This window comes from Streptomyces thermocarboxydus, from assembly GCF_024760485.1.
Classification (GTDB): Bacteria; Actinomycetota; Actinomycetes; order Streptomycetales; family Streptomycetaceae; genus Streptomyces; species Streptomyces cellulosae.
Window position 1 is genome coordinate 6215189 of record NZ_CP058273.1, and the last position, 454876, is coordinate 6670064.

405 protein-coding genes, 3 tRNA genes, 24 pseudogenes and 5 riboswitches (2 of these 437 cut by a window edge) are annotated in these 454876 nt (G+C 72.6%); of the genes and pseudogenes, 239 read left to right on the top strand and 193 right to left on the bottom strand.

What is annotated here, in order from left to right; genetic code table 11:
- A protein-coding gene (locus tag AY578_RS28345) for a class I SAM-dependent methyltransferase (protein WP_258906024.1) crosses the window boundary here: on the top strand, positions 1 to 923 show its 3' portion. 124 nt of this gene lie to the left of the window's left edge; the window shows 923 of its 1047 coding nt (coding positions 125–1047); its start codon lies off the left edge, out of view; the stop codon is at positions 921 to 923.
- 125 nt (positions 924 to 1048) lie between these two features.
- Positions 1049 to 1822 (top strand): annotated as a pseudogene (locus tag AY578_RS33930) (lysylphosphatidylglycerol synthase transmembrane domain-containing protein); the annotation flags it as partial.
- A 227-nt stretch (positions 1823 to 2049) separates the two neighbouring features.
- Here AY578_RS33930 and AY578_RS28355 read toward each other — a convergent pair.
- Positions 2050 to 2817, bottom strand: a complete 768-nt coding sequence (locus AY578_RS28355) for a creatininase family protein (protein WP_078504690.1) — start codon at positions 2815 to 2817, stop codon at positions 2050 to 2052.
- 42 nt (positions 2818 to 2859) lie between these two features.
- Between AY578_RS28355 and ribA the strand changes: the two genes are divergently transcribed.
- Positions 2860 to 3519: a GTP cyclohydrolase II gene (gene ribA, locus AY578_RS28360; RefSeq protein WP_028961364.1), complete on the top strand. Its 660-nt coding sequence runs from the start codon at positions 2860 to 2862 to the stop codon at positions 3517 to 3519.
- Positions 3520 to 3556: 37 nt separating this feature from the next.
- Here ribA and AY578_RS28365 read toward each other — a convergent pair whose 3' ends face one another.
- Positions 3557 to 4783, bottom strand: a complete 1227-nt coding sequence (locus AY578_RS28365; protein ID WP_019527372.1) for a serine hydrolase domain-containing protein — start codon at positions 4781 to 4783, stop codon at positions 3557 to 3559.
- A gap of 48 nt (positions 4784 to 4831) precedes the next feature.
- Here AY578_RS28365 and AY578_RS28370 point away from each other — a divergent pair, with 48 nt between their 5' ends.
- Positions 4832 to 5281, top strand: coding sequence for a PPOX class F420-dependent oxidoreductase (locus AY578_RS28370; protein ID WP_019527371.1), 450 nt, complete (start codon positions 4832 to 4834; stop codon positions 5279 to 5281).
- Positions 5282 to 5310: 29 nt separating this feature from the next.
- On the opposite strand, the gene AY578_RS28375 is transcribed toward AY578_RS28370, so the two are convergent.
- From AY578_RS28375 to AY578_RS28405, 7 genes are all read right to left on the bottom strand, one after another.
- On the bottom strand, positions 5311 to 7686 hold the full coding sequence (locus AY578_RS28375) for an ATP-binding cassette domain-containing protein (protein WP_161107299.1): 2376 nt from the start codon (positions 7684 to 7686) through the stop codon (positions 5311 to 5313).
- Positions 7687 to 8590: 904 nt separating this feature from the next.
- The gene (locus AY578_RS28380; protein ID WP_215048607.1) at positions 8591 to 9190 is read right to left on the bottom strand and encodes a histidine phosphatase family protein; all 600 of its coding nucleotides are present in this window, start codon (positions 9188 to 9190) and stop codon (positions 8591 to 8593) included.
- Positions 9191 to 9195: 5 nt separating this feature from the next.
- Complete coding sequence (gene gnd, locus AY578_RS28385) at positions 9196 to 10074, bottom strand: phosphogluconate dehydrogenase (NAD(+)-dependent, decarboxylating) (protein WP_019527368.1); 879 nt, start codon at positions 10072 to 10074, stop codon at positions 9196 to 9198.
- A gap of 6 nt (positions 10075 to 10080) precedes the next feature.
- Positions 10081 to 11721, bottom strand: coding sequence for a glucose-6-phosphate isomerase (gene pgi, locus AY578_RS28390; protein ID WP_258906030.1), 1641 nt, complete (start codon positions 11719 to 11721; stop codon positions 10081 to 10083).
- The gene (gene opcA, locus AY578_RS28395; protein ID WP_019525048.1) at positions 11714 to 12649 is read right to left on the bottom strand and encodes a glucose-6-phosphate dehydrogenase assembly protein OpcA; all 936 of its coding nucleotides are present in this window, start codon (positions 12647 to 12649) and stop codon (positions 11714 to 11716) included. The genes pgi and opcA overlap by 8 nt, the downstream gene beginning before the upstream one ends.
- Positions 12646 to 14262 carry a glucose-6-phosphate dehydrogenase gene (gene zwf / locus AY578_RS28400; RefSeq protein WP_019525047.1) on the bottom strand — a complete coding sequence of 539 codons (1617 nt, stop codon included), beginning with the start codon at positions 14260 to 14262 and terminating at the stop codon, positions 12646 to 12648. The genes opcA and zwf overlap by 4 nt, the downstream gene beginning before the upstream one ends.
- Positions 14259 to 14498: a hypothetical protein gene (locus AY578_RS28405; protein ID WP_202415324.1), complete on the bottom strand. Its 240-nt coding sequence runs from the start codon at positions 14496 to 14498 to the stop codon at positions 14259 to 14261. Before AY578_RS28405 ends, zwf begins: the two co-directional genes overlap by 4 nt.
- A 292-nt stretch (positions 14499 to 14790) precedes the next feature.
- Between AY578_RS28405 and AY578_RS28410 the strand changes: the two genes are divergently transcribed.
- Entirely contained in the window at positions 14791 to 15711 is a 921-nt protein-coding gene (locus tag AY578_RS28410) for a helix-turn-helix domain-containing protein (protein WP_161108146.1), read from the top strand.
- 69 nt (positions 15712 to 15780) lie between these two features.
- On the opposite strand, the pseudogene AY578_RS28415 reads toward AY578_RS28410, so the two are convergent.
- Positions 15781 to 16774: pseudogene (locus AY578_RS28415) on the bottom strand (glycoside hydrolase family 16 protein); the annotation flags it as partial.
- A gap of 273 nt (positions 16775 to 17047) precedes the next feature.
- Positions 17048 to 18172 (bottom strand): annotated as a pseudogene (locus AY578_RS28420) (MMPL family transporter); the annotation flags it as partial.
- Between the two features lie 212 nt (positions 18173 to 18384).
- Here AY578_RS28420 and AY578_RS28425 point away from each other — a divergent pair.
- Entirely contained in the window at positions 18385 to 19722 is a 1338-nt protein-coding gene (locus AY578_RS28425; RefSeq protein ID WP_028961080.1) for a 6-phospho-beta-glucosidase, read from the top strand.
- 330 nt (positions 19723 to 20052) lie between these two features.
- On the opposite strand, the gene tnpA is transcribed toward AY578_RS28425, so the two are convergent.
- Positions 20053 to 20469: an IS200/IS605 family transposase gene (gene tnpA / locus AY578_RS28430; protein ID WP_215049115.1), complete on the bottom strand. Its 417-nt coding sequence runs from the start codon at positions 20467 to 20469 to the stop codon at positions 20053 to 20055.
- Between the two features lie 25 nt (positions 20470 to 20494).
- Here tnpA and AY578_RS28435 point away from each other — a divergent pair, with 25 nt between their 5' ends.
- Positions 20495 to 21703 carry an RNA-guided endonuclease InsQ/TnpB family protein gene (locus AY578_RS28435; RefSeq protein ID WP_215189718.1) on the top strand — a complete coding sequence of 403 codons (1209 nt, stop codon included), beginning with the start codon at positions 20495 to 20497 and terminating at the stop codon, positions 21701 to 21703.
- 34 nt (positions 21704 to 21737) lie between these two features.
- Here the strand turns inward: AY578_RS28435 and AY578_RS28440 are convergent, their stop codons facing one another.
- Positions 21738 to 22868, bottom strand: a complete 1131-nt coding sequence (locus tag AY578_RS28440; RefSeq protein ID WP_215049113.1) for an ATP-grasp domain-containing protein — start codon at positions 22866 to 22868, stop codon at positions 21738 to 21740.
- Between the two features lie 238 nt (positions 22869 to 23106).
- Here AY578_RS28440 and AY578_RS28445 point away from each other — a divergent pair, with 238 nt between their 5' ends.
- Positions 23107 to 23964, top strand: coding sequence for a metallophosphoesterase family protein (locus tag AY578_RS28445; protein WP_215049112.1), 858 nt, complete (start codon positions 23107 to 23109; stop codon positions 23962 to 23964).
- On the top strand, positions 23961 to 24620 hold the full coding sequence (locus AY578_RS28450; RefSeq protein ID WP_161231688.1) for a 4'-phosphopantetheinyl transferase family protein: 660 nt from the start codon (positions 23961 to 23963) through the stop codon (positions 24618 to 24620). The genes AY578_RS28445 and AY578_RS28450 overlap by 4 nt, the downstream gene beginning before the upstream one ends.
- Positions 24621 to 24797: 177 nt before the next feature.
- Here the strand turns inward: AY578_RS28450 and AY578_RS28455 are convergent, their stop codons facing one another.
- The 3 genes from AY578_RS28455 to AY578_RS28465 all read right to left on the bottom strand — a co-directional run bounded on the left by AY578_RS28455 (position 24798) and on the right by AY578_RS28465 (position 26376).
- Positions 24798 to 25037 carry a hypothetical protein gene (locus AY578_RS28455; RefSeq protein WP_019525036.1) on the bottom strand — a complete coding sequence of 80 codons (240 nt, stop codon included), beginning with the start codon at positions 25035 to 25037 and terminating at the stop codon, positions 24798 to 24800.
- Between the two features lie 117 nt (positions 25038 to 25154).
- On the bottom strand, positions 25155 to 25694 hold the full coding sequence (locus AY578_RS28460; protein ID WP_019525035.1) for a hypothetical protein: 540 nt from the start codon (positions 25692 to 25694) through the stop codon (positions 25155 to 25157).
- A gap of 31 nt (positions 25695 to 25725) precedes the next feature.
- Positions 25726 to 26376 carry a helix-turn-helix domain-containing protein gene (locus tag AY578_RS28465; RefSeq protein ID WP_019525034.1) on the bottom strand — a complete coding sequence of 217 codons (651 nt, stop codon included), beginning with the start codon at positions 26374 to 26376 and terminating at the stop codon, positions 25726 to 25728.
- 223 nt (positions 26377 to 26599) lie between these two features.
- On the opposite strand from AY578_RS28465, the gene AY578_RS28470 reads away from it, so the two are divergent.
- The 13 genes and pseudogenes from AY578_RS28470 (at position 26600) to AY578_RS28530 (ending at position 40918) form a co-directional block, all read left to right on the top strand.
- Entirely contained in the window at positions 26600 to 27259 is a 660-nt protein-coding gene (locus tag AY578_RS28470; RefSeq protein WP_019525033.1) for an MmyB family transcriptional regulator, read from the top strand.
- 65 nt (positions 27260 to 27324) lie between these two features.
- Positions 27325 to 28488 carry an NAD(P)/FAD-dependent oxidoreductase gene (locus AY578_RS28475; protein WP_215049111.1) on the top strand — a complete coding sequence of 388 codons (1164 nt, stop codon included), beginning with the start codon at positions 27325 to 27327 and terminating at the stop codon, positions 28486 to 28488.
- Positions 28485 to 28778 (top strand): (2Fe-2S)-binding protein, encoded by a 294-nt coding sequence (locus tag AY578_RS28480; RefSeq protein ID WP_019525031.1) that lies wholly within the window; start codon positions 28485 to 28487, stop codon positions 28776 to 28778. The genes AY578_RS28475 and AY578_RS28480 overlap by 4 nt, the downstream gene beginning before the upstream one ends.
- Positions 28768 to 30172: pseudogene (locus tag AY578_RS28485) on the top strand (FAD-dependent oxidoreductase). Before AY578_RS28480 ends, AY578_RS28485 begins: the two are co-directional and overlap by 11 nt.
- Positions 30169 to 31059, top strand: a complete 891-nt coding sequence (locus tag AY578_RS28490) for a dihydrodipicolinate synthase family protein (protein WP_258906035.1) — start codon at positions 30169 to 30171, stop codon at positions 31057 to 31059. Before AY578_RS28485 ends, AY578_RS28490 begins: the two are co-directional and overlap by 4 nt.
- A gap of 13 nt (positions 31060 to 31072) precedes the next feature.
- Entirely contained in the window at positions 31073 to 32074 is a 1002-nt protein-coding gene (locus AY578_RS28495) for a proline racemase family protein (protein ID WP_136239553.1), read from the top strand.
- Positions 32071 to 32739, top strand: coding sequence for a GntR family transcriptional regulator (locus AY578_RS28500; RefSeq protein WP_258906036.1), 669 nt, complete (start codon positions 32071 to 32073; stop codon positions 32737 to 32739). The genes AY578_RS28495 and AY578_RS28500 overlap by 4 nt, the downstream gene beginning before the upstream one ends.
- Positions 32740 to 32797: 58 nt before the next feature.
- On the top strand, positions 32798 to 33796 hold the full coding sequence (locus tag AY578_RS28505) for a LacI family DNA-binding transcriptional regulator (RefSeq protein WP_202503359.1): 999 nt from the start codon (positions 32798 to 32800) through the stop codon (positions 33794 to 33796).
- Positions 33797 to 33932: 136 nt separating this feature from the next.
- On the top strand, positions 33933 to 35273 hold the full coding sequence (locus AY578_RS28510) for an ABC transporter substrate-binding protein (RefSeq protein WP_215048626.1): 1341 nt from the start codon (positions 33933 to 33935) through the stop codon (positions 35271 to 35273).
- A gap of 2 nt (positions 35274 to 35275) precedes the next feature.
- Entirely contained in the window at positions 35276 to 36223 is a 948-nt protein-coding gene (locus tag AY578_RS28515) for a carbohydrate ABC transporter permease (RefSeq protein WP_028961068.1), read from the top strand.
- On the top strand, positions 36220 to 37086 hold the full coding sequence (locus AY578_RS28520) for a carbohydrate ABC transporter permease (RefSeq protein ID WP_161108153.1): 867 nt from the start codon (positions 36220 to 36222) through the stop codon (positions 37084 to 37086). The genes AY578_RS28515 and AY578_RS28520 overlap by 4 nt, the downstream gene beginning before the upstream one ends.
- 37 nt (positions 37087 to 37123) lie before the next feature.
- Positions 37124 to 38701, top strand: coding sequence for a glycoside hydrolase family 13 protein (locus AY578_RS28525; protein WP_258906039.1), 1578 nt, complete (start codon positions 37124 to 37126; stop codon positions 38699 to 38701).
- 48 nt (positions 38702 to 38749) lie between these two features.
- Positions 38750 to 40918 carry a discoidin domain-containing protein gene (locus AY578_RS28530; protein WP_258906040.1) on the top strand — a complete coding sequence of 723 codons (2169 nt, stop codon included), beginning with the start codon at positions 38750 to 38752 and terminating at the stop codon, positions 40916 to 40918.
- A gap of 24 nt (positions 40919 to 40942) precedes the next feature.
- On the opposite strand, the gene AY578_RS28535 is transcribed toward AY578_RS28530, so the two are convergent.
- The 8 genes from AY578_RS28535 to AY578_RS28565 all read right to left on the bottom strand — a co-directional run bounded on the left by AY578_RS28535 (position 40943) and on the right by AY578_RS28565 (position 47387).
- Positions 40943 to 41857 (bottom strand): ABC transporter permease, encoded by a 915-nt coding sequence (locus AY578_RS28535; RefSeq protein WP_258906041.1) that lies wholly within the window; start codon positions 41855 to 41857, stop codon positions 40943 to 40945.
- Positions 41844 to 42641 (bottom strand): ABC transporter ATP-binding protein, encoded by a 798-nt coding sequence (locus AY578_RS28540; protein WP_019525019.1) that lies wholly within the window; start codon positions 42639 to 42641, stop codon positions 41844 to 41846. The genes AY578_RS28535 and AY578_RS28540 overlap by 14 nt, the downstream gene beginning before the upstream one ends.
- Before the next feature lie 41 nt (positions 42642 to 42682).
- Positions 42683 to 43789 (bottom strand): aliphatic sulfonate ABC transporter substrate-binding protein, encoded by a 1107-nt coding sequence (locus AY578_RS28545; protein ID WP_019525018.1) that lies wholly within the window; start codon positions 43787 to 43789, stop codon positions 42683 to 42685.
- Between the two features lie 184 nt (positions 43790 to 43973).
- A complete protein-coding gene (locus AY578_RS33935) occupies positions 43974 to 44075 on the bottom strand; it encodes a putative leader peptide (RefSeq protein ID WP_019525017.1) in 102 nt (33 codons plus the stop codon).
- 139 nt (positions 44076 to 44214) lie between these two features.
- On the bottom strand, positions 44215 to 44673 hold the full coding sequence (locus AY578_RS28550) for an RrF2 family transcriptional regulator (protein ID WP_019525016.1): 459 nt from the start codon (positions 44671 to 44673) through the stop codon (positions 44215 to 44217).
- A gap of 64 nt (positions 44674 to 44737) precedes the next feature.
- Positions 44738 to 45520, bottom strand: coding sequence for a sulfite exporter TauE/SafE family protein (locus tag AY578_RS28555; RefSeq protein ID WP_028961062.1), 783 nt, complete (start codon positions 45518 to 45520; stop codon positions 44738 to 44740).
- A 30-nt stretch (positions 45521 to 45550) separates the two neighbouring features.
- Entirely contained in the window at positions 45551 to 46780 is a 1230-nt protein-coding gene (locus tag AY578_RS28560) for an acyl-CoA dehydrogenase family protein (protein WP_136239547.1), read from the bottom strand.
- Positions 46781 to 46793: 13 nt separating this feature from the next.
- Positions 46794 to 47387, bottom strand: coding sequence for a winged helix-turn-helix domain-containing protein (locus AY578_RS28565; protein ID WP_161231467.1), 594 nt, complete (start codon positions 47385 to 47387; stop codon positions 46794 to 46796).
- Between the two features lie 575 nt (positions 47388 to 47962).
- On the opposite strand from AY578_RS28565, the gene AY578_RS28570 reads away from it, so the two are divergent.
- From AY578_RS28570 to AY578_RS28580, 3 genes are all read left to right on the top strand, one after another.
- Entirely contained in the window at positions 47963 to 49249 is a 1287-nt protein-coding gene (locus AY578_RS28570) for a sulfite oxidase (protein ID WP_258906048.1), read from the top strand.
- A 153-nt stretch (positions 49250 to 49402) separates the two neighbouring features.
- Positions 49403 to 49552, top strand: coding sequence for a hypothetical protein (locus AY578_RS28575; RefSeq protein ID WP_019525010.1), 150 nt, complete (start codon positions 49403 to 49405; stop codon positions 49550 to 49552).
- Between the two features lie 116 nt (positions 49553 to 49668).
- Positions 49669 to 50547 carry a glutathione S-transferase C-terminal domain-containing protein gene (locus AY578_RS28580; RefSeq protein WP_258906049.1) on the top strand — a complete coding sequence of 293 codons (879 nt, stop codon included), beginning with the start codon at positions 49669 to 49671 and terminating at the stop codon, positions 50545 to 50547.
- 21 nt (positions 50548 to 50568) lie between these two features.
- Here the strand turns inward: AY578_RS28580 and AY578_RS28585 are convergent, their stop codons facing one another.
- Positions 50569 to 51666 (bottom strand): DMT family protein, encoded by a 1098-nt coding sequence (locus AY578_RS28585; RefSeq protein ID WP_161231464.1) that lies wholly within the window; start codon positions 51664 to 51666, stop codon positions 50569 to 50571.
- On the bottom strand, positions 51663 to 52457 hold the full coding sequence (locus tag AY578_RS28590; protein ID WP_037954186.1) for a phosphatase PAP2 family protein: 795 nt from the start codon (positions 52455 to 52457) through the stop codon (positions 51663 to 51665). Before AY578_RS28590 ends, AY578_RS28585 begins: the two co-directional genes overlap by 4 nt.
- Before the next feature lie 220 nt (positions 52458 to 52677).
- Here AY578_RS28590 and AY578_RS28595 point away from each other — a divergent pair, with 220 nt between their 5' ends.
- The gene (locus AY578_RS28595) at positions 52678 to 53292 is read left to right on the top strand and encodes a TetR/AcrR family transcriptional regulator (RefSeq protein WP_019525006.1); all 615 of its coding nucleotides are present in this window, start codon (positions 52678 to 52680) and stop codon (positions 53290 to 53292) included.
- Between the two features lie 154 nt (positions 53293 to 53446).
- Here the strand turns inward: AY578_RS28595 and AY578_RS28600 are convergent, their stop codons facing one another.
- Positions 53447 to 54340, bottom strand: coding sequence for a hypothetical protein (locus AY578_RS28600; protein ID WP_370879124.1), 894 nt, complete (start codon positions 54338 to 54340; stop codon positions 53447 to 53449).
- 645 nt (positions 54341 to 54985) lie between these two features.
- A pseudogene (locus tag AY578_RS28605) lies at positions 54986 to 55066 on the bottom strand (DUF2510 domain-containing protein); the annotation flags it as partial.
- A gap of 274 nt (positions 55067 to 55340) precedes the next feature.
- Here AY578_RS28605 and AY578_RS28610 point away from each other — a divergent pair.
- Complete coding sequence (locus AY578_RS28610) at positions 55341 to 58019, top strand: ATP-binding protein (RefSeq protein WP_028961057.1); 2679 nt, start codon at positions 55341 to 55343, stop codon at positions 58017 to 58019.
- Positions 58020 to 58049: 30 nt separating this feature from the next.
- Here AY578_RS28610 and AY578_RS28615 read toward each other — a convergent pair whose 3' ends face one another.
- Positions 58050 to 59039 (bottom strand): DUF3048 domain-containing protein, encoded by a 990-nt coding sequence (locus tag AY578_RS28615; protein ID WP_028961056.1) that lies wholly within the window; start codon positions 59037 to 59039, stop codon positions 58050 to 58052.
- A gap of 217 nt (positions 59040 to 59256) precedes the next feature.
- Here AY578_RS28615 and AY578_RS28620 point away from each other — a divergent pair, with 217 nt between their 5' ends.
- Positions 59257 to 60447: a zinc-dependent alcohol dehydrogenase gene (locus tag AY578_RS28620; protein WP_019525002.1), complete on the top strand. Its 1191-nt coding sequence runs from the start codon at positions 59257 to 59259 to the stop codon at positions 60445 to 60447.
- A gap of 25 nt (positions 60448 to 60472) precedes the next feature.
- On the opposite strand, the gene AY578_RS28625 is transcribed toward AY578_RS28620, so the two are convergent.
- Positions 60473 to 61540: an ATP-dependent DNA ligase gene (locus AY578_RS28625; RefSeq protein ID WP_028961055.1), complete on the bottom strand. Its 1068-nt coding sequence runs from the start codon at positions 61538 to 61540 to the stop codon at positions 60473 to 60475.
- A 340-nt stretch (positions 61541 to 61880) separates the two neighbouring features.
- Here AY578_RS28625 and ligD point away from each other — a divergent pair, with 340 nt between their 5' ends.
- The gene (ligD, locus tag AY578_RS28630) at positions 61881 to 62903 is read left to right on the top strand and encodes a non-homologous end-joining DNA ligase (RefSeq protein WP_028961054.1); all 1023 of its coding nucleotides are present in this window, start codon (positions 61881 to 61883) and stop codon (positions 62901 to 62903) included.
- A 27-nt stretch (positions 62904 to 62930) separates the two neighbouring features.
- Here ligD and AY578_RS28635 read toward each other — a convergent pair whose 3' ends face one another.
- Both AY578_RS28635 and AY578_RS28640 read right to left on the bottom strand, forming a co-directional pair.
- Complete coding sequence (locus AY578_RS28635) at positions 62931 to 65117, bottom strand: OmpL47-type beta-barrel domain-containing protein (protein ID WP_028961053.1); 2187 nt, start codon at positions 65115 to 65117, stop codon at positions 62931 to 62933.
- Between the two features lie 14 nt (positions 65118 to 65131).
- Positions 65132 to 67558: a ThuA domain-containing protein gene (locus tag AY578_RS28640; protein ID WP_028961052.1), complete on the bottom strand. Its 2427-nt coding sequence runs from the start codon at positions 67556 to 67558 to the stop codon at positions 65132 to 65134.
- 282 nt (positions 67559 to 67840) lie between these two features.
- Between AY578_RS28640 and AY578_RS28645 the strand changes: the two genes are divergently transcribed.
- The 4 genes from AY578_RS28645 (at position 67841) to AY578_RS28660 (ending at position 71609) form a co-directional block, all read left to right on the top strand.
- A complete protein-coding gene (locus AY578_RS28645; RefSeq protein WP_028961051.1) occupies positions 67841 to 68830 on the top strand; it encodes a multicopper oxidase domain-containing protein in 990 nt (329 codons plus the stop codon).
- 90 nt (positions 68831 to 68920) lie between these two features.
- Positions 68921 to 69961 (top strand): LacI family DNA-binding transcriptional regulator, encoded by a 1041-nt coding sequence (locus tag AY578_RS28650; protein WP_258906053.1) that lies wholly within the window; start codon positions 68921 to 68923, stop codon positions 69959 to 69961.
- Positions 69962 to 70416: 455 nt separating this feature from the next.
- Positions 70417 to 71325, top strand: a complete 909-nt coding sequence (locus AY578_RS28655) for a VOC family protein (RefSeq protein ID WP_258906054.1) — start codon at positions 70417 to 70419, stop codon at positions 71323 to 71325.
- Positions 71326 to 71360: 35 nt separating this feature from the next.
- Entirely contained in the window at positions 71361 to 71609 is a 249-nt protein-coding gene (locus tag AY578_RS28660) for a WhiB family transcriptional regulator (protein ID WP_019524994.1), read from the top strand.
- Here the strand turns inward: AY578_RS28660 and AY578_RS28665 are convergent.
- The 4 genes from AY578_RS28665 to AY578_RS28680 all read right to left on the bottom strand — a co-directional run bounded on the left by AY578_RS28665 (position 71606) and on the right by AY578_RS28680 (position 76677).
- On the bottom strand, positions 71606 to 72697 hold the full coding sequence (locus AY578_RS28665) for an IS630 family transposase (RefSeq protein WP_215048594.1): 1092 nt from the start codon (positions 72695 to 72697) through the stop codon (positions 71606 to 71608). The two genes, AY578_RS28660 and AY578_RS28665, sit on opposite strands and share 4 nt — an antisense overlap.
- Positions 72698 to 72942: 245 nt before the next feature.
- A complete protein-coding gene (locus AY578_RS28670) occupies positions 72943 to 73917 on the bottom strand; it encodes an acyl-ACP desaturase (protein ID WP_019524993.1) in 975 nt (324 codons plus the stop codon).
- 159 nt (positions 73918 to 74076) lie between these two features.
- Positions 74077 to 74853, bottom strand: a complete 777-nt coding sequence (gene ddaH / locus AY578_RS28675) for a dimethylargininase (protein WP_019524992.1) — start codon at positions 74851 to 74853, stop codon at positions 74077 to 74079.
- 201 nt (positions 74854 to 75054) lie between these two features.
- The gene (locus AY578_RS28680) at positions 75055 to 76677 is read right to left on the bottom strand and encodes an ABC-F family ATP-binding cassette domain-containing protein (RefSeq protein ID WP_028961048.1); all 1623 of its coding nucleotides are present in this window, start codon (positions 76675 to 76677) and stop codon (positions 75055 to 75057) included.
- A 333-nt stretch (positions 76678 to 77010) separates the two neighbouring features.
- On the opposite strand from AY578_RS28680, the gene AY578_RS28685 reads away from it, so the two are divergent.
- A complete protein-coding gene (locus AY578_RS28685) occupies positions 77011 to 77610 on the top strand; it encodes a GOLPH3/VPS74 family protein (protein ID WP_136239537.1) in 600 nt (199 codons plus the stop codon).
- A gap of 76 nt (positions 77611 to 77686) precedes the next feature.
- Here the strand turns inward: AY578_RS28685 and ssgD are convergent, their stop codons facing one another.
- Positions 77687 to 78100 carry a spore wall synthesis regulator SsgD gene (gene ssgD / locus AY578_RS28690; protein ID WP_019524989.1) on the bottom strand — a complete coding sequence of 138 codons (414 nt, stop codon included), beginning with the start codon at positions 78098 to 78100 and terminating at the stop codon, positions 77687 to 77689.
- Between the two features lie 301 nt (positions 78101 to 78401).
- Here ssgD and AY578_RS28695 point away from each other — a divergent pair, with 301 nt between their 5' ends.
- The 4 genes from AY578_RS28695 to mmpA all read left to right on the top strand — a co-directional run bounded on the left by AY578_RS28695 (position 78402) and on the right by mmpA (position 81011).
- Positions 78402 to 79463, top strand: coding sequence for a WD40/YVTN/BNR-like repeat-containing protein (locus AY578_RS28695; RefSeq protein WP_258906062.1), 1062 nt, complete (start codon positions 78402 to 78404; stop codon positions 79461 to 79463).
- Positions 79464 to 79555: 92 nt separating this feature from the next.
- Entirely contained in the window at positions 79556 to 79879 is a 324-nt protein-coding gene (locus tag AY578_RS28700; protein WP_019524987.1) for a hypothetical protein, read from the top strand.
- A 233-nt stretch (positions 79880 to 80112) separates the two neighbouring features.
- Entirely contained in the window at positions 80113 to 80817 is a 705-nt protein-coding gene (locus AY578_RS28705) for an endonuclease V (protein WP_258906064.1), read from the top strand.
- A gap of 47 nt (positions 80818 to 80864) precedes the next feature.
- The gene (gene mmpA / locus AY578_RS28710) at positions 80865 to 81011 is read left to right on the top strand and encodes a morphogenic membrane protein MmpA (RefSeq protein ID WP_210638447.1); all 147 of its coding nucleotides are present in this window, start codon (positions 80865 to 80867) and stop codon (positions 81009 to 81011) included.
- A 387-nt stretch (positions 81012 to 81398) separates the two neighbouring features.
- Here mmpA and AY578_RS28715 read toward each other — a convergent pair.
- A pseudogene (locus AY578_RS28715) lies at positions 81399 to 82575 on the bottom strand (saccharopine dehydrogenase family protein).
- Positions 82576 to 82665: 90 nt separating this feature from the next.
- On the opposite strand from AY578_RS28715, the gene AY578_RS28720 reads away from it, so the two are divergent.
- From AY578_RS28720 to AY578_RS28735, 4 genes are all read left to right on the top strand, one after another.
- Entirely contained in the window at positions 82666 to 83079 is a 414-nt protein-coding gene (locus tag AY578_RS28720; RefSeq protein WP_258906067.1) for an MmcQ/YjbR family DNA-binding protein, read from the top strand.
- Positions 83080 to 83434: 355 nt separating this feature from the next.
- A complete protein-coding gene (locus tag AY578_RS28725) occupies positions 83435 to 84595 on the top strand; it encodes a CaiB/BaiF CoA transferase family protein (protein ID WP_136239849.1) in 1161 nt (386 codons plus the stop codon).
- A complete protein-coding gene (locus AY578_RS28730; RefSeq protein ID WP_019524980.1) occupies positions 84592 to 85806 on the top strand; it encodes an acetyl-CoA C-acetyltransferase in 1215 nt (404 codons plus the stop codon). Before AY578_RS28725 ends, AY578_RS28730 begins: the two co-directional genes overlap by 4 nt.
- Before the next feature lie 34 nt (positions 85807 to 85840).
- Entirely contained in the window at positions 85841 to 88039 is a 2199-nt protein-coding gene (locus AY578_RS28735; RefSeq protein ID WP_019524979.1) for a 3-hydroxyacyl-CoA dehydrogenase NAD-binding domain-containing protein, read from the top strand.
- Between the two features lie 75 nt (positions 88040 to 88114).
- Here AY578_RS28735 and AY578_RS28740 read toward each other — a convergent pair whose 3' ends face one another.
- On the bottom strand, positions 88115 to 88819 hold the full coding sequence (locus AY578_RS28740) for a MerR family transcriptional regulator (RefSeq protein ID WP_019524978.1): 705 nt from the start codon (positions 88817 to 88819) through the stop codon (positions 88115 to 88117).
- Between the two features lie 232 nt (positions 88820 to 89051).
- Here AY578_RS28740 and AY578_RS28745 point away from each other — a divergent pair, with 232 nt between their 5' ends.
- The 5 genes from AY578_RS28745 (at position 89052) to AY578_RS28765 (ending at position 96127) form a co-directional block, all read left to right on the top strand.
- Complete coding sequence (locus tag AY578_RS28745) at positions 89052 to 90491, top strand: amino acid permease (protein WP_019524977.1); 1440 nt, start codon at positions 89052 to 89054, stop codon at positions 90489 to 90491.
- 42 nt (positions 90492 to 90533) lie between these two features.
- On the top strand, positions 90534 to 91010 hold the full coding sequence (locus tag AY578_RS28750) for a macro domain-containing protein (RefSeq protein ID WP_136239847.1): 477 nt from the start codon (positions 90534 to 90536) through the stop codon (positions 91008 to 91010).
- A 72-nt stretch (positions 91011 to 91082) separates the two neighbouring features.
- Positions 91083 to 93038, top strand: coding sequence for a Xaa-Pro dipeptidyl-peptidase (locus tag AY578_RS28755; protein WP_136239846.1), 1956 nt, complete (start codon positions 91083 to 91085; stop codon positions 93036 to 93038).
- Positions 93035 to 94324, top strand: coding sequence for a M14 family metallopeptidase (locus AY578_RS28760; protein ID WP_019524974.1), 1290 nt, complete (start codon positions 93035 to 93037; stop codon positions 94322 to 94324). The genes AY578_RS28755 and AY578_RS28760 overlap by 4 nt, the downstream gene beginning before the upstream one ends.
- Positions 94325 to 94405: 81 nt before the next feature.
- Positions 94406 to 96127: a BCCT family transporter gene (locus AY578_RS28765; protein ID WP_019524973.1), complete on the top strand. Its 1722-nt coding sequence runs from the start codon at positions 94406 to 94408 to the stop codon at positions 96125 to 96127.
- Between the two features lie 58 nt (positions 96128 to 96185).
- Here the strand turns inward: AY578_RS28765 and AY578_RS28770 are convergent, their stop codons facing one another.
- On the bottom strand, positions 96186 to 97139 hold the full coding sequence (locus AY578_RS28770) for an FAD-dependent oxidoreductase (RefSeq protein WP_136239844.1): 954 nt from the start codon (positions 97137 to 97139) through the stop codon (positions 96186 to 96188).
- A 66-nt stretch (positions 97140 to 97205) separates the two neighbouring features.
- Between AY578_RS28770 and AY578_RS28775 the strand changes: the two genes are divergently transcribed.
- Positions 97206 to 98228 (top strand): hypothetical protein, encoded by a 1023-nt coding sequence (locus AY578_RS28775; RefSeq protein WP_028961042.1) that lies wholly within the window; start codon positions 97206 to 97208, stop codon positions 98226 to 98228.
- A 40-nt stretch (positions 98229 to 98268) separates the two neighbouring features.
- Positions 98269 to 99909 (top strand): ABC-F family ATP-binding cassette domain-containing protein, encoded by a 1641-nt coding sequence (locus AY578_RS28780; RefSeq protein ID WP_258906078.1) that lies wholly within the window; start codon positions 98269 to 98271, stop codon positions 99907 to 99909.
- 67 nt (positions 99910 to 99976) lie between these two features.
- Here AY578_RS28780 and AY578_RS28785 read toward each other — a convergent pair.
- The 3 genes and pseudogenes from AY578_RS28785 to AY578_RS28795 all read right to left on the bottom strand — a co-directional run bounded on the left by AY578_RS28785 (position 99977) and on the right by AY578_RS28795 (position 103435).
- A pseudogene (locus AY578_RS28785) lies at positions 99977 to 102351 on the bottom strand (Tex family protein).
- Between the two features lie 105 nt (positions 102352 to 102456).
- Positions 102457 to 102588, bottom strand: coding sequence for an LPFR motif small protein (locus AY578_RS28790; protein WP_004980301.1), 132 nt, complete (start codon positions 102586 to 102588; stop codon positions 102457 to 102459).
- Positions 102589 to 102652: 64 nt separating this feature from the next.
- The gene (locus AY578_RS28795; protein ID WP_215048391.1) at positions 102653 to 103435 is read right to left on the bottom strand and encodes an enoyl-CoA hydratase/isomerase family protein; all 783 of its coding nucleotides are present in this window, start codon (positions 103433 to 103435) and stop codon (positions 102653 to 102655) included.
- A gap of 142 nt (positions 103436 to 103577) precedes the next feature.
- Between AY578_RS28795 and AY578_RS28800 the strand changes: the two genes are divergently transcribed.
- Together AY578_RS28800 and AY578_RS28805 are read left to right on the top strand one after the other, a co-directional pair.
- On the top strand, positions 103578 to 104159 hold the full coding sequence (locus AY578_RS28800) for an HdeD family acid-resistance protein (RefSeq protein ID WP_161232514.1): 582 nt from the start codon (positions 103578 to 103580) through the stop codon (positions 104157 to 104159).
- Between the two features lie 159 nt (positions 104160 to 104318).
- A complete protein-coding gene (locus tag AY578_RS28805; protein WP_136239838.1) occupies positions 104319 to 104780 on the top strand; it encodes an ATP-binding protein in 462 nt (153 codons plus the stop codon).
- A gap of 34 nt (positions 104781 to 104814) precedes the next feature.
- Here the strand turns inward: AY578_RS28805 and idi are convergent, their stop codons facing one another.
- The 3 genes from idi to galE form a co-directional block, all read right to left on the bottom strand.
- Complete coding sequence (gene idi, locus AY578_RS28810; RefSeq protein WP_019524965.1) at positions 104815 to 105408, bottom strand: isopentenyl-diphosphate Delta-isomerase; 594 nt, start codon at positions 105406 to 105408, stop codon at positions 104815 to 104817.
- A 312-nt stretch (positions 105409 to 105720) separates the two neighbouring features.
- Complete coding sequence (locus AY578_RS28815; protein ID WP_019524964.1) at positions 105721 to 106659, bottom strand: cation diffusion facilitator family transporter; 939 nt, start codon at positions 106657 to 106659, stop codon at positions 105721 to 105723.
- Between the two features lie 133 nt (positions 106660 to 106792).
- Positions 106793 to 107773 (bottom strand): UDP-glucose 4-epimerase GalE, encoded by a 981-nt coding sequence (galE, locus tag AY578_RS28820; protein WP_019524963.1) that lies wholly within the window; start codon positions 107771 to 107773, stop codon positions 106793 to 106795.
- Between the two features lie 250 nt (positions 107774 to 108023).
- Between galE and AY578_RS28825 the strand changes: the two genes are divergently transcribed.
- The 20 genes from AY578_RS28825 to AY578_RS28915 all read left to right on the top strand — a co-directional run bounded on the left by AY578_RS28825 (position 108024) and on the right by AY578_RS28915 (position 129118).
- Positions 108024 to 109805, top strand: coding sequence for a DUF5941 domain-containing protein (locus tag AY578_RS28825; RefSeq protein WP_258906086.1), 1782 nt, complete (start codon positions 108024 to 108026; stop codon positions 109803 to 109805).
- Positions 109802 to 110554, top strand: coding sequence for a phosphocholine cytidylyltransferase family protein (locus AY578_RS28830; protein ID WP_214258147.1), 753 nt, complete (start codon positions 109802 to 109804; stop codon positions 110552 to 110554). Before AY578_RS28825 ends, AY578_RS28830 begins: the two co-directional genes overlap by 4 nt.
- Entirely contained in the window at positions 110542 to 111603 is a 1062-nt protein-coding gene (locus tag AY578_RS28835; protein WP_019527972.1) for an iron-containing alcohol dehydrogenase family protein, read from the top strand. Before AY578_RS28830 ends, AY578_RS28835 begins: the two co-directional genes overlap by 13 nt.
- Before the next feature lie 13 nt (positions 111604 to 111616).
- On the top strand, positions 111617 to 112360 hold the full coding sequence (locus AY578_RS28840) for a CDP-alcohol phosphatidyltransferase family protein (RefSeq protein WP_078504721.1): 744 nt from the start codon (positions 111617 to 111619) through the stop codon (positions 112358 to 112360).
- Positions 112361 to 112368: 8 nt separating this feature from the next.
- The gene (locus AY578_RS28845) at positions 112369 to 113241 is read left to right on the top strand and encodes a glycosyltransferase family 2 protein (RefSeq protein WP_019527970.1); all 873 of its coding nucleotides are present in this window, start codon (positions 112369 to 112371) and stop codon (positions 113239 to 113241) included.
- 95 nt (positions 113242 to 113336) lie between these two features.
- Positions 113337 to 114272, top strand: a complete 936-nt coding sequence (locus tag AY578_RS28850) for an ABC transporter permease (RefSeq protein ID WP_028960946.1) — start codon at positions 113337 to 113339, stop codon at positions 114270 to 114272.
- Entirely contained in the window at positions 114265 to 115044 is a 780-nt protein-coding gene (locus AY578_RS28855; protein ID WP_137207860.1) for an ABC transporter ATP-binding protein, read from the top strand. Before AY578_RS28850 ends, AY578_RS28855 begins: the two co-directional genes overlap by 8 nt.
- Before the next feature lie 362 nt (positions 115045 to 115406).
- Positions 115407 to 116318, top strand: coding sequence for a squalene synthase HpnC (hpnC, locus tag AY578_RS28860; RefSeq protein WP_028960944.1), 912 nt, complete (start codon positions 115407 to 115409; stop codon positions 116316 to 116318).
- The gene (gene hpnD / locus AY578_RS28865; protein WP_019527750.1) at positions 116315 to 117265 is read left to right on the top strand and encodes a presqualene diphosphate synthase HpnD; all 951 of its coding nucleotides are present in this window, start codon (positions 116315 to 116317) and stop codon (positions 117263 to 117265) included. The genes hpnC and hpnD overlap by 4 nt, the downstream gene beginning before the upstream one ends.
- Positions 117265 to 117393 (top strand): DUF6380 family protein, encoded by a 129-nt coding sequence (locus tag AY578_RS34160; protein WP_353963471.1) that lies wholly within the window; start codon positions 117265 to 117267, stop codon positions 117391 to 117393. The genes hpnD and AY578_RS34160 overlap by 1 nt, the downstream gene beginning before the upstream one ends.
- Positions 117390 to 118820, top strand: coding sequence for a hydroxysqualene dehydroxylase HpnE (gene hpnE / locus AY578_RS28870; protein WP_258906094.1), 1431 nt, complete (start codon positions 117390 to 117392; stop codon positions 118818 to 118820). Before AY578_RS34160 ends, hpnE begins: the two co-directional genes overlap by 4 nt.
- A 71-nt stretch (positions 118821 to 118891) precedes the next feature.
- Positions 118892 to 119956 (top strand): polyprenyl synthetase family protein, encoded by a 1065-nt coding sequence (locus AY578_RS28875; protein WP_026244261.1) that lies wholly within the window; start codon positions 118892 to 118894, stop codon positions 119954 to 119956.
- 116 nt (positions 119957 to 120072) lie between these two features.
- The gene (gene shc / locus AY578_RS28880; RefSeq protein ID WP_019527747.1) at positions 120073 to 122118 is read left to right on the top strand and encodes a squalene--hopene cyclase; all 2046 of its coding nucleotides are present in this window, start codon (positions 120073 to 120075) and stop codon (positions 122116 to 122118) included.
- Positions 122118 to 122759, top strand: a complete 642-nt coding sequence (locus AY578_RS28885; RefSeq protein ID WP_161108998.1) for a 5'-methylthioadenosine/S-adenosylhomocysteine nucleosidase family protein — start codon at positions 122118 to 122120, stop codon at positions 122757 to 122759. Before shc ends, AY578_RS28885 begins: the two co-directional genes overlap by 1 nt.
- 5 nt (positions 122760 to 122764) lie before the next feature.
- Positions 122765 to 123787 (top strand): adenosyl-hopene transferase HpnH, encoded by a 1023-nt coding sequence (gene hpnH, locus AY578_RS28890; RefSeq protein ID WP_019527745.1) that lies wholly within the window; start codon positions 122765 to 122767, stop codon positions 123785 to 123787.
- Positions 123788 to 123792: 5 nt separating this feature from the next.
- Positions 123793 to 124947 (top strand): flavodoxin-dependent (E)-4-hydroxy-3-methylbut-2-enyl-diphosphate synthase, encoded by a 1155-nt coding sequence (ispG, locus tag AY578_RS28895; RefSeq protein ID WP_028960941.1) that lies wholly within the window; start codon positions 123793 to 123795, stop codon positions 124945 to 124947.
- 28 nt (positions 124948 to 124975) lie between these two features.
- Positions 124976 to 126889, top strand: coding sequence for a 1-deoxy-D-xylulose-5-phosphate synthase (gene dxs, locus AY578_RS28900; protein ID WP_215189130.1), 1914 nt, complete (start codon positions 124976 to 124978; stop codon positions 126887 to 126889).
- On the top strand, positions 126886 to 128301 hold the full coding sequence (locus AY578_RS28905) for an aspartate aminotransferase family protein (protein WP_258906108.1): 1416 nt from the start codon (positions 126886 to 126888) through the stop codon (positions 128299 to 128301). Before dxs ends, AY578_RS28905 begins: the two co-directional genes overlap by 4 nt.
- A gap of 68 nt (positions 128302 to 128369) precedes the next feature.
- Positions 128370 to 128993, top strand: a complete 624-nt coding sequence (locus AY578_RS28910; protein ID WP_028960938.1) for a helix-turn-helix domain-containing protein — start codon at positions 128370 to 128372, stop codon at positions 128991 to 128993.
- Complete coding sequence (locus AY578_RS28915) at positions 128990 to 129118, top strand: DUF6126 family protein (protein WP_019522556.1); 129 nt, start codon at positions 128990 to 128992, stop codon at positions 129116 to 129118. The genes AY578_RS28910 and AY578_RS28915 overlap by 4 nt, the downstream gene beginning before the upstream one ends.
- 31 nt (positions 129119 to 129149) lie before the next feature.
- Here the strand turns inward: AY578_RS28915 and AY578_RS28920 are convergent, their stop codons facing one another.
- The gene (locus tag AY578_RS28920; RefSeq protein ID WP_019522557.1) at positions 129150 to 129947 is read right to left on the bottom strand and encodes a tyrosine-protein phosphatase; all 798 of its coding nucleotides are present in this window, start codon (positions 129945 to 129947) and stop codon (positions 129150 to 129152) included.
- Positions 129948 to 130467: 520 nt separating this feature from the next.
- Positions 130468 to 130632, top strand: a riboswitch (cyclic di-AMP (ydaO/yuaA leader).
- Between the two features lie 4 nt (positions 130633 to 130636).
- Between AY578_RS28920 and AY578_RS28925 the strand changes: the two genes are divergently transcribed.
- From AY578_RS28925 to AY578_RS28935, 3 genes are all read left to right on the top strand, one after another.
- Positions 130637 to 131563 carry a M23 family metallopeptidase gene (locus AY578_RS28925; protein ID WP_258906114.1) on the top strand — a complete coding sequence of 309 codons (927 nt, stop codon included), beginning with the start codon at positions 130637 to 130639 and terminating at the stop codon, positions 131561 to 131563.
- 250 nt (positions 131564 to 131813) lie between these two features.
- Positions 131814 to 132599: an SGNH/GDSL hydrolase family protein gene (locus AY578_RS28930; RefSeq protein WP_019522559.1), complete on the top strand. Its 786-nt coding sequence runs from the start codon at positions 131814 to 131816 to the stop codon at positions 132597 to 132599.
- 491 nt (positions 132600 to 133090) lie between these two features.
- A complete protein-coding gene (locus AY578_RS28935; RefSeq protein ID WP_019522560.1) occupies positions 133091 to 134281 on the top strand; it encodes an MBL fold metallo-hydrolase in 1191 nt (396 codons plus the stop codon).
- 64 nt (positions 134282 to 134345) lie between these two features.
- Here AY578_RS28935 and AY578_RS28940 read toward each other — a convergent pair whose 3' ends face one another.
- From AY578_RS28940 to AY578_RS28960, 5 genes and pseudogenes are all read right to left on the bottom strand, one after another.
- A complete protein-coding gene (locus AY578_RS28940) occupies positions 134346 to 135734 on the bottom strand; it encodes an MFS transporter (RefSeq protein ID WP_019522561.1) in 1389 nt (462 codons plus the stop codon).
- A 50-nt stretch (positions 135735 to 135784) separates the two neighbouring features.
- Entirely contained in the window at positions 135785 to 136708 is a 924-nt protein-coding gene (locus AY578_RS28945; protein ID WP_258906117.1) for an amidohydrolase family protein, read from the bottom strand.
- Positions 136709 to 136722: 14 nt separating this feature from the next.
- On the bottom strand, positions 136723 to 137406 hold the full coding sequence (ligK, locus tag AY578_RS28950; RefSeq protein ID WP_019522563.1) for a 4-carboxy-4-hydroxy-2-oxoadipate aldolase/oxaloacetate decarboxylase: 684 nt from the start codon (positions 137404 to 137406) through the stop codon (positions 136723 to 136725).
- A gap of 89 nt (positions 137407 to 137495) precedes the next feature.
- Positions 137496 to 138520, bottom strand: a pseudogene (locus tag AY578_RS28955) (amidohydrolase family protein).
- Positions 138517 to 139704: a 4-oxalomesaconate tautomerase gene (locus AY578_RS28960; protein WP_258906119.1), complete on the bottom strand. Its 1188-nt coding sequence runs from the start codon at positions 139702 to 139704 to the stop codon at positions 138517 to 138519. The pseudogene AY578_RS28955 and the gene AY578_RS28960 overlap by 4 nt, the downstream one beginning before the upstream one ends.
- Before the next feature lie 219 nt (positions 139705 to 139923).
- On the opposite strand from AY578_RS28960, the gene AY578_RS28965 reads away from it, so the two are divergent.
- The 12 genes and pseudogenes from AY578_RS28965 to AY578_RS29020 all read left to right on the top strand — a co-directional run bounded on the left by AY578_RS28965 (position 139924) and on the right by AY578_RS29020 (position 150128).
- Positions 139924 to 140586, top strand: coding sequence for a GntR family transcriptional regulator (locus AY578_RS28965; RefSeq protein ID WP_028960933.1), 663 nt, complete (start codon positions 139924 to 139926; stop codon positions 140584 to 140586).
- A 587-nt stretch (positions 140587 to 141173) separates the two neighbouring features.
- A pseudogene (locus AY578_RS28970) lies at positions 141174 to 143016 on the top strand (sensor histidine kinase); the annotation flags it as partial.
- A gap of 56 nt (positions 143017 to 143072) precedes the next feature.
- Positions 143073 to 143507, top strand: coding sequence for a roadblock/LC7 domain-containing protein (locus AY578_RS28975; protein WP_019522568.1), 435 nt, complete (start codon positions 143073 to 143075; stop codon positions 143505 to 143507).
- A gap of 2 nt (positions 143508 to 143509) precedes the next feature.
- The gene (locus AY578_RS28980) at positions 143510 to 143881 is read left to right on the top strand and encodes a DUF742 domain-containing protein (protein WP_019522569.1); all 372 of its coding nucleotides are present in this window, start codon (positions 143510 to 143512) and stop codon (positions 143879 to 143881) included.
- Positions 143859 to 144491: a GTP-binding protein gene (locus tag AY578_RS28985; RefSeq protein ID WP_019522570.1), complete on the top strand. Its 633-nt coding sequence runs from the start codon at positions 143859 to 143861 to the stop codon at positions 144489 to 144491. The genes AY578_RS28980 and AY578_RS28985 overlap by 23 nt, the downstream gene beginning before the upstream one ends.
- A gap of 59 nt (positions 144492 to 144550) precedes the next feature.
- Entirely contained in the window at positions 144551 to 145126 is a 576-nt protein-coding gene (locus AY578_RS28990) for a GAF domain-containing protein (RefSeq protein WP_028960931.1), read from the top strand.
- Between the two features lie 183 nt (positions 145127 to 145309).
- Positions 145310 to 146341: an L-threonine 3-dehydrogenase gene (tdh, locus tag AY578_RS28995; RefSeq protein ID WP_019522572.1), complete on the top strand. Its 1032-nt coding sequence runs from the start codon at positions 145310 to 145312 to the stop codon at positions 146339 to 146341.
- A 27-nt stretch (positions 146342 to 146368) separates the two neighbouring features.
- A complete protein-coding gene (locus AY578_RS29000) occupies positions 146369 to 147568 on the top strand; it encodes a glycine C-acetyltransferase (RefSeq protein WP_258906122.1) in 1200 nt (399 codons plus the stop codon).
- Between the two features lie 36 nt (positions 147569 to 147604).
- Positions 147605 to 148510, top strand: a complete 906-nt coding sequence (locus AY578_RS29005) for a LysR family transcriptional regulator (RefSeq protein WP_019522574.1) — start codon at positions 147605 to 147607, stop codon at positions 148508 to 148510.
- A 43-nt stretch (positions 148511 to 148553) separates the two neighbouring features.
- Positions 148554 to 149132 (top strand): helix-turn-helix domain-containing protein, encoded by a 579-nt coding sequence (locus AY578_RS29010; RefSeq protein ID WP_019522576.1) that lies wholly within the window; start codon positions 148554 to 148556, stop codon positions 149130 to 149132.
- Positions 149129 to 149662, top strand: coding sequence for a GNAT family N-acetyltransferase (locus tag AY578_RS29015; protein ID WP_161108865.1), 534 nt, complete (start codon positions 149129 to 149131; stop codon positions 149660 to 149662). Before AY578_RS29010 ends, AY578_RS29015 begins: the two co-directional genes overlap by 4 nt.
- 106 nt (positions 149663 to 149768) lie before the next feature.
- Positions 149769 to 150128, top strand: coding sequence for an MmcQ/YjbR family DNA-binding protein (locus AY578_RS29020; RefSeq protein WP_161108864.1), 360 nt, complete (start codon positions 149769 to 149771; stop codon positions 150126 to 150128).
- Positions 150129 to 150253: 125 nt separating this feature from the next.
- On the opposite strand, the gene AY578_RS29025 is transcribed toward AY578_RS29020, so the two are convergent.
- Entirely contained in the window at positions 150254 to 151171 is a 918-nt protein-coding gene (locus AY578_RS29025; protein WP_019522579.1) for a transketolase family protein, read from the bottom strand.
- A gap of 52 nt (positions 151172 to 151223) precedes the next feature.
- Positions 151224 to 151931: a thiamine pyrophosphate-binding protein gene (locus AY578_RS29030; protein ID WP_019522580.1), complete on the bottom strand. Its 708-nt coding sequence runs from the start codon at positions 151929 to 151931 to the stop codon at positions 151224 to 151226.
- A 149-nt stretch (positions 151932 to 152080) separates the two neighbouring features.
- Between AY578_RS29030 and AY578_RS29035 the strand changes: the two genes are divergently transcribed.
- A tRNA-Pro gene (locus tag AY578_RS29035) sits at positions 152081 to 152154 on the top strand.
- A 59-nt stretch (positions 152155 to 152213) separates the two neighbouring features.
- Here AY578_RS29035 and AY578_RS29040 read toward each other — a convergent pair.
- A complete protein-coding gene (locus AY578_RS29040; RefSeq protein ID WP_136239472.1) occupies positions 152214 to 152819 on the bottom strand; it encodes a dihydrofolate reductase family protein in 606 nt (201 codons plus the stop codon).
- Positions 152820 to 153011: 192 nt separating this feature from the next.
- On the opposite strand from AY578_RS29040, the gene AY578_RS29045 reads away from it, so the two are divergent.
- The 4 genes from AY578_RS29045 to AY578_RS29060 are packed head-to-tail and all read left to right on the top strand — an operon-like array spanning position 153012 to position 157258.
- The gene (locus AY578_RS29045) at positions 153012 to 154295 is read left to right on the top strand and encodes an ABC transporter substrate-binding protein (protein WP_199781973.1); all 1284 of its coding nucleotides are present in this window, start codon (positions 153012 to 153014) and stop codon (positions 154293 to 154295) included.
- A gap of 5 nt (positions 154296 to 154300) precedes the next feature.
- On the top strand, positions 154301 to 155221 hold the full coding sequence (locus tag AY578_RS29050) for a carbohydrate ABC transporter permease (RefSeq protein ID WP_258907535.1): 921 nt from the start codon (positions 154301 to 154303) through the stop codon (positions 155219 to 155221).
- Positions 155221 to 156054: a carbohydrate ABC transporter permease gene (locus tag AY578_RS29055; protein WP_215188339.1), complete on the top strand. Its 834-nt coding sequence runs from the start codon at positions 155221 to 155223 to the stop codon at positions 156052 to 156054. Before AY578_RS29050 ends, AY578_RS29055 begins: the two co-directional genes overlap by 1 nt.
- Before the next feature lie 25 nt (positions 156055 to 156079).
- The gene (locus tag AY578_RS29060; RefSeq protein ID WP_215188338.1) at positions 156080 to 157258 is read left to right on the top strand and encodes an ABC transporter ATP-binding protein; all 1179 of its coding nucleotides are present in this window, start codon (positions 156080 to 156082) and stop codon (positions 157256 to 157258) included.
- A gap of 67 nt (positions 157259 to 157325) precedes the next feature.
- Here the strand turns inward: AY578_RS29060 and AY578_RS29065 are convergent, their stop codons facing one another.
- The 4 genes and pseudogenes from AY578_RS29065 to AY578_RS29080 form a co-directional block, all read right to left on the bottom strand.
- Positions 157326 to 157853 carry an NUDIX hydrolase family protein gene (locus tag AY578_RS29065; protein WP_006130344.1) on the bottom strand — a complete coding sequence of 176 codons (528 nt, stop codon included), beginning with the start codon at positions 157851 to 157853 and terminating at the stop codon, positions 157326 to 157328.
- 31 nt (positions 157854 to 157884) lie between these two features.
- Positions 157885 to 158697, bottom strand: coding sequence for an SAM-dependent methyltransferase (locus AY578_RS29070; protein WP_028960922.1), 813 nt, complete (start codon positions 158695 to 158697; stop codon positions 157885 to 157887).
- Between the two features lie 139 nt (positions 158698 to 158836).
- Positions 158837 to 159506 (bottom strand): annotated as a pseudogene (locus AY578_RS29075) (HhH-GDP family DNA glycosylase).
- A 42-nt stretch (positions 159507 to 159548) separates the two neighbouring features.
- The gene (locus AY578_RS29080) at positions 159549 to 160031 is read right to left on the bottom strand and encodes a Dps family protein (protein WP_189905576.1); all 483 of its coding nucleotides are present in this window, start codon (positions 160029 to 160031) and stop codon (positions 159549 to 159551) included.
- 274 nt (positions 160032 to 160305) lie between these two features.
- On the opposite strand from AY578_RS29080, the gene AY578_RS29085 reads away from it, so the two are divergent.
- Positions 160306 to 161493 (top strand): thiolase family protein, encoded by a 1188-nt coding sequence (locus AY578_RS29085; protein ID WP_137208841.1) that lies wholly within the window; start codon positions 160306 to 160308, stop codon positions 161491 to 161493.
- Positions 161494 to 161583: 90 nt separating this feature from the next.
- On the top strand, positions 161584 to 162357 hold the full coding sequence (locus AY578_RS29090) for a sulfite exporter TauE/SafE family protein (protein WP_210638146.1): 774 nt from the start codon (positions 161584 to 161586) through the stop codon (positions 162355 to 162357).
- Positions 162358 to 162714: 357 nt separating this feature from the next.
- On the opposite strand, the gene AY578_RS29095 is transcribed toward AY578_RS29090, so the two are convergent.
- Complete coding sequence (locus AY578_RS29095) at positions 162715 to 164121, bottom strand: diacylglycerol/lipid kinase family protein (RefSeq protein ID WP_258906136.1); 1407 nt, start codon at positions 164119 to 164121, stop codon at positions 162715 to 162717.
- Positions 164122 to 164247: 126 nt separating this feature from the next.
- On the opposite strand from AY578_RS29095, the gene AY578_RS29100 reads away from it, so the two are divergent.
- A complete protein-coding gene (locus AY578_RS29100) occupies positions 164248 to 165003 on the top strand; it encodes a cobalt-precorrin-6A reductase (RefSeq protein WP_258906145.1) in 756 nt (251 codons plus the stop codon).
- A 198-nt stretch (positions 165004 to 165201) separates the two neighbouring features.
- Here AY578_RS29100 and cobF read toward each other — a convergent pair whose 3' ends face one another.
- Positions 165202 to 165978, bottom strand: a complete 777-nt coding sequence (gene cobF, locus AY578_RS29105) for a precorrin-6A synthase (deacetylating) (protein WP_258906155.1) — start codon at positions 165976 to 165978, stop codon at positions 165202 to 165204.
- 43 nt (positions 165979 to 166021) lie between these two features.
- Positions 166022 to 166555: a DUF309 domain-containing protein gene (locus tag AY578_RS29110; RefSeq protein WP_258906157.1), complete on the bottom strand. Its 534-nt coding sequence runs from the start codon at positions 166553 to 166555 to the stop codon at positions 166022 to 166024.
- A 99-nt stretch (positions 166556 to 166654) separates the two neighbouring features.
- On the opposite strand from AY578_RS29110, the gene AY578_RS29115 reads away from it, so the two are divergent.
- Positions 166655 to 166728 (top strand) — tRNA-Pro (locus tag AY578_RS29115).
- Between the two features lie 166 nt (positions 166729 to 166894).
- Here the strand turns inward: AY578_RS29115 and AY578_RS29120 are convergent.
- Together AY578_RS29120 and AY578_RS29125 are read right to left on the bottom strand one after the other, a co-directional pair.
- Positions 166895 to 167497: an SUKH-4 family immunity protein gene (locus AY578_RS29120; protein WP_258906159.1), complete on the bottom strand. Its 603-nt coding sequence runs from the start codon at positions 167495 to 167497 to the stop codon at positions 166895 to 166897.
- Between the two features lie 139 nt (positions 167498 to 167636).
- Positions 167637 to 168044 (bottom strand): annotated as a pseudogene (locus AY578_RS29125) (RHS repeat-associated core domain-containing protein); the annotation flags it as partial.
- Positions 168045 to 168057: 13 nt separating this feature from the next.
- Between AY578_RS29125 and AY578_RS29130 the strand changes: the two are divergent.
- The gene (locus AY578_RS29130; protein WP_258907597.1) at positions 168058 to 168189 is read left to right on the top strand and encodes a hypothetical protein; all 132 of its coding nucleotides are present in this window, start codon (positions 168058 to 168060) and stop codon (positions 168187 to 168189) included.
- A gap of 214 nt (positions 168190 to 168403) precedes the next feature.
- Positions 168404 to 168629 (top strand): annotated as a pseudogene (locus AY578_RS29135) (NUDIX domain-containing protein); the annotation flags it as partial.
- Here the strand turns inward: AY578_RS29135 and AY578_RS29140 are convergent.
- The 6 genes from AY578_RS29140 to iolC form a co-directional block, all read right to left on the bottom strand.
- Entirely contained in the window at positions 168616 to 169557 is a 942-nt protein-coding gene (locus AY578_RS29140) for an endonuclease/exonuclease/phosphatase family protein (protein ID WP_258906168.1), read from the bottom strand. The pseudogene AY578_RS29135 and the gene AY578_RS29140 sit on opposite strands and share 14 nt — an antisense overlap.
- Before the next feature lie 69 nt (positions 169558 to 169626).
- Positions 169627 to 170412 carry a GntR family transcriptional regulator gene (locus tag AY578_RS29145; protein WP_258906170.1) on the bottom strand — a complete coding sequence of 262 codons (786 nt, stop codon included), beginning with the start codon at positions 170410 to 170412 and terminating at the stop codon, positions 169627 to 169629.
- A gap of 48 nt (positions 170413 to 170460) precedes the next feature.
- The gene (gene iolD / locus AY578_RS29150) at positions 170461 to 172332 is read right to left on the bottom strand and encodes a 3D-(3,5/4)-trihydroxycyclohexane-1,2-dione acylhydrolase (decyclizing) (protein WP_258906179.1); all 1872 of its coding nucleotides are present in this window, start codon (positions 172330 to 172332) and stop codon (positions 170461 to 170463) included.
- A complete protein-coding gene (gene iolB, locus AY578_RS29155; protein ID WP_258906193.1) occupies positions 172329 to 173222 on the bottom strand; it encodes a 5-deoxy-glucuronate isomerase in 894 nt (297 codons plus the stop codon). The genes iolD and iolB overlap by 4 nt, the downstream gene beginning before the upstream one ends.
- Before the next feature lie 37 nt (positions 173223 to 173259).
- Entirely contained in the window at positions 173260 to 174135 is an 876-nt protein-coding gene (locus AY578_RS29160) for a Cgl0159 family (beta/alpha)8-fold protein (protein WP_258906195.1), read from the bottom strand.
- A gap of 13 nt (positions 174136 to 174148) precedes the next feature.
- Positions 174149 to 175129, bottom strand: a complete 981-nt coding sequence (gene iolC, locus AY578_RS29165; RefSeq protein ID WP_215188788.1) for a 5-dehydro-2-deoxygluconokinase — start codon at positions 175127 to 175129, stop codon at positions 174149 to 174151.
- A gap of 323 nt (positions 175130 to 175452) precedes the next feature.
- Between iolC and AY578_RS29170 the strand changes: the two genes are divergently transcribed.
- From AY578_RS29170 to AY578_RS29190, 5 genes are all read left to right on the top strand, one after another.
- Positions 175453 to 176472 carry a sugar ABC transporter substrate-binding protein gene (locus tag AY578_RS29170; protein WP_019522602.1) on the top strand — a complete coding sequence of 340 codons (1020 nt, stop codon included), beginning with the start codon at positions 175453 to 175455 and terminating at the stop codon, positions 176470 to 176472.
- The gene (locus AY578_RS29175; RefSeq protein ID WP_210638135.1) at positions 176472 to 177551 is read left to right on the top strand and encodes an ABC transporter permease; all 1080 of its coding nucleotides are present in this window, start codon (positions 176472 to 176474) and stop codon (positions 177549 to 177551) included. The genes AY578_RS29170 and AY578_RS29175 overlap by 1 nt, the downstream gene beginning before the upstream one ends.
- Positions 177552 to 177556: 5 nt before the next feature.
- Entirely contained in the window at positions 177557 to 178468 is a 912-nt protein-coding gene (locus AY578_RS29180) for an ATP-binding cassette domain-containing protein (protein WP_019522604.1), read from the top strand.
- A 1-nt stretch (position 178469) separates the two neighbouring features.
- Positions 178470 to 179372 (top strand): sugar phosphate isomerase/epimerase family protein, encoded by a 903-nt coding sequence (locus AY578_RS29185; protein WP_258906203.1) that lies wholly within the window; start codon positions 178470 to 178472, stop codon positions 179370 to 179372.
- 69 nt (positions 179373 to 179441) lie between these two features.
- Entirely contained in the window at positions 179442 to 180470 is a 1029-nt protein-coding gene (locus AY578_RS29190; protein WP_215188789.1) for a Gfo/Idh/MocA family protein, read from the top strand.
- A gap of 790 nt (positions 180471 to 181260) precedes the next feature.
- Here AY578_RS29190 and AY578_RS29195 read toward each other — a convergent pair.
- Genes AY578_RS29195 through AY578_RS29210 form a run of 4 tightly spaced genes read right to left on the bottom strand, consistent with a single transcriptional unit; the run spans position 181261 to position 185306 of the window.
- Positions 181261 to 182277: a Gfo/Idh/MocA family protein gene (locus AY578_RS29195; RefSeq protein ID WP_258906206.1), complete on the bottom strand. Its 1017-nt coding sequence runs from the start codon at positions 182275 to 182277 to the stop codon at positions 181261 to 181263.
- Positions 182274 to 183278, bottom strand: coding sequence for a Gfo/Idh/MocA family protein (locus AY578_RS29200; protein WP_136239464.1), 1005 nt, complete (start codon positions 183276 to 183278; stop codon positions 182274 to 182276). Before AY578_RS29200 ends, AY578_RS29195 begins: the two co-directional genes overlap by 4 nt.
- 46 nt (positions 183279 to 183324) lie before the next feature.
- A complete protein-coding gene (locus tag AY578_RS29205; RefSeq protein WP_019521586.1) occupies positions 183325 to 184101 on the bottom strand; it encodes an SDR family oxidoreductase in 777 nt (258 codons plus the stop codon).
- 29 nt (positions 184102 to 184130) lie between these two features.
- Positions 184131 to 185306 carry a phytanoyl-CoA dioxygenase family protein gene (locus AY578_RS29210; RefSeq protein ID WP_136239462.1) on the bottom strand — a complete coding sequence of 392 codons (1176 nt, stop codon included), beginning with the start codon at positions 185304 to 185306 and terminating at the stop codon, positions 184131 to 184133.
- 109 nt (positions 185307 to 185415) lie between these two features.
- On the opposite strand from AY578_RS29210, the gene AY578_RS29215 reads away from it, so the two are divergent.
- Both AY578_RS29215 and AY578_RS29220 read left to right on the top strand, forming a co-directional pair.
- On the top strand, positions 185416 to 186450 hold the full coding sequence (locus tag AY578_RS29215; RefSeq protein WP_019521584.1) for a LacI family DNA-binding transcriptional regulator: 1035 nt from the start codon (positions 185416 to 185418) through the stop codon (positions 186448 to 186450).
- A 93-nt stretch (positions 186451 to 186543) separates the two neighbouring features.
- Positions 186544 to 187119, top strand: a complete 576-nt coding sequence (locus AY578_RS29220; RefSeq protein WP_019521583.1) for a TMEM175 family protein — start codon at positions 186544 to 186546, stop codon at positions 187117 to 187119.
- Between the two features lie 12 nt (positions 187120 to 187131).
- Here AY578_RS29220 and AY578_RS29225 read toward each other — a convergent pair whose 3' ends face one another.
- On the bottom strand, positions 187132 to 188295 hold the full coding sequence (locus tag AY578_RS29225; protein ID WP_019521582.1) for a Gfo/Idh/MocA family protein: 1164 nt from the start codon (positions 188293 to 188295) through the stop codon (positions 187132 to 187134).
- 183 nt (positions 188296 to 188478) lie between these two features.
- Between AY578_RS29225 and AY578_RS29230 the strand changes: the two genes are divergently transcribed.
- From AY578_RS29230 to AY578_RS29240, 3 genes are all read left to right on the top strand, one after another.
- Positions 188479 to 188552, top strand: a tRNA-Pro gene (locus tag AY578_RS29230).
- Between the two features lie 91 nt (positions 188553 to 188643).
- The gene (locus AY578_RS29235; protein WP_215048460.1) at positions 188644 to 189123 is read left to right on the top strand and encodes a pyridoxamine 5'-phosphate oxidase family protein; all 480 of its coding nucleotides are present in this window, start codon (positions 188644 to 188646) and stop codon (positions 189121 to 189123) included.
- Positions 189124 to 189198: 75 nt separating this feature from the next.
- Positions 189199 to 189867 carry an MSMEG_1061 family FMN-dependent PPOX-type flavoprotein gene (locus AY578_RS29240; protein ID WP_019521580.1) on the top strand — a complete coding sequence of 223 codons (669 nt, stop codon included), beginning with the start codon at positions 189199 to 189201 and terminating at the stop codon, positions 189865 to 189867.
- Here AY578_RS29240 and AY578_RS29245 read toward each other — a convergent pair.
- The 4 genes and pseudogenes from AY578_RS29245 to AY578_RS29260 all read right to left on the bottom strand — a co-directional run bounded on the left by AY578_RS29245 (position 189858) and on the right by AY578_RS29260 (position 194032).
- Complete coding sequence (locus AY578_RS29245; protein ID WP_136239460.1) at positions 189858 to 190250, bottom strand: DUF6069 family protein; 393 nt, start codon at positions 190248 to 190250, stop codon at positions 189858 to 189860. The two genes, AY578_RS29240 and AY578_RS29245, sit on opposite strands and share 10 nt — an antisense overlap.
- A complete protein-coding gene (locus AY578_RS29250) occupies positions 190247 to 190786 on the bottom strand; it encodes a TetR/AcrR family transcriptional regulator (RefSeq protein ID WP_251143137.1) in 540 nt (179 codons plus the stop codon). Before AY578_RS29250 ends, AY578_RS29245 begins: the two co-directional genes overlap by 4 nt.
- A 148-nt stretch (positions 190787 to 190934) precedes the next feature.
- On the bottom strand, positions 190935 to 191366 hold the full coding sequence (locus AY578_RS29255) for an ankyrin repeat domain-containing protein (RefSeq protein ID WP_028960904.1): 432 nt from the start codon (positions 191364 to 191366) through the stop codon (positions 190935 to 190937).
- Between the two features lie 73 nt (positions 191367 to 191439).
- Positions 191440 to 194032 (bottom strand): annotated as a pseudogene (locus AY578_RS29260) (CHAT domain-containing protein).
- Positions 194033 to 194159: 127 nt separating this feature from the next.
- Here AY578_RS29260 and AY578_RS29265 point away from each other — a divergent pair.
- The 3 genes from AY578_RS29265 to AY578_RS29275 are packed head-to-tail and all read left to right on the top strand — an operon-like array spanning position 194160 to position 196728.
- Positions 194160 to 195593, top strand: a complete 1434-nt coding sequence (locus AY578_RS29265) for a S8/S53 family peptidase (RefSeq protein ID WP_028960902.1) — start codon at positions 194160 to 194162, stop codon at positions 195591 to 195593.
- Between the two features lie 59 nt (positions 195594 to 195652).
- Positions 195653 to 196228, top strand: coding sequence for an RNA polymerase sigma factor (locus AY578_RS29270; protein ID WP_258906229.1), 576 nt, complete (start codon positions 195653 to 195655; stop codon positions 196226 to 196228).
- Positions 196225 to 196728 (top strand): hypothetical protein, encoded by a 504-nt coding sequence (locus tag AY578_RS29275; protein WP_258906230.1) that lies wholly within the window; start codon positions 196225 to 196227, stop codon positions 196726 to 196728. Before AY578_RS29270 ends, AY578_RS29275 begins: the two co-directional genes overlap by 4 nt.
- A 51-nt stretch (positions 196729 to 196779) precedes the next feature.
- Here AY578_RS29275 and AY578_RS29280 read toward each other — a convergent pair whose 3' ends face one another.
- The 5 genes and pseudogenes from AY578_RS29280 to AY578_RS29300 all read right to left on the bottom strand — a co-directional run bounded on the left by AY578_RS29280 (position 196780) and on the right by AY578_RS29300 (position 203229).
- The gene (locus AY578_RS29280) at positions 196780 to 197571 is read right to left on the bottom strand and encodes an N-formylglutamate amidohydrolase (RefSeq protein ID WP_258906232.1); all 792 of its coding nucleotides are present in this window, start codon (positions 197569 to 197571) and stop codon (positions 196780 to 196782) included.
- Positions 197572 to 197721: 150 nt separating this feature from the next.
- The gene (locus AY578_RS29285; protein WP_019521571.1) at positions 197722 to 199941 is read right to left on the bottom strand and encodes an NADP-dependent isocitrate dehydrogenase; all 2220 of its coding nucleotides are present in this window, start codon (positions 199939 to 199941) and stop codon (positions 197722 to 197724) included.
- 214 nt (positions 199942 to 200155) lie between these two features.
- Positions 200156 to 201256 (bottom strand): mechanosensitive ion channel family protein, encoded by a 1101-nt coding sequence (locus AY578_RS29290; protein WP_026243317.1) that lies wholly within the window; start codon positions 201254 to 201256, stop codon positions 200156 to 200158.
- Positions 201257 to 201470: 214 nt separating this feature from the next.
- Positions 201471 to 202235, bottom strand: coding sequence for a crotonase/enoyl-CoA hydratase family protein (locus tag AY578_RS29295; protein WP_258906241.1), 765 nt, complete (start codon positions 202233 to 202235; stop codon positions 201471 to 201473).
- A 69-nt stretch (positions 202236 to 202304) separates the two neighbouring features.
- A pseudogene (locus AY578_RS29300) lies at positions 202305 to 203229 on the bottom strand (lysylphosphatidylglycerol synthase transmembrane domain-containing protein).
- Positions 203230 to 203394: 165 nt separating this feature from the next.
- Here AY578_RS29300 and AY578_RS29305 point away from each other — a divergent pair.
- Positions 203395 to 205269, top strand: a complete 1875-nt coding sequence (locus AY578_RS29305) for an ABC transporter ATP-binding protein (protein ID WP_258906243.1) — start codon at positions 203395 to 203397, stop codon at positions 205267 to 205269.
- Between the two features lie 150 nt (positions 205270 to 205419).
- Here AY578_RS29305 and secD read toward each other — a convergent pair whose 3' ends face one another.
- The 4 genes from secD to AY578_RS29325 all read right to left on the bottom strand — a co-directional run bounded on the left by secD (position 205420) and on the right by AY578_RS29325 (position 209859).
- Complete coding sequence (gene secD / locus AY578_RS29310; protein WP_258906245.1) at positions 205420 to 207705, bottom strand: protein translocase subunit SecD; 2286 nt, start codon at positions 207703 to 207705, stop codon at positions 205420 to 205422.
- Positions 207706 to 207770: 65 nt separating this feature from the next.
- A complete protein-coding gene (locus tag AY578_RS29315) occupies positions 207771 to 208193 on the bottom strand; it encodes a hypothetical protein (RefSeq protein WP_019521565.1) in 423 nt (140 codons plus the stop codon).
- Positions 208190 to 208873, bottom strand: a complete 684-nt coding sequence (locus tag AY578_RS29320; protein ID WP_019521564.1) for a response regulator — start codon at positions 208871 to 208873, stop codon at positions 208190 to 208192. The genes AY578_RS29315 and AY578_RS29320 overlap by 4 nt, the downstream gene beginning before the upstream one ends.
- Entirely contained in the window at positions 208870 to 209859 is a 990-nt protein-coding gene (locus AY578_RS29325; RefSeq protein ID WP_019521563.1) for a HAMP domain-containing sensor histidine kinase, read from the bottom strand. The genes AY578_RS29320 and AY578_RS29325 overlap by 4 nt, the downstream gene beginning before the upstream one ends.
- 326 nt (positions 209860 to 210185) lie before the next feature.
- On the opposite strand from AY578_RS29325, the gene AY578_RS29330 reads away from it, so the two are divergent.
- From AY578_RS29330 to AY578_RS29355, 6 genes are all read left to right on the top strand, one after another.
- Positions 210186 to 210509: a TraR/DksA C4-type zinc finger protein gene (locus AY578_RS29330; protein WP_019521562.1), complete on the top strand. Its 324-nt coding sequence runs from the start codon at positions 210186 to 210188 to the stop codon at positions 210507 to 210509.
- A gap of 45 nt (positions 210510 to 210554) precedes the next feature.
- Complete coding sequence (locus AY578_RS29335) at positions 210555 to 210923, top strand: TraR/DksA family transcriptional regulator (RefSeq protein WP_028960897.1); 369 nt, start codon at positions 210555 to 210557, stop codon at positions 210921 to 210923.
- Positions 210920 to 211723, top strand: coding sequence for an acetate and sugar kinases/Hsc70/actin family protein (locus AY578_RS29340; RefSeq protein ID WP_258906248.1), 804 nt, complete (start codon positions 210920 to 210922; stop codon positions 211721 to 211723). The genes AY578_RS29335 and AY578_RS29340 overlap by 4 nt, the downstream gene beginning before the upstream one ends.
- Positions 211724 to 211837: 114 nt before the next feature.
- A complete protein-coding gene (locus tag AY578_RS29345) occupies positions 211838 to 212461 on the top strand; it encodes an Rv1733c family protein (protein WP_258906250.1) in 624 nt (207 codons plus the stop codon).
- Positions 212462 to 212699: 238 nt separating this feature from the next.
- Positions 212700 to 213722, top strand: a complete 1023-nt coding sequence (locus AY578_RS29350) for an endo-1,4-beta-xylanase XynA (RefSeq protein WP_258906252.1) — start codon at positions 212700 to 212702, stop codon at positions 213720 to 213722.
- A 28-nt stretch (positions 213723 to 213750) separates the two neighbouring features.
- Positions 213751 to 214758 carry a polysaccharide deacetylase family protein gene (locus tag AY578_RS29355; protein ID WP_136238388.1) on the top strand — a complete coding sequence of 336 codons (1008 nt, stop codon included), beginning with the start codon at positions 213751 to 213753 and terminating at the stop codon, positions 214756 to 214758.
- Positions 214759 to 214812: 54 nt separating this feature from the next.
- Here the strand turns inward: AY578_RS29355 and AY578_RS29360 are convergent, their stop codons facing one another.
- Positions 214813 to 215457: a dienelactone hydrolase family protein gene (locus AY578_RS29360; RefSeq protein ID WP_019521556.1), complete on the bottom strand. Its 645-nt coding sequence runs from the start codon at positions 215455 to 215457 to the stop codon at positions 214813 to 214815.
- 192 nt (positions 215458 to 215649) lie between these two features.
- On the opposite strand from AY578_RS29360, the gene AY578_RS29365 reads away from it, so the two are divergent.
- Entirely contained in the window at positions 215650 to 215928 is a 279-nt protein-coding gene (locus tag AY578_RS29365) for a DUF6343 family protein (RefSeq protein ID WP_199781975.1), read from the top strand.
- A 282-nt stretch (positions 215929 to 216210) separates the two neighbouring features.
- On the opposite strand, the gene AY578_RS29370 is transcribed toward AY578_RS29365, so the two are convergent.
- A complete protein-coding gene (locus tag AY578_RS29370; RefSeq protein ID WP_026243314.1) occupies positions 216211 to 217230 on the bottom strand; it encodes a LacI family DNA-binding transcriptional regulator in 1020 nt (339 codons plus the stop codon).
- Positions 217231 to 217368: 138 nt separating this feature from the next.
- Here AY578_RS29370 and AY578_RS29375 point away from each other — a divergent pair, with 138 nt between their 5' ends.
- The 5 genes from AY578_RS29375 to AY578_RS29395 all read left to right on the top strand — a co-directional run bounded on the left by AY578_RS29375 (position 217369) and on the right by AY578_RS29395 (position 223586).
- Positions 217369 to 218673 (top strand): ABC transporter substrate-binding protein, encoded by a 1305-nt coding sequence (locus AY578_RS29375; protein ID WP_019521553.1) that lies wholly within the window; start codon positions 217369 to 217371, stop codon positions 218671 to 218673.
- Between the two features lie 10 nt (positions 218674 to 218683).
- Entirely contained in the window at positions 218684 to 219643 is a 960-nt protein-coding gene (locus tag AY578_RS29380; protein ID WP_028960891.1) for a carbohydrate ABC transporter permease, read from the top strand.
- Positions 219640 to 220458 carry a carbohydrate ABC transporter permease gene (locus AY578_RS29385; protein ID WP_019521551.1) on the top strand — a complete coding sequence of 273 codons (819 nt, stop codon included), beginning with the start codon at positions 219640 to 219642 and terminating at the stop codon, positions 220456 to 220458. The genes AY578_RS29380 and AY578_RS29385 overlap by 4 nt, the downstream gene beginning before the upstream one ends.
- Positions 220455 to 222824: a beta-xylosidase/alpha-l-arabinosidase gene (locus AY578_RS29390; protein WP_258906266.1), complete on the top strand. Its 2370-nt coding sequence runs from the start codon at positions 220455 to 220457 to the stop codon at positions 222822 to 222824. Before AY578_RS29385 ends, AY578_RS29390 begins: the two co-directional genes overlap by 4 nt.
- A 189-nt stretch (positions 222825 to 223013) precedes the next feature.
- The gene (locus tag AY578_RS29395; RefSeq protein WP_240801039.1) at positions 223014 to 223586 is read left to right on the top strand and encodes a hypothetical protein; all 573 of its coding nucleotides are present in this window, start codon (positions 223014 to 223016) and stop codon (positions 223584 to 223586) included.
- Positions 223587 to 223623: 37 nt separating this feature from the next.
- On the opposite strand, the gene AY578_RS29400 is transcribed toward AY578_RS29395, so the two are convergent.
- The 3 genes from AY578_RS29400 to AY578_RS29410 all read right to left on the bottom strand — a co-directional run bounded on the left by AY578_RS29400 (position 223624) and on the right by AY578_RS29410 (position 225547).
- A complete protein-coding gene (locus AY578_RS29400; RefSeq protein WP_136238384.1) occupies positions 223624 to 223824 on the bottom strand; it encodes a DUF397 domain-containing protein in 201 nt (66 codons plus the stop codon).
- Positions 223821 to 224678 (bottom strand): helix-turn-helix domain-containing protein, encoded by an 858-nt coding sequence (locus AY578_RS29405; RefSeq protein WP_136238383.1) that lies wholly within the window; start codon positions 224676 to 224678, stop codon positions 223821 to 223823. Before AY578_RS29405 ends, AY578_RS29400 begins: the two co-directional genes overlap by 4 nt.
- A 128-nt stretch (positions 224679 to 224806) precedes the next feature.
- The gene (locus AY578_RS29410) at positions 224807 to 225547 is read right to left on the bottom strand and encodes a nitroreductase family protein (protein WP_136238382.1); all 741 of its coding nucleotides are present in this window, start codon (positions 225545 to 225547) and stop codon (positions 224807 to 224809) included.
- A 134-nt stretch (positions 225548 to 225681) separates the two neighbouring features.
- On the opposite strand from AY578_RS29410, the gene AY578_RS29415 reads away from it, so the two are divergent.
- The gene (locus AY578_RS29415; RefSeq protein WP_019521546.1) at positions 225682 to 225918 is read left to right on the top strand and encodes a metallothionein; all 237 of its coding nucleotides are present in this window, start codon (positions 225682 to 225684) and stop codon (positions 225916 to 225918) included.
- 3 nt (positions 225919 to 225921) lie between these two features.
- Here the strand turns inward: AY578_RS29415 and AY578_RS29420 are convergent, their stop codons facing one another.
- Positions 225922 to 226749: an SDR family NAD(P)-dependent oxidoreductase gene (locus AY578_RS29420; protein ID WP_161232424.1), complete on the bottom strand. Its 828-nt coding sequence runs from the start codon at positions 226747 to 226749 to the stop codon at positions 225922 to 225924.
- A gap of 159 nt (positions 226750 to 226908) precedes the next feature.
- Here AY578_RS29420 and AY578_RS29425 point away from each other — a divergent pair, with 159 nt between their 5' ends.
- The 3 genes from AY578_RS29425 (at position 226909) to AY578_RS29435 (ending at position 229708) form a co-directional block, all read left to right on the top strand.
- Positions 226909 to 227256, top strand: coding sequence for a deoxyxylulose-5-phosphate synthase (locus AY578_RS29425; RefSeq protein ID WP_258906271.1), 348 nt, complete (start codon positions 226909 to 226911; stop codon positions 227254 to 227256).
- Between the two features lie 54 nt (positions 227257 to 227310).
- Complete coding sequence (locus AY578_RS29430; protein ID WP_258906273.1) at positions 227311 to 228273, top strand: oxygenase MpaB family protein; 963 nt, start codon at positions 227311 to 227313, stop codon at positions 228271 to 228273.
- Between the two features lie 214 nt (positions 228274 to 228487).
- The gene (locus AY578_RS29435) at positions 228488 to 229708 is read left to right on the top strand and encodes an oxygenase MpaB family protein (protein ID WP_258906275.1); all 1221 of its coding nucleotides are present in this window, start codon (positions 228488 to 228490) and stop codon (positions 229706 to 229708) included.
- 63 nt (positions 229709 to 229771) lie between these two features.
- On the opposite strand, the gene AY578_RS29440 is transcribed toward AY578_RS29435, so the two are convergent.
- The 4 genes from AY578_RS29440 to AY578_RS29455 form a co-directional block, all read right to left on the bottom strand.
- Complete coding sequence (locus AY578_RS29440; protein ID WP_215049098.1) at positions 229772 to 230968, bottom strand: TetR/AcrR family transcriptional regulator; 1197 nt, start codon at positions 230966 to 230968, stop codon at positions 229772 to 229774.
- Positions 230969 to 231041: 73 nt separating this feature from the next.
- A complete protein-coding gene (locus AY578_RS29445) occupies positions 231042 to 232133 on the bottom strand; it encodes an NAD(P)-dependent alcohol dehydrogenase (protein ID WP_258906277.1) in 1092 nt (363 codons plus the stop codon).
- On the bottom strand, positions 232130 to 232633 hold the full coding sequence (locus AY578_RS29450) for a DUF4334 domain-containing protein (protein ID WP_258906283.1): 504 nt from the start codon (positions 232631 to 232633) through the stop codon (positions 232130 to 232132). Before AY578_RS29450 ends, AY578_RS29445 begins: the two co-directional genes overlap by 4 nt.
- A gap of 58 nt (positions 232634 to 232691) precedes the next feature.
- The gene (locus AY578_RS29455; protein WP_210638102.1) at positions 232692 to 233402 is read right to left on the bottom strand and encodes a TetR/AcrR family transcriptional regulator; all 711 of its coding nucleotides are present in this window, start codon (positions 233400 to 233402) and stop codon (positions 232692 to 232694) included.
- A gap of 259 nt (positions 233403 to 233661) precedes the next feature.
- Here AY578_RS29455 and AY578_RS29460 point away from each other — a divergent pair, with 259 nt between their 5' ends.
- The 6 genes from AY578_RS29460 to AY578_RS29485 all read left to right on the top strand — a co-directional run bounded on the left by AY578_RS29460 (position 233662) and on the right by AY578_RS29485 (position 242441).
- Complete coding sequence (locus AY578_RS29460; protein ID WP_258906286.1) at positions 233662 to 234816, top strand: CaiB/BaiF CoA transferase family protein; 1155 nt, start codon at positions 233662 to 233664, stop codon at positions 234814 to 234816.
- Positions 234816 to 235841 carry an LLM class F420-dependent oxidoreductase gene (locus AY578_RS29465; RefSeq protein WP_019521536.1) on the top strand — a complete coding sequence of 342 codons (1026 nt, stop codon included), beginning with the start codon at positions 234816 to 234818 and terminating at the stop codon, positions 235839 to 235841. Before AY578_RS29460 ends, AY578_RS29465 begins: the two co-directional genes overlap by 1 nt.
- Positions 235838 to 237001 carry an acyl-CoA dehydrogenase family protein gene (locus AY578_RS29470; RefSeq protein ID WP_258906289.1) on the top strand — a complete coding sequence of 388 codons (1164 nt, stop codon included), beginning with the start codon at positions 235838 to 235840 and terminating at the stop codon, positions 236999 to 237001. Before AY578_RS29465 ends, AY578_RS29470 begins: the two co-directional genes overlap by 4 nt.
- A 51-nt stretch (positions 237002 to 237052) precedes the next feature.
- Entirely contained in the window at positions 237053 to 238267 is a 1215-nt protein-coding gene (locus AY578_RS29475) for an acetyl-CoA C-acetyltransferase (RefSeq protein ID WP_258906290.1), read from the top strand.
- Positions 238268 to 238318: 51 nt separating this feature from the next.
- Positions 238319 to 240499, top strand: a complete 2181-nt coding sequence (locus AY578_RS29480; protein WP_337590578.1) for a 3-hydroxyacyl-CoA dehydrogenase NAD-binding domain-containing protein — start codon at positions 238319 to 238321, stop codon at positions 240497 to 240499.
- Positions 240500 to 240608: 109 nt separating this feature from the next.
- A complete protein-coding gene (locus tag AY578_RS29485; RefSeq protein ID WP_258906292.1) occupies positions 240609 to 242441 on the top strand; it encodes an AMP-dependent synthetase/ligase in 1833 nt (610 codons plus the stop codon).
- 71 nt (positions 242442 to 242512) lie between these two features.
- Here the strand turns inward: AY578_RS29485 and AY578_RS29490 are convergent, their stop codons facing one another.
- Complete coding sequence (locus tag AY578_RS29490; protein ID WP_019521531.1) at positions 242513 to 243652, bottom strand: acyl-CoA dehydrogenase family protein; 1140 nt, start codon at positions 243650 to 243652, stop codon at positions 242513 to 242515.
- A gap of 127 nt (positions 243653 to 243779) precedes the next feature.
- Here AY578_RS29490 and AY578_RS29495 point away from each other — a divergent pair, with 127 nt between their 5' ends.
- Entirely contained in the window at positions 243780 to 244406 is a 627-nt protein-coding gene (locus AY578_RS29495) for a TetR/AcrR family transcriptional regulator (protein ID WP_019521530.1), read from the top strand.
- Positions 244407 to 244443: 37 nt separating this feature from the next.
- On the opposite strand, the gene AY578_RS29500 is transcribed toward AY578_RS29495, so the two are convergent.
- Positions 244444 to 245985, bottom strand: a complete 1542-nt coding sequence (locus AY578_RS29500) for an aldehyde dehydrogenase family protein (protein ID WP_258906294.1) — start codon at positions 245983 to 245985, stop codon at positions 244444 to 244446.
- 582 nt (positions 245986 to 246567) lie between these two features.
- Positions 246568 to 247443: pseudogene (locus AY578_RS29505) on the bottom strand (oxygenase MpaB family protein); the annotation flags it as partial.
- Between the two features lie 206 nt (positions 247444 to 247649).
- Between AY578_RS29505 and AY578_RS29510 the strand changes: the two are divergent.
- Complete coding sequence (locus AY578_RS29510) at positions 247650 to 249047, top strand: DEAD/DEAH box helicase (RefSeq protein WP_019521527.1); 1398 nt, start codon at positions 247650 to 247652, stop codon at positions 249045 to 249047.
- A gap of 90 nt (positions 249048 to 249137) precedes the next feature.
- A complete protein-coding gene (locus AY578_RS29515) occupies positions 249138 to 249377 on the top strand; it encodes a DUF5302 domain-containing protein (protein WP_019521526.1) in 240 nt (79 codons plus the stop codon).
- Positions 249378 to 249430: 53 nt separating this feature from the next.
- On the opposite strand, the gene AY578_RS29520 is transcribed toward AY578_RS29515, so the two are convergent.
- On the bottom strand, positions 249431 to 250411 hold the full coding sequence (locus tag AY578_RS29520) for a DUF2804 domain-containing protein (protein ID WP_019521525.1): 981 nt from the start codon (positions 250409 to 250411) through the stop codon (positions 249431 to 249433).
- An 84-nt stretch (positions 250412 to 250495) separates the two neighbouring features.
- Positions 250496 to 251080 carry a hypothetical protein gene (locus tag AY578_RS29525; protein ID WP_019521524.1) on the bottom strand — a complete coding sequence of 195 codons (585 nt, stop codon included), beginning with the start codon at positions 251078 to 251080 and terminating at the stop codon, positions 250496 to 250498.
- Between the two features lie 296 nt (positions 251081 to 251376).
- Here AY578_RS29525 and AY578_RS29530 point away from each other — a divergent pair, with 296 nt between their 5' ends.
- The 9 genes from AY578_RS29530 (at position 251377) to AY578_RS29570 (ending at position 261685) form a co-directional block, all read left to right on the top strand.
- Complete coding sequence (locus AY578_RS29530; RefSeq protein ID WP_037643018.1) at positions 251377 to 252162, top strand: response regulator transcription factor; 786 nt, start codon at positions 251377 to 251379, stop codon at positions 252160 to 252162.
- Positions 252159 to 253613 (top strand): sensor histidine kinase, encoded by a 1455-nt coding sequence (locus AY578_RS29535; protein ID WP_019521522.1) that lies wholly within the window; start codon positions 252159 to 252161, stop codon positions 253611 to 253613. The genes AY578_RS29530 and AY578_RS29535 overlap by 4 nt, the downstream gene beginning before the upstream one ends.
- 192 nt (positions 253614 to 253805) lie before the next feature.
- Positions 253806 to 254321, top strand: coding sequence for a PepSY domain-containing protein (locus tag AY578_RS29540; protein ID WP_019521521.1), 516 nt, complete (start codon positions 253806 to 253808; stop codon positions 254319 to 254321).
- A gap of 14 nt (positions 254322 to 254335) precedes the next feature.
- Positions 254336 to 256264 (top strand): WD40 repeat domain-containing protein, encoded by a 1929-nt coding sequence (locus AY578_RS29545; protein WP_136238368.1) that lies wholly within the window; start codon positions 254336 to 254338, stop codon positions 256262 to 256264.
- A 55-nt stretch (positions 256265 to 256319) separates the two neighbouring features.
- Complete coding sequence (locus AY578_RS29550) at positions 256320 to 258197, top strand: WD40 repeat domain-containing protein (protein WP_161230953.1); 1878 nt, start codon at positions 256320 to 256322, stop codon at positions 258195 to 258197.
- Positions 258194 to 259033: a GTP cyclohydrolase II gene (locus tag AY578_RS29555; RefSeq protein WP_258906302.1), complete on the top strand. Its 840-nt coding sequence runs from the start codon at positions 258194 to 258196 to the stop codon at positions 259031 to 259033. Before AY578_RS29550 ends, AY578_RS29555 begins: the two co-directional genes overlap by 4 nt.
- Positions 259030 to 260040 carry a formylglycine-generating enzyme family protein gene (locus tag AY578_RS29560; protein ID WP_161231640.1) on the top strand — a complete coding sequence of 337 codons (1011 nt, stop codon included), beginning with the start codon at positions 259030 to 259032 and terminating at the stop codon, positions 260038 to 260040. Before AY578_RS29555 ends, AY578_RS29560 begins: the two co-directional genes overlap by 4 nt.
- Positions 260037 to 260834, top strand: coding sequence for a flavin reductase family protein (locus tag AY578_RS29565; protein ID WP_258906304.1), 798 nt, complete (start codon positions 260037 to 260039; stop codon positions 260832 to 260834). The genes AY578_RS29560 and AY578_RS29565 overlap by 4 nt, the downstream gene beginning before the upstream one ends.
- Entirely contained in the window at positions 260831 to 261685 is an 855-nt protein-coding gene (locus AY578_RS29570) for a carbon-nitrogen hydrolase family protein (RefSeq protein WP_019521515.1), read from the top strand. Before AY578_RS29565 ends, AY578_RS29570 begins: the two co-directional genes overlap by 4 nt.
- 42 nt (positions 261686 to 261727) lie before the next feature.
- Here AY578_RS29570 and AY578_RS29575 read toward each other — a convergent pair whose 3' ends face one another.
- Positions 261728 to 262219: a carboxymuconolactone decarboxylase family protein gene (locus tag AY578_RS29575; RefSeq protein WP_258906307.1), complete on the bottom strand. Its 492-nt coding sequence runs from the start codon at positions 262217 to 262219 to the stop codon at positions 261728 to 261730.
- 137 nt (positions 262220 to 262356) lie between these two features.
- Here AY578_RS29575 and AY578_RS29580 point away from each other — a divergent pair, with 137 nt between their 5' ends.
- Positions 262357 to 263307: an RNA polymerase sigma-70 factor gene (locus AY578_RS29580; protein WP_051101551.1), complete on the top strand. Its 951-nt coding sequence runs from the start codon at positions 262357 to 262359 to the stop codon at positions 263305 to 263307.
- 28 nt (positions 263308 to 263335) lie between these two features.
- Here AY578_RS29580 and AY578_RS29585 read toward each other — a convergent pair whose 3' ends face one another.
- From AY578_RS29585 to AY578_RS29595, 3 genes are all read right to left on the bottom strand, one after another.
- A complete protein-coding gene (locus AY578_RS29585; RefSeq protein ID WP_019521512.1) occupies positions 263336 to 263905 on the bottom strand; it encodes a DUF6328 family protein in 570 nt (189 codons plus the stop codon).
- 104 nt (positions 263906 to 264009) lie between these two features.
- Entirely contained in the window at positions 264010 to 265971 is a 1962-nt protein-coding gene (locus AY578_RS29590) for an FAD/NAD(P)-binding protein (RefSeq protein WP_258906311.1), read from the bottom strand.
- Entirely contained in the window at positions 265968 to 266984 is a 1017-nt protein-coding gene (locus AY578_RS29595; RefSeq protein WP_161108820.1) for an amino acid ABC transporter permease, read from the bottom strand. The genes AY578_RS29590 and AY578_RS29595 overlap by 4 nt, the downstream gene beginning before the upstream one ends.
- Before the next feature lie 637 nt (positions 266985 to 267621).
- Between AY578_RS29595 and AY578_RS29600 the strand changes: the two genes are divergently transcribed.
- From AY578_RS29600 to AY578_RS29635, 8 genes are all read left to right on the top strand, one after another.
- Positions 267622 to 268167, top strand: coding sequence for a GNAT family N-acetyltransferase (locus AY578_RS29600; protein ID WP_028959112.1), 546 nt, complete (start codon positions 267622 to 267624; stop codon positions 268165 to 268167).
- Entirely contained in the window at positions 268164 to 269108 is a 945-nt protein-coding gene (locus tag AY578_RS29605) for an ABC transporter substrate-binding protein (protein ID WP_028959111.1), read from the top strand. Before AY578_RS29600 ends, AY578_RS29605 begins: the two co-directional genes overlap by 4 nt.
- A 19-nt stretch (positions 269109 to 269127) precedes the next feature.
- Complete coding sequence (locus AY578_RS29610) at positions 269128 to 270144, top strand: amino acid ABC transporter permease (protein WP_019521507.1); 1017 nt, start codon at positions 269128 to 269130, stop codon at positions 270142 to 270144.
- Positions 270141 to 270905, top strand: a complete 765-nt coding sequence (locus AY578_RS29615) for an ATP-binding cassette domain-containing protein (RefSeq protein WP_019521506.1) — start codon at positions 270141 to 270143, stop codon at positions 270903 to 270905. The genes AY578_RS29610 and AY578_RS29615 overlap by 4 nt, the downstream gene beginning before the upstream one ends.
- A gap of 39 nt (positions 270906 to 270944) precedes the next feature.
- Positions 270945 to 271925 carry an ABC transporter substrate-binding protein gene (locus AY578_RS29620; RefSeq protein ID WP_161108818.1) on the top strand — a complete coding sequence of 327 codons (981 nt, stop codon included), beginning with the start codon at positions 270945 to 270947 and terminating at the stop codon, positions 271923 to 271925.
- Positions 271926 to 272013: 88 nt separating this feature from the next.
- Positions 272014 to 273216 carry an LLM class flavin-dependent oxidoreductase gene (locus tag AY578_RS29625; protein ID WP_258906315.1) on the top strand — a complete coding sequence of 401 codons (1203 nt, stop codon included), beginning with the start codon at positions 272014 to 272016 and terminating at the stop codon, positions 273214 to 273216.
- 21 nt (positions 273217 to 273237) lie between these two features.
- Positions 273238 to 274611, top strand: a complete 1374-nt coding sequence (locus AY578_RS29630; protein ID WP_258906321.1) for an NtaA/DmoA family FMN-dependent monooxygenase — start codon at positions 273238 to 273240, stop codon at positions 274609 to 274611.
- Complete coding sequence (locus AY578_RS29635) at positions 274608 to 275672, top strand: LLM class flavin-dependent oxidoreductase (protein ID WP_019521502.1); 1065 nt, start codon at positions 274608 to 274610, stop codon at positions 275670 to 275672. Before AY578_RS29630 ends, AY578_RS29635 begins: the two co-directional genes overlap by 4 nt.
- Positions 275673 to 275738: 66 nt before the next feature.
- On the opposite strand, the gene AY578_RS29640 is transcribed toward AY578_RS29635, so the two are convergent.
- From AY578_RS29640 to AY578_RS29655, 4 genes are read right to left on the bottom strand one after another with little or no spacing between them, the layout of a single operon-like run.
- The gene (locus tag AY578_RS29640) at positions 275739 to 276569 is read right to left on the bottom strand and encodes a DUF1684 domain-containing protein (RefSeq protein WP_136238358.1); all 831 of its coding nucleotides are present in this window, start codon (positions 276567 to 276569) and stop codon (positions 275739 to 275741) included.
- Positions 276570 to 276596: 27 nt separating this feature from the next.
- Positions 276597 to 277199, bottom strand: a complete 603-nt coding sequence (locus tag AY578_RS29645) for a nitroreductase family protein (RefSeq protein WP_019521500.1) — start codon at positions 277197 to 277199, stop codon at positions 276597 to 276599.
- A gap of 37 nt (positions 277200 to 277236) precedes the next feature.
- On the bottom strand, positions 277237 to 278424 hold the full coding sequence (gene metX, locus AY578_RS29650; protein WP_258906323.1) for a homoserine O-acetyltransferase MetX: 1188 nt from the start codon (positions 278422 to 278424) through the stop codon (positions 277237 to 277239).
- Positions 278425 to 278429: 5 nt separating this feature from the next.
- Entirely contained in the window at positions 278430 to 279794 is a 1365-nt protein-coding gene (locus AY578_RS29655; RefSeq protein ID WP_019521498.1) for a bifunctional o-acetylhomoserine/o-acetylserine sulfhydrylase, read from the bottom strand.
- Between the two features lie 353 nt (positions 279795 to 280147).
- Here AY578_RS29655 and AY578_RS34170 point away from each other — a divergent pair, with 353 nt between their 5' ends.
- The 3 genes from AY578_RS34170 to AY578_RS29665 all read left to right on the top strand — a co-directional run bounded on the left by AY578_RS34170 (position 280148) and on the right by AY578_RS29665 (position 282299).
- Positions 280148 to 280228, top strand: coding sequence for a putative leader peptide (locus AY578_RS34170; RefSeq protein WP_350328476.1), 81 nt, complete (start codon positions 280148 to 280150; stop codon positions 280226 to 280228).
- Positions 280229 to 280468: 240 nt separating this feature from the next.
- Positions 280469 to 281023, top strand: a complete 555-nt coding sequence (ssuE, locus tag AY578_RS29660; protein WP_019521497.1) for an NADPH-dependent FMN reductase — start codon at positions 280469 to 280471, stop codon at positions 281021 to 281023.
- 115 nt (positions 281024 to 281138) lie between these two features.
- Entirely contained in the window at positions 281139 to 282299 is a 1161-nt protein-coding gene (locus AY578_RS29665) for an LLM class flavin-dependent oxidoreductase (RefSeq protein WP_258906326.1), read from the top strand.
- A 3-nt stretch (positions 282300 to 282302) separates the two neighbouring features.
- Here the strand turns inward: AY578_RS29665 and AY578_RS29670 are convergent, their stop codons facing one another.
- The 3 genes from AY578_RS29670 to AY578_RS29680 all read right to left on the bottom strand — a co-directional run bounded on the left by AY578_RS29670 (position 282303) and on the right by AY578_RS29680 (position 283678).
- Positions 282303 to 282656 carry a DUF7701 domain-containing protein gene (locus tag AY578_RS29670; RefSeq protein ID WP_258906327.1) on the bottom strand — a complete coding sequence of 118 codons (354 nt, stop codon included), beginning with the start codon at positions 282654 to 282656 and terminating at the stop codon, positions 282303 to 282305.
- Positions 282653 to 283189 (bottom strand): RipA family octameric membrane protein, encoded by a 537-nt coding sequence (locus AY578_RS29675; RefSeq protein WP_019521494.1) that lies wholly within the window; start codon positions 283187 to 283189, stop codon positions 282653 to 282655. Before AY578_RS29675 ends, AY578_RS29670 begins: the two co-directional genes overlap by 4 nt.
- Positions 283190 to 283273: 84 nt before the next feature.
- Positions 283274 to 283678 carry a winged helix-turn-helix transcriptional regulator gene (locus tag AY578_RS29680; protein WP_106432423.1) on the bottom strand — a complete coding sequence of 135 codons (405 nt, stop codon included), beginning with the start codon at positions 283676 to 283678 and terminating at the stop codon, positions 283274 to 283276.
- Positions 283679 to 283787: 109 nt separating this feature from the next.
- Between AY578_RS29680 and AY578_RS29685 the strand changes: the two genes are divergently transcribed.
- The 4 genes from AY578_RS29685 to AY578_RS29700 all read left to right on the top strand — a co-directional run bounded on the left by AY578_RS29685 (position 283788) and on the right by AY578_RS29700 (position 287675).
- A complete protein-coding gene (locus AY578_RS29685) occupies positions 283788 to 284630 on the top strand; it encodes an enoyl-CoA hydratase/isomerase family protein (protein ID WP_019521492.1) in 843 nt (280 codons plus the stop codon).
- A 65-nt stretch (positions 284631 to 284695) separates the two neighbouring features.
- The gene (locus AY578_RS29690) at positions 284696 to 285682 is read left to right on the top strand and encodes an NADPH:quinone reductase (protein ID WP_258906331.1); all 987 of its coding nucleotides are present in this window, start codon (positions 284696 to 284698) and stop codon (positions 285680 to 285682) included.
- A gap of 104 nt (positions 285683 to 285786) precedes the next feature.
- Positions 285787 to 286812 carry a DUF6215 domain-containing protein gene (locus AY578_RS29695; RefSeq protein ID WP_215047922.1) on the top strand — a complete coding sequence of 342 codons (1026 nt, stop codon included), beginning with the start codon at positions 285787 to 285789 and terminating at the stop codon, positions 286810 to 286812.
- Positions 286813 to 286928: 116 nt separating this feature from the next.
- Positions 286929 to 287675: an SDR family oxidoreductase gene (locus AY578_RS29700; protein ID WP_215047921.1), complete on the top strand. Its 747-nt coding sequence runs from the start codon at positions 286929 to 286931 to the stop codon at positions 287673 to 287675.
- A 30-nt stretch (positions 287676 to 287705) separates the two neighbouring features.
- Here AY578_RS29700 and AY578_RS29705 read toward each other — a convergent pair whose 3' ends face one another.
- The 8 genes from AY578_RS29705 to AY578_RS29740 all read right to left on the bottom strand — a co-directional run bounded on the left by AY578_RS29705 (position 287706) and on the right by AY578_RS29740 (position 295453).
- Positions 287706 to 288389, bottom strand: a complete 684-nt coding sequence (locus AY578_RS29705) for a TetR/AcrR family transcriptional regulator (RefSeq protein ID WP_019521488.1) — start codon at positions 288387 to 288389, stop codon at positions 287706 to 287708.
- A 166-nt stretch (positions 288390 to 288555) separates the two neighbouring features.
- On the bottom strand, positions 288556 to 290169 hold the full coding sequence (gene mhpA / locus AY578_RS29710) for a bifunctional 3-(3-hydroxy-phenyl)propionate/3-hydroxycinnamic acid hydroxylase MhpA (RefSeq protein WP_215047920.1): 1614 nt from the start codon (positions 290167 to 290169) through the stop codon (positions 288556 to 288558).
- Positions 290166 to 290939, bottom strand: coding sequence for an aldolase/citrate lyase family protein (locus AY578_RS29715; RefSeq protein WP_019521486.1), 774 nt, complete (start codon positions 290937 to 290939; stop codon positions 290166 to 290168). The genes mhpA and AY578_RS29715 overlap by 4 nt, the downstream gene beginning before the upstream one ends.
- Positions 290936 to 291406 (bottom strand): nuclear transport factor 2 family protein, encoded by a 471-nt coding sequence (locus AY578_RS29720; protein ID WP_161232453.1) that lies wholly within the window; start codon positions 291404 to 291406, stop codon positions 290936 to 290938. The genes AY578_RS29715 and AY578_RS29720 overlap by 4 nt, the downstream gene beginning before the upstream one ends.
- A 2-nt stretch (positions 291407 to 291408) precedes the next feature.
- Entirely contained in the window at positions 291409 to 292203 is a 795-nt protein-coding gene (locus AY578_RS29725; protein ID WP_019521484.1) for a 2-keto-4-pentenoate hydratase, read from the bottom strand.
- A gap of 32 nt (positions 292204 to 292235) precedes the next feature.
- Positions 292236 to 293120 carry an alpha/beta fold hydrolase gene (locus AY578_RS29730; protein WP_019521483.1) on the bottom strand — a complete coding sequence of 295 codons (885 nt, stop codon included), beginning with the start codon at positions 293118 to 293120 and terminating at the stop codon, positions 292236 to 292238.
- Entirely contained in the window at positions 293117 to 294052 is a 936-nt protein-coding gene (locus AY578_RS29735) for a 3-carboxyethylcatechol 2,3-dioxygenase (protein WP_258906337.1), read from the bottom strand. Before AY578_RS29735 ends, AY578_RS29730 begins: the two co-directional genes overlap by 4 nt.
- A gap of 36 nt (positions 294053 to 294088) precedes the next feature.
- Positions 294089 to 295453 carry an MFS transporter gene (locus tag AY578_RS29740; protein ID WP_028959092.1) on the bottom strand — a complete coding sequence of 455 codons (1365 nt, stop codon included), beginning with the start codon at positions 295451 to 295453 and terminating at the stop codon, positions 294089 to 294091.
- Positions 295454 to 295775: 322 nt separating this feature from the next.
- Here AY578_RS29740 and AY578_RS29745 point away from each other — a divergent pair, with 322 nt between their 5' ends.
- From AY578_RS29745 to AY578_RS29755, 3 genes are read left to right on the top strand one after another with little or no spacing between them, the layout of a single operon-like run.
- The gene (locus AY578_RS29745; protein WP_258906340.1) at positions 295776 to 296903 is read left to right on the top strand and encodes an ABC transporter permease; all 1128 of its coding nucleotides are present in this window, start codon (positions 295776 to 295778) and stop codon (positions 296901 to 296903) included.
- Entirely contained in the window at positions 296900 to 297616 is a 717-nt protein-coding gene (locus AY578_RS29750) for an ABC transporter ATP-binding protein (RefSeq protein ID WP_019521479.1), read from the top strand. The genes AY578_RS29745 and AY578_RS29750 overlap by 4 nt, the downstream gene beginning before the upstream one ends.
- Before the next feature lie 58 nt (positions 297617 to 297674).
- Positions 297675 to 298286, top strand: a complete 612-nt coding sequence (locus AY578_RS29755) for a TetR/AcrR family transcriptional regulator (protein ID WP_019521478.1) — start codon at positions 297675 to 297677, stop codon at positions 298284 to 298286.
- Positions 298287 to 298371: 85 nt separating this feature from the next.
- On the opposite strand, the gene AY578_RS29760 is transcribed toward AY578_RS29755, so the two are convergent.
- Entirely contained in the window at positions 298372 to 299844 is a 1473-nt protein-coding gene (locus AY578_RS29760) for a non-reducing end alpha-L-arabinofuranosidase family hydrolase (RefSeq protein ID WP_019521477.1), read from the bottom strand.
- A gap of 392 nt (positions 299845 to 300236) precedes the next feature.
- Here AY578_RS29760 and AY578_RS29765 point away from each other — a divergent pair, with 392 nt between their 5' ends.
- Entirely contained in the window at positions 300237 to 301688 is a 1452-nt protein-coding gene (locus AY578_RS29765; protein ID WP_019521476.1) for an endo-1,4-beta-xylanase, read from the top strand.
- Between the two features lie 72 nt (positions 301689 to 301760).
- Here the strand turns inward: AY578_RS29765 and pcaDC are convergent, their stop codons facing one another.
- Genes pcaDC through AY578_RS29800 form a run of 7 tightly spaced genes read right to left on the bottom strand, consistent with a single transcriptional unit; the run spans position 301761 to position 308267 of the window.
- Complete coding sequence (gene pcaDC / locus AY578_RS29770) at positions 301761 to 302882, bottom strand: bifunctional 3-oxoadipate enol-lactonase/4-carboxymuconolactone decarboxylase PcaDC (protein ID WP_019521475.1); 1122 nt, start codon at positions 302880 to 302882, stop codon at positions 301761 to 301763.
- Positions 302879 to 304210, bottom strand: coding sequence for a 3-carboxy-cis,cis-muconate cycloisomerase (gene pcaB / locus AY578_RS29775; protein ID WP_136238350.1), 1332 nt, complete (start codon positions 304208 to 304210; stop codon positions 302879 to 302881). Before pcaB ends, pcaDC begins: the two co-directional genes overlap by 4 nt.
- The gene (gene pcaG, locus AY578_RS29780) at positions 304207 to 304812 is read right to left on the bottom strand and encodes a protocatechuate 3,4-dioxygenase subunit alpha (RefSeq protein WP_019521473.1); all 606 of its coding nucleotides are present in this window, start codon (positions 304810 to 304812) and stop codon (positions 304207 to 304209) included. Before pcaG ends, pcaB begins: the two co-directional genes overlap by 4 nt.
- 6 nt (positions 304813 to 304818) lie before the next feature.
- A complete protein-coding gene (pcaH, locus tag AY578_RS29785) occupies positions 304819 to 305592 on the bottom strand; it encodes a protocatechuate 3,4-dioxygenase subunit beta (protein WP_019521472.1) in 774 nt (257 codons plus the stop codon).
- A 19-nt stretch (positions 305593 to 305611) separates the two neighbouring features.
- Positions 305612 to 306814 carry a thiolase family protein gene (locus tag AY578_RS29790; protein WP_026243307.1) on the bottom strand — a complete coding sequence of 401 codons (1203 nt, stop codon included), beginning with the start codon at positions 306812 to 306814 and terminating at the stop codon, positions 305612 to 305614.
- Between the two features lie 2 nt (positions 306815 to 306816).
- Positions 306817 to 307485, bottom strand: a complete 669-nt coding sequence (locus AY578_RS29795) for a CoA transferase subunit B (RefSeq protein ID WP_258906344.1) — start codon at positions 307483 to 307485, stop codon at positions 306817 to 306819.
- Entirely contained in the window at positions 307485 to 308267 is a 783-nt protein-coding gene (locus tag AY578_RS29800; RefSeq protein ID WP_019521469.1) for a CoA transferase subunit A, read from the bottom strand. The genes AY578_RS29795 and AY578_RS29800 overlap by 1 nt, the downstream gene beginning before the upstream one ends.
- 256 nt (positions 308268 to 308523) lie before the next feature.
- On the opposite strand from AY578_RS29800, the gene AY578_RS29805 reads away from it, so the two are divergent.
- Positions 308524 to 308988, top strand: a complete 465-nt coding sequence (locus AY578_RS29805; protein ID WP_019521468.1) for a MarR family winged helix-turn-helix transcriptional regulator — start codon at positions 308524 to 308526, stop codon at positions 308986 to 308988.
- Positions 308989 to 309006: 18 nt separating this feature from the next.
- On the opposite strand, the gene AY578_RS29810 is transcribed toward AY578_RS29805, so the two are convergent.
- The 6 genes from AY578_RS29810 to AY578_RS29840 form a co-directional block, all read right to left on the bottom strand.
- Complete coding sequence (locus tag AY578_RS29810) at positions 309007 to 310242, bottom strand: MFS transporter (protein WP_019521467.1); 1236 nt, start codon at positions 310240 to 310242, stop codon at positions 309007 to 309009.
- A gap of 92 nt (positions 310243 to 310334) precedes the next feature.
- Positions 310335 to 311774, bottom strand: a complete 1440-nt coding sequence (locus tag AY578_RS29815; RefSeq protein WP_019521466.1) for an MFS transporter — start codon at positions 311772 to 311774, stop codon at positions 310335 to 310337.
- 156 nt (positions 311775 to 311930) lie between these two features.
- The gene (locus tag AY578_RS29820) at positions 311931 to 312944 is read right to left on the bottom strand and encodes a 2Fe-2S iron-sulfur cluster-binding protein (protein ID WP_337590626.1); all 1014 of its coding nucleotides are present in this window, start codon (positions 312942 to 312944) and stop codon (positions 311931 to 311933) included.
- Positions 312941 to 313984, bottom strand: coding sequence for a PdxA family dehydrogenase (locus AY578_RS29830; RefSeq protein WP_258906353.1), 1044 nt, complete (start codon positions 313982 to 313984; stop codon positions 312941 to 312943). The genes AY578_RS29820 and AY578_RS29830 overlap by 4 nt, the downstream gene beginning before the upstream one ends.
- Positions 313981 to 314457: an aromatic-ring-hydroxylating dioxygenase subunit beta gene (locus tag AY578_RS29835; protein WP_019521463.1), complete on the bottom strand. Its 477-nt coding sequence runs from the start codon at positions 314455 to 314457 to the stop codon at positions 313981 to 313983. Before AY578_RS29835 ends, AY578_RS29830 begins: the two co-directional genes overlap by 4 nt.
- Positions 314454 to 315737: an aromatic ring-hydroxylating dioxygenase subunit alpha gene (locus AY578_RS29840; protein WP_019521462.1), complete on the bottom strand. Its 1284-nt coding sequence runs from the start codon at positions 315735 to 315737 to the stop codon at positions 314454 to 314456. The genes AY578_RS29835 and AY578_RS29840 overlap by 4 nt, the downstream gene beginning before the upstream one ends.
- A 216-nt stretch (positions 315738 to 315953) precedes the next feature.
- Here AY578_RS29840 and AY578_RS29845 point away from each other — a divergent pair, with 216 nt between their 5' ends.
- Positions 315954 to 316688, top strand: a complete 735-nt coding sequence (locus AY578_RS29845; RefSeq protein ID WP_019521461.1) for an IclR family transcriptional regulator domain-containing protein — start codon at positions 315954 to 315956, stop codon at positions 316686 to 316688.
- 776 nt (positions 316689 to 317464) lie between these two features.
- Here the strand turns inward: AY578_RS29845 and AY578_RS29850 are convergent.
- Positions 317465 to 318220, bottom strand: a complete 756-nt coding sequence (locus tag AY578_RS29850; protein ID WP_051101550.1) for an IclR family transcriptional regulator — start codon at positions 318218 to 318220, stop codon at positions 317465 to 317467.
- 106 nt (positions 318221 to 318326) lie between these two features.
- Between AY578_RS29850 and AY578_RS29855 the strand changes: the two genes are divergently transcribed.
- The 7 genes from AY578_RS29855 to AY578_RS29885 all read left to right on the top strand — a co-directional run bounded on the left by AY578_RS29855 (position 318327) and on the right by AY578_RS29885 (position 326707).
- Positions 318327 to 319496, top strand: coding sequence for a zinc-dependent alcohol dehydrogenase (locus AY578_RS29855; RefSeq protein ID WP_019521459.1), 1170 nt, complete (start codon positions 318327 to 318329; stop codon positions 319494 to 319496).
- 22 nt (positions 319497 to 319518) lie between these two features.
- Positions 319519 to 320805, top strand: a complete 1287-nt coding sequence (locus AY578_RS29860) for a Rieske 2Fe-2S domain-containing protein (protein WP_258906356.1) — start codon at positions 319519 to 319521, stop codon at positions 320803 to 320805.
- A 34-nt stretch (positions 320806 to 320839) separates the two neighbouring features.
- A complete protein-coding gene (locus tag AY578_RS29865; protein WP_258906359.1) occupies positions 320840 to 321280 on the top strand; it encodes a hypothetical protein in 441 nt (146 codons plus the stop codon).
- 17 nt (positions 321281 to 321297) lie between these two features.
- Positions 321298 to 322281 carry a PDR/VanB family oxidoreductase gene (locus tag AY578_RS29870; protein WP_258906360.1) on the top strand — a complete coding sequence of 328 codons (984 nt, stop codon included), beginning with the start codon at positions 321298 to 321300 and terminating at the stop codon, positions 322279 to 322281.
- 47 nt (positions 322282 to 322328) lie between these two features.
- Positions 322329 to 323615 carry an MFS transporter gene (locus AY578_RS29875; protein ID WP_019521455.1) on the top strand — a complete coding sequence of 429 codons (1287 nt, stop codon included), beginning with the start codon at positions 322329 to 322331 and terminating at the stop codon, positions 323613 to 323615.
- 157 nt (positions 323616 to 323772) lie between these two features.
- Complete coding sequence (gene uvrA, locus AY578_RS29880) at positions 323773 to 326241, top strand: excinuclease ABC subunit UvrA (RefSeq protein ID WP_215187824.1); 2469 nt, start codon at positions 323773 to 323775, stop codon at positions 326239 to 326241.
- A gap of 145 nt (positions 326242 to 326386) precedes the next feature.
- Positions 326387 to 326707 (top strand): DUF2795 domain-containing protein, encoded by a 321-nt coding sequence (locus AY578_RS29885; protein WP_019521453.1) that lies wholly within the window; start codon positions 326387 to 326389, stop codon positions 326705 to 326707.
- 79 nt (positions 326708 to 326786) lie between these two features.
- On the opposite strand, the gene AY578_RS29890 is transcribed toward AY578_RS29885, so the two are convergent.
- Complete coding sequence (locus tag AY578_RS29890; protein ID WP_215187825.1) at positions 326787 to 327677, bottom strand: LysR family transcriptional regulator; 891 nt, start codon at positions 327675 to 327677, stop codon at positions 326787 to 326789.
- A 203-nt stretch (positions 327678 to 327880) separates the two neighbouring features.
- Between AY578_RS29890 and AY578_RS29895 the strand changes: the two genes are divergently transcribed.
- Positions 327881 to 329116 carry an MFS transporter gene (locus AY578_RS29895; RefSeq protein WP_272919652.1) on the top strand — a complete coding sequence of 412 codons (1236 nt, stop codon included), beginning with the start codon at positions 327881 to 327883 and terminating at the stop codon, positions 329114 to 329116.
- Positions 329117 to 329155: 39 nt separating this feature from the next.
- On the opposite strand, the gene AY578_RS29900 is transcribed toward AY578_RS29895, so the two are convergent.
- Positions 329156 to 330664 carry an AAA-type ATPase lid domain-containing protein gene (locus AY578_RS29900; protein WP_215047910.1) on the bottom strand — a complete coding sequence of 503 codons (1509 nt, stop codon included), beginning with the start codon at positions 330662 to 330664 and terminating at the stop codon, positions 329156 to 329158.
- Between the two features lie 173 nt (positions 330665 to 330837).
- Between AY578_RS29900 and AY578_RS29905 the strand changes: the two genes are divergently transcribed.
- The 4 genes from AY578_RS29905 to AY578_RS29920 are packed head-to-tail and all read left to right on the top strand — an operon-like array spanning position 330838 to position 334015.
- Positions 330838 to 331839 (top strand): amidohydrolase family protein, encoded by a 1002-nt coding sequence (locus AY578_RS29905; protein WP_019521449.1) that lies wholly within the window; start codon positions 330838 to 330840, stop codon positions 331837 to 331839.
- A gap of 1 nt (position 331840) precedes the next feature.
- Positions 331841 to 332623: a metal-sulfur cluster assembly factor gene (locus tag AY578_RS29910; RefSeq protein WP_215187826.1), complete on the top strand. Its 783-nt coding sequence runs from the start codon at positions 331841 to 331843 to the stop codon at positions 332621 to 332623.
- Positions 332620 to 333645 (top strand): NAD(P)-dependent alcohol dehydrogenase, encoded by a 1026-nt coding sequence (locus tag AY578_RS29915; RefSeq protein WP_019521447.1) that lies wholly within the window; start codon positions 332620 to 332622, stop codon positions 333643 to 333645. The genes AY578_RS29910 and AY578_RS29915 overlap by 4 nt, the downstream gene beginning before the upstream one ends.
- Positions 333646 to 333682: 37 nt before the next feature.
- On the top strand, positions 333683 to 334015 hold the full coding sequence (locus AY578_RS29920) for a putative quinol monooxygenase (protein WP_258906367.1): 333 nt from the start codon (positions 333683 to 333685) through the stop codon (positions 334013 to 334015).
- Positions 334016 to 334242: 227 nt separating this feature from the next.
- On the opposite strand, the gene AY578_RS29925 is transcribed toward AY578_RS29920, so the two are convergent.
- The 4 genes from AY578_RS29925 to AY578_RS29940 form a co-directional block, all read right to left on the bottom strand.
- The gene (locus tag AY578_RS29925; protein ID WP_019521445.1) at positions 334243 to 335262 is read right to left on the bottom strand and encodes a DUF2891 domain-containing protein; all 1020 of its coding nucleotides are present in this window, start codon (positions 335260 to 335262) and stop codon (positions 334243 to 334245) included.
- The gene (pcp, locus tag AY578_RS29930) at positions 335262 to 335912 is read right to left on the bottom strand and encodes a pyroglutamyl-peptidase I (RefSeq protein ID WP_019521444.1); all 651 of its coding nucleotides are present in this window, start codon (positions 335910 to 335912) and stop codon (positions 335262 to 335264) included. The genes AY578_RS29925 and pcp overlap by 1 nt, the downstream gene beginning before the upstream one ends.
- Before the next feature lie 84 nt (positions 335913 to 335996).
- Entirely contained in the window at positions 335997 to 336971 is a 975-nt protein-coding gene (locus AY578_RS29935) for a DUF979 domain-containing protein (protein ID WP_019521443.1), read from the bottom strand.
- Complete coding sequence (locus AY578_RS29940; protein WP_026243305.1) at positions 336968 to 337687, bottom strand: DUF969 domain-containing protein; 720 nt, start codon at positions 337685 to 337687, stop codon at positions 336968 to 336970. Before AY578_RS29940 ends, AY578_RS29935 begins: the two co-directional genes overlap by 4 nt.
- Positions 337688 to 337882: 195 nt before the next feature.
- Here AY578_RS29940 and AY578_RS29945 point away from each other — a divergent pair, with 195 nt between their 5' ends.
- The 4 genes and pseudogenes from AY578_RS29945 (at position 337883) to AY578_RS29960 (ending at position 341737) form a co-directional block, all read left to right on the top strand.
- Positions 337883 to 338635, top strand: a complete 753-nt coding sequence (locus tag AY578_RS29945) for a LamB/YcsF family protein (RefSeq protein ID WP_019521441.1) — start codon at positions 337883 to 337885, stop codon at positions 338633 to 338635.
- On the top strand, positions 338632 to 339291 hold the full coding sequence (locus tag AY578_RS29950; RefSeq protein ID WP_136238340.1) for a 5-oxoprolinase subunit B family protein: 660 nt from the start codon (positions 338632 to 338634) through the stop codon (positions 339289 to 339291). The genes AY578_RS29945 and AY578_RS29950 overlap by 4 nt, the downstream gene beginning before the upstream one ends.
- Positions 339288 to 340145: a 5-oxoprolinase subunit C family protein gene (locus AY578_RS29955; protein WP_136238339.1), complete on the top strand. Its 858-nt coding sequence runs from the start codon at positions 339288 to 339290 to the stop codon at positions 340143 to 340145. Before AY578_RS29950 ends, AY578_RS29955 begins: the two co-directional genes overlap by 4 nt.
- A 319-nt stretch (positions 340146 to 340464) precedes the next feature.
- A pseudogene (locus AY578_RS29960) lies at positions 340465 to 341737 on the top strand (YeeE/YedE family protein).
- Between the two features lie 485 nt (positions 341738 to 342222).
- Here AY578_RS29960 and AY578_RS29965 read toward each other — a convergent pair.
- The 5 genes from AY578_RS29965 to AY578_RS29985 all read right to left on the bottom strand — a co-directional run bounded on the left by AY578_RS29965 (position 342223) and on the right by AY578_RS29985 (position 349192).
- Positions 342223 to 343386, bottom strand: coding sequence for a M20 family metallopeptidase (locus AY578_RS29965; protein ID WP_215187828.1), 1164 nt, complete (start codon positions 343384 to 343386; stop codon positions 342223 to 342225).
- Positions 343387 to 343415: 29 nt separating this feature from the next.
- On the bottom strand, positions 343416 to 344729 hold the full coding sequence (locus AY578_RS29970; protein ID WP_258906371.1) for an MFS transporter: 1314 nt from the start codon (positions 344727 to 344729) through the stop codon (positions 343416 to 343418).
- Positions 344726 to 345649: a polysaccharide deacetylase family protein gene (locus AY578_RS29975; protein ID WP_019521435.1), complete on the bottom strand. Its 924-nt coding sequence runs from the start codon at positions 345647 to 345649 to the stop codon at positions 344726 to 344728. The genes AY578_RS29970 and AY578_RS29975 overlap by 4 nt, the downstream gene beginning before the upstream one ends.
- Before the next feature lie 57 nt (positions 345650 to 345706).
- Positions 345707 to 347299, bottom strand: coding sequence for an N-acyl-D-amino-acid deacylase family protein (locus AY578_RS29980; RefSeq protein WP_237557105.1), 1593 nt, complete (start codon positions 347297 to 347299; stop codon positions 345707 to 345709).
- Between the two features lie 198 nt (positions 347300 to 347497).
- Positions 347498 to 349192: a PucR family transcriptional regulator gene (locus tag AY578_RS29985; RefSeq protein ID WP_161108802.1), complete on the bottom strand. Its 1695-nt coding sequence runs from the start codon at positions 349190 to 349192 to the stop codon at positions 347498 to 347500.
- Between the two features lie 110 nt (positions 349193 to 349302).
- Between AY578_RS29985 and AY578_RS29990 the strand changes: the two genes are divergently transcribed.
- The 3 genes and pseudogenes from AY578_RS29990 to AY578_RS34280 all read left to right on the top strand — a co-directional run bounded on the left by AY578_RS29990 (position 349303) and on the right by AY578_RS34280 (position 352721).
- Positions 349303 to 350175: a GNAT family N-acetyltransferase gene (locus AY578_RS29990; protein ID WP_136238335.1), complete on the top strand. Its 873-nt coding sequence runs from the start codon at positions 349303 to 349305 to the stop codon at positions 350173 to 350175.
- The gene (menC, locus tag AY578_RS29995) at positions 350172 to 351290 is read left to right on the top strand and encodes an o-succinylbenzoate synthase (RefSeq protein WP_161108800.1); all 1119 of its coding nucleotides are present in this window, start codon (positions 350172 to 350174) and stop codon (positions 351288 to 351290) included. The genes AY578_RS29990 and menC overlap by 4 nt, the downstream gene beginning before the upstream one ends.
- A 319-nt stretch (positions 351291 to 351609) precedes the next feature.
- Positions 351610 to 352721, top strand: a pseudogene (locus AY578_RS34280) (tyrosine-type recombinase/integrase).
- A gap of 498 nt (positions 352722 to 353219) precedes the next feature.
- Here the strand turns inward: AY578_RS34280 and AY578_RS30005 are convergent.
- The 8 genes from AY578_RS30005 to AY578_RS30040 form a co-directional block, all read right to left on the bottom strand.
- Complete coding sequence (locus AY578_RS30005) at positions 353220 to 354005, bottom strand: ABC transporter ATP-binding protein (protein WP_019521427.1); 786 nt, start codon at positions 354003 to 354005, stop codon at positions 353220 to 353222.
- On the bottom strand, positions 354002 to 355078 hold the full coding sequence (locus tag AY578_RS30010) for a FecCD family ABC transporter permease (protein ID WP_051101554.1): 1077 nt from the start codon (positions 355076 to 355078) through the stop codon (positions 354002 to 354004). Before AY578_RS30010 ends, AY578_RS30005 begins: the two co-directional genes overlap by 4 nt.
- Positions 355079 to 355113: 35 nt before the next feature.
- The gene (locus tag AY578_RS30015) at positions 355114 to 356139 is read right to left on the bottom strand and encodes an ABC transporter substrate-binding protein (RefSeq protein WP_026243304.1); all 1026 of its coding nucleotides are present in this window, start codon (positions 356137 to 356139) and stop codon (positions 355114 to 355116) included.
- Between the two features lie 42 nt (positions 356140 to 356181).
- Positions 356182 to 356331, bottom strand: a riboswitch (cobalamin riboswitch).
- A gap of 66 nt (positions 356332 to 356397) precedes the next feature.
- Complete coding sequence (locus AY578_RS30020; protein ID WP_019521424.1) at positions 356398 to 357147, bottom strand: class I SAM-dependent methyltransferase; 750 nt, start codon at positions 357145 to 357147, stop codon at positions 356398 to 356400.
- Positions 357116 to 358384, bottom strand: a complete 1269-nt coding sequence (locus AY578_RS30025) for an MFS transporter (RefSeq protein ID WP_019521423.1) — start codon at positions 358382 to 358384, stop codon at positions 357116 to 357118. The genes AY578_RS30020 and AY578_RS30025 overlap by 32 nt, the downstream gene beginning before the upstream one ends.
- On the bottom strand, positions 358377 to 359618 hold the full coding sequence (locus AY578_RS30030; RefSeq protein ID WP_019521422.1) for an ATP-grasp domain-containing protein: 1242 nt from the start codon (positions 359616 to 359618) through the stop codon (positions 358377 to 358379). Before AY578_RS30030 ends, AY578_RS30025 begins: the two co-directional genes overlap by 8 nt.
- Positions 359615 to 360637 (bottom strand): cysteine synthase family protein, encoded by a 1023-nt coding sequence (locus AY578_RS30035; protein WP_215187830.1) that lies wholly within the window; start codon positions 360635 to 360637, stop codon positions 359615 to 359617. Before AY578_RS30035 ends, AY578_RS30030 begins: the two co-directional genes overlap by 4 nt.
- Positions 360634 to 361440 carry a GHMP family kinase ATP-binding protein gene (locus AY578_RS30040; RefSeq protein WP_240661111.1) on the bottom strand — a complete coding sequence of 269 codons (807 nt, stop codon included), beginning with the start codon at positions 361438 to 361440 and terminating at the stop codon, positions 360634 to 360636. Before AY578_RS30040 ends, AY578_RS30035 begins: the two co-directional genes overlap by 4 nt.
- 297 nt (positions 361441 to 361737) lie before the next feature.
- A riboswitch (cobalamin riboswitch) is annotated at positions 361738 to 361962 on the bottom strand.
- Between the two features lie 249 nt (positions 361963 to 362211).
- Here AY578_RS30040 and AY578_RS30045 point away from each other — a divergent pair.
- The 3 genes from AY578_RS30045 (at position 362212) to AY578_RS30055 (ending at position 364565) form a co-directional block, all read left to right on the top strand.
- Positions 362212 to 363159 (top strand): ferric reductase-like transmembrane domain-containing protein, encoded by a 948-nt coding sequence (locus AY578_RS30045; RefSeq protein WP_019521419.1) that lies wholly within the window; start codon positions 362212 to 362214, stop codon positions 363157 to 363159.
- Positions 363160 to 363229: 70 nt separating this feature from the next.
- A riboswitch (cobalamin riboswitch) is annotated at positions 363230 to 363353 on the top strand.
- A gap of 61 nt (positions 363354 to 363414) precedes the next feature.
- Positions 363415 to 363819: a hypothetical protein gene (locus AY578_RS30050; protein ID WP_063823401.1), complete on the top strand. Its 405-nt coding sequence runs from the start codon at positions 363415 to 363417 to the stop codon at positions 363817 to 363819.
- A gap of 35 nt (positions 363820 to 363854) precedes the next feature.
- On the top strand, positions 363855 to 364565 hold the full coding sequence (locus tag AY578_RS30055; RefSeq protein ID WP_125503109.1) for a (2Fe-2S)-binding protein: 711 nt from the start codon (positions 363855 to 363857) through the stop codon (positions 364563 to 364565).
- Between the two features lie 69 nt (positions 364566 to 364634).
- Here AY578_RS30055 and metE read toward each other — a convergent pair whose 3' ends face one another.
- The 3 genes and pseudogenes from metE to AY578_RS30070 all read right to left on the bottom strand — a co-directional run.
- Positions 364635 to 366953, bottom strand: a complete 2319-nt coding sequence (gene metE / locus AY578_RS30060) for a 5-methyltetrahydropteroyltriglutamate--homocysteine S-methyltransferase (RefSeq protein WP_125503107.1) — start codon at positions 366951 to 366953, stop codon at positions 364635 to 364637.
- 178 nt (positions 366954 to 367131) lie between these two features.
- Positions 367132 to 367328: riboswitch (cobalamin riboswitch) on the bottom strand.
- A gap of 246 nt (positions 367329 to 367574) precedes the next feature.
- Positions 367575 to 368147, bottom strand: a complete 573-nt coding sequence (locus AY578_RS30065; RefSeq protein ID WP_019521415.1) for a GNAT family N-acetyltransferase — start codon at positions 368145 to 368147, stop codon at positions 367575 to 367577.
- A pseudogene (locus AY578_RS30070) lies at positions 368147 to 368533 on the bottom strand (tRNA (adenosine(37)-N6)-threonylcarbamoyltransferase complex transferase subunit TsaD); the annotation flags it as partial. The gene AY578_RS30065 and the pseudogene AY578_RS30070, both read right to left, overlap by 1 nt.
- A 643-nt stretch (positions 368534 to 369176) precedes the next feature.
- Here AY578_RS30070 and AY578_RS30075 point away from each other — a divergent pair.
- The 4 genes from AY578_RS30075 (at position 369177) to AY578_RS30090 (ending at position 372408) form a co-directional block, all read left to right on the top strand.
- Complete coding sequence (locus AY578_RS30075; protein ID WP_019521412.1) at positions 369177 to 369818, top strand: superoxide dismutase; 642 nt, start codon at positions 369177 to 369179, stop codon at positions 369816 to 369818.
- Positions 369819 to 370127: 309 nt separating this feature from the next.
- Positions 370128 to 370763 carry a metal ABC transporter ATP-binding protein gene (locus tag AY578_RS30080; RefSeq protein ID WP_125503105.1) on the top strand — a complete coding sequence of 212 codons (636 nt, stop codon included), beginning with the start codon at positions 370128 to 370130 and terminating at the stop codon, positions 370761 to 370763.
- Positions 370760 to 371629: a metal ABC transporter permease gene (locus AY578_RS30085; protein ID WP_215188677.1), complete on the top strand. Its 870-nt coding sequence runs from the start codon at positions 370760 to 370762 to the stop codon at positions 371627 to 371629. Before AY578_RS30080 ends, AY578_RS30085 begins: the two co-directional genes overlap by 4 nt.
- Entirely contained in the window at positions 371587 to 372408 is an 822-nt protein-coding gene (locus AY578_RS30090; RefSeq protein WP_191880126.1) for a metal ABC transporter solute-binding protein, Zn/Mn family, read from the top strand. Before AY578_RS30085 ends, AY578_RS30090 begins: the two co-directional genes overlap by 43 nt.
- A gap of 65 nt (positions 372409 to 372473) precedes the next feature.
- Here the strand turns inward: AY578_RS30090 and AY578_RS30095 are convergent, their stop codons facing one another.
- Positions 372474 to 374159: a class I adenylate-forming enzyme family protein gene (locus AY578_RS30095; RefSeq protein ID WP_191880125.1), complete on the bottom strand. Its 1686-nt coding sequence runs from the start codon at positions 374157 to 374159 to the stop codon at positions 372474 to 372476.
- Complete coding sequence (locus AY578_RS30100) at positions 374156 to 375901, bottom strand: CoA transferase (protein WP_215188678.1); 1746 nt, start codon at positions 375899 to 375901, stop codon at positions 374156 to 374158. The genes AY578_RS30095 and AY578_RS30100 overlap by 4 nt, the downstream gene beginning before the upstream one ends.
- 110 nt (positions 375902 to 376011) lie before the next feature.
- Here AY578_RS30100 and AY578_RS30105 point away from each other — a divergent pair, with 110 nt between their 5' ends.
- Positions 376012 to 377196: an acyl-CoA dehydrogenase family protein gene (locus tag AY578_RS30105; protein ID WP_019521406.1), complete on the top strand. Its 1185-nt coding sequence runs from the start codon at positions 376012 to 376014 to the stop codon at positions 377194 to 377196.
- Here AY578_RS30105 and AY578_RS30110 read toward each other — a convergent pair.
- The 3 genes and pseudogenes from AY578_RS30110 to AY578_RS30120 form a co-directional block, all read right to left on the bottom strand.
- Positions 377193 to 377309: pseudogene (locus AY578_RS30110) on the bottom strand (integrase core domain-containing protein); the annotation flags it as partial. The gene AY578_RS30105 and the pseudogene AY578_RS30110 overlap by 4 nt on opposite strands.
- Before the next feature lie 142 nt (positions 377310 to 377451).
- Positions 377452 to 378498: a hypothetical protein gene (locus AY578_RS30115; RefSeq protein ID WP_019521405.1), complete on the bottom strand. Its 1047-nt coding sequence runs from the start codon at positions 378496 to 378498 to the stop codon at positions 377452 to 377454.
- Positions 378495 to 379613: an MFS transporter gene (locus AY578_RS30120; protein WP_019521404.1), complete on the bottom strand. Its 1119-nt coding sequence runs from the start codon at positions 379611 to 379613 to the stop codon at positions 378495 to 378497. The genes AY578_RS30115 and AY578_RS30120 overlap by 4 nt, the downstream gene beginning before the upstream one ends.
- Positions 379614 to 379867: 254 nt before the next feature.
- On the opposite strand from AY578_RS30120, the gene AY578_RS30125 reads away from it, so the two are divergent.
- From AY578_RS30125 to AY578_RS30165, 9 genes are all read left to right on the top strand, one after another.
- The gene (locus AY578_RS30125) at positions 379868 to 380572 is read left to right on the top strand and encodes a hypothetical protein (protein WP_026243302.1); all 705 of its coding nucleotides are present in this window, start codon (positions 379868 to 379870) and stop codon (positions 380570 to 380572) included.
- Between the two features lie 191 nt (positions 380573 to 380763).
- Positions 380764 to 381405, top strand: coding sequence for a sigma-70 family RNA polymerase sigma factor (locus AY578_RS30130; protein WP_019521402.1), 642 nt, complete (start codon positions 380764 to 380766; stop codon positions 381403 to 381405).
- Positions 381406 to 381544: 139 nt separating this feature from the next.
- Entirely contained in the window at positions 381545 to 382288 is a 744-nt protein-coding gene (locus AY578_RS30135; protein ID WP_161108794.1) for a hypothetical protein, read from the top strand.
- Between the two features lie 152 nt (positions 382289 to 382440).
- On the top strand, positions 382441 to 383037 hold the full coding sequence (locus tag AY578_RS30140) for a sigma-70 family RNA polymerase sigma factor (RefSeq protein ID WP_037643109.1): 597 nt from the start codon (positions 382441 to 382443) through the stop codon (positions 383035 to 383037).
- 212 nt (positions 383038 to 383249) lie between these two features.
- A complete protein-coding gene (locus tag AY578_RS30145; protein WP_258906408.1) occupies positions 383250 to 383504 on the top strand; it encodes a hypothetical protein in 255 nt (84 codons plus the stop codon).
- On the top strand, positions 383504 to 385792 hold the full coding sequence (locus AY578_RS30150) for a heavy metal translocating P-type ATPase (RefSeq protein ID WP_215189180.1): 2289 nt from the start codon (positions 383504 to 383506) through the stop codon (positions 385790 to 385792). The genes AY578_RS30145 and AY578_RS30150 overlap by 1 nt, the downstream gene beginning before the upstream one ends.
- Positions 385789 to 386298 (top strand): copper chaperone PCu(A)C, encoded by a 510-nt coding sequence (locus AY578_RS30155; protein ID WP_019521397.1) that lies wholly within the window; start codon positions 385789 to 385791, stop codon positions 386296 to 386298. The genes AY578_RS30150 and AY578_RS30155 overlap by 4 nt, the downstream gene beginning before the upstream one ends.
- 380 nt (positions 386299 to 386678) lie before the next feature.
- The gene (gene panD / locus AY578_RS30160; RefSeq protein ID WP_210635312.1) at positions 386679 to 387101 is read left to right on the top strand and encodes an aspartate 1-decarboxylase; all 423 of its coding nucleotides are present in this window, start codon (positions 386679 to 386681) and stop codon (positions 387099 to 387101) included.
- Between the two features lie 40 nt (positions 387102 to 387141).
- Complete coding sequence (locus AY578_RS30165; RefSeq protein ID WP_019521394.1) at positions 387142 to 387486, top strand: GNAT family N-acetyltransferase; 345 nt, start codon at positions 387142 to 387144, stop codon at positions 387484 to 387486.
- Positions 387487 to 388119: 633 nt separating this feature from the next.
- On the opposite strand, the gene gndA is transcribed toward AY578_RS30165, so the two are convergent.
- Positions 388120 to 389559 carry an NADP-dependent phosphogluconate dehydrogenase gene (gndA, locus tag AY578_RS30170; protein WP_161108792.1) on the bottom strand — a complete coding sequence of 480 codons (1440 nt, stop codon included), beginning with the start codon at positions 389557 to 389559 and terminating at the stop codon, positions 388120 to 388122.
- A 441-nt stretch (positions 389560 to 390000) separates the two neighbouring features.
- Between gndA and AY578_RS30175 the strand changes: the two genes are divergently transcribed.
- On the top strand, positions 390001 to 391266 hold the full coding sequence (locus AY578_RS30175; RefSeq protein ID WP_258906415.1) for a transglycosylase family protein: 1266 nt from the start codon (positions 390001 to 390003) through the stop codon (positions 391264 to 391266).
- A 28-nt stretch (positions 391267 to 391294) separates the two neighbouring features.
- Here the strand turns inward: AY578_RS30175 and AY578_RS30180 are convergent, their stop codons facing one another.
- A complete protein-coding gene (locus AY578_RS30180) occupies positions 391295 to 392407 on the bottom strand; it encodes a DMT family transporter (RefSeq protein WP_028959068.1) in 1113 nt (370 codons plus the stop codon).
- Between the two features lie 228 nt (positions 392408 to 392635).
- On the opposite strand from AY578_RS30180, the pseudogene AY578_RS30185 reads away from it, so the two are divergent.
- The 8 genes and pseudogenes from AY578_RS30185 to AY578_RS30220 all read left to right on the top strand — a co-directional run bounded on the left by AY578_RS30185 (position 392636) and on the right by AY578_RS30220 (position 403033).
- Positions 392636 to 393371: pseudogene (locus AY578_RS30185) on the top strand ((2Fe-2S)-binding protein).
- Between the two features lie 37 nt (positions 393372 to 393408).
- Entirely contained in the window at positions 393409 to 394560 is a 1152-nt protein-coding gene (gene glgA / locus AY578_RS30190) for a glycogen synthase (protein WP_161108789.1), read from the top strand.
- A 51-nt stretch (positions 394561 to 394611) separates the two neighbouring features.
- The gene (gene glgC, locus AY578_RS30195) at positions 394612 to 395832 is read left to right on the top strand and encodes a glucose-1-phosphate adenylyltransferase (protein ID WP_026243299.1); all 1221 of its coding nucleotides are present in this window, start codon (positions 394612 to 394614) and stop codon (positions 395830 to 395832) included.
- A 192-nt stretch (positions 395833 to 396024) separates the two neighbouring features.
- Positions 396025 to 398643 carry a PA14 domain-containing protein gene (locus AY578_RS30200; RefSeq protein WP_258906419.1) on the top strand — a complete coding sequence of 873 codons (2619 nt, stop codon included), beginning with the start codon at positions 396025 to 396027 and terminating at the stop codon, positions 398641 to 398643.
- A gap of 252 nt (positions 398644 to 398895) precedes the next feature.
- A complete protein-coding gene (locus AY578_RS30205; RefSeq protein WP_258906421.1) occupies positions 398896 to 400326 on the top strand; it encodes a wax ester/triacylglycerol synthase family O-acyltransferase in 1431 nt (476 codons plus the stop codon).
- A 104-nt stretch (positions 400327 to 400430) separates the two neighbouring features.
- Positions 400431 to 401924 (top strand): SDR family NAD(P)-dependent oxidoreductase, encoded by a 1494-nt coding sequence (locus AY578_RS30210; protein WP_019521385.1) that lies wholly within the window; start codon positions 400431 to 400433, stop codon positions 401922 to 401924.
- A gap of 403 nt (positions 401925 to 402327) precedes the next feature.
- On the top strand, positions 402328 to 402501 hold the full coding sequence (locus AY578_RS30215) for a hypothetical protein (protein WP_019521384.1): 174 nt from the start codon (positions 402328 to 402330) through the stop codon (positions 402499 to 402501).
- A gap of 52 nt (positions 402502 to 402553) precedes the next feature.
- Positions 402554 to 403033 carry a GNAT family N-acetyltransferase gene (locus tag AY578_RS30220; protein WP_337663102.1) on the top strand — a complete coding sequence of 160 codons (480 nt, stop codon included), beginning with the start codon at positions 402554 to 402556 and terminating at the stop codon, positions 403031 to 403033.
- Between the two features lie 12 nt (positions 403034 to 403045).
- Here the strand turns inward: AY578_RS30220 and AY578_RS30225 are convergent, their stop codons facing one another.
- A complete protein-coding gene (locus tag AY578_RS30225) occupies positions 403046 to 403441 on the bottom strand; it encodes a VOC family protein (protein WP_136238323.1) in 396 nt (131 codons plus the stop codon).
- A 323-nt stretch (positions 403442 to 403764) separates the two neighbouring features.
- On the opposite strand from AY578_RS30225, the gene AY578_RS30230 reads away from it, so the two are divergent.
- From AY578_RS30230 to AY578_RS30240, 3 genes are all read left to right on the top strand, one after another.
- The gene (locus AY578_RS30230) at positions 403765 to 404196 is read left to right on the top strand and encodes a DUF3291 domain-containing protein (RefSeq protein ID WP_019521381.1); all 432 of its coding nucleotides are present in this window, start codon (positions 403765 to 403767) and stop codon (positions 404194 to 404196) included.
- A gap of 129 nt (positions 404197 to 404325) precedes the next feature.
- Positions 404326 to 407346, top strand: coding sequence for an alpha-mannosidase (locus tag AY578_RS30235; protein WP_136238322.1), 3021 nt, complete (start codon positions 404326 to 404328; stop codon positions 407344 to 407346).
- A gap of 114 nt (positions 407347 to 407460) precedes the next feature.
- Positions 407461 to 408453 (top strand): aldo/keto reductase, encoded by a 993-nt coding sequence (locus tag AY578_RS30240; protein WP_019521379.1) that lies wholly within the window; start codon positions 407461 to 407463, stop codon positions 408451 to 408453.
- 4 nt (positions 408454 to 408457) lie between these two features.
- Here AY578_RS30240 and AY578_RS30245 read toward each other — a convergent pair whose 3' ends face one another.
- Positions 408458 to 409879, bottom strand: coding sequence for a lipase maturation factor family protein (locus AY578_RS30245; RefSeq protein ID WP_019521378.1), 1422 nt, complete (start codon positions 409877 to 409879; stop codon positions 408458 to 408460).
- A 138-nt stretch (positions 409880 to 410017) separates the two neighbouring features.
- Between AY578_RS30245 and AY578_RS30250 the strand changes: the two genes are divergently transcribed.
- The gene (locus AY578_RS30250) at positions 410018 to 412141 is read left to right on the top strand and encodes a SpoIIE family protein phosphatase (RefSeq protein WP_028959062.1); all 2124 of its coding nucleotides are present in this window, start codon (positions 410018 to 410020) and stop codon (positions 412139 to 412141) included.
- Positions 412142 to 412172: 31 nt separating this feature from the next.
- The gene (locus AY578_RS30255) at positions 412173 to 413036 is read left to right on the top strand and encodes an Fpg/Nei family DNA glycosylase (RefSeq protein ID WP_136238320.1); all 864 of its coding nucleotides are present in this window, start codon (positions 412173 to 412175) and stop codon (positions 413034 to 413036) included.
- An 18-nt stretch (positions 413037 to 413054) separates the two neighbouring features.
- Here AY578_RS30255 and AY578_RS30260 read toward each other — a convergent pair whose 3' ends face one another.
- From AY578_RS30260 to AY578_RS30270, 3 genes are all read right to left on the bottom strand, one after another.
- Positions 413055 to 413711 (bottom strand): zf-HC2 domain-containing protein, encoded by a 657-nt coding sequence (locus AY578_RS30260; RefSeq protein ID WP_028959061.1) that lies wholly within the window; start codon positions 413709 to 413711, stop codon positions 413055 to 413057.
- A gap of 172 nt (positions 413712 to 413883) precedes the next feature.
- Entirely contained in the window at positions 413884 to 414396 is a 513-nt protein-coding gene (locus tag AY578_RS30265; protein ID WP_019521374.1) for a hypothetical protein, read from the bottom strand.
- A 134-nt stretch (positions 414397 to 414530) separates the two neighbouring features.
- Entirely contained in the window at positions 414531 to 415076 is a 546-nt protein-coding gene (locus AY578_RS30270) for a sigma-70 family RNA polymerase sigma factor (RefSeq protein WP_019521373.1), read from the bottom strand.
- Positions 415077 to 415287: 211 nt separating this feature from the next.
- Between AY578_RS30270 and AY578_RS30275 the strand changes: the two genes are divergently transcribed.
- Positions 415288 to 416451 carry a CapA family protein gene (locus AY578_RS30275; RefSeq protein WP_136238319.1) on the top strand — a complete coding sequence of 388 codons (1164 nt, stop codon included), beginning with the start codon at positions 415288 to 415290 and terminating at the stop codon, positions 416449 to 416451.
- A 4-nt stretch (positions 416452 to 416455) separates the two neighbouring features.
- On the opposite strand, the gene AY578_RS30280 is transcribed toward AY578_RS30275, so the two are convergent.
- The 3 genes from AY578_RS30280 to AY578_RS30290 form a co-directional block, all read right to left on the bottom strand.
- Positions 416456 to 417547, bottom strand: coding sequence for an ABC transporter permease (locus AY578_RS30280; RefSeq protein WP_019521371.1), 1092 nt, complete (start codon positions 417545 to 417547; stop codon positions 416456 to 416458).
- A gap of 67 nt (positions 417548 to 417614) precedes the next feature.
- Positions 417615 to 418283, bottom strand: a complete 669-nt coding sequence (locus AY578_RS30285) for a DUF1275 family protein (RefSeq protein WP_019521370.1) — start codon at positions 418281 to 418283, stop codon at positions 417615 to 417617.
- Between the two features lie 205 nt (positions 418284 to 418488).
- On the bottom strand, positions 418489 to 418962 hold the full coding sequence (locus tag AY578_RS30290) for a MarR family winged helix-turn-helix transcriptional regulator (protein ID WP_028959059.1): 474 nt from the start codon (positions 418960 to 418962) through the stop codon (positions 418489 to 418491).
- A 57-nt stretch (positions 418963 to 419019) separates the two neighbouring features.
- On the opposite strand from AY578_RS30290, the gene AY578_RS30295 reads away from it, so the two are divergent.
- Positions 419020 to 419835, top strand: coding sequence for an alpha/beta fold hydrolase (locus AY578_RS30295; protein ID WP_258906443.1), 816 nt, complete (start codon positions 419020 to 419022; stop codon positions 419833 to 419835).
- Here the strand turns inward: AY578_RS30295 and AY578_RS30300 are convergent.
- Both AY578_RS30300 and AY578_RS30305 read right to left on the bottom strand, forming a co-directional pair.
- On the bottom strand, positions 419832 to 421265 hold the full coding sequence (locus AY578_RS30300) for an amino acid permease (protein WP_019521367.1): 1434 nt from the start codon (positions 421263 to 421265) through the stop codon (positions 419832 to 419834). The two genes, AY578_RS30295 and AY578_RS30300, sit on opposite strands and share 4 nt — an antisense overlap.
- 108 nt (positions 421266 to 421373) lie before the next feature.
- The gene (locus AY578_RS30305) at positions 421374 to 421835 is read right to left on the bottom strand and encodes a universal stress protein (RefSeq protein ID WP_019521366.1); all 462 of its coding nucleotides are present in this window, start codon (positions 421833 to 421835) and stop codon (positions 421374 to 421376) included.
- Between the two features lie 147 nt (positions 421836 to 421982).
- Here AY578_RS30305 and AY578_RS30310 point away from each other — a divergent pair, with 147 nt between their 5' ends.
- Positions 421983 to 422822: a polysaccharide deacetylase family protein gene (locus AY578_RS30310; RefSeq protein WP_258906451.1), complete on the top strand. Its 840-nt coding sequence runs from the start codon at positions 421983 to 421985 to the stop codon at positions 422820 to 422822.
- Positions 422823 to 422872: 50 nt separating this feature from the next.
- Here AY578_RS30310 and AY578_RS30315 read toward each other — a convergent pair.
- Positions 422873 to 423540, bottom strand: a pseudogene (locus AY578_RS30315) (class F sortase).
- Between the two features lie 336 nt (positions 423541 to 423876).
- Between AY578_RS30315 and AY578_RS30320 the strand changes: the two are divergent.
- Positions 423877 to 424374, top strand: coding sequence for a hypothetical protein (locus tag AY578_RS30320; RefSeq protein WP_019521363.1), 498 nt, complete (start codon positions 423877 to 423879; stop codon positions 424372 to 424374).
- Positions 424375 to 424406: 32 nt separating this feature from the next.
- On the top strand, positions 424407 to 424589 hold the full coding sequence (locus AY578_RS30325) for a hypothetical protein (RefSeq protein ID WP_019521362.1): 183 nt from the start codon (positions 424407 to 424409) through the stop codon (positions 424587 to 424589).
- A 101-nt stretch (positions 424590 to 424690) separates the two neighbouring features.
- On the opposite strand, the gene AY578_RS30330 is transcribed toward AY578_RS30325, so the two are convergent.
- Positions 424691 to 425455, bottom strand: a complete 765-nt coding sequence (locus AY578_RS30330) for a bestrophin-like domain (protein ID WP_078504443.1) — start codon at positions 425453 to 425455, stop codon at positions 424691 to 424693.
- Positions 425456 to 426306: 851 nt separating this feature from the next.
- Here AY578_RS30330 and AY578_RS30335 point away from each other — a divergent pair.
- The 4 genes from AY578_RS30335 to AY578_RS30350 all read left to right on the top strand — a co-directional run bounded on the left by AY578_RS30335 (position 426307) and on the right by AY578_RS30350 (position 430864).
- The gene (locus AY578_RS30335) at positions 426307 to 427233 is read left to right on the top strand and encodes an SCO0930 family lipoprotein (protein WP_019521359.1); all 927 of its coding nucleotides are present in this window, start codon (positions 426307 to 426309) and stop codon (positions 427231 to 427233) included.
- Between the two features lie 280 nt (positions 427234 to 427513).
- Positions 427514 to 428326, top strand: a complete 813-nt coding sequence (locus AY578_RS30340) for an SAM-dependent methyltransferase (RefSeq protein WP_019521358.1) — start codon at positions 427514 to 427516, stop codon at positions 428324 to 428326.
- On the top strand, positions 428323 to 430464 hold the full coding sequence (locus AY578_RS30345; protein ID WP_019521357.1) for a putative bifunctional diguanylate cyclase/phosphodiesterase: 2142 nt from the start codon (positions 428323 to 428325) through the stop codon (positions 430462 to 430464). Before AY578_RS30340 ends, AY578_RS30345 begins: the two co-directional genes overlap by 4 nt.
- Before the next feature lie 10 nt (positions 430465 to 430474).
- The gene (locus AY578_RS30350) at positions 430475 to 430864 is read left to right on the top strand and encodes a nuclear transport factor 2 family protein (RefSeq protein ID WP_028959054.1); all 390 of its coding nucleotides are present in this window, start codon (positions 430475 to 430477) and stop codon (positions 430862 to 430864) included.
- Between the two features lie 294 nt (positions 430865 to 431158).
- Here AY578_RS30350 and AY578_RS30355 read toward each other — a convergent pair whose 3' ends face one another.
- A complete protein-coding gene (locus AY578_RS30355; RefSeq protein ID WP_019521355.1) occupies positions 431159 to 432043 on the bottom strand; it encodes a LysR family transcriptional regulator in 885 nt (294 codons plus the stop codon).
- A gap of 120 nt (positions 432044 to 432163) precedes the next feature.
- Here AY578_RS30355 and AY578_RS30360 point away from each other — a divergent pair, with 120 nt between their 5' ends.
- The 4 genes and pseudogenes from AY578_RS30360 to AY578_RS30375 all read left to right on the top strand — a co-directional run bounded on the left by AY578_RS30360 (position 432164) and on the right by AY578_RS30375 (position 436761).
- Positions 432164 to 432835, top strand: a complete 672-nt coding sequence (locus AY578_RS30360; protein WP_019521354.1) for a succinate dehydrogenase — start codon at positions 432164 to 432166, stop codon at positions 432833 to 432835.
- A 2-nt stretch (positions 432836 to 432837) separates the two neighbouring features.
- The gene (locus AY578_RS30365; RefSeq protein WP_019521353.1) at positions 432838 to 434787 is read left to right on the top strand and encodes a fumarate reductase/succinate dehydrogenase flavoprotein subunit; all 1950 of its coding nucleotides are present in this window, start codon (positions 432838 to 432840) and stop codon (positions 434785 to 434787) included.
- Positions 434784 to 435533, top strand: a complete 750-nt coding sequence (locus AY578_RS30370) for a succinate dehydrogenase/fumarate reductase iron-sulfur subunit (protein ID WP_019521352.1) — start codon at positions 434784 to 434786, stop codon at positions 435531 to 435533. The genes AY578_RS30365 and AY578_RS30370 overlap by 4 nt, the downstream gene beginning before the upstream one ends.
- 197 nt (positions 435534 to 435730) lie before the next feature.
- Positions 435731 to 436761, top strand: a pseudogene (locus AY578_RS30375) (DUF2382 domain-containing protein).
- Between the two features lie 39 nt (positions 436762 to 436800).
- On the opposite strand, the gene AY578_RS30380 reads toward AY578_RS30375, so the two are convergent.
- Positions 436801 to 437820, bottom strand: coding sequence for an LLM class flavin-dependent oxidoreductase (locus AY578_RS30380; RefSeq protein ID WP_258906458.1), 1020 nt, complete (start codon positions 437818 to 437820; stop codon positions 436801 to 436803).
- Positions 437821 to 437879: 59 nt separating this feature from the next.
- Between AY578_RS30380 and AY578_RS30385 the strand changes: the two genes are divergently transcribed.
- Positions 437880 to 438380: a phosphatase domain-containing protein gene (locus tag AY578_RS30385; protein WP_019521349.1), complete on the top strand. Its 501-nt coding sequence runs from the start codon at positions 437880 to 437882 to the stop codon at positions 438378 to 438380.
- 13 nt (positions 438381 to 438393) lie between these two features.
- Here AY578_RS30385 and AY578_RS30390 read toward each other — a convergent pair whose 3' ends face one another.
- Entirely contained in the window at positions 438394 to 438609 is a 216-nt protein-coding gene (locus AY578_RS30390) for a dodecin (protein ID WP_019521348.1), read from the bottom strand.
- A gap of 213 nt (positions 438610 to 438822) precedes the next feature.
- On the opposite strand from AY578_RS30390, the gene AY578_RS30395 reads away from it, so the two are divergent.
- Positions 438823 to 440073, top strand: a complete 1251-nt coding sequence (locus tag AY578_RS30395; RefSeq protein ID WP_258906465.1) for an extracellular solute-binding protein — start codon at positions 438823 to 438825, stop codon at positions 440071 to 440073.
- A 30-nt stretch (positions 440074 to 440103) separates the two neighbouring features.
- On the opposite strand, the gene egtD is transcribed toward AY578_RS30395, so the two are convergent.
- Genes egtD through egtA form a run of 4 tightly spaced genes read right to left on the bottom strand, consistent with a single transcriptional unit; the run spans position 440104 to position 444465 of the window.
- On the bottom strand, positions 440104 to 441066 hold the full coding sequence (gene egtD, locus AY578_RS30400) for an L-histidine N(alpha)-methyltransferase (protein WP_215048726.1): 963 nt from the start codon (positions 441064 to 441066) through the stop codon (positions 440104 to 440106).
- Positions 441063 to 441818 carry an ergothioneine biosynthesis protein EgtC gene (egtC, locus tag AY578_RS30405; protein WP_258906467.1) on the bottom strand — a complete coding sequence of 252 codons (756 nt, stop codon included), beginning with the start codon at positions 441816 to 441818 and terminating at the stop codon, positions 441063 to 441065. The genes egtD and egtC overlap by 4 nt, the downstream gene beginning before the upstream one ends.
- Positions 441818 to 443137, bottom strand: a complete 1320-nt coding sequence (egtB, locus tag AY578_RS30410) for an ergothioneine biosynthesis protein EgtB (protein WP_258906469.1) — start codon at positions 443135 to 443137, stop codon at positions 441818 to 441820. Before egtB ends, egtC begins: the two co-directional genes overlap by 1 nt.
- Entirely contained in the window at positions 443134 to 444465 is a 1332-nt protein-coding gene (gene egtA / locus AY578_RS30415) for an ergothioneine biosynthesis glutamate--cysteine ligase EgtA (RefSeq protein ID WP_161108723.1), read from the bottom strand. The genes egtB and egtA overlap by 4 nt, the downstream gene beginning before the upstream one ends.
- Before the next feature lie 300 nt (positions 444466 to 444765).
- Here egtA and AY578_RS30420 point away from each other — a divergent pair, with 300 nt between their 5' ends.
- On the top strand, positions 444766 to 445638 hold the full coding sequence (locus AY578_RS30420) for a TIGR02452 family protein (RefSeq protein ID WP_028959045.1): 873 nt from the start codon (positions 444766 to 444768) through the stop codon (positions 445636 to 445638).
- Here the strand turns inward: AY578_RS30420 and AY578_RS30425 are convergent.
- Positions 445613 to 446059: a type II toxin-antitoxin system PemK/MazF family toxin gene (locus AY578_RS30425; RefSeq protein WP_019521341.1), complete on the bottom strand. Its 447-nt coding sequence runs from the start codon at positions 446057 to 446059 to the stop codon at positions 445613 to 445615. The two genes, AY578_RS30420 and AY578_RS30425, sit on opposite strands and share 26 nt — an antisense overlap.
- A 121-nt stretch (positions 446060 to 446180) precedes the next feature.
- A complete protein-coding gene (locus AY578_RS30430; RefSeq protein ID WP_019521340.1) occupies positions 446181 to 446603 on the bottom strand; it encodes a pyridoxamine 5'-phosphate oxidase family protein in 423 nt (140 codons plus the stop codon).
- A 127-nt stretch (positions 446604 to 446730) separates the two neighbouring features.
- Between AY578_RS30430 and AY578_RS30435 the strand changes: the two genes are divergently transcribed.
- Both AY578_RS30435 and AY578_RS30440 read left to right on the top strand, forming a co-directional pair.
- A complete protein-coding gene (locus AY578_RS30435; protein ID WP_019521339.1) occupies positions 446731 to 447267 on the top strand; it encodes a cysteine hydrolase family protein in 537 nt (178 codons plus the stop codon).
- Positions 447268 to 447304: 37 nt separating this feature from the next.
- On the top strand, positions 447305 to 448093 hold the full coding sequence (locus tag AY578_RS30440) for a nucleotidyltransferase domain-containing protein (protein ID WP_136237566.1): 789 nt from the start codon (positions 447305 to 447307) through the stop codon (positions 448091 to 448093).
- Positions 448094 to 448255: 162 nt separating this feature from the next.
- Here the strand turns inward: AY578_RS30440 and AY578_RS30445 are convergent.
- Both AY578_RS30445 and AY578_RS30450 read right to left on the bottom strand, forming a co-directional pair.
- Positions 448256 to 448360: pseudogene (locus AY578_RS30445) on the bottom strand (IS200/IS605 family transposase); the annotation flags it as partial.
- A gap of 116 nt (positions 448361 to 448476) precedes the next feature.
- Complete coding sequence (locus tag AY578_RS30450) at positions 448477 to 449028, bottom strand: LysR substrate-binding domain-containing protein (RefSeq protein ID WP_136237565.1); 552 nt, start codon at positions 449026 to 449028, stop codon at positions 448477 to 448479.
- A 23-nt stretch (positions 449029 to 449051) separates the two neighbouring features.
- Between AY578_RS30450 and AY578_RS30455 the strand changes: the two are divergent.
- Together AY578_RS30455 and AY578_RS30460 are read left to right on the top strand one after the other, a co-directional pair.
- A pseudogene (locus tag AY578_RS30455) lies at positions 449052 to 449536 on the top strand (aldo/keto reductase); the annotation flags it as partial.
- Positions 449537 to 449780: 244 nt separating this feature from the next.
- Positions 449781 to 450128, top strand: coding sequence for a VOC family protein (locus AY578_RS30460; RefSeq protein WP_028959042.1), 348 nt, complete (start codon positions 449781 to 449783; stop codon positions 450126 to 450128).
- 9 nt (positions 450129 to 450137) lie between these two features.
- Here AY578_RS30460 and AY578_RS30465 read toward each other — a convergent pair whose 3' ends face one another.
- Positions 450138 to 451388: an MFS transporter gene (locus AY578_RS30465; RefSeq protein WP_136237584.1), complete on the bottom strand. Its 1251-nt coding sequence runs from the start codon at positions 451386 to 451388 to the stop codon at positions 450138 to 450140.
- A gap of 182 nt (positions 451389 to 451570) precedes the next feature.
- Between AY578_RS30465 and AY578_RS30470 the strand changes: the two genes are divergently transcribed.
- Complete coding sequence (locus AY578_RS30470; RefSeq protein WP_136237564.1) at positions 451571 to 451996, top strand: CBS domain-containing protein; 426 nt, start codon at positions 451571 to 451573, stop codon at positions 451994 to 451996.
- 6 nt (positions 451997 to 452002) lie between these two features.
- Here AY578_RS30470 and AY578_RS30475 read toward each other — a convergent pair whose 3' ends face one another.
- On the bottom strand, positions 452003 to 452458 hold the full coding sequence (locus AY578_RS30475) for an archease (RefSeq protein ID WP_026243293.1): 456 nt from the start codon (positions 452456 to 452458) through the stop codon (positions 452003 to 452005).
- 116 nt (positions 452459 to 452574) lie between these two features.
- Here AY578_RS30475 and AY578_RS30480 point away from each other — a divergent pair, with 116 nt between their 5' ends.
- Complete coding sequence (locus tag AY578_RS30480) at positions 452575 to 453222, top strand: phosphoribosyltransferase (RefSeq protein WP_019521331.1); 648 nt, start codon at positions 452575 to 452577, stop codon at positions 453220 to 453222.
- 201 nt (positions 453223 to 453423) lie between these two features.
- Here the strand turns inward: AY578_RS30480 and AY578_RS30485 are convergent, their stop codons facing one another.
- Positions 453424 to 454614, bottom strand: a complete 1191-nt coding sequence (locus tag AY578_RS30485; protein WP_136237563.1) for a CaiB/BaiF CoA transferase family protein — start codon at positions 454612 to 454614, stop codon at positions 453424 to 453426.
- Between the two features lie 106 nt (positions 454615 to 454720).
- Positions 454721 to 454876 carry the 3' portion of a hypothetical protein gene (locus AY578_RS30490; RefSeq protein ID WP_019521329.1) on the bottom strand. Its footprint extends 78 nt past the window's final position, so the window shows 156 of its 234 coding nt (coding positions 79–234); its start codon lies off the right edge, out of view — the gene reads right to left on this strand; its stop codon occupies positions 454721 to 454723.

The window sequence follows — 454876 nt, forward strand, 5'->3', positions numbered from 1 at the left end:
GCGCGACGGTCATCCCCGGGGCGGGACCCGCCGGGCCCCGCCCCGGCGAGCGGGCCACCGTGCGGCTGCGGGACACCGGCGACGAGGAGCCGCCCCGCTACGCGCCCGAGTGGCTCCAGCTGCGCGAGCCGGTCGACGCCGCCGCCCGCTCCCACGACCTGCTGGACCCGCTCCGGATCCGGCTCGCCAACCGGCCCGGACGAGTCGGCAGCGGTCTCGTCGTGCACGACATCGGCTGCGGCACCGGCTCCATGGGCCGCTGGCTGGCGCCCCGTCTGGACGGCACCCAGCACTGGGTACTGCACGACCGCGACCCCTATCTGCTGCACTTCGCCGCCGTCGCCTCCCCGCGCTCCGCCGCCGACGGCAGCCATGTCACCGTCGAGACCCGGCGCGGCGACGTCGCCCGGCTCACCCCGGACGCGCTGGCCGGCGCCTCCCTCGTGACGGCGTCCGCCCTGCTCGACGTCCTCACCCGCGAGGAGGTCGGCACGCTGGCCGCCGCCTGCGCCGGGGCCGGCTGCCCCGCGCTGCTCACCCTGTCGGTGGCCGGACGCGTGGAGCTGACGGAGCCTCACCCGCTGGACACGGAGATCACCGAGGCGTTCAACGCCCACCAGCGCCGCGGCGGCCTCCTCGGCCCGGAGGCGGTCACGGCCGCCGCCGAGGCGTTCACCGAGCACGGCGCGACCGTACGGCTCAACCCCAGCCCATGGCGGCTCGGCCCGGAGGAGGCCGCGCTCACCGAGCAGTGGCTGCGCGGCTGGGTCGGCGCGGCGGTGGAGGAGCGGCCGGAGCTGGCCGAACGCGCCGGCGCCTATCTCGCCGAGCGGCTCCAAGCCTGCGCGGCGGGGAAGTTGCGGGTCACCGTGCACCACACCGACCTGCTCGCCCTGTGCCGCCCGGTGGACGGCGGCGCATGAGCACGCACACGGGGGAGACGGCCGAGGCGGAGGCCCCGGAGGCAGGACCGTCCGCGGCCGGGGGCGGCGGCGTCCGCCGTCTGCTCGGGCGGCTGGGCAGTCCCGCCGTGCGCACCCGCCTCGGCATGCTCGCCGGTGTCGTCATCCTCGCCGTGCTGTTCTGGCGGCTCGGCACCGGCGCCTTCGTGGACGGGGTGCGGCGCATCGACGCGGCCACGCTGGCCGCCGCCCTCGGCATCGGGCTGGTGACCACCGTGTTCAGCGCCTGGCGCTGGGCGCTGGTGGCGCGCGGCATCGGCATCAGGCTGCCGTTCGGCGCGGCCGTGGCGGACTACTACCGCGCACTGTTCCTCAACGCGGCGCTGCCCGGCGGTGTGTTGGGCGATGTGCACCGGGCCGTGCGGCACGGGCAGGGCGCCGGCGACCTCGGGCGGGGCGTACGGGCGGTGGTGCTGGAGCGGACCGCCGGGCAGCTCGCGCTGTTCGCCGCCGGGGGAGTCGTCCTCATCGCCATGCCGTCCCCGGTCCGCGACCAGGTGCGGGCGGCCGCTCCACTGGCCGGGCTCGCACTGCTGGGCGCCTGCGCGGTGGTGCTGGCCCTCCGCATGAACCGGGTGCCGTCCGGGCGGAAGCCCCGCGCGGTGCGCGGGATGCTCGGCGAGTCACGGCAGGCGCTGTTCTCGCGGGCCACCGCACCGGGCGTCCTCGTGTCGTCCGTGGTCGTACTGGCCGGGTACGTGGCCATGTTCGTCCTCGCCGCGGACGTCGCCGGGGCCGGGGCGTCGGTCGCGGAGCTGCTGCCGCTCGCTCTGCTGGCGCTGCTCGCGATGAGCCTGCCGCTGAACGTGGGCGGCTGGGGGCCCCGGGAGGGCGTCGCAGCCTGGGCGTTCGGCGCGGCGGGGCTCGGCGCGGGACGGGGGCTGATGGTCGCCGTGGTGTACGGGGTGCTCAGCCTGGCGGCCGGCCTGCCGGGCGCGGTGGTGCTGGTGGCCCGGTGGTACGCCGCCACCCGGAACCGCCGGGCCTCCGGCCCCGGGCAGCTCCCTGAGGAGACGCGCCCGGTGGAAGAAGCGCGCCCCCGCCCGCTCGCCCCGAGCACCCCGGCCCCGGTCGTCCGGATTCCCGCTCAGCTGTCGGAGGTCAGAAGCGAGAAATACGCGCCGAAGGAATCCGCGAGGCTCGCGAGAAGTTCCCTGCCTTTTTCCGCGGTGCCCAGCGAAGGCCGGCCGATGACGCCGGAATCCGTATAGGCGGACATTCCGGTGGTGAGCAGATGACGCCGGTCGTCCGAAACGTGGTCGGACGTCTCGTAACCGGGACGGAGAACCTCGGGAGAAGTGTGCAGAAGAATGGACGTCTCGATTTCGCCCGCGTGCATGTCCGTCAGCAGCGACGTGACGACCCCGGCGTGTTCCCGCGCCGCCTCCCAGTCCTCCGGGGCCGGGAAGAGCGCCATCCGCTCACCGCGCGCGGACGCCTCCTGGACGACGTTGCCCAGCACGTAGTTGCCGCCGTGCCCGTTGACCAGCACCAGCGTGTCGACGCCCGAGCGCCGCAACGAGTCGGCGATGTCCCGCACCACGGCGTGCAGGGTCACGGCGGAGATGGACACCGTGCCCGGCCAGGCCGCGTGCTCGTGCGAGCAGGAGATGGTCACCGGAGGAAGGAGGTGCACGGGGTAGGAGCCGGCGACCGCCCGTGCGATCGCGCAGGCGACCAGGGTGTCCGTCGCCAGCGGCAGGAAGGGACCGTGCTGTTCATGACTTCCGACCGGAAGTACCGCGATCTGACGTGAGACGCCGGCTCCCCGCGTCCGTACATCCTCTGTAGTATCCGCCGGCAACAGACCGTGCACCGGGCCGTATGCCGCCGACCGCTCGTGTGAACCACCCATATCCGTCACGGCCTTTCGTCTCTGCTTAGGAACTCGAGAATCATGACAGAAAAAATAGGCGTACTCGGCAAGCAGCCTCAGCGGCGGACCGGTGTGGAACGCGTCGTGAATGCGCCGCTGCCCACCGTGTACGGAAAGTTCCAGGCGATCGGATACCTGGACCATGACCGCGGTGACGAACAAGTGGCCCTCGTCCACGGTGACCTGGGATCGGACCGGGTGCTGACCCGGCTGCACTCGGAGTGCCTCACCGGCGACGCCTTCGGCTCCCAGCACTGCGAGTGCGGTGACCAGCTGGCGGCGGCGCTGCGCGCGGTCGTCGCCGAAGGGGCGGGCGTCGTCGTCTACTTGAGGGGCCACGAGGGCCGCGGCATCGGTCTGCTCGCCAAGCTGCGCGCGATGGCGCTGCAGGCGGAGGGCCTGGACACCGTGGAGGCGAACCTGGCGCTCGGACTGCCGGTCGACGCCCGTGACTACGCCGTGGCCGCCGGGATGCTGAAGGACCTGGGCGTGCGGTCGGTGCGGCTGATGTCCAACAACCCGCGTAAACGTGAGGCGTTGGTCCGGCACGGCGTGGAGGTCGACGAGCAGGTGCCGCTGCTGATCGAGCCGTGCGAGAGCAACATCACCTATCTGCGCACCAAGCGGGAGCGGCTCGACCACCACCTTCCGCACCTGGACGCGGTGGGGCACCTGTCCTGACGCCCCGCCGGCCGGAGCAGCCGTCGCCGTGCGGAGGTCAGTCGGCGAGTGCCTCGTGCACCAGCCGTTTGAGGTCGCGGTAGACGGCGTGGGAGGACCTGGGCCGCACCTGCGTGTAGAACTGCACGGTCAGGTCGCGGCCGGGGTCGACCCAGAAGGTGGTGGTGGCCACCCCGCTCCAGCCGTAGGCGCCGAGGCCGGACGGCTCGCGGGTGCGTGACGGGTCGACGACCACGGAGACGCCGAGGCCGAACCCGACGCCCTCGTTGCCGGGGTCGTCGTGCGGGGGGACGCCGGCGGTGCGCAGATCGGCGCCGCCGGGCAGGTGGTTGCGGGTCATCAGGGCGACCGTCTCCGGGCGGAGCAGCCGGGTGCCGTCGAGTTCGCCCCGCCGGCGCAGCAGTTCCATGAAGCGGTGCATGTCGTGCGCGGACGCCACCATGCCGCCGCTGCCGGACAGGAAGCGGGGGCGGCCCCGCAACGGCAGCCCGGCGATCGGCTCGATGCCCCCGTCGTCCGTAGCGCCGTACAGTTCGGCCAGCCGCTCCGCCTGCGCGTCGGTCACCTCGAACCCGGCGTCCCGCATGCCGAGCGGCCGGAACACACGCTCGGCGAGGTAGGTGTCGAGGGGGAGCCCGGAGACGACCTCGATGATGCGGCCGAGCACGTTCGTGGCGACCGAGTAGTTCCAGTGCGTGCCCGGGTCGAACCGCAGCGGCAGGCTCGCGTACACGTCCGTCGTCCCGGCGAGGTCGGTGCCGGGCGCCACCGACGAGTCCAGCCCCGCCGCGCGGTACAGCGCGTCGACCGGATGGGCGTGGTAGAAGGCGAACGTCAGCCCGGCGGTGTGTGTCATCAGATGCCGCACCAGCAGCGGTCCGTCCGCCGGGCGGGTGCGCACCTGGTCGCCCGAGCCGTCCACGTAGACGCGCGGCTCGGCGAACGCCGGCAGGTGGCGGCCCACCTCGTCGTCCAGGGACAGCAGCCCGTCCTCCACCAGCATCAGCGCGCCCACGGTGGTGACCGGCTTGGTCATGGAGTAGATCCGCCACAGGGTGTCGCTCTCCACCGGCAGGCCGGCCGCGAGATCCCGCGCCCCGTACGCCGTCAGGTGCGCGACGCGCCCCTCGCGGGCGAGCGCGACCAGGAACCCGGGCATCTCCCCGCCGTCGACCCGGCGGGCCAGCTCCCGGTCGAGCCGCTCCAGCGCGTCCGGGTCCAGCCCCGCCTCGCCGGGATCGGCCTCCTGCCGCAGCACCGCCATCGCACACCTCCGGGGAACGCCGGCCCGGTGCGGGCCGTTGATCGAAGCATGACCCAGGACGCAGAACAGAACGCACTGCTCGCACTGCTCTCCGAGGGGCACGGCGGAGTGCTCGTCACGATCAAACGCGACGGACGGCCCCAGCTGTCCAACGTCATGCACGCCTATTACCCCGACGAGCGGGTCATCCGCGTCTCCCTCACCGACGACCGGGCGAAGACCCGCAACCTGCGGCGCGACCCCCGCGCGTCGTACCACGTGACCACCCCGGACCGCTGGGCGTACACGGTCGCGGAGGGCACCGCCGAGCTGACGCCGGTCGCCGGGCAGCCGTACGACGAGACGGTGGAGGAGCTGATCCGGCTCTACCGGGACATCAACGGGGAGCACGAGGACTGGGAGGAGTACCGGGCGGCGATGGTCCGCGACCGGCGGCTGGTGCTGCGCCTGCATGTCGACCGGGCGTACGGCATCCCTCGCCGGGGCGCCGGAGCCTGATCAAGGGCCCCGGCGCACCCGGTCCGCGGTCAGGCGCCCACGTACTTCGCGAGGTGCTCGCCGGTGAGGGTGGAGCGGGCGGCGACCAGGTCGGACGGTGTGCCCTCGAAGACGATCCGCCCACCGTCGTGGCCGGCGCCGGGGCCCAGGTCGATGATCCAGTCGGCGTGCGCCATGACGGCCTGGTGGTGCTCGATGACGATCACCGACTTGCCGGAGTCGACCAGCCGGTCAAGGAGCCCGAGCAACTGCTCGACGTCGGCGAGGTGCAGACCGGTGGTCGGCTCGTCCAGCACGTACACGCCGCCCTTGTCGGCCATGTGCGTGGCGAGCTTCAGGCGCTGGCGCTCGCCGCCGGACAGGGTGGTGAGCGGCTGGCCGAGGGTGAGGTAGCCGAGGCCCACGTCCGCGAGACGCTCGAGGATCTTGTGCGCGGCCGGCGTGCGGGCCTCGCCCCGCGCGAAGAACTCCAGCGCCTCGGCGACGGGCATCGCCAGCACCTCGGAGATGTCCCGGCCGCCGAGCCGGTACTCCAGCACCGCCGCGTCGAACCTGCGGCCGCCGCAGTCCTCGCAGGTGCTGGAGACCCCGGCCATCATGCCGAGGTCGGTGTAGATGACGCCCGCGCCGTTGCAGGTCGGGCAGGCGCCCTCGGAGTTCGCGCTGAACAGCGCCGGCTTGACGCCGTTGGCCTTGGCGAACGCCTTGCGGATCGGCTCGAGCAGCCCCGTGTACGTCGCCGGGTTGCTGCGCCGCGAGCCGCGGATCGGGCTCTGGTCCACCGCGACCACGCCCATCTCCTCGGGGATCGACCCGTGTACCAGTGAGCTCTTGCCGGACCCGGCGACACCGGTGATCACGGTGAGCACGCCGAGCGGGACGTCCACGTCCACGTTCTGCAGGTTGTTCGCCGTGGCGCCGCGGATCTGAAGCGCACCGGTCGGCTTGCGCACCGAGTCCTTCAGCGAGGCACGGTCGTCCAGGTGCCGCCCGGTGACGGTGCCGCTGGCGCGCAGCCCCTCGACGGTGCCCTCGAAACAGACGGTGCCGCCCGCCGTGCCGGCGCCGGGTCCGAGGTCGACCACGTGGTCGGCGATCTCGACGACCTCCGGCTTGTGCTCGACGACCAGCACCGTGTTGCCCTTGTCGCGCAGCCGCAGCAGCAGTTCGTTCATCCGCTGGATGTCGTGCGGGTGCAGGCCCGCGGTCGGCTCGTCGAAGACGTACGTGACGTCGGTGAGCGACGAGCCGAGGTGCCGGATCATCTTCACGCGCTGCGCCTCGCCGCCCGACAGGGTGCCCGCGGGCCGGTCCAGGGAGAGATAGCCGAGCCCGATCTCCACGAACGAGTCGAGCGTCTGCTGCAGCGAGGTGAGCAGCGGCGCCACCGACGGCTCGCCGAGTCCGCGCACCCAGTCGGCCAGGTCCCGGATCTCCATCCGGCAGGCGTCCGCGATGGAGATGCCCTTGATCTTCGAGGAGCGGGCGTGTTCGGCGAGGCGGGTGCCCTCGCACTCGGGACAGGGCGTGAAGGTGACCGCACGCTCCACGAACGCCCGCACGTGCGGCTGCATCGCCTCCTTGTCCTTGGCGAGCATCGACTTCTGGATGCGCGGGATCAGACCCTCGTAGGTCATGTTGATGCCCGCGATCTTCATCCGGGTCGGCTCGCGGTGCAGCAGGTCGTGCAGTTCCTGCTCGGTGAAGTCGCGGATCGGCTTGTCGGGGTCGAAGAAGCCGGACTCCGCGTACAGCCGGGTGTTCCAGCCGCCGCCGGTGTAGCCGGGGATGGTGAACGCGCCCTGGTTGATGGACTTGCCGTCGTCGTAGAGCTGGCGCAGGTCGAGGTCGGAGACGGTGCCGCGGCCCTCGCAGCGCGGGCACATGCCGCCCACCTTGTTGAAGGTGACCTTCTGCTTCTTGCCGCCGCCGACCTGGATCGCGCCCGCGGCCGAGACGGACGGCACGTTGAAGGCGAAGGCGCCGGGCGGGCCGACGTAGGGCTTGCCGAGGCGGCTGAAGAGGATGCGCAGCATGGCGTTGGCGTCGGTGGCCGTGCCGACCGTGGAGCGCGGGTCCGCGCCCATGCGCTGCTGGTCCACGCTGATCACCGTGGTCAGGCCGTCGAGGACGTCCACCTCGGGCCGGGACACGTTCGGCATGAAGCCCTGGAGGAAGGCGCTGTACGTCTCGTTGATCAGGCGCTGAGACTCGGCGGCGACGGTGTCGAAGACCAGCGAGCTCTTGCCCGAGCCGGACACGCCGGTGAACACGGTCAGGCGGCGCTTGGGCAGCTCGACGCTGACGTCCTTGAGGTTGTTCTCGCGCGCCCCGTGCACGCGGATCAGATCGTGGCTGTCGGCGACGTGTCCGTCAGACCGCTGCGGGTCCGTGCTCGTGACCATGGTCGTGGTTCTCCATCCGTCGGGCGGGTCCGCCGGCGCGGTCCCCGCCGGCGTTCCCCGGCTCGGTCCGGCCGGCGGCGGGGTGCGCCCGGCCGGCCCGTGCCGCGCGCGCCACGGCCGCGTCCCGGCCGGCCCGTACGGCGTCCCCCGCCCCGGGCGTCGCGCGCCGTCGCCAGCCTAGGCCGCCGGCGGTCGCCGGCGCTTCTCCATTCCTGATCGGCCGCGGATGTGCCGCCGACCCGACTCCGACACGCCGCCGGAACGGCGAGGGGCGCGTCCCGCGAAGCCGGGGGGGGACCTGGGCGTGCCGCCCACGCGCCGCTGTGACGGCGAGGGGTGTGTTGCGCGGCGCCAGGGAAGTCGCCGTCGCGCCGCGGAGCGGTGGGAGGTGCGTTCCGCGCAGCCGGGGGGACCCGGGCGTGCCGCCCACGCGCCGCTGTGACGGCGAGGGGTGTGTTGCGCGGTGCCGGGGAAGTCGCCGTCGCGCCTGCGGAGCGGTGGGAGGTGCGTTCCGCGCAGCCGGGGGACCCGGGCGTGCCGCCATCGCGCCGCTGTGACGGCGAGGGGTGTGTTGCGCGGTGCCAGGGAAGTCGCCGTCGCGCCTGCGGAGCGGTGGGGGGGGGTGTTCCGCGCAGCCGGGGGGACCTGGGCGTGCCGCCCACGCGCCGCTGTGACGGCGAGGGGTGTGTTGCGCGGTGCCAGGGAAGTCGCCGTCGCGCCTGCGGAGCGGCGAGAGGTGCGTTCCACCCCCGGGGATGCCGCCGTCACGGCTGACGTGCGGCCGGGGGCCGTGTCCCGCAGGGACCGGGGAGGATGCCGACGCGCCTCCGCTCCGGCGAAAGGCGCGTCCAGTCGGCCGCGGAAGGCCGGCGGGATGCGCCGGTACCGATGACCAGGAGGGCGGTCAGCCGGCCGCCCCCGGCGGCCGCGAGTTCCACTCCGCGATCACCGGCCGTCCGTGCTCCAGGGACAGCCGGTTCAGCGTGCCCGTCTCCAGGCGGAAGAGGCGGCCGTGGGACGGGGGGAGGCCCAGGCGCCGCGCCGTGAGGACCCGCAGCAGATGACCGTGCGCGACCACCATCACGTCCCCCTGGTCCAGCGCCCCGGCGACCCGCTCCAGCACCCGGTCCGCGCGGGCGCCCACCTGCTCCGGGGACTCCCCGGGGAACTCCCCGCCCGGCGGCACCCCGTCGGTCCACAGGTCCCATGCCGGCCGGGTGGTGTGGATGTCGGCGGTGGTCACGCCCTCGTACGCCCCGTAGTCCCACTCGCGCAGGTCCGGCTCCGGCTCGGCGCCGGTGAGGCCCGCCAGTTCGGCGGTGCGGCGGGCGCGGGCCAGCGGGCTGGTGAGGACCAGCGCGAAGGCGCGGCCCGCCAGCAGCGGGGCCAGCGACCTGGCCTGCGCCTCACCGGCCCGTGTCAGCGGCAGGTCGGTGCCGCCGGTGTGGCGGCCCGCCCTGCTCCACTCCGTCTCCCCGTGCCGCGCGAGCAGCAGATCCCCCACGTGCCCTACGCCTTCTTCTCGACGGCGTGCCCGCCGAACTGGTTGCGCAGCGCCGCGACCATCTTCATCTGCGGCGAGTCCTCCTGCCGGGAGGCGAACCGGGCGAACAGCGACGCGGTGATCGCGGGCAGCGGCACGGCGTTGTCGATGGCCGCCTCCACCGTCCAGCGGCCCTCGCCCGAGTCCTCGGCGTACCCGCGCAGCTGCCGCAGGTGCTCGTCGTCGTCGAGAGCGTTCACCGCGAGGTCCAGCAGCCAGGAGCGGATGACGGTGCCGTCCTGCCAGGAACGGAACACCTCACGCACGTTGTCCACCGAGTCGACCTTCTCCAGCAGCTCCCAGCCCTCGGCGTACGCCTGCATCATGGCGTACTCGATGCCGTTGTGGACCATCTTGGCGAAGTGCCCGGCGCCGACCTTGCCGGCGTGGACGTACCCGTACGGGCCGTCCGGCTTGAGGGCGTCGAAGATCGGCTTGAGCCGCTCCACGTACTCCTTCTCGCCGCCGACCATGAGGGCGTAGCCGTGCTCCAGGCCCCACACGCCGCCGGAGACGCCGGCGTCGACGAAGCCGATGCCCCGGGCGGCCAGCTCCTTGGCGTGCTTCTCGTCGTCCGTCCAGCGGGAGTTGCCGCCGTCCACCACGACGTCGTCGTGCTTGAGGAGGCTCGCGAGACGGTCGATGACCTCCTGCGTGGGGCCGCCCGCGGGGACCATCACCCACACCGCGCGCGGCCCTTCGAGCTGGTCGACCAGGTCGGACAGGTGCGGCACGTCGGACACCGCGGGATTGGTGTCGAAGCCGATGACGGTGTGGCCCGCGCGGCGCAGCCGCTCGCGCATGTTGCCGCCCATCTTGCCGAGACCAACAAGACCGATCTGCATGTCAGTTCACTTCCTGCGTTCGCGGTAGGCGGCCACCAGCGCGGCCGTGGACGGGTCGAGGCCGGGGACGTCGGCGCCCTCGGTGAGGGCGGGCTCGACACGCTTGGCGAGCACCTTGCCGAGTTCGACGCCCCACTGGTCGAAGGAGTCGATGTTCCAGATCGCGCCCTGCGTGAACACCTTGTGCTCGTACAGCGCGACCAGCTGGCCCAGCACCGACGGGGTCAGCTCGGTGGCCAGGATCGTCGTGGTGGGGTGGTTGCCCTGGAAGGTCTTGTGCGGGACCAGTTCCTCGGGCACGCCCTCGGCGCGCACCTCGTCCGGGGTCTTGCCGAACGCCAGCGCCTGCCCCTGGGCGAGCAGGTTGGCCATCAGCAGGTCGTGCTGCGCCTTCAGCCGGTCGCTCAGCTCGGCGACCGGGCGGACGAAGCCGATCAGGTCGGCGGGGATGAGCTTGGTGCCCTGGTGGATCAGCTGGTAGTACGCGTGCTGCCCGTTGGTGCCCGGCGTGCCCCAGACGACCGGACCGGTCTGCCAGCTCACGGGCCTGCCCTGGCGGTCCACCGACTTGCCGTTGGACTCCATGTCGAGCTGCTGGAGATAGGCGGTGAACTTCGACAGGTAGTGCGAGTACGGCAGCACCGCGTGCGACTGCGCGTCGTGGAAGTTGTTGTACCAGATCCCCAACAGGCCCATCAGCAGCGGCGCGTTGGCCTCCGGCGGGGCCGTGCGGAAGTGGTCGTCGACGATCCGGAACCCGTCCAGCATCTCCCGGAACCGGTCCGGACCGATCGCGATCATCAGCGACAGCCCGATCGCCGAGTCGTAGGAGTACCGCCCGCCGACCCAGTCCCAGAACTCGAACATGTTCGCCGTGTCGATCCCGAACGCCGACACCTTCTCCGCGTTCGTCGACAGCGCCACGAAGTGCCGCGCCACCGCCTTCTCGTCCCCGCCGAGCCCGTCCAGCAGCCAGTCGCGGGCGGACGTGGCGTTGGTGACCGTCTCGATCGTGGTGAACGTCTTCGACGCCACGATGAACAGCGTCTCCGCCGGATCCAGGTCCCGGACCGCCTCGTGCAGATCCGCGCCGTCCACGTTGGACACGAACCGGAACGTCAAGTCCCGTGCGGTGTAGGCGCGCAGCGCCTCGTATGCCATCGCCGGGCCGAGATCCGAGCCGCCGATGCCGATGTTGACGACGTTGCGGATCCGCCGGCCCGTGTGCCCCGTCCACTCCCCGGAGCGGACCCGGTTGGCGAAGTCGGCCATCCGGTCCAGGACCGCGTGCACGGCCGGGACGACGTTCTCCCCGTCTACCTCGATCACCGCGTCCCTGGGCGCCCGCAGCGCGATGTGCAGCACCGCGCGGTCCTCGGTGGTGTTGATCCGCTCCCCGCGGAACATCGCGTCCCGCAGCCCGAACACGTCCGTGGCCACGGCCAGTTCCCGCAGCAGCCGCAGCGTCTCGTCGGTGACCAGATGCTTGGAGTAGTCGATCCGCAGGTCGCCGACGTGCACGACGTACCGCTCGGCGCGGGACGGGTCGTCGGCGAACAGCTCGCGCAGGCCCGGGAGCCCCTGGTCGCGGTGCTGCTCCAGGGCGGCCCACTCGGGGCGGCGGTTCGGTTCGGGGACGTCAGACATGGGCGGGGTTCTCCTCGGTGGCCTCGCCGCGCAGGGCGACGGCGTACATCTCGTCCGCGTCGAGGCGCCTGAGCTCCTCGGCGATGAGTTCGGCGGTGGAGCGGACCTTCAGGGCCAGCCGGCGCGGCGGCTGGCCGGGCAGGCTGAGCGTGGCCAGAGGGCCCTCGGGGCGGTCGATGACGATCTCGCCGTCCTCGGTGCCCAGCCGGACCGCCGTGACCGCGGGGCCCGCGGTCACCACCCGCTCGACGGGGACCCGCAGACGGGCCTTCAGCCAGCGCGCCAGCAGCTCCGCGGCCGGGTTCTCCGCCTCGGCCTCGACGGTCGCCGAGGTGACGGTGGTACGGGCCTGGTCGAGGGCGGCGGCCAGCATGGAGCGCCACAGGGTCAGCCGGGTCCAGGCCAGGTCGGTGTCGCCGGGCGCGTAGGCGCGCTCCCGGGCGCGCAGGGCCGCCATCGGGTCCTCCGCCGCGTACAGGTCGGTGATCCTGCGCTGGCCGAGCGCGCCGAGGGGGTCCTTGGAGGGGTTCTCGGGCGCGTCGGCGGGCCACCACACCACCACCGGGGCGTCCGGCAGCAGCAGCGGCAGCACCACCGAGTCGGCGTGCTCCGACACCTCGCCGTAGGTGCGCAGCACCACCGTCTCGCCGGTGCCCGCCTCGGACCCCACCCGCACCTCGGCGTCGAGCCGGGAGTGGGTGCGCTCGCGCGGGTTGCGGGCGTGCCGCTTGATGACGACCAGGGTGCGCGAGGGGTGCTCGTGCGAGGCCTCCTCGGCCGCCTTGATGGCGTCGTAGGCGTTCTCCTCGTCCGTGACGATCACCATCGTCAGGACCATGCCCACGGCGGGGGTGCCTATGGCGCGGCGGCCCCGCACCAGTGCCTTGTTGATTTCGCTTGCCGTGGTGTCGGTCAGGTCGATCTTCATGGCCTGCGCCAGCTCCGTCCGTCTCGTGCGAGCATCTCGTCGGCTTCCGCGGGTCCCCAGCTGCCCGATGCGTACTGCGCAGGCCTGCCGTGCGACGCCCAGTACTCCTCGATCGGGTCGAGGATCTTCCAGGACTCTTCCACTTCCTGGTGACGGGGGAACAGGTTGGCGTCCCCCAGGAGGACGTCCAGGATGAGCCGTTCGTAGGCCTCCGGGCTGGACTCGGTGAACGACTCGCCGTAGGCGAAGTCCATCGTCACGTCCCGCAGCTCCATGGACGTCCCGGGCACCTTGGAGCCGAACCGCACCGTCATTCCCTCGTCCGGCTGGACGCGGATCACGATGGCGTTCTGGCCGAGCTCCTCGGTGGCGGAGGTGTCGAACGGGGAGTGCGGCGCCCGCTGGAAGACCACCGCGATCTCGGTGACCCGGCGGCCGAGGCGCTTGCCGGTGCGCAGGTAGAACGGCACGCCCGCCCAGCGGCGGTTGTCCACCCCGAGCTTGATCGCCGCGTAGGTGTCGGTGGTCGAGGACGGGTCGATGCCGTCCTCCTCGAGGTAGCCGCGCACCTTGGCGCCGCCCTGCCACGCGGCCGCGTACTGGCCGCGCACGGTGTGCAGCCCCAGGTCCTCGGGGAGCCGCACGGCACGGAACACCTTCAGCTTCTCGGTGAGCAGCGACGCCGCGTCGAAGGAGGCGGGTTCCTCCATCGCGGTGAGCGTCATGAGCTGGAGGAGGTGGTTCTGGATGACGTCGCGGGCGGCGCCGATGCCGTCGTAGTAGCCGGCCCGGCCGCCGATGCCGATGTCCTCGGCCATGGTGATCTGCACATGGTCCACGAACGACCGGTTCCAGATGGGCTCGAACATCTGGTTGGCGAAGCGCAGCGCCAGGATGTTCTGGACGGTCTCCTTGCCCAGGTAGTGGTCGATCCGGAAGACCTGCTCCGGGTCGAACACCTCGTGCACGATCGCGTTGAGCTCCTGCGCGGACCTCAGGTCGTGCCCGAACGGCTTTTCGATCACGGCGCGCCGCCAGGACCCCTCGGGCGCGTCCGCGAGGCCGTGCTTCTTGAGCTGCTGCACCACCTTCGGGAAGAACTTCGGCGGCACGGAGAGGTAGAAGGCGTAGTTGCCGCTGGTGCCGCGGGAGGCGTCCAGCTCGTCGACGGCCTTGCGCAGCTGGTCGAAGGCGTGGTCGTCGTCGAAGTCGCCGGGCACGAACCGCATGCCCTCCGACAGCTGCTGCCAGACCTCCTCACGGAACGGGGTGCGCGCGTGCTCCTTGACCGCGTCGTGCACCACCTCGGCGAAGTCCTGGTCCTCCCAGTCGCGGCGGGCGAAGCCCACCAGGGAGAAGCCCGGCGGCAGCAGTCCCCGGTTGGCGAGGTCGTACACGGCCGGCATCAGCTTCCTGCGGGACAGGTCGCCGGTCACCCCGAAGATGACCAGGCCGGACGGGCCCGCGATCCGGGGCAGCCGGCGGTCCCGGGGGTCGCGCAGCGGGTTGGCCCAGCCGGGCGGGGGCGCGGTGAGGGCGGTGACGGCGTTCGTCCGCTCCTCCCGCACCGCCTCGGGGGCGTCCACCGCCGGTTCGGTGGTCTCGTCGGTCATTCCGCGTCAACTCCCTCGCTGTCGGACGCCGTCGCCGCCGCCTGGCGCGGCCACGGCCCGGCGTCCTCGAACCTCGCCCTGCCCGGGTTCCCCGGCTGCCGCGCCACCTCGCCGTATGCGCTGCCGGCCGCCGCGGAGGGGTCCTCCCCATACAGGGTGTCCTCGTCCGCGGGGTCCTTCACCCCGGTGCACTCCCGCCGGGGCGCCCGGCCGTCGGCTCCGGACCCGCCGGACATATCGAACACTTCTTCGCGCTTCGTGCGGATCACGCTGATCGTCTTCCTTCTCGCGCTCGCGTCAACCGCGCCCGGTGTCCGCCGATTCCCGCCGGCCGGCCGTGCCGGTCCGCCGTGCGGGCGCTTGTCTCCACGTGGTCCTCGATCCGGGCGTAAGGAACTCTGCAGCGCGTTCAAAAGTAAAAGTCTGACTTATTCACAACGAGGTTCCGGTGTGCCAGCCTGTGGTGAAAGTGGGACACGGGCGCCCCCGGGCAGGGCGCCCGACGGGCTTGTGACGGACATGGGAGACATGGCAGGCGGATTCCCCCAGTGGGGTGACGGCGGTGCCCGGACGGCGGACGGGGGCGACGGCGAGATCAGAACCTTTCCCTTCCCGGTCGAGCGGAGCGTCCGCGGGGTCGGCATGCAGATCGCCCCCATGGGCCCCGACCGCACCTGGCGCGCCGACGCGCCCCTGGACCGGGTGCACCGCATCGACTTCCACATCGTGATGCTGCTCGACGGCGGACCGCTCCGGCACATGATCGACTTCACCGAGTACGAGGCCACGGCGGGCGACGTGCTGTGGATCCGCCCGGGGCAGGTCCACCGCTTCTCCCGCGACGCCGAGTACCGCGGAACCGTCCTCGCCATGCAGCCCGGCTTCCTGCCCCGCGCCACCGTCGAGGCCGCCGGCCTCTACCGCTACGACCGGCCCCCGCTGATGCGCCCCGGCCCGGCCCAGCTCGCCGCGCTCCGCGCCGCCTCCGACCAGCTGCGCCGCGAGTACGAGGACACCGACACCCTGCCGCTGAGCCTCCACACGGCCGTGCTGCGGCACGCGTTGACCGCGTTCCTGCTGCGCCTCTCCCATCTCGCCGCCGGCTCCGGGGACGCGGCCCGGCATGCCGAGGACACCGCCTTCACCCTCTTCCGGGAGGCGGTGGAACGGGACTTCGCCACCGTCCACAGCGTCACCGCGTACGCCGACGCCCTCGGCTACTCGCGGCGGACCCTGGCCCGTGTGGTGCGCGCCGCCACCGGGGAGACGCCCAAGGCGTTCATCGACAAGCGGGTGGTGCTGGAGGCCAAGCGGCTCCTCGCGCACACCGATCTGCCGACGGCGCGGGTCGGGGCCGCCGTCGGCTTCCCGGACGCGGCGAACTTCTCCAAGTTCTTCCAGCAGCACACGGACACCGCGCCCGCCGCCTTCCGCGCCGAACACCGCTGAGCGACGGCTCCCGGGACGCGACGAGGGCCCCGCGCGGAGTGCGCGGGGCCCTCGTCACCGGCCGGGAGGGCCGGGTGTGGGGGGTGGGGGCCGCGGATCAGGAGGAGGTGAGCACCTGCACGTAGTCCACGAGCATCGAGTGGCCGGGCTGGGTGCCCGCGTCGGGGCCGCCGCCGAACGCGTCGGGGAAGCCGCCGCCCATCGCCACGTTGAGGATGACGAAGAAGCCGTGGTTCGTGGCGTTCGCCCAGGTCGTCGCGTCGACCTGGTTCTCCCGGACGGTGTGGTAGGTGGTGTCGTCGAGGGAGAAGCGGATCTCCTCCACGTCCGACGAGCGGTCCCACTCCACCCGGTAGGTGTGGAAACCGGCCTGACAGGACGTGCCCTGACAGGTCGTCTGGCCGCCGATGCCGCTGGTCTCGTTGCACGGGCCGCCCGGCGAGGTGCCGCAGTGCATCGTGGCGAACACCGTGTTCATGCCCTGGGTGTTCTCCATGATGTCCAGCTCGCCGACGGCGGGCCAGTTCCAGTAGTCACCCCGGTACGGGGCGCCGAGCATCCAGAACGCGGGCCAGTAGCCCTTGGCGGCGTCGCCGGTGACGTCCGGGACCTGGATACGGGCCTCGACGCGGAGCTTGCCGCCGGCCGGGGGCTGGAAGTCGTCGCGGTTGGTCTCGACCCGCCCCGACGTCCAGTTGCCGGCGCCGTCGCGCCGCGGGGTGATGCGCAGGTTGCCGTTGCCGTCGAGAGAGACGTTCTCCGGGTTCGACGTCATGGTCTCGATCTCGCCGGTGCCCCAGTTGGAGGGACCGCCGGCGTAGCCGGTGCCGGTGGCGTACCGCCAGTTGCCGGTGTCGACCCCGCTGCCCTCGGCGCCGTCGAAGTCGTCGGCGAAGACCTGGGTCCAGCCCGACGGCGGGGGCGGTACGGAGGCGCTGGCGGTGGGGCCGTTGAGGGCGAGGGCGCCCGCGCCGAGCGCCAGGGCGCCCGTGAGGGCGACGAGCGTGCGCCTCAGCCGCCGGCGTTTGTGGGGGGTTCGGGGTGTGCCGGAGGTGTCGTTCATGTGGGGGATGACCTCTCGGTGCTGATGGTTGTGCGGGTAGGTCCTTGCGAGCCCGGAACTAGAGCTCGGAATTGACGGTGAGAGCGCTCTCACGGTCCCGCCAATGTGCTCCGGGGCCCCTCCGGCGTCAAGAGGTGTAACCGTAAAACTCCCTGTCTCGTACGGGAGTTCACCTCTCGAATGGGAGCGAACCGGGGGAACCGGGGCGGGGCGCGGCGAGGAGGCGCGCGTGAGGCGCCCCGAGGCCGGAGCCGCGGGGCGCCTCACGGCCCCTCACACTCCCGACGGCACCTTCTCCGGGGGGAGTTCGCTTGCCTCTTCGCTCGCCCCGAACCGGTCGTGGGCGCGGCGCACCGGGCCCGGCGCCCACCAGGCGTGACGGCCGAGCAGTGCCATCGCGGCCGGCACCAGCAGCATCCGCACGACCGTCGCGTCGATCAGCACGGCCAGCGTCAGCCCCAGCCCGATCTGCAGGATGGGGGAGAACCCGCCCGTCATGAACGCCGCGAACACCACCGCCAGCAGCAGCGCCGCGCAGGTGACCACCCGGCCCGAGCGGCTCAGCCCCGTCACCACGGCCTCCCGGTCGTCGCCGGAGCGCAGCCGCGCCTCCCTCATCCGCGCCAGGATGAACAGCTCGTAGTCCATGGCAAGTCCGAAAGCGATCGCGACGATCAGCGGCGGTGCGGTGAGGCTCAGCGCGCCCAGGCCCTCCGAGCCCAGCAGCCCGGCGAGATGACCGTCCTGGAACACCCACACCACCACGCCCAGGGCGGCGGCGAGGCTGAGCAGCGTGGTGACGACGGTGCGCAGCGGCAGCAGCACCGAGCCGGTGAACGCGAACAGCAGCACCACGATCCCGGCCGGCACGGTCAGCGCCGCCCACGGTGCCCTCTCCCTGAGCATCTCCCGGAAGTCGACCAGACGGGCCGCCGTGCCGGTCACCTCGACCGGCGCGTCACCGCGCGCCTCCCGCACGCGCTCCACCAGCGCGGTGGCCTCCTTGCCGTCGGCCTCGCCGGGCGGCCGGATCTCGGTCACCGCGCCGCCGCCCGGCAGTTCACGCGTCGTGGCGCCCGGCTCCAGCGCCCGGATACGGTCGGCGGTCGCGGCGTCCGTGCCCGGTTTGGCGACCACCACGACCGGGGAGACGCCGGTGCCCGGCGGGAAGTGCGCGGCGACGGTGTCCTGCAACTGCCGCGCCTCGCTGTCCGCGGGAAGCTGCCGCGCGTCCCCCACGGCGATGCTCATCCCGGACACGGGCAGGGCCGGCACCAGCAGCACCGGCACCGCCACGGCGAGGACGGCCACCTTGTGCCGGGCCGCGAAGCGGGCGACGCGGGCGAAGAACCGGCCCTCCTCCTCGCCGTTCCCCGGCGTCTTCGTCGGCGGGGGGCGCGCAGTTCCCCGCGCCCCTTTTGGGGTGAGTGGGGTGCGGGTGGGTTTGAGGGGTTCGCCCCTTGCCGGTCCGCCCCGCGGGTGCCGCGTTGTGGGCGTTGGGCGCGCAGTTCCCCGCGCCCCTTTGGGGTGTTTGTCGTGCGGCGGGTTGCCTGTGGACCACTGGGGGCGCTTGTAGGGTCGGCGTTGAGGCTGCTGCGGGAGGTGTGGGTGTGAGGCTGGCGATTCTTGGTGGTGGTGGGTTTCGGGTGCCGCTCGTCCACGGGGCGTTGCTCCGGGACCGGGGGCCCGGGCGCGTGACCCGGGTTGTGCTGCACGACGTCGACGCCGGGCGGTTGCGGGCCATCTCCCGGGTGCTGGGGGAGCAGGCCGCCGGGGTGGCCGATGCGCCGGAGGTGGTCGCGACCACCGATCTGGACGAGGCGCTGCGCGGCGCGGACTTCGTGTTCTCCGCCATCCGGGTCGGCGGGCTGGAGGGCAGGGCGGACGACGAGCGGGTCGCGCTCGAGGAGGGGGTGCTCGGGCAGGAGACCGTGGGCGCCGGGGGCATCGCCTACGGACTGCGCACCGTGCCCGTCGCCGACGACATCGCCCGCCGGGTGGCCCGCCTCGCCCCCGACGCCTGGGTCATCAACTTCACCAACCCCGCCGGCCTGGTCACCGAGGCCATGTCCCGCCATCTCGGCGACCGCGTCATCGGCATCTGCGACTCGCCGGTCGGCCTGGGCCGCCGTATCGCCCGGGTGCTCGGCGCGAAACCGGACGAGGCGTGGATCGACTACGTCGGCCTCAACCACCTCGGCTGGGTACGCGGCCTGCGCGTGGCCGGCCGCGACCAGCTGCCGCGTCTGCTCGCCGACCCCGCGCTGCTCGGCTCGTTCGAGGAGGGGCGGCTGTTCGGGACGGACTGGCTGCGCTCGCTGGGCGCGATCCCCAACGAGTATCTGCACTACTACTACTTCAACCGCGAGGCCGTTCAGGCCTACCAGGAGGCCGAGAAGACCCGTGGCGCCTTCCTGCGCGACCAGCAGGAGAGCTTCTACGCCGGGGTCGCCGACCCGGCCGTGTCCGCGCTGGAGTTGTGGGACCGTACCCGCGCCGAGCGCGAGGCGACCTACATGAGTGAGAACCGGGAGGCGGCCGGCGCGGGCGAGCGTGAGGCGGACGACCTGTCGGGCGGCTACGAGAACGTGGCGCTCGCGCTGATGCGGGCCATCGCCCGGGACGAGCGCGCCACCCTCATCCTCAACGTCCGCAACCGCGGCACTCTTTCACCGCTGGACGACGACGCCGTGATCGAGGTGCCCTGCCTGGTGGACGCCAACGGGGCGCACCCTGTCTCGGTCGACCCGCTTCCCGGGCACGCCGTCGGTCTGGTCTGCGCCGTGAAGGCCGTGGAGCGTGAGGTGCTGGAGGCCGCCCGGTCGGGGTCCCGCGCGACGGCGGTCAAGGCCTTCGCCCTGCACCCGCTGGTGGACTCGGTGAGCGTGGCCCGCCGGCTCGTGGAGGCCTACACGGCCGTCCACCCCGGACTCGCCTACCTGGGTTGACAGCAAGGGAGTTGGCATCGGGCCGGCCGGTCGCCCCCCGTGACAGCGGCCGACCGACCCGAGCTCCCCCCGGTCCCCCGTGCTCCCCCCCGGCGGCTTCCCCAGTCGCCGTTCATCATCAAGAGCACGTGGTCCGGGCCCTGATACACCCTGACGAAGATTTCTTCAGAAAATTCCGGAAGCCCGCCGTCACTGGCGACGCGGCGCCCGGTCAGCCGCTACCGGGTCTATTTGCAGTGCACCGGGCTTCAGCCCGGTGGTGGAGCGAATCTGAGAACTGCTGTGACCTCAGCTGTGTGCACGGATGCGCACTGTTGATCTCAGCCCGGGTCAGAGCGGCCGGTTCTGCTGCTCGATGTACTGCTTCACGATGCTGAGCGGTGCGCCGCCGACGGAACCGGCGAAGTAGGAGCCGGACCACAGGCGTTGTGCCCGCCAGTAGTACCGGACGAGTTCGGGGAACTCCTGGCGGAGGCGCCGGGAGGACACGCCCTTGAGGGAGTTCACCAGCTTGGACACGGCGACCTTCGGCGGGAAGTTCACGAGGAGGTGGACGTGGTTGTTCGCGCCGTTGAACTCGACCAGCTCGGCCTCGAAGTCCTTGCACACGGCTTGCATGATCTCCTCGCACCGCGTCAGGTGCCGGTCGGCGAAGACCGAGTGCCGGTACTTCGTCACGAAAACCAAGTGGACATGCATTCGGAAGACGCAGTGACGACCTGTACGAACGTTCTCATCGATACTCACAAACCAACTGTGTATCATGATCCGCGTGCAGCTTCGGTACAGCTTCCGCTTGTACCCGAGCGCTGGTCAGCGCGCGGCGTTGGCGAAGGCGTTCGGCTGCGCGCGGGTGGTCTACAACGATGCCCTCAGGGCTCGGGAGACCGCCCGCAGCGAAGGCATGCCGTTCCCGAAGACCGGCGACCTGTCGAAGCAGCTCATCACCGAGGCGAAGAGCACCCCGGAACGGGCCTGGCTCGGCGAGGTGTCGGCGGTCGTCCTCCAGCAGTCCCTGCGGGACCTGGACACCGCGTACCGGAACTTCTTCGACGGCCTGAAGGGCAAGCGCCCCCGCATGGGCGCGCCCCGGTACAAGTCCCGCAAGGACACCCGGCAGTCCGTCCGTTTCACCGCCAACGCCCGCTGGTCGATCACGACCGTCGGGAAGCTGCACCTGCCGAAGATCGGCGATCTGAAGGTGAAGTGGTCGCGTCGCCTGCCGTGGACGCCGTCCACGGTGACGGTGGTCAAGGACAGCGCGGGCAGGTACTTCGCGAGCTTCGTCGTCGAGACGGGCCCGGAGGAAGTCCTTCCCGAGGTCGCGCCCGAGGTGGGCATCGATCTCGGACTGGGGCACTTCGCGGTCCTCTCGGACGGGACGAAGGTCGACAGCCCGCGCTTCCTGCGCCGGGCCGAGAGGCGCCTGAAGAAGGCGCAGCGGGAGTTGTCCCGCAAGGAGAAGGGCTCCCGGAACAGGACCAAGGCCCGGATCAAGGTCGCCCGCGCCCATGCGCGTGTCGCGGACGCACGCCGCGAGTTCCACCACCAGCTCTCCACGAAGCTGATCCGCGAGAACCAAGCGGTCGCGGTGGAGGACCTGGCGGTGAAGGGACTCGCGCGCACGCGCCTGGCCAAGTCCGTCCACGACGCCGGATGGTCGGCGTTCGTGACCATGCTGGAGTACAAGGCCAGCCGGTACGGGCGCACCTTCGTGAAGATCGGCCGGTTCGAGCCGACCTCCCAGGTGTGCTCGTGGTGCGGCGTCAAGGACGGCCCCAAGCCCCTGCACGTCCGTGTGTGGACGTGCGGGGCGTGCGGGGCGGTCCTGGACCGGGACATCAACGCGGCGGTCAACATCGCCAAGGCGGCCGGACTGGCCGTGTCAGCCTGTGGAGCGCGAGTAAGACCGGGACTCGTCCCGGCACCGCGCGGCGAAGCAGAAACCCACCCGACACCGCAGCCTTCAACGGCGCGATAGGCGGGAATCGCCGTCCTTCAGGGCGGCGAGGATGTCAATGCAGCGCCCCCGACGCCGCCCGCGGCTCGACGGGCGTCGCCTGCGCGGGCAGCGCGTCGAGCGTGCCCGTGACCGCCGGTGAGTCGGTCCGCTGGAGCACCGGCACCGGCTGCAGCGGGCGCGGACCGGACACCACCGTGTAGTCCTGGCCCAGGAACGGCGGTTCGATCCGGCCCGGGTCGTCGCCGAGCGCCAGCCGCACCGCGGCCCAGGGCACGTTCACCCCGCACTGTGCGAGCTGGTGCAGCCCGCCCGCGGGGCGGGTGTTGACGTCCATCAGCACCGGCCGGTCGCCCAGCATCCGGAACTGGATGTTGGACAGGTGGTGCAGGCCGAAGCCCTCCGCGATGCGCCGGGCCGGCTCCAGCCACTGCTCGTGCAGGGTGAAGCCCCGGCGGCGGCCGTGCTTGGTGCGGCCGATCGCCAGCCGGACCCGGTTGTCCGGCCCGGTGAGGCAGTCCACGGACACCTCCGGCTGTTCCAGCCGTGGCATCACCAGCCAGTCGACGGGCTCCTCGGCCCGCCGCAGGGACTTGAGGACCAGGTCGAGCGGGACCTGCGGGCTGGGGAATCCCCTCAGCTGGGAGAGCCCGAACGGCTCGCGGGTGATCATGCGGAAGCCGACCCCGCCCGCGCCGGACGCGGGCTTGAAGCAGGCCCGATGCCCCAGCCGCTCCAACTCCTCGACGGCGGCGAGGAGTTCGTCGGCGTCACGGACCCGCCACCACGGTGGCACGGGGGCGCCGATCGACTCGACGGCCTGGTAGGCGACCACCTTGTCCTCGAACACCGCCACCGCCTCGGGCGGCGGCGCCAGCAGCGCGGTCCCGGCCGCGTCGAACTCGGCGCGGTGCGCGACGATCGCCGACTGGTGCAGCCGGGGCACGAAGACGTCGATGCCGCGCCGCTCGCACTGGGTGAGCGCATACTCGACGTACGCGGCGGGGGAGAGGCCCTCCGGCTCCAGCTCGGCCGTGTCGGCCGCGGCGAGGACGGGGGAGTCGGGGTCGCCGTGGGTGGCATGGATCTCGACGGCACGGTCGCTGGGATTTCGCCGCAGCTGATCCATGAAGAACACGTTCTCCGCGTACGTGCGGTTGAGCCAGACGCGTACGCGAGAGACCATGCAGGCCGCCTTTCAACGGTATGCGGGCAGGGCGGAGCAGCCCGTGCCCGGGCATGACGTAGGGAGGTGCACCGAACCGCCTGCGGGAAAAGACGTGTCCATGGCGGTGGTGTAGGGCAGATCATACGACCAAGAAGGGCTGTCCTGATACCACGGTCGGGTGACGGTCCGCGGTTGTTCCGGCGGGGCTGGTGTGATCTCGTGGTGAGGTCCGGCGGCTGCTGAAGGGACGACGGTGATGGCGACGGGTGGAGACGGCCCCCAGCTGTGGGCCATCAGCGATCTGCACATCGGCTACGCCGAGAACCGCGACCTGGTCGAAGGCATGAGACCCGAGTCCGACGGGGACTGGCTGCTGGTCGCCGGCGACGTCGCGGAGACGGTGGAGGACATCCGCTGGGCCCTGAAGACCCTCGCCGGCCGTTTCGCCCGCGTGATCTGGACGCCGGGGAACCACGAGCTGTGGACCCATCCGAGTGACGCCGTCACCCTGCGGGGCGTCGCCCGCTACGAGCACCTGGTCGAGCAGTGCCGCGAGCTCGGCGTGCTCACTCCCGAGGACCCGTACCCGGTGTGGGGGGGCCCCGGCGGCCCGGTGGCCGTCGCGCCCCTCTTCCTCCTGTACGACTACTCGTTCCTCCCGCCCGGCTGCACCACCAAGGACGAGGGCCTGGAGTACGCGCACGGCACCGGGGTGGTCTGCACGGACGAGCGCCTGCTGCACCCGGACCCGTACTCGACCCGCGAGGACTGGTGCAGGGCGCGTGTGGAGGAGACCCGACGGCGCCTCGCGGAACTCCCCGGGGACCTCCCCCTGATCCCCGTCACGCACTGGCCGCTGCACCGGCATCCGACGGAGGTGCTGTGGTACCCCGAGTTCGCCATGTGGTGCGGCACCACGCTGACCGAGGACTGGCACCGGCGCTATCCCGTCCATACCTCGGTCTACGGCCATCTGCACATCCCCCGAACGACCCATCAGGACGGCATCCGCTTCGAGGAGGTCTCGGTGGGCTACCCGCGAGAGTGGCGCGAACGGCAGGCCCCACCGGGCCGGCTGCGCCGGATTCTGCCCGTCGAGGAGCCGGCCCGATGATCGAGGATCTGCTCCCGCCGACGGTGGCCGCCGTCGAGGCCTACGGCGACGAGGGCGTGGACGCCCCCCTGTTCCCGGAGGAGGAGGCCCTCCTCACCCGCGCGGTCGCCAAGCGCCGCCGCGAGTTCACGGCCGTACGCTCCTGCGCCCGGCGCGCGATGGAGAAGCTCGGCGTGCCCGCGGCGCCCGTCGTCCCCGGCGAGCGCGGCGCGCCCGTCTGGCCGGACGGGGTGACCGGCAGCATGACGCACTGCGAGGGCTACTGCGCCGCTGCGCTGGTCCACGTCGGTGACGTGGCGTCCCTCGGTGTCGACGCGGAGCCCCACGCGCCGTTGCCCGAGGGCGTGCTGTCCACCATCGCCCTGCCTCAGGAGGCGGCCCGCATCGCCCGTCTGCTCGCGGAGCGTCCCGATGTCCACTGGGACCGGCTGCTGTTCAGTGCCAAGGAGTCCGTCTACAAGGCGTGGTTTCCGCTGACGCGGAAGTGGCTGGACTTCTCGGAGGCGGACATCGCCGTCCACGGGGACGGCACTTTTCACGCGGAGTTGTTGGTTCCGGGCCCGGTGGTTTCAGGCCTCCGCCTGGATCGTTTCACCGGTGCGTGGACCGCCCAAGGCTCCCTGCTCGCCACGGCGGTGACCGTCCCGCACGGGTGAGTGCGGGATCGGCGGCGCGCCACGAGGTGGTCGGTGGTTCGCCGTCGTGCCGGCCGGTGAAGGCTGAGCGCGCGGTTCCCCGCGCCCACAAGGGGGCGCGGGGAACCGCGCGCTCAGCCTTCACGGCGCCGCAGCCGCCCGACCTCCGGTCAGCCCCCGGCGCGACGCGCCAAGAATTCAGCCCCCGGGCTGCCAGTCCCGCACCATCCGGAAGAACTCCTCCTCGTTCCCCGCCAGCCCCGCCCCCTCCAACGCGGCCTCCGCCTCCGCGAGGACGGAAGGCGGAACCACCGGCAGCACAGCCGGCCCCGCCGGGCCGGAACCGTCGTCGCCGAAGGCGGCCCGGACCGTGTGCAGCAGTCTGAGATAGGCCTGGACGGCGGTGCGCTCGCGGTCGGTCAGTACGGCGGTGGGCATCGCTCGGCTCTCCCCGTGTCGTCGTCGTGGGTCCCCGCACCCCCGGCACAAACGGGGGCGCACCGCCAGCTTGCCGCCCACCACTGACAATCGCCCCGAGCCGCCGCCCGGAGATCGTCAGCTCTGCGGACCCAAGTACCCCAGCGACGCCCCGATCCGCCCCGCCAGATGGTCCCGCTGGACCGGCCCGCGCAGCGACGAACCAGCCAGGAACGTCCGGCACTTGCTGGCCAGCAGCAGCCCGAACGCCTCCGCCTCCTTCTCCTCCGCCAGGTCGAACCGCGTGCGCGCGGCGACCCGCAGCACCGTCGCCCGCAGCGTGTCGTCGTCGAGGGACGCGCCCCATAACCGGGTCGCGACCTCCGCGCCCGCGACGTGGTGGCCGCAGTGGCCGGCCTTCATGTGCCACAGCTCGTGGCCCAGGATCACCAACTGGTGGTCGGGCGCGGTGCGTTCCTCGACCACGACGAGGTCCTGGTCGGCCATGTCGAGCCACAGTCCGCTCGCGGTGCCCGCCGGGAAGGCCGCCGTGCGGAACAGAACGGGCCGCCCGCGGCGCCGGCTCATCGCCTCGCACAGGGCGGCGTAGAGATCGGCGGGCCGCGCCGGGACGGGAAGCGTCAGCTCCGTGACCAACTCGCCGCACAGGCGGCGCATTTCCCTACCGATGCCCACAGTTCTCCCCGGGTCACGACTTGGGCCGCTGGACGCTCTCCAGGAGCATGTCCAGCCATTCCGCGACCTTGTCGCGGTGCTGGTCGGTGGGCAGCTGCGCGGCCCGCCAGGCGATGCCCCGCACCCCGTGGTCCTGCAGCAGCCGCTCCAGCGGATCGTCGGCCGCCGGGGCCGACTCCCGCTCCGCGAGCTTCTGGAGCAGCTCCTGCTCGGTGTGCTGGAGGGCGCTCGCCAGCGCCTCCGGGTCCTCGGCGGTGAGGAAGCCGGCGTGCACCCGGAAGAACCGCTGGAGGGCGTCGCAGTGCTCCATGGTGGGCCGCCGGTCGCCGTTGATGAGCGCGCCGGCCTGCTGCCGGGACATGCCCGCGCCGTCGGCGATCTCCTGCTGCGTGTACTTGCGTCCGTTCGGCTTCAGTCGCGTACGGCGCAGCAGGTCCAGCCGCTGCAGGAAACGCGCCTGCACATCGGGCTCGCCCGCGGGCTGCCCGCTCAGCAGCGCCTTGACCACGGGCTCCGGGACGCCGGACGCCACGGACAGCCGGCCCACGTCGAAGACCTCGCCGTGCGCCACGCCGAGCCGGTCGGCGAGTGCGGTGACGCGGGCGACGACGGCGGACAGCGCGGTCGTCGGCGCGGTGCCCGGACCCTCGAAGCCACCCGTCACCGAAAGATCTCCTACGTCTCTCACAGGCTTCTCACAAGCGATTGCCGTGAACCTCACGGAGACTAGCCGGTGTATCGAACTTGCATCCAGGTCTCGCCACAACTGTGGCCAATTTCGGCCGTCAACCGTCGTGGAATGCCACGATAGTTGACATGCCGACGCTCCGGGCACCAGGATCGGGTCGCCGCGTCAGGGCCGCACAGGCAAGAGGGGTGACCTCCCGATGGCATTTCAGGCAGGAGGGCAGCGGCCGGCACCGCGGCCCGGCCCGGGGACTCCCGAGGGCCAGGACTATCTGCGGGACTACGCCGTCCTGCTGGACTCCGTACCCTTCCCGTCGCTGGTCGTGGACCACCGCTGGGACGTCCTGCTCACCAACGGCGCCTTCCGGACACTTTTCCTGGGCGTGGAGCCTCATCCGACGGCTCATCCCGGCGCCAACTTCCTCCGTTTCGTGCTGTTCCACCCGGACGCCGCCACGGTGCTGGGCGACCACGAGTCGAGCTGGTGCCTGCCGATGCTCGCTGACTTCTCCGCGACCGCCGAGCGGCACCCCCACGACCCCGTGCTGCACGCCGTGCGCCGGGACATCGCCCAGGACCCGATCATGGACGCCGCCTTCCGGCACGGTCTGCCGCACTGGCTGCGCGCCGTGGGCGAGCGGGCCGCCGGACACGACGGCTCCGTACGGCCCTTGCTGCATCCGGACCCCCGCTGGGGAAGCACGGAGTGCCGTCTGCTGGTGGAGACCACCTCCGTGCTCGAGGAGATGGAGTGCCGCCGGGTGACCTTCGTCCTGCGGGAGACGCCCCGCCCCCACGGCCGGGACCGCAGGACCCGCCGCACCGCTTCCCATCTGCGCGTGGTCCCCACCACTGGCTGAGCGCCCTCGGGAACGTCCGTTTTCGCCCTGTTCTCCGCCTGTGTGATGTGTGACATAGTACTGGCGTGAGCGAGTCGCTGACCTGCGATGTCGTGGTGGTGGGCGCCGGGATGACGGGCGCCGCCTGCGCCCTGTACGCGGCTCGCGCCGGCCTCGACGTCACCGTCGTGGACCGCGGTCCGGTGGCCGGCGGGACGACCGGGGCGGGGGAGGGGAACCTCCTCGTCTCCGACAAGGCGCCCGGACCCGAACTCGACCTTGCCCTGCTGTCCCTCCGGCTGTGGGCGGAACTCGCCACGCGGCACGGCCCGGACGTCGAGTACGACGCCAAGGGCGGCCTCGTCGTCGCGGAGACCCCGGAGGCGTACGCCGGGCTGCGGACGTTCGCGGACGCCCAGCGCGCGGCCGGGGTGACCGCCGAACCGGTGCCCGCCGACCGCCTCCACGACCTCGAACCACGCCTCGCACCCGGCCTCCCCGGGGGCGTGCGCTACCCGCAGGACGCCCAGGTGATGCCCGCCCTCGCGGCGGCACACCTGCTGAAGTCCTCCGGCGCCCGCCTCCTGACCGGCCACGAGGTGACCCGCGTGCTGCGCGCCCGCGACGGCTCCGTGCGCGGTGTACGCACCCCGCGCGGCGACGTCCACGCCCCCGCGGTCGTCAACGCGGCCGGCACCTGGGGCGGCGAACTCGCCTCCCGCGCGGACGTGTTCCTCCCCGTCATGCCCCGGCGCGGCTTCGTCCTCGTCACCGAACCGCTGCCGCCCCGCATCCGGCACAAGGTGTACGCCGCCGACTACGTGGCCGACGTCGCGGGTGACACCGCGGACCTGCTGACCTCCCCGGTGGTGGAGGGGACGGCCGCCGGGCCGGTGCTCATCGGCGCCAGCCGGGAACGCGTCGGCTTCGACCGCTCCCTGTCGCTGCGGGCCGTACGGGAGCTGGCGGCGGGGGCGACCCGGCTGTTCCCGTTCCTGTCCGAGGTGAGGGCGCTGCGGACGTACGCCGGTTTCCGGCCGTATCTGCCCGACCATCTCCCTGCGATCGGCCCCGACCCGCGGGCGCCGGGGCTGTTCCACGCCTGCGGGCACGAGGGCGCCGGCATCGGACTGGCGCCGGGTACCGGGCTGTTGATCGCGCGGGCACTCATCGGGACGACGCCGGATCTGGACCTCGCTCCCTTCCGGCCCGACCGCTTCCCGAGCCCGACGAAGGAGGCCGCGCGATGAAGACTTCCGAACCGGGAGGCGAGGGGCGCGCGTTCGAGGTGACCTTCGACGGGAGGGCGGTCGAGGCGCTGCCCGGACGGACGGTCGCCGCCGTGCTGTGGGCGGCCGGCGTCACCTCATGGCGCACCACCCGCGACGGCGGACGCCCGCGCGGGGTGTTCTGCGGCATCGGCGTCTGCTTCGACTGCCTCGTCACCGTCAACGGCCGCCCCAGTCAACGGGCCTGCCTGGTCCCGGCGCGCCCGGGTGACGTCATCCGCACCCAGGAGGGCACGGGCCATGAGGACTGACCTCGTGGTGATCGGCGCGGGCCCGGCGGGAATCGCCGCGTGTCTCGCGGCGTCGAGGCGCGGTGTCCGCGTCGCCCTGGTCGACGCGGCGCCGGGACCCGGCGGGCAGTACTTCCGCCGGCCCGCGCCCGGCCTCGACGCCGAAGGCGCCGCCCCGCGGCACGGGCGGCGCACCTGGACCCGGCTGCGGGACGCCCTCGCCGCGAGCACCGTCGACGTACGTCTGGAACACCATGTCTGGTGCGTGGAACGGGAGTCCGGCGGGCTGACCGTGCACGCGCTGCTCGGTCCGGAGCAGCGGGAGTCCGTCGCACTGCACGCCGACGCCGTGCTGTTGGCCACCGGCGGGTACGAGACGGTCCTGCCGTTCCCCGGCTGGACCCTGCCGGGTGTGGTCACGGCGGGCGGCGCGCAGGCCATGCTCAAGGGCGGCCTCGTCACCCCCGGCCGCACGGTCGTGGTCGCCGGGACCGGCCCGCTGCTGCTGCCCGTGGCCACCGGACTCGCGGCGGCGGGCGTCCGCGTCGCCGCGCTCGTCGAGTCCACCCACCCCGCACCGGCTGCCGCGCCACGCCCGCGCCCTGGCCGGCAAGCTGCCCGAGGCGGCCGGGTACGCGGCCCGGCTGCTGCGCCACCGGGTGCCGGTGCTCACCCGGCACACCGTGGTCCGCGCCCACGGCGAGGACCGGCTGACCGGTGTCACCGTCGCCGCCCTCGACGCCGGGGGCCGCGTCCGGCCCGGCACCGAGCGGCTGCTGCCGTGCGACGCCCTCGCGGTGGGACACGGCATGCTGCCGCACACCGATCTCGCCGAGACCCTCGGCTGCCGGCTCGACGGGCACGCCGTCGCCGTCGACGCCGAACAGCGTACCGACGTACCGGGTGTGTGGGCGGCGGGGGAGGCCACGGGCATCGGCGGCGCGGCCCTCGCGCTGGCCGAGGGACACATCGCGGGACGCTCGGTCGCGGCGCGGCTGCGGGGCACGGCCCCCGACCCGGACGCCTGGGCGCCCGCCGCCCGGGTGCGCGCCCGCGGGCGTACGGCCGCTGCGGCCCTCCACGCCCTGCACACTCCGCCCGCCCACTGGGGCGAGGGCGTCCCCGACGACACGGTGATCTGCCGCTGCGAGGAGGTCACCGCGGGCGCCGTCCGGGAGGCCGTCACCCTCGGCGCCGGTGACACCCGCACGGTGAAGCTGCTCACCCGCGCGGGGATGGGCTGGTGCCAGGGCCGCATGTGCGCACCCGGGGTGGCAGCCGTCACCGGCTGCCCGCCCACCCCGACCCGCCGCCCCTTCGCCCGCCCGGTCCCGCTGGGCGTCCTGGCGGCCGGACATGAGGAGCTCGCCGCGTACGACCGTCCCCACCCGCCCACGCCGGAAGGATCTCCATGACCGATCACCGCCCCTGGCGGGGAGTCCTCGTCGCCACCGCGCTGCCGCTGCGCGACGATCTGAGCGTCGACCTCGACCGGTACGCCGAGCACTGTTCCTGGCTCGTGGCGAACGGGTGCGACGGGGTCGTGCCGAACGGGTCGCTGGGGGAGTACCAGGTGCTCACCCCCGAGGAGCGCGCCCGGGTCGTCGAGACGGCCGTCGCCGCCGTCGGCGGGGAGCGCGTGATGCCCGGGGTCGCCGCCTACGGCTCCGCCGAGGCGCGCCGCTGGGCGGAGAAGGCCGCCGAGGCCGGGTGCCGGGCGGTGATGCTGCTGCCGCCCAACGCCTACCGCGCCGACGAGCGGTCCGTCGTCGCCCACTACGCCGAGGTCGCCCGCACCGGACTGCCCGTCGTCGCCTACAACAACCCGGTCGACACCAAGGTCGACCTGGTGCCGGAGCTGCTCGCCCGGCTCCACGGCGAGGGGTACGTCCGCGCCGTCAAGGAGTTCTCCGGGGACGTCCGCCGGGCCTACCGGATCGCCGAACTCGTCCCCGGGCTGGACCTCTTGGCCGGCGCCGACGACGTACTCCTGGAGCTCGCCGTCGCCGGGGCGAAGGGGTGGATCGCCGGGTACCCCAACGCCCTGCCCCGCTCCTGCGTGGAGCTGTACCGGGCCGCCACCACCTACGACCTCACCACCGCGCTGCCGCTGTACCGGCAGCTGCACCCCCTGCTGCGCTGGGACTCACGCGTGGAGTTCGTGCAGGCGATCAAGCTGTCCATGGACCTCGTCGGACGCCGTGGCGGGCCCTGCCGTCCGCCGCGCGTCCCGCTGGACCCGGAGCAGGAGGCGGCCGTGCGCGCCGCAACCGAGAAGGCCGTCGCGGCCGGACTGGCGTAGAGGAGGCCGGGACATGCGCAGCTCACTCGTCCTGCACGCAGTCGACTCGCACACCGAGGGCATGCCCACCCGGGTGATCACCGGCGGCATCGGCGTCGTCCCGGGCGCCACGATGAACGAACGGCGCCTGTGGTTCCGTGAACACCGAGACCACGTCAAGCAGTTGCTGATGAACGAGCCGCGCGGCCACGCGGCGATGAGCGGCGCGATCCTCCAGCCGCCGACCCGGCCCGACTGCGACTGGGGCGTCGTCTACATCGAGGTGTCCGGCTACCTGCCGATGTGCGGGCACGGCACCATCGGTGTGGCTACCGTGCTGGTGGAGACGGGCATGGTCGAGGTCGTCGAGCCCGTCACGACCGTCCGCCTGGACACTCCGGCCGGGCTGGTCGTCGCGGAGGTGGCGGTCGCGGACGGCCGTGCCACCGCCGTGACCCTGCGCAACGTGCCGTCCTTCGCCGTCGCCCTGGACCGCGAGGCGACCCTGCCCGACGGGCGTACGGTCACGTACGACCTGGCGTACGGCGGGAACTTCTACGCGATCCTGCCGCTGGAGCAGTTCGGGCTGCCCTTCGACCGCTCCCGCAAGGACGACATCCTCGCCGCCGGACTGTCCCTGATGGAGGCGATCAACGCCGAGGCGGAGCCCGTGCACCCGGAGGATCCTTCCATCCACGGCTGCCACCATGTCCAGCTCACCGCGCCCGGCTCCACCGCCCGCCACTCGCGTCACGCCATGGTGATCCACCCCGGCTGGTTCGACCGCTCCCCGTGCGGCACCGGCACCAGCGCCCGCATGGCCCAGCTGCACGCCCGCGGCGAACTCCCGCTCGACACCGAGTTCGTGAACGAGTCCTTCATCGGCACCCGCTTCACCGGACGCCTGCTCGGCATCGCAGAGGTGGCCGGACACCCCGCCGTGCTGCCCAGCTTCACCGGGCGGGCCTGGATCACCGGCACCGCCCAGTACCTCCTCGACCCGACCGACCCGTTCCCCGCGGGATTCGTCCTGTGACCGCCGGCGGCCCCGCCCTGCCCGCCCTCGGCGGACGCGGCCCCAGCTACCGCGAACGGGTCGCGGACGCCTTGCGGGCCGCGCTGATCGCCGGTGAACTGCGGCCCAACGAGGTGCACTCGGCGCCCGCGCTCGCGGCCCGCCTCGGCGTCTCCGCCACCCCCGTCCGCGAGGCGCTGCTCGACCTCGCCAAGGAAGGACTGGTCGACGCCGTCCCCAACAAGGGGTACCGGGTCACCGCCGTCTCCGAGCGGCAGCTCGACGAGTACACGCACGTGCGCGCCCTCATCGAGATCCCGACCACGGCGGCGCTGGCGGCCGCGGCCGACCCGGCCGCGCTCGCCGCACTGCGGCCCGTCGCCGAGGAGATCGTCGCCGCCGCCACGGCCGGTGACCTCATCGCGTACGTCGACGCCGACCAGCGCTTCCACCTCGGACTGCTGGCCCTCGCCGGGAACGCCCATCTCGTCGAGGCGGTCCGGGACCTGCGCCGCCGCTCCCGGCTCTACGGGCTGACCGCGCTGGCCGAGCAGGGGAGGCTGCGGGCCTCCGCCGAGGAGCACCTCGAACTCCTCGACGCACTGCTCGCCCGCGACACCGAGGCCGTACGGGAGGTGATGGGACGTCACCTCGGACATGTGAGAGGACTCTGGGCAGCGCCCTGACCTGAAATCTTGCGCGATTATGCAAACCTCTTGCGTATCTTGCGCTACGCTTGCGGCCATGACGCGACGACTTGCTGTGGTGGCGAAGAAGGTCGGGGTCAGCGAGGCCACGGTCAGCCGGGTGCTCAACGGCAAGCCGGGAGTCTCCGAGGCGACCCGGCAGGCGGTGCTCTCCGCCCTGGACGTGCTCGGCTACGAGCGGCCCACCCAGCTGCGCGGCGAACGCGCCCGGCTGGTCGGCCTGGTCCTGCCCGAGCTGCAGAACCCGATCTTCCCCGCCTTCGCCGAGGTCATCGGCGGCGCGCTCGCCCAGCTCGGCCTCACTCCGGTGCTGTGCACCCAGACCCGCGGCGGGGTCTCCGAGGCGGACTACGTCACCCTGCTGCTGCAACAACAGGTGTCCGGCGTGGTGTTCGCCGGCGGCCTCTACGCCCAGGCCGACGCGCCGCACGACCACTACCGGCAGCTCGCCGAGCGCAACATCCCCGTCGTCCTCGTCAACGCGGCCATCGAGCACCTCGGCTTCCCCGCCGTGTCCTGCGACGACGCCGTGGCCGTGGAGCAGGCCTGGCGCCATCTCGCCTCCCTCGGGCACGAGCGCATCGGCCTGGTCCTCGGCCCCGGCGACCACATGCCGTCGGCGCGCAAGCTGGCGGCCGCGCGGGCCGTGGCCGGCGAGGTACCCGAGGAGCACGTCGCCCGCGCCATGTTCTCCATCGAGGGCGGCCACGCCGCCGCCACCCGGCTCATCGAGCGGGGCGTCACCGGCTTCATCTGCGCCAGCGACCCCCTCGCCCTCGGCGTCGTACGCGCCGCCCGCCGTAAGGGGCTTGACGTCCCCGGCCAGATCTCCGTCGTCGGCTACGACGACTCCGCGCTGATGAACTGCACCGAACCCCCGCTCACCACCGTGCGCCAGCCGATCGAGGCCATGGGCAAGGCGGTGGTGGAACTGCTCAACGCGCAGATCAGCGGCAGCACGGTGGCCCCCGAAGAGCTGCTGTTCGAACCAGAGTTGGTGGTGCGCGGCTCGACCGGGCAGGCGCCGCGCGGCTGACCGCCCGTCAACTGTCGAATAATTTCAAATTCTGCGCGACATCTTGCGGACCGTTGTTGTCGGTGCTTGAGTGTGCCCCGCCCACCGCTCCTGTTCCGAGGGGTTCACTCGCTCCTGTCCCGTAAGGGGTCCACCGATGAGAAGCACCGGGATCCGCCGTACCCTCGTCGCGCTCGGCGTCGGCGCCCTCGCGCTGACGGCCTGCGGCTCGGACGGCGACGCCGCCGACGGCAAGACGCGTATCACCGTCAACTGCATGCCGCCCAAGAGCGCCAAGGTCGACCGCCAGTTCTTCGAGGAGGAGACCGCCGCCTTCGAGAAGAAGAACCCGGACATCGACGTCGTCCCGCACGACGCGTTCCCCTGCCAGGACCCCAAGACGTTCGACGCCAAGCTCGCCGGCGGCCAGATGGAGGACGTGTTCTACACGTACTTCACCGACGCCCGGCACGTCGTGGACATCAACCAGGCCGCCGACCTGACTCCGTACGTCAAGGAACTCAAGAGCTACAGCACCATCCAGCAGCAGCTCCGCGACATCTACACCGTCGACGGCAAGGTCTACGGCATCCCGCGCACCGGCTACTCCATGGGTCTGATCTACAACCGGGAGCTGTTTCAGAAGGCCGGCCTCGACCCCGACGCCCCGCCCGCCACCTGGGACGAGGTCCGCACCGCCGCGAAGAAGATCGCCGCGCTGGGCGACGGCGTCGTCGGGTACGCCGACTACAGCGCCCAGAACCAGGGCGGCTGGCACTTCACCGCCGAGCTGTACTCCCAGGGCGGCGACGTGGTCAGCGCCGACGGCAAGAACGCCACCGTCGACACCCCGGAAGGCCGCGCCGTTCTGCAGACCCTCCACGACATGCGGTGGAAGGACGAGTCGATGGGCAGCAAGCAGCTGCTCGTCATCAACGACGCCCAGCAGATGATGGGCTCCGGCAAGCTCGGCATGTACCTCGCCGCCCCCGACAACATCCCGATCCTGGTGAAGGAGAAGGGCGCCGCTTACAAGAACATCGCCATCGCCCCCATGCCCGGCGGCAAGGCCACCCTCGTCGGCGGCGACGGCTACATGTTCAGCAAGGAGGCCACCCCCGAGCAGATCCGCGCCGGCCTCAAGTGGCTCGACCACATGTTCCTCACCCCCGGTGACGGCTTCCTCGGCGACTACGCCCGCGCCAAGCAGAACGACGCCCCCGTCGGCCTGCCCGAACCGCGCCTGTTCACCGGCGCCGCCGACGCCAAGGACCAGCAGGTCAAGGAGGCCAACGCCAACGTACCGGTGGAGAACTACCAGGCCTTCCTCGACGGCAACCAGAAGCTCGAGATGAAGATCGAGCCGCCGCACGCCCAGCAGCTCTACTCCGTCCTCGACGGCGTCGTCTCCGCCGTCCTCACCAAGGAGGACGCCGACATCGACCAGCTGCTGAAGGACGCCTCCGGCAAGATCGACGGCATCCTCTCCCGGAGCTGACGGTGACGAAGACGGTCGAACGGCCGCCCGCCGTGCGGGTCCGTCCGGTGAAGGCGCCGTCCCCGGCGGGGGACCGGAGGCGGCGCCGCCTCACCGACCACCTGCGCGCGTACGGCTTCCTCATCGGCGGGCTGATCTGCTTCGCGCTGTTCTCCTGGTACCCCGCGATCCGCGCCGTCGTGATCGCCTTCCAGAGGTACACGCCCGGCTCGGACCCCGAATGGGTCGGCACGGCCAACTTCACCCGCGTCTGGCAGGACCCCGAGTTCGCCGCCGCCTGGCGCAACACGCTCACCTTCACCCTGCTCGCCCTGCTGATCGGCTTCGCGATCCCCTTCGTGCTGGCCCTCGTCCTCAACGAACTGCGCCACGCCAAGGCGTTCTTCCGGGTCGTCGTCTACCTGCCGGTGATGATCCCGCCCGTGGTGAGCGCCCTGCTGTGGAAGTGGTTCTACGACCCGGGCGCCGGCCTCGCCAACGAGGCGCTGCGCTTCCTGCACCTGCCGACCTCCAACTGGTCCAACGGCGCCGACACGGCCCTGGTGTCCCTGGTGATCGTCGCCACCTGGGCCAACATGGGCGGCACCGTGCTCATCTACCTCGCCGCCCTCCAGTCCATCCCCGGAGAGCTGTACGAGGCCGCCGAACTCGACGGCGCCAACCTCCTCCAGCGCGTCCGGCACGTCACCGTCCCGCAGACCCGGTTCGTGATCCTCATGCTGATGCTGCTGCAGATCATCGCCACCATGCAGGTGTTCACCGAACCGTTCGTGATCACCGGGGGCGGCCCGGAGAACGCCACCGTCACCGTCCTCTACCTCATCTACAAGTACGCCTTCCTCTACAACGACTTCGGCGGCGCCTGCGCGCTCAGCGTCATGCTGCTCGCCCTGCTCGGCGCGTTCTCCGCCGTCTACCTCCGCCTCACCCGCTCCGAGGAGACCGTATGAGCGCCGGCGTCCGCACCCTCGTCTCCCCGGCCGTCCTGGCCCGCCCCCGCGGCAAGGCCGTCTACTGGACCGTCTTCACCGGCGTCGTCCTGCTGTTCACACTGGCGTTCCTGTTCCCGGTGTACTGGATGGTCACCGGCGCCATGAAGTCGCCGGACGAGGTGGCCCGCACCCCGCCCACCCTCGTCCCCGAGAGCTGGAGCACCGCCGGGTACGGGGACGCCTGGGAGCTGATGCAGCTGCCGACGCACCTGTGGAACACCGTGGTGCAGGCGGCCGGCGCCTGGATCTTCCAGCTGGTGTTCTGCACGGCCGCCGCCTACGCCCTGTCCAAGCTCCGTCCGGCCTTCGGCGGCCTGATCCTGGGCGGCATCCTCGCCACGCTGATGGTCCCGGCCCAGGCCCTCGTCGTCCCGAAGTACCTCACCGTCGCCGACCTCGGGCTGCTCAACGACCCGCTCGCCATCTGGCTGCCGGCCGTCGCCAACGCCTTCAACCTGTATCTGCTCAAGCGGTTCTTCGACCAGCTGCCCAAGGACGTGCTGGAGGCCGCCGAGATCGACGGCGCGGGGAAGCTGCGCACCCTGTGGTCCATCGTGCTGCCCATGTCCCGCCCGGTGCTCGGCGTGGTGTCGATCTTCGCGCTGGTCGCCGTCTGGCAGGACTTCCTGTGGCCGCTGATGGTCTTCTCCGACACCGACAAGCAGCCCATCAGCGTGGCCCTCGTGCAGCTCTCGCAGAACATCCAGCTGACCGTGCTGATCGCCGCGATGGTGATCGCCAGCATCCCCATGGTCGCGCTGTTCCTCGTCTTCCAGCGGCACATCATCGCCGGGATCAGCGCGGGCAGCACCAAGGGCTGACACCGGACCTCCGTCCACAGAAGAGAAAGGCATCCACGTGGGACAGCCCACCCCTGCCACCGACGACGGCTGGTGGCGCTCCGCCGTCATCTACCAGGTGTACGTCCGCAGCTTCGCCGACGGCGACGGCGACGGCACCGGCGACCTGGCCGGCGTCCGCGCCCGACTGCCGTACCTCGCCGAACTGGGCGTCGACGCACTGTGGTTCAACTCCTGGTACCGGTCCCCCATGAAGGACGGCGGCTACGACGTCGCCGACTACCGCGCCGTCGACCCCGCCTTCGGCACCCTCGCCGAGGCGGAGAAGCTCATCGCCGAGGCACGGGAACTGGGCATCCGCACCATCGTCGACATCGTGCCCAACCACGTCTCCGACCAGCACCCCTGGTTCCGCGCGGCCCTCGCGGGCGGCCCCGAACGGGAGCTCTTCCACTTCCGCCCGGGACGCGGCGAGCACGGCGAACTCCCGCCCAACGACTGGCAGTCCGAGTTCGGCGGCCCCGCCTGGACCAGGCTGCCCGACGGCGACTGGTACCTGCACCTGTTCGCCCCCGAGCAGCCCGACCTCAACTGGGCCCACCCCGCCGTCCGCCAGGAGCACGAGGACATCCTGCGCTTCTGGTTCGAGCGGGGCGTCGCAGGCGTCCGCATCGACTCCGCCGCCCTGCTCGCCAAGGACCCCGCACTGCCCGATTTCACCGAGGGACACGACCCCCACCCCTACGTCGACCGCGACGAACTCCACGACGTGTACCGCGCCTGGCGGGCCGTCGCCGACGAGTACGGGGCCGTCTTCGTCGGCGAGGTCTGGCTCCCCGACACCGAACGCTTCGCCCGCTACCTGCGCCCCGACGAACTGCACACCGCGTTCAACTTCTCCTTCATGACCTGCCCCTGGGACGCCGCCCGGCTGCGGACGTCGATCGACGACACCCTCGCCGAGCACGCCCCCGTCGGAGCCCCCGCCACCTGGGTGCTGTGCAACCACGACGTCACCCGCACCGTCACCCGCTACGGCCGCGCCGACACCGGCTTCGACTTCGCCACCAAGGCCTTCGGCACCCCCACCGACCTGGAACTCGGCACCCGCCGGGCCCGCGCCGCCGCCCTGCTCTCCCTCGCCCTGCCCGGCGCGGTCTACGTCTACCAGGGCGAGGAACTCGGCCTGCCCGAGGCGGACATCCCGCTGGGCCGCATCGAGGACCCCATGCACGCCCGCTCCGGCGGCACCGACCCCGGCCGCGACGGATGCAGGGTGCCGCTGCCCTGGGCGGCCGGCGAACCGCACGCCGGCTTCGGCGGCGAGCCCTGGCTGCCGCAGCCCGACGGCTGGGCCGCCTACGCCGCCGACCGGCAGGCCGAGGACCCCGCCTCCATGCTCCGCCTCTACCACGAGGCGATCCGGCTGCGCCCGGAGTTCGGCGACGGCCCGCTGACCTGGCTGCCCGCCCCTGACGGCGTCCTCGCCTTCGCCCGCGCCGACGCCCTGTGCGTGGTCAACCTCGCGGACGCCCCCGTCGACCTTCCCGCCCACTCCGCGCCGCTCCTGGCCAGCGGCCCACTCGACACCGCCGGGCGGCTGCCCGGCGACACCGCGGTCTGGCTGCGCGCCTGAGCCGCGCCCCGTCTGTTCCCGTACCCCCACCACGAAGGGACCAGCACCATGACCACCCCCCGCACGACCGTGAGAAGCGTGCCGGCGGCGGCCACGGCCGTCGCCCTCGCCGCCGGCCTGCTCGTCGCCGTCGCCCCGGCGCCCGCCCACGCCGCGGCAGGCGCCACCCTCCCGTTCACCTCCGTCGAGGCCGAGTCCGCCACCCACACCGGCACCCGCATCGGCCCCGACTACTCACAAGGCACTCTCGCCTCCGAGGCGTCCGGCCGGCAGGCGGTGCGCCTGAACGCGGGTCAGCGCGTGACGTTCAGCGTGCCGCGCGCCGCCAACGCCGTCACCGTGGCATACAGCGTCCCCGACGGCCAGTCCGGCTCCCTCGACGTGTACGTCAACGGGCAGCGGCTCGACCGGACCCTGCCGGTCACCTCCCGGTACTCCTACGTCGACACCCCGTGGATCCCGGGCGCCCGCACCCATCACCTCTACGCCAACGCGCGGATGCTGCTCGGCCGGGACGTCCAGGCGGGCGACACGGTCGCCTTCCAGGCCACCAACGTCCAGGTCACCGTGGACGTCGCCGACTTCGAGCAGGCGCCCGCGGCCGCCGCCCGCCCCTCCGGCGCCGTGTCCGTCACCGACAAGGGCGCCGACCCCACCGGGCAGGGCGACTCCACGCAGGCGTTCCGCGAGGCCATCGCCGCCGCCCAGGGCGGGACCGTGTGGATACCGCCGGGGGAGTACCGGCTGACCTCGTCCCTGAACGGCGTCCAGAACGTCACCCTCCAGGGCGCGGGCCACTGGCACTCCGTCGTCCGCACCTCGCGCTTCATCGACCAGACGGCCTCCTCCGGCAACGTCCACATCAAGGACTTCGCCGTCATCGGCGAGGTCACCGAACGCGTCGACTCCAGCCCGGACAACTTCGTCAACGGCTCCCTCGGCCCGGACTCGACCGTCTCCGGGATGTGGCTCCAGCACCTCAAGGTGGGGCTCTGGCTGACCGGCAACAACGACAACCTGGTCGTCGAGAACAGCCGCTTCCTCGACATGACCGCCGACGGCCTGAACCTCAACGGCAACGCCCGCGGGGTGAAGGTCCGCAACAACTTCCTGCGCAACCAGGGCGACGACGCCCTCGCCATGTGGTCGCTGAACGCGCCCGACGTGAACAGCGTCTTCGAGAACAACACGATCACCCAGCCGAACCTCGCCAACGGCATCGCGATCTACGGCGGCACCGACATCACCGTCCGGAACAACCTGATCGCCGACACCAACGCCCTCGGCAGCGGCATCGCGATCTCCAACCAGAAGTTCCTCGACCCGTTCCACCCGCTGTCCGGCACCATCACCGTCGACGGCAACACCCTGGTCCGCACGGGCGCGATGAACCCCAACTGGAACCACCCGATGGGCGCCCTGCGTGTCGACTCCTACGACAGCGCGATCGACGCCCAGGTGCGGATCACCAACACCACGATCACCGACAGCCCGTACAGCGCCTTCGAGTTCGTCTCCGGCGGCGGACGCGGCCTGGCGGCCCGGAACATCACCGTCGACGGCGCCACCGTGAACCGCGTCGGCACGGTCGTCGTCCAGGTGGAGACGCAAGGCGCCGCCACCTTCCGCAACGTCACCGCGACCGGCGTCGGCTCGGCCGGAATCTACAACTGCCCCTACCCGGCGGGGTCAGGCACCTTCACCGTCACCGACGGCGGCGGCAACTCCGGCTGGGGGAGCACCTGGTCGGACTGCTCCGCCTGGCCCGAGCCCGGCCAAGGCGAACCAGAACCCGGCCCGGACCGCAACCTCGCCCTGAACCGCCCCGCCACCGCCACCGGTTCGCAGGACGTCTACACCCCCGGCAAGGCGGTCGACGGGGACGCGCACACCTACTGGGAGTCCGCCAACCACGCCTTCCCGCAGACCCTGACGATCGACCTGGGCGCCACCCACGCCGTACGCCGGGTGGTGCTGAAGCTGCCGCCGCAGGCAGCGTGGCAGGCCCGCACCCAGACCCTGTCCGTGCAGGGCAGCACCGACGGCTCCGCGTGGACCACGATGGCCGCGGCCCGGGAGCACCGCTTCGACCCGGCGACCGGCAACACGGTGACCGTCCCGGTCGACGGCAGCCTGCGCCATCTGCGGCTGCACGTCACCGGCAACACCGGCTGGCCGGCCGCCCAGTTCAGCGAGGTCGAGGTGTACGGCTCCTGACGGGCGGAGCGACTGCGGGCGGGGTCAGCGGCTGACGAGCAGGCCCCGCCCGCGCAGCACGCGCCGCTCCAGCGGGCTGAAGATCAGCAGGTCGATGGCGATGCCGACGCACAGGATCAGCAGGATCGCCAGGAACACCTGCGGCATGCTGCTGTTGTTGCGGCCGTTCTCCAGCAACTGGCCGAGTCCGACGCCCAGATCGGGCGAGGAGGCGATGATCTCGGCGGCCATCAGCGAACGCCAGGAGAACGCCCAGCCCTGCTTGAGACCGGCCACGTAACCGGGCAGCGCGGCCGGCATCACGATGTGGCGGGCGCCGCGCAGTCCGGTAGCGCCCAGGGTGCGTCCGGCGCGCAGGTACAGCGGCGGGATCTGGTCGATGCCCGCCACCAGGCCGTTCGCGATGGACGGGACGGCGCCGAGCAGGATCACCGCGAACATCATCGAGTCGTTGAGGCCCAGCCAGATCACGGCGGGCGGCACCCAGGCGACCGACGGCAGCGACTGCAGACCCGACAGGATCGGGCCGATGGCCGCCCGGACGAAGGACACCCGCGCCACCAGCAGTCCGAGCGGGGTGCCGATGGCAAGGGCGAACAGGAAGCCGAGCAGGCCGCGTGAGACGGACGTCCAGATGTACTCGAGCAGCGTGCCCTGGAGCCAGGCCGCGCGCACCTCGCCCCATACGTCGGAGGGGGAGGCGAGCTTGTACGGGGGCGCGACCTCCGCCCAGACCAGGATCTGCCACACCACCAGCACCAGCGCGACGGCGGTGACCGGCGGCAGCACCTTGCGCAGCAGCGTCTGACCGATCGGGGTGCGGACCGTCTGCGTCGCGTCCAGCGCGTCGAGGCCCGCCTCCAGCCCGGCGAGGTCGTCCGGGTCCTGGGGTGCGGCGGTCCTCTCCGTGACGCCGGCGGCTTTCTCAGTGCTGGCCATGTCGGCGGATCTCCCCACGCAGTTCTTCGGTGATCTCGGCGGACAGCTCCGCGACCGCGGCGTCCTCCAGGCGGCGCGGCTGCGGCAGGTCCACCGTCCACTGCCGGGCGATACGGCCCGGCCGGGACGACAGCAGGACGACGCGCTGGGCGAGCCGCACCGCCTCGCGCACGTTGTGCGTCACGAACAGCACCGACAGGCCCGTCTCCCGCCAGATGCGGGTCAGTTCGTCGTGCAGCACGTCCCGGGTGATGGCGTCGAGCGCGGCGAACGGCTCGTCCATCAGCAGCAGCCTGCTGTCCTGGGCGAGAGCGCGGGCGAGGGCGACGCGCTGGCGCATGCCGCCGGACAGCTCGTGCACCCGCTTGCCGTGCGCGTCCTTCAGCCGCACCAGCTCCAGCAGCCGCTCCGCCTCCTGGCGGCGCTCCGGCTTGCCCACCCCGCGCAGCTTCAGGGCGAGTTCGATGTTCTTGCCCGCGGTCAGCCACGGGAACAGGGCGTGCTCCTGGAACATCAGGGCGGGCCGGCCGTCGGTGCCGATGGCGCCGGCGGACGGCCGGTCGAGCCCGGCGACCAGGTTGAGCAGGGTGGACTTGCCGCACCCCGAGGCGCCAAGGAGGGTGACGAACTCGCCGGGTGCGACATCGAGGGTGATGTCGTCCAGCACGAGCTGCCGTCCGCCCGGGGCGCCCGGAGCGGGAAAGGACTTCGAGACGTGCTCGACCCGCGCGGCGTACCGAGCCGTCGTGGTGTCCTCGGCCGTCCCGGCCGTCGTGGTGGCCATGGTCGTCACCTCCTGGGGTGTGCGTCGGGGTGCGGGCGTGATCAGCCGACGCCGAGACCGGCGTCGTCGACCTCGGGCTTGCCCTCGGCCTTGAGGACCTTGTTGAGCGGCTTCAGGTCGTAGATGCCCTTGAGGCTGGGCTTCTCCAGCAGGCCGGCCGAGACCGCGTGCGAGGCCTGGGCGTCGAGGGTGGAGGCCAGCGGGTCGTCGAGGAAGGTGATGGACTCCCACGCCGGGTCGAGGACCTCCTCCGGCAGGGCCTTGCCGGACAGCTTCTCCAGCGCCTTGTTCGCGGACGCCTTGGCCTCGTCCGGGTTGGCGTTGATCCACGCGTTGGTCTTCACCGAGCCGCGCAGCACGGCCTCGACGACGTCCGGGTGCTCCTTGAGGAACTTCTGCGACACGATGATGTTGGTGATCACGAACTTCTTGTCCGGCCAGATCTCGGACTCGTCGAGCAGCACCTTCGCGCCGTCCGCGACCAGCTTGGACGCGGTGGGCTCGGGCACCCAGGCGCCGTCGATCGAGCCGGACTTGTAGGCGTCCGGGGTGATCTTGTTCTCGGTGCGGACCACGGACACGTCGCCCTTGCCGCTCTGGGCGTCGACCTTCCAGCCCTTCTCGGCGATCCAGTGCAGGAAGGCCACGTCCTGGGTGTTGCCGAGCTGCGGCGTGGCGATCTTCTTGCCCTTGAGGTCGTCCAGGGTCTTGATCTTGTCCGGGTCGACCACCAGCTTCACGCCGCCGGAGGCCGAACCGCCGATGATGCGCAGGTTCTTGCCGGCCGACTTGGTGTAGCCGTTGATGGACGGGGAGGGGCCGATCCAGCCGATGTCGATGGACCCGGCGTTCAGCGCCTCGATCTCGGACGGGCCGGCGTTGAACGTCGACGGCTTGATCTTGGTGCCGCCCAGCTCCTTCTGGAGCAGGCCCTCCTGCACGCCGACCAGGGCAGTGGCGTGCGTGAGGTTCGGGAAGTAGCCGATCTTCACCTCGGAGGCGGAGAGCTTCTTCGCGTCCGCCGCGACCTCCGCCTGCGGGGCGTCGTCCTCGGCGTCGGAACCGTAGCCGCAGGCGGTGAGCAGGAGCGGGAGGGCCGCCAGGGCGGCGGCGGTGCGCAGGATGGTGAGCGGTCGTGCGGCAGACACGGAGGTGTCCTCTCGGGAAAAGGGTGGTTCGGGACGTTGCCGGCGTACGGGCGTGAGCCCAGGGGCGTGCGCCCGCGCGGCCGTCGGGCCTGCCTCGCGGGGACGGTCGGCGGCCGCGGAACGGTGTGCGGTGCGGAGCGAGCGGGGTCGGAGGGGCGCGGCCGGACGCGGGTCCGGCGGGGCCTCAGACCGGCCGACAGATGGCGCTGGACGTGCGGCCGAAGTCGATGTGGCGGCGCGAGGTCAGCAGGAGGCGTGCGGCGACGTCGTACGGACGCGCGGTCATGGCCACCCCCTGTGGATCCCTAGTTTTCCTACCTGGCTGCTAGGGATCGTGGCAGAAACCAGCCCCTACCCCAAGGGGCAGCTCATATGATGGACGCCAATCGCTCACATGGTGAGAAATGCCTGGTCGGCGGCTGGAATCAGGGATTCACCCAGGCCTTCGGGGTGTCCGCCAACGCGGCCACCCCGGCGGGGAGTTGGGACGACGCCACATCGGCGAGGGAGACGCCCTCCAGGATCTGGCGCACGTTCGACCGCAGCGCGATCCACAGCGGCAGCAGCGACTCGGCAGGACCGGAGTACGACAGCTCGGGCGGCCGGACGCCGCGCACCGAGACCAGCGGACCCTCCACGACCCGGATGACGTCGGCGATGCTGATCGCGTCGGCGGGCTTCGCCAGCCGGTATCCGCCGTTCCCGCCGCGCTGGCTCACCACGAGCCCGCCCCTCCGCATGTCGTTGAGGATGCTCTCCAGGAACTTGTGCGGGATGTCCTGAGCGTCGGCGATCGCCTCGGCCTTGAGCGGCCCGTCGTCCCCGGATGACGCGAGTTGCAGCGCGGCGCGTACCGCGTAGTCCGCCCTGGCTGAGATCCGCATGCGGTCATTATCCCGTACGGCCCGTGCCGCCCTCCACCCGCGGTCGGCGGCGAGGAGCCGGAGGTCAGCCCAGTGCCTGCACGGCGTGGAGGACGCCCACCGCGGCGGCGAGGGAGCCCAGCAGCAGCCGCAGCCCCGTCTCGGGCAGGCGCGGCTGGAGCCGCGCCCCCAGATACCCGCCGATCAGCCCGCCCAGCCCGCACGCCAGCCCCAGGTACCAGTCCGGGGCCACGTCGCCGGTGCCCGCCAGGGACAGCAGCGCGAAGGTGCCCGCGCCCGCCACGGACGTCACGAAGGTCGAGGCGAGCGCCGCCGGCGCCACCCGCGCGACGGACATGCCCCGCCCGACCAGCAGCGGCCCGAGCAGCGAGCCCCCGCCGATGCCGTAGACCCCGCCGACGACGCCGACCGCCAGGGCAAGACCGGTCACGGCGCGCGGCGACGGCTCCGCGTCCCGGGCCGGAGGGGCGGGCATGAGTGTGCTCCGGACCAGCCACAGCCCCAGCGGCACGAGCAGCACGGCGATCAGCAGCCGGAAGACGGTGGCTCCCGGCACGGCGAACACCCGCACGCCGGCGCCCACGACCACCCCGGGCAGCGCCCCGCTCACCAGACGGCGGGTCAGCGGGGTGTACAGCAGGCCCGTGCGGTGGTGCCGCAGCAGCGCGCCGGGTCCGGCCACCACGTTGTACAGCAGGTTCGTCGGCGTGACCGCCGGACTCGGCACCCCCAGGACGCCGAGCTGCACCGGCAGCAGGAACACCGCCCCGGACACCCCCGCCGGCGTGGTCACCACGGAGACGACCAGCCCCGCGGCCAGCCCGGCGATTCCGGTGGACCAGGTCACGGCACCTGCCTGGGAAAGGGCCCGCAGAAGTCAGGCGGGCAGGACGAACGGGGGGTGGGCGCCGTTGAGGAAGTAGTCCCCGACGTCACGCAGCCGGTGCGCGACGGGCTCGTACAGGGTATGCGTCCGGGCGTTGCGCCAGAAGCGGTCGAAGCCGAGCCGCGCGGACGCCGAGCGCGGGCCGACGATGTCGAGCGCCCGGGTCGCGGACTCCTGCGCCGCCCGCGACGCCGCGGTCTCCGCCATGGACACCAGCGCGGAGATGTCCGCGTACTCGTCGTACGTGAGGTCCTCGCCGCGCTCAAGACCCCGTCGCACGGCGTCCAGGGCCTGGTCGCACAGCGCGGATGCGGACCGGGCGAGCACCGTCAGCTCGCCGTACGCGGTGAGCGTCTGCGGGTCGTCGGGCGCGCCGGCGGACGGGACGGGCGACCAGGTGCGGTGCCCGGCCCTGCTGTACTCGCGCACCTCGGCCAGCACCCCCTCGGCCATGCCGAGCAGCAGCTGCACGGAGAACAGCCGGCCCACGGGCGCGGCCAGGGCGGCCCGCGGGACCAGGTGGTCCTCGTCCGCGGACAGCGAGCCCAGGACGTCGTCCGCGCCCACGGCCACGTCGTCGAACTCCACGCTGCCGCCCCCCGCGAGCCGCAGCCCGAAGGTGTCGCCCGCCGCGTCGACCACCACGCCCCTGCGGCGCGGGTCCACCACGACGGCCAGGGGTTCACCGGTGTCCTCGCGCACCGCCCGCACGGCGAGCCGGTCGGCCACCAGCACCCCGGTCGGATAGCTCTGACGGCCGCCGAGCACCAGCCCCCGGGACGAGCGGGACAGTGTCAGCGGCGGGTCCTGCGGGGCGAAACCGCCGCCCCAGCACCACTGTTCGGCCGCCGAGCGCTCAGCCGTCCGCAGGGCCGTCTCCGGGGCGCCGAAGAACCGGGCGCTCCACGACAGGAAGTAGTGGGAGCCGAGGAGCTGCCCTATCGCGCCGTCGGCCGTGGAGATCTCCCGGACCACCGCATACGCCGTGTCCCAGTCCACGCCCGCGCCGCCCGGCCCGGCCGGGGTGAGCAGGGTCAGCAGTCCCGCCTCGCGCAGCCGGGACACCTCGTCGACCGGGGCCTTGCCGGCCTGTTCCCTGACCACGGTGTCCGTGGCCAGGTCGTCCGCCGCCTCGCGGGCCACGCGCAGCCAGTGCGCCCGTCCGTGCGCGACGGGTTCGGCCGGGGGTGCGGGGCGCGTCGGCGCGGCGGCAGGGCACATGGCGGTGCTCTCCTCAGGATCGGCCGCAGGGTGCGGCGTGGGGGCTGTCCTGCTGGTCGGGGACGTACTTGTAGCCGATGGACCGGACCGTCACGATGCGGTGCCGGTGGGCGGCGCCCAGCTTGCGGCGCAGGCGGGCGATGTGGACGTCGACCGTGCGGCCGTCGCCGACGTGGTGGTAGCCCCAGACGGCCGCCACCAGCGTCTCGCGCGACTGCACCAGGTGCGGCCGCCGCACGAGGTGCGCCAGCAGTTCGAACTCCAGGTACGTCAGGTCGAGTTCACGTCCGTCGACCTCGGCGGTGCGCCGCGCGGTGTCGATCCGGACGGCGTCGTCCGCCGGCTGCCGCGGGGGCGGCGCGGTCGCGCCGGCGGTCACCTCCGCGGTCATGTCGGCGGCCACCAGGCGGAACTCGGGCCGCGGCCGGTCCTTCACGAACAGGTCCAGGGGGTCGGTGCCCTGAGGGACCAGCAGGAGGTAGCCGACGAGCGGCGGGGACGCGGGGTCCTCGGCGTCCTGCCGCACCCCGTCGGCCACCAGGTGGAGGTGGCGCGTGTCGGGCAGCGGACGGAGCGAGGCGGTCGGGTGCGGAAGTGCCGTGGTCATGGCGGTAGTCCCTTGTGACGGTGTCGGGTCCCGGCGGACGCGGGGGTGGTGCGTACGAGCCGGGAAGGGGGCCGGAGTGCGCGGCCGGCGTGCGGGCCGCGCGTTCAGGCGCGACAGCAGGCGGCGCTGACGACGTGACCGAAGTCGACATGCCGACGACGTACGAGTCGCAGCTGCACAGGGGACATGCCCCTCATGCTGCGCACCCCCGTGAACACCGTCAAGCTTTTCCTAGTAAGTCTGTAGGAAAAGGGGGGAACGTCTCACATGCTGAACGCGCGGGACCGTTCCCCGGGACCTGAGGATGCGCGAGGGGCGCGCTCGCGGGGACCTGACGGAGCGTTGACACCCGCGAACGGCGCGTGCTTGCATCCCGCCATGCCGCCGCTGGAGCCCCTGACGCGCCGCCGCACCGTGGACCTCGTCCGCGTCGCCGCCGCGCTCTGTCGCCTCCCCGGCTGAACCGGCGCGCCCCTCCGCCCTTTCGGGACCACCGTCCGCCGCCCGCCGCGTTCCCGGTCTCCCTCCAAGGCCCTACGCCTTCCTCAAGCCCTACGACGACGAGGACCCCTGCCATGCCCTCATCCGCCGCGACCTCATCCCGCCCCGACGAGACCGCCTACGACCGGCACCGGCTGCGCCAGTGGCTGGCCGGCGAGGCCAGGGCGGACGGTGTGAGCCGCCGCCGTCTGCTCACCTTGCTCGCCGCCGCCGGAACCGCCGGCGCGCTGCCCCTGTCCGCGCCCGTGCCCGCCCGCGCCGCCGACGGCGACACCATCGTCAAGCCGCTGCCTCCCGAGACGTTCGTCCGCCACGGCACCAACGCCGAGACCCGCTGGGAGGCCCTGCGCGGCATCGGCCACCACACGCCCAACGACCTGTTCTTCGTCCGCAACCACACCGCGACCCCGCGCATCGGCGCGGACGACTGGCGGCTGAGACTGTGGGGGAGCGGCCTGCGCGGCGGCCCCGGCGAGGACAGGCCCGTCGAGTTCGGCTACGACGACCTGCGCCGCCTGCCGTCCGTCACCCGCACCGCCTTCGTCGAGTGCGCCGGCAATGGCCGCAGCGGCTTCACCACCCAGCAGGGCGAGACCGTCTCCGGCACGCCCTGGGGGCTCGGCGCGATCGGCGTGGCGCGCTGGCGCGGCGTCCCCCTGTCCACCGTGCTGCGCCGCGCGGGCCTGTCCCCGTACGCCGTCGACGTGCAGCCGCGTGGTCTGGACGCCGAGTACGTCAGCGGCGGGGAGAGTCTCGGCCGGGTACGGCGGCCGCTGCCGCTGTCCAAGGCCCTGCACGACGTCGTGCTCGCCTACGAGATGAACGGCGAGCCGCTCCCGCCCGACCACGGCCACCCGGTGCGGGTGCTGGTGCCCTCCTGGGTGGGCATCGCGTCCATCAAGTGGGTCGGCGACATCGAGGTGTCCGCGCAGCCGCTGTTCTCGCCGTGGAACACCACCTTCTACCGGCTGTTCGGACCCGGCCACCCCGAGGGCGGCAGCGCGCCGCTGACCCGGCAGACCCTGAAGAGCGCCTTCGAGCTGGCGCGCGGCGCCACCTTCCCGGTGGGCCGCGGCCAGGTGCTGACGGGCCGTTCGTGGTCGGGCGCCGGCCCGGTCGACCGGGTCGACGTCAGCACCGACGGCGGGGCGAGCTGGCGGCAGGCCCGCCTGCTGGAACGCCCGCGTCCCGACACGTGGACCCGGTGGTCCGTCACCTGGAAGCCCCGCACCCGCGGCACGACCCGGCTGCTGGCCCGCGCCACCGACACGGCGGGCCGCACCCAGCCCGACGTCTCGGTCCACAACACACAGGGCTACCTGTTCGACGCCGTGGTGCGGCACGAGGTGACGGTGGTCTGACCTGCACGGACCGTCTCCCGAGGCCAATGGTCCCCGCGCCGCCGCTCTCACCTGGTGAGACGCTTCGGTGCGGGGGCCGTCGGTCCTCTTGACGCGGGCGGAGTCTGCCTTGAGACTCCTGTAGGGAATCCTAGTGAATCGGTAGGGAACGCGATGGGCCGTGCAGCTCCTGACCTCGGCGGGGACACCGTGCGTGTCGCCCTCGGTCAGCTGCCCCTGCTGACGTCCCGGCTCCACATCGACCTCGCGCGCGTGTGCAGCGCGGCGGGCTCCGCGGACGACGCCGTCCCCACGCGCCTCTGACACCCCCCTCTGTCACACCCTCTCCGTCCCCGACACCGCATCCCGGCCGGGCCCGACGGCCCCCGCGTGCGCCATGCCACGCCCGTACGCCCGTCACCGAGCACCCTGGGAGACGTATGTCCGCCACATCCCCGACCTCCGCCGAGCCGCCGTTCCGGAGCAGGATCGGCGACGACCCGCGCAGCGGGTACTACGCCGCACCCCACCGCTACCGCCTCCACCTGTCGCTCACCTGTCCCCACTGTCTCCAGATCGCGGTCACCCACAGCCTGCTCGGCCTCGCGGACGTCCTCCCCGTGACGCTCCTGCCCGCCGTGCCCGACGCCCCCGACGGCGGACGCCGGGCGCTGCGCCCCCTGTACGAGGCGAGCGCGCACCTCTACCCGGGCCCGGCCCTCGCGCCGGTCCTGCACGACAACTGGACCGGCACCGTCGTCAGCACCCACGCCCCGGACATCGTCCGCGACCTGGCACGGCGGTTCGGCGGACACGGTGACTGTCTGCTCCCGCGCGAGTCCGACGAGGCGTTCGCGGCCGTCGAACGGCTCTGCGAGCAGGGCGTCAACGCGACCGCCCAGCGGGCCGGGCTGCACGGCGGCGACCGCGCCGAACGCGACACCGCGCTCGCCACGCTGCTCCGCGCGCTGGACCTGCTCGAACTGCGGCTCGCCTCCCAGGAGTACGTCCTCGGCGACGACCTCACCCTCGCGGACGTGCGGCTGTGGGTCACGCTGGTGCAGCTGGACACCGTGCACCGGCACCACCTGGACGCGTCTGCGGTGCACCGCATCACCGAGCACCCCCGGCTGTGGGCCTACGCCCGGCGGCTCACCGCGCACCCCGCCTTCGGCCCGCACCTCGACCTGGACGGCATCGCCCGCCGGCACCACGCCCACTGCCGGGGCACGGAGGCGGCGGGCGCGGCGGTGCCGATCATGGACTGGCCGGCGTACATCGACCGGAGGACGCCGGAACCGACCCGCCGCCCCGTCTGACGCCGGGCGCGGCGGCGTACGTCAGGCGGCCCGGCGCTGCCCGGACCTCCGCCCGGAGCACCGGTGCCGCCTCCTTCGCCGCACAGGCCTCCGGGCGGGGCGCGGGGCCGCGCCTTCCTGAGCGCGAGCAGCAGGGAGAACGGCCGGCCCTGCGGACGGGCCTGGCGTGTACGGGTCCAGGGCCGTCGACGGCGTCCACCGCGCGAAGCCGGACGTGCCCGTGGTCGCCGGGACCAGGGCGCGTACCGGCGCCGGAGGCGTGCTCGGCTCGACCGGAGCCTCCGCCGGAACCGCGGAGGTCCCCTCGCTCACCCGCGACAGCAGCACCACACCCCACGACGCGAGGCCGGCGCCGAACAGGCCGAACGCCACGCCGGGCAGGCCGCCCCGGAGGTGTTCGCCGAGGAGCCCCAGGCCGATCACCGCCGCCGCCAGCGGGTTGGCGAGCGTGACCATCGCCAGCGGGGCCCCGAGACCGCCCCGGTACGCGGTCTGCGCGAGGAGGAGGCCGCCGGCCGAGAACACGGCGACCAGCAGCGCCACCCCGATCACACGCGCGCCGAGCAGCGGGCCGGTGCGGTCGGTCACGGCGACCGTCACGGTCTGGGTGAGTGCCGAGGCGACCCCCGACGCGATGCCCGACGCGGTCGCGTGCCGCAGGCCGGGACGGGAGCCGGGCCAGGACAGCAGGCCGATCAGGGACGCCGTGCCGCCCGCGACGGCCAGCGCCTCCGGCACGCTCAGCACGTCGTCCGGCGCCGGTCCGGACGCCGTCGTGAGGAGCGCCGCCAGACCGGCAAGGGTGAGTGCCGTGCCCCGCCACTCGACCGTGCTCACCGTCCGCCCCGCCATCCATGCCCCCAGCGGCACGGCGGCCACCAGGGTGAGCGCGCCCAGCGGCTGGACCACCGTCAGCGGGCCGTACTTCAGGGCCACCACGTGCAGCAGCGCGGCCGCCGCGTTCAGACCGACCGCACCCCACCAGGCGCCGCTGCCGAGCAGCCGCAGTGCCCCGCCGCCGGAGCCGCGGGTGGCCAGCCGGGCCTGCGTCACGGCGGCGAACGCGTAGGCGACCGCCGAGACCAGGGAGAGCAGGACGGCCACCAGCAGGGCGCTCATCGGCCCGCCCCCACGAGGGCCCCCGGACGCCTGGGCCGGGGGACCGGTGCCGGCGCGGGGGCGTGGCGGGGCCGGCGCACGACAGCGAGCGCGAGCCCCACCAGGGCCGCCGCCGCGAGCGCGTCCAGCCAGAAGTGGTTCGCCGTTCCCACGATCACCAGCAGGGTGACCAGCGGATGCAGCAGCCACAGCCACCGCCGTGCCGACCGCGTCACGGCGATCAGGCCGATCGCCACCATCAGCGCCCAGCCGAAGTGCAGCGACGGCATCGCGGCGAACTGGTTCGACAACTGGTCGGCGTCGGGCGGCCCGTAGACCGACGGCCCGTACAGCCGCGCGGTGTCCACCAGTCCCGTCAGCGGCAGCAGCCGGGGCGGGGCCAGCGGATACGCCAGGTGCAGCACCAGCGCGGCCGCGGTGACCGCCGCCAGCGCGCGCCGGGCCCAGACGTAGTGCCCCGGGCGGCGCAGGTACAGCCAGACCAGGAAGGCCGCGGTGGCCGGGAAGTGGACGGCCGCGTAGTAGGTGTTGGCGAACTGGACGAGCGCGTCGCCGTGCAGCAGCGAGGACTGCACCGCGCCCTCCCCGGGCAGATGCAGCGCCCGCTCCAGGTCCCAGACCTCACGGCCGTTGCGGTACGCCTCGGCGGTGTGGCCGGCCGCGAGCCGGCGGCCCAGCTTGTAGACGAGGAACAGGCCCGCCACCAGCAGCAGTTCGCGGACGAGCGGCGGCCGGTCGCGGGTACCGGATCCCGTCGGCTCGGGTTCCTCGAACTTCTCGCGCGCGTGCATGCCCCCGGTCCCTTCGCTGACGGTGGTGCGTGTCGTGGTGCAGGCGGAGCTGCTGACTCGGGGACCGGGTCCAGCTCATCGGTGCGGACCAAGATCGATACGCGAACGTACCGATACGCGTCCGTACCGATACGCCAGTGTACCGATACGCTTCCGTACCGGTACACTCGAGTATCGATTGCGTACGACACACTCCGCCGAGGGAGAGGGAGCCGAACCGATGACGTCGCAGGACGCGGACCGACCGGGACCGGCCGGTGCCTCGCGCCGCTCCAAGATCACGCCTGAGCGGGAGCGGGAGTTCTTCGACGCCGTGCTGGAGCAGATCCGCACGTGCGGGTACGACGCCGTCACCATGGAGGGCGTCGCCGCCAGCACGCGGTGCAGCAAGTCCACCCTCTACCGGCAGTGGCGGACCAAGCCGCAGTTCGTCGCCGCCGCCCTCCGGTCCAGCGCGCGGCAGCGGTTCGCGCTCATCGACACCGGCACCCTCGCCGGGGACCTGCGCGAGGCCGCGCGCTGCGCGGGGGAGTGGTCGCCGAAGGACACGACGCTGTTCCAGGCGCTGGGACACGCGGTCCAGCAGGACCGGGAACTGGCGCAGGCGCTGCGGGAGGCGCTGGTCGACCCGGAGATCGCCGCGCTGAAGGAGATCCTGCGGCGGGGCGTCGAGCGCGGGGAGGTCGACGCGGACAACCCGGCGCTGGAGTACGTCCCGGCGCAGATCTTCGGGGTGCTGCGGGCCCGGCCCGTGCTCGACGGGTGCAACGCCGGCCCGGACTACATGCTCCGCTTCGTCGAGGCCGCGGTGCTGCCGGTGCTCGGACTGGAATGAGACCCGGGCCCCGCCGGTCATGGGGACGACCGGACGGAGGCCCGACCGCGCCGCACCGTGGGGACGGGGGCGGCGCACCACCCGGCCGGGTGGGACACCTCTTGAGCGGAGGGGTGCCTCACCCGGCCGAACTACGTGGGACGCCGGCGGGTCGTCAGACGTCCTGTCCGTTGCCTCGGCCGCTCTTGGCGACCTCGATCCCCTCGGTGATCTCGTCGAGGATCTTCTGCTGCTGGTCGACGTCCACGCCGAAGCGGACGACCACGATCTGGTCCGGACGCGAGGGGGACGGGAACGCGAGGGACTGCACGAACCCGTCCGACCCCTCCTGTGTCACCGCCTTCCAGCGCACCAGGTACCCCTTCTGCCCGGCCACGGTCACCGCCTTCGACGCCAGCACGTCGTGCGAGGTGATCCGCCCGTACGCCTCGCCGCCGTAGCTCTCCTCGGCGTTCGCGGAGATGTCCGCCTTCGCGACCTCCTCCGCGGTGTCGCCACGGGTGCCGAGCACGAGGGCCGGCGCCGAGTACACGCCGCCCTTGACGCAGGACTTCGAGGTGTCGCCGGGGCAGTCGTAGGACTCCTTCGACGTGAGCGAGGCGCCGACCTGCAACTCCTCGCCGTACCACCCGTCGGGCACGGGGAGGCTGATCCCGCTGAGCGAGTCGGTGACGGATCCGCTCTCGACACGGCGGGAATCGTCGCCGCCGTCGCCACCCCCGTCGCCCTCACGATCGGGCGCGCCGTCCTCGGGCGCTCCCCGCCCGTCGTCCTGCCCACCGCGCTGCTGAGAGGTGGCGGTACTCCGCCCGCCGTCGTCATCGGTGAGGGCGTACACGCCCACCCCGATGCTCGCCAGCACGGCGGCGGCCACGGCGACGGCTATACCGATCCGCAGCCGGCGCCCACGCGGGGACGGGGGCGGTGAAGGGTGGACCGGGTAGGCCGGGTGCCCCCCGCCGAGGGTCTCGACGGGCCCCCAGGCACCGCCTTGCGTGGCGCCGGGGCCGCCGTGACCGGGGATCGGCCCGGCGGCGGCCGGCCCCACGGCGACCCAATCACCGGCTGACGACGCCGGGCCGGCCGGACTCACGTCCTCCTGCACGGCGCCGATCTGCCCCTCGACCGCCTGGGCCTCACCGGCCTGTCCTGCGGCGGCCCGCCCCCTGGCAGCCTGGCCCCGGTCGGCCCCGCCTTCGGGCCCCGGCCCGGCATCGGCCTGCCCTGCAGGACGCTGCGTCACATCAGCATGGCCCCCGGCCGCCTGTGCCGCGCCGACGTGGCCCGCGTTCTCGGCCGCGTCAACCTGACCAGGGGCGGCTTGCCCGGAGGCAGCCTTCTGCGCACCGGCCGCCCGGCCTTCGGCCTGGTTGCCGGCCGCAGTGCCCACGCCGGTCCCCGCCCGCGGGGTGGCGTCCTGCTCCGGGCCGGCCGGGCTCGCGCCGGCCTGCCCTCCGGCGGTGTGCTCCGTACCCGCCGGCTTCGTGGCACCAGCGTGCCCCGCGTCCGCTCCCCCCGCCGCAGTCCGCCCCGCAGGGGTGCCCTCCGCAGGGGCGTCGCCCCCAGGGCCCTGCCCCGGAGCCTCCTCCACCCGCCCCCCAGGGGCACCCGCGTCCGAGTCCCCGCCCCCTTCCGGCGTCGCCGCGCCGGGGGCCAAAGCCGTCGGACGGATGCGGGCCGTCCAGGCCGTGCCGTCCCACCACCGCTCCGTGGGCGGGCCGTCTTGTTTCTGTCCGGGGTCGGGGTACCACCCGGCGGGAGTCACCTGCGTCATACCCCCACCGTATGAGGCGTCGGTGAAAGGCGGATGAGAGAGGGCGCCGCCGGACCGCAGGCGGTCCTTACCCGCTCCGCGCCACGCCCGTCAACAGGCCGTAAAGGGACACCTGTTGACCGACGGGTCCCTGGTGAGGGGCGGGCCGCGTCGACTCACGGTGCCCGGTGTCACTCGTCACGGCAACACGTGGCGCGACCGGGCTCCGCTCGGCCGGACGGAGGACTACGCTCGGGTCCGGTACGTCATTCGGGCGACTCGGGGAGGTAGCAGGATGACGGAGGCACGGCCCCCGGCGGCACCCTCGGCCGCCCTGTGGGAGCGCGACGAGGAACTCGCCGCCATCGAGGAGGCCGTCGACGTCCTGTGTGCCGACCGCCACTCGCCCGGCACCTTGCTGGTGCTGCGCGGCGAGGCGGGACTCGGCAAGACCGCCCTGCTCGCCGAGACCCGCCGCATCGCCGAACGGCGCGGCTGCACCGTCTGGTCCGCCCGCGGCGGCGAGACCCTGCGCACGGTGCCGTTCAACGTGGTGCGGCAACTCCTGCAGCCCGCCCTGGTGTCGATGCTGCCGGAGGAGGCACGCGAGTACCTGGGCGACTGGTACGGCATCGCGGGACCCGCACTGGGCATAGCCGAGCCCGGCGACGGGCAGGCCGACCCGCAGGGCGTGTGCGAGGGCCTGGTCGCCGCCGTCCGCCGGCTGGCCCGCCGGGACTGGCCGCTGGTGCTGCTCATCGACGACGCCCACTGGGCCGACCAGGAGACCCTGTACTGGCTGGCCGCGTTCGCCGGACGCCTCGCCGACCTGTCGGTGCTGGTCGTCGTCGCCCGCCGCCCCGGCGAGGTCAGCGGTGTGAGCGCCCGTCACCTGGACGCCGTCGCCGAGGCGGCCGGACGCCCCGTCACCAACCTCAGCGCCCTCACGCCCGAGGCGGCGGCCGGACTGACCCGCGCCACGCTCGGGGAGAACGCGGACGCCGCGTTCTGCCGCGAGGTGTGGGCCGTCACCGGCGGCAACCCGTACGAGACCGTCGAACTCCTCGCCAAGGTGCAGGACTCCGAGCTGGACCCGGTCGAGGCGCACGCCGGCGAACTGCGCGAGCTCAACCGCTCCGCACGCGGCGGCGGCCTCGTCGCCCGCCTGGAGGAACTCGGCATAGACGCCACCCGGTTCGCCTGGGCGGCCGCCATCCTCGGCGACGGCATCACCGTCGACCTGGTGGCCCAGCTCGCCACGCTCGGCCCCGACGAGGCGGCCCGCTGTGCCGAACGCCTGCGCGGCGCCCGCATCCTGGCGGTGCGTGAGCCGGCGTCCGCGGGACCCGTCGAGCTGGAGTTCGTCCACCCGCTGATCGCGACCGCCGTCTACAACTCCATCCCGGACGCCCTGCGCCGCGCCATGCACGGCATCGCGGCCCGTATAGTCACCGACTCGGGCCGCGGCGCCGCCGCGGCCGCCCGCCACCTCCTCGAAGTGCACCCGGACGACGACGAGGAACTGGTCTGGCAGCTGCGCGAGGCCGCCCGCGAACACCTCGCCGTCGGCGCCCCGGACGCCGCCCGCCGCTGCCTGGAACGCGCCCTGGAGGAACCGCCCCGCCCCGAGGTCCACGCGCACGTCCTCTACGAACTGGGCAGCGCCACCTTCCTCACCGCGCCCGCGCGCACCATCGGCCATCTGCGCACCGCCCTCGGCATGCCGGGCCTCGACGGCGACCGGCGGGTCGACGCCGTGATCCGCCTGTCCCAGGCGCTGATGCACAACGACCAGATGGAGGAGGCCGTCCGCACGGTCGAGGCGGAGGCCGCCCGGCTGCCCGCCGGACCCGCCCGGATGCGGCTCCAGGCCGTGCGGTTCATGTGGGAGGGCATCCACGCCGGCGAATCCCTCACCCCCGGGCGCTCCGAACGCCTCGCCGAGCTCGCCGCCACCTGCACCGGCCGCGACAACGCCGAGCGCGCACTGCTCATCCTGCGCGGCTTCGACGCCATGATGCGCGGTGAGAACGCCGAGGAGATCGCCGAGACCTGCGACCGCGCCCTGGTCAACGGCCGCCTCGCGCCCGGCCTCGGCTGGACCGACAACGGGTGGGGCGTCGAACTGCTGCTGATGCTGGCCAGCTCCTACGCCTACACCGACCGCCTCGACCGCGCCGAGGCCCTCTACAGCGAGGCCCTCCAGGCGTACGACACGGCGGGCTGGGGCGGCGGCCACCTGGTCCTCGCCCACGCCTACGTCGGTCTCGCCCACCGCAGGCGCGGCAGACTGGAGGCGGCGGAGAACTCCCTGCGCGAGTCGCTGCGCCTCGCCGAACGCGTGGGCCGCGGACTGCCGTTGTACTGGACGGCCACCTGCAACCTCGTCGACACGCTGCTCGCCCGCGGCCACGTCGACGAGGCGTGGGCCATGGCCGAACGGCACGGCTTCGCCCCGCCCTACCCGTCCACCGTCGTGCTGCCCGACCCGGGTTCCGTGCGCGGCCGGCTGCTGCTCGCCGTGGGCCGCGTCAAGGAGGGCGTCAACGAACTGGAGGCGGCGGAGAAGGCCGCCGCCGCGCGCGGCCACCACAACCCGGTGCACGTCTTCGCCGCCGCCGACCTGGCCCGCGCCCTCGCCACGGAGGACCCCGCCCGGGCGGCCCGGCTCGCCGTCGACGTCCGCCGCCGCGCCGAACGCCTCGGCACCGACACGGCGATAGGAGAGGCGCTGCGGGTGGCGGCCGCCCTGGAGACAGGGCAGCGCGCGGTGCGTCTCGCCTCCCAGGCGGTCACCTACCTGGAGTCCTCGCCCTGCCAGTACGAGCACGCCGCCGCCCGTATCGAGTACGGCGTCCTCGCCCGCTCCGTGCCCGACCTGGAGCGGGGCGTGGCGCTGGCCCGCTCGTGCGGCGCGGACGGTCTCGTGAAGCGGGCCCAGGCCGAACTGGCCACGGGCGTCGGACGCCGGTGACCGCCCGGAGCGCAGCCTTCGCCGACGCCCTCAGCGAGCGGACGTCAGCAGCACCCACACCGGCCCCGCCGCCACGTTCACCGGGTCCCCGTCCGGCGAGGTGAGCGATGTGCCGTCCTCGGCGGAGGGACGGCTCCAGGAGGCCGGGTAGGCGCGCCCGTCGCGCAGCACCGTCGCCTTCCCCGAGCCCACGGTCTCCGTGTACGGCGTGTTGTTGCCGAGGAAGTCGCGGAAGCCGGAGCTGCGTACGGTCACGTCCTGCACGACCACCGTGGCCGCCGTCAGCCGGTCTCCGTCCCGGGTGTTCGCGGGGGAGCCGTCCATCGACACCTTCCAGTTCCGGTCGGCGTCCGACCAGGTGAAGGTGAAGCGGGCGGCCGGGAAGCGCACGGTGACCTCCTCCTCGGGCGTCCCGCCGGAGGGCGCGGGACCCTCGTGGAAGCCGGTGGTCAGCGCGGCCTTGCCGGGTGGGTCGTCCAGGACCCGGTCGGGGCGGAGGTACAGGTTGTGCGGGGCCGCACGCCCGGAGTCCCGGGTGAAGGCGTCGGCCTCCGACTGCGGGTCCACCGGGGTGAGCGGCGCCTCGTCGATCAGCGGCAGCAGCTTGCTCTGGGCGCCCGAGAAGGCGAGCAGGGGCTCGTCGAACTGGCGCAGCAGCTCCAGGTCCGACTCACGGGCGCTGCGTACAGGACCCACCGACTCGGGCAGCCGGGTGGCGTACACCGCCATCAGCCGGCTCAGTCCGCCCTCCACCTGCTCGGCGTAGACCACGTCGGCCGCGTCGAGTCCGGACGGTGGCCGCGCGGCCGGCGCGTTGTCGATCTTCACCGCCAGGACCGGCGGGCGCCCGTCCCCGTCCCGCGTCGCCCCAGGGGACTCCCGCGGCCCGCGGCCGTCGTCCGACCCGCCCGACGTGCAGCCCGCCGCCAGTCCTGCCGCCAGCAGGGCGGCCAGCAGCACCCCGGCACGCCTGCCGCCGCGCCGTCGCCGCGCCCCTCGTTCCGTGCCCACCGTCGCCACCGGCCGTCCTCATGCATCCGTTGTTTCGATTGTGCGCTTTTCCGATCGTCTACGCGCCTGCCCGACGTGACGGGAATCCGCGCGGTGGAGTCCGCCGATCGGCCCAGCGATCGGCGGTTCGGCGTCCCGCGCCTCGGGTACCCGGGAGCGACCGCACGGGCGGCGCACGGAGCCGTACGGCGTGACACACCGGCCGGCACGGAGGGAGCAGGCGGCGATGAAGGCACTGACCTGGCAGGGGAAGCGGGACGTACGGGTCGAGACCGTCCCGGATCCGAAGATCGAGGAGCCGACGGACGCGATCATCCGCATCACCTCCTCCGGACTGTGCGGATCCGACCTGCATCTGTACGAGGTGCTCACCCCGTTCATGACCCCCGGCGACATCCTCGGCCACGAACCGATGGGCATCGTGGAGGAGGTCGGCGCGGGCGTCCCCGACCTCCAGGCGGGCGACAGGGTCGTCGTGCCCTTCCAGATCGCCTGCGGCAACTGCTGGATGTGCCTGACCGGGCTGCCCACCCAGTGCGAGACCACCCAGGTCACGGCCGAGGGCATGGGCGCGCCCCTGTTCGGCTACACCCGGCTGTACGGTGCGGTGCCCGGCGCCCAGGCCGAGTACCTGCGGGTGCCGCAGGCCCAGTTCGGCCCCATCAAGGTGCCGGAGGGCCCGGCGGACGACCGCTTCGTCTACCTCTCCGACGTGCTGCCCACCGCCTGGCAGGCCGTCGCCTACGCCGAGGTCCCCAAGGGCGGCAGCGTCGCGGTGCTCGGCCTCGGCCCCATCGGCGACATGGCCTGCCGGATCGCCCAGGTCAGGGGCGCCGGACGGGTGTTCGGCGTGGATCTGGTCCCCGAGCGGCTGCGGCGGGCCAAGGCACGCGGGGTGGAGACGTTCGACCTGCGCTCCTTCGACGACGAGAAGGAACTCGTCGAGGCGATCCGCGACCAGACCGACGGCCGGGGCCCCGACGCCGTGATCGACGCCGTCGGCACCGAGGCGCACGGCAGCGCCGCGGCCCGCATGGTGCAGAACGCCTCGGCGCTGCTGCCCCGCAAGATCAGCGGCCCGATGGCCGAACGCTTCAGCGTGGACCGGCTCGCCGCGCTCTACACCGCCATCGAGCTGGTCCGCCGCGGCGGCACCATCTCCCTCTCCGGCGTCTACGGCGGCATGGCCGACCCGATGCCCATGCTCACCCTGTTCGACAAGCAGGTGCAGATGCGCATGGGGCAGGCCAACGTGCGCCGCTGGAGCGACGAGATCATCCCCTACCTCACGGACGAGGACCCGCTGGGCGTCGACGACTTCGCCACCCACCGCGTGTCCCTGGACGAGGCGCCCGAGGCCTACGACATGTTCCAGAAGAAGCGGGACGGCGCGGTCAAGGTGCTGTTCCAGCCCTGAGCGACGGCCCCGCAGGCTCCTGTGCTCACGGCCCGCCGAGGATCTCCGCGAGGTCGTAGCGGACCGGCTCCTCCAGTTGCGCGTACGTGCAGCTCTCCGGGTCGCGGTCGGGGCGCCAGCGGCGGAAACGGGCGGTGTGCCGGAAGCGCTGCCCGTTCTCCATGTGGTCGTACGCGACCTCCGCCACCCGCTCCGGCCGCAGCGGCACCCACGACAGGTCCTTCTTGCCCGTCCAGCGGCTCGGCGCGCCGGGCAGCCGCGCCGAGGCGTGCGCCGCCTCGTCCGCCCAGGCCGCCCACGGATGGTCCGACACGTCCTCCATCCGCAGCGGCTCCAGCTCCTCCACCAGCTCCGCGCGCCGCTTCATCGTGAACGCGGCCGACACGCCCACGTGCTGGAGGGCGCCCTCCGCGTCGTACAGGCCGAGCAGCAGCGAGCCCACCACAGGGCCGCTCTTGTGCAGCCGGTACCCGGCGACCACCACGTCCGCCGTGCGCTCGTGCTTGATCTTGAACATGGCCCGCTCGTCCTGGCGGTACCGCAGGTCCAGCGGCTTGGCCACCACCCCGTCCAGACCCGCGCCCTCGTACTGCTCGAACCAGCCTTGCGCGACGTCCACGTCCGTGGTCGCCGGCGCGACGTGCACCGGCGGGGTGACGTCCCGCAGCGCCCGCACCAGCAGCTTCCGGCGGTCGGTGAGCGGCACGTCCAGGAGGGATTCGTCCGCGAGGGCCAGCAGGTCGAACGCCACGAACGACGCCGGGGTGCGCTCGGCGAGGGTCCGTACCCGGGAGTCGGCCGGGTGGATGCGCTCCGTCAGCGCGTCGAAGTCCAGGTGCCCGTCGCGGGCGATGACGATCTCCCCGTCCACCACGCACCGCTCGGGCAGCCGCTCCCGCAGCGCCTCGACCAGCTCGGGGAAGTACCGGGTGAGCGGCTTGCCCGTACGGCTGCCCAGCTCCACCTCGTCCCCGTCCCGGAACACGATGGCCCGGAAGCCGTCCCATTTCGCCTCGTACTGCATGCCCGGCGGAATCTTCGCCACCGACTTGGCGAGCATCGGCTTGACGGGCGGCATCACCGGGAGGTCCATGGGTCGACTGTAAGGACGGAGGCGGTGGTACGCGCCTTGAGGACGCGGCACCGTGGTGCCTGCGGCACCCTTCCGGCGGGCCTCGGTTTCGGCGCCGTGCCTGCGGGTCACGGGTGCCTCGGATCGTCGTGTGCCGGGTGCGGGCCGGCGGGGGTTGGGCGCGCAGTTCCCCGCGCCCCTGAGGGGCGTCGCCGTCCCCAGCGCCGTGCCTGCGGCTGACGGGGTGCCTCGCGAGTCGTGTGCCGGGTGCGGGCCGGCGGGGGCTGGTCGCGCAGTTCCCCGCGCCCCTTCGGGGCGCGTCCGGTGTGCGGGCGCCGGCGCCCGCGCCTACCGTGGCCGCATGGGTGATGCGGTGGAGCTGGAGGTCGCAGGCCGGACGGTGCGGCTGTCCAGCCCGGACAAGGTGTTCTTTCCGGAGCGCGGCTACACCAAGCTGGACGTCGCCCGCTACTACCAGGCAGTCGCCCCCGGCATCCTCCGCGCCCTGCGCGACCGCCCCACCACCCTCCAGCGCTACCCGGACGGCATAGAGGGCGAGTGGTTCTACCAGAAGCGCGCCCCCAAGGGCATGCCCGACTGGATCCCCACCGCCCATATCACCTTCCCCAGCGGCCGCAGCGCCGATGAGATGTGCCCCACCGAGGAGGCCGCCGTGGTGTGGGCGGCCCAGTACGGCACCCTCGTCTTCCACCCCTGGCCGGTGCGCCGCACGGACGTCGACCACCCCGACGAACTGCGCATCGACCTCGACCCGCAGCCCGGCACCGACTACGACGACGCCGCCCGCGCCGCCCACGAACTCCGCGCCGTCCTCGACGAGTACGGGCTGCGCGGCTGGCCCAAGACCTCCGGCGGCCGCGGCCTGCACGTCTTCGTGCCGATCGAGCCGCGCTGGACCTTCACCCAGGTCCGCCGCGCCGCCATCGCCGTCGGCCGCGAAATGGAACGCCGGATGCCGGAGAAGGTCACCATCAAGTGGTGGAAGGAGGAGCGCGGCGAGCGCATCTTCGTCGACTACAACCAGACCGCCCGCGACCGCACCATCGCCTCCGCCTACTCGGTGCGGCCCAGCGCGCACGCCCCCGTCTCAGCGCCGCTGCGCTGGGACGAGGTGGGCGTCGCCCACCCGGAGGACTTCGACATCACGACGATGCCCGCGCGCTTCGCCGAACTCGGCGACGTGCACGCGGACATGGACGACCACGCCTTCTCGCTGGAGTCCCTGCTGGAGCTGGCCCGGCGCGACGAGCACGACCACGGGCTCGGCGACCTGCCCTACCCGCCCGAGTACCCGAAGATGCCGGGCGAGCCCAGCCGGGTGCAGCCGAGCCGGGCCAGGAAGCCGAAACCCACGGCCTCCTGACCCGGCCCGTTCACCGGGACCCGTGTCCTACAGGTCCTTGATCCGCACGTCCCGGAAAGAGACGACGTCCGTCGTGCTGTGCACCTGCAGTCCGACGTAGCCGGAGGCGTACCGCCGCCCGTCCGTGCCCGGGTCGTCCGAGCGCGGCGGGGAGAAGTCCAGACCGCCGATGTTGTCGAACTCGTTGATCAGCACACCGTTGCGGTAGACCTCGTAGTGCTGGTCCACCACCCGGATCTCGTAGTCGTTCCAGGTGCCCTTCTGCGTGACGCCCGCGCCGGCCAGGCCCACACGGTCGAAGCCGTACACCGAGCCCGTCTTGTACATGTCGCCGGTGGGCGAGTCGAACACCTGGACCTCGTGCCCGAACTTGATGGCCGCCCACTCGGGCCGGGGCTCCTCCGGGTGGTCGTGGATCTGCGGGAACCGCACGAACACACCGGAGTTGGCGTTGCCCGTGCCCGGGGCGTCGTCACGCCACTGGAGCTTCAGCGAGAAGTCGCCGTACTTGCGCTCCGGGAACCACAGCATGCCGAGCCCGTCCCGGGCGGTGCCCGAGGTGATCGACCCGTCCGGGTTCAGGCTGAACGAACCGCCGCCCACCTGCTCCCACTTGGCGAACGACGCCTCGGTGCCGTCCAGGATGGTGCGGTAGCCCTCGGTCTGGCCGGGCGTGCCGATGCCGGACTGCCGGGCCGCCTTGTTGATCGCCCGGTACTCCCGCCGGTCGACGACCCCTTCCTTCTTCAGCGCGTCCAGCACGGTCCTGACGTGCTTCAGGAACAGCGCCTGCGAGGTCCACTCCTTCTCGTCCTCGATCATCTCGCCGATCCGGCACCGGTTGTTGGTGACCCGGTTCGGCACGCCCGAGTCGACCGTGCCGACGATCACCGTCAGCCGCTCGTCGTACTCGGGGCAGGGAGGCGCGGGCACGCTGCCTGACACCACCGTGAAGCTCACCGTGAGCGGCTCGGAGGTGTTGCCGGCCTCGTCGGTCGCCCGGTAGGCCACGGTGTGCCGGCCCACCCGGTCGACCACCACGGGGCCGGTGTACTCAAGGTACGGCCCGGCGTCGAGCGAGTACTCGATCCGTGCCACACCGGAGCCGCCGTGCCCGTCGTCGGCGCTGACCGTGACCGTGGCGCGTCCGAGGTAGGCGCCGTCGGAGTTCTTCGTGCCCTGCAGGGTGACGCCGGTGGTGGGCGGGGTGGTGTCCTGCGGGGGAGCGGCGACGACCGTGAACTCCACGCTCTTCTCCGCCGCCGCGTTGCCCGCCTTGTCGGTCGCCCGGTAGCGGACGGTGTGCGTGCCCGTCTCGTGCACCATCACCGGACCGGAGTACGGCTGCCAGGCGCCGTCCGCGCCGAGCGCGTACTCGATGGTGTTGACGCCGGAGCCCGTGTCGGACGCGGTGACGGTGACCGTCGCCATGTCGATGTAGTGGCCGTCGGCGTTCTTCTCGCCGTCCACGGTCGCCGAGGTCTCCGGCGGCGTGGTGTCGTCCGTCGGCGGGGCGACGACGGTGAACTCGGCGCTCTTCTCCTCCGACACGTTGCCGGCCTTGTCCAGGGCGCGGTAGCGGACGGTGTGCGCGCCGACCTGGTCGATCACGACCGGGGCGGTGTAGGGCTGCCAGACCTCCTCGTCGTCGAGCACGTACTCGACGTGGTCCACGCCCGACCCCTCGTCCGTGGCCTCGAGGGCCACGGTCGCGGCGCCGACGTACGCGCCCGCGTCGTTCCGCGTGCCGGTCACCTTCGCCGTGACCTCGGGCGCGGTGGTGTCCTCGCCGCCGCCCTCGGTGACCGTCAGCACGCCCTGCATCGACCCGTGGCCGGGGATGGTGCAGTGGTAGAGGTACTTGCCCGGGGTGAGGGTGACCTCCGCGGTGTGCCGGCCGCCCTGCGCGTCGGACGGGTTGGCCAGGATGTTCAGCTGGACGTCGCTGTTGTACTCCGGGTCGGAGGTCACGAACGTCAGGGTGTGCGGCATGCCGGTGGTGTTGCCGGTGGCCTCACTGTTCTCGAAGACGATCGTCGCGGGACCTGCCACCGCGGTGGCAGGCGCCGACACGTACTGGTCGATGCCGTCGCCGGCGGTCCAGGTGAGGACCTGGGCCGCCGCGCGGGCGTCCTCGGCCTTCGGCTGCCCGGCGGCGGGCAGCGCCTGCAGGCCGAGCATCATCATCAGGCCGGCCAGCAGCGCGGCCCACACTCTTGGTCGACGTATCACTGCGTCCCCCTCGCCAGCAGGCCGGCGGCCGGGGTCGGCCCGCCGCCCGTGTAGGTGACGCGCCACAGCGCGGACTTGGCGTCGGAGGTGAAGAACCCTCGCCCGTAGTCCAGCACATACAGCGCACCGTCCGGACCGAACGTCCAGCCCATCAGGTTCTTGATGCCGTCGTTGCCGACCGGCACGATCTTCTTCAGGGACTCCGAGTGCACCGGCAGACCGCCGTCGCCCTGCGTCCTCGGGTCCATCAGCACGGCGTTGCGCGGCTGGTCGGCGTCGTAGAAGTCGCCGACGAACCACTTGCCGTCCCAGTACGCGGGCCACTTGACGTCACTGGGGTTCGTGTCGTCGTAGCGGTACACCGGGCCGTTCATCGCGGCCTGCCCGCCGCCCTTGAGCCACGGCAGCCGGTAGGCGGCCTCCTCCGCCTTGTAGGAGGGGATGCCGTTCGCGTCGCGCGGGAAGTCCGGGCCGCCGCCCTGCGGCGAGTACCAGATGTTGTTGCCGGTCACCGGCGGCAGGTTGACCAGGCCGTCGTTGTTCGGCGACTCGTTCTTCGGGTGGTCGCAGTCGTACCAGCCGAGCGGCTGGGACGGGTCGGGCAGGTTGCGGTCCCGGTAGGGCTGCTTGTTGCCCATGCAGTACGGCCAGCCGCGGTTGGACGCCTTGGTGATGACGGCGAACGTGTCGTACTTGGCCGGGCCCCAGGTCGCCGACGGGGCGCCCGCGTCGGGGCCGACCCAGCCCGCGTAGAGGATGTCCGTCTTCTTGTCGACGGAGATGCGCGCCGGGTTGCGCACGCCCATCACATAGATCTCGCCGCGGGTCTTGCCGCCGCCCTCGTCGGTCTCCTTGCCGGTGAACAGGTTGCCCTCGGGGAGGGTGTACGTGCCGTCCGGCTCGGGGTGGATGCGCAGGATCTTGCCGTTGAGGTTGTTGGTGTTGCCGGCGGTGCGGCGCGCGTCGGCGAAGGACACGCCCTTGTAGTTCGGCTCCGGGTTGTTGCCGGAGTAACCGCCGCTGAAACCGCTGGAGTTGTTGTCACCGGTGGCGATGTACAGGTTGCCCTTGGAGTCCCAGGCCATCCCGCCGCCCGCGTGGCAGCAGCTGTGGATCTGCACCGGCCACTTCAGCAGCACCTTCTCGCTGCTCAGGTCCAGCTTGTCGGTGGCCTGGTCGAGCGTGAAGCGGGAGACCCGCCGCTCGGCCATGTGCTTCTCCCGGTCGATCCCCGAGTGCGGGGTCCAGTGGAGGTACACCCACCCGTTCTGCTCGAACTTCGGGTCGAGTTCGATGCCGAGCAGGCCCTCCTCGACCTTCGTCAGTTCGTCGCCGCCGCCCTTGTTGCCGAAGACGGTGAGCGCCCCGGCGAGGGTGACCTCCTTGGTCTTCGGGTCGTAGACGTGGATCTCGCCCTTGCCCTTGCCGACGTCGGGGTCGTTCCAGTCGGTGACGACCGGCTGCGAGGCGTCGGCGCCGCCGCGGCCGATGGAGAACACGCGGCCGTCGGGCGCGGTGACCAGGCCGTGCGGCTCGCCGATCTGGTCGTTCTGGCCGGGCTGGTTGGGCTTGGTGAGCCGCTCCGCCTTGTAGTTGCCGGTGATGGTCGCCTTGCAGTCCGCCTGCACCAGGCGGGTGGTCCACAGCAGGGCGCCGCGCAGATGCTCGCGGAAGTCGGTCTCGTCGTACGACGACACCGTGCCGCCCATGCCGGTGTAGAAGGAGCGGCCGCCGTCGTAGTCGCGGCACCAGCTGACCGGGTGGTCCCAGCCGTTGGCGCCGGAGCCCGGCTTGTAGGTCGACTCGCGCACGCGGGCCACCGTGTGGACGTCGCCGGACGGGTTCTTCACCCAGTTCAGCCACTTGTCGGGCCGCTTCCACTCCAGCGGCAGGGTCCTGGTCGCCGGGTGCACCCGGTCGCCGACCTCCACGGTCGCCCGCTGCACCGTCGCCTGCCCCGCGGCGGGGCGGGCGCCGATCAGACCGGTGAACCAGTCCGAGTACGGCTCCGCGCGGGCCGCGTCGTGCAGACCGACGAACCCGCCGCCGGCCTCCATGTAGGCCTCGAGGCCCGCCTCCTGCTCCGGGTCGAGGACGTCCCCGCCGCCGGTGAGGAACACGATCGCGTTGAAACGGCTCAGCTTCGTGTCGTTGGTGAAGACCCGCGGGTCGCCCGTGGCGGTCACCGTGAAGCGCTGGTTCTCCGGACCGGTCTGCCCGATCCGCTCGATCGCCGCGATCCCGGCGTTCACCAGAGGCGACTCGTCGCCGCCGGCCGCCGAGCCGTAGAACAGCAGCACACGTACGTTCGCGCCGCCGGGCGGCGACTTGATGGACATCGTTGTCAGGGACGGATCCGGGGCCGGACGCGCGCTGGCGGCGGGACCCGACAGCAGTCCGGCGGCGACGACGCCGGCGGCCACCGTGGCGGCCCAGGCGCGTCGTCTCGTTCTCGTCCTTCGTGCGTTCGAGTTACTCGACGTGTCCAACCCTCTTAACCGCATGGGTTCGTGATGCGATGTGGACCGCACGTGGCCACCCACCCCTCCTCGGTCGCAGCAACAGCGTCAAGGAAGCTAGACCTCTTTGCGCCAGACGCCAATACCTATCGCAGCAATCAACCGAACTTTGTCCTGAGTGTGGATAAACCGTGGGTCGGCCGCTACGGTTTCACAGGTTCATGACAGCCACATGGGGAGTTCGGCATGGACAGACGCGGTTTCAACCGACGGGTAATCCTGGGCGGCGCCGCGGTGGCGACGACATCGTTGTCCACCGCATCCGAGGCCGCGAGCGCCTCCACCACGGCGAGAACCGCGCCCGCCGGGGGCGAGGTACGCCGGATCAAGATGTACGCCGAGCGCCTGTCCGGCGGGCGGATGGGCTACGGCTTCGAGAGGGGCAAGGCGTCCGTCCCCGGCCCGCTGATCGAGCTCAACGAGGGCGACACCCTGCACATCGAGTTCGAGAACACCATGGACGTCCCGGTCAGCCTGCACGTCCACGGCGTCGACTACGAGATCTCCAGCGACGGCACCCGGCAGAACAAGAGCGCCGTCGAGCCCGGCGGCACCCGCGTCTACACCTGGCGCACCCATAAGCCGGGCCGGCGCGAGGACGGCACCTGGCGGGCGGGCAGCGCCGGCTACTGGCACTACCACGACCACGTCGTCGGCACCGTGCACGGCACCGGCGGCATCCGCAACGGCCTCTACGGGCCGGTCGTCGTGCGCCGCAAGGGCGACATCCTGCCGGACGCCACCCACACCATCGTCTTCAACGACATGACGATCAACAACAAGCCGCCGCACTCGGGGCCCGACTTCGAGGCAACGATGGGCGACCGGGTCGAGATCGTCATGATCACGCACGGCGAGTACTACCACACGTTCCACATGCACGGTCATCGCTGGGCCGACAACCGCACCGGCATTCTCACCGGGCCCGACGACCCCACCCGGGTCGTCGACACCAAGATCTGCGGCCCTGCCGAGTCCTTCGGCTTCCAGGTCATCGCGGGGGAGGGGGTGGGCGCGGGCGCGTGGATGTACCACTGCCATGTCCAGAGCCACTCCGACATGGGCATGGTCGGCCTGTTCCTGGTCAAGAAACCCGACGGGACCATTCCCGGCTACGACCCGCACGAGCACGCACGCACTGCGTCCTCCGGGGAGAAGTCCGGGCACGCGCACTGACAGGAGCGGCCCGCACGCGGCGAGAGCGCTCTCGCCGCCGGGCCGGTCGGGGCTATCCTTTCGGCCAACCGCCAGGTGAGGAGCCCCGAAGTGAGCGAGAGTGCGCCGCGTCCCACGCTGGAGGCCGTGGCCGCGCGGGCCGGGGTCTCCCGGGCCACCGTGTCCCGTGTGGTCAACGGCTCCGACGGAGTGCGCGAACCCCTGGCCGAACGCGTCCGGCGCGCGGTGGACGAACTCGGCTACGTCCCCAACCAGGCCGCTCGCAGCCTCGTCACCCGGCGCCACGACGCCGTCGCCGTCATCGTGGCCGAGCCGGAGACCCGGGTCTTCGCCGACCCGTTCTTCGCCCGGCAGCTGCGCGGCATCAGCAAGGAACTCACCGCCCACGACAACCAGCTGGTCCTGCTGCTCACCGAGGACCGCGACGATCACGCGCGCGTCGCCCGCTACCTGGCCGGCGGACACGTCGACGGCGCGCTGGTGTTCTCCCTGCACATCGACGACCCGCTGCCCGGACTGATCCAGCGCGCCGGACTGCCCACGGTGTTCGGCGGCCGGCCGCACTGGAACGGCGGCGAGGACGGCGTCCGCTACGTCGACACCGACAACCGGGGCGGCGCCCGCGACGCCGTACGCCATCTCCTCGGCCTCGGCCGCCGCCGCATCGCGCACATCACCGGCGCCCTCGACCAGACCTCGGCGGTGGACCGGCTCGACGGCTTCCGGGACGTCATGGCGGACCCCGACCCGGCGCTCGTCGAGGAAGGTGACTTCACCGCCGCGAGCGGCGAGCGGGCGATGCGGGAACTGCTCGGCCGCCGCCCCGACCTGGACGCGGTGTTCGCCGGCAACGACCTGATGGCGGCGGGCGCGCTGCGGGCGCTGCGCGAGCACGGCCGGCGGGTGCCCGACGACGTCGCCGTGGTCGGCTTCGACGACATGCTGCCGATCGCCGAACAGACCGAGCCCCCGCTCACCACGGTCCGTCAGGACATCGAGGAAATGGGCCGCCTGATGGCCCGCCTGCTCCTGCGCGACCTGGACCGCGGCGCCACGACCGACGAGAGCGAGGGCGCGGGGCCGGCCGGGGTGGTGCTGCCGGTGACGCTGGTCCGCAGGGACTCGGCGTAGCGCCTGTCCGGCGGATCGAGCCGGCGCGGGGGAGCGGCCCCGTGGAACCCGGGCGAGCGGGGTCGGGCGCGGCCGGCAGCGGTGCCCGCCTGTGGGCACAGCAGCCCGCCGCCGAACTCCCCCCGTCGGCGGCGCGGCCTGTCGGCCGCGCCCGCCATGACCTCCGACGCCGGCGACCTCGCCCGCCTCACCCCTGCAAGCCGGAGCAGGCTGTCGACGCGACGGGGCCCCGCCCGGGCGCGGCCGACAGTGGGGACGCCGGCGACCGAGGACGACGCTGCCGGGGCCCACGCCGGGCAGTGGAGGCATGCCCGGCCCCGCGTCCCCGGCATGATCCGCCGGCTCTCCCTCCGCCCCCGCTCGGCCCTGGGCCGTCCGGGTGCCGTCCCGGTGATTGTCGGTGGGGGGTGGAAGACTCGGCGGAGCAGGCGACGGGACTCCCCTCTGGAGGCACCATGCTCACCACCCGCTTCGTCGACGGCGCGCCCTGCTGGATCGACGTCGCCGCGCCCGACCCCGAGGGCGCCGCGTCCTTCTACCGCGCCCTGTTCGGCTGGTCGTACCGCTCCGCCGGACCCGAGGGCGGCGGCTACGGCTTCCTCGAGCGGGCGGGCCGGATCGTCGCGGGCTGCGCCCCGCTGACCGGCGACCGGGGCCCGGCCGCCTGGACCGTGTACTTCCGCAGCTCCGACGCCGACGCCACCGCTGAAGCGGTCCGCAGGGCCAGGGGAAGCGTGCCGGCCCCGCCGGTCACCGTCGGGGAGCAGGGCAGGTCGGCGGTCCTCGCCGACCAGATGGGCGCCTCCTTCGGCGTGTGGCAGCCGGGCAAGCGCGAGGGCCTTGAGTCGGCCGGCGAGGCGGGCAGCCTCTGCTGGGCCGAGCTGTACACGCCGGACATCGCCCGCGCCGCCGCCTTCTACCACACGGTCCTCGGCTGGGAGACGTCCGCGGTGAGTTTCCCCGGCGGCGTCTACACCTCCGTCAGCCCGCAGGGGACGGGGGAGGAAGGCGCGTTCGGCGGGATGGTGCCGCTGGCCGACGACCCCGTCGAGGCGGCGGAGAACCGCCCTCACTGGCTGCCGTACATCGGCGCCGAGGACCCGGACGCCGTGGCCGCGCGCGCCGCAGAGCTGGGCGGACGGGTGCGGATGCCCCCCACCTCGATCCCCGGGGTGGGCCGGCTGGCCCGCCTGGAGGACCCGTACGGCGCGCGCTTCGCGGTGCTCAGGGCGACCCGCGGGAGACCTGACGTGCGGCGCGCCGCCGTGCGCGGCCGGGGTGCAGGGCGTCATCATCGTGGCCGCCGTGCGGGTTCCGCCGGGCCGGGGCCGCCGCTCCGGGGCCCGGCGTTGATGCCGCGTTGATCGAACGTTTTTCCCGCTCGGGCACGCTTCCGGCCATGCACACCGACACATTGACGCCGCCCGACCTCACCTGGCAGGAGGAGGCGCTGTGCGCGCAGACCGGGGGAGACTTCTTCTTCCCCGAGCCCGGCAGCTCGGTCCGTGAGGCCAAGCGCATCTGCGGCCTGTGCCCGATCCGCGCGACCTGCCTGGAGTACGCCCTCACGCACGACATGCGCTTCGGCGTGTGGGGCGGCCTGTCGGAGAAGGAACGCCACGCCCTGCGGCGCGGCGACTCCCGCTAGTGACCTGAGTCGGAGATTCGTCGGCAGTAGGCGGCGACTTTGTCGAGGATCTCGTCGGCGGTCTTCGTCCAGATGAACGGTCTGGGGTGTTCGTTCCAGTCGGCGAGCCAGCTGCGGATGTCCCGTTCCAGGGCTTGGACGGAGCGGTGGACGCCACGCTTGAGCTTCTTCTGCGTGAGCTCGGCGAACCACCGCTCCACGAGGTTCAGCCAGGACGAACTCGTCGGTGTGAAGTGGAGATGGAAGCGGGGGTGGGCCAGCAGCCACTGCTTGATGGCAGGCGTCTTGTGGGTGACGTAGTTGTCCAGGATCAGATGGACATCGAGGTCAGCAGGGACTTCCTTGTCGAGTTTCGTCAGGAACTTCTTGAACTCGACGGCCCGGTGGCGCCGGTGGAGGGAGCCGATAACCTTGCCGGTGGCGACCTCCAAGGCAGCGAACAGGGTGGTGGTGCCGGCCCGGACGTAATCGTGACTGCGGCGTTCGGGGGTGCCGGGAACCATCGGCAGCACGGGCTGGGACCGGTCGAGAGCCTGGATCTGGGACTTCTCGTCCACGCAGAGCACCAGAGCCTTCTCCGGCGGGTCGAGGTAGAGGCCCACGACATCGCGGACCTTGTCGATGAACAGCGGGTCCGTGGACAGCTTGAACGTCTGCGACCGGTGCGGCGCGAGCGCGAACGCCCGCCAGATCCGCGAGATCGCGGACTGCGACATGCCCGTGGCCGCCGCCATCGACCTGGTCGACCAGTGGGTCGCGTTCTTCGGCTTCTCCTCCAGCGTCTTGACGATGACCCGCTCGACGTCCGCGTCGGTGATCTTCCTCGGGACACCGGGCCGCGGCTCATCGGACAGGCCGTCCAGGCCCCGTTCGAGGAAACGCCGCCGCCAGGTGCGGACCGTGTCCGGAGTGACCCGCAGTCGACGGGACACCTCCATGATCGAGTGCCCCTCGGCGCACTCCAGCACGATCCGCGACCGCTGGGCCAGCGCCTGAGCCGTCGTGCGACGACGCACCCAGCCCTCCAGCACGGCCCGCTGGGCATCGGTCACCGACAACGGCGGAATCTTCGGACCCGGACGACTCATACCGAACCAACGACGAATCTCCGACTCAGGTCACTAGGGCCTGTCCGGCGGATCAAGTCGGGGGAAAGGCGCAGCGTCGTGCAACCCAGGTGAGCGGGGTCTGGTGCGTCCAGCTGCAAGGCGGAGGAGGGAGTCGACGCGGAGCGTCGGCGAGTGACGACAACGCCGCAGATGGGCGTGCCAGACCCCGCGTCCTCGGCGTGATCCGCCGGACCGGCCCTAGAACCGCCCCGGAGCGATGCGGCTCAGCCGGCGGCGCGGGCCGCCATGCGGGCCTTGCGGGCGGCGAGCTTCTCGTCGAACTTGCGCGCCTCGGAGTCCAGCCCGCCGAGGAACATACCCAGTTCCTCCTGCGCCTTGAGGCCCTCCGGGCCCAGCCCGTCGATCTCCATGATCTTCAGGAAGCGCAGCACCGGCTGCAGCACGTCGTCGTGGTGGATGCGCAGGTTGTACACCTCGCCGATGGCCATCTGCGCGGCAGCCCGCTCGAAGCCGGGGATGCTGTGGCCGGGCATGCGGAAGTTGACCACCACGTCGCGCACGGCCTGCATCGTCAGGTCGGGGGCGAGCTCGAACGCCGCCTTCAGCAGGTTCCGGTAGAACACCATGTGCAGGTTCTCGTCGGTCGCGATGCGCGCCAGCATCCGGTCGCAGACCGGGTCGCCGGACTGGTGACCGGTGTTGCGGTGCGAGATGCGGGTGGCCAGCTCCTGGAAGGCCACGTAGGCGACGGAGTGCAGCATCGAGTGCCGGTTGTCCGACTCGAAGCCCTCGCTCATGTGCGCCATGCGGAACTGCTCGAGCTTGTCCGGGTCCACGGCGCGCGAGGCGAGCAGGTAGTCGCGCATCACGATGCCGTGGCGGCCCTCCTCGGCGGTCCAGCGGTGCACCCAGGTGCCCCAGGCGCCGTCGCGGCCGAACAGGGAGGCGATCTCGTGGTGGTAGCTGGGGAGGTTGTCCTCCGTCAGCAGGTTCACCACGAGCGCGATGCGGCCGACCTCGGTGACCTTCGACTGCTCCTTGTCCCAGGCCTCGCCGTCCTCGAAGAAGCCCGGGAAGTTGCGTCCGTCGCTCCACGGCACGTACTCGTGCGGCATCCAGTCCTTGGCGACCTTCAGGTGCCGGTTGAGCTCCTTCTCGACCACTTCCTCCAGCGCGTACAGCAGCCGGGCGTCGGTCCAGACGGAGGGGCTGCCGATGTGGGCAGGAGTGAGTGTCACGGGTGGCTCCAGGGGGACGGGGACATGCGGACGTGCCGGCGAGCGGTGCCGGACAACCTACGGCATCGTAGGCTACGTACCCGTAGGTTACGAAGCCGTAGGCTAAGGGCGCCGTAAAAGGCCGCTGACCAGCGAAACGTCCCGCCCGCTGGAGGCCGGTCAGGCGTACAGGTCCCGCAGCCGCACCGACAGACAGGTCACGCAGCCCTCGAGCTTCTCGAACTCGCCGATGTCCACCGGCACCGGCTCGTAGCCGAGGTCCGCGAACAGCTCGGCCGTCTTCGGGGCGCTCGCCGCCATCAGCAGCTTGTCGCCGCCGAGGCACACCACGTGCGCCCCGGACGGCTCCGGCACCGGCAGGAACCGCGGGAACAGCGACGGCGCGTCCATGTGCGGGATGTGCCCGACGATCGTCCCGTCGGGCAGCGCGGTGACCGCCGACTTCAGATGCAGCACCTTGGCGACCGGCACGGCCACCACCCGCGCGCCCAGCGGCTCGAACGCGGCCCGCACCTGCTGCACCCCGGCCGCGTTGGTGCGCCCGCCGCGGCCGACGTACACCGTGTCGCCGATCTTCAGGACGTCGCCGCCGTCCAGCGTGCCCGGCTCCCACACCCAGTTCACCGAGCAGCCCAGGGATGCCACGGCCTCCTCGACGCCGAGGGTCTCCGCGCGCCGCGACTCGGCGCCGGAGCGGGCGATCAGCGCCACGTTGCGGAACATCACCACCGTGTCCTCGACGAACACGGAGTCCGGGCAGTCGTCGGCCGGGTCCACCTCGACGGTCTCCCAGCCGTGCGCCCGCAACGCCTCCGTGTACGCCTCCCACTGCCGCACGGCGAGGTCGACGTCCACCTCCTCCCGCTCGACATGGGTCACCAGCCCCTCGGCGAGGCAGGGCGCGGGACGGCGGACGAGGGCCTTCTTGCTGGGCACGGGTTCGCCTTTCAGGATCGGACGTGCTGACGGTCGGGGGCGTCTGAGCCCGTGCGGGGCCGGCCGGCCACGGGCCCCGGCCCCGCCATCATGCAGTCCGCCGCCCGACGGGACCACCCCGGGCCCCGATGAGATGTACCACGGGTAACCCGCTTCGGCCCACGGCACGTGAAGCCGTCCCGCCGAGTCATGCCGCGGACGCTAGTCGGAGTACCCGACAGCCTCCGGCGTGATCTCCTTCAGCTCTCCTTCCTCCACCATCAGCCAGCGCGTGATGCCGATCGACTCCAGGAATGGCAGGTCGTGACTGGCCACGACCAGCGCACCCTCGAACGACTCCAGCGCCGTGGTGAGCTGCCGGACGCTCGCCATGTCCAGGTTGTTCGTCGGCTCGTCCAGCATCAGCAGCTGCGGCGCGGGCTCCGCCAGCATCAGCGCCGCCAGGGTCGCCCGGAAGCGCTCGCCGCCGGACAGCGTGGCCGCCTGCTGGTCGGCGCGGGCGCCCCGGAACAGGAAGCGGGCCAGCCGCGCCCTGATCCGGTTGTTGGTGGCGCCCGGCGCGAACCGCGCCACATTCTCCGCCACCGTCAGCTCCGGGTCGAGGACGTCGAGCCGCTGCGGCAGGAACCGCAGCGGGACGTGCGCCGTCGCCTCGCCCGACACCGGGGGCAGCTCCCCGGCGATCGTGCGCAGCAGCGTCGTCTTCCCGGCGCCGTTCCGCCCGATCAGCGCCACCCGCTCCGGCCCCCGCAGGTCGAGACCTTTCACCCGGGCGCCGTACGCCGGCTCCAGGTCCATCAGCGTGAGGACCTGGCGCCCCGGCGGCACGGCGGTGTACGGCAGGTCGACGCGGATCTCGTCGTCGTCCCGCACCGCCTCCACCGCGTCGTCGAGCCGCTCCTTGGCCTCGGCGAGCTTCTCCTCGTGCATGATGCGGTGCTTGCCCGCGGAGACCTGCGCCGCGCGCTTGCGCGCACCCATGACGATCTTCGGTTCGCGTTTCTGCTCGAACATCTTCTGGCCGTACCGCTTGCGGCGGGCCAGCTTGACCTGGGCCTCGGTCAGTTCACGCTTCTGCTTGCGCAGATCGGCCTCGGCGACGCGCACCATGCGCTCGGCCGCCTCCTGCTCCACGGCGAGGGCCTCCTCGTACGCGGTGAAGTTGCCGCCGTACCAGTGGATGCCGCCCGGGCGCAGGTCGGCGATCTGGTCGACCAGGTCGAGCAGTTCCCGGTCGTGGCTCACCACGACCAGGACGCCCTGCCAGTTCTCGACGGCCGCGTAGAGCCGTCTGCGGGCGTACAGGTCGAGGTTGTTGGTGGGTTCGTCGAGCAGCAGCACGTCGGGACGGCTCAGCAGCAGCGCGGCCAGCCGCAGCATGACCGACTCGCCGCCGGACACCTCGCCGACGGTGCGGTCCAGGCCGATGTGGCCCAGGCCCAGCTCGCCGAGCGTGGCCAGGGCGCGCTCCTCGACGTCCCAGTCGTCGCCGACGGTCTCGAAGTGCTCCTCCGCCACGTCGCCCGCCTCGATGGCGTGCAGCGCGGCCCGCTTCTCCGCGATGCCGAGGGCCTCGTCGACCCGCAGCGCGGTGTCCAGTGTGACGGTCTGCGGCAGCCGGCCCACCTCGCCGGACACCTTGACGGAGCCGTCCGTGGGGGTGAGCTCCCCGGCGATCAGTTTGAGCAGGGTCGACTTGCCCGAGCCGTTGACTCCGACGAGGCCGGTGCGGCCGGGGCCGAAGGCCGCGTCGAGGTCCTCGAAGACGACGCTGCCGTCGGGCCAGGTGAAGGAGAGGGAGTGACAGGTGAGTGAAGCTGACATGCGGGCCTCCGCGGTTGCACGGTTCGATCAGGGGCACACGCGTATCGAGACACCGCGGGACGACGACCGGCTGCCGGGGAGGACATCCGTGGCATGAGAAAGGCCCCGTTGCGGAGGGACCGCAAGGACGGCTCGAACGCCGAGGTCGCACGCGGCGCACACACCTGACCGGTGTGAGGCGGTGTCTCAGAACCTCAGACGAGCAACGTCCTTCTCCCATCGACGGCAACAGAACCGCCGACGACGTTACGCACGGCCGCACCGGCCGTCAACGTGTTTTTTCCGGACCCCGTGGACCCCGTGGACCCCGTGTCCCCGCACCGAGGAGGCCTCGTGCCCAACGGCCCGCTCTCCCTGCCGGCCCGTCTGTGCCTGCTGGCCTGGGACCTCGACCCCACCCGGGCCGCCCCCGTGGTGCGGGCCGGCGCCCTGGCCGATCTCGTGCGGCGCGGCCTGCTGGTCGACGACGACGGCATCGCGACCCCGCGCGACCTGGACTCCCGCACCGGCGACCCGGCTCTGGACGGCCTCCTCGAACTGGTCAGCGAGTCCTTCCCGCACGGCTGGCGTACCTGGGTGACGCTGCACGCCCGGCACACGCTGGACGCGGTCCGCGAGCACCTGGTCGCCGAGGGGGTGCTCCGGGCCGAGAAGCACCGGGTGCTGGGCGTGTTCCCGTCGGTGGACCACGTCCTCGCGGACACGGCCCGCGCGGACGCCCTCCGGACGGAGGCCCAGGAGGTTCTGTCGGGCGCGGTCACCCCTGACGAGACCACGGCGACGGTCCTCACCCTGGCCGCGGCGGCGGACCTTCCGGTCGCGGCTTCGGGCACGGTGCCGATGGTGCCGACGGACCTCGCTTCCGCGGCCGTCCTCCACGAACTGGAAGCGGGCCTGAGGGACGCGGCGCCGGCGCTGCCCAAGGGCCGCTGAAGCCCCGCAGCGGCAAACGGCCAGGCGCCCCGCGTCACCCGGGGTGCCTGGCCGTGCGTCGCGTTCTCTCGCGTGCCTACGCGTCCCGCATCAGTTCCGCCAGGTCGTGGTCCAGGTCGAGGTGGAGGTGTTCCAGGCCCGTGGGGACGAGTTCGCTCGTGGCCTCCAGGAAGCGGCGCAGTTCGCCGGAGCGGACGTGGATCACCGCCGTGCCCTCCGGGGCGTGGAACTCCAGCACCGTGCGGTCGTAGCCGTACGGGCGCACGCGGACGTCGCCGTCGCCCTCCGGGGCCTCCATGCCCGCAGCGAGCAGGTCACGGGCGAACGTCCAGCACACGTCGACGCCTTCGAGCGTGGCGGGCGCGGGGAAGGTCATGCGGACGGCGAACGGGTCGTCGCCGTCGTAGTGCAGCGTGGCGGGGATGTCGGCCATCCGCGGCGCTGCTGCGACCAGGCGGGCCTCTACGGACTGCTCGATGACGGTGGTCAACGCCTTGCTCCCTCGTGACGGCTGGGCTGGCTTCCGGGCGGTACGTGTCTGTCGGCTACTGGAAGAGACGCTGGAATCGGCCATTCCGTGCGCATGAAGGGCGAGTGACCTCTGTCACCGCCTTCATGCACCCGAGTGACACGTCTCTCCTCCCGTTCCGCACGGGCCACTTGGGGCCGTCCCCGCCGGCGGGCGCCCTGGACGGCGCCCCGCCTGTGGGCTAGCTTCGCCCGCCATGAGGCGCTGGGGAAGCACGCGACGGGTGGGATCTGCGGGACGTACGGGGCGGGGACTGCGGCGGGTGACCGCGGCAGCGGTGGGCGTGACGGCACTCGCCGCGCTCACGGCCGTACCCGCCCAGGCACACGGGCCGGAGGGCAAGGACCCTGCCCCGCACTGGTCGTTGAAGGACACCGGCGCCCCCGACGTGCGGTTCCGCGGTCTTGCCGCCGTCAGCCGGGACACCGCATGGGTGGCCGGATCCCTCGGCACCGTGCTGCGCACCACCGACGGCGGACGGACCTGGCGGGACGTGTCCCCGCCCGGCGCGGAGGAGTTGCAGTTCCGGGACGTCGAGGCGTTCGACGCGCGCCGGGCCGTGGTGCTGGCCATCGGGGAGGGCGAGGACTCCCGCGTCTACCGCACCGACGACGGCGGAACCACCTGGACCGAGACCTTCCGCAACCCGGACCCCCGCGCCTTCTACGACTGCGTCACCTTCTTCGACCACCGCCACGGACTCGCCATGAGCGATCCCGTGGACGGCACGTTCCGCATCCTGTCCACCCGCGACGGCGGCCGCTCCTGGACCGTGCTCCCCGACGGCGGCATGCCCCCGGCGCTGGAGGGCGAGGCCGGGTTCGCCGCGAGCGGCCAGTGCCTGGTGTCGTCCGGGCCGAAGGACGTCTGGCTGGCCACCGGGGGAGCCGCCCGCGCCCGCGTGCTGCACTCCGCCGACCGCGGCCGCACCTGGACGGCTACCGACGCCCCGATCCCCGCCGGCGACCCGGCGCGCGGCGTCTTCGCCCTCGCCTTCCGCGACCGCCACCACGGTCTCGCCGTCGGCGGCGACTTCAACCCCGGCCTGCCCTCGCCCGACGCCGCCGCCCGCACCACCGACGCCGGCCGCACCTGGCGCCCGGCCGCCGGATCGCCGCCCGCGTACCGCTCCGGCGTCGCCTGGCTCCCGCACAGCCGCACCGCCGCCCTCGCCGTCGGCCCCACCGGCACCGACCTGACCACCGACGGAGGCCGCACCTGGCGCACCGTCGACACCGGCTCGTACGACACCGTCCACTGCGCGTCCGACCGGGGCTGCTGGGCGGCGGGGGAGAAGGGCAGGGTCGCCCGACTGGAGCAGTGACGCGGGCCGGCGGCACTGCATCCCACGGGCCTGGGTACCCGACCGCTGTACGCGACCGAGCGCTCGCCGAGCGCGAGAGAAAGTGAGCGGACATGCCACGCGGTTCCAGCCCCAAGCGGGAGCGACAGTACGAACACATCAAGGAGAGCGCGGAGGACCGGGGCGAGAGCACCGGGCGCGCCAAGGAGATCGCCGCCCGGACGGTGAACAAGGAACGCGCCCGGTCCGGCGAGTCGAAGACCGCCAGCCGGACGTCGACGCAGGACATGTCCTCCGGCAGGCGCGGCGGCCAGCGGTCCGGGAAGGGCTCCCAGGGACCGACCCGCGACCAGCTCTACGAAGAGGCCAAGAAGCGGAACATCGAGGGCCGTTCGAACATGAACAAGGGCCAGTTGCAGCGGGCGCTCGGCAAGTGAGCCCCGCGCCTCCGCGCGCAGCGCCCCGCCCTTAGGGCCTGTCCGGCGGATCACGCCGAGGACGCGGGGTCTGGCACGCCCAACTGCGGCGTTGTCGTCACTCGCCGACGCTCCGCGTCGACTCCCTCCTCCGCCTTGCAGCTGGACGCACCAGACCCCGCTCACCTGGGTTGCAAGACGCTGCGCCTTTCCCCCGACTTGATCCGCCGGACAGGCCATAGGCTCGAGGCACCATGACGACCGTACGCACACCGGCCGGGTGGCCGGCCACCGAGGAAGAGGCCCGCGCCGTCCAGGACGCGCTCCGCGCGAAGGTGGTGCTGGACGAACCCGGCCCGGCGCCCGGCACCGGCCATGTGACGGGCGTCGACGTCGCCTACGACGACGAGCGGGACGTGGTCGCCGCGGCGGCCGTCGTGCTGGACTCGGCGACCTTGGACGTCGTCGCCGAGTCCACGGCGCTCGGCCGGGTCTCCTTCCCCTACGTTCCCGGACTCCTCGCCTTCCGCGAGATCCCCACGGTGCTGGCCGCCCTGGAGGCGCTGCCCTGCGCGCCCGGTCTGGTGGTCTGCGACGGCTACGGCCTCGCCCACCCGCGCCGCTTCGGCCTCGCCGGCCACCTCGGCGTCCTCACCGGACTCCCGACGATCGGCGTGGCCAAGAACCCCTTCACCTTCACCTACGACGAGCCCGCCGCCCCGCGCGGCAGCACCTCCCCGCTGCTCGCCGGCACCGAGGAGGTGGGCCGCGCGCTGCGCACCCGGGACGCGGTCAAACCGGTGTTCGTGTCGGTGGGCCACCGGGTGAGCCTGGACAACGCCTGCGCCCACACGCTGGCCCTGACCCCCGCCTACCGCCTCCCCGAGACCACCCGCAGGGCGGACGCCCTGTGCCGCCGCGCCCTCCGCGAGGCAGCACCGGCACTCACGGAGGACTGAGTACGCGTACGGATGTCCGAACACCGGTACGGCGGCAGGGTGTTCGCATGCCGACGCACCGCACCACCCGCCCCCACCGCACCCCGGTCCGCCCGACCACCCGAGCCGTCACGCTGGGCCTGGCCCTGGCGGTGCTGGCGGGGGTGGGCTGGGTGGCGGGCATGATCTACACGCTGATCACCTGGCCACTCTGACCGGGGCGCGTGCGGTGCCCGTCCGGGGGCGCGGCGCCGTGCGGGCAACCCGACGGGCTCGCCGATCAACGCACCAACGGATCGCCGGCAGTGGCCGCCGATCCCGGACGGCCTGCCGGAGCGGAGGGCAGTCTGCCGTCCAGCGCACTGCGGGCACACGCCGGTCACGGCCCGCCGGCCCGGGGGCGTCCGCAGGGCCGCGTGCATCGCCCGCTCTCCTGGCCGACCCGCCGTTTTCCGGGGAGACGGCGGGCCTCAGCGGGTGGCCCGGTCGCCCAGCCACTGCCGGCACACGCGGTCCGCCGCACGCCGAACCGGGCGGCGGACCGCCATGCCTCCGTGCGACCCGCCCCGGCCCGCACCTCCCAGCCGCGCGCCGCGCGCCCCTCAGCGCACCGCTGCCACCCTGAACCGGATCCCCGCCTCCTGAAGGCGGCCGATCAGGGCGTCGCCCATCGCCACCGCCGTCGTGACCTGGCCCGACGTCGGGGGCAGGTCGTCGAAGGCCAGGGACAGCGCGCTCTCCGCGAGCATCTTCGCGGTCTCGTCGTAGCCCGGGTCGCCGCCCGAGACCTCCGTGTACACCCGGCGGCCGCCACCCTCGCCGACGAAGCGGACCGTGAACCAGCTGCGCGCCCGCTTCTCGGGGCTCGGACCGTCGCCCGGCTCGAGGCGGGCTGACAGGGCACGGCGCAGCGGCGGGACCTGGGCCGCCGCGACCAGCGTGCCCACCGCGGCCACCCCGCCCAGGGCGACCGGCAGGCTGCGCACCGCCGCGTAGTGGCGGTAGCGGAAGTCCGGGCCGTAGCGGGCCAGCGCCTTCGCCGAGCGGCGCACGATCTGGCCGTCGATCGTCGGCAGGGGCAGCGCCCAGGCGTCCACCTCGGGCGCGTAGCGCGGGGCGCCCGCGGGGCGGAGACGCGGCGGCCACGAGCCGCGGCTCGTGCCGCCGGCGGTCCCGCGCGGCGGCCCGCAGCGCGCCCGGACGGGCGAACTGGTTCAGCGCCGAGGCGAACGTGCCGCCCGAGAAGGCCGCGTCGGCGGTGACGTACCCGTCGACCGTCAGCGGCACGTCCTCCGGCAGCTGCCGCACCGTGAAGTACGCGCCCAGGTCGTGCGGCACCGAGTCGAAGCCGCAGGCGTGCACCAGCCGCGCCCCCGTCTCCCGCGCGCGGGCGTCGTGGCGGACGTACATCAGGTCCACGAACTCCGGCTCACCCGTCAGGTCGACGTAGTCCGCGCCGGTGTCCGCGCAGGCGGCGACGAGTTCCTCGCCGTACTCCACATAGGGCCCCACCGTGGTGGCGACCACCCGCGCCTGCTCGGCGAGGGCGCGGGTCGTGGCCGGTTCGGACACGTCGGCCCGCAGCATCCCCACCTTCTCGCCGCCGGGCAGCCGCTCCCGCAGTGCCTCCAGCTTCCGCTCGTTGCGGCCCGCGACGGCCCAGCGCAGGCCCTCCGGCGCATGGGCGGCCAGATACTCCGCGGTCAGCGTCCCGGCGAAACCGGTCGCTCCGAAGAGCACGATGTCGTACGGACGGTCCGTCCTGCTCAGCCTGCTCATGACACCCCTTGGTCGTGCAGCCGCGCCGCTGTCGGTGGCCGAGGCTAGCGTGAGGGGTGCGGAGCCCGACGACGAGCCCGGAGGAAAGCGATGGCGGTGCCACGGAACGTCCTGCGCAAGCGGGAGAAAGTGCGCGACTGGGCGCTGCGCCTGCCGGGCGCCGTCGAGGAGCACCCCTGGGGCGAGACGGTCGCGAAGGTCGACCGGAAGGTGTTCGTCTTCCTCGGCGTGGACGACGGCAGTCACCCGCTCGGGGTCACGGTGAAGCTGACGGACGAGACGGCGCACGCCCACGCGCTGGCCTGCCCGGGCGCCGAGCCCGCCGGGTACGGCCTGGGCAAGGCCGGCTGGGTGCGCGTCCCGCTGGAGCCCGCGGGCGCCCCGCCGGCGGAGCTGCTGTGCGACTGGGTCGAGGAGAGCTACCGCACGGTCGCCACGAAGCGGCGAATGGCCGAGCTGGACGCCCGGACGGCGGAGCGGGCGGCCGAGCGGACGGCCCGCTGAGAGGCCCGGAGCGGGGTCGCCGCGGGGCCGCCTCCCGGCCGGCGGAGGCCGCGGGACCGTCCCTGGCCGCGGATGGCTGCCCGGTCACGGATGCCGCCACTCGACCGCGGGAGCCGCCCCGGCCCACGCGGCACGCCGCCGGCGGCCGATGGCCGCCCCAGCCGGCGGATGGCCGTCGCCCGGCCTGCGGAAGGCCGCCCCGGCCCGCCGGACGGCCGCCCTCAAGGCCCGCCGGACCGCCGGTCCCGGACCCGCACCCCGCCCACGGTCACCGGCGCCTCCCCTTGTGCCAGGTCCGCGACCTTCTTAACATCGCAGGTGTTACACCAACAGTGTCACAGCCGATGGGGGCTCGATGACGGAGGCGACGGCGCCGAGCGACGGCCCGCTCACCGGCGTGCGCGTGGTCGAGCTGGCCGGGATCGGCCCGGGCCCCTTCGCGGCCATGCTCCTCGCCGACCTGGGCGCCGACGTCGTACGCGTCGACCGCCCCGGCGGCCCCGGACTCGGCATCGACCCGGCCCGGGACATCACCAACCGCAACAAGCGTTCGGCGGTCGTCGATCTCAAGACCGCCGACGGCGTGAAGCACGTCCTCGACCTCGCCGGGCGCGCGGACATCCTCATCGAGGGTTACCGCCCCGGCGTCGCCGAGCGGCTCGGCGTCGGTCCCGAGGACTGCCGGGCGCGCAACCCCCGCCTGGTGTACGGCCGGATGACCGGCTGGGGTCAGGAGGGCCCCCTCGCTGACCGCGCCGGACACGACATCGGCTACATCGCCGTCACCGGCGCCCTCGGCATGACCGGCGAGCCCGGCCGGCCCCCGGTCGCCCCCGCCAACCTCCTCGGCGACTACGCCGGCGGCTCCCTCTACCTGGTCGTGGGCGTCCTCGCCGCCCTGCACCACGCGCGCGCCACCGGCGCCGGACAGGTCGTCGACGCCGCCATCGTGGACGGCACCGCCCACCTCACCTCGATGATCCACGGCATGCTCGCCGCCGGCGCCTGGCAGGACCGCCGCGGCGCCAACCTCCTCGACGGCGGCTGCCCCTACTACGGCACCTACGAGACCGCCGACGGCGGACACATGGCCGTCGGCGCGCTGGAGCCCCGGTTCTACGCGGAGTTCCTGCGCCTGCTGGACCTCACGGAACTCGCGGGGGCGCACGCCGACGTCACCCGCTGGCCCGAGCTGCGCGCCAAGGCCGCCGAGCGGTTCGCCTCCCGCACCCGTGACGACTGGACGGCCGTCTTCGAGGGCACCGACGCGTGCGTGGCGCCGGTGCTGTCCCTGCGCGAGGCCCCGCACCACCCGCACCTCGCCGCCCGCTCCACCTTCACCGACCACGCGGGCATCACCCAGCCCGCACCCGCGCCGCGGTTCTCCGCGACGCCCGCCACCGTGCGCACCGGGCCCGCCCGGCCGGGCGCCGACACCGAGGACGTGGCCCGAGACTGGGGCGTACCCGGCCTGGTGTCCCCGCCCTCGAACCCTCAGCGAAAGGCCTCCTCGTGAGCACCGAAGCGTATGTGTACGACGCGATCCGCACCCCGCGCGGACGCGGCAAGGCCAACGGCGCCCTGCACGGCACCAAGCCCATCGACCTGGTCGTCGGACTCATCCACGAGATCCGCGACCGCTTCCCCGGACTCGACCCGGCCGCCGTCGACGACATCGTCCTCGGCGTCGTCGGCCCGGTCGGCGACCAGGGCTCCGACATCGCCCGCGTCGCCGCCATCGCCGCGGGCCTGCCCGACACGGTGGCCGGCGTCCAGGAGAACCGCTTCTGCGCCTCCGGCCTGGAAGCCGTCAACCTGGCCGCGATGAAGGTCCGTTCGGGCTGGGAGGACCTCGTCCTCGCCGGCGGCGTGGAGTCCATGTCCCGCGTGCCGATGGCCTCCGACGGCGGCGCCTGGTTCAACGACCCGATGACCAACCTCGAGGTCAACTTCGTGCCGCAGGGCATCGGCGCCGACCTCATCGCCACCATCGAGGGCTTTTCCCGCCGCGACGTCGACGAGTACGCCGCCCTCTCCCAGGAGCGCGCCGCGGCCGCCTGGAAGGAGAACCGGTTCGGGCGGTCCGTCGTCCCGGTGAAGGACCGCAGCGGCCTCGTCGTCCTCGACCACGACGAGCACCTGCGCCCCGGCACGACCGCCGACTCCCTCGCCAAGCTCAAGCCGTCCTTCGCGGACATCGGCGAACTGGGCGGCTTCGACGCCGTCGCGCTCCAGCAGTACCACTGGGTCGAGAAGATCGACCACGTCCACCACGCGGGGAACTCCTCCGGCATCGTGGACGGCGCCGCCCTCGTCGCGGTCGGCACCAAGGAGGTCGGCGAGCGCTACGGCCTCACCCCGCGCGCCCGCATCGTCTCCGCCGCCGTCTCCGGCTCCGAGCCGACCATCATGCTCACCGGCCCCGCGCCCGCCACCCGCAAGGCGCTCGCCAAGGCCGGGCTGACCATCGACGACATCGACCTCGTGGAGATCAACGAGGCGTTCGCCGCGGTTGTGCTGCGCTTCGTGAAGGACATGGGCCTGTCGCTCGACAAGGTCAACGTCAACGGCGGCGCCATCGCCCTGGGCCACCCCCTCGGCGCGACCGGCGCGATGATCCTCGGCACCCTCGTCGACGAACTGGAGCGCCAGGACAAGCGCTACGGACTCGCCACGCTCTGCGTCGGCGGCGGCATGGGCATCGCCACCATCGTCGAGCGCATCTGACCCCCTCCCGACGGATCACCTGGAGCACACCCTCATGAGCAGCGAGTCCACCACCATCCGCTGGGAGCAGGACGACACCGGCGTCGTCACCCTCGTCCTCGACGACCCCAACCAGTCCGCGAACACCGTCAACAAGGCGTTCCGCGACTCCTTCGCCGCGATCACCGACCGCCTGGAGGCGGAGAAGGACTCCATCCGCGGCGTCATCCTCACCTCCGCCAAGAAGACCTTCTTCGCCGGCGGCGACCTGCGCGACCTGATCCGCGTCACCCCCGACACCGCGCAGGACCTGTTCGACGGCGGCCTGGCCTTCAAGCGCCAGCTGCGCCGCATGGAGACCCTCGGCAAGCCGGTCGTCGCCGCCCTCAACGGCGCTGCCCTCGGCGGCGGTTACGAGATCGCCCTGGCCTGCCACCACCGCATCGCCCTCGACGCCCCCGGCTCCAAGATCGGCTGCCCCGAGGTCACCCTCGGCCTGCTGCCCGGAGGCGGCGGCGTCGTCCGCACCGTGCGCCTGCTCGGCATCACCGACGCGCTGCTGAAGGTGCTCCTCCAGGGCACCCAGTACAGCCCGCGCCGCGCCCTGGAGAACGGTCTGGTCGACGAGGTCGCCGAGACACCCGAGGAGATGCTCGCCAAGGCCCGCGCCTTCATCGACGCCCACCCCGAGTCCGCGCAGCCCTGGGACCGCCCCGGCTACCGCATCCCGGGCGGCACCCCGTCGAACCCGAAGTTCGCCGCCAACCTGCCCGCGTTCCCGGCCAGCCTGCGCAAGCAGACCGGCGGCGCCCCCTACCCGGCCCCGCGCAACATCATGGCCGCCGCCGTCGAGGGCGCCCAGGTCGACTTCGACACCGCGCAGGTCATCGAGGCCCGCTACTTCGTGGAGCTGGCCGCCGGCCAGACGTCGAAGAACATGATCCAGGCGTTCTTCTTCGACCTCCAGGCCGTCAACTCCGGCGCCGGCCGTCCCAAGGACGTGCCCGCCCGCAAGGTCACCAAGGTCGCCGTCCTCGGCGCCGGCATGATGGGCGCCGGCATCGCCTACTCCTGCGCCCGCGCCGGCATCGACGTCGTCCTCAAGGACGTCTCCCTCGAGGCCGCGCTCAAGGGCAAGGGCTACTCCGAGAAGCTGTGCGCCAAGGCCGTCTCCCGGGGCCGCACCACGCAGGAGAAGGCCGACGCGCTCCTCGCCCGGATCACGCCCACCGCCGAGGCCGCCGACCTCGCCGGCTGCGACGCGGTCATCGAGGCCGTCTTCGAGGACACCTCCCTCAAGCACAAGGTGTTCCAGGAGGTGCAGAACGTCGTCGAGCCCGACGCGCTGCTCTGCTCCAACACCTCCACCCTGCCCATCACCGCCCTCGCCGAGGGCGTGGAGCGGCAGGAGGACTTCATCGGGCTGCACTTCTTCTCGCCCGTCGACAAGATGCCGCTCGTCGAGATCATCAAGGGCGAGCGCACCGGCGAGGAGGCCCTCGCGCGCGCCTTCGACCTGGTCCGCCAGATCAAGAAGACCCCGATCGTGGTCAACGACTCCCGCGGCTTCTTCACCTCCCGGGTCATCGGCCACTTCATCAACGAGGGCGTGGCGATGGTCGGCGAGGGCATCGAGCCCGCGTCGGTCGAGCAGGCGGCGGCCCAGGCGGGCTACCCGGCGAAGGTGCTCTCCCTGATGGACGAGCTGACCCTCACCCTGCCGCGCAAGATCCGCCGCGAGACGCAGCGGGCCGTCGAGGAGGCGGGCGGCACCTGGACCCCGCACCCGGCCGAGGCGGTCGTGGACCGCATGGTCGACGAGTTCGGCCGCCCCGGACGCTCCGGCGGCGCCGGCTTCTACGACTACGACGAGAACGGCAGGCGTGGCCTGCTGTGGCCGGGGCTGCGCGAGCACTTCACCAAGCCCGGGCACACCATCCCGTTCCGCGACATGCAGGAGCGGATGCTGTTCTCCGAGGCGCTGGACACCGTCCGGCTCCTGGAGGAGGGCGTGCTGACCTCCGTCGCCGACGCCAACATCGGCTCCATCCTCGGCATCGGCTTCCCGGGCTGGACCGGCGGCGTCCTGCAGTACATCAACGGCTACGACGGCGGCGCCGGGGGAGAGACCGGCCTGCCCGGCTTCGTCGCCCGCGCCCGCGAGCTGGCCGAGCGCTACGGCGACCGCTTCACCCCGCCCGCCCTGCTGGTGGAGAAGGCGGACAAGGGCGAGGTCTTCACCGACGCCCGCTGATCCGACGCCCGCTGATCCGACGTTCGCTGACCCGGCGGCGGTGGCCCGGCGGGAGGTGGCTCGGCGGGCGGCGGCTCAGCCGTCCTCGTCGAGCCACTCCCGCAGCTCCTCCTTCAGCGACCGCTGAAACGTGGTGAGCAGTGCCTGCACCACCAGCGGATGCATCCGTGCGGACAAGGACCGCCGGTCGTGCGGGTCCTTGTCCGCCACCGCGTCACGCAGCAGCCGCGACAGCTCGCGGGCGGCCGCGCGGGAGTGCTCGGTGAGCACCGCGCGGGCGGCCAGCACCGACTCGTGCGACAGCGGCACGTCCAGCAGCTCCACCCCGAGCCGCAGCAGCCCGGCGTCCACCTTGAACAGTTCCCCGCCCGGCTCGCCGATCCGCTCCACGACGTCCATCGCCGCGAGCCGCTTCAGCTCCTCCTCGCCCAGCGCGCGCCCCGCCCGGCGCTCCAGCTCCGCCCGGGACACCGTCTCCACCGTGTTGGGTGCCCAGGACGCGACCACCGCCCGCTGCACGGCCAGGTCCCGCACGCTGAGGTCCGGCGGCAGCTGCGCAAGATAGCGCTCGATCGCGGCCAGGGTCATGCCCCGGCTCTGCAGCTCCTCGATCAGTTCCAGGCGCGCCAGGTGCTCCCTGCCGTAGCGGCCGACCCGCCGGGGACCGAGCACCGGGGGCGGCAGCAGGCCCTTCGTGCCGTAGAAGCGGACCGTGCGCACGGTGACCCCGGCCCGGGCCGCCAGCTCGTCGATCGTCAGGGCCTCGGTCTCGGTCGTCATGTGCAGCAGTATCGCTGTCCCACCGCCGCTGTGACACCTCTGCTGTCAATCCGGTCCCGGGGTGAGGGGAGTGTGAAGAGACCCACGGTGTGACGCAGGCCATCGCATACGCACCCGCACATCCGGAAAGGTGCCCCGTCGGTCCGTGCCGTGATCACAGCGCGCAGGCCGAGAGCAATCCGGACAGCCGGGCGCGAGATCCGCCCGTGCGCACCAGAGAGTGGAACCACGCGTGAGCAAGGACGCCGTCACCACGGCAACGGCCGCACCCCCCACCGCGGCCGCGACGCCCGCCGACGCGGGCGACGCCGGCTACAGCAAGGACCTCAAGGCCCGCCACATCAACATGATCGCCATCGGCGGCGCGATCGGCACCGGCCTCTTCCTGGGCGCCGGAGGACGCCTGCGCGACGCGGGCCCCGCCCTGGCGCTGGCCTACCTGGTCTGCGGCGTCTTCGCCTTCTTCGTCGTCCGCGCCCTCGGCGAGCTGGTCCTGTACCGCCCGTCGTCCGGCTCCTTCGTGTCGTACGCGCGCGAGTTCCTCGGCGAGAAGGGCGCCTACGTCGCCGGCTGGATGTACTTCCTGAACTGGTCGACCACCGGCATCGCCGACATCACCGCGATCGCGCTCTACACGCACTACTGGAGCGCGTTCACCGACATCCCGCAGTGGGTGCTGGCGCTGATCGCCCTCGCGGTCGTGCTGGCGGTGAACCTGATCTCGGTGAAGATCTTCGGCGAGATGGAGTTCTGGTTCGCGATCGTCAAGGTCGCCACCCTCGTCGCCTTCATGCTGGTCGGAATCTTCCTGCTCGCCACCCAGCACGAGGTGGGCGGCGGCACGCCGGGCCTGAGCATGATCACCGACCACGGGGGCGTCCTCCCGCACGGCGTGCTGCCGGTCGTCCTGGTGATGCAGGGCGTGATCTTCGCCTACGCGGCGCTGGAGCTCGTCGGCGTCGCCGCGGGCGAGACCGCCGAGCCGGAGAAGGTCGTCCCGCGCGCGGTGAACTCCATCATGTGGCGCGTCGGCCTCTTCTACGTCGGCTCCGTCGTCCTGCTGGCGCTGCTGCTGCCGGGCTCGATGTACTCGGCGGGGGAGAGCCCCTTCGTCACCGTGCTGTCGAAGATCGGCGTCCCGGCCGCGGGCGACGTGATGAACCTGGTCGTCCTCACGGCCGCCATGTCGTCCCTGAACTCCGGCCTCTACTCCACCGGCCGCATCCTGCGCTCCATGGCGTCGGCGGGCTCCGCGCCCAAGTTCACCGCCCGTATGAACCGCAGCCAGGTGCCCTACGGCGGCATCCTCCTGACCTGCGCGGTGTGCGTGCTCGGCGTCGGCCTCAACTTCCTCGTGCCGGCCCAGGCCTTCGAGATCGTGCTGAACGTCGCCTCGCTCGGCATCGTCAGCACCTGGGTGATCATCATGATCTGTCACCTGGTGTTCGTCCGCCGCGCCCGCGCCGGCCTCGTCACCCGGCCGTCGTTCCGGCTGCCCGGCAGCCCGGTCACCGAGATCGCGACCATCGCCTTCCTGCTGTCCGTCCTCGTCCTGATGTGGAACGACCCCGAGGTGGGCCGCAAGACGCTGCTGCTCGTCCCGGTCATCGCGGTGGCGCTGGTCGCCGGCTGGTACGGCGGCGTCCGCCGCAAGGTCGCGGCCGGGCGGTAAAGGGGTGGCGGCGTTGTCGGTGCCCGCCGGTACGGTGCCGCCATGGACGGGATCACGTACGTGCGGGGGGACGCCACCGTTCCGGCGGTGAAGGGCGTCAAGATCATCGCCCATGTGTGCAACGACATCGGCGGGTGGGGCAAGGGCTTCGTCCTCGCCCTGTCCCGCCGGTGGCCCGAGCCGGAGGCGGCGTACCGCGCCTGGCACCGCGGCCGCGCCGCCAACGACTTCGGCCTGGGCGCGGTGCAGCTCGTCCGGGCCGAGCGGTACGTGTGGGTGGCCAACATGGTCGGCCAGCGCGGCGTCCGCACCGGCAGCAAGGGCGCCCCCGTCCGCTACGAGGCCATCGACACGGCCCTGGCCCGCCTCGCCGGGCCCGCCCTGGAACTCGGCGCGTCGGTCCACATGCCCCGCATCGGCTGCGGCCTCGCCGGCGGCACGTGGCCCCGCGTCGAGCCGCTCGTCGAGAACCGCCTGGTCCGGCGGGGGATACCGGTCACGGTGTACGACCACGACTGACGCCCCCTTCGGTCCCACGGGCCGTCAGACGCCCTCTTCTGCACCGGAGTTCACCGGGGTACCGTCCGGCGCATGCCGATACGCACGCGCCCCACGACCTGGAGAACGCTCGCGACGGCGGCCACCGCCGCCCTGACGGCCACCCTGCTCACCCCCGCCGCGGCCGACGCCGCCCCCCGGGAGAGCCGCCCCGTCCACTCCTACGCCGACGCCATTCGCGAGGCCGTCTGGGTGGACACCGGCCTCGACGAGGACCGTGACGGACGCACCGACCGGGTCGCCGTCGACATCGTCCGGCCCCGCGAGGCCGCCCGCCAGGGCCGCAAGGTCCCCGTGATCATGGATGCCAGCCCGTACTACTCCTGCTGCGGGCGGGGCAACGAGAGCCAGACCAAGACCTACGACGAACACGGCGACATCGTGCGGATGCCGCTGTTCTACGACAACTGGTTCGTGCCGCGCGGCTACGCCGTCGTCGGCGTCGACCTCGCCGGCACCAGCCGCTCCGACGGCTGCGTCGACGTCGGCGGCCGCTCCGACATCCAGTCCGCCAAGGCGGTCGTCGACTGGCTGAACGGCCGCGCGAAGGCGTACTCCGACCGCACCGGCGGCGAACGGGTGCGCGCCGACTGGACCGACGGCAGCACCGGCATGATCGGCAAGAGCTGGGACGGCACCATCGCCAACGGCGTCGCCGCCACCGGCGTCAAGGGACTGAAGACCATCGTCCCCATCGCCGCCATCTCCACCTGGTACGACTACTACTTCTCCCAAGGCGCCCCGCTCTACGACTCAGGACCCGACTGGCTCGCCGGCTACGTCCAGACGCCCGAGGCCCGCGAGCACTGCACGGAGGTCGCCCGCGAGCTCGTCGACGGAGCCCCGCGCACCGGCGACCGCACCCCGCTGTGGACCGAACGCGACTACGTCCGCACCGCGAAGAAGGTCCGCGCCAGCGTCTTCCTCGTGCACGGCATGCAGGACCTCAACGTCCGTATGCGGCACGTCGGTCCCTGGTGGGACGCCCTCGGGAAGAACGGCGTACGGCGCAAGATCTGGCTGTCCCAGACCGGCCACGTCGACCCCTTCGACTTCCGCCGCGCGGCGTGGGTGAGCACCCTGCAGCGCTGGTTCGACCACGAGCTCAAGGGCATCGACAACGGCATCGACCGTGAACCGGTCGCCGACATCGAACGCGCGCCCGACCAGTGGGTCACCTCCACCGCCTGGCCCCCGCGCGGCACGAGCACCGCGACCCTGCGCCCCGCACGCGGCGCCCAGGACGGCGTCGGCACGCTCGGCCTGCGCCCGGACCAGGGCACCACGGCCTTCACCGACGACCCCGCGCTGGACGAGACCGACTGGGCGACCCGGATCGACACCCCGACCCCGGAGAAGGCGGGCTTCGTCACCCGCCCGCTCACCCGCGACCTGCGCCTCGCCGGCTCCTCCCGGGTGACCGTCGCCGTCACGCCCAGCACCCCGACGGCCCATCTCTCCGCCGTCCTGGTGGACCTCGGCCCCGACACCATCCGCGACTACGCCGCCTCCGGGGAAGGCATCGTCACCCTGTCGGAGCGCACCTGCTGGGGACCGAGCACCGAGGGCGACAGCTCCTGCTACCGGGAGACCCGCGCGAAGACCGCCGACGTCGGCCACACCGTCGTCAGCCGCGGCTGGGCCGACCTCGGCGAACACGCAGGCACCGGCCGGGGCGAACCGCTCGTCCCCGGCAAGCGCTACACCCTCACCGTCGACCTGGCCGCCACCGACCACGTCGTCCCCCGCGGCCACCGGCTCGCGCTGATCGTCGCCGGCACCGACCGCGGCCTGATCGACCCGCCGGCCGACACCCCGACGCTCACCCTCGACCTGGCCCGCACCTCGGCCCGGGTCCCGTTCGTCGGCGGGACCGCCGCGTTCGCCCGCGCCACCTCCGGACCGCCCGTCACGACCGCGCGCACCGCACCGGACGGCGTCCGCCCGCCCGCCGCCACCGCCCGCCGAGTCCCGGGGGAGACCCGATGAAACGACGCGCCGCGCTCCTCACCGCCACCGCTCTCACGAGCCTCGCCGCCACCCTGGTCACCGCCCCTGCCGCCGGGGCGCACGGCACCGCCGCCCCGCCGCGCACCGGCTTCGAACTCAGCCACGGCGCCCGCTGGACCACCCAGCCCGAGGAACAGCGCCTCCTGGAGACCATCGACCGCGCGAGCGGCCGCGTCCACGTCACCCGCATCGGCACCACCGCCCAGAACCGCCCCCTGCGGCTCGTCCGCATCGGCGCCGCACGCACCCCGAACAAGGTCCTCCTGGTGTGCAGCCAGCACGGCAACGAACCCTCCGGGCGGGAGGCGTGCCTCACCACGGTCCGCGACCTGGCGTACGCCGAGGACAAGGAGACGAAGCGGTTCCTCGACCGGACCACGGTGCTCGTCGTCCCCACCGCCAACCCCGACGGGCGGGCCGCCGACACCCGGGGCAACAGCGACGGCATCGACATCAACCGTGACCACGTCGCCCTGAAGACCGCCGAGGGCCGCGCGCTGGCCGCCGTGATCCGCGACGAGCGCCCCGACGTCATCTACGACCTGCACGAGTACGGCGCCACCCCGCCGTACTACGACAAGGACCTGTTCGACCTGTGGCCGCGCAACCTCAACACCGACCCCGCCGTCCACGACGTCGCCCGCTCCCTGTCCGAGGACCACGTGCGCCCCGCCGCAGGCGCCGCCGGGTACTCCACCGGCACCTACGGCATCTGGACCGACCCCGTCACCGGCGACCCGATCCGGCAGACCGCCGGCGACGGCCAGGAACGCATCCTGCGCAACCTCTCCGGGATCAAGCACGCCGTCGGCCTGCTCATCGAGAGCCGCGTCGACCCGCTCACCGACGCCGAGAAGGCCGACGAGGCGCTGAACAACCGGCGCAGGGTCGACTCCCACCTCGCCGCCCTGAACGGCCTGATCCGTTTCTCCTCGGAGCGGCGCGGGACGGTCGAGGCGGTCACCGCGAAGGCCCGCGCCGCCGGGTACGCGGACCGCGGCCCGGTGTACCTCGCAGGCGCCGACAACGAGACGCCCGAACCCTCCGAGGTGCTCGCCGACCCGCCCTGCGGCTACCGCCTCACCGCAGGTCAGTACGCGGACGTGGGGGACGAGCTGGCCCTGCACGGCGTACGCGTCCAGAAGAGCGGAAACGGCGTGTTCGTCCCCCTGCGGCAGTCACTGCGGGCGCTCGTCCCACTGCTCCTGGACGGCCGCGCCACGTACCACCTGGCCGAAGGAGAGGCGATCGCGTCCTGTCGATGAGGTGAGTTTTGCGCCATCGGTGGTATGGGCGTATCGGGAGGAGGGCTCTCCGCCCGAAGCTTCGGACGAAAGGTGCCGCCTGTGACGCAGGACCACCCAAGCGACAAGGACACCACGGCAGGCCCGCTGCCCGGCTCCGAAGCGGGCCTGCCCGGCCAGGACAAGCCCCGCACCGACTGGGTGGTCTTCGGCGTCACCGCCGTGCTCACCCTGGCCTTCGTCGTGTGGGGAGCCGTCTGGACGGACTCGCTGGAGGACGTCTCCACCAGCCTGCTGAGCGGACTGATGCACAACGGCGGCTGGGGCTTCGTCCTGGCCGCCTCGGGCTTCGTGGTCTTCGCGCTGTGGCTGGCCGCCAGCCGCTACGGCCGGATCACGCTGGGCGCCGAGGGCGAGGAGCCGGAGTTCCGGACCGTGTCCTGGGTGGCCATGATGTTCAGCGCCGGCATGGGCATCGGCCTGATGTTCTGGGGCGTGAGCGAGCCGCTCGCGCACTTCGACACCCCGCCGCCCGGCACCGCCCCCGAGGACTCGGGCGACCGGATGGCGACGGCCATGGCCACCACGCTGTTCCACTGGACGCTCCACCCGTGGGCCATCTACGCCGTGGTCGGCCTCGCCATCGCCTACAGCACCTTCCGGCGCCGCCGCCGGCAGACCGTCAGCGCCGTGTTCACCCCGCTCATCGGCGAGAAGCACGCCAACGGCGCCGGCGGCCGGGTCATCGACGTCCTCGCCATCATCGCGACCGTCTTCGGCTCGGCGGCCTCCCTCGGCCTGGGTGCGCTGCAGATCGGCTCCGGCATCGAGAAGCTCAACTGGCTGGAGAAGGTCGGCACCGGCCTGCTGGTCTCCATCATCGCCGTGCTGACCGTGGCGTTCGTGGCGTCCGCGGTGTCCGGCGTGGAGAAGGGCATCCAGTGGCTGTCCAACACCAACATGGTGCTGGCGCTGATCCTCGCCGTGTTCGTCTTCGTCGCCGGCCCCACCGTCCTCGTTCTCGACCTGCTGCCGACCTCCGTCTTCTCCTACCTCGGCGACCTGCCCGAGATGGCCGGCCGCACCGACATCAGCGGCGGCGAGGGCGTCGCCGACTGGCTGGGCAGCTGGACCGTCTTCTACTGGGCGTGGTGGATCTCCTGGACGCCGTTCGTCGGCATGTTCATCGCCCGCATCAGCCGCGGCCGGACCATCCGTCAGTTCATCGGCGGCGTCATCCTCGTGCCCAGCGCCGTCAGCCTCGTCTGGTTCGCCATCTTCGGCGGCTCGGCGATGCGCCTCCAGGAGCAGAACCGGCTCGGCGACGAGACCACCCCCGAGGGCCGGCTCTTCGCCGTCCTCCAGGAGTTCCCCGTCGCCACCGCCACCAGCCTGCTGGTGATGGTCCTCGTCGGCATCTTCTTCGTCTCGGGCGCCGACGCGGCCTCCGTCGTGATGGGCACCCTGTCGCAGAAGGGCTCCCTCGAACCCAGCCGCTGGGCCGTGGTCTTCTGGGGCGTGGTCACCGGTGCGGTGGCGGCCATCATGCTACTGGTCGGCAGCGGCCAGGGCGACGCCCTGACCGGTCTGCAGAACCTCACCATCCTCGCCGCGGCGCCGTTCGTCGTCGTCATGATCTTCATGTGCGTGGCGCTGATGCGCGACCTGCGCCACGACCCGCTCATCGTCCGCAACAAGATGGGCAACGAGGCCGTCGAACTCGCGGTCATCGAGGGCCACAAGAAGTACGACGGCGAGTTCGAGCTGCGCGTCGGACCCGGCCGCGGACCGGACGTGGAGGGCGACCCCATCGGCAAGCACTGACCCCCCGGCGAGGGACATGCCGTGACGCGGGGCGGGCGCCCGACGCCCGCCCCGCCCCTCACTCCGAGGCCAGCTCCGCCGCCTCCCGGGCGCACCCCCAGGCCACGGTGACGCCCCCGCCGCCGTGGCCGTAGTTGTGCACCAGCACCCGCCCGTCGGGCAGCCGGGTGCGCTCAAGACGCACCGCGTCCCGGGCGGGCCGCAGCCCCACCCGGTGCTCCAGCACACGGGCCTTCCCGATCTCCGGGCGCAGCGCCGCGCAGCGCCGCACGATCGCCTCCGCCGTCGCCGGGTCCGGCCGGTCGGACCACACGTCCTCCTCGGCCGTGCCGCCCAGCAGCAGCCGCCCCGGCTGCGGGAAGAAGTACGCCATCGACCCGTCCGCGCCCTCGGTGACCATCCAGGTGCGGATCCCCGGGTTCTCCACGACCACCAGCTGTCCCCGCACCGGCCGCACCGCCGGGTCCGGCACCAGCTCCCGCGCCGCCAGGCCCGTGCAGTTCACCACCACCGGCGCGTCGGCCTCCGCGAGATCCGCGACCGCGCGCGTCTCCACCGTGCCGCCCGCCGCCGTCAACCGGTCCCGCAGATAGGGCAGATGCGCCGGCATGTCGATCAGCGGCAGCCGCGCCCACAGCCCCCACCCGCCCGGGTACTCCGCCTCCGTCGCCGGACGCAGCCCCGGCAGCCGCGCGGCGGCCCACCCCCCGACCTCGTCCATCGGCGTCTCGCCCAGTACCCCCTCGACCATCCGTACGCCCGTCGCCTCCGGGCGCAGCGCCATCTCCTCGTACACGCCGAGGGACTCCAGCGCCCACGCCTGCGCGGCCTCCGGGGGATCGATGCGGTAGGGCCACCACAGGGCGCCCGCGACCGCCGAGGTGGTCGCCCCGACCGGGTCCCGCGTCCACAGCCGCACCCGTACGCCCCGCTCGGCGAGGACCACCGCCGTGGTCAGCCCGGTCACCCCGCCGCCGACCACCACGACACCGTTGTCCGTTTCGCTTCCCATCCGGCGGACGGTAGCGGATGTCCGTCCGTGTGCTCGGGGCCGCCCCCGGCTGGGAATACTCACGGCATGTCTGCCGAGTACACGACCTTCGGCCTGGCGCCGGCGACCCGCCCCGGGGGGCTCCTCGCCGGCGGCGACTTCCAAGTGCACCGCGACTTCGTCGACTTCGTCGTCGACGGACGCCCGCTGCTGTACCGCCTGTCCGACCTGGACGCCGTCTCCCCGCTCGCCTCCGACGTGCCGCCGTCCCTCTTCACGGCCCAGGTCCGCAGCCTGCTGCTGGAGACGGGCGCGCCCCTGCCCGACGGCCGGTACGTCGTCTACGGCTGCCCCGAGTGCGAGGACCTCGCCTGCGGCGCCGTGACCGCCGTCATCGAGCGGGACGGGGAGGACGTCATCTGGCGGGACTTCGCCTGGCAGACCGGCGACCGGGCCGACCTGGAGCGCGACGGCTACCACGGGATGGGCCCGTTCCGTTTCCGTGGCGACGAGTACCGCGCGGCCCTGACCGCCCTCCTGGAGGGCGACCTCCCCGGCAGCCGCCGCCGCGTCCTGCTCATCGGCGCCCGCGTGGCCCTGCTCGCCCGGCTGGCCGCCGCCCTGCGCACCATCGGCATCGGCGCCGACATCACCCAGAGCGCCGACGGCGTCCCCGCCGACGAACTCCGCTCCTACGGTGCCGTGCTGTTCGCCCGCTCGGTCCCCGCGCGGGAGCGCGACACCGTACGCCGTGCGCTGGCCGGCGCGGGCGCGGACGTGCCCTGCGTCGACGCGCTCGCGCCCGTCGTCCCGCTCCTCGTCGCGCAGACCGAACAGGCCCTGGAGGCGGGCCGGGACGACCACCGGCGGCTGACGGACCTCACCGTGGCGGACGGCGCCGCCGAGATCTCGGTGGTGTCCGCCTGCCGCGTCCGGATCACCGCGCACCGCGTCGACCGCCTCTCCCGCGCCCGCAGCCGGGACCTCTTCGACGCGGTCCTCGAATCCGGCCGGCACCGCGTCCCGCTGGACCCGCCCGCGGTGAAGGGCGAGGCGTACCTGGTGGCCCGTACCGCCGGAACGGTGCTGGTCACCGCCGTCCGCCCCTGAGCCTTCGCGGTACCGCCGAGGCTCTAGGATCGGCGGTCTGATGACTGCCACCCTCGTCGCCAAGAACCTCACCGCCGGACACGGCGACCGCTCCCTGTTCGCCGGACTCGACCTCGTCGTCGCGCCCGGCGACGTGATCGGCCTCGTCGGGGCCAACGGCGCCGGCAAGTCCACGCTGCTGCGCCTGCTCGCCGGGCTCGCCGCGCCCGAGGAGGGCGAGCTGCGCCTCTCCCCGCCCACCGCCACCGTCGGCCACCTCCCGCAGGAGCCGGAGCGGCGGCCCGGCGAGACCGTGCGCGCCTTCCTCGCCCGCCGCACCGGCGTCGCCGAGGCCCAGCACACCATGGACGAGGCGACCCAGGGTTTGGTCGACGGCGCACCCGGCGCGGACGACGCCTACGCCACCGCCCTCGAACGCTGGCTCGCGCTGGGCGGCGCCGACCTCGACGAGCGCGCCGAGGAGGTCACCGCCACGCTCGGCCTGGACGTCGGTCTCGACCAGGAGATGACCGCACTCTCCGGCGGCCAGGCGGCCCGCGCCGGACTCGCCTCCCTGCTGCTGTCCCGCTACGACGTCTTCCTGCTCGACGAGCCCACCAACGACCTCGACCTGGACGGCCTGGAACGCCTGGAGCGGTTCGTGAGCGGCCTGCGCGCCGGCACGGTCGTCGTCAGCCACGACCGCGAGTTCCTCTCCCGCACCGTCACCAAGGTTCTCGAACTCGACCTGCCCCAGCGGCAGATCAACCTCTACGGCGGCGGCTACGACGCCTATCTGGAGGAGCGCGAGGTGGCCCGCCGTCACGCGCGCGACGAGTTCGAGGAGTACGCCGACAAGCGGGCCGCCCTCCAGGACCGGGCGCAGATGCAGCGCTCCTGGATGGACAAGGGCGTGAAGAACGCGCGCCGCAAGGCGGGGAACGACAACGACAAGATCGGCCGCAAGTTCCGCAGCGAGGCCAGCGAGAAGCAGGCCGCGAAGGCACGTCAGACGCAGCGCATGATGGAGCGTCTGGAGGTCGTCGAGGAGCCGCGCAAGGAGTGGGAGCTGCGCATGGAGATCGCGGCAGCCCCGCGCTCCGGCGCCGTGGTCGCGGGCCTGCGGGACGCCGTCGTACGCCGGGGCGGCTTCACGCTCGGCCCGGTGACCCTCCAGATCGACTGGGCCGACCGGGTCGCGGTGACCGGCGCGAACGGCGCGGGCAAGTCCACCCTGCTCGACGCCCTGCTGGGCCGCGTGCCGCTCGACACGGGTCACGCCGCCCTGGGCTCGGGTGTGCTGCTGGGGGAGGTCGACCAGGCCCGCGCGCTGTTCCACGGCCCGGAGACGCTGCTGGACGCGTTCCGTCCCTCGGTGCCCGACCTGGAACCGGCGGACATCCGCACGCTCCTCGCCAAGTTCGGCCTGAAGGCGGAGCACGTGCTGCGTCCCGCGGCGACCCTGTCACCGGGGGAGCGCACCCGCGCCGCCCTCGCGCTGCTCCAGGGCCGGGGCGTGAACCTTCTCGTCCTGGACGAGCCGACCAACCATCTCGACCTGCCCGCCATCGAGCAGCTGGAGTCCGCCCTCGACGCCTACGAGGGCACGCTGCTGCTGGTCACCCACGACCGCCGCATGCTGGACGCGGTCCATGTGACCCGCCGTCTGCACGTCACCGGCGGCACGGTCACCGAACTCTGAGCACGGTCACCGAACCCGAGCGCGGTCCCGGGCACCCGCACGGGGACCCGGGACCGCGCTCCACCGCTCAGCGGCGGCCGCTCTTCGGGTCCACCAGACCCGCGCGGCGCAGGGCGTCCGCCATCGCGCTGTTGGCCGGGGCCGGCGCCTGACGCGTACGGCCGCCGCCGTTGCCGCCGCGCCGCCGCGCGCCTGGCGCTGCTGCGGAGGACGCCCGCCGCGCTGCCGGCGCTCGCCGCCCTCCTGCCCGCCCTGCGGGGCGGCCTCGTCGTCCAGACGCAGCGTCAGCGAGATCCGCTTGCGCGGGATGTCGACGTCGAGCACCTTCACCTTGACGATGTCGCCCGGCTTCACCAGGTCCCGCGGGTCCTTGACGAACGTCTTCGACATCGCGGACACGTGCACCAGGCCGTCCTGGTGGACGCCGACGTCGACGAACGCGCCGAACGCGGCCACGTTCGTCACCACGCCCTCCAGGATCATCCCGGAGGACAGGTCGGAGATCTTCTCCACGCCCTCCTTGAAGGCGGCCGTCCTGAACGCCGGACGCGGGTCACGGCCCGGCTTCTCCAGCTCCTTCAGGATGTCCGACACGGTCGGCAGACCGAAGGTGTCGTCCACGAAGTCCTGCGGGCGCAGCGAGCGCAGCACCGCCGTGTTGCCGATGAGCGAGGCCACCTCCTGCCCGGCGGTCTTCACCATCCGCCGCACCACCGGGTACGCCTCGGGGTGCACGCTGGACGCGTCCAGCGGGTCGTCGCCGCCGCGGATCCGCAGGAAGCCCGCGCACTGCTCGTACGCCTTCGGGCCCAGGCGGGCCACCTTCTTCAGCTCGGAGCGGCTCTTGAACGGCCCGTTGGAGTCGCGGTGCGCCACGATGTTCTCCGCGAGTCCGGAGGAGATGCCGGAGACCCGGGCGAGCAGTGGGGCGGACGCGGTGTTGACGTCCACGCCGACGCCGTTCACACAGTCCTCGACGACCGCGTCCAGCGAGCGCGACAGCTTCACCTCGGACAGGTCGTGCTGGTACTGGCCGACGCCGATCGACTTCGGGTCGATCTTCACCAGCTCCGCCAGCGGGTCCTGGAGGCGGCGCGCGATGGACACCGCGCCGCGCAGCGACACGTCCATGTCCGGCAGCTCCTGCGAGGCGAACGCGGACGCCGAGTACACGGAGGCGCCCGCCTCGGACACCATCACCTTCGTCAGCTTCAGCTCGGGGTGCTTGGCGATGAGTTCACCGGCGAGCTTGTCGGTCTCGCGGGACGCCGTGCCGTTGCCGATGGCGATCAGCTCGACCGCGTGCTCCTTCGCGAGCCGGGCCAGCTTGGCGATCGCCTCGTCCCAGCGGTTCGCCGGGACGTGCGGGTGGATCACGTCCGTGGCGACGACCTTGCCGGTCGCGTCGACCACGGCGACCTTCACGCCCGTGCGGAAACCGGGGTCCAGGCCGAGCGTCGCGCGCGTGCCGGCCGGGGCGGCCAGCAGCAGGTCGCGCAGGTTGGCGGCGAACACCCGCACCGCCTCGTCCTCGGCGGCGGTGCGCAGCCGCAGACGCAGGTCGATGCCCAGGTGCACCAGGATGCGCGTGCGCCAGGCCCAGCGGACCGTGTCCAGCAGCCACTTGTCGCCCGGGCGGCCCCGGTCGGCGATCCCGAACCGGTGGGCGACGATGCCCTCGTACGAGGAGGGGCCGTCGGTGGGCTCCTCCGGCTCCAGGACGAGATCGAGGACCTCCTCCTTCTCGCCGCGCAGCATCGCCAGCACCCGGTGCGAGGGCAGCTCCGTGAACGGCTCGGAGAAGTCGAAGTAGTCGGCGAACTTGGCGCCCGCCTCCTCCTTGCCCTCCCGCACCTTCGCCGCGAGACGTCCGCGCACCCACATGCGCTCGCGCAGCTCGCCGATCAGGTCGGCGTCCTCGGAGAAACGCTCGGTGAGGACGGCGCGTGCGCCGTCCAGCGCGGCCTGCGGATCGGCGACGCCCTTCTCCGCGTCCACGAACGCGGCGGCCGCGGCGAGGGGATCGACACCGGGATCGGCGAGCAGCCCCTCCGCCAGCGGCTCCAGACCCGCCTCGCGGGCGATCTGCGCCTTGGTGCGCCGCTTGGGCTTGAACGGCAGGTAGATGTCCTCCAGGCGCGCCTTGGTCTCCGCGCCCCGGATGCGGGCCTCGAGCTCCTCGGTGAGCTTGCCCTGCTCACGCACCGAGTCGAGGATCGCCGTGCGGCGCTCCTCCAGTTCCCGCAGATAGCGCAGCCGCTCCTCGATCGTGCGCAGCTGCGCGTCGTCGAGCGTCTCGGTCGCTTCCTTGCGGTAGCGGGCGATGAAGGGCACCGTCGAACCGCCGTCGAGCAGTTCCACGGCGGCTCTGACCTGCCGCTCCCGTACGCCGAGTTCCTCGGCGATCCTGCCTTCGATGGACCCTGCGAGGGGTGTCGTCACGTTCCCGTACCGCCTTCTCCACTGAGGTTGCGCGGCAATTGTGGCAGGTGACGACGACAATCGGGGATCAGGGCGGCGACGCGCCCCGAGACCCCCCGGGCGGACTCAGGCGCGATGCCCGCGCGCGGTGGAGGACGCGCCGCCGAACAGCCGGGCGAGCGCCCGGAACGGCAGGGTCACGACGGTGGCGACGGCGCCGCCGATCTGGCGCAGGACGTCTGCGATGGCACGGAACACGTGGCTACCCCTTTCGTCGTCCGACCCGTACGGCCGGACTCCCTGCGGGTACCTCGTGCACGCTTCAACATGCACCCGATGCGGCTGCGTCCTCGGGAGTGGACAGATTCCAGGTGAACCGCGGCGCCCTGCGCTCCAGGAACGCCGTCACGCCCTCCTCGGTGTCGTCGCTCGCGGCAGCGGTCTTGTGCCAGTGGTCGTCGCGGTCCGTGCGGCCGTCCGCGAACTCCTTCGCCGCCGCCTGCGTCAGCAGGGAGCGGGACGCCAGGGTCCGGGTGAACTCGGCGACCCGCGCGTCCAGCCCGCCCGTCGGCAGCACCTCGTCCACCAGCCCCGTGCCCAGCGCCCGCTCGGTGCCGATCAGCTCGCCCGAGAAGAGGAGGTATTTGGCGGTCGCCGGGCCCACCAGCGACACCAGCCGCCGGGTCGCGGAGGACGGGTAGACGATGCCGAGCTTCGCCGGGGTCACCCCGAACCGGGCGCCCTCCTCCGCGAACCGCAGGTCGCAGGCGGCCGCGAGCTGCGCCCCGCCGCCCACGCAGTGGCCGCGCACCGCGGCCAGGGTCGGCTTGGGGAAGGCCGCGAGGGCCTCCTCGGCGGCCACGGCCAGCCGCTGCGCCTCGAGCGGCGAGCCCTGGAGCGTGGAGATGTCCGCCCCTGCGCAGAAGGTGCCGCCGTCGCCGGTGAGTACCAGCGCCCGCACGGCGGGGTCGTCCGTCAGCGCGCCGAGCAGCGGGGGCAGGGCCGCCCACATCGCGGCGGTCATCGCGTTGCGCTTCGCGGGATGACGGATGACGACCGTCGCGACCGAGTCGGTGACGCTGTGCAGCAGCTGCGGCTCCTCCATGCGCCGGATGCTATCCGCCCCGGTCACGGCCCCGGACGGCGGCCCGGGACCCGGCGTCACGACCGCCGGTTACGACCGCCGGGGGAGGGGGACACGGGGGAGCGGGAGCGTCGGGAAGGGGGGCCAGACCCGGGAGGCAGCCATGACCAGGTCCACCGGAGCCGCGGGATCGCGGGCCGACACGGCGAAGCTGAACCGCGGCTTCGGCATGCTCGCCGTGCTCGGGGTGATCCTCGTCGTCGCCGGGGTGATCGGCCTCATCTACACGGCCGCCGCCACGCTCACCACGATGCTGCTCTTCGGCTGGCTGCTGCTGGTCGGAGGCCTCATCGGGCTGCTGCACGCGGTGCAGGCGCGGCAGACGAGCTTCTTCTGGCTGGGCCTCGTCGTCGCCGCCCTGAACATCGCGGCCGGAGTGGTGATCATCAAGACGCCGGAGGCCGCGGCCGAGGCGCTGACGATGTTCGCGGCGCTGCTGTTCCTGACGGGCGGGGTGTTCCGCCTGGTCGGCAGCCTGGTGGTGCGCGGCCCGCAGTTCGGCTGGACGCTGGTGCAGGGCGCCTTCGGGCTGCTCCTCGGCATCCTCGTGCTCGCCACCTGGCCGAGCAGCAGCCAGTACGTCATCGGCACGTTCTTCTCACTGTCCCTGCTGTTCGACGGGCTGGGGCTGATCGCCACCGGCTACGGCGGCCGCCGCGTCGTCGGCATGGTGGCCGGGAAGTAGCGGGCGCCGGAAACGGGAACCGGCCCCGGAACGGCACAGACCGGACCCGAACGGTCCCGTTCCCGCCCGAGCCGGGCGGGAACGGTCGGAACCGCTCGATATCCGCTGACTTGTGTTCAGCGCGGAAGGGCGGAGGCGATCGGTCCCAACACTCGACGTGTGGTGACAATCGAGCGTGAGGGTGGCGACCCGCTGCCGTACGAAGGTGTCTGGCGGTTCACCGCCCCTGCCGTGGACGCCTCGGTGCCACAGGCCCGGCACGCCGTGCGGGACCTGCTGCTGCGGCAGGGGGTGCCGGTCGCGGACGAGGTGGTGCAGGGGCTGCTGCTGATCGTCTCCGAGCTGGTCACCAACGCGGTCAGACACGCGGCGCTGCTGTCCCCGATGCTCGCCGTCGAGGTCGCGGTGGGCGCGGAGTGGATCCGGGTGTCCGTGGAGGACAACCACCCCTACCGCCCCACCGCCCTGGAGAACGACTACGGCCGCACCGGCGGCCGGGGACTGCTCCTGGTGCGCGAGATCACGCGCGAGGCCGGCGGGGTCTGCGAGGTGGAGCACACCTCCACCGGCGGCAAGGTGATCTGGGCGGCCCTGCCCCTCAAGCCCGCGCAGACCTGCTGAAACGCGCCGCCGTCACCACCCGGCGACGGCCCCGTCACCACCCGGCCGACGGACCCGTCAGCTCCCGCACGGCGGGCCGCGCCGCGTCCAGCACGGTCATGAACCACGCCGAGAAGGTGTCCCTCGCGTGCCGCTCCGCCAGGTCCTCCGGCGTCACGAACGCCGTGGCGGCGACCTCGTTCGCGTCGGGCCGCACCGGCGACTGCACCATGCCGACGAAGAGGTGGTTGTACTCCTGCTCCACCAGGCCCGACGCCGGGTCCGGGTGGTTGTAGCGGACCGTGCCCGCCTCCGCCATCAGCGACGGCGACACCCCCAGCTCCTCGTACGTCCGCCGGGCCGCCGCCGCGAACGGCGCCTCGCCCGGGTACGGATGGCCGCAGCAGGTGTTCGACCACACACCGGGGGAGTGGTACTTGCCGAGCGCCCGCTGCTGGAGCAGCAGCCGGCCGCGCTCGTCGAACAGGAACACGGAGAACGCCCGGTGGAGCTTCCCCGGCGGCTGATGGGCGGAGAGCTTCTCCGCAGTGCCGACCGTCACGCCGTCCTCGTCGACCAGTTCCAGCAAAATCGGCTCGGCGGTGCCGCTCGACGGGCTGTTCGTCGCGGTGGCAGGTGTGATCGGCATACCCATCCTTCACTCGGTGTTCGCGCCCCAGTCTGCCGCACGAATCCGGCACTCCCGGCACTCCGGTCCTCTCCCGCATGTCCCGCCCCCGGTGCGCAGGACGGTCCTGGCGGCAGCCGGACGGCACCGGCCCCGCGCAGATCGTGCCCCTGGGGGGCACCAGAAATGCGCATGCCCCGGAGCCCCTCGCGGAGGGGGGGCGCCGTCACCCGGGCGGAAGGCTGCGTTCCACGGCGCGTCGGCGCACTCGGGGGCGTGCGCGCACCCGCACGCGACACCCGCGTGCCGAGTGACACCGACGAGTTCAGCGCCTCAGTGGCACAGCCGCGCCTCGTGCTCCGCGTGCCCGCTGGGCTCCAGCTGGAAGGTGCAGTGCCGCACGTCGAAGTGGTCGCCCAGGCAGTCCTGCAGCTCGTGCAGCATCTTCTCGTGCCCGATCGCGTTCAGCGTGTCCGCGCTGACCACCACGTGCGCGGAGAGCACCGGCATCCCGGAGGTGATCGTCCAGGCGTGCAGGTCGTGCACGTCCTCCACCCCCGGCGTGTCCAGGATGTGCGCCCGCACCTCGGCCATGTCCACGCCCTTGGGCGCCGCCTCCAGCAGCACGTCGAGCGTCTCACGCAGCAGCCGCAGCGTGCGCGGCACGATCATCAGCGCGATGACCAGGGAAGCGACCGGGTCGGCGGCCGTCCAGCCGGTGGTGACGATGACCAGCGCGGCCACGATCACCGTGACCGAGCCGAGCGCGTCCGCCGCCACCTCCAGGAACGCGCCGCGCACGTTCAGGCTCTCCTTCTGCCCGCGCATCAGCAGCGACAGCGACACCAGGTTGGCGGCCAGGCCGACGGCGCCGAACACCATCGCCAGACCGCCCTCGGTGGCCGCGGGCGTGACGAACCGCTGGATCGCCTCGTACAGCACGTAGCCGCCGACGCCGAGCAGCAGCAGGCAGTTGGCCAGCGCCGCGAGGATCTCCGCGCGGGCCAGCCCGAAGGTGCGCCGCTCGCTCGGCGCGCGGCCGGCGAAGTGGATGGCGAGCAGGGCCATGCCCAGCCCCAGGGCGTCGGTCGCCATGTGGGCGGCGTCCGCGACCAGGGCGAGCGAGTCGGCCAGCACGCCGCCGACGATCTGCACGACCATGACGAAGACCGTGATCGCCAGCGCGATCCGCAGCCTCCCGCGGTAGGCCGCGGTGACCGTGCCGCCGGACGCCGCCCCGTGCGCGTGCCCGTGATCGTGGCCTGCCCCCATGCCCGCCGCCGCCCTTCCGTCGTGCCCAGCTCCTGCCCTTCCGCAGCACAGTGAACTACGGTGCCGAGGTATCCGGCAACGCGGCACTGAACACCGTTGTCATCTGCCCTGACCTGCGGAAACGATCCGCAGGTCAGGCGCGGGGGGCGCCCTGCAGGAGCTGCCAGCCCTGCCAGGCCGACGCGACCATCTCGCGCACCGAACGGCGCGCCGTCCAGCCCAGACGCTCGCTCGCGAGGGCGGCCGAGGCCACCGCGCGGGGCGGGTCGCCGGGCCTGCGCGGCTCGACCACCGGGGTGCGGGTGTCGCCGGTGACCTCCCCGATGAGCGTGATCAGCTCCCGGACGGAGACGCCCTCGCCGCGTCCGACGTTCACCGTCAGATCGCCCTCGATACCGCCCTCGGCCAGCGTGCGCACCGCCGCGAGGTGGGCGTCCGCGAGGTCGGCCACATGGATGTAGTCCCGGATGCAGGTGCCGTCCGGGGTGGGGTAGTCGTCGCCGAAGATCCGCGGTGCCTCACCCCGGGTGAGCCGGTCGAAGACCATCGGCACGATGTTGAAGACGCCGGTGTCGGCAAGCTCGGGGGCCGCCGCGCCCGCGACGTTGAAGTAGCGCAGGCACACCGTGTCGATGCCGTGCGCCCGGCCCGCCGCCCGCACCAGCCACTCCCCGGCGAGCTTGGTCTCGCCGTAGGGGTTCACGGGGGCGCAGGGCGTGTCCTCCGTGATGAGGTCCACGTGCGGGTCGCCGTAGACGGCCGCGGACGAGGAGAACACGAAGCGCCGGACGCCCGCCTCCGCGACGGCGTCCAGCAGGGTCGCCAGACCGCCCAGGTTCTCCCGGTAATAGCGGATCGGCTGGGCCACCGACTCCCCGGGCTGCTTGCGCGCGGCGAGGTGCAGCACCCCGGTCGCGCCGTGCTCGGCGAGCACCTTGGTCAGCAGCTCGCCGTCCAGCGCCGAGCCCCGGACCAGCGGAACGCCCTCGGGCAGCCGCGCCGGGACCCCCGCGGAGAGGTCGTCCAGCACGACGACCCGCTCCCCGGCGTCCGTCATGGCCCGCACCACATGGGCCCCGATGTATCCGGCTCCGCCGGTGATCAGCCACGTCATGGTGGTCCACCCTAAGGCGAGCCACCGGCGCGGTTTGTGAGCCGGGGCCGCCATCCCCGATGATGAGCGCGGCACAGGAGCGGGCGAACCGCGTCGATCCGGCCGGAGAACGGGCGGTGAACGTGGGCCTCCGCGTATCCGATAGCCTCTGCCGACATGCCGCCCGCAGGACCTCCGGACGGGGGACGGGCGCGCAAGACCGTGTACATGACCGGCGTGGACGCGTCGCCCCCAGGGAGTGAGTTTTCGGTTGCCGACCGCCATCGTCACCGGCCCCCCGGTCCCCGGCTCGTCACTCGAGGGCGACCTGCGCTCCCTCGGCTTCGACGTGCGGACCGCCGCCGGCGCCGCGGAGGCCGAGACACTGCTCGCCGAGGTCCCCGGGGAGGAACGGGTCGCCCTGGTCGACACCCGGTTCGTCGGACACGTGCACGCCCTGCGGCTCGGTCTGACCGACCCCCGCTTCCCGCTCTCCGCGATCCCCGGCGCCGTCACCGCCCAGCGCTCCGGACGCCAGGCCCTGACCCGCGCGATGGCCCGCGAGAACTCCGCCTCCGGGCAGGGCGCCGGCAACGGCACCCTCGTGGAGGGCCTCCCGGACCGGGTCACCGCAGCCCTCGACACCGACGTGCACCGCCCCGAGCTCGGCAGCCTGGTCGCCGCCGTGCCCGACGGCCCGCAGGCCCGCAACGAGGCGCGGCAGGCCGTCGCCGCCGTGGACGAGGAGGCCGTACGCCTCAGGTCCGCCGTCAAGGCCCGCGACGGCTTCTTCACCACCTTCTGCGTCAGCCCCTACTCGCGCCATCTCGCGCGCTGGTGCGCCCGCCGCGGACTGACCCCGAACCAGGTCACCACCGCCTCCCTGCTCACCGCGCTGATCGCGGCCGGCTGCGCCGCCACCGGCACCAGGGCGGGGTTCGTCGCCGCCGCCGTGCTGCTCCTCGGGTCGTTCGTCCTGGACTGCGCCGACGGCCAGCTCGCCCGCTACTCGCTCCAGTACTCCACGCTCGGCGCCTGGCTCGACGCCACGTTCGACCGGGCCAAGGAGTACGCCTTCTACGCCGGCCTCGCCCTCGGCGCGGCCCGTACCGGCGACGACGTCTGGGCCCTGGCGCTCGGCGCCATAATCCTCCAGTCCTGCCGGCACGTGGTCGACTTCTCCTTCGCCGAGGCCAGGACCGGCGCCGCGGAAGGCCCCGCCGCCGCCCTGTCGGGCCGCCTGGACCGCGTCGGCTGGACGGTCTGGGTGCGCCGCATGATCGTCCTGCCGATCGGCGAGCGCTGGGCGCTGGTCGCCGTCCTCACCGCCGCCACCACGCCCCGCGTCACCTTCTGGGTGCTGCTCGCCGGCTGCGCCTTCGCCGCCGTGTACACCACCGCCGGACGCGTCCTGCGCTCCCTGCGCGGCGGGCGCGTGGAGGGGAAGGCCGCCCAGGCCCTCGCCGACCTCGCCGACGGCGGACCGCTCACCGAGCTGCTCCACCGCTCCTGGGCCCGCGGCGGCGTGGCCGCCGCCGCGCTCGGCGCCGTGCTGGTGACGGGCTCCGCCCTCCTGTGGGGCGCCGGATGGCAGACCGTCCTCGCCGCCGTCGCCTACGTGGTCTGCTCCGCCGCCGCCCTCGGCCGCCCCCTCACCGGCCGCCTCGACTGGCTCGTCCCCCCGCTGTTCCGCGCCGCCGAGTACGGAACCGTCCTGGTCCTGGCGGCCGACGCGGAGGCGAACGGAGCCCTTCCCGCGGCCTACGGACTGGTGTCCGCGGTCGCCTACCATCACTACGACACGGTCTACCGCATCCGCGGCGACGCGGGCGCGCCCCCGCGTCCGCTGGTGCGGGCGACCGGGGGGCACGAAGGTCGCACGCTGGCGGTCGCCGTCCTGGCGGCCGTGCTCACCGCGCCCGGTTTCACCGTCGCGCTCACGGCCCTCGCCGTGGCCGTGGCTCTCGTGGTGCTCGCCGAGAGCATCCGCTTCTGGGTGACCGCCCATCGGGGTGGCGCGCCCGCCGTACACGACGAAGGAGAACCCGCATGATCGGCCTCGTGCTGGCGGCCGGCGCCGGCCGGCGTCTGCGCCCCTACACCGACACGCTGCCCAAGGCGCTGGTGCCGGTGGGGCCCGCGGGCATAGAAGGGGAGCCCACGGTCCTGGACCTGACGCTCGGAAACTTCGCGGAGATCGGGCTGACCGAGGTCGGTGTCGTGGTCGGCTACCGCAAGGAGGCCGTGTACGAGCGGCAGGCGGCGCTGGAGGCGAAGTACGGGCTGAAGCTGACGCTCATCGACAACGACAAGGCGGAGGAGTGGAACAACGCCTACTCGCTGTGGTGTGCGCGGGACGCGCTGAAGGACGGTGTGATCCTCGCCAACGGGGACACGGTGCACCCGGTGTCGGTGGAGCGGACGCTGCTGGACGCGCGCGGTGACGGCAGGCAGATCATCCTGGCGCTGGACACGGTGAAGCAGCTCGCCGACGAGGAGATGAAGGTCGTCGTGGACCCGGAGAAGGGGATGCGGCGGATCACCAAGCTGATGGACCCGGCGGAGGCGACCGGCGAGTACATCGGTGTGACGCTGATCGAGGGCGGCGCGGCGGAGCATCTGGCGGACGCGCTGAAGGCGACGTTCGAGCGGGACCCGCAGCTGTACTACGAGGACGGTTACCAGGAGCTGGTGAACCGGGGCTTCCGGATCGATGTGGCGCCGATCGGCGACGTCCGGTGGGTCGAGATCGACAACCACGACGACCTCGCCCGCGGACGGGAGATCGCGTGCCAGTACTGACCCGGCTCATCCCCTCGCCGGTCGTCGTCGACATCCGCCCCGGCGCCCTCGACGACCTGGCCTGCGTCCTCGCGGACGAGCGCATCTCGCAGTCCGGCCGGCTCGCCATCGCCGTCAGCGGCGGCTCCGGCGCCCGGCTGCGCGACCGCGTCGCGCCCTCGCTGCCCGGCGCCGACTGGTTCGAGGTCGGCGGCGGCACCATCGACGACGCGGTCCGGCTGGCCGGCGAGATCCAGGGCGGCCGCTACGACGCGGTCGTCGGCCTCGGCGGCGGGAAGATCATCGACTGCGCCAAGTTCGCCTCGGCGCGCGTCGGCCTGCCCCTGGTCGCGGTCGCCACCAACCTGGCGCACGACGGCCTGTGCTCGCCGGTCGCCACCCTCGACAACGACGCGGGCCGCGGCTCGTACGGTGTGCCCAACCCGATCGCCGTCGTGATCGACCTCAACGTCATCCGCGAGGCCCCGGTCCGGTTCGTCCGCTCCGGCATCGGCGACGTCGTCTCCAACATCTCCGCCGTCGCCGACTGGGAGCTGTCCCACCGCGTCACGGGCGAGAAGGTCGACGGACTCGCCGCCGCCATGGCCCGCCAGGCCGGCGAGGCCGTGCTCCGGCACCCGGGCGGCGTCGACGACGACGGCTTCCTCCAGGTGCTCGCCGAGGCCCTGGTCCTCACCGGCATCTCGATGTCCGTGTCCGGCGACTCCCGGCCCTCCTCCGGCGCCTGCCACGAGATCAACCACGCCTTCGACCTGCTCTACCCCCAGCGGGCCGCCGCCCACGGCGAGCAGTGCGGTCTCGGCGCCGCCTTCGCGATGTACCTGCGCGGCGCGCACGAGGAGTCGGCGGCCATGGCCGAGGTGCTCCGCCGGCACGGGCTGCCGGTGCTCCCCGAGGAGATCGGGTTCTCCGTCGACGAGTTCGTCCGCGTCGTCGAGTACGCCCCCGAGACCCGCCCCGGCCGCTTCACCATCCTCGAACACCTCGCCCTGACCACCGAACAGATCAAGGACGTCTACGCCGACTATGTCAAGGCCATCGGTAGCTGAACTCCGTCCGGTCGTGCACCCCGCTGGGGTCAAGGACCGGCGCAGCGGTGAGCACTGGATGGGACGCCTCTACATGCGCGAGGTGTCCCTGCGGGTCGACCGCTACCTGGTGAACACCCGGGTCACCCCCAACCAGCTCACATATCTGATGACCCTCTGCGGTGTCCTCGCGGCGCCCGCCCTCCTGGTGCCCGGCATCACGGGGGCGGTCCTCGGGGTGGTCGCGGTCCAGCTGTACCTGCTGCTCGACTGCGTCGACGGCGAGATCGCCCGCTGGCGCAAGCAGTACTCCCTCGCCGGCGTCTACATGGACCGCGTCGGCGCCTACCTGACCGACGCCGCCGTGCTGGTCGGTCTCGGCCTGCGCGCCGCCGACCTGTGGGGCACCGGCCGTATCGACTGGCTGTGGGCCTTCCTCGGCACCCTCGCCGCGCTGGGCGCGATACTCATCAAGGCGGAGACCGACCTGGTCGGTGTCGCCCGCCACCAGAACGGCATGCCCCCGGTGCAGGAGTCCGCCGCCGAGCCGCGCTCCTCCGGCATGGCGCTCGCCCGCAAGGCCGCCGCCGCCCTGAAGTTCCACCGGCTGATCCTGGGCATAGAGGCGTCCCTGCTGATCCTGCTCCTCGCGATCCTCGACTCCGCCCGCGGCGACCTGTTCTTCACCCGCCTCGGCACCGCCGTCCTCGCCGGGATCGCCCTGCTGCAGACCCTGCTGCACCTCGTGTCCGTCCTCGTCTCGAGCAGGCTGAAGTGAGCGCGGGCATGAAGGTCGGCGCGGTGATCATCACCATGGGCAACCGCCCCGACGAGCTGCGGGCCCTGCTCGACTCGGTCGCCAAGCAGGACGGCGACCCCGTCCAGGTCGTGGTCGTCGGCAACGGCTCGCCCGTCCCCGACGTCCCCGAGGGCGTCAAGACCGTCGAGCTGCCCGAGAACCTCGGCATCCCCGGCGGGCGCAACGTCGGCATCGAGGCGTTCGGTCCCGGCGGCCGGGACGTCGACATCCTGATGTTCCTCGACGACGACGGCCTGCTCGCGCACACCGACACCGCCGAGCTGTGCCGGAAGGCGTTCGCCGAGGACCCCCGGCTCGGCATCATCAGCTTCCGCATCGCCGACCCGGACACCGGCGTCACCCAGCGCCGGCACGTGCCCCGGCTGCGCGCCTCCGACCCGATGCGCTCCTCCCGCGTGACCACCTTCCTCGGCGGCGCCAACGCGGTGCGCACCCAGGTCTTCGCGGAGGTCGGCGGACTGCCGGACGAGTTCTTCTACGCCCACGAGGAGACCGATCTGGCCTGGCGCGCCCTCGACGCCGGCTGGATGATCGACTACCGGTCGGACATGGTGCTGTACCACCCCACGACCGCCCCCTCCCGCCACGCGGTCTACCACCGGATGGTGGCCCGCAACCGCGTCTGGCTCGCCCGGCGCAACCTGCCCGCCCCCCTCGTCCCCGTGTACCTGGGCGTGTGGCTGCTCCTCACCCTGCTGCGCCGCCCCTCGGGCCCCGCGCTCAAGGCGTGGTTCGGCGGCTTCAAGGAAGGCTGGACCTCGCCCTGCGGACCCCGGCGCCCCATGAAGTGGCGTACGGTGTGGCGGCTGACCCGGCTGGGCCGGCCCCCGGTGATCTGACAAGCTTCGAGTCCGGGGATCCGGCCCCACCCGGTTCCCCGGCTCCTGGCAGGCCCGCGCGGGCCACGCACCTCGAGGACGAAAGACATCCACCCGTGAGTGAGACTACGCACGACGGCACGGTCGCGGTCGGCGCGCCCGTGTCGCCCGACGAGGGCCTTACGGCGGCCGAGCTGGCCGCGAAGTACGGGCTGTCCGTCAGCGGCGCCCGCCCGTCCCTCGGCGAGTACGTCCGTCAGCTGTGGGGGCGGCGGCACTTCATCCTGGCCTTCTCGCAGGCCAAGCTGACGGCCCAGTACAGCAAGGCGAAGCTGGGGCAGCTGTGGCAGGTGGCGACGCCGCTGCTGAACGCGGCCGTGTACTTCTTCATCTTCGGTCTGCTGCTGGGCGCCCGGCGCGGCATCCCGAGCGACGTGTACGTGCCGTTCCTGGTGACGGGCGTGTTCGTGTTCACGTTCACCCAGAGCTCGGTGCTGGCCGGTGTCCGGGCGATCTCGGGCAACCTGGGGCTGGTGCGGGCGCTGCACTTCCCGCGGGCGTCGCTGCCGATCTCGTTCGCGCTGCAGCAGCTCCAGCAGCTGCTGTTCTCGATGATCGTCCTGGTCGTCGTCATGGTGGCGTTCCGGAGCTATCCGGATCTGTCGTGGCTGCTGATCGTGCCGGCGCTGGCGCTGCAGTTCGTGTTCAACACCGGGCTCGCGCTGATCTTCGCGCGGATGGGCAGCAAGACCCCCGACCTGGCGCAGCTGATGCCGTTCGTGCTGCGGACCTGGATGTACGCATCCGGGGTGATGTTCTCCATCCCGGCGATGCTGGAGGACAAGAACGTGCCGTCCTGGGTGGCGGACGTCCTGCAGTGGAACCCGGCCGCGGTCTACATGGACCTGGTGCGGTTCGCGCTGATCGACAAGTACGACGCGTCCTACCTGCCGCCGCACATCTGGGCGTTCGCGCTCGGCTGGGCGGTGCTGGCCGGCGTGGTCGGCTTCGTCTACTTCTGGAAGGCAGAGGAGAGGTACGGCCGTGGCTGACGACAAGACGGGCGCCCGGGTGCCCACCGTCATCGCGGACGACCTGCACATCGTCTACCGCGTGAACGGCGCCCGGTCGGGCAAGGGCAGCGCCACCGCGGCGCTCAGCCGGATCCTCAAGCGCGGCGAGGAGCGGGGCGTGCGCAAGGTGCACGCCGTGCGCGGGGTGTCCTTCGTGGCCTACCGCGGCGAGGCCATCGGCCTGATCGGGTCCAACGGCTCCGGCAAGTCGACCCTGCTGCGCGCCGTCGCCGGACTGCTGCCCGCCGAGCGCGGCAAGGTCTACACCGACGGCCAGCCGTCCCTGCTCGGAGTCAACGCGGCCCTGATGAACGACCTCACCGGCGAGCGGAACATCATCCTCGGCGGGCTCGCGATGGGCATGTCCCGCGAGGAGATCAAGGAGCGCTACCAGGACATCGTCGACTTCTCCGGGATCAACGAGAAGGGCGACTTCATCACCCTCCCCATGCGCACCTACTCCTCCGGCATGGCGGCCCGCCTCCGCTTCTCCATCGCCGCCGCCAAGGACCACGACGTCCTGATGATCGACGAGGCGCTGGCCACCGGCGACCGCAAGTTCCAGAAGCGCTCCGAGGCCCGCATCCGGGAGCTGCGCAAGCACGCCGGCACGGTGTTCCTGGTCAGCCACAACAACAAGTCCATCCGCGACACCTGCGACCGGGTGCTGTGGCTGGAGCGCGGGGAGCTGCGCATGGACGGGCCGACGGACGAGGTGCTCCGCGAGTACGAGAAGTTCACCGGCAAGTAGCCCGTTCCGCCCAGGGGCCCCGCCGGAACGGTCCGGTGGGGCCCGGCGTCTGCAAAAGATGTGTCAACTCCTCGTGCACGGCGGAATCTTGACGCCGGACGATGTGTTGTCGTGGAGCACGGAAGACCCCCGTCGAGGAACGGCGCGTTGTACGACGTAAGCTGTACCGGTCCCCGAAAGGCGGCAATCAGGGCCATAATGCCCGACACCATTCCTCGGCGCCGTCGGGTGGACGCCTGGGCGGCGTGTCCGAAATAGTGTGAATTGGGTCAGCAGTGTAGAACGGGAGATGTGACGGCAATGGCTTCGGAGACTCCCCGGCTGAACTCAGCATGCGCCGTCCTCTTCCCGGGCAGTCCGCGATGACGGCCGTCGGCCAGGCGCGCCCCGCCGACCTCGAACGGGCCACCCTCGACAAGGCCGCCGCCGAGAACTTCCCGGTGGCGCCCTTCTTCCTGCCCCGGGCCTGGCGCGACGACCTCATGGCCGTCTACGGCTTCGCCCGTCTGGTCGACGACATCGGCGACGGCGACCTGGCCCCCGGCGGCGCCGACGCCCGCGCCCTCGGCGTCCCCGGCCCGGAGGCCGAGGACCGCCTCACCCTCCTGGACGCCCTGGAAGCCGATCTTCACCGCGTGTTCGACCCCTCGGGACCGGCCCCCCGCCACCCCCTGCTGCTCCGCCTGGAGCCCACGGTCCGCCGCCGCGCGCTGACCCCGGAGCCGTTCCTCGGGCTGATCGCCGCGAACCGCCAGGACCAGCTGGTCACGCGCTACGAGACGTTCGACGACCTGCTCGCCTACTGCGAGCTGTCGGCCAACCCGGTCGGCCGCCTCGTTCTCGCCGTCACCGGGACCGCCACCCCGGAGCGCATCCGCCGCTCCGACGCGATCTGCACCGCCCTGCAGATCGTCGAGCACCTCCAGGACGTCGCCGAGGACCTCGGCCGCGACCGCATCTACGTGCCCGCCGCGGACATGAAACGCTTCCACGTCCAGGAGACCGACCTCGCCGCGCCCACCGCGGGCGCCTCGGTGCGCGCACTCGTCGCGTTCCAGGCGCAGCGCGCCCTCGACCTGCTGGACGAGGGCGCACCCCTGGTGGGCAGCGTCCGGGGCCGGCTCAGACTCCTGCTCGCGGGGTTCGTGGCGGGAGGAAGGGCGGCCGTCCGCGCCATCGCGGCCGCCGACTACGACGTACTTCCCGGCCCGCCCAAGCCCGGCACGCTGCAGCTGCTGCGCGAGGCGGGCGTGACTCTGCGAGGAAAGGGGTGATCGGGACCGTGGAGCCGCAAGCATCCGCGTCCGCACCGGTACTCGCCGCCTACAGCTACTGCGAGACCGTCACCGGCCAGCAGGCACGCAACTTCGCCTACGGCATCCGGCTGCTGCCGACGCCCAAGCGGCGCGCCATGTCGGCCCTGTACGCGTTCTCCCGGCGGGTCGACGACATCGGCGACGGCCCGCTCCCCGACGACGTCAAGGTCTCCCGGCTCGAGGACACCCGCGCCCTCCTCACCCGCATCCGCGAGGGCGGGATCGACGAGGACGACACCGACCCGGTCGCGGTCGCCCTCTCCCACGCCGCCACGCGCTTCCCGATCCCCCTCGGCGGCCTGGACGAACTCATCGACGGCGTCCAGATGGACCTGCGCGGCGAGACGTACGAGACCTGGGACGACCTGAAGGTCTACTGCCGCTGCGTCGCCGGCGCCATCGGACGGCTCTCCCTCGGCGTGTTCGGCACCGAGCCCGGCGCGCGCGGCGTGGAACGCGCCTCCGAGTACGCCGACACGCTGGGCCTGGCGCTCCAGCTCACCAACATCCTGCGCGACGTCCGCGAGGACGCCGAGAACGGGCGCACCTATCTGCCCGCCGACGACCTCGCCAAGTTCGGCTGCTCCGACGGCTTCGCCGGACCGACACCGCCTCAGGGCTCAGACTTCGCGGGCCTGGTGCACTTCGAGGTGCGCAGGGCCCGCGCCCTCTTCGCCGAGGGCTACCGCCTGCTCCCCATGCTCGACCGGCGCAGCGGCGCCTGCGTCGCCGCCATGGCCGGCATCTACCGCCGCCTCCTGGACCGCATCGAGCGCGACCCCGAGGCCGTGCTGCGCGGCCGTGTCTCCCTCCCCGGCCGGGAGAAGGCGTACGTCGCCGTGCGCGGACTGTCCGGGCTCGACACCCGGCACGTCGCCCGGCGCACCGTCGGGAGGCGCGCCTGATGGGCACCGCGAACCCGGAGCACCCGGACGAAAAGCGGCGCGCAACCCTCCGCCGCTCCGACGCGTCCCTCACCGAGACGGCCGGCCGCGCACCTGTCGCGCCCGGCAGACCGGGGGAGGGCGCATGAGCCACGGCACACGCTCCGCGGGGGCCCCGCACACGGACGGCCCGGTCCCGCCGGGACGCCACGCCGTCGTGGTCGGCGGCGGACTGGCCGGCACCACCGCCGCCCTCGCCCTCGCCGACGCCGGCGTGCGCGTCACCCTCCTCGAAGGGCGGCCCCGCCTGGGCGGACTCGCCTTCTCCTTCCGGCGCGGCGACCTCACCGTCGACAACGGCCAGCACGTCTACCTGCGCTGCTGCACCGCCTACCGCTGGTTCCTCGACCGCATCGGGGGAGCCGACCTGGCGCCGCTGCAGGACCGCCTCGACGTCCCCGTGGTCGACGCGGACCGTCCCGAGGGACGGCGGCTGGGACGGCTGCGGCGCGACCCGCTGCCGGTGCCCCTCCACCTCGGCCGCAGCCTCGCCGCGTACCCCCACCTGTCGCTCGCCGACCGGGCCAGGGTGGGCCGCGCCGCGCTCGCCCTGAAGGGCCTCGACCTCGGCGATCCCGCCCTGGACGAGCAGGACTTCGGCAGCTGGCTCGCCGCCCACGGCCAGTCCCCGCGCGCCGTCGAGGCCCTGTGGGACCTCGTCGGGGTCGCCACCCTCAACGCCGTCGCGGGCGACTCCTCGCTGGCGCTCGCCGCGATGGTCTTCAAGACCGGCCTGCTCTCCGACCCCGGCGCCGCCGACATCGGCTGGGCCCGGGTGCCGCTCGGCGACCTGCACGACCGGCTCGCCCGCAAGGCACTCGACTCCGCGGGCGTCCGCACCGAGACCCGCACCCGCGTCACCTCCGTCCGCGCCGACGGCGACGCCGGCTGGACCGTCGACATCCCCGGCGAGACGCTCCGCGCCGACGCCGTCGTCCTCGCCGTGCCCCAGCGCGAGGCCCACGACCTGCTGCCCGCCGGCGCGCTCGACGACCCGGACCGGCTGCTCGCCATCGGCACCGCCCCCATCCTCAACGTGCACGTGGTCTACGACCGCACGGTGCTCACCCGGCCCTTCTTCGCCGCCCTCGGCACCCCCGTGCAGTGGGTCTTCGACCGCACCCATGCCTCAGGACTGCGCCACGGCCAGTACCTGGCGCTGTCCCAGTCGGTCGCCCACGACGACATCGACGCGCCCGTCGCCGACCTGCGCGCGCGGTACCTGCCCGAACTGGAGCGGCTGCTGCCGCGCACCCGGGGCGCCGAGGTCCTGGACTTCTTCGTCACCCGGGAGCGCACCGCGACCTTCGCTCCCGCCCCCGGCGTCGGACGCCTCAGGCCCGGCGCCCGCACCAAGGCACCCGGCCTCTACCTGGCCGGAGCGTGGACCGCCACCGGGTGGCCCGCGACCATGGAGAGTGCGGTCCGCAGCGGCGTCGGCGCGGCGGACGCCGCGCTGGGCGCCCTCGGCCGGCCCCGCCCGCGCCACCTCTTCGCCCTCGAGGAGGCGGCCTGATGCTGCAGCAGAGCGGCGCGGCAGGTCCCCGCACCCCCGGTACCGCAACAAGAGGAGAGACTGTGCCCACTGTGCCCCCGGCCTCGCAGGCCGCTCGAAGGACCGCGGTGGACGTGTCCGCGCTCCTGGAGCGCGGCCGGACCCTGGCCACGCCGGTACTGCGGGCGGCCGTCGACCGCCTGGCGCCTCCCATGGACACGGTCGCCGCCTACCACTTCGGCTGGATCGACGCCCAGGGCCGGCCCGCGGACGGCGACGGCGGCAAGGCCGTACGCCCCGCCCTCGCCGTGCTGTCCGCCGAGGTCACCGGCGCCGCCCCGGAGACCGGCGTGCCCGGCGCGGTCGCCGTCGAACTGGTCCACAACTTCTCGCTGCTGCACGACGACCTGATGGACGGCGACGAGCAGCGCCGGCACCGCGACACCGTCTGGAAGGTGCACGGCCCCGCCCAGGCCATCCTGGTCGGCGACGCCCTGTTCGCCCTGGCCAACGAGGTGCTGCTGGAACTCGGCACCGTCGAGGCCGGCCGCGCCGCGCGCCGCCTCACCCGGGCCAGCCGCGCGCTCATCGACGGACAGGCCCAGGACATCTCCTACGAGCACCGCGACCGCGTCAGCGTCGAGGAGTGCCTGGAGATGGAGGGCAACAAGACCGGCGCGCTGCTCGCCTGCGCCAGCTCCATCGGCGCGGTCCTCGGCGGCGCGGACGAGCACACCGCCGACGCCCTGGAGCGCTACGGCCACCACCTGGGCCTCGCCTTCCAGGCCGTCGACGACCTGCTCGGCATCTGGGGAGACCCGGAGTCCACCGGCAAGCAGACGTGGAGCGACCTGCGCCAGCGCAAGAAGTCCCTCCCGGTCGTGGCCGCGCTCGCCGCGGACGGCCCGGCCGCCGCCCGGCTCGGCGAGATCCTCGCCGCCGACGCCAAGAGCAGCGACTTCGCGAACTTCTCCGAGGAGGAGTTCGCGGCCCGTGCCGCCCTCATCGAGGAGGCCGGCGGCCGTGAGTGGACCGCCGAGGAGGCACGACGTCAGCACACCCTCGCCATCGAGGCCCTCGACCTCGTGGACATGCCCGACCGGGTGCGGGACCAGTTCACGGCGCTCGCGGACTTCGTCGTCGTACGAAAGAGATGATCACTATCGGTCGAATAGCCCTCGCGTAGTCGCCGGCCGGTGGGGAGCACCCCCCACCGGCCGACGGCGGACCCACAGCAGACGCACCACTTGCAGGACTGCACGAAGGGGAAGCCATGACAGCGACGACCGACGGAAGCACCGGGGCGGCCTCGCCGTCCCGGCTCACCGCGGCCAGCGAACACGACACCGACAGCCCCGAGGCGGCCGGGGTACCCGACATCGCCGCCCGCGCCGTACGGCGCGCCACCGACTTCCTGCTGTCCCGTCAGAGCGACGAGGGCTGGTGGAAGGGTGACCTCGAGACCAACGTCACGATGGACGCCGAGGACCTGCTGCTGCGTCAGTTCCTCGGCATCCTCGACGAGGACACCACCCGCGCCGCCGCCCTGTTCATCCGCGGGGAGCAGCGCGAGGACGGCACCTGGGCCTCCTTCTACGGCGGCCCCGGCGAACTCTCCACCACCATCGAGGCGTACGTCGCGCTGCGGCTGGCCGGCGACGCCCCCGACGCCGAGCACATGGCGAAGGCCTCGGCCTGGATCCGGGAGCAGGGCGGCATCGCCGCGTCCCGCGTCTTCACCCGCATCTGGCTGGCCCTGTTCGGCTGGTGGAAGTGGGAGGACCTGCCCGAACTGCCGCCCGAGCTGATCTGGTTCCCCACCTGGGTGCCGCTCAACATCTACGACTTCGGCTGCTGGGCGCGGCAGACCATCGTGCCGCTCACCATCGTCTCCGCCAAGCGGCCGGTGCGCCCCGCCCCCTTCCCGCTCGACGAGCTGCACACCGACCCGGCGAACCCCAGCCCTCCCCGGCCGCTCGCCCCGGCGAACACCTGGGACGGCGCCTTCCAGCGGCTGGACAAGGGCCTGCACGCGCTGCGCAAGGCCGTCCCGCGCCGGCTGCGCCGGGCCGCGATGAACACCGCCGCCCGGTGGATCATCGAACGGCAGGAGAACGACGGCTGCTGGGGCGGCATCCAGCCCCCGGCCGTGTACTCGGTCATCGCCCTGCACCTGCTCGGCTACGACCTCAACCACCCGGTGGTGCGCGCCGGTCTGGAGTCCCTGGACCGGTTCGCCGTGTGGCGCGAGGACGGCGCCCGGATGATCGAGGCCTGCCAGTCCCCGGTGTGGGACACCTGCCTCGCCACCATCGCGCTGGCCGACGCGGGCGTGCCCGCCGACCACCCGCAACTGGTCAAGGCCGCCGACTGGATGCTCGGAGAGCAGGTGGTCCGGCCCGGCGACTGGTCCGTGCGCCGGCCCCATCTCCCGCCGGGCGGCTGGGCGTTCGAGTTCCACAACGACAACTACCCCGACATCGACGACACCGCCGAGGTGGTCCTCGCGCTGCGCCGGGTCAAGCACCACGACCCGGAGCGGCTGGACAACGCCATCGGGCGCGGGGTGCGCTGGAACCTCGGCATGCAGTCGAAGAACGGCGCCTGGGGCGCCTTCGACGTCGACAACACCAGCCCGTTCCCCAACCGGCTGCCGTTCTGCGACTTCGGCGAGGTCATCGACCCGCCGTCGGCCGACGTCACCGCGCATGTCGTGGAGATGCTCGCCGTCGAAGGGCTCGCCCAGGACCCGCGCACCCGGCGAGGCGTGGAGTGGCTGCTCGCCGAACAGGAGCCGGACGGCTCGTGGTTCGGCCGCTGGGGCGTCAACTACCTCTACGGCACCGGCTCCGTGGTCCCCGCCCTGACCGCGGCCGGCATCCCCACCTCACACCCGGCGATCCGGCGGGCCGTGGCCTGGCTGGAGAAGGTGCAGAACGAGGACGGCGGCTGGGGCGAGGACCTGCGCTCCTACCGCCACGCCAGGGAGTGGAGCGGCAAGGGCGCCTCCACCGCCTCCCAGACCGCCTGGGCGCTGATGGCGCTGCTCGCGGCGGGGGAGCGGGACTCCGAAGCCGTCGCACGCGGAGTCGCCTGGCTGGCGAACACCCAGAAGGAGGACGGCTCCTGGGACGAGCCGTACTTCACCGGCACCGGCTTCCCGTGGGACTTCTCCATCAACTACCACCTCTACCGGCAGGTGTTCCCGCTCACCGCGCTCGGCCGGTACGTCCACGGCGAGCCGTTTACCGCGAAACCTGCCGAGGCGACAGCGGCGGCCGGCTCCGCGCAGGCGCTCGCCGACGCGAAGGGCAGCTGATGAGCGGCCGGCCCGCCCCCGCCCCGCTGCTGATCGCCTGCGCGCTCGGCATCGAACAGTTCGCGCTGCGCAGGCGGGAGCGCACCACACCAGGCGGGCCGGTCACCGTCCTGCGCACCGGCATGGGGCCGGCGGCGGCCGAGCGGTCCGTCACCCGGGTGCTCGCCGACCCGGCGCTGCACGGGGCCGCCGTCCTCGCCACCGGCTTCTGCGCGGGCCTCGCCCCTGGCATGCACCCCGGCGATCTGGTCGTCGCCGAGGAGACCCGGGACCCGCGCGGCAGCGTGCCCTGCGTCGGCACCGAACTCCTGGTGAAGGAGCTGGTGCGCGCGGTGCCCGGACGCACCGTGCACACCGGCCCCCTCACCGGCTCCGACCACGTCGTCCGCGGCCACGAACGCGCCGACCTGCTCGCGACCGGCGCGATCGCCGTGGACATGGAGTCGGCGGCCACGCTCCTGAGCGCCGTCCGCGCGGCCGAGCGCCCGGTTGCGGCCGTCCGGGTGGTCGTGGACGCTCCTGAACACGAACTCGTCCGCATCGGCACGGTCCGCGGTGGAATATCGGCTTTCCGTGTCCTTCGTTCCGTACTCCCGGCTTTCTATGAATGGCACCGTTCCTTGCTGCTCCCCAGGAGGTGAGCCAGATGGCCATGCCGCTGCGTCAGTCCATCAAGGTCGCTACATACTTGGCCGAACAGAAGCTCCGCGGGCGGGACAAGTTCCCGCTCATCGTCGAACTGGAACCGCTCTTCGCCTGCAACCTCAAGTGCGAGGGATGCGGCAAGATCCAGCACCCGGCCGGTGTGCTGAAGCAGCGCATGCCCGTCGCGCAGGCCGTCGGCGCCGTCCTGGAGTCCGGGGCGCCCATGGTGTCGATCGCCGGCGGCGAGCCCCTGATGCACCCCCAGATCGACGAGATCGTGCGTCAACTGGTGGCCCGCCGGAAGTACGTCTTCCTGTGCACCAACGCCATGCTGCTGCGCAAGAAGATGGACAAGTTCACCCCGTCGCCGTACTTCGCGTTCGCGGTGCACATCGACGGGCTGCGGGAGCGGCACGACGAGTCCGTCGCCAAGGAAGGCGTGTTCGACGAGGCCGTGGCGGCCATCAAGGAGGCCAAGCGGCGCGGCTTCCGGGTCACCACCAACTCGACGTTCTTCAACACCGACACCCCGCAGACCATCGTCGAGGTGCTCAACTACCTCAACGACGACCTCAAGGTCGACGAGATGATGATCTCGCCCGCCTACGCCTACGAGAAGGCGCCCGACCAGGAGCACTTCCTGGGCGTGGAGCAGACCCGCGAGCTGTTCAAGAAGGCCTTCGCGGGCGGCAACCGGCGCCGCTGGCGGCTGAACCACTCCCCGCTGTTCCTCGACTTCCTCGAGGGCAAGGTGGACTTCCCGTGCACCGCCTGGGCGATCCCCAACTACTCCCTGTTCGGCTGGCAGCGCCCCTGCTACCTGATGAGCGACGGCTACGTGCCGACGTACCGGGAACTCATCGAGGACACCGACTGGGACAAGTACGGCCGCGGCAAGGACCCGCGCTGCGCCAACTGCATGGCGCACTGCGGCTACGAGCCCACCGCCGTCCTCGCCACCATGGGCTCCCTGAAGGAGTCCCTGCGCGCCATGCGTGAGACCGTCTCGTCGAACAGGGAGTGACACAGATGACCGCAGTCTCCCTGGGCCTCCCCGAGGTCCCGGCCACGCTCGCCGTGCGTCGGAAGAGCCGGCAGATCCAGGTCGGATCCGTGGCGGTGGGCGGTGGCGCCCCGGTGTCGGTGCAGTCGATGACCACCACGCGCACGTCGGACATCGGTGCGACGCTGCAGCAGATCGCGGAGCTGACCGCGTCGGGCTGCCAGATCGTGCGGGTGGCGTGCCCGACGCAGGACGACGCGGACGCGCTGCCGGTGATCGCGAAGAAGTCGCAGATCCCGGTGATCGCGGACATCCACTTCCAGCCGAAGTACGTGTTCGCCGCGATCGAGGCGGGCTGTGCGGCGGTGCGGGTGAACCCGGGCAACATCAAGAAGTTCGACGACCAGGTCAAGGAGATCGCCAAGGCGGCGAAGGACCACGGCACCCCGATCCGTATCGGGGTGAACGCGGGCTCGCTGGACCGGCGGCTGCTGCAGAAGTACGGCAAGGCCACGCCGGAGGCGCTGGCGGAGTCGGCGCTGTGGGAGGCGTCGCTGTTCGAGGAGCACGACTTCCGGGACATCAAGATCTCGGTGAAGCACAACGACCCGGTCGTGATGGTCGAGGCCTACCGCCGGCTCGCCGAGCGGTGCGACTACCCGCTCCACCTGGGTGTCACCGAGGCTGGCCCGGCGTTCCAGGGCACCATCAAGTCGGCCGTCGCCTTCGGCGCGCTGCTGTCGCAGGGCATCGGCGACACCATCCGTGTCTCCCTCTCCGCGCCGCCGGTGGAGGAGATCAAGGTCGGCATCCAGATCCTGGAGTCGTTGAACCTGCGGCAGCGGGGTCTGGAGATCGTGTCCTGCCCGTCGTGCGGGCGGGCGCAGGTGGACGTGTACAAGCTCGCGGAGGAGGTCACCGCGGGCCTGACCGGCATGGAGGTGCCGCTGCGCGTGGCGGTCATGGGCTGTGTGGTGAACGGCCCGGGTGAGGCGCGCGAGGCGGACCTGGGTGTGGCCTCGGGCAACGGCAAGGGGCAGATCTTCGTGAAGGGCGAGGTCATCAAGACCGTGCCCGAGTCGAAGATCGTGGAGACGCTGATCGAGGAGGCGATGAAGATCGCCGAGCAGATGGAGAGAGACGGCATCGCGTCGGGGGAGCCGGCCGTCACCGTGAGCTGAGCAGCACGGAACCGAAGGGGGCCCGAGCGTGACGATTCTGGAGAGCATTCGGCAACCACGTGACCTGAAGGCGCTGACCGAGGCGGAACTCGGTGAACTGTCCGACGAGATCAGGGAGTTCCTGGTGCACGCGGTCGCCAGGACCGGCGGCCACCTCGGACCCAACCTCGGGGTGGTGGAGCTGACCGTCGCCCTGCACCGGGTCTTCGAGTCGCCGGTCGACCGCATCCTGTGGGACACCGGACACCAGAGCTATGTGCACAAGCTGCTGACCGGCCGTCAGGACTTCTCCAAGCTGCGCGGCAAGGGCGGCCTCTCCGGCTACCCCTCCCGCGAGGAGTCCGAGCACGACGTCATCGAGAACAGCCACGCCTCCACCGCGCTCGGCTGGGCCGACGGGCTCGCCAAGGCCCGCCGGGTGCGCGGCGAGAAGGGGCACGTGGTCGCCGTCGTCGGCGACGGCGCGCTCACCGGCGGCATGGCGTGGGAGGCGCTCAACAACATCGCCGCCGCCAAGGACCGTCCGCTCATCGTCGTCGTCAACGACAACGAACGCTCCTACGCCCCCACGATCGGCGGCCTCGCCAACCACCTCGCCGCCCTGCGCACCACCGACGGCTACGAACGCGTCCTGGCCTGGGGCAAGGACGTCCTCCAGCGCACCCCCGTGGTCGGCCCGCCCGTCTACGAGGCGTTGCACGGCGCGAAGAAGGGCTTCAAGGACGCCTTCGCCCCGCAGGGACTCTTCGAGGACCTGGGACTGAAGTACGTCGGCCCGATCGACGGTCACGACATCCGGGCCGTGGAGTCCGCGCTGCGCCGCGCCAAGCGGTTCAACGGCCCGGTCATCGTGCACTGCATCACCGAGAAGGGCCGCGGCTACGAACCCGCCCTCGCGCACGAGGAGGACCACTTCCACACCGTCGGCGTGATGGACCCGCTCACCTGCGCGCCTCTCGCCCCTTCCGGCGGGCCGTCCTGGACCTCCGTCTTCGGCCAGGAGATCGTCAGGATCGGCGAGGAGCGCGAGGACGTGGTGGCCATCACCGCCGCCATGCTCCACCCGGTCGGCCTCGGCCCGTTCGCCGAGCGCTTCCCGGACCGCGTGTGGGACGTCGGCATCGCCGAGCAGCACGCCGCGGTGTCCGCCGCCGGCCTCGCCACCGGCGGACTGCACCCGGTCGTCGCCGTCTACGCCACCTTCCTCAACCGCGCCTTCGACCAGCTCCTCATGGACGTCGCCCTGCACCGCTGCGGCGTCACGTTCGTCCTGGACCGGGCCGGCGTCACCGGCACCGACGGCCCCTCCCACAACGGCATGTGGGACATGTCGGTGCTCCAGGTCGTGCCCGGCCTGCGCATCGCCGCGCCCCGCGACGCCGACCAGCTGCGCGCCCAGCTCCGCGAGGCCGTCGCCGTGGACGACGCGCCGACCCTGCTGCGCTTCCCGAAGGAGTCCGTCGGCCCGGCGATCCCGGCGGTGGACCGGGTCGGTGGCATGGACGTGCTGCACCGCGCGGACGACCCCGAGGTGCTGCTCGTGGCCGTCGGGGTGATGGCGTCCGTCTGCCTCCAGGCCGCGGACCTGCTCGAGGCGCGCGGCATCACCTGCACCGTCGTCGACCCCCGCTGGGTCAAACCCGTCGACCCCGCCCTCCCGCCGCTGGCCGCGCAGCACCGGCTGGTGGCCGTCGTGGAGGACAACAGCCGCGCCGCCGGGGTCGGTTCGGCGGTGGCGCTGGCGCTGGGCGACGCCGAGGTCGACGTGCCGGTACGGCGGTTCGGCATCCCGGAGCAGTTCCTCGCGCACGCCAAGCGCGGCGAGGTCCTCGCCGACATCGGTCTCACGCCCGTCGACGTCGCCGGGCGGATCAGTGCGAGCCTCGCCCTCGGGGAGGACCTCGCGACACAGTCACCGGACGCACAGGAGCACCAGGCATGACCACCGCGGAGTCCGCGTCGGAGTCGTCACAGGCCGGGAAGTTCGACGTCGGCGCGCTGCTGGCCGAGCGCGGGGCCGAGCGCTACGAGCTGCACAACCGGTACCTCAATCCGCAGCTCCCGCGCATGCTGCACACCATCGGCTTCGACAAGGTCTACGAGCACGCCGAGGGCGCCCACTTCTGGGACGCCGACGGCAACGACTACCTGGACATGCTCGCCGGGTTCGGGGTGATGGGGCTCGGCCGCCACCACCCCGTGGTCCGCAAGGTGCTGCACGACGTCCTTGACCTGTCCCTCGCCGACCTCACCCGTTTCGACTGCCAGCCGCTGCCGGGCCTGCTCGCCGAACGGCTCCTCGTCCACAGCCCGCACCTGGACCGGGTGTTCTTCGGCAACAGCGGCACGGAGGCCGTGGAGGGCGCCCTGAAGTTCGCCCGCTACGCCACCGGCCGGCCCAGGGTGCTCTACTGCGAGCACGCCTTCCACGGGCTGACCACCGGCGCCCTGTCCGTCAACGGCGAGTCCGGCTTCCGGGACGGATTCGCCCCGCTGCTGCCCGACACGGCCGTGCCCCTCGGGGACCTCGACGCGCTGGAGCGGGAGCTGCGCAAGGGCGACGTGGCCGCGCTGATCGTGGAGCCGATCCAGGGCAAGGGCGTGCACGAGGCCCCGCCCGGCTATCTGCGGGCAGCGCAGGACCTGCTGCACCGGCACAAGGCACTGCTGATCGCCGACGAGGTGCAGACCGGGCTGGGCCGCACCGGCGACTTCTACGCCTACCAGCACGAGGAGGGCGTGGAGCCGGACCTGGTGTGCGTGGCCAAGGCCCTGTCCGGCGGGTACGTGCCCGTGGGCGCCACGATCGGCAAGGACTGGATCTTCAAGAAGGTCTTCTCCTCGATGGACCGGGTGCTGGTGCACTCCGCCAGCTTCGGCTCCAACGCCCAGGCCATGGCGGCGGGCCTCGCGGTCCTGTCCGTCATGGAGGACGAGCAGATCGAGGCGCACGTGCGGGCCGTCGGGGACCTGCTGCGCACCCGACTGGCCGCCCTCACCGACCGCTACGAACTGCTCGCCGACGTCCGCGGCCGGGGCCTGATGATCGGCATCGAATTCGGCCGGCCCCGCTCGCTGAAGCTGCGCTCACGCTGGGCCATGCTCCAGGCGGCCCGCAAGGGGCTGTTCGCGCAGATGGTGGTGGTCCCGCTGCTCCAGCGGCACCGCATCCTCACGCAGGTCTCCGGTGACCATCTGGAGGTGATCAAACTGATCCCTCCGCTGATCGTCGACGAGGGGGACGTGAACCGGTTCGTGGACGCCTTCACCGCGGTGATGGACGACGCCCACGAAGGCGGGCTGATCTGGGACTTCGGCAGGACCCTGGTGAAGCAGGCGGTCGCCAACCGCTGACCGCGCACGGTTTTGCCTCTGGGGTAAGAAAATTGCCCCAGAGGTAAGACCTGGTGCTCAATGGAGGCATGAGCTCCTCAGAGACCGATCCGCGGGACGAGCCTGTCGAGGCCCTGCCCGCGGTCGCTCCTCAGCTGCGCGCCCTGCGCCGGCAGGCCTCCCTGACGCTGGAGGCCGCCGCCCGGCAGGCGGGCCTGTCGCCCGCCCATCTCTCCCGTCTGGAGACCGGACAGCGCCAGCCCTCGCTGCCGATGCTGCTGTCCCTCGCCCGTATCTACGGTACGACCGTCTCCGAGCTGCTCGGGGAGTCGGCCGTGGACCGGGACGCCGTGGTGCGTGCCGCCGACATGGAACCCACGGCGGCCGGCGGCTGGACGTACTGGCAGGCCGGAGCCGCCGGACGCGGCATGCAGGCGCTGCGGGTCCATGTGCCGCACGGCTCCCAGGGAGACATCGTGCGTGCCCACCCCGGCGAGGAGTGGCTGTACGTCCTCAGGGGACGGCTGCGGCTGCGCCTCGGGGACACCCTGCACCGGCTGTCCCCGGGCGACAGCGCCCACTTCGACTCGCTCACCCCGCACCGCATCACCGCGCAGGACCCCGACGGGGTCGAGCTGCTGTTCGTGCACACCCTGTTGCAAAGTCCCACGGCCACCCTGTGCCTGGGCCCTACCCCTGGAGAGACCCTGTGAGCGGCAAGGACATGGAGGAGAAGTTCCCCCGGGCCCTGTGGATCCGGCTGTTCGTCTACATCGTGGTCGGGCACCTCTTCGCGGCCTTCATCTACTTCCTCTTCGAGATCGCGCCGAAGAAGTAGCGGCCGCGAGGGCGGCGTACGGGGGCGGGTGTCAGTCGAGCAGGCGCTCGCGCAGCCGCTCCCGGTGGGCCGGGGTGAGCCCCAGCCCCTGCTCCAGGTAGGCGTCCACGCCGCCCCAGGTCTCCTCGACCGTCTCGAAGGCGGCCGACAGATACTCCTCGCGCGCGTCGAAGAGCGGGCTGAGCAGCTCCATGACCTCGGGGGAGTAGGCCTCGGCGGAGCTGCCGCTGCGCCGTACCTTGTAGCGGCGGTGCTTGGCGTTGGACTTCAGGTAGTCCTCGACGATCGCGTCCCGCTCCACACCCACGGCGAGCAGCGTCACCGCCACCGACAGGCCCGCGCGGTCCTTCCCGGCCGCACAGTGCATCAGCGCGGGGACGCTGTCCTCGGCGAGCGCGCGCAGCACCTGCGAGTGCTCGGAGGTGCGCTCCTTGATGATCATCCGGTACGAGGTGATCATCCGGTCGGCGCCCTGGCCGTCGGCGAGGATCGCGCGCAGCTGGTCCAGGTCGCCGTCGCGCACCATCTTCCAGAACTCCGCGCCGTCGGCCGGGTCGCTCAGCGGCAGGTTGACGTTGCGCACGCCCGGCAGGGCGACGTCGGGACCCTCCAGCTTCTGGTCGGCCGCGTTGCGGAAGTCGAACACCGTGTGCAGGCCGAGCGAGGCCAGGAAGGCGGCGTCCTCCGCGGTGGCGTGGGCGAGGTGACCGCTGCGGAACAGCACCCCGTGCCGCACCCGCCGGCCGTCCATCGTGGGCAGCCCGCCCACGTCGCGGAAGTTGCGCACCCCGGTCAGCTGGGGCTCGGTCGACGGGATCTCCTGCGTCACGGACGGCTCCTCCCACTCCGCGCCGTCGCCGCGGCTCGTCGACGGGCACCACTCGACGATACGACATGCCTGCCTGGGGCAATGAGTTGTCGGACACCCTGGTGCTGTTGGGTTGTGTCGTTTTTTGTTTGTTCCTGAGATGCGGATTACGGGCCGGTCTCGCCATGATCGAGATGTCGCGATTGCGTCGGGTGTCCCGCCCGTATTGGTCATAGATGAGGCGGTCTGTCCGATTGGGGTATTTGAGGTGAACGTGTCCCGATAGAAAGGGAATTGAGGAAGGGGCGCGTGAGCATCGTCATATCGGTGACCGTGTGCTGTCGCCATGTTCACGTAATCCCCTTTCATGACAAGGGAATTCACCCGCGCGTCGTTCACGGGATCGACGCACGGTGACGTCATTTCCCCCTTTCGATCACGGAAAAAGCGGGTTCGCGGGAACCCGCGCTTGTTTCGCCGCGTCGCGGTCGCTTACGTTCCCAACCGATCCGGACGGACGCCTAATCCTGCCGCCGCCCGGAGCCCGCACACACTGACCCGACGTACGGCAGGAGCGGGGGACCCACAGGTACAACTGCCTGTTCCGGACCCCGGAAACAGGCTTGGGGTTAAGCCGCGCAGCAACGCGGCCGGACATCTCCAGTCCGCACCCGACAGCTCACCTCGTAGGCGCCGGAGAGGAATTCGACATGCCCGCGAAGGGTAAGCACCGCCGCACCAAGGCTCAGCGTTTCACCCGCACCATCGCCGTCGCCGGAACCGGTGGCGCCGCTCTCGCCCTGCCGTTCCTCGGCGCCACCGGCGCCCACGCCGCGACGCCGCAGTCCGCCCCCGAGGCCTCGGTCCAGTCGCTGTCCGTCACCGGCCAGCAGGCCAAGGCCGACAAGAACGGCGAGACCCGCACGTACACCGTGAAGGCCGGCGACTACCTCGCCAAGATCGCCGAGGCCGAGCACGTCGACGGTGGCTGGAAGCAGCTCTACGCGGACAACCGCGAGGCCGTCGGTGACGACCCGTCGCTCATCCACCCCGGTCTGAAGCTCTCGATCGACGGCAAGGCCGCCGCCAAGAGCACGCCGAAGCAGTCCACTTCGCCGCAGGCCGCCAAGCCCGCCGCGCCCAAGGCCGAGAAGCCGGCCGAGCAGCCCGCGGAGAAGGCCGCCGAGAAGTCCTCCTCCGACGAGGCGCCCGCCCAGACCGCCCCCGCCTCCGGCTTCACCGCCCCGGTGTCCGGCGGCAGCGTCGGCACCGCCTACAAGGTGGCCGGCAACATGTGGTCCAGCGGCTACCACACCGGTGCCGACTTCGTCGTCCCGACCGGCACCCCCCTGAAGGCCGTCGGCGCCGGCACCGTCGTCTCCGCCGGCTGGGGCGGCGCGTACGGCAACCAGGTCGTCATCCAGCTGAACGACGGCCACTACGCCCAGTACGCCCACCTGTCGTCGCTGTCCGTCTCCGCGGGCCAGACGGTGACCGCCGGCCAGCAGGTCGGTCTCTCCGGTGCGACCGGCAACGTGACCGGCCCGCACCTGCACTTCGAGATCCGCACCACCCCGAACTACGGCTCGGACGTGGACCCGATCGCGTACCTGCGCGGCAAGGGCGTCTCCATCTGACCCCCGAGCGGCACCCTTCCTGACACGCACGCCTGAGGCCGGTCCCCGATCCACGGGGCCCGGCCTCAGGTGTGTCCGGTCCGTGTCCAGGGCACGTGTCCGCGCCGCGGCGTACCTATTCCTGGCTTGGCCAAACCTTGAAGTGGCTTATCTCACCGCGCGTCAACCCCCGCCTACGGTCGCGTAGGTCACATCCGAAGGTGAATCATGTCCGGCTGTGGCAGACGATTCGAAGAGTGACAAGGCAACAGTGATCGGGTCGTACGTGGCGGTGGGGGACAGCTTCACCGAGGGCGTCGGCGACCCCGGCCCCGACGGGGCGTTCGTCGGCTGGGCCGACCGCCTCGCCGTTCTGCTCGCCGACCGCAGGCCCGAGGGCGACTTCCGGTACGTCAATCTCGCGGTGCGCGGCAAGCTGCTGGACCAGATCGTGGCCGACCAGGTCCCCCGGGCCGTCGAACTCGCCCCCGACCTGGTCTCCTTCTGCGCGGGCGGCAACGACATCCTGCGCCCGGGCACCGACCCGGACGAGGTCGCCGAGCGCTTCGAGAAGGCGGTCGCCCGGCTCGCGGCGGCGGCCGGGACGGTCATGGTGACCACCGGGTTCGACACCCGGGGCGTCCCGCTGCTCAAGCATCTGCGCGGCAAGATCGCGACGTACAACGGGCATGTGCGGGCCGTCGCCGACCGGTACGGCTGCCCGGTGCTCGACCTGTGGTCGCTGCGGAGCGTGCAGGACCGCAGGGCGTGGGACGCCGACCGGCTGCACCTCTCGCCCGAGGGGCACACCCGCGTCGCGCTGCGCGCGGGCCTCGCCCTCGGCCTGGAGGTGCCCGCGGACCCGGAGCAGCCGTGGCCGCCGCTGCCGCCTCGCGGCACGCTGGAGATCCGGCGGGACGACGTCCACTGGGCGCGGGAGTATCTGGTGCCGTGGATCGGCCGGCGCCTGCGGGGGGAGTCGTCGGGCGACCACATCACGGCGAAGGGGACGCTGTCCCCGGAGGACATCCGGTCGCGGATCGCGAAGGTGGCGTGAGGCGCGGTCCGCTCGGAGCGCGGGGCGGCTGGGCCCGCGGGGCGTGTGCGGGTGGGCGCGTGGCTGGTCGCGCGGTTCCCCGCGCCCCTTTTGGGGCGTAGTGGTCGCGCGTCTTGAGGCCCACGTGAAGCTCGACGCCTCAGGCCTCCGCGGGCCGCTTCGTGGCTCGTCGCGCAGTTTCCCGCGCCCCTGATGGGGCGTAGTGGTCGCGCGTCTTGAGGCCCACATGAAGCGTGACACCTCAGGCCTCCGCGGGCCGCTTCGTGGCTCGTCGCGCAGTCTCCCGCGCCCTTGATGGGGCGATGCGCTCGCGCGTCTCGAGGGCGCGGGGCGGATCACGCCCTTGGGGGCGCGGGGAACTGCGCGATCGGGGGCTCGGGGGCGGAGCCCCCCTGGCGGCAGTCGAGGGCGCGGGCCGTTTCCACAACCGCCCCCTTCCGCGGAGCCGCCGCACATAATGGAAACTCCGAGCGATTTCATCTGGAGGTACCGTGGCCGCTTCATCCGCCCCCCGGGCGGGGCTGACCGCCCTGCGGCCGCCGGCCTTCGGCGCGGAGCCGGCCGGTGAGCGCCTGGCCCGGATCCGCAGGTCCCCGCACTTCGCGAACGGCGTGTTCCAGAACCCGGGCGGGCAGACCCGAATGCGTCCCTCCGGGTCGGGACGGGACATGGCCAGGCAGTTCCTGGACAAGGACTCCCGCTCCCTCCGCGCCCCCCAGGGCACGATCCCGGTCCATCCCACCACCCTCGCCGACCTGAACCGCCCGCCGGCGACCGGGCTGCGCCTGACATGGATGGGCCACTCCAGCGTGCTCGCGGAGATCGACGGACAGCGGGTGCTGTTCGACCCCGTGTGGGGTGAGCGCTGCTCGCCGTTCCCCTTCGCCGGCCCCAAGCGGCTCCACCCCGTGCCACTGCCCCTGGCCGCGCTCGGCCCGGTGGACGTCGTGGTGATCTCCCACGACCACTACGACCACCTGGACATGCGGACGATCAGGGAACTGGCCGGCACGGACACCGTGTTCGCCGTGCCCCTCGGCGTGGGCGCCCATCTGGAGCGCTGGGGCGTCTCCGCGGACCGCCTGCGCGAGCTGGACTGGCAGGAGTCGACGCGGGTCGGCGGCCTCACCCTGACCGCGACCCCGGCCCGCCACTTCTGCGGGCGGGGCCTGCGCAACACCCAGCACACCCTGTGGGCCTCCTGGGTGGTCGCCGGCGAGCGGCACCGGATCTACCACAGCGGTGACACCGGCTACTTCGAGGGCTTCCGCGACATCGGCGCCGCCCACGGCCCGTTCGACGCGACGATGATCCAGGTCGGCGCCTACTCGGAGTTCTGGCCGGACATCCACATGACCCCCGAGGAAGGCGTCCGCTCCCACCTCGACCTCCAGGGCGGCGATCCGGGCGGCGTGCTGATGCCGATCCACTGGGGCACCTTCAACCTCGCCCCGCACCCGTGGGCGGAGCCGGGGGAGTGGATGACGGACGCCGCGGCGGCGGTGGGCCAGGCGGTCGCCTTCCCACGTCCGGGCGCCCCCTTCGAGCCAGGCGGCGACCTGCCCACCGACCCCTGGTGGCGCCCGCTCACCCGCCCGGTCCCGCGCACCTGGAAGACGGGCACCCCGCCGCGGAGCGAGGAGACCCCCAGCAACGACCTCGACCTGGCGGGCGACCGCTGAGACGCGCGCGGCGGGCGGACCGGAGGCACCCCTCCGTCCGCCCGCCGCGCGCGATCAGCCGTGCTTACGGCGTCGCCGTCACCGACTTCGTCCCCGCCCCGGCCGTCGCCGCTGCCTCCGCCGCCAGGCGACGGCGTCGGGTCACCGGGCCGAAGAGCGCCAGGACCAGGGCGCCCAGCGTCCAGGTGCCGGCGATGACCATGAACACCGCCTGGTAGCCGATGCCGTTGTAGACGCCGGCGATCATCAGCGGGCCCACCGCGTTGGACAGCCGGCCCAGGCCGTAGGCGATGCTCGTGCCCAGGGAGCGGCCCTCGGTGCCGTACAGCTCTGGGGCGTAGGCGTACGCCAGGGCCGTGTAGCCGCGCTCGAACAGGTTGACCAGGAAGCCGAAGACCACGATCAGCACCGGCGTGAACGTCAGGCCGTACAGCAGGCCGGACGCGGCGATGACGAGGCCGAACACCACCAGGCACCACTTGCGCTCGAAGCGGTCGGTGACCATCGCCGCGAGGAACGAGCCGAGCGGCGCGCCCACGGTCGTCAGGGCGACGTAGAAGATCGAGTCCTCGACGCTGACGCCCTCCGCGGCCAGCAGGGTCGGCGCCCAGCTGGAGTAGCCGAAGAAGCCGATGGTCTGGGTGATCCACAGGACCGACAGCAGGATCGTCGGGTACAGGAACTTCTTGTCCTTCAGCATGCCCAGGCCCGGCTTGACCGAGGGCCCCGCCGGCGTCGGCTGCTGTGGCTCGGGCAGCGGGCCGTGCTCGGCCGTCACCTGGGCCTCGATGCGGGTCAGCACCGCCTCGGCCTCGTCGTGCCGGCCGCGCGACTCCAGCCACCGCGGGGACTCCTCGAGCCGCCGCACGAAGAACAGGAACAGCGCGCCCAGCGACCCCCAGAGGTAGACCAGCCGCCAGGACCAGTCCGACATCGGCACCACCGCGGAGGCGATCAGGTTGGTGACGGGCGTGCCGCAGATGCCGATGACGATGGCGTACGCCTGGAACTTGCCGCGCTTGGCGCTGGGGAACAGCTCGCTGATGTAGACCACGGCGACGACCGTCATCGCGGACAGGCCCGCCGACGTCAGCACGCGGAACACGCCGAGGGACCAGATGTCCCAGGCGAACACGCAGGCGAACGACCACACCGTGAACCACAGGGTGGTCAGGGTCAGCGTCCGTTTGCGGCCCAGCCGGTCGGCCATCCCGCCGGCCACGACGGCGCCGATGAACATGCCCACGAAGGACAGCGAGGTGACGTACGCGACGTGGTTCACGTCGGAGCCCCACTGCTCGCGCACCACCGGCGCCGTGATGGCGAAGGTGTTGATGTCAGCGAACTCGAAGAAGTAGGCGAAGGCCACCGCGAGGATGGTCCGCTTGTGGAACTTCGTGATCGGCAGCCGGTCGAGCCGGTTCGCCGCGTTGGTGGTACGGATGTGCTGCACTGCACGCTCCTGGGAAAGGGTGGGCCCGTCTCACCGGGCCGGGGGTGACGTCAGCGGGACTCTTCGGGCCAGTAGAGACGCAGGGGGTTGTCGACCAGCAGCGCCCGCTGCTGTTCGGCGGTGGTCGCGATGTGCGGGATGTGGTCGACGAGCAGCCCGTCGTCGGGCATGTGGTTCTTCAGGTTCGGGTGCGGCCAGTCGGTGCCCCACAGCGCCCGGTCGGTGAACTCCTCGACGACCTTGCGGGCGAACGGCACCACGTCCCGGTAGGCGTACCGCTCCCCGTCGAGCGCGGGCGGTCCGGAGACCGTCAGCCGTTCCGGGCAGGAGACCTTCACCCACACGTCGTTCGCCGCGACGAACCGCAGGAACCGGGCGAACTCGGGTCCGTCGGCGCTGCGGGTGACGTCCGGGCGGCCCATGTGGTCGATGACCAGCGGCACCGGCAGGGAGGCGAAGAACGGCTCCAGGTCCGGCAGGTCCGCCGCCTCGAAGTAGAGGACGACGTGCCAGCCCAGCGGCGCCACCCGGCGGGCCACGGTCTCCAGCGCCTCACGCGGCGCCGCGTCCACCAGGCGGCGGACGAAGTTGAAGCGCACCCCGCGCACCCCGGCGTCGTGCAGCCGGCGCAACTCCGCGTCGGTGACGTCCGGCCGTACCGTCGCCACCCCGCGGGCGCGCCCGCCGGCCGCGTGCAGGGCGTCCACCAGGGCGCTGTTGTCCGCGCCGTGGCAGGTCGCCTGCACGATCACGTTGCGGTCGAAGCCCAGGTGGTCGCGCAGTGCGAACAGGTCGTGCTTGGAGGCGTCGACCGGCGTGTACTTGCGCTCCGGGGCGAACGGGAACGCGGCGGCGGGGCCGAAGACGTGGCAGTGGGCGTCCACCGCTCCCGGCGGCAGGACGAACTCCGGCTTGCTCGGTCCCCGGTACCAGTCGAGCCAGCCCGGGGTGACCGCGGTGTCGTGGTCGGTCATCGTGCTCCTCGGATTCAGTCGACGTAGGTGAGGCCGAGCTCGGCCAGCGGGCCGCGCATGCCGTACATGTCCAGGCCCAGCTCGCCGGCCCGGAACCGCTCCCGCTTGCCCTCCTCCGCCGCCTCGCGCCGCGCGGACGCCTCGGCGACCTCGGCGGCCCGGGCGGCGGGGACGACCACCACGCCGTCGGCGTCGGCGACGATCACGTCACCCGGGTTGACCAGGGCGTTCGCCACGACCACGGGCACGTTCACCGAACCCAGGGTGGCCTTGACGGTGCCCTTGGCGTTGACCGCCCGGGAGAACACGGGGAAGTCCATCCGGCGCAGGTCGTCCACGTCACGGCAGCCGCCGTCGATGACCAGGCCGAGGGCGCCGCGGGCGCGCAGCGAGGTGGCGAGCAGCTCCCCGAAGAAGCCGTCCTCGCTCTCGGTGGTGCAGCCGGCGACCACCACGTCGCCCTCGCGCACCTGCTCGGCGGCGACGTGCAGCATCCAGTTGTCGCCGGGCTGCAGCAGCACGGTCACGGCGGTGCCGCACAGCTTCGCGCCCTCGTACACGGGCCGTATGTAGGGGCGCATCAGGCCGAGGCGGCCCATCGCCTCGTGCACGGTCGCGACCCCGAACCGCGACAGGGCCTCGACCGCGGCCGGGTCGGCGCGGTCGACGCTCCGGTGGACGACTCCGAGGTGGTGCATGGCGCGGCTCCTTGCTTCTGCGGGCATTCTCGGCCCGCGCTGAACGGTCGGGGACGGCGGGGGGGGGGCGGTCGGGGGGGAGGGGGTGGTCAGCGGCCCTGGGCGGTCAGCCGGGCGTCGAGGCGGGGTAGACCCGCCGGGCGTTGCCCTCCTCGACGGCCGCCAGGTCCTCGGGGGTGAGGCCCGCCTTCTCGACGTAGCGGCGGGTGTCGTCGAAGTGGTGGCCGGTCCGGGGGTCGACCCCGCGCACCGCGCCGACCATCTCCGAGGCGAAGAGGACGTTCTCCACGGGCATCACTTCCAGCAGCAGGTCGATGCCGGGCTGGTGGTAGACACACGTGTCGAAGAAGACGTTGCGCAGCAGCGACTCCTCCGGCTCGGGCCGGCCGAGCGCCTGCGCCAGCCCCCGGAAGCGGCCCCAGTGGTACGGCACCGCGCCGCCGCCGTGCGGGATCACCAGCCGCAGACCGGGGAAGTCGGCGAACAGGTCACCGGTGAGCAGCTGCATGAACGCGGTGGTGTCGGCGTTGAGGTAGTGCGCGCCGGTGGTGTGGAAGGCCGGGTTGCAGCTGGTGGAGACGTGCACCATGGCCGGCACGTCCAGCTCGACGAGCTTCTCCCACACCGGGTACCAGGACCGGTCGGTCAGCGGGGGAGCGGTCCAGTGGCCGCCGCTCGGGTCCGGGTTGAGGTTGACGGTGACCGCGCCCAGCTCCAGCACCGCCCGCTCGATCTCCGGGACCACGGTCGCCGGGTCCACACCGGGGGACTGCGGCAGCATCGCGCCGGGCACGAAGCGGTCCGGGTACAGCTCGGACACCCGGTGGCACAGGTCGTTGCAGATCCGCGCCCAGGCGGCTGAGGTGGCGAAGTCGCCGATGTGGTGCGCCATGAACGAGGCGCGGGGGGAGAAGACGGTGACGTCGATGCCGCGCTCGTCCATCAGCCGCAGCTGGTTCGTCTCGATCGACTCGCGGATCTCGTCGTCGCCGATGACGGGGCCCGCCGGGTCGGGCGCCCGCAGGGGGTCGGTGAGCGCGGCCACCTGCGCGTCCCGCCACTGCCCGAGGGGGGCGGGGGCCGTGGTGTAGTGACCGTGGATGTCGATGATCACGCGTGCTTCTCCTGACGGGTGGGAGTGGGGTCCCAGACGGAACGGGGGACGAGCAGATCGCCGGCCATCAGCAGGCGGGCGGTGCGCAGCAGCGCGGAGCGGGTCACCCGCTGCGGGTCGGCGGGGTCGAAGCCGAGGGTGACGCTGAACTCGCCGGACGGGTGCTCGACGGAGACGGTGGGCTCCGTGCCGGACACCCCGGCCGCCACGTCCCGGGCGACGGTGCCCTCGATGACGCAGGCGGTGGCGGCGGTGACGGCGGCCAGCACGCCGATGGACTGGTGGCAGACCCGGGGGATGAGGCTGCGGGTGGAGAGGGTGCCGCCGCGGCGGGGCGGCGCGACCAGCGTCATCTTCGGGTAGTTGCGGCCGCTGACGTCGCCCAGGCCCATCGCCTCCCCGCACACCAGGCGCAGCGCCTCCACGCGGGCCTTGAGCTCCTCGTCGGCGTCGATGTCCGCGGGGGACTCGTAGCCGGTGGCGCCCAGGCGGGCGGCCTCGACGATCACCAGCGGCTGGCCGTTGTCGATCAGCGTCACGTCCACGGCGCCCAGGCCCGGCACCTCCACGGTGTCCCGGGCGCGCCCGGTGGGCAGCAGGGCCCCGGCGACGGAACCGGCGGTGTCCAGGAAGCCGATCTCGACCGGCGCGGCGGTGCCGGGGACGCCGTCGATGCGGGCGTCGCCCTCGTAGGAGACGTACCGCGTCCCGTCGGCGCCGGCGGGGGTGGCGACGGTGATCTCGGCGACCATGCCGGTGTTCCGGGTCAGCACCCGGGCCGTCGTACGGTCGCCGGACGGTACGACCATGCCGGTCTCGACGGCGAAGGGCAGCACGGCGGCGAGCATGTTGCCGCAGTTGGCCGACGTGTCGACGGAGTCCCCGTCGGGCTGCACCTGGGCGAAGGTCCACTCCACGTCGACACCGGGCTCCGTGCCCGGGCGCACCAGGCCGATCTTGCTGGTCAGCGGGTGCGCGCCGCCGACGCCGTCGATCTGCCGCGGGTCGGGCGAGCCCATCGCCGCCAGCAGCACCGCGTCCCGCAGGTCCGGGTCGGCGGGCAGCAGTCGCGCGTCGAAGAAGGGTCCGCGCGACGTGCCGCCCCGCATGAACAGGCAGGGGATCGCGGTCTGGGAGCCGTGACGGGCGACCTCGGGGCCCCGGACGGCTGCGACGGCGGACATGGTCGCTCCTTCGGTGGACGGAATCGCGGTGGGCGGTGTGGCGCCGGGCGATGTGAAGATGCGAGGAAGCTAAATCATCAACGAGATTGTTGACAAGATGTTTCGACAAAATTGCTCACTAGATGGGATCCCGGGTGCGGACGCCTCCGTACCGCGCACTAGGGTTCTCCCAGCGAGGGCCGCCGAGGACGGGCGAAGAACGAGGGAGAGGTCGACGGAGTGACGGACAAGCTTACGGGTGCTGCCGGCCGCGAGTATGTGGCGAACGCCATCAGGCAGGCTCTGCGCTCCGGGGACCTGGTGCCCGGGCAGCGGCTCGTGGAGCTCGACCTCGCGGAGGTGTACGGCGCCACGCGCGGCGCCGTCCGGGAGGCGCTGCAGGACCTCGCGGCCGAGGACATCGTCGAGATCGTCCCCCGCCGTGGCGCCCGGATCCGCGCGGTGTCCGTCGAGGAGGCCGTGCAGATCACCGAGTGCAGGTCGGCACTGGAGCAGCTGTGCGCGCGGAAGGCGGCCGGCCGGGCGAGCGACGAGCAGCGAGCGGAACTGCGGCGGATCGGCGCCGACATGCGGCAGGCCGTCGCCGACGGCGCCTGGGACGCGTACTCCGCCCTCAACCAGCGGCTGCACGAGCTCGTCATCGAGGCCAGCGGGCAGGAGGTGGCGCGTCGTCAGCTCGACCGCCTGAACGGCCCGATGGTCCGCTTCCAGTTCCGCCTCGCCCTGCGCCCCGGGCGTCCCGCACAGTCCCTGCCGCAGCACCTCGCGATCATCGACGCGGTCGCCGGCGCCGACCCCGAGGCGGCGGCATGCGCGGTGGCGGCGCACCTGGACGACGTGATCGAACAGCTGCGGGCGTCGGCCGCGGCGCCTCGCATGTGAAGGGTTCCACATCCGGGTTTCGCTACTCAGCGTGATGTTCTGGCCGGAGGGCTGAAGGTGCCCTTGCGGCCCTTCCGGAGCCAAGGGTGCCCGTGGAGGCGCGCTTGGCTCCACCCACGCCCCCTCCCGCACTCCCGCGCCCCGAACGCTCCCGCGACCGCTTCTGAACAGCGTTGATCGGTCGGCGATCACTCTTGTCGCATCCGGCCGAACGGTTATCGGTCTGTCGTACGACGCCTCATACCAGAGCGCGATGCTGTCCGCACGAGTTTGTCAACTGCCCACCGCACATGATGCGGTGACGACTACGGTGAGTGTCGGTCGCCCGGCGTGACGGCTCGCGACGGCTCATGTCGCAGGACGCCTCGCACCGAGGGCCGCGTCGTAGGGATCGGGATCAGGGAGCGGGGACCGGTACGTGCAGCCACAAGGCGGACGAGGGAGCCGACGGGGCGAGGAGCCCCGACACCCGGGGACGGTCGGCGCCACGGTCGTGGCCCGCACGCCCCACAGCGGCGCCGCCCCGAAGCCCCCGGCTCCCGGCCCGGGCGCACGCCGAGGCAACGGCACCGCCCCCCGGCCCGAGCGGACGGCACGGACGTCCGCCCGCCCGGCCGCGCCCGGCCTGCCCGAGTCGCACATGCGGTCACAGCTGCTCCGGCTCGCCGTGCTGCCGCCCGTGGCGGTGGCCTGAGCGCCTGCGCCGCCGTTCTGTTCACCGTCCGCTCCAGCGGGATGAGGCCCACCGGCGCGCTGTGGCTGGTCCTCGGCGGCGCCACCGCCGTGGCCCTCGCCGGCCATCGTCATCGCCGCCGTGGCAGCCGAGCGCGCGGCCCGCTCCGTGCACGACCGCGTGGGCGCCCTGCGCCGCGCACGGCACGGCGCGAGGCCGACCTCCGCGCCCTCGTGGAGGCGCTGCGCAACGGCGAGCAGCCGCCCCCGCGCGCCCGGCGCACCGACCGCACCGACCGCATCGAACGCGGCGACGGCGGCGACGAGTTCGATCAGCTCGCCGCCGACCTCGCCCGCGCCCACGACGGCGCGGTCACCGCCGTGGTGCAGGCGGCGCAGCTCTCCAGCCAGGCGGGCAGCGAACAGAAGCTCGAGGTGTTCGTCAACCTCGCCCGGCGGCTGCAGTCCCTCGTCCACCGCGAGATCTCCATCCTCGACGAGCTGGAGAACGAGATGGAGGACCCCGACCTGCTCAAGGGGCTCTTCCACGTCGACCACCTCGCCACCCGCATCCGCCGCCACGCGGAGAACCTCGCCGTGCTCGGCGGGGCCGTCTCCCGCCGGCAGTGGAGCAATCCGGTGCCCATGACCGAGGTGCTGCGCTCGGCGATCGCCGAGGTCGAGCAGTACTCGCGGGTCAAACTGGTGCCGCCGGTCGACGGCACCCTGCGCGGACACGCGGTCGCCGACGTCATCCACCTGCTCGCCGAACTCGTCGAGAACGCCACGGTGTTCTCCGCCCCGCACACCCAGGTGCTGCTGCGGGCGAACCTGGTCACGTCCGGGCTGGCCGTCGAGGTCGAGGACCGCGGCCTCGGAATGCCCGTCGGCGAGCAGGACCGGATGAACGCGCTGCTCGCCGACCCCGACCAGGTGCACGTCGCCAGCCTGCTGGCCGACGGCCGGATCGGCCTGTTCGTGGTCTCCCAGCTCGCCCGCCGCCACGGCATCCACGTCCGGCTGCAGACCAACATCTACGGCGGGGTGCAGGCCGTGCTGGTGGTGCCGCAGTCCCTGCTCGGCGGGGAACCGGCCGCCGTGAACGGGGCGCAGGGGACGACCGCGAGCCTCCCTCCGGTGGACGGGGGCACGGGACCGACGGGGCGTCGGACCCCCGCGCTCCCCGGCACCGTGGACACCCGCGCGGACGCGCCGGCCCACGCAAGGGAGACCCCGGCCGCCGGAAACACCCCCGCCACCCCCCTCACCCCCGTCGCCCACCCCGGCCGGACCCCGTCCGCGCCCCCCGGCGACGGCGCCGTACCCGTACCCCCGCCGCTGCCCTCGCGCGGCGCCCGTACCGCCCGCCGCACCCCCGCCGAGGCCGTCCCCGGCGTCCACCACACAGCGCAGCCCCGGACCGGGCCCGACGCGCAGGACGGCACCACGGTCATCGGCGAAGCCCCGCTCGTCCCCCGCAGCACCCCCGTGCGCGGCACCATGGGCAAGCCCCAACTGCCCCGCCGCCGCGCCCAGGAGCACATCGCGCCGCAGCTGCGCGACGGGCCCGCGCCCCGCCAGGACAGCGAGCACGTCGAAGGACACGACCCCCAGCTGATGGCCGCCTTCCAACGGGGCATCAGCCTCGCGGAGTCCCAGCCGGAGTCCCCCGCGTCCGCGCGGCCTGCCGTGCCCGCACCCCGTACCGACCACTCCGACCACACCGCCCGGCACGACGGGAGCGCGTCCGCCGGATGACCACCCCCACCACCAGCGCTCCCGCAGACCTTCGTATCTCAAGGAGTCGATCCACCATGGCGAGCGATGCGCCGACCGCCCAGGTATCCGACCTCGACTGGCTGATGAGCGGCCTCGTGCAACGCGTACCGCACACCCGGAGCGCCGTTCTGCTGTCCTGCGACGGACTGGTGAAGTCCGTCCACGGCCTCGACCCGGACGCCGCCGACCACATGGCCGCCCTCGCCTCCGGCCTGTACTCCCTCGGCCGCAGCGCCGGCGTGCGCTTCGGCGACGGCGGCGACGTCCGGCAGGTCGTCGTCGAGCTCGACTCGACGCTGCTGTTCGTCACCACCGCCGGGTCCGGCACCTGCCTCGCCGTGATGGCCGGCCGGGAGGCCGACGCGGCCGTGCTCGGCTACGAGATGGCGATGCTGGTCAAGTCCGTACGGCCGTACCTGATGACCGCTCCCCGGCAGCAGGGCGTCGAGCCCCCGGCGATGAGGCCTTGAGCGTGAAGGCGGCCGGTGACGGGCCGTGGCTCGACGACGCGGCCGGCCGGCTGGTGCGCCCCTTCACGGTCAGCAACGGACGGACCCGGCCGACCGTCGCCCTCGACCTGATGTCGCAGGTGCGGGCCACCGGCGCCACCCCGCTCGGCTATCTCGGCCCCGAGCACGCCCAGGCCCTCGACCTGTGCCGCGCCCCCGTCCCCGTCGCCGAGGTCGCCGCCCATCTCGGGCTGCCGGTGGCCGTCACCAAGGTGCTGCTGGCGGACCTCGTCGACTGCGGGGCGCTGACCGACAAACCCCCCGCGTTCCACCACAACCCCACGGACCGGGCCCTTCTGGAGGCAGTGCTCGATGGACTACGACGACAGCTCTGACCGGGTCGACGGCGCCGGGCACGGCGGCGACGACCTGTTCCCGACCGCCCTCAAGATCCTGGTGGCGGGCGGGTTCGGGGTCGGCAAGACCACCTTCGTCGGCGCCGTCAGCGAGATCGCGCCGCTCAGCACGGAGGAACTGCTGACCACCGTCAGCGCCGCCACCGACAAACTCGACGGGATCGAGAACAAGGTCGAGACCACCGTGGCCATGGACTTCGGCCGCATCACCCTCGACCGCGAACACGTGCTCTACCTGTTCGGCACGCCCGGCCAGGAACGCTTCTGGTTCATGTGGGACGAACTGTGCGAGGGCGCGCTCGGCGCGGTCATCCTCGCCGACACCCGGCGCCTGGAGGAGTGCTTCGCCGCAGTCGACTTCTTCGAGCAGCGCGGCCTCGGGTTCATCGTCGCCGTCAACGAGTTCGACGGCGCCTACCGCTACGCCCCCGAGGAGGTGCGCGCCGCCCTCGACCTCCCCGAGGAGGTGCCCGTCGTCCGCTGCGACGCCCGGATCTCCAGCTCCGGCGTGCAGACCCTGCTCACCCTCGTCCGCCACCTCATCACGTACGCCCCCGCCACACCCACGGGATACGGCGCACCCATGTGATCCCCGCACACCCCACGGAGCCTGTCCATGAACTTCGCCCACGCCCCGGGAGCCCGCCCATGAGCTACGACCCGCCCCGCCCGGCCGGTCGGCTGCTGCTCACCCCGGAGGACCGGCAGGCGCCGGAGCGCACCCGCAGGCTGCGCCGGCTCGGACTCGGGGAGCACCCCGACCCCGAGCTGGACGCCTTCGCCCGCGGCCTCGCCGAGCTCACCGGGGCGCCGTACGCCGTGGTCAACCTCCCCGGCGAGCACGGGCAGTTCTTCGCGGGTCTGCACACCCCGGGCGTCGCCCCCGTCCTCCGCAGCGACGGCACCGGCGCCCTGCTCGGCCGGGCGCTGCCCCGCGACCACGGCTTCTGCCCGCACGTCATCGCCCGCGGCAAGGCGCTGGTGCTGGAGGACGTGACCGACTACCCGCGGTTCGCGGGCAACGCGGTGGTGGACGAGTTCGGCATCCGCTCCTACATGGGCGCCCCGCTCACCGACGGCACCGGCATGGTGCTCGGCACCGTCGCCGTCAGCGACGTACGGCCCCGCGGCTGGGGGCAGCCCGGCCTCGCCGCCATCAAGGCGCAGGCCGCGGAACTCGCCGCGCGGCTGGAACGCCGGGAGCAGGACGGGCTGCCGCTGTGACGCGTGGCGCGCCGCCGCGCCCGGACGGGTGACGCGTGAAGCAAAGCTGTGGCCGCGCTTAAGAAATCCTCGATGGACCGGTGAGGGTGTTGTACGGCAGATTGCAGTCGATTCCACTCCTCTTCCCGGACCGGGCCGCCTCGGCATGCCCGCACCCGGGACTCACCCTCAGGAGCCGTAGCGTTGAAGGCGCTGGTCAAGGAGAAGGCGGAGCCCGGGCTGTGGCTCATGGACGTCCCGGAGCCCGCCGTCGGACCCGGCGACGTGCTGATCAAGGTGCTGCGCACCGGTATCTGCGGCACCGACCTGCACATCCGGAACTGGGACGGCTGGGCCCAGCAGACGATCGACACCCCACTGGTGCTCGGGCACGAGTTCGTCGGCGAGGTCGTGGAGACCGGCCGGGACGTCCCCGACGACATCAAGCCCGGTGACCGGGTCAGCGGCGAGGGCCATCTGGTGTGCGGCAAGTGCCGCAACTGCCTGGCCGGCCGCCGCCATCTGTGCCGCGCCACGGTCGGCCTCGGCGTGGGACGCGACGGCGCCTTCGCCGAGTACGTCGTGCTCCCCGCCACCAACGTGTGGGTGCACCGCGTCCCCGTCGACCTCGACGTCGCCGCGATCTTCGACCCGTTCGGCAACGCCGTGCACACCGCGCTGTCCTTCCCGCTGGTCGGCGAGGACGTCCTGATCACCGGCGCCGGGCCGATCGGCCTGATGGCCGCCGCCGTGGCCCGGCACGCCGGCGCGCGCAACGTCGTCATCACCGACGTCAGCGAGGAGCGCCTGGAGCTCGCCCGCAAGATCGGCGCGACCCTGGCGCTGAACGTCGCCGAGTCGACCATTGCCGACGGGCAGCACACCCTCGGTCTGCGTGAGGGCTTCGACATCGGCCTGGAGATGTCCGGCCGTCCCGAGGCGATGCGCGACATGATCGCCAACATGACGCACGGCGGCCGCATCGCGATGCTCGGCCTGCCCGCCGAGGAGTTCCCCGTCGACTGGGCCCGGATCGTCACCTCGATGATCACCGTCAAGGGGATCTACGGCCGTGAGATGTTCGAGACCTGGTACGCCATGTCGGTGCTCCTCGAGGGCGGACTGGACCTCGCCCCCGTGATCACCGGCCGCTACTCCTACCGCGACTTCGAGGCCGCCTTCGAGGACGCCGCCGGCGGCAAGGGCGGCAAGGTCATCCTCGACTGGACCGCGTAAGTCATCTGCCCTCCAAGGAGCTTTGAGATGTTCGACTCCGTGCGCGACGACCTGCGCGCCACCCTCGACGAGATCCGCGCCGCCGGCCTGCACAAGCCCGAGCGCGTCATCGGCACCCCCCAGTCCGCGACCGTGAACGTCACCGCCGGCGGCCGCCCCGGCGAGGTCCTCAACTTCTGCGCCAACAACTACCTGGGCCTCGCCGACCACCCCGAGGTGATCGCCGCCGCCCACGAGGCCCTGGACCGCTGGGGCTACGGCATGGCGTCCGTCCGCTTCATCTGCGGCACCCAGGAGGTGCACAAGGAGCTGGAGGCACGTCTGTCGGCGTTCCTCGGCCAGGAGGACACGATCCTCTACTCCTCCTGCTTCGACGCCAACGGCGGCGTCTTCGAGACCCTGCTCGGCCCGGAGGACGCGGTCATCTCCGACGCGCTGAACCACGCGTCGATCATCGACGGCATCCGGCTGTCCAAAGCCCGCCGCTTCCGCTACGCCAACCGCGACATGGCCGACCTGGAGCGCCAGCTGAAGGAGGCCGCCGAGGGCGGCGCCCGCCGGAAGCTGATCGTCACCGACGGCGTCTTCTCCATGGACGGCTACGTCGCCCCGCTGGACGAGATCTGCGACCTCGCCGACCTGCACGGCGCCATGGTCATGGTCGACGACTCGCACGCCGTCGGCTTCGTCGGCCCCGGCGGCCGCGGCACCCCCGAACTGCACGGGGTGATGGACCGCGTCGACATCATCACCGGCACGCTCGGCAAGGCCCTCGGCGGCGCCTCCGGCGGCTATGTCGCCGCCCGCGCCGAGATCGTCGCCCTGCTGCGCCAGCGCTCCCGCCCGTACCTGTTCTCGAACACGCTCGCCCCGGTCATCGCCGCCGCCTCCCTGAAGGTCCTCGACCTGCTGGAGTCCGCCGACGACCTGCGCGTCCGCCTGGCCGAGAACACCGCCCTGTTCCGCCGCCGGATGACCGAGGAAGGCTTCGACATCCTCCCCGGCGACCACGCCATCGCCCCCGTGATGATCGGCGACGCGGCCCGCGCGGGCCGCATGGCGGAGCTGCTGCTGGAGCGCGGCGTCTACGTGATCGGGTTCTCCTACCCGGTCGTGCCGCAGGGCCAGGCCCGTATCCGCGTGCAGCTCTCGGCGGCGCACTCCACGGACGACGTGAACCGCGCCGTCGACGCGTTCGTCGCGGCCCGGGCGGAGCTCGACGCCTGACCGTCGCGCACCGCTGCATTTGAGACAATCGATCCCATGATCGAAGCGCGGCGGCTCCACATCCTCCGTGCGGTGGCGGACCATCGCACGGTCACCGCGGCGGCCGCCGCGCTGTACCTCACCCCCTCGGCCGTCTCCCAGCAGCTCACCGCGCTGGAGCAGGAGACCGGCCACCGTCTGGTCGAGCGCGGCGCCAAGGGCGTACGGCTCACCCCGGCCGGGGAGATCCTGCTCAGCCACACCCACGCGGTGCTCGCCCAGCTGGAGCGGGCCGAGGCCGAGCTGGCCGCGTACGGGGCGGGGGAGGCCGGCACCGTCACGGTGGCCGCCTTCGCCACCGGCATCGCGCAGGTCGTGGCCCCGGCCGTGGCCCGGCTCGCCGCCTCGGCGCCCGGCATCCGCATCCGTGTGCAGGACGCCGAGGGCGACGCGAGCCTCCCGATGGTCCTGGACCGGCAGGTCGACGTCGCCGTGGCCGTCGAGTACCGCGGGGCCCCGGCCGCCGACGACCCGCGCCTCACCCACGTCCCCCTCTACGCCGAGCCGTTCGACGCGGTCGTCCCCGTCACGCACCGCCTGGCCGACGGGCCCGAGGTGCCGCTCGCGGAGCTGGCCAAGGACCCCTGGATCGGCCCGTACCCCGGCAACCCCTGCCATGACGTGGTCGTGCTGGCCTGCGAGAACGCCGGTTTCCAGCCGCGTCTCGAACACTCCTCGGACGATTTCCGCGCGGTCGTCGCCCTCGCCTCCGCCGATGTCGGGGTGGCCCTGGTGCCCCGGTCGGCGCTGCGCGGGACGGACCTCACGGGCGTGGTGGTGCGCCCGGTCGACGGAGTGGCGCCGACGCGCCGGGTGTTCGCCGCCGTACGGCGGGGCGCGGAGGGGCACCCGCTGATCCGCCCGGTCCTGGACGCGCTCCGCGCGGCGGCCGAGGACGCCTGAGAGCCTCTTCCTGGCCGACCATATCCGGGATATCCTCCCGGATATGAAACAGCAGGAGGCCGCCCCCGATCCCGTCGACGTGCGCCTAGGTGCGCGTCTGTCCGAACTGAGGGCCGAACACGGCTGGTCCCTGGGGGAGTTGGCGGAGCGCAGCGGCGTCAGCCGGTCCACGCTGTCCCGCGCCGAGCGGGCCGAGACCAGCCCCACCGCCTCCCTGCTGAACCGTCTCTGCGCCGTCTACGGCCGCACCATGTCCCAGCTGCTCAGCGAGATCGAGGCGGAGCCGGCGCCGGTGGTGCGCGCCGCCGACCAGCCGGTGTGGCAGGACAAGGCCTCCGGCTTCGTCCGCCGCTCCGTGTCCCCGCCGCACGCCGGACTGCGCGGCGAACTCGTCGAGGGCCGCCTCACCGCCGGCGCGGACATCCCGTACGACCGGCCGCCCGTCCCCGGCCTGGAGCAGCACATCTGGGTCCTCGAAGGCGCCCTCGCCGTCACCGTCGGCGACACCGAGCACCTCGTGGGCGAGGGCGACTGCCTCAGGCTGCGCGTCTGGGGCCCCACCCGCTTCCGCTGCCCCGGCCCCGACGGCGTCCGCTACGTGCTGGCGGTGGTGCGCCCGTGAACGTCGAACGCCCCAGCGCCGCCCGGCTCCTGGAGCTGACCGGCGCGCTCGCCGACCTGCTCACCGACACCGTGGACGGCGGCGCGTCCGTCGGCTTCGTCGCCCCGCTCGACCGCGCGGACGCCGTCGCCTGGTGGACGCAGCGGTGCGCGGCCGTCGCCGCCGGACGCCTCACGGTGTGGACGGCGTCCGAGGAACCCGGGTCGGTGCTGGGCACCGTGAGTCTCGCCCTGCCCGCCGACAAGCCGAACAGCGCGCATCGCGCCGAGCTGGTGAAGCTGATGGTGCACCGCACGGCCCGCGGCAAGGGCCTCGGCCGCCGGCTGCTGGCGGTCGCGGAGGAGGCGGCCGCCGCGGACGGCATCACCCTGCTGCACCTGGACACCGAGACGGGCAGCCCCGCCGAGCACCTGTACCGCACGTCCGGCTGGACGGAGGTGGGCGCGATCCCCGACTACGCGGCGAACCCGGCCGGGGTACTGCGCCCTACGACGATCTACTACAAGAGGCTGCCGGCAGCGCGCCCTTAGGGGCGCGGGAACCGCGCGAACGGGGGCCCGGGGGCGGAGCCCCCGAATACGGGAGGGCAGGACGCCGAACGTCCGATTGTCGGTGCCGGAGGCTACTGTGCCGGCCATGCCCGATGCCGAAGACGTACGACGGATCGCCCTGTCCCTGCCGGACACGACGGAGAAGATCGCCTGGAGCATGCCCACGTTCCGGGTCGCGGGAAAGATGTTCGCCACGCTGCCGGAGGACGAGACGTCGATCGCCGTGCGCTGCCCCAAGGAGGAGCGGGACGAACTGGCCCTCGCCGAGCCGGATAAGTTCTGGATCGCGGACCACGAGGCGCAGTTCGCGTGGGTGCGGGTCCGGCTCGCGGCGCTGGAGGACGAGGGAGAACTGCGGGACATCCTCGCCGACTCCTGGCGCCAGGCCGCCCCGACCCGGCTGCTCGAGGCGCACCCCGGACTGGGGTTGCCGCCGGAGGGCTGACGGGACAGGGGCCGTACGGCCCCCTCCCGTTGTCAGTGCCCCGTGGCAGGATCCCGATCACGCGTGACCGCCGGGTCCGGAGGGGGGTCCCGGCGGCGCGCGCACCCCACGCTCACCGGAGCGACTCAGACCCCGGCGGGCACACCACCAGCGGTGAACCGGCTGATCCGCTCCCGCAGCGACCCCGCGTCCAGCCCGTGCGCCGCGAGATGCTCGTCGAACTGCCCGTAGCGGCGCAGCTCCGCCCGCCCCACACCCAGCCCCAGCACCCGGTGCGGCACGTCGGCCAGGGCGTCGTTCGCCGCCCCCGTCGACGTCCCCGCCAGATACGGCTCCACCACCACGACGTCCGTCCCCGCCGCCTCGGTGGCCCGGCGCAGGGCGTCCGCGTCGAAGGGGCGGACGGTGGTCGCGTACAGGACGGTGACGTCCAGGCCCTTGGTCGCCGCCAGCACGTTGTCCAGCATCGGCCCCACCGCGACCACCACCCCCGCCCGTCCCTCGCGGACCGTGAGGAACCGCGGCCCGTCCACCGGCCGCCCGGCCGCGTTGGACTGCAGGGACAGTCGCACGTACACCTTGTCGTCGCCGGCGGCCACCGCGTGCCGCAGCAGCGTCTCCGCCTCGTCCGGATGACCCGGCACATGCACCGTCCACCCGTCCAGGGTGTCGAGCAGCGCCACGTCGCCCGGCGCCATGTGGGTGTAGCCGCCTGCGGGCCAGTCGAAGGAGGCGGCGGCGCTCACCAGCACCGCGCCCACGTCCTGGTGTCCCAGATCCAGCTTGACCTGCTCGAACGGCCGCTCCACGAGGAAGCTGGCGAAGGTGTGCACCACGGGCCGCAGCCCGGCCAGCGCCATCCCGGACGCCGCGCCGACCAGCAGTTGCTCCCGGATGCCGACGTTGACCACCCGGTCCGGATGCCGGCGCAGCGCCTCGGTGAAACGGTCCGCGCCGACCTCCGCCAGGAGCACGGCGACCCGGGGGTCCTCGTCCAGCAGCCGGGTGACGACGGGGGCGAAACGATCACGCATCGTGTCCATGAGGATCTTCCTTCTTTAGGTGACCGAGGTGAGAGGGAGGGCGGTCTTCTGCTCAGGCGTTCTTGGGCTCGACCCGGGCCACGACCACGTGCGGCCTGCCCGGGTGCGGGGCGGTGAACGCGGCGTACAGCGCGTCGTGGTCACGGCCGTCGACCGTGCGGGCGGCCCACCCGGCCGCCTCGAACCGTGCGGCGATCCCGCCCGGACGGGCGTACGACGCCGAGGAGTTGTCGACGACGACCGTGTGCAGCCGGTCCAGGCCCGCGGGGCCGGCGAAGGCGATCGCCTCGTGGTTGCTGCCCTCGTCCAGCTCGGCGTCCCCGATCAGCGTCCACACCGCCGGGTCGTGCAGCCCCTGGGCGCGCAGCCCGAGCGCGGTACCCACCGCGATCGGCAGCCCGTGCCCCAGCGACCCGCTGCCGATCTCGACGCCCGGCACCAGCGTCCGGTCCGGGTGGTGGCCGAGCGGGGAGTCGTAGGAGCCGAAGCCGGGCAGCCAGTCCGCCGGCAGGAACCCCTTGGCGGCGAGGACGGCGTAGTACGCCATCGGCCCGTGCCCTTTCGACAGCAGGAACCGGTCCCGTCCGGGAGCGTCGGCGCTGTCGGGCCCGACCCGGAGCACCCGGTCGTAGAGGACCCACAGCACGTCCAGCGTGGACGTCGCGGCGGGCCCGTGCTTCTCGTCCCCGGTCATCAGCCCCATCAGGCCCGGGAGATCGGAGTATCCGTACGTCTGCGTGCGCTGCTCGCTGATCGTCATGTCGTCGATCGTGCGACCTCGACCAAGCTTGAGGTCAAGCGTCACCCGGAGGTGTCGTGCGCGGGGAAACGGATGCGCGATCACCGCCGTGAGTGCGGTATGGTTTCCGTGCGCGTTCGGCCGGGGGAATCCCCAGGTCAGACGGGCATCGGGACGTGGCGCAGCTTGGTAGCGCACTTGACTGGGGGTCAAGGGGTCGCAGGTTCAAATCCTGTCGTCCCGACGTGACGCGGGGCCGGTGTCGGAACTCTCCGACACCGGCCCTGACGCATGTCGGCCCCGTCAGGCGGGCGCGCCGAGCGGCGGGTGCTCCAGCACGCGCGGCTTGTACTCGACCAGCTGGGTCCGGCCGTCGAACGTGCGGCTCCCGGTCATCTCCAGAGCCACGTCCGGATAGCCGTCGTAGATGCGTTCCGCGCCCGTGGCCCCGGTGATCACCGGGAACATCACCACCCGGAAGCGGTCCACGAGACCGGCCCGCAGCAGGGACCGGGACAGGCTGAGGCTGCCGATCGTGCTGAGGATCCCCGGCTCGCTCTCCTTCATGGCGCGGACGGTCTCCACGGCGTCGTCCCGGACGAGCGTGCAGTTCGCCCACTTCAGCGGCTCCTCCAGGGAGGAGGAGAACACCACCTTCGGCGCCTGCGTGAGCTCGTCCACGGACTCCTGCTCCTCGGCCCTGAACTCGTCCTGGCCGGCCGGGACGTCGCCCGCGGCGAAACCCGACATCAGACGGTAGGTGTTCGCTCCCATGAGATAGGTGACCTTGGGCTGCTCGCCGAGCCAGGCGAGGTACTCCGGGCCTTCCAGGCCCCAGAACCCGGGCCACCCCTCTCCCGACGCACAGCCGTCCAGGGAGGTGATGAAGTCGACGAGAAGCTCCGACATGGCGTTGCCCTTTCCTCAGGTGTCACGAGTACGGACCGGCCGGGAGCCGCGAACTCATCGGCCCGCACACCCGAAATAATCGTCCGCGTATGTCCTTGATGTCCCTTTCATCACTATCTAACGTTCCCGCGGGAGACACCGTCGCGGGTTCCGACGCCCGTGCCGCCGTCCCGGAAGCGAGGTGTGGAGCGATTGCACACGAGATGCGGACGTCACCGAAGGCCGCGGCGCGCGCGGGCGCTGCTCGCCCTGACCGTGCTCGCCTCGGCGCTCGCCGCCTGCGGCGGTGACGGCGAGAGCTCCCGGCCCACCCTCAACTGGTACAACTTCCCCGACGACTCCGGCGCCCTCCAGGAGGCCGCCGACCGGTGCAGCCGGGAGTCCGGGGGGCGTTACCGGATCGTCTACAACAAGCTGCCCCGCGCGGCCGACGGCCAGCGGCAGCAGATGGTGCGCCGGCTCGCCGCCGAGGACGACTCCCTCGACATCCTCGGCCTCGACGTCACCTGGGCCGCCGAGTTCGCAGAGGCCCGCTGGATCAAGGAGTGGACCGGCGAGAACAAGCGCCGGGCCACCGAGGGCACCCTCGACGTGCCGGTCCAGACGGCGACCTGGAAGGGCAAGCTCTACGCCGTCCCGTACAACACGAACATCCAGTTGCTCTGGTACCGCAAGGACCTCGTGCCCAAGGCGCCCACGACCTGGGCCGAGATGCTCGACATGTCCCGCGACCTGGCCCGGCAGGGCAAACCGCACTTCGTCGAGATCCAGGGCGCCCAGTACGAGGGCCTCACCGTCTGGTTCAACTCCCTGATCAACAGCGCCGGCGGCTCCATCCTCAACGCCGGCGTCACCGAGCCCTCCCTCGGGCCGCCCGCCGTGAAGGCCGCCTCGATCATGCGGGACCTCGCCCGCTCCCCGGCCGCCGACCCCTCCCTGCCCAACCAGATGGAGGACCAGAACCGGCTCGCCATGGAGTCCGGAGTCGCCGCCTTCGAGATCAACTACCCGTTCGTCTATCCGTCGATGAAGAGCAACAACCCCGCGCTCTTCAAGAACTTCCGCTGGGCGGTCTACCCCCGCGTGGACGCCGACCGCCCCTCGCGGCCCACCATCGGCGGCATCGACCTGGCCGTCAGCGCCTACTCCCGCCACCCCGACCTGGCCTTCGACGCGGCCCTGTGCCTGCGCGACCGGGAGAACCAGCTCAACGCGGCGCTCAAGGGCGGACTCCCGCCCACCCTGCGCGCCATCTACGACGAGCCGGACTTCATGAAGGAGTACCCCTTCTCCAAGGAGGTCCTGGCCTCCCTGGAGTCGGCGAGCGTACGGCCGCTCACCCCCGCCTACCAGAACGTGTCGATCGCCGTCTCGCACACCCTGTCCCCGCCCTCCGACATCCAGCCGGAGAGCGACGTCGACACCATCAGGGAACAGATCGACAAGGCCCTGCGATCCGAGGGTGTGATCCCGTGAGCACCATGGCAGAGCCGGCGAAGGACGACACGCAGGCCAAGAAGTCCCTGTCGGCGGGCGCCCGGCAGGAACGGCGGCTCGGCTGGCTGCTGTGCGCGCCGGCCGTGATCGTCATGCTCGCCGTGACCGCCTACCCCATCTGCTACGCGATCTACCTGTCCCTCCAGCGCTACGACCTGCGCTTCCCCAACCGCGCCGAGTTCATCGGCCTCAGCAACTACGGGGCCGTGCTGTCCTCGCCGTTCTGGTGGGACGCCTTCTGGGTCACGATCTTCCTCACCGTGGTGTCCGTGGCCATCGAACTCGTCCTCGGCATGGGCCTCGCCCTGGTCATGCACCGCACGATCTTCGCGCGCGGCACGGTCCGCACCGCCGTCCTCATCCCGTACGGCATCGTCACCGTCGTCGCCGCCTTCTCCTGGCAGTACGCCTGGACCCCCGAACTCGGCTACCTGGCCGGGCTGCTGCCCAGCGGGGACGCCCCGCTCACCGAGCAGTGGCCCGCCCTGTGGCTGATCATCCTGGCCGAGGTGTGGAAGACCACCCCCTTCATGGCGCTGCTGCTGCTCGCCGGCCTCGCCCTGGTCCCCGAGGAGACGCTGAAAGCCGCGATGGTCGACGGAGCCACCCCCTGGCAGCGGTTCACCAAGGTGATGCTGCCTCTGATGAAACCGGCGATCCTGGTCGCCCTGCTCTTCCGCACCCTGGACGCCTTCCGGATCTTCGACAACATCTACATCCTCACCGCGGGCGCCCACGGCACCGGATCGCTGTCCATCCTCGGCTACGACAACCTGTTCACCGCGCTGAACCTGGGCATCGGGTCGGCGATCTCGGTCCTGATCTTCATCTGCGTCGGGATCATCGCCTTCACCTTCGTCAAGCTGTTCGGCGCCGCAGCACCGGGCGCGGAGGTGAAGCGCTGATGGCCGCCGCCGGCAGGTCCCACGCGACGCGATGGGCCATCGTCAACGTCGTCGTGGTGCTGTACGCCCTGTTCCCGGTGTGGTGGATCGCCGCACTGTCGTTCAAGGACCCCCGCACCCTCACCGACGGCAGCTACATCCCCACCGACTGGACCTGGGAGAACTACAAGGGGATCTTCCAGACCTCCGAGTTCACCCGGGCCCTGATCAACTCCATCGGCATCGCGCTCATCGCCACGGCCATCGCGGTCGTCCTCGGCACCATGGCCGCCTACGCGGTCGCCCGGCTGAGGTTCCCCGGCAAACAGGTGCTCATCGGGATGTCGCTGCTCATCGCCATGTTCCCGCCGATCTCCCTGGTGTCCCCGCTGTTCAACATCGAGCGGAGCATCGGCATCTTCGACACCTGGCCCGGGCTGATCATCCCGTACATGACCTTCTCGCTGCCGCTGGCGATCTACACGCTGTCGGCGTTCTTCCGCGAGATCCCCTGGGACCTGGAGAAGGCCGCCAAGGTCGACGGCGCGACGCCCGCGCAGGCGTTCCGGCTGGTCATCGTGCCGCTCGCCGCGCCCGGCGTGTTCACCACCGCCATCCTCGTGTTCATCTTCTGCTGGAACGACTTCCTCTTCGCGATCTCGCTGACCTCCACCGAGTCCGCGCGCACGGTGCCCGCCGCGATCGCGTTCTTCACCGGCAGTTCGCAGTTCCAGCAGCCCACCGGATCGATCGCCGCGGCCGCCGTGGTGATCACCGTCCCGATCATCATCTTCGTCCTGCTCTTCCAGCGGCGGATCGTCGCCGGTCTGACCTCCGGCGCGGTCAAGGGATGAGCCCGAAGGCAAGGAGGCAGCACCCATGGCCGAGATCGTCCTCGAGGGAGTCACCAAGCGCTATCCCGACGGATCCCTCGCCGTGCGGGACGTGAACCTCGACATCGCCGACGGCGAGTTCGTGATCCTCGTCGGCCCTTCCGGGTGCGGCAAGTCGACCACCCTGAACATGATCGCCGGCCTGGAGGACATCACCGAGGGCACCCTGCGCATCGACGGGAAGGTCGTCAACGACCTCGCGCCGAAGGAGCGGGACGTCGCGATGGTGTTCCAGAGCTACGCCCTCTACCCGCACATGAGCGTGCGGGAGAACATGGGCTTCCCGCTGCGGCTGGCCAAGGTCGACAAGGCCACCATCGACCGCAAGGTGGAGGAGGCGGCCAAGGTGCTCGACCTCGTCGAGTTCCTGGACCGCAAACCGTCCAACCTCTCCGGCGGCCAGCGCCAGCGGGTCGCGATGGGCCGGGCCATCGTCCGCAACCCCAAGGCGTTCCTCATGGACGAACCCCTGTCCAACCTGGACGCCAAGCTCCGCGTGCAGATGCGCACCCAGATCTCCCGCATCCAGCGCCGCCTGGGCACCACCACCGTCTACGTCACCCACGACCAGACCGAGGCCATGACCCTCGGCGACCGGGTCGTCGTGATGCGCCAGGGCGTGGTCCAGCAGGTCGGCACCCCCACCGAGCTGTACGACATGCCGCGCAACCTGTTCGTCGCCGGGTTCATCGGCTCCCCGGCGATGAACTTCGTCCAGGCGTCCCTGACCCCCGACACCCTGCGCACCCCGCTCGGCGACCTGCCCCTGGACGACCGTATGCGCCGCGAGCTGGAGCGACGGGACGCGCCCCGCGACGTCATCGTCGGGCTGCGGCCGGAGGCGTTCGAGGACACCAGCCTCGCCCGCGACACCGGCGGCCCCGTCATCACCGCCACCGTGGACGTGCTGGAGTCACTGGGCTCCGACGCCTACGTCTACTTCACCGCCGAGGGCGGCCCGGTGAGCACCACCGAACTGGAGGAGCTGGCCACGGACTCGGGTCTGGCCGACACGGGCGCCGGCGGGAACCAGCAGATCGTGGCGAGGCTCGACGCGGCGACCCGCGCCCGGGAGGGACAGCCGATCGAGCTCCGCGTGGACCTGTCCAAGGCACACGTCTTCGACCCGAAGAACGGCACCAACCTCACCCACCCGGAGAGCTGAGCCCTCCCGCAGAACGCACCGCGCCGTCCGGACCGCCCCGTGGGGAAGGCCCGGACGGCGTCGCGTGTCAGATCACGCAGCCCGCGTGCGCCAGCGCCTGCTTCAGCAGTACCCCGTGCCCGCCCGGCATCTCGCTCTGCACCGCCCGCGACACGGCCTCCTGCGGGGTGAACCACACCAGGTCCAGCGCGTCCTGCCGGGGCCGGCAGTCACCGGTCACCGGCACGATGTACGCCAGCGACACCGCGTGCTGCCGCGGGTCGTGGAACGGCGTGATCCCCTGGGTGGGGAAGTACTCCGCGACCGTGAACGGCTGCAACGACGCCGGGACCCGGGGCAGCGCCACCGGGCCGAGGTCCTTCTCGAGATGGCGCAGCAGCGCGTCACGCACCCGCTCGTGGTGCAGCACCCGGCCGGAGACCAGGGTCCGGCTGACCGTCCCGTCGGGCCCGATGCGCAGCAGCAGACCGACACTGGTGACCTCACCACTGTCGTCCACACGCACGGGGACGGCCTCGACGTACAGGATCGGCATCTGGGCGCGTGCCTGCTCCAGGTCGTCGGAGGACAGCCAGCCCGGCGTGGTCTCGGTCATGTCAGACATTGCTTGATCATACTTTCGAGGGTCAGGGCTTCACGGCCACCGCGCCGTACTGCGGCACCACAAGGCCGGCGCCGGGTTCGGCGTGCCACTGGGAGCAGGAGACCAGACCGGGCTCGACGAGCTCCAGTCCGTCGAAGAACGCGGTGATGTCGGCGGCGCTGCGGGCGGTGATCGGGGGAGTGGCGTTCGCGTTCCAGAACTCCATCGCCGGCACCTGGAGTTCCCCGCCCACCTCGGGGTCGAACGTGGGGTGGGTGAGCACCAGGAAGCTGCCCGAGGGCACCACCGCCATGACGCGGCGCACGATCTCCCGGGCCTTCTCCGTGTCCAGCACGAAGTTGAGGATGCCGAGCAGCATCACCGCGACCGGCTCGGAGAAGTCCAGCGTCGCGGACGCCCGCTCCACGATGCCGTCCGGGTCGTGCACGTCGGCGTCGATGTAGTCGGTGGCGCCCTCGGACGTGCCGGTCAGCAGGGTCCGGGCGTGGACGAGGACGATCGGGTCGTTGTCGACGTAGACGATCCGCGCGTCCGGGGCGACGCGCTGGGCGATCTCGTGGGTGTTGTCCGCCGTCGGCAGTCCCGTGCCGATGTCGAGGAACTGCCGCACCCCGCGCTCACGGGTCAGATACGTCACCGCGCGGCCCAGGAAGTCCCGGTCCGCGCGGGCGATGTCCCGGATGACCGGGATGATCGACGCGACGTGGTCCCCGACCTGCTGGTCGACCTCGTAGTTGTCCTTGCCGCCGATCCAGTAGTTCCACACGCGCGCGTTGTGCGCCACACCGGTGTTCAGCCTCGCCGAGCCGCTCGTCGGGGTGTGGCTCTCACTCACGGTCTCTCCCTCTCCCTCTCCCTCGCCCTGCCCGTACGGGCCGACCCGGCCATTGTGCATCGCGGTGATCACATTGTCCCGGGAACGGACCGGGTCGCCCCCGTGAACGGGGGCGACCCGGAAAGAAGATGACCGGCAGTCAGCGTGAACCGGCCCTGCGCAGGGTGTCCTCGGCGACGTCCTTGTCGAGCGCCGCGCGTACCAGCGCCGAGGCCAGCACGGCCGGTTCCGTCCGGCCCGCGAGACCGAGCAGCCGGTCCGGGTCCTCCGGCAGCCCCAGCCGCCGGGCGCCCTGGAGCGCCTTGTCGTCCACCAGCGGGGCCGCCTCGGGCCACACCGCCTGCACCTCGCGCAGGAAGATGGCCCCGCCCGACGGGCCGATGCCGGGGAACTCCTGGAGCAGACGGCGCAGTTCGTCCACGTCGCCGTCCGCCTCCGCGCGCAGCCGACGCAGGTCGCCGCCCCAGCGGTCCAGCAACAGCTCGGCCCCCTCGCCGAGTTGTGTGGCGGTGCGCTCGTCGTAGCGCCGGTAGCCGCCCCGGCCGAGGGCGTCGACCCGCTCCTGCCACGACGCCTCGGCCATCCGGCGGGGGTCGCGCAGCCCCGCCTCGTGCAGGGCACGGGCGGTGGGCCACGGCGACCGAGCCGCGGATGCGCGCGCTGAGGAGATGGGCCAGCACCAGCAGCCGGTACAGCGGCTGGGGCGTGTTCCGCAGGGCGATGCCCGCCTCGTGTGCGTACGTCTCGCCGTGCGCGTCGACGAGGACGCGCACCACGGACTCTTCGTCGTCGCGGCCGGCCACGGTCATCGTGTGCCCCTTCGTCCGCGTACGTCGTACGTCCGGGCGTTCTCAGGACTCCCGGGGGTGGTTCTCCGCCTCGAACATCCAGCGCTGCTTCTCCAGGTCGGCGGTGATGGAGATCAGCAGGTCCTGCGTGACCAGGTCGGCCTTCTCGGTGGCGTCCATCCGCTCACGCAGCCGCGTGATCGCCGCGCCGAGGGCGTCGGTCATCACCTCGACGGCCTCCGAGTCACGCAGCCAGCCCTCCGCGGGCGCCGGCAGGGAGAAGACCTTGGCGATGGTCTCCGGGCGGCCGTCCGGCGGCACGCCGATGGCCGCGGCGCGCTCCGCCACCGTGTCCGCGTGCGCCCGGGTGGACGAGACCACCTCGTCCAACTGCAGATGGACCGAGCGGAACCGCGGTCCCACGACGTTCCAGTGCGCCTGCTTGCCGATCAAAGACAGTCCGAGCAGGTCGATCAGGGTCTCCTGGAGGGCCTCGCTGGAAACGCGGCGGGCCTCGTCCGGAAGTGTGCTCCTCACGACGGTCATGAAGTGGTGTTCCTCCCAGTTGATGCGCTCGTGGCGCGAGGGCGGGGACCCGCGGGCGATGCCGGCGCGGGCCGCGCTCCGCGACCACTCCCTGAACGCGCGGGTGCCCCCGGCCCTCCGGGACAAACCCGGCCGGCGGTACGGCGGACCGGCCGTGACCTCCAGGATCTTCCCCGGGAGGGGCGGGCCGGTCTATAGTCCGAAACTAGCGGTGCTAATTAAGTGGGCCGCCGACCGTCAGCCCGGCCGTCGGCCTCCGGATCAGGAGTTCCCGTTGCGACCCGTCCACTTCGCGGCCGCCCGCCGCACCCCCATCGGCAAACTGCGCGGAGCCCTCTCGGGCGTACGGCCCGACGACCTCGCCGCCGCGGTGATCCGCGGCCTGGTCGCCGACGTGCCCGCACTGGACCCGGCCCGCGTCGACGACGTCTACTGGGGCGCCGCCAACCAGGCCGGCGAGGACAACCGCAACGTCGCCCGCATGGCCGCCCTGCTCGCCGGCCTCCCCGAGTCCGTCCCGGGCGCCACCGTCAACCGGCTGTGCGCCTCGGGCCTGGAGGCCGTCACCACCGCCGCCCGCACCATCGCGGCCGGCGAGGCCGACATCGTGATCGCCGGCGGCTCCGAGTCCATGAGCCGCGCCCCCTTCGTGCTGCCCCGCCCCGACGAGGCCCTCCCGCACCGCATCGAGACGTACGACACGCGGCTCGGCTGGCGGCTCGTCAACCCGGCGATGAAGGAGCTCCACGGCCTGCTGGCGATGGGCGAGACCGCGGAGGAGGTCGCCGGACGGTACGGCATCTCCCGCGAACGGCAGGACGAGTTCGCGCTGCGCAGCCACCGGCGCGCCGCAGAGGCCCGCAGACACGGCCACTTCGACGACGAACTGCTGCCCGTGACCCGCCCGGACGGCGTGGTCGTCGACGCCGACGAGTGCGTCCGCGAGGACACCTCCCTGGAGAAGCTCGGCCGGCTGAAGCCGGTGTTCCGCGCGGGCGGCTCGGTCACCGCGGGCAACGCCTCCCCGATGAACGACGGCGCCGCCGGGCTGATCCTGGCCAGCGAGGAGGCCCTCGACGACCTGGGCCTGGAGTCCCTCGGCCGCTACGTCGCCGGCGGCTCGGCCGGCGTCCACCCCGACGTCATGGGCATCGGCCCCGTCCCCGCCACCCGCAAGGTGCTCGCCCGCGCCGGCTGGGACATCGGGGACGTCCAGGAGGCCGAGTTCAACGAGGCGTTCGCCGCGCAGGCGCTGGCCTGCGTCGACCAGCTCGGCATCGACCCGGAGCGGGTGAACGCGGACGGCGGGGCCATCGCCCTCGGCCACCCGCTGGGCTGCTCCGGCGCCCGCATCCTCACCACGCTGCTGCACCGCATGCGCCGCACCGGCGCCGAACGGGGCCTCGCCACCATGTGCGTGGGGGTGGGCCAGGGCAGCGCGGTGCTGGTCGAGCGCCACTGACGGGCCGCCGTAGCGGCGCCTGGCCGGGCGGTCATCAGGTGGGACGCGCCGTACCGGCGGCCGATGCCTGCACGTAGCATCGGTCGCCGCATGAACACCTTGACCCTCTGGGACCTCACCGGCTGGGAATTCGCCGCACTGGCCTTCGCGGCCCTGCTCGTCGGGTTCTCCAAGACCGCCGTCAGCGGCGCGAACACGGTGAGCCTCGCCGTCTTCGCCGCCGTCCTGCCCGCCCGCGCGTCCACCGGCGTGCTGCTGCCCATCCTGATCGCCGGGGACGTCCTCGCCGTGCTGACCTACCGGCGGCACGCCCACTGGCCCACCCTGTGGCGGCTGTTCCCCGCCGTCGCGGCGGGCGTGGTCGTCGGCACGGTCTTCCTCATGTGGGCGGACGACGGGATCGTGCGGACCTCGATCGGCGCGATCCTGCTGCTGATGGCCGGGGTCACGGTGTGGCGCCGGCGCCGCGCCGACACCGAGGACGAACCCGATGGCGTGGTCACCCGGGCCGGCCGTGTCAAGGCCCGCTCCTACGGCGTCCTCGGCGGCTTCACCACCATGGTCGCCAACGCGGGCGGCCCGGTGATGTCGATGTACCTGCTCTCGGCGGGCTTCCGGAAGCTGGGCTTCCTGGGCACGTCGGCGTTCTTCTTCCTCATCGTCAACACGTCCAAGCTGCCGTTCAGCGCGGGCCTCGGCCTGATCGACGCGGACTCGCTGCTGCTGGACGCGGCGCTGGTGCTGTTCGTGGTACCGGGAGCGCTGCTCGGCAAGTGGGCGGTGACGCGGATCAACCAGCGGTTGTTCGAGCAGCTGGTCATCGCGGCGACCGTGGTGGGGGGACTGCAGCTGCTGGTGCGGTGAGTGCCCGGGCCGGCATCCGGGCCGCTGTCCTGTGTCCGGCCGGACGGCCCCGCGCTGTCGGGCGCGCGCAGGGCGGCAGGCAGGGTGGGCGACCCGCCGGACGCCTGGTGCGGTGGCCGGTCCCGCCGGACGACGGCGAGCCCGTGCGGTGGGGCGGAGCCTGGCGGGCCTCGTGCTCGGGCCGGGGCGCTCTCCGGCGCCGGCGGGCCGAAGGTGGAAGAGCGTGCCGCGCCGCCCGCCCGTGCGGGAGCTCGACGTCGTCGGCGCCCGCCCGGCGGGCTTGGCCGTCGAGGCATCGGCCGGGGCCACGCCTCCCGTGGCCGACGCCGGTGTCGGACGTGCCGGCAGGACACGTGCTCAGGTGCCGGACGGGCCGCCCGGGGGTGTCGTCCGCCGGTGGTCCTCCAGGTTCCGCGACCTGTGGCGGGGCCAGTGCAGGTGGGTCGGGGCCGCCGTGCGGCCCACCGTCGCTGCCAGTTTACGCAGGCGGCGCCAGTCCAGGCGCGGTGGGGCGGGGGCGGCGCCCGGGCGTTTGCGCGGAACGCGGACGCGGAGGGCGCCCGCGGCGATACGGCAGTGGACCGGCGCCGGCAGGACCATCGCCTCGCCGTCGACGCCCGCCTCGATCTCGTCCCGGTCCGCCTCGATGACCACCTCCGGCGCCGTCAGCACCGTGAGTCCTGCGGGCTCCGGGTTCAGCAGCAGCGCGGCCGCGCTGATCGCGCCCTCCACCTTCACCCCGAGGACGCCCAGCGTCCCCGAGTCCAGCCGCTCGCGGCGCCCGAGCCCGAACGGGTCGCCCGTGCGGTACGGGTTGTTGCTGACGAGGACCGCCTGCGGAGCCGTGAGCGTGGTGTCGCCGACGTGAGCGACCAGCCGGGGCCCCTGCTGCCCTGTGAGCAGGTCCGGCAGCATCTCCAGGCTCGTGCCGATCTTGTCGTCCCGGTACGCGGGACTCTGCACGATCGCCGCGTACGCGCCGAAGGACGCGTTGTTGACGAACGGCTGGTCCCCGGCGAACCCCAGGTCGACCCGCAGCTCCACTCCGTCCGTCAGCGCGTCCAGACATGCCGCCGGATCCCCCCGGTCCAGGCCGAGGTCGAGCGCGAAGTGGTTGCGGGTGCCCGCGCTGATCACCAGGAACGGGATGTCGTGCTCGGCGGCCACGGCCGCGACCAGTGCCTGGGTGCCGTCGCCGCCCGCCGCGCCCAGCAGGTCCGCGCCGTCCGAGACGGCCTGCCGGGCCAGTTCGGTCACGTCCTGCTGCGCGCCCGGCTCCAGCAGCACCACCCGCGCGCCGAGCCGCTCCGCCTTCTCCCGCAGCTGGAACCGGCCCACCTTGCCGCCGCCCGACCGCGGGTTCATGATCAGCACCGGCTTCCGGGGCGGCGGCAGCCGCCGCTCCCGCACCGGGGTGTGCCCGCCCGTCCCGCGCAGCGCGTACCTGCCGCTCCACACCGCGAGACCCCACAGCGCCAGCGACACGAGCAGCGCCCAGAACAACGTCACCGCGAACAGCGCCAGCAGCGCCGCCGGCACGCACACGGCGACCACCGCCGCACCCCACCGCAGCGGCCCGCGCAACGTCAGCGTCCACCACACGGCCGCCGCGCTGAGCCCCAGCCCGATCACCCCGAGCACCAGGAGCGCCAGTCCGCGCAGCCCGCCGTAGACCAGGGGGGTCGCCACCGCGAGCGCCGCCGCGAGCAACGCCCCCCGCGCCGCCCACCGCTGGGCGTGATAGCCCCGCCTGCTCAAGTCCACGCCCTGACTCCTTAGGTCGCCCCGGCGTCATCGTAGGGCGAACACGCACAGGCGTGCGGGCGGACGGTGATCATCGGCCGCCGTGCCGCCGCCGCGCGCCAGGACCTCGCCCCTTACCCTCGGCGCATGTCCCCGCACGTGCTGATCCTCGGCGGCACCACCGAGGCGCGCCGGCTCGCCGCCGCGCTGGCCGCCCGCCCCGGGATCCGGGTCACCACCTCGCTCGCCGGACGCGTGTCCCGGCCGGGCGCGCTCGACGGCGAGGTGCGCGTCGGCGGCTTCGGCGGTCCGGAGGGGCTCGCGGCCTGGCTGCGCGAGGAGGGCGTGGACGCCGTCGTCGACGCGACCCATCCCTTCGCCGCCACGATCACCGCGAACGCGGCCATCGCCACGGCGGCCGCGCGGGTGCCCCTGCTGGTGCTGTGCCGTCCCGGCTGGCAGCCCGGCCCCGGCGACCGCTGGCACCCGGTCCCGTCCCTGGAGGCGGCCGCCGCCGCGCTGCCCGCACTCGGGCGCCGGGTGTTCCTGACCACCGGGCGCCTCGGTCTCGCCGCCTTCGCCGGACTCACGGAGCTTCGTTTTCTCGTACGGTCGGTCGAACCCCCCGAGCCGCCGCTGCCCCCGCACACACACGTCCTGCTGGCGCGCGGCCCGTTCACCGTGGCCGACGAGACGGCGTTGCTGCGCGAGCACCGCGTCGACGTGCTGGTGACGAAGGACAGCGGCGGTGCGGCGACCTCGGCGAAACTCGCCGCCGCCCGGGATCTCGGTCTCCCTGTCGTGGTCGTCCGCCGCCCGCCCTTGCCGGAGGGCGTCACAGCGCTCCCGGACGTGCCGGCGCTGCTGGCCCGGCTGGATGAGGTCCTCGCCCGGGCCCGCTAGACGCGCCTGGCCGCGTCTTCGGCGCGCAGAGCCGAAGACGCGGTGTCCGGCGCGTCCGTCCTCATCGCCCTGAACAGGCGTGGGGCTTCGGCGGTGTTGCCGCCGGTCGCCATGCGCCTGGACGCACCGGACACCGCTCACCCGCGCCCGCCGCACAGCGGGCCGCCGCGCCCTTCGACCTGCCCTGCCGCACAGCCGTCACCGCTCGCCCGGCGCCCGCCGCAGCAGATACGTGTCCATGATCCAGCCCTTCCGCTCCCGCGCCTCCGCCCGCAGCCGCTCGATGCGCGGGGCGGCCTCCGCGACCGGACCGGAGACCAGGATCTCGTCCGGGGTGCCGATGTACGCGCCCCAGTAGATGTCGACGTCCTCATCCGCGAAGGCACGGAAACGCTGGTGCGCGTCCAGCATCACCACCACGTCGTCCACGCCCTCCGGGAAGCCCTCCTCCGCGAGTCGCCGCCCCGTGGTGATCTGCACCGGGCGCGCCACCCGGTTGAGCCCCGTGCGGTGCCGGGCGACGAGGGCGGAGACGCTGCTGACACCCGGCACGACGTCGTAGTCGAAGGCGACCGTGCCCCGCTCCCGCACCTCCTCGAGGATGCCGAGCGTGCTGTCGTACAGCGCCGGGTCGCCCCACACGAGGAACGCGCCGGTCTCCCCCTCGCCCAGCTCCTCCGCGATCATCCGCTCGTAGATGTCGGCACGGGCGCTGCGCCAGTCGCCGACGGCGGGGGAGTACGCCGAGCCGCCCGCCGAGCGGTCCCGCTCCGGATCACGCGCCTCGACGACCCGGTACGCCCGGTCCGCGAGATGCGTCTCCAGCATGTCCCGGCGCAGCCGTGTCAGGTCCGCCTTCGCCTCGCCCTTGTCCAGCAGGAAGAACACGTCCGTGTCCCGCATGGCCTTGACCGCCTGCAGGGTGAGCTGGTCGGGGTCACCCGCGCCGATACCGATCACATGAAGAGTCCGCACGGCCCCGAGTCTGCCGCACGCCCCCGGGCGTCCCGCACCCAGGTCAGGCGGCGCCCCGCAGCCGGGGCGCCCGCGCGCCCGCGTCCACCGGCACGCCCTCCCCGCGCTCCACCTCCGCCGCCAGGTCCCGCGCCCAGGCGATCACCGACGGCACGTCAGTCGTGGGAGGCAAGGCGAGCTCACCGCCCGCGGCCCACTCCTCGACGGCGACCGCGCCGCGCCGCAGCAGCCGCGCCCCGCCGGTCACGTTGCCGCGCGCCGCGTGCGTGAGGCCCACCGCCATCTGGGCCAGCCCACGCCACAGCTCCCGCTCCTCCGCGGGCCCCGACTTCCAGGCGTCCTCGAACACCTCGTGCGCGTGGAACGGCTTGCCCTCGTCCAGCAGCCGCTGCGCCTCCGAGACGCTTTCCTCCGGCCGCCGCACCACCCCTTCCGGCTGCCGGGGCACGCCCTCCTCGCCGTACGGCAGGGGCCGGCCAAGCCCGTCCCGGGGCCGTGCGTTGCGCGCCCGCCCCTCCTCGTCCCTGTCCCGCGCGGCGGCTGTCCGGCCGGCGGACGTGCTGTCCATGCTGCCCATACGCCGATTGTCCCAAGTCCGGGCCCGCTTCGACGCGGCCCGGGGGGTGGGGTAAAGTACTGCTCGCGCGATCACGCGGTTCACCGCATGTGACCGCACCGGGACGTGGCGCAGCTTGGTAGCGCACTTGACTGGGGGTCAAGGGGTCGCAGGTTCAAATCCTGTCGTCCCGACGGTGCAGTGAGGGCTCGGAGCCCGGATCAGGGCCTTGTCCACATCACGTGGGACAGGGCCCTCGGTCGTTTCCAGAGCTTTGTTCACCCGGACCACGTGCTGAACGGACAGGGGCCCTGCCCGGATCCTCTCCGGGCAGGGCCCCTTCTCACTCAGCGGCGCCCGTCAGATGGCGTCGAGTTCCACCTCCTCGTAGACCCGGTCCCACCAGGTGTCCATCTCGAACGCCGACGGGTCGAGCTCACGAAGCCGGTCCCTGATCTCCAGTCCGAAGGCGACCCGGGCCGCCTCCGCGGGATCCACCGCGTCCTCGTCCTCGTCGTCCTCGTCGTCCTCGGACTCAAGGTCGTCGAAGTCGTCGACGTGCTCGCACCGGTGGTCCCAGGCGGCGAGGGCGTCGAGGAACGCGATCAGTGACGAGTTCACGAACCGGGGCTTCGGCAGCGACGGGTCCAGCAGCAGCACCCTCCCGTCGCTGTCGAGCACGTACTCGGGGACGTGGTATCCGGCATTCAGCTGGGCGTCATGCTGGCCCAGCCTCCAGTACCGGTTACCGGACGGGCCGGAGACGACGGTGAAGGGAGCACCGTGCGTACTCGGGTAGAACATGGCGGCCTCCCGCGGCAGCCCGTACCGCTGGGCCGTGCCGAGAGCCTCGCGCACGGCCTCCGGCCAACTGTCCGAGCCGGAGAGCGCATCGGCGTCCAGTTCCAGAACGCCGTCCTCCTCCCACGACGACGCCGTCAGCCACCGAGGTGTGTACCCCACGAAGTCCCTTTCGTGACGCTTCGTCGCTCACAGCTTGCCTCGCCGGATCTGCGTCAGCATGCGCTTGAGTTCGTTGATTCCGGCGCTTCGGCCGGCCTTGGACGCAGGCCCCTGGCCGAGCCAACGCCATGTCGTTCAGGGCGCCGCCGTAGGAGTCCCGGGTGAGGAAGCGGTTCAGGCCCGGGTCGTAGTTGCGGAACCCCCTGTCGTACGTGCCCGACGCGCTGTCCCAGCGCGAGGAGTTGAAGCGGAAGGAGTTGTAGTCGTCCTTCTGCTCGCCCTCCGCACCCGGCTTGTCCTCATCGGTCATCTGGGACGTGTCGTCGGACCCGTAGGCCGTGTAACCATACGTGGAGCGGGTTCGGCCGTCGTCCTTCGTGATCGCCTCGACGTCGCCACGCGGGCTGGTGACGTACTGCGAGTACTCCTTGACGCCACCGTCCTTGTGCTTGATCTGTGTGGCCCGTTGGCCGCCGGCGAGGTACTGGTAGTCCTTGTCGGTCTTGCCGTCGACCGTTTCGCGCAGCAGCGTGCTGTCCAGACCCAGGTAGGTGAATGCCGTGGTCCTGCCCGCGGTACCGGAGGTGGTCTGGGAGACCGTCCGGTCGAACGGGTCGAAGACGTACGTCGTGGTCACCGCGGACCCGCCGCTGCCCGACCGTGTCTTCACCGTCCGGTCGAAGCCGTCGTAGTAGTGCTTCTCGACGGTCTGGCCGGCCGATCTAGGTGTCGTAGCCGTACTGTTCCTCGGCCTGTGTCCGCGACCAGTTGTCCTGGAGCGGATCACCTTCCGCGTGATCCCGGAGGGGCACGGACGGAGAGGCGGGCGTGCCCCCTTCGTATCCGCCCCCCGGTACGTGTTTTCCCGTGCGGGGGTTTGCCGACGACCGCCGGCATCGACACCCTGAATTCCGCTTCTCGGTGCATGTCAACGGCCAACGACAGCATGCTGATCGAGCCCCCCGGCGGCCTGCCGGACCACGAGGACGATCACCCCGAGGCCACTCTCGAGCTGTCCTTCCGCCGGGCGCTGTGCATGATCCGCACCGAGGGGATCAACGACGCGAAGACCGTCATGCCGCTCCGGTGGGCCGCGCTGGAGGGCCCGTTCGCCGGGGTCAGCGCAGAGTGACGCGGGCCGCCACCGGCAGATGGTCGCTGCCGGTGGCGGGCAGCGTCTCGATCTCGCTCACCGTCGCCGAGCGGGCCATCACCTGGTCGATCCGTACCAGCGGCAGCCCCGCCGGGAAGCTGAACGCGAATCCGCGCCGGGGCACCTCCAGCCGGGTTGTGAGCGGGGCCAGGCCCCGGTCGTCGACCGTGCTGTTCAGGTCGCCCGCCAGGATCACCCGGTCCAGCGGCTCCGCCTCCACTTCCCGCCCGAGCCGTACCGCGCTCTCGTCGCGCCCGCGGGACGTCATCCCGCTCGGCACGATCCGCACCGACGGCAGGTGCGCCACGTACACCGCCACCTGGCCGTGCGGTGTCGCGGCCACCGCGCGCAGTCCTCGGCTCCACGGCTCGTCCTGGTCGGCAGGCTTGATGTCCACCGTCCGTGCGCCGCTCAGCGGGTGCCGCGACCACAGGCCGACGGTGCCGCGGACCTCGTGGTGCGGATAGCGCGCGGCGAGGGCCCGCTCGTACGCGGGCAGCGCGTCCGGGACCAGTTCCTCCAGCGCGATCAGGTCCGCGCCCGTGCCGGCGAGGGCGCGGGCCGTGTCCGCCGGGTCGGGGTTGTCGTCGGAGACGTTGTGCTGCACCACGACCAGATCGCGTGGCCCGGCCGCGTCCGCGGGGAGGAGCAGGCCGGCGAAGAGATGCGTCCACACCGCGACCGGCAGCAGCACGGCCACCAGGACGACCGGCCTACGGCGCCACAGGCCGTACAGGAACAGGAGTACCGCCGCCAGGCCGAGCCAGGGCAGGAACGACTCCAGCAGGCTCCCCGTCCGGCCCGGCGTGTTCGGCACGGCGCGGTGGAACGCCAGCAGCCCCGCCGTCAGGACGGCCAGGGCCACGGGCACCCGCCCCCGGGCCGGGCGCGGTTTCACGATGTCCACCCGGGCGTCCCCTTCACGCGTCGCGTTGATCGGTGCTGATCTTCAGGACGCGCGGGAACGCCTTCCGGTTCACGGTCTGACCAGCAGCTGGAAATCGAAGGAGTACCGCGAGGCACGGTAGATGTGGCTGCCGTACTCCACCGCCCGGCCCGTGTCGTCGTACGCCGTGCGCTGCATGGTGAGCAGCGCCGCGCCCTCCTTCTCGTCCAGGCGGGACGCCTCCTCCGCGGTCGCCGAGCGGGCGCCGACCCTCTGGCGGGCGCTGTGCAGGGTGATGCCGGCCGCGCGCATCATCCGGTACAGGCCGGTCGCCTCCAGACGGTCGCCGTCCAGGTCGAGCAGGCCCGAGGGGAGGTAGTTGCTCAGCAGGGCGACCGGCAGGCCGTGGGTGCGCCGCAGCCGCTCCAGGAGGATCACCTCGCCGCCCTCGGGCAGCCCCAGGGCGGCGGCCACGCCGGGCGGCGCCGGGACGCTCTCGTTGCGGACCACCTCCGTGGTCGGCGCCTGCCCGGCCGCCTCCAGGTCGTCGTAGAGGCTGGTCAGCTCCAGGGAGCGGCGCACCTGGCTGTGCACCACCTGCGTGCCCACCCCGCGCCGCCGGACCAGCAGCCCCTTGTCGACCAGTGACTGGATGGCCTGGCGGACGGTCGGCCGGGACAGGCCGAGGCGCACCGAGAGGTCCACCTCGTTGCCCAGCAGGTCGCCGGGCGCGAGCGCCCCGCCCGAGATCGCCGCCTCCAGCTGCTGGGCGAGCTGGTAGTACAGCGGCACCGGACTGCCCCGGTCCAGGGCGAAGTCCAGGGTGTGCGTCGCCGGTCCGGCCGCGGCGCGTGCGGGGTCACCGGTCCTCGCCATGGACGTGCCTTCCTGTCGGGGCTCCCGGTCGGAGCGCGGGGGACGGGTTCACAGGTGGCGGCGGCGCCCGGAGACCTGGGCGTCGTACCGTTCGCGGGCCCGCACCGCGGCCTCGCGGGTGGCGACCTCCGCCACCGGCACGTCCCACCACGCCTCGGCCGGGGGAGCGGTCGGCGCCGGGTCGGTCTCGACGTACACGCAGGTCGGACGGTCCGAGGCGCGCGCCTCGGCGAGGGCGGTGCGCAGCTCCCGCACCGTCTTGGCGCGCAGGACGTCCATGCCGAGGCTGGCCGCGTTCGCCGCGAGGTCCACCGGCAGCGGGGCGCCGGTGAAGGAGCCGTCGTCCGCGCGGTACCGGTAGGCGGTGCCGTAGCGCTCGCCGCCGGTCTCCTCCGACAGGCCGCCGATGGAGGCGTAGCCGTGGTTCTGGACGAGCACGACGTTGACCGGCAGGCCCTCCTGGACGGCGGTGACGATCTCCGTGGGCATCATCAGATACGTGCCGTCGCCGACGAGCGCCCAGACGGGCGTGCCGGGCGCGGCCTGCTGGACGCCGAGCGAGGCCGGGATCTCGTAACCCATGCAGGAGTAGCCGTACTCCAGGTGGTACTGGCGGGGGCTGCGGGCGCGCCACAGCTTGTGCAGGTCGCCGGGGAGCGAGCCGGCCGCGTTGATCACCACGTCGTCGTCTCCGGCCACCGCGTCCAGCGCGCCCAGCACCTGCGTCTGGGTCGGCACGGCGGTGTCGTCGTCGGCGCGCAGGGCCGCCTCGACGACAGCGGCCCAGCGCTCCTTGCCCTCCCGGTACTCCGCCTCGTACGCAGAGTCCACCCGGTACCCGGCGAGCGCCTCCGCGAGCCGCTCCAGGCCGGTGCGCGCGTCGGCCACCAGGGGGCGCGCGGCGAGCTTGTGGGCGTCGAAGCCGGTGATGTTGAGGTTCACGAACCGCACGTCGGGGTTCAGGAACAGCGTGCCGGAGGCGGTGGTGAAGTCGGTGTAGCGGGTGCCGACGCCGATCACCACGTCCGCGTCACGGGCCAGCGCGTCGCTCACCGCGGTGCCCGTGTGGCCGATGCCGCCCAGGTCGGCGGGGTGGTCGTGGCGCAGGGAGCCCTTGCCGGCCTGGGTGGAGGCGACCGGGATGCCGGTGGCGTCCACCAGCGCCCGCAGCGCGTCCTCGGCCTCGCTGTGGTGCACCCCGCCGCCCGCGACGATCAGCGGCCGGCGCGCCGCCCGTACGGCCGCCACGGCCGCGTCCAGCTCCACCGGGTCCGGGGCGGGCCTGCGCACGGTCCACACCCGCTCCGCGAAGAACTCCTCCGGCCAGTCGTACGCCTCCGCCTGCACGTCCTGCGGCAGCGCGAGGGTGACGGCGCCGGTCTCGGCCGGGTCGGCGAGCACCCGCATCGCGTTCAGCGCGGACGCGATCAGCGCCTCGGGGCGGGTGATCCGGTCGAAGTAGCGGGACACCGGGCGGAGCGTGTCGTTGACCGACACGTCGGCCTCGACCGGGTGCTCCAGCTGCTGGAGCAGCGGGTCGGCGGCGCGGGAGGCGAAGTAGTCGCCGGGCAGCAGCAGCACCGGCAGCCGGTTGATCGTGGCGAGGGCGGCGCCGGTGACCAGGTTGGTCGCGCCGGGGCCGATGGACGTCGTCACCGCCTGCGCCGAGAGACGGTTCAGCTGGCGGGCGTAGCCGACGGCCGCGTGCACCATCGACTGCTCGTTGCGGCCCTGGTGGTACGGCATGGCGTCCCGGTACTCCACCAGCGCCTGCCCGAGACCGGCGACGTTGCCGTGGCCGAAGATGCCCCAGGTGCCCGCGATCAGCCGGCGGCGCACGCCGTCCCGCTCGGTGTACTGCGCGGACAGGAACCGCACCAGGGCCTGGGCGGTGGTCAGTCGGCGGGTGGTGGCGCTCATGCGGACCTCTCCGGTGCGGTGTAGAGGGGGAGTCGGGGGTCGACGGGCTGCTCGGGCCAGGTGTCGCGGATCCAGGCGTGGCCGGGGTGGTCGCAGATCAGCCAGGCGCGCTCGGCCTCGGGTCCCGCCATGACGTTGAGGTAGTACATATGGTGGCCGGGCACCGCCATGGACGGGCCGTGCCAGCCGTCCGGGATGAGGACGACGTCGCCGTCGCGCACCTCGGCCAGCACGTCCGTGTCACGGCCCGGACCGGACGGGGAGACCCGCTGGTAGCCGAGGCCCGGCGTGCCGTCGTGGGCGGCGAACTCGAAGTAGTAGATCTCCTCCAGCACCGACTCCTCGCCCGGCCGGTGCTCGTCGTGCTTGTGCGGCGGGAACGACGACCAGTTGCCGCCCGGGGTGAGCACCTCGACCGCGATCAGCTTGTCGCAGTCGAAGACGCCCGCCGCGCCGAAGTTGTTGACCTGGCGGGAGCAGTTGCCGGTGCCGCGCAGCTCCACCGGCACGTCCGACGCCGGGCCGTAGCGGGCCGGGAGCCGCCGGGTGCAGCGGGCGCCGGTCAGCGCGAATCGCCCGCCCTCCTCGGAGGACACGGTGACCCGGGCGTCACGCGGGACGTAGGCGAAGTCGGTGACGCCGGCGAACACGCTCGTCCTGCCGGTGAGCGGGAACTCCTCGTGGCCGTGGTCGTCGTCCGAGGCGACCGTGCACGCCCCGCTCAGCGGCAGCACGATCCACTCGCTGTCCCCGGTGTCGAAGGTGTGCGAGCCGCCCGGCTCCAGGCGCAGCACCCGCAGCGAGGAGTACCCCCAGCCGGCGCTGTCTGGGCTCACGTCCACGGCGTACGGGCCGGCGACGGCCTTGCCCGCGGGAAGGTGATGGGTCATGCGTGCCTCCGTCTGCGTACGTCGTCGTACGGGCTGGTCACAACAGGCCGACGGCCGTGTCCACCGCCGTCTCCACACTGCCCTCGGCCGGGTAGAGCAGCGAGCGGCCGACGACCATGCCCTGCACGGTGGGCAGCCGCAGCGCCTTGCCCCACCGCTCGTAGGCCGCCTCCTGGTCGCCGACCTCGCCGCCGAGCAGCACCACCGGCAGCGTCGAGGTGCGCAGCACCGCCTCCATGTCGTCGACGTGCTCGGTGACCGGCAGCTTCAGCCAGGTGTAGGCGGAGGTGCCGCCGAGCCCGGAGGCGATGGCGATGGAGCGGGTGACGGCCTCGGCGGACAGGTCGTTGCGGACCCTGCCGTCCACCCGGCGGGAGATGAACGGCTCCACGAACACCGGCAGCCGGCGCGCGGCCATCGCGTCGACGGCGCGGGCGGAGGCCTCCAGGGTGGCGAGCGAGCCGGGGTCGTCGTAGTCGATGCGGACCAGCAGCTTGCCCGCGTCGAAGCCGAGCCGCTGGATGTCCTCGGCTCTGTGCCCGGTGAAGCGGTCGTCCATCTCGAAGGACGCCCCGGCCAGGCCGCCGCGGTTCATCGACCCCATGACGACCTTGTTCTCCAGCGCGCCCAGCAGGAGCAGGTCCTCCAGGATGTCGGCGGTGGCCAGCACCCCGTCCACGCCCGGCCGGGACAGCGCGACGCACAGGCGTTCCAGCAGGTCCGCCCGGTCCGCCATGGCCAGTCGGCGGTCTCCTATGCCGAGTGCGCCCCGGGCGGGGTGGTCGGCGGCCACGATCATCAGCCGTCCGCTGTCGCCGATCAGCGGACGGCGGGCCCGGCTGGCGGCCGCCTCGGCGACGGCCTCGGGATGCCGGGCGCGGACCGTGGTGAGCTCGGGGATGCTGAGTTTCAAGGAAGGGCTCCGTTCAGGACTGGGGCGGCCGGCCCGCCGCGTCCCGCGCGAGGAGGCCGGCGACCTCCGGCGGGGTCGGCATGGCGGACGAGCAGGCGAGGCGCGAGGCGACGAGGGCGCCGGCCGCGTTGGCGTGGCGCATGGTCCGCTCCAGGTCCCAGCCGGAGAGCAGACCGTGGCAGAGCGAACCGCCGAAGGCGTCGCCGGCGCCGAGGCCGTTGACCACCTCGACCGGCACCGGGGGCACCTCGGCCCGGCTGCCGTCCCGGTGCACGGCCAGCACACCCCGGGGGCCCTGCTTGACCACGGCCAGCTCCACGCCGGCCGCCAGCAGTGCCTCCGCGCACGCCTCGGGCTCGCGCACCCCGGTGGCGACCTCGCACTCGTCGAGGTTGCCGACCGCGACCGTGGCGTGGCGCAGCGCCTCGCGGTAGTACGGGCGCGCCTGGTCCGGGTCCTTCCAGAACATGGGACGCCAGTCCAGGTCGAAGACGGTGGTGCCGGCCTTGGCGCGCGCCTCCAGGGCGGCGAGCGTGGCGGTGCGGCTGGGCTCCTCGCTCAGGCCGGTGCCGGTGACCCAGAAGATGCCGGCCGCGCGGATCGCCGGCAGGTCCAGCTCGTGCGGATGGATCTCCAGGTCGGGGGCCTTGGGGCGGCGGTAGAAGTAGAGGGGGAAGTCGTCCGGCGGGAAGATCTCGCAGAAGGTGACGGGGGTCGGGTACGCGGCCACCGGGGTCACCCAGCGGTCGTCCACGCCGAAGTCCTTCAGCGCCTCGTGCAGATACGTGCCGAAGGGATCGTCGCCGGTGCGGGTGATCACCGCGGTGGAGCGGCCGAGCCGCGCCGCGGCGACCGCGACATTGGCGGCGGAGCCGCCCAGAAACTTCCCGAACGTCTCCACCTGCGACAACGGCACCCCGGTCTGCAGGGGATAAAGATCGACCCCGATGCGACCCATGGTCACCAGGTCGAAATACTGTGGTGTGTCGGCCATTGAGCGACGCTCCTCGAGCTGCTGGGGATGCGGGGCCCAGGACGCCCTGCCACGGTGGGGACGTGCTTCCGGGGACCTGCCGCCTCCCAGGTGTAGGTCTCGAGGGGCGGCGGTGTCAATAGTTTGTACTTACATTCGGACGAGCGCGTGAAATGATGTCTTAACAAAGTATTGACAGCAGGCGGTTCTCGGGGATTGGATCGCGTCCCAGCACAACCGCCGTGTGTGATGGCACACACCCCGGACTCCCGAGGTTCCGGGCACCGGACTCTCGGACTCCTCGCCCCCTTTTCCCCCGTGAAGCACAGTGAGGTGCAGGACTGATGGACCGCTCTTCCCACCCCCGCTCCCGCAGAGTCGCCCCCTTCGTCGCGGCCGCGGCGGCGGCCGCCCTGGCCCTCGCCGGCTGCTCGAGCAGCAGTGGCGGCAAGAAGTCCGAGGAAGGCGGAGCGGACGCCTCGGCCGGCAAGGCCTCGACGCCGCGGATGACGATCGCCCTGGTCACCCACCAGGCGCCCGGCGACACCTTCTGGGACATCGTGCGCAAGGGCGCGCAGACCGCCGCCGACAAGGACAACGTCAAGCTGATCTACTCGGCCGACCCCAACGCCGGCAACCAGGCCAACCTGGTGCAGAACGCCATCGACCAGAAGGTCGACGGCATCGCGGTCACCCTCGCCAAGCCGGACGCGCTCAAGGGCGTCATAGCGAAGGCCACCGCGGCCGGCATCCCGGTCGTCGGCCTGAACTCCGGCCTGAGCGACTGGAAGGACCTCGGACTGCTGGAATTCTTCGGCCAGGACGAGACCGTCGCGGGCGAGGCGTTCGGCAAGAAGCTCAACGAGGTCGGCGCGAAGAACGCGGTCTGCGTCGTCCAGGAGCAGGGCAACATCGGCCTCACCCAGCGCTGCGCCGGCCTGGAGAAGACCTTCAAGGGCAAGACGCAGGTCCTCAACGTCAACGGCACCGACATGCCGTCGGTGAAGTCGACCATCACCGCCAAGCTGAAGCAGGACTCCTCCATCGACTACGTCGTCACCCTCGGTGCGCCCTTCGCGCCGACCGCGGTGCAGTCCGTCGAGGAGGCCGGCAGCAAGGCGAAGGTCGCCACCTTCGACCTCAACAAGGAGCTGACCGGCGCCATCCAGGACGGCGACATCCAGTTCGCGGTGGACCAGCAGCCCTACCTCCAGGGCTACCTGGCCGTCGACGGCCTGTGGCTCTACAAGAACAACGGCAACTACAGCGGCGGTGGCGAGCAGCCCGTCCTGACCGGTCCGGCGTTCGTCGACAAGTCCAACGTCGAGGCGGTCTCCCAGTACGCCGCGAAGGGCACCCGGTGATGAGCATGGCCCAACAGGCTGAGCCGGCGGCGACCACGCCGCCGGCCCCCGGCCCCGAGAAGCAGAAGGACGGACGCACCGCGCGGCGCCCGCTGGTGCTGCGGCTGCTCGCCCGGCCCGAGGTCGGCGTGTTCCTCGGCGCGGTCGCGGTCCTCGTGTTCTTCCTGTTCACCGCCCCGCCGGTGCGCGACGGCAGCTCGATGGCGAACATCCTGTACCAGTCGTCGACCATCGGGATCATGGCGCTGCCCGTGGCGCTGCTGATGATCGGCGGCGAGTTCGACCTCTCGGCCGGCGTCGCCGTCGTCACCTCGGCGCTCACCGCGAGCATGCTGAGCTACCAGCTCACGCTGAACGTGTGGATGGGCGTCGTCGTCGCCCTCGTGGTGTCCCTCGCCATCGGCTTCTTCAACGGCTGGATGCTGGTGAAGACCGGACTGCCGAGCTTCCTGGTCACCCTGGGCACCTTCCTGATCCTCCAGGGCGTCAACCTCGCCGTGACCAAACTCGTCACCGGCAACGTCGCCACCGACAGCATCAGCGACATGGACGGCTTCGACCAGGCCAAGGCGCTCTTCGCCTCCAGCTTCGAGGTCGGCGGCGTGCAGGTGAAGATCACCGTGATCTGGTGGCTCGTCTTCGCCGCGCTGGCCACCTGGGTCCTGCTGCGCACCAAGTACGGCAACTGGATCTTCGCGGTCGGCGGCAACAAGGAGAGCGCCCGCGCGGTCGGCGTCCCCGTCACCTTCACCAAGATCTCCCTGTTCATGCTGGTCGGCTTCGGCGCCTGGTTCGTCGGCATGCACAACCTGTTCTCCTTCAACACCGTGCAGTCCGGCGAGGGGGTGGGCCAGGAGCTCATCTACATCGCCGCGGCGGTCATCGGCGGCTGTCTGCTGACCGGCGGCTACGGCTCGGCGATCGGACCGGTCTTCGGCGCCTTCATGTTCGGCATGGTGCAGCAGGGCATCGTCTACGCCGGCTGGAACCCCGACTGGTTCAAGGCCTTCCTCGGCGTGATGCTGCTCGGCGCCGTCCTCATCAATCTGTGGGTCCAGCGCACGGCGACCCGGAGGTGACCGCAATGACCGACAAGACGACCGGCACCGACGGTGCCGCCCGCACGGACACCCCGGCCGGCGAGGACCGCCCCCTGGTCGAGCTCCGCTCCGCCGGCAAGTCCTACGGCAACATCCGCGCCCTGCACGGCGTGGACCTCACCGTCCATCCCGGCAAGGTGACCTGCGTCCTCGGCGACAACGGCGCCGGCAAGTCCACCCTCATCAAGATCATCTCGGGGCTGCACCAGCACACCGAGGGCGAGTTCCTCGTCGACGGCGCACCGGTGCGCTTCTCCACCCCGCGCGAGGCCCTCGACAAGGGCATCGCCACCGTCTACCAGGACCTCGCCGTCGTCCCGCTGATGCCGGTGTGGCGGAACTTCTTCCTCGGCTCCGAGATGACCAAGGGCCCCTGGCCCCTGCGCCGCCTCGACATCGAGCGGATGAAGAAGACCGCCGACGAGGAACTGCGCAACATGGGCATCGTCCTCGACGACCTGGAACAGCCCATCGGCACGCTCTCCGGCGGCCAGCGCCAGTGCGTCGCGATCGCCCGCGCCGTCTACTTCGGCGCCCGCGTCCTCATCCTCGACGAGCCCACCGCCGCCCTCGGCGTCAAGCAGTCCGGGGTCGTCCTGAAGTACATCGCCATGGCCCGCGACCGCGGTCTCGGCGTCATCTTCATCACCCACAACCCGCACCACGCCTACATGGTCGGCGACCACTTCAACGTGCTGCGCCTCGGCACCCTGGAGCTCAGCGCCGACCGCAGCGAGGTCAGCCTCGAGGAGCTGACCAACCACATGGCGGGCGGCGCGGAACTGGCCGCGCTCAAGCACGAACTGGCGCAGGTCCGCGGCGTCGACACGGAGGGCCTGCCCGAGGCCGGCGACCTCCGTGCCGCCACGGCCGCGACCCCGGAAGGGAAGTCCTGACATGGCAGTCGCCCTCGACCGCATCCGGGTCGGTTCCGCCCCCGACTCCTGGGGCGTCTGGTTCCCCGACGACCCGCAGCAGGTGCCCTGGCAGCGCTTCCTCGACGAGGTCGCCGAGGCCGGCTACTCCTGGATCGAACTCGGCCCCTACGGCTACCTGCCCACCGACCCCGCCCGCCTCAAGGACGAGGTGAGCCGGAGGAACCTTCAGGTGTCCGCGGGCACCATCTTCTGCGGGCTGCACCGCGGCCCGTCCGAGTGGGACTCCACCTGGGAGCAGGTCAGCCGCGTCGCCGCGCTCACCCAGGCCATGGACGCCGAGCACCTCGTCGTCATCCCCTCGTTCTGGCGGGACGACAAGACCGCCGAGATCCTGGAGCCGCCGGAGCTCACCACCGAGCAGTGGGGCCACCTCACCCGGGGCATGGAACGCCTCGGCCGCGAGGTGAAGGAGACGTACGGGCTCGACATCGTCGTCCACCCGCACGCCGACACCCACATCGACACCGAGAAGCACGTCGAGCGCTTCCTCGACTCCACCGACTCGGGCCTGGTCAGCCTCTGCCTCGACACCGGTCACTACGCCTACTGCGGCGGCGACAGCGTCAAGCTGATCGAGACCTACGGCGAGCGCATCGGTTACCTGCACCTCAAGCAGGTGGACCCCGAGATCCTCGCCGACGTCGTCAAGAACGAGATCCCCTTCGGGCCCGCCGTCCAGCGGGGCGTCATGTGCGAGCCGCCTGCCGGCGTGCCGGAGCTGGGGCCTGTGCTGACCGCCGCGCAGAAGCTGGGCGTGGACCTGTTCGCGATCGTCGAGCAGGACATGTACCCGTGCGAGCCGGACAAGCCGCTGCCCATCGCGGTGCGGACCCGCAAGTTCCTTCGCTCTTGCGGTGCCTGACCGCTCTTGCGGGGGCTGACCGCTCTTGCGGTGCCTGACCACCACGTTCCTTATGGGGAGGCGACTCACATGAACCGGCGCGAGACCCTCGGGATCGCGGTCGTCGGCACCGGCCGCATGGGTGCCGACCACGTGCGGCGGATCGACCGGGTGATCAGCGGGGCGCGGGTCGCCGCGGTCGTCGACATCGACCGGGCGCGGGCCGAGGCCGTCGCGGCCGGCGTGGACGGCTGCACCGCGTACGTCGATGCCGACGAGGCGATGGCGTCGGCGGACGTCGACGCCGTCCTCGTCGCCTCGTCCGGGGCCGCCCACGAGGAGGCGCTGCTGGCCGCGTTCGCGCGGGACCTGCCCGTCCTGTGCGAGAAGCCGCTGACTCCGGATGCGGCGTCCGCGCTGCGTGTCATGGAGGCCGAGGTCGCCATCGGGCGCCGGCTGGTGCAGGTCGGCTTCATGCGCCGCTACGACACCGAGTACGTCCGCCTCAAGGCGCTGCTCGGCACCGGGCAGCTGGGGCGGCCGCTGATGCTGCACAACCGCCATCGCAACGTGGCCAGCCCGCCCTTCTTCACCAGCTCCATGCTGATCACCGACTCCGTCGCCCACGAGGTCGACGTCACGCGGTGGCTGCTGGGCCACGAGATCAGCGCCGTGACGGTGCTGTGCCCGGAGCCGTCGTCCGGCGCGCCTGGCGGACTGCGCGATCCGCAGTTCGTCGTCCTGGAGACGGACGGGGGCGCGCTGTCCGACGTCGAGATCTTCGTCAACTGCGGCTTCGGCTACCAGGTGCAGGCCGAGGCGGTCTGCGAACGCGGCACCGCCCGCATCGGCGACGGCCACGAACTGGTCACCAACATGGCCGGACGCTGGGGCGGCACCATCCCCCAGGACTGGACCGAACGCTTCGCCCAGGCCTACGACGACGAGGTCCAGGCGTGGGTCGACGCCACGCGGCGGGGCGAGGTCACGGGGCCGAGCACGTGGGACGGCTATGCGGCGGCGGCGGTGTGCGAGGCGGGGGTACGGGCGCTGGAGACGGGGCGCCGGGTGGAGGTCTCGCTCGCGGAGCGGCCGGGGTTGTACGGGGCTGAGGTCTGAGGGGCGTCGTCGTCCGGTCCGGTGGGGGCTGGGGTCTGATGCCTGCGGTGCAGGGTTCTGTCCGGTGGGGGCTGGGCCGTCCGCCTGCGGTGCAGGGTTCTGTCCGGTGGGGGCTGAGGTCGTCCGCCTGCGGCGCAGGGTTGCGGTTCGGTGGGGGCGGGTGTAGCGCCTACGGGTGGTGGGTGGTGCGGGGCCGCGGTGGGGGCGGTCGTCCTCGGTCTGGCGCGAGAGTGCGTGTTGGTACGTGAACGGCGCGGACGCGCCAGCCGCTGCGGGCGCCCACCCCCACCCCGTCCCCTCCCCGGCCGTGGGCCGACTAGACGGACACCCGGTTGCGCGGGCGGCCGCAACCCACCGCCAACCGCGCCCGCGCGGCCAGCCGACGGCCGCAAGCTGCCGCCCACTGCGGGCATTCGTGCCTCCCCCAGTGCTTTGAGGGCCTGGGAGGTGCCCCCAGGGCGATGGGGGTACCTCCCGCTCGAGCGGAGCCGAGAGTGGGGGAGGGTGGGCGCGGCGGCACCCTGCTGGCGCCAGGTGCGCGAACACCCCCCGGCCCGCACCGACACGGTGCCTGTTGTCCCGCCCAGCCAACTGCGGGCATTCGTGCCTCCCCCAGTGCCTTGAGGGCCTGGGAGGTGCCCCCAGGGCGATGGGGGTACCTCCCGCTCGAGCGGAGCCGAGAGTGGGGGAGGGTGGGCGCGGCGGCACCCTGCGGGCGCCAGGTGCGCCAACACCCCCCGGCCCGCACAAACGCCGGTACAGGTCGCTGCCGCAGCCCCGACGGATGTCGTCACAGCTCCGTACGGGGCCGCGGGGCCAACCCCGCCGCTTCGTAACACGCGTCCACCAACTGCATCGTCTCCAGCGCGTCCCGCGCGTCCAGGGGCAGGGGCGTGCCCTGACGTACCCGGGCGGCGAACGCCTCCAGCTGGTACTCGTACGACGACCGCGTCCCCAGCCGCTCCGTACGCTCCCCGGCGTCGGTGCGCATCACAAGACGGTCGTCCATCTGCGGCAGCACGAAGTTCGGGGCTACGGCCTCGCCCCGTGTGCCCACCACCCGCAGGCTCATGTCGAGCTCGCCGTAAGCCATATGGCACCGCGCCGTACCTGTCGCCCCGCCGGGAAACTCCACCTCCGAGTCCAGCCACTCGTCCACCCCCGGCGCCCCCGCCCGCTCACCCGCCCGCGCCGCGACCAGGCGGGGCGCGCCGCCGGCGAACGGCGCGAGCATCCGCAGCGCGTGCAGCCCGTAGCAGCCCAGATCCATCAACGCCCCGCCCGCCAGGGACAGCGACCAGCGTGGGTCGTCGGGAGCGGGGGCCGGAATCGCCACCAGCGCCTCGGCACGGCGCAGTTCACCCAGCTCGCCGGAGGCCAACAGCTCGTGCAGCCGCCGCGTGACCGGGTGGAAGAGGTAGTGGAACGCCTCCATGAAGACCGTGCCGGACGCAGCGGCGGCCTCAAGGACCTCCCGTGCCTCCACGGAGTTGCTCGCCGACGGCTTCTCCGTCAGCACATGCTTGCCCGCCGCGAGAGCCGCCAGGTTCCAGGGACCGTGCAGCCCGTTGGCGAGCGGGTTGTAGACCACCTCGACCTCGGGGTCGGCGAGCAGCTCGGCGTACGAGCCGTGGGTCCGCCCCACGCCGTGCGCCGCGGCGAAGGCCTCGGCGCGGGAGCGGTCGCGGGCGGCCACCGCGACCAGGCGGTGGCCGCCGGACCGGGCCGGGGCGACGAGGGCGCGCTCGGTGATCCGCGCGGCCCCCAGGATTCCGATGCGCAGCGGCCGTGGAGCGGACTCGCTCATGCCTGCCGTACCTCTTCGAGGGTGACGGGACGGTGCTCGTGCAGCGACAGTGTGCACGCCTCGGCGATCCAGCCCGCCTCCAGTGCGTCCTCGATCGTGCACGGCGACGGGCGGGAGCCCGCCACCACCTCGGTGAACGCGAGGAGTTCGGCGCGGTAGGCGTCGGTGAAGCGGTCCATGAAGAAGTCGTGCGGCACGCCCGCCGGGAAGGTGACGCCGGGTTCGACCGAGCGCAGCGGCAGCTTGTCCTCCAGGCCCACCGCGATGGAGTCGGTGAATCCGTGGATCTCCATGCGGACGTCGTAACCCCGCGCGTTGTGGCGGCTGTTGGAGACCACCGCGAGGGTGCCGTCGTCCAGGGTGAGGATCGCGCCCGTGGTGTCGGCGTCGCCCGCCTCCTTGATGAAGTCGGCGCCCCGGTTGCCGCCGGCCGCGTACACCTCGGTCACCTCGCCCCCGGTCACCCAGCGGATGATGTCGAAGTCGTGCACCGAGCAGTCCCGGAAGATGCCCCCGGACGCGGCGATGTACGCGGCGGGCGGCGGCGCCGGGTCGAGAGTCGTGGAGCGCACGGTGTGCAGCTTGCCCAGCTCGCCCGACTGGACGGCGGCGCGGGCGGCGACGAAGCCCGCGTCGAAGCGGCGGTTGTAGCCGATCTGTACGGGTACGTCCCTGCCCGCGATCGCCTTCAGCACCTCGACGCCCTCCGCCATCGTGCGGGCGACCGGCTTCTCGCAGAAGACGGGCACGCCCGCGTCCACGCACGCCGTGATCAGCCCCGGGTGCGCGTCGGTCGCGGCGGCGACGACCACGCCGTCCACGCCGGCCGCGAGCACCGCCTCGGGGGAGTCCGCGACCTGCGCGCCGAAGCGCTCCGCGGCGGCCTTCGCGGCGTCCGCGAACGGGTCGGAGACGACGAGGGACTCGACGGCGTCGAGCCCGGACAGGGTCTCGGCGTGGAAGGCGCCGATGCGGCCGAGGCCGAGGATTCCGATGCGCATGAGGGGTGCTCCTTGGGTGCGGTGGTGCGGGTGGGGGCGAGGGAAGTCAGTCGAGGCCGCCCAGGACGTTCTGGTCCCAGTCGATGACCGAGCCGGTGACCACCCCGGAACGGTCGGAGAGCAGCAGGACCACGAAGTCCGCGATCTCGTCCGGCTGGCCGAGCTTGCCCATCGGCAGCCGTGCGGCGGCCTGCTCCCGCCAGTCGTCGCCGGCGCCGTGGAAGGCGCGCTGCGTGGCGTCCTCGCCCTCGGTCGCGGTCCAGCCGATGTTCAGGCCGTTGATCCGGATCCGGTCCCAGCGGTGGGCGTGCGCCGCGTTGCGGGTCAGGCCCATCAGGCCCGCCTTGGCGGCGACGTACGGGGCGAGGAACGGCTGTCCGCCGTGCGCCGACGACGTGATGACGTTGACGATCGTGCCGGGCTCGGCGCGCCGCACCATGTCCGCCACCGCCGCCTGCATGGCGAAGAACGGCGCCTTGAGGTTGATCGCGATGTGCTGGTCGAACAGGCCGGGGGTGGTGTCGAGCAGCGTGCCGCGTGAGGTCAGGCCGGCCGCGTTCACCAGGCAGTCGATGCGGCCGTATGCCTCTACGACTCGGGTGACCGTTTCCTTGGCCTGGTCGGCGTCCGCCAGGTCTGCCCGTACGAACATGGCCTTGGCGCCCTGCCCGGCCAGCTCGGCCACCAGTGCCTCGCCCGGCTCCGGGCGGCGGCCGCTGACCGCCACGACCGCGCCTTCGCGCACCGCGGCCCGTGCGACGGCGGCGCCCACTCCTTGAGTGCCGCCGTTGACGAGGACGACCTTGTCGTCGAGGAGTCCCATGCTGTCCTTCCGGTTCTGGGGTCTGCGGGTCAGCTCGCGCGCCGGGCCGTGGCCGTCCGCAGCGCGTCGCGGAGGGCTCGTGGCGTCCAGTCCTCGTGCAGGGCGCGGCGCACCGTGTCGGCCTGGGACGGCGGGGCGAGACCCTCGACCGGCGGGTCGTTGTCCAGGTTGGTGGGGAACGGGTAGCCCTCCGCGCTCGCCGCGATCACGTTCTCCAGCCACTGTTCCGAGGCGCCCTCGGCCTTGCGGGCCAGCAGGACCGGGTAGACGGCGCCCACCACGGCCTCCCGGTCCACGGTCTCCATGGCCCGCCCGAACGCCGAGGACACCTGGAGCAGATTGGCCGTGCGCCGGATGTCCGCCGAGCGGTTCGAACCGGCCGCGTGGAACAGCGCCGGGTTGAAGAACACCGCGTCGCCCTTGGCGAGGGGGAGCTGGATGTGGTGGGCGTCGAAGTACGCCTGGAATTCGGGCCGTCGCCAGGCGAGGTAGCCCGGCTCGAACTTCTGCGAGTGCGGCAGGTACATGGTGGGCCCGGACTCCACCGGCATGTCGCAGTGCGCCACGGCGCCCTGGAGGGTGAGTACCGGGGAGAGACGGTGCACGTGCGCCGGGTAGGCGGCGGCCGTCTCGTCGGAGAGGAAGCCCAGATGGTAGTCACGGTGCACGGTCTGCGCCGCGCCTCCCGGGTTGACCACGTTGACCTGGGACGTCACCTGGTAGCCGGGACCCAGCCAGGCCGTGGAGACGAGGGCGATCATGTCGTTCGCGTAGTAGTCGGCGAACGCCTCCGGGTCGTGGAGCGCGGCCTTCTCCAGCGCGTTCCACACCCGGTCGTTGGCGCCCGGTGCGGCGAAGTGGTCGCCGGCGGTCGCGCCCGCGGCCCGCTGCTGGGCGATCAGGGCGTCGAACACGGCCGTGGTCCGGTCCACCACCGAGGTGTCCGAGAAGGCGCCGCGGATCACCACGATGCCGGGACCGTCGGCGAGGGCATGGACCAGTTCGGCCTGCGCGGTGCGGCGGTCCGTGAGCGCGAGCCGGTCGGCGTCGTAGAGCAGTACGTTCTGCTCGACGGCCGAGGCCAGCGGGTAGACGGAGACGTCGGTGGACTGCTCGACCAGGGCGCGGAAGGCGCCCAGGTCGCAGTCCCGCTCCGACAGCCAGACGGCCGCCGCGGGGGTCTGTACGGAAGGCGATGCGGACATGGAGTCGTCCCTTCGGGTCACGGAGCGACGCGGGTGATGTCATTCTTGTCAGAACAAACCCCTCGCACCACCATCAGGAACCCATCAAAAACCCCTCAGGAGCAGTGGCATGGGGCACCCCTTCCCGATCCGCGAAATCGCACGTCAGGCCGGGCTGAGCGAGGCCACCGTGGACCGCGTCCTCAACGGCCGGGGCGGGGTGCGGGAGAGCACCGCGCGCGAGGTGCACCGGGCCATCGCCGACCTGGACCGGCAGCGCACCCAGGTCCGCCTGGTCGGGCGGACGTTCATGGTGGACATCGTCATGCAGTCGCCCGAGCGCTTCTCCACGGCCGTCCGGGCGGCTCTGGAGGCCGAACTGCCCTCCCTGCACCCGGCGGTGGTGCGCTCCCGTTTCCACTTCCGGGAGACCGGCCCGGCGGAGGAGCTGGTCGCGGTGCTGGACCGGATCGCCCGCCGTGGCTCGCAGGGTGTGCTCCTCAAGGCGCCTGACGTCCCCGAGGTCACCGCCGCCGTCGGCCGGCTCGCCGCGGCCGGCATCCCGGTCGTGACCCTGGTCACGGACCTGCCCGTCAGCGCGCGTATCGGCCATGTCGGCAGCGACAACCGCGCGGCCGGCGCCACCGCCGCCTACCTCATGGGCCAGTGGCTCGGCGACCGGCCCGGCAACGTCCTCACCAGCCTCTCCAGCGGGTTCTTCCGCAACGAGGAGGAGCGCGAGATGGGCTTCCGCAGCACCATGCGCGCCCGCCGACCCGGGCGCGTCCTCGTCGAGATCGCCGAGGGCCAGGGCCTGGACGCCACCCAGTACGACCTGGTCCGCGCCGCCCTGGAACGCGACCCGGAGATCCGCGCGGTCTACTCGATCGGCGGCGGCAACATCGCCACCCTGCGCGCCTTCGAGGACGCCGGACGCGAGTGCGCCGTGTTCATCGCGCACGACCTCGACCACGACAACACCCGGCTGCTGCGCGAGCACCGGCTGTCCGCCGTCCTCCACCACGACCTGCGCCACGACCTGCGCGAGGCCTGCCACATGGTGATGCGCGCGCACGGCGCCCTGCCGCCCGCCGGGCCCACCCTGCCGTCCGCGATCCAGGTGGTCACGCCGTACAACATGCCCGCGCCCGCCGTGGCCGGGTGACCCGGCTGGCGTGTAGCGCCGCGTGCCCGGCCGGGCGTGCCTACCGTCGTGCGCATGAGGAAACCGACCACGGAAGGCGGCCCCGACCGGCTGGTGGCGCTGTCCGACGGCGTCTTCGCCATCGCCATCACCCTGCTGGTCCTCGACATCCAGGTGCCGCAGGGACTGGATTCCGACGGGTTCCACGAGGCGCTCCGCGACGTCCTGCCCAACCTGGGCGCCTACGCGATCAGCCTCGCCGTGCTGGCCGGCTTCTGGCGCGACCACCGGGCGATCTTCCACCGCGTGCGGCTGGTGGACGCCGACGTGATCTGGCTGACCGTCCTCGGCCTGGGCCTCGCCGCGCTGCTGCCGTTCCCCACCGCCCTGGTCTCCGAGTACGGCGACGAACCCACCTCCGTGGTCATCTACTCGGCGGCGGTGGCCTCCCTCGGCGCCGTCCACCTCGCCCTCGCCGTCGTCGTCGCCCGCCGGCCCTGGCTGCACGGCGACGTCGAACCCCTGCGGAACGAGTTCCTCTACGCCGTCGACCTGGGGGTCATGGTGGGGGTGTTTGTGGTGACCATTCCCCTGGCCCTGCTGGTGGGGCCGGCCGCCATGTGGTGGTGGCTGGTACTGGTGCCGGTCAAGGTGTGGCTGGGGCGGAAGGACGACGCGGCGGCGAAGTAGGCGCCGGGTGTCTCACGCGGGCGCGTCCACGGTGACCCAGGTGCGGTCCTCCGCCGACCGGGCCATGGCGTCGAGCACCGTCGCGCTGTGCACCGCGTCCGCGAGGGTCGCGCCGTACGGGACGCCCTCGGCGACCGACCGCAGGAAGCGGTACGCCTCGATCACCTTCAGGTCGTCGTAGCCCATGGCGTTGGCCGCGCCCGGCTGGAACGCGCCGAACTCGCCGTCACCCGGCCCGACGTACACCGTGCTCACCGGCTGGTCCTGGTAGCCGGTGCCGCGGCTGACGCCCAGTTCGTTCATCCGGCGGAAGTCCCAGAACACGGCCCCCTCGGTGCCGTGCACCTCGAAGCCGTAGTTGTTCTGCTCGCCGACGGAGACCCGGCAGGCCTCCAGCACGCCCCGCGCGCCGGACGCGAACCGCAGCAGGCAGTTCACGTAGTCCTCGTTCTCCACCGCGCCCAGCTCGCCGCCGGTCGCGCGGGAGTGGCCGGCGGTGGCGCCGGCCGGGCGGGCCCGCTCGGGCAGGAAGACGGCCGTGTCGGCGGTCAGCGACGCGATGTCGCCGAGCAGGAAGCGGGCCAGGTCTGCGCCGTGCGAGGCCAGGTCGCCCAGCACCCCGCTGCCGCCGCGCTCCCGCTCGTAGCGCCAGGTTAGCGCGCCCTCCGGGTGGGCCGCGTAGTCGCTGAACAGGCGGACGCGGGCATGCGTGACCCGGCCGATCCCGCCGGAGGCGATCAGCTCGCGGGCGGCCTCCACGGCGGGCGCGTTGCGGTAGTTGAAGCCGACCGCGCCCTGGACGCCGGCCTTGGCGACCGCGTCCGCGACCGCCCGGGCGTCCTCGGCGGTCAGCCCGACCGGCTTCTCGATCCAGATGTGCTTGCCGGCCTCGGCCATGGCCACGCCGATCTCGCGGTGCAGGAAGTTCGGCGCGGTGATGCTGACCGCGCGCACCCGGGGATCGGCGGCCACGTCACGCCAGTCGCGGGTCGTCGAGGCGAACCCGAACTGAGCGGCGGCCTCCTCGGCCCGCCCCGGCACTTCCTCGGCGACGGTGACCAGCTTTGGGCGCAGCGGCAGCCCGGGGAAGTGGTGCGCCACCCGCGCGTAGGCCTGGGTGTGCACCCGCCCCATCCAGCCGAATCCGACGACGGCGACGCCCAGCGCATCCACCATGACTTGCCTCTCTCCGGCCGGGTCCTGTCCTGCCCGCCCACCTTCGGGCCCGGCCCGGTGTCCTGTCAACCATTTGACAGGACAAATGTACGGACCCTGCGCGCTGCGACCGCGGCTCACCCCGCCTCCCGCATACGGTAGGGTTGACCTGCGAGATCACGCGGTTCGCCGCGAGAGCCGCATCGGGACGTGGCGCAGCTTGGTAGCGCACTTGACTGGGGGTCAAGGGGTCGCAGGTTCAAATCCTGTCGTCCCGACGATGCGAGAACAGGGGCCCGCCGGACATCCGGCGGGCCCCTGACGCATGTGCCGGGAATGGAGCGCCCGTTGACGGGTGTTGCGCGGGACGTGACCACACGACCAGGACCTCGCCCCCTCTCCGACGAAGCCCTTTCGCGGCTGCTCGCCGACCAGCGGTTCGGCACGCTCGCCACCGTCCAGCGCAGCGGCCACCCCCACCTGAGCACGATGGGGTACGTCTGGGACGCCGACGCCCGCGTGCTGCGGTTCTCCACGACGGCCGACCGCGTCAAGGTCGCCCACCTCCGCCGGGACCCGCACGCCGCGCTGCACGTCCAGGGCGACGACGTCCGGTCGTTCGCCGTCGCCGAGGGTGAGGCCGAGCTGTCGGACGTCACGACGGTCCCCGGGGACGCGGTCGGCCGGGAGTTGCTCGGCATCGCGTCCCGGTTCGGTCCTCCCGAGGACGAAGCGGCGTTCCTCCGGCAGCTGGCCGACGAACGGCGCTTGCTCATCCGCCTCCAGGTGACCCGGCTGTACGGGACGGCGCTCGACATCGGTGGTCCGGACGAGTCCGGGAACGGGTGACGCACGCCGTGCAGGGCTCCATGGGATCACCCGGAGTCGTGCGCCGGACCAAGGTCGTCTTCTAGGGTCGTGCGTATGACGACCGACACGGGGACCACCAGCGGCCTGCTCTTCGACGCCCTGCGCCAGGACGCCCTCACCGGCATGGAACAGCTGCGCGAGCTGTACCCGGAGCCGAACGAGAACGCCGTCCGCAAGGAGATCGACCATCTCACCGACGAGACGCGGGCGTTGATCGGCTGCGCCTCCCTGGTGTTCATCGGGAGCGCCGACGCCGAGGGCCGCGCGGACGTCACCCCGCGAGGCGGACCGCCCGGGTTCGTGTCCGTGCTGGACGACCGGACGCTGGCGATCCCCGACGCGACGGGCAACAAGCGGCTCGACACCCTGCGGAACGTGGTGGACACCGGACAGGTCGGCCTGCTCTTCGTCATCCCCGGCCGTACGACCACGCTCCGCGTCAACGGGCGCGCCTTCGTCTCCGCCCGCCCCGAACTGCTCGGCCAACTCACCGCCGTGGGCAAGCCGCCCGTCTCCGCGATCGTGGTGCGGATCGACCAGGCCTACCCGCACTGCCCCAAGTCGCTGATGCGCGGCAACGCCTGGAAGCCGGAGAACTGGGTGCCCGCCGACGCCCAGCCGAGCAGCGCCCAGGTGACCCTGGCGCAGCTCAGCCTGCCCGGTCTGACGGTCGAGCAGATCGAGGAGCTCGAGCGGGAGTCGCTGCGTACGCGCTACGAGTGAGCGCGAGGCCGGCCGCCCAGGCCGGCCATCAGTACGGCCGCCACGGCCAGGTGCATGAGCGCGAGTGACGTGCGTGTCCCGCCGTCCATGCCGTCACCGGTCAACGGCAGGAACGACACGGCCAGTACGGCGACGGCCACGCCGGTCCAGATCGCGCGGGCCCGCCGTACGCCGAAGCGCTCGAGCGTGGCGAGGAGCGCCCACCCGGCGAGGGACGCGAGCAGGGCGACGACGGCGACGGGCGCGGCGCCCACGTCGAGCGTCTCCTCGCCGTCGGTGACGCGGAGTCGGTGGCCCAGGACGGGGTCGGTGACCGCCCATGTCACCATGGCGGCCAGTACGGCCGCCGCCGTGGCCGCCGGCCGGCGCGTCCTGGCGCTCACTCGGCGCCGCCCGAGAGCGCTCCGTGGAGGAAGACCTCCACCAACTCCCGCGGGCTGAGGTCGGGTTCACCGTCCGTGCGCGGCTGCGTGAAGAGCAGCCCGATGAACAGCGCCGCGATCTGCTCCGGCGGCCGGCGCAGATCGTCCTTCTCGGGCTCCAGCAGGTCCGCGAGGGCCGCGCGGATACGGGTGGTCGACTCCTCGCGGCCGGCGCCGCGCACGGTCCCGGCGTGCTTGCCGCCGCGGTGTCCCAGGGAGCCCAGGATGGCGCCGAGCCGGTCCATGTGGGCCTGCAGCGCCTCGGCCGCCTCCGCGAGCCGGTCGGGGAGCGGCTGGGTCACGTCGATGGTGTCGAGTTCGCGCACGGCGTGCTCGGGGGAGAGGGCCTCGGCGATGCACGCCTGCAGCAGTTCGTCCTTGTCGGCGAAGACCCGGAAGACCGTGCCCTCGCCGATGCCGGCGGCACGGGCGATCTTCGCGGTCGTCACGGCGGAGCCGTACTCGGTGATCAGCGGGATCGCCGCCTGAATGATCATCGCCCTTCGCTGCTCGGGCGACATGCCGGGGGCGCGGCGACGGGCGGGCGTGGTCGGTTCGTTCTTGGCTGCTGTCATGACGACAGCGTACGGAGTGAGTGCTCACTCCGTCAATGAGTGAGCACTCACTCCGTAGGGAATCGTGGCGTCAGCCGGTCGTCTCCTGGGGCCGCGCGCCCGCCGCGAGGAGCACCTCGACCGTCTCCGGGTGGGGTCCGTTCCGCGCCCACTGCAGCGGCGTGAGCCCCGTGCCGTGGTCCTCGCGGAGATTCGGATCCGCCCCGTGGTCGAGCAGCACGCGTACCGTCCCGGTGTGCCCCCAGCAGGCCGCCCCGCACAACGGGGTGCCCTGGTCCCCGCGCCCGCTCTCCGCGTCGGGTGAGGCCCCGGCCGCGAGCAGGCGCCGGACCATGTCGGTCGCTCCGTGGACCGACGCGGCGTAAAGGGGGGTCGTGCTGTCGGCGTCACGCCCGTCGGGGTCGGCCCCGGCCCGCAGCAGGGCGTCGACCTCGTCGGCCTCCCCGAACATCACCGCCATGACGAGCCGCCGGGCCAGCTTTTTCTGCTGTCGTCTGTTCACGCTCGACAGCGTAGGTCCGGATCACCGTGTCACCGCGGGCCAAGGGTCCCTACGGGCCGCTCCCACGCCCCGCTCACGCAGCCCCGAACGCCGTGAAGGCCCACCCCGTGGCCCGGTGCAGGGCGTCGTCCGGCATCGCCGCTCTCGCGTCGCGGAGCGCCTCCGGGAGGGGGAGGCCCGCGGCCAGGCCCTCGTGCAGGGCGAGCATCAGGGGGACCACCGCCTCGTCGTTGACCGGCGCGCTGCACGCCACCACGCCCGCCGTGCCCAGCGGCAGCAACGCCGTGACCAGGCCCAGGAGTTCGTCCGCGCCGACCGTGGCGAAGCGGGCCGTGTCGCAGCAGGACAGGATGATGCGGTACGGGCTGCGGCCGAGCCGTTCGAAGTCGTGCACGATCAGCGGGCCGTCCGCCATCCGCAGTGAGGAGAACATCGGGCCGTCCGTGCGGAACGTGCCGTGCGCCGCGATGTGCGCCAGCCCCGCCCCGTCCAGCTCCGCCAGCACCCGCGGCACCGACGCGTCCCGGTGCTCCAGCACCGTCGCGCCGCTGTAGCGTGCGGCCAGCCGGGTCACCTCAGCGCCGCCCGTCGCCAGGCCCGGGCCCCGTACCAGCACCTTGCGTCCGCCCCACGGCGGCCGTGTCTCCCGCGCGCGCAGCCAACTGCTCGCCGACGGCGACACGCTGACGACCCGCTCCCGCAGCGACGGCAGCAGCGCCCACGGCACCCGGTGCAGCCGCCCCGGCGGCACGATCACCACAGGCCCGTCGCCCAGGTGCGCCGCGGCCGGCCCCAGCAGCAGCTCCTCCAGACGGCGGCCCGCCGCCTCCACCAGCGGCAGCCGCGCCTGCGCCCCCGGGTGCGCCAGCCGCCGCAGCCCCGCCTGCACATGCTCGGCCTCCGTCTCGGCCGCCGCCAGCCACCCCGCCTCGAACCGGCGCACCCGGCCCCGCCCGCACAGCAGCACCTGCACCCGCCCGTCGACCACCGCCAGCTCCACCAGCCGTACGCCGTCGCCCAGTTGACCCAGCAGGCGGCCCACGTCGAAGCGGGTGTCGTCGCCGTGCGCCTCGCCCCGCATGTGCAGGGTGCGGGAGCGGATCGCCCGCTCCAGACGGCGCTGCTCCCGCTCCAGGGCCGGCACCGGCCTGCCGTCCATCCGGGTCTCCTCGGCGCGCGCCGCGATCTCCCGGTAGGCGGTCATGTGGCTCAGCAGCTCGGGGTCGGCGGGCGGCCGGGTCGGCGGCGCGGACAGCACCGTGGCCCGCCAGCGTTCGCTCCACATCAGCAGCCGCCGCGGCCCGCCCGACCGCAGCGCGGCCTGCTGCGCCAGCGCCGCCAGCTCCGCGCCCGTGCCGCGCGCCCGCAGCTCGACGCGCCCAGCGTCATCCGGTGGTCGTCCAGCACGTCCAGCCGCGCCGGCACGCCTCCAGCACGCCCGCGTGGACCGGCCGCCCGCGCGCGCAGCGCCTGCGCCGCCCAGCCCGTCATCCGCGCGAGCGGCGGACCGCTGCGGCGGCTGCGCGCGGCCACCGCCAGATACGGCTCCGCGTCCGCCGCCGCCGAGGTCCAGCGCGATCCGCCCGGCCAGCAGATACGCCTCGGGCCGGCGGCGCGCCCAGACCGGTCAGCCGCTGCGCCACCGCAGCCGCGTCCGCGACCAGCCGCCTCGACCCCTTCCCCGCCGCGTGCCGGGCCCCGATCAGCACCAGCCGGGCGTGCGCCTCCCACCATGTGCGCCGCTGGCCCGCGAACAGCCGCACGGCGAGCCCCGCCCGCGCTGTCGCCGTCGCCGGTTCGTCGGCCTGCCGGGCGGCCCGCGCCGCCGCCAGCAGCAGCTCCGCCTTACGCGTCGACTGCCCGCCGATGAGGTCCAGTTCGGCGATCGCCGTGTCCGCCTCGGCCAACGCCTCCGCCGCCAGACCGGCCGCCATCAGCACCTCGCAGCGCCGAATGCTCAGCATGAACGTCGGCGTGCCCAGCTTCGCGTACCGCTCCTCCGCCTCGTCCAGCAGCCGCAGCGCCGCCGGCACGTCACCGGAGCGGAACGCGGCCAGCCCGCGGCTCTCCACCGCGTCCGCCTTGTCGTGCTCCTGGTCGGTGACCGCCCACAGGTCCTCCGCCGAGGCGAAGTCCGCCTCCGCCCGCTCCACCGCGCCCAGCGCCAGATGCACCGTCGCCCGCAGCGTCAGCGACCGCGCCGTCCAGATCACGTCCCCGGCCTGCCGCAGCACCGGCACCGCCCGCCGTACGTCCTCCAGGGCCTCCTTGTGATGGCCCAGCACCCACCAGCAGTACGCCCGCCGGAACAGCACCCGGGCCCGGGTGTGGCCGGTGCCGCGCCGCACGCCCTGGCTCAGGGCGTCCAGGCCCTGCCGCGTGCGCCCCGAATGCACCAACGCGACCCCGAGCGTGGCGAGGACGTCCGCCTCCCGGTCCGCCGAACCCGCCCGCGCCGCCCAGTTCCGCGCCCGCCGCAGATGACGCAGGGCGAGCCGCAGGTCCCCGAAGTCCCGCTGCCAGATGCCGATCACCTGATGCGCCACGGAGGCGTGCAGGGGCTGGGGGCGGCGCCGCAGCACGGACTCCGCCTTCGTCAGCGCCTCGTTCGGGGCGGCGAACACCAGCGGAAGGAGGTCCTGCACCGCGTCGCTTCCCGCTGTCACCTCCACGATGGTAGTGGTCCGCAACCACACCTCACAGATACGGCGTTGTATCAGGCGACCGCCCCGGGACTCTTCTTCACGACAGCTCCGCGGCCCCGGCCCCCGTCGCCCCAGTGGAGGACACGCCATGCCACCTCAGCGCTTCCGTGAGCAGTTCCGGCAGATCCAGCGCTCCATGCCCGACGTCCCGCTGGCCATGGGACCCGACGACGCGGGGGAGTTCCTCTACGAGAAGGGGGTCGTCCTCGCCCGCGAGGGCGAGGAGGCGCAGGTCGTCGAGGACACCGTGCGCGGGCACTTCCGCACCTTCGCCGCCGGCGCCCCGGACCGCGTCCGCCGCCTCGGCCCCGCGGGCGGCCGCTCCGGCGTCGTCCGCATCCAGGTGTCCGACCCCGGTGAGGGGGACGCCGCGGGCGACCCGGCCGTCGCGGGCGCGCTGCGCTCGCTCGCCGCGGTGGAGGGGCGCGCGGGACGCCGTATGGTCAGCCGGAACCACGTGGTGCACATCGCCGTCAACGCCTGCCCCGGCGACGAGCCGGTGCCCGTGGCGCGCGACGCCCGGCCCAACCCGGCCGTCGCCCCCATCGAGGGCGAACCCGGCGAGGACGCCGCGCGCGTCCTGGTCGTCGACACCGGCCTGATGCACGACTACCGCCAGTACCCGCCGCTGGCCCGCACCCACGGGGACGCCCAGGTCGCCGAGTGTGACGACGACGGCGTCCTCCAGCAGTACTGCGGACACGGCACGTTCATCGCCGGGCTGGTCGCCGCCGTCGCCCCGCACACCGACATCACCGTCAGCGGCGCCCTCAACGACGCGGGGGCGGTGCTGGAGCACGAGTTCGGCGAGAAGCTCTTCGACGCGGTCGAGGCGGGCGGCTGGCCCGACGTCCTCAGCCTCTCCGCCGGCACGACGAACGGCCGCACCGACGGGCTCCTCGGCGTCGACGCCTTCATGCGCGAACTGCGTCGGCAGCGCACCCTGTTGGTCGCCGCCGCGGGCAACAACGCCGGCGCCACGCCCTTCTGGCCCGCCGCCTACGCCGACCTGCCCGGCTACGAGGACGCCGTGCTCTCGGTCGGCGCGCTGCGCGCGGACGGCGAGTCCGGCGCGTGCTTCTCCAACCACGGCGGCTGGGTGAAGGCGTACGCCCCCGGCGAGCGGCTCACCAGCGCCCTCACGGGATTCCGGACGCCGGTGCCGTACATCTACCAGCACTCCACCTACGACACCTGCCGCTACGGCTTCAGCTACGCCTGCACCTGCCACCACCCGCGCCACACGGGTGTGTTGAGCGAGGACGGCGGGTCCGCCAAGCCGGACCAGGTGATGTTCGAGGGGCTCGCCCAGTGGAGCGGCACCTCGTTCGCCACCCCCGTCGCGGTCGGCATGATCGCCTCCCGCATGGCGGCGGCAGGGGAGCGGGACCCGCGCGCGGCTCGGCGTCAACTGCTGGACGCCGTTGACGAGTTCGTGGAGGTGCACGGGGCGCACAAGCCCGCGTTGCTGCCGCCCACCTGGAGCCCCGTACGCGTCCCGGCCCCCACCGCGCGGCCATGACGATCGGAACCATCCGCTCCGCGGCGTACCATGACGTGCCGTACACGAGGGGTGGCACCGTGGAGCGTTCGGAAGTCGGCGCGTTGGTCCGGTCCGCTGTCGACGGTGACGCGGCGGCCTGGAAGGCGATCGTGGAGGGTCTGGGCCCGCTGGTCTGGTCCGTGGTGCGCGCGCACCGGCTGTCCGACGCCGACGCCCACGAGGTCTACCAGACCGTGTGGTTCCGCTTCACCCAGCATCTGGACCGCCTCCGGGAACCGGAGAAGGCGGGCTCCTGGCTGGCCAGCACCGCGCGCCACGAGTGCCTGAAGGTGCACCGGCAGGCGCGGCGGCTGGTCCTGACGGACGACCCGCAGGTGCTCGACACGGTGAGCGAGGAAGGGGAACCGGAACAGGCCCTCCTGGAGACGGAGGAGGCTGCCGCGCAGGGGGAGCGGGTGCGGCGGCTCTGGCAGGCGTTCGAGGAACTGGGCGAGCGGTGCAGGCAGTTGCTGCGCGTGCTGATCACGTCGCCGCCGCCCAGCTATCAGGAGGTGTCCGTCGCGCTCGACATCGCGGTGGGCAGTATCGGGCCGATGCGCCAGCGCTGTCTGCGCCGGCTGCGGGCCCGGCTGGAGGCACGGGGGACGGCATGAGCGACGGCATCAGCGGCGACGGCACGGACTTCGACGACGGCGGCACGGGGTTCGGCGACGGCCCCGGCGTCGAGGACGAACTGCTGGAGGAGGAACTGCGGCAGGCCGCGTCCCTTCTGGACCCGGTGCCCCCGGCACTGCTCCAGAGCGCGATCGACGCGTTCGCGCTGCGCGATCTGGAGGCGCGGGTCGCCGAGCTGACCTTCGACTCGCTGGTCGACGCGATCCCCGTGCGGGGCGCGGCGGCGGCCCCGCGGATGCTGACGTTCAGCGCGGGCGGGACGACACTGGACGTCGAGCTCACGGAGGAGGGCCTGATCGGCCAGGTCCTTCCCCCGGCCCCGGCCCGCATCGACATCCTGACGGGCCCCCGCCCGGACACGACGACCACGGCGGACGACATGGGCCGCTTCACGGCGCCGGTGATCCCGTCGGGCCCGTTCGCCCTCCGCCTGCGCACCCCGGACGAGGTCGTCCTGACGGAGTGGCTCCGCGCCTGACCCAGGCCTGTGCGCAGGCCGCCTCACGCGGGAAGCGGCCCGCGCGCGGGCTCACACCGCGTCGACGAGTGACGCCAGCGCCGACGCCGGACCCGTCACCCCTTCGTGCGCGGGCCCGCCCGGCTCCGTCATGTACGTGTCGCGGCGGATCTCCACCATCAGGGCCGTCACCTCCGCCCGCTTGCCGTAGTACTCGAGCGGGACGTACGTCCCCGCGAACGGGCTGTCCAGGCCCGTCTCCCCGCACCGCGCGAACGCCTCACGCGCCGTGTCGAGGAGGGCCGGCGGGGTGTGGAAGGGGTCCGTGCCGAGGCACACCTCGGGGCGGGGGCCTGCGCCGTGGAGTTCGTAGGGGAGCGCGGCCGTCGGGTACGAGTGCACGTCGAGGATCACGCAGCGTCCCGTCGCCGCGAGCCGGTCCGTCACCGCCTCCGTCATCGCCTGCGCGTACGGATGGAAGTACCGCTCGACCAGCGGGCCCGCGTCGAAGCCGTCCGGGCGGAGCACGTCCTTGTGCGTGGTCCGCGTGTAGACCGCGCCCATGCCGACGGCCAGCATCTCCTCCCGCTCGTCCGGGAACCGCTCCGGGTCCACGACCAGCCGCGACAGCCGGTTCACGAACCGCCACGGCGTGATCCCGGCCGTCCGGGCCGCCTCCTCGGCGATCGCCGCGGTGTGCGCGTCGGTGATGTGGTCCAGCTCGCGCTCCAGCGCGGCGTCGTCCAGGACGATCCCGGACCGCACGTCCGCCGGTATCTCCCGCGCCGAGTGCGGCACATGCAGGATCACGGGGGAGGCGGGGTCGCCGGGGAGGAGGTCGAACGAGGGCGGCACGACGGTCATGCGCTGCTCCAAAGGTGCTGTCGGTTCAGTGACGTACGACGATCAAGGTGCCACACGCCACTGACAACGGCCCCGGCCGTCCCGCCCCCGGCATGGCTCCGCCCCGGCCGGGCAGGTCGCCGGCCGGGGCGGAGCTCAGGGTCGTCCGGTTCAGCTCAGGGACGCCAGCGCCTCGTTCCACGTGGCGGACGGGCGCATGACCGCGGAGGCCTTCGCCGGGTCGGGCTGGTAGTAGCCGCCGATGTCGGCCGGCTTGCCCTGGACGGAGATCAGCTCCTCGACGATCTTCGCCTCGTTGGCCGCGAGGGTCTCGGCGAGCGGCGCGAACGCCTTCGCGAGGTCCGCGTCCTCGGTCTGCGCGGCCAGCTCCTGAGCCCAGTACAGGGACAGGTAGAAGTGGCTGCCGCGGTTGTCGATGCCGCCGAGACGGCGGGTCGGGGACTTGTCCTCGTTGAGGAAGGTCGCCGTGGCGCGGTCCAGGGTGTCGGCGAGCACCTTGGCGTGCGCGTTGCCCGTGGTGGAGGCGTACTGCTCGAAGGACGGCACCAGCGCGAAGAACTCACCGAGGGAGTCCCAGCGCAGGTAGTTCTCCTTGATCAGCTGCTGCACGTGCTTCGGCGCCGAGCCGCCCGCGCCCGTCTCGAAGAGGCCGCCGCCCGCCATCAGCGGGACGACCGACAGCATCTTGGCGCTGGTGCCCAGCTCCAGGATCGGGAACAGGTCGGTCAGGTAGTCGCGCAGCACGTTGCCGGTGACCGAGATGGTGTTCTCGCCGCGGCGGATGCGCTCCACCGACAGCTTGGTCGCGGCGACCGGGTCGAGGATCCGGATGTCCAGGCCCTCGGTGTCGTGCTCCGGCAGGTACTGCTTGACCTTGGCGATCAGGTTGGCGTCGTGCGCGCGGGTCTCGTCCAGCCAGAAGACGGCCGGGTCGCCGGTGGCGCGGGCGCGGGTGACGGCCAGCTTCACCCAGTCGCGGATGGGCGCGTCCTTGGTCTGGCAGGCGCGGAAGATGTCACCGGCGGACACGGTCTGCTCGAGGACGGCGTCGCCGTTCCGGTCGACCAGGCGGACGGTGCCGGTGACGGGGATCTCGAAGGTCTTGTCGTGGCTGCCGTACTCCTCGGCCTTCTGCGCCATCAGACCGACGTTCGGGACCGAGCCCATGGTGGACGGGTCGTAGGCGCCGTGGGCGCGGCAGTCGTCGATCACGGCCTGGTAGACGCCGGAGTAGGACGAGTCCGGCAGGACCGCCAGGGTGTCGTGCTCCTGGCCGTCCGGGCCCCACATGTGGCCGGAGGTGCGGATCATGGCCGGCATGGAGGCGTCCACGATGACGTCCGAGGGGACGTGCAGGTTGGTGATGCCCTTGTCGGAGTCGACCATCGCCAGGTCCGGGCCCTCGGTGAGCTCGGCGTCGAAGGACGCCTTGATCTCGGCGCCCTCGGGCAGGTTCTCCAGGCCCTTGTAGATGCCGCCCAGACCGTCGTTCGGGGTGAGACCGGCGGCGGCGAGCTTGTCGCCGTACTTCGCGAACGTCTTGGGGAAGAAGGCGCGCACCACGTGGCCGAAGATGATCGGGTCGGAGACCTTCATCATCGTGGCCTTCAGGTGCACGGAGAACAGCACGCCCTCCTGCTTGGCGCGGGCGACCTGCTCGGTCAGGAACTCGCGCAGCGCGGCCACGCGCATCACGGAGGCGTCGACGACCTCGCCCTTGAGGACCGGCACCGACTCGCGCAGCACGGTGGTGGAGCCGTCGTCGCCCTTGAGCTCGATGCGCAGCGCGCCGTCCTCGGCGATCACGACGGACTTCTCGGTGGAGCGGAAGTCGTCCTGGCCCATCGTGGCGACGTTCGTCTTGGACTCGGGGGTCCAGGGGCCCATGCGGTGCGGGTGGGCCTTGGCGTAGTTCTTCACCGAGGCGGGGGCGCGGCGGTCGGAGTTGCCCTCACGCAGGACCGGGTTCACGGCCGAGCCCTTGACCTTGTCGTACCGGGCCTGGATCTCCCGCTCCTCGTCGGTCTTCGGGTCGTCCGGGTAGTCCGGCAGCGCGTAGCCCTTGCCCTGCAGCTCGGCGATCGCGGCCTTGAGCTGCGGGATCGACGCCGAGATGTTCGGCAGCTTGACGATGTTGGCCGCGGGCGTCTTCGCCAGCTCACCGAGCTCGGCGAGGGCGTCCGGGATGCGCTGGTCCTCGGTGAGGTACTCCGGGAACACGGCGATGATGCGCCCGGCGAGCGAGATGTCCCGCGTCTCCACGGCGACACCCGCCTGCGAGGCGTACGCCTGGACCACCGGCAGGAAGGAATACGTCGCCAGGGCCGGGGCCTCGTCAGTGTGCGTATAGATGATGGTCGAGTCAGTCACCGGGTGCTCCGCTCCACGTCTGCAACATTGCTCGACATCAAGATATCTTGTGGCGGCCCCAGGCTCGACAGGGGTCCACGCCGAGTATCCCGGCAGGTCCGCATCAGGGGCGCGGGGAACTGCGCGAACAGGGTCCGGGGCAGAACCCCGAAATCCCGCCGAGAGCGGGTGCGCCGGGCCGCGGCGCTCTGTGGCCGCTGCAGCCCGGCCGCTGTCAGACCGGCCGCCCGGTGATCATGTCGTCCGCGGCCGCCGCGGACCCGTCCCGCTGGGACGGAATCAGCACCGCGCCCTGCTGCAGGGCGACCGTCCGCGAGGGCGACGGAATCCGGATCCCCTCCTCGCGGTAGCGCCGGTGCAGCCGCTTGATGAACTCGTGCTTGATCCGGTACTGGTCGCTGAACTCCGCCACGCCCAGGATCACGGTGAACCCGATGCGCGAGTCGCCGAAGGTGTGGAACCGCACCGCCGGCTCGTGCTCCGGCACCGCCCCGGTGATCTCGGTCATCACCTCCGCGACGACCTCCTTGGTCACCCGCTCCACGTGCTCCAGGTCGCTGTCGTACGACACGCCGACCTGGACCAGGATGGTCAGCTGCTGCTGGGGCCGCATGAAGTTGGTCATGTTCGTCTTGGCGAGCTGGCCGTTGGGGATGACCACCAGGTTGTTGGACAGCTCGCGGACGGTCGTCTGGCGCCAGTTGATGTCCTCGACGTAGCCCTCCTCGCCGCTGCTCAGCCGGATGTAGTCGCCCGGCTGCACGGTCTTGGAGGCGAGGATGTGGATGCCCGCGAAGAGGTTCGCGAGCGTGTCCTGGAGCGCGAGCGCCACCGCGAGACCGCCCACGCCGAGGGCGGTGAGCAGCGGGGCGATGGAGATGCCCAGCGTCTGCAGCCCGATGAGGAAGCCGATCGCGAGGACCAGGATCCGGGTGATGTTCACGAAGATCGTCGCCGAGCCGGCCACGCCGGACCGGGACTGGGTGACCGAGCGCACCAGGTCCGCCACCACCCGGGCGGACGCCACGGTCGCGACGAGGATCACCAGGAGGGTCAGCACCTGGTTGGTCGTGTGCTGTACGGCCCGGGTCAGCGGCAGCGCCGCCGCCGCGGAGGCAGCGCCGCCCGCGACGGCCGCCCACGGGGCGACCGTGCGCAGCGCCTCCACCATGATGTCGTCGCCGCGCCAGGCGGTGCGCTCGGCGTGCCGCGCCAGCCAGCGCAGCGCCATGCGGAGCAGGAACGCCGCCAGCAGGCCGGCGGCGAGGGCGATTCCGGCGTGCACCAGATCGTCCACGGTGAGGGAGCGGGTCACCGCCCACCTCCCGCGCACCCCTGGGCGGACGGCCGTCTCTCCTGGGCCGAGAGCCGTATGTGAAGTCGTGTCACGTGAAGTCACCTGCTCGAGGTATACGGGATCCACGGTGCCGCACCCGCGTTGACCTGCGGGGGCACCGTCGCTCATCCTGCCGTATCCCGCAGGGCGGTTCGTACCACGCGCAGTCCTGCGAGCCTGCGTTCGGCCGGTCTCACGCCTCGTCGAACGAGCCGTGCCGCCCCGCGCCCGACGCGAACCGGGCCGCGCCTTCCAGGCTCTCCGCCAACACGGCCGCCCCGTGCCGCAGTTCGGCCGCGAGCGCCTCCTCCTCACCCAGCCCTTCCTGCTCCAGCACCGACGCACGGTCCGAGCGCAGGCACGCCTGCGGGAACCGGGCCAGGGACGCGGCCAGTTCCTCCGCCTCCGCGCGGGCCCGCCCCACCGGCACCACCCGGTTGGCCAGCCCCATCGCGTACGCCTCGGCGGCCGGCACCGGACGCCCCGTCAGGATCATGTCCATCGCCCTGCTCGTCCCGATCAGCCGGGGCAGCCGTACCGTGCCGCCGTCGATCAGCGGCACGCCCCAGCGGCGGCAGAAGACCCCGAACACCGCGTCCTCCTCGGCCACCCGCAGATCGCACCAGAGCGCCAGCTCGAGACCGCCCGCCACGGCGTGCCCGGACACCGCCGCGATCACCGGCTTGGACAGCCGCAGCCGGGTCGGGCCCATCGGACCGTCGCCGTCCTCGGCGACCCGGTTGGCGCGCTCCGTGCCCAGCGCCTTCAGGTCGGCGCCCGCGCAGAACGTGCCTCCCTCGCCCCACAGCACCGCCGCCCGCGCCTCGTCGTCCGCCTCGAACGCGCGGAAGGTGTCGGCGAGTTCGGCGGCCGTCGGCCCGTCCACCGCGTTGCGCGCCTCGGGGCGGGAGAGCACCACCGTGGTGACGGCTCCCCGGCGTTCGATCCGTACCGGCATGGCATGGTCCCTTCCGTGAGTGGACCGGGACCCTACCCGCCCGACGCACCGCCTCACCCGTCCCGCGTGTCAGATCACCCTCATCCGCAGCAACGCCGCCAGGGTCAGCGCCCCCGGCAGCAGCGGCAGCCACACCGTGAGCAGCCGGAACACCACCACGACCGCCGTGGCCACCGCCGCCGTCCCGCCGGCCGCCACCAGCGCCACGACCAGCGCCGCCTCCACCGAGCCGATCCCGCCCGGCGTGGGCACCAGCGCCACCGCCACCGTCGCCGCGAGGTACGCCACCGCCAGGTGCGCGGACGGGACCGCGAGCCCGAACGCCCGCGCCACCAGCACCAGTACGCCCGCCTGGAGCGCCGGAAAGGCCAGCGCGCCGCCCCACAGCGCCCCGCGCGGGCCGGGCGTGCACCGACCGCGCCTCGCCCAGCGCCGTCCGCAGGAACCCGGCCACCACCGTCCGCACCCGCCGCACGGCGGCGAGCGCGCCGATGGCGAGGACGAGCACCGCGCCCGCCGCGAGGAACGGCCCGACGGGCGCCTCGTCCGGCAGCAGCGACCCGAACGACAGCGCGTCGGGGAACGCCACCAGCAGAGCGGCCAGCAGCCCCACCCGTCCGACGCTCTCCGCCAGCAGATACAGCGCCAGCGCGGCCGAGGACCGGGCCGTGCTCAGTCCGCACATCGTCATGAACCGCAGGTTGACCGCGCTCGCCCCCAGCCCGGTGGGGAGGAGATGGTTCGCCGCGCCGGCCGCGAACTGCGTGGCCACCAGCCGCCGTCCGGGCAGCCGTTCGAGCACCGCGCCCTGCCGGGTGCACGCGGCGGCCGGCCAGGTCAGACACGTCAGACCGGCCGCGGCCAGCAGCCACGGCCACCGGGCGGTCGTCACCAGCCCCAGCCCCTCGGTGAGCACGTCCCGCTGCCGTACGGCGACCACGGCAACGAGCAGCAGCGGCAGCACGCACAGCACCCGTCGGATCGTCACCGTCATGTTCACGGAGGATGAACGACGGGTGCGAACGGAGAGTTGCGAGGAGCGGGACGCCGGGGGACGGGCGCTTTCCGCCTCCGCCGGCCGGGGCGGCGGGAGGGGGGCACCCTCGGAGAGTGGAGCGTCCTTGACCTCAATCATGCTTGAGGTCCTAGCGTCGCCGTCATGAGCATGGAAACCACCGCGTGGGCGCAACTGCGCAGCGTCATGACCGCCGAGGACGAGCGCCGGCCCGTCACCCGGGACACCCTGCGCCGCATCGGCGCCTTCGCCCGCCCGCACCGCCGCAAGCTGACCCTGTTCCTGCTGCTCGGCACGGCCACCGCGGCGCTCGCCGTGGCCACGCCCGTGCTCGCCGGGCGGGTGGTGAACACCATCGTGTCCGGCGGCGATCCGGACCCGGTGGTGCGTCTGGCGCTGCTCATCGCGCTGATCGCGGTGGTGGAGGCGTCCCTCGGCGTGCTGGGCCGCCGGCTGTCGGCGGCGCTCGGCGAGGATCTCATCCTGGGGCTGCGGACGGCGGTCTTCGACCACGTGCAGCGGATGCCGGTCGCGTTCTTCACACGCACCCGTACGGGAGCGCTCGTCTCCCGTCTCAACAACGACGTGATCGGAGCACAGCGGGCGTTCAGCTCCACCCTGTCCACCGTGGTCGCCAACGTCGTCACGCTGGTGCTGACGCTGGGCGTGATGCTCACCCTGTCCTGGCAGATCACCCTCCTGGCGCTGGTCCTGCTCCCCGTCTTCGTGATTCCGGCGCGGCGGATGGGCCGAAGGATGGCAGGACTCCAGCGTGAGGCCGCCACCCTCAACGCGGCCATGGGGACGCGCATGACGGAGCGGTTCTCCGCGCCCGGCGCCACCCTGGTGAAGCTGTTCGGGCGGCCCGAGGAGGAGTCCGAGGAGTTCGCGGTACGGGCACGGCGGGTGCGGGACATCGGCGTGCGGACGGCCACCGCCCAGACGGTGTTCATCACCGCCCTCACCCTCGTCTCCGCCCTCGCCCTCGCGCTGGTCTACGGCCTCGGCGGCCGGCTCGCCCTCTCCGGCGCCCTCGACGCGGGCGCGGTGGTCGCGCTCGCCCTGCTGCTCACCCGCCTCTACGCGCCGCTGACCTCGCTGGCCGGGGCGCGGGTGGAGGTGATGAGCGCGCTGGTGAGCTTCGAGCGGGTCTTCGAGGTGCTGGACCTCGACCCGCTGATCCGGGACAAGCCGGACGCGCGTGAGGTGCCGGAGGGGCCGGTCGCCGTGGAGTTCGACGACGTCCGCTTCGGCTATCCGTCCGCCGACAAGGTCTCCCTCGCCTCCCTGGAGGAGGTCGCCGCCCTCGACACGCGTGGCGGCGAGGAGGTGCTGCACGGCGTCTCCTTCCGCGCCGAACCCGGGCAGACCGTCGCCCTCGTCGGCTCCTCCGGCGCCGGCAAGTCGACGATCGCGTCCCTCCTGCCGCGGCTGTACGACGTCGACGCGGGGGCGGTCCGCGTGGGCGGCGTCGACGTACGGGACCTGAGCGCGGCGTCGCTGCGGGCCACGGTCGGGATGGTGACGCAGGACGGTCACCTCTTCCACGACACGGTCCGCGCGAACCTGCTGCTGGCGCGGCCGGACGCGGACGAGGAGGACCTGTGGGATGCGTTGCGCCGGGCGCGCCTGGACACGCTGGTGCGGGAACTGCCCGACGGGCTCGACACGGTCGTGGGGGAGCGGGGGTACCGGCTGTCGGGCGGGGAGCGGCAGCGGATGACGATCGCGCGGCTGCTGTTGGCGCGGCAGCGGGTGGTCGTCCTCGACGAGGCGACGGCTCATTTGGACAACACGTCGGAGGCTGCGGTGCAGGAGGCTTTGGGGGAGGCGCTGGTGGGGCGGACTGCGGTGGTGATCGCACACCGTCTGTCGACCGTGCGGGCGGCCGATTTGATCCTCGTGGTCGAGGGCGGGCGTGTGGTTGAGCGTGGCTCGCACGAGGAGTTGCTGGACGCGGGTGGGCGGTATGCGGAGTTGTATCGGACGCAGTTCGAGGGGGATGCGGTGGTTGTGTGACGGGGGGTGGGTTGGTGATTTGCGCAGTTCCCCGCGCCCCTGAGGGGGCTTGCGGTTTTGCTTTGCCTGCGGGGCGGTGGGGGTTGGGCGCGCAGTTCCCCGCGGCCCTGAGGAGGGTGCAGGCGGGCTTTGCCGCCTGCACCCCCCGTGTCACACCTCGGTCGTCGTCCGTTCCCGTCGCGGGGTCGGTTTGCGGGGGGTGGCGGCTCCGCGGGGCCGCTTGCCGTTGCCTGTACGGGCGTTCAGCTCGATTGCCAGGGGAGACGCCGTCAGGACCGATGAGTACGTGCCGACCAGCATGCCGATCAGCAGGGCCAACGCGAAGTCCGTCAGGGAGTCTCCGCCCAGCAACGCCAGCGCGGCGAGGATGAAGATCACGCCGATGCCCGTGTTCACCGTCCGGGGGACCGTCTGCAGGATCGCCTGGTTGGTGACCTGGGCCAGCGGCGCCTTCGCGTCCTTGCGCCACAGTTCGCGGATGCGGTCGAAGACCACCACGGAGTCGTTCACCGAGTAGCCGATCACGGTGAGCAGCGCCGCCAGGAACACGCCGTCGACGGGCTTGCCCAGCCAGGCGAAGATGCCGGTGAGGATCACCACGTCGTGCGCCAGCGCCGCCACCGCGCCCGCGCCGAACATCCACCGGAAACGCACGGCCAGATAGAGGAGTTGGGCGACGAGAGCCAGGCCCAGTGCGAGCAGCGCGTTGCGGCGCAACTCGTCGCCCAGGCTCGGGCCGATCAGTTCGTCGCGGACCTTCTCCGCGCCGCCGCCGACCTCGGCGACCGTTTCGGCGACCTTCACCGCCTCCTCGTTGGACAACTCCTCGGTGCGCACCGTCAGGCCGTTGTCGCCGGAGGGCTGCACCACGGCCTGCGGGAAGCCCGCGTCGGCGAGCGCGGCGCGGGCCCGGTCCGGGTCGACCGTCTGCTCGGTGGAGTACTCGATCAGCCGGCCGCCGGTGAACTCCACGCCGAAGTTCAAGCCCCGTACGACGATGCCCGCGGCCGCGACGGCCAGGACCACCGCCGACACCGCCAGCCAGCGGAGGGGGCGGCGCATCAGCTGCGGGTCGCGGCGGGTGAGGTAGGTGCGGACCCGGCCCACGGACGCCAGACCGGTGACCTTGGGACGCCGGTGTACCCAGTGGCGTGCCACCGCGAACTCGGCGAGCACCCGGGTGATCACCAGGGCGCTGATCATGGACGCCAGCACACCGATGCCCAGCGTCACGCCGAAGCCCTTCACCGGGCCGGACGCCAGCACGAACAGCAGCGCCGCCGCGATCAGCGTGGTCACGTTGGAGTCCGCGATCGCGCTGAACGCGCCCTTGAAACCGGCGGTCAGGGCCGAACGCCCGCTGGGCCGGTTGCGTGCGGCGTACTCCTCCCGGGCGCGTTCGAAGACCAGCACGTTGGCGTCCACGGCCATGCCGATGGCCAGCACGAAACCGGCGAGGCCGGGCAGGGTGAGGGTCGCGCCGAGGGCGGCGAGGCCGGCGTAGGAGATCAGGCCGTAGCAGAGCAGGGCGACGATCGCGAGAAGGCCCATGAGGCGGTAGACGACGAGGACGAACAGCGCCGTGAGGGCGGTGCCGACGACGGCGGCCCAGGCGCTGGCGCGGATGGCCTCGGCGCCCAGCGTCGGGCCGACGGTCCGCTGCTCCACCGTCTCCACCGGCACAGGCAGCGCGCCGCCGTGCACCAGCAGCGCGAGCTCCTTCGCCTCGTCGCTGGTGAACGAGCCGGTGATCTGGGTGGACCCGCCGGTGATGCCCGCACCGCAGGCCACGGACGGGTCGACCTGCGGCGACGAGATGATCTTGTTGTCGAGGACGATGGCCACGCGGCGCTGTGGGTCGCCCGCCGGGTGGCAGGCGGCTTCACCGGTGAGCCGGGCCCAGCCCTTGCCGTCCTCGAAGTCGACGGTGACATGCCAGCCGGCGCCGCTCTGCGGGTCGAAGCGGGACTCGGCGCTCTTGACGTCCTGACCGCTCAGCGCGGCCTTGCCGAGGTGCAGCCGCTCACCGGACTCGTCGGGCAGCACCCGCTCGCCCTGTGGGAGCTTCGTGGCGTCCCCCGTGCCCGGTCCCTTCACCGGGTGCACGGAGAGCTGCGCGGTGCGGCCCAGCACGTCGGCGGCCTTCCGCGGGTCCTGCACGCCCGGCAGTTCGACGATGATCCTCTGGTCGCCGGAACGGACGAGGGTGGGTTCGGCGACGCCGAGCGCGTCGATCCGGCCGCGCAGCACCTCGAGGGTGCGGTCGGTGGCCTCGGCGTCGGCCTTGAGCGTCTCGGTGGAACGGGTCTCCAGCACGATCTGGGTGCCGCCCCGCAGATCCAGTCCGAGACGGACGGGGACGGTGACGGCGACGAACACGGACACGGCGATCACGGCGAGCGCGAACAACGCCCTGACGCGGGCGGGACGTTTCACAGATGCCTCCAGCAAGGCACACGCGCCCGTCGGAGGGCACGCGGAAAGTAGGGGAAGAAGACGGCTCAGGTGCTGGAGGTGGCGGGCGGCGCCCGCCCCAGGTCCGCCGGGACGTGCGCGGCGGCGGGCGGCGCGTGACCGGCCGCGGGCGCGGGCCGCGCGGGGCGCGGAGGGACGCGCGGGGTGTACGGAGGCGTGAAGAGCAGGGGACCGGCGGCCGTGCCACGCTCGCCGGCGTCCCGCTCCGGCCGGGCGAGCACCGTACGGGCGGCGACGTACGCCTCGTCGCTGCGCGGCTGCGTCCCGGAGGAGTAGGTCGGCGTGTCCGGGGACGCCGGAAAGTAGGCGGGGCCCGCCGGGACGGCGGACGCGGGGGCCGCGCCCGAGGTGAAACCGAGGGTCAGCAGCACGGCCGCGAACGCGGCCAGGACGGCCGCGGCGGCCCTCAGCGGAAACCGGGCGGCACGGCCCGGGGCGTGGGCGGTCAAGGCTCGACGAGCCCCGCGCGGATGGCGTACCGGGTCAGCTCCAGACGGTCCCGCAGACCCAGCTTGTGCAGCAGGTTCTCCCGGTGCCGCTGCACCGTCTTCACGCTGATGAACAGCAGCTCCGCGATCTCCTTCGACGAATGGCCCTCGGCGACCAGCTTCAGCACCTCCTCCTCACGCGGGGTGAGCAGCTGCTCGGGCGCCTCCTCGCCGTGCCGCACCCGGTCCAGGTAGTTGCGGATCAGGGCGGTCACCGCCCCCGGGTACAGGAACGGCTCGTCCCGCATCGCCGCGCGGCAGGCGGCGACGAGGTCACGGTCGGCGACGGACTTCAGCACATAGCCGCCCGCCCCGGCCTTCAGCGCCTGGAACAGGTACTGCTCGTTGTCGTGCATCGTCAGCATCAGGATGCGCAGCCCCGGCTTCAGCGAGGTCAGCTCCCGCGCCGCCTGCAGACCGGTCAGCCGCGGCATGGCGATGTCCAGCACCGCGAGGTCCACGTCGTGGGTGCGGGCCATGGCGATCGCCTCGGCCCCGTCACCGGCCTCCGCGACCACCTCCAGGTCCGGCTCCCGGTCGAGGATGAGCCGGACGCCCCGCCGCACCAGCGCGTGGTCGTCGGCGAGGAGGATGCGGATCTTCTCCGCGGGGCGGTCGGCGTGGATGTCCTGGTCGTTCATGACTGCTTCCTGACGGCCGGCACGGTCAGCCGGATTCGGGTACCGGTTCCTGTCGCGGAGACCTCGTCCGGGCTCCAGATGTCCAGCATGGCCCCGATCAGCAGGGCCCGTTCACGCATGCCGCGCAGTCCCGCGCCCTCCCGGGCGGCGCCGATGCCGCGCCCGTCGTCGGCGACCTCCAGCACGACGGTCTCCTCGTCGGCCTCCTTGCCGCCGTACAGTGCCACCTCCACCCGGCGGGCCTCGGCGTGCCGGGCCGCGTTGGTCAGGCTCTCCTGCGCCACCCGGTAGATCACCAGCTCCGTCTCCTGGTCCAGGGCGGGCAGGTCCGGGTCGAAGCGGCGCACCACACGCAGCCCGGTGTGCGTGGAGAACTCCGTCGCCAGCGACGTCACCGCGCTCACCAGACCGAGGTCGTCCAGCACCCCGGGGCGCAGCCGCCGCACCAGCCGCCGTACCTCGTCCAGGCTGCCCCGGGTGATCTCCTGCGCCTGCAGCAGCTCCTCGCGCAGCGGCTCCGACGCCTCGTCCGACGCCCGCTTCAGGGCCAGCAGCACGGCCGTCATGCTCTGCCCCACCTCGTCGTGCAACTCCTGGGCGATACGGCGCCGCTCACCCTCCTGGGCGAGGATCGCGCGGGCGCTGCTCGAGGCGCGCTCGCCCTCCAGGCGCTCCAGCATCGCGTTGAAGGCGCTCACCAGCTCGGCCACCTCGCCGCCGCCGCGCACGGGCAGCCGCTGGCCGGGGCGCAGCAGGTCGACGGTGGTCATCAGCCGGGTCACCCGGTCCAGCGGGGCCAGACCGATGCGCAGCAGGGCCGCGTTGGCGACGAGCATCACGACGAGACCGCCGACGAGGATCACCGCCTCCGTCAGCAGCACCGGCACGGACACGGTCACCGGAGCCCACAGCAGCAGCGCAGTGGCGCTGCCGAGCACCACGGCGTTCAGACCGAAGATCCGCCAGTACAGGGACACGGAGGTCACGCCTTCCTCTTTCTCGTCTGCCTCTACTGTCGGTCACCACGGCCCCTGATGCGGCAGCGACCCCCTGGTCCCGGCGGACACCGGCCAGCCTGCCCCGCCCGCCCCGGCCCGGTCGATGGGCCCCGCGCCCCATTTCCCGCCGACCGGCGGACCCATGCCGCACGGGGTGGGTCCTCCGACCCCGCGGAGATGGGTCCCGCGCCCGATGGGAAGCCGGGCGGGTCCGGGCCAGGGTGGAAGCGTCATGCCGTACGGCCTCGTGCCCTACGGCTTCGAGTCGTACGCCTGTACGTCTCTCGTGTCTCTCACGTCTCCAGGAGGACCACGTGTCGCTCGACCTGCCCCGCACCGACCCCCGCGCCGCGAACCTCGCCGCGGACGAGGTCCGCCGGCGTCTGGAGCACGCCCGAACGACCAGGCTCGCGCAGCTCAAGGCGCTGGACGAAACCGGGACGAGCCCGGGCGACCACCTGATGTCGAACCAGAAGGACGCGATCAAGCGGGTCCTGCTGGAGATCGACGAGGCCTTCGCACGTGTCGAGGACGGCACCTACGGCACCTGCCTGGGCTGCTCCAAGCCGGTGCCGCCGGAGCGGCTGGAGATCCTCCCGCACACCCGGTACTGCGTCGGCTGCCAGCGCGCGGCCTGACCGCACCCTCACGTCCGTCCGCCCCCGCTCTGCCCGAGAGGTGCAGTGGTGACCCATCAGACCATCGGCGAGCACGACGAGATCCTCAGCGCCGAGGACCTCGCCGCGCTCCGTGAGAACCTGCACGAACAGCTGCTGTTCCGCCGGGAACAGCTGCGGCAGTTCGCCACGGCGAGCCGCGCCGACGACCGCCGCGTCCGCGAGGACGCCGCGCAGATCGAGGTCGGTGTCAAGCTCGCCGCGTCGGCCCGCATGGTGCTCGCCGACGTCGAGGAGGCGCTGGCCCGGATGGACTCGGGGACCTACGGCGTCTGTCACCTCTGCCGCCGCCCGGTGGAGCGCCATCGCCTGCTGGTCGTACCCCAGGCCCGCTACTGCGGGCGCTGCCAGCAGGTGCGCGAGGCCGGCCGGTGACCGTGATCCGGCACCCCCGGCCGGGTTTCGTACGGCACCGGCTCCGGCCGCTGTGCGGGCGCTGCCCGGGTCTCGCTCTCGACCTGGGCAGCGCCCGCACCCGGGCGTTCATCGCGGGGCGCGGCATGGTCCTGGACGTGCCCACCGTGACGTTCCCCGGCTCGGGCGCGATCCACCCCGTGCAGCGCGGCACCATCGTCGACACCCCGGGCGCCGCCCGCATGCTCGAGCGGCTGCTCGGACACCGCCTGCCGAGGATCGGCCGCCCGCTGGTCGTCGTCACCTCCCCGGTGCTCGACGGTCCCGCGTTCCGCGCCGCGGCCCGCACGGCGGTGGAGGTGCTCCGCCCGCGCGCCGTACTGACGGTCCCCGGCGCGCGGGCGGTCGCGCTGGCCGCCGGCGCCGACCATGTCCGGCCGCTGCTGGTGGCGGACATCGGCGCGCACCTCACCGAGGTGGTGCTGCTCGCCGACGGTGCGGTCACCGACGCCCGGCGCACCGCTCTCGGCACCGCCGACCTGTCCGACGGCACACCGCCGGAGCTGATCACCGACGCGGTGATCGGCATGGTGACGGACATGCTGCGGCAGGACCGCACCTCCCTCACCCGCACCGCGCTGCGCCGCGGGGTGCTGCTGGCCGGCGGGGGAGCGCTGCGCCCCGACATCACCGGAGGGCTGCCGGGCGGCCTCAACTGCGCGGTGCAGCCGGTGCCGTCGCCCCACACCGCCGCCGTGCGCGGGGCGGCCGGACTGCTGGCCGCGGCGTATCGGCACCCTTCCGCCGACGGCGTCCTCTGACCGACCTGCGCCTGACCGACCTCCACCTGGCCGGCCTCCACCTGGCCGACCTGCGCCTGACCGACTCCACCTGGCCGACCTGCGCCTGCGACCGCCAACGGAAGGAGCCGTGACGTGGCGGGCACCGTACCTCCGCCGCAGCCGCCCCTCGGACCGCCGCCGCGCCCCCTGTTCTGGCCCTGGCGGTCCAACCCGTTGCGCCGCCGCACCGACACCGTGCGGGCCTGGCTGGGGCTCGGTGTGCTGCTCGCCGTCCTCGCCGTGGCGCCCGTGGCCGGCGCCCTGGTGGGCGACGCCGCGCACCGGCACTACCAGGACGTCGCGCGTCACCAGCAGCAGACGCGCCACCTCGCCGACGCCACCCTCGTCCACGACGCGCCCCGGCATCCGGAACCGGGCTCGGACGAGGAGAAGAAGACGCGCTACCCGGTCGAGGTCCGGGTCGTCACCCGCGAGGGACGGACCCGCATCACGCGCGCGGAGGTGTCGCCGGGGCTGACCGCCGACAGCGTCGTCAGCATCTGGATCGACGCCGACGGCGAGGCGGCCGACGCGCCGCTCACCGGCAGGGAGGTCCGCAGTCGCGCCGCGGGCTGGGCGCTGCTCGCCGCGATCGGCGTCGCGCTCACGGGCGCCGCCGTGCACGCCGTCGCCGGTCTCGTCCTGCACCGCCGCAACCTCGCCCGCTGGGCCGCCGCCTGGGCGGAAACGGCCCCGCGCTGGACGACGCCGACCTGACGCGAAAGTTTCGTAGATGCTCGATCGGTCTTCGATGCAGCGGCCAGCTACCTGATACTGCTTCACACCTCGCACACCTCAACTCGGCATGTGAACTGGCCAGATAGCGGCGCGCCCTGATCCCTGGTCACTCGAACTTTTCGAAACTCTCACCGAAACCGTTGACGGTTGACGCGCTCAGACCAACACTGTCACGGCATCGACCTCCCCATCGAGCCGTAAACAGGAGGCGTCACCCATGCATGTGTCCGTACCCCCCGGCGGCCGCAGACGCGGCCGGCTGATCATGAGCGTGAAGAGCGCCTGGACGGTCGCTCTCGCCGCGCTGACCGCGCTGCTCCTCACCGGCACCGCGACCGCCGCCCCCGTCATCACCACCAACCAGACCGGCACCAACAACGGCTTCTGGTACTCCTTCTGGACCGACTCCCAGGGCACCGTCTCCATGGACCTGGGCTCCGGCGGCAGTTACAGCACCCAGTGGAGCAACACCGGCAACTTCGTGGCCGGCAAGGGCTGGAGCACCGGCGGCCGCAAGACCGTCAGCTACTCCGGCAGCTTCAACCCGTCCGGCAACGCGTATCTGACGCTGTACGGCTGGACCACCAGTCCCCTGATCGAGTACTACATCGTCGACAACTGGGGCACCTACCGGCCCACCGGCGAGTACAAGGGCACCGTCACCAGTGACGGCGGCACGTACGACATCTACAAGACCACCCGGTACAACGCCCCCTCCATCGAAGGCACCCGCACCTTCGACCAGTACTGGAGCGTCCGCCAGCAGAAGCGCACCGGCGGCACCATCACCAGCGGCAACCACTTCGACGCCTGGGCGAGCAAGGGCATGAACCTGGGCAACCACAACTACATGATCATGGCCACCGAGGGCTACCAGAGCAGCGGCAGCTCCAGCATCACCGTGAGCGAGGGCTCCGGTGGCGGCGGTGGTGGCGGTGGCGGCGGCGGCGGCGGTGGCGGCGGCGGCGGTACCGGCGGCTGCACCGCGACCCTGTCGGCCGGCCAGCAGTGGGGCGACCGCTACAACCTCAACGTGTCGGTGAGCGGCTCCAGCAACTGGACCGTGACCATGCGGGTCCCGTCCCCCGCCAAGGTCTCCGCCACCTGGAACGTGAGCGCTTCCTACCCCGACAGCCAGACCCTCGTCGCGCGGCCCAACGGCAACGGCAACAACTGGGGCGCGACCATCCAGACCAACGGCAACTGGACCTGGCCGTCGGTGTCCTGCAGCGCAGGCTGACACCCCCGTACGAGGAGGACCCCCACACATGAGCACCGGAAAGCGACAGCCCCTCACCCGGTACCTGGTCCCGGGTGTGGCTGCCGCCGCACTGACCGTGGCCGCCACGGTGACCACGGGCGTCGGCGCCGCCCCCGCCGAGGCGGCCGCCTGCAACGGGTACGTCGGCCTCACGTTCGACGACGGCCCGTCGGCCGGCAGCACCATGAACCTGCTCAACGCGTTGAAGCAGAACGGCCTGCGGGCCACCATGTTCAACACGGGCCAGAACGCCGCCGCCAACCCCTCGCTGGTCAAGGCCCAGGTGGACGCGGGGATGTGGGTCGCCAACCACAGCTACACCCACCCGCACATGACCCAGCTGAGCCAGTCCCAGATGGAGTCGGAGATCTCCCGCACCCAGCAGGCGATCGCCAACGGCGGTGGCGGCACACCCAAGTTGTTTCGCCCGCCGTACGGCGAGACCAACTCCACCCTGCGCTCGGCGGAGGCCAAGTACGGCCTGACGGAGGTCATCTGGGACGTCGACTCGCAGGACTGGAACAACGCGAGCACCGACGCCATCGTGCAGGCCGCCTCCCGGCTGAACGACGGGCAGGTCATCCTGATGCACGACTGGCCGGCGAACACCATCGCCGCCATCCCGCGGATCGCGCAGAACCTCGCTTCCCGCGGTCTGTGCGCCGGCATGATCTCGCCGCAGACCGGCCGCGCGGTGGCCCCCGACGGCTCCGGCGGCGGGGAAGGGGGCGGCGGAGGCGGCGGCAACGGCTCCTGCACCGCCACGCTGTCCGCGGGCAGCAGCTGGGGCGACCGGTACAACCTCAACGTCGCGGTGAACGGTTCGAACAACTGGACCGTGACGATGAACGTGCCGTCCCCGGCGAAGGTGCTGAGCACCTGGAACGTCAGCGCCTCCTACCCAAGCAGCCAGACCCTGGTCGCCAGGCCCAACGGCAGCGGGAACAACTGGGGGGTGACGATCCAGACCAACGGCAACTGGAACTGGCCGACGGTCTCCTGCAGCACGAGCTGAGCAGGTCGGGTGAGCCGCGGTGCCTCTGGTCGCCGCGGCTCACCTCGCAGGCCCTCACTTCAGGTGTTCGGTGAACCACCCGGCGGCCAGCTCCGCGACCCGCTCCAGGGCGCCCGGCTCGCCGAACAGGTGCGTGGCGCCGGGCACCACATCCAGCCGGTGCGGCGCGGACAGCCGCCGGGCGGCCTGACGGTTGAGCTCCAGCACCTGCGTGTCCGCGCCGCCCACCACCAGCAGCACCGGGCACGCCACCAGGGGCAGCGCGTCCCCTGCCAGGTCGGGGCGTCCGCCGCGGGAGACGACCGCCGACACCCGCCGCGGCCGCTCCGTCGCCGCGACCAGCGCCGCCGCCGCTCCCGTACTGGCCCCGAACAGCCCCACCGGCAGATCCACCGCGTCCGTGCGGTCTTCCAGCCAGTCCACGGTATGCGCCAGCCGGCCGGCCAGCAGACCGATGTCGAAACGGTGCCGGCCCGTCGCCGCGTCCTCGTCCTCCTCCGCCGCGGTCAGCAGATCCAGCAGCAGCGTGCCGAACCCCGCCCTGCGCAGCACCCCGGCGACGGCCCGGTTGCGCGGGCTGAGCCGCGAACTGCCGCTGCCGTGCGCGAACAGCACCACACCGCGCGCCCCTACGGGGATCTCCAGATCACCGCGCAGGGCCGCGGCTCCCGACGGAACCGTCACCGACGCGCTCACCATGCCCGGCCACCTCCTCCGGCCACTCCGGTCCGGTCCACCGGGTACCCGCGCGGGGCGGGCCGAGACGGGGCCCGGTTTGCCGCACGCGACCGGGGGCTACCCGATGCGGGGACGAGGCGAAGGAGGTGCGTCGACGTGCCCGACAGTCGTACCGGATCCGGCCGCGAGCCGGTCTCCCGCGCCCGCTCGGGGATGGTGGGCCGCAGGTACCCGCGCACCGGCACCGAGCCGGTCACCGCGCGCAGCCCGCTGAGACTGCGGCTGCTGCTGGCCTCCGTCTTCCTGCCGCTCTTCGTCGCGGGAACGGTGCTGTTCGCGGTCTGGGCGGCGGGCTCCGACCCCGGCGACAGCCCCGGCAGCGGTCCGCTGACGCTCCTCGCCGTGGTGTGCGGCGTCCTCGCCCTGACGGCCGCGCTGGACTGGGCGGTCGTGGTACGCCGCCTGCGCCGGGAGCGGGGCGCGGCGGAGTGACCCGCGCCGGCTGCCCGGTGTGCGGTGCCGTGCCGCGCACGTAGCGCTGCGAATGCGCCCCGACGGCCGGGCGTACGGGATGCCCGGATGCCCGGATGCCCGGACGCCCGGGCGTACGAGGCCGTCGCGCTCTGCCGCGTATGCCGGCGAGGCGGCGCTCACGGTGACTCGCACCGGCTTCCGGCAGCGCCGCGCTTCGCCGCACCCGGCCCGGCAGGTCGACCGAGGCGACCCGTCCGCCGTGCCTGCCCGCGGTGCCGAGCCTCGTCGCAGTGAAGGGCGTCAGCCCTCCAGCACGGCCGTGCTCTGCCGTACCACCAGGTGCGTGGCCAGCTCGATCCGCTGGGCCGACGCCCCCGGGTCGTCCGGGCGCAGCAGCATGCGGGACGCTTCCTCCGCCATGTGCCGCAGCGGCTGGTGGACCGTGGTGAGGGGCGGGCTGGACCACTGGGCGAGTGGTACGTCGTCGTAGCCGACCACCGACAGGTCCTCCGGCACCCGCAGCCCCTTCACGCGGGCCGCCTCCAGCACGCCCAGCGCCTGCAGGTCGCTGCCGGCGAAGATCGCCGTGGGCCGGTCGGGGCCCTCCAGCAGCTCCATGGCCTGCTCGAAGCCGCCCTGCACGTGGAAGTCGCCGAAGCGGGTCAGCCGCGGGTCCACCTCCAGGCCCGCCATCGCCATGGCCGAGCGGTAGCCGTCGAGGCGCGCCAGCGAGCACAGCATGTCGTTGGGTCCGGTGATGATGGCGATGCGCCGGTGGCCGCGCTCGGTGAGGTGGCGGGTGGCGGCGAGACCGCCGGCCCAGTTGGCGGAGCCGACCGACGGCACGTCCGGGTCGGGGTCGCCGGCCGGGTCGATGACGACGAACGGGATGGCCGCGGCCCGCAGTTGCCGCTTGATGTCCTGCGGCAGGCTGGAGAACACCAGTACCACGCCCAGCGGACGGCGCTGCAGCACGCCCGGCAACCAGTCCGGGTCGGGGGTGTGCCGGGTGCCGCTCTCGGTGAGCACGACCGTCGCGCGATTTTCCTTTGCGACGTTCTCCACGCCCCGTATCAGCTCCATCGCCCACACGCTCTCCAGCTCGTGGAACACGATCTCGATGAGCGGATAGCGGGCCGCGGGCTGCACCCGCCGCCGATAGCCGTGCAGGTCCAGCAGCCTCTCCACCTTCGCACGCGTCGCGCGTGAGACATCCGAACGGCCGTTGAGCACCTTCGAAACTGTCGGCATCGAAACCCCGGCCTCTTTCGCTACCGCAGCCAGGGTGACACGCCCGCTCGCCTCGTCGTCTTCGCGCATACCCGCAGGATAGAGCACCGCGTGTCGATAACGTTTCGGGCGAGTTGCGACGTGACCGTTGACCCCAACTCCCGTCTGACCTACTGTCCCTCGGCATGGACTTTCGGCGATGAAGCCGAAACTTTCGAAAGGCGAACGATGAAGACACGTGCGCGCTTGCCCAGACTGATCGCCACCGGTGCGACGCTCGCCCTGGCCCTGAGCCTGTCCGCCTGCGGTGACGGCAACGGCGGGGCGTCGGCGGACGACGGCAAGATCCATATCCTTGTCTACGGGGACGCCACCAACAAGATCGAGAAGCAGGTCGTCGACAAGTTCAACGAGACGTCCGACGTCAAGGCGGTCCTCGACACCATCCCCGGTGCCGACTACCAGCAGAAGCTTCAGACGATCATCAGCACCCCGCAGGCCCCGGACGTCTTCTTCAACTGGGGCGGCGGCAGCATCAAGCCCTTCGTCAAGGCGGACCTGCTGCTCCCGCTGGACGACTTCATCAAGAAGAACCCGGAGCTGGAGAGCAAGTTCCTCCCGTCCGTCTTCAACAACGCCGTCGTCGACGGCAAGCCGTACGGCATCCCCATGCGCGGCACGCAGCCGGTGCTGCTGTTCCACAACAAGAACGTCCTCAAGAAGGCCGGCGTCCAGCCGCCGAAGACCTGGGACGACCTGCTCGACGCCGTCGAGAAGCTCAAGGACGAGGGCGTCACCCCGATCGCGCTCGGCGGCGGCGACGTCTGGCCCACCCAGATGTGGTTCCAGTACCTCTACGACCGCATAGCCGGCCCGGAGCTCTTCCAGAAGGCCCTCGACGGCGACAAGAGCGCCTGGGAGGCCCCGGAGAGCAAGAAGGCCCTGAAGATGATCCGGGAGCTCGTCGACGCGGGCGCCTTCGGCAAGAACTACGACTCCGTCAAGTACACCAACGGCGGCTCGGTCGCGCTGGTCGCCCAGGGCAAGGCCGGCTTCGAGCTGATGGGCTCCTGGTACTACTCCCAGCAGCTCACCGACCACCCGGACTTCGCGGAGAAGGGCCTCGGCTACTCCGCCTTCCCGACCGTCGCGGGCGGCAAGGGCGACCCGAAGAACGTCGCCGGCAACACCAACAACTACTACTCGGTGCTGAAGAAGACCAAGCACCCCGAGGCCGTCGCCAAGTTCCTCGAGCTCATGTACACCGACGAGTTCGTCAAGTCGCAGCTCGACGTCGGCAACCTCACCACCACGACCAACACCGACGAGTTCATCGAGACGTCCGCGACGCCCGAGTACTCCCGCTTCCAGTACGACCTGGTCGCCAATGCCCCGTCGTTCCAGCTGAGCTGGGACCAGGCGTACCCGCAGTCGGCGGCCTCGAACATGCACAAGGCCATCCAGCAGTTCTTCAACGGACAGCTCGACGCGGACGGCTTCATCAAGGCCATGCAGGCCCTCCCGACCGAGTGACGAACGGCTCATGACCACAAAGATCACGAGCGCTCCGCCCGCCGCCGGGCTCCGCAAGGAGCCCCGGCGGCGGCCGGCCGCCTCCCCCTCCGTCTCCACGGTGGGCCGCCCGGGCTTCGCCTGGGCGCTGCCCGCCGCCGTGTTCTTCACGCTCTTCGCCATCGTCCCGCTCGTGATGGTCGCGGTGCTGTCCTTCATGAGCTGGAACGGGCTCGGCTCGCCCCAGTGGGTCGGCACCGACAACTGGTCGCGGCTGTGGGACGACCCGGTGATGCTGAAGAGCGTCTGGCTCACCCTGCTGCTGACCGCGCTCGGCGTGGTCATCCAGACCCCGCTGAGCATCCTGCTCGGCGTCTGGGCGGCCGGCTACCAGCGCAACCGCGCGGTGCTGTCCGTCATCTACTTCATCCCGCTGCTGCTGTCCGCCACCGCCGTCTCCGTGCTGTGGCGCGCGCTGCTCGACCCGAACTTCGGCATCCCCGCAGAGGCCTCCTGGCTGTTCGGCGACGGCAACCTCTTCGGTGAACAGGCCACCGCCATCGGCGTACTGGCGTTCGTCAGCACCTGGCAGTTCACCCCGTTCCACACGTTGATCTACCAGGGCGCCGCCCGCTCCATCCCGCAGGTGCTCTACCAGGCCGCGGAGATCGACGGCGCGGGACGCTACCGGCAGTTCTTCCACATCACGCTGCCGCAGCTCCGCAACTCCATGATCACGTCGATGATCCTGATGATCGTCGGTGGCCTCACCACCTTCGAGACCGTCCTCATCCTCACCCAGGGCGGCCCCGGCACCGACACGACCATCAGCGCCTACTACATGTACGACAAGGCCTTCAAGGGCTTCGACTTCGGCGCCGGCTCCGCCATCGCCCTCGCCCTGGTCGTCGCCGCCACCATCATCTCCCTGGTCGTGGTGAAGGTCTCCGGCTACGACAAGATGCGCAGCTCCATGGAAGGTGTGTCATGAGGCGCCGCCCCAACTACCTGGCCGGCGCCGGCTCGCTCGTCTGGCTGGTGCTGGTCGGCCTGCCGCTGTACGTGATGCTCGCGGCGACCCTGCGCACCCGCCAGGACTACGCCCAGAACGGCCCGGTGTCCCTCCCGGACACCTTCACCCTGGACAACTTCACCGGCGCCTTCGACTCGGGCTTCGGCCAGTACTTCCTCAACACGCTCGTCGTGACCGCCTGCGTGATCGGCATCGTGCTGCTGCTGGTCCCGCCGCTCGCCTACGCCATCGTGCGCAGCCGGGGCAGGACCACGTCGGCGATCTTCCGGCTGTTCCTGCTCGGCCTGGCGATTCCCGCGCAGGCCGTCATCGTGCCGATGTTCTACCTGATCAGCGAAGCCGGGCTGTACGACAACCTGGTCGGCGTCATCCTGCCCACGGCCGCGTTCTGCCTGCCGATGTCGGCGCTCATCCTCAGCGGCGCCATGCGCGACATCTCGCCGGAGCTGTACGAGGCCATGGCCATGGACGGCGCCACCCCGCGCCGGATGTTCTTCCAGCTCGTGCTGCCGCTCTCCCGGGGCGGACTGTCCACCATCGTGGTGTTCTCCGCGCTGCAGGCATGGAACGGCTTCCTGTTCCCGCTCGTGCTGACCCAGTCCGACGCCACCAAGGTCGTCACCCTGGGCCTGTACGACTTCCAGACCGAACACGGCATCGACATCCCCGGGCTGCTGGGAGCCGTGGTGCTGTCCATGGTGCCCATCCTGCTCGTCTACCTGTTCGCCCGTCGCGCCCTGGTCCAGGGGCTGATGGGTGTCGGAGGAAAGTGACCGCGAACGTGGCCGTAGAGACCACCCCCGAAATCCCCCTCTGGAACGACCCCTCCCACCCCGTCTCCGCCCGGGTCGACGCGCTGATCGGCGCCATGACCCTCCAGGAGAAGATCGCCCAGCTGTACGGCGTGTGGGTCGGCGCCTCCGCCGACGGCGGCGAAGTGGCCCCGCACCAGCACGACATGGAGGAGGCCGTCGACCTCGACGACCTTCTGCCGTCCGGCTTGGGCCAGCTCACCCGCCCCTTCGGCACCGCCCCCGTCGACCCGGCGCTCGGCGCGCTCTCCCTGCTGCGCACCCAGACCCGCATCACCTCGGCGAACCGCTTCGGCATCCCCGCCGTCGCGCACGAGGAGTGCCTGGCCGGCTTCGCGGCCTGGGGCGCCACCGCCTACCCGGTGCCGCTGTCCTGGGGCGCCACCTTCGACCCCGACGTGATCCGCAGGATGGCCGCCGCCATCGGCCGCGACATGCGCGCCGTGGGCGTCCACCAGGGCCTCGCCCCCGTCCTCGACGTCGTACGGGACGCCCGCTGGGGCCGTGTCGAGGAGACCATCGGCGAGGACCCGTACCTCGTCGGCACCATCGGCACCGCCTACGTCCAGGGCCTGGAGTCCGCCGGGATCGTCGCCACGCTGAAGCACTTCGTCGGCTACTCGGCCTCCCGCGCCGGACGCAACCTCGCCCCCTCCTCCGTGGGTCCGCGTGAACGCGCCGACGTGCTGCTGCCGCCGTTCGAGATGGCGATCCACGAGGGCGGCGCGCGCTCCGTGATGCACGCCTACACCGACATCGACGGCGTACCCTCGGCGGCCGACGAGACGCTGCTCACCGGGCTGCTCCGCGACACGTGGGGCTTCGACGGCACGGTCGTCGCCGACTACTTCGGCATCGCGTTCCTCAAGACGCTGCACGGCATCGCGGGCGACTTCGCCGACGCGGCCGGCGCCGCGCTCAAGGCCGGCGTCGACATCGAACTGCCCACGGTCAAGACGTTCGGCGCCCCGCTCGTGGAGGCCGTCACCGAGGGCCGGGTGCCGGAGGACCTGATCGACCGCGCCCTGCGCCGCGTCCTCACCCAGAAGGCGGAGCTGGGCCTGCTCGACCCGGACTGGAGCCCGGTGCCGCCCGCTTTCGACGGCGCCGACCTGGACGACCCCGACGCCCTGCGCGGCACAATCGACCTGGACGGGCCCGGGAACCGCGAACTGGCCCGTGAGATCGCCGAGAAGGCGGTCGTGCTGCTCAGCAACGACGGCACCCTGCCGCTGGCCCGCCCCCGCCGGATCGCGCTCGTCGGCCCCAACGCCACCGAGCCGTCGGCCGTCCTCGGCTGCTACTCGTTCCCGCAGCACGTGGGCGTGAAGTACCCGGACATCCCGGTGGGCATCGAACTGCCCGACCTGCGCGAGAGCCTGACGGCCGAGTTCCCGGACGCCGAGATCACGGTCGTCCGCGGCACCGGCGTCGACGACGGCGACCTCTCCGGCATCGCGGAGGCGGTGGACACGGCGCGTGACGCCGACATCGTCGTCGTGGCGCTCGGCGACCGTGCCGGCCTGTTCGGCCGCGGCACCAGCGGCGAGGGCTGCGACGCGGAGTCCCTGGCACTGCCGGGCGCGCAGCAGCAGCTCCTTGACGCGCTGCTGGACTCCGGCACCCCGGTGGTGACGGTCCTGCTGGCGGGCCGCCCCTACGCGCTGGGCCGCGGGGCGGAGGAATCGGCGGCGATCGTGCAGTCGTTCTTCCCGGGCGTCGCGGGCACCCGCGCCATCGCGGGCGTGCTGAGCGGCCGTACGAACCCGTCCGGCCGCCTCCCGGTCAGCGTCCCGCGCACCTCCGGCTCCCAGCCGACCACGTACCTCGGCGCCCGCCTCGCCCAGGCCAGCGAGGTGTCCAACATCGACCCGACACCGGCGTTCGGCTTCGGACACGGCCTGACGTACACGACGTTCGCGTGGAGCGACCTGACGGTGGACGCCGAAGAGGCGCCGACGGACGGGGAGTTCACCGCCTCGCTCACCGTGCGCAACACGGGGGAGCGGGCCGGCACGGAGGTCGTCCAGCTCTACCTGCACGACCCGGTCGCCTCGGTGGTCCAGCCGGTCCAGCGCCTGGTCGGCTACGCCCGGGTCGATCTGAAGGCGGGCGAGGAGCGCAGGGTGCGCGTGACGGTCCCGGCGGACGTGGCGTCGTTCACGGGCCGCGACGGGCGCCGCATCGTCGAACCGGGCGCCCTGGAACTCCGCCTGGCGGCGTCCAGCACGAACGCCCGCCTCACGACGACGGTCACCCTGACGGGGCCGGCGCGGGAGGTGGACCATACGCGGCGGTTCCGGGCGGAGTTCTCGGTGGAGAACTGACGCCACCACCCTCCTGTGGAACCCCACCGGCCCGGACCGCTCCTGCGGTCCGGGCCGGTGCACAATGGGCGCGCGACCGGGATCGACGACAGGAGCGCAGTGAACCCCTACCAGGCACCGGAAGACGGCGTGAGCGGTACCGGGGGTGCCGATGGTGGCCGTCGGCCGTGGCTCGTCGCGGGGGTAGCCGTGGGCGTCCTGACCTTGGCGGCCGCCCTGGTAGCGACGGGACGGCTGCCCGGCGGGACGGACGACGGCGGTGACCGCCTGACGGAACAGGCGGCGGACGCGCGGTGGGTCGAAGGCGTCACGCCGGAGTGGATGAGCGAACAGATGGGCCTCGACATCCCGGTCACGGCCCGCTCCCCCCGGGCCGCGTACGAGGTCACGTCCCGTTTTGACACGGGGCTGCTCACCTTCACCCTCACCAGGGTGGAAGCGGAGGCGTACCTGAAGGAGCACCCACCGGAGGGCGACTGGCTCGAACCGACCTCCGCACAGACCGACGTCCCGCCTCACGACTTCGCGCACTTCGGACTCCCGGAGCCCGAGACGCTGAAGGACGGCATGCGGTACGGCGTCGTCTGCCCCGGTGCCGCGGAGGCCGCCTTGGATCCACACGCCCCAGGCGCCGACACGTCCGACGCGTCATGTGTCCGCCTCTACGCCCACGCCTACACGCCGACGCGTACGCGCATCTACCTCCGCGACCACTACGAACCCGGCATCAGCCCACTCCCCGCCCCGCCCGGATCGACGTGAACGGGCTGCTCGGTGAGCCGGGCGGGTCAGCGTTCGGTCAAGCTGTGGGGACGCGTGCCACGAACGCCGCCCACTGCGCGCGGTCGATCCGCAGTACGGGGGCGCCGTCGTCGACGGCCTTGGAGTCCCGCACGTACACGGTGTTCTGGTGGGCGGCCACCTCGACGCAGTCGCCGCCGTTCGTTCCGCTGTGGCTGCTCTTGATCCACGCGAGGTCGCGAACCTGCTCGATGCTCATAGCTCCCCTGCCATGCGCTCGATGAACCGGGCAGACTCCTCGGAGTTGAGGGCCTGTGAACGCAGCATTCCATAGCGTAGCCAGAACTCGCTGACCTCGTCCCGGTCCGACCGGATGTTCACGATGCCCTGGGCCTCGATGGAGACGAACCGCCGCCGTTCGACGGTCTCCAGCAGGACGATCTGCCCGTTGACCCCGCTGTGCGCGGCCCGTTGCGTAGGCATCACCTGGATCTCCACGTTGCGCCTGCGGGTGCACTCCAGCAGGTGTGCGAGTTGCCGTTCCAGGACCACGGCGCCGCCCACCGCCCGGCGAAGGGCGCCCTCCTCGAGGATGAACGAGAAGACGACGCACGGGCTTTTGCGCGTCAGCAGGGACTGCCGGGCCAGCCGTGCCGTGAGGTGTTGCTCGATGGCCTCTTCTTCGAGGGGAGGGAAGTGCGCCTCAAGCAAGGCGCGCGCATACGCCTCCGTCTGCAACAACCCCGGCACCAGCATCGGATCGTACGAGAAGCGGCTCACCGCCTCCGCTTCCAGGAGGGCGAAGTCCTGGAAGAACAGGGGAAGTTTGGCCCGGTCCACGTCCGGCTGGAGCACGCGCAGCGCCCCGCCCGCGTCCAGGACGCGTTCCGCCGCCTCCGTGAAGACCGCCTTCGCCGGGCGGCGCCCCTGCTCGACGGACGCGACCTGTTCCATGGAGTAGCCGATGGCGTCGGCGAGGGCCTGCTGGGTGAGTCCGGCGCGTTCGCGGAAGAGGCGGACCAGCTTGCCGTACGCGCTCCACGCCGCCGGGCGCTCCTTGCCGGGCCCGCGCCGGCCGGCCGTACCGCACTCCTGCTGGGTCGTCCTGCCCATCGAGCCCCCTGCTCCGTCGCACAGTGATCCGTCGTGGAGCACAACGACCGAGCCGCCCCTCCGGCCACGGCGCGAGGCCGTACGGCGGCCGTACGGATTCGTACGGCCGCCGTACCGCGTCGTGCGTCCTACCACCGGTCCCGGTGGACGACCTCCGTCACCGCCCGGCGGCGGACCGGGCCGAAGTTGCCCCGCGGCCAGCCCACCGGGATGGCGGCGAAGGTGTTCATGTCCGCCGGGATGCCCAGCGCCGCCTTCCACTCGGTCTCGAGGAACAGGTGCCAAATGGTGATGTTGGCCGCCAGGCCCAGCCCGCGCGCGGCGAGCAGCAGGTTCTGGACGCCCGGGTAGACGCAGGAGCCCTCCGCGAGGGCGGAGAACCGCTCCTGGATGCGTCCCATCCGCTCCGTCGCCTCCGCGCCCAGCGCCTCGGCGTAGATCCGCAGGCCCTCCTCCTCGATCCGCGGCGGCGGGAACTGGTAGCACGGGATGATCAGCGCCGGGGTGTCGGCGAAGTGGTCACGCTGGTACTCGATGGCGGCGACCATGCGCCCGTAGGCGGCCTCGTCCATGCCCTCGGGGGCGTACTTGCCGGTCGTGGCCAGGTACGCGTCCACGCACCGCTTCCACAGCGGCGCCAGCTCGGCCATGACCGCACGGTCGGTGACGACGACGTACTCGTAACGCTGCATGTTGCCGCCGCTCGGGCCCCACACGGCGGCCTGTATCAGCTGGTCGAGCAGCTCGTCCGGCACCGGGTCGGGGCGCAGGCGGCGCATCGCCCGCATCGTGGACATGGTCGCGAAGAGGGGCGGCTCGGTGGCGGCGTCGTCGGCCCCGGCCCCGGCGAGAGGGGTTTCAGTTGTCATGATCGGGAGTGTAGGGACTGTGAACTTCCCGTGGGACAGCTCTACTTGAATGCGGGACGACCGGTCCCGCATTTCCCGCGCATGACGTCCCTCCCGGCGCGGTACTCGGCCCGCACTGCGGAAGGGAGCGGATCATGGCGATCTGTGAAGTGTGCGGGAACGACTACGCCCTCTCGTTCGAGGTGCGCACGGTCGACAATTCCGTCCATACGTTCGACAGCATCGAGTGCGCCGCCCACAAGCTGGCGCCCATCTGCGACAACTGCGGCTGCAAGGTCCTCGGCCACGGCCTTCAGGCCGGCGGCCAGTTCTTCTGCTGCGCCCACTGCGCCCGCGCCCAGGGACACGCCGAGCTGGCGGACAGCGCCTGACCGTCACTCTCCGTGAGAGTAGCGGGAAGCCATACGGCTGCCCGAACCGGAGCGCAGGTTCAGCTCCGCCTCCGCCAGCCGGGCCACGGCCTCCGCGTCCGTCAGGCCGGGCACGCACACCACCTCACCGGCCTCCAGCCCGGCAAGGGACGCGGTCACCACGTCCGCCGCGGGCATCCCGCCGTCGTCGTGGACGCGCCGCTCACCGCTCACCGGAGTGTCCCCGGCGCCCAGGTGGAACTCGGTCGCCGTGAGCCCGGGGCACACGACCTGCACGCGTACCGGAGTGCCGGCCAGTTCGGCGGCCAGGGTGCGGGTGAAGGTCACCGCGTATCCCTTGGTCCCGGCGTAGACGGCCCGCCGGGGGAGCGGGTCAGGCGGCAGGTCGCCGGCGAAGGCGAGGAGCGACGCCACGTTGATCACGGCTCCCCGGCCGCGCGCCAGCATGCCGGGCACGGCGGCCCGGGTGAGCGCCGTGAGCGCCACGACGTTCACGTTCACCACCCGGACGAGGAGGTCCGGGTCCACCTCGGCGAACGTGCCGTAACCGTTGATGCCCGCGTTGTTGACCACCAGGTCCACGTCGTCCCCGGACGCCCGCTCCACGACACGGGACAGGTCCTCAGGGCTCCCGAGGTCCGCCACCAGCGTCTCGACGCCCGCCGCGCCCTCCTTGAGCGCCTCCTTCGCGAGGACGTCCAGCCGCTCGGCCCGCCGGGCGACCAGCACCAGCCCCCAGCCACGCCCCGCCAGCCGGGTCGCGTACTCCCATCCGATGCCGGACGAGGCCCCCGTGACGATCGCCGTGCCGGGTGCGTCGTGCGAGGTCATGAGCGTGATCCCTCCGTTCGCCGGTTTCTGCCGGACCACACCGCCGTCCGACCTGCGCCGGGTGTCCCGGCGGCTGGTGCGTGAAACGCGGGGACGGCCGTCCGGCGGGCATCACGAAAAGGCGTGGAGCGGCACAGGGCGCCCCCCTACCCTGGCCCCATGCCTCCCGCCAGGACCTCCTTCGTCTGCCTGCCCTGCCGGGCCTCCTACAAGCAGCCGTACCCGACGCCCGCGAGGAGCGCGAAGAGCGACCAGCGGGTGTGTCCGCGCTGTGCCGGCACGCTGATCCCCGTCGGCTCCGCCTTCGCCCCGCCGCCGCGCAGGGACACCGAGGGGTGGAGGGTGCTCTCCCTGCTGCTGCACGCCGGCATCCGTTTCCACAAGAGCTGTTGCGCCGGGCCCGGGTACCGGCCGCGCACGCTCCGCGAGGTGCGGGAACGGATGACGTACGCCCGGCGTACCGGTGAGCCGATCGCCAGGGCGCTGGTGCGTCCCGAGCTGCCCTGACGTCCGGCCGGACGCGCCCGGACCGCCACGGGAGGGGCGTGGGAGGCTGGAGGTATGGACACGGGACGGGCGGCGCACTCCGCCGGCGAGGAGATACCGGCACCGGTGCCGGCACCGGGACCGGGCGGTGACCGCACGCCCCGTGCGGAGCGCACCGGACCGGGCGGCGACCGCACGCCCCGTGCCGAGCACACCGACCCCCTGCCGTTCACCCCCGACACCCTCCTCTGGGACATGGCCGGCGACATCCGCGTCCTGCTCTACCTCCCCGCCGCCCTCGTCCTCCAGGTCGCCCACCCTGCCGTCGGCGCCGGGGTCGACGAGCACTCCGTCTTCCGCACCGACCCCTGGGGCCGCGCCCGCCGCTCGCTCGACTCGCTGCAGCTGTGGGTCTACGGCGGTGACCGCGCCGTCGAGGAGGGGCGCAGGCTGCGCCGGCTGCACCGGGACATCAAGGGCACCGACACCCGGGGACGCCCGTACCACGCGCTGACGCCCGCGTACTACGCCTGGGTGCACGCCACCGGCTTCCCCGTCTTCCTGCGGGCCGCCGAGTATCTGTTCCGCCCGTTCGACGAGGCGGGGGAGCGGCGGCTGCACGCGGAGGCGCGCCGGCTCGGGCGCATCCTCGGCATCCGGGAGCGCGACATGCCGGGCTCCGTCGATGAGTTCTGGACCTACTTCGGCACCGTCGTCCGTGAGGAGCTCGAACGGACCGCCGTCGTGGAGGAGTTGCTCGACCCGCGCCGGCTCGTGCCGCCGCCGGACGGTGCGGGGGCGGTGCTGCGGCTGCTCTGGCCCGTACTGCGTCCCGCCCTCCTCCGTCTCCAAGTCTTCGTCACCAAGGGGCTGTTGCCGCCCGTCGCGCGTGAGCGGCTGGACGTTCCCTGGACGGCGCGTGACGAGCGTCGGCTGCGGCTGCTCGGCCGCGTCGTCCGCACCGCCGTGCCCCGTCTGCCGGAACGCTTCCGTTACCTGCCCGTCGCCTACGCCGCACGCCGCGCCGCCCGCGCCTGACACCCCCGGCCTCGCGGGCTGTTGAGCTCCCGAGGGCTGTCACCAGCCCTTGGCCCGGCACCTCTGTCATGCCCATTGCCCACCGTCGCGACCCTCGCTATGTTAATCGAAAATCACATCCGTGCGACGAGGTTCAACACCGTACTGTCGCGCAACTGGCAAGTCTGCGAAGGCATCCCGAACCGTCCCTCCCCTCAGGGAAGCAGGTAAGTCAATGGAGAACCTCAGCAGGAGAAGGGCGCTGACCCTCGGTGTCGCGCTGGGCCTCGTCGGCGCCGCGGCGCCCGTGCCCGCCTGGGCGTCGGCCGGAACCGCCGGAGCCGGAAAGCTCGCAGGAGCCGGAGCCGCCGCGGGACCCGGCCCGGAGTGGATCTGGGACGACGCGGCCGACCCGCTCATGGTCCGGATGATCGAGGGCGGCCACGTCCCGGCGATCAACCGGGCGTGGGAGGGCTGGGTGAACAACAACGACCCGATCCCCGGCGGCCTCCCCTCCGACTTCGCCGCCTATCTGACGCAGGTCAACCGGCTGCCCTCCTGGGCCGACCAGGCCAAGCTCCAACGCGCCGCCGACTTCAACCGCCGCCGGGACACGTACCTGTTCATGCTGTACGGCCTCGGCAGCGGCATCATGAGCACCGTCATCCCCCGTGAGGCCAAGAGCGTCTACTGGTCCGCGGGCGGCGCCGACATGCAGGACCGCGCCGCCAAGACGTTCACCTTCGGCTACGACCTCTCCCAGCTCGGCGCGTTCAAGCCGACCGGGCAGTTCGTCGTCACCGCCAACAAGACCCGCGTGGTGCACGCCGCCGTGCGGCATCTGCTGCCGCAGTCGCCGTACTGGAAGGCGGTCGCCGACGAGTCCATCCCGATCAGCGCCGCCGACATCCTCGTCACCTTCCACAGCCTCGGCACCTACGTGCACCAGAAGCTGCTCGAGTGGAGGATCCCCTACCCGGCCGCCGACCAGGAGGCCTTCCTGCACATGTGGCAGGTGGCCATTCACCTGCTCGGCGTGCCCTACGAGCACATCCCCAAGACCTGGGCGGAGGCCCGCGCGCAGTCGCAGCAGGTCCTCACCCCGATCCTCACCCCGTCCACCGAGGGCATCGCGCTGGCCGAGGACCTGCTCGGCCTCACCGCGCAGATCGACCTCGGCGTCACCCGCGGCTTCCTCAACGAGTTCGTGCGCTACGTCCTCAGCGACCAGGTCGGCGACTGGCTGGGCCTGCGGCGCGACTACGCGGCCGCCGCCCTGGTGCGCACGGCGTGGCCGGCGTTCATCCTCTTCCGTGAAGGGCTGTCGCCCGTCATGCCGGGCACCTTCTACATGTTCGACCAGTTCATCCGGGCCATCGCCATGCTGTTCCTCAACAAGGGCTCCTCTGGGACCACCACGCCCATCACCATCCCCACCGGCAACCGGGCCGGTTGAGCGGACGGGCCGCGCGGACGCCCACCCGACCCCGCCTCACGGCGACCGGGCCGAGAGGCGGGGTCACAGGCCGAGCGCGCCCAGCACCAGCGCGGTCACGGCCTCCCGGTTCTCCGGGGCGTCCCGCCACCGCAGGGCCCGCCCCGCCTCGACCACCACACCGAAACCCGCGTGCACCAGCACCCGGGCCTGCCGGGGGTCCAGCTCCGGGCGCACCAGCCGCAGCTGCTGCTCCCACACGGCGATGTGCTCACGCTGCGCCAGCACCACAGGACGCCGCAAGTCGTCGGGCAAACCGGCGAGTTCGGCCTCGGCTACGCTGTTCAGCTCGGTGTGCTCGAAGCTGTACGCCACGTACGTCGCCGCCAGCGCGACGACCGCCTCGCGCGGGCCGGCCACGCCCTGCAGACTCCGCTCCACGCCCTGCGCCAGCAGCGCCGCCGCCTGGAGACAGGCCGCCGCCAGGATGTCGATCTTCCCCGGGTAGTGCCGGTACAGCGCGGACGGGGTCAGGCCGACCGCCCGCGCGATCTGCCCGTTGGTGACGTTGGCGAAGCCGTTGCGCGCGAACAGCGGCACGGACGCGGCAAGGATCTCCGCGCGCCGGGTGCGCGGTACCGGCCGGGCGGGCAGCTCCACCGGGTGCGCCGCGGGCGGCACCCCCGCCGGGTCGCTCGCCGCCACCCCGAGTGCGGCCGCCAACAGCAGTTCCTCCGCGCGCCGTTGAGCGATGGAGGTGTGGTGCATCGTGACCGACCCGATCGCGCCGAGGGCCGCCACCGCCCGCAGCCGCTCGTCCGGCAGCGGATGCTCCCGCTGTACGGCGTCGTCGACCCGCTCGACCAGACGCCCGAACTTCACCCGCAGACGCCGTCGGTCCTCACGGTTGAGGTAGCGCGCCTCCCAGCGGTACACGCCGCCCGACGCGCGGTGCGCCACGGTGATCCGGGTGAGCGCCGTCAGCACCTCCGCGAGGCTCGCCCCGGGAGGCACCTCGTCCAGCGCCTCGACCAGCCCGTCCACCATGACGTCCGCGCACTCCGCGAACAGGGCGTATTTGTTGGGGAAGTGCCGGTACAGCGCCGCCGCCGAGATGCCGACCTGCGCGGCGACCTCCTCCATGGAGGCCGTGTGGTAGCCGCGCTCGCTGAACACCCGCCCGGCCGCCTCGACGATCAGCTGTCTGCGGTTGCGAGGCCGCGTGCCCGGAGTCGGCTCGGCGGGCGCGGCGGAGCGGGCGGACGAGGAGGCGGGAGCCATGGCGATTAGTCAATCACACGGGGTGAGGCGGCCGGGCTCCCTCCATTGCCGCTCCGGGATGCCGGAAGCCCGCTCAGTCGAACACCAGCACCGGCTTCACCACGCCGCCCTCCTCCATCGCCCTCACCGCCGACCCGATCTCCTCGAACGGGAACGTCGTGACCAGTGTCTCCAGCGGGAACAGGCCGCGGCGCCACAGGCCGATCAGGTCCGGCAGGAAGCGGCCGGGGTGGGAGTCGCCCTCGATCACCCCGTGCACCCGCACACCCTTCGCCAGCAGCGGCATCACGTCGAACGTCACCTCGCCGCCCAGGCCCACCAGCGCCAGCTCACCGCGCGGGCGCAGCGCGGCGACCGCCTGACGGGCCACCTCCGGGCGTCCCGTCGTCTCCACGACATGGTGCGTCCCGCCGCCCGTGAGGTCCCGCAGCGCCGCCACCAGACCGTCCCCTGGAGGCAGCGCCGCCTTCGCGCCCAGCTCCACGGCCAGGGCGCGGCGTGCGGGGACGGGGTCGACCGCCACCACGGGGTCGCAGCCCACCGCCACCGCCGCCATCACCGCGCTCAGCCCGACCCCGCCCGCCCCCGTCACGACCAGGGACGCGCCGGGGTCGGGCCGTAGCCGGTTGAGCACCGTCCCCGCGCCCGTCTGCCCGCTGCACCCGAGCGGCGCCGCGACCTCGGCGGGCAGGTCCGCCGGCACCGGGACCACGCCCCGTTCCCGCACCACGGCGTACGTGGCGAAGCTGGACTGGCCGAAGAAGCCGCCGTGCACGGGTGTGCCGTCGCGGGTAAGGGGAGTGGTGCCGTCGGCGCGCCCGCCGGAGAAGTTCAGGGACCGCGCGTGCAGACAGTACGCGGGATGCCCTGTGGCGCACTGCTCGCACGCGCCGCAGCTCGCGAAGGTGAGGCAGACCCGCTCGCCGGGCGCCACGCCCCTCACCTTCGCGCCGACCGCCTCGACCCGTCCCGTGCCCTCGTGACCGAAGACCATCGGGGTGAGCCCGCCGGGCCAGGTGTCGCGCATGCCCAGATCGGTGTGGCAGATGCCGGCCGCGGTCATCCGCACCAGCACCTCGTCCGGGCGCGGCTCGCCGAGGTCCAGGTCGCCCACGACGAACGGCGCGCCCGGCGTCTCGGCGACCGCCGCGCGGATCCGTCTCACGCGCCGTCTCCTGTGGGGCCGGCCCCGGAGCTGGAAACGCGCTCCAGGTAGAAGTAGTAGTACGGCCCGCCGTCCGGCACGTCCTTGCCGTTCATGATGCCCAGCAGCGTGTCCTCCTCGACCCACTTGAAGTGGTCGAACACCGGCCGCCCGTCGTACACCATCGTGGCCGTCGACTCACCCCGGAACTCCACCGTCCACAGGCTCGCCTCGCCCTGCCCCAGCTCGGTGTCGGAGTACAGCTCACCCGCCTCGTTCCGGCACATCAGCGGCTTGGCGTCGTGCAGCGAGTGGAACGTCTTGCCGTACCAGCCCGCCTTCTCCAGCATGCCGTTGAGCGGGTGGCCGGTGTCGAACTCGCCGCCCTTCCACTCGCCGAGGATCTCCTCGGGGCGGACCGTCGGCAGCACGGCCCAGATCGCGTCGAGCTCGCCGGGGTCGACCCGGCCGTCCCGCTCCGTCAGCTCGCGGAACAGGGCTCGCGCCTCGTGCACGTCCATCACAGGTGTCCTCTCGTCGGTCGGTGCTGCGGCCGGCGCGGTCGGGACCCGGACCGCCTCAGCCCGACGACGCGCGGGACGCCGCGCCCCGCCCCGCCGGAGTCCGCCGCGGGAACGGCAGGACCACGTCGCCGGTCACCGCGGCCGGATGGCCCACCGTGCCGAGGCTCAGCAGCACATGCCGTTCCGCGACCTCTTCGGCGGTCAGCGGGCCGTCCTCACGGAACCAGTTGGCGACGCCCTGGCACATCACGAGCACCGAGCGCACCGCGTCGGCCGGGATGGGGGTGGTGAACACGCCCTGGGCGCGGCCCTCCTCGACCGTGTCCAGAAGCATGTGCTCCAGATAGTCGCGCAGGGCGACGTACCGGGCCCGGTTCTGCGGCTCCAGGCTGCGTATCTCCGTGTCCAGGAACGCCAGTTGGCGACGGTGGGCCATGTACAGGACGATCGACTCGACCATGCCGCAGAAGCGGGCCAGCGGATCGTCCCCGGCCTCCCGGGCGGCGGCGCGGCAGCGGTCCAGGACGTCCTTGATGGACGTCTCGAGGAGCGTCGCCAGCAGCGCCTGCTTGTTCTCGTAGTGGTAGTAGAGCGCGGGCACGGTGACCCCTACCCGGCCGGCTATGTCCCGGACCGAAGTGCCGTGGTAGCCCTGCTCGTTGAAGGCCCGCATGGCGTGCATCAGGATCGGGTGCAGGTCGAGCGGGGCGTAGGAGCGCCAGTGTCCCGCCGACGGGGTGGTCTCCTGGCTGGGCACGGTGTTCAACGGCTCTCCTCCGGGGCTGCGGCGGTCGGCGTCATCGTACGGCGGTGCGTCCGGCCCACCTCCCTCTCACCACTTAGCGATCGTTCAGTAGATCGTGGCGCACGACGGCCGACCCGCAGTCACTGTCCCCCGCCTTCTCCCGAAAAACAAGTCCCGCACGGGGAGTTGACCGCTCCGCGTCCCGCTCCTACGTTGAGCGAACGCTCAGTAAGTCCCCGGTCGCCGGCGGCGGGTCCGCCGCGCACCGAGAGAGGAACCCATGAGCCCCACCCCCACCCACCCTCCCGGCCGCACCGTCGCGGGCCCGCTGGACGGTGTGCGCGTGGTCGAACTGGCCGGCATCGGGCCGGGACCGTTCGGCGCGATGCTCCTCGCCGACCTGGGCGCCGACGTGGTGCGGGTGGACCGCCCCGGCCGCGGCCCGCTCGGCGGCGACCCCTCCCGCGACCTGACCAACCGCAACAAGCGGTCCGTCGTCGTCGACCTCAAGACGACCCAAGGACCGGAGACCGTACGGGCGTTGGCGGCACGCGCCGACGTGCTCATCGAGGGATACCGGCCCGGCGTCGCCGAGCGGCTCGGCGTCGGACCCGAGGACTGCATGGCCGTCAACCCCGCGCTGGTGTACGGCCGGATGACCGGCTGGGGGCAGGACGGCCCGCTCGCCTCCCTGGCCGGGCACGACATCGGCTACATCGCCACCGCGGGCGCCCTCTCCATGATCGGCACCGCGGACGGTCCGCCCGTCTTCCCCGCCAACCTGCTCGGCGACTACGCGGGCGGCTCCCTCTACCTCACCACCGGCGTCCTGGCCGCCCTGCTCACCGCCCGCGCCACCGGACACGGCCAGGTGGTGGACGCCGCCATCGTCGACGGCACCGCCCACCTGACCAGCCTGTTCTGGGGCATGCTCGCCGAGGGCACCTGGCGCGACGCGCGCGGCCGCAACCTGCTCGACGGCGGCTGCCCCCACTACGCCGTCTACGAGACCTCCGACGGCGGCTGGATGGCCGTCGGCGCCCTCGAACCGCACTTCTACGCCGTGTTCGTGTCGCTGCTCGGCCTGGACGCCGACGAGCTGCCCGACCGCGCCGACCCGCGCACCTGGCCCGCCCTGCGCGCCACGTTCGCCGCCCGCTTCAGGACCGCGACGCGTGCCCGCTGGACGGCCGTCTTCGAAGGCACCGACGCCTGCGTCGCGCCCGTGCTGACCCTGACCGAGGCGGCCGACCACAAGCACCTCACCGCGCGCGGCACGTACACCGAGGCGCACGGCGTCACCCAGCCCGCCCCCGCCCCCCGCTTCTCCGGCACGCCCGGCACGCTCCGGCGCCCGCCGGCCGTTCCCGGCGCCCACACCCACGACGTGGCCCGCGACTGGGACGTGCCCGAACTGCTGAAGGACCACTGCTGATGGAACTGTCCTCACCCCTGGCCTACGCGGAGGACCCGCGCACCGCGGCCGACAAGGCCGCCGCGCTGGAGTCCGCCGGGCTCGACGCCGTGTGGGTCGCCGAGGCCTACGGCTTCGACTCACCGACGATCATGGGCTACCTCGCCGCGAGGACCGAGCGGATGCGCATCGGGTCCGCCGTCCTCAACGTCTACTCCCGCACCCCCGCGCTCATCGCGCAGACCGCCGCGGGACTCGACGCGATCAGCGGCGGGCGCGCCGTCCTCGGCGTCGGCGCCTCGGGACCGCAGGTCGTCGAGGGCTGGCACGGCCGCGTCTACGACCGCCCGCTGGGCCGCGCCCGCGAGGTGATCGAGCTGTGCCGGCGGATCTGGCGGCGCGAGGTCATCGAGCACCACGGCATCACCGACCTGCCCGTCCCGCCCGAGAAGGGCGGCACCCTCGGCAAACCCCTCAAGTTGCTCAACCACCCGGTGCGCGACACCATCCCGGTGTACCTCGCCGCCCTCGGCCCCGCCAGTGTCCGTACGGCTGCCGAGATCGCCGACGGCTGGCTGCCGTTCCTCTACGCCCCCGAGCACGCGGAGAAGGTGTGGGGCCCCGCCCTCGACGAGGGCACGGCGAAACGCGACCCCGCGCTCGGCCCGCTCCAGGTCGTCGCCGGGGGACTGCTCGCCATCGGCGACGACGCGGCGGCCGTACGCGACCTGATGCGGCCCACCGTCGCCCTCTACGTCGGCGGCATGGGCGCACCAGGCCGCAACTTCTACTTCGACCTCGTCTGCTCCTACGGCTACGAGGCTGCCGCGACCGCCGTTCAGGAGCACTACCTCGCCGGACGCAAGAAGGACGCGGAGGCCGCCGTGCCGGCGGAACTGCTGGAGAAGCTGTGCCTGGCCGGCCCCGAGGGCTACGTCCGCGACCGCGTCGAGGTCTTCCGCGAGGCGGGCGTGACCATGCTCAACGTCACCCCCGTCGGCCCCGACCCCGCCCGACTGATCGAGCACGTGAGGAGCTGGCTGTGACCACCCCGGACCGCACCCCGGACCGCCCCCTGTACGGCCCCGACCACGAGGCCTTCCGCGAGACGGTGCGGACCTTCCTGACGAAGGAGGTGCTCCCGCACCACGAACGCTGGGAGAAGGACGGGGTGGTGGACCGCGAGGTGTGGCGCTCGGCCGGCCGCCGGGGACTGCTCGGCATGGCCGTCGACGAGGAGTACGGCGGCGGGGGCATCGACGACTTCCGCTACAGCGCCGTCCTCATCGAGGAGTTCTCCCGCGCCGGCGTTTCTGGACTGGCGATCAGCCTGCACAACGACATCGTCGGCCCCTACCTCACGCGCCTCGCCAACGACGAGCAGAAGCGCCGCTGGCTGCCCGGTTTCACCTCGGGCGACCTGGTCACCGCCATCGCCATGACCGAGCCCGGCGCGGGATCCGACCTCCAGGGCATCCGCACCACCGCCGTCGACCAGGGCGACCACTACCTGCTCAACGGCGCCAAGACGTTCATCTCCAACGGAGTCCTCGCCGACCTCGTCGTCGTGGTCGCCCGCACCACCCCCGAAGGCGGCAGCGGCGGGCAGAGCCTCCTTGTCGTCGAGCGCGGCACGGAGGGCTTCGAACGCGGCCGCAACCTCGACAAGATCGGGCAGAAGGCGCAGGACACCGCCGAGCTGTTCTTCACCGACGTGCGCGTCCCCAAGGAGAACCTGCTGGGGGAGGAGAACCAGGCCTTCGCCTACCTCATGGGCAACCTCGCCCAGGAGCGGCTGGCCATCGCCGTCGGCGCCGCCGCCGCGGCCGAGGAGATCCTCGACATCACCACGCGCTACGTGAAGGAACGCGAGGCGTTCGGCAGGCCGCTCGCCAAGCTCCAGCACATCCGTTTCGAGATCGCCGAGATGGCCACCGAGAACGCCGTCACCCGCGCCTTCCTGGACCACTGCGTCGCCGACCACAGCGACGGCCGGCTCGACGCCGTGCACGCCTCGATGGCCAAGTGGTGGGCCACCGAACTCAACAAGCGCGTCGTCGACCGCTGCCTCCAGCTGCACGGCGGCTACGGCTACATGAGCGAGTACAAGGTCGCCCGCGCGTTCGTCGACAGCCGCATCCAGACGATCTACGGCGGCACCACCGAAATCATGAAGGAGATCATCGGCCGCTCCCTGCTGCGCTGAGCACCGGCCGGCTCCGCACCCCCCGAGAACCGACCTGGAAGGGCAACCGAGGTGAGCACCGAAGCGTATGTGTACGACGCGATCCGCACCCCGCGTGGACGCGGCAAGGCGAACGGCGCCCTGCACGGCACCAAACCCGTCGACCTGGTCGTCGGCCTGATCCACGAGATCCGCGCCCGTTTCTCCGGGCTCGACCCGGCGGCGGTGGACGACATCGTCCTCGGCGTGGTCAGTCCGCTGGGCGACCAGGGCGCGGACATCGCCCGTACCGCAGCCGTCCTCGCCGGGCTGCCGGACAGGGTGGCCGGCGTGCAGGAGAACCGCTTCTGTGCCTCCGGGCTCGAAGCGGTCAACATGGCGGCGATGAAGGTCCGTTCGGGCTGGGAGGACCTGGTCCTCGCGGGCGGCGTGGAGTCCATGTCCCGCGTGCCGATGGGCAGCGACGGCGGCGCCTGGTCGTCCGACCCGCGCACCAACCACGACACCGGCTTCGTCCCGCAGGGCGTCGGCGCCGACCTCATCGCCACCATCGAGGGCTTCTCCCGCCACGACGTGGACTCCTACGCGGCGCTCTCCCAGGAGCGGGCGGCCACGGCGTGGAAGGAGGGCCGTTACTGCCGCTCCGTGATCCCCGTGCGGGACCCCAGCGGCCTCGTCGTCCTCGACCACGACGAGCACATGCGCCCCGGCACCACCGCCGAGTCGCTGTCGAAGCTCAAGCCGTCGTTCGCGGACATCGGCGAACTGGGCGGCTTCGACGCGGTGGCGCTGCAGAAGTACCACTGGGTCGAGAAGATCGAGCACGTCCACCACGCGGGGAACTCCTCCGGGATCGTCGACGGCGCCGCCCTCGTCGCGGTCGGCTCGCGCGAGGCCGGCGAGCGTTACGGCCTCACCCCGCGCGCCCGGATCGTCTCCGGGGCCGTGTCCGGCGCCGACCCCACGATCATGCTGACGGGACCGACGCCGGCCTCCCGCAAGGCGCTCGCCAAGGCCGCGCTGACCGCCGACGACATCGACCTGGTCGAGATCAACGAGGCGTTCGCCGCGGTCGTGCTGCGGTTCGTGAAGGACATGGGCTTCCCGCTGGACAAGGTGAACGTCAACGGCGGCGCCATCGCGCTCGGCCATCCGCTCGGCGCGACCGGCGCGATGATCCTCGGCGCCCTCGTCGACGAACTGGAGCGCCAGGACAAGCGCTACGGACTCGCCACGCTCTGCGTCGGCGGCGGCATGGGCATCGCCACGGTCGTCGAACGCCTCTGAACCCTCTCCCCGGATCACTTGGATCACACGGATCACCAGGAGCGCATCCGCATGAGCATCGAGTCCACCACCATCCGCTGGGAGCAGGACGACACCGGCGTCGTCACCCTCGTCCTCGACGACCCCGGCCAGTCCGTGAACACCATGAACGCGGCGTTCATCGACTCGCTGGAGGCCGTCACGGCGCGGCTCGCCGAGCAGAGCGACAGCGTGCGGGGCGTCATCGTCGCCTCCGCCAAGAAGAGCTTCTTCGCCGGCGGCGACCTGCACGACCTGATCTCCGTCACACCCGCCACCGCCGGCGCCTCGTACGTCGCGGGGATGCGCGTCAAGCGGGCGCTGCGCGTCATGGAGACCCTGGGCAAGCCGGTCGTCGCCGCCCTCAACGGCGCTGCCCTGGGCGGCGGTTACGAGATCGCCCTGGCCTGCCATCACCGCATCGCCCTGGACGCCCCCGGCACCAGGGTCGGCTGCCCCGAGGTCACCCTGGGCCTCCTTCCCGGAGGGGGCGGCGTCACCCGCACGGTCCGCATGTTCGGTGTGACGGAGGCCCTGCGGAAGGTGCTCCTGGAGGGCACCCAGTACGGAGCCGCCCGCGCCCTGGAGAACGGCCTGGTCGACGAGGTCGTCTCCGACCCGGACGAACTCCTCAGCCGAGCAAGGGCGTTCATCGACGCCCACCCCGAGTCCGCGCAGCTCTGGGACGCCCCCGGCCACCGCATCCCCGGCGGCACCCCGTCCACCCCCAAGCTCGCCGCACAGCTCCCCGCCCTGCCCGCCCTGCTGCGCAAGAAGACCGGCGGCGCCCCGTACCCCGCCCCGCGCAACATCCTCGCGGCGGCGGTGGAGACCGCCCAGGTCGACGTGGACACGGCGTTCGAGATCGAGGCGCGGTACCTGACCGAGCTGGTCACCGGGCAGATCACCAAGAACATGATCCAGGGGTTCTTCTTCGACCTCCAGGCGGTCAACTCCGGCGCGAGGCGACCGAAGGACGTCCCGGCCCGCAAGGTCACCAAGGTCGCCGTGATCGGCGCGGGCATGATGGGCGCCGGCATTGCCTACTCCTGCGCCGCCGCCGGCATCGACGTCGTCCTCAAGGACGTCTCGGCCGAGTCGGCCGTCCGCGGCAAGGGCTACTCCGAGAAGCTCCTCGCCAAGGCCGTCGCCCGCGGCCGTGCGACGCAGGAGAAGGCGGACGCGCTGCTCGCCCGCATCACCCCGACCGCGGACACCGGCGACCTGGCCGGCTGCGACGCGGTGATCGAGGCCGTCTTCGAGGACACCGCTCTCAAGCACCAGGTGTTCCAGGAGATCCAGCACGTGGCCGCCCCGGACGCCCTGCTGTGCTCCAACACCTCCACCCTGCCCATCACCGTGCTCGCCAAGGGCGTCGAACGGCCCCGCGACTTCGTCGGCCTGCACTTCTTCTCGCCCGTCGACAAGATGCCGCTGGTCGAGATCGTCAAGGGCGAGAAGACGGGGGAGGAGGCGCTGGCGCGGGCGTTCGACCTGGTCCGGCAGATCCGCAAGACACCGATCGTGGTCAACGACGCGCGCGGCTTCTTCACCTCCCGCGTCATCGGCCGCTTCATCGACGAGGGCGTCGCCATGGTCGGCGAGGGCATCGAACCGGCCTCCGTCGAGCAGGCCGCCGCCCAGGCCGGCTACCCCGCCAAGGTCCTCGGCCTGATGGACGAACTCACCCTCACCCTGCCCCGGAAGATCCGCGAGGAGACCCGCCGCGCGGTCGAGGCCGACGGCGGCACCTGGGAGCCGCACCCCGCGGACGCGGTCGTCGACCGCATGATCGACGAGTTCGGCCGCCCCGGACGGTCCGGCGGCGCCGGCTTCTACGACTACGACGAGCAGGGCAGGCGCGCGGGCCTCTGGCCCGGACTGCGCGAGCACTTCACCGACCTCGCCAAGCAGCCCGCCAACCTGACCGAGCTGAAGGAGCGGATGCTCTTCGTCGAGGCGCTGGACGCGATCCGCTGCCTGGAGGAAGGCGTCCTGGAGTCGGTGGCCGACGCCAACGTCGGCTCGCTGCTCGGCATCGGCTTCCCACCGTGGACCGGCGGCGTCCTGCAGTACGTCAACGGCTACGACGGCGGACTGCCCGGCTTCGTCGCCCGCGCCCGGCAGCTCGCCGCCCGCCACGGCGACCGCTTCACGCCGCCGGCCCTGCTGCTGAGCAAGGCCGAGCGCGGCGAGACCTTCACCGACGCCTGAGCACCGTCCGCCCCTCCCCACCGGCACCGGGTACGCCCGCAGGGGCTTCCCCCCCACGCCCCGGTCTCCCAGACGTTCTCTCCCCGACCCGCAACGCAAGGAGGCCCCGATGACGTCACCACCTCCCACCGCAGGCGCCCTTCCCGACGACCCCGCCGACCGCACCCTGCCCCAGCTGCTGGCGCACAACGCGCACACCCACCCCGGACTGCCGGGCCTGTCCTGGCAGTCGGAGGACCCGGACGCCGAGTGGACCACGCTCACCTGGGGCGAGATCCACGAGCACACCCGCACCCTCGCCGCCGGCTACCGGGCCCTCGGCGTCGGCCGCGGCGACCATGTGCTGCTGCTGATGGCCAACCGGCCCGAGCACTGGCTGTCGGACCTGGCGCTGGTCCGCCTCGGCGCGGTCCCGGTCAGCGTCTACGGCACCGCCGCCCCCGAGCAGATCACCCACATCGCCCGCAACTGCCGCGCCCGCCTCGCCGTCGTGGGCGGGGCGGAGCACCTCCCGGTGTGGGAGCCGCTGCTGGCCGACGCCGACACCCCGCTGGAACGGCTGGTGGTGGCCGACGCGGGGGCGGAGGCGACGCACGTGCCGTACGCGTCGCTGCAACAGGGCCCGGTGCCGGAGGAGTTCGACAAGGAACTCGACACCGCCCGGCCCGAGGACCCGCTGACCGTCGTCTACACCTCCGGCACCACCGGAGAGCCCAAGGGCGTCGTCCTCACCCACCGGGTGGTGCTGTCCAACGCGCTCGCCCTGGACGCCGTGGTGGAACTCCCGCCGCACGTCGAGCACATCTGCTACCTGCCGTTCGCGCACATCGCCGAACGCATGCTGGGCATCTACCTGCCCTGTCACCGCGCCTCGCACGTCTATCTGTGCGCCGACCCGACGAAGGTCGGCGAGGTGGTGCGCAAGGTACGTCCCGCGCAGTTCTTCGGCGTGCCGCGCATCTGGGAGAAGCTGTCCGCCGCCGTGCGGGCCGTGCTCTCGCTGATGCCGGACGAGCAACGGGCCGTCATAGACGAGGCGTTCGGGGTGGCCCGCACGCATGTCGGACACCGCGAGCGCGGTGAGACCCCGCCGCCCGAGCTCGAGGAGCGCTACACCCAGGTCCGCAAGGAGGTGCTGCTGCCCATGCTGGCGGCCGGCGGTCTGGACCGGGTGAGCTGGTCGGCCAGCGCGTCCGCGCCGATGCCGGTCGACGTGGTGAACTTCTGGGCCGGGTTCGGCATCGTCATCGTGGACGCCTGGGGGCTGACCGAGACCACCGGGGTCGCCACCAGCAACAGCCCGAAGCTCGGCTTCCGGCTCGGCTCGGTGGGCCGCCCCGTGGAGTCCGTGGAGATCCGCATCGCCGACGACGGCGAGATCCTGGTGCGCGGCACGTCCGTGTTCGACGGCTACCTCCAGCCGGACGGCTCCGTCCGGTCCGCGCTGGACGCCGACGGCTGGCTCGCCACCGGCGACATCGGCCGTCTCGACGAGGACGGCTATCTGTGGCTCACCGACCGCAAGAAGGAGATGATCATCACCTCGACCGGCAAGAACGTCTCGCCGGCCCTGGTGGAGAACGCCCTCAAGGAACACCCGCTGATCGGTCAGGCGATGGTCCACGGCGACAACCGCTCCTACCTGGTCGCCCTGCTGGTCCTCGACCCGGAGTCCGCGCCCGCCTGGGCCGCCAAGCGCGGCATCGACACGGAGGGCGGCCTGGCCGCGCTGGTCCGGCACCCCGAGGTGCGGGCCGAGGTGGACCGCGCGGTCGCCGCCGCCAACTCCCGCCTCAACCGCACCGAGCAGGTCAAGCGGTACGAACTGCTCGCCGAGGAATGGGGCCCGGCGACCGGTGAGCTGACGCCGTCGCTGAAGATGCGGCGCCGCGTCATCCGCGACAAGTACGCCGACGCCCTGACCGCGCTCTACCACGACTGACCGCCCACCACAGGACGAAGGCCGTCCGCCCCCCTGGTCAGGGGACGGGCGGCCTTCATGTGCGCCCCGGCTCAGAGCCCGTACGTCTTGCCGATGACGTCCCGCTGGATCTCGCTCGTCCCTCCGTACACCGTGGAGACGACCGCGGCCCGCAGGTGGCGCTCCATGTCGAACTCCGTGGTGTAGCCGTAGCCGCCCATCATCTGCATGCCCTCCAGCGTGACCTGCTTGGCGAGTTCGGTGGCCTTCAGCTTGGCCATCGAGGCCTCGCGCGGGAACAGCTTCTCCGGGTACGCGTCGCAGTCCAGGGCCACCTCGCGTACCAGCAGCCGCGTGCACTCGATCTCCGTGGCGAGGTCCGCGACGCGGTGCCGTATCGCCTGGAACGAGCCGACGGGCCGCCCGAACTGCTCCCGCTCACGGACGTAGGCGACCGCGTCGTCGAAGGCGCGGCGGGCCAGCCCCAGCATGTTCGCCGCCAGGAACAGCCGCTCGTGGTTGAGACCGGCCATCAGCTGCTTCCAGCCGCCGTTCACCTCGCCCACCACCGAGTCCGCGGGCAGCCGTACGTCCGTCAGATGGACGTCGTTGACCTCCCGGCCGCGCATCGTCTCGATGCCCCGGATCTCCACGCCGGGCGTGCCGGCGGGCAGATGGAACATGGTCAGCCCGCCGTGCTTGTCCTCGCCGGTGCGGGCGACCAGCAGGATGCTCTCGGCGCAGTGCGCGTTGGAGATCCATGTCTTCTGGCCGTCGATCACCCAGCTGCCGTCCCGCTGCTGCCGGGCCCGGCAGCGCAGCGCCCCCACGTCGGAACCGGCCCCCGGCTCCGACATCGCGATCGCCAGCACGTCCCCGCGGACGACACCGGACAGCACCTCCTGCCGCTGCTGCTCCGTGCCGAACCGCTCGTACGCCTTCGCCGTGATCACCGTGGTGATGAAGCCGCCGCACGGCACCATCCCGTACGACGTCTCCTCCAGGAACAGACAGGCGTCGGCCGTGCCGCCGCCCGCGCCGCCGTACTCCTCCGGCAGGCAGACGCCGAGCCAGCCCAGGTCGGCGAGCCGGCGGTACAGCTCCGGATGGTGCGCCTCGCGGCCGCCGCCCGTCAGCGCGTCGCGCTGTTCTCGGGTGCCGCACTCGCGCTTGGCGAAGTCGCGCACGGCCGCCGCGAACGCGGCCTGTTCCTCGGTGAGTCGACTGCCCATCAGGTCCTCCGGGGTCCGGTGCCGTTCGGCGGCTCGGTACGGGTGGGGCGTGATCTGAAGATACAAAGTTATGGTAGTTGTATCAGCGTCTCCAAGGGAGTCGTTCGCCGGTATCGTGAGGAGCACCATGAGAACTGACACGAACGACTCGTGGCTCGCCCGGGCCCTCGCCCGCACGGAGCCCGAGGACGACACGGCGCGGCGCATCCTCGACGCGGCACTGGAGCAGTTCACCCTCCTCGGCGTGCGCCGCTCCTCCGTGGACGACGTCGCCAAGCGGGCCGGTGTCTCCCGGGTGACGGTCTACCGGCGCTTCCAGACCAAGGACCGCCTGGTCGAGGAGACCCTGCTGCGCGAGCTGAGCCGTTTCTTCGCCCGGCTGGACGCCGCGGTGGCCGGTCTGCCGACCATGAGGGAGCGCGTGATCGAGGGGTTCGTCGTCGCCCTGCGCCACACCCGCGCCCACCCCCTGTTCGGCGGCATGCTGCGGCTCGAACCCGAGGTAGTGCTGCCGTACCTGACCGTGCAGGGCGGCTCCTCGCTCGGGGCCACCGTCGAGTACCTGACGGGGCATCTGCGCCGGGCGCAGCAGGTCGAGGGGCGCCCCGACGAGGACCCGCGTCCGGTCGCCGAGCTGATGGTGCGGGTCGCCGTGTCCTTCCTGCTCAACCCGTCCAGCTGCATCGAGATGGAGGACGCGGAGCAGGCGCGGAACTTCGCCCGGCGCTATCTGGCCCCGCTGCTGGACGCCTGACCGCGCCGACGGTGACGGGCAGGCGTCCGAGGGGCGTTCAGCGTCGCCGGTGCAGGGCACGCGCCAGCCGCACCGCGCGCTCACGGGTGGCCTCCGGGACCGCGAAGGAGGTCAGCGCGATCGCCGGGGCGAACCGCTGCACCGTCACCGACTGCACGGAGGTGAACGCCCGCAGCCCCTCCTCGCCGTGGATCCGCCCGAACCCGGAGTCCTGCGAACCGCCGAACGGCAGCGCGGGCACCGCCGCGAAGCCCAGCACCGAGTTCACCGACACCGCGCCCGCGCGCAGCCGCGCCGCGATCGCCGCACCGGTGCGTTTGCCGCCGCTGAACACCGCCGCGCCGAGGGCGTAGCGGGAGGCGTTGGCGCGTTCCACGGCCTCGTCCACACTCCCCACCGCGTTGACGGTCACCACCGGCCCGAACGTCTCCTCCGTCATCGCCGGCGCGTCCTCCGGCACGCCGGTCAGCACCACGGGCGCCACGTACGGCGCGCGCACGGAGTCCGGCCCGCCCAGCAGCGCGCGGCCGCCCGCCGCCACGGCTCCGCTCACATGCCGTTCGACGACGGCGACCTGTCCTGGCAGCGTCATCGGCCCGTAAGCGGCTCCCTCGTCGGCGCCCGTGCGCAGCGCCTTGGCCTTCTCCACCACCCGCTCGCACAGCGTCTCGTGCACCTCGCGCACCGCGTAGACGCGCTCCACGCCCGCGCAGGTCTGCCCCGCGTTGCTCAGCGCCCCCCACACGATCGCGTCGGCGGCCGCCTCCAGGTCGGCGTCGGCGGTGACGATCACGGCGTCCTTGCCGCCGCACTCGGCGAGGAACGGGGTCAGCGTCTCCGCGCACACCGCCATGACCTTCCGCGCGGTGCCGGGCGACCCCGTGAACGCCACCTTGTCCACCCCGGACCGGGCCAGCGCGTCCCCGGTCGCCGCCGCCCCCGTGACCGTGGTGAGCAGCCCCGCGTGCTCGGGCGCGGCGGAGTCGAACAGCTCCGCCAGCAGCACACCCGTGCCGGGAGTCAGCTCCGAGGGCTTGAACACGACCGCGTTGCCCGCGGCGAGGGCGTACCCGATGGAGCCCATCGGCGTGTAGAGCGGATAGTTCCAGGGGCCGATCACGCCGATCACACCGAGCGGGCGGTGCACGAGCGAGGCCCGCTGGTGCACCGTGAACAGCCCCGTCCGCACGCGTCTGCGGCCCAGCACGCGGGCCGCGTTGCGGGCCGCCCACGCCAGGTGCTCCAGCGTGAGCACGACCTCGAGTTCGGCGTCGCCGACCGGCTTCCCGGTCTCCTGCGCGACGGTCCCCGCCACCCTGTCCAGATCCTCGGCGATCGCCTTCTTCCACCGCAGCAGCAGCTCCCGTCGCCGGGACGCGGGCAGCGCGGCCCACCCCGCCTGCGTGATCCGGGCGCGGGTAACGGCCCGGGCCACCTCCTCGGGCCCGTGCGCGGGGTACTCGGCGAGGCGCTCGCCGGTCGCGGGGGAGTGGGCGGTGAAGGTGGCGGCGTGAACGGCGGCGCCGGCAACGGTGGCGGAAGTGGCGCGCGGCGCGGCGTCCGGGGCGGTCTCGGTCATGGGGTCTCCTTACGGGGTGCTCGGACGGGGGAGGGGCCGCGGGGGCGCGGAAACCCCCTCCGGGGACGGCCCGCCCGACGGCTGCGAGTCCGGCGCTCGGGCGTCCGGCGGCTCACCGCCCGTGGCCTCGGCGTCAGCGGGCCTCTCGCCCAAGGACGGGGCATGCGGCGGCTTCTCGGCCGCGGGCCTGGCTTGCGGCGACGTCCGGCCCTGCGACGCGGCGTCCGGCGACTCACCGCCCGTGGCCTCGGCGTCAGCGGGCCTCTCGCCCAAGGACGGGGCATGCGGCGGCTTCTCGGCCGCGGGCCTGGCATGCGGCGACGTCCGGCCCTGCGACGCGGCGTCCGACGGCTTCGCACCCTCGGCGCCCGGCGGGATCTCGCCGGTCGGCTCGGCGGCCGTCGGTTTGTGATCCGGGGGCGCGGCGCTCGGCGGCTTCTCGTCGGCCGGCTCGGTGTCCTGTGACTTCTGGCCCCGGGGCTCGGCGCCCGGCGGGTTCGTGTCCCGGGGCTCGGCGCTCGATGTGCTCTCGCCCTGCGGCTCGGCGTCCCGCGCTCTCCCGCCCGGTGGCCCGCCACTCACCGGTGTCTCGTCCCGCAGGGGCTCCAGCGGCCGCGACTGCGCCCAATGCGGCCCCAAGTCGTCCAATGTCCAACCGAACGGATACGTGCGGGGCTTCGGCCCGCGGGGGAACCGTTCCGGGCGGGCCGGCAGCAGCCGGATGAACTCTGCGCGCAACCGCAGCGCCCGGTGCACCACACCCCGCACCCACGCCGGCTGCGGCCGGAACCCCAGTGCCGTCAGCAGCGGTTCGTCCAGCACGGCGAGCGACGCCCGTACCGCGATCCGGCGCAACGGCGCCGGACACCACGCGGCCATGATGCGTAACGTGGCCGCGGCGACCCGGCGGTTGGCGGGGTCGTAGGCGAACATCTCCCGTTCGTAGTCGTCGTGCAGCCGCTCGAACTCGGCGTAGGTGGAGGGCACGTGGGAGATGCCCATCATCTCGCCCATCCGCCGGCCCACCAGGGCCAGGCTCTCGGTCTCCTGCGCGCACAGCGGACGCCACCCGAACCGGTCGATCCACCGTTTCGGTCCGACCACCGTGGTGGCCAGCACGTACAGGAAGTCCTCGTTGGCGATCCGGTACCGGCCGTGGATGCGGTTCAGGTGACGGGCGGCGGCCCGGCCGTGCTCCGAGTCCGTCCCGTCGCGCACCATCTCGTACGCGATCAGCACCGTGTCGTCGTACCTCTTCTGCCCGGCACGCTCGAACTCCTGCGTGCGGTCGAGCAGTCGGGAGATGCGCGGGACGCCGTAGTCGCGCAGGAAGGCGACCGACGTGCCGTGCAGGTAGTCGCGGGGGAACTCGTACTGGGTGATCCACCGGTAGATCTGCTCGAAGTCCCGCTGCGGATCCATCTGCCGCATCCGGGCGAGCCGGCCGTAACGGCCCATGCTGATGCCTCCTGTCGGCGACGCGGCCCCTGGTGCAACGGTGATACTGAAGCTATTGACTTGTAACATCGACCGTCAAGAGGCCGGGCGGCCCGAGCTGACCCGGTGCACGGACCACCGCCGCCGGTCGGGTCGCGTCCGGTGGGTGATAAGGTGACCCTTTTGCCGGGCCTTCCTCGGCACGTCCCCTGCGGAAGGCTCCCCCCGTGACCCAGCTCCACCCCGAAGCCGCCACGCCCGCCCGAACGCCGGACGGCTCCTCCTTCGCCGCCCTCGGGCTGCCGGAGACCGTGCTGCGCACCCTGGACCGGCTCGGCGTACGGGAACCCTTCCCCATCCAGGCCGCCACGCTCCCCGACGCCCTTCGCGGACGTCACGTCCTGGGACGCGGACGTACCGGCTCCGGCAAGACCCTCGCCTACGGCCTCCCGCTGCTGACCCGCACCGCGGGCCGCCGGGCCGAACCCAAGCAGCCCCTCGCCCTGGTCCTGGTGCCCACCCGCGAGCTGGCCCAGCAGGTCAAGCAGGCCCTGGAGCCGTACGCGCAGGCGCTGCGGCTGCGGATGGCGACCGTCGTCGGCGGGCTGTCGATCAGCCGCCAGATCGCCGAGCTGCGCCAGGGCGCCGAGGTGGTCGTCGCCACCCCCGGCCGGCTGCACGACCTCGTCGAGCGCAACGCCTGCCGCCTGGGCCGGGTGCGGATCACCGTCCTGGACGAGGCCGACCAGATGTGCGACCTCGGCTTCCTCCCGCAGGTGTCCGGGCTGCTCGCCCAGGTGCGTCCCGACGGGCAGCGCATGCTGTTCTCGGCCACCCTGGACGGCGATGTCGGGCAGCTGGTCCGCGACCACCTCGACGACCCCGTCGTCCACTCCGTCGACCCGGCCGGCGCCGCGGTGGCCGGCATGGAGCACCACCTCCTCGTCGTCCACGGCCCCGACCGCTACGCCGTCACCACGGAGATCGCCGCCCGCGACGGCCGCGTCCTGCTGTTCCTTGAGACGAAGCACGCCGTCGACCGGCTCACCCGCCATCTGCGGGCGAGCGGGGTGCGCGCCGGGGCCCTGCACAGCGGCAAGTCCCAGCCGCAGCGCACCAAGACGCTCGCCCAGTTCAAGGAGGGCGGCCTCACCGTCCTCGTCGCGACCGACGTCGCCGCCCGCGGTCTCCACGTCGACGACCTCGACCTCGTCGTCAACGTCGATCCGCCCGCCGACGCCAAGGACTACGTGCACCGCGCGGGCCGCACCGCCCGCGCCGGCGCGTCCGGCCGCGTGGTCACGCTGGTGGCGTCCGGCGGGCGCCGCGAGACGCTCCGCATGCTGGCCGAGGCCGGCATCAAGGCCACCGTCACCCCGGTCCGCTCCGGCGAGGCGGAACTCACCCGCATCACCGGAGCCAAGGCGCCCTCCGGCGTCCCCCTCGACGGCGGGCCCGCCGCGCCCCGCCCCAAGAACGTCAACGCCCCCTTCCGCGGCCTCGGCACCAGCAAGGGCGCCCCGCGCGGCTCCGGCTCCGGCTCCGGTGGCAAGTCCCGCAAGGCCGGCGAGGCACGCAAGCTCGCCGAGGCCCGCCGGGCCGCACAGGTCCGCCGCGGCGGCTGAGCGGCACCGCGCCGCGATATTCGCTGCCCGCACGGTCCCGGGCGTGACAAGCTGTGCTCGCCCGTCCGTCCCCGAACCCAGGAGGTCACCATGACCGCAGAACCCCCCGCCACGGAAGGTTCGGAGCCGGCCGACGCCGCGACGTCCCCGGTCACACCGGAGGCCGACGGCACCTACGACCTCAAGCGCAAGTTCCGCGAGGCGCTGGCGCGCAAGCGCGGCGCCCAGGCGGAGGCGTCCGAGGCCGCGGGCAACCCGAACGCGTCCAAGGTGCGTGCCACGCACGGGCCGGCGACCAGCCAGCGGTCCTTCCGCCGCAAGAGCGGCTGACCCGAACCGTCCCGCCCTGCCCGTGACGCCGACGCGTCACGGGCAGGGCGCTCTCACCACCGGTTGCGGGCCTCCTCCGCCCAGCCGGTGAGCCCGTCGAGATCCATCCAGGAGCCGTCGTCGGCGCGGGCACGCCCCGTGAAGCTCCCGAAGCACTGGTGCGTGTCGTTGGACACCACCAACAGGTTCGTCCTGGCCACCCGTACGTGAAAGGGACGGAACTCCGCCTCCACCCGGGGCCCGGTGATCCGCCACGGCCGCAGCCAGTCCGTACGGTCGTACTCCCAGACGAGGTCGTCACCGATCTTGTGCAGCCGGCCGTCCACGAACAGCGCGTTCTCCGTCGCGCCCGTGCCGTCGGTCCACCGCCCCCCGAGCTGGACCGCACGCCCCGGCGCGCAGCCCGCCGCCCAGTTCCAGGACACGGAGTACGGCCACTTGCCGCGCCCGTGGTCCAGGACGGCGAACGAGTCGGACGCGTCGAACGTGACATCGCGCGAACCGAGTCGAAGACGCCCGTGCACCGGGCGGCCGAGGTCCTTGACCGTGTACTGGAACCGGCGCTCGCTCCACGGCACGACCACGCCCAGCGACTCGTGCCCCGGCACCAGGGGCGCCTCGGCCTCCAGCCGGACACCGGGAGCGGCGGCCGTGAGCGTAGTGCCCTCCGCGTGCTGCACGAACTCCACCGTCACCCCGCCGCCCCGCGCGGACGCCGTCCCCTCCCCGCTGCGGTCCGGCATGCGCACACCCCGCGCCAGCGGCGTCACCGCGTCCTCCGCCAGTTCGCGGCCGGTGGCCCGCTCCAGCACGTACACGCCGTGCGTGCCCGCGTAGTCGAGGGAGGACGCGACCAGGCCGACGATGTGCGTCGGGGTGACGATGCCCCAGTACTCCCAGCGCTTGGCGCGCCCCCAGCCGCGCAGGTTCGCCCGGTGCAGCGGCCGCCGCGTCCAGCCGACCGCCGCAGGGTCGAGCCGCCCGTCGGGGAGGCACAGGTCGACGGGCGAGGTGATCTCACGGTCGGCGGTCATCACGGCTGCGGCCCTTTCACCAAGGCGGACGCCTGTCGGCTCTCGGGCCCGAACGGTACCGGTACCGGTCAGGAACGGGCGGACTCAGGTGTGGTCGTCGTCGGGGTCGTCGTCATCGTCGTCATCGTCATCGTCGTCGTCGGGGTCGTCGTCATCGGGGTCGTGGAGTTCGTCGTCATCGTCGTCGTCCTCGGAGGCGCTCGTCCCGGGCCGTGCGCTCACCGGGGGAGCCGCCGCAGAGGAGGACTCCGTTGCCGGAGGAGCCTCGGGCGTGGTCCGCTCCGGGGTCGGGGACGGGTCGGCCGGCACCGCCCCACCCGGCGAGCCGCTGTCGGAGGGGGCGACGACCTGCGAACTGCCCCCGGCGGGCCGGGTCTCGTCCGAGGTGAACGTGACGCTGTCGGTGACCATCGCCATCACCAGCAGCGCCCCCAGCAGGACCGCGCCCGCGACGGCCGCGGTGACGGCCGTCGCCCTCGGGTCGCCCAGCCGCTCCCACAGTCCCGGGCCGTCGTCGGGGCGTTCGCCGTCGACGAGCGGATCCGCCGGGAACACCTGCGTGCCCGTCAGGTCCTGCGGGCCGGGGACGTCCGGGCGCGGGCCGGAGCCGTCCGTCGAGTCGGGGTCGTGCGCGAACCGCGAGGGCTCGTCCTTGCGATCGGGTGACACGGTGTCCTTTCCTGCTTCCGGAGGAGGCCGTGGGCACGCCGCGACGACGGACCCTTCGGCCGGTCGCCCGGTGGTGCGCCCACGATAGGAGACGCTCCGGCAGGCGCGGGGAAGGGCCGGCACAGCGGAAGGTTAAGAAACCTCCAACGTTCCTGCCCGGGCCGCGACTTCGCGCCGGCCTCTGATCAGGCAGCACGGCGGCTGAACACCCTGTGGCCCGCACACGTACTCGACGGTGCCGGGCCGTCCGACCGTCCCGCCCCCGCCCGCCCCTCAACCCCCTTGTGAGTCTGCCGATGCGTGTCTTGCTGATCGAGGACGACGATCGGGTGGCCGGCCCGCTGACGGAAGGGCTCGGCCGCTTCGGCTTCACCGTAGAGCGCGCCCGTACAGGTGCCGACGGACTCGCCGCCGGCGCCTGCGACATGGTGCTGCTGGACCTCGGGCTGCCGGACATGGACGGCCTCGAGGTGTGCCGTGCGCTGCGGCTGCGCTCGCAGGTGCCGATCATCATGATCACGGCCCGCAGCGACGAGGTCGACCGCGTCCTGGGCCTGGAGATCGGGGCCGACGACTACGTGTCCAAGCCCTTCGGCGTCCGCGAACTGATCGCCAGGATCAGGGCCGTCACCCGCCGGACCCAGGCGGTGGCCGGAGCGCCGCCCGCCACCACGCCCGGGGCCCCCGGGACCGCACCGGCCGCACCGGGGGCCGGTGTGCCGCCCCGCCCGCCCCACACCGTCCAGCGGATCGGCCCGCTGTCCGTCGACCGCCGCACCCGGCAGGTGCACCTGGGCGAGGAACCGGTCACCCTCTCGCCGAAGGAGTTCGACCTGCTGGCCTGCCTGGCCGACGACCCCGGGGCCGTCTGCACGCGGCAGCACATCCTGGACACCGTCTGGCAGCCCAACTACTTCGGCCCGACCAAGACGCTGGACGTCCACATCGCCGCCCTGCGGCGGAAACTCGGCGACTCCGCGTGGATCGACACCATCCGCGGCGTCGGGTTCCGGCTCCGGCCGCCGGACGAACCCGGCGGCGCCATGGCCGTCTGGCAGGGGGCCGGGGAGCACCACCGGTGACCCGGCGCCTGCTGCTCAGCTACCTCAGCCTCACCCTGCTGGTGCTGCTCGGCCTGGAGGTCCCGCTCGGCTACTTCTACGCGCGCGGCGAGATCTCCCGGTTCACCGGCGACGGGCGCCAGTCCGCGGAACTGCTCGCCCAGGCACTGGAGGTGCGGGTCGAGCAGCGGGCCGCGACGGACATCCCGGCGCTGGTCACCGACTTCGTGAACGACAGCGGCGCCCACGTCATCGTCGTCGACGGCACCGGCAAGGTGATCGCCGACTCCGACACGGCCACCGCCGACGGCACCGACCTCTCCGGCGACCCCGACATCGCCGCCGCGCTGCGCGACCGTGCCCTGTCCACCACCCGCGAGGACCGTGTCGTGCAGGGCGACGCGTTCACGGTGACCGTGCCCGCCTCGTCCGGGGCGACGGTCCGCTGCGTGGTGCGTGTCTCCTACCCGGTCGCGCCGGTGACGACGAAGATCCGCGGGATCTGGACGACCCTCGCCCTGATCGGCCTGGGCGTGCTGACCGCGGTCGCCGCGATCGCCTTCGCCCTCGCCCGCTGGGTGACCGGCCCCGTGCGCGCCCTGGAGGCCGCCACCGCCGAACTCGCCGAGGGCAGACTCAACGCGCCGCCGACCACCTCGCAGGGCCCGCCCGAACTGCGCCGCCTGGCCTCGACGTTCTCCCGTACGGCCGCCCGCCTCCAGCATCTGCTCCAGACGCAGCGCGCGTTCGCCTCCGAGGCCTCCCACCAGCTGAAGACCCCGCTGACCGCACTGCGCCTCCGGCTGGAGAACTTCGAGCCCTACCTCGACCCGCGCGCCCACGACAGCCTCGACGAGGCGGTGGGCGAGGTGGAGCGCCTCGGCCGCATGGTGCACGGACTGCTCGCCCTCGCCCGGCTGGAGAACTCCGCGACCGCGCCCGAGGCCACCGACCTCGACGCCGTCGTGGCGGACCGCGCCACCACCTGGACCGCGTTCGCCGCCGAGACTTGCGTCGACATCGTGGTGACCGGCGAGCCGGGCGGCCAGGTGTGGGCCGTGCCCGGCGCGCTGGAGCAGATCATCGACAATCTGCTCTCCAACGCACTGCGGGTCGCGCCGCCCGGCACCTCCATCACCCTCGCCACCCGGCACACCGGTGGCGGGCGGACGGCCGCCGTCGAACTCCATGTCATGGACCAGGGCCCCGGCATGACCGGGGCCGAACGCGAACGCGCCTTCGACCGCTTCTGGCGGGCCGCCGACTCCTACCACGAAGGCACCGGCCTCGGCCTGCCCATCGTCCGCCAGCTGACCCGCGCCGGCGGCGGCGACGTCGTCCTCGCGACCGCCCCGGGCGGCGGTCTCGACGCGGTCGTACGGCTGCGCCCGGCAGGCGGACGGACCGGCCACGGCACCGGCCGGCACCATCCGGACCACGCCGCCCGGGAGGAATGGGTGTCCGCGTACTGAGCGGCACGTCCGCCCGCGCCGAAGCGCTTCAGGCCCGCATGTCCGGCGTACGGCACAAGGAAGTCCCAGCACGAGGTTAAGGCCCGGCAAGACTTGGAGAGGTCCGGGCCAACGTTGCTGCCACAGCGTCGGATGCGCAGCTCAGCACCTCAATACTCGCTGGTGTTCCGACCGGACGACGTGGAGGAAACCATGCGGAAGAGGAATGCGATCGCGGCCATCGTGGTGAGCGGCATCATGATGGGCGGTGCCGGCATCGCGATGGGCGGCGAAGCGGCGGAGAAGTCCTCCGCCCCTGGCCCGGCCGTGTCACTGCGCACCGACAAGGCGTCCGGCACCGCGGCCGGCGCGGACCTCGCAGTCAACTCGGTGGCCGCCGCGACCGACGCCGTCATCCGCGCGATGGGCGACGGACGCGTCAGCGAGGTGACGTTCACCGAGGAGAACGGGCGCACCGTCTGGAAGGTGACCGTCGACCAGGGCAAGGGCCCGGTCCGGGTCACCCTCGACGCGGGCACCGGCGAGATCACCGGCACCGCCGCCGTCGCCTCGACCACCGACGACTGCGCCACCTCGCCGGGCACCGGCACGGGTGACGACCGCGACGATGACGACGACGATGACGACGACCAGGACGATGACGACGACGACCTCGACGACGATGACGACGAGGGCCCGGACCGCGACGGCGCGGAACCGAACAAGTGAGGACGGCCCGGGAAGTGACCTCCACGGACCGCATCGTCAGAATCGTGTACGCCGAGGGCGCGGGACTCCTCGCCTCCGACACCCACGGACGCGTCCACCTGCTGGACGAGCGGCTGACGCCTGTCGCCTCGTCGCCCTTCGTCCCGGAAGGCCGGCCGCTGTACGGGCTGGCCGTCGCCGGCGGGTGGGTGATCGGCAAGGACCGTATGGGCGCGGTGTACCGGTGGTCCCTGGACACCCTGGACCTGGTCGACCGGCTCGACCCGGCGACGGTGTGCGACCGTTCGACGCTGCGGCCCAGGGAGGAGCCCTCCCCGTGCAGCTCCCGCGGCATCGGCGTCTGGCGCGACCGCGTCTGGGTGACCAGCGGCTACCACCGGCAGATGCTCGTGCTGGACCTGCACACCTTCGAGGTGCTGGAGATCCGGCCGAACGTCTGCGGCGACAGCCCCATGGAGTGGGCCTGCACCGAACACCCCGTCCGGCATGCCGTGTCGGACAAGCACGGCAACCTGCGGTTCGGCTCCTTCGAGACCGGAGCCTTTCCGGAAGTGGTCAAGCTGGACGAGGGCAACATCCACCGCGTCCGCTACGACGCCCGGCACGACCGTTTCTGGGCGACGCAGGACTTCGGCGCGGGCGACAACGCCGACGTCGCCAACGGCGTCGTCGTGGTGAGCCCGGCCGGGGAGAAGGAGGACGAGCTGCTGTTCGCGCGGGACGACGTCGAGTTCGTCGCCTTCTCGCCCGACCACGCCCGCGCCTACGCCGGCGGGTTCGACGGGGAGCTGCACATCTTCGACAACACCCGCCGCGAGCTGCGCGTCGAACGCACCGTCACCGGATTCCCGCACCAGCTCGGCGACCTGACCGTGGGCCCCGAGGGACAGGTGTACGTCCTCTGCCAGGACGGCACGATCGTCGAACTCGACGCCGCCGGCGACCTCGTCCGCGACAACGGGCAGCGGCGGCAGGCGGTGTGGGACCTCCAGCCCTCGCGGGAGGACCCCCGCACGCTGTACTGCGCCACCGACTCCGGGGTGAGCGTCGTCCGCGTGGCGGACTCGGCCGCGGGCCCGATGATCCGGCCGGAGGCCGAGCATGTCACCGGCTGGGGCTTCACCCGGCGCGTCGCGTCCGTCGAGGGCGGCTTGGTGGGCATCACCCGCGACCGGTTCGTCTTCCGCGCCGACCGGGACGGCACCCCGCGGTGGCGCCTGCGGCTGCCCGACCTGCTCCACACCGTGGCCGTCTCCCCGGACGGCACGCGGGCCCTGGTCGCCACCAACGGCGGAGCCGTCGAACTGGACACCGCCGACGGCAGCCGCCGGGCGAGCCTCGGCGTGGACGGCCTGCCCGTCTGGGCCACCGCCTACCTCCAGGACGGCGCACGTGTGCTGATCACCCGCAACGGCGTCATCGCCGTCCTCGACCCCGAGGGACCGCGCGTGCGCTGGCGCTTCGACCAGGGCGAGTACCCCAAGCGCGCCTGGACGCAGGACGGCCGCCTGTACGTCGTCGGCGACGGCGGCCTCAAGGAGATCGAGGTCGGCGTGGGCGTGGCGGCCCGCTGGTCGAAGCTGCTGTCCAACACCGTCGAGAACGCGGTCGTCTCCGACGGACTCGTCGTCGCCTCCTCCTACGGCATGCAGCTCGCCTCCTACGACCATGCGGGCGTCACCTTCGCCGGGCTGCTGGAGGACCTGCCCGACTACCCCAAGGCGCTCGCGGTCGTCCGGGACGCGCAGGACGCCCCCCACCTGCTGGTGGGCTGCCGCACCGGGCTGCTCTCGCTCTACCGCATGGACCCCGGCGCCCGGGGTCGCCGCGGACGCCCCGTGCTCGCCAAACTGCGCGACCACTGGCTGCCCCGCCACCGGGTCCGCTTCGCCCTGGAGCACGGGGACGCCCGGGACACCGTCCCCGCCGGCGCGGCCGGCTGACCTCACGCGCCACCCGCCCCGAACCCCACGCACCGAGAACGAGGAGGGACACCTCTTGCGCACCATCGACCTGCGGCCCGGCCCCGACGGCCATGCGGCACCCGTCACCGACGTGGCCTTCCGGCCGGACGGCTCACGGCTCGCGACCGCCTCCTACGACGGCACCGTGCTCCTGTGGGACGTACGGGATCCGGCGGCGCCCGCGCCGCTGACCCGGCTGCACCACCGCCGGCTGGTCAACGCGGTCCGCTGGAACCCGGTCCGCCCCGACGTGCTGGCCACCGCGTCCGCCGACAAGACCGTCGCCGTGTGGCGGGTGCCCGAGAACCCGGACGACGACCGCCCGGAGCTGCTCACCGTCCTCGCCCGGCACCTCGACGACGTCAACGCGGTCGCCTGGATGCCCGACGGGGAGCGGCTGATCTGCGTGTCCGAGGACGGCCGTGCCACCCTGTGGAACACCCGCACCGGCGCCTTCGCCGGAGAGGCCGGCGCGCACGCCGCGCACTGCATGATGGTGTCGGTGGGCCCCGGCGGCCTGATCGCCACCGTCGGCGAGGACGGGCTGGTCGCCGTCACTGACCCCGACCGTCCCGGCCGCTCCGCCGAACGCCGCTGCCCCGCCTCCGTCGAGGGCTGCGCCTGGTCGCACTCCGGCACCACACTGGCGATCACCCGGGACGACGGCGTGGCCGAACTGCTCGCCCCGGACCTGACGGTGATCCGCGCCGTCACCGTCGCGCGGACCGCCGCCCGGGCCGTGGCCTGGGCGGAGGACGACTCGATGTTCGCCGTCGGCGCCTACGACGGATGTCTGCACGTGTTCGACGCCGACGGCCGCCGGCTGCACCAGGTGCGCGACGCCCGGATGTGGCCCAGGTCGGTCGCCGTCGCGGGCGACCGGGTCGCCGTGGGCAGCTTCTGGAACGGCCCGCACGTCCTCGACCTCACCACGGCGGCGCCCCTGGCGGAACCCTCGGCGCCCACCCACGGACCCAACGCGATGGCCGTCCTCGACGGCGAACTCCTCGTCGGCTGCGACTCCGGCACGGTCGTCGCCTTCGACCCCGACGCGGACGACACCGCCGCGGGAGCACGGGTCATGCCGGTGTCCGACAGCCCTGTGCTGTCCCTCACCGCGGCCGACGGACAGTTCTACGCGGGGACCTACGCCGGGATCGTGCACCGCTGCAATGCCGGCGGCGAACTGCTCGCCGTCACCGATCCGTTGGGCGCCCCGGTGCCCTCGCTCTGCCGCACCCGCGACCTGCTGGTGGCCGGCACCTACAACGGCGCCCTCGTCGGCCTGGACCCCGCCGCGCTCACCGAGACCGGCCGCGGCGAGCCCCACGACGGCTCGGTGAAGTCGCTCGTGCCGCTCGGCGACGGCTTCGCGTCCGCGGCCACCGACCGCACCGTGGCGGCCGGCGGCCTCTACGACCGGACGGTGCTGTGGGAGCACGGCAACCTGGTGAACGCCGTCGCCGTCCTCGGAGGCCGGGCTGTCGCCACGGCCTCCCGCGACCACACCGTCCGGGTCGGGCGGGTGCGGGCCGCCGACGGGGGAGAGGGCTGGGAGGTGGTGCGCGGCGCGACGCTGCTCGGCCCCGACGAGTCCGTCAAGTGCGTGGCGCTGCTGGGCGACCCGGAGTCCCCGGTGGTGCTCGCCGGCAGCTACGACTTCGGGCTGTACCGGTGGCGGACCGACGAGGAGGGCGCCGGCCTGCGCTCGGGCCGGCTCGTCGACGAGTTCCAGCAGGGCGTGTCGTGCATGGCCCCGCTCGACGAGCGGCGCGTCGCCGTCGCCGGCTGGGACGGACAGATCCTGGTCGTGGAACTGGACCCCGACGGCGAGGTGCGCGTGAGCCGCCGCTTCGACCTCGACGCGCTCGCCCGTGAGGCCTGCCGCAGGACGTGGGCGGTGGCGGGGTGACGCCGCGCACCGGCCTCACCGCACCGGACGCCACTCCGGCCGCCGTGGGGAGCCCGCAACCCGGTGCCCGCCCGGAGCACGCCTCCCGGCCCGCCGATCCTCACCCCGCGGACGCCGTCCCCCGCCTCGCGGCCGCCGGGCCGCACCCCGCGGCCACTGCCCGGCAGCCCGCCGACACCGTCCCGTCCCGCCCGGCCCACGTCCGCGCCCGCGTTCCCTTCACCCTGCGCCGCGCCGGGAACCGCACCGCCGAACTCGTCACGTTCCATGCGCCGCCCGACGAGGGCGAGCACATCGCGGTGCTGTTCCCGACGCCGGACAGCGGTGAGCCCGAACGTGAACCAACGGATGCGCACGCCCCGTTGGTCCGGCTGCACAGTGAGTGCCTGACCGGCGACCTGTTCGGTTCCGCCCGCTGCGACTGCGGACCCCAGCTCGACGAGGCCCTCGCCCTGCTCGCCCGGCACGGCGGCGCCCTGCTCTACCTCCGCCAGGAGGGCCGCGGCATCGGCCTCTACAGCAAACTCGACGCGTACGTCCTTCAGGACGCCGGCGCGGACACCTTCGAGGCGAACCGGCTCCTCGGGCGCGGCGCCGACGAGCGTGACTACCGCACCGCCGCCCTCATGCTCCACGCCCTCGGTCTGCGCCGGGTCACCCTGCTCACCAACAACCCCGACAAGGAACGCCAGTTGCGCGCCCACGGCATCGAGGTGACCGCCACCCGGCCCACCGGTGTGCACGTCACCCCCGACAACACCGCCTACCTGGAGGCGAAGGCCCGCGGCGGCCACCGCCTGCCGTTCGGCCGGCCCGGCACGGAGGAGCCCGTATGAGACTCGAGGACGTCGCCGCCTCACCCCACTTCCGGGAGCGGGCCGAACCGGCCGACCCGCGCCGCTTCCGGCCCGCCCCCGAGGCCGCCGCACGCCTGACCGGGGCGGGGCGGCACGAGCTGGCCGCCCTCGTCGAGAACCCCGCCGCCCCGCTCGCCGACCGGCTGGCCGCGGGAGGCATCCTCGCCCTGACCGGCGACCCGCGCCTGACCGCTGTGCCGCCGGTGTGCGCCGTCCCGGGAGGCACCGTGGAGATCGGGCTGCCCGGGCGGGAGGTGACCGACACGGTCGCCCGGTGGGCGCACGTGGGCGTGGAGCGCGACTGGGTCGAGAAGGAGACCCCGGAGCACCGCGTCGAACTGGCGGACTTCCGCATCGCCATGTATCCGGTCACCAATGCCGAGTACCTGACGTTCCTCCGCGACACCGGCCACCCCTCCCGGCCCACCACCTGGTATCTCGGCGCCTACCCGTACGAGCGGGCCAACCATCCCGTCGCCGGGGTCGCCCCGGAGGACGCCGACGCCTACGCGGCCTGGCTGGCCCGCCGTACCGGACTGCCCTGGCGGCTGCCCGCCGAGGCCGAATGGGAGTACGCGGCGAAGGGCCCGGACGGGCTCGAACACCCCTGGGGCGACAGCTTCGACCCCGAGGCCGCCAACACCCGGGAGACCGGCGTCCACACCACCACCCCGGTGGGCGCCTTTCCCGCGGGCCGCTCGCCGTTCGGCGCGCTCGACATGGGAGGCAACGTCGAGGAGTACGTCGCCGACACCTACCGTCCGTACCCCGGCGGTCCGTTCGTGCCCGATCACCTGGTGGAGACGATGGGGGAGTACCGCGTCGCCCGCGGCGGCAGCTTCTGCCGCTACGGCGACCTCACCCGCACCCGCCGCCGCCACGGCCCCTTCCCCGGCCCGCTCTACCCGGTCGGCTTCCGCCTGGCTCTCAGCACCCCGCCGTCCCCTCCCGCGGGCACCGGACCGGAGGAGGGGAGGGACGCATGACGCGAGACCTCCCCGGCGACCTGTGGAAGAAGCTGACCAGCACGGTCGGCCTTGTCGTCACCCGGCACGACGGCACCGTCAACGTCATGGCGGCCGAGTGGGCCACCTTCGTCAACAAGCAACCCCTATACACCGCGGTCGCGTTGGGGCCGCGCACCGCGAGCCGCCGACGCCTCGAGGCGGCGGGCGAGTTCTCGGTCACCCTGTGCGCGGAGGGCCAGGCCGCGCTGGCCGACTTCGCGGGCAGCTTCTCCGTCACGGACATCGACAAGACCGGCAGCGACCTGGTCCGCCTCGGCACCCCGGAGGCGACGGCGACCCCCTGGGTCACCGGAGGGGTCCTGGCCGTCGAATGCCGGCTGCGCGAGACGGTGCCCCTCCCGTCCCACACCCTCTGCATCGGGGAGGCCGTCGCCGCGCACCTCCCGGACGAGCCGCCCCCGCCGCTCGTCAAGCACGGCGGCATGCACACGCTCGGCGCTCCGGTCCGCCGCACCGACGTCGTCGCCGCCGCGCAGCTGCGACCCGACGGCACCCTGCGCGTCGCCGCCACCGGTCCGGCCGCCGAGGCCCGCGCACCGTGGCAGGTCACACTCCTGCCCCCGGACGGCCCCCCGGTCCGCCTCGGCGCTCACCCCCCGACCCCGCACGGGGACCTCCTCGCCGATCTCCCGTTGCCGCCCGCGGTTCCCGCGCACGGGCTCCGCGTGCGCGTCGAGCGCGGCCACGCCACCCCCGGCACCGCGACCGTCTCCGCACCCCGCCCCGCCCCCACGACAGGCACCCCTCGATGAAGGACCCCGTGAGCCTCGACGCCCTCCCCGTCCGTCCGCTGCGCACCGCCGTCGTCCAGAACGCGGCCCGCCCTCTCGACGTGGCCGCCAACGCGCAGGAGACCGCCGCGCGCTGTGAGCGGGCGGCGGCGCAGGGCGCGCGGCTCGTCGTCCTCCCCGAACTGCATCTGACCGCCTACGACGTGCGCGGCCTGATGGACGCCCCCGCTTCGGCGGTGCTGTCGGCCGACGGCGCCCGGCGCGTGACCGACAGGCGGATCGCACCGCTCGCCGACGCCACGGTCCGTCACCGCGTCACCGTGGTCGTCGGCGCCCCGGTCCGCCACCCGGACGGCCGGCTCACCAATTCCCTGCTTGCGGTGACACCGGACGGCGCCGTTACCGCCCTCTACGACAAGCGGCACCTCTGGCAGGACACCGAAGCGGCCCTGTTCACGCCCGGCACCGGCGACCCGGCCACGCTGACCGTCGACGGCTGGCGCCTGGCGCCGGGCGTCTGCTACGACATGTCGTTCCCCGAACACGCCCGCGCCGCCGCCCTCTCAGGAGCCCACGCCGTCCTCTACGCCTCGGCGTTCGCCGCCGGCACGGAGCACCGGGCGGCCGTCTACTGCAGGGCCCGAGCCCTGGAGAACACGGTGTACACGGTCTTCGCCAACCCCCTGGACGGCCCCTCCGGCCGCCCCTGCGAGGGAGCCAGCGCGATCCACGCCCCCGACGGCACGACGCTCGCCGAGGCGGCCCCCGGCGAGGACACCGTCCTCGTCGCCGACCTCACTCCCGGCCGGCTCGCCGACGTCCGCCGTCACCTGCGTATGCTCGCCGAGCTGCGGACGTCGGCACCCGCGTGACGGGTGGGGGCGGCCCGCTCTCGAACGGCCCGCCCCTACAGGTCACTTCTGCGCGACCACCGCCGCGAACGTCCCCGCCTCGTACGACCCGCCCTTCTGGTGGGTGATGACCGCCAGCCGGTTGGCCGCGTTGATCATGCCGATGAGGCAGACCAGCGCGGCCGTCCGGTCGTCGTCGTAGTGCTTGCGCACCAGCGCCCAGGTCTCGTCGGACACGCCCTGGTGGGCGTCGGCGAGGCGGGTTCCCTCCTCGGCGAGAGCGAGGGCCGCCCGTTCCGCCTCCGTGAACACCGTGGTCTCGCGCCACACGGAGACCAGGTGCAGCCGGACGTTGCTCTCCCCGGCCGCGGCGGCCTCCTTGACGTGCATGTCGACGCAGTGTCCGCAGCCGTTGATCTGGCTGGCCCGCAGCGACACCAGCTCCTGCACGGACTTCGGCAGCGGCGAGTCGTGCAGCACCAGCGCCGCTCCGGCGAACCGCTTGGCGAAGCGGGAGGCGATCTCGTTCTCGAACAGGTTGAAACGGGCGTCCATCGTGTGGTCCTCACTCGTGGTCGTGTACGGGACACCCACCAGATGCCGGGCGGCCGTACCGTGTGACGGGCGGCCGGAGTGAGGTGGACCACACGCCGCCGCTGTCACAGAACGGGGCCGGCCGGCGTCCTGTGCGTATGACTGTGATCGGGAGCCGGGACCAGGGAGCGGACGTGACCAGCGGCAGCGGCGGGGACAACGGCGGGGGAGCGGGGCCCGCGACCGAGGACTTCCTCGCCCACCGCAACCTGCTGTTCACCGTCGCCTACGAGATGCTCGGCTCGGCCGCTGACGCCGAGGACGTCCTCCAGGAGACCTGGCTGCGCTGGGCCGGCGTCGACCTCGCCGAGGTGCGGGACCGGCGCGCGTACCTGGTGCGCATCACCACCCGCCAGGCCCTGACCAGGCTGCGCACACTCGGCCGCCGCAAGGAGTCCTACGTCGGCTCCTGGCTGCCCGAGCCGCTGCTCACCTCGCCCGACGTCGCCGAGGACGTCGAACTGGCCGACAGCGTCTCGATGGCGATGATGCTGGTGATGGAGACCCTCGCGCCGACCGAGCGCGCGGTGTTCGTGCTGCGCGAGGTGTTCGACGTCGGCTACGACGAGATCGCGGAGGCCGTCGGCAAGTCCCCGTCCGCGGTACGGCAGATCGCGCACCGGGCCCGCGCCCATGTGGCGGCCAGGCGCCCGCGCGGGGACGGTTCGCCGGCCCGCACCCGTGACGCCCTGGAAGCGTTCCGGCGGGCCGTGGAGACGGGCGATCTGCAGGGGCTGCTGGACGTCCTCGCGCCGGACGTCGTCCTGCTGGGCGACGGCGGCGGGATCAAGCAGGCGGTGCTGCGGCCGGTCGTGGGCGTGGACAAGGTGGCCCGGCTGCTGCGGGGCGGGCTTTTGAAGGTCCCCGCCGAGGTGACGCTGCGGCCGGCCCTCGTCAACGGCGGTCCCGCGCTGGTCCTGCACCTCGACGGCGAACTCGACAGCGTGCTCGCGGTGCGTGTCGACGACGGCCTGGTCACCGGCCTGTACGCGGTGCGCAACCCGGAGAAGCTGATCCACATGGACCGGGAGACCATGCTGCGCCGGTGAGGGCGGCCGCTTTCGGAAACTGCCGCCGTCAGGCCTGCCCGCGCTCCGCCCTGCGGGCGGCCTTGCGGCGCAGTCGCAGCGGCAGCACGTACCAGCAGAGCCCGAACCACAGCATGACCGCGCCCACCAGCACCTCGGCCAGCACGCCCGGCACCACGAACCGAAGGATCAGCAGCAGCGTGCAGCCGATGGTGAGCGCCAACAGCACCATCCCGCACACCATCAGACGTCCGGCCGCCTCCACCACCTCGTCCTTCATCCGCTGCCCGGACAGGAAGCGGTGGATGGACACGGGCGCGATCAGCGACCCGGTCGCGGCGGCGCCGAACACCACGGTCATCACGTAGATGACCTTGTCCGGCGTCGCCAGCTCACGGAACAGCGGGGTGAACGCCACGCTCAGCAGGAAACCGAAGAGGATCTGGACACCTGTCTGCGTGACACGTGTCTCCTGAAGCACCTCGTTCCAGCGGCGGTTCACCCGCTCACGCGCCGGCTCCGGCGGCTCGGCGCCGTGCCGCGCGGCACCGTCGTCGTGGTGTCCGCAGCAGGCGTGCCCGTTCTCCGTCCGCCCGGCCGGCTGCTCCGTCATCGTCATGGTGTCCTCCCCGGTTCCAGGCGGACCGTTTGCCCCGATCAGGGCCGGTCATGCCGGATCAGGGACGAGGAGGGGCGAACACGCGGGCCTCCACGGGGCGCCCGTCACACGGCGACCGACGCCTGGTCGGCCGTCGGCGACACCTCCGCCAGCGTGCGCAGCAGCGCCCTGGCCACGGCGTCGTTCTGCCGGAAACCCGGGGAGTCGGTGCGGGGCCGGGCGAACGCGGCGACGGCGCGGCTGTTGGTGGGCGCGCCCAGCGCGATCCGCCGCGGGTGCGGCCCGCCCAGTGACGGATCGACGAGCCGCCCGTCCACGGGGGACACGGTGAGGAGTCCCGAGCGGTGGGTGAACGCGGGGTCCGTGACGACCTCCTCGGCGAGCGCCCCGGAGCGGTGCAGGTCGCGCAGCAGGGGGTCCTCGGTGCGGTCGAGGCTGGGACGCGGCAGATACGCCTCGATCAGGGCGGTGGCGTGGGTGGTGTGGCCGGGGACGGTGGGGCTGGCAGCGGTGAAGGCGCCGGTGGACTCGTCGGCGGCGATCCGTACGTCCGCGCCGAGGAAGCGGACCACGCCCGCCTCCGACAGCGCGAGCAGCTGACGCAGCCGGAAACCGGGCGGCCCCGAGGCGAGGAAACTGAAGAAGCCCTGCCACCATCCGTCGAGCTGCCCGGCCACGGACCGCGCGGTCAGCCGGCCCGACCCCACCAGGCGGGGCAGCTGCCCGTAGAGGGACAGCAGGGCGAGGAACGCCCCGAGGTCGGCGCTGAACTCCGGGTTCTCCCGGCGGGCGACGTCCTCCGACACGTAGGTCCGCAGGTGGTCCTGGAAGGCGTCCGGTGAGGAGAAGGCCAGTCCGTCCAGGGGTCGGTCCAGCGCCTCGAAGTCCAGCCGGTCCGCCGGGTCCGGCACCGCCGACGCGACGAGCTCCGTCATCTCCGGGTCGTACCAGCCGAGCCGGTCGTAGGCGGCGGCGAAGTCCTCCCAGGGGAGCGTGGTCCGGCCGGGGTGGGCGTGGAACAGCTCGTGGTAGTGGCCGTAGCCGATCTCCTTCGCCATCAGCGGCCACACGTCCCGCCGCAGGTCCAGCGGACGGTCCTCGGCGAGCAGCGCGTCCACCGCGCCGGGGCCGAAATACCGGGGCAGCGCCGGGCGCGGTCCCCGGAGCCGGTAGCGGGTCTTGGAGTGGTAAGGCACTCCGCGCCGCGACCCGACGTGCAGCACGGGTTCACGGCCCGAGGGCAGGTACTGGAGGGCGCCGTCGGGGCGGGTGCGGAACCGGCCGCCGCGCCCCTCCGTGAGCAGCGACATCAGGTCGACGAAGGCCAGCCCGAAGCCGCGCACGAGGACGTGCTCGCCGGGCCGCAGCCCGGACAGGTCGGCGTCGGCGGAGAATGCCGGCGGCAGGTGGAAGCGGCCGTGCCGGCGGGCGAAGTCGGCGAACGCCCGGTGCTCGGCGGCCGGTTCGGCGCCGATGTGCCCCTGGGCGAGGACGACCAGGTCGGCGGTGAGCGGGGTGTCCCGGCCCTCCAGGCGCACCTCCTGCGGGCCCTCCGGGGGGCCGGTGACCGAGGTCGCCGTGGTGCGGTGCCACTCGACGGTGACCGACGCCGGCAGCTCGGTCAGCACCCGGCGGAACACCCAGTCCAGGTAGGCGCTCTGGGCGCGGCGGGTGGGGAAGTCGGCGGGGTCCAGCGTGCGCAGCTCGGCGAGCACCTCCGGGTCGGCGGGCTCGGCGTACGGGGCGTGGCGCGGGCCCCGGCCGGAGAACTGGGCCGCCCACTCGGCCAGCGAAGGGCCCGGCCGCACCGGGCCCTCGATGGTCGAGGACTCGTCGGTGAACATCGTGACGTCCTCCGCCATCGAGTTCATCCGCAGCAGCCCCGACTGCTCGTGCCGCCATATCCGCCCCGGTCCCGGCGGATGCGGATCGATCAGATGGACGTGCAACGCCCTTGTGCCGTCCCAGAGTTCGGGTGCGTTGGCGGCGATGCGTTCCAGCAGTCCGGTGGCGCGCGGTCCCGCGCCGACGACGGCCAGGACCGCGGGGGCGGGAGTGCCGCTCACCGGTCACCGCCGATCGTCGGACGGGCGTCGGCCGCGGTCGCCTTGCGCAGCCACAGCCGCAGCGCCGTCAGCTGGAAACACAGCCGTTGCAGCGGAGTCGGCGGCAGGGAACGGGAGTTGCCGCGCGCGTAGTAACGCTCGACGTAGAACTGGGCGATGCTCAGCGCGGTGGTGACCGCGATGTACCACAGGGTGGCGACCATCAGCAGCGGGATGATCTGGTACGTCTGGTTGTAGATCAGCTGCACCGAGTACAGCAGGTCGTGCACGGCCAGCACGCTGACGATGCTCGTGCCCTTCAGGGTGCCGATCAGCATGTTCCCCGCGGTGGGCACGATGGAGCGCATCGCCTGCGGCACGACGATCCGGCGCAGCGTACGGCGCCGGCTCAGCCCGAGCGCCTGCGCCGCCTCGGTCTGCCCGGAGTCCACCGAGAGGATGCCGCCGCGCACCACCTCGGCCGCGTACGCGCTCTCGTGCAGGGTCAGCCCGATCACCGCGGTCAGCGTCGGCCCGAGCAGGTTGACCGTCTGCACGGTGAGGAACTGCGGGCCGAACGGGATGCCGAGGCCGAGCGTCGGGTACAGCGCGCCGATGTTGAACCAGAACAGCAGCTGCACCAGCAGCGGCGTGGACCGGAAGATCCAGATGTAGCCCCAGCTGAGCGTGCGCAGCACCGGGTTGCCCGACAGCCGCATCACCGCCAGCACGGTGCCGGTCAGGAACCCCAGCACCATCACCACGGCGGTCAGCCACAGCGACAGCAGCAGCCCGTCCAGCACGGCGGAGGTGGTGAAGTACTGCCCCACCACGCTCCACTGGAAGGCGTCGTTGCGGACGACGGAGTTCAGGACCATCGCGAACAGCAGCAGGGCGAGACCGGCGGTGATCCAGCGGCCGACGTTCCGGCGCGGCACGATCCGCGGCACGTCCGTGTCGGGGGCGGCGGTCTCCGGCTGTTTTGTCGGCGGGACCGCGGCAGGGGCCGGCGTGACGCCGGAAGGCATGACCATCGAAGGACTCTCCGGGGGAGGGGCGCAGACGTGGATGACCGCCCGGCGGCAACCCGTGGCCCCTGGCGCGGCAGTGGCTGCCCGCGCGGGCACGGTGCGCCGGGGTCCGGCGTCGTCACATGCGCCGCGTCCCTCAACGCGGCCGGAGCGGACACCCGTTCCACACGGGCGGCCCGTCCGTCGCCGATCGTAAGCGCCTGTGGCCACGCCGTGTCAACACCGCGTCCTGAAGGCCGGTCGCCCGCGCGTCCCGAAGCACCGGGCCGGCGTCCCGGCATCCGAGCGCCGCTTGACGTGCGGCGCGATGTACTGCTCAATAAGTCGCATGAATGCCCAGCAGCGCTTGGTGTCGCGCGATCACATCGACTTCGGTCGAGTGTGGTCCGCCGCGTGTTGCGCCTGACTCGGCAGCGGGCCGTCCGACCGGCCCTTCCCTCCCTCGGTGACCCCGTCGCGGGCCGAGCTCTTCTCCCACGCGCGCTGCCGCACCCCTGAATCTCCCGACGCCCGGCGTCGTCACACTTCCCTGCACCCGTCCGCCTGACGGTTCGTCATCCCCGCTCGCAGCACACCCGTGGTCCAGACATGCGTGCATGCGGCCGGGACGCCCCGAGAGGTCACGCCCATTTTCGCCCAAGTGACGCCCGAAGAAGCCGAGTTCACCTTCGTCGAAGTGCCGGTGTCCGACCCCCGGGTGCGCCCGCTGCTGCGCGAACTCGGCGACGAGTACTCCTCCCGCTACGGTCGCGACGCCCACGCCGAGCTGACCCGCTACCCCGACGAGGAGTTCACCGCGCCGCACGGCGGCGTCCTGCTGCTGCTCCTGGAGCGGGGCGAGCCGGTCGCCGGCGGCGCCTTCCGCCGCTACGACCCGCACACCGCCGAACTCAAGCGCATCTGGACGCACTCCGCGCACCGCCGGCGCGGCCTCGCCCGCCGCGTCGTCGGCGAGCTGGAGCGCGTCGCCCGCACCCGCGGCTACCGGCGCCTGTACCTCACCACCGGCCCGCGCCAGCCCGAGGCCCGCGGCCTCTACCTGGCCACCGGCTACACACCCCTGTTCGACACGGACGCCGACCCCGAAACCATCGGCCCGCTGCCCTTCGAGAAACACCTCGCCCACACGGCACGCCCCGAGCGCGCCGCGACCCCTCCGCACACCCGAAAGGCCTCCCGCCCGTGAACCTCAGAATTCGGCTCCACCGCGCCGCTGCGCTCGCCCTGCTCCCGCTGCTGGCCCTCACCGCCTGCGGCTCCGGCGACACCGACGGCACGGCACCGGCGGGAGCCCAGGCCGCTCCGAAGGACGACCCGGTCGCCGACGTCCGCACGGTCGACTCGATCGCCGCCCTGTTGCCCGCCGACGTCCGCAAGACCGGCACGCTCCGCGTCGGCAGCTCGGTCGGCTTCCCGCCCGGCGCCTACTACCCCAACGGCACCGACAAGGACCCCGAGGGCCAGGACATCGACATCGCCGACGCCGTCGCCAAGGTGCTCGGCCTTGAACTCCAGCGTCAGGACGCCTCCTTCGAGACGATCCTGCCCGCCCTCGGCAGCGGCAAGTACGACGTCGGCACCGGCAACTTCGGCGTCACCGCGGAACGCCTCAAGACCATCGACTTCGTCACCTACATCAACGACGGCCAGGGTTTCGCCGTCCGCAAGGGCGACACCGAGCTCGGCAAGAAGAAGATCACCGACCTGGTCCAGCTGTGCGGCCTGACCATCGGCACCGGCGCCGGCACCACCTTCGAGGCCACCCTCACCGCCGAGAAGGGCGTCTGCGCCAAGGCCGGCAAGAAGCCGTACGACGTGAAGGTCTACGCCGAGAACGCCGCCACCCTCACCGCGCTGCAGCAGGGCCGCATCGACGTCATCATGTCGACCATCAACGGCCTGCGCCACCAGGCCTCGCAGCCCGCCTCGCAGACCGAGTTCCTCGGCGAGTTCCACCGCCTCGACGTCGGCTTCGCCTTCAAGAAGGGCTCCCCGCTCACCAAGGCGTTCCAGGCCGCCGTCAACGAGCTGATCAAGAACGGCACGTACACCCGGATCCTCGAGAAGTGGGGCACCACCGCCTCGGCGATCGACGCGTCCGAGATCAACCCGCGCGAACACCTCTGAGCCGAGCAGGAACCACGCCATGGCATCCACCACCGACACCGCGCCACCCGGCCCGGCCGCCCCCGGCGCGCAGGCCCCGCCCCTGCCCGACGACCCGGCGGGACTGAAGGTCGTCCCCGCCCGCCACTACGCCCGCTGGGCCGCGGCCGCCGCCGTGGTCGTGCTGGTCGCCCAGTTCACCCACGGCCTGGCCACCAATCCCGTCTGGGAATGGGACGTCTTCCGGGACTACGTGCTGTCCGAGACGATCGTCCAGGCGGTGTGGGTGACGCTCCAGCTCACCGCCTACGCCACCGTCCTGGGCTTCCTGCTGGGCACCGTCCTCGCCTTCATGCGGCTGTCCCGGAGCCCCGTGCTGCAGACCGTCGCCTGGACCTACATCTGGATCTTCCGGTCCATCCCGATGATCGTGCAGCTGGTGTTCTGGTTCAACCTGAGCGCCCTCTACGACCGGCTGGGCTTCGGCATCCCCTTCGGCCCGGTGTTCTGGTCCGTCGACAGCAACAGCATCATCGGCACCATCGGCGCCGCCGTCATCGGACTGACTCTCCACCAGGCCGCCTACGCCGCCGAGATCGTGCGCGGCGGCGTCCTCGCCGTCGACGAGGGCCAGCTGGAGGCGGCCGCCGCGCTCGGCATCCCCCGGCTGCGGCAGATCCGGCGCATCGTCCTCCCGCAGGCCATGCGCGCCATCCTGCCCACCGCCGGCAACGAGATCATCGGCCTGCTCAAAGGCACCTCGGTGGTCTACGTGATGTCCATCGGCGAGCTCTTCTACCAGGTGCAGGTCATCTACGGCCGCAACGGCCGGGTCATCCCCCTGCTGCTGGTCGCCACCGCCTGGTACGTCGTCCTGACCTCCCTGCTGTCGGTCGCCCAGTACTACGTGGAACGCCGCTACGCCCGCGGCGCCGACCGCACCCCGCCGCCCACCCCGCTGCAGCGCGCCCGCCGCTTCGTCCGCACCCTGCGCGCGGAAGCGGGCCGGCGCCACCGGCCCGTCGTACCGTTCAAGCCCCTGGGAGACATCCGATGAGCGACGTCATGGTGGACGTGCGCGGCGTCCACAAGAGCTTCGGCCCGCTGGAGGTGCTGCGCGGCGTCGACCTGAGGGTCCGGGCCGGCGAGGTCACCGTCGTCCTCGGCCCGTCCGGCTCCGGCAAGTCCACACTGCTGCGCACCATCAACCACCTGGAGAAGGTCAACCGGGGATGGATCAGCATCGACGGCGAGCTCGTCGGCTACCGCCGCTCCGGCAACCGGCTGCACGAGCTGAAGGAGAAGGACGTACTGAAGCAACGGACCCACATCGGGTTCGTCTTCCAGAACTTCAACCTCTTCCCGCACCTCACCGTGCTCGACAACCTCGTCGAGGCGCCCGTCGCCGCCCTGCGCCGCCCGCGCAAGGAGGCCGTGGAGACGGCCCGGCGGCTGCTCGCCCGCGTCGGTCTCGCCGACAAGGCCGACGCCTACCCGCGGCAGCTCTCCGGCGGACAGCAGCAGCGCGTCGCCATCGCCCGCGCACTCGCCCTCGAACCGAAGGTGCTGCTGTTCGACGAGCCCACCTCGGCCCTCGACCCGGAACTCGTGGGAGAGGTCCTCGACGTCATCAAGGACCTGGCCCGCACCGGCACCACCATGATCGTCGTGACCCATGAGATCGGCTTCGCCCGCGAGGTCGCCGACACCGTGGTGTTCATGGACGGCGGAGTCGTCGTGGAGCAGGGGCCGCCCTCGGCCGTCCTGGACGAGCCGCAGCACGAGCGCACCCGCGCCTTCCTCTCCAAGGTCCTCTGACCGCCCCGCCCGTCCCTCTCGCACGCAAGGAGCACCCCTGTGTCCCCCTCGACCCTCCGCCGCACCGCCGCCGCGCTCGCCCTGACCTCCGCCCTCGCCCTCTCCGGCTGCGGCAACCCCGACGACGGAGGCACCACCGAGGTCGACTCCGGCAACGGCGGCAAGACGAAGATCAACCTGACCGCCGACCAGGACCGCGTCCGCACCGACAAGGTCGACGCCATCGCCGCCAAGGTCCCGGCGGAGGTACGCAAGAGAGGCACCCTGGAGGTGGTGAACTCCTCCGGCTCCGCCGCGCCGCTCACCTTCGTCGCCACCGACAACAGGACCGTCATCGGCGTCGAACCCGACATCGCCTCGCTGGTCGCCGACGTGCTCGGCCTGGAACTGCGGCTCAACCCCGTCTCCTGGGAGAACATCTTCGTCGGCCTCGACAGCGGCAAGTACGACGCCGGCTTCAGCAACATCACCGTCACCGAGGAACGCAAGGAGAAGTACGACTTCGCCACCTACCGCGAGGACAACCTCGGCTTCGAAGCCAAGAAGGGCAGCGGACTGAAGGTCGACGGACCCGAGGACGTGGCCGGCCTCACCGTCGCGGTCAGCAGCGGCACCAACCAGGAGAAGCTCCTCATCGAGTGGAGCAAGGAGAACGAGCGGGCCGGCCGCGAACCGGTGGACATCAAGTACTACCAGAACGACAGCGACACCTATCTCGCCCTCCAGTCCGGCCGCATCGACGTCTACCTCGGCCCCAACCCCACCGCCGCCTACCACGCGGCGACCACCGGCAAGACCGAGGTCGTCGGGACCTACTCCGGCGCCGGCGCGGACCTCCAGGGCCTCATCGCCGCCACCACCAAGAAGGACAGCGGACTGGTCGAGCCCCTCGCCGAGGCGATCGACCACGTCATCGAGAACGGCACCTACGCCAAGGTCCTCAAGCGCTGGGGCCTGTCCGACGAGGCCGTCACCACGTCCGAGATCAACCCGCCCGGTCTGCCCAGGACCGCGAGCTGACCACCGGACCCCGGCGCGGGGACGGCGCTCCCCGCCGTCCCCGTGCCCTCCACCCTCCACCGTCACGGACTTCCTGGAAGGCACCGACGTGTCCCCGACACCCGCATCACCCCTGCACCTCGCCGTCGCCCTGGAGGGCACCGGCTGGCACCCGGCCTCCTGGCGCGAACCGGTGTCCCGCCCCCGCGAGCTGTTCACCGCCCGTTACTGGGCCGACCTGGTCGCCGAGGCCGAACACGGCCTGCTCGACTTCGTCACCCTGGAGGACGGCCTCGGCCCCCAGACCTCCCGCTTCCTCGAACCCGACGACCGCACCGACCAGGTGCGCGGCCGCCTCGACGCCGTCCTCACCGCCGCCCGGATCGCCCCCCTGACCCGGCACATCGGCCTCGTCCCGACCGCCGTGGTCACCCACACCGAGCCGTTCCACCTCTCCAAGGCGATCGCCACCCTCGACTACGTCAGCACCGGCCGGGCCGGCGTCCGCGTGCAGATCACCGCCCGCCCCGACGAGGCCGCCCACTTCGGCCGCCGTACCGTCCCCCGGATCGACTCCTGGGAGGACCCGGCCGTCCGGAACTCCGTGACCGAACTGTTCGACGAGGCCGCCGACTACGTCGAGGTGCTGCGCCGGCTCTGGGACAGCTGGGAGGACGACGCCGAGATCCGTGACGTCGCCACCGGACGCTTCATCGACCGGGACAAGCTGCACCACATCCACTTCGAGGGACGGCACTTCAGCGTCAAGGGCCCCTCCATCACCCCCCGCCCGCCGCAGGGCCAGCCCCTGGTCAGCGCGCTCGCCCACGACACGGTCCCCTACCGCCTGGTGGCCCGCTCCGCCGACGTCGGCTACGTCACCCCGCACGACGCCGGCCAGGCCCGGGACATCGTCGCCACCGTCCGGGAGGAGCAGGAGGCCGCCGGACGCGCCGCGGAAGCCCTGCACGTCTTCGGCGACCTCACCGTCTTCCTCGACGACGACCCGGCCGAGGCCGCCGCCCGCCGCGCCCGCCTGGACGACCTCGCCGCGGAGCCGTACACGCCCGACGCCCGCGTCTTCACCGGCACCCCCGCCCAACTCGCCGACCTCCTGCTGGAGTTCCAGGCAGCCGGGCTCACTGGGTTCCGGCTGCGGCCCGCCGTCCACGGCCACGACCTCCCGGCGATCACCCGCGGCCTCGTCCCCGAACTCCAGCGCCGCGGCGCCTTCCGCCGCGCCTACGAGGCCGGCACCCTGCGCGGCCTGCTGGGTCTGCCCCGGCCCGCCAACCGTTACGCCACCGCCTGAGCCGGAGGAGCGACCACCGCCATGAGCAAGCCGCTGAAGCAGATCCACCTCGCCGCCCACTTCCCGGGCGTCAACAACACCACCGTGTGGAGCGACCCCGCGTCCGGCAGCCACATCGAGTTCAGCTCCTTCGCGCACTTCGCCCGCACCGCCGAACGTGCCAAGTTCGACTTCCTGTTCCTCGCCGAAGGGCTCCGGCTCCGCGAACAGGGCGGCAGGATCTACGACCTGGACGTCGTCGGCCGCCCCGACACGTTCACCGTGCTGTCCGCGCTCGCCGCCGTCACCGACCGCCTCGGACTGACCGGCACCATCAACTCCACCTTCAACGAGCCCTACGAGGTGGCCCGCCAGTTCGCCAGCCTCGACCACCTCTCCGGCGGCCGCGCCGCCTGGAACGTCGTCACCTCCTGGGACGCGTTCACCGGCGAGAACTTCCGCCGCGGGGGCTTCCTGCCGCAGCAGGAGCGCTACTCCCGCGCCAAGGAGTTCCTGGCCACCGCCCACGAACTGTTCGACTCCTGGCACGGCGACGAGATCCTCGCCGACCAGGAGACCGGCGTCTTCCTCCGCGACGCCAAGGCCGGCGCCTTCGTCCACCGGGGACAGCACTTCGACATCCACGGCCGGTTCAACGTCCCGCGCTCCCCGCAGGGACGCCCCGTCATCTTCCAGGCCGGAGACTCCGAGGAGGGACGCGAGTTCGCCGCGTCCGACGCCGACGCCATCTTCAGCCGCCATGCCACCCTCGACGCCGGCCGCGCCTTCTACACCGACGTCAAGCGACGCCTCGCCAAGTACGGCCGCCGACCCGACCAGCTGCTCATCCTGCCCGCCGCCACCTTCACCCTCGCCGACACCGACGAGGAGGCGCGAGAGCTGGCGAAGACGGTGCGCCGCCAGCAGGTCAGCGGCGCCACCGCCCTGCGTCACCTGGAGTTCGTCTGGAACCGGGACCTCTCCGGCTACGACCCCGACGGTCCGCTGCCCGACATCGACCCGGACGTCAGCAGCCGCCACATCGCCGAGGGCCGCGCCCAGGTCCGCATGTACCGCGATCCGCTGGCCACCGCCCGAGAGTGGCGCGAACTGGCCGCCGCCAACAACTGGTCCATCCGCGACCTCGTCATCGAGACCGGCAACCGGCAGAACTTCGTCGGCTCCGCCGAGACCATCGCCCGGACCATCGACGAGTACGTGCAGAACGACGCGAGCGACGGCTTCATCCTGGTCCCGCACGTCACCCCCACCGGCCTCGACGCCTTCGCCGACAAGGTCGTCCCGCTGCTCCAGGAACGCGGCGTCTTCCGCACCGAGTACGAGGGCCCCACCCTCCGCCACCACCTGGGCCTCGCCCACCCGGACGAGCTCGGCGAACGGCGGGACGCCTCATGAAGTTCCTCGCGGTCACCCTGATCGTCCACCGCCCCGACCCCGTCACCGGCGTGCTCAAGCCGACCCACGACCGTCTCCGCGAGGTCGTCGACAACGCCGTCCTCGCCGAGGAACTCGGCTTCGACGGCTTCGGCGTGGGGGAGCGGCACGAGCGGCCCTTCCTCTCCTCCGCGCCCACCGTCGTCCTCAGCCACCTCGCGGCCCTGACCCGCCGTATCCGCCTCTTCACCGCGGTCACCACGCTCAGCCTGCTCGACCCGGTGCGCGCCTACGAGGACTACGCCACCCTCGACCACCTCTCCAGGGGCCGCCTCGACCTCATCATCGGCAAGGGCAACGGCACGGCCCAGCGCGAGCTGTTCCAGGTCACCCCCGAGGACCAGTGGGACCGCAACGCCGAGAGCTACGACGTGTTCCGCAGGATCTGGCGGCAGGACAGGATCACCGCCGACACCCGCTTCCGCCCGCCGCTCAAGGACGCCGAGGTCTGGCCGCGCCCCTACCAGCGGCCCGTCCGCGTCTGGCACGGCAGCGCCACCAGCAGGGAGTCCGTCGACCTGGCCGCCCGCCACGGCGACCCGCTGTTCTCCGCGAACGTCACGCACCCCATCGAGCCCTACGCCGAGCTGATCGACCACTACCGGGAGCGCTGGGCGCACTACGGCCACGACCCGGCGCGGCTCACGGTCGGCGCCGGCACGGCCGGGCTGCTGGTCGCCCGCACCTCCCAGGAGGCGGCCCAGACCTACCGGCCGGTCTTCGAGGCCAACCTGGCCTTCCAGAAGGAGACCGGGCTGCCGGTGGTCTTCGAGACGGTGGAGGACTTCGTCGAGCGCAGCTCCGCCCTGATCGGCAGCCCGCAGCAGATCGTCGACAAGGTGCACCGCTACCACGAGCGGTTCGGGCACAGCGTCCTCCATGTGCACGCCGACGCGGGCGGACTGCCCGACTCCGTGCACCGCGACTCCCTCGAACGCTTCCAGTCCGAGGTGGCCCCCGCCCTCCGGCACGCCCTGCCGGACCCGCCGTTCCCGTGGGAGCCGGTCAGTCCGGTCCCGTGACGCGGCCGCACGTATGGCGACCCCTCCGGCCCGCGGATGCCGGAGGGGTCGCCGTATGTACGGTGCTCAGGCCGCGGCGGACTGCCGCTCGTACGGGATCGTCTCGCCGGCCTCGATCGCGACCGGCAGCCGGTTCTCCGCCGGCGGGAGGGGGCAGGTCGCGAAGTCGGTGTAGGCGCACGGCAGGTTGGTGGCGCGGTTGAAGTCCAGGACCACGCGGTTGTCCGGACCTGGGGCGTCGATCTTCAGCGCCCGGTTGGCGGCGTACGTGGTCACGCCGGACGTCGCGTCGGTGAACAGCACCAGCAGGTCGCCCGGTCCGCCGCCCTCGAACGCGGTCAGCTCCAGCTCCTGCCCGTCGATCTCGAAGCGGACCGTGCCGGGGGCGTCGTAGACGTGCTCGAGCCCCTCGACGGCGGCCCCCACCGTGGTGGGACGCGGCTCCGGGAACGGCACGTAGGTGCCGGTGACCCGCCAGCGCGGGTCGGGCGCGTAGGCGGGGGTGCCGGTGAACTGGGTGCGCAGCGGGTGGTCGGGGTGGCGGGGCCGGACCACGTCCTGGCCGCCCCTGCGCGCTGTCTCGATCACCGCGTCGCCCCAGACGGCGTACACGGAGGCGCGCTCCGCGAGGACGCCGAAGCGGTGCCGGCCGCGCACGGTGGCGCCGTCGACGACCAGCTCCTCCCCGTCGTCCAGCTCGACGGTCACGCCGTCGTCCCCGGCCGACCAGACGCCGGGCGTGCCGGGGAACCGCTGCGGCTCGGATGACGGCCAGTACAGGCCGGTGACGGCGAGGAACCCGTGCTCATGGGCGAGTGCGGCGTCCTTGTGCCGGTGCCACTCCTCCCACTCGGTGACGAAGGTGTCGGTACTGAGGGGTGACTCCTGAACGGTCATGTGCGGTCCTCCGGTGGAGAGTTGAGGTCAAGGGCGGACGGGCAGCGGGGTGCCCCAGGTGCGGGCGAAGAACGTCTCCGCGCCGGGGCGCCGCTCACGGACGGCGGTCTCCCGCTCGCGCAGCTTCGGCGGCAGCAGCTCCGCCGGGGCAAGCGCCCCCACGGCGACGACGGACAGCGGCCGGAAACCCTCCGGCACGCCCAGCGACGCACGCAACGCGTCGGCGTCGAAGCCGGACATCTGATGGGCGTGCAGACCCAAGGCATGCGCCTGCAGGGCGAGTTGGGCCACCGACAGCCCGGTGTCGTAGGCGGGCCCGGGCTGCGGCACGCCGTTCTCGACGCGGTCCTCCGCCACCGCCGCCACCAGCAGCGAACTGGTGCCGGCCCACTGCTGGTTGAAGGGGATGAGCGCGTCAAGGATGCGCAGGTACGTGCCGTCGCCGCGCCGGCCGACCAGGAACCGCCAGGGCTGGGCGTTGAAGGCGGAGGGCGCCCAGCGGGCCGCCTCCAGCAGGGAGGCCAGCTCCTCGTCGCCCAGGGTGTGGGCGGCGTCGAACGACCGGGGGCTCCAGCGGTCGGCGAGCAGCGGGTGGACGGCCGCGGCGGTGGTCGCGGTGTGGGGTGACATCGGGGGAGGTCCTTACTCGTCAGGGGTGTGAGACTCGTCAGGGGTCTGAGCGGTGACGTCCCGGCGTCCGGGGCGGGACCGGGGGAGCGGCGGGCAGGAGTTCACGCACCAGCGCGGCGACCTGCTCCACCTCGATCAGGAAGCCGTCGTGGCCGTACGGCGACTCGACGACGCGCGGCGCGTCCGCCGTGGGGATGCCGGCCGCCAGCTCGGCCTGCTGGGACGGCGGGTAGAGCCGGTCGGAGTCCACGCCGGCGACCAGCGTGGGGGCGGTGACCCGGCCGAGCGCGGCCCGCACCCCGCCCCTTCCGCGGCCGACGTCATGGCTGTTCATCGCCTCCGACAGCACGACGTAGCTGGCCGCGTCGAAGCGGCGCACCAGCTTGTCCGCGTGGTGGTCCAGGTAGGAGGCGACCTGGTAGCGGCCGCCGCGCCAGGGGTCCTCCGCCTCCTGCGGGCTGCGTCCGAAGCGGCTCTGCAGCTCCGGCTCGCTGCGGTAGGTGATGTGGGCGATGCGGCGGGCCACGCCGAGCCCGGCGTGCGGGCCGCGCCCGGTGTCGTGGTAGTGGCCGTCGTGCCAGTGCGGGTCGGAGCGGATGGCGTGCAGCTGCGTCTCCGCCCACGCGATCTGCTCCGCGCTCGCCGCCGCCGTGGTCGCCAGCAGCAGCAGTGCGCCGGTGCGCTCCGGGTACGACACGGCCCACTCAACGGCCCGCATCCCGCCCATCGACCCGCCGACGACCAGCGCCCATCGGTCGACGCCCAGCGCGTCGGCGAGGGCGGCCTCGGCGGTGACCTGGTCGCGCTGGGTGAGGAACGGGAAGTCGCCGCCCCAGCGCCGCCCGGACGGGCCGCGGGAGGACGGGCCGGTGCTGCCCTGGCAGCCGCCGAGCACGTTCGGCGCGACCACGAACCAGCGGTCCGTGTCGAGCGCCCGCCCCGGCCCCACGAGCCCGTCCCACCAGCCGGGCGTGGGATGCCCCGGACCGGCGGGTCCTGCGACATGGCTGTCACCGGTGAGGGCGTGCAGCACCAGCACCGCGTTCGACCGGTCCGGCGCCAGCCGTCCCCACGTCTCGAACGCCAGCCGTACGCCCGGCAGTTCACCGCCCGCCTCAAGGGCAAGCGGCTCCGGGTGCGCGTACCACTGCCGCCGCCCGGGCGGGTCCCCCTCCCGCCAGGCCCCGGAGGCCGGCGGGAGGGGGACCGGTGACGGCGTCAGCACGGTGTTCAGGACGCGCCCTTCGCCGCGCGGAACCCGGCCTCCAGATCGGCCTTGAGGTCCTCGAGGGCCTCGATGCCGACGGACAGCCGCACCAGTCCGGGCGAGGTGCCGGTGGCCGCGAGCTGCTCCTCGTCGAGCTGGCTGTGGGTGGTGGACGCCGGGTGGATGATGAGGCTGCGCACGTCGCCGATGTTGGCGAGATGGCTGAACAGGCTCACGGCGTCCACGAACCGCTTGCCGGCCTCCACGCCGTCCCGCAGCTCGAAGGAGACGATGGCGCCCGCGCCACGCGGCAGGTACTTCTGCCCCGCCTCGTACCAGGGGCTGGACGGCAGTCCCGCGTAGTGCACGGCGGCGACCTCGTCGCGCTGCTCAAGCCACTCGGCGAGCGCCTGCGCGTTCGAGGAGTGCCGCTCGATGCGCAGGCTGAGCGTCTCCACGCCCTGCAGCAGCAGGAACGCCGAGTGCGGGGACAGCGCGGGACCGAGGTCGCGCAGCAGCTGCACCCGCAGCTTCACCGCGAACGCGCCCGGACCGAGGGCCGGCCAGTAGCGCAGGCCGTGGTAGCTCGGGTCGGGCTCGCTGAAGTCGGGGAACCGGTCGGCGTGCGCCCCGAAGTCGAAGGTGCCGCCGTCGACGACCACACCCGCGATGGCCGTGCCGTGACCGCCCAGGAACTTCGTCGCCGAGTGCACCACGACGTCCGCGCCGTGCTCCAGCGGCCGCAGCAGGTACGGCGTCGGCACCGTGTTGTCCACGATCAGCGGCACACCCGCCGCGTGTGCGACGTCCGCGACCGCCCGCACGTCGAGCACGTTGCCGCGCGGGTTGCCCAGCGACTCCGCGAACAGCGCCTTGGTGTTGGGGCGGATCGCCGCCCGCCACGCCTCCGGGTCGTCGGGGTCGTCCACGAAGGACACCTCGACGCCGAACTTCGGCAGCGTGTGCCGGAACAGGTTGTACGTGCCGCCGTACAGGGAGGTGCTCGACACGATGTGGTCGCCGGCGCTCGCCACGGTCAGCAGCGCCAGCGTCTCCGCGGCCTGCCCCGAGGACAGCGCCACGGCCGCGACACCGCCCTCCAGCGCGGCGATCCGCTGCTCGAAGACGTCCTGGGTCGGGTTGTGGATGCGGGTGTAGATGTTGCCGGGCTCGGCCAGGGCGAACAGGTCGGCGGCGTGCTGCGTGTCGCGGAACACGAACGACGTCGTCTGATAGATCGGCGTCGCGCGGGCCCCGGTCGTGGGGTCGGGCTCCGCGCCCGCGTGGACCTGCTTGGTCTCGAAGGACCAGGCCGGCGTGGTGTCCGCGGCGGACTCCCCGTCGGTGGTGTGGCCTGCGGTGACGGAGTCGATGGGCTGGCTGCTCATGAGAGTGCTCCCTGGCGGAGAAAGGGGGATGTGGTCGTGCCTGAGGACGCCACGGCGCCGCGCGTCACGGCCCCGACACAAGGGGGCGGTGGTCAGCGCAGTGCGGTGACACAGGAAGGAGAGAAGAGCGGCCGGACTACCGGCCGGGCGCGCGCGGCGTCAGCTCGCGGCGTAACAGCCCGTGGTGGTGACACGCACGTAATCGACGTGGCGGCGGGTCACGAGCACGGTCATGCGCTCAGGTAACCACACGCCGGCGGCGCCGCGCCAGATCGACGGCAGCCGTCTCACCCGCCGGGACGGCCTCCGGGCGTTCTTGACCCGTGTCACCGACTGCTGTTTTGATCGACGGCATGAAGCGACAGGACCTCACGCGGCGACGCCATGTCGACCTTGCGCGTGTCTCCAGTTCCTGCTGTCGCACCCGGGCCTGAGCGCGACCGAGGACACCCCTCGCCCCGCTCCTTCTCCCCGATCTTTTCCCTGATCCCGGCCTCCGGCCGCTCCGCCGACGCCTGCCGTCGTCGCAGCGCCGTCGCCTGACACCCCCTCACGCGCTCCCCGGCCGGCCGCGCAACGGACGCCGCCCGTCCCGCCGTTGCCCGCGGGCCGGCCGTCACCACCCGCCGTCGCCCCGCCCGACCCGCCCGCACCGATCCTCGGAAGGTCCTCGCATGGCCACCATCCTGTCCGTCTCCGGAAGCCCCTCCGCCACCTCCCGCACCGCCCGGCTGCTGCGCCACCTCGACCAGCGGCTCGTCGCCCAGGGGCACGAGGTCATACCGCTCGACGTGCGCACCCTCCCGCCCGAGGCGCTGCTGCACGCCGACTTCCGCCATCCGGCGATCGTCGAGACCACCGCCCTCTTCCAGCAGGCCGACGGCGTCGTCATCGGCACCCCCGTCTACAAGGCCGCCTACTCCGGCCTGCTGAAGGCGCTGCTGGACCTGCTGCCGCAGTACGCGCTCACCGGGAAGACCGTCCTGCCGCTCGCCACCGGGGGCACCACCGCCCATGTCCTCGCCATCGACTACGCGCTGCGGCCCGTGCTCAACTCCATGGGCCCCGCCCACATCACGCCCGGCTGGTTCACCCTCGACAAGGAGATCACCGTGGGCGACGACGGCACCCTGACCGTCGCCCCCGCCGCGGCCGAGGCGCTGGCCCAGGTCACCGACCAGTTCTCCCGCGCGCTCGGCGGCCGCACTCTGCTGGCGGCCACCGGATGAGCGCCGCGGGGCGGCACGAGGTACGCCGTCCCCCGCACCCGGAGCCGTGACGTGGCTCCGCGGCCGCCCCGCCACGGCCTTCTCTGACGACGCACGACGCGAACGGAGCCCTCCCGTGACCCTCACCTTCCACTGGTTCCTGCCCACCAACGGCGACAGCCGCCACGTCGTCGGCGGCGGCCACGGCACCCCGGCCACGGCGTCCGGACGGGACCGGCCGCCCACGGTCGCCTACCTCACCCAGATCGCCCGCGCCGCCGAGGACCTGGGCTTCGTCGGCGCGCTCACCCCGACCGGCGCGTGGTGCGAGGACGCGTGGCTGACCACCGCCATGGTCAGCCAGAACACCGAACGGCTGAAGTTCCTCGTCGCCTTCCGGCCCGGTTTCGTCTCGCCCACCCTCGCCGCGCAGATGGCGTCCACCTTCCAGCGGCAGAGCGGCGGACGGCTGCTGCTCAACGTCGTCACCGGCGGCGAGAGCCACGAGCAGCGCGCCTACGGCGACTTCCTCGACAAGGACGACCGCTACCGCCGTACCGACGAGTTCCTGAGCATCGTGCGGGAGCTGTGGCAGGGCAAGACGGTCGACCTGGAGGGCGAGCACCTGCGCGTGGCGGACGCCAGGCTGGCCCGGGTGCCCGACCCGGTGCCCGAGGTGTACTTCGGCGGCTCCTCACCCATCGCCGGCCAGGTCGCGGCGAAGCACGTCGACGTCTACCTCACCTGGGGCGAACCGCCCGCCGCCGTCGCGGAGAAGATCGCCGGGATCCGCCGCCTGGCCGCGGCGGAGGGCCGCACCCTGCGCTTCGGCATCCGCCTGCACGTCATCACCCGCGACACCCCCGAGCAGGCGTGGGCGGAGGCGAACCGCCTGCTGGCCGGCTTCGACCCCGAGACGATCCGCTCGGTCCAGGAGGGGCTCGCCCGCAGCGAGTCGGAGGGCCAGCGGCGGATGCTCGCCCTGCACGGCGGCGGCAACCGCGACGGCCTGGAGGTCCACCCCAACCTCTGGGCGGGCATCGGCCTGGTACGCGGCGGCGCGGGCACGGCCCTGGTGGGCAGCCACGAGGAGGTCGCCGAACGCATCAAGGAGTACCACGCCCTGGGCATCGACGAGTTCGTCCTCTCGGGCTACCCGCACCTGGAGGAGGCGTACTGGTTCGGCGAGGGGGTGCTGCCGCGGCTGGAGGCGGAGGGGCTGTGGGCTCATCCGTCGCGGGCGGGGGCCGGTCAAGAGGCGGCCGGGCAGGCGCCGTTCGCGGCAGCCGGGCGCTGAGGGTCACCGGTCGCCCGGCGGCTGTCCGGCACCCCCGGGCGCCATGTCGGGGGCGTGTGACCCTCCGTCGCGCCCCGCCCTCCGCGCCGCCTTCCGTATCGCCTCCGCGTACGGTGCGTCCGCCGCACGCGTCTCGGGTGGGAGTTCCTCGAAGGGCACGAGCGAGGCGTGACCGGCGTCCTTCGTCTGCATCCACGCCGACCACGCGTCGTGCACGTCCTCCTCGGTGACCCGCTCACCCTTCGCGCGCAGCAGCACCGCGTACAGCCGGAACAGGTCGTCGGCGCCCTCGGGCGGCCGCGCGGCGGGCGGCAGGCAGGACCGGATCAGATCGGCGAGCGGATCGAGGTAGGTCACCCCGCCAGTGTGCCAGCCACCAGCACCACATGAGCCAGCGCGAACACGAGGGGAACGATCCTTTCCGACGAGCTGAGTTCGGCGTACCGCCGGGTCCGGCGCGGCTCCGGGGCGCCGCGCAGCACCGCCCACTCGTCGGTGAAGATCCGCACCGGCAACTGGTCCTCGATGTCGTTGATGACAAGGAACTTGGCCGCGTTGAGATGCCGGTACGAGCGGAGCTGGAGCCACCAGGCGAGGGACAGGGTCACCCCGCCCATGGCGACCGCCACGGAGACGTACCACGGCGGTTCGGCCCACTCCGACATCCCGAAGCCGATCACGCTCACCAGCGCCGTCTGCACGGACAGGAAGAACGCGTTGGCCGAACCGCGGCGCGCGGACACGCGGTCGGCCATCTCCACGGCGAGCTTGTACAGCTCCAGCACGTCCTGGCGCACGGCCGGCTCACCGGCGGCCTGGGAACGCGGCCCGGGCACGGCGACGGCCGCCGCCCGGTCCCGCACACTGTCGCCGTCACGGTCGGTTTCCATCGGACTCCCGGGGGACGGGTGGGGATCGACGAACGCCATCGTAGTGACGGTACGTCAGCAGCGCGTGGCGAACGGTGATCCCGGTCACGCGGCCCCTTGCCGCCCGGACGACCGCGCGTCGTACTCCCGCTGCGCCGACAGCACCTCGTCGCTGTGCGCGACGGTCCACTCGTACAGACGCGTGAAGGGCTCGCGGAACGACTCGCCGAGCGGGGTCAGGGAGTACTCCACGCCGACGGGGGACGTCTCCAGCACCTGGCGCCTGATCAGCCCGTTGCGTTCGAGGCGGCGCAGCGTCTGGGTGAGAACCCGCTGGGTGACGCCCTCCAGCTGCCGCTTGATCTCGTTGAAGCGCGTCGGCCGTTCCAGCACCGCCAGCACCATCATCGACCACTTGTCGGCGACCTGGTCGAGGATCGGCCGGCTGGGGCAGTCGACGCTGAACCGCGGCATGCTCGGGGGCGGCAGGGGCGAGGGGCTGGTATCCATCATGATCCTTGGTTGTCGGAAAGTGCGTTATTGACCGGTTCTCAACGTGGAACCAGGGTGGTATCCATCGCAAACCTACTGGCCCACCGCATACCTTGGGGACCCCCGCATGGACGACGGCCTGCCCTCGTACACGACGCTCCACGTCACCATCGACACCGCAATCGCCCGGATCACGCTCGACAACCCGCCCGTGAACGTGCTCGGCGGCACCCTGGTCCGTGAACTGCACGACCTGCTGGGGAGGTTGCGGGACGACCGCTCGGTCCGCGTGATCGTCTTCTCCAGCGCCGACCCCGAGTTCTTCCTCGCCCACGTCGACATCCACATCCTCGACGAGATGGACGACCTCAGGGAGATCGCGGACCGAGCCCCGCACCTCAACCTCTTCCAGGGCGTCGGCGAACTGCTGCGCCACCAGCCGCAGGTGACGATCGTCAAGCTCGCGGGGACGGCGCGCGCGGGCGGCGCGGAGTTCGTGGCCGCCGCCGACCTGGCCTTCGCGGCGCGGGAGACGGCCGGACTCGGTCAGAGCGAGGTGCTGATGGGCATCGTCCCGGGCGGCGGCGGTACGCAGTACCTGCGTGAACGGCTGGGCCGCAACCGGGCGTTGGAGCTGCTGCTCACCGGTGACAAGGTCGACGCGGACACCGCTGCCGCCTACGGGTGGATCAACCGGGCGGTCCCGGCGGCCGAGTTGGACGCCTTCGTCGACGGAGTGGCGGAGAGGATCGCCACGCTGTCCCCGGAGATCGTCGCCGCCGTCAAGGAACTGGTGCCCCCGCCCGACCTGACCGACGGCCTGCGGGCGGAGAACGCCGCATGGGCGGAGCTGGTGAGCGGGGAACTGCCGCCCCGGCTCATGCGCGAGGCGCTCCGGCACGGGGTGCAGACCCGCGAGGGCGAGCGCGACCTGGAGTCGGTCCTGCGCACCGTGGCCGCCTGCCTGTGAGCACCCCCCCTCCCACAGCGAACCGGTTCGCGGGCACCCGCCCTTCCCACAGAGAGACGAAGCACATGCGAGCAGCTTTCTACGACACCCCCGGGCCTGCGAGGAGCGTGCTGCGGGTGATCGACGTCGAACGTCCCGAACCGGGCCCCGGCCAGGTCCGCGTCCGCGTCACCCTCTCCGCGGTCAACCCCGGTGACATGTACTGGCGGCAGCACTCCACCGAGCGTGACTTCCAGCGCGTCGGCAAGCGGCGGGGCCGCATCCCGCACCAGGACGGCACCGGTGTGATCGACGCGGTCGGCGAGGGCGTCGACGCGAGCCGCGTGGGCGACCGCGTATGGATCTGGATGGCCGCCTCCGGCGAGGTGTGGGGGACCGCGGCGGAGTGGGTGGTCGTGCCGTCCGAGCAGGCCGTCGACCTGCCCGACGGTGCCTCCGACGCCCTCGGCGCCTGCCTCGGCATCCCGGCGATGACCGCGCACCTGACGCTGCACGGCGACGGTCCTCTGCACGGCCGTACGGTGCTCGTCGCGGGCGGGGCGGGCGCCGTCGGACACTACGCGATCGAGCTCGGCAAGGCGGCGGGCGCCACCGTCGTGACGACCGTCAGCGGCTCAGAGAAGGCCACGCACGCCAAGGCCGCCGGCGCGGACCTCGTGGTGAACTACCGCGACCCCGACGCGGCCCGGCAGATCCTGGACGGGGTCGGCCCGGTCGACCGGATCGTCGAGGTCGCGCTGCGCGACAACCTCGAACTGGACCTGGCTGTGGCCGCCCCAGGCGCGACCGTCGTGACGTACGCGGCACAGGCCGAGGACCCGTCCTTGCCGGTCCTGCGCCTCATGTGGTCCCACCTGACGCTGCGCTTCACCCTCTTCCACACCGCGCCGCGGGACACACTGCTTCACGCTGCGGACGCGCTCACCGCGGCCCTGGGCGAGGGCGCCCTCACGCCGCTGCCGCTGCACACCTTCGGCCTCGACGAGGTGGCCGCCGCGCACGAGGCCGTCGAGCACGGCGTCCTGGGCAAGGCCGTGCTCGACCTGCGCTGAGCAGGTCCCGGGCGGCGGGCCCCCTTTTCATCACAGTTCAGCAGCGTCCCGGAAGTATGGCTTCCATCACAGCCGCCGTGATCTTCGCCTGATGAGATCACCGGATGCTCGGTTACCTCGTCCGTCTCCTCCCCTTCTGGGTCCGCGAGCCGCTGCTGATCCTCGTCGGGACGGTCTTCGGCGTACGCATCCTGTACATGGCCCTCGTCGACGGCGAGGGGTGGGTGGCGGGCGTCATCGGCGCCGTGTTCCTGCTGGGGACGGCGCTGCATGTGGGCATGGTCGTACGCGCCCTGCGCGCCCGCCGCCATCCCGCCCCTCCGCAGGACGACGCGGACGACACGAGCATTGCCGACGACACGAGCAGTGCGGACGGCACCGCGCCCGCAGCCCCCCGTCCGCAGGCCCCGGTGGTGCGGCGCCCCGCCGAGAAGGAGCCCAACGCCTGGGGCCAGGCGGCCCTGGCCGTCGACCTCTTCGCGGTGATCGCGGCGGCCTTCTGGTTCCAGGACCGCCTTTCGGGCTCCGGCGACGACACCGCGGCCCCGGCCGCCGCCATGTGCCGGCACGACGAGGACGAGAAGCTGCCGAACGCCTACAGGTCCACTCCCGAGGCCGTGACCGGCGAGGACCTGTGCCGGGCGCTCAACCTGCCCGAGCTGCCCCGCCTCCTCGGCACGCCCACGGAGACCGCGACGTACGCCTCCGGCACCGACAACACCGCCCCGCTCACGGACAGGAAGGTCGCCCAGCCGGAGGCGAGGGTCGAGTTCGGCACGTACACGGTGGAGCTGTCGGCCACGTACAACAAGCTCACGGTCGACCAGTACGCGAACCTGACGAAGTACGGCGACCATGGGTTCGTCAAGGAGCTCGAGATCCTGGGCCGCCCCGCCCTGCTCACCTCGGACCACATGATGAAGATCCAGATCGACCTGGGCGGCGGCGAGGGAGCGAGCGGCCCGGTGGAGCAGGGGCCGCTCGCCCGCACGCTGACCGTGGCGTTCGACGCGAGGGACCGGGGCGGTTCCTACGACCTCACCGTGTGGAGCGAGTCCGGCGCCCTCCCGGACGACAGCGCCCTCGTCGGCATCGCGGAGACGGTTCTGCCCAGGATCACCGGGCGCTGAGCGACGGCACGGACAACGACGGGCGGCCGGCCGTGCGCGCCGTGCGTCGTTGACGTCCGCGCTCGAGTGGGCCTACCTTCTACTAGAATCCATATTCTAGAGGAATCGTTCGCACCATGACCGGCACCCTTACCGCCCAGGAGCAGCGCACCATGACCGAAGCCCGGCCCACGGCCCTCGTCATCGCCGGCAGCAGCGGGATCGGCGCCGCGTCGGCGCGGGCACTGGCGGCGCGCGGTCACCGGGTGGCGGTGCTGGCCCGCGGCGAAGGGGCGGACGTCCTGGCCGAGGAGCTCGGCGGCCTCGCCGTCCGCGGGGACTACACCGAGGCCGGTGTCGTCGAGGCCGCCGTGGACCAGGTGGTCTCCGCCTGGGGAAGGCTCGACGTACTGGTCAACAGTGCGGGCCACGGACCCAAGGGGAAGCTCGAGGAGCTGACCGACGAGGACTGGGCCACCGGGTTCGACCTGTACTTCTACAACGTGGTGCGGGCCTGCCGCGCCGCCCTGGCCCCGATGCGCGCCCAGGGCGGCGGCAGCATCGTCAACATCTCCTCGGCCAGCCCCGCCGAGCCCTCGCCCCGCTTCCCCACCTCCATGGTCGCCCGGGCCGCCATGACCACCTGGACCAAGCTGTGGGCGGACGAGGTCGCCCCGGACGGCATCCGGATCAACAACGTGCTCCCCGGGTACACCGTCGCCGACCCGGAGGCCGTGCCCGCCGCCTGGACCTCCGCCATCCCCCTGGGCCGGCCCGCCGCCTACGAGGAGGTCGCGCGGACCGTGGCCCACCTCGCGTGCGACGCCACCTACACCACCGGGCAGAACCTGCGCGTGGACGGCGGACTCACCCGCGCCGTGTGACCTCGTACGGCGCGGGAGACCGCGGCCGGCCTACGTCCGTTCCCCGGCGGCCCGGCGGGCGTAGTCGTCGACCAGGCCCTCCAGGGCCCGCGCCGCCATGTCCGCGTACTCGGCGAAGTCCAGCTCCAGGTGCACGTCGGAGTTGGCGTGGACGTAGAAGCCGTCGGTCAACGCCAGGCTCAGCACGGTGAGTTTGGCCGGCAGGTCGGGGAAGCGCTCGACGACGTCGGCGGGGAGGGACTCGGTGATCCGTTCGACGTCCACCTTGAACATCTCGACCCGCATCCGCAGGTACGCCGCGCGCACCTCGTTGTCCTCGCCCAGGCCACCCAGCTGCCTGCTCAGGGCCCAGACCGCCGCGGCCTTGAGCAGGGCCTCTTCCTTCGTGTAGTGCTCGGGATCAGCGCCGGACAGGCCGGCGATGCCACGGGACAGCTTGCGGCGCAGCCCCTCCGGGCCGGAGTGGAGCTCCATCCATGCCGTGTAACAGTGCTCCAGCAGAGCGACGAAGAGCTGTTCCTTGCTCTTGAAGTGCCAGTAGACGGAGCCGATCGGCAGACCGGACGACGCGCTGACCGCCGCCATGGTCGTGCCCTGATAGCCGTGTTCCAGCGCCAGGTCCAGCGCCGCCAGCAGAATCTGTTCCCGGCTCTTGTCCGAGCGCGCCTGCCGCGTTCCCCTGGTGCCCTCGCTCCGCCGTGCGCTTCGCGTCATGCCGCCACCCTGTCGCCGTCCGTCGTTCCGTCGTCCGTACCGTGCCACCAGCGCGGTCATTCTAGAACCGCGGTACCAGCAACTGAGCGGCGCGGGACCGAAGTGGCCGCACCGTGTGGTCCACCCCGGTCCCGCCGAGCTCTCCGGCGTTCCCGTTCTCACCGCGTCACACGGCGCAGGCCGCCTCCAGAACGCGCGCCACGACGTCGTCGAGCTCCTGCGTCAGGCACTCGGCGGCGATCACATGGTCGGGGCGCAGCACCACCGCCCCCACCGGCCGCGCGTCGAACCAGGCCTGCAGGCTCGCCTCACCCCCGAGGTCGCCGACGACGGTGACGCCGGCCGTGGCCCGCTTGCGCGTCCACGGCAGTTGGGCCTTCGGCACCACCTGCACGAGACGGGCGCCGAGCCGGTCCAGCGCCGCGCGGCGCTCGGCGGAGAGGAACGCCGTCGGGTCGTTGTTCCAGGTGAGGATGCGCCAGCCCTGACCCGTCGCGTCGTCGAGCAGCATCTCGGCGCCGTCCGCGTCGGTGGCCTTCGGCTGCGGAAAGATCGTGCCGGCCAGCCGGGGCACGTCGCGGACGGGCAGGGACTTGGACACCGGCGGCGGGGTGTGCACCACCACCCCGTGGTCGAACTTCGGCTGGGGCTTGAACGCCTGCCGCCTCTGCGCCTCGCGTTCCTCGGGGGTGCGGGCGGCGGCGATCCGGTCGCGCTCGGCCGCCTTCTCGGGGTCGTGGTCGGTCATGTCCTTCGCCATCTGCAGGGAGACGGCCACCATCTGCGTGACATGGCCGAGCCGTTCGGTCTCGTAGGTGTCCAGCAGACCGTCGGCCGACAGCCCCTTGACCACGGCGGCGAGCTTCCAGCCGAGGTTGAAGGCGTCGCGGATCCCGGAGTTCCAGCCCTGCCCGCCGACCACGGGCATGACATGGGCGGCGTCACCGGCGAGGAAGATCCGCCCGTGCCGGAACCGGCCCGCGATCCGGGCGTGGTGGCGGTAGACGCGGCGGCGGATGATGTCCAGCTTCGACGGGTCCGGCACATGGGGCGCGAGCAGACCGAAGACGAACGCGTCGTCCTCCACGTCGGCCTCGCCCTCGTTCTCGAAGAGGGTGAACTCCCAGCGGCGGATGCCGTGCGGCAGAGCGATGGAGGCGTAACTGCGGGCGGGGTCACCGCCGAAGACCGCGTGCGGCGTGCCGATCGGGTCGTTGGCGACGTCGATGACGATGCCGTCGGTCGGCCGGGTCTCGCCCTCGAACGAGATGCCCAGGCGCTTGCGGGTGGGGGAGGACCCGCCCTCGGCGGCGACGACGTACCGCGCGCGCACCGTCCCGCCGTCGGCGAGCGTGGCGACCACGCCGTCGGTGTCCTCGGCCAGGTCCACGACCTCGGCGCCGAACCGCACGGCGGCGTTCGGGAAGCGGTCGAGGCCGGCGAGCAGCACCCGGTCGACCAGCGGCTGCACGAAGCCGTTGCGGCGCGGCCAGCCGAACTCGCGTGTCGTCGGGTTCACTTCGGACAGGATCGCCCCGGCGCCGTTGATCATGTAGATCTTCTGGTCCGGGATGGTGTGCGGCAGCACTTCGTCGACCAGCCCGGCGGTCTGCATCGCGCGCAGTGCCTCGTCGTCGATGCCCACGGCCCGCGGGTAGTCGACGAGTTCGTGCTCCCGCTCGACGACGAGGACGTCGACGCCCTGCTGCCCCAGCAGGTTGGCCAGGGTCAGGCCGACCGGACCAGCCCCGACGACGAGAACGTCGCAGGCCTTGTTCATGTGGTGCTCCGTGCGGATCGGGCCGGGCCCAGCCCGGCGATGGTGTCGCCGAACGCGCGGTTCAGCAGGACGAGATCGATGCCGAGGCCGACGTAGTCGACGACGCCGTCGGCGAGCAGGCCGGCCGCGTACTCGGGACGGCCGGAGTAGATGCCGAGGGTGACGCCGTGCGCGCGCGTCACCTCGCGGACGTGGGAGATCGCCTCGCGCACCGGACCCTCGTCCCAGTCGCCGCGCCCGGGCAGGCCGTAGGAGACGGCGAGGTCGGCCGGACCGATGTAGACCGAGTCCAGGCCGGGCGTCGCGACGATCTCCTCGGCCCGGTCGACCCCGGTGCTCGTCTCGATCTGCGCGACGGCCGACACCGCCCGGTTGCCCGCCTCGGTGTACGAGTCACCCGGGTAGAGCGCGGGCCGGGACGGTCCGAGACTGCGGTTGCCGGCCGGCGGGTACTTGACGGCGGCGACCAGGGCCTCGGCCTGGGACGCGGACTCGACGGTCGGCGCGACGATCCCGCGGGCCCCGCTGTCGAGGAGCCGCAGGACCGGCGCGGGGTCCGGCGAGCCGACCCGGGCGTACGCGTAGGCGTTGTCCCGGGGGATCGAGCGCAGGATCCCGCAGGCCGCCTCCAGCCCCAGCTCGCCGTGCTGGAGGTCCAGGATCACGCCGTCGTACCCGGCGGTCACCGCCCACTCCGGCATCGAGAACGACGGCACCGTCTGGTGGTACAGCACCGGAGGCCGGTCACCGCCGAGAGCTTCCCGCTTCACCGCGCCCGCCCTTCCTGACCGGCCACGCGCGCCGCGTGGGCCGCGGCGGCCCGGCCGCCGAACACCGGCACGATCTCCCGGCGGGCGAACAGCCACCGGCCGTCCACCTTGCGGTAGCGCTCGCGGAACTCACCGACCGACGCGGGCAGCGTCTGCGGGTCGTTCGTGTCACGGAAGGTCAGGTACTGCACGGTGCCCTCGACCTCGTCCCCGTCCGCGGTCCACACCAGGCGGATGCCGCCGATGTGGTGACGGCCGACGACGTCCGTCTGCCGGGCCCGCTTGGCGCCCCACGCCTTCATGGCCTCGCGGTCCATGTCGCCCATCGGGCCGACGGAGACGCCGTCCTCCGTGTACAACTCCCAGGTGGTGTCCGCCCGGTTGTGGTCCAGGCGGTAGAGCATCTCCGCCACGAGCTGCTCGATCTCGACGCGGGTGGCGGCGTCGACGGGACGGTAGTCGGTCATGTTCAGCCTTTCGAATCCGCGGTCGCGACCACGCGACCCAGTCCGGTGACGGTGGCGACGCACTCGACGTCGGCGGGCCACGGCTCGATGTAGCCGATGGAGCCCGACAGCAGCACTTCCCCGGCGCGCAGCGGCTCGCCCGTGCGGATCGCGGTCTCCGCCAGCCAGACGACCGCGTTCACCGGGTCCCCCAGCACGTTGCTGCCGACACCCCGGGTGATCTCCTTCCCGCCGCCGGTGATGACCATCTCGGCCTGGGTCAGGTCGACCTCGCCGTAGGGGTGCCGCTCCTCGCCGAGGACGACGCCGCTGCAGCCGGCGTTGTCGGCGATGGTGTCGACGATCTGCCCGACGGAGCCGGCGTAGCGGAAGTCCACGACCTCGAACGCGGGCGTCACGTAGTCGATCGCGGCCTCCACGCCCGCCCGGGAGGCATCCGTGACGTCGCTCTTCAGCACGAACGCGACCTCCGCCTCGATCAGCAGGCGGTTGTACGCGGACAGCGGCAGACGCGCGCCCGAGGCGTGCACCATGTCGTCGTGGATGATCCCGTAGTCCGGCTCGTCGATGCCCACGCGCTGCTGCACGAGGGCGTTGGTCAGGCCGACCTTGCGGCCCACCCGTCTCACCCCCAGTTCGCGCTCGCGCAGGGCGGCGAACTCGGCGGAGATCGCGTAGGCGGAGTCGAGGTCGCGCTCGGGCAGCCGGGGGCTCACGTACGGCACGGTGTACACGCCGCGCTTGGCCTCGAACAGCTCGCGTGCGATCTCGCTGATGGTCTCCCGGGTGACGCTCACTCCGGTCCTTTCGTCAGACTTGCTTCCGGTCGTCAGGCGTGCTTCTGGAGGAAGGCGACGGCCGCGGCGTTGAACTCGGCGGCCCCCTCCCACTGCGGCCAGTGCGCGGCGCCGCGGACCAGCAGGTACTCCCCGTCCGGGATGAGCCCGCACAGACGCGCGCCCTCGGCCTCGTCGCCGGTCGGCTCGTGGTCGGTCCACACCATCAGGGCGGGGACCGGGACGGCCGCGAAGTCGTCGTCGGTCACGCGGTTGCGCCACCGCCGCTCCGGCTCCCGCAGGGCGGAGACGTTCGCCATGCTGAACCCGTCGCGGGCATAGATCGCCCGGCGTACGCGGACCAGCTCGTCGGTGATGTTCCGCGGGTCGTGGATCACCACCTGGAGGCGCTTCTTCACGTTCTCGAAGGTCGGCTCGCTCACCGCCTTCGCACTCACCGACTGGGTGCGGTCCAGCTGCGGTTCGCCGATCACCCGGCCGCCCGGCGCGGACAGGATCACCGTGCGCAGGCGCTCGGGGTGCTTCGGTGCGAACTTCAGCGCCAGCCAGCCGCCGAGCGACTCGCCGGCGAGGTGCACCCGGTCCAGGCCCAGCGCGTCCAGCAGGGCCAGCAGGTGCTCCTCGTAGTCGCGGATCTCCAGCGGATGGTCCGCGAGCGCGGTGTACCCGTGGCCCGGGTAGTCGTAGCCGACCACCCGGAAGCCGGCCTCGGCGAACGCGCGGACGTTCTGCGTCCACGCCTCGATGTGGCCGCTGGTGCCGCTGGCCAGGACGACCGTCTGCGCGTCCGGGGACGCCCCGGCGATGTCGAGGACCCGGGTGCGGCAACCGCCCGCGTCCACGTACCGCAGCGTGTGCTCCAGGTCCGCGATCTCTTCCCACAGGGTCGCCAGGTGCGCCCTCTCCGTCCCGCTCACGCCGTCACCGCCGCCTGCACGGCGAAGCCCGCGCCCCACTTCTCGACCGCCCAGTAGCGGTCGACGGCGAAGCGGTAGGGGCCGGCGGTCGACAGGGCCGCGTAGGCCGCGATCCAGCTGCGCATCTCGTGCGCGGCGGAGCCGCCCTCGGCCACGAACCAGCCGTTCTCCCAGCCGTCGGCCGGGGTGAGGTCGCCGGAGCGGAACGTGGCGAGGACGAGCTTGTCCCACTCCTCGTTCAGCGGATCGCTCGGCGCCCTGCCGTCGGCGATCGCCTGGATGCCCCGGACGATCATCTGCTCGCGCTCGTGCCGCTCCTGGGGGGAGGGGGCGTAGGCGATCAAACGTTCCTGCACGGTGCCCGGGGCGCCGTCCCAGCGGGGGATCGGCGGGTTGTGGGAGATGCCGCCCGAGGCCAGGAACAGCACCTTCCTGTCCAGGGTGCGGGCGGCCCGGCCGAACGCCTCGCCCATCAGCCGCACCCGCCGCATGGGGGAGAGGGGCAGGCCGATCGCGTTCACGAACACCGGCACGATCGGCTGCGCGAAGTCCTTGCCGAACACGAAGTCCAGGGGCTGGACGATGCCGTGGTCGACCGTCATGCGCTCGCTGCGGCCGATGTCGATGCCCTCGGCCAGGACGGCGGCGTGCAGGGCCCGGGCGGCGTCGGCGTCCACGGGGAGCTTCCCCGCCGTGGTGCCGTAGTCGCCGACGCCCTCGGCGGCCGCCCCGATGACCCACGGGGTGATCAGCGAGTAGAGCTGGCCGTTGAAGTGGTCGGGCCCGAACACCACGACGAGATCGGGGTCGTACCCGGAGACGAACTCCCTGACCTCGTCGATGGCGGCATTGATCTCGGCGAACGTCTCCCCGCCCGGGTCGACGTTGCCGAAGGACGGCGCGTGGGAGAGCGCTGCGACGGCCAGCGGCATGGTGCTGGTTCCTTTCTGGGAGGGTGCGGACGGCCGCTACGCGGACGTACCGGTGAGCGCGGGCTCGGAGTGCCGGGCCCCGCCCGCGTCGGGGCGGCGCTGGGCCAGGTGGAGGGCGATGATGCTGACGCCGGCGACCAGCATCGGCAGGGAGAAGACGGTGAAGGCCGCGCCCATGCCCCAGCCGGCGTCGAAGGCCGCGCCGCCGATGACCGGGGCGGCGATGCCGCCGAACCGGCCGACGCCGATGACGACACCGAAGCCGGTGGAGCGGGCCAGCGTCGGGTAGAGCGTCGGGACGATCGCGTAGAAGGCCGCGGTGCCCGAGCAGACGAAGAAGGAGGCGGTGAACAAGGTCCACCAGGCGGCGGGCATCTGGGAGCCGACGATGCCGAAGAGCGACAGGGTGAAGGTGGCCAGGAGCAGGAAGACCGGGGCGAGGACGCGGACGCCGATCCTGCCGCCCAGGTAGCCGAAGAGGACGTTGCCGAGGATGCCGCCGATGCTGAAGGCGGTGACGAGCTGCGGGGCCAGCGCGGGGTTGTCGTTGGCCGAGGCCACGCTGCTGGGGGCCCAGTTGGTCATGAAGTAGAAGCTGAGCATGTAGGCGACGTAGCCGACGGTCATCAGCAGGGTGTAGAAGCCGGTCCGGCCGGTGAAGACGGTGCGCAGCGAGCCCTTCGCCTCGACCCCCGTGTTCTCCGGCTCCGGGAGCGCCGCGAGCGCGGGCCGGCGCATCTTCGCCAGCAGCGCGTTGAGCCGCACCAGGGCGTCGGGGCGGCGGCCTTCGGAGAGCCAGGCCAGCGACTCGGGCAGCAGCGCGTACGTGGCGACGGCGGCGACCGCGCTGAGGACGAACCCGATCCACCAGCCGAACTGCCAGCCCCGCGCGTCGAGCATCGGGCCGACGATCATCGAGCCGAGCAGTCCGCCGATGTTGATGGCGGCGGCGTAGACGGCCATGACCAGGGCGTACACCCGCTTGCCCGTGTATTCGGCGAGGATCACGCCGACCACGGCGACCAGACATCCGACCCCGACGCCGGTGACGACGCGGCTCACCACCAGGGGCCAGGTCCCGGTCTCCGGGGTGGCGAACGGGCCGATGAACATGCCCGCCGCGATCGTCGAGGTGGCGATGACGCCCATCTTGCGCCGGCCGATGCGGTCGGCCAGCGGCGCGACGATGATCGAGCCCACCAGCATGCCGATCAGGGCGCCGGACATGACCAGTCCGAGCTCCGCCTTCGAGACGCCGAAGCCCCTTTCGATGTAGGGCGCGGCGAACGACGTGAGGGAGACGTCGTAACCGTCGAGCACGACCAGGGTGATCGCGATGACGACGGCGCGTTTCTGCAGCCCGCTCATTCTCTCCTGCGGGATGTGGTCGGTGATCCTCATGCGAGTTCCCCTGTTCCGGGACAGAGCGGACCTGCGCCAGGGCGGCGGCCCGCAAAGGAGGAGGCGGAACGCTGACCAGCCGCGTTCCATCGACGAAAACTAGAAGTTACGTTCTAGAATCGTCATTACAGTGACGAGAGGCCGGGGGTGGTGTCAAGGGGTCGCGGGTGATCGATCGGAAGGGACGGACGCGCGGACGAGAAGGTCCCGACACGCGTGTCGGCAACATCCGATAGGATGCCGACGCTCGTGTCGTCAAGTGCGAGTAAAGGGCGTGCGTGCCCGGCGCCGCGCCCCCTCACCCCCGTCGCCCGGAGTTCCCGTGTTCCTTGCCCTACGCGACCTGCGCTTCGCCCGCGGCCGCTTCGTCCTGATGGGCGCCGTCGTCGCCCTCATCGCCGTCCTCGGCGTCCTCCTGTCCGGACTCGCCTCCGGCCTGGCCGACGCCGGCATCTCCGGTCTGCGCGCGCTGCCCGTGACCCACATGGCCTTCGACGAGAAGGCGACCAGCGAGCAGTTCTCCCGCTCCACCGTCGAACAGGAGGACTGGGAGGCCTGGTCCGAGGCCCCCGGTGTGGAGCGGGCCGAGCCGTTCGGCAACACCCTGGTCAACGCCCAGGTGACCCATGGCGAGGAGAAGGGCGAGCAGGTCAACCTCGCCGTCTTCGGCATGGCCCCCGACTCGCCCCTGGCCCCCAGCCCGGCCGAGGGCAAGGGACTGAAGGACGGCGGGGGCGGCATCGTCATCAGCCAGGAGATCGCCGACCTCGGCGTGCGCGTCGGGGACGTCCTGACCGCCGACAAGAGCGAGGTGCGGCTGACGGTGACCGGCCTCGTCGACGACACCGTCTCCTACGGCCACATCGGCGTCGCCTACGCCGACCTCGACACCTGGCGTCATCTGCACTACGGCCTGCCCGGCGAGCTGCCCGAGGCCGCCCAGCGCCAGGCCACGGCCGTCGCCCTCACCCTGGAGGACGGTGCCGACGTCACCGCCGTCGAGCAGGCCACCGGCACCCGCGCCGACGACAAGGAGACCACTTACGGCGCGTCCCCCGGCTACACCGCCGAGTCGAGCACCATGGCGCTCATCAAGGGCTTCCTGTACGCCATCTCCGCTCTCGTCGTCGGCGCCTTCTTCACCGTCTGGACCGTGCAGCGCAAGCCGGAGATCGCCCTGCTGAAGGCGCTGGGCGCCCCCACCCGCTACATCCTGCGCGACGCGCTCGCCCAGGTCGTCGCCGTCCTCGTCGTCGCCACCGCCGCCGGCACCGCCGTCGGCCTGGCCCTGGGCAGCGCCATGATCGGCAAGGCGCCGTTCTCACTGTCCGCGCCCGCCATCGCCGCCTCCGCCGGCCTGCTCATCGGCCTGGGCACCGTGGGCGCGGCCGTCGCCGTCCGCCGTATCACCGCCGTCGACCCCCTGACCGCCCTGGGAGCCACCCGATGACCACGCCCTCCACCGATCACCGGACCGCCCCGGACGCCGCCGGCCCCGACGGGCTGCGCCTGCACGACGTCTGTCTCACCCATGGGGACGGAGACACCGCCGTCACCGCCCTCGACCACGTCGAACTGACCGTCGCGCCGGGGGAGTTCGTCGCCGTCGTCGGCCCGTCCGGGTCCGGCAAGTCCAGCCTGCTCGCCGTCGCCGGCGGCCTGCAGCGGCCCACCTCCGGCACGGTGCACATCGCCGGCACGGAGCTGACCGCGCTGTCCGACAAGGAGCGCACCGCCGCCCGCAGACGCCACATCGGCTTCGTCTTCCAGCAGTCCAACCTGCTCGCCTCCCTCACCGTCCGCGAGCAGCTCCTGCTGCCCCTGCACATCGACGGACGGCTCGACGCCGCCGCCCGCGCCCGGGCCGACGAGCTCATCGAGGCGGTCGGCCTGACCCACCGCACCGGGTCGCGTCCCCATCAGCTGTCCGGCGGCGAACGCCAGCGCGCCGGACTGGCCAGGGCGCTGATGACCTCGCCCGCCGTCCTGCTGGTGGACGAGCCCACCTCCGCCCTGGACCGGGTGCGCTCGGCCGAGGCCGTGAGGCTGATCGCCGAGCAGACCCACCGGCACGGCACCGCGACCGTCATGGTCACCCACGACACGGCGATAATGGACGCCGCCGACCGGGTGCACGAGATGGTCGACGGCCGGCTGTCCTGACCGGGGCGGCGGCCGGCTCACCACTCCCGGCACCGTCCTCACCCAGGAGCTCCCCCGCATGCCGAAGATCAACGCCTCCACCGTCGCCGAACACCGCGCGCAGCAGCGCGAGGCGCTGATCGGGGCGGCGATCGACATCCTGGTGGCCGAGGGCGCCGCCGCCGTCACCCCCGCGGCGGTCGGCGCCCGGGCGGGTCTGGCCCGCTCCAGCGTCTACCAGTACTTCGACTCCTCGGCGGCCCTGCTGGCCACGGTCACCGAGGAGGCGTTCCGGCGCTCCAACGAGGCCCTCACCCGCGCGACCGCCGCCGCGCGGGGCCCGGTGGAGCGGGTCGAGGCGTTCTTCCGGGAGAGTCTGCGCCTCGGCGCCGAGGGCGCGCACCGTCCGGCCGCCGCCCTCATGAACGCGGGCCTGCCGCCCGTCTGTCTGGAACGCCTGATGGAACTGCACCGGGAGCAGGTCGAGCCGTTCCGCGCCGCCGTCCGTGAACTCGGCGTTCCGGAGCCCGGGCTCACGGCGGACCTGATCGCCGGGATGCTGCACACGGCCCTGGCGGCCGTCGAGTCCGGCGCCCCGCTGGAGACGGTGACGCGGCGCACCCTGGCCCTGGTGCGCCGCTGCCTCGTCGCCCAGGACGGCGCGGAGGAGACCCCGCGGAGCGGTCGCTGAGCACAGCGGTGCGGCGGACCGGGCCTCACGCCCGGTCCGCCGCACCGGCTCCCCCTCGGAACAGGTCTTCTTCCCTGCGGCCCGGTCAGCGCCGCAGCGTCAGCAGACCCGGGCGGTAGGGCAGCAGGCCGTAGTCACCTCCGGAGTTGGGGCTGCGGCCCTGGTAGAGCAGCTGCAGGTTGCAGGGGTCGACGGTCATCGTCTGGTCGGCGCTGGTGCGCAGCAGCTCGCCGTGGCTGATGTCGTTCGTCCAGGTCGCACCGCTGTTGGCCTTGCCGGCGAAGGGGTTGCTCTCGGACGCGGCCTGGGGCGTCCACGTGCCGCCGAGGCTGGTCGCGGTGAACGAGCGGAAGTACCGGCCCTGGGAGCCGATCGCCTCGACGATCATCAGATAGCGGTTCTGGTCCTTCAGCTTGTAGACCTGCGGCGCCTCGAACAGGTTGTTCGTCGAGTCGCTCATGACGACGGTCGAGCTCGAGCCGAAGCTGCCGGGGAAGTTCCCGATCGGCATGCTCGCCCGGTAGATCTTGCCGTTGTCGCCCGCGAAGAACAGGTACATGTTCGTGTCGTCACCGATGAGCGTCTGGTCGATCGGGCCCGTGGAGGAGCCGGAGATGCTCCCGGAGAACAGCACCTGCTCGGACGACCAGCCGTTGGGGTTGGTCGGGTCGCTCGACGTGCGGTACGAGAAGGCGGTCCCGCCCCACTGGTAGGCCAGCACCCAGATGTTCTTCGGCGCGAAGTAGAAGAGGCTGGGCGCGACCGTCGAGTTGTTCATCGCGTTCTGCGAGGCCGAGGCCATCTCCGACCAGTCGCCGAACAGACCGAAGTTCATCGACCCCCACCGCGTCCCGGTGTCGTGCGTGGTCGCGTAGACGAGCTGCTTGCCGTTGTAAGGGGCGACGGTGAAGTCCTTCAGCGACACCCACCCCGACCGGGGCTGCGCCAGTGCGCCCGTCGACGACCAGCTGTAGCTCGACGGCAGCTGGCACGCGCCGGGGTCCTCGTCGGAGCCGCCCGCCTTCACGAGCCGCCACTGCTGGTTCGCGCCGCCCCAGTCGTCGTACTGGACGACGTTGGCGTTGTCGGCGGTGGACGCGCCCTGCACCTCGAGCGCCTTGCCGCTGTTGCGGTTGATGAACCGGACGTAGCCGTCGGAGCTGTCGGCCAGCCGCCACTGCTGGTTGGCGGCGTTCAGGTCGGTCCACTGGACGATCGAACCGCCGTTGGCGGTGGACCAGTTGTAGACGTCGAGCACCTTGCCGGAGTGGCGGGACTTGATGCGGTAGTAGCCGTTGCCGGAGTCCACGAACTGCCATTGCTGCTGGGCCTGGTCGTTCCTCGCCCACTGGGTGATCCGGGCGCCGTCGTTCGTGGCCAGGTTGTAGACGTCCAGCGCCTTGCCGCTGTTGCGGTTGACCAGCACGTACGAGGCGCTGGTGTCCACGGTCGCGGCCTCGGCCGGCTGGGCGCCGACGAACGCGGCCAGCAGCAACAGGGGGGCGAGCACGGCGAGCAGACGTCTGGGACGGACCCGGGACGCGTGGCTGAGCCACATGATGAACCTCCTGGATGTGGGGGTGAGGTGTCGCCGGACAGGGGGGAGCGGCAGCCGCACCGGGATCGAACGTGTCGAATGTTTCGGATCGATCCTGGCCACGTGACGCCACAAGCTAGGGAGACGGAAGCGGTGGGTCAAGGGCTGTGACCGGCCGGATTGGCGATTCGAAACATTCGAGAGCTCATCAGAAACTGTTTCCGTCGAAGGGCTTGACGGGTCGTCATCAACCCTCCACCATCTGTTTGGCAAACCGACCGCCGTTCGATATGTCGAACGAACTTGCCTCATGAGTCCCGTACGTCCCGCACACCCCCGTGCGGGACAGCGCCGCACCTGAGCCGCGGTGCGGTGCACGGTGCATCCCTCTCTCCTGCCTTGGAGGCACAGCCATGGGCTTTCACGCCCTCCCAAGAGCCGCCGTCCGGCGGAAGTTCCGCGTCCTGCTGCCCGCGCTGCTCGTCGGCGCCCTCGGCTTCGCCGGCGCGGTGGCCGCACCGCCGCCTCAGGCCCAGGCCGCCGAGAGCACCCTCGGCGCCGCGGCGGCGCAGAGCGGCCGCTACTTCGGTGTGGCCATCGCCTCGAACCGCCTGAGCGACTCGACGTACGCGTCGATCGCGAACCGCGAGTTCAACTCGGTGACGGCCGAGAACGAGATGAAGATCGACGCGACCGAGCCGCAGCGGGGGCAGTTCAACTTCTCCAACGCCGACCGCATCTACAACTGGGCCGTCCAGAACGGCAAGCAGGTGCGCGGCCACACCCTGGCCTGGCACTCCCAGCAGCCCAGCTGGATGCAGAGCCTCGGCGGCAGCTCCCTGCGCCAGGCGATGATCGACCACATCAACGGCGTGATGGCCCACTACAAGGGCAAGATCGCGCAGTGGGACGTGGTGAACGAGGCCTTCGCCGACGGCAGTTCGGGCGCCCGGCGCGACTCCAACCTGGAGCGCACCGGCAGCGACTGGATCGAGGTCGCCTTCCGCACCGCGCGCGCCGCCGACCCGAACGCCAAGCTCTGCTACAACGACTACAACGTCGAGAACTGGACCTGGGCGAAGACCCAGGCCATGTACCGCATGGTCAAGGACTTCAAGCAGCGCGGCGTCCCGATCGACTGCGTCGGCTTCCAGTCGCACTTCAACAGCGGCAGCCCGTACAACTCCAACTTCCGCACCACGCTGCAGGAGTTCGCCGCGCTCGGCGTCGACGTCGCCATCACCGAGCTGGACATCCAGGGCGCGTCGCCGACGACGTACGCCGCCGTGGTCAACGACTGCCTGGCGGTCTCCCGCTGCCTCGGCGTGACCGTGTGGGGCGTGCGCGACATGGACTCGTGGCGTTCGAGCGACACCCCGCTGCTGTTCAACAACGACGGCAGCAAGAAGCAGGCGTACACCGCCGTGCTGAACGCCCTCAACGCCGGTGAAGGCGGCGGCGGCGACCCGGACCCGGAGCCGGGTGACGGCACCGCCATCAAGGGCGTCGGCTCGGGCCGCTGCCTGGACGTGCCCAACGCGAGCACCACGGACGGCACGCAGGTCCAGCTGTACGACTGCAACGGCCGCACCAACCAGTCGTGGGAGCTCACCTCCTCCGGTGAGCTGCGGGTCTACGGCAACAAGTGCCTGGACGCCGCCGGCACCGGCAACGGCGCCAAGGTCCAGATCTACAGCTGCTGGGGCGGCGACAACCAGAAGTGGACCCTGAACTCCGACGGCACCATCGTCGGCGTCCAGTCCGGCCGCTGCCTCGACGCGGTCGGCGCGGGCACGGCCAACGGCACGCAGATCCAGCTGTACAGCTGCGGAGGCGGCAGCAACCAGCGCTGGTCCCGCGTCTGACACACCTCTCCTCATGTGATCGCGGGGGTCACCGCCCGACAGGGGTGGCCCCCGCGACCGCGCCGGATCCGGCTACCCGGCCGCCTCCTCCTCCAGCACCCGCTGGGCGACGGCGAATGCCGAGTTGGCCGCCGGGACCCCGCAGTACACGGCGGTCTGGAGCAGCACCGCTCCGATCTCCTCCGGGGCCAGCCCGTTGCGGCGGGCCGCGCGCACATGCATGCCGAGTTCGTCGTAGTGGCCGTGCGCGACCAGCGCCGTGAGGGTGACCATGCTGCGTTCCCGGCGGGACAGCGTCGGGTCGGTCCAGATCTCGCCCCAGGCGTAGCGGGAGATGAAGTCCTGGAAGCGGGCGGTGAACGGCGTCTGCCGCGCCTGTGCCCGGTCCACGTGCGCGTCGCCCAGCACCTCCCGGCGCACCTCCATGCCACGCCGGACGGGCCCGCCGAAGTGCGTCCGCAGCGCCGTGAGAACCGCCTCAGGCTGCTCGGCGGGCGCCAGGTGCGAGGCGCCGGGGATCTCCACCAGCCCGGCACCGGGCACCGCGTCCGCGATCTCCCGCAGATGCGCCGGCGGCGTGGCCGGGTCCTCCCGCCCGGCGACGGCCAGCGTGGGAACGGCGATCTCCGCCAGCCGGTCCCGCAGGTCGAAGGCGGCGAGCGCGTCGCAGCAGGCCGCGTACGCCTCCGGATCGGCCTCCCGATGGTCCTGTACCAGCCGCGGCACGGTGAACCCGGGGGTGAACCAGCGGGCGTCCGCGCTCTCGGCGAGCCCCGCCGGCCCTTCCCGGCGCACCAGCGCGGCCCGTTCCTCCCACGGCTTGGCCCCGTTGAAGTGCGCCGAGGAACAGATCACGGCCAGGGAAGCGAGCCGGTCCGGGTGGTGCACGGCCAGGTGCAGTCCTACCGCCCCGCCCAGGGACACACCCGCGTAGGCGAACCGCTCGATGCCGAGCGAGTCGGCCAGCGCGAGCACCAGACCGGCGAGATCGCCCACGCTCGCGCCCGGACCGATCAGCCCCGCCGGCGAACCGCCGTGCCCCGGCAGGTCCCACCGGACCACCCGGTGTGCGGCCGAGAGTTCGGGGGCCACCTTGTCCCAGAGGGCGTACGAGGTGCCGAGCGAGGGGCCCAGCAGCAGTGGGGGAGCCGAAGGGGGGCCTTCGACACGGTGGTTGAGCAGCTCACTTGTCAATGTCGCTCCAGAGCACGGTCGGTGAGGTCGCCGGCGGAGCCGGTGTAACGGGACGGGTCGACGAGTGCGGACACGCCGGCCTCCTTCAATTCCGGCTCCTCGGAGAGCAGTTCGGCCAGGTCACGGCCCTCCTCGTACGTCCTCCGCGCCAGCGAGGTCAGCAGGTCCTTGGCGCGGGCACGGCCGAGGACCGGGGCCAGCTCGGCGGAGAGCCGTTCGGAGACGATCAGCCCCCGGGTGAGGCCGAGGTGCGCACGCATCGTGTCCGCGTGCACCCGCAGCCCCTCGGTCAGCTCGGCGGCGTCCCGGGCGGCGCCGCCCACCAGGCGGAGCAGGTCCCTCAGTGGTTCCCACTCGGCGTGCCAGGCCCCGGCCGGCCGCTCGTCGTCGGCCACCAGCGAGCCGTACAGCGTGGCCGCGAGCTGCGGCGCCCGCCGGGCCGCCGCCGCGATCAGCGTCGAGCGGACCGGGTTCGCCTTGTGCGGCATGGCCGACGAGCCGCCGCCGCTGCCCTCGGACACCTCCGCGATCTCGGTACGGGACAGGGTGAGGACGTCCGCCGCGAGCTTGCCCAGCGCGCCGGCGGCGAAGGCGAGGCAGCCGGCGAGATCGGCCACCGGCGTCCGGAGCGTGTGCCAGGGCAACACCGGCTCCGCCAGGCCCAGTTCGCGGGCGTACGCACCTGGCAGCGCGGTCGCGTCCTCGGCCCCGTACGCCGTGAACGCCGCCAGCGTCCCCGCCGCTCCGCCGAGCTGAGCGGGCAGCGACTCGCGGACCCGCCCCACCCGGTCCCGGGCGTCCAGCACCAGCGCCCGCCACCCGGCCGTCTTCAGTCCGAACGTCGTCGGCACGGCGTGCTGGGTGAGCGTCCGGCCGGCCATCGGCGTGTCACGGTGCTCGGCGGCCAGCACGGCCAGCGCCCGCGCACAGCGCTCCAGGTCGGCGAGGGCCACCGCGAGTACCCGGCGGGCGACCAGCATGGTCGCCGTGTCCATGATGTCCTGGCTGGTCGCCCCACGGTGCACATACGGGCGGTGCTCCTCGCCCACCGCCCGGGTGAGCGCCGCGACCACGGGGATCACCGGGTTCCCGCCGCCGCGGGCCTCCACGGCGAGGGACGCGACGTCGAAGCGGGCCGGGTCGGCGGCCTCCGTCACCGCCCTCGCCGCCTCCGCAGGGGCGAGCCCCGCGGCCGACTGGACCCGGGTGAGGGCGGCCTCCGCGTCGAGCAGCGCCCGCAGGAACGCCGTGTCGGTGGTCTCCGCGGCCGCCTCGGCGCCGGCCCACCCGGGGGCGAGCAGTCCGGCGCCGGAATCGGCCGCCGTCACCGGAACTCCAGGAAGACCGTCTCGCCCTCGCCCTGGAGACGGATGTCGAAGCGGTACGTGCCGTTGCCCCGGTCCCCGGCGACGAGCGTGCCGCGCCGCTCCTCGTCCAGCCGGGACAGCAAGGGGTCGGCGGCCAGCGCCGCCTGGTCGTCCGGCAGATAGATCCGGGTGAACAGGTGGACGAGCAGACCGCGGGCGAAGACGCACACACTCAGGTGCGGCGCGCCCCGGCCGCGTGCCCCGGGCCGGAGCGTGCGCGCGGACCAGTGGCCGTTCGCGTCGGTCGCGATCCGCCCGAACCCGGTGAACTCCACGCCGTTGCGCCCCAGGAAGCCGCCCGTCGCCGGGTCGCGCCGCATCGAGCCGTCGACCCGGGGCACCTCGCCGTCCGGGTCCGGTCCCCACAGCTCCACGAGGGCGTCCGGCACCGGGTCGCCGTTGCCGTCGTACACGTAACCGTGCAGCGCGATGGTGTCCGGGTGGCCGGCGGGCGCGACGTCGCCGCCGCCGGGGAAGGGCAGGGCGTGGCCGTAGAAGGGGCCGACCGTGTGCGACGGGGTGGGCAGCACGGTCTCCGGACGGCTGGTGTCGATCTTCGTCATGGCGGGTCAGCGCCCCTCTTCCATCCAGGTGGCCCGGGGGCCGTCGAGCACGATGTCCCAGTGGTACCCCATGGAGAACTCCGGTACCGACAGGCTGTGGTCGTACGTCGCGATCAGCCGTTGCCGTGCGGCGTCGTCCGTCACCGACTGGATGATCGGGTCGTACGGGAAGAGGGGGTCGCTGGGGAAGTACATCTGCGTCACCAGCCGCTGGGTGAACGCCGTGCCGAAGACGGAGAAGTGGATGTGGGCGGGCCGCCAGGCGTTGAGGTGCTGGCGCCAGGGGTAGGGGCCCGGCTGGATCGTGGTGAAGTGGTAGCGGCCCTCGTCGTCGCTGAGGGTGCGGCCCACACCGGTGAAGTTCGGGTCGAGCGGCGCGTCGTGCTGCTCACGCTGGTGCGCGTAGCGGCCCGCCGAGTTGGCCTGCCATATCTCGATGAGCTGGCCGCGGACCGGACGCCCGTCGCGGTCCAGGAGCCGGCCGGAGACGGTGATGCGCTCGCCGATCGGCTCCCCGGCGTGCTGCCGGGTGAGGTCGTTGTCGATCTCGGTGATGTCCCGCTCGCCGAAGGCGGGGGAGTGCAGCTCCACCGCCTCCGGGTCCTTGCCCAGGTCGATGGCGACGGGCGTCCGCTTCGGGTGGCGCAGCATCGAGGAGCGGTACGGCGCGTAGTCGCGGCGCGGATGGTGCTCGACCGGGGCGCCGTCGGCGACGCGCTTCTCGTACGCGACGTGCTCGGCCGCGATCTCCCGGTCGATGTCCTGCTGGGTGAGAGTCATGGGGATACCTGTGCGCTTCCTATCGTTCGAGGACGAGAGCGAGGCCCTGGCCGACGCCGATGCAGAGGGTGGCGACACCGGTGCCGCGGCCCTTGCGCGCCAACTGGTGGGCGACGGTGCCGGCCAGGCGGGCGCCGGAGGCGCCGAGGGGGTGTCCGAGAGCGATGGCGCCGCCCTGCGGGTTGAGGACCGACGGGTCGAACTCCGGCCACTCGGCCACACAGCCGAGCACCTGGGCGGCGAACGCCTCGTTCAGCTCCAGCACGTCCAGATCGGCGAAGGACCTGCCCGCCTTCGCCAGCGCCCGGTTGACGGCCTCGACAGGGGCGAGGCCGAAGTAGTCGGGGTCGAGGGCGTGCACGCCGGTCGCGGAGATCCGGGCCAGCGGTTCGCGGCCGGTCGCCTTCAGCCCCTCCTCGTCGGCCAGGAGCAGGGCCGCTGCGCCGTCGTTGAGCGGCGAGGCGTTGCCCGCCGTCACCGTGCCGTTCTCCTTGCGGAAGGCCGGCCGGAGCCCGGCCATCGTTTCCAGGGAGGCGTCGGGGCGGACGCACTCGTCGACCGCGTGGAGCACCGGATCGCCCTTGCGCCGCGGCACGGGCACGGGAGCGAGTTCCGCGTCGAACAGACCCTCCGCCCGCGCCGCGGCCGCCTTGCGGTGGGAGGTCAGGGCGAACTCGTCCTGCTGCTCGCGGCTGATCTTGTGCTTGTCGGCGATGAGTTCGGCCGACTCGCCCAGCGGGATCGTCCACTGCGGCGGCATCGCGGGGTTGACCATCCGCCAGCCCAGGGTGGTGGAGTACAGCTCCGTGTGCCCGGCCGGGAACGGCCTGTCGTTCTTGGGCAGGACGTACGGGGCGCGCGTCATCGACTCCACGCCGCCGGCGAGGGCGACATGGGCGTCGCCGCAGGCGATGGCGCGGGCGGCCTGGATCACGGCCTCCAGACCGGAGGCGCACAGCCGGTTGACGGTCACCCCGGGCACGGAGGTGGGCAGGCCGGCCAGCAGGGCGGCCATGCGGGCGACGTTGCGGTTCTCCTCGCCGGCGCCGTTGGCGTTGCCGAAGAAGACGTCCTCGATGCGCGCGGGGTCCAGGCCGGGCGTACGGGCGAGGAGTTCGCGGACGACATGGGCGGCCAGGTCGTCCGGGCGGACCGAGGCCAGGGCGCCGTTGTAGCGGCCGACGGGGGTGCGGACGGCATCGACGACGTAGACGTCGCGCAGACTCATGACGCGATCTCCTCGGTGAGCTGCTCGAGTTCTTCCGCGACGCGGATCCGGGCGGCGGTCTTCGCGGCGATCTCCTTGACGGTGACGCCCGGTGCCGTCTCGACGAGTGTCAGCCCGCCGGGCGTCACGTCCAGCACCCCGAGATCGGTGATGATCCGGTCCACGCACGCCTTGCCCGTCAGCGGCAGCGTGCACGCGGACAGGATCTTCGGTGAGCCGTCCTTCGCGGTGTGCGTCATGACGGCGACGACGGTCCGGGCGCCGTGCACCAGGTCCATGGCGCCCCCGATGCCGGTGATCATCTTGCCGGGGACGGCCCAGTTCGCCAGGTCCCCCTGCTCGGAGACCTGCATGGCGCCGAGCACGGCGACGTCGATGTGCCCGCCGCGGATCATCGCGAACGACAGGGACGAGTCGAAGAAGGACGCGCCCGGCAGGACCGTGACGGTCTCCTTGCCGGCGTTGATCAGGTCCGGGTCGACCTGGTCCTCCGTCGGATACGGACCGGTGCCCAGGATGCCGTTCTCCGACTCGAGGATCACCTCGACGCCCGGCGGGAGATGGTTGGGGATCAGCGTCGGCAGGCCGATGCCGAGGTTGACGTACTGGCCGTCCTTCAGCTCGCGGGCCGCGCGGGCGGCCATCTCCTCACGTGTCCAGGCCATCAGCCGTTCACCGTCCCTCGTGCCGCGGGCGCCGTGACCGTGCGCCGCTCGATCCGCTTGTCCGCCGCCTGCTCCGGGGTGAGGGCGACCACCCGCTGCACGAAGATGCCCGGCAGGTGCACCGCGTCCGGGTCGATGGCGCCGGGTTCGACGAGTTCCTCGACCTCCGCGATCGTCACCCGCCCGGCCATCGCGGCCAGCGGGTTGAAGTTGCGCGAGGACTTGGCGAACACGAGGTTGCCGTGCCGGTCGCCCTTCGCGGCGCGCACGAGGGCGAAGTCCGTGCGGATGCCCCGCTCCAGCACGTACTCGGTCCCGTCGAACGCGCGGACCTCCTTCGGCGGCGAGGCCAGCGCCACCCCGCCGTCGCCGTCGTAGCGCCACGGCAGCCCGCCGTCGGCGACCTGGGTGCCCACTCCGGCCGGGGTGTAGAAGGCGGGGATCCCCGCCCCGCCGGCGCGGAGCCGCTCGGCCAGCGTTCCCTGCGGGATCAGCTCGACCTCCAGCTCGCCGGCCAGGTACTGCCGTGCGAACTCCTTGTTGGCCCCGATGTAGGACCCGGTCACGCGGGCGATCCTGCCGGCCGCCAGCAGCACCGCGAGGCCCGAGTCCATCGCCCCGCAGTTGTTGGAGACCACGCCCAGTCCGCCGACGCCGCGCTCGTACAGCGCCTGGATCAGCACGTTCGGCACGCCGCTCAGCCCGAATCCGCCGACCGCCAGCGTCGCGCCCTCCGGCACGTCCACCACGGCCTCGGCGGCTGTCGGCACCACCTTGTTCATCGGTACAGCCTCATCTCTTGTCGCAGCAATCGTCAGTGTGCTGAGTATCTGGAATCGATCAGTGCACTGACTGTTCTGGTGAGGTTCTCGTACGCTCCCACTTCTCGGTGAGGTCGTCAAGGGCCTTGGCGAAGGGCCGTTCGGACACGGAAGTGCGTCCGAAGGGAGCCGGGTCGGGTTGTCGGCTGCCTGTTATCGTTCAGTGCACGGAGCGGTCCGCAGGAGACGGCGCGGACACCTGATTCGAGGAGCACAGATGGCAGCGGTGGACCTGAACTCCCACCCGGGGCACCTCGCCCGGCGGCTCCAGCAGGCGCACCACCTGCTGTGGAACACGATGGTCTCCGAGGAGATCACCTCGCCGCAGTTCGCCGTCCTCAACGCGCTCGTCGCCGAACCCGGCCTCGACCAGCGCACGGTGGGGGAGCGGGTCGGACTCGACCGCTCGACCATCGCGGAGGTCGTCAGCCGCCTCATCCGGCGCGGCTACCTCGACAAGGTCCGCGACCCGCAGGACGGCCGGCGCTACCTCCTGCGCCTGACCGACGACGGCCTGCGGGCCCACCGCAAGCTGTCCGTGCGCACCGCGCGGATGAACCAGGTCTTCCTGGCGCCGCTCTCCGCCGAGGAACGGACCCTGTTCTTCTCCCTCATCCAGCGCGTGACCGACGCCGCCGACGAACTCCGCTCGCCGGCGGACGATCTCGTCGCCCACCCCTGACCGTCCCCTGATCGTCGCTCATGCCGTGCCGGGCGGCGCCCCGGCGGCCGGGGTGCGACGCTCCGCACGATGGACACGGCGTCCGGCGAACGCCACGCCCGCCGCCACCACATTGGCGGCGAGCACTCCTGACCAGGCCGGCCCGTAGGAGCCGGCCGCGTCGGCGACCAGGCCGAAGCACACCGGGCCCAGGGCGAAACCGAGATAGAGGCCGACGGCCAGTACCCCGGACGCCGAGCCCACCACGTTCAGGGGCGTCGTCCGCACCAGGGCCAGCATGATCACCACGTTGGCGGCGATGCCGCTCGCGCCGAACACCGCGGCGCCGGCCCACACCAGCGCGGGCGCGTCCAGGGTGTCGGCCACCATGAGGCCGCCGACGGCGAGTGCGGACACGGAGGCCAGGACGGCCAGCAGAGGGTACGGATTGCGTACGCGGTCCGCCGAACGTCCCCAGGCGATACGGGCCACCAGGCCCACCCCGCCGGCCACGGCGACGGTGAGACCGGCCGCCCGCACGGGCATCTCCAGCCGCTCGAACGCGTAGAGCGGCAGATAGACGTTGGTGGCCTGAATCGCGGCACCGGACGCGAGGGCGTAGCCGGTGAGCCACCACACCCCGGCCGGAAGGGCCGCGAGCCGGTGTCCCGTACCCCGGGAGGGGCTCGGCGGCACGGCGGGCACCGCGCCGCGCACCATGACCAGCCCCGCCACGGCGACCACCGCGGCGGCCAGGGCGGCGCCGCGCCATCCCCACCACAGGGCGACGCTCGGCAGGAGAAGGCCGGCCCCGAACTGGCTCATCTGGACGCCGGACTGTTTGACGCCCATCAGCCCGCCCCGCTGCCCCTGGGACACATGTGCCGCGATGAGCTGGTTGGTCACAGGGTTGGACAGGGCCTGCGTCGCGCCGCTGAGCGCCACGGCGACCAGCAGCCAGCCGTACGAGGGAGCCGCCGCGACACCGAGGAGGGCGAGGCCCGCGCCCGTGAACAGGACGGCGAGCACCACCTTCCCGCTCAGGCGGTCCGTGTACCGTCCCGCGAAGGGGGACACCAACGCCGCCAGGACGAAGGCCGTCGCGGGGAGCACGCCGAGCTGGGCCCCGCCGATGCCGAGGTCCGCGGTCACCAGGGGCGCGGTCGCGGTGAGGGTGTACAGGGCGAGTGGGCCGGCGCCCATCGAGAGCGTCAGCGTGAGACCGAAGGTCCGCGGAACCGGGCGCCGGTCCTTGTCGAAGGCGGAGGTGCCCACCCGGGTGTCCCCTCTCGTGGATGGATGGTCGGTGGACGAATGTGGTGGCGGCGCCCCGCCACCGCCCGGGGGACGGGGCACCGCGAAGGGCCTCAGACCGAGGGCCCCTGGCCCACGGCCGGGCCGGCGCCGTGGCTGAGCGACGGCGCTTCCGTGTCCGGCGCCGGGTCGGTCCGGTCGGCACCCTGTCGTGAGGGGCCGTAGCGCATGCCGAGCAGGGCCACCGTGACGCCGGCCGCCAGCATCGGCACGGCCATCGCGTAGAACACGGCGCTCGGCGACCAGTTCAGGGTGAGCGCCGCCCCGACCAGGATCGGTCCGAGGATGCCGCCGACGCGTCCGACGCCCAGCGCCCAGCCGACGCCGGTGGAGCGCATCGGGGCCGGGTAGAAGACGGCTGCCAGCGCGATCAGGCTCTTCTGGCCGCCGCTGACGCAGCAGCCGGCGAAGAAGTTCGCCGTCAGCAGCACCCACAGGGGCGCGTGGAAGGCGACGCCGGTCAGGGCCAGGCAGCCGAAGCCCACCAGGTAGAGGACGGCCAGCGTCCGGTAGGGCCCCAGCCGGTCCATGGACGGGCCGGTGACGAACGCGGCGGCGATGCCGCCCACCGTGGTCAGCGTGGTGGCGGCGACGACCACGTTCATCGGGTGGCCGAGGTCGGTCATGATGCTGGGGAGCCAGCTCTGCAGGGCGTAGAACTCGGCCAGGTTGATCATGAAGACCAGCCACAGCAGCACGGTGCCCCACAGCCATTTACGGGTGAACAGGCTGCTGAACGCGGTGCGTTGGCCGCTGTCGTTCTCCTCGACGCTGAAGACGGGTTCCGTCTGCCCGGGCAGGGACGGCGGGAGTGTGCCGTCGATCCGGCGGAAGACGGCGTAGACGCGCTCCGGGGCGACGTTCCGCCGGATCATGAAGACCGGGGACTCGGGCAGCCAGCGGACCAGGAACGGGATCAGCACGATGGGCGCCGCGGCGCCGGCCCACAGCAGCGAACGCCAGCCGTGGTCCTCGATGAGCCATCCCGCGGCGAGCCCGGCGACGACGAAGCCGACGGAGAAGCCGCAGTAGATGGCGAGTACGAAGGTGGCCCGGAGCCGCTTCGGACTGAACTCGCCGGTGAGGGCCACCGCGCTCGGGGCGGCCGCGCCGAGCCCCATGCCGGTGACGAAGCGCAGCACGACGAGTTCGGTGACGTTGCCCGCCCAGAGGGCGCCCAGGGTGGTGAGGCCGAAGACGGCTGTGGCGGCGACGACGAGACGTTTGTGGCCGAACCGGTCCGACAGCGGGGACAGGGCCATGTAGCCGACCATCAGGCCGACCAGCGCGGCCGAGAACATCGGTCCGAGCGCGTTCCGGGACAGCCCCCACTCGTCCGCGATGTGGGGGGCCATGTAACTGATGGCCTGGGTGTCGAAGCCGTCGATGAACATGACGAGACCGCACAGGGCGACCACCCGGAACTGGTAGGGGGTCATGCGGCGTTCGTCGACGAAGTCCGGGAGGTGCAGTCGCAGGGGTTGCTGAGACATGAGTGCCTCGATTCGGGCCGGGACGCCCGTACGGGGACGGTACGGGTGCGATGCGGGTGCGACGCGGGGGGTGGCTTGGGGAGAGAAGGAAGGGTGGGGTGAACGGCGCCGCCGCCCCGCTCGGTGCGGAAGCGCAGCGCCGTTCGGCAGGGGCGGTCAGGCCACCGGTACCGCGGGCTCGCCGGACGGGACGAAGGCGTCGCAGTGGAAGCGTTCCGGGTCCAGGACTGCGCGCTCGACGAAGTCCTTGCGTGCGGCGTCCGTCATCATCGGGCTGCCGCAGGCATAGACCTCGTGGCCGCTCAGGTCCGGATGGTCCTCCAGGACCGCCCGGTGGACCCAGCCCGTACGGCCGGACCAGCCGGGGCCCGCGTCCGAGAGGACGGGCGTGAAGGAGAACCACGGCAGACGGGCCGACCAGCCCTCGGCGAGGTCGCGCAGGTAGAGATCCTCTTCCCCGCGGCCTCCCCAGTACAGGTGCAGCGGGCGGTCGACGCGGCGCCGGATGTGGTCCTCCACGACGGACTTGACCGGGGCGAATCCCGTGCCGGTGGCCACGACGATCGCCGGCCGGTCGGACTCGTCGTCGACGGTGAACTCCCCGTAGGGCAGTTCGACGATGAGCTGGTCGCCCTTCGCGAGATCCGCGACGACGCCCTCGGAGAAGCGGCCCCCGGGCACGACCCGGACGTGCAGGTGCACGCTGTCGTTCTGGTGCGGGGGGTTGGCCATCGAGTAGTTGCGGCTGTCGCCGTCCGGCAGGAGGACCTTGAGGTACTGCCCCGCCGTGAACTTGGCGCGCCGCCCCGTCGGCAGCCTCAGCTGGAGGGCCACCACGTCCGCCGCGGGCCGGGTGACGCGATGGACCTTCACCGTCACCGTCTGGCGGGCCGGGGCGCCCCGCTCGGTGATGCGCCGGGGCGCGATGCCGAGGTCCGAGCAAGGGCGCGCCTGGCACAGCAGGACGGCCTCCGCCGGGCCCTCGACGGTTCCCCGCCCGCGCACCTGCGCCTGCCCCGACGTCAGCCCGCCCTCGCAGGTCGAACAGACGCCCTTGCGGCATGAGTACGGGATCGCGTATCCGGCGCGTTCGGCGGCGTCGAGCACGGTTTCGTCCGGCTCGCAGGGGAAGCTGATGCCGGTGCCGGCCACATCCACCTGATGGGTCATGGCTGTTCCTCCACGAGACGAAGGTGCGGGAGGGCGGGCGTCGCCGAGCCGACCAGGCGGACGGCCTGGATCACCGCCGCCGGGTCGGCGACCCCGCGCCCCGCGATGTCGAAGGCCGTGCCGTGCCCCACGCTGGAGAAGGCGATGCCTCCGCCGACGGACACGGCCGCGGCCGTACGCCCGGCGAGCAGCTTCACCGGGATGTGGCCCTGGTCGTGGTACATGGCGACGAAGGCGTCGTACCGCTCCGAGCCGCTCCGGTGGCCGAGCATGATGTCGGCGCCGACCGGGCCGTGGGCGTCGATGCCCGCGGCCCGCAGACGCTCCACGGCGGGAACGGTGATCCGCTGGTCGTCGTCGCCGAACAGCCCGTCCTCGCCGGCGTGCGGGTTGATCCCGAACACGGCGATCCTCGGCGACTCCACCCCGGTCGAGGTGAGGAAGTCCACCGCCGCCCGTCCCGCGCCCTCCACCAGCTCCGGCGTCAGCCGGGACACCGCGTCCACCAGCCGTTCGTGGAGCGTCGCGTGGACGATCCGCAGACCTCCGCCCACCAGCATCAGGAACACGAGGTCCGGGAGTTTGCCGCTGAGCCGGGCCAGCAGGGAGGGATACCCGGAGAAGGCGATGGACGCGGCCCTGATCGCCGTCTCCGAGTGGGGGCATCCGACGATGCCCCGCCCACGGCCCTCCTGGACCGCCCGGACCGCCTCGCCCAGATAGGTCACGGTGGCCGCGCCGGCCGCCGCGTGGACCGTCCCGGGCCGGAACGCCTGCGGGTGAAGGGCCGGCACGTGGATGAGGTCCACCGTCCCCTCCTCCGGCTCGTCGGTGCCGTCCGTCTCGCGGACGGTGAGGCCGGCCCGGTCCGCGTAGTGCCGCACGACCAGGGCGTCCCCGACGAGCACGGGCCGGAGCCCGGGGTCGGGGTCGTCCGCCAGCGCCTGGCAGGCCTTCACGGCGACCTCCGGCCCGACGCCGTTGGGGTCCCCGATGGTGACGAGGATGCGGCCGGGTGGTGTCGTGTCCGAGGGGGTCACAGCGGCAGCGCCAGCAAGGTGTCGATGGTGGAGCTGTCGCAGACCACGACCCGCTCGGCGAGACGCGCCCGGTCCCCGTGGAACCGGTAACGGTCCAGGTAGCGCCCGGTGGCGAAGATGTCGGAGCTGCCGTCGCGCATGACGCGCACGACGAGGAAGCCGGTCTCGCTGCGCGCGCCCTCGTCCGACTCCTCCAGGATCGCGGGCTGGCCGAGGATGTGCCGGTAGGTGTGCGCCTCGTAGATGTTGGCCTCGAGCAGGGCGGAGACCCGGTCGGTGAGCATGCGGCGGTTGTCGGCCCAGATCACGCCGGCCTGCAGCCCCTCGCTGTGGTTCGCGGCCGTGGTGATGCGGTAGTGGCAGTCCTCCTCGAAGAACCCGGGCCAGTCCTCCATGCGGCCGTCGTCGATGCAGCGGGCGTACTCGCCCTGGGCGCGGCTGATGAGCCGGAAGGCGTCCACGGTCACGGTCACTTGTCCTTCTCCTGTCGCAGGTGCATGCCTTCGCGGTACGCCTTCCAGAAGCCGCGGACGGACGCCTCGGTGACCCGGCTCTCGCTGGACGCGGCCGACGCGCCGCCCATCTCCAGCACGGCCTCCTCGTCGGAGGCGCCGGCGATTCCGCGCTGGACGAACCCGCCCACGCAGCCGTCCTCCATCGAGATGTAGCCGGCGGGGCCGACCAGGTTGGCCTGCTTGAGCCGCACGGTGCGCTGCTCCGGGGTGTCCTCCTCGAAGCCGAGGTAGGTCCAGTTCAGGCGGGTCGACTCGACGCCGCGGGGCAGGATCTGGCGGACCGCCACGGAGTTCTGGATCTGCTGGAGCACGAAGCCGGGGAAGACGGAGAGGATCTGCAGGGTGGTGTCGTCGCCCACCTCGCTGAACCCGTCGAGGAGCGAGGGGTCGGCGAGCGAGTAGTCGCTGTCGGACCGGATGTTCTGGTCGGAGTAGCCGGCGTCCTGCTCCGCCTCACGGTCGATGGCGGAGTAGCTGACGTGGTGGGCGCCGCTCTCGCTGACGACGATCCCGCCGCGCTGGCCGAGGCGGTTGATGCCGAACGTGGTGAAGAACAGGTGCAGGATGCTCGCGTGGTAGGAGTCCTTGACGTTCTCCATGTAGAGCTTCCAGTTGTTCGGCAGCAGCTGGGTGAAGCGGCCGAGGACGACCGGGGTGCGGCCGCCGAGCACCCGCTCGATCCGGCTGAGGATCTCGTCGCCGAGGTACTCCTCGATGTCGGGCACGTCCTCGTCGAAGCTGCCGAAGACCAGGCCGTGCAGGACGGCGAGCCGTAGCTTGCGCGGGCCGTGGTCCTCCAGGCAGAAGTACTTCGGCATGCCGCCCTGGCCCTTGATGCCGTCCTTGAAGGCGACGCCGGTCAGGTCACCCTGGAGGCTGTAGCTCCAGGCGTGGTAGACGCAGGTGAAGTCCTTGGCGTTGCTGCCGCGGTCGTCGAGGGCGAGCAGGGCGCCGCGGTGGGCGCACCGGTTCTCGAAGCCGTAGAGCTCGCCGTCCTCGTCGCGGCAGACGATGACGGGGGTGTCTCCGACGAACGTCGTCCGGTAGTCACCGGGCTGCGGGACCTCGGCCTCCAGGCAGAGGTAGCTCCAGTAGGGGCCGCGGAACAGGTTCTGCTGCTCCTCCCGGTACACGTCCTGGCGCTGGAAGACCCAGTACGGGACGCGCGTGAGCTCCTCGGGCCACTCCGGGCGGCCCTGCTCCGTCTTCGCGGAGCTTTCGGGCAGGGTGCTCGTCAAGGTTGCTCCTTCTTCCGGTCTCTTCGGGTGCACCGCGGTGGCGGGCGCGGCGGACCGGGCTTGCTCGACGCGGGGTGCCATGTCCCGGGTGTTGACAACTCCAGGATTTGTTCGTATAACGAACGCATGGCCAATACGCGAACAGATAAGCCGACTACGAGGAGTGCTGTCAAGGTTCCGGAGGGAAGTGCTCCGCGTCCGCGCGCTCCGGAAGGCATGGCCGGGCTGGCCAAAGGGCTCGCCGTGATCGAGGCGTTCGGGCGTTCGCGTGCCACGCTGACGGTCTCCGAGGCGGCCCAGGCCACGGGGCTGACGCGCGCCACGGCGCGCCGCTGTCTGCTGACGCTGACCGAGCTCGGCTATCTCGCGCACGACGGGAAGCACTTCCGCCCCACGCCGCGGATGGCGAGGCTCGGCCAGTCCTACGCGCGCACCGACCCGCTGCCCCGTCTCGCGCAGCCCCATCTGGTGTCCGCACGCGAGGCGTTGGGGGAGTCGGTCTCGCTCGCCGTGTACGACGACGGGGCGGCGGTGTTCGTGGCCAGGGCGGAGACCGAGCGGGTCGTCTCCGCGGGCGTCCGGGTCGGCACCCGCCTCGCCGCCTGCGGCTCGGCGACCGGCAGGGTCCTGCTGGCGGCCCTGCCGGACGCGGAACTGGACGCGTACCTGGCGGACTGCCGGCCCCAGCCGCGTACGCCCAAGTCGCTCGTCGACGTCGAGGAGATCAGGCGCCAGATCCTGGGCGTCCGGGAGGGAGGCGCCGCCGTCACCGACGAGGAACTGGAACTCGGCATGCGCTCGATGGCCACACCGGTGAGGGACGCGGAGGGCGAGATCAGGGCCGCGCTGAGCGTGAGCGCCTTCACGGCACGGATCTCGCTGGAGGACATGTACGACCAGTTCCTGCCCGTACTCCAGGACCACGCGGAGAGGATCGGCCGCATGCTGTGAGGTTGGGGGTGCTGCGTCCATGCACCCCGGCGTGGCCCGGCGGCCTGGGCCGGCTGCGCCGCCGTCCGGGGTCTGCGGCGCGAGGTCTTACGCGGCGTCAGCGTGCCGGTGGCTATGGCGTTTCGCGCGGGGTGTCTGTCGCCGTGAGCGGATCACGGGCTTGTCGGGTGGCGGGTGGCCGGTGGCCGGTGGCGGGTCTGGTGGCGTCCGGCCGGCGGCCCGGTTGCCTGGCGCGCCGAGTCGGCTGCGCCGTCGTCCGGGGTCTGCGGCGCGAGGTTTTACGCGGCGTCAGCGTGCCGGTGGCTATGGCGTTTCGCGAGGGGTGTCTGCCGCCGTGAGCGGATCACGGCCTTGTCGGGTGGCCGGTGGCCGGTGGCGGGTCTGGTGGCGTCCGGCCGGCGGCCCGGTTGCCCGGTTGCCCGGTTGCCCGGTTGCCCGGTTGCCCGGTTGCCCGGCGGCCCTGCGCGCCGAGTCGGCTGCGCCGTCGTCCGGGGTCTGCGGCGCGAGCTCATACGCGGCGTCAGCATGCCTGCGGCCCCGGAGTATCGCGCGAGGCGTCTGTCGTCCCGCGGGGGTCACGCACCTCTCGGGTGGCGGGTGCCGGCCCGGTGGCGGGTTCAGTGGCGCGCGCCGGTACGGTCGCCTGGACCTCGTGACTCCGGCGGCCGCGCCGGCCGGGGGCCACAGGGCCGGCGTCGTCGCGACGGCCCTCCCGCGACCGGCCCTCGCCGACGCCCCCGCCTACGGGCCGGGCCCCGCGCCCCCATGACGCCCCCTCACGTACTCAGCGCCTGCGAAATCCTGTCCGCCGTCTTCACCACCTGCTCGATGATCGACTCGCGTTGCGCCTCGTCGAGGCGGAAGGCGGGGCACGGGGCCGACAGGGCCGCCACGATCTGCGACCCTTCCTTGACCGGGGCGGAGGCCGCCCAGACGCCCTCGTCGATCTCCTCGCGGCTCACCTCCCAGCCCTGCCGCACCGCGTGGTCGATCTCGGCGAGGAACGCCTCGGGGCCGTTGACCGGGGGGAGTTCGCCGACGGCGAGGGCCTGCTCGATGTGGCGCCGGCGCTCCGCGACGGACAGGTCGCCGAGCAGCAGACGGACACTGGCGCCCCGCAGGGCGGGCAGTCGCTGCCCCGGCTCGAACGACAGCCGGAACGGACGCAGGCTCTCCACACGGTGGATGCACACCGGCAGTCCGTGCACCAGCCGGCTGAGGATCACCGTCTCCTGGGTGCTCTCCGACAGCTCACGCATGAACGGCTCGGCCACGTCCACCAGCGGGGTCGCCCGCCGGGCGGCACGCCCGAGCGCCGCCACCCGCATCGTGAGGTGGTACTGCCCCCGGTCGCCCTCCTCGATCAGGCCCATGTCGCGCAGCAGCGCCACGTAGCGGTGGGCCGTCGGCACCGGAATGCCCAGGTCCTCCGCCAGTTGACGGACCGTGGCCACCGGCCGCTGTTCGGTGAAGGCGAACAACAACTCCAGAGCCCTGCGTCCGCTGTCCGCGCCCGCCTTCGAGGGTGCCACCGCTCCTCCGCACTTCCGTCCATTGACGCCTGTCGTCTCCCGCCCTACTGTATCGAAATCACAGAGCGATAAGCCGTTATCGCACAGCGATAGTAAGGAGGGTGAGGTGGGCGGTTCACCACCGATTGCCCCTCGTTCAACGGCCTCCGGAGACACCGGCACGACCCCGCTGCCGCAAGCGGCACGGGCGAGCGTCGCGCTGCCGGGCGCCCGCAGTGAGCTGCGGACGTTCCCGCTGCGGGCCGCCGGACCCCGGGAAGGCTGGCTGCGGGTCACCGCGTCCGGGATCTGCGGCACCGACGTCGGCCTGTTCCACCGCGGAGTCGCCGCCGAGACGGTGCTCGGGCATCACGTCGTCGGCCGGATCGCGGCCGTAGGACCGGAGGCGGCGCACCGCTGGCAGCTCGGACCCGGGGACCGGGTCGTGGTGGAGGAGTACCTGCCCTGCGGCGAGTGCCCCCGCTGCGTGTCCGGCGCCTACCGCCTGTGCCCGCAGACCGACCTGTGGGGCGGCGGCCGGCGGATCGGCACGGTGCCGGCCGGCGAGGACCCCGCGCTCTTCGGCGGCAACGCCGAGTACATGTTCCTCCCGGAGAACGCCGTCCTGCACCGGCTGCCCGAGCGGCTGCCGGAGGAGCTGGCGGCCTGGGTCCTGCCGTACGCCAACGCCGTCGACTGGGTCCTGCGGGCCGGCCGGCTCGCGGCCGGGGAGAACGTCGTCGTGCTCGGCCCCGGCTACCACGGCCTCGCCGTGACCGCCGCGGCCCGCCTGGGCGAGGCGGGCGAGGTCGTCGTCGTGGGCCTGCCCCGGGACGCCGAACGGCTGGGCATGGCCGAGGCGCTGGGCGCCACCGCGGTCACGGCCGAGGAGTCCGGGGACTGGGGCGCGGCCGTACGGGCGGCCCTGGGCGGCGCCTCCTGCGACCTCGTCGTCGACACCAGCGGCTCCGACCCGGGCGTCGTCGACGTCGCCGTGGACCTGCTGGGACACGGCGGCCGCCTGGTGCTGACCACCCCGAAGCAGCCGGCCGCCGTCCCGGCCGACTCCGCGGCGATGATCCGCCGCTGTCTGACCCTGACCGCGGTCCGCGGCCGGCCCCCGGAGGCGATCGGCCGTGCCATCGCCTCGCTGGCCGACGGCACGTCGGGGCTGGAGCACGTGCCCACCGTCGACATCCCCCTCGACGAGGTGGGCGACATGCTCACCCGGCTCGCGGCCGGCGCCGGACCGTCCTCACCGCACATCGTCGTCCGGCCCGACACCCCGCACCCCTGACCACCGAGAAGGAGAGAAGCACATGCTGACGCCCGAACAGAACGAACGCCTGGTCCGCACCGACCGGGGCACCGAGATGGGCACCCTGCTGCGCCGCTACTGGATCCCCGCGCTGCTCGCCGAGGAGATCCCCGAGCCCGACTGCCCGCCGGTCCGGGTGACGCTGATGGGGGAGAACCTGATCGCCTTCCGCGACACCCAGGGCCGTATCGGTCTGCTCGACGAGTTCTGCAGCCACCGCACCGCGTCCCTGTTCTTCGGCCGCAACGAGGAGTGCGGTCTGCGCTGCGCCTACCACGGCTGGAAGTACGACGTCGAGGGCAACTGCGTCGACATGCCGTCCGAGCCGCCCGCCAGCCGCTTCCACGAGAAGATCAAGCAGACGGCCTACCCCTGCGTCGAGCTCGGAGGCGTCATCTGGACCTACATGGGCCCGCCGGAGCTGAAGCCCGAGCTGCCCGAGCTGGAGTGGGCCACCCTGCCGCCCGAGAACGTCTTCGTCTCCAAGCGGCTGCAGGAGTCCAACTTCATGCAGGCCATGGAGGGCGGAATCGACTCCAGCCACGTGTCCTTCGCCCACCGCTTCAACATGGACGACGACCCCATGCACGCCGGCACCCCCGGCATCGAGTACCTCAAGGCGGACACCCGGCCCAAGTTCGAGGTCATCGAGTCCGACGGCGGTCTGCTGATCGGCGCCCGCCGCGAGGCGGACGAGGAGAACTACTACTGGCGCATCACCCAGTGGATCATGCCCTGGTACACGATCATCCCGCCGTTCGGCACCCACAACCCGCTGGGCGGCCACGCCTGGGTGCCCATCGACGACGAGACCTGCTGGGCCTGGAGCATCAACTACCACCCCACCCGTCCCCTGCGGGAGGACGAACTCGACGCGATGCGCCGCGGCGAGGGCATCCACGCCAAGTACCTGCCCGGCACCTACCGCACGGCAGCGAACAAGACCAACGACTACCTGGTCGACCGTCAGGCGCAGAAGGACAAGCGCAGCTTCAGCGGCGTCGAGGGCATCGCCGCGCAGGACTTCTCCCTGCAGGAGAGCATGGGCCCCATCGTCGACCGCACCAAGGAGCGCCTCGGCACGTCCGACGCCGCGATCATCCTGGCCCGCCGCCGTCTCCTCGCGGCCGCCGAGACCGCCGCCAAGGACGAACCGCTGCCGGGTGACCGGGCCGAGCACCACCGGGTGCGGTCGGCCTCGGTGCTGCTGCCCCGGTCCGTCCCCTTCCAGGAAGGCGCCAAGGACGCCCTCGTCGTCCGCCCCGGCGAGGACTTCGTCTCCGTCTGATCCGTCCGCGCACCCGGAAGGAGGGCTCGCCGGCATGCCGCCAGCCTCCCGCTCCCACCGGTCCTACCAGGCCGACGTACTCCTCGTCCCCCTCGAACCGCGCTCCCGGACCGCCGTCACCAGCCCGGCGCCGCACGACGCGCTCGACGGCATCACCGTCTCCGGCACCGACACGCCCCTGGGCGGCACGGACTTCCGCCCCGACGTCGTGGTCATGCTGACCCACGACCTCGCCGCCGTCGAAGCCGGCCTCGCCACCCGTGTCGGCGCCTCGGCCCGCGCCTCCGGCGCCCTGGTCGGCGCGATCGTCATCAGCCCCGACCGCGGCTGGCACGGCTCCGAAGCCCGCAGCGCGGCAGCCGAACTGCGTGCCGCCGCCGACACCGTCGTGGTCCTCTCCGGCATGTCACCCGCCGTCGCACTGCTGCGGGTGCTGCGCGGCGGTCCGCAGACCGCCGGCCACGGCACGATCTGAAGAAAGGCAGGCCGACCATGACGGACACCGACTGGATCCAGGCCGTCGTCACCCAAGTCCGCCTGGAAGCCGACCAGGTGATCTCCATGGTGCTCTCGCCCACCGCGGGCGAAACCCTGCCCGGCTGGGAGGCGGGCGCGCACATCGATGTGCGCCTGCCCTCCGGCCTGATCCGGCAGTACTCCCTGTGCGGCGACCCCGCCGACCCGCACTACACGATCGCCGTGCTCCGCGAAAGCGCGGGCCGCGGCGGATCCGCCGAACTCCACGACACCGCGCTCGTCGGCACAACCCTCGCCCTGCGCGGCCCCCGCAACCACTTCGCACTCCGGCCCGCCGCCCGCTATGTCTTCGTCGCCGGCGGCATCGGCATCACCCCCGTCCTGGCCATGGCCCGCCACGCCACCCGGCACGGCGTCCCCTGGTCACTGCACTACGGCGGACGACGCCCCGACACCATGGCGTTCGCCCGGGAGCTCCGCGACCTCGCCCACCAGGCGGGCGCGTCCCTCACCCTGCGCAGCGACAGCGCGGAAGGCCCCCTGCCCCTGCACGACATCGTGCGCGAGGCCCCCGAGGACAGCCTGCTCTACGCCTGCGGCCCCTCGGGCATGCTCACCGCCCTGCGCGCTGCGGTCGAGTCCGACCGCGCCGGTCTCACCCTGATCACCGAGCAGTTCACCGCCGCTCAGCCCCCCGCACCGGCCCCGGACGACGAGGACACCACCCCCGCCGCCGCGTTCGAGGTCGAACTCGCCCGCACCGGCGAGACCGTGACCGTCGAGCCCGGAACCTCCATCCTCGAGGCCGTGCGCGCGGTCCGGCCCGACGTCCTGTACTCCTGCGAGGAAGGCTTCTGCGGCACGTGCGAGACCAAGGTGCTCGCGGGCAAGCCCGTCCATCAGGACACCATCCTCAGCGAGAAGGAACGGGCCGCCGGCAACACCATGATGATCTGCGTCGGCGGCTGCGCCTCACGCCGCCTGGTGCTGGATCTCTGACCGCCCGAGAGCGGTACCCCCGATCCCACACCCACGGAGGTTCAACGGTGAACCTGTCGTCACACAAGCCTGCCCAGCCGTCCGACCACCCGCCGCCGTCGCCGTACCGCTGGGTCGTCCTGATCGCCTGCTGGGTCTCCTTCACCCTCACGTCCATCGACCGCTCCACCTGGGGCCCGGCCTCGGTCTTCGTCGGAGAGAGTCTCGCCGTACCCCTGGCGAGTCTCGGAGCCTTCGCCACCGCCTACTACGTCGGTTACGTCGTCTCCAACGCCCTGGGCGGCATGGGCGTGGACCGCTACGGCGGCCGCATCATGCTGACCGTCTCCCTGCTGGGCGCGGGCATCGGCATGACCGCCTTCGGCTCGACCACGTCGGCGACGGTGGGCATCGCCCTCCAGGCGCTGGTCGGGCTCTTCGCCGGCGCCGACTACTCGGCCGGCATCCGGCTCATCACCAGCTGGTTCCCCGCGGCGAGCCTCGGTCTGCCCATGGGACTGTTCACCACCGCCACGTCCCTCGGCACGGCCATAGCCAACACCGTGGTCCCCGCCATGATCGCCAAGTACAGCTGGCACACCTCGTACCACACGTTCGGCATCGTCTCCATCGTGCTGGCCGGGCTGCTCTTCTTCCTGGTACGGCCCGGCCCGATGCTCGACGCCGACGAGTCCAGGAGCGACCGCCCCGCACGCCGGCTCGACCTGGGCGCCCTGGTGCGCAACCGCAGCCTCGTTCTGACCTGCCTGACCGGATTCTGCGGCTTCTGGGGTCTGTACGGGTTCATCACCTGGGCGAACGCCCTGATGATCAAGGGACACTCGGTCACCCCGGCCACCGCCGGACTGGTCGTGTCCGTCTTCGCGGTCACCGCCATCGCCGTGAAACCGGCGGTCGGATACGTCACGGACCGTTTCTTCGGAGGCGCCCGCAGAACACCCACGATCGCGATCCTCGCGGTGTTCGGCGGCACGCTGGTGTGCTTCGGCGAGCTCGGCAACCCGAACGCGCTCATCTGGCTCGCCCCGCTGCTGGGGGCGGCGGCCTACGGCTGGACCCCGCTGGTCGTCGCCCTGGTGCCCAGGCTGGTACCGCCCTCGGTGACGGGCTCCGCGTCCGGCATCGCGAACGCCACCTGGCAACTGGGCAGCGTGGTGGTGCCCGTCGTGGTGGGCATGGTGTTCTCCGCGACCGGTTCCTTCAGCGCGGCCTTCCTCGCGCTGGCCGCCGGCCCGTTCACGGGATGCCTCATCATGCTGGCCGTCAGGGAGCGGTCGACGCCCGAGGCCGGCACCCCGCAGGAAGCCGCGCCGGCCGCGGGCAGCGTCCGGTGACCGGACCCCCTGCCTGAGCGTTCCAGTACCCGTACCGTTCGACTGCCGTTCCGGGGCCGGCAGAGGGTGGGCGAGCCGGTCCGTGCCGGCTCGCCCACGCCGGAGCCGGTGACGCGCCCGTCGCGCGGTTCGGGGCGCGATCAGGTAATCAGGAGGGGTGAACGAGGACGCGACGGACCCCTTCGTGCATGTCCGGGGCGCCGGTGAGAACAACCTGCGGAACATCGATGTCGACGTTCCGCGCAACGCGATGGTCGCCTTCACCGGCGTCTCCGGTTCGGGCAAGTCCTCGCTCGCCTTCGGCACCCTTTACGCGGAGGCCCAGCGGCGCTACTTCGAGTCCGTGGCGCCGTATGCCCGACGACTGCTGCAACAGGCCGGCGCGCCGCACGTGCGGGAGATCACCGGACTGCCGCCGGCCGTGGCCCTGCAGCAGCGACGCGGGTCGCCCAGCTCGCGCTCGACGGTCGGCACCCTCACCACGCTGTCCAACCTGCTGCGCATGCTGTACTCCCGCGCCGGCACCTATCCGCCCGGCGCCGCACGGCTGGAGGCCGAGTCGTTCTCACCCAACACCGCGGCCGGCGCCTGCCCCGAGTGCCATGGACTGGGCGTCGTGCACGACGTCGCCGAGGACCTGCTCGTCCCGGACCCCTCGCTGAGCATCCGCGAGGGGGCGATCGCCGCCTGGCCGGGCGCCTGGCAGGGCGCCAACCTGCGCAGTGTCGTGAAAGGCCTGGGGATCGACATCGACCGGCCGTGGCGCAGGCTCGGCAAGAAGGTCCGTGACTGGCTGCTCTACACGGACGAGCAGCCCTCCGTGTACGTCGAGCCGGAGGAGGGCCGCGTCGACCACGGCTACCGGGGAACGTTCTGGAGCGCACGCAAGCACGTCATGCACGTCCTCGCCGACTCCAAGAGCGAGAGGATGCGCGAACGGGCGCTCCGGTTCGTCAGGAGTGTGCCCTGCCCCGCCTGTGACGGCAGCGGACTGCGGCCCGAGGCGCTCGCCGTGACCTTCGCCGGACGTTCCATCGCCGAGATCAACGCGATGCCGCTCACCGAGGTCGTGGCGCTGCTGCGGCCCGTCGCCAGGCGGTCCGAGGCCGACGCCACCACGTCGACCGCCCGGTCCGGGGAGACGACCGAGGTCGCGGTCCGGATCTGCGGTGATCTGGTCGCGCGGATCGACGTCCTGCTCGACCTGGGCCTGGGATATCTCAGCCTGGGGCGCCGCTCGACGACCCTGTCGCCCGGCGAGGCGCAGCGCCTGCGGATCGCCACCCAGCTGCGCTCCGGGCTGTTCGGCGTCGTCTACGTCCTCGACGAACCCTCCGCCGGCCTGCACCCGGCCGACGCCGAACCGCTGCTGGACGTACTGGACCGCCTCAAGGCGGCGGGCAACTCGCTGTTCGTCGTGGAGCACGACATGGACGTCGTCCGGCGGGCGGACTGGGTGGTCGACATCGGACCCGGCGCGGGCGAGGGCGGCGGCCGCGTGCTGTACAGCGGACCGGTCGCCGGTCTCGAGCGGGTCGGGGAGTCGGCCACCGCCCGGTATCTGTTCGGGCGCGCCCAGCCCCTCGACCACCGGCCGCGCACCCCGCACGGCTGGCTGCACCTGCGCGGCGTCTCCCGCCACAATCTGCGGGACGTGTCCGTCGACGTACCGCTCCGTGTGCTGACGGCGGTGACGGGCGTGTCCGGCTCCGGGAAGTCGACGCTGGTGACACAGGTGCTCGCCGAGGTCGTCCGCCGTCACCTCGGACTCACGCCCGAGGAACCCGGCGAGGCGCGTCTGGAGGTCGACGTCCAGGACGCGTCGGGGGTCGAGTCGTTCGACCGGCTGGTCCGGGTCGACCAACGGCCCATCGGCCGGACCCCCCGGTCGAACCTGGCCACCTATACCGGGATGTTCGATGCGGTGCGCAAGCTGTACGCGGCGACGGACGAAGCCAGGGCGCGGGGCTACTCGGCCGGGCGGTTCTCCTTCAACGTGCCCGAAGGGCGGTGCGAGACCTGTCAGGGCGAGGGGTTCGTCGCGGTGGAACTGCTGTTCCTGCCCGGCACCTACGCGCCGTGCCCGACCTGCCACGGCGCCCGGTACAACGCCGAGACGCTGGACGTCACCTATCGCGGCAAGAACATCGCGGACGTGCTCGCGCTGTCCGTCGACGACGCCGCCGCGTTCCTGTCGGAGGTCCCGGCCGCGTCCCGCAGTCTGGAGACGCTGCGCGAGGTGGGACTGGGCTATCTGCGGCTGGGTCAGCCCGCGACGGAGCTCAGCGGCGGTGAGGCGCAGCGCATCAAACTGGCCACGGAGCTGCAGCGCGCCCGCCGCGGGCACGCGCTCTACCTGCTCGACGAGCCGACAGCCGGGCTGCACCCCTCGGACGTCGCGCTGCTGCTGCGACAGCTGCACCGGCTCGTCGACGCCGGCAACACGGTCGTCCTCGTCGAGCACGACCTGGACACGATCACCACCGCCGACTGGGTCGTCGACCTCGGTCCCGGCGGCGGTGACGCGGGCGGACGGGTGATCGCGGCGGGTCCGCCGGCCAAGGTGGCGAGGGCCCGCCGCAGCGCCACCGCGCCCTATCTCGCGGCCCGGCTCGCACGCTCCTGACGCCGGCACCGCGACCGCGGATCCCCGGGTCCCGGAGCGGACCGGCAAACCGGTGAAATCCGGTGGGTGCGGGAGGTGAGTGAGCGCTCCTTGCCGGTTACCCGGGTGGCCCCAGATTCCGGATTCCGACGAGGGAGAAGGAGCCATGACGCACAGTACGAGCGCCCGGGACGTGGTGGAGGCCGTCAAGGATGTCGACTTCCCCGCCGGCAAGGACACGCTGATCGAAGAGGCGAGCCGGAAGGGCGCGCCGCCGGACGTCGTCAAGGCGCTGCGCGGCATTCCGGCCGAGCAGTACGCCAACCGCGAGGAGGTGGCCCGGTCGGTCCGTGTGGACCCCGACTCCGACCTGGGGCTGAGCCCGGCTCAGCGGGCCGAGCAGGCCCGGAAGGGCGGCAGGCCCGGACAGTCCCAGCATTTCCGCGAGGTGCCGAAACCGCCGGTCGAGGAGGAGCTGGACAGCTGATCTCGCAGCCGCACGGACTCCGCGGACCGCCGGTCCCCCGTGGCCGTGCGGGTACGAGGCGCACACGGTGGGCCGGGCGTCACAGGGCGACGACGTGGAGGTCGACCAGGTCGAGCAGCGCCCGCAGGGCCGAGCTGGGCCGCCGCGTCAACGACGTGCCGAGATGCATGCTCCAGCGGAGCTCGGTGCCGTGAACGTCCAGGACGTGCAGGCCGGGGGTGCGGGCGACGGCGAACGCGGGCAGGAAGGCGATGCCCAGACCGTGCCGGACCAGTGCCGCCCCCATGTCGATGTCGGGTACTTCCAGCGCCACGCGGCGTGCGACGCCCGCCGCCGCGAACGCCCGGTCGACCACCTCGCGATTGCCGTAGCCCGGCGGGAAGTCCACAAAGGGCTCCCCCGTGAGGTCCGCGAGTGTCAACTTGCCCCGCCGCGCGAGCGGATGGCCGGCGCTCACCACCAGGACGAGCGGCACGGTGGCCAGCTCCCGGGCGTCGATCCCGGCGGGTTTGCGCTCGGGCAGCGACAGGAAGGCCACGTCCAGGTCTCCGCCGAGCAGAGCGTGCGCCAGCCCCGCGGAGCCGGTCGTCGCCAGCCGCAGCCGCACGTCGATCGCGGGATGCCGCGCGTGCAGCTGCCCGAGGAGCGCCGGCAGGTCCACCACCTCGACCGAGGCCATCGCGCCCACGTTCACGGTGCCGCGCAGCGTGTCCTGCGCGGCGCGCACGGCGTCCTGGGCCGTCTCGGCGGAGCGCAGGGTGGCCCGGGCCTCCGGCAGCAGCGCCGCGCCCGCTCCGGTGAGCCGGACCCGCTGCGACGTGCGCTCGAACAGCGCGCAGCCCAGCTCACGCTCCAGGGAGCGGATCGCGGCGGACACGGCCGACTGCACCACGTGCAGGCGACGGGCGGCGCGTGTGAAGCTCAGCTCCTCGGCGACCGCGACGAAGTGCTCCAGCTGACGTAGCTCCACAGAAGAAGTATCTCTCGCATTGCTCGCACCCAGCAAAAACATTCGTTGGCATTGATCCTCGCTGGTGAGGAGGATGGAAAGCGTCATCCGCTTCCATCCGAGGAGGGGTACCCCTGCCTGCCGTACCGACGCCGCTGAGCCGTCCCGCAGCCGACGCTCCCGGCGGCCCGACCCCACAGATCCAGGTACGCGCCCCCGCCGGCCTGCCGCCCCGCGCCCCCGCGCGGCGCCGGGCCTCGCACGCGACCGGCTTCTGGTTCGTGGCGGTGGCCTTCACCGCGCTGATGGCCTTCGGTACCGCGCCGACCCCGTTGTGGCCGCTGTACGAGGCGCGGGACCACTTCGGCGCGACCACGGTCACGGTGGCGTACGCCTCGATGGTCGTGGGTGCGGCGGGCGCCTTCCTGGGACTGGGGCACCTGTCGGACCGGCTCGGCCGGCGGCGCATCGTCGTCCCGGCGCTCCTGGTCGGGATCGTGGCGTCGCTCGTGCTGATCGTGTGGCGGGACCTGCCGGGGCTGATCGCGGGCCGGGTCCTGAACGGTGTCGGACTGGGGCTGATGGCCTCGACCGCGACCACGTATCTGCACGACCTCCACCACGAGGCGCGTCCGGAGCGGACGGGTTCCGTGGTGCCCGGCATCGTGGCCACCGCCGCCAACCTCGGCGGCCTCGCCTCAGGCCCCCTGATCGCCGGAGCCGTCGCCGAGTGGCTTCCCGCGCCCCTGATCACCGCCCAGGTGATCTTCACGCTCGCCATGGCGGTGTGCCTGGCGCTGGTGCTGTGCACCCCGGAGACCGTGCACCCCGAGCCGTCCGCGGCCCGACCGCCCAGCAGGTTCGTCCTGCGCCCCGGCGGCCGACGGGCGTTCGGCGCGGCCGGCGCGCTGGGCGCCTTCGCCTTCGCGATCCTCGGCCTGATCTCCTCCCTCGGGGCGAGCGTGCTGCACGGCAGTCTGCACACCGACTCGCACCTCGTGGTCGGCCTGGCGGCCTTCCTCATGTTCGGTTCCGCGGCGGCCGCCCAACTGGTGCTGGGCCGCCTCCCGCTGTCCCGGCTCCTGACCGTGGGGGCAGTGGTCTTCCCGGCCGGGCTGCTCCTGTGCGCCGTCGCCCTCCACCACCCGGTGCTCTGGCTCTACCTGGTCGCCGTGTCCCTGTCGGGAGCCGGCTCCGGGCTGCTGTTCAAGGGAGGCGTCGAACGGGCCGGTTCCGTGGCCGAGCCCGCCTCGCGCGCGGGGGTCCTCGCCGTGTTCTTCGTCGTCGCGTACCTGGGGATGGGCCTGCCGGCCGTCCTGTTCAGCATGGCCCTGCGGTACGTCGCCGTGCAGACCGCGATGATCGGTTTCGCGACGGTCCTCTCCTGCGGCGCCGTCGTGTCGGTGATCGTCGCGCTGCGGGATCGCGCACCCGGTCCCGGCGAACTCCCCGCGCAGTGATCCGTTCACTTCTCCTGACCAGGGACGGGTCGTCCCTGGTCAGCGGGTACGGGAGGGGATGGTGATGTCGTACTGGGCGATCTTGCGGTAGATGGTCGCCCGGCTCATGCCGAGGGCGTCCGCGGCCTGCGCCACCGTGGTGGCCGGTTCGGTGAGACACCTGATGATCTCGTCCCGTTCCAGGGCCTGGATCCGGCTCAGCCGATGAGGCGTGCCGACGAAGACCTCGCCGGGGAGGTGCCGGAGGTCGACGACATCGGTGCGGGAAGCGGCGTCGCACACGATCCGCCGGAGCTGCCTGGTGTTCTCCGGCCAGTGACAGGTGGTCAGCGCCTGGGCGGCCGCGGGGGAGAAGGTGACGGGACGGCCTCGGAGCCCGCGCGCGAAGTGGTCCGCCAGGGGAAGTATGTCGTCGGGGCGGGAACGCAGGGTGGGGGCCTCCACCACGGCGCCGACCAGTGAGCGCAGGGCCTGGGGGATGCTCGCGTAGTCCTCGGCGGTGATGACGGCCGGGTGCGGGTACGGGTGCTGGCCCGTGGTGTTCCCGCGCGCTCCGCCGGAGAGCAGCTCGGCCAGGTCCTCGGCTGCCCACGCGGGCAGGGTGTGGACCCCCGTGATGATGACGCAGGTGTCTGTCTTGGCCAGCTCCGGAGCCCAGATCCTCGTCCACGGCGTGATGTCGCCGGGCAGCGGGGGACGGGCGCACAGAATGCGTTCCCGGGACCGCACCTGCCGCCGGGCGAGGGCCGCAAGGGTCGACTTGCCCGTTCCCGGCTCTCCCACCACGGCGAGGAGCCGGCCCTCGGCCAGGGCGGTACGGGCTTCCGCGACCGCGTCCGTCCAGCGTGAGGAGAGGACGGGGGGCGGGTTCCCCGGCCGGGCCCGGTGCGCGAACACCTGGAACACCTCGCCGCGAGGAGCCGGACGCGGCTTCCTGCCGGTGGTGCGGGCGAGCATCAGGGCGGCCGTGTTCCCTGCCGCCGCCTGCGCCAGCGCCAGGAGCAGCTTCGACGAACGGTCCGACCACGTGGTGAGGTTGACGCTGCCCGCGAGTTCCCCGGTGAGGGGGTCGAGCACGGGTACCGCGGCGCAGGTGTACTGCCGCAGGAGGGTGCAGTAGTGCTCCTCGGCGCGTACCAGCGAGGGTGCGCGGTCGGCGAGGGCGAGGCCCATCCCGTTGGTGCCTGCGTTGCTCTCGGAGAAGGAGAAGCCGGGGGCGAGGTTGACCCGGTCGAGGGACCGGCTGACCGAGGAGTCGCCGCACAACCGGAACAGCACCAAGCCGTCGCTGTTGGTGAGTGTCATGCCGACCGGTTCGCCGGCCAGCGTGTCCTTGAGCCCCTGAAGCACCTCGTGGCCGCATTCGTAGAGCAGGGACTCGGTGTCCACCGTGCCCGTGAAGTCGGGCCGCAGGTCCTCCGGAGTCAGGCCGTACCGTCGGCTGCGCTGCCATGACGCCTGCAGACGGGGCGTCAGCAGGGCTGTCTCTGCGGCCGTCGCCTCGTCCCCGTGGCGGGCGACGGGCGCCGGAATGCGGTTCTGGTCCACTGCGGCCTCCACACTGAGCCCGTGCGTCGATCTGCGCACAGGCTACGACGGGGGTGCCGGCCGGCGTTCCCCGCCGGCTGTCTCAAAGTGAGACAGCACGAGCCTGCCCCGCTGCCGGGACTCTGCCTAACGTCGCTCTCCGGAACACGGTCGTCACCGGGACGGAGACCGACATGTACGCCAAGGACGGCGAGAACTACTTCATCGTGGACGCGCACGTCGCACTGTGGGACGCGCGCCCCTCGAACCAGCTGAACATCCACGGCAAGCAGTTCATCGACTGCTTCTACGACTATCACCGCAACCTCAGCCCGGAAGCCGAGCTGTGGCCGTACGAGGACTTCCTCTACTACGGCGGCCGGCGCCTGATGAAGGACCTCTTCGACGACGGGCACGTCGACCATGCGATCTTCCAGCCCGCCCATCTCGGAGCGTTCTTCGACAGCGGCTTCGGCCAGGCCGAGGAAGCCTTCGCGCTGGCGCAGCAGCACCCCGACCGGCTGACCTACAACCACTGCTGGGACCCGCGTCTCGAGCAGAAGGGGATCGAACAGCTCCGCCGGGACGCGGCGCGTTTCGGGCTCAAGGGCGCCAAGCTGTACACCGCGGAATGGCACGGCGACTCACGCGGCTACAAACTCGACGACACATGGTCGTACCGGTATCTGGAAGCAGCCCAGGAACTGGGCATCAAGAACATCCACATCCACAAGGGTCCGACGATCCGGCCGCTCGACAGGGACGCGTTCGACGTCGCGGATGTCGACAAGGCCGCGAGCGACTTCCCGGAACTGAACTTCGTCGTCGAGCACTGCGGACTGCCCCGTCTCGAGGACTTCTGCTGGATCGCCACGCAGGAACCGAACGTGCACGCCGGTCTCGCGGTCGCCATGCCCTTCATCCACCGCCGTCCCCGGTACTTCGCGCAGATTCTCGGCGAGCTCCTGTTCTGGCTCGACGAGAACCGCATCCAGTTCTCCAGCGACTACGCGCTGTGGACGCCCCGCTGGCTGATCGAGAGGTTCGTCGACTTCCAGATCCCCGAGGACATGCAGGGGGAGTACCCGCCGATCACCGTGGAACAGAAGAAGAAGATCCTCGGGCTGAACGCCGCTGCCCTGTACGACATTCCGGTCCCCGCCGAACTCGCCCTGGCACAGCCGGCGGGGGTGTGAGATGGCCGCGCACGCCCCGGCGCGCGAGAAGCGCGCCACGACGCTGGAGGAGCGGGCCCGGCAGGCGCTCGCCGAGGTCCTCGACCCTGAGCTGGACGAACCGATCACGGACCTCGGTTTCGTACGGTCCGTCGAGGCCGACGGCGATCACCGGCTGACCGTGCACCTGCGGCTGCCGACCTCGTTCTGCGCGCCGAACTTCGCCTACCTCATGGCGTCCGACGCGAAAGACGTCCTGACGGCCCTGCCCGGGGTCGGCACGGTCACGGTGCTGCTCGACGACCATCACGACTCGGACCTGATCAACCGCGGACTGGCCGCGGACGCCGGCTACCGCGGGACCTTCGGAGCCGAGGCGGACAACGACCTCGAGGAACTGCGGCTGATCTTCCGCCGCAAAGCCCATGCCGCCGCGATGGAACGCGCGCTCACCGCGCTGCTGCGGCAGGACGCCTCGCTCACCGAGGAACGACTCCACGGCATCGTGCTCGGCGATCTGCCGAGCACCGAAGCGACCCGCGCGCTGCTGCAACGCCGCGAGGCCCTGGGACTCGGCACAGCACCGTCCGACCCCGTCATGGTCGACGACCATGGACTGCCCTACCAGGCGGGCGAGATCCCGTTGCGGCTGCGCTTCGCCCGGTCGGTCCGCCTGTCGATCGACGGCAACGCGCACTTCTGCCGAGCCCTTCTGCGTACCCGCTACCCGGACGCCGCCCACGACCAGTCGCCCCGCCAGGAAGACAGCACACTCATCACCCCCGAGAAGGAGCACACCCCGTGAAGGCAGTCCAGGTCGTCGGATACCACCGCAACCTCGAGCTGGCAGACGTACCGTCCCCCACGGTCACCGGCCCGTACGACGTGATCGTGAAGATCGGCGGGGCCGGCGTCTGCCGCACCGATCTGCACATCCTCGAGGGCCAGTGGGCCGAGAAGTCGGGCGTCACGCTGCCGTACACGATCGGGCACGAGAACGCCGGCTGGGTGCACGCCGTGGGCAGTGCGGTCACCAACGTCGCCGAGGGCGACAAGGTCATCGTCCACCCGCTGATCACCTGCGGGCTGTGCCGGGCGTGCCGCTCGGGCGACGACGTGCACTGCGAGCAGAGCCTCTTCCCCGGCATCGACACCGCCGGCGGTTACGCCGAGTACCTCAAGACCTCCGCCCGCAGCGTCGTCCGTATCGACGACTCCCTGGAACCCGCCGACGTCGCGGCGCTGGCCGACGCCGGTCTCACCGCCTACCACGCCGTGGCCAAGGCCGCCCGCCGTCTCCGCCCGGGCGACCGGTGCGTGGTCATCGGCGCGGGCGGACTCGGACACATCGGCGTGCAGGTCCTCAAGGCGCTGACCGCCGCCGAGATCGTGGTCGTCGACCGGAATCCCGACGCGCTGAAGCTGGCCCTCTCGATCGGGGCGGACCATGGCGTCATGAGCGGCGGCAACCAGGTCGAGGAGGTCCTCGCCCTCACCGGCGGGCGCGGAGCCGAAGCCGTGATCGACTTCGTCGGCGAGGGCGGCGCCACGCGCGACGGCGTGCGCATGCTGCGCCGTGCGGGCGACTACCATGTGGTGGGCTACGGCGAGAACATCGACGTACCCACCATCGACATCATCTCGGCCGAGATCAACTTCATCGGAAACCTGGTCGGGTCCTACAACGACCTGTGCGAACTGATGGTGCTCGCGGCTCGGGGCAAGGTGCGGCTGCACACCACCGCATACCCCCTCGACCGCTTCCAGGACGCCCTGGACGACCTCGACGCCGGACGGGTGCGGGGCCGGGCCATTCTCGTGCCGTGAACGGATCGCCGACCGATACGCCTCAGGGAGACCCCCCATGATCTTCATCACCGCCAAGTTCCACGTTCTGCCCGAACACGCCGACGCCTGGCCGGACATCACCCGCGAGTTCACCCAGGCCACCCGCGCCGAGCCCGGATGCCTGTGGTTCGACTGGTCCCGCAGTGTCGAGGACCCCACGGTCTACGTGCTGGTCGAAGCCTTCCGCGACGACGAGGCCGGCGAGGCCCACGTCACCTCGGACCACTTCACCAAGGCACGGAGCACCCTGCCGCCCCACCTCGTACGGACCCCGGAGATCGTCAACGTCACGGTTCCGCAGGAGGGTTGGTCACTGCTCGGGGAAATGGCCGTTCCGGCACGGGACTGAGGGGGAACCGCCTGCCCGGCAGGCAGTTCCGGGCGGCCCCCGCCCGAAGCGGTCCGCCGCCCCTGCGGAGCCGCGAGGCTCTTCAAGGCGGCGTTGGCCGGGAAGCGGACGAAGCCCGCTTCCCGGCCAACGCCGCCTCATGACACCGCCGTTCGGCTGGCCGCGGGAAGCCCGGGGACGCGGCGGACGCGGTCCCGCCTCGGCGGACGACCGGCCGCCGAGCGGCGCTACACCGGCACACCATGTCCCGCGTCAAGAGCCAGCGCGGCGAACGTGGCCAGCCAGTGGTCCGTGGTGAAGTCGCCGCGCCGCACCGCGGGCAGGCCCGCGGCGAGGTGGGCCCCGGCCGCCTCGGCCAGGCGCGTGCGGACCGGGCCGTCCGGCAGCGCCGCCGCGATCGAGCGCAGCGCGGCGGCCCTGCTGAGGGCGAGGCCCAGCAGATGCCCGATCTGCGGGTCGGCGTGGTCGGAGACCACCGGGACCTCCAGCAGCGGGCAGGGCGCGCCGGAGCGCAGCGCGGGCAGAAAGCGGTCGAGCCACTCGGCGAACCGCTCCCGCTCCAGCACCCTGCGCATCGCGTCGGCCTCGGTCAGCGCCGGGGACAGGAAGTCCTGCCCGGACGGCTCCCAGTGCGCGGGCGCGTCGTGGTCGTCGGCGAACCACGCCAGCAGCCGTTCTCGTACGGCCTCGGTGGTCGCGTCCGACACCTCCCCGGCGTCGAGGATCAGCCCCAGCGCGAAGGCGCTGTTGGGATGGTTGCCGTGGCGCACGGGGTACGTGGCCTTCGGCAGCCAGTCGGCCAGCAGCCGGTCGACGGCGGCGACCCCCGGCGCCAGCGCCTCGGCCCAGCGGGCGCCCGCCGCGCCTCCGTACGCCCGGCACTCGGCGGCGAGCGCCACCAGCCAGGCCCAGCCGTACGGGCGCTCGAAGGAGGGCCGGCCGAGGAGGTAGGCGGCTTCGGCGGCGATGTTCTCCGGGGTGAGGTGCCGGTCCAGTACGGCGATGGCCGGCGCGGTGTCCGGGAACGCGGCCGTTCCCCCGTGGCGGCGCAGCAGCCGGACGAGCAGCCAGTGCATGTGGACCGAGGAGTGCCAGTCGTAGGCGCCGTAGAAGGCCGGATGCAGGGCGCTCGGCCCGACGTTCTCCTCCGGTGAGCTCACCAGGTGCGCGGGGAAGTTGGGGTACTCCCGGGTGATGTTCGCGAGGGCGAGCCGCGCGAAGCCGGCCGCGTACGCGGTGAGCGGCATCAGTGGGTGGCTCCCTCGGTGACCTTCAGGTCCTGGTCCGCGGGCGTGTTGACGGCGGCGACCAGCAGGGCGCGCACCCCCCGGGCGACCGTGGCGGGCTCCAGGGCCGGGGAGGCGCCGTCGGTGACCTGCTCGGGCGCCCAGGGGACGTGCACGAAACCGCCGCGCACGTGCGGGAACTCGGTGGCGATGAGGTGGCCGAGGCCGTAGGCGATGTGGTTGCAGACGAACGTGCCGGCGGTGTTGGAGACGGCGGCCGGGACGCCGGCCTCGCGCATCGCGGCGACGCAGGCCTTCACGGGCAGGGTGGAGAAGTACGCGGCGGGGCCGCCCGGGACGACCGGTTCGTCGATGGGCTGGTTGCCCGCGTTGTCGGGGATACGCGCGTCGTCGACGTTGATGCCCACGCGCTCCACGGTGACGCCGGGGCGGCCGCCCGCCTGGCCCAGGCAGACCACCAGATCGGGGGACGAGGTCCGGATGGCGTCGCGCAGCGCGTCGATGGACTCGCCGAAGACGCAGGGGAGTTCGGTGGCGGTGACCGTGAGCCCGGCGGGCGGCTCGGCGGCCACGAGGGAGGCCGCCTGCCAGGACGGGTTCACGCTCTCGCCGCCGAAGGGGGCGAAACCGGTGATGAGCACGCGGGTCATGGCGTTTCCTTTACGAGTGGGACGGCCCTGCGGCCGGGGCAGGGCCGTCCGGGGGCGACGGGTGAGGCGAGGGATGACGGTGGCTCAGAAGGCGAAGAACGCCATGATCACGGTGCAGCAGACGAGCAGCGCGAGCGCCGTCGGGATCTGCGCCTTGATCGGTCCGTACTGGTCCTTCAGCTCGAGCAGCGTGGCCGGGACGATGTTGAAGTTGGCGGCCATCGGGGTGCAGAGCGTGCCGCAGAAACCGGCCAGCATGCCGATCGCGAGCACGGCCGGAATGTTGCCGTGCATCTGCTCGATGAGGACCGGCCAGCCGATCGCCGCGGTCATCACGGGGAAGGCGGCGAAGGCGTTGCCCACGATGACGGTGAACAGGAACATGCCCAGGCAGTACGCGATCACCGCGAGGTACTTCGAGTTCTCCGGCAGCAGGGTGTTCACGATCTCGCCGACCTGGGTGCCGACGCCGGCCAGCGCGAAGATCGAGCCGAGCACCGCCAGGAGCTGGGGGAGCAGCAGGGCCGAGCCCATCGCCTCCAGCATGGAGCGCCCCGAGTGAAGCGGGACGGAGACCTTCTTCTCACCGGTGACCAGCATGCCGACGACCAGCGCGACGACGCACCCGAGGCCGAGCCCGAGGAGCGTGGCCTTGCCCGTCTCGAACAGGCCGGACTCGTCGAGCACGGAGGCGCAGACGATGGCGACGAACGGGATCGTCAGGGCGGGGATGAAGATCTTGCTGCCGAGCCGGACCGCGGAGGCCTCACGCTGCTCGGCGGTCGTGGTGACCGGGACGCCCTTGCCGAGGAAGTTGAACCCGGCGAGCACGATCAGGGCCAGGACCGCGACGCCGAGCGGTTCGGCGGGCAGCCGCCAGGCGGCGGTGCCCGGCTCGACGGTGGCGACCCCGGTGCCGTACGGGAAGGTCAGCCCGAGCAGGCCCCAGAACGCGGCGGAGGTCCACCGCTTGGGGTTGGTGCGGTCGGCCGCCATCTGCACGGCCATGACGACGAAGACGAGGCCCACCAGCCAGTAGAGCCACTCGACCTTGATCACTTGTCGGCCCCCTTCGGAAGCGGCAGGTCGTGCTCGGCGGAGGCGAGCGCCATCTCGCGCTCCAGCTGCCTGTCGAGGAGCAGCAGCCGGGCACCGTGGATGACGAAGGCGCAGACGGCGAGCGGGACCGCCCACAGGGCCAGCTCGGTCGGCTCGATCTCCTGCCCGTACGTCGAGTTCACGAAGCCGGTGATCAGGAGGATGGAGCCGATCGCGATGAAGCAGTCCTCGCCGAAGAAGAGGCCCACGGTGTCGGACGACGCCGCGTAGGAGCGGACCTTCTCGCGCATGCGGCCGGTCAGCGAGGTGTTCAGCTTGCGTTCGGCGGCGGCCTCGGCCATGGGCGCGACGAGCGGCCGCACGGTCTGCGCGGGACCGCCGATGTTGTTGAGGCCGAAGGCCGCGGTGATCTGACGGACGAGCAGGTAGACCGTGAGGAAACGGCCGGCGCTCAGCTTGCCGAGGCGGCCGATGAGCCTGCGGGCCTGTTCGCGCAGGCCGTAGCGCTCCAGAAGGCCGATCACCGGCAGCACGATGGCGAAGACGGTCACCGAGCGGCTGTCGGCGAAGGACCGGCCGAAGGCCGCGAGGACCTCGAGCGGGTCCATCTTGCCGAGCAGGCCGGTGACGATGCCGGCGACGCCGACCACTAGGGCGGGATTGCGGCGTGTGACGAATCCGAGGATCACAACGACCACACCGAGGAGAACGATCATGCGGTGGCCTTCTTGAGGCGAATGGGGCAGGGCACCAGAGACGGCACGGATCCAGGATGTCGGAATCCGTGAGGGATACACGGACCTTAGGGGATCGTTGAACGATGGAACAAGGGGCTGATTCCAGGTCGTGATCGCGGGCGGCGAGAACGGCCCCCTTGTTGGATCGTTCAACGATCGTCTAAGTTTCCGGACGTGATCGATCTCAACGCAGACCTCGGTGAAGGCTTCGGCCGGTGGACCCTCACCGACGACGAAGCCCTCCTTTCCGTCATCACCAGCGCCAACGTCGCCTGCGGCTTCCACGCGGGCGACCCGTCGGTGATGCGCCGCGTCTGTGACCTCGCCGCCGAGCGCGGGGTGCGGATCGGGGCGCAGGTCTCCTACCGCGACCTGGCCGGCTTCGGGCGGCGCGCCATGGACGTGCCCGCCGACGAACTCGCCGCCGAGCTGGCGTACCAGATCGGGGCGCTGCGGGTCTTCGCCGAGGCCGCCGGGGCCGAGGTGGCGTACGTCAAGCCCCACGGCGCGCTCTACAACCGCACCGTGCACGACGCCGAGCAGGCCGCCGCCGTCGTGGCGGGTGTGCGGCTGGCCGGCGGGTCGCTGCCGGTGCTGGGTCTGCCCGGCTCGCAGCTGCTCGCCGCCGCCGAGGACGCGGGGCTCACCGCCGTGCCGGAGGCCTTCGCGGACCGCTCCTACACCGCCGAGGGCACGCTCGTGTCGCGCCGCGAGGCGAACGCGGTGGTGACCGACGAGGACGCCGTGGTGCGGCGCGCGCTGGCGTTCGGCGTGGACGGCGCGATCGAGGCCGTCGACGGTACGACCGTCACCGTGGCCGCCCGCTCGCTGTGCGTCCACGGCGACACCCCGGGCGCGGCCCGCATGGCCGCCCGGGTGCGCGAGGCACTGGAGAAGGCCGGGGTCGAGGTCGGGGCGTTCGCATGACGGAAGGCCGGCTTCTGGACGTGCGCCCCGCCGGGCGCCATGCGCTGCTCGTGGAACTGCCGGACGCCGAGCGCACCGGCGACCTCCTCGCCGAACTGCTGCGGCGGCGCGCGGCGGGCACCCTGCCGCCGGTCGAGGAGATCGTGCCGGGAGCCCGGACCGTACTCCTCGACGGCGTGAAGGACCCGGAGGAGTGGGCCCGGCGGCTCGCCGGCTGGGACGTGCCGTCCCGGACCGAGGACGACGGGGAACTCGTGGAGATCCCCGTGCGCTACGACGGACCCGACCTGGCCGACGTGGCCGCCCGGTGGGGCATCGGCCCCGACGAGGTCGCCGCCCGGCACTCCTCGTACACCTACCGCGTCGCCTTCTGCGGCTTCGCTCCCGGGTTCGGCTACCTCACCGGCCTGCCCGCGGAACTGCACGTACCGCGCCGCGACACGCCCCGCACCCGGGTCCCGGCCGGAGCGCTGGCCCTCGCGGGTCCCTACAGCGCCGTGTACCCGCGCGCCACCCCCGGCGGCTGGCAGTTGATCGGCACCATGCCGGACCCCGCGCCGCTGTGGGACCTCACACGGGAGCAGCCGGCGCTGCTCACACCGGGCACGCGCGTGCGCTTCGTCCCGGAGGGCGGTACGGGGGGCGGTGCGGCATGACCCCCAAGCTCACCGTCGTACGCTCCGGCGCCCTGACCACGGTGCAGGACGCGGGCCGACGCGGCCACGCCCACCTGGGAGTTCCGCGCTCCGGCGCCCTGGACGCGCCCGCGATGCGACTCGCCAACCGCCTGCTCGGCAACGCCCCCGACGCCGCCGTCCTGGAGACCACCCTGACCGGCTGCGCCGTGCGGCCCGACCGCGCCGTCACCGTCGTGGTCGGCGGTGCGCCCTGCCCGGTGACGGTCGACGGCCGGCCCGTGCCGTGGGGAGCGCCGGTACGGGTGCCCGCGGGCGCGGTCCTGGACGCGGGCCGGGTGACCGCGGGCGTGCGCTCGTACGTGGCCGTCGCCGGCGGCATCGCGGCCGAACCGGTCCTCGGCAGCCGCTCCACGGACCTCCTCTCCGGGCTCGGCCCGTCGCCCCTGCGCGACGGCGACGTGCTCCCGGTGGGCGACCCCGGCCGGGAGACGGCCCTTCCCGGCGCTGCGCCCTGGCCGGCGCCGCCCGCCGAACTCACCCTGCCGGTGCGGCTCGGCCCCCGCGCCGACTGGTTCACCCCCGCCGCGCTGCGCACTCTCACCTCGGCGACGTACCGCGTCTCCCCGCACAGCAACCGCATCGGCCTGCGCACCGAAGGGCCGCCGCTGGAGCGCGCGTCGTCCGGCGAGCTGCCCAGCGAGGGCATGGTGCTCGGCGCGGTGCAGGTGCCGCCGGACGGACGGCCGGTGGTGTTCCTGCACGACCACCCGACGACGGGCGGCTACCCGGTGATCGGGGTCGTGGCGGAGTCCGCACTGGCGGCGGCGGCCCAGGCGGTCGTGGGCACACCGGTGCGCTTCATACCGGGATGATCGTCCGCCGGCGGTTCAGCTCACGTGCCCCGGGATTCCCAGCGGCGGATGTGTGGCGCATGCAACGTTCACATGCTGAGATCGGGTTCTGACTTGTTGAAATCCGATCATATTCTGGAGCCATGTCCGCACCCGCCCGCCTGCTCTGCCTCGCCCTGATGGCGAACTCGGCGTGGTGCGTCGACGACGGCCTCTGTCGCCGCTGAGCCGTACCGGCCGGTCCCCCCGCCGCACGCCGCCGCCGGGCCGCGGCGTCCCCCGACCCGGCCTCCCGCACGTGTCGTGCCCCACCCCGACTCGTACCTCTCGGAGTCCACCTGTGACCATCGCCCCGTCTCCCCAGGCGGCGAAGACCGCCGCGCTGCTGTCCCCGTCACCCACCTCCGTCCCACGGCCGCCGGCACCTCCCGCGCCGCCGGTGCGCCGCGGCCCCCTCGTGGTGTCCGGGCTGCTCGCCGCGGCACTGACCGCCTATGTGTGGACCACCCACGGGGCCAAGCCCGGCGTCCTGCTGCTGCTCGGCCTCGGCCTGGGCATCGCCCTGTTCCACTCCCGCTTCGGCTTCACCTCCGCCTGGCGGCAGCTGATCGCCGTCGGCAACGGCGCCGGTCTGCGGGCCCACGCCCTCCTGCTCGGCACCACGGCGACGCTGTTCGCCCTGATCATCGGCACGGGCACCGGACTGTTCGGCTCCGTGCCGGCGCCCTCGGCCGGACCCCTGGGCGTGGGACTGCTGATCGGCTCGTTCGTCTTCGCCGTCGGCATGCAGCTCGGCGGCGCCTGCGCCTCCGGCACCCTCTTCGCGGTCGGCTCCGGGCAGACGTCGATCCTGCTCACCCTCGGCGGCTTCATCGGCGGGGCGACCCTGGCCGCCTGGCAGTTCGACCTGTGGAAGGACCTGCCCGCGCTGGAGCCGGTCGTCATGGCCGACCACATCGGCTGGTTCGGCTCCTGGGCGGTGACGATCCTCGCGCTCGCCGCCATCGTCCTGGTCACCCGTCGTGTCCAGGCGCCGTAACCCCCGCCCCTCGGCGCCGTGCCCTCCGCGCAGCGCGCCCGCGTGCTGCGCCGGTTCCTGGCCGCTGGCCGTCGGCGCCCTGGCGCTGGCCGTGCTGGGCGCCGGCGTGCTGCTCGTCTCCGGCGGCGCGTGGGGCATCACCAGCGCCTTCAGCCTGTGGGGATCGGAGCTGGTGGGAGCGCTCGGCGGTCACCCCGAGCAGTGGACCTGGTGGCAGAAGCCCGGGAACAAGGAGATGCTCGCCGGGTCGGTCCTCGCGGACAAGACCAGCCTCACCGACATCGGCATCATGATCGGCGCGGCGGTCGCCGCGGCGCTCGGCGGCACGTGGGCACTGCACCGCGGCGTGCCGTGGCGCACGGCGGTCGCCGCGGTGCTGGGCGGCGTGCTGATGGGCATCGGCGCCCGGCTGGCGGGCGGCTGCAACATCGGCGCCTACCTCGCCGGCATCGCCTCCGGCAGCCTGCACGGCTGGATCTGGGGCGCCACCGCCCTCCTGGGCACCTGGGCCGGCCTGAAGCTGCGGCCGCTGTTCGGCCTGGGGAACCCCAAGCCGGGAGACGGGGTCTGCTGAGGGAAGGCCGCCGCGACGCTCCCCGCCTTCCACGGCCGCAGTCGCCTGCCGTCGTGCGGGGGTGCCGGCCGCACGATCCGTAGGGGATGCGGCAGTCACAGTGAGGGGGCGGGGGCATGGCCATCGGCGGCCGTCCTCCCCCGACCGAAGGAGCAGGTGGGCGGGCGAGGTGCCGGCCGCCCACCGATGCGGTCGGCCCCCGCTCCATGGGTGCCCTGGTCCCAGGTGAGGGACCGCTTCAGATGGGCCGGCAGGGTCCGGACGGAACGGCCGGCCACGCAAGACGCTCGATGGGGAAACCCCGGCCGAGCGCCTCGCCAAGCTCCTGGCCACAGCCAGTTGATCACTGTGTCGCGACGACCCCTGGAATCCGCCGGGTTGAGTTCGGCGGCGACGGCGTCCAGGTGCCCGCGGGTATGGGCGGACAGTCCGGCGCGAGCGGGTGGCTTTCTTCGGGCCTCCTCAGACGCGGCGGGGGCCGGTCGTCACCGCGTCGCAGTCAGCGCGTGGAGCAGTGCGGCGGCCAGCGCCGTGCGTTCGGTCATCCCCCCGAGGCTGATGTGCTCGCCCCGTGCGTGCGCCCCGTCGCCCACGGCGCCGAAGCCGTCGAGTACCGGCACACCGAGCGCGGCGACGAAATTGCCGTCGCTGGCCCCGCCGACCTCACACTCCGCGAGATCCACACCGATGTCCGCCGCCAGGCCGCGGGCCAGCGCGAACAGCTTTGCCGTGCCCTCGGAGCGCTCCATGACAGGCCGGTTCCACTCACCGCTGACGGTGACGGTCGCCCGGGGGTCCGCGGGCGCCACGGCGGCGAGTGCCGCGTCGATCCGGTCGGCCTCGGCCTGGGTACGCACCCTGACATCGAGGTGCCCGACCGCCGAGCCCGCCGTGACATTGGTCCGCGTCCCGCCCGTCACGACACCGACGTTGACCGTGGTGCCGGCCTCGTGGTCGGTCAGACTGTGCAGCGTCAGGACGACACGGGCCAGCTCGTCGACGGCGCTGACCCCGCGCCTCGGGTCGAGGCCCGCGTGGGCCTCGACGCCGGTGACGTCGACGCGGAAGATGCCGACGCCCTTGCGCGCGGTCTTCAGGGCGCCCGCCGCGCTCGCCTCGAAGACCAGGGCGGCCCCGGCTCCCTCGGCCGCCGCCTCGATGACCGGCCGGGAGACCGGGCTGCCGATCTCCTCGTCCCCGTTGAGGACCAGCCGGACCGGCGGCCTGGACAGGCCCGCCTCGGCGAGGACGCGCAGCGCCCACACCGCCTGCACCAGGCCGGCCTTCATGTCGAAGATTCCGGGACCGGTGGCCCGGTCGCCGTCGACGCCGAACGGCCAGTCGGCGAGGGTGCCCTTGGGCCACACGGTGTCGTAGTGGGCCAGGACGAGCACGGGCGCGGTGCCCTCGCCCGGGTAGTCGTACACCCGTACGTCGCCGTACGCGCCCCCGCCGGTGGTACTGACCGCGGCGGGTTCGCCGAGCCGTTCGCGCAGCCAGGCGTCGATACGGGCCAGCCCGGCCTCCAGGAGGGGCCTGTCGTCGCTGGGCGTCTCCAGCTCGACGTAGTGGGCCAGGTCCTCCAGCATCTCGCCGTGGTGCTTCGCCACCCGTTCCAGCAGGGCGGCGGTGTCCGTGTGGGGCGCCATGACTGTCTCTCTCCGATCGCGGCCAGGGATCATGCGATCTGCCGGTCCTTGGTCTCCGGCATCGTGCTGTAGACGGCCGCGCCGATGAGGGCGGCCGCCGCCACGTAGACCCAGACCAGGTCCGCGTGGCCGTTCGTGCTCATCCAGGTGGTCATGTACGGGGCCGTGCCGCCGAACAGGGCGACGGACAGGGCGTACGGCAGACCGATGCCGGTGGTGCGGACCTCCGGCGGGAACTGCTCCGCCATGACGACCGCGCAGTTGGCCGAGTAACCGATCATCAGCACCAGGCCGATGATCTCGATGAGGAGCAGCCCCCAGAAGCTGTCGGCCAGGAAGTGGAAGGCGGGCCAGGCGAAGAGGAGGATGCCGACGGCGAACGCGGTCATGGTCGGCTTGCGGCCGATCCGGTCGGACAGCAGCCCGCCGAACGGCAGCAGGACGATGAAGACGGCCATGGCCACGGTGTTGGCGAGCAGTGCCTGGTTGAGCGGGATGCCGGTGGTCACATGGGCGTAGGACGGCAGGTAGCTGACCCACACGTAGTAGACGAGGGTGCCGGCGACGGTGATCCCGGCGACCCGGAGAGCGGCGCCCGGGTGGTCGCGGACCATCGCCACCACCGGGTTCACGCGCTGCCGTCGCCCGGCCTCGGACCGGATGAACGACTCGGTCTCGGGCACCGAGTGCCGCAGCCACAGCCCGACGAGGCCGAGCATGGCGCCGATGGCGAACGCCAGACGCCAGCCCCAGCTGTGCAGGGCGCCGTCGTCGAGGGTGGAGGTCAGCACGGTGCCGAGGAACGAGGCGATCAGCGCGCCCGCGCCCACCGAGACCTGCTGCCAGGACCCGGCGAACGCGCGCCGTCCCTTGGCGGCGGACTCCACCAGGAAGGCGGAGGACGAACCGAACTCGCCGCCCGCGGAGAAGCCCTGGACCAGTCGGGCGAGGACCAGCAGGAGCGGGGCCGCGACGCCGATGGCCGTATAGGTCGGACAGACCGCGATCGCGAGGGAGGACCCGGCCATCAGGGCGATGGTGAGGGTCATGCCCTTCTTGCGGCCGTGGCGGTCGCTGTAAGCGCCGAGCACGGCACCGCCGATCGGGCGCATGACGAAACCGACGGCGAAGACGGCGAGGGTGGCGAGCAGGGCCGCCGACCCGTTGTCCGGAGGGAAGAACCGGTCGGCGAGGATCGGCGCGAACGTCGCGTAGACGGCCCAGTCGACCCACTCGACGGTGTTGCCGACGGCGCCGGCCACGATCGCCTTGCGCTGCGAGCGGCTCAGCCTGTGTTCGTCCTGCCGGGGCGGGCCGCCGGGTCTGCTGTCGGTGACGGTCACGGGGTCTTCTCCTGCGGCGCGGTGCCGGCCGCCTGGTCGAGGACGTACTCGGCGATCTGTGCGTGGGTGGCGTACCAGACGTCGGAGCGCGCGGAGATGTGCTCCAGCAGTTCGGACAGGACCGCCATGCGCGAGCGGTGGCCGATGATGTGCGGATGCATGGTGAGCTGGAACAGGCCGCCTTCGGCGTACGCCTGGTCGAACTCGTCCTTCCAGATGGACAGCACCCCGCGCGGTGGCGTGTACGGCCTCAGGGAGCCGAAGCGCTCCATCATGAAGTACGGGGCGTCGTCGCGGATCCACTCCACGGGGATCTCGACCACGCCGGTGGGTTCGCCGCCGGCGAGCAGTTCGTAGGGCTCGTCGTCCGCCATCAGCGACGAGTCGTACACCAGTCCCAACTCCCGCGTGATCGCCAGGGTGTGCGGGGAGAAGTCCCAGGAGGGCGTGCGGATGCCCACCGGCCGGGTGCCGGTGAGCCGCTCGAGGGTGTCGGCGGCGCGCAGGGTGAGTTCCCGTTCGGCTTCGGCGGGGATCTGGGTGTTGCGCTCGTGGATCCAGCCGTGCAGGGCGACCTCGTGGCCGTGCTCCACGTAGGAGGCGGCCTCGCCCTCGTGCAGCAGCGCGGACACGGCGGGGACGAAGAAGGACGCGGGCGCCTGGTGCCGCTGGAGCAGCCGCAGGATACGCGGAACGCCGACGCGTGCGCCGTACTCGCCCTGGGCGAGCTTGCCCGGCAGAGTCTCGGCGTCACGCAGCGGAATGGTCTCGTGGTCGGAGTCGAAGGACAGCGCCACGGCCACCCGGGCGCCGCCCGGCCATGTGCTCGGGCTCAGCGAGCGGCCGGCGCGGACCCGGTCGACGTGACCGCGCCAGGTCGGCTCGTCCCACTGCCAGGGCGGGGGAGTCTGTTCGGACATGACGTACCTTCCGGAAGTTCGGTGCTCGAGTCGGGGGGATCGCGGATCGCGGCAGTATCAGGCCGCGGGTGTGAGCCGGCGGCCGCGGCGAGGCCCGGTGTACGTCCGGCCGTCGACCACCATGGCGCCCTCCTGCATCACCCACGCGATGCCGCTCGGCGGACGGACCGGGTCGCGGTAGTCGCACTCGTGGTCGATCGTCTGCGGATCGAAGGCCACCAGGTCGGCGATCAGGCCCTTGGCGACACGGCCGCGCTCGGGGATGCGGAAGACCTTGGCCGGCAGTGAGGTCATCCGGCGCACGGCCTCGCCGAGCGGGAGGATGTGGTGGCGCCGTACGTACTCCGCCAGCACCCGGGGGAAGGTGCCGAACAGCCGGGGGTGGGGCTTGCCGCCGTTGCCGGGGGGCAGGCCGTCGGAGCCGACCATGGTGTCCTCGTCGGCGAAGGCCGTGCGGACGTCCTGCTCGTCCATGGAGAACAGCACCATGGTGACGTGCAGTTCCTCCTCGCGCAGGATGCGGATGAAGGTGTCGAGCGGCAACTCGCCCGAGGCGCGGGCCAGTTCCGCGACGGTCTGGCCCTCGTAGCGGTGGCTGGCGGTGGTGGAGACCAGGATGCCGTCCCAGCCGGCGCCGTGCAGGTGACTGTCCCAGCCGGGCAGGCCGGACTCCATCATCATGGCCAGGCGGCGGCGCTGCTCGGCCGATGCCAGCCTGGCCAGCACACCCTCGTCGCCGTCGGCGAGGAACGGTGGCGGAAGCAGCGCGGTCAGCATCGTGGCGCCGGCCGTGTAGGGGTAGATGTCCTTGGTGAGGGACAGCCCGGACTCCGCGTACTGATGGATACGGTCCAGCGCGGCCGGCATCCGGCCCCAGTTGCTGCGGCCGTTGGACTTCAGATGGGAGATGTGAACCCGGCATCCGCCTTCGGCGCCGATCCGGGCGCTTTCGTCGATCGAGGTGAGCAGTGAGGCACCCTCACCGCGCATATGGGTGGTGTAGAGGCCGTCGGCGCCCAGGTGCCGGGCCAGGGCGACGAGTTCGTCGGTGTCGCTGAAGACCGCCGGCGGGTACACGAGTCCGCTGGACATACCGAAGGCGCCGCCTTCCAGCGCGAGGTCGAGCTCGCGGCCCATCAGGCGCAGCTCGTCGGCGTCCGGTGTGCGGTCGGCCATGCCGAGCACGGCGATGCGCAGTGTGCCGTGCCCGACCAGCGGGGCCCAGTTGGTCACATGGCCGTGCGCGTCCGCGATCCGGGTGAACTCGGCCCACGTGGACCAGGCGAACTCCATGGGCGGGAAGATCCGCTGGGTAAACGAGGCGAACGCCGCCACGGAGTCGGCGCGGGTCGGCGCGAGCGAGAACCCGCAGTTGCCGGTGACCTCGGTGGTGACGCCCTGGAGAATCTTGGAGGTCTCGTCCTCGGGCAGCAGGGCCGCGTTGTCGGCGTGGGAGTGGACGTCGATGAACCCGGGGGCGATCACCAGGCCGGTGGCGTCCACCGTGGGGATGTCACCGGCCGCGACGGCCCCGGGGGCCTCGACGGCGGCGATCCGGCCCGCCCGGATCAGGACGTCCGCACGCACGGGCTCGCGCCCGCTGCCGTCGGCCACGGTTCCGCCGCGGATCAGCATCTCGTTTCGGGGCAAGTCGGGTTCCTCCTGACAGGACCGGCGGTGGCACCGGCAACGGCCCCGTCCGGGGCGTCACCGGCGGGCGGGGAGAGCCGGGCACCGGCAGGGGCCCGGCCCACGGACCGGTCTTGCCGGGGCGTCTGCGCCCTGCCGGTCAGTCTGCGGGCGCCCGGTGTCCGGTGTCCTTGTAGGCCAGGACGAAGTTCCCGGCGGTCACTTGTCGCCCGCGTCAAGGGCGGCGGCCCGTACCGCGCGCAGCCGGAGTTGCAGATGGGCGAGGAGCACGGCGTCCGCATCGCCGAAGTCCAGCCCGCTCACCTCGCGGATGCGCCGCAGCCGGTAACGCAGCGTGTTGACGTGGATCTGCAAGCGGGCCGCCGCGTCGTCCGCGACACCGGCCGAGGCGAGATAGGCCGCGAGCGTCCCGGTCAGTACGCCGTGCTCCCCGTCGTGCTCGGCGAGCCGGTGCAGCGGACCGGTGGCGTCGGGGAGACCGAGGGATTCGGTGGCGTCGGCCAGTTCCAGCAGCATGGCGGTGAGCGCCACGTCCTCGAGGGTCGCCACCCGGGAGCCACCGGCGGCGGGATGCCGCAGAGCCCGCAGCGCCGCGTCCGCCTGGGCCCGGGCCTGCGTCACACGCGCCGCGGACTCGGCCGGCCCGCCGACGGCGACGACATGGCCGCCGGCCAACGGGGAGCGGGACAAGAAGTCCCGGGCCAGCGCGCGGGTGCCGTCCAGCGCCTGCGACGGACGCGAGCGGGGCCAGGCCAGCAGGGCGTACACGGCGTCGTTGCCGCACACGGTGGCGGCCGAGGGATGTACGGCCGCCAGGTGCAGGGCGAGCACGTTTTCAAAACGGCGCCGCTCCGCTGCCGCGGCCGCGTCGGCTCCGGGGCTCCTTCCCCCGGCATCCGCCATGGGTGGCGCGGCCGCCAGTACGCACAGCGGACCCGTGTCCAGGTGCAGTTGTCCGGCCGCGTCCGCTCCGGCCGGTCCCCCCGCCAGAACGGCCGCCGCCAGCTCCGCGCGCTGCTGCCGTGCCCAGCTGCTGGAGGCCCGGGTGTTGACCAGGTGCAGGGCGACGAGAGGGGCGATCTGCTCCAGCCGACGCGCGAGGTCGTCGGTGAGGGGCCGCGGGACGGCCGCCCACACATAGCCGACGACTTCCGCGCCGGCCCGCACCGCCATGGCGGCACGCGACAGCATGCCGGGAGCGACAGGTTCGATGTGGACCGGGCCGCTGGAGGCGTGCAGGCGGGCGAAGTCGCCGCGGGCGCGCAGTTCGTCCAGCCAGCGGTGGTGGACGGCACGGCCGAGGATCGACTCCACGCGCGCCTCGTCGGCGCCGCGCTGCCCGGTGGACCAGGCGAGCACGGCCGCGGAGCGGTCCTCGACGGTGACCGGCGCCTGAAGCATCTCGGCGATGGTGTTGGCGATGCTGAACAGATCGCCGCCGACGCCGTCCCGCGACCGACGGCTGTCCCGTGAGTGATCCAGCAGCCGCTCCCGGATCATGGAGGCGACGTGCATCCAGGACGCGTCCGGATTGACCTCGACCACGGCGACCGGACTGTCCTCCAGCCCGTCCGGCACGGGGCCCTTCAACGCGAGCACCGCGGCACCCGCCGCCTGCATGGCCCGTACCAGCGTGGCCGCGTCCGCGCGGTGACCGTCCCACCCGGCGCCGGCTTCCGCGGCCTCGCCCGGCCGGCCGGGACGTCGCAGGCCGGCGGGTGACAGCCCGACGCCCAGGACGACGCACCCGCGCTCCAGCTCCGCCCCCGCGGCCGGGTCGTGAATGACGACGCCGGTCAGGGGCCGGTCCGCGCCGGGGCCCTCGACGGCCATCCGCAGCAGCGTGGGTCCCATCTCCGCCACCAGCCGCCGTGCGGTGAGCCCATGATCCATGAGCGCATCGTAGGCGCCCCTCGCGTCCTGTCGTCCGCGACAAGGCAGGACCGTGCGCCTTGACGCGGACGACGAGGCAGGGACACCGCCCATCGGGCAGCCTGCGGGGCATGGACCCGGACGTACGGGTGCGGAGCATCAGTGACCGCACCGGACTCGAAGCCCTCACCGCTCTCTTCATGCGCGTGTGGAGGACGCGGCGACCACAGGTGCCCTTCCCCGTGCTGCGCGCACTCAGCAGCACCGGAGGGATGGTCCTCGGCGCCTACGCGGCCGGGCAGTTGGTCGGTGGCGCGGTGGGACTGTGCGGCGCCGACCCGGCCCGCCGCGGCCTGCACTCGCACATCGTCGCCGTCAACAGCGGCGCACGCAGGACCGGAGTGGGCACGGCCATCAAACGGGCCCAGCGCGACTGGTGCCTCGCGCGTGGCATCACCACGATGACGTGGACCTTCGACCCGCTGATCCGGCGCAACGCCACCTTCAACATCGCCCGTCTGCAAGCGGTCGGCGTGTCCTATCACCCGGACTACTACGGGCCCATGGACGACGGCTACAACGCGGGCGTCCCGACCGACCGGGTGCTGGTGCGCTGGGACCTGACCGCCGGCTCCACGCCCGCCGGTGGCGCACCCCACGCCGTCGAGGGGGGCCCGGACCGCACCGCCGCACGAGTGCCGCACGAACGGCTGCACGTCCTGGACATCGGCGAGGACGGCCGGCCCCGCCGACTCGCGCCTCTGCCGCACCCGCCCGCCGCCGCGCCACCCCGGGGCCCGGCGCCGTCCACCGGGCCGGAGGTCCGGCTGCGCGTTCCCGGAACACTGCACCGCGACCGCGAACTCCTCAGCGTCTGGCGGCCCGCTCTGCGTGACGCGATGAGTCCGCTGCTCGACGCCGGACACCGCTGGACCGGCGTCACCCGTGACGGCTGGTACGTCCTCACCCCTGCCGGGGCCACACCTCACAAGGAGCACGCATGAAAATCGAATCGGTGGAACTGCTGCGCGTCGGCATGCCGTTGGTCTCCCCGTTCCGCACCTCGTTCGGAACCCAGTCCCGCCGGGACGTGCTGCTGGTGCGCGTCATCACCCCGGAGGCCGAGGGGTGGGCGGAGTGCGTGGCGATGGCGGAGCCCCTGTACTCCAGTGAGTACGCCGGCGCGGCCCACCGCGTCACGGCCGACCACCTGCTGCCGCGGCTGTTCGCCTGCGGCGACGTCACAGCGGCGGCGGTGGCTTCGGCGCTCGCCCCGGTGCGCGGTCACCGCATGGCGAAGGCCGCGGTGGAGGCCGCGGTGCTGGACGCCGAGCTGAAGGCGGCCGGGGTACCACTGAGCCGACACCTCGGCGCCACACAGTCCCGGATCGTCTCGGGCGTGTCGGTGGGCATCCACGAGTCGGTGCCGGAGCTGCTGAAGACGGTCGGCGGCTGTCTGGCCGAGGGTTACGCCCGGATCAAGCTCAAGATCGAGCCCGGCTGGGACATCGAACCGGTCGCCGCCGTGCGCAAGGAGTTCGGCGACGACATTCTTCTCCAGGCAGACGCGAACTCGGCCTACACACGCGCCGATGCCCGGCATCTGGCCGGGCTCGACCCGTACGGGCTGCTGATGCTGGAGCAGCCGCTGGAGGAGGAGGACGTGGCCGGCCACGCCGAGCTGGCGCGGTCGCTGACCACGCCGATCTGCCTGGACGAGTCGATCGTCTCCGCGCAGGCGGCGCACGAGGCGATCCGGATCGGCGCGTGCGCCGTCGTCAACATCAAGCCCGGCCGGGTAGGCGGCTATCTGGAAGCCCGCCGCGTGCACGACGTCTGTGCGGCGGCCGGGGTGCCGGTCTGGGCGGGCGGCATGCTGGAGACGGGGATCGGGCGGGCAGCCAATCTGGCGCTTGCCGGCCTCCCCAACTTCACCCTGCCGTCCGACATCTCCGGCTCGGACCGCTACTACCGGCAGGATCTCACCGAGTCGTTCGTGGTGAACGACGGCACGATCCCGGTACCGGACGCACCGGGCATCGGCGTCGCCCCTCTCCCCGAGGTCCTCGACGAACTCGTGACACAACGGGAGACGCTGCGGCCGGCCGGACGGGCGTGAGTCTCCTGGAAGGCCTGGAGACAGCCGCCCTGGCAAGCGGCTCGTCGCAGGGTGTCGAGACAGCCCTTGACCTGCAAAGGCAGGCAGGGAGCCGACTTCCAGGAGTCCAACGTGCTGCGCACCATGTTCAAGTCCAAGATCTAGCGTTTGGGTGTTTCCGCAGTTCAGAGCCCTGATTGCCGCCTCCAGGTCAGCAAAAGGTCAGCATCGGGCCGGACGGTGTCCGGCTTGCTGACCTGCGCCTACGGCAGGGGCCTCCTGCGCCGCTCATCGCCCTGCTCGGAAGGCTTGATGCGTGGCTCGACAACTCGCCCGTGGGATGGGGTCCTTCTTCAAGGAGTGCGGTTGTTCCAGGCCGACCCGTTGCCCGCACCCGTACACGATTCGGTTCCGGGACGCTCTCGGCAAGCAGCGTGAAGAGGCTGGTTTCGGCACGCAGGACGACGCGGTCGAGTGCCTTACGCAGATCTATGCGGAGAAAAAGAAGACGGCGCCGTCCGTTGCCGAGGTCCGCCGGGAACTCGGTCAGCAGACGGTCGAGGAATACGCGAAGCAGTGGCGGCCGCGGCAGCGGAGGATGACGGAGTACTCCACGGGCTGGCACGTGGACAGCTCCATCAACGTGCACATCGTCCCCCGTCTCGATTCAAGGAAGCTGAACTCGGTCACGCCGATCGTGGTCGAGCGTTTCCTGGACGAGTTGGAGGTCGATGGGGTGGGCCGCGGAAACCAGGTGAACATCTTCCGCACTCTGAAGGCGATCTTGCGGGACGCCTATGGCAAGGGGGCCATGGCGGACGACCCTGTGAAGGGTGTCCAGGAACCGGAATACGTCCGCCGGAAAGTGGTCATCCCGCCCCTCGCCTACCTGAAGAAGGCACTGGCAGCCGCTGACGAACATCTCGCGCTTGAGATCGTCATGATGGTGGGCTGCGGCTTGCGAAACGGGAAAGCCCGGGCAGTGAACGTCAACAACGTTGTGGCGGATGACGTCTACCGGGTGCATGAGCGGATCCACTCCAACACGCACAGGCCGGCGAAGCTGAAGCACCGCAAGGCGGGGAGTTCCGGGAGGTTCCCCTGCCGCGCTCGGTGCGGGAGGCGATGGAGCGGTACGAGGAGAAGCACGGAGCCACGAAGGATGGGTACCTGCTGCGCGGCCCGAGCGGCTACTGCACGGAACCGATGGAACGCAGGCGCGTCCGGAAGCTCTTCAAGGAGCTCCCTGCAGCGGACGGTGCGGGGATGTACGGCTTCCGGCACTACTTCGCCTCGAACGCCCTCGGGAACGGGATACCGATCACCGACGTGGCGGAGTGGATGGGCCACAAGTCCATCGAGGAGACGTATCGCACCTACCGGCACCTGATGCCGGGGAGCATCACCAAGGCCGCCCGTATCCTGGACGCCGGACTGTGGGAAGCGGCCTGATGGAGCGGCTCACTCACGGCTGATCACTGGGGGGCCCGGGCGCGGACTGCACGGCTGCTCGGGGCGTTGCACGGGGGCACGAGCGGTCCGACTCGGAGCACGCACCGGCCGGCGAAGCTGAAGCATCGCAAGGTGGGGGGACGGCGTAGTTGGTGACAGGTGCGTGAGAGCGCCTGTGACAGCGGCATTCCACGAGAAGCCCCGCAGGTGCGGCCCGGCGGGGCTTTTGGATGGCGGGTTTCTGCGTCTGTCATGGGCATCGTTGCATTCGAGTTCTCCACTTTCGAGTACCTGGAGCACCGACGCGGCGACGACACGACCTCTACGACCGGTGCGGGGCACGCCGGCCCGGAACTCTTCGCGGTCGACCAGAGCATGCCATTGGCTCCCGCAAAGCCCAGCACCCTTTGGGAACCTCGGTGCCCTGGAGGCGTCGCCACGTTCCCCGTTCCGTCCCAGGCGGCGCGGATGGGCATGGGGCAGTACCGGGTGGGCCCTTCAGCTGCGTGGCTCTTCGGGGAGGAAGGTCACCTGAGGGGCGCCCGTGCGCGGATGGGTGGTGACTTCCGCCGCCACTCCGTAGACCTCGGCCAGGAGTCGCGGGGTGAGGATCTCGGCGGGCGGTCCGGAGGCGGTGACCTCACCGTCGTGCAGGACGTAGAGGCGGTCGCAGTAGTAGGCGGCCAGGTTGAGGTCGTGCAGGGCGAGCAGCACGGTGGCGGGCAGGCGGCGCAGGGCGCCGAGCACGGACAGTTGGTGCCGGATGTCGAGGTGGTTGGTGGGTTCGTCGAGGACGAGGAGGGTGGGCTGCTGGGCGAGGGCGCGCGCGATGAGGACGCGCTGGCGCTCGCCACCGGAGAGCCGGTCGAAGGGGCGGTCGGCCAGGTGGACGGCGTCGACCGCGAGGAGCGCGGAGTCGACGAGGTCGGCGTCCTCGGGGGTGTCGCCGGCGAGGAGCCGTTTGTGCGGGGTGCGGCCCATGGCGACGACCTCACGGACGGCGAGGTCGAAGTCGGCGGCCGAGTCCTGGACCACCGCCGCCACGGTGCGGGCCAGTTGCCGCACCGGCAGCGACCAGGCGTCGTCCCCGTCGACGCGGACCTGGCCGGTGTCGGGGCGCAGGACGCGGTAGACGGTGCGCAGGAGGCTGGACTTTCCGCTGCCGTTGGGACCGACGAGCCCGATGGTCTCGCCCGGACGGGCGGTCAGGGAGACGTCGCGCACCAGATGGCGGGCTCCGGCGGTGAGCGTGACGCCGTCGACGCTCAGTTCGATCGCGGTCATGCCACTCCTCGGTCGGTGCCGCGCCGGGCGTCCCGGCGCATCAGCCACAGGAAGAAGGGCCCGCCGCACAGGGCGGTGAGCACGCCGACGGGTATCTCCATCGGTGCGGCGATCGTCCGTGCGGCGATGTCGGCCCAGATGAGGAAGACCGCTCCGCCGAGTGCCGCCGTCGGCAGGACCCGGCGGTGGTCGCCGCCGACGAACAGTCGCACGATGTGCGGCATCATCAGGCCGACGAAGCCGATCGGTCCGGCCGCCGCGACCAGCACGCCCGTGACGAGGGAGAGCAGGACGAACAGCCGGGCGCGGAAGCGGGCCACGTCCAGCCCCATCGTGCTGGCCGCCTCCTCGCCGGCCAGCAGCAGGTTCAGGTTGCGGGCCTGGACCATGAGGACGCCGATGCCTAGGAGCAGGGCCGTGCTCGGCAGCCACAGCGTGTCCCAGTTGACGCCGCCGAGGCCGCCGAGGGTCCAGGCGAGGACCGCGCGGGCCTCGTTGCCCCGGTCGGTGGTGAGCAGCAGCAGATCGAGGACCGCAGTGAGGACGGCCGCGATCGCCACTCCGGACAGCACCAGTCGCGACGAGGTGATGCGTCCGCCGGTGCGGGCGGTGGCATATACGAGCAGGAGCGCGCCCAGGGCCCCCACGAAGGCGGCCACCGACAGGGAGGCCGGTCCGAAGAGGGTGACCCCGAACACGATCACCGAGACCGCGCCGAGTGACGCCCCGGAGGAGACGCCGAGCAGGTAGGGCTCGGCGAGCGGGTTGCGCACCAGGGCCTGCAGGGCGGTGCCGATCACCGCCAGGCCGGCTCCGGTGACCGCACCGAGGAGCACTCGCGGCGCCCGTACGTCCACCACGATGGTCTCCCGGGCCCGTGACCAGTCCGGCTGCTGCCAGTCCGCGCCAAGCGCGTGCGTCACGATGCCCCACACCTGGCCCGGTGGTACGTGCACGGAGCCGATCGCGAGGCCCGCCGTCGCGGAGACGACGAGCAGGGCGGTGAGTACCAGCAGCGTGACGCCGAGCCGCGTACGGCCCTGTCCTGATCCGGTGGACTTCCGCCGCTGCACTGTCCCTTCGGCGGGCGTGCCGGTGGCGGCCTGGGTCACCGGAAGCTCTCGGGGTGCAGTCCGCGGGCAAGGTCGTCGACCGCGTAGGCCGAGCGGATGCCGACCAGGGTGGCGGTCAGCGGCAGGACGACGAACCGCTTGTTCCTGACGGCGGGTACGTCGGCGAGCGCGGGCTGGGAGAGCAGGTACTTCTTCTTCTCCTCGACGCTTCCGGCGCCGGCGTAGTCGTAGATGGCGATGGCTTCCGGCTTGCGCTCGACGACCTGTTCCCAGGAGACGTCGCCGAAGACGTCGTCGAGGTCGGCGAAGACGTTCTCGCCGCCGGCCAGCCGGATCAGTTCGGTGCCCAGGCTCTTGCCGCCCGCGGTGAAGGCGCTCTTGTCGCCGCTGTCGTAGACGAAGACGGGCACCTGGGGCTCGCCCTTGACGGCGGTGGTGGCCTTGCCGACCCGTGTCTGGAGGTCGGTGACCAGTTCGTCCGCCCGGTCGGGCACGCCGAAGATCTTGCCGATGGTGCGGATCTCGTCGTAGGTGTCCTTCATCGTCACGCGCTTCTTGCCGCAGTACTCGCGGTTGAGGTGGGTGTTGATGCCGGCGTCGGCGAACGCCTTGCGGGAGCGGCCCTCGTTCTCGGCGAAGGCGCTTCCGTAGCCGCCGTAGACGAGGTCCGGCTCGGCGTCCAGGATCTTCTCGAACGACGGTTCCTTCTTCGCCAGTTCGGGGATCGACTCGTAGTCCTTCTTCAGCTCGGGCAGGACGGCGGAGTCGGGGAAGGCCGTGCCGACCATGTGGTCCTTCAGGCCGAGGGCGAGCATGAGTTCCGCCGGGTGCTGGTGGATGGTGACCACCCGCGAAGGCGGCCTGTCGTACGTTGTCTTCACACCGCAGTTGTCGACGGTGACCGGGAAGCCCGCGGGCACGGCCGCGGTGGCCTTCGCGTCGCCTCCGCTCTCGGCGGACGAACCGCAGCCGGTGGCCAGCAGCACGGACGAGAGAGCCACGGCAGTGACCGTGGCACGGAGGGAACCGCGCGTGCGGGCAGGGGTGAACAAAGGGGACACGTGAAGCCTCCTGGAGTCCGCGCTCCTTGGGACGGGCCCGCGACGGACCAGTGTCCTGACTCCCGGATCGACGTTCCCTCCGCCTTCCCGCGCACAGCGCAGTGGCATGTGGAGGGGCGCTCCCCGGTCACAGTGGCGGGACCGTGCCGGATTCGCACCGGCTTCCTGTCTCCCGTCGCGGCGATGACCAGATGATCCTACGGCCCTCCGAGTCGGCGGCAAAAGGGCGTGCGGGCCCGGCCGCACGCCCTGCCTTCCTCACGCTTCGCGGACCGCCCGAAGGACGAGCCGCTCGGCGTTCTCGTCGTAGGGGCGTCCGTCGAACCCGCCGAAGACCTCGACGCGTGCGAAGCCGGCCTCCTCGGCCATCCGCCGCAGCTCCACCGCGCTGTACACGAACCACGTCAAGGTGGCCCGCGTCACCCGCTCGCCCCGGACCAGCACCCACTCGCTGCGCAGCCGCGCCCACTCGTCCAGCACGGTGTCGGTCTGCACCATCAGGTCGTCGCCCCGCCGCACCACCTTGGGAGGGGTGACCCTGCGGGCCAGGAGCTCCTTCCCGGCGAGGTCCAGGACGAGCGTGCCGCCGGGGGCCAGGCAGGTGTGCATGGTGCGCAGCATGCGCGCGTTGTCTGCGGGGTCCTCGAAGTACCCGAAGGAGGTGAACATGTTGAGGACGACGTCGAAGGCTTGCGGTGCCTCGTACTCGCGGGCGTCGGCCCGCACGTACGTCACCTCGGCACCGGCGTCGGCCGACCGCTTGCGTGCCCAATCCAGCATGGCCGGGCTCAGGTCAACTCCGGTCACGCGGTGCCCGCGGCGTGCGAGCGGGACGGTGAACACCCCAGGCCCGCAGCACAGGTCCAGCACGCGCGACCTCTGCGGGAAGGTCAGTAGGGGAGAGGTGTCCAGCAGCTCCTCGGCCTGCTCGTGGCGCTGCTCGGAGAAGAGGAAGTCGTGGAACTCGGTCCAGAAGTCATCGTCCTGGAATCCGCCCGTTCGTGTCATCGCGGGTCAGTGCTCCTTCATGGTCGCCGTCGGGGACAGGGCGCCGCGCCGTGCGACGGCGCAGCGTGAGGAGAAGCGGGGGGAGCAGCAGACACTGGGCGGCTGCCAGCAGCCAGAACCAGCCGGTGTATCCGGCCCGTTCGCCGAGGCCGTACAACTGTCCGCCGAGCACGCCGCTCGCGCAGGCGCCCAGGCCCGCGGCCAGCCGCTGCTGGCCGAAGACCACGGCGTCGGAGCGCGGGCTGCGGCGCAGCGCCTCCAGGTCGTTCTTCAGGAACAGCACGATGTCGCCCAGGGTGATCAGGGCGCCGCCGGCCAGCAGTGCAGCCCGGGTTCCGGCCGCCAGCACGGCCAGGCCCGCCGCCAGGCCCGTGAAGCCGACCGCGAGGGCGAGGGCGTACGGCATGCGCCGGATCATGCCGGACGCGAGTGGCTGTACGACGATGACCAGCGTGAAGCAGAGCAGCAGCACCACGCTGTAGAACGCGCTGGAGGCGCGCGCGACGGCGTACACCGCAAGGAAGTGCTGGAAGTGGAAGTAGAGGTAGAAGGCCAGCGCGTTGGCGGCGAACGGCAGGAGTGCCACGCCGGTCAGGAGTCCCGACGGGGCAGTTTCCGGTGATCCGGTGGGGTGTTCCGCGGTGGTCCCCGGTAGCCGTGCGTGTCCCACCGTGACCGCAAGGAACAGCGCCGTGACGGCCGCGAACAGCCAGCCGGGCGACGACAGGACGAACGGCCCGGCGATCAACGGGCCTACGGCCATGCCCGCGTTGAGTGCCGCGTTGCCCGCCGACAGGAACGCCGGGCGGCGCTCGTCGTCGACGCCGTGCACCAGATACGCCTTGTTCGCGGGCAGGTAGAGCGCGGCACCGCAGCACGTCAGGACCAGCGCCCAGACCGCGAGAGGCGGCCAGCGCAGGGCCAGCAGGAGCCCGGCGAAACCGGCGGTGCGCACGACCAGTGCCCACAGCATCGTGCGGCGCAGCCCGATCCGGTCCGCGAGGGCTCCTCCGACGATGCCGCCGGAGAACTGCACGAGCGATGCCACGGCCAGGACGACCCCGACCGTGCCGAGCCCCATCCCGAGCCGTTCGTGCAGGAACACCGACATGAACGGCAGGACCATGAAGCTGCCGAGCGGAATGAGGAACGAGCTGAGCAGGAGGAACCGCAGCGGACCGGTGAGCGGGAACAGCGAGACCCGCAGACCCGGCCCTCGGGTGGTGCGCTCACCCACCGGGCGCCTCCCGGCCGGCCGGGTCGGTGAGGACCCGCAGGGCGCCCGCGGCGGCCACCGCACGGTGGGTGGCGAGTTCGGCGGTCTCCGCCTCGGCGTACACGATGCCCGCGTAACCGCGGCTGTCGCCCAGGTGCTCGATGAGATCGCCGGTCCGCTTGACCGGGTACCAGGCGGGCTTTCCCGGCATGTCGGTGAGCCGGTCGAGCCCGGCCACGCCGGTGAACACGCCGGGTGCGGCAGGATAGCCGAGTACGAAGGCGACGGCCGGACCACCGGGCAGGTCCGAGTCCATGAGCTGGGGGCGACGGCCGAGCGTGGCCTCGATCATCGCCTCGTACACGTTGACGCCGAGCGCCCGGCACATACCCTCCCCGACCAGGGCGCCCCCGATCCGGGGGTTGACCTCCACCACCTCCGGGCCGTCGGTGGTCAGCACGAACTCCACGTGGGCGAACCGGTCGGTGTATCCGATGGCGGCGAGCACCCGGTCGAGCCAGCGCTCCAGCGATGTCCGCTGCAGGTCGGGGAAGGCGACGGGGAAGGCGGTGATCTCCTCCCGGAAGCGCGGCTCCGGTGACATGAGCCGGCTGGAGACGCCCAGCAGCCGGGTGCGGCCGTCCCAAGTGAGCGTCTCGGCGCTGTACACCGGGCCGCTGAAATAGGGCTCAGCGAACAACCGTCCTTTCAGGTCCCGACCGGACGCCTCGGCGAGCGCCGCGTCGAGTTCGCCCTCGTCCCGGACCAGCCACACGTTCTGGCTCCCGGTGCCCGCCGTGTCCTTGAGCACGAGCGGCAGTCCCGCCTCCTTGAGCAGCAGCCCACGTGCCTCACGGTCCGGGCCGGCGTTTTCGACGGCCCTTCCGCGGGTGAGGCCCGCGTTGTGCAGCCTGTTGCGTACGGCGGCCTTGTCCCGGGTCAGCCGCAGGACGGCTGGATCGAGACCGGGCAGGCCGAGGCGTTCGGCGAGGGCAGCGCCGGCCAGGGTCCAGATGTCGGTGGAACTGATCAGGCCGCGCAGTCCCGGGGTGCGCCGGAGCAGATCGGCGGTCCGCTCCACGTCGAAGGTGTCGGTCACGACGACGTCGAGGGTGCCGGCGGGCAGCCGGTCCAATTCGTAGGCGTAGTAGGCGGGGGCCCGGGTCAGCAGCAGCAGGCGCTCGCCGAGCCGATCGGCGGCGCGGACCAGATGGCCGAGGCCGAAGGTCAGTGACTCCAGGCAGGCCACGGTCATGCCGCCCGCTCCTTCCAGTGGGCCGGGCAGGAAGTGCGCTGCCACGTCATCCTCGACCACGGCATGGTCATCTCCTCCGGAGTGCGGACCTCGAGGGGTTTCAGCGCGGCCGGGTCCAGGGCCTCGGCGTGCCGGGCGAACACGCGCTCCACGTAGCGGTGTCCGGTGTCGGCCCCTACCACCAGGTGCAGTCGGTCGGGGTGACGGCGGGCCTCGTACGTCGCCGTCAGATAGCCGGCACCGGTGGACAGCCCGGCGAACACCGCATGCTCGCGCAGCAGGGCGACGGCACCGGACATGGCGTGGGTGAAGTCCAGCCAGTGCACGGTGTCGTAGAGATGGTGGCGGACGTTGTCGAAGACGATCGACGAACCGATGCCGGCGATGATCGCCTCGGGATCGTGATGGTCCTGGCTGCCGAAGGTGACGCTGCCGAAGGGCTGGACGCCGACCAGACGCACCGAGGGGTCCGCAACGCGCAGGCGTTCCACGATGCCGCCGGTCGAGGCTCCGGAACCCACCCCGCCGACGACGGTCAGCCGTGCGGCCGGGAACTCCGCCGCGATCCGGTCGGCGACCTCCTGGTAGCCAAGGTAGTGGACGTCGTCGTGGTACTGGCGCATCCAGTGGTGGCCGGGATCCTCGGCGAGGATCTCGCGCACCCGTCGCACCCTCAGTTCCTGGTCGAGCTTGAGGTTCCGCGACGGTCTGACCTGCTCCACCGCGGCGCCGAGGATTTCCAGTTGGGCGAGGGTGGTGGCGTCCACGGTGGTGGACGCGACGATGTGGCACCGCATGCCGTACCGGTGGCAGGCCAGCGCGAGGGCGTAGGCGTAGATGCCGCTGGAGCTGTCGATCAGGGTCTGGCCCGGACGGACCGTGCCCCGCTCCAGCAGATGACGGACAGCGGCCAGGGCCGAGTAGATCTTCATCGACTCGAACCGCAGCAGGACCAGGCCGTCGGTGAGCCGGACGAGGTCCGGGACTTTCAGGGCGTCGGCGATGTGGGGGTGGATCACCCGTAGCCTCCTTGGGTGAAGGTGCACTGGTGGCCGAGCGAGTGGAAGAACGAGGAGAGTTCGGACTTGACCTCGGCCCGTGGGTGTGAGGCGAAGAGATAGCCGGCCAGGCAGCCGGTGTGGGCTACGAAGACGCCGTCGGCGCCGAACCGCTCACGATGAGCCTGCAGGCTGCTGAAGGTCGCCTTGGGCAGCACCTCCTGGGACAACGCGGCGCTGGTCGTCGCGGCCCGGGCGACGGCGGCCGGGTCACCCGAGTCGAAGCCCTTCAGCAGATCGGTCAGACACCGGTGGTACTCCTCGCCGCGGCGCCGGTAGTGGTCCAGCAGCAGGGGAGTGACGGCGGCGGTGTCCACCGTGCCGGGTTCCGTGACGTAGGCGGTGTGGAAGCCGATGTCCTGGCCCAGCCGCCGCACCACCCGGTGCCGGCCGCTGAGGTACAGGGCGAACTCGTCGAGGAAGACGCTGTCGGCGCGCTCGATGTCCGTCAGGACGCCGAGGACCACGTCCGTGTCGTACGGCAGGGAGAAGACACGGAACAGACAGCGCAGCGTCGCCACGATGTCCGCCGTGGAACTGGCCATCCCCACGCCCACCGGAAGTTCGGAGTGGGTGCGCCAGTCGCCAGGGGGCAGGGCGAAACCGTAGTGGTCCAGGAAGAGCCGGGCCGCTGTCGCCGACTTCTCACCCAGTGCCGGCGGACGTGGCGGGCCGGCCGTCGTCCTCGGTGTGAAGTACACCCATGAGTGGCGGTCCACGGGGAAGGACACCACCGCGATCTCGGGATCGGTGTCCGGTCGCAACGGGCCTTGGTACAGCTCGCCCAGAGTGCCGTGGCAGACACCGGACACCGCGCCTCCGGATGAGTCCCGTTCCCGGAGGAAGCCCGCGACGGGTCCGGGCCTCGTCGGCTCCGGTCTGCCGGACGACACACCGGCCCGGGGTCGGTACGGCCGACGCGAACAGGCTGGGTCCCGCACACCGTCCTCCTCCGTACCGGGCGTTGAACACCGACAGGGAAGGAGGCGCGGCCACACGCACGACGTACGACCGCCCATACCGCCAACCCAGTCCACGAGGTCACGTGCACAGCCCGCGGGACGCGGGCGCAGTGGCAGGTCTTCGGACTCGCGGGCACGTCTGCCGAAAGGGCGGACACCTACCGGCCGTCTCTTCCCCGGCCCTGACGCGGGCCCAGTGACACCGACGGCTTTCGTTCCCACTCACCGCTGCGGGACAGTCCCGGACTCACACCGGGTTCCCTCTTGCGTCGCGCCACCGGGCGTCCGGGTGGACGGGAGGCGCGAACCGACTGCGAGGATCAGCGTAGAGGCGCTCGTGCTTCCTGCGACAGTGGAGCCTCGGCGGGTTGTCCTGAATGTGGAGGTGACGCAGAACAAGGTGTGCCTCCACGCGCGGTTCTCGTGGCGGCTCTGGCCGGATAACGCCTTCGGAGATCACTCCCTCATCAGCCAGACTTGTTGCCTCACGCCACATGCGCACCGCTGCTGCGGTGGCCCGTGCCCGGGAGGCCCCTGATGACGTCAGACGTGAGGCCGGACGAAGACGGGGCGATGACCCCGTTGCCCGGAGGGAAACGGCCTCCCGGTGACCGCGTCGCGCTGCGCGGCGATCTGCGGGCCGCCCTGCCCGACGCCACCGCGGCGGTGGTGGTCACGGCGCTCGTGTTCGCGTTCCTGTGGGCGCGCATGGATTCGGGTGCTTCGGACACCGTCGCGGTCATGCCGTTCATGGACGATCCCGGCACCTACTGGATGTACCTGCTCAGCCAGGCGTTCGGCTGGTCGGCCCTGCTGTGGGCGTGGGGCACGGTCATGCTCGGCCTGGTGCTGTCGGGGCCACGCCCCGCCCGGCTGCCGGTCTCCCGGCAGGTGCTGGAGCGCTGGCACCGCACCACCAGCCTGACGACCATGGCCCTGATGTTCGCGCACGCGCTGATGTTCGCGGCGGAACTCGTCCGCTACGAGACGAAGGTGGACTGGGCCGAGCGGTTGTGGGTGGCCTTCGCGGACACCTTCGTGCCGGGCTGGTACGACTCCGGAACCGGCCAGGTCGCCATCCCGATCGGCCAGGGCGCCCTGTACCTGGCGATTCCGCTGGGGCTGCTGTTCTACGTCCGGCACCGTATCGGAGCGAACACCTGGCGCCGGCTGCACCGGTTCGTGATCGTCGTGTACGTGCTGAGCGTGTGGCACACCCTGTTGTACGGGACCAACGTCTGGTACGGGGAATGGCCGCGCACCATGCTGTGGCTGCTGCAACTGCCGGTCGCGGCCCTGCTGTTGATCCGTCTGCTGAGACCGGCCCGGCGGGCGGAACGGCTGGGGCCGGCCGGCGGGGGCGTGGGCCGGCCGGGTTGGTGGCTACGGGCGGCGGGACGGGTCGCCGTCGGGGCCGTCGTCGTCGGGCTCCTCGTCGTGGTGGTGTCCGGCCGTGACGGAGGGCGGGACCGTCCGACCCATCCGCCCGCGACGGCCCCGCACGCTCAGGAGACGGACTGACGGCCGACTCGGAGCGGGCCGGACGGTGTACCGGGATGGGAGGATGAGCAGCGACAGGGCGACGGCGGACGAGGAAGCCGGTGTGAATCCGGCGCGGTCCCGCCACTGTGATCGGAGAGCAAGTCCCGACAGGCCACTGCCCGGTAGCGGGTGGGAAGGCCGGGACGAGCATTGACCCGAGAGCCAGGAGACTCACGCGGTCGCCTCCTCGACAGACCCCGGGGCGGATCTCCCCGGAGAGAGGGACGGCACCGCATGCCCGTAACGCCGACCGGACCAACGACTGACGACGAGAGGCCCGCGACGGTCACCGGCCCCGTGCCGTGCCGCATCGTCGTGTGCCGCGACTGCTGCTGCGGCACCCGGAAGGTGACCGGTGTCGACCACGCGGCCCAGACCGAACGCCTGCGTGCCGCGGCACCGGTACGCGTCTCCGACTGCCTCGACGTTTGCGAACACGCCAACGTCATCGTCGTCCAGCCCTCCGCGGAAGGCCGGGCCGCCGGCGCCCGGCCCGTCTGGCTCGGACTGGTCAACGACCCGGACGCGACCGAGGACATCGCCGCCTGGGCACGCGCCGGCGGACCGGGCGTCGCACCACGGCCGGACATCCTCGACCTGTACGCCATCACGCCGCCGCGACGGCGTTCGGCCTCCTGACCGTGTGGACGGAGAGCCGGAAGGAGGACAGAACCGTGCACGACGCCCGTGCCTCGGCCGCGTCCGTTGCCGCCGCCCTCCACGACGTGGCGGGCCTCGGCGGCTTCTTCGCCCTGCACATCGGCGGACGGGACGACTGCTGGCATCCGGTCGCCCGTTCCTACGCGTCGGGTTTCACCGATCTTGCCGAAGCCGTCGCACGCCGCCACCACACTGTGGAGCCGCGCGTCGGCGTCTCCATCGCCCACCTCGGTCACGCCGCCCGTCTCTGGTCACCGGCCCTGGCTTGCGTCGTCCTGCACGGAATCGTCCCCGACCTGGAAGGACTGGAGCGGGCCGACGACGGGCCGGCCCTCCGGGTGCCCCGCCCGGCCGGCTGGCACGCTGACCGGCTCGACGACGGTACCGCCCGCGCCCTGTACCAGCAGGTGACCCGTCACCTGTCGGCACTGGCCGACGGACTGCGCGTCAAGGTCGCCCCGCGTCTGCTGGACGGCAACTCGGCGTCGGCGCTCGCCGGGGCGGCCCACGCCCTGCTCGCGCTCCGTCCCGCCGTACGCGGGCCGCTCACCGACCTCACGACCGAGCTGTTGGACACCGGACGCCTGGCGGGCACCGGCGTGCTCACCGGCCCCGACCTCACGTTCCGCCGCCGAAGCTGCTGCCTCTACTACCGCGCGCCGAACGGCTCGAAGTGCGGTGACTGCGGGCTGGCCGGCGGTGTACGTCGCCCAGCCCTGCGATGAGGTGTATCCGTTTCGGGCTGTGCCGCTCACCGGGCCGGAAGCCGTGCGTCCGGCCCGGTGAGCCGGGGGTCAGGAGCGGGACAGCTCGTCACGGATGGTGCGGGCGGCGGTCACCAGGTGTTCGAGTGAGGCCCGGGTCTCGGGCCAGGCGCGGGTCTTCAAACCGCAGTCGGGGTTGACCCAGAGCCGTTCGGCGGGGATGGCCTTGAGGCCGGTGCGCAGGAGTTCCGCGGCCTCGTCGGTGCTCGGGACGCGCGGGGAGTGGATGTCCCAGACGCCGGGTCCGGCCTCGCGCGGGTAGCCGTGGGCGGCGAGTTCGTGGGCGACCTGCATACGGGAGCGGGCCGCCTCCAGGCTGATGACGTCGGCGTCGAGGTCGTCGATGGCCTGGACGATGTCGCCGAACTCGGCGTAGCACATGTGGGTGTGGATCTGGGTGTCCGGGCGGACGCCGGACGTGGTGAGCCGGAAGGCTTCGGTGGCCCAGTCCAGGTATCCGGCCCGGTCGGCGCTGCGTAGCGGCAGCGTCTCACGCAGGGCGGGTTCGTCCACCTGGATGACGGACGTGCCCGCGGCCTCCAGGTCGTGCACCTCGTCGCGCAGGGCGAGGGCGACCTGATGGGCGGTGTCGGCGAGTGGCTGGTCGTCGCGGACGAAGGACCAGGCGAGCATGGTGACCGGCCCGGTGAGCATGCCCTTGACCGGCTTCTCGGTGAGCGACTGGGCGTAGGACGTCCAGCGCACCGTCATCGGCTCGGGGCGGGAGATGTCGCCGGCCAGGATCGGCGGGCGGACATAGCGGGTGCCGTAGGACTGGACCCAGCCGTGCTGCGTGGCCAGGTAGCCGGTGAGTCGCTCGGCGAAGTACTGGACCATGTCGTTGCGTTCGGGTTCGCCGTGTACGAGGACGTCGATGCCGGTCTTCTCCTGGAAGGAGATGACCTCCTGGATCTCCGCCTTGATCCGCTCCTCGTAGTCGGCTGTGTCGATCCGCCCGGCGCGCAGGTCGGCGCGGGCGGCGCGCAGGTCGCCGGTCTGCGGGAAGGAGCCGATGGTCGTGGTCGGCAGCAGCGGCAGCCCGAGGTGGGCGCGCTGGGCGGCGGCGCGCTCCGCGTAGGACGGGGAACGGCGCCCGTCGGTCTCGGCGACCGCGGAGGCGCGGGCGCGGACGGCCGGATCGTGGGTGACGGGGGAGTCGGCACGGGAGGCGAGGTCCGCACGGTTCGCCGCCAGGTCGGCGGCGATGGCGTCGGTGCCCCGGGCGAGACCCCTGGCGAGGGTGACGACCTCGGCGCTCTTCTGCCTGGCGAAGGCGAGCCAGCGCAGGATCTGCGGTTCGATGTCCCGTTCGGCGGCGGTGTCCAGGGGGACGTGCAACAGGGAGCAGGAGGCGGACACGTCGACGCGGTCGGCCAGGCCCAGCAGCGTGCCGAGCGTGGACAGGGAGGCGGCGAGGTCGTTGACCCAGACGTTGCGGCCGTTGACCACACCGGCGACCAGCCGCTTGCCGGGCAGCCCGCCGGCGGAGGCCAGCGCATCCAGGTTGGCGGCCGCCGCCCCGGTGAAGTCCAGGGCGAGACCGTCGACCGGGGCCTTGGCCAGCATCGGCAGCGCCTCGCCGAGCCGGTCGAAGTACGAGGCGACCAGGAGCTTCGGCCGGTCGGCTAGACCGCCGAGGTCACGGTAGGCGCGCTCGGCGGCGTTCAGCTCGGCCGGGGTGCGGTCCTGGACGAGGGCGGGCTCGTCCAGCTGGACCCACTCCGCGCCCGCCGCCCGCAGGTCGGCCAGGACCTCGGCGTACACGGGCAGCAGCCGGTCCAGCAGGGTGAGCGGCTCGAAGTCCGCCGGCATGCCCGGGGCGGGTTTGGCGAGCAGAAGGTAGGTGACGGGACCGACGAGGACGGGCCGGGCGGTCAGGCCGAGCGCGAGGGCCTCCTTCAGCTCACCGACCTGCTTGGCGGAGTCGGCGGTGAACGCGGAGTCGGGGCCCAGTTCCGGGACGAGGTAGTGGTAGTTGGTGTCGAACCACTTGGTCATCTCCAGCGGTGCCACCTCCTGGGTACCGCGCGCCATGGCGAAGTAGCCGTCCAGCGCGTCGCCGGCCACGGCGGCGCGGTGGCGCTCGGGGATCGCACCGACCATGACCGTGGTGTCCAGGACGTGGTCGTAGTACGAGAAGTCGCCGGTCGGTACCTCGTCGATGCCCGCGTCGGCCAACTGCAGCCAGTTCGTACGGCGCAGTTCGGCGGCCGTGGCGCGGAGGGCTTCGGCGGTTACGCGGCCCTTCCAGTAGCCCTCGACGGCCTTCTTCAGTTCACGGTTCCGACCCTGCCGGGGGTAGCCGTACACGGTGGCCCGTGCTGCCGCGGCTGCGGACTTCGTGGTCACGGAGATCTCCTTCGCGAGATGAATCCCTGAGATCCCGGAGACGGGACGAGAACGCGAAGGGGAGACACACCGGGCGTGACCGACGCTGCGCGACAAGGCAGGGCCGTCCGCCTGATATGTACGCCGACCCGCCCTCGAGGTCACCGGGATGTCCGCGCACGAACGGTTCGCGCGCGGGCAGTTGGCAGGTCTTCGGACTCGCGGGCACGTCCTCACCGTTCGAGGACACCTACTGGCCGTCGCTTCCCGGGCCCGGTACTTCGGACCCAGTGCGTATGACGGCGGTCGTTCCCGCTCACCGCTGCGGGGCAGTCCCGGATTCCCACCGGGTTCCCTCTTGCGACACCTCGTCTGGCTGACGGGGCGAACCAGCTGCTGCGGGCAGCCTACGGGCAGTCGGCCCGTCAGGAACGCGGACGTCCGTGATCCGGGCGGTGACCCATGTCACGCGCCCGGAACGGTGCCAGGACCTCGCCGCCCTGGGCCAGTGCTTGACGAACAGCAAGGTCGGGGCATGGGTTCGCAGTGGGGCGCTGAGGACCACGTTGTGGCGCGCTCGGTGACGATCTCGAGGAAATGGCGGCGGATTTCAGCGGTGGGCAAGGCGGGGCCTCCGAAGGCTCACAGGGGGAGCGGGGCGAGGGAACGAGCGGGGTGGCGCGGGCCGAGGAAGACGACGATGCCCTTGCCGTCGGGGGAGGGGTGGGTGGCCTGCGTCCAGCCGTGGCGGCGGTAGAAGGCCATGGCCCGCCCGTTCCGGACCGAGGTGAGCAGCCATGCCCGCCCTTCGGGCGCGTCTGCGGTCACCGCTTCGAGGAGGCGGGTGGCGAGACCGGTGCCGCGGGCGGTGGGCCGGACGGCGAGTTCGTCGATCTCCCGGGCTCCGCACAGCCAGTCGGCGGTGCGGTCGTTGCCGAGGCCGGCGGCCGCCTGGGGATAGCAGCGGTCGGTGGGGAGGGGAGACGGAGTGGTCCACGCGGTGGCGAAGCCGACGATCTCCCCGTCGCGCACGGCGGTCGCGGCGGTGAACCCGGCACGCCGCACGTTCGCCGGCAGCCGGGAGACGAACTCGGTTGCCTGCGCCTCGTCCTCGTGCCAGGGCGGGGCGCAGAAGGCGTCGACGTACACCGAATGCAGTGACTCGGTGTGCGTGAGTATCCCGGCGTCCCGGTGCACACGGATGTCGGTGGTCATCAGGCGGCCACCGCCTTCCCCATGACGACGGAATGCAGTGCGGCGTACTCCAGCGGTGCCGGTGCGGCGCCCGTCCGTACGAGAAGGTCGCCGACAGGGGCGGCCATCGCGCCGTTGTCGGTGCACAGCCGCAGCGGAGGCATCCGCAGTTCGGCGCCCGCCGCCAGACGGTGCTCCTCGGCCGGCGACCGTACCCGCGAGTTCGCGGCGACACAGCCGACCACGACCACGGCGCTCACGCCGTGCTCGGCGCAGGCGGTGACCGCCTCGATGGCCGGACCGTCCGGATACGGCAGCCCGAAGACCCGTGCCGCCTTGTCGAAGCACTCCGCGACCGCGTCGTCCAGCGTGTCCTCGAGGTGTGTGATCGGGTCCCGGACCGGGTCCGCTCCCGTCTTGCTGCAGGACGACTCGATGCCCGGCGCCATCGCAGACCTCATGGCCGACCTTTCTGCCATTAGTAAGTTGTTGCAAGTAGTGTGCAATAAGATCTCCGATGATGTGTACCGAACCGGCTCCGCGCACATGGCCGCCCCTGGGGGACGCGGCCTTGACTCCTTCGATGCAACCCCTGGTCCCGAGGCGCGCAGCAGTGCCCCCGCCCGGCTGCCATGGGCCATCGCGGCGAAAGTCGTCCGGGTCGGCGCCGATGGCTGGGGTGGCCCGCCGGATGTCGCACGGTCCGTCCCGCTCAAGGCCCTCGGCCGCGACGAGTCCGCCGCCATTCGCGTCATGGCCGACGGAGCGGAGGAGCGGGCCCGCGTCCTGCGTCCAGGTGATGGAGGTGTCGGCTGGGGATCGTCCGCCATCCGTGCCGAACGCGGCGAACGGGTCGCCGCCACCAGGGAGTTCGCGGCAGAGGGGTGGGGTCGGGCGCCGCACGCGAGATCGGCCGCACCGTCGTTCGTCATGCGCCGGTCGGGGTCCCGGTGACACCGGTCCTAGGACCATCGCCTGATCAATAATTGCCGCTACTGCTGCTAGCGTGCAACTGCACATCAGTGGCAATAACGTCGGAGGATGTTGGACATGGCGGTGTACACGCTCCCGGAGCTTCCCTACGACTACTCGGAGCTCGAACCGGTCATCAACCCGCAGATCATCGAGCTGCACCACGACAAGCACCACGCCGCGTATGTCAAGGGCGCCAACGACACGCTGGAGCAGCTCGCCGAGGCGCGGGACAAGGAGCAGTGGGGCTCGATCAACGGCCTGGAGAAGAACCTGGCCTTCCACCTCTCCGGTCACATCCTGCACTCCATCTACTGGCACAACATGACCGGTGACGGCGGCGGCGAGCCCCTGGCCGCCGACGGTGTCGGTGACCTCGCCGACGCGATTGCCGAGTCCTTCGGCTCCTTCGCCGGCTTCAAGGCGCAGCTCACCAAGGCCGCCGCGACCACCCAGGGCTCGGGCTGGGGCGTCCTGGCGTACGAGCCGCTGAGCGGGCGGCTGATCGTGGAGCAGGTCTACGACCACCAGGGCAACGTCGGCCAGGGCTCCACCCCGATCCTGGTCTTCGACGCCTGGGAACACGCCTTCTACCTCCAGTACAAGAACCAGAAGGTCGACTTCATCGACGCCATGTGGGCCGTCGTGAACTGGCAGGACGTGGCGAAGCGCTACGAGGCCGCCAAGGCCCGCGCCGACGTGCTGCTGCTGAACCCCTGACCGCGGGGGCCGTATGACGTCCTGCTCGTGATCGTCTTCTCACCCTTCACCTGCAGGCGGCACAAGGAAGGGCCTTGGGCCGGGACGACCCGGCCGGAGGCCCTTCCGGCGTGTCCGGGGTACACGTCCTGGATGCGTTCGAACCAGCCGGCGCCCATGGCGCCGTGATTCCCGTGCCCAGCCATCGCGGGGCCGAACGCGCGGCGGCCCGCCCGGGAGACCGAGTCCGCTGCCGTCGCAGCTCCTTCGTCCTGTCCGGGAACCGACCGCCTCTCCCGTCCGACTGCTGTGAGGAGGCAGGGAGGTGGCATGGAAGGGCTGGATGTCCGGATGTCGGGCGTCGTGTGCCGGCACGGCCGGGTCGAGGCCGTGTGCGACGTCGATCTCGACATCGTGCGCGGGCAGCGAGTGGCGCTGACCGGTACCAACGGGTCGGGCAAGACCACGTTGCTGCGTGCTGTTCTGGGGCTGCACCGGCATGTCGCGGGCCGGATCCTGGTGGGTGGCCGGGACACCGGGAGTGCTGCCGAGTGGGCGTGGCGGCGACGGGCGTGCGCGTGGATCCCGCAGAAGCCGGCGACCGGCCGTTTTCCCTTGCTGGCAAGCGAGTTGCTGACCAGTGGCGGTGCGCGTGCCGAGGCGGTGGAGGCGGCCGACAAGCTCGGGGTCGGGCATCTCGCCGACCGGCCGTTGCACACTCTGTCCGGTGGTCAGCTTCAGCGTATGTACCTGGCGCGGGCGGTCGGCTGTGTGGCGGCCGGGGCGGGCGTCCTGCTCGCCGACGAGCCCACCGCCGCCCTTGACTTCTCCGGTCAGGAGGAGGCGGCCGACGTCCTGCTCTCCTTGCCGGTGACCGTCGTGGTCGTCACCCACGACCGGGCTCTGGCCGAGCGCTGCGACCGGGTGCTGGAGATGGCCGCGGGACGTCTGCGGGAGGTCCGGTGAGCGCCCTGGCCGCGGCCGACGTCGGTCAGCTCCTGCAGCTCGTGCCCGTCCAACGGGCTGCTGTCGCCCTGCTGGTGGCCGCGGTCGGACTTCCGGTGATCGGTGTCGTCATCGTCGGCCTCGACATCATGCCGGTGCGGTTCGCGATGATGCATGTCGCACTCCTGGGGATCGCCGTTGCTCTGCTGACCGGGCTCGATCCCATGCTGTGTGCGCTGGTGGCCTGCGCGCTCGCCGGCGCCGGAGTCGCTCCGCTGGCCCGTACCCCGGACGGTCTGTCAGGTGCCATGGGTCTGCTGATGAGTCTGGCGATCGCCGCCGCCCTGCTCGTGCTGGCCGTCTCCGGCGTCAACGCGGCGGGCGCCTTCTCCCTGCTCTGGGGGTCCATCCTGTCGGTCGGTACCGCCGACCTGTGGCTGCTCGTCGCGCTGGCTGTCGTCGTACCGGCTCTTTTCTGGTGGCGTCGTAGAGACATCGCGCTCCTCCTCTACGACCGTGAACTCGCCCTGGCCTCGGGCGTGCGGGTCGACCGGCTCACCCTCGTGCTGCTGGTCCTGGTCGCGGTGTCCGTCGCCGGAGCCATCAAGCTCACCGGTGCTCTCCTCGTCGACGCGCTGACGCTTCTTCCGGCCCTCGCCGCCCGGCGGCTGGGCCGCTCCCTGCTGTCCATCACCGTGTGGGCGGTCGGTATCGGCGTGGTCGTGAACCTGACCGGGTTCCTGGTCGCACTCCGGTTCGACTGGCCGCCCGGTCCCGTCCTCGTCCTCACGGCCGGCGTGGTCGTCCTCGCCGTCCATCTCGTACCCGAACGGAGAATCAGCTCATGGCGCGCACCCGCGTCCGCATCACTCCCCTCCTCGCACTGAGTTTCAGCGCGGCCCTCCTGCTGACGGCCACCGGCTGCGGTGGGGAAAGCGACACGTCGTCCTCCTCGTCCGACGCGGACGCGGCGGGGAAGGGCACTGGCCCGGTCGTGGTCGCCACGACCAGTTGGGAAGGGGCGTTCGCCAAGGCCGCCGGCGCCGAGGACGTCACGGTCATCGTGCCGGAGTCGGTGCAGCACGCCCCCGACTACGACCCGAAACCCTCCGATCTCGCGGCCGTGGCGGACGCCGACTTCGTGCTGTACGCGCCCTTCGAGCCGTACGCGGAGAAGTTCAAGGAGGCCGCCGGAGGCGACGCCGAACTGGTCGAGGTCAATCTCGACAACGACGCGGACAAGGCCAAGGCCGAGGTGACCCGGCTGGGCAAGATGTTCGGCACCGAGGACACCGCCGCCGAGTGGATCACCTCGTTCGACACCGAGTACGGCAAGCTGCAGAAGGACCTCAAGAGCGCCTGGCCGGACGGCAAAGCGCCCACCGTCGTCGCCCAGGTCTTCTCCGCCTGGTCGGCGAAGCTGGCCGGGGCCGAGGTGGTCGGCACGTACGGACCGGAGGCCGTGACGGCCAAGCAGTTGTCCGACCTGTCCAAGAAGAAGCCGCGACTGGTGCTCGACAACGTGCACATGACGACCGGCACCGTGCTGCCCGACTCGGGCGCGCGCCAGGTGGGAATCGTCAACTACCCGGACAAGGACCTGGATCTGTTGACCGTCTACAAGAACGCGGCGACGACGCTGGAGAAGGCGATGAACGCCTCCTGAGCCGAGGCACCGGACGACAAGGGCCGCTCGGGGAACACTCCGAGCGGCCCTTGTCGTCCGGCGGGTCAGCCGGCCGAAGCCAAGGGCTGCTGCTGTCGCTCCGCTTCGGGCGTGCACCGTTCCCGCAGTACCGCCCGGTCCGGCTTGCCGGCCGGCGTCAGGGGCAGCTCACTCAGCACCAGCAGGCGCTCAGGGTGTTTGCGTCGTTCCAGACCTCGCGTGTCCAGGTGGGCGCACAGTTCCTCCAGCGTGGGCGCCGCCTCGTCCCTGGGCACGACGCAGGCCGCGAGCCGCTCGCCCATCAGCGGGTCGGGCACGCCGACGCAGACCACGTCCCGGACCGCCGGGTGCGCGGCCAGTTCGACCTCGACCTCGGCGGGGCTGATGTTCACACCGCCGCGGATCACCACGTCCTTCAGCCGTCCGACGACCCGGAGCGTGCCGTCGTCGTCGATGAGACCGAGGTCCCCGGTGCGCACCCAGCCGTCCTCGGTGCGGTAGCGGGTGTCGAGGTCGGGGGCGGCGACGTAGCACAGCGGTGTCATCGGGCCACGAGCGACGATCTCACCGACCGTGCCCCCGCTGACCTCCCGCAGCTCACGGGTGCCGGGGACGGCGATCCGTATGTCGGCGACCCGGGGGTCGGGTTGTCCCGCGGCGATGCCGGGCCGTCCGTCGCCGTCGGGGGAGCCGTGCGTCAGCCCGGTGTGGCAGTTGACGCCGTCGGCGGAGCCGTAGAGGTTGACGACCGGGCAGCCGAAGGCCAGGCGGGCCTCGGTCGCGGTGGCCTCGTCCAGTGGTGAGCCGCCGACGACCACGGCCGTCGGTGGAGTGAACGTCCGGTGCCCGCCCTCCGCGATCCGGTCGAGCATCATGCGGATCATGGTCGGTACACCCAGGACATGGGTCGGTTCGTGTGCGGCGAGTGCCTCCAGGGCGGCCTCGGGGGTGAAGTGGTCGAGCAGGACCAGGGTTCCGCCGTGCCGGGCGAGGGTGACCGGGGTGCCGTTGCTGCCGAAGGCGGAGGCCAGCGGCACCAGGAAGAGGCAACGCGGCGGGCGCCCGTCCGGGATGAGGGAGCCGAGGAAGTTGCCCCGGCCGCCGGCCAGGGCGTTGTGCGAGTAGGCCACCATCTTCGGCTCGGACTCCGACCCGGAGGACACGAGGATGCGGGCGGCGGTGTCGGGATCGGGGCGGGCCGGCACGAACGTCTTCGGGTCGGTGCGCGTCAGAGCCGACAGCGGGACGGCTCCCTCCGGTGCGGCGCCCGCCGGCCCCGCGGCGACGACCGTACGCAGGGCGGGCAGCTCACCCGTCAGCGCCAGCAGGTCGGCCGCATGATGGTTGCCCCGGTGCTCGGCTGCCGCGATCACCGCGACCGCCTCCGATCTGCGCAGCAGCGAGGCCGCCTCACGCCCGCCCCGCCCGACCGGGAAGGGCAGCGCCACCGCACCCAGAGCGGCGAGCGCCAGGTCCGCGACCACGGCGTCGCGGCCGTTGGGCAACTGGACGCCGACGACGTCACCGGCGTGTATCCCCAGGCCGGAGAGCCCGGCGGCCAGACATCGGGCCTTGCGGTCCAGAGCGGTATAACAGAGTTTCCCCTTGGCGTCGAGGACCGCCGTACGATGCGGGTCGGCGATCTGACGGGCGCGGTAGAGGCTGTAGAGATCCAGGTCGGGGCAGGTCCCCTCCACGGCCCAAGTACGGCGCAGCGTGGCGGGCAGCAGGTCGTGCAGGGCGACGGTCATGCGAACCTCCAGGGGGCGGGAACGGCGGGGGAGCCGTGGGCGTCGCGGCTGATCGGGCCGGAGGAGAGCAGGTCGGCGAGGTCGGTGACGACCGGGACGGCGGCCGTGCCGCTTTCATGCAGCCGCTCCAGCGCCTGTGCCGCGGACAGGTGACGCACGTCGTGCGGGTGCGCCGCGTGGTCGGGCAGGGCGATCCAGCCGTCGGCCGTGGGCACGGGCCGGCGGAATCCAGCCGGCCGGCGCGTGTCGAGGCCCCGGGCCGCGCGGATCCGGGCCGGCGCGGTCAGTACGTCGGCTGCCCCCAGCAGGGACGAGTCCACCCGCACACCGGCTCCCGTGCGCTGACGCAGCAGCAGCCCCGCAAGGACGGCCTCGGCCCCGAGGAGCCCCCCGAGTACGTCGAGCAGTGTCATCAGGGACGGCACGGGCGGCTCGTCGGCGGGCCGCACCGCCTCCCCCACTCCGGTGCGGGCCTGCACCATGAAGTCGGTGCCCATCGGAGCCCCGGGCAGCCGGTCGGCCCATCCGCTGGTGTACGCGTAGACGAGCGCGGGGTTGCCGGCGGACAGGTCCTCGTGGTCCAGGCCGAGCGCGGCGGCCTTGCCGGGCGCCCAGTTGTGCAGGAACACATCGGCGTCCGCCGCCATCGCGCGCAGCCGCTTGCGGTCCCCGGCGGACTTGATGTCCACCTCGACGGCCTTCTTGCCCCGGTTGAGCGCGAGCCAGCGGGCCGAGACCCCCGAGCAGGTCGGTGGCATGCCGCGCAGCGGATCACCGCCCGGCGGCTCGATCCGCACCACTTCGGCGCCGAGCAGTCCCAGCAGATGCGCGGTGAGCGGCGCCTGGATCCGGCGCCCGGCCTCCAGGACGGTCAGCCCGTCCAGCGGAGCGTCGGTCCGCGGTGGTGGTGCGCCGGATCCGGAGTACGACGCCTCGTGCGCCGTCAGCTTCCAGGGCGGAGCCCCGTCGTACTCGACGGCCCGTTCGGTGAGCGTGTACAGGGCGCACACCTCGGCTCCGGAGGACCGGGCCGCTTCCCGGACGCGCTCCCAGCCGTGGCCGCCGGCCGAGGTATGCAGCTCCTGCGGAAAGGGCGCGCAGGCCGTGGCGTACCGGAACTGGAAGGGCCGCCAGCCGCGCCGTACCGCGTCCGCCGGTGCGCCGAGGGCACGCCAGAAAGCGGCCCACGCGCCCGGATCGAGCGTCTCCAGCTCGAAGACGACCCCGTCGGCGGAGGTGAACGGCGGGCCGCCCGGTGCGGTCTCCGCGGCCTCGGCCTCCTCCGCTCCGGCCGCGGCGAGGTACTGCGAGACGGCGAGCAGCCCGGCTCGCTCGACGCTCACCTCGGTGCTCGTCACTCGTGAGCCGCGGGCCTGCGCGAGAAGCCCGGCCAGCAGGCCCTGCACGGTCAGGACACCGGCTGCGGTGGCGGCGTAGTCGGCGGCGAGCCCGCGAGGCGCCCCGTCCCGGCGGCCGTGCACGGCCATGATGCCCGTCGCCGCCTGCGCGGTCGCCTCGTCGACGGCCAGGTCGCCCCACGTCACGTGGGCGGTGATGCCGCCGCCCTCCGGTCCGACGAGTGTCGTGCGTTCGCCGGAGCGCCCGGTCTCCTCCGCGCCGAGCAGCCGCAGGTGCTCCGCGACGAGTCCGTCCGCCGGCCCCGGGGGGCCCGAGGCTTCCAGACGCAGTCCGTCGAGGGGCCGGGACGTCTGCGCGATGGCCGGTGTGGCTGGTGGTGCCATGCCTCTCCTTTCCTGACGCGCGGGAACCCGGGGGCGATCACCCCCGACCGGTTCCACGAACAGACAGTCGGACCGGCGAGAGCCGGAGTTCCCTGAAAGGTGGGGGAGACGTGCTGGACGAGACGCTCGGTGACCCGCAGTGCCCGCCGGAGGTACGGGAGTTGAAGGACCGGGTGGCGGACTTCGTCCGCGCCCGGGTCGTGCCCTGCGAACGGGTCCTGGACAGCGGTGGCCCGGACGCGGCCCGGACGCTGCACCGGCTGCGCCGGGAGGCGAAGGAACAGGGCCTGTGGGCACTGCCCCTTCCGGTCGAACTGGGCGGTCAGGGGCTCGGACTGCGCTCGTACGCCCATGTCGCGGAGGCGGAGGGCGCCAGCGATCACGGACCGGCGGCCCTCGGCTCGGCTTCCCTGCTGGACGCGCTCATGCTGGCGCGACACGGCAGCCCGCGCGTACGCGAGCGATACCTCGCGCCGCTGGTCGCGGGGGAGTTGCGGGCCAGTTATGCGATGACCGAGCAGGACGCCCCCGGCACCGACCCGTTCCTCACCGCCACCCGCGCCGCCGAGACCGAGGACGGCTGGCGGCTGACGGGAGACAAGTGGTTCGTCAGCGGAGGCGACGCCGCCGACCTCGTCACCGTCCTCGCGCGCACGGACGGCCAGCCCCCGGAGCGGGAGGGCCTGTCCTTGCTGTTGGTCCCGACCGCGTCTCCCGGCTTCCGGGTGGTGCGCGAGCTGCCCGTGCTCGGCGCCGCCGGGCAGGCGGAGATCGCACTCGACGGGGTCGCGGTGGACGCCGACCACCTGATCGGCGAACGCGGCAAGGCCCTCGCCGTCGCCGCCGAACGGCTCCAGCTCGGCCGGACCCTGCGCTGCCTGCGCTGGCTCGGCCAGGCCGGCCGAGCCTTCGACCTCATGCGGGAACGTGCCGTCACCCGCTCCCGCTCCCGCTCCCGTGGTCCGCTCGGTGAGCTGCAACTCGTCCAGCGCCACGTCTTCGAGTCACTGCTCGCCCTGCGGACGACCCGGCCGTTGGTCCACGAGGCCGTGTCCCGGCTGGACGCGGGCGCCGACGCCCATGTGGAAGTGGGGCTGGCCAAGGTCGCCGCGGCCCGCACGCTCCAACAGGTGGCCGACGCGGCGATACAGGTACACGGCGCGGCGGGACTCGGCCCGGACACCGTGCTCCCCGCGCTGTTCCGCGCGGGGCGCGCGGCCCGCATCCTCGACGGCCCCGACGAACTGCACATCACCTCCGTGGCGCGGCGTGTGCTGCGTCCGGAGCGGGCCTAGCTGTGCTGTTCGGGCAGGTTGGTGACGCGGCTGGCTGGTGGGTGGCCGCCGATGCCGGTGTGGGGTCGGTGGTAGTTGTACCAGTCCAGCCAGTCGGGAAACGCAGCCTGCCGGTCGGCGTCAGCGGGGCATTACGGTGGGACACGAGGGCCTCCTGCGGTCGGGCGTGAATGTCGCAATCCACGCCGAACCCAGCAGGCCCTCACCCGTTCAAGCACCCAGCACGCGTGTCACCAACGTCCCGGGACAGCACACCTAGCCGGTGCCACCGGCCACCTGGCCGGTGAGTTCCGCTAGGGCGTAGGCCAGGAAGAAGTCGCCCCAGATCAGCTCGTGCCGGACGGCTGTTCCGGCCGGGAGGTCGTAACAGCCATCCAGGAGGCGCCCGTCGGCGGTCAGGTGCCGGTCGACCAGCACTTCGAGGACACCGACGGCCCGGTCCCGGCGTCCCAGTCGCAGCAGAGCCAGCGCTGTGACGGCGGCGGCGGAGGTGTCGAGGGGGCCGCCGGGGTGAGCGGTGTCGGCGAGCGGCACGGGAGAGGCCGGCGTCAACGTGTCGGCGAGTGCGGCGTACGAGTCGCCGTCCGGCAGACAGGCGCCTTCGGCCAGGGCGAGCAGCAGCCACGCCGGACCACGGCTCCAGCCCGGTGGCGGGTCGGCACAGGCGGTCCAGCCGGTCGTCTCGGTGTGCAGCCACGACCAGGAGGACGGTTGGCTCCCGAGGCGCAGGTCGAGGTGTCGGCGTAGATGGGAGCGGGCGGCCTCCACGTCCACCGTGGCCAGCAACGGCACCATGCCGGGGACGCCGTCCACACGGGCCATCAGCCGCGGCCCGCCGAACGCCGAACCCCACGGCACGAGACCCAGTTCCGGATCGAAGGAGTCCCGGCAGGCACGCGCGCCCTGGTACCGGATCCGCTCCCCGTTGTCGGCGAAGACGGTGCCGTACCAGAGGATCAGCCCCCGGGTGGAGGTGTCCGCCCCGGCCCAGTCGGCCAGACGTGCCGTGCACGCCCGTGCGGCCTCCCGGTCCGAGGGATCGCCGGTGTGCCGGGCGCGCAGCCACAGCAGCCCCGCCCAGAAGCCGCCGGTCCAGGAGCCGCGCGCCGTCGTCCTCCACGCGCCGGTGCCCGGGTCCGCGTAGAGGGGGAACCGGTCGCCGACTTCGGCGCGGGTGACGGCGACCCTGGCGAGGACGGAGCCGAGCGCCGGAGCGGCCCAGCCGGGTGCCGGGCCCGGTTTCAGGCAGCCCGCCCGCCGGTCCTTGGACGGGGGAGCGTCCCCGTCCGGGCGTGCCTTCATGACAGTACGTCCGACCGGCGTTCCCGCACGGACCACAGCAACGCCACCACCCCGGCCCCCGCGAACTCGGCCGCCACGAGAAGCCACCCGCTTCCGTACCGGCCCGCCTCGGCCAGTACTCCGAAAACCGGTGGGCCGACCGCGAACCCGGCGAAGAAGCCCGCGGAGACCAGCGCGGAGTCCTGGCCCGCCCGTCCCGGCTCCGCGCGCTGCAGGACGAGGACCATCGATACCGCGTTCGCCGCCACGGCGAACACCCCGACGGCCAGGGCCGCCACCCACACCAGCGGGCGAGCGGACGACGAGCCCGCCAACAGCAGGGCCGCAGCCACCGCTCCCACAGCGAGCGAGCCCGGCAGCCGGACCGCCCGGTCGGGCCGCCCCGCCACCTTCGACCAGCCCAGCCGGCCCGCGATCCCGGACACGCCCAGCACGGCCACCAGCGCCCCCGCAGCCGTGGGACCGAGCCCCAGACGCTCGGTGCCGTACAGCGACAGGTAGGTGTTGACCGAGGCGATCCCGCAGCCGAGCAGCAGCGAGAACACCATCAGCCACGCGGTCATCCCGCGCGGTACCCAGACGGCCGGCGTGGACTTCGCGGGCGGGTCGGCGGGCAGCGTACGTGCCGCCCACACGGCGGCCACCGCCGCGGCGCCCGCGGCGGTCCAGACGGCGCCCCGCCATCCGGTGAGACCGGCCAGCGCCGCGAGCGGCAGTCCGGCCGTGAACGCCCCCAGCTGTACCCCCGACTGCTTCGTGCCGGTCACCGAGCCGCGCCGGGCAGGTGGTACGGCGGCGAGGATCGCCTTGTTCGTGGCGGGGTTGGCCAGCGCCTGCGGCAGTCCGCCGAGCGCGACGGCGGCCAGCAGGAACCCGGAGCCCGGAGCCGTTCCGATCAGCGCCAGCGCGACCGCGGCCACGGCGAGCAGGGCCATCAGGCAGCGCCGGGGCCCCACCCGGTCCACCACCCGGCCGCCGGCCGGGGAGAGCACGGCCGCCGTGGCGAACCCGACGGTGGTCGTCAGCCCGAGCACCGTCGGTGAGACGCCGAGGTCCGCCACGAGCCGCGGGCCGAGCGCCCCGAGCAGGAACAACTGCATCATCGAGAAGGCCATGGCACACGTCAGCAGCGCGGTCAGAGCCCTTGTCGCTCCTTCCCCGGTCGCCGGACCCGCCCCGTTCCGCCCGGCCTGTTCTGTCCGTCCCGTCGTCACAGACGCACCTCCTTGGGGAGGCAGTCGAGTGCAACTCTCCTTGGGTTCCCGCAAGTTGGCGTGACATGAATCACCGGGGGCGGGTTGAGTCGCAGGTCCGGGAACTTCTCGTACTCGCTCAAGACGGTGCGCCGGAAATGCAAGGATGAGCCGCCATGGGTGCTGGGGGAGGTCTCCGCACGACACGGGCCGCGGTGTTCGCGGCCGTCTGCGTGCTGCTCGCCGCCCTGGGGCACGTCATGATGTCGGGCGCCTCCGTGCCCTGGTGGGCCCTCGCCGTCGCGGTGGTCGCGTGCGGCGGGACTGCGTGGTGCCTGGCCGGCCGGGAACGCGGGCTCCTCCTCGTCTCCTCCGTCGTGGTGGCCGCTCAGTCGGCGCTGCACGAGTGGTTCTCCTACGCGCAGGAACTGTCGACGTCGTCGATGTCCGCGGGCGGTACGGCTCACGGCACGCCGTCCACGCATCACATGGCCTCCACGGCGCACACCGGTCACGCCATGCACTTCATGACCCATGACGGATCCGCCGTGGAGCCGACGGAGGCCATGGACCCGGCGACGGGAATCGGCCACATCATGAGTGGCGGGATGTCCCCCACGGGCATGCTCGCCGCCCACTTGCTGGCCGCGCTGCTGAGCGGCCTGTGGCTCGCGCACGGCGAACGCGCGGCCTTCCGTGTCCTGCGGGCCGTCGCCGGATGGCTGGCCGCCCCGCTGCGGCTGCTTCTCGCCCTCCCGGCACCTCCGCGCCGCCCAGGCGTCGTCCTGCGCCGTGGCCGCACGGACCGCAGTCCATGCCGGCTGCTCCTGGTGTACGCGATCACTTCCCGGGGTCCGCCCGTGGGAACCGCTGTCCTCTGAGACGGCCGGTTCCCCGACACCGTCCCGGGCCTCTCACGCCCGAACGGCTTCGGGCACCAGGAGTGCGCCGCAGTACAGGCGTACTCCTGCCACCCCCTGCCCACACCGGATCCGCCGTGCGCCCCGAGCCGCCCGGTCCGGTCTCCGGATGTCCGCGTGCCGGCCCTCCGGATCCCCGAAAAGGACACCAGGTGATCAGTCCCGCTCCTCCTGCCGCATGCGACAGGACTCCGCACCCCACGAGAACACCTGAGGAACGCAAGTCGGCCGACGAGCTGATAACGGCCTGGGCGCTCACTGCCCGCGGTGGTGACCCGGAAGCCGTCGAGAAGTTCGTTCGCGCCCTCCAAAGAGACGTCCGGCACTTCGTCGGGTATCTCGGCGCAGACCCCCAAGCCGCCGACGACCTGGCTCAGGACACCTTCCTGCGGGCCCTGGGCAGCCTGCACCGTTTCGAGGGCCGCTCCTCCGCCCGCGTCTGGCTGCTGTCCATCGCCCGACGCGCGGTGATCGACAGTTACCGGCACGCGTCCGCCCGGCCGCGTCTCGCCGACACCGACGACTGGCAGGCAGCCGCCGAACGCGCCCAGGAGCGCGGTCTGCCCGGCTTCGACGACGGCATCGCTCTCGCCGAACTGCTGGATGCGCTGCCCGCCGAACGCCGTGAGGCGTTCGTCCTCACCCAACTCCTCGGCCTTCCCTACGCGGAGGCGGCCGAGTTCAGCGGCTGCCCGATCGGTACGGTCCGCTCCCGGGTCGCCCGGGCCCGTGCCGCACTGATGGAGTTACTGCACGAGGCGGAACGAGCCGACCCGGTGGGGGCTCCGGACTGACCGGGCGCTCTGAGCGACTCGGTGTCGGCCGCCGAGGAGCCCCGCGACCGGGCCGTGCGGGACTCGTTCCCGGCCGCGGTCCGGTCGGGTGGCATCCCCGGTGTCGGCGTTCGTCCACCGAGTGCCAGGATGGGGCGCCATGTCCGCCGGTGGGTTTCTGCGTGTGCTGCGGGCCGCGGTGTTCGCGGCCGTCTGCGTGGTGCTCGCCGCCCTCGGCCACGTGCTGATGTCGGGGGAGGGGCTGCCCTGGTGGGTGCTCCTCTCCGGCACCTTCGCGGTCGGTGCCGTCGGCTGGGCTTTCGGGGCCCACGAGCGCCGCCGCCGTACGGTGGCCGGTCTGACGGTCGTCGTCCAGACCTGCCTGCACATCGCCTTCACGCTCGCGCAGTCCGGCAACCGGCCGGTTATGGCGACGGCCCCGGGGGACGCGCAGTCCCTTCGGCAATGGGCCGACCGCTTTCTCTGCGGTGCGGCCCCCACGCCCGAGCGGATTGCCCGGGCCTACGACATCGCCGTGGCGGCGGGGCTGCACCCCACGGATCACCTGGCCTCTCACGGTGCCCACAGCATGGCGTCGACGGGCCACGACATGACGCACCTGGCCGGCTCGTCCTCCTGGGGCATGCTGGCCGCCCACGTGCTGGCCGCCGTCCTGTGCGGACTCTGGTTGGCCCAGGGCGAAACCGCGGTCTTCAAGATGCTCCGTGCCTGCGCGGACCGCGCGTTCGTACCGCTGCGGCTGGTCCTGGCCGAGCTCTGCCCACCCTCCTCCCCCCGGCCCTCCTTCCGGCCGGCTCCGCGGCCGAGGCGGTGCCTGCGGCAGCTCCTGCTCGTCCAAGCCCTCACCACCCGGGGGCCTCCCGGGGAGACCGCTGTCGTCTGACAGCCGGATCACCGCCACCGCCTTCCACACGGCGGCGGTCTCCCGTCCGCGCTTCCCTGCGGCCGGATCTCCCCAACACCCGTGCGACCGCCGACGGCACCCGTGCCGTGCCCGGCCCGTGCGCGCGGGACTGAAGGAAGGACCACAGGACCATGACCCCTGCCCTGCCCACCGTGACCGACGAGACGGTCACCGCCTGGGCGCTCGCCGCCGCCGGCGGCGACAGCGAAGCGGTCGACCGTTTCGTCCGGGCACTGCAACGCGACGTACGCCGCTACGTGACGTACCTCGCCGACGACGCGCAGGCGGCGGACGACCTGACCCAGGACACGTTCCTGCGCGCCCTGACGGCACTGCCCCGGTTCGAGGGGCGTTCCTCGGCGCGGACCTGGCTGCTGTCGATCGCCCGCCGGACCGTCATCGACAGCCTGCGACACGCCGCGTGCCGTCCCCGTACGGCATGGACCGACGACTGGCAGGCCGCGGCCGAACGCGCCCAGCCGACAGGGCTGCCGGGCTTCGACGAGGGCATCGCCTTGTTGGAGCTGGTCGACTCCCTGCCCGGCGACCGCCGTGAGGCGTTCGTGCTGACCCAGCTCCTCGGGCTGCCGTACGCCGAGGCCGCCGAGCTGAGCGGGTGCCCGGTCGGCACGGTGCGCTCCCGGGTGTCCCGTGCCCGGACCGCCCTGGCCGAGTGGGCGGCGGACGGGTCCGTCACCCGCCACCTGGCGGAACCCGCCGTGGCCTGACGACACGACCGGGCGCCGTTCCGGCCGTCGGTCGCCGCTCCAGGGCAGCGGCCGACGGCTGCCGGCCTTCCTGAAGCCTCTCGGGCCTCTCCAGTGACGGGCGTCACACTTGCCCTGAGGAACTGGAGAGCCTGCGGCCCCGACTCCTGTACCGGTGCGGCTCGGTCCAGTGGAGGCCGTGCGGCGTGCGACGCGATCGGGAGAGTCGACAGATGGCCCAGACACGGCAACCCGCTTCCGGTACGCCGGCCGGCCTGCTGCGCCGTGTCCTGCCCCCTCCTGCCCTGTGCGGGTTCCTCGTGCTGCTGATGCTGGTCTTCGCCGTCTCCTACGCCGTCGGCCGGAGCGTCGGCCCCGTCGCGCCCGGGATGCACGGCCCCGGGATCACCGAGGACGGCCATGAGGGCGGCGGCACGGACGTGGAGGACGACGACATGGGCGGCATGAACCACGGGAGCGGACACTGATGGCCGGCGAGCCGGTGTCCGTGGTGGAGGTGACCGACCTCGCGGTCGGCGGCATGACCTGCGCGGCCTGCGTGAAGCGGGTGGAGAAGAAACTGGCCAGGCTGGACGGCGTCACCGCGAGCGTGAACCTGGCCACCGGACGGGCCCGCGTGCACCATCCGTCCGAGGTGCTCCCGGAGCAGCTCGTCGCCACCGTCGAGCAGGCCGGATACACCGCCGCACTGCCCGAACCGCCCGAAGCGCGGCGCCGAGAAGACGGTGACGACGAGGACACGGACACGGGGCAGGAACGCCACCGGCTGACGGTCACCGTCCTGCTCGCCGTCCCCGTGCTCGTCCTGTCGATGGTGCCCGCCTGGCAGTTCCGCAACTGGCAGTGGCTGTGCTTCGTGCTCGCCGCGCCCGTCGTGGTCTGGGGCGCCTGGCCCTTCCACCAGCGGGCGGCGCGGGCACTGCGGCACTCCACCTCGACCATGGACACCCTGGTGTCGCTGGGCGTCGTGGCCTCCTTCGCCTGGTCCTCCTATGCCCTGTTCCTCGGCGGCGCCGGCGCCCCGGGCATGCGGATGCCCTTCAGCCTGGTGCCGACGGCATCGGACGGCGTCGCCCACATCTACCTGGAGGCCGCCGTCGGCGTCCCCCTGTTCGTCCTGGCGGGCCGGTACCTGGAGGCGAATGCCCGGCGCGGCACCGGAGCGGCCCTGCGCTCACTGGCGGAACTGGCCGCCAAGGAGGTCGCCGTACGCGACGACACGGGCGAGCGCCGCATCGCGATCGAGGACCTCTGGGCGGGCCAGATCTTCGTCGTACGGCCCGGGGAACGCGTGGCCACCGACGGCACCGTCGTCGAAGGCAGTTCGGCCGTCGACCTCTCCCTGGTCACCGGGGAGAGCGAACCGGCCGAGGTCGCTCCCGGCACGGCCGTGATCGGCGGCAGCGTGAACGTCGGCGGCCTGCTGGCGGTGCGGGCCACCGCGGTCGGCGCCGACACCCGGCTGGCCCGCATCACCCACCTGGTCACCGAGGCACAGGCCGGCAAGGCGCGGGCACAGCGCCTCGCCGACAAGGTCGCCGGCGTCTTCGTACCGGTCGTACTCACCCTGGCCGCCACCGTCCTCGGCTTCTGGCTCGGCGCGGGCGCCGACCCGCAGGCCGCGATCACCGCCTCCGTGGCCGTCCTGGTCGTCGCCTGCCCCTGCGCCCTCGGCCTCGCCACCCCGACCGCCCTGATGGCCGCCACCGGCCGCGGCGCCCAACTGGGCGTCCTGATCAGCGGCCCACAGGCCCTGGAAGGACTGCAGCACATCGACGCCGTGGTCCTCGACAAGACCGGCACCCTGACCTCCGGGCACATGAGCGTCGCCCGGGTCACGGCCGCCCCCGGCGGCATCGGCGAGGAACGGGCGATCAGGCTCGCGGGCGCGGTCGAACAGGGCTCCGAGCACCCGCTGGGCCAGGCCGTCACGGCCCACGCCCGACGCACCGCACCGGACGGCACGCTGCCGGACGTGACCGGCTTCGCGGCACTGCCGGGACGCGGCGTGCGCGGGAACGTCGACGGCCGGCTGGTGGAGGTGCTGGCCCCGGACGACGAGCTGCCCGCACCCCTGGACAAGGCGCTGTCCGCCGCCGAGACGGCCGCCCACACGCCCGTCGTGGTCCGCGTCGACGGTGTGACCGAGGCGCTCGTCGAGATCGGAGACGTATTGCGGCCGGGCAGCTACCGGGCCGTGGACCGGCTACGGCGTCTGGGGGTACGGCCGGTGCTGGCCACCGGAGACCGTGAGGCACCCGCCCGCGCCGTCGCCACCGCCCTGCGCATCGACGACGTACGCGCCCGCTGCGCCCCCGAGGACAAGGCCCGGCTCGTCCGCGAACTACGGGAAGAGGGCTACCGGGTCGCCGTCGTCGGCGACGGAGTCAACGACGCCGCCGCCCTGGCCGGGGCCGACCTCGGCATCGCCATGGGCACCGGCACCGACGTGGCGATCGGAGCCGCCGACGTCACCCTGGTCCGCGGAGACATCGACGCCCTCGCGGACGCCGTCCGCCTCTCCCGCAGCACGCTGGCCACGATCCGCGTCAACCTGCTGTGGGCCTTCGGCTACAACGTCGTGACCGTGCCCCTGGCCATGGTCGGCCTGCTCAACCCGATGCTGGCCGCCGCCGCGATGTCCGTCAGCTCACTCCTCGTGGTCGGCAACAGCCTGCGGTTGCGTGCCTGGCGGCCGTCGCCAGCCCGCAGCCGTCCGTCCGCGTCGCCCGCCCGTGGGAGGAGCCTTCGATGACACCCTCCGTCTGGACGCCCACCCGGCGACGACTCGCGGACACCGCCCTGGCCGCTCTGGCACCGGTCTGCGCCTGTGTGCTGGCCCTGGGCGGTCTCGCGGTCTGGACCGCCACGGGCAACGCCGGTACTCCCGCACGCATCGGGGTCACCGACGCGCGGCTCTTCCTCCCGTCGCGGGGAGTGCCGGAGACAGCGGCATTCTTCAAGATCATTAACGCCGGTGGCGCCCAGGACCGGCTGATGGGGGTGACTTCGTCCGACGTCACCGAGGGCATCTCCCTCAGCAGCCACCGGATGACCACCGGCGGAGCCGCGTACCGATGGCCCACGGAGTCACTGTCCATCCCCGCCGGGGGCACCCTCGACATGTCTCCGCACAGCAGCGATGTGACTGTCCCGGCCGCGGCACACTGGGCGGAGGGCGACCTGGTGCCCTTCACCCTTCACTTCGAGCACAGCGGGCGAATGGAGGTCCTGGCGGTGGTCGTCCGGCCCGGGTCCTGATGACGCCGCCGCGCGGCGGAGCACCGTGGGGCGTACGGTGCTCCGCCACGCGCTGTCAGGCGGTGACCGCATCGGCCACCTCGTACCTGGCTTCGGTGATGGCCGCGTGGACCAGGGCGTCGAGGGCCTGGCGCATCGTCAGGTCGGTCAGCATCTGGTCAGCATGAGTCCGCACGCATTCCGGGACAGGGGTTCGGGGCGGTGCCTGGTCGGCCATGGTGCGACAGTCTGGATTGGACGGAAGCGCAGGCGAGGAGCCTTCTTACCCGAGTGGGGTCCATGTCCTCCGGGATCTTCGAGTGCGATGCGTGCCGGTGTACAGTGAAGACCGCCCTTGACCTGTACAAAGCAGGCAGGGAGCCGTCTTCCAGGAGTCCAAAGTGCTGCGTACTCTGTTCAAGTCCAAGATCCACCGTGCCACCGTCACCCAGGCCGACCTGCACTACGTGGGATCCGTGACGATCGACGCCGATCTGCTCGACGCCGCCGATCTGCTGCCCGGTGAGCTCGTGCACATCGTCGACATCACCAACGGCGCCCGGCTCGAGACGTACGTCATCGAGGGGGAGCGCGGGTCCGGTGTGATCGGGATCAACGGGGCCGCCGCGCACCTCGTGCACCCGGGCGACCTTGTGATCATCATCAGCTACGCCCAGGTGACCGACGCCGAGGCGCGGGCACTCGAGCCGCGGGTCGTCCATGTGGACGCCGGCAACCGTATCGTCGCCCTCGGCGCCGATCCGTCCGAGCCGGTACCCGGGTCGGACCAGGAGCGGAGCCCGCAGGCCGTGGCCACGGGCTGAGTGGCGGCGGAGACAGCCGAAGAAGAGGAGCGTGACGGGCGTGGGTGGTGTCGAGATCCGCGACGACCGGGGTGCCGGGCGGCTCGAGGCGGTCGAGGGAGGTGAGGTCGTCGGGCGGATCGAGTACTTCGTCCTCGAAGAGCCCGCGCCCGCGCTTGTTCCGGTGCACACCGTGGTCGAGCCCGCCCATGAGGGGAAGGGCATCGCCGGGGCGCTCGCCCGGGAGCTGTACGGTCTCGCCGCGCGTGAGGGTGTCGCGGTCGCGCCGCTGTGTCCCTACGTCGTCCGGTGGGCCTCGCGGCATCCGGAGGAGGCGCCTCCTGCTGATCCGGAGCTGCTGCGTGCGGCCCAGCGGTGGCTGGTGGAGCACCCTGAGCGGTTCTGACGCGGGTGCGGTGGGCGCACCCGGGCGGCCGTCGTTCCGTCACGCCCTCGGGTGAGTGTGGGCGGGGGCGCCGGGTAGGCGGGGGAGTAGTCCAGACCAGAGCCCATGTCGACCGAACGGTCGGAGGACACGCGTCATGACGAACCCGTACCCGGATCCTGTTCCGCCGGGGCCCACGCCCGGTCCCGCTCCGGGGCCGGATCCCGCGCAGCCGCCGCCCCCTGAGCCGGGGCCTGCGCCTGAGCCGCCTCAGCCGCCGCCGGGGCCTGGGCCGCAGCCGCCGGGGCCGCCACCGCCTGAGCCGTCGCCGTCTCCGATTCCTCCGGGGCCGGAGCCGGTGCCGACTCCGGAGCCGGGGCCTCCGCTCACCTGAGGTGGGTGGGGGGGGCTGGTCGCGCAGTTCCCCGCGCCCCTTCGGGCGCGGTACAGCCACCCCCTGGGGGCGCGGGGAACTGCGCGCTCAGCCCCCACCGGCCCGCACGGGCAAGGGTTGCCGAACCCCCTGGGGGCGCGGGGAACTGCGCGCTCAACCCCCACCGACCCGCACGGGCAAGGATTGCCGCACCCCCCCAGGGGCGCGGGGAACTGCGCGACCAGCCCCCACGCACCCGCCCCCGCCCGCCCCCGCAGGGCCTACGCCGACACCTCCGACCGATCCCCACCCCACAGCGTGTGGAACGACCCGTCCCGGTCCACCCGCCGATACGTGTGCGCCCCGAAGAAGTCCCGCTGCCCCTGCGTCAGCGCCGCAGGCAACCGCTCAGCCCGCAGCGCGTCGTAGTACGCGAGCGCCGCCGCGAAGCCGGGCGTCGGGACGCCCTGGCGGGTCGCCGCGATCAGGACCTCGCGCCAGTCGTCCTGCGCCTCCGCGATCTCGCGGGCGAACGTCTCGTCCGACAGCAGGCTCGGCAGGTCCGCCCGCGCGTCGTACGCGGCCCGGATGCGGTCCAGGAACGCCGCCCGGATGATGCACCCGCCGCGCCAGATCGCCGACACCGCGCCGAGGTCGATGTCCCAGCCGTACTCCTGGCTGCCCGCCGCGATCTCGTGGAAGCCCTGCGTGTACGACACGATCTTCGACGCGTACAGCGCCTGTTCCACCCGGTCGGCGAACGCTGACGCCTCCGCCTCGCCCATCGGCGTCGGCTTCGGCCCCGCCAGCCCCCGCGAGGCCTCCCGCAGCGCCGCGTGACCCGACAGCGAGCGGGCGAACACCGCCTCCGCGATGCCCGATACCGGCACGCCCAGGTCCAGGGCGATCTGCACGGTCCAGCGCCCCGTGCCCTTCTGCTCCGCCTGGTCCACCACCACGTCGACGAACGGCTTGCCCGTCGCCGCGTCCACGTGCGACAGCACCTCCGCGGTGATCTCGATCAGGTACGAGTCCAGCCGACCCTGGTTCCAGGTGCGGAAGATGTCCGCGATCTGCGCGGGGGAGTACCCGGCCACGTCGCGCAGCAACTGGTACGCCTCACCGATCAGCTGCATGTCCGCGTACTCGATGCCGTTGTGCACCATCTTCACGAAGTGGCCGGCGCCGTCCGGACCCACGTGCGTCACGCACGGCGAGCCGTCCTTCGCCTTCGCGGAGATCTTCTCCAGCATCGGACCGAGTGAGTCGTACGACTCCTTCGGGCCGCCCGGCATGATGCTCGGGCCGTTCAGCGCGCCCTCCTCACCGCCCGACACGCCCATGCCGACGAAGTGGATGCCCTGCTCGCGCAGCGCCCGCTCCCGGCGGCGGGTGTCCGCGAAGTGCGCGTTGCCGCCGTCGATGATCATGTCGCCGGGCTCCAGCAGCGGGGCGAACTCCTCGATCACCGCGTCCGTCGGCTCCCCGGCCTTCACCATCACGACCAGGCGCCGCGGCCGCTCCAGCGCCGCCACGAACTCCTTGGCCGTCTCGGCCGCCACGAAGCTTCCCTCGTGCCCGAACTCCTCCACCAGCGCGTGCGTGCGGGCCGCGGTCCGGTTGTGCACCGCGACCGTGTAGCCGTTGCGGGCGAAATTGCGTGCGAGGTTGCGGCCCATGACCGCGAGCCCGGTGACGCCGATCTGCGCTGAACTGCTCATAAGGGTGCTCCTGGTGACCTCGGTATCGGTGCCGCCGGGTGCCGGTGCTGCCGGGTGGGCGCCCGCCGGTCCTGACATCGACCATCCTTGCGTGCCGCACTCGCGTACGCATCGCGGGTCTTCCGGACCCGCGCAGGCACATACGCGCGAAAGCGCCCTCCGTACTCAGCGTTCCGGCCGGTGTTCCGGCCGGTCACCCGCGGCCCGCCCGTCCCGAAGCGTCCGGCCACCGCCTCCGCGCGCCCGTCCGGCGCACGCCGCGACACGCTCCCGCGCCCGTCGGCAGGCGCCCGCGCACGCTCCCCACCGACGGCAAACAGGGGCGCAAGGGACGTATCATCCACGCCATTTGGCGCATCTGTGCGGCCGATAGCCGCCTTGTCACGGCCTGTTCGCAGCGCTTACTTTTGCCCCTCCTGACGCATTGTCGAGGGGGATTCCATGGCCGTGCGCGGCCGGCACCGCCGGTATCAGCCGAACAGGATCAACCGGGCCTCGCTCACCGTCACCGCCGGCGGCGCGGGCATGGCCCTCCCGCTCATGGGCACCGGAACGGCGCAGGCCGCCGACGTGGACACCTGGGAGAAGGTCGCCGCCTGCGAGTCGACCGACAACTGGGACATCAACACCGGCAACGGCTACTACGGGGGACTGCAGTTCAGCCAGTCCACCTGGGAGGCGTTCGGCGGCACCCGGTACGCGCCCCGAGCGGATCTGGCCACCAAGGACCAGCAGATCGCCGTAGCCGAAAAGGTCCTCGACGGACAGGGCCCCGGCGCCTGGCCGACCTGCTCGGTACGCGCCGGACTCACCCGCGACGGCGCCGACCCGGACATCCGCCCCGCCGCCGAGCGGACCCGGGGCGACGACCGCCGCACCTCCGTCGAGGACGTCCGCCCGGACACCACCCCCCAGGCCCGCGCCGGCCGCGCCGAGATGTACACCGTGGTCCGCGGCGACACCCTCTCCGGCATCGCCGAGCAGGAGCACGTCCGCGGCGGCTGGCAGGGGCTCTACGAGGCCAACAGATCCACCATCGGCGCCGACCCCGACCTCATCCTCCCGGGCCAGCGCCTCAAGCTCACCGGCGGAAGCACCGCATCGAGCCGTACGGCCAAGCCCTCCGCTCCCTCGCCGCAACCGTCCGGCAAGAAGACCGCCGCCCCCAAGCCCGAGAACAGCAAGAAGGCGGAGAACGACAAGAAGGCCGAGAGCAACAAGAACGCCCAGAACAAGAAGACCGAGAAGCGGACCCAGGAGCGCGCCGACCGCTCCGGTTCGGCCTCGTCCTCCTCCAACGGCGCCAAGCGCGTCGCCCCCGTCAGCGCCGGCCTCGGCACGCCGTACCACAAGGCCGGGTCCTCCTGGTCGAAGGGCTACCACACCGGCGTGGACTTCCCCGTCCCCACCGGCACGCCCGTGAAGTCGGTCGGCGCCGGCACCGTCGTCGCCGCGGGCTGGGAGGGGTCGTTCGGCTACCAGGTCGTGGTGCGGCACCCCGACGGCCGGTACAGCCAGTACGCCCATCTGTCCGCGATCTCCGTGAAGAACGGCCAGTCCGTCGGCGCGGGCCAGCGCATCGGGCGGTCAGGCTCCACGGGCAACAGTTCGGGCCCGCATCTGCACTTCGAGGTGCGGACGGGGCCCGGATTCGGGTCGGACGTCGACCCACTCGCCTACCTGCGCGCCGGCGGCGTCAACATCTGACGCGCACGGTCACGGTCTGAGCCGGCGGTCACGATCTGACGCGCGCGAGGTGCCGGTCGCCCGCCGGCAGCGGCACGTACGGGCCGCCGTAGAAGGACGCGTACGGCATGACCGGCACCGCCGACGGGTCCACCGCGTCCGGCCCGGCGGCCGCCGCGGGCACGGTGACCGGCGACGTGACGACCTCCGGCAGCGTCACGTCCTCCGGCACCTTCAGTTCCGCGAGCAGCAGCTCGGCGGCGGCATCCTCGGCGTCCCGAACCTCCCGCCCCGCAACCACCGGAACGGGCACCGCCCGGACAGCCTCCTCCCGCGCCAGCCGCTCCGTCGTCAGCAGGATCAGACCGCCCGCCGCCACCACCCCGCAGCTCAGCGCCAGCGCCGTGCCCGTCGCGCCGTACCGGATCGTCTCGCCGAACATCGTGATGCCGACCGCCGCCGCCACCACCGGGTTCACCACGGTGAGCGTCGCCAGCGGGGCCGCGAGGCCCGCGCCCTTGTAGGAGGCCTGGGACAGCAGCATGCCCGTCGTCGCCAGCACGCCGATCACCGCGAGGGACGGCAGGTCGCCCGCCGACACCCCGCCCGTCCAGTCCACCGCGACCGTCTTGGTGAAGACCGAGGACATGCCGAACGCGACTCCGGCGGCCGTCGCCAGCAGGATGCTGCGCACCGCCGGGTGCCGGTGCACCGCGCGCGCCGCGACCAGCAGCGCCACGACCGCCGCCGCCGTCACCACGGCCGCCGCGACCCGCTGCGGGCCGTCCAGCGACCGCGCGCCCGACGCGCCGACCAGCGCCAGCAGACCCGCGAGACCCGCCGTCGCCATGAGGGCGCCCCGCCAGGCGGTCGCGCCGGCCTTGCGGCCGACGAACAGCGCGGCCATCGGCAGCGCGAACACGATCGTGAGGGCGCCCAGCGGCTGGACCAGGCTCAGCGGGCCGTAGGCCAGCGCCACCACGTGAAGAAGCGCGCCCAGACCGTTCAGCGCGACCGCGGCCCACCAGGCCGGCCGGCGCAGCGGAGCGTACTGCCGCGCGCCGGTCGAGGAGAGCGCCACCTGCTCCTGCACGATCGCGCCCCCGGCGTACGCCACGGCGGACACGAACGAGAGGAGCACGGACAACGCGAGGGCGCTCATCGGCTGCTCCTCTGCGTGAGGCGGGGGCGATCTGCCCGGCGCGGCGAACGGTCGGCTTCCATGACCAACACCTTGCCGCGTCAGGGTGTTCCCCGTCGTCGTCCCTGAGCACCCAATGCGTCCTACTGCCGATGGAGTACGGGGACGCCCCTGTCATCCCCTGGGTGGGCGCCATGAGGCCGAGGCCCCTGACAACCACTCCTGAGGGACTTGGTACTCCTGTACGTCGTGGACCTCGACCCGCGCCTCACCGCCCTCCCTGCCCTCGGTGGCTTCTTCGCCCTGCGCGCGGGGGAGGACGCCGACCGTCACCTGCCTACGCTCGCCCAGGCATACGGCCCTCGCCGCCCCGACGTTCAACACGCCGCCGCGACCGACCCGCTGACCGTCCGCGTGCGCCGCGTCGCCGCCGCACTCCGCACCCAAGAGCCCCGCGTCGCCGCCTCCGTCGCGCATCAGGGTCTCGCCGCGCGCCTGTGGTCCATCGCCCTCGGCTGCGCCGCCCTCCACGGGGAAGTCCCCGACCTCGCCCCTGACACGCTGCACTGGAACCCCGAGAGCAGCGCCCCCGACGACCTTCACCTCCCCAAGGTCCGCCCGCTTCCCGGTGACGCGGCGACCCTCGCCGACGTCGTCCTGCACGGCCACCTCGAACCCCTCTCCGCCGCCCTCCGCGCCCGCCACCGTGTCGCGCCCGCCCTCCTGCGCGGCAACGCCGCCTCCGCCCTCGCCGCGGCCGCCCGCGAGATCACCCGCCACGCCCGCCCGACGCGCCGCCCGCGCCGCCCGCCTGGCCCGCGAACTCCTCGCCCACCCCGGCCTCTCCGGCGCGGGCGGCCTCACCGCCACGGGCTTCCGCCGCCGCAGCTGCTGCCTCTACTACCGCGTCCCCGGCGGAGGCGTCTGCGGCGACTGCTGCTTCGTACGTCCGCCCCGCTCTTCCCCGAGCGCCCCGACTGCGTGACGATGGGAGGGACGTCCGCGCAGACAGGGGGTTCAGGGTGCGAGTGGGACTGCTGACCCGGGAGTACCCCCCGGACGTCTACGGCGGCGCGGGGGTCCATGTGGAGTTCCTGGCCCGGGAACTGCGGTCCCTGGTGGACCTGGAGGTGCACTGCTGGGGCGAGGGCCGCGCCGACGGCGTGCTGCGCCACCGCTCCTGGTCCGCGCTCGACGGCGCCAACGACGCCCTGCGCACCTTCTCGACCGACCTCGCCATGGCCGCCGCCCTCGAAGGCCGCGAACTGGTCCACTCCCACACCTGGTACGCCAACCTCGGCGGCCACCTCGCCAAGCTCCTGTACGGGATCCCGCACGTGGTGACCGCGCACTCCCTGGAGCCGCTGCGCCCCTGGAAGGCCGAGCAGCTCGGCGGCGGGTACGCCCTCTCCAGCTGGGCGGAGCGCACCGCCTACGAGGCCGCCGACGCGGTGATCGCCGTGTCCGGCGCCATGCGCGACGACATCCTGGACTGTTACCCGGCCCTCGACCCGGCCAGGGTGCACGTCGTCCACAACGGCATCGACACCTCCCTCTACCGCCCCGACCCCGGCACCGACGCCCTGGACCGGATCGGACTCGACCGCACCCGGCCGTACGTGCTGTTCGTCGGCCGGATCACCCGGCAGAACGGCGTGCCGCATCTGCTGCGGGCGGCGCGCGGCATCGACCCGGCCGCGCAGGTGGTGCTGTGCGCGGGCGCACCGGACACCCCGGAGATCGACCGGGAGTTCCGTGAGCTGTACGAGGAGCTGAGCCGGGTCCGCGACGGCGTGCACTGGATCCCGCAGATGCTGCCCCGGCCCGAGGTGATCCAGCTGCTGACGCACGCGACGGTGTTCGCCTGCCCGTCGGTGTACGAGCCGCTCGGCATCGTCAACCTGGAGGCGATGGCGTGCGGCACCGCCGTGGTCGCCTCCCGCGTCGGAGGCATCCCGGAGGTCGTGGACCACGGCAGGACCGGGCTGCTGGTGGACGTGGACGACGACTTCGAGGCGGGGCTCACCCGGTCGCTGGACGCGGTGCTCGGCGCCCCGGACACCGCGCGGGCCATGGGCGAGGCGGGCAGGGAGCGCGCGGTCACCGAGTTCGGCTGGGACGCGGTGGCCCGCCGCACGGCCGGACTCTACGAGGAGATCCTCCGGCAGGCTTAGCCCGGCCCGTCCGGGGCAGTCATGGGAAAACTCGGCGTGAGGGGAGCGGCCATGCGTCGTGGTGGTCCGGCGGTCCTGGGAATCGTGCTGGCGGGCGGCGAGGGCAAGCGCCTGATGCCCCTCACGGCGGACCGCGCCAAACCGGCGGTCACCTTCGGCGGCACGTACCGCCTCGTCGACTTCGTGCTGTCCAACCTGGTGAACGGCGACATCCTGCGGATCTGCGTGCTCACGCAGTACAAGTCGCACTCGCTGGACCGGCACATCACCACCACCTGGCGGATGTCCAGCCTGCTCGGCAACTACGTCACCCCGGTCCCCGCCCAGCAGCGGCTCGGCCCCCGCTGGTACCTGGGCAGCGCCGACGCGATCCTCCAGTCGCTGAACCTGATCTACGACGAGCGCCCGGAGTACGTGGCGGTGTTCGGCGCCGACCACGTGTACCGCATGGACCCGCGCCAGATGCTCAGCCAGCACATCGAGAGCGGCGCCGGCGTCACCGTGGCCGGGATCAGGGTGCCGCGCACGGAGTCGTCCTCGTTCGGCGTGATCACCCCGGGCTCCGACGGGCTCACCGTGGAGCGCTTCCTGGAGAAGCCGGCCGACCCGCCCGGCCTCGCCGACGACCCCGACAGCGTGTTCGCCTCCATGGGCAACTACATCTTCACCACCAAGGCGCTCGTCGAGGCCCTCCAGCGGGACGCCGAGGACGAGAACTCGGTGCACGACATGGGCGGTTCGATCCTGCCGCAGCTCACCGAGCGGGGCGAGGCACACCTGTACGACTTCAGCACCAACCACGTGCCGGGGGAGACCAGCCGCGACCAGGGCTACTGGCGGGACGTCGGCACGCTCGACGCGTACTACGACGCGCACATGGACCTGATCGCCGAGCGCCCCGCGTTCAACCTCTACAACCGTCAGTGGCCCGTCTACACCCACTCCGGGCAGCTGTCGCCGGCCCGGTTCAACGCGGGCGGCATCGCCGGCGAGTCCATCATCAGCGCCGGCTGTCTGATCCGGGGCCAGGTGACGCGGTCCGTGCTGTCGCCGGGGGTGGTGGTCGACCCGGGTGCGGTGGTGCAGGGATCGGTGCTGCACGACAACGTGCACATCGGGCGGGGCGCGGTGGTGCGCGGGGCGGTGCTGGACAAGAACGTCGAGGTGCCGCCGGGCGCGACGATCGGCGTCAACCCGGAGCGGGACGCGGAGCTGTACACCGTCTCCAAGGGGGGCGTGATCGCCCTCGGGAAGGGGCAGTTGGTGCCGTAGCGGTTCTCGACGAGGCCCCGGTCGCGCGTGACGACCGGGGTCTTTGTCATGTCCCTGGACTCATGGCGGAATCCGTGCTGTTATGCCAAGTGCTGTTCTTTGACAACGTTGTACGGGACTGACAACGCACAGAACAGGACATGCGACACCTGAACAGCGAAGAGCCGTCACTTCCTCACCGACGGAGGATCCGTGCGCATCAGACGACTCAGGAACCGCTTCGCCCTCCTCCTGGCCACCGCGCTGGGCGTCACCGGACTCACCGCGACCGGGCCCGCCTCGGCCGCCGCCGAGGACGACCCCGTGGAGATCCACGGGCTGAAGGGCGAGTACTGGACCCACTCCGCCCCCGGCGCCTTCGACTTCCACGAACTCAAGGCCGTCGCCTTCGACCCGCAGCTCGACTTCGACAACCTGGAACCGCGCCTGAGTCTCACCACCGGCCAGGCCGACGACGTCAGCGTCCGCTGGACCGGCAAGATCGTGCCGGAGACCACCGGCGCCCACACCTTCTCGGTCAGCTCCGACAACGGCTTCCGGCTGTGGGTCGACGGCGCCCTCGTCATCGACCACTGGATCGACGACTGGGACAAGGAACAGACCTCCGAGCCGGTCCGGCTCACCGCCGGCCGCGCCCACGACATCAAGGTCGAGTACTTCGAGCACTACGGCGGCTCGAACTTCCACCTGCGCTGGACCCCGCCCGGCGGCGCCAAGGAAGCGGTGCCCCGGTCGGCGTTCCGCCTCCCGGACGGCTTCGACTACGACGGCGCCCTCGCCGCCACCGTCCTCGCCTCCGGACGCACGCTCAAGCTGGACTTCCCCAAGCCGCTCGCCGCACCGCCCGCCGGATTCACCGACCACGTCAACGCGGTGATCGGCGGCGCCCCGTGGCCGCTCACCTCGGCGAAACCCGACCCGGACGACCCGAGGGCGCTGCTCGTCACCCTCGCCGAACCGGTCGTCGGCAACAAGACCGGCACCGCCCGCGGCACCGCCGACATCCAGTACGACGGCCAGGGCGGCCTGAAGGCCACCGACGGCGACCCCGTGGACGCCTTCCTCAGCAGCGGCCCCAACCGCTCCACCCACGAGCTGCGCACCCCGTGGGCCGACGAGGTGGGTCCGGGCAACGCCCACCCCGAGTACCCGCGCCCCCAGCTCACCCGCTCCGAGTGGCGCAACCTCAACGGCCGCTGGCAGTTCGCCGCCGCCGAGGAGGACGAGCGCCCGCCCGTGGGCCGCACGCTGAAGGAACGCATCCTGGTGCCGTACCCGGTGGAGTCCCAGCTCTCCGGGATCCAGCGGCACGAGGACCGCATGTGGTACCGCCGCACCTTCACCGTCCCGCGCGACTGGCACATCGGCTCCGGCAAGCGGCTGCGCCTCAACTTCCAGGCGGTCGACTGGCGCGCCGAGGTCTACGTCAACGGCACCAAGGTCACCGCGCACGAGGGCGGCTACGACAAGTTCTCCGTCGACGTCACCGACGCGCTCAGGCGGAGCGGCCCGCAGGAGCTGATCGTCGGCGTCTACGACCCGACCGACGCCGCCGACGGCGAGAACCCGCCGATGGGCAAGCAGCGGCTCGACCCGAGCGGCATCTGGTACACGCCCAGCTCCGGCATCTGGCAGACGGTCTGGATGGAGCCCGTCGCCCGCGACCACGTCGACTCCCTCAAGCTGATCCCCGACGTCGCCGGCGAACGCCTCACCGTCGAGGCGAAGGGCGTCCGCGACGGTCTGCCGGTGACAGCCACCGCGTACGACGGACGGCGCAAGGTCGCCACCGCCACCGGCCGCACCGGACAGCCGCTCACGCTGAAGATCAGGAAGCCGCACCTGTGGTCGCCGGACGACCCCTTCCTGTACGACCTGAAGGTCGGCGTCGGCGACGACCGCGTGAACAGCTACTTCGGCATGCGCTCCATCGCCGTCGAGAAGATCGACGGGGTGCCGCGCACGGTCCTCAACGGCAAGCCCGTCTTCCTGATGGCCACCCTCGACCAAGGCTTCTGGCCCGACGGTCTGCACACCGCGCCCACCGACGAGGCCCTCGCCTACGACCTCAAGGCCCACAAGCGGCTCGGCTTCAACTCGGTCCGCAAGCACATCAAGGTCGAACCCGACCGCTGGTTCTACTGGGCCGACCGCCTCGGACTGCTCGTGTGGCAGGACATGCCCGCCATGCGGGACGCCCGCACCCCGGACGCCGAGGCCCGCGCCCGCTACGAGCGCGAGATGAAGGAGATGATCGACGAGCACATCAGCAGCCCGTCCGTCGTCATGTGGGTCACCTTCAACGAGGGCTGGGGCCAGTACGACGTCGGCCGGATCGCCGCGCAGGCCAAGTCCTGGGACCCGAGCCGGCTGGTGAACAACCAGTCCGGACTCAACCTGGGCGCCGACGGCGGCACCGGCGACATCATGGACGAGCACGGCTACCCGAGCCCCGCCCTGCCGCCCCGGCCGGACGGCGAACGTGCCCTGGTCAGCGGCGAGTACGGCGGCCTCGGCCTTGCGGTGCCGGGCCACGCCTGGCCCGTGCAGCAGTCGTACGTCGACGTCGACCCGGCGACCTACACCGACGACTACCTCACCAAGCTCGACGAGGTGCGGGCGCTGGCGTGCCGGGGCGGCAACGGCGCCGTCTACACCCAGATCTCCGACGTGGAGGGCGAGCTGAACGGTCTGCTCACCTACGACCGGCGGGTGATGAAGCCCGACGTGGAGCGGGTGCGGGCCGCGCAGCGGGACCTGATCCGGGACGCCTCCCGGGCCCGGCCCGCGGGCTGCCCGGCCACGGAGTGACGGCCCGCTGAGCGGGGACCCCCGCCCGTCCGGGCGGCAGGCGTCCGGGTGGCGTCCGTCACCCCGCCGGACGGCCGGGAGCCCCGCCGGCCCCGCACGACACGACGTCTTTCGCCCCTTTCGCCGTAGCAGCGGAAGGGGCGGAGACGTCACATGCTGTTAACTATGGGTAGCCAGATCGTACTTGACCGTAATCGGCCGGGAGCGATTGACTGCTGATCCGTTCCCGTCGTCGATGCGAGGCCCCCGCCCATGACCGCAGACCCGCTCGCCCCCCTCGACCTGGCGTTCTGGAACCTCGAGTCCGCCGGCCACCCCATGCACCTCGCGGCGCTCGGCGTCTTCACGGCCGGCTCGCCCTCCGCGGCCGCCCACGCCGCGGACCTGCTCGCCGCCCGGTCCGCCGCCGTGCCCGGGCTGCGCATGCGCATCCGCGACACCTGGCAGCCCCTCGGACTGCGGCGCTCGCTCTCCGCGCTGCGCCGCTCCTGGCCCGCCACCGGCGAACCCCTCACGGCCGCGCTGGGCCGCCCGCTCACCTCCGTCGTCCGCGGATCGCTCGCCTTCGGCGGCGCCGCCCGCGAGCCCGACCCCGGCTTCGACCCCCTCGACCATGTCCGGCTGCACGAACCGGTCGCCGACTTCCACGCCGCCGCGGGCGACCTCATGGGACGCCCCCTGGAGCGCACCCGTCCGCCGTGGGAGGCGCACGTGCTGCCGGAGGAGGGCGGGGCCAGGTTCGCCGTCCTGTTCAAGTTCCACCACGCCCTCGCCGACGGACTGCGCGCCCTCACCCTCGCCGCCGCGCTGATGGACCCGACGGACCTGCCGACGCCACGGCCGCGGCCCGCCGCCGAGCCGGCCCGCGGGGTCGTCCCGGACGTCCGCGAGGTGCCGGGCATGGTGCGCGACGCCCTCGCCGGGGCCGGCCGGGCCCTGGACATCGGCGCCGCCGTCGCCCGGTCCACCCTCGACATGCGCTCCTCGCCCGCCCTCACCTGCGCGCCCAGCGGCACCCGCCGCACCGCCGGCGTGGTCGTCGACCTCGACGACGTGCACCGCATCCGCAAGAGCGCCGGCGGCACCGTCAACGACGTCCTCATCGCGGTCGTCGCGGGCGCGCTGCGCCGCTGGCTCGACGAGCGCGGTGACGGCAGCGACGGCGTCGCCCCGCGCGCCCTCGTCCCCGTCTCCCGGCGCCGCCCCCGCACCGCCCACCCGCAGGGCAACCGGCTCTCCGGGTACTTGATACGGCTCCCGGTCGACGAGAAGGACCCGGTCACCCGGCTGACCCGGGTCCGCACCGCCATGGACCGCAACAAGGAGGCGGGCCCGCACCGCGGCGCGGGCGCGGTGGCGCTGCTCGCCGAGCACGTGCCGCCGCTCGGCCACCGGCTCGGCGGTCCGCTGCTCGGGCAGGCGGCCCGGCTCTGGTTCGACGTCCTGGTCACCAGCGTGCCGCTGCCCGGCTTCGGCCTGCGCCTCGGCGGCGACCCGCTCGGCGCCGTCTTCCCGCTCGCGCCGCTCGCCCCCGGCCACTCCCTCGCGGTCGCCGTCTCCACCTACCGGGGACGCGTCCACTACGGGCTGGTCGCCGACGGCGCGGCCGTCGAGGACCTCGGCCTGCTCGCCCGCGCGGTGACGGAGGAGGTGACGGCACTCACCGTGGCCTGCGATCACTGAGCGCGAGCGGTTTGGTGCTGCGGCCCGGCGCTCCGTAAAATCCCCCGTTCGACAGCGGACGCGAACGGAGCGCCGCGAGAACCGAAGCGGGAACGGCAGCGGCGATGACGGTGACACAGGACGGCCCCGGGACCACGGACGAGGTGGCGTACGGGCCGGGCATCGACCCGGAGCGGCTGGCCGTCTGCCTGAGCGTGCTCGAGGAGCTCGACAAGCTCGACGTGGACCACCCGGACGCGGTCAAGGTGCGCCGGGCCACCTCGCACATCTACCGCACGGTCAAGCAGCGCCGCCGCCAGGAGCGCCGGGCCGCCAAGACCGCCCACGACAAGGCGGTCACCGAGGCCACCGCCACCGGCTCCGCCGAGCGCATCGACGACGAGACCGAGGGCATCCTGCCCTCCTCCCGCGTCGAACCGGGCCGGATCGCGGGGATACTCCAGCGTCCCCGCTCCTGCTACGTCTGCAAGACGCGGTACGTCGAGGTCGACTACTTCTACCACCAGCTCTGCCCGAGGTGCGCCGACGAGAACCGGGCCCGCCGCGAGGCCCGCGCCGACCTCAGCGGCAAGCGGGCGCTGCTCACCGGCGGCCGCGCCAAGATCGGCATGTACATCGCGCTGCGGCTGCTGCGGGACGGCGCCCACACCACGATCACCACGCGCTTCCCGAAGGACGCCATCCGCCGCTTCAAGGCGATGGACGACTCCGGGGACTGGATGCACCGCCTGGAGGTCGTCGGCATCGACCTGCGCGACCCCGGCCAGGTCGTGGCGCTCGCCGACCAGGTCGCCGAGCAGGGCCCGCTGGACATCCTGATCAACAACGCCACCCAGACGGTGCGCCGCCTGCCCTCCGCCTACGCCGCGCTCGTCGAGGGCGAGAGCGCCCCGCTGCCGGCCGGCGAGCTTCCGGCCCACCACGTCATCGGCGCGTTCAACTCCGGTGCGGTGGACGGTCTGACCGCGCTGCCCGCCGGGACCAGCAACCTGGACGCACAGGCCGTGGCCGACCTCGCCCTGGTCGCCGGCAACGCCAGCGTGGAGCGGCACCGGGACGGCACCGCCATCGACGCGGGCGGCCTGCTGCCGGACGTCGTGGACTCCAACACCTGGGTGCAGACCATCGAGCAGATCTCCCCGGTGGAGCTCCTCGAGACCCAGCTCTGCAACTACACGGCGCCGTTCATCCTGATCAGCAAGTTGCGCCCGTCCATGGCCGAGGCGGCCCGCCGCTCGTCCTCGAACCGCGCCTACGTGGTCAACGTGTCCGCGATGGAGGGCGTGTTCGCCCGCGGCTACAAGGGCGCGGGGCACCCCAACACCAACGCGGCCAAGGCGGCCATGAACATGGTGACGCGGACCAGCGCCCAGGAGATGTTCGACTCCGACAAGATCCTCATGACCTCGGTCGACACCGGCTGGATCACCGACGAGCGCCCGCACTTCGACAAGCTGCGCCTCGCCGAGGAGGGCTTCCACGCCCCGCTCGACCTGGTCGACGGCGCGGCCCGCGTCTACGACCCGATCGTGCGCGGCGAGGCGGGCGAGGACCTGTACGGCGTCTTCCTGAAGGACTACGCGCCCGGCCGCTGGTGACCCGCGGCGGTACTGATGCCCGGCTGTCCGGACTTGTCCGGTACTTCAGGACGCGCGTACTCCGTTCGAGTGAGTTGCGGTGTGCATTCCATCACGACATGCTCGGACATAGCACCCGATGATGGGCGATCCGTCATGTGATTGTTACAGCCAGTTTGCAGCCCCATCGAGCAGGGGGCCGCTCATTTGGTTAATCTGGGTCGGACGGACAGCAGCAGCAAGGGTTCTACCCGCACCCACGATCCGTCATGGGACTGCCGGTTCACCATGGCCCGCTCTCCCTCGTACGACCGGCGCCACCGCGTCCGAACGGCATTGGACACAGACCCGCTCGGGCACCGGGCGCCGGCCGCAGGGCCGGCACGGTACGTCCTGAGGGTGACCGACACATAAGGAGTGCGCGGTGACACCGGAGCAGACGAAACTCGAACAGCGCCCCGACGAACGCACGGAGCGTCCCGGCCGCCGGCCGGAGAAACTGGGAAGCCTCGACGTGTGGGCCCGCTCGGCCCCCATCCGCCTCGCCGGGTACGAGGAGGACCTCGCGGAGCCGCACATCCTCCCCAGCGTCGACTGACGCGCGTCACCCCCGCACCCCCGCCCGCACCGGGCGTGCCAGACTCGCAACCATGCTGATCAGGGAAGCGAGCCCCGACGACTGGCCGCGCATCTGGCCGTTCTGGCACCGCATCGTCGCGGCGGGCGAGACCTACACCTGGGACCCGGGCACCTCCGAGGAGGACGCCCGGGCCCTGTGGATGAGCCCCGCGAAACGGGTGTACGTCGTCGAGGACGACGGGACCGTCGTGGCGTCCGCCTATCTCACCCCCAACTTCGGCGGCCCCGCCGCCCGCATCGCCAACGCGGGCTTCATGGTCGACCCCGACCGGGCGGGCCGGGGCATCGGACGGCTGCTGGCCGAGCATGTGCTGGCCGAGGCGCGTGACGCCGGGTACCGGGGCATGGTGTTCAACGCCGTCGTCGATACCAACCCCGCGGTGCGGCTGTGGAGTTCGCTCGGCTTCACCGTCCTGGGCACGGTCCCGGACGCCTTCGACCACCCCCGGCACGGCCGGGTGGGGCTGCACATCATGTACCGGCCGCTCTGACCTCGGGCGCGCTCAGGGCCGTACGTATGGCCGGGTCATGATCTCCATGTTGTGGCCGTCCGGGTCCTCGAAGTACGCGCCCTTGCCGCCGAACAGGCCGTTCACCCGCCCCGGCTGGGTGTGCCGCGGGTCGGCGTAGTACGTCACCCCCGCCTCCTCCAGGCGCGCGATCATGCCGTCGAACACCTCCTCGGGCACCAGGAACGCGTAGTGCTGGGACTGCACCGGCTCGTCGCGCTTCTCGTAGTAGTCAAGGGTCACGCCGTTGCCCAGGTCGACCGGCAGGAACGGCCCGAACGGCGCCCCCACCTCCAGACCCAGGACCCCGGCCAGGAACTCGGCGGAGCGTCTGCGGTCACGGGCGTGGACGGCGGTGTGGTTCAACTCGATGTGCGGTGCTGCGGACATGGTCGTCCCTCGTCTCAGAAGTCGGATCGTCGATCCCCGCCGGCGGAAGCACGGCGGGCGGAAGGAACGACCGACGACGGAGGCGCACGCGCCCGCCCCGGACTCACTCCGGAGCCGGGAACACCCTCTGCGTAAGGCCTACGGCCGACCCGGCAGTCACGCGTCCGACATTGGTTCGTGGGTGCGGGGCGGGGCAACGGGGTTCGCCGGAGGGTCGGTTGGCGCCCCTGGGCAAGGGGCCGTGCGCGCGAATGCGTGGTGCGAAGGAGCGACATCGCCTAGCATGGATAGTGCCACTACCCAACCATGGAGGCGAGACCACCGTGCCCACTCTTCCCTGGGTCACACCCAACCCGGCCCGGCCCGACACGCACGCCTTCGTCATGGCCTCCCGCTTCGAGGTGCGGTCGCTGAAGGACGTGCCCCGGTTCTTCCGGCAGTCCCTCGCCGCCTGGGGGCAGGTCAGGCAGGCGCCCGGGGCGCTCGGCGCGTCCCTGGTGGCCAGACCACTGCGCCGGACCTTCCTCACCCTGTCCGCGTGGGAGAGCCGCGAAGCCCTCTACACCTACGCCCGCACCGAGCCGCACAAGAGCGTCATGACCGGCCTGCGGGACACCATGCGTACGTCCACCTTCACCTTCTGGGAGGTCCCCGCCGCGGCGCTGCCCATCGACTGGGCGGAGGCCGAGCGCCGTCTCGAGGAGCAGGCCCGTGCCGACGCCGAGGGCCGCGGCACAGCGTCCGATGCCCGCTGACCTGCCCGTACGCGGGCTGATGCGGGAGGCGGTTCGAGGGGGGTGTGGGAGGGGAGTTGTACCCGGGGGTCCCGTCTCGCGGGCGGGGTTCCGTAGGGCAGCGAACCGGCCACAACCATGGAGCGCCGCATGCATGACGACCGCACCCTGGTCGAAGCCCGTCTGAGGCGGGTCCTCGACGAGCGCGTCCGACCCGCCGTGTACCCCGAGGCCGTGCCCTTGAAGGTGGCGGTGTGGCACGCGCCGGGGGAACCGGTCCCGGTCGCGGAGGGACTGGCCGCCGACGTCGAGCCGATCGCCGTGGGCTCCCGCTGGGGCGCGCCCTGGGGCACCAGCTGGTTCCGGGTGACCGGCACTGTCCCCCAGGAGTGGGCCGGCCGCACCGTCGAGGCGATCCTCGACCTCGGCTTCGACGAGAACATGCCCGGCTTCCAGTGCGAAGGGCTGGTCTACCGCCCCGACGGCACCCCCGTGAAGGGCCTCAACCCCCGCAACCAGTGGGTGCGGATCGGCGCTCCCGTCCAGGGCGGCGAGGAGGTGCGCCTGCACGTCGAGGCCGCCTCCAACCCCGTCATCATGGACTACCGCCCCTTCCGGCCCACCTCGCTCGGCGACCTGGCGACCGCGGGCAGCGACCCGCAGTACACCCTGACCCGCATGGACCTCGCCGTCCTCGACGAGACCGTGTGGCACCTGGTCACCGACCTCGAGGTGCTCGGCGAGCTGATGGCCGAGCTGCCCGTCGACTCGCCCCGCCGCTGGGAGATCCTCCGCGCCGTCGAGCGCGCCCTGGACGCGCTCGACCTCCAGGACGTCAACGGCACCGCCGAGCGGGCCCGTTCACGCCTCACCGACGTACTCGCCGCGCCGGCCGCGCCGTCCGCGCACCGCATCAGCGCCGTCGGGCACGCGCACATCGACTCGGCCTGGCTGTGGCCGCTGCGCGAGACGGTGCGCAAGGTCGCCCGCACCGCCGCCAACATGACCGCCCTCCTCGACGACGAGCCCGACTTCGTCTTCGCCATGTCGCAGGCCCAGCAGTGGGCGTGGGTGAAGGAGCACCGGCCCGAGGTGTGGGCGCGGGTGAAGAAGGCCGTGGCGGACGGCCGGTTCGTGCCGGCCGGCGGCATGTGGGTGGAGTCCGACACCAACATGCCCGGCTCCGAGGCCATGGCCCGGCAGTTCGTGCACGGGAAGCGGTTCTTCCTCGACGAGTTCGGCGTCGAGAACGACGAGGTCTGGCTGCCGGACACCTTCGGCTTCGCCGCCGGACTCCCGCAGATCATCAAGGCCGCGGGCTCCACGTACCTGCTCACGCAGAAGATCTCCTGGTCCCGCACCAACAGCTTCCCGCACCACACCTTCCGCTGGGAGGGCATCGACGGCACCCGGATCTTCACCCACTTCCCGCCCGTCGACACCTACAACTGCTCGATGCGCGGCGCCGAGATCGCCCACGCCGTCCGCAACTTCAAGGACAAGGGGACCGCCCGGCACTCCCTCGCGCCCACCGGCTGGGGCGACGGCGGCGGCGGCACCACCCGCGAGATGGTCGCCAAGGCCGCCCGGCTGCGCGACCTCGAAGGCTCGGCCAAGGTCACCTGGGAAACCCCGTCCGCCTTCTTCGCCAAGGCCGAGGCGGAGAACCCCGAACCGCCCGTCTGGGTCGGCGAGCTGTACCTCGAACTGCACCGCGCCACCCTCACCAGCCAGGCCGGCACCAAACAGGGCAACCGGCGCAGCGAGCACCTGCTGCGGGAGGCCGAGCTGTGGGCGGCCACGGCCGCCGTGCGCACCGGCTTCCCCTACCCGTACGCCGACCTGGACCGGATCTGGAAGACGGTGCTGCTGCACCAGTTCCACGACATCCTGCCCGGCTCCTCCATCGCCTGGGTGCACCGCGAGGCCCGCGCCACCTACGCCCGAGTCGCCGACGAGCTGAACGCGATCATCGACGCCGCCCAGCGCGCCCTGGCCGGCGAGGGCGGTGTGCGGCTGGTCTTCAACGCGGCCCCGCACACCCGCGCCGGCGTCCCGGCGGGCGGCGCGCGCCCGGCCGAGGTGTCCGGACGCACCACGCGCGCGGAGCGCCCCGACGGCGGACACGTCCTCGACAACGGCCTGCTGCGGATCGGCGTCGACGCGCGCGGCCTGGTCGACTCCGCCGTGGACCTCGCCGCCGGCCGCGAGACCATCGCCCCCGGCCGCACCGGCAACCTGCTCCAGCTGCACCAGGACCTGCCGAACATGTGGGACGCCTGGGACGTCGACGAGTTCTACCGCAACACCGTCGCCGACCTCACCGACGCGGACGAGGTCACCCCCGGCGACGACGGCGCCTCGGTGCGGATCGTCCGCACCTTCGGCGACTCCCGCGTCACCCAGGTGCTGTCCCTGCCGCCGGGGGAGAAGCGGCTGGTGGTGGACACCGAGGTCGACTGGCACGAGACGGAGAAGTTCCTCAAGCTCGCCTTCCCCCTCGACCTGCACGCCGACCGCTACGCCTCCGAGACGCAGTTCGGGCACTACTTCCGGCCCACCCACACCAACACCTCCTGGGAGGCCGCCAAGTTCGAGGCGTGCAACCACCGCTTCGTCCACCTCCAGGAACCCGACTGGGGCGTCGCGGTCGTCAACGACGGCACCTACGGCCACGACGTGACGCGCGCGGTGCGCACCGACGGCGACGGCGGCACGACCACCACGGTCCGCGTCTCCCTGCTACGCGCCCCCCGCTTCCCCGACCCCGAGACCGACCAGGGCGTCCACCGCTTCCGGCACGCCCTGGTGCCCGGCGCGACCGTCGGGGACGCGGTGCGCGAGGGCTGGCGGATCAACCTGCCCGAGCGGCGCCTCGACGGGGCTGGCGAGGTGGCGCCGCTGGTGACCGCCGACCGGGACTCCGTGGTGGTCACGGCGGTCAAGCTCGCCGACGACGGCAGCGGCGACGTGGTGGTCCGCTTCCACGAGGCGCACGGCGCCCGCGCCGACGCCACGCTCACGGCCGGCTTCCCGGTCGCCGGCGTGGAGGTGACCGACCTGCTGGAACGCCCCCTCGCGGACACGGCCCCGCCCGCCGTCGACGGCGGGCGGATCGCCGTACGGCTGCGGCCCTTCGAGCTGAGGACGCTGCGGCTGAAGCGGGCGTGACCGGGCGGCGGGGCCCCGGCCGCCGTAGCCGCCGCAGGACGGCGGGGCGCGCGGCCGCGGGTCCCGTATGCTCGGCCGCGCCCCGTCCGTGATCATGACAAGGAGCAGCCCGGTATGAGCGACCCCGGAGCCCCGGCGGGCCCGTCCGAGCCGGTCCGCCGACGACTCGGCCGCAGCGGTGTGGAGATCACCCCGCTCGCCCTCGGCACCGCGGGCATCGCCGGCCTCTACACCTCGGTCACCGAGGAGCAGGCGTACGAGGCGGTGCGGGCCGCGCTGCGGCGGGGCGTCCGCTACTTCGACACCGCCCCGCACTACGGCCTCGGTCTCGGCGAACGCCGCCTGGGCGCCGTCCTGCGGGAGCTGCCCCGCGACACGTACACGGTGTCCACCAAGGTGGGCCGCCTGCTCGAACCGTCCGGCACGGGCGGCGACGACCTCGCCCATGGATTCGCCGTGCCCGCCACCCACCGGCGCGTCTGGGACTTCAGCGCCGACGGCGTCCGCCGCTCCCTGGAGGAGAGCCTGGACCGCCTCGGCCTGGACCGCGTGGACGTCGTCTACCTCCATGACCCCGACGACCACGAGGAACAGGCCTTCCGCGAGGCCTACCCGGCGCTCGAACGGCTCCGCTCCGAGGGCGTCGTCGGGGCGATCGGCGCCGGCATGAACCAGACGGCGATGCTCACCCGCTTCGTCCGCGACACCGACGTCGACGTGGTGCTGTGCGCGGGCCGCCACACCCTGCTCGACCACGGCGCCGCCGCCGGGCTGCTGCCCGCCGCGCTGGAGCGCGGGGTGTCCGTCGTAGTCGGCGGCGCCTTCAACTCCGGCCTGCTGGCCGACCCCCGCCCCGGCGCCACCTACGACTACGCGGCCGCCCCCGCCGCCCTCCTGGAGCGCGCCCTGCGCATCAAGGAGGCCGCCGCGCGGCACGGCACCTCGCTGCGCGCCGCCGCCCTGGCCCACTGCGCAGCCCACCCGGCGGTCGCCGGCGTGCTGGTCGGCGCCCGCTCGGCCGCCGAGGTCGACGACTGCGCCGACCGCTTCGAGGAACCCGTACCGGACGCCCTGTGGGAGGAACTGCGCGCGACCGGCCTGCTGTGAACGTCTAGGACTTCCGCGCGCTCCCCGCCAGCCGGGTCGGCGGCAGGAACTCGCGGACGTACGTCCGCTCCCAGCAGGCGCCCGTCTCGCGCAGTTCCCGCCAGGTGGTGAAGCGGTAGCGGAACAGACGGGCGCGGATGTGGCGGGGCGGGGCGTCCGCGGGGAAGGGGGAGCGGCGGAGCAGGCGGAGGGTGTCGGGGTCGTTCTCGAGCAGCCGCTCCACCAGGCCCCCGAACCAGGGGCTCGCGTAAGCGGGGGACAGCGCGGCGAACCACATCAGCCAGTCCAGCCGCAGGTGGTACGGGGCGTACTGGCGCGGCCAGCGCTTCGGGTCGCCCGGCTTGCCCTTGAACTCGTACTCCCGCCAGTCGGAGTCCTCCCGGGGCACCTCGTCCGCCGTGCCCTCCAGCACCACCTCGTGCCGCACCCGGCCCACGGTGCCGAACGCCCCGTAGGTGTTCACCAGGTGCAGCGGGTCGAAGGACCGGTTCATCACCTGGCGCCGCGAGAGCATGTTCCGCACCGGCGCGTGACTCAGCGCGAGCAGCAGCGCGGACACCGCGAGCACGACCACCACGTACCAGAGCGGGGCGTCGTCCACCGGCGGCGGATCGGACGGCCAGGCCACGGCGGGGAGCGCCAGCACGATCGTGATCCAGTTCAGCCAGGCGAAGTTCCCGGACAGCACCAGCCACAGCTGGGTGACGATCATCAGCGCGGCCGCCGCCGACGCGACCGGCTGCGGCGCGAACAGCAGGAACGGCACCACCAGCTGCGTCATATGGTTCGCCGCCGCCTCGGCCCGGTGCAGCGGCTTCGGGAGGTGGTGGAAGAACCAGCTCAGCGGGCCCGGCATCGGCTGGGTCTCGTGATGGAAGTACAGACAGGTGAGGCGGCGCCAGCACTCGTCGCCGCGCACCTTGATCAGCCCGGCGCCGAACTCCACCCGGAACAGCACCCACCGCAGCAGGAACAGCACCACGACGGGCGGCGCCACCTCGTCGTTGCCGAGGAACACCCCGAGGAACCCCACCTCCAGCAGCAGCGACTCCCAGCCGAACGCGTACCAGGTCTGCCCCACGTTCACGATCGACAGATACAGGCCCCACGGCACCAGCCACAGCAGCATCGCCGCCCACAGCGGCACCAGCGCGTCCACCCCCGCGAGCAGCGCCGCCGCCACCGCGCACCCCGCCCACGCGCACCCGGCGAAGAAGCGGTCCGAGTAGTGCAGGTGGAACAGGCTGGGGGAGCGGCGCACCGGCACCCGCGCCACGAAGCGCGGCACCGGCAGCATGCCCCGCTCCCCGATCAGCGCGCGGAACTGCAGCGCCGCGGCCAGGAACGCGACCAGGTACAGCGCGGCCAGCCCCTTCTGGAACACCAGCCGGCTCGTCCAGTACTCGGTCGCGCCGAACCACTCCACACCCGCACCTTCCGTCCGGCCGCTCCGTGCCGCCCTACTGCCTGTGACTTTCCGTGTACCACCCGGCGCCTCCGGATACCCGTGCTCCCAGGTGACCCAGCGGTCGAAGAATCACCCGATTCCTGGCAAGGTGGCCCCATGGCTGATCGGGGAGCGAGCCCCGTGTCTCTCCCGGACGACTGGCCGGAACACCCGGATCCGATCCTGGCGCTCAACCGCATGGGGAGTTTCGACTGGGACCTGGACGCCGGGGTGATGCAGATGGACGCCCAGGCGCACGAGATCTTCGACGTGCGCCCAGACGAGTACGACGACCGGCCGGAGACCCTCGCCATCCGCGTCCCGCCCGGGGAGGCGCGGCGGCTGGACGCCGTGGTGGCCCGCGCCCTCAACTCCGGCCAGGAGAACTACGGCGCCTACTTCCGCATCCGCCGTCGCGACGGCTCCCTGCGCTGGACCCACACCCAGGGCTACATCCGGCGGGACAGCACCGGCCGGCCCCACCGCATCATCGGCATCGTCCGTGACGCCACCCAGGAGCTGCGCGAGAGCGGCGACCGGCGCGACCAGACCCTCCAGGAGGACCTCCGCCGCCAGCAGACCAACGTGGTCCAGCTGACCACCGCCGCGCTCGCCCACGCCCGCACCGTGCAGGACGTCATCGACGTCCTCAAGGACACCCACGGTCTCACCCACCTGGGCGCGACCAGTCTGGTGATGGGACTGGTCGAGGCCGGCCGCATCCGGCTCATCGCGGAAGGACCCGCGGGCAGCTTCGTGCCCGGCACCGAACTCACCGGCATCGACGAGCGCTACCCGATGAGCGAGGCGGTCCGCACCCTCAGCCCCCGCTTCATCGAGTCCCCGGAGGAGTTCGCCGAGCGCTACCCGGAGCTGTGGCGGGGCATCACCGGGCTGAACATCACCTCGGCCGCCTATCTGCCGCTCATCGTGCAGGCCCGCCCGATCGGCGCGATGGGCCTGCTCTACAGCGACCGGCGCGGCTTCACCGCCGAGGAGCGCAACATCCTGGTCGCGCTCGGCAGCAGCATCTCCCAGAGCCTGCAGCGGGCGATGTTCTACGAGCAGGAGATGGACCTCGCCCAGGGGCTCCAGCAGGCCATGCTGCCCCGCACCATCCCCAGCGTGCCCGGCGCCGACCTCGCGGTCCGCTACCGCGCGGCCTCCTTCGGCGGCGCCTTCGGCCGGGACATCGGCGGCGACTGGTACGACCTGATCCCGCTCCCCGTCGGCAGCAGGGTCGGCGCCGTCATCGGCGACGTCCAGGGACACGACACGCACGCCGCCGCCGTCATGGGCCAGCTCCGCATCGTGCTGCGCGCCTACGCCGCCGAGGGCCACCCGCCCTCCACCGTCATGGCCCGCGCCTCCGTCTTCCTGCACGAACTCGACACCGACCGCTCCGCGACCTGCCTGTACGCCGAGGTCGACCTGGCCACCGGCGTCATCCAGGCGGTCCGCGCCGGGCACATCGACCCGATGGTGCGCCGCGTCGACGGCTCCTGCCGCCGGGTGCCCGTCCCCGGCGGGCTGCCGCTCGGCCTGTCCGCCGAGTTCGGCGGCCTCGACTACCCGGTGGGGCGGATCGAACTGGAGCCGGGCGAGACGCTGGTGCTGTGCACCGACGGCCTGGTCGAGCAGCCCGGCGCGGACCTCGACGACGGCGTGGAGACCCTCGCCGCGCTGATCGCCGTAGGCCCCGACGACGTACGCGACCTGGCCGACCGGCTGATCGACGTGGCCGACGAGCGCGGCGGCGACGACGACGTGGCACTGCTCCTGCTGCGCCGCCGCGAACCGGAGGGCCCCCGCTCCGGCGGCCGGCTCAAGCAGCTGGTGCCGCCCGGCGACCCGGAGGCGCTGTCCGACACCCGGCGCATGATCCGCACCGCGGCCGCCGCGTGGGGCGCCCGGGACCGGGCCGACGAGATCGAACTGGTCGCCGACGAGATGATCACCAACGTGCTGATGCACACCGAGGGGTCCGCGGAGGTCACCCTGCGGGTGCTCGACGGCGCCGAGCGGCGGCTGCGCGTGGAGGTCGAGGACTCCTCCAGCGCCCTGCCGCGCCGCCGGGAGGCCGGGGAGGGCGGCGTCTCCGGCCGGGGCCTGCTGCTGGTGGAGACGCTCACCGACCTGTGGGGCGTGGAGGCGCGCGGCGGCGGCAAGTGCGTGTGGAGCGAGTTCGTGGTCGCCAAGGACCCGGAGCCGGCCGGAGGGAAGACTCCCGGCACGGGCTGAGGACGCGCGCCGCGGGTGGCACCCTTGACGCATGCCGGAACTCCCCGAGGTCGAGGCGCTCAAGGACTTCCTCACCGAGCACCTGACCGGCCACGAGATCGTCCGGGCGCTGCCCGTGGCGATCAGCGTCCTGAAGACCTACGACCCGCCGCTCACCGCCGTCGAGGGCCGCGAGGTCACCGCCGTGCGTCGGTACGGCAAGTTCCTCGCCCTGGCCACGGACGGCGGCCCCCACCTCGTCACGCATCTGGCGCGCGCGGGCTGGCTGCACTGGAAGGACCCGCTGCCCAGCGGCGTGCCCCGCCCCGGCAAGGGTCCGCTGGCGCTGCGCGTCGCCCTGGAGACCGGCGCCGGCTTCGACCTGACGGAGGCCGGCACCCAGAAACGGCTCGCCGTGTACGTGGTGGACGACCCGGCCCAGGTCCCGGGGATCGCGCGGCTCGGCCCCGACCCGCTCGCCGACGGCTTCGACGAGGCGCGCCTGGCGGAGCTGCTCTCCGGGGAGCGCCGCCGGCTCAAGGGCGCCCTGCGCGACCAGAGCCTGATCGCGGGCGTCGGCAACGCCTACAGCGACGAGATCCTGCACGCCGCCCGCATGTCCCCGTTCAAGCTGGCCTCCTTGCTCACCCCGGAGGAGACGGCCCGGCTGTACGAGGCGCTGCGCACCACCCTCACCGAGGCCGTCGAACGCTCACGCGGGCTGGCGGCGGGCCGGCTGAAGGCGGAGAAGAAGACCGGCCTGCGGGTGCACGGCCGCACCGGCGAGCCCTGCCCGGTGTGCGGGGACACCATCCGGGAGGTGTCGTTCAGCGACTCCTCGCTGCAGTACTGCCCCACCTGCCAGACGGGCGGCAAGCCGCTGGCCGACCGGAGGCTGTCCCGGCTGCTGAAATGAGCCCTCGCGGCGGGCGTGTCAGCGCGGCCGCAGCACCACCAGCGTCTCGCCCTCCGTGGAGCGCACCTCGTACCGCTCGAACTGGTCGGAGCGCATCGCCGAGCCGCCCGGGACGGTGTTGGGGCGGGCGTCGTGCCGGGGCACGGCCCAGTTCGTCATGACGTTCTCGGAGCCGTCGTGGCCGATCCCCACCAGGACGCAGTCGCGCGGTCCCGCCGCGTCCTTCACCCGCAGCTCCACGCTGCTGCCCCAGTCGCGGTCCTCGATCCTCACCTCGGCCCACACCCCGGACCGCTCGTCGGTGGCCTCCACGGTCAGCGGGCGCGGCCCGTCGCCGCCCCGCGCCAGGACCGTCACCGCCGGGGCGGACACCGCCAGCACCACGGACGCGGCCAGCGCCAGCAGCATCCGGCGCCGTCCGACGCGCCGCCGGGCGGACACCTGGGTGAGCAGGCGGTCCAGCATCCGCGGCGAGGGCTGCGCCATCGGGTGTACGGTGCGGGGGGTCGCGTTGCGGTAGAGCATCAACTGGCGTGTCGCGGGGCCGAACTCGGTCACCTGGACGGCGCAGCTGGGGCACTCCATGAGGTGGTCCTCGAAGCGGAACGCCTCCGCCTCGTCCAGCACGCCGAGCGCGTAGGCGCCGACGTCGCGATGCCTCTCCAGGGACCTCATGCCGAATCCTCGTGCCGTTGGGTGCGGGTGGGGTTACTCCTTGCTCCCACCGGTACGCACCAGGCATCCGAATGACTCAGCGGCGCACCGAATCGTGACCTAAGGATTCGGAGACCTCGGGCCCGCGGATTGGTCCGAATTTCCGCGGACCTCGAAACGGCCGGAACGGCCCCTAGAAGAGGTGGATGGCGAGGTGCCCGAGCGGCAGCCCGAGCTGCCACGCCGGCGTCCACACCTTCGGCCCCTCGTCCTCGCCGGCCGCCCCTCCGCCCGGCACCGCGTTCAGGTCAGGGGCCAGCAGCTCCGTCTCCCGCAGCCACCGCCACGCCTCCACGGCCAGCTCCAGGTCCGGGCCCGGCACGCCCCTGCCGGACGCGGCGGCGTCCGTGGCCAGGTCGTCCAGCCGCTTCTGCACCCACTCCTGCCACGGCTGGTCGTAGGCGGTCAGCGACAGCCAGGTCTCCAGCTGGGTGATGACCCGGATGCCGGACAGCTCGCCGTCGGTGTCGGACAGGAAGACGGTCAGCGCCAGCGCGTCCCGGCCGGCCCGGAACTCCACGGACGTCGGCGGCATGAGGTCGCCGCTGCGCAGCAGTTCGTCGGCGATGTACTCGGCGTAGAACCAGGCCATGGGGACGGCGGGTCCGCCGTCGCCGTCCGTGCCCTCTCGACCTCTGTGCAGCATCCCTTCCTGCCTCCTCCGGTGCGTGCGCGTCGCCCGAGCCCGGATCCCCGGTCCGGAACACGGATGAGGACAGCCGATCCCCAACCGGGTTCCACGGCAAGGCGCTTTACGGAGGTTTGACCCGACGGCCGGTTTCACCGCATGTCGGAGGCGTAGCCCGGAAGCACCCGGCGCAGGGCGCGCAGCGCGTAGTACGCGCGGGACTTCACCGTACCGGGCGGGATTCCGAGGGCGGCCGCGGCTTCCGCCACACTCGCCCCCTGGAAGTACACGAGCACCAGGACTTCACGGTGCTCCGGAGTGAGAGTCTTCACAGCCTCCCGGACGTCGAGCGTCGCGGCGGCCCGTTCCGCGTGGTCGGAGATCACCCGGGCGTTCTCCAGCACGGCGTCCCCGACCTCGGCGGGCCTGGCCTGCCGGGCCCGCCGCGCGTCGATGGCGAGCCGCCGCGCCACGGTCAGCAGCCAGGGGCGTACGGAGTCGAAGTTCTCGGCGCGCAGGGCCTCGGGGTGCTGCCAGGCGCGTACCAGCGTCTCCTGGACCAGGTCCTCCGCGCGCTGCCGGTCCCCGTCGCAGAGCCGGAGCAGCAGCGCGAAGAGGGGCCGGCCGTGCTCCCGCTGGAGTGCGGCGAGCTCGTGCTCGGCGGTGGTCCCGTGCGTGAGTGTCGTTCCGGCCGTCATGGCCGTATGGCAACGCACCCCGCCGCCCGGGGACAGGGCGCGCACAGGAGTGTGCGGCGGACGGTCGATCGCGTCGACGAACGGTTCGACGAACGGTCGGGACGGCCGTTCTCGCACGCCGGACGGCCTAATGAGCGTGTCGGAGCGCCGTTCGCCGCAATGTGGCTTCTTACCTGTTTATCCATAAATACGACCACAGCGGGGTGACGTGATGATCGCACGCAGCAGACAGCTGGCCCTCGTCCTGACGGCCGTCCTCGCCGCGGGCGCCGCCTGCCAGGCCCGCGACCACACACCGCCGGCGCAGGGTCGTCCGGCCCCCTCGGCGACGGCTCACCGCGGCTTCACCCTGGTCGCCTCGGGCGACGTCCTGCCCCACACCTCCGTCATCGAGCAGGCCGCGTTCGACGCGGGCGGCGCCGGCTACGACTTCGGGCCGATGCTTTCCGGCATCCGCCCTGTAGTCGCCGAAGCGGACCTGGCGTTGTGTCATATGGAGACCGTCTACGGCGCCGACGGCGACTACAGCGGCTACCCCCTCTTCAGGTCGCCGCCCGAGGTGGCCGCCGGACTCGCCGCCACCGGCTACGACGGCTGCTCCACCGCCTCCAACCACTCCCTGGACGACGGCGAGGAGGGCATCCGCCGCACCCTCGACGCCCTGGACCGTGCGGGCCTGCACCACGCCGGCTCGGCCCGCTCCGCGCAGGAGGCCGCCGCACCGGCCCTGCTGGACGCGGGCGGCGCCCGGGTCGCGCACCTCGCCTACACCTTCGACACCAACGGCATCCCGCTGCCGCAGGACCGGCCCTGGGCCGTGAACCTGATCGACGAGCGGCGGATCGTCGCCGGCGCCCGCGCCGCCCGCAAGGCCGGGGCGGACGTCGTGGTGGTCTCCCTGCACTGGGGCACCGAGTGGCAGGACGCGCCCGACGACCTCCAGCTCTCCCTCGCCCGTTCCCTCACCGCCTCGAAGAGCGGGAACCGCCCGGACGTCGACCTGATCCTCGGCACCCACGCCCATGTCCCGCAGGCGTACGAGAAGGTCAACGGCACCTGGGTGGTCTACGGGATGGGCGACCAGATCGCCGGCGAGATGACCAACCACGACGGGGTGAACGACCCGCGCGGCAACCAGTCCACGGTCGCCCGCTTCACCTTCTCCCCGCCGTCCCGCCCCGGCGCCCGCTGGGAGGTCACCCGCGCCGAGTTCGTGCCCCAGCTGTACGACGTCGACGCCGGCCGGGTCGTCGACCTCGACGCGGCCATCGCCCAGGGCGCCGAACTGCAGGGCGTCCGCGACCGCATCCGCGACGTGGTGTTCAGCAGGGGCGCGGCGAAGGACGGGCTCGTGACGGCGGGCGGGGAGGGCTGAGGCGTCAGCCCGGGGCCGCGGGGGCGGGCTCCGGCGACCGGCGTCCGCGTCCACGGCGGAACCGCGCGGCGAGCGCGCCCACCAGGACGCCGCCCACCGCCCAGGCGGACAGCACCCACCAGGCCGTGGCGGTGTGATGGCCGCCGAAGTAGGCGTAGTTGCGGAGCAGCGTCACCGAGGCCCCGTTCGGCAGGGCGGGGCCGAGGTCCCGCCAGAAGGGCGGCAGCAGGGCCGAGGGATAGACGCCGCCCGCGCTGGGGTTGCCGAGCACCACGAAGATCAGCACCGACAGGGCGACGCCCGCCGGCCCCAGCAGCACCTGGAAGGCCATCCCGGCCGCCGCCGCGGCGAACGTGGTGAGGGCGCCGATCCACCACAGCGCCGCGAAGTGGCCCGGCAGCGCGTCGAAGACGAAGTCCGCGACGATCGCGCCGCCGAGCCCCGACAGCACCGACACCACGGCCAGCGCCCCGAGCCGGATCAGCATGCGGTGCGGGTTGGCCGGACGCGCCCCGTACGAGGCGGCCGCGGCGGCCGAGGCCAGGTAGCCGCCCACGACCAGGCCGACCGCCAGGTAGAAGGAGGCGAGTCCCCGCCCGTCGGCCTCGTTGGGCGGCCGCAGGTCGGTGATCTCCACCGGCTGCGACGGGTCGGCCTTCTGGAGGACCCGCTCCAGCGCCTGCACCCCGGAGGGACCGGCCGCGGACGCCACGAGCAGCCGGTCGGGACGCCCGTCCGGGGAGACCAGGAGGGCCGCGTCCACGTCGCGCTCCAGCACCATCGTGCGTGCCTGCCCCGCGCTGTCCGCGGGCCGGGCGGACAGCGGCTCCCCGGGGATGCCGTTCAGCTCGTCGACCACCCGCTGCCGCTCCGCCGCCGGGGCCACCACGGCCACCGGGAGCCGCTCCGGGGTGGGGGAGTGGAACGCCCCGATGTAGGAGACGACGAAGGCGAGTTCGAGGATCAGCACGCCCAGGATGAGGAGCCCGGTGCGGGGTGTGATCGCGTCCCGCGCCTCGGCCCGGAAGCGGCCCAGCGGTGTCGCGGCAGCAGGACGTCCGGGTGGCCGCCCGTCCGGTCCGGGGGTGTCGGCCATGTCGGCTCCTTGCTCGGTGAGGTCGGTCGGCGCCGAGGGGCGTCAGGGGGCCGGAGCGCCGGTGGCGTCAGGGGTCGGGCGCGCCCGTCCGGGGCAGCGCGAGGATTGCCGCGGTGGTGCCGGCCGCCGCGACGGCGGGACCGAGCCGGGCGTCGACCGCCATCGCCCCCGACGCCGTCAGCGCGCCCAGGAACAGCATCACGACCGCCCCCACGCGGACGGCCGCGTGCCGGGAGCTGCCGTCGGCGGCGTCCTGCGCCAGGCTGGTCAGCGTGCCCGTGACGAACGTCGTGGTCACCCCCGAGCTTCCCGCCGCGCGCTTGGCGGCCGCCGTCTGGCCGCCCATCGCCGCCGCGGACGCGGCCAGTGACAGCAGCCGCAGCGCCGTGCCGGGAGCAGGGGCGACGGACTTCAGGGCCAGCACCGTGAGGTCGAGCGCGACGACGGCCACGAGGACCGCCCGGATCCCGCCCCACCGCGGCCCCGGCCCCTTCGGCGCCGCGCGGGACGCCGCGTACACGGCGGCCAGGAACGCCGCGAGCGCGGTGGCCGCCCCCGCGACGAGGGCCCCGTACCCCGGCCGGCCGGTCAGCCCCGACAGCACGAGGCTGCCGGTCATGTTGGCGGTGAACACGCCCCCGAGCTCGGTGAACGCGAAGGCGTCACCCGCTCCGGCCGCGTACGACAGCAGCGCGGCCGTGACCGCGAGGCGCGTCGACGACGGCGCCGCCCGCATGGGTCAGGCGGCGTCGGCCGGGAGGAACGGGACGTGGCAGGAGGAGAGTTCACGGACGGCGAGTACCGGGGCACGTCTGGCGGCCCGCCGGGGAGACGTCGCGGACATCTCGATCACCCTTTCGGAAGAGTTCCCCACCATGGTGGTCACACGTCGTTGCGGGGTGCATCTCGGACGCCCGCGCTGGCCGCACCGGGCACGCGCGTCAGTCGACGTCGCCGTGGTCGAGCGCCTTGAGCAGCTCGCCCAGCACGCGCAGACACGCCGTCACCTCGGCGTCCGTCAGGCCGCCGCCGGTCTCCCGCAGCAGCGCGTGCTCCCGGCGCAGCACCTCGCCGATCGCCGCCGCACCCTTCTCCGTCTGACGGATGAGCGAGGAGCGCCGGTGGGCCGGGTTGGGGATGCTCTCCACCAGCCCCTGGTCCGCCGCCTCGTTCACCATGCGCTGCACGAACTGGCGGCTGATCGCCTGCGCCCGGCCCATCTGCGGCACCGTCATCGGCCCGTTGCGGTGCAGCAGTGTCAGCACGGCACGCACACCGAGGGACAGCTCACCGTCCGTCAGGCCGCGCTCGACGCTGCGCTGGGCGCGCCGGTAGAGCGGGCCGACCAGGTCGTACACCTCGGTGAGGCGTCGGCCGAGCTCGTCGGGCGGGAGGGGGGTCTCGTGGTCCGTCACCCGCCCATCATGACATCTGGGTTGTCAAAGTGGGTCCATCATGACACCTTGGTTGTCATGACTGGTGCTTCGGACCTCCGTACCTTCCCGTCCGCCGACGGCGATCTCGCCTACCGCGACACCGGCTCCGGCGACCTCGTCGTGCTGCTCCACTCCGGCTTTGTCGACCACCGGATGTGGGACGACCACGTGCGCGTCCTCGCCGAGCGGTACCGGGTGATCGCCCCCGACACGCGCGGCCACGGCTTCTCCGCCAACGCCACCGCGCCGTTCCGCTGGGCCGACGACCTGGCCGCGCTGCTGAGCCACCTCGACGCCGGACCCGCCGTCCTCGTCGGGCTCTCCATGGGCGGAGTGATCGCCACCGACACCGTGCTCGAACACCCGGACCTGGTCCGCGCGGTGGTCACCGCCGGGGCGGCGACCGGCGACTTCCGCTACACCGACCCCTGGCACCAGGAGCTCCAGCAGACGATCGCCCGGGCACTGGCCGCCGGGGACGTGACCACCTGGCTGGACGCCTTCCTGCGGCTCGTGCCCGGCCCCGGCCGCCCGGCCGAGGACGTCGACCCGGAGATCCCGCGCCGCCTGCGCGAGATGGCCCTGCACACGCTGTCCAAGCACAGCGCGGGCGAGAAGGACTGGCTGGTGCACCTCACCGGCTCCTTCGACCGCCACGGCGGCGTCCGCGTCCCGCTGCTCGCCGTCAACGGCTCCCTGGAGCCGGCCGATCTGCACGCCGCCGCCGAGCGCCTGGCCGGCGCCGTCCCCGAAGGCCGTACGGCGACCATCGACGGCACCGGCCACTACTCGGCGCTGGAGCGCCCGGAGGAGTTCCGGCGCGTCCTGCTCGGCTTCCTGAAGACCCTCTAACCCCGGTCCACGGCGTCGTCCCGGCCCGCGAGCGCCGAACGCCGGTAGGAGTAGCCGAAGTACACGACCAGGCCGATCACGAACCACACCGCGAACCGCACCCAGGTCTGCCACTGCAGGAACGTGATCAGCCAGATCGAGAAGGCCACGCCCACCGCGGGCACCACCGGCATCCACGGCGTGCGGAAGGCGCGCGGCAGCTCCGGCTGCCGGTAGCGCAGCACGATCACCGCCGTGCACACCACCACGAACGCCAGCAGGATGCCGATGTTGGTCAGCTCGGCCGCCTCGCCGATCGGCAGGAACCCGGCGATGGCGGCCGACGCCACCCCCACGATCCAGGTGACCCGCGTCGGCACGTGGCGTGTCGGATGCGTCTTCGCGAACCAGCGGGGCAGCAGCCCGTCCCGGGACATCGCGAACCACACCCGCGTCACGCCCAGCATGAACGTGAACATCACCGTGAGGATGCCGATGATGGCGCCCCCCGCGATCACGTCCGCGAGCCCGTTGAGCCCCACCGACTTGAACGCGGTCGAGAAGCCGCTCTCCGGGTCGATGTCCTTGTAGTCCTGCATGCCCGTCAGCACCAGACAGGCCGCCACGTACAGCACCATCGAGATGATCAGCGAGTAGATGATCGCCTTCGGCATGTGCCGCTGCGCGTCCTTGGACTCCTCCGCCGCCGTCGACATGGCGTCGTAACCGAACACCGCGAAGAACACCGTCGCCGCACCCGTGAACGCCCCGCCGACGCCGAACGGGAAGAACGGCTCGTAGTGCTCCGTCCGGATGTGGAACACGCCGACGCCGATCACCAGCAGCACGACCAGTACCTTCAGCACCACGACGACCGTCTCGAACCGCGCCGCGTTCTTGATGCCGAGGTTCAGCAGCGCCGCGATCAGCAGACACAGCAGCGCCGCGAACAGATCGACCCGGTGCCCCTCCCCGGTGCCGGGCGCGCCCAGCATCCAGGCCGGAAGATCGGCGCCCATCTCGTTCACCAGGAAGCCGAAGTAGCCGGAGATGCCGATCCCGACCACCGCGACGATCGCCGTGTACTCCAGCAGCAGGTCCCAGCCGATGAACCAGCCCGCCAGCTCGCCCAGCACCGCGTACCCGTACGTGTAGGCCGACCCCGCCTTCGGGATCATCCCCGCGAACTCCGCGTACGACAGCGCCGCCGCCGCGCTCGCCACGCCCGCGATCAGGAACGACAGCAGCACCGCGGGGCCCGCCGTGCCGTTCGCGACCGTCCCCGCGAGCGTGAAGATGCCCGCGCCGATGATGCCGCCCACGCCGATCGCGGTGAGCTGCCAGAGGCCCAGGGTGCGCTCCAGGCGCGGACCCCGGCCGACCTCCGTCTCCTCGATGTGCTCGATCGGTTTGCGGCGAAGAATCCCCTCGCCCGCCCGGAGCCCGGCCATGCGCCTCACCTCTTCGCGTTCGGCAAGCGGCTGACGACGGCTCATGATCCCCCCGAGGCGCCGCCGGCGGAAGACACCACGCGAGCCGAAGGGCCCGCCTTCACCGGACTACGGCACCACCGTCACCGGCCAGCGCCCCGCCTTCACCAGGCGCACCGCCACCGACCCCACGAACCGGTGCCCCGCCTGCTCGGAGGCGCCCACCACCACCGCGTCCGCCGTGAGGTCGTCCGCCGCCTTCACCAGGCCGTTGTACGGGTCGCCCCGGAAGGTGTGGAACTCCCAGCGGATGTCGAAGATCCCCTTGATCCGCTCCATCGACTCCCGGATCTGCGCCGCGAGGTCCTGCGCTATCTCCTCCGTCGTGTCCGCCACCGGGGCGCCGAGCGCCGCCCCGCCGGCCAGCACCGGCTGCACGTACACGATCGCGAGCAGCGCGCCCTGACGCCGCGCCAGACCCGCGGCGTACGCCGCCGCGCGCAGCGACGAGTCGGAGCCGTCCACGCCGGCCACGATCACCTTCGGGCCGTCCGTGCCCCGCTCGAACCGATGGGACTGCTGTTCCGTCACGACCGCGAGGCTATCGGAGCGCCGCCCGGCCGGACACCGCGAGGTCCCCGGGGATCTACGCCGTATGCTGCGCCGATCAGGTGAAAACGTGCCGCCGCACCGGTGTCGCGGCGCTGTGCCGGGCCCCCGCGGGGCGACTGATGAGTCATGCAGAAGGATCAATTGCTCAACCGGCGCCGGGCGTTGCTCGCCGGTGCCGCCACGCTGGGCGCGGCAGGCATCGCCGCGGCGCTCGCGCCGGGCGCCGGGAACCGGGGCGCGACCGCCTCCCCGCCCGCCGCCGGAGCGCCCCCGGCCCGCCGCCCGCTCAGGCCCTCCGAGTACCGCCTGCGGCCCCTGACCGGCTACGGCCCCCCGCGCACCACGCCCGGCAGGACCCCGGTGCGCGAGGAGCCGCTGCTGAAGGTCCCGGACAACGGCCGCACCGTCGTGCTCACCTTCGACGACGGCCCCGACCCCCGCTACACCCCCCGCATCCTCGACACCCTGGCCCGGTACGAGGTGCGCGCGATGTTCTTCGTGTGCGGCGAGATGGCGGAGTACAACCCGCACCTGCTGGCCCGCATGGCCGACGAGGGCCACGTCGTCGGCAACCACACCTGGACGCACCCCCTGCTGACGAAGCTCCGCCGGCGCACCATCCGCTCAGAGATGGAACGCACCAGCGACGTCGTCGAGAAGCACTACGGCAGCCGCCCGGAGTGGTTCCGCGCCCCCTACGGCGCCTGGAACCGCGCCACCTTCGAACTCGGCGCCGAACTGGGCATGGAGCCGCTCGCCTGGACCGTCGACACCCTCGACTGGACCGAGCCCGGCACCCGCACCATCGTCGGCCGGGTCGAGGACGGCGCCGCCCCCGGCGTCGTGGTGCTCTCGCACGACGCCGGGGGCGACCGCTCGCAGAGCGTGAAGGCCCTGCGCTCCTATCTGCCGTTCCTGCTGGACTCCGGCTACCACGTCACCGTGCCCCGCCGGGAGTACGTCTGAGAACGCCGTGCCGCCCCTGCCCACGCGGGCAGGGGCGGCAGGCGGACGGCTCAGAGGACCTCGGCCAGGCGGGCGAAGGCGACCACGTTGCCGTCGTACCCGTCCTGCTGGGTGAAGCCGCCGCCGCAGGTGATGACCCGCAGCTCGGCGGTGCCCTTGGACGCATAGACCCGGTCGCCGGGGAAGTCGTGCTTCGAGAAGACCTCCACGCCGTAGATCTCGAACACCGCGGTCTTGCCGTCCTTGCGGGCGATCTCGACCCGGTTGCCCTTCTTCAGCGCGCCCAGACCGTAGAACACCGCCGGGCCCCGCGCGTTGTCCACGTGCCCGACCACGACCGACGTGCCCTTCTCGCCCGGCGACACCGCGCCGGTGAACCAGCCCGCCAGGTTCGGGTCCTCGGGAGGCGGCGCGGCCACCCAGCCGTCCGCGTCCAGGCCCACCGGCAGGATCGGCGCGTCCACCTGGATCGCCGGGATCCGCACCCGGTCCGGCACCGCGTACGGCAGCGGCGGCAGCGCGCCGACGACGGCACCCGGGGTCGCGCTGTCCGCGGCGGCCGCGCCGGCCGGCTGCGGCGCGGGCCCACGTCGAACTCCCCGGAGCCGTTGCGGAGCAGCGCGAGGCCGGTGAGCAGGACCAGCGCTATCACGCCCCACGGGGCGCGCCTCCTCGGACGCGCCTCCTCTTCGGCTTCGGCCGGCTCGAAAGCTGACATTCGCCTTCCCCTCTCGACACGGCCGTCGCCGTGTCACTCGCGCATGACGTGAACGCTAAGCGGAGGGTGCGCCACCGGCGACGGGACGGCGGCGAACGGGTGGCCCCCGGGCGGGCGGCGTGCGCCATCCGAGGTGATCCCGGACGAAGATCTTCTGACGGTCCGTGACCTGCGGCGATGGCCCCGCCCGCAGGGGAGGGGCGGGGGTGGCCCTCAACCGTACGGACCATTCCCGAAATGCGCGGCGGCGCAGGGCAACTGAGGGTCTTTCCGGGAGACGCTTTCTCGCCGATCGGACCGGGGACGGGACCCGGGGCGTCTCCCGCGGAGGATCACATGCGCAACACACGTGCCCTTGCGGCCGCCGGAGCCGCGGTCGCCGTCCTCGGGGTCGCCGCCCCGGCGGCCGTCGCGGACGGCGGACGGGTCGCCAACCCGTCCAACATCACCGCCCTGCCCAGCGTCATCGCCCGGGGCGGCCAGCTCAGCATCACCGTCGACGGCTGCCCCAACGGCGGCCACGCCACCTCGAACGCCTTCCCGCGGACGAACCTGACCCCGGTCAACAACCGCAACGACACGGCCCGGGGCACCGCCACCATCGACGACAACGCCCGCCCCGGTCCCTACGACATCACCGTCCACTGCTCGGGGCGCAGCCTGACCCGCCCGGCCGCCTTCACCGTCATCGGCGGTGTCCGCGGCGGCATCGGCGGCAGCAGCACCACCGGCGCGACCCCCACCGACATGGCGATCGGCGGATCGCTGGTGGCCGCCGCCGTCGTCGGCAGCGGCTTCATCTGGATGCGCCGCCGCGCCGAGAAGCGGATCTGAGGCGCTGTTTCCCTCGGTCCCCTGTTCCGCACGTGCCCGAAACCCGCGCCCTGGACCCTGTCGGTGTCCGGGGCGCGGCCGTGCGCGTGCTGACGGTGGCCGGCGAGCCCGAGCAGCGCCAGGACGTCACCGCCCGCCCCGCTCGGGAGGTGACGGTGCGCTTCACCGTCCGCCGGGCGGCGACGGGGAGCCACCCGTGGGAATCGGCACGCTGACTGGGGAGTTCGGCGTACGGCGATGAACACCGGTGAGGCCCCCGTGTGACGGCCGCCCCCGACCGCTGTGGTCGGTTGGGGGCGGCAGCCGCGCCTTCTGCCTAGCTCTTGACCTCCGGGAACAGCCGCAGGAACGGCTCCGTCGTCGCGGCGAGGCCCCTGCCGTAGGGCGCGTCGAAGTCCCAGATGAGGAACAGCAGGAAGGCGATGAGCGCCGAGAACAGTCCGGCGAGGATCAACTCGCGGCGGGTGCGCCGGATCTGCAGCGCGAAGATCATGCCGATGGTGACCACGGCTCCGGTGACCAGGCCGAACCACACCACGCCCGGCATGGTCGCCCCGGTCGACTCGGCGCGCGCGCTGCGCGCCTGGTCGGCGGCGGCCACCTGGTCCACCAGCGGCTGGTAGGCCTGCGCCTCGAAGTCGGTGCGCGGTTCGTAGTCGGTCACGTCCTGGCGCAGCCGGTCGAGCAGTTCGTCGCCCTCGTCGGTGAGCCGGTCGTCGTCGGCCATGGTCTTCCACTCGGTGGTGACGACGTGTCCGACATAGGCGTTGACATCGTCGCGGATCCGGTCACGGATCTCGGCGGGGTAGACCCGTACCCGCTGGGAGACCTCGTGCAGGGCGACCGCCTCGGCGCGGACGTCGTCCTGGGCGGCGCTGCGGCCCTCCCAGACGCCGGCGATGGCGAGACCCAGCACGATGGCGTACACCACGCCGATCCACATCGTCATGTACTCGATGACGTCCGGTGTCTCGCTGGGGTCCTCGTCCTCGGCCGCTCTCCGGTGCCTCAGGAACGTGATGATCACGACGACGGCGCAGGCGGCGAGCATGGCGAGGGTGAGAACAAGCCATTCCGGCAAGAGGTGCCTCCAGGAAGAGAGGGCCGATCGGTGGTGCGGGCGGTCGTCAGCGCGGGCGCAGGGCGGCCACGGCGACCACCGCCGGGGTGGTGATGAGCAGGACGAAGACGAGCGGCGACGTGGTGCTGCGGGCGGGCCGCTTCACCTCGGCCGCGCGGTGGCGCGGGTAGGTGACGGTCCGCAGGGTCGGTCGGGGGCTCGGAGAGGCGGACGGCTTCGGCTTCGACGGGGGCGGGGGCGCCGGACGGAGTGTCGGGCGCGGCCTGGCCGTCGGCGTCGGCTGGGGCGGCGGTGGGGCGGGGCGGGCCTTGGGCGGCGTGACGGCCGCACGTCCGGCTGGGCTTCGGCGGCGGAGGCGGGTCGGCGTCGGCGTCGGCGTTGGCGAGGGCGGTGGTGGCGGAGGAGGGGGCGGCGTCGGGGTCGGGGTGGGTGTGGGGGTCGGCGTGGGGGTGGGTGTGGGCGGAGGTGGCGGGGGAGGCGAGCAGGGCGGGACGTCCCAGTCGATGTGGCCCGCGATCGCCACCGCCTCCGTGCCGCCCGGCCCCGTCGAGGCGTACGCGCAGGCGTCCGCCGCCGCCTGGCCGGGTGCGCCGGCGAGCGCCCAGAGCAGCGTGACCACGGCCAATACGCGCGCCGCGGTACGGGTTTGGGTCGGTACGAGTGCTTGCACGACGAAGATCATGAGTCGTCCGGGGCCGTGCCACGCACGAGAGCCAGGGGAATGCCACGAAGGAGTTAAGAAAAGAAAAACGGGCCGCCGTTGAACACAACCTGTGCCGCCGTGCGTACCCCTCGTCGAGCGGCGGCGCGGCAGAGCGCTGCGACACCTCTGCGATCATCTGGAGTTGACGATGAAGACCTCCTGGCGGACCGCCTCACTGGTGGTGAGCGCCGCGGCGGTGCTGACCCTGACGACGGCGTGCGGTCAGGACACCCAGCCGCCCTCCAGCCAGAACGTGGGGATCACGGCGCCGGGCGACCTCGGCGGCATCGGAAGCGGCGCGCAGGCGGGCCAGACCTCCCCGGCCCCGAGCCAGCCGGCCAACACGGCGGGGCAGCTGAACGTGGCCACCGACGCCAAGCTCGGCAAGGTGGTGACCGACGAACTGGGCCTGACCCTCTACCGGTTCGACCAGGACTCCGCGAACCCGCCCAAGTCCAACTGCGACGGGGACTGTGCGAAGACCTGGCCGCCGGTGCCGGCGGACGACGCCTCGGCGGGCGAGGGCATCGACAAGGCGCTGCTCGGCGAGATCACCCGCGCCGACGGCACCAAGCAGCTGACCGTGGACGGCTGGCCGGCGTACCGGTACGTCAAGGACGTCAACGCCGGTGACGTCAAGGGCCAGGGCGTGGGCGGCAAGTGGTTCGCGTTCACGCCCGAGGGCAAGAAGGCGCAGTCCGCCGACCTGCCCGGGCTGTCGACCCGTGAGGACTCCAAGCTCGGCGAGATCGTCGTCGACGAGAAGGGCATGACGGTCTACCGCTTCATGAAGGACGAGGCGTGGCCGAAGCCCGTCTCGAACTGCACCGGGGACTGCGTGAAGAAGTGGCCGATCGTCTCCCCGGTCGACTTCGACGACACCAAGGGCATCAAGAAGAAGGGCTACATGACCTTCACCCGGCCCGACGGCGCCGAGCAGCAGACCATCAACTGCTGGCCCATCTACACCTTCGCCGGCGACAAGGCGCCCGGCGACACCAACGGTCAGGGCGTGGGCGGCACCTGGTACGCCGTGCGACCCGACGGAAAGCCGGTCGGCGCGCCGGAGAAGTGACGACCTCCCCAGGGTGCCGACCCCGGCGCCGCCGGCCATGAGACCGCCCCTCCGCGAACCAGCGGAGGGGCGGTCCGTTTTCCCCTGTTCCCCCCGCGGGCCGAAACCCTCCGGAGTGACGTGATCACGTCACGTGACGATCCTGTGCACCCGCAAAGCGTGCACGTGCCAGAGGCAGTGACCGGGAACGGATGGTCAATTTCCGTTTGGGGTCGCCCTGTTGGCGGGCGATCAGTAGCCTCTGCTCGAACACCGGATCGCCTACGCCTTGGAGAGATACATGGAGCGTCCCGCCTGGGCCCCGCGGAGCATCGACATCACGGTGCCCAGTGTCTCCCGGATGTACGACTACTACCTGGGCGGTTCGCACAACTTCGAGGTCGACCGGGAAGCCGCCCGCAGGGCCATGGAGTTCATGCCGGGACTGCCCAAGGTCATGCAGTCCAACCGGGCGTTCATGCGGCGCGCGGTGCGCTACGCCGTCGCCGAGGGGGTCACCCAGTTCCTCGACATCGGCTCCGGCATCCCCACGTTCGGGAACGTGCACGAGGTGGCCCAGGAGGCCGACCCCGAGGCCCGGGTGATGTACGTGGACCACGACCCGGTGGCGGTCGCGCACAGCAAAGTGGTCCTGGAGGGCAACGACCGCGCCGACGTCCTCGCGGCCGACCTCCGCAAACCGCGGGAAATTCTCGGCAGTGACGAAGTCGGCCGGCTGATCGACCTGAATCGGCCGGTCGCGCTGCTTCTCGTTGCCATACTTCACTTCGTGGAAGAAGCGGACGACCCGTACGGGGCGGTGGCCGAACTGCGCGAGGCCCTGGCGCCCGGGAGCATGCTGGTGCTCACCCACGCCACGTACGAGGGGATCCCGTTGCCGCCGGAGCGGGCCGAGGGGGCGGTCGACGTGTACCGAGACATGCGCAACCCGCTGATCATGCGCACGCGCGACGAGATCGCGCGGTTCTTCGAGGGGTACGACATGGTGGAACCCGGACTGGTGCCGATGCCGCGATGGCGTCCCGACACCGCACCGGAGGACGAGGATCCCTACGCCTTCTCCGGTCTCGCGGGCGTGGGGCGTACGGCGTGAGCGCGGAGCCGGACGGGCCGGAGGGCAGACTGCGCCGGTTCGCGACGATCTGGAGCCGGGCCGTGTACCCGGTGACCTCGACCGCCGCCACCCGCCCCGAGTTCGAGGAGCGGCTGCTCCCGGTCGCCCGGCGGCTGAGCGAGGCGCTGCGCGCCCGGTCGTTCGACGCGGAGGCGGGCCGGGCGGCCGGCGCGGCGCTCGTCGAGGCGCACTGCACGGACCCCGAGGCGCTCGGCCGCACCCTCGACTGCGTCGACGCCTACCTCGTCCTCTACTGCGGCGACGACGGCGACCGCGAGACCCTCAGGACACGCAGCGCGCGCCTCCAGCACGCCATGGCGGCCGGCTTCGCCCAGGCCCTGCGCGAGCGGACGCTGGCCGAGCAGGAGGCCATCGCCAAGGCGGCCCTGGAGGCGCAAGGCGTGGTCGCGCAGGCCCTGCACGCCACGGAGACGCGGTTCCGCGCGGTCTTCGAAGGCGCGGCCATAGGCATCGGCATCGCCGACCTCGAGGGCAGCATCCTCCAGGTCAACGGCGCCCTCAGCCGCATGTTCGGCCTGACCGAGCAGGCCCTGCTGGGCCGCAACGTCAAGGACTGGACACACCCTGACGACGCCCCGCAGACCTGGCGGCTCTACGAGGAGCTGGTGAGCGGCGAGCGCGAGCACTACCACGTGGAGAAGGCCTTCCACCGCCCTGACGGAACGGTCCTGTGGACCAACCTCACCGTCTCCCTGCTGCGCGACGCCGACGGCGAACCCCAGTACCAGCTGGCCCTCATGGAGGACACCACCGAGCGGCGGCTGCTCAACCTCCGGCTGCGTTACGAGGCCACCCACGACGCGCTCACCGGGCTGCCCAACCGCACCTTCTTCTTCGAACGCCTGGAGAAGGCCCTCGCGGCCCGGCCCGGCCGGCGGTTCGGGCTCTGCTACCTCGACCTGGACGGCTTCAAGACCGTCAACGACAGCCTCGGCCACGCGGCCGGCGACCGCCTCCTCGTCGAGGTCGCCGACCGCCTCCAGTCCTGCGCCACCGCGCCCGGCGAGATGGTGGCCCGGCTCGGCGGCGACGAGTTCGTCGCCCTCACCACAGGACCCGACACCCGCCGCACGGTCGACGAGCTGGCCGGCCGCATCATGAACGCCCTGCTCGCCCCCATCAGCATCGACGGCCGGGAACTCACCGTCCGCGGCAGCATCGGCATCGTCGAGGGCCCGGCGGGGGAGCGCAGCGCGGCCGAGGTGCTGCGCAGCGCCGACATCACGATGTACCGGGCGAAGGCGGCCGGCGGCAACCGCTTCGAGCTGGCCGACCCGGAGGCCGACGCCCGCGCCATCACCCGGCACGGCCTCACCACGGCGCTGCCCACGGCCCTGGACCGCGGCGAGTTCTTCATCGAGTACCAGCCCCTGGTGCACCTCGGCGACGGCAGCGTCCGCGGCGCGGAGGCGCTGGTGCGCTGGCTTCACCCGCAGCACGGGGTGCTGTCCCCGGACCGCTTCATCCCGCTCGCCGAGCACACCGGGCTGATCGTGCCGCTCGGCCGCTGGGTGCTGGAGCAGTCGGTGCGTCAGGCCCGCGAGTGGCGGGACGCCAACGGCGGCGACGCGCTCGGCCCGCTGCGCATCAACGTGAACCTGTCGCCCTGCCAGCTCACCCACCCGGGCCTGGTGCAGGACACCGTCGAGATCCTGGAGCGCACCGGCGTCGCGCCCGACGCGCTGTGCCTGGAGGTCACCGAGTCCGCGCTCATCGGCGCCGACGACGACCTGCTCAAGCCGCTGCGGCGGCTCGCCGAGATGGGCGTCGACATCGCCCTCGACGACTTCGGCACCGGCTACTCCAACCTCGCCAACCTGCGCCGCCTCCCGGTGAGCGTCCTCAAGCTGGACCGTTCCTTCACCCAGAGCATGCAGCAGTTCCCCGCCGACCCGGTCGACCTCAAGATCGTCGAGGGGATCGTCTCGCTCGCGCACAGCCTCGACCTCGCGGTCACCGTGGAGGGCGTGGAGACCGGCGCGCAGGCCGAGCAGCTGCGCATCCTGGGCTGCGACACGGCCCAGGGCTGGTACTACGCCCGCCCGGGCCCGCCGGAGCGGCTGCACGAGCTGGCGCTTGTGGACGCGACGGGATGAGATGAGCACCATGACGGACGGGGAGCAGGAGGCGGTCCGGGCCGCCGTCGAGGGGGAGCTGCGGCTGATGGACCCCGCCGTGCGGTCCTCCCGCGCCGGGACGACGCTCCTGCTGGACCCCGAGTTCGTCGAGGTGGGCGCGTCCGGGCGGCGTTATACGTACGAGGACATGGTCGCGGAGCTGGCCGAGCACCCTGGCAGCGCGGAGGGCGGCCCCGTGCACGAGCCGTCGGACATCGTCGGCGTACTGCTGGCGCCCGGCCTGGTGCACCTCACCTACGAGACTTGCTTCGAGGGCCGCCGCGCCCGCCGCAGCTCCATGTGGCGCAGACGCGACGAGGAGACGGGCTGGCGGATGTACTACCACCAGGGCACGCCGGTGCCGCCTGAGGTGACCTAGCCTGTGCGGGCTCGTTGTGGCTGGGCGCGCAGTTCCCCGCGCCCCTGAAGGTGTTGGGCGAGGGGCCTGCCCAGTGCAGTCGCCGGGGGCGTCAGGCGCTCGGCCCGTGGTGATGTCGCCGCGCTGCGGCGTCGGCGGCATCTTTCGCGACCTCGTCTCCGCGCCGGTCGTCGGGCACGGGGAGTGGGTCGGCTCGGTCGGTGCCGCCTGAGGTGCCTTGGTCCGTGCGGGCTCGTCCTGGCCGGGCGCGCGGTTCCCCGTGCCCCTGAGGGCGTCCGGCGGGCGCGTCGGTGCTCACCGCTCCAGCAGCATCCCCTGCAGCTCCCGCGCCGCCCGCGGCGGCGCCACGTCGCTGCGGTGGGCCAGGGCGATCGTCCGGTGCAGGCCCGGGCGGGCCAGCGGGGTGACCCGCAGACCGTGACCGGAGCGGGCGGCCACCATCCGCGGCACCACCGCCACGCCCAGGCCCGCCCGTACGAACCCCAGCACCGCGTCCATCTCCCCGCCCTCCACCGCGAACTCCGGCTCGAAGCCCTCCGCCCGGCACGCGGCCACGGTCAGCTCCCGCAGGTCGTAGCCGTGCCGGAACATCACCAGACGCTCGCCCTCCAGATCGGCGATCCGCACCGCACGCCGGCCCCGGCCCGGGCGGGGCGCGTCCGGCGAGGACACCACCACCAGGTCCTCCCGCAGCAGCTCCACCGTGGTCAGCGCCGGGGAGGGCGTCGGCAGCGGCAGCACCACCAGGGCGAGGTCCAGCGCGCCGCGCGCCAGCTCGCGCACCAGGTCGTGCGAGCCGCCCTCCTCGATCAGCAGCCGTACGCCCGGATAGCGGTCGTGGAAGGCGCGCAGCACGTCCGGCAGCAGACCCGTGCACAGGCTCGGGGTCGCGCCGAGCCGCACCCGGCCGCTGCGCAGCTGTGCCACCTCCTGCACCTCGTGCCGTGCGGTGTCCGCGTCCGCCAGGATCCGCCGGGCCAGCGGCAGCAGCGCCTCGCCCGCGTCGGTCAGCGTGATGTTGCCGCGCGCCCGCCGGAACAGATCCGCGCCCAACTCCCGCTCTAGAGCCTTGATCTGCTGCGACAGGGACGGCTGGGCGACATGGACCAGCTCGGCGGCGCGCGTGAAGTGCCGGGTCTCGGCCACCGCCACGAAGTACTGGAGCTGCTGGAACTGCATCCAGCCATGATAGGCGTCCCCTATCGAATCGAGCCGCACCATGTCTTGGACCGATGGGGTCCCTCGGCCCTAGCGTCTGGTGACATGGCTCTGGCAACGCGGACGGACCGACGGCCGTCCATGGCACGCACCGTGTGGGACTCGACCGTCGGCAAGAAGACAGTGATGGCGGTCAGCGGCCTGATCATGCTGCTGTACCTGGTCGTCCACATGCTCGGCAATCTGAAGATCTTCTTCGGGGCCGGGGAGTTCAACCACTACGCCCACTGGCTGCGGACGGTCGGCGAACCGTTCATGCACTACGAGTGGACGCTGTGGGCCGTCCGCGTGGTGCTGGTCCTCGCCGTGGTCGCGCACGCGGTCTCCGCGTACCAGCTCAGCCGCCGCGACATCAAGGCGCGCCCGGCCAAGTACGTTCACAGGAAGGCCCGGGCGAGCTACGCCACACGCACCATGCGCTGGGGCGGGATCATCCTCGCCCTGTTCATCGTCTGGCACCTCCTCGACCTGACCACCGGCACCGTCCACTCCGGCGGCTTCGAGTCCGGCAAGCCCTACCAGAACGTCGTGGACACCTTCTCCACCTGGTACGGCAACACCATCTACATCGTCGCGATGCTGGCCGTCGGCCTGCACATCCGGCACGGCTTCTGGAGCGCCGCCCAGACCCTCGGCGCCGGCAGCCGCACCCGCGACCGCGCCCTGAAGACCACCGCCAACGCCCTTGCGCTGCTGCTCACGGCCGGCTTCCTCGCCGTCCCCGTGGGCGTCATGACCGGAGTGGTGAGCTGACCATGACCTCGTACACCGACTACACGACCGGCGCCCCGGTCGCCGACACCAAGGCCCCGGCCGGACCGGTCCACGAGCGCTGGGACACGCGCCGCTTCGAGGCCAAGCTGGTCAACCCCGCCAACCGGCGCAAGCACACCGTCATCGTCGTCGGCACCGGCCTCGCGGGCGGATCCGCCGGCGCCACGCTCGCCGAACAGGGCTACCACGTCGTCCAGTTCTGCTACCAGGACTCCCCGCGCCGCGCGCACTCGATCGCCGCGCAGGGCGGCATCAACGCGGCGAAGAACTACCGCAACGACGGCGACTCCATCCACCGGCTCTTCTACGACACCGTGAAGGGCGGCGACTTCCGCGCCCGCGAGTCCAACGTGCACCGCCTGGCGCAGATCTCCGTCGAGATCATCGACCAGTGCGTCGCGCAGGGCGTGCCCTTCGCCCGCGAGTACGGCGGCCTGCTCGACACCCGCTCCTTCGGCGGAGTCCAGGTCTCCCGCACCTTCTACGCCCGCGGCCAGACGGGCCAGCAGCTCCTCCTCGGCGCCTACCAGGCGCTCAGCCGGCAGATCGCCGCCGGCAACGTGGAGATGCACCCGCGCACCGAGATGCTCGACCTGATCGTCGTGGACGGCCGGGCCCGCGGCATCGTCGCCCGCGACCTGATCACCGGGAAGATCTCCACGTACTTCGCGGACGCCGTCGTCCTGGCGAGCGGCGGCTACGGCAACGTCTTCTACCTGTCGACGAACGCCATGAACTCCAACGCCACCGCGATCTGGCGCGCGCACCGGCGCGGGGCGTACTTCGCCAACCCCTGCTTCACCCAGATCCACCCCACCTGCATCCCGCGCACCGGCGACCACCAGTCCAAGCTCACGCTGATGAGCGAGTCGCTGCGCAACGACGGCCGTATCTGGGTGCCCAAGGCGAAGGGCGACACCCGGCCGCCGGCGCAGATCCCCGAGGACGAGCGCGACTACTACCTGGAGCGCATCTACCCGTCCTTCGGCAACCTGGTGCCCCGTGACATCGCCTCCCGAGCCGCGAAGAACGTCTGCGACGAGGGCAGGGGCGTGGGCCCCGGCGGCCAGGGCGTCTACCTGGACTTCGCAGACGCCATCAGGCGCATGGGCCGCAAGGCCGTCGAGGCCAAGTACGGCAACCTCTTCGACATGTACCAGCGGATCACCGACGAGGATCCGTACGAGGTGCCGATGCGGATCTACCCCGCCGTGCACTACACGATGGGCGGCCTGTGGGTCGACTACGACCTCCAGACCACCATCCCGGGCCTGTTCGCGATCGGTGAGGCCAACTTCTCCGACCACGGCGCGAACCGGCTCGGCGCGTCCGCGCTGATGCAGGGCCTCGCCGACGGCTACTTCGTGCTGCCGGCGACCCTCAACGACTACCTCGGCCGCAACCCCAAGCTCGACGAGGTGACCGACGGCCACCCCGCCGTGCGGGAGGCCCTGACGGAGACCGAGCAGCGCATCGAGCGGCTGCTGTCCGTCGACGGCGACCGCACCCCGGACTCCTTCCACCGCGAGATCGGCGAGCTGATGTGGGAGTTCTGCGGCATGGCCCGCACCGACTCCGGACTCCGCAAGGCCCTGGAGCGCATCCCGCAGATCCGCGAGGAGTTCTGGCGGCGCATCAAGGTGCCCGGCACCGGCGAGGAGTTCAACCAGTCGCTGGAGAAGGCCAACCGCGTCGTCGACTACCTGGAGCTCGCCGAGCTGATGTGCCTCGACGCGCTGCACCGCACCGAGTCCTGCGGCGGCCACTTCCGCGAGGAGTCCCAGACGCCGGACGGCGAGGCGGCCCGCAAGGACGACGAGTTCTCCTACGCGGCCGCCTGGGAGTTCACCGGGACCGGCGAGGCTCCGGTCCTGCACAAGGAAGACCTGGTCTTCGAGTACGTCCACCCCACCCAGCGGAGCTACGCATGAAGCTCACCCTGCGCGTCTGGCGCCAGAAGAACGCCGACGCCGACGGCGCCATGTCCACGTACGAGGTGGACGGCGTCTCCCCGGACATGTCCTTCCTGGAGATGCTCGACACCCTCAACGAGGAGCTCATCCTCAAGGGCGAGGACCCGGTCGCCTTCGACCACGACTGCCGCGAGGGCATCTGCGGCGCCTGCTCACTCGTCATCAACGGCGACGCCCACGGGCCCGAGCGCACCACCACCTGCCAGCTGCACATGCGGTCCTTCAAGGACGGCGACACCATCGACATCGAGCCGTGGCGGGCCGCGGCCTTCCCGGTGATCAAGGACCTGGTGGTCGACCGCTCCGCCTTCGACCGCATCATCCAGGCCGGCGGCTACATCACCGCGCCCACCGGCGCCGCCCCCGAGGCGCACGCCACCCCGGTGCCCAAACCGGACGCGGACTTCGCCTTCGAGCACGCCGAGTGCATCGGCTGCGGCGCCTGCGTGGCGGCCTGCCCCAACGGCGCGGCGATGCTGTTCACCTCCGCCAAGATCAACCACCTGAACGTGCTGCCGCAGGGCGCCCCCGAGCGGGAGACCCGGGTGCTGGACATGGTGGCGCAGATGGACGAGGAGGGCTTCGGCGGCTGCACCCTCGCCGGCGAGTGCGCCACCGCCTGCCCCAAGGGCATCCCGCTGACCTCCATCACGGGCATGAACAAGGAGTGGCTGCGGGCCACCCGCAAGGCCGGCAAGCGGTAGCCGCCTCCAGAGACGTTCGCCGTACGGTGCGGACGGGCGGGGCCGGGAGAAGGTGCTCCTTCCGGCCCCGTCTCGCGTTCCACGACACCGTCTGTCGCACTGTGGAAAATAAAGTGCGATTAATTACTTTCGTCCTGTTTTTTACCTCCTGATCAGGAGAACCGGAGAGGTGTGACCTGAGAGGAGGGTGATGACAGATGATCACCCGCGAAGAGATCTCGATCCTGCTGGATCACCCCGTGTACGACGGGGACGGCAACAAGATCGGCGACGCGAAGCACGTCTTCCTCGACGACGCGAGTGGACGCCCCGAGTGGGTGACCGTCAAGACCGGGATGTTCGGCTCCAGTGAGTCGTTCATACCCATCCGTGACGCCTCCATGGTCCAGGACCATCTCGAGGTGCCCTACCCCAAGGACAAGGTGAAGGGCGCGCCCAGCGTGGACATCGACGCGGGTGGCCACCTGTCGGTGGACGAGGAGCACCGGCTCTACGAGTACTACGGCATCAACTGGGACAACGTCCTCACCGACCCGAAGGACACCGACACCGCCACGGGCAAGGCCGGGACCGCCGGCGCCGCGGGCGCGGCCGGAGCGGCGGGCGCCGCGGGCACGGCGGCGCGCGACCGGACGCCGCGGGACACGTCCGGCACCTCCGGTGCGGCCGGCATGACGGGCACGCAGGGGGCATGTCCTCCGCGGCCGGCGCCAAGGGCACCACCGCCGAACGGTCCGGCGCGGCCGGCGCCATGTCCCGCCGCGGCGAGGCCGGCACGCGCGGCACGAGCGACGCGATGACGCGCTCCGAGGAGCGCATGCACGTCGGCGTCGAACGCCACGAGAGCGGCCGGGCACGCCTGCGCAAGTACGTGGTGACCGAGGAGGTCCAGCAGACCGTCCCGGTCCGCCACGAGGAAGTACGCGTGGAGCGCGAGCCGATCACGGACGCCAACCGCCAGGAGGCCATGTCCGGGCCGTCCTTCAAGGAGGACCAGCACGAGGTCACGCTGCACGAGGAGCGCCCCGTGGTGTCCACCGAGGCCGTGCCGGTCGAGCGCGTCCGGATGACCACCGAGGAGAAGGTCACGAACGAGACCGTGCGCGGCCGGGTGCGCAAGGAGCGCATCGAGGCCGAGACGGAGATGACCGACGAGTCCGGCCGCAAGGACCGCGGGGACACCCCCGGCCGCGGCCGTGACATGCCGGGCCGGGACCGCGAGCGGTAAGCCCCCGTCCTCGCTCTCCCCCTCGACGCGCCGGTGTGCTCACCGGCGCGTCGCGCTGCCGTCGAGCTCCGCGAGCGCGGCGAGCCGCCGATAGGAGTCCAGCAGCGCGTCACGGTCGTAGGTGCTGGTGGTGACGAGGACTTCCTGGGCGCCGGTGTCCTTCAGCACCGCCTCCAGCTCCGGCTCGACCTCCTCCTCGGTGCCGGCGAGCTGTCCGGCCAGCCCCGCCTCGTAGAAGCCGCGTTCCTTGGCGGTCATGGCGAGGGACTCGACGCGCTCGGCGGGCGGCAGCGGCGGAAAGGCGCCGTGAGTGCGGGAGTACGCCATCGACCAGGCCTCCGGCACCAGCAGCCGCCGGGCCCGCTCGGGCGTTTCCGCCACCGCCACCGTCCCGGAGATCACCACGTACGGCTCCTCCGCCCACGCGGAGGGGCGGAACCGCTCGCGGTAGCGGTCGACGCCGCGCCGCATCCGGTCACGGTCGCGCAGGTCGCCGATGACCATCGGCAGCCCGGCGCGGGCGGCGATGTCCGCGCCCTCGCCCATCGCCAGCACGAACGGCGGCACGGCCAGCCCCTCCGACGGCCGGGCGTGCACCCCGGTGGGGGAGGTGCCCTCGAACCAGCCGAGCAGCTCGTCGAGCTGGCCCGCGAAGTCCTCCGCGTCGCCCTTGTCGCGCCCGAGCGCCTTGCGCACCCCGTCGGTGAACCCCACCGAGCGGCCCAGCCCCATGTCGATCCGGTCCGGGAACAGCGAGGCCAGCACCCCGAACTGCTCGGCCACGACCAGCGGACGGTGGTTGGGCAGCATGACCCCGCCGGTGCCGACGCGGATCGTGCGGGTCGCCCCCGCGACCGCCGCCGCCAGCACGGTCGGCGCGGAACCGGCCACCCCGGGCACCCCGTGGTGCTCGGCCACCCAGAACCGGTGGTACCCGAGCCGCTCCGCCTCCCGCGCGAGTTCGACGGTGTCCCGCAGTGCCTCGGGCGCGGTGTGACCGTCACGCACCCGTGAGCGGTCGAGGACGGAGAAGCGGGTCGCGGCGATCACGGAACTCATACCGGGTTCAACACGGGGGAGCCGCCAGGATTCCTGAGGCGCCCCTCTAGGGTGTCAGGGTGACCCACCGCACCGACCGCGCGCAGCGTCCGCTGGCCGTGTTCGACCTCGACAACACCCTCGCCTCCACCGCGCACCGCCAGCACTTCCTGGAGCGCAGGCCGCGCGACTGGGACGGCTTCTTCGCCGCCGCGCCTGAGGACCCGCCGCTCGCCGAGGGGATCGCGCTGGTGCGGGAGAGCGCCGAGACGTGCGACATCGTCTATCTCACCGGCCGGCCCGGGCGCTGCCGCCGCGACACCCTGGACTGGCTGGCCGCACAGGGGCTGCCCGAGGGGGAGCTGCACATGCGCGGCAACGCCGACCGGCGGCCCGCCCGGATCACCAAGCTGGCCGTGCTGCGCCGCCTGGCCCGCACCCGGGAGGTGCGGATGCTGGTCGACGACGACGAGCTGGTCTGCGAGGACGCCCGCCGGGCCGGTTTCACCGTCGTCCACGCGCGCTGGGCGACCCCCTCGGACGAGCTGAAGGACGCGCAGGAGCGCGAGGGCCGCACCTGAGCCGTCGTACGGCTCAGTCCGTCTCCTCCAGCCGGAAGCCCACCTTCAGGCCCACCTGGTAGTGCGCGACGCGCCCCTCCTCGATCTGCCCGCGCACCTGCGTCACCTCGAACCAGTCCAGATTGCGGAGCGTCTGCGAGGCCCGCTCGATGCCGTTGCGGACAGCCGCGTCCACCCCGTCGGGCGAGGTGCCGACGATCTCGGTGACCCGGTAGGTGTGGTTCGACATGCTCTGCTCCTCTCACGGCGGCCGGGCCGCCAGTGGCACACGTCACTCCACCGTGCCCCACCCCGGGTCGGGGCGCGAGGCGTCGGCCCCGTTCGCCTGACGCCCTTGACCCGGGCATTGGTCCATACCAAGATGCTGGCACCCGTCCGAGCTCCGGCTCGCCCCCCACGCCGGGCCCCGCCCCCTGTCCGCCAGACAGAAACAGGACCCCACGTGAGACGCCGTCTGCTCGCCCTCGTCTGTGTGTCCGCCTCCCTGCTCACCGGCTGCGGGGTGATGTCCGACAGCGCGGAGGAGCGGCGCACCGTCACCGTGTGGCTGATGCAGCACAGCGCCTCGCAGGACTTCCTGGACCGGTTCACCGAGGAGTTCGAGCGCGAGCACGAGACGCTCGACCTCGACATCCGCATCCAGGAGTGGACCGGCATCGGCGAGAAGGTCCAGCAGGCGCTGCGCGGCGAGGACCCGGACGGACCCGACGTCATCGAGGTCGGCAACACCCAGGTGTCCGCCTACGCCGAGAGCGACGGCCTGCTCGACCTCACCCTGGAGTCCATGCGCGACTGGGGCCGCGACGACTGGCTCCCCGGCCTCGCCGAACCGGGCCGCTGGGGCTCCCAGCAGTACGGCATCCCCTGGTACGCGGCGAACCGCGTCGTCGTCTACCGCAAGGACCTGTTCCGCGCGGCCGGCGTCACCCCGCCGAAGACCCGCGACGAATGGCTGGAGACCACCGAACGGCTCGACACCGGCGACACCCAGGGCATCTACCTCGCCGGACAGGACTGGTACACGCTCGCCGGGTTCATCTGGGAGGAGGGCGGCGAACTCGCCACCGAGGGCAGCGGCGTCTGGAAGGGCGCCCTCGACAGCGAGGCGGCGCTGCGCGGCATGGACTTCTACCGGCGGCTGCAGAAGCTCGGCGACGGCCCCGTCGACGCCGACGAGGAACACCCGCCCCAGGCAGGCGTGTTCGCCGAGGGGAACGTCGCCCAGATCGTCGCCGTCCCCGGACTGGTCCGCGCCGTCGTCCAGCAGAACCCCGCACTCGAGGACAAGATCGGCTACTTCCCGGTCCCCGGCAAGGAACCCGGCCGCCCCGGCGCCGTCTTCACCGGCGGCTCCGACCTCGTCGTCCCGGCCGGCACCGACTCCGAGGACGCCGCCGTCGAGGTCGTCGCCGCGCTCACCGGGGCCCGCTGGAACACCGACCTCGCCCGCACCATGAACTACGTCCCCAACAAGGCGGACCTCGCCGGCTCGGTCGCGGGGGAGGAGGGCCTGGAGGCCATGGCGGCCGGTGCCGCACGCGGCCGGGCGACCCCGGCCACGCCCCGGTGGAGCGTGGTCGAGGCCGACAACCCGATCAAGGAATACATGACGAAGGTACTCACCGGCGCCGACCCCGAGAAGGAGGCCGAGCGCGCCGCGCGGCGCATCACGGAGACCCTCGCCTTCGAGTGAGTCCGCCGGATGAGGCTCACCCGGCCACCCTCAGCGGGCCACGCTCAGCGACAGCGCGAACCGCCCTGCCTCGTCCGTCCACCACCGGGTCAGATCCAGCCCCGCGGCCGACAGTTCCGCACGCACTCCCTCCTGCCGGAACTTCGCCGACACCTCGGTGCGCAGCTCCTCGCCCTCCGCGAAGTCCACGACCATCTCCAGCGCCGGGATCTTCACGGACTGCGCGGTGCGCGAGCGCAGCCGCATCTCGATCCACTCGTGCTCCGGGTCCCACACCGCCACATGCTCGAAGGCGTCAGGGTCGAAGTCGGCGCCCAGTTCGCGGTTGACGACGTTCAGCACGTTCTTGTTGAACGCGGCCGTCACCCCGGCCGCGTCGTCGTACGCCCGGACCAGTGTCTCCTCGTCCTTCACCAGGTCCGTGCCGAGCAGCAGCGCGTCGCCCGGGGCGAGCAGGGCGCGCACCTTGGAGAGGAACGCGGACCGTTCGTCCGGCAGCAGATTGCCGATGGTGCCGCCGAGGAACGCCACCAGGCGCGGCCCCGGGGTGTCCGGCAGGGTCAGCTCGGCGGTGAAGTCCGCGACCAGCGCGTGCACTTCAAGCCCCGGCCGCTCGGCGGCCAGCGCCCGCCCCGCCCTGGCCAGCGCGGACTCGCTGACGTCGACCGGAACGTAGGTGTGCAGCCCGTCCAGGGCGTCGATCAGATGCCGTGTCTTCTCCGAGGAGCCCGACCCCAGTTCGACCAGGGTGCGGGCGCCGGACGCGGCGGCGATCTCGCCCGAGCGGGCGAGCAGGATCTCCCGCTCGGCGCGCGTCGGGTAGTACTCGGGCAGCGCGGTGATCTCCTCGAACAGCTCGCTGCCCCGTGCGTCGTAGAACCATTTCGGCGGCAGCGCCTTGGGGCTGCCGGTCAGTCCCGCGCGGACGTCGGCGCGCAGCGCGGCGCCGGCGGCGTCCTCGGGGAGGGTGCGGGTCAGGCGGAACGGACTCACGTGAGGGGCTCCTTGAGCGGGGTGAGCAGAACATCGGTGCGGCTCGCGGCGAGCAGGGTGCGGTCGGGTGCCTCCTGCCAGTGCGGGTCGTCGTCATAGGGCTCGGAGGCGACGACGGTTCCCCCGCCGGGCCGGGCGAGGTACCACAAGGTGTCCCCCCACGCGGTCGCGGTGATCGTGGCGCCGTCGGTGAGCAGCAGGTTCAGCCGGGCCTCCGGGGCCGCTGCCGCGACCTCGGCGACCGTGTCGGCCAGCGCCTGCCCCATGGCGTCGCCGGCCCGCAGCCGGGCCAGCACCAGCGCCCACACGAACGCCGAGTCGTTGCGGGCCTCCAGCGACAGCAGGTCCCCGGCGGGCAGGGCCGCGGCCAGCGGCGCGAGCGAGCCGGGCCAGCCCGGCACCGCGCCGTTGTGGCTGAACAGCCACGCCCCGGACGCGAAGGGCGCCGCGGCCGCCTCCGCGTCGGCGCCCGACAGCGTCGCGTCCCGCACAGCGGCCAGCAGCGCCTCCGTGCGCACCACCCGTGCCAGGTCGGTGAGCGACAGGTCCGCCCAGATCGGCCCGGCCCGCCGGTAGCGGGCCGGGACCGGGTCGCCGCCGGCGTACCAGCCCACGCCGAAGCCGTCCGCGTTGACCGTCCCGTGCCGCTGCCGGCGGGGCGCCCACGACTGCCGGTACAGCCCGTGCTCCGGCCCCACCACCAGCGCGCCCAGCGGCTCCGCCGGGCCCACGTACGCCAGATGACGGCACATCAGACGCCCTCCACCGAGCGGGCGGTGCGGAACCCGGAGAAGATCTGCCGCCGGATCGGATAGTCCCAGTTGCGGAACGTGCCCCGGCAGGCCACCGCGTCCACGGCGAACGAACCGCCGCGCAGCACCTTGTACTCAGGCCCGAAGAACACCTCCGAGTACTCCCGGTACGGGAACGCCCGGAAGCCCGGGTACGGCAGGAAGTCGGACGCCGTCCACTCCCACACGTCCCCGATCAGCTGCCGTACGCCCAGCAGCGACGCGCCCGCCGGGTAGCTGCCGGCCGGCGCCGGACGCAGATGACGCTGGCCGAGGTTGGCGTGCTCGGGCGTCGGGTCGGCGTCGCCCCACGGATAGCGCCGCGAGCGGCCCGTGGCCGGGTCGTGCCGGGCGGCCTTCTCCCACTCCGTCTCGGTGGGCAGCCGGCGCCCCGCCCAGCGGGCGTACGCGTCCGCCTCGTACCAGCACACGTGCAGCACCGGCTCGTCCGGCGGCACCGGTTCGGTGACGCCGAAGCGGCGCCGCAGCCACTGGCCGCCCTCCCGGCGCCAGTACAGCGGCGCGGTGAGCCGGGCACGGCGCACGTGCGCCCAGCCCTCCGGCGTCCACCAACGCGGCTCTTCGTAGCCGCCGTCCTCGACGAACGCCAGGTACGCGCCGTTGGTGACGGGCGTGGCGTCGATCCAGAACGGCGCCACCTCCCGCCGGTGCGCGGGCCGTTCGTTGTCCAGCGCCCACGGCTCGGCCGAGGTGCCCATGGTGAACGGGCCGCCCGGCACCAGGATCTCCGCCGGTCCCGTGTACGGCGTCACCGGCTCCGGGTCGGGCGCGGTGAGCGCGGCCGGGCCCTTGCGGAGCTGGTGGGTGATCAGCATGGTCTCGTCGTGCTGCTGCTCGTGCTGGGCGATCATCCCGAAGGCGAACCCGGCCTCGGTCAGCCGGGTGCCGTCGAACGCCGTGCGCTCCAGCACGTCCAGCGCGCGTCCGCGCACGTCGGCCGCGTACCGGCGGGCCTCCTCGGGCGACAGCAGGGGCAGCCTGGGGCGTTCGGCGCGGGGGTGTTCGAAGGCGTCGTAGAGGCTGTCGATCTCGGGACGGATCGCCTCGTGCCCGGCCACCGCGCGCAGCAGCCACTGTTCCTCCTGGTTGCCGATGTGCGCCAGGTCCCACACCAGCGGCGACATCAGCGGCGAGTGCTGCGCGGTCAGGTCGGGCTCCTCCACACAGCTGGTCAGCAGCGTGGTGCGGTCCCGCGCGACGACCAGCGAGGCGACCGCGCGCTCACGCAGGGTTTCGGCGTCGAGGGCGGGGTCGGTCATGAGGGGGTGTCCTTCCCGTGCGGGTGGGTGGTGAAGAGGGGCGCGCCGGACCCGTCCGGGTGTGCGCGCCACGTGTCGAGCACGTCGTCGGCGGGGCAGCGGCCCCGGGCGACGTAGCGGTCATGGAACGCCGCTACCCGGTCGACCAGGGCGGTCGCGGCCCCGAGCCGGGGCAGGGCGGCCAGCGCCGCCGCGAAGCAGACGGCCGCCGCCTCCCGCAGCTCCGGGTCCGCCGGCCCGTCACGGGCCGCGTCGCGCCACAGCGGGTTATGGGGGGCGGCCAGGCCCCCCGTCCGCTCGGCCAGCGGTTTCACCGTCCGGTACGCGGTCTCGGCGGCCTCCGGGTCGTCGAACAGCGCCGCCGTCACCGCCAGCGGCACGGTCCAGCCGTCCTCGCCGGGCTGCGCGTCCATCATCCGCAGCTCCAGATGACCGCGCGGGCGGACCGGCGGGAACAGCGTCGTGACGTGGTAGTCCAGATCGTCCTGGGTGGGCGCGCGCGGCGCCCGGCGGCGCGTCCAGTGCCGGAACGACAGGTTCTCCGGCACCTCCCACGGCCCGTCGTCGTCCCGGCGCACGCACATCACGGGCGCGTCCAGCACATGCCGGGCCCAGGCGGTGCGCGGGTCGGCGTCCAGCGCGGGCGCGCCGGCCCGTCCGGCGCCGATCTGCGCCCAGCGCAGCTGCCGCGTGGAGAGCCAGCCGGTGGGCCGGCCCGCGGAGACGGGGGAGTTGGCGAAGGCCGCCATGAGGACGGCGCCCAGCAGATGCGCCATCCACCAGCGGCGTACATGCCCGAGCGGGCCGGGCTCCTCGTACCCGGCGTCCACACAGACCTGCACGGAGGCGGAGGTGCACATCATGAACCGGCCGGCCGCGCCGGTGCGGTCGAGAGCGGTCTCCATCGCGTCGTAGCGCGGCTGCCGGAGGAACCGGCGGGGGATCTGCCAGGGGTCGTGGCCCATGCCGGCCAGGGTCAGCCCGTCCCGGCCCAGGACGGCGCGTACGGCGTCCAGGTCGGCGGAGACGGTGGTCAGGCACTCCGTGAGGGACGCGGCGGGCGGCGAGCTGAGCTCCAGCTGGCCGCCGGGCTCGACGGTGAGCGCCGACCGCAGGGGCACCTCGCGCAGTGCGGCGTAGGCCGCCTCGAGTCGTTCACGGGAGACGGGGAGCCGCGGGTCGCGCGACTCATGGACCAGCCATTCGACCTCCACACCGATACGGCGGGGCGGTCCGGTCTTGAAGCAGATGCCCCGTATCAGGGCCTCCGCCTCGGCTTCGGTGACGGCCGTGCGGGAGGGCGCACAACCGCTCGACGGATCTGACATGCGGGAATCCTCCTGAGACACCACCATGTCGCCGGCCCGTTGCCCGGTCGGTCCGGGCCGGCACCAACGCGTCCACCCAAAACCCTCGGCCCGCCGCGCACAAGGGCGCCCAGCGGGGCGTAAGAGGCCGGTCACCTCCGCGTCGCGCCTGTCACCGGGGCTTTTCGCCTCCGGTCCCGGGCCGTCCGGGGCGGCGAAAACCTCGTTGCGCCGCCTCACCAGCATCGCTCAGGATGCTCGCGTGAGCACGACGAGGGGGAAGACGAGCGGCGCGGTCACGGCGGCTACGGGGGTGGCGCCGTGAGCGCGCGGCTGCGGGGGATCGCGCGGGAGACCGAGCGGATCGTGGCGGAGGGCGTCTACCGGGCGCCCGACGGCCGCGAGGTGGAGATCGGGGCGGCCGTGGAGGCGGCCCGGCAGGGCACCACGCTGCACGGGCCGGACCCGGTCACGGTGCCGGAGTTCGATCCGGCGCCCACCCGTTTCGAGGTGACCGGCGAGAGCAGCCTGGCCGCCGCCCGCCGCCTCACCACCGGGCAGGGCGCACCGGACCCCGTGGCCGTCCTCAACTTCGCCTCCGCGCGCAACCCGGGCGGCGGCTACCTCAACGGCGCGCAGGCCCAGGAGGAGGCCCTGTGCCGCGCCTCCGCGCTGTACACGTGCCTGCTGCGGGCGCCGGGCTTCTACGAGCACCACCGCGCCCACCGCGACCCGTTCTACACCGACCGGGTGATCCACACCCCGGCCGTGCCGGTGTTCCGCGACGACCGCGGAGCCCTGCTGGACGCCCCGTTCCCAGCCGGTTTCCTCACGTCACCGGCGCCCAACGCGGGCGTGATCCGGTCCAAGGCGCCCGAGCGCGTGGGGGAGGTGCCCGGCGCGCTCGTCCGCCGCGCGGGCCGCGTGCTGGAAACCGCGGCCCACCACGGCTACCGGCGGCTGGTGCTCGGCGCCTGGGGCTGCGGCGTGTTCCGCAACGACCCGGCCCAGGTCGCGGAGGCGTTCCGTACGCACCTGGGCCCGGGCGGACGCTTCGAAGGCGCCTTCGCCCACGTCGTCTTCGGCATCCTGGACCGCACCCGCGAGGGCGCGACCCGCACCGCGTTCGAACGGACGTTCGCGGACCTGGTGGACGCGCCCGCGGAGGTCACTGCCAGCCGTAGCGCTCCCTGAGTCGCTGACGCACCGAGTTGAACCGCATCCGGTCCAGCGCGCACGCCTCCCGGCGCATGCCCTGCTCGTGCAGCCGCAGCACCCGGTCCACGGCCACCCAGGAGTCGCGCCCCGACCGGTCCCACGGACCGCTGCCGATCGGCACCCAGTCCCGGTCCCCGGCGTGCCCCTTGCTCGACAGCTGCACGGCGAGGAACGTGCCCGCCGCCTCCCGCGCCACGACCAGCACCGGCCGGTCCTTGCCGCGGCCGTCGTTCTCCTCGAACGGGACCCAGGTCCAGACGATCTCGCCCGGGTCCGGGTCGCCGTCGTGCGCGGGTGAGTATTCGGTACGCACCCGGCCGACCGAGCGCGGCTCGGTCTCGACGGTGGCGTACGGGCCGTAACGGCCCGGGGTGTCTTCAGGGGTATAGGCGGTCACAGGCCGTACCGTACGTCACCCGTCCGGCGGTACCGATCAAGGGGGTTGATCGGCCGAGGGGATCAACCGGCCGAGAGGCGACCAGAGTCGACCAGAGGCGACCGGAGGCGACCAGCAGCGACTAGGGTCTGCCGTCGACGCCCGTCAGCTCCCGCCCCGTCACCATCTCGCTCTCGATCCGCACGAACACGCCGTCCCGCAGCGGCATCCACGACCGGGGACCGGTGCGCAGCAGCCGCTCGTGCTCGCCCGGGTCGGTCACCGCCTCCGCCCGTCCGGTCACCACCACGCTCCAGCCGGACCGGCGCCCGGCGTGGAAGTCGTCCGCCTCGAACGCCACCACCACCCCGTCGACGGCCCGCACCAGGTCGGAGCCCGCGGAGGTGCACAGCACCACGGACCCGTCCGAGTCCAGGGTGAAGTTCACCGGCAGCACCGCGGGAAGCGCCTGCCGCGTGTACACGACGCGTCCGACCGGCGCCTTGCCCAGCAGGCGCAGACACTCCTGCCGGTCGAGCGCCCGGAAGCCATCGCTGTGGATCATTTCCCCATCGTCGGCCGCGGACCGGGCCCCGACTAGGGCCGGACGGCCCCGTTGACGTCGGAGTACGGCCGGCGCCGCCGGTCCTCCCGAGATGCCTGACCCTCCGTCCCGGTGGAACCCTCAAGACATGGGCAAGACCGCACTGATCGTCATCGACATGATCAACACCTACGACCACCCGGACGCCGACCAGCTGCTCCCGTCCGCCGAGACGGTGGTCCCGAAGATCTCCGGGCTGCTGGAGCGGGCGCGGCGGCAGGAGGCGCCGGTGATCTACGTCAACGACAACTTCGGCGAGTGGCGCTCCCACCACGGGGAGCTGCTCGACAAGGCGCTGGCGGGGCCGCACGCGCATCTGGTCGAGCCGCTGGTGCCGGACGAGTCGTCGCTGTTCGTGGTCAAGGCCCGGCATTCGATCTTCTTCGAGACCCCGCTCAGCTATCTGCTCACGCAGCAGGGCATCGACCAGCTCGTACTGGTCGGGCAGGTGACCGAGCAGTGCGTGCTGTACTCCTCGCTCGACGCGCACATCCGGCACTTCCAGGTGACCGTCCCCCGGGACGCCGTCGCGCACATCCACGAGGATCTGGCGGACGCGGCCCTGCGGATGATGGAACGCAACATGGGTGCACGGGTGTGCCACAGCGGGGAGCTGTGGACGTGACCCGGACCGGGCGCCCCACGGGGGCGACACTGGGAGCATGAGCCGTCCCTCCCTCCCGCCGCCGGAACTGCGCGCCTATCTGGAGGAGCTGGTCCGCCGTACCTCCGCCGTCTGCGGCGACCGCCTGGTGAGCGTCCTCGCCGTCGGCTCGCTCGCCCTGGGCGACTACCGCCACGGGCGCAGCGACGTCGACGTGACGGTCGTGGTGGACCCCGCCCCGCCGCACGCGGACCTGTCCGCGCTGGCCGCGGCGCTGGCCCACCCCGAGCTGCCCTGCCCCGCCGCCGGTCTCGAACTCGTCGTCTACGCGGCCGACTTCGCCGCCCGCCCGTCGGGCGAGGCGGGCTATCTGCTCGACCTCAACACCGGACCAGCCCTGCCCGAACGCGCCGGCTACGACCCCGCGGACGCCTCCGACTTCTGGTACGTCATCGACCGCTCCGTCGCCCACCAGGCCGGACTCCCGCTGTACGGCGCACCGGCGCGGGACGTGATCGCCGCCCCCGACCGGCCCACGGTGCTGGCCGCGCTCCGCGCCTCCGTACGCGAACACGCCGACGGTGACGGGCACCTGGCGGACAACCGGGTGCTCAACGGCTGCCGCGCCACCGTCCACTGCCGTACCGGCCACTGGTTTCCCAAGCGCAGGGCCGGGGAGATCGTCGCCGCGTCCGAACCCGCCTTCGAGCCCCTGATCACCGAGGCGCTGCGCAGCTTCGAACGCCCTCGGGCGGAGGCGGCCGTGCTGCCCGCGGACGAGGTGCGGTCGTTTCTGGCGTGGGTGGCCGGGCGGGTGGAGGAAGCGGCCGCGGCGGCCGGGGTCTGAGGCCGCGCGCCCACGGGCCGGGAAGCGGAACCCGGGCCCACCTCTGATCTTGCGAGAGTGCCCCGGCCTTCAGGCCGGGGGTGAATCGTGTCTCAAGACTGCTCTGACCTCAGCCGTGGGCACGGGTCTGCACTGTTCACCCGCGCCCACGGCCGGCCGCGCTCAGTCCGGCCGCTTCTGCTGCGCGATGTAGTCCTTGACCACCTGGAGCGGCGCACCGCCGCACGAGCCCGCGAAGTACGGGGCGACCAGAACCGGCCGTGCATGACCGCCTGGTTGACCCGGCCGTACCGCAGCCCGCCTTCGTTCCCGGCAACCGCGGCCGATCGTGCAAGACAGGCGTGTCTGCCCGGATACCCAGCCGCCCGAACCCGCGTGACCGTTCAAGGGCGAGGCGGGTCGGCCCGAGCAGCCGGCTGCGGCCGGTGGCCCGGGGGCGCGGTCGCTTCCGCGTGCTGCCGCAGCGCCTCGATCAAGTTCGTCACCTCCGGACGGGCCGGGCGGCGCAGTACGGCGGCCCCGATGTGCCGGGCCGGCGTCGGCGCGTCGAGCGGTACGGCCCGCACGCCCGGCAGCGCGGGGGTCAGCGCGACGGTGGGGATCAGGGACAGGCCCACACCCGCGGCTACGAGGGAGCGTGCGAAGAAGTAGTCCGTCGTGCTGCCCCGGACGTCCGGGCTGAAGCCCGCCTGCTCGGCGTAACGGCGCAGATACGCCTCGGTCTTGAGGCAGCCGAGCACCCAGGGCTCGTCCGCGAGCCCGGCGAGGTTCAGGACCGGGCGGCCGCCCAGCGGGTGCGTCCCGGGAAGGACGACGTGCAGCGGGTCCTCCGTCAGGGGGATCCACCGCACGTCGCGTCCCGGGCCCCGCAGGCCGGGCAGGGGTCCGTCGAAGTGGTAGGCGAGCGCCACGTCCACGGCACCCCCGCGGAGCATGCGCAGGCTGTCCTCGGGCTCGCGGCCACAACGAGCTGCTGATCGCCCGTGCCCTGGCCCGTTACGGCGGTGACACCTCGCACGTCCTCGTGGCCACCAAGGGCGGCCGGGGCCGCCCGGGCGACGGCAGCTGGCCCGTGGACGCCACCCCCGCTCACCTCAAGCGGGCCGCCGAAGCCTCCCGGAAGCGCCTGGGAGTGGAGGCCATCGGGCTGTACCAGCTGCACAAGCCCGACCCCGGCGTGCCCTGGACGGTCCGTCCGGCCCGGCGTCGTCGGACACCGCCTTCCACCGCGTCGCGGCCGACCACGGCGTCAGTCCCCAGCGACTCGCTCTGGCCTGGCTGCTGCACCGTGCCCCCGCGGTCATCCCCATCCCCGGAGCGAGCCGTCCCGCTTCGGTCCTCGACTCGGCCCGGGCCACGGAGACCGTACTCGGGGCGGCGGAGCTGGAGCAGCTGGAAGCCCTGCGGCCGGCCGACGAACTCGGCGGCCGGGCCGGTGGCTGAGCCACGGCCGGCCGTACGTCGCCTGCGGCCGGCCGGCGCCTCCGCAGACCTGTGTCCGGCGACTCCGGCCGTCCCGCCCGGATCACGGCCGGCCTGGGCCGGGCCGTCACCCGGCGCCGCGCGGTGCTGCTCCTGGGCTCCATGGCCGCCGCCCGGTAGAACCGAGGAACCAGCAAAGCCGAGGAACCAGCAGAACCGAGGAACCAGCAGAACCGAGGAACCGGTAGAACCGAGGGAGCCGTCGATGACCGTCCGCCGTGTCGTGCCCAACCTCCACTCCGAAGACCCGGGAAAGAACGGGGAGTTCTACGGCCTGCTGGGCCTCGAGGAGGTCATGGACCACGGCTGGATCAGAACGCTGGCGTCCCCGTCCAACCCGACGGCACAGGTCAGCGTCATGACGGAGGACGCGACGGCGCCCGTCCACCCCGACCTCAGCGTCGAGGTGGACGACGTGGACGCGGTGTACGAGACCGTGCGGAGGACCGGCGCGGAGATCGTCCATCCGCTGCAGGACGAGGAGTGGGGCGTCCGCCGCTTCTTCGTCCGCGACCCCGACGGCCGCGTGGTCAACGTCCTCGGCCACCGCTGAGAGGCGGTGTCAGGTCTTCGCCTCCGCCTCCGCGTCCCGCTCCTGCAGCGCCTCCTCACGCCCGCGCGGCAGCAGCAGCGGCGTCGCCAGCAGCAGGGCGCCCGCGACGGCGATGGCCGTGCGAGGGCCCGTGACGCTCGCCAGCAGCCCCCACAGCGCCGTCAGCGCGGCGATCGACGCCTTGCTGGTCGCCGACCACGCCGACAGCGTGCGGACCACCCGGTCCGCGGGCGTCCGCTCCAGCCGGCGTGTCGCGAACACCGGGTTGAACACGCCCATGCTCGTGATCAGCCCGAACTCGATCACGATCACCAGGACCAGCCCCGCCGCGCCCGGCCCCACGAACGCCAGCCCCACCGACCAGCACGCCCGCAGCGTCCCCGCCACGCCCAGCACCCGCCGCGCCCCGAACCGCGCCACCAGCCGCCGCGACAGCCGCGCCCCGACCAGCCCGCCCACACACGGCACCGCGAACGCCAGCCCGTACTGCCACGGCGCGAAGCCCAGCGGGCCCACCATCAGCACGACCAGCAGCGGCGACGACGCCATGATCAGGCCGCTGACCAGCACCGTGTTGAGGAACAGCGGACGCAGTTCACGGCTGCGCAGGATGTACCGCCACCCGTCGAGCAGATCGCCGGCCCGCAGCCGGGGCCGTGGCTCCGGCCGTTCGGGACGCCGGTCGCCGCCGCCCGCCGCGCCCAGCGCACCCGCCGACAGCAGATAGCTCACGGCGTCGGCGACCACCGTCGTCACCGGACCGAACCAGCCGATCGCCGCTCCGCCCAGCGGCGGCCCCAGCATGGTCGCGGTCCACGTCGTCGACTCCAGCCGCCCGTTCGCGCGCAGCAGCTCCTCGCCCGGCACGACGTCCTTCACGTACGCGCCGACCGCCGCCTGGAACGTGATGTCGGCCGCCGCCACCGTCACCGACACCACCAGCAACTGCGCCACGGTGAGCGCGTCGAGGGCGTACGCGAGGGGCACGCTCAGCAGCACCGCGCACCGCACGAGGTCCGTCGCGATCATCACCGGGCGTTTGCGGCGGTACTCCACCCAGGGCCCGAGCGGGACCGACAGGACCGCGCCGACCGCCGGCCCCACCGCCGCCAGCAGCGACACCTCGGCCGGACCGGCGTGCAGCACCAGCAGCGCGACCAGCGCGAACGCGTCGAACGCGAACCGCGTGCCGAAGGTGCTGACCCCGTACGCCGTCCACAGCCACCCGAACCGCCACGCCGCCGACCGCCGCCCGTCCACCCGCCCCCCGCTCACGCCGATCCCGCCCCGGCGGGCCGCCGGGGACCGGCCCATCCAAGCGAGCCGGGCCGCCGAGGGCAAAGCGGACCGGTTTACTCCCGGCGCGGAGGGCTACGCGGCTCCCAGGGGGAGGCCCGCGACCGCACACCCGCGAACCGCGACCACGCACCGGGAGGCGCCCCATGACCACGCGCGTACGCGACGTGATGTCCGCGCACACCACCTCCGTCGAGCCGATGACGTCGGTGACGCAGGCGGCGCGGCTGATGCGCGAGCAGAACGTCGGTGACGTCCTCGTCTCCTACGACTGCGACCTGTTCGGCGTGCTCACCGACCGCGACATCGTGCTGCGGGGCGTCGCCGAGGGGCACGACCCCGAGGCCACGACCGTGGGCTCGCTGTGCACCCGCCCGCCGCTGGTGACGCTCGACCCGGACGACACGACCGACCACGCCGTCGAGCTGATGCGGGAAAACGCCGTGCGGCGGCTGCCCGTCGTGGAGCACGGCGGCTGCCCCGTGGGCGTGGTCAGCCTCGGCGACCTCGCCGCCGAGGAGGACCCGCACTCCGCGCTCGCGGACATCAGCCGCGCCACGCCGACCCACTGAGCGGGGTCAGCCGTCCACCGTCACCGCGCACGACCAGCCGTACGGCCCCGGCGACAGCCGCAGGTCCTCCCAGCCGACGTCCACCGGCACCTCCCCGGTGACCCGCACGTCCGTGAGGGCCGCGACCGCCAGCCGTACGTCCAGGCCGCCCTCGGCCTCGTCGGCCTCCACGTCCACCGGCACCTCGCCGTACGCCTCCAGCCGGTACAGGATCTCGTCGAGCAGCGCGGCCAGCAGATCGTCGTCGCTCGTCTCCTCGAGCCGGATGCGGTCCACCGCGGTCGGTCTCACGCCGGACACGTCGGCGAAGCACTCCACCATCGCCACCACGGCCTCGGCCAGGCAGTGCTCGCGGCTCGCCGCCCACGCCTCGATGCGTACGTCGTCCTCCTGCGCCACCGAGCGGTGCCCGCTGCTGTCCCGTCGCGGCGCCTGCCCCGGGTCACTCGTGTCACCGACCATGCACCACGACTGCCCGAGCGCACGGACCCCATGCCCTGCGGCGGCGCTTCGCGCACCGGGGGAGGGGGTACGCGGAGGCCGACCGGGTCGTGACCGCTCGGAGGGAGGTCACCGTCATGCGGTTCCGTGATCGCCGGCAGGCCGGCCGCGAACTGGCCGCGCGGCTGCGGGAGAGGCAGGACGCCGGGGCCCTGCCCGACCCCCTCGTGCTGGCGCTGCCCCGCGGCGGCGTCGCCGTCGCCGCCGAGGTCGCCGAGGCGCTGGGCGCGCCCCTCGACGTCCTCGTCGTCCGCAAGATCGGCGCGCCCCGCCACGAGGAGTACGGCGTCGGCGCCATGGCGGGCGACGGCGTCCCCGTGTTCGACGAGGAGGCGCTGCGCGGCCTCGGGCTGACGGAGGCCGACCTCGCGTCCGTCGTCGAACGGGAACGTGCCGAACTGCTCCGGCGCGAACGGCTCTACCGGCAGGGCAGGCCCGCGCCGGACCCGCGCGGCCGTACGGTGATCGTCGTCGACGACGGCCTGGCCACCGGCTCCACGGCCCGCGCCGCCCTGCGCGCCCTCCGCGCCCGCGGCCCCGCCCGCCTGGTCCTGGCCGTCCCGGTCGCCTCCCCGGCGGGCGCCGCGACCCTCCGCCCCGAGGCCGACGACCTGATCGCCCTCCACGAACCGGCCGCGTTCATGGCCGTCGGCCAGTGGTACGACGAGTTCGACCAGCTGACGGACGAGGAGGTCCTGGGGGCGCTGCGCGAGCACCAGCCGTAGCCGGCCCCGCCCCCGTCCGGCGCCGTGCGTCGCTTGCGTGCCGGGCGTCGGCCGGGCCGGCTGCCCGTGGAGCCGCCGAGGTGACGGCGTGGCCCGGGGCGCCGAAGCCGACCGCCGCTCGGGTACGGGGCTCCGTCGGGGCGGCCGTCCGTGGACACGCTGAGGAGTTCCGGGCACCAGCCCGTGGGCGCCGGCCCGGGGTCACACCACCCCGTCCGCCCGCAGCGCCTCGATGTCCTCCGGCGTGCGCCCCAAGCCGCGCAGGATCGGTTCCGTGTGTTCGCCCACCGCCGGCACCGGGCCCATGCGGGCGGGGATCCCGGCGAGGTCGGCGGGTGGCAGGAGCGCCTCCGCCGTGCCGCCCGGCACCCCGATCTCGCGCCACCGGCCGCGCGCCGCCAGCACCGGGTGGTCGAGGAACGCCGCGACGTCGTTCACCCCGGCGCAGGCGATGCCGATCGCCTCCAGATCCTTCAGCAGTTCCTCCGCGTCGTCGCGGGCGCACCGCTCCGCCACGATCGCGTTCAGCTCGTCCCGGTGCGCCACACGGTCCGAACCGGTCGCGAACCGAGGGTCGTCCGTCAGCTCGGGCCGGCCGAGGAACTCCCGGCACAGCGCGGCCCACTCGCGCTCGTTCTGGATGGAGAACAGCACCTCGCGCCCGTCCGCCGCCTCGAACGTGCCGTACGGGGCGATCGTCGCGTGCTGGGTGCCCAGCCGGGGCGGCTGGGTGCCGCCGTGGCGGGTGTAGTAGGCGGGCTGGCCCATCCACTCCGCCAGCGCCTCGAACAGGGACACCTCCACCGGGTGCACCTCGCCGGTGGTGGCGCGCGTGTAGAGGGCGGTGAGGACACCGCTGTACGCGTACATCCCGGCGGCGATGTCGGCCACGGAGATGCCCGTGCGGGCGGTCTCCCCGGGCGTGCCGGTGAGCGACACCAGACCCGTCTGGCACTGCACCAGCAGGTCGTACGCCTTGCGGTCGGCCCACGGCCCGGTCGTGCCCCAGCCGGAGATCGTGCAGGGGACGAGACGCGGATGGCGGCGGCCCAGCGCCTCCGCGTCGAGACCGAGCCGGCCGGCCGCGCCCGGCGCCAGGTTCTGCACGAACACGTCGGCGTCCGCCAGCAGTTCGTGCAGGATGTCCCGCCCGCGCGGATCCTTCAGGTCGAGGGTGAGGGACTCCTTCGAACGGTTGATCCACACGAAGTAGCTGGACGTGCCGTGCACGGTGGTGTCGTAGCGGCGGGCGAAGTCCCCCTCGCCCGGCCGCTCCACCTTGATCACCCGGGCTCCGAGGTCGGCCAGCTGCCGGGTGGCGTAGGGCGCGGCCACCGCCTGCTCCACGGTCACCACCGTCACCCCGGACAAGGGGAGTCTCCGCACGTCCACGCCTCCTGTCCGCACCCGGGTGCCCCGGTCGCCGGCCTCCCTCGGCCGGTACGCGATCACTACGCGATTAGTACGACCAGGGCGAACCGCCTGTCAACGCCTGCCCTCAACGCCCGCCCGGCGCCGGCACGTCGGCGGGGCGGCTGCGCGACATGATGCGCATGCCGCGCGCGTCCACCGCGCGGACCTGCAGTGAACCGCAGCCGCAGCGCGTCCACACCGTGCTGCCGGCCGCGGTGGCGTGCCGCGAGACGACCTGGAA

Coding starts and splice junctions, on each gene's coding strand:
- AY578_RS28355 (WP_078504690.1), bottom strand. CDS start 2,817: ATGGGTGGTTCACACGAGCGGTCGGCGGCATACGGCCCGGTGCACGGT.
- ribA (WP_028961364.1), top strand. CDS start 2,860: ATGACAGAAAAAATAGGCGTACTCGGCAAGCAGCCTCAGCGGCGGACC.
- AY578_RS28365 (WP_019527372.1), bottom strand. CDS start 4,783: ATGGCGGTGCTGCGGCAGGAGGCCGATCCCGGCGAGGCGGGGCTGGAC.
- AY578_RS28370 (WP_019527371.1), top strand. CDS start 4,832: ATGACCCAGGACGCAGAACAGAACGCACTGCTCGCACTGCTCTCCGAG.
- AY578_RS28375 (WP_161107299.1), bottom strand. CDS start 7,686: ATGGTCACGAGCACGGACCCGCAGCGGTCTGACGGACACGTCGCCGAC.
- gnd (WP_019527368.1), bottom strand. CDS start 10,074: ATGCAGATCGGTCTTGTTGGTCTCGGCAAGATGGGCGGCAACATGCGC.
- pgi (WP_258906030.1), bottom strand. CDS start 11,721: ATGTCTGACGTCCCCGAACCGAACCGCCGCCCCGAGTGGGCCGCCCTG.
- opcA (WP_019525048.1), bottom strand. CDS start 12,649: ATGAAGATCGACCTGACCGACACCACGGCAAGCGAAATCAACAAGGCA.
- zwf (WP_019525047.1), bottom strand. CDS start 14,262: ATGACCGACGAGACCACCGAACCGGCGGTGGACGCCCCCGAGGCGGTG.
- AY578_RS28405 (WP_202415324.1), bottom strand. CDS start 14,498: ATGTCCGGCGGGTCCGGAGCCGACGGCCGGGCGCCCCGGCGGGAGTGC.
- AY578_RS28410 (WP_161108146.1), top strand. CDS start 14,791: ATGGCAGGCGGATTCCCCCAGTGGGGTGACGGCGGTGCCCGGACGGCG.
- AY578_RS28440 (WP_215049113.1), bottom strand. CDS start 22,868: ATGGTCTCTCGCGTACGCGTCTGGCTCAACCGCACGTACGCGGAGAAC.
- AY578_RS28445 (WP_215049112.1), top strand. CDS start 23,107: ATGGCGACGGGTGGAGACGGCCCCCAGCTGTGGGCCATCAGCGATCTG.
- AY578_RS28450 (WP_161231688.1), top strand. CDS start 23,961: ATGATCGAGGATCTGCTCCCGCCGACGGTGGCCGCCGTCGAGGCCTAC.
- AY578_RS28455 (WP_019525036.1), bottom strand. CDS start 25,037: ATGCCCACCGCCGTACTGACCGACCGCGAGCGCACCGCCGTCCAGGCC.
- AY578_RS28460 (WP_019525035.1), bottom strand. CDS start 25,694: ATGCGCCGCCTGTGCGGCGAGTTGGTCACGGAGCTGACGCTTCCCGTC.
- AY578_RS28470 (WP_019525033.1), top strand. CDS start 26,600: ATGGCATTTCAGGCAGGAGGGCAGCGGCCGGCACCGCGGCCCGGCCCG.
- AY578_RS28480 (WP_019525031.1), top strand. CDS start 28,485: ATGAAGACTTCCGAACCGGGAGGCGAGGGGCGCGCGTTCGAGGTGACC.
- AY578_RS28490 (WP_258906035.1), top strand. CDS start 30,169: ATGACCGATCACCGCCCCTGGCGGGGAGTCCTCGTCGCCACCGCGCTG.
- AY578_RS28495 (WP_136239553.1), top strand. CDS start 31,073: ATGCGCAGCTCACTCGTCCTGCACGCAGTCGACTCGCACACCGAGGGC.
- AY578_RS28505 (WP_202503359.1), top strand. CDS start 32,798: ATGACGCGACGACTTGCTGTGGTGGCGAAGAAGGTCGGGGTCAGCGAG.
- AY578_RS28510 (WP_215048626.1), top strand. CDS start 33,933: ATGAGAAGCACCGGGATCCGCCGTACCCTCGTCGCGCTCGGCGTCGGC.
- AY578_RS28520 (WP_161108153.1), top strand. CDS start 36,220: ATGAGCGCCGGCGTCCGCACCCTCGTCTCCCCGGCCGTCCTGGCCCGC.
- AY578_RS28530 (WP_258906040.1), top strand. CDS start 38,750: ATGACCACCCCCCGCACGACCGTGAGAAGCGTGCCGGCGGCGGCCACG.
- AY578_RS28535 (WP_258906041.1), bottom strand. CDS start 41,857: ATGGCCAGCACTGAGAAAGCCGCCGGCGTCACGGAGAGGACCGCCGCA.
- AY578_RS28540 (WP_019525019.1), bottom strand. CDS start 42,641: ATGGCCACCACGACGGCCGGGACGGCCGAGGACACCACGACGGCTCGG.
- AY578_RS33935 (WP_019525017.1), bottom strand. CDS start 44,075: ATGACCGCGCGTCCGTACGACGTCGCCGCACGCCTCCTGCTGACCTCG.
- AY578_RS28550 (WP_019525016.1), bottom strand. CDS start 44,673: ATGCGGATCTCAGCCAGGGCGGACTACGCGGTACGCGCCGCGCTGCAA.
- AY578_RS28560 (WP_136239547.1), bottom strand. CDS start 46,780: ATGTGCCCTGCCGCCGCGCCGACGCGCCCCGCACCCCCGGCCGAACCC.
- AY578_RS28565 (WP_161231467.1), bottom strand. CDS start 47,387: ATGACCACGGCACTTCCGCACCCGACCGCCTCGCTCCGTCCGCTGCCC.
- AY578_RS28570 (WP_258906048.1), top strand. CDS start 47,963: ATGCCCTCATCCGCCGCGACCTCATCCCGCCCCGACGAGACCGCCTAC.
- AY578_RS28575 (WP_019525010.1), top strand. CDS start 49,403: ATGGGCCGTGCAGCTCCTGACCTCGGCGGGGACACCGTGCGTGTCGCC.
- AY578_RS28580 (WP_258906049.1), top strand. CDS start 49,669: ATGTCCGCCACATCCCCGACCTCCGCCGAGCCGCCGTTCCGGAGCAGG.
- AY578_RS28585 (WP_161231464.1), bottom strand. CDS start 51,666: ATGAGCGCCCTGCTGGTGGCCGTCCTGCTCTCCCTGGTCTCGGCGGTC.
- AY578_RS28590 (WP_037954186.1), bottom strand. CDS start 52,457: ATGCACGCGCGCGAGAAGTTCGAGGAACCCGAGCCGACGGGATCCGGT.
- AY578_RS28595 (WP_019525006.1), top strand. CDS start 52,678: ATGACGTCGCAGGACGCGGACCGACCGGGACCGGCCGGTGCCTCGCGC.
- AY578_RS28610 (WP_028961057.1), top strand. CDS start 55,341: ATGACGGAGGCACGGCCCCCGGCGGCACCCTCGGCCGCCCTGTGGGAG.
- AY578_RS28620 (WP_019525002.1), top strand. CDS start 59,257: ATGAAGGCACTGACCTGGCAGGGGAAGCGGGACGTACGGGTCGAGACC.
- AY578_RS28625 (WP_028961055.1), bottom strand. CDS start 61,540: ATGGACCTCCCGGTGATGCCGCCCGTCAAGCCGATGCTCGCCAAGTCG.
- ligD (WP_028961054.1), top strand. CDS start 61,881: ATGGGTGATGCGGTGGAGCTGGAGGTCGCAGGCCGGACGGTGCGGCTG.
- AY578_RS28645 (WP_028961051.1), top strand. CDS start 67,841: ATGGACAGACGCGGTTTCAACCGACGGGTAATCCTGGGCGGCGCCGCG.
- AY578_RS28655 (WP_258906054.1), top strand. CDS start 70,417: ATGCTCACCACCCGCTTCGTCGACGGCGCGCCCTGCTGGATCGACGTC.
- AY578_RS28660 (WP_019524994.1), top strand. CDS start 71,361: ATGCACACCGACACATTGACGCCGCCCGACCTCACCTGGCAGGAGGAG.
- AY578_RS28665 (WP_215048594.1), bottom strand. CDS start 72,697: ATGAGTCGTCCGGGTCCGAAGATTCCGCCGTTGTCGGTGACCGATGCC.
- AY578_RS28680 (WP_028961048.1), bottom strand. CDS start 76,677: ATGTCAGCTTCACTCACCTGTCACTCCCTCTCCTTCACCTGGCCCGAC.
- AY578_RS28700 (WP_019524987.1), top strand. CDS start 79,556: ATGCCACGCGGTTCCAGCCCCAAGCGGGAGCGACAGTACGAACACATC.
- AY578_RS28705 (WP_258906064.1), top strand. CDS start 80,113: ATGACGACCGTACGCACACCGGCCGGGTGGCCGGCCACCGAGGAAGAG.
- mmpA (WP_210638447.1), top strand. CDS start 80,865: ATGCCGACGCACCGCACCACCCGCCCCCACCGCACCCCGGTCCGCCCG.
- AY578_RS28720 (WP_258906067.1), top strand. CDS start 82,666: ATGGCGGTGCCACGGAACGTCCTGCGCAAGCGGGAGAAAGTGCGCGAC.
- AY578_RS28725 (WP_136239849.1), top strand. CDS start 83,435: ATGACGGAGGCGACGGCGCCGAGCGACGGCCCGCTCACCGGCGTGCGC.
- AY578_RS28735 (WP_019524979.1), top strand. CDS start 85,841: ATGAGCAGCGAGTCCACCACCATCCGCTGGGAGCAGGACGACACCGGC.
- AY578_RS28740 (WP_019524978.1), bottom strand. CDS start 88,819: ATGACGACCGAGACCGAGGCCCTGACGATCGACGAGCTGGCGGCCCGG.
- AY578_RS28750 (WP_136239847.1), top strand. CDS start 90,534: ATGGACGGGATCACGTACGTGCGGGGGGACGCCACCGTTCCGGCGGTG.
- AY578_RS28755 (WP_136239846.1), top strand. CDS start 91,083: ATGCCGATACGCACGCGCCCCACGACCTGGAGAACGCTCGCGACGGCG.
- AY578_RS28760 (WP_019524974.1), top strand. CDS start 93,035: ATGAAACGACGCGCCGCGCTCCTCACCGCCACCGCTCTCACGAGCCTC.
- AY578_RS28770 (WP_136239844.1), bottom strand. CDS start 97,139: ATGGGAAGCGAAACGGACAACGGTGTCGTGGTGGTCGGCGGCGGGGTG.
- AY578_RS28775 (WP_028961042.1), top strand. CDS start 97,206: ATGTCTGCCGAGTACACGACCTTCGGCCTGGCGCCGGCGACCCGCCCC.
- AY578_RS28780 (WP_258906078.1), top strand. CDS start 98,269: ATGACTGCCACCCTCGTCGCCAAGAACCTCACCGCCGGACACGGCGAC.
- AY578_RS28795 (WP_215048391.1), bottom strand. CDS start 103,435: ATGGAGGAGCCGCAGCTGCTGCACAGCGTCACCGACTCGGTCGCGACG.
- AY578_RS28800 (WP_161232514.1), top strand. CDS start 103,578: ATGACCAGGTCCACCGGAGCCGCGGGATCGCGGGCCGACACGGCGAAG.
- idi (WP_019524965.1), bottom strand. CDS start 105,408: ATGCCGATCACACCTGCCACCGCGACGAACAGCCCGTCGAGCGGCACC.
- AY578_RS28815 (WP_019524964.1), bottom strand. CDS start 106,659: ATGGGGGCAGGCCACGATCACGGGCACGCGCACGGGGCGGCGTCCGGC.
- galE (WP_019524963.1), bottom strand. CDS start 107,773: ATGACGTGGCTGATCACCGGCGGAGCCGGATACATCGGGGCCCATGTG.
- AY578_RS28830 (WP_214258147.1), top strand. CDS start 109,802: ATGATCGGCCTCGTGCTGGCGGCCGGCGCCGGCCGGCGTCTGCGCCCC.
- AY578_RS28845 (WP_019527970.1), top strand. CDS start 112,369: ATGAAGGTCGGCGCGGTGATCATCACCATGGGCAACCGCCCCGACGAG.
- hpnC (WP_028960944.1), top strand. CDS start 115,407: ATGACGGCCGTCGGCCAGGCGCGCCCCGCCGACCTCGAACGGGCCACC.
- AY578_RS34160 (WP_353963471.1), top strand. CDS start 117,265: ATGGGCACCGCGAACCCGGAGCACCCGGACGAAAAGCGGCGCGCAACC.
- hpnE (WP_258906094.1), top strand. CDS start 117,390: ATGAGCCACGGCACACGCTCCGCGGGGGCCCCGCACACGGACGGCCCG.
- shc (WP_019527747.1), top strand. CDS start 120,073: ATGACAGCGACGACCGACGGAAGCACCGGGGCGGCCTCGCCGTCCCGG.
- AY578_RS28885 (WP_161108998.1), top strand. CDS start 122,118: ATGAGCGGCCGGCCCGCCCCCGCCCCGCTGCTGATCGCCTGCGCGCTC.
- hpnH (WP_019527745.1), top strand. CDS start 122,765: ATGGCCATGCCGCTGCGTCAGTCCATCAAGGTCGCTACATACTTGGCC.
- ispG (WP_028960941.1), top strand. CDS start 123,793: ATGACCGCAGTCTCCCTGGGCCTCCCCGAGGTCCCGGCCACGCTCGCC.
- AY578_RS28905 (WP_258906108.1), top strand. CDS start 126,886: ATGACCACCGCGGAGTCCGCGTCGGAGTCGTCACAGGCCGGGAAGTTC.
- AY578_RS28910 (WP_028960938.1), top strand. CDS start 128,370: ATGAGCTCCTCAGAGACCGATCCGCGGGACGAGCCTGTCGAGGCCCTG.
- AY578_RS28925 (WP_258906114.1), top strand. CDS start 130,637: ATGCCCGCGAAGGGTAAGCACCGCCGCACCAAGGCTCAGCGTTTCACC.
- AY578_RS28945 (WP_258906117.1), bottom strand. CDS start 136,708: ATGACCGACCACGACACCGCGGTCACCCCGGGCTGGCTCGACTGGTAC.
- ligK (WP_019522563.1), bottom strand. CDS start 137,406: ATGCACCACCTCGGAGTCGTCCACCGGAGCGTCGACCGCGCCGACCCG.
- AY578_RS28960 (WP_258906119.1), bottom strand. CDS start 139,704: ATGTCCGCCGTCGCAGCCGTCCGGGGCCCCGAGGTCGCCCGTCACGGC.
- AY578_RS28975 (WP_019522568.1), top strand. CDS start 143,073: ATGGCGAGCGATGCGCCGACCGCCCAGGTATCCGACCTCGACTGGCTG.
- AY578_RS28985 (WP_019522570.1), top strand. CDS start 143,859: ATGGACTACGACGACAGCTCTGACCGGGTCGACGGCGCCGGGCACGGC.
- AY578_RS28990 (WP_028960931.1), top strand. CDS start 144,551: ATGAGCTACGACCCGCCCCGCCCGGCCGGTCGGCTGCTGCTCACCCCG.
- AY578_RS29000 (WP_258906122.1), top strand. CDS start 146,369: ATGTTCGACTCCGTGCGCGACGACCTGCGCGCCACCCTCGACGAGATC.
- AY578_RS29005 (WP_019522574.1), top strand. CDS start 147,605: ATGATCGAAGCGCGGCGGCTCCACATCCTCCGTGCGGTGGCGGACCAT.
- AY578_RS29010 (WP_019522576.1), top strand. CDS start 148,554: ATGAAACAGCAGGAGGCCGCCCCCGATCCCGTCGACGTGCGCCTAGGT.
- AY578_RS29020 (WP_161108864.1), top strand. CDS start 149,769: ATGCCCGATGCCGAAGACGTACGACGGATCGCCCTGTCCCTGCCGGAC.
- AY578_RS29025 (WP_019522579.1), bottom strand. CDS start 151,171: ATGGACACGATGCGTGATCGTTTCGCCCCCGTCGTCACCCGGCTGCTG.
- AY578_RS29030 (WP_019522580.1), bottom strand. CDS start 151,931: ATGACGATCAGCGAGCAGCGCACGCAGACGTACGGATACTCCGATCTC.
- AY578_RS29040 (WP_136239472.1), bottom strand. CDS start 152,819: ATGTCGGAGCTTCTCGTCGACTTCATCACCTCCCTGGACGGCTGTGCG.
- AY578_RS29050 (WP_258907535.1), top strand. CDS start 154,301: ATGGCAGAGCCGGCGAAGGACGACACGCAGGCCAAGAAGTCCCTGTCG.
- AY578_RS29055 (WP_215188339.1), top strand. CDS start 155,221: ATGGCCGCCGCCGGCAGGTCCCACGCGACGCGATGGGCCATCGTCAAC.
- AY578_RS29060 (WP_215188338.1), top strand. CDS start 156,080: ATGGCCGAGATCGTCCTCGAGGGAGTCACCAAGCGCTATCCCGACGGA.
- AY578_RS29065 (WP_006130344.1), bottom strand. CDS start 157,853: ATGACCGAGACCACGCCGGGCTGGCTGTCCTCCGACGACCTGGAGCAG.
- AY578_RS29080 (WP_189905576.1), bottom strand. CDS start 160,031: ATGACCGTCGTGAGGAGCACACTTCCGGACGAGGCCCGCCGCGTTTCC.
- AY578_RS29090 (WP_210638146.1), top strand. CDS start 161,584: ATGAACACCTTGACCCTCTGGGACCTCACCGGCTGGGAATTCGCCGCA.
- AY578_RS29100 (WP_258906145.1), top strand. CDS start 164,248: ATGTCCCCGCACGTGCTGATCCTCGGCGGCACCACCGAGGCGCGCCGG.
- AY578_RS29110 (WP_258906157.1), bottom strand. CDS start 166,555: ATGGGCAGCATGGACAGCACGTCCGCCGGCCGGACAGCCGCCGCGCGG.
- AY578_RS29145 (WP_258906170.1), bottom strand. CDS start 170,412: ATGGCGAGGACCGGTGACCCCGCACGCGCCGCGGCCGGACCGGCGACG.
- iolD (WP_258906179.1), bottom strand. CDS start 172,332: ATGAGCGCCACCACCCGCCGACTGACCACCGCCCAGGCCCTGGTGCGG.
- iolB (WP_258906193.1), bottom strand. CDS start 173,222: ATGACCCATCACCTTCCCGCGGGCAAGGCCGTCGCCGGCCCGTACGCC.
- iolC (WP_215188788.1), bottom strand. CDS start 175,129: ATGGCCGACACACCACAGTATTTCGACCTGGTGACCATGGGTCGCATC.
- AY578_RS29170 (WP_019522602.1), top strand. CDS start 175,453: ATGGACCGCTCTTCCCACCCCCGCTCCCGCAGAGTCGCCCCCTTCGTC.
- AY578_RS29175 (WP_210638135.1), top strand. CDS start 176,472: ATGAGCATGGCCCAACAGGCTGAGCCGGCGGCGACCACGCCGCCGGCC.
- AY578_RS29180 (WP_019522604.1), top strand. CDS start 177,557: ATGACCGACAAGACGACCGGCACCGACGGTGCCGCCCGCACGGACACC.
- AY578_RS29185 (WP_258906203.1), top strand. CDS start 178,470: ATGGCAGTCGCCCTCGACCGCATCCGGGTCGGTTCCGCCCCCGACTCC.
- AY578_RS29190 (WP_215188789.1), top strand. CDS start 179,442: ATGAACCGGCGCGAGACCCTCGGGATCGCGGTCGTCGGCACCGGCCGC.
- AY578_RS29195 (WP_258906206.1), bottom strand. CDS start 182,277: ATGAGCGAGTCCGCTCCACGGCCGCTGCGCATCGGAATCCTGGGGGCC.
- AY578_RS29200 (WP_136239464.1), bottom strand. CDS start 183,278: ATGCGCATCGGAATCCTCGGCCTCGGCCGCATCGGCGCCTTCCACGCC.
- AY578_RS29205 (WP_019521586.1), bottom strand. CDS start 184,101: ATGGGACTCCTCGACGACAAGGTCGTCCTCGTCAACGGCGGCACTCAA.
- AY578_RS29210 (WP_136239462.1), bottom strand. CDS start 185,306: ATGTCCGCATCGCCTTCCGTACAGACCCCCGCGGCGGCCGTCTGGCTG.
- AY578_RS29215 (WP_019521584.1), top strand. CDS start 185,416: ATGGGGCACCCCTTCCCGATCCGCGAAATCGCACGTCAGGCCGGGCTG.
- AY578_RS29225 (WP_019521582.1), bottom strand. CDS start 188,295: ATGGTGGATGCGCTGGGCGTCGCCGTCGTCGGATTCGGCTGGATGGGG.
- AY578_RS29240 (WP_019521580.1), top strand. CDS start 189,199: ATGACGACCGACACGGGGACCACCAGCGGCCTGCTCTTCGACGCCCTG.
- AY578_RS29250 (WP_251143137.1), bottom strand. CDS start 190,786: ATGATCATTCAGGCGGCGATCCCGCTGATCACCGAGTACGGCTCCGCC.
- AY578_RS29265 (WP_028960902.1), top strand. CDS start 194,160: ATGCCACCTCAGCGCTTCCGTGAGCAGTTCCGGCAGATCCAGCGCTCC.
- AY578_RS29275 (WP_258906230.1), top strand. CDS start 196,225: ATGAGCGACGGCATCAGCGGCGACGGCACGGACTTCGACGACGGCGGC.
- AY578_RS29280 (WP_258906232.1), bottom strand. CDS start 197,571: ATGACCGTCGTGCCGCCCTCGTTCGACCTCCTCCCCGGCGACCCCGCC.
- AY578_RS29295 (WP_258906241.1), bottom strand. CDS start 202,235: ATGCCGGTACGGATCGAACGCCGGGGAGCCGTCACCACGGTGGTGCTC.
- AY578_RS29305 (WP_258906243.1), top strand. CDS start 203,395: ATGAGCATGGAAACCACCGCGTGGGCGCAACTGCGCAGCGTCATGACC.
- AY578_RS29320 (WP_019521564.1), bottom strand. CDS start 208,873: ATGAACGACCAGGACATCCACGCCGACCGCCCCGCGGAGAAGATCCGC.
- AY578_RS29350 (WP_258906252.1), top strand. CDS start 212,700: ATGCATGTGTCCGTACCCCCCGGCGGCCGCAGACGCGGCCGGCTGATC.
- AY578_RS29355 (WP_136238388.1), top strand. CDS start 213,751: ATGAGCACCGGAAAGCGACAGCCCCTCACCCGGTACCTGGTCCCGGGT.
- AY578_RS29360 (WP_019521556.1), bottom strand. CDS start 215,457: ATGGTGAGCGCGTCGGTGACGGTTCCGTCGGGAGCCGCGGCCCTGCGC.
- AY578_RS29365 (WP_199781975.1), top strand. CDS start 215,650: ATGGTGGGCCGCAGGTACCCGCGCACCGGCACCGAGCCGGTCACCGCG.
- AY578_RS29370 (WP_026243314.1), bottom strand. CDS start 217,230: ATGCGCGAAGACGACGAGGCGAGCGGGCGTGTCACCCTGGCTGCGGTA.
- AY578_RS29375 (WP_019521553.1), top strand. CDS start 217,369: ATGAAGACACGTGCGCGCTTGCCCAGACTGATCGCCACCGGTGCGACG.
- AY578_RS29380 (WP_028960891.1), top strand. CDS start 218,684: ATGACCACAAAGATCACGAGCGCTCCGCCCGCCGCCGGGCTCCGCAAG.
- AY578_RS29385 (WP_019521551.1), top strand. CDS start 219,640: ATGAGGCGCCGCCCCAACTACCTGGCCGGCGCCGGCTCGCTCGTCTGG.
- AY578_RS29400 (WP_136238384.1), bottom strand. CDS start 223,824: ATGAGCATCGAGCAGGTTCGCGACCTCGCGTGGATCAAGAGCAGCCAC.
- AY578_RS29405 (WP_136238383.1), bottom strand. CDS start 224,678: ATGGGCAGGACGACCCAGCAGGAGTGCGGTACGGCCGGCCGGCGCGGG.
- AY578_RS29410 (WP_136238382.1), bottom strand. CDS start 225,547: ATGACAACTGAAACCCCTCTCGCCGGGGCCGGGGCCGACGACGCCGCC.
- AY578_RS29415 (WP_019521546.1), top strand. CDS start 225,682: ATGGCGATCTGTGAAGTGTGCGGGAACGACTACGCCCTCTCGTTCGAG.
- AY578_RS29420 (WP_161232424.1), bottom strand. CDS start 226,749: ATGACCTCGCACGACGCACCCGGCACGGCGATCGTCACGGGGGCCTCG.
- AY578_RS29425 (WP_258906271.1), top strand. CDS start 226,909: ATGCCTCCCGCCAGGACCTCCTTCGTCTGCCTGCCCTGCCGGGCCTCC.
- AY578_RS29430 (WP_258906273.1), top strand. CDS start 227,311: ATGGACACGGGACGGGCGGCGCACTCCGCCGGCGAGGAGATACCGGCA.
- AY578_RS29435 (WP_258906275.1), top strand. CDS start 228,488: ATGGAGAACCTCAGCAGGAGAAGGGCGCTGACCCTCGGTGTCGCGCTG.
- AY578_RS29440 (WP_215049098.1), bottom strand. CDS start 230,968: ATGGCTCCCGCCTCCTCGTCCGCCCGCTCCGCCGCGCCCGCCGAGCCG.
- AY578_RS29450 (WP_258906283.1), bottom strand. CDS start 232,633: ATGGACGTGCACGAGGCGCGAGCCCTGTTCCGCGAGCTGACGGAGCGG.
- AY578_RS29460 (WP_258906286.1), top strand. CDS start 233,662: ATGAGCCCCACCCCCACCCACCCTCCCGGCCGCACCGTCGCGGGCCCG.
- AY578_RS29465 (WP_019521536.1), top strand. CDS start 234,816: ATGGAACTGTCCTCACCCCTGGCCTACGCGGAGGACCCGCGCACCGCG.
- AY578_RS29480 (WP_337590578.1), top strand. CDS start 238,319: ATGAGCATCGAGTCCACCACCATCCGCTGGGAGCAGGACGACACCGGC.
- AY578_RS29485 (WP_258906292.1), top strand. CDS start 240,609: ATGACGTCACCACCTCCCACCGCAGGCGCCCTTCCCGACGACCCCGCC.
- AY578_RS29490 (WP_019521531.1), bottom strand. CDS start 243,652: ATGGGCAGTCGACTCACCGAGGAACAGGCCGCGTTCGCGGCGGCCGTG.
- AY578_RS29495 (WP_019521530.1), top strand. CDS start 243,780: ATGAGAACTGACACGAACGACTCGTGGCTCGCCCGGGCCCTCGCCCGC.
- AY578_RS29500 (WP_258906294.1), bottom strand. CDS start 245,985: ATGACCGAGACCGCCCCGGACGCCGCGCCGCGCGCCACTTCCGCCACC.
- AY578_RS29515 (WP_019521526.1), top strand. CDS start 249,138: ATGACCGCAGAACCCCCCGCCACGGAAGGTTCGGAGCCGGCCGACGCC.
- AY578_RS29520 (WP_019521525.1), bottom strand. CDS start 250,411: ATGACCGCCGACCGTGAGATCACCTCGCCCGTCGACCTGTGCCTCCCC.
- AY578_RS29530 (WP_037643018.1), top strand. CDS start 251,377: ATGCGTGTCTTGCTGATCGAGGACGACGATCGGGTGGCCGGCCCGCTG.
- AY578_RS29540 (WP_019521521.1), top strand. CDS start 253,806: ATGCGGAAGAGGAATGCGATCGCGGCCATCGTGGTGAGCGGCATCATG.
- AY578_RS29560 (WP_161231640.1), top strand. CDS start 259,030: ATGAGACTCGAGGACGTCGCCGCCTCACCCCACTTCCGGGAGCGGGCC.
- AY578_RS29565 (WP_258906304.1), top strand. CDS start 260,037: ATGACGCGAGACCTCCCCGGCGACCTGTGGAAGAAGCTGACCAGCACG.
- AY578_RS29570 (WP_019521515.1), top strand. CDS start 260,831: ATGAAGGACCCCGTGAGCCTCGACGCCCTCCCCGTCCGTCCGCTGCGC.
- AY578_RS29575 (WP_258906307.1), bottom strand. CDS start 262,219: ATGGACGCCCGTTTCAACCTGTTCGAGAACGAGATCGCCTCCCGCTTC.
- AY578_RS29580 (WP_051101551.1), top strand. CDS start 262,357: ATGACTGTGATCGGGAGCCGGGACCAGGGAGCGGACGTGACCAGCGGC.
- AY578_RS29585 (WP_019521512.1), bottom strand. CDS start 263,905: ATGACGATGACGGAGCAGCCGGCCGGGCGGACGGAGAACGGGCACGCC.
- AY578_RS29595 (WP_161108820.1), bottom strand. CDS start 266,984: ATGGTCATGCCTTCCGGCGTCACGCCGGCCCCTGCCGCGGTCCCGCCG.
- AY578_RS29610 (WP_019521507.1), top strand. CDS start 269,128: ATGGCATCCACCACCGACACCGCGCCACCCGGCCCGGCCGCCCCCGGC.
- AY578_RS29615 (WP_019521506.1), top strand. CDS start 270,141: ATGAGCGACGTCATGGTGGACGTGCGCGGCGTCCACAAGAGCTTCGGC.
- AY578_RS29630 (WP_258906321.1), top strand. CDS start 273,238: ATGAGCAAGCCGCTGAAGCAGATCCACCTCGCCGCCCACTTCCCGGGC.
- AY578_RS29635 (WP_019521502.1), top strand. CDS start 274,608: ATGAAGTTCCTCGCGGTCACCCTGATCGTCCACCGCCCCGACCCCGTC.
- AY578_RS29640 (WP_136238358.1), bottom strand. CDS start 276,569: ATGACCGTTCAGGAGTCACCCCTCAGTACCGACACCTTCGTCACCGAG.
- AY578_RS29645 (WP_019521500.1), bottom strand. CDS start 277,199: ATGTCACCCCACACCGCGACCACCGCCGCGGCCGTCCACCCGCTGCTC.
- AY578_RS29655 (WP_019521498.1), bottom strand. CDS start 279,794: ATGAGCAGCCAGCCCATCGACTCCGTCACCGCAGGCCACACCACCGAC.
- AY578_RS34170 (WP_350328476.1), top strand. CDS start 280,148: ATGAAGCGACAGGACCTCACGCGGCGACGCCATGTCGACCTTGCGCGT.
- ssuE (WP_019521497.1), top strand. CDS start 280,469: ATGGCCACCATCCTGTCCGTCTCCGGAAGCCCCTCCGCCACCTCCCGC.
- AY578_RS29675 (WP_019521494.1), bottom strand. CDS start 283,189: ATGGAAACCGACCGTGACGGCGACAGTGTGCGGGACCGGGCGGCGGCC.
- AY578_RS29680 (WP_106432423.1), bottom strand. CDS start 283,678: ATGGATACCAGCCCCTCGCCCCTGCCGCCCCCGAGCATGCCGCGGTTC.
- AY578_RS29685 (WP_019521492.1), top strand. CDS start 283,788: ATGGACGACGGCCTGCCCTCGTACACGACGCTCCACGTCACCATCGAC.
- AY578_RS29690 (WP_258906331.1), top strand. CDS start 284,696: ATGCGAGCAGCTTTCTACGACACCCCCGGGCCTGCGAGGAGCGTGCTG.
- AY578_RS29695 (WP_215047922.1), top strand. CDS start 285,787: ATGCTCGGTTACCTCGTCCGTCTCCTCCCCTTCTGGGTCCGCGAGCCG.
- AY578_RS29700 (WP_215047921.1), top strand. CDS start 286,929: ATGACCGGCACCCTTACCGCCCAGGAGCAGCGCACCATGACCGAAGCC.
- AY578_RS29705 (WP_019521488.1), bottom strand. CDS start 288,389: ATGACGCGAAGCGCACGGCGGAGCGAGGGCACCAGGGGAACGCGGCAG.
- mhpA (WP_215047920.1), bottom strand. CDS start 290,169: ATGAACAAGGCCTGCGACGTTCTCGTCGTCGGGGCTGGTCCGGTCGGC.
- AY578_RS29720 (WP_161232453.1), bottom strand. CDS start 291,406: ATGACCGACTACCGTCCCGTCGACGCCGCCACCCGCGTCGAGATCGAG.
- AY578_RS29735 (WP_258906337.1), bottom strand. CDS start 294,052: ATGCCGCTGGCCGTCGCAGCGCTCTCCCACGCGCCGTCCTTCGGCAAC.
- AY578_RS29740 (WP_028959092.1), bottom strand. CDS start 295,453: ATGAGGATCACCGACCACATCCCGCAGGAGAGAATGAGCGGGCTGCAG.
- AY578_RS29750 (WP_019521479.1), top strand. CDS start 296,900: ATGACCACGCCCTCCACCGATCACCGGACCGCCCCGGACGCCGCCGGC.
- AY578_RS29755 (WP_019521478.1), top strand. CDS start 297,675: ATGCCGAAGATCAACGCCTCCACCGTCGCCGAACACCGCGCGCAGCAG.
- AY578_RS29760 (WP_019521477.1), bottom strand. CDS start 299,844: ATGTGGCTCAGCCACGCGTCCCGGGTCCGTCCCAGACGTCTGCTCGCC.
- AY578_RS29765 (WP_019521476.1), top strand. CDS start 300,237: ATGGGCTTTCACGCCCTCCCAAGAGCCGCCGTCCGGCGGAAGTTCCGC.
- pcaG (WP_019521473.1), bottom strand. CDS start 304,812: ATGACGAAGATCGACACCAGCCGTCCGGAGACCGTGCTGCCCACCCCG.
- pcaH (WP_019521472.1), bottom strand. CDS start 305,592: ATGACTCTCACCCAGCAGGACATCGACCGGGAGATCGCGGCCGAGCAC.
- AY578_RS29795 (WP_258906344.1), bottom strand. CDS start 307,485: ATGGCCTGGACACGTGAGGAGATGGCCGCCCGCGCGGCCCGCGAGCTG.
- AY578_RS29800 (WP_019521469.1), bottom strand. CDS start 308,267: ATGAACAAGGTGGTGCCGACAGCCGCCGAGGCCGTGGTGGACGTGCCG.
- AY578_RS29805 (WP_019521468.1), top strand. CDS start 308,524: ATGGCAGCGGTGGACCTGAACTCCCACCCGGGGCACCTCGCCCGGCGG.
- AY578_RS29815 (WP_019521466.1), bottom strand. CDS start 311,774: ATGTCTCAGCAACCCCTGCGACTGCACCTCCCGGACTTCGTCGACGAA.
- AY578_RS29820 (WP_337590626.1), bottom strand. CDS start 312,944: ATGACCCATCAGGTGGATGTGGCCGGCACCGGCATCAGCTTCCCCTGC.
- AY578_RS29845 (WP_019521461.1), top strand. CDS start 315,954: ATGGCCGGGCTGGCCAAAGGGCTCGCCGTGATCGAGGCGTTCGGGCGT.
- AY578_RS29860 (WP_258906356.1), top strand. CDS start 319,519: ATGCTGACGCCCGAACAGAACGAACGCCTGGTCCGCACCGACCGGGGC.
- AY578_RS29865 (WP_258906359.1), top strand. CDS start 320,840: ATGCCGCCAGCCTCCCGCTCCCACCGGTCCTACCAGGCCGACGTACTC.
- AY578_RS29870 (WP_258906360.1), top strand. CDS start 321,298: ATGACGGACACCGACTGGATCCAGGCCGTCGTCACCCAAGTCCGCCTG.
- AY578_RS29885 (WP_019521453.1), top strand. CDS start 326,387: ATGACGCACAGTACGAGCGCCCGGGACGTGGTGGAGGCCGTCAAGGAT.
- AY578_RS29905 (WP_019521449.1), top strand. CDS start 330,838: ATGTACGCCAAGGACGGCGAGAACTACTTCATCGTGGACGCGCACGTC.
- AY578_RS29910 (WP_215187826.1), top strand. CDS start 331,841: ATGGCCGCGCACGCCCCGGCGCGCGAGAAGCGCGCCACGACGCTGGAG.
- AY578_RS29920 (WP_258906367.1), top strand. CDS start 333,683: ATGATCTTCATCACCGCCAAGTTCCACGTTCTGCCCGAACACGCCGAC.
- AY578_RS29925 (WP_019521445.1), bottom strand. CDS start 335,262: ATGCCGCTCACCGCGTACGCGGCCGGCTTCGCGCGGCTCGCCCTCGCG.
- pcp (WP_019521444.1), bottom strand. CDS start 335,912: ATGACCCGCGTGCTCATCACCGGTTTCGCCCCCTTCGGCGGCGAGAGC.
- AY578_RS29940 (WP_026243305.1), bottom strand. CDS start 337,687: ATGATCGTTCTCCTCGGTGTGGTCGTTGTGATCCTCGGATTCGTCACA.
- AY578_RS29950 (WP_136238340.1), top strand. CDS start 338,632: ATGACGGAAGGCCGGCTTCTGGACGTGCGCCCCGCCGGGCGCCATGCG.
- AY578_RS29955 (WP_136238339.1), top strand. CDS start 339,288: ATGACCCCCAAGCTCACCGTCGTACGCTCCGGCGCCCTGACCACGGTG.
- AY578_RS29965 (WP_215187828.1), bottom strand. CDS start 343,386: ATGGCGCCCCACACGGACACCGCCGCCCTGCTGGAACGGGTGGCGAAG.
- AY578_RS29975 (WP_019521435.1), bottom strand. CDS start 345,649: ATGTCCGAACAGACTCCCCCGCCCTGGCAGTGGGACGAGCCGACCTGG.
- AY578_RS29985 (WP_161108802.1), bottom strand. CDS start 349,192: ATGGATCATGGGCTCACCGCACGGCGGCTGGTGGCGGAGATGGGACCC.
- AY578_RS29990 (WP_136238335.1), top strand. CDS start 349,303: ATGGACCCGGACGTACGGGTGCGGAGCATCAGTGACCGCACCGGACTC.
- menC (WP_161108800.1), top strand. CDS start 350,172: ATGAAAATCGAATCGGTGGAACTGCTGCGCGTCGGCATGCCGTTGGTC.
- AY578_RS30005 (WP_019521427.1), bottom strand. CDS start 354,005: ATGACCGCGATCGAACTGAGCGTCGACGGCGTCACGCTCACCGCCGGA.
- AY578_RS30020 (WP_019521424.1), bottom strand. CDS start 357,147: ATGACACGAACGGGCGGATTCCAGGACGATGACTTCTGGACCGAGTTC.
- AY578_RS30030 (WP_019521422.1), bottom strand. CDS start 359,618: ATGACCGTGGCCTGCCTGGAGTCACTGACCTTCGGCCTCGGCCATCTG.
- AY578_RS30045 (WP_019521419.1), top strand. CDS start 362,212: ATGACCCCGTTGCCCGGAGGGAAACGGCCTCCCGGTGACCGCGTCGCG.
- AY578_RS30050 (WP_063823401.1), top strand. CDS start 363,415: ATGCCCGTAACGCCGACCGGACCAACGACTGACGACGAGAGGCCCGCG.
- AY578_RS30065 (WP_019521415.1), bottom strand. CDS start 368,147: ATGACCACCGACATCCGTGTGCACCGGGACGCCGGGATACTCACGCAC.
- AY578_RS30075 (WP_019521412.1), top strand. CDS start 369,177: ATGGCGGTGTACACGCTCCCGGAGCTTCCCTACGACTACTCGGAGCTC.
- AY578_RS30080 (WP_125503105.1), top strand. CDS start 370,128: ATGGAAGGGCTGGATGTCCGGATGTCGGGCGTCGTGTGCCGGCACGGC.
- AY578_RS30090 (WP_191880126.1), top strand. CDS start 371,587: ATGGCGCGCACCCGCGTCCGCATCACTCCCCTCCTCGCACTGAGTTTC.
- AY578_RS30095 (WP_191880125.1), bottom strand. CDS start 374,159: ATGACCGTCGCCCTGCACGACCTGCTGCCCGCCACGCTGCGCCGTACT.
- AY578_RS30100 (WP_215188678.1), bottom strand. CDS start 375,901: ATGGCACCACCAGCCACACCGGCCATCGCGCAGACGTCCCGGCCCCTC.
- AY578_RS30115 (WP_019521405.1), bottom strand. CDS start 378,498: ATGAAGGCACGCCCGGACGGGGACGCTCCCCCGTCCAAGGACCGGCGG.
- AY578_RS30120 (WP_019521404.1), bottom strand. CDS start 379,613: ATGGCCTTCTCGATGATGCAGTTGTTCCTGCTCGGGGCGCTCGGCCCG.
- AY578_RS30125 (WP_026243302.1), top strand. CDS start 379,868: ATGGGTGCTGGGGGAGGTCTCCGCACGACACGGGCCGCGGTGTTCGCG.
- AY578_RS30135 (WP_161108794.1), top strand. CDS start 381,545: ATGTCCGCCGGTGGGTTTCTGCGTGTGCTGCGGGCCGCGGTGTTCGCG.
- AY578_RS30140 (WP_037643109.1), top strand. CDS start 382,441: ATGACCCCTGCCCTGCCCACCGTGACCGACGAGACGGTCACCGCCTGG.
- AY578_RS30145 (WP_258906408.1), top strand. CDS start 383,250: ATGGCCCAGACACGGCAACCCGCTTCCGGTACGCCGGCCGGCCTGCTG.
- AY578_RS30150 (WP_215189180.1), top strand. CDS start 383,504: ATGGCCGGCGAGCCGGTGTCCGTGGTGGAGGTGACCGACCTCGCGGTC.
- AY578_RS30155 (WP_019521397.1), top strand. CDS start 385,789: ATGACACCCTCCGTCTGGACGCCCACCCGGCGACGACTCGCGGACACC.
- gndA (WP_161108792.1), bottom strand. CDS start 389,559: ATGAGCAGTTCAGCGCAGATCGGCGTCACCGGGCTCGCGGTCATGGGC.
- AY578_RS30175 (WP_258906415.1), top strand. CDS start 390,001: ATGGCCGTGCGCGGCCGGCACCGCCGGTATCAGCCGAACAGGATCAAC.
- AY578_RS30180 (WP_028959068.1), bottom strand. CDS start 392,407: ATGAGCGCCCTCGCGTTGTCCGTGCTCCTCTCGTTCGTGTCCGCCGTG.
- glgC (WP_026243299.1), top strand. CDS start 394,612: ATGCGTCGTGGTGGTCCGGCGGTCCTGGGAATCGTGCTGGCGGGCGGC.
- AY578_RS30205 (WP_258906421.1), top strand. CDS start 398,896: ATGACCGCAGACCCGCTCGCCCCCCTCGACCTGGCGTTCTGGAACCTC.
- AY578_RS30210 (WP_019521385.1), top strand. CDS start 400,431: ATGACGGTGACACAGGACGGCCCCGGGACCACGGACGAGGTGGCGTAC.
- AY578_RS30220 (WP_337663102.1), top strand. CDS start 402,554: ATGCTGATCAGGGAAGCGAGCCCCGACGACTGGCCGCGCATCTGGCCG.
- AY578_RS30225 (WP_136238323.1), bottom strand. CDS start 403,441: ATGTCCGCAGCACCGCACATCGAGTTGAACCACACCGCCGTCCACGCC.
- AY578_RS30235 (WP_136238322.1), top strand. CDS start 404,326: ATGCATGACGACCGCACCCTGGTCGAAGCCCGTCTGAGGCGGGTCCTC.
- AY578_RS30240 (WP_019521379.1), top strand. CDS start 407,461: ATGAGCGACCCCGGAGCCCCGGCGGGCCCGTCCGAGCCGGTCCGCCGA.
- AY578_RS30250 (WP_028959062.1), top strand. CDS start 410,018: ATGGCTGATCGGGGAGCGAGCCCCGTGTCTCTCCCGGACGACTGGCCG.
- AY578_RS30255 (WP_136238320.1), top strand. CDS start 412,173: ATGCCGGAACTCCCCGAGGTCGAGGCGCTCAAGGACTTCCTCACCGAG.
- AY578_RS30260 (WP_028959061.1), bottom strand. CDS start 413,711: ATGAGGTCCCTGGAGAGGCATCGCGACGTCGGCGCCTACGCGCTCGGC.
- AY578_RS30265 (WP_019521374.1), bottom strand. CDS start 414,396: ATGCTGCACAGAGGTCGAGAGGGCACGGACGGCGACGGCGGACCCGCC.
- AY578_RS30270 (WP_019521373.1), bottom strand. CDS start 415,076: ATGACGGCCGGAACGACACTCACGCACGGGACCACCGCCGAGCACGAG.
- AY578_RS30275 (WP_136238319.1), top strand. CDS start 415,288: ATGATCGCACGCAGCAGACAGCTGGCCCTCGTCCTGACGGCCGTCCTC.
- AY578_RS30280 (WP_019521371.1), bottom strand. CDS start 417,547: ATGGCCGACACCCCCGGACCGGACGGGCGGCCACCCGGACGTCCTGCT.
- AY578_RS30285 (WP_019521370.1), bottom strand. CDS start 418,283: ATGCGGGCGGCGCCGTCGTCGACGCGCCTCGCGGTCACGGCCGCGCTG.
- AY578_RS30295 (WP_258906443.1), top strand. CDS start 419,020: ATGACTGGTGCTTCGGACCTCCGTACCTTCCCGTCCGCCGACGGCGAT.
- AY578_RS30300 (WP_019521367.1), bottom strand. CDS start 421,265: ATGGCCGGGCTCCGGGCGGGCGAGGGGATTCTTCGCCGCAAACCGATC.
- AY578_RS30310 (WP_258906451.1), top strand. CDS start 421,983: ATGCAGAAGGATCAATTGCTCAACCGGCGCCGGGCGTTGCTCGCCGGT.
- AY578_RS30320 (WP_019521363.1), top strand. CDS start 423,877: ATGCGCAACACACGTGCCCTTGCGGCCGCCGGAGCCGCGGTCGCCGTC.
- AY578_RS30335 (WP_019521359.1), top strand. CDS start 426,307: ATGAAGACCTCCTGGCGGACCGCCTCACTGGTGGTGAGCGCCGCGGCG.
- AY578_RS30340 (WP_019521358.1), top strand. CDS start 427,514: ATGGAGCGTCCCGCCTGGGCCCCGCGGAGCATCGACATCACGGTGCCC.
- AY578_RS30350 (WP_028959054.1), top strand. CDS start 430,475: ATGACGGACGGGGAGCAGGAGGCGGTCCGGGCCGCCGTCGAGGGGGAG.
- AY578_RS30355 (WP_019521355.1), bottom strand. CDS start 432,043: ATGCAGTTCCAGCAGCTCCAGTACTTCGTGGCGGTGGCCGAGACCCGG.
- AY578_RS30360 (WP_019521354.1), top strand. CDS start 432,164: ATGGCACGCACCGTGTGGGACTCGACCGTCGGCAAGAAGACAGTGATG.
- AY578_RS30365 (WP_019521353.1), top strand. CDS start 432,838: ATGACCTCGTACACCGACTACACGACCGGCGCCCCGGTCGCCGACACC.
- AY578_RS30370 (WP_019521352.1), top strand. CDS start 434,784: ATGAAGCTCACCCTGCGCGTCTGGCGCCAGAAGAACGCCGACGCCGAC.
- AY578_RS30380 (WP_258906458.1), bottom strand. CDS start 437,820: ATGAGTTCCGTGATCGCCGCGACCCGCTTCTCCGTCCTCGACCGCTCA.
- AY578_RS30390 (WP_019521348.1), bottom strand. CDS start 438,609: ATGTCGAACCACACCTACCGGGTCACCGAGATCGTCGGCACCTCGCCC.
- egtC (WP_258906467.1), bottom strand. CDS start 441,818: ATGTGCCGTCATCTGGCGTACGTGGGCCCGGCGGAGCCGCTGGGCGCG.
- egtB (WP_258906469.1), bottom strand. CDS start 443,137: ATGACCGACCCCGCCCTCGACGCCGAAACCCTGCGTGAGCGCGCGGTC.
- egtA (WP_161108723.1), bottom strand. CDS start 444,465: ATGTCAGATCCGTCGAGCGGTTGTGCGCCCTCCCGCACGGCCGTCACC.
- AY578_RS30430 (WP_019521340.1), bottom strand. CDS start 446,603: ATGATCCACAGCGATGGCTTCCGGGCGCTCGACCGGCAGGAGTGTCTG.
- AY578_RS30435 (WP_019521339.1), top strand. CDS start 446,731: ATGGGCAAGACCGCACTGATCGTCATCGACATGATCAACACCTACGAC.
- AY578_RS30440 (WP_136237566.1), top strand. CDS start 447,305: ATGAGCCGTCCCTCCCTCCCGCCGCCGGAACTGCGCGCCTATCTGGAG.
- AY578_RS30450 (WP_136237565.1), bottom strand. CDS start 449,028: ATGCTCCGCGGGGGTGCCGTGGACGTGGCGCTCGCCTACCACTTCGAC.
- AY578_RS30460 (WP_028959042.1), top strand. CDS start 449,781: ATGACCGTCCGCCGTGTCGTGCCCAACCTCCACTCCGAAGACCCGGGA.
- AY578_RS30470 (WP_136237564.1), top strand. CDS start 451,571: ATGACCACGCGCGTACGCGACGTGATGTCCGCGCACACCACCTCCGTC.
- AY578_RS30475 (WP_026243293.1), bottom strand. CDS start 452,458: ATGGTCGGTGACACGAGTGACCCGGGGCAGGCGCCGCGACGGGACAGC.
- AY578_RS30480 (WP_019521331.1), top strand. CDS start 452,575: ATGCGGTTCCGTGATCGCCGGCAGGCCGGCCGCGAACTGGCCGCGCGG.